At 67.7% G+C, this 438,107-nt stretch carries 461 protein-coding genes, 7 tRNA genes, 1 other RNA gene and 3 pseudogenes (2 of these 472 only partly in view); 287 read left to right on the plus strand and 185 right to left on the minus strand.

Features of this window, described 5'->3' with window-relative positions:
• Both psrA and E1H18_RS11370 read left to right on the plus strand, forming a co-directional pair.
• On the plus strand, positions 1-272 hold the end of the coding sequence (gene psrA, locus E1H18_RS11365; protein WP_172267901.1) for an iron-containing alcohol dehydrogenase PsrA. 856 nt of this gene lie to the left of the window's left edge; only the last 272 of its 1,128 coding nucleotides appear in the window; its start codon lies off the left edge, out of view; the stop codon is at positions 270-272.
• A gap of 10 nt (positions 273-282) precedes the next feature.
• Complete coding sequence (locus E1H18_RS11370; RefSeq protein WP_172267903.1) at positions 283-1,683, plus strand: MFS transporter; 1,401 nt, start codon at positions 283-285, stop codon at positions 1,681-1,683.
• 20 nt (positions 1,684-1,703) lie between these two features.
• Here E1H18_RS11370 and E1H18_RS11375 read toward each other — a convergent pair whose 3' ends face one another.
• Positions 1,704-2,603: a LysR substrate-binding domain-containing protein gene (locus tag E1H18_RS11375; protein ID WP_172267906.1), complete on the minus strand. Its 900-nt coding sequence runs from the start codon at positions 2,601-2,603 to the stop codon at positions 1,704-1,706.
• A 176-nt stretch (positions 2,604-2,779) separates the two neighbouring features.
• Between E1H18_RS11375 and E1H18_RS11380 the strand changes: the two genes are divergently transcribed.
• The 14 genes from E1H18_RS11380 (at position 2,780) to murD (ending at position 19,278) form a co-directional block, all read left to right on the plus strand.
• A complete protein-coding gene (locus E1H18_RS11380) occupies positions 2,780-5,998 on the plus strand; it encodes a TonB-dependent receptor domain-containing protein (RefSeq protein WP_172267909.1) in 3,219 nt (1,072 codons plus the stop codon).
• A gap of 22 nt (positions 5,999-6,020) precedes the next feature.
• On the plus strand, positions 6,021-7,277 hold the full coding sequence (locus tag E1H18_RS11385; protein ID WP_172267912.1) for an alkaline phosphatase family protein: 1,257 nt from the start codon (positions 6,021-6,023) through the stop codon (positions 7,275-7,277).
• Positions 7,278-7,382: 105 nt separating this feature from the next.
• On the plus strand, positions 7,383-8,276 hold the full coding sequence (locus E1H18_RS11390) for a DMT family transporter (RefSeq protein ID WP_172267914.1): 894 nt from the start codon (positions 7,383-7,385) through the stop codon (positions 8,274-8,276).
• Positions 8,273-9,001 carry an N-acetylmuramoyl-L-alanine amidase gene (locus E1H18_RS11395; RefSeq protein ID WP_172267917.1) on the plus strand — a complete coding sequence of 243 codons (729 nt, stop codon included), beginning with the start codon at positions 8,273-8,275 and terminating at the stop codon, positions 8,999-9,001. Before E1H18_RS11390 ends, E1H18_RS11395 begins: the two co-directional genes overlap by 4 nt.
• Positions 9,001-9,600 (plus strand): FMN-binding negative transcriptional regulator, encoded by a 600-nt coding sequence (locus E1H18_RS11400; protein ID WP_172267920.1) that lies wholly within the window; start codon positions 9,001-9,003, stop codon positions 9,598-9,600. Before E1H18_RS11395 ends, E1H18_RS11400 begins: the two co-directional genes overlap by 1 nt.
• 34 nt (positions 9,601-9,634) lie before the next feature.
• An RNA gene (gene rnpB, locus E1H18_RS11405) (RNase P RNA component class A) lies at positions 9,635-10,015 on the plus strand.
• Positions 10,016-10,326: 311 nt separating this feature from the next.
• Positions 10,327-10,794 carry a division/cell wall cluster transcriptional repressor MraZ gene (locus tag E1H18_RS11410; RefSeq protein ID WP_172267922.1) on the plus strand — a complete coding sequence of 156 codons (468 nt, stop codon included), beginning with the start codon at positions 10,327-10,329 and terminating at the stop codon, positions 10,792-10,794.
• Complete coding sequence (rsmH, locus tag E1H18_RS11415; protein WP_172267925.1) at positions 10,791-11,726, plus strand: 16S rRNA (cytosine(1402)-N(4))-methyltransferase RsmH; 936 nt, start codon at positions 10,791-10,793, stop codon at positions 11,724-11,726. Before E1H18_RS11410 ends, rsmH begins: the two co-directional genes overlap by 4 nt.
• The gene (locus E1H18_RS11420; RefSeq protein ID WP_172267928.1) at positions 11,723-12,154 is read left to right on the plus strand and encodes a cell division protein; all 432 of its coding nucleotides are present in this window, start codon (positions 11,723-11,725) and stop codon (positions 12,152-12,154) included. Before rsmH ends, E1H18_RS11420 begins: the two co-directional genes overlap by 4 nt.
• Positions 12,151-13,908 (plus strand): penicillin-binding protein 2, encoded by a 1,758-nt coding sequence (locus E1H18_RS11425; RefSeq protein ID WP_172267931.1) that lies wholly within the window; start codon positions 12,151-12,153, stop codon positions 13,906-13,908. Before E1H18_RS11420 ends, E1H18_RS11425 begins: the two co-directional genes overlap by 4 nt.
• Entirely contained in the window at positions 13,905-15,365 is a 1,461-nt protein-coding gene (locus E1H18_RS11430; RefSeq protein WP_172267933.1) for a UDP-N-acetylmuramoyl-L-alanyl-D-glutamate--2,6-diaminopimelate ligase, read from the plus strand. The genes E1H18_RS11425 and E1H18_RS11430 overlap by 4 nt, the downstream gene beginning before the upstream one ends.
• Entirely contained in the window at positions 15,358-16,743 is a 1,386-nt protein-coding gene (gene murF / locus E1H18_RS11435) for a UDP-N-acetylmuramoyl-tripeptide--D-alanyl-D-alanine ligase (protein WP_172267936.1), read from the plus strand. The genes E1H18_RS11430 and murF overlap by 8 nt, the downstream gene beginning before the upstream one ends.
• On the plus strand, positions 16,743-17,855 hold the full coding sequence (mraY, locus tag E1H18_RS11440) for a phospho-N-acetylmuramoyl-pentapeptide-transferase (RefSeq protein WP_172267939.1): 1,113 nt from the start codon (positions 16,743-16,745) through the stop codon (positions 17,853-17,855). Before murF ends, mraY begins: the two co-directional genes overlap by 1 nt.
• A gap of 13 nt (positions 17,856-17,868) precedes the next feature.
• Positions 17,869-19,278 (plus strand): UDP-N-acetylmuramoyl-L-alanine--D-glutamate ligase, encoded by a 1,410-nt coding sequence (gene murD, locus E1H18_RS11445; RefSeq protein ID WP_172267941.1) that lies wholly within the window; start codon positions 17,869-17,871, stop codon positions 19,276-19,278.
• A gap of 589 nt (positions 19,279-19,867) precedes the next feature.
• Here the strand turns inward: murD and E1H18_RS11450 are convergent.
• The gene (locus E1H18_RS11450) at positions 19,868-20,884 is read right to left on the minus strand and encodes an HWE histidine kinase domain-containing protein (RefSeq protein ID WP_172267960.1); all 1,017 of its coding nucleotides are present in this window, start codon (positions 20,882-20,884) and stop codon (positions 19,868-19,870) included.
• A 147-nt stretch (positions 20,885-21,031) separates the two neighbouring features.
• Between E1H18_RS11450 and E1H18_RS11455 the strand changes: the two genes are divergently transcribed.
• Complete coding sequence (locus E1H18_RS11455; protein WP_172267963.1) at positions 21,032-21,463, plus strand: thioredoxin domain-containing protein; 432 nt, start codon at positions 21,032-21,034, stop codon at positions 21,461-21,463.
• A 1-nt stretch (position 21,464) separates the two neighbouring features.
• On the opposite strand, the gene E1H18_RS11460 is transcribed toward E1H18_RS11455, so the two are convergent.
• Complete coding sequence (locus E1H18_RS11460; protein ID WP_172267966.1) at positions 21,465-21,863, minus strand: hypothetical protein; 399 nt, start codon at positions 21,861-21,863, stop codon at positions 21,465-21,467.
• 91 nt (positions 21,864-21,954) lie between these two features.
• Between E1H18_RS11460 and ftsW the strand changes: the two genes are divergently transcribed.
• The 3 genes from ftsW to E1H18_RS11475 all read left to right on the plus strand — a co-directional run bounded on the left by ftsW (position 21,955) and on the right by E1H18_RS11475 (position 24,961).
• Positions 21,955-23,124, plus strand: a complete 1,170-nt coding sequence (gene ftsW / locus E1H18_RS11465; protein WP_172267969.1) for a putative lipid II flippase FtsW — start codon at positions 21,955-21,957, stop codon at positions 23,122-23,124.
• A gap of 1 nt (position 23,125) precedes the next feature.
• The gene (gene murG / locus E1H18_RS11470; RefSeq protein WP_172267972.1) at positions 23,126-24,211 is read left to right on the plus strand and encodes an undecaprenyldiphospho-muramoylpentapeptide beta-N-acetylglucosaminyltransferase; all 1,086 of its coding nucleotides are present in this window, start codon (positions 23,126-23,128) and stop codon (positions 24,209-24,211) included.
• Between the two features lie 93 nt (positions 24,212-24,304).
• Positions 24,305-24,961, plus strand: coding sequence for a DOPA 4,5-dioxygenase family protein (locus tag E1H18_RS11475; protein ID WP_206679057.1), 657 nt, complete (start codon positions 24,305-24,307; stop codon positions 24,959-24,961).
• Here E1H18_RS11475 and E1H18_RS11480 read toward each other — a convergent pair.
• Positions 24,958-25,467 carry a hypothetical protein gene (locus tag E1H18_RS11480; protein ID WP_172267978.1) on the minus strand — a complete coding sequence of 170 codons (510 nt, stop codon included), beginning with the start codon at positions 25,465-25,467 and terminating at the stop codon, positions 24,958-24,960. The two genes, E1H18_RS11475 and E1H18_RS11480, sit on opposite strands and share 4 nt — an antisense overlap.
• On the opposite strand from E1H18_RS11480, the gene murC reads away from it, so the two are divergent.
• The 10 genes and pseudogenes from murC (at position 25,466) to E1H18_RS11520 (ending at position 36,669) form a co-directional block, all read left to right on the plus strand.
• Positions 25,466-26,884 (plus strand): UDP-N-acetylmuramate--L-alanine ligase, encoded by a 1,419-nt coding sequence (gene murC / locus E1H18_RS11485; protein WP_172267981.1) that lies wholly within the window; start codon positions 25,466-25,468, stop codon positions 26,882-26,884. The two genes, E1H18_RS11480 and murC, sit on opposite strands and share 2 nt — an antisense overlap.
• Positions 26,881-27,165 (plus strand): hypothetical protein, encoded by a 285-nt coding sequence (locus tag E1H18_RS11490; protein WP_172267983.1) that lies wholly within the window; start codon positions 26,881-26,883, stop codon positions 27,163-27,165. The genes murC and E1H18_RS11490 overlap by 4 nt, the downstream gene beginning before the upstream one ends.
• Position 27,166: 1 nt before the next feature.
• The gene (gene murB / locus E1H18_RS11495; protein ID WP_172267986.1) at positions 27,167-28,072 is read left to right on the plus strand and encodes a UDP-N-acetylmuramate dehydrogenase; all 906 of its coding nucleotides are present in this window, start codon (positions 27,167-27,169) and stop codon (positions 28,070-28,072) included.
• 226 nt (positions 28,073-28,298) lie between these two features.
• Positions 28,299-29,699 (plus strand): M20/M25/M40 family metallo-hydrolase, encoded by a 1,401-nt coding sequence (locus tag E1H18_RS11500; protein WP_172267989.1) that lies wholly within the window; start codon positions 28,299-28,301, stop codon positions 29,697-29,699.
• Between the two features lie 485 nt (positions 29,700-30,184).
• Positions 30,185-30,362, plus strand: a pseudogene (locus tag E1H18_RS27295) (D-alanine--D-alanine ligase); the annotation flags it as partial.
• On the plus strand, positions 30,331-31,239 hold the full coding sequence (gene ftsQ, locus E1H18_RS11505; protein ID WP_172267992.1) for a cell division protein FtsQ: 909 nt from the start codon (positions 30,331-30,333) through the stop codon (positions 31,237-31,239). The pseudogene E1H18_RS27295 and the gene ftsQ, both read left to right, overlap by 32 nt.
• Positions 31,240-31,265: 26 nt before the next feature.
• A complete protein-coding gene (gene ftsA, locus E1H18_RS11510) occupies positions 31,266-32,591 on the plus strand; it encodes a cell division protein FtsA (RefSeq protein WP_172267995.1) in 1,326 nt (441 codons plus the stop codon).
• A 405-nt stretch (positions 32,592-32,996) separates the two neighbouring features.
• Positions 32,997-33,081, plus strand: a pseudogene (locus E1H18_RS26415) (hypothetical protein).
• A 16-nt stretch (positions 33,082-33,097) separates the two neighbouring features.
• Positions 33,098-34,645, plus strand: coding sequence for a cell division protein FtsZ (ftsZ, locus tag E1H18_RS11515; protein ID WP_172267998.1), 1,548 nt, complete (start codon positions 33,098-33,100; stop codon positions 34,643-34,645).
• 152 nt (positions 34,646-34,797) lie between these two features.
• Positions 34,798-36,669: a M61 family metallopeptidase gene (locus E1H18_RS11520; protein ID WP_172268000.1), complete on the plus strand. Its 1,872-nt coding sequence runs from the start codon at positions 34,798-34,800 to the stop codon at positions 36,667-36,669.
• A gap of 17 nt (positions 36,670-36,686) precedes the next feature.
• Here the strand turns inward: E1H18_RS11520 and E1H18_RS11525 are convergent, their stop codons facing one another.
• On the minus strand, positions 36,687-37,586 hold the full coding sequence (locus E1H18_RS11525; protein WP_172268003.1) for an SPFH domain-containing protein: 900 nt from the start codon (positions 37,584-37,586) through the stop codon (positions 36,687-36,689).
• The gene (locus E1H18_RS11530) at positions 37,583-37,807 is read right to left on the minus strand and encodes a hypothetical protein (protein ID WP_172268006.1); all 225 of its coding nucleotides are present in this window, start codon (positions 37,805-37,807) and stop codon (positions 37,583-37,585) included. Before E1H18_RS11530 ends, E1H18_RS11525 begins: the two co-directional genes overlap by 4 nt.
• 136 nt (positions 37,808-37,943) lie before the next feature.
• Between E1H18_RS11530 and E1H18_RS11535 the strand changes: the two genes are divergently transcribed.
• Complete coding sequence (locus tag E1H18_RS11535) at positions 37,944-38,411, plus strand: Lrp/AsnC family transcriptional regulator (protein WP_172268009.1); 468 nt, start codon at positions 37,944-37,946, stop codon at positions 38,409-38,411.
• A gap of 4 nt (positions 38,412-38,415) precedes the next feature.
• On the opposite strand, the gene E1H18_RS11540 is transcribed toward E1H18_RS11535, so the two are convergent.
• On the minus strand, positions 38,416-38,853 hold the full coding sequence (locus E1H18_RS11540; RefSeq protein ID WP_172268012.1) for a hypothetical protein: 438 nt from the start codon (positions 38,851-38,853) through the stop codon (positions 38,416-38,418).
• Positions 38,854-39,076: 223 nt separating this feature from the next.
• On the opposite strand from E1H18_RS11540, the gene E1H18_RS11545 reads away from it, so the two are divergent.
• The 5 genes from E1H18_RS11545 (at position 39,077) to E1H18_RS11565 (ending at position 44,167) form a co-directional block, all read left to right on the plus strand.
• Positions 39,077-40,267, plus strand: a complete 1,191-nt coding sequence (locus tag E1H18_RS11545) for an amino acid aminotransferase (protein WP_172268015.1) — start codon at positions 39,077-39,079, stop codon at positions 40,265-40,267.
• Entirely contained in the window at positions 40,264-41,325 is a 1,062-nt protein-coding gene (gene hppD, locus E1H18_RS11550; RefSeq protein WP_172268018.1) for a 4-hydroxyphenylpyruvate dioxygenase, read from the plus strand. Before E1H18_RS11545 ends, hppD begins: the two co-directional genes overlap by 4 nt.
• A 147-nt stretch (positions 41,326-41,472) precedes the next feature.
• Positions 41,473-42,762, plus strand: coding sequence for a homogentisate 1,2-dioxygenase (gene hmgA, locus E1H18_RS11555; protein ID WP_172268021.1), 1,290 nt, complete (start codon positions 41,473-41,475; stop codon positions 42,760-42,762).
• 26 nt (positions 42,763-42,788) lie between these two features.
• Positions 42,789-43,796: a fumarylacetoacetate hydrolase family protein gene (locus E1H18_RS11560; protein WP_172268023.1), complete on the plus strand. Its 1,008-nt coding sequence runs from the start codon at positions 42,789-42,791 to the stop codon at positions 43,794-43,796.
• Positions 43,793-44,167 (plus strand): Rieske (2Fe-2S) protein, encoded by a 375-nt coding sequence (locus E1H18_RS11565; RefSeq protein WP_172268025.1) that lies wholly within the window; start codon positions 43,793-43,795, stop codon positions 44,165-44,167. The genes E1H18_RS11560 and E1H18_RS11565 overlap by 4 nt, the downstream gene beginning before the upstream one ends.
• Positions 44,168-44,233: 66 nt before the next feature.
• Here the strand turns inward: E1H18_RS11565 and E1H18_RS11570 are convergent, their stop codons facing one another.
• Genes E1H18_RS11570 through E1H18_RS11580 form a run of 3 tightly spaced genes read right to left on the minus strand, consistent with a single transcriptional unit; the run spans position 44,234 to position 46,759 of the window.
• Positions 44,234-44,716: a RidA family protein gene (locus tag E1H18_RS11570; RefSeq protein ID WP_172268027.1), complete on the minus strand. Its 483-nt coding sequence runs from the start codon at positions 44,714-44,716 to the stop codon at positions 44,234-44,236.
• A gap of 31 nt (positions 44,717-44,747) precedes the next feature.
• A complete protein-coding gene (locus tag E1H18_RS11575; protein ID WP_172268029.1) occupies positions 44,748-45,143 on the minus strand; it encodes a cytochrome c in 396 nt (131 codons plus the stop codon).
• 17 nt (positions 45,144-45,160) lie between these two features.
• The gene (locus E1H18_RS11580; protein ID WP_172268031.1) at positions 45,161-46,759 is read right to left on the minus strand and encodes a flavin monoamine oxidase family protein; all 1,599 of its coding nucleotides are present in this window, start codon (positions 46,757-46,759) and stop codon (positions 45,161-45,163) included.
• Between the two features lie 204 nt (positions 46,760-46,963).
• Between E1H18_RS11580 and E1H18_RS11585 the strand changes: the two genes are divergently transcribed.
• Positions 46,964-47,509 carry a GNAT family N-acetyltransferase gene (locus tag E1H18_RS11585; protein WP_172268033.1) on the plus strand — a complete coding sequence of 182 codons (546 nt, stop codon included), beginning with the start codon at positions 46,964-46,966 and terminating at the stop codon, positions 47,507-47,509.
• Between the two features lie 3 nt (positions 47,510-47,512).
• On the opposite strand, the gene E1H18_RS11590 is transcribed toward E1H18_RS11585, so the two are convergent.
• The 3 genes from E1H18_RS11590 to E1H18_RS11600 all read right to left on the minus strand — a co-directional run bounded on the left by E1H18_RS11590 (position 47,513) and on the right by E1H18_RS11600 (position 51,270).
• Positions 47,513-47,998 (minus strand): GNAT family N-acetyltransferase, encoded by a 486-nt coding sequence (locus E1H18_RS11590; protein WP_172268035.1) that lies wholly within the window; start codon positions 47,996-47,998, stop codon positions 47,513-47,515.
• A gap of 92 nt (positions 47,999-48,090) precedes the next feature.
• On the minus strand, positions 48,091-50,568 hold the full coding sequence (locus E1H18_RS11595; RefSeq protein WP_241735989.1) for a TonB-dependent siderophore receptor: 2,478 nt from the start codon (positions 50,566-50,568) through the stop codon (positions 48,091-48,093).
• Between the two features lie 351 nt (positions 50,569-50,919).
• Positions 50,920-51,270, minus strand: coding sequence for a hypothetical protein (locus tag E1H18_RS11600; protein WP_172268039.1), 351 nt, complete (start codon positions 51,268-51,270; stop codon positions 50,920-50,922).
• Between the two features lie 125 nt (positions 51,271-51,395).
• Here E1H18_RS11600 and E1H18_RS11605 point away from each other — a divergent pair, with 125 nt between their 5' ends.
• From E1H18_RS11605 to phaH, 3 genes are all read left to right on the plus strand, one after another.
• Complete coding sequence (locus tag E1H18_RS11605; RefSeq protein WP_172268041.1) at positions 51,396-52,394, plus strand: YafY family protein; 999 nt, start codon at positions 51,396-51,398, stop codon at positions 52,392-52,394.
• The gene (rlmJ, locus tag E1H18_RS11610) at positions 52,391-53,212 is read left to right on the plus strand and encodes a 23S rRNA (adenine(2030)-N(6))-methyltransferase RlmJ (RefSeq protein ID WP_172268043.1); all 822 of its coding nucleotides are present in this window, start codon (positions 52,391-52,393) and stop codon (positions 53,210-53,212) included. The genes E1H18_RS11605 and rlmJ overlap by 4 nt, the downstream gene beginning before the upstream one ends.
• 186 nt (positions 53,213-53,398) lie before the next feature.
• A complete protein-coding gene (phaH, locus tag E1H18_RS11615) occupies positions 53,399-54,097 on the plus strand; it encodes a phasin PhaH (protein WP_172268045.1) in 699 nt (232 codons plus the stop codon).
• 273 nt (positions 54,098-54,370) lie between these two features.
• Here the strand turns inward: phaH and E1H18_RS11620 are convergent, their stop codons facing one another.
• Positions 54,371-54,691 carry a YbjQ family protein gene (locus tag E1H18_RS11620; RefSeq protein WP_172268048.1) on the minus strand — a complete coding sequence of 107 codons (321 nt, stop codon included), beginning with the start codon at positions 54,689-54,691 and terminating at the stop codon, positions 54,371-54,373.
• A 180-nt stretch (positions 54,692-54,871) separates the two neighbouring features.
• Here E1H18_RS11620 and E1H18_RS11625 point away from each other — a divergent pair, with 180 nt between their 5' ends.
• Together E1H18_RS11625 and E1H18_RS11630 are read left to right on the plus strand one after the other, a co-directional pair.
• Positions 54,872-55,336, plus strand: a complete 465-nt coding sequence (locus E1H18_RS11625) for a DUF4112 domain-containing protein (protein ID WP_172269545.1) — start codon at positions 54,872-54,874, stop codon at positions 55,334-55,336.
• A gap of 60 nt (positions 55,337-55,396) precedes the next feature.
• Positions 55,397-55,852 (plus strand): DUF4112 domain-containing protein, encoded by a 456-nt coding sequence (locus E1H18_RS11630; RefSeq protein ID WP_172268051.1) that lies wholly within the window; start codon positions 55,397-55,399, stop codon positions 55,850-55,852.
• Here E1H18_RS11630 and E1H18_RS11635 read toward each other — a convergent pair.
• The 4 genes from E1H18_RS11635 to E1H18_RS11650 form a co-directional block, all read right to left on the minus strand.
• Positions 55,849-56,298, minus strand: a complete 450-nt coding sequence (locus tag E1H18_RS11635; protein ID WP_172268054.1) for a hypothetical protein — start codon at positions 56,296-56,298, stop codon at positions 55,849-55,851. The two genes, E1H18_RS11630 and E1H18_RS11635, sit on opposite strands and share 4 nt — an antisense overlap.
• 62 nt (positions 56,299-56,360) lie before the next feature.
• Positions 56,361-56,513, minus strand: coding sequence for a hypothetical protein (locus E1H18_RS11640; RefSeq protein ID WP_172268057.1), 153 nt, complete (start codon positions 56,511-56,513; stop codon positions 56,361-56,363).
• A gap of 31 nt (positions 56,514-56,544) precedes the next feature.
• A complete protein-coding gene (scpA, locus tag E1H18_RS11645) occupies positions 56,545-58,698 on the minus strand; it encodes a methylmalonyl-CoA mutase (RefSeq protein ID WP_172268060.1) in 2,154 nt (717 codons plus the stop codon).
• 3 nt (positions 58,699-58,701) lie between these two features.
• Positions 58,702-60,093, minus strand: a complete 1,392-nt coding sequence (locus tag E1H18_RS11650; protein ID WP_241736012.1) for a methylmalonyl-CoA mutase family protein — start codon at positions 60,091-60,093, stop codon at positions 58,702-58,704.
• A 229-nt stretch (positions 60,094-60,322) separates the two neighbouring features.
• Here E1H18_RS11650 and E1H18_RS11655 point away from each other — a divergent pair, with 229 nt between their 5' ends.
• The 5 genes from E1H18_RS11655 to E1H18_RS11675 all read left to right on the plus strand — a co-directional run bounded on the left by E1H18_RS11655 (position 60,323) and on the right by E1H18_RS11675 (position 67,057).
• The gene (locus tag E1H18_RS11655) at positions 60,323-61,330 is read left to right on the plus strand and encodes a nitronate monooxygenase family protein (protein WP_172268066.1); all 1,008 of its coding nucleotides are present in this window, start codon (positions 60,323-60,325) and stop codon (positions 61,328-61,330) included.
• A 93-nt stretch (positions 61,331-61,423) separates the two neighbouring features.
• Positions 61,424-62,143: a DUF2793 domain-containing protein gene (locus E1H18_RS11660; protein ID WP_172268069.1), complete on the plus strand. Its 720-nt coding sequence runs from the start codon at positions 61,424-61,426 to the stop codon at positions 62,141-62,143.
• 235 nt (positions 62,144-62,378) lie between these two features.
• Positions 62,379-62,954, plus strand: a complete 576-nt coding sequence (locus E1H18_RS11665; RefSeq protein ID WP_172268072.1) for a TMEM165/GDT1 family protein — start codon at positions 62,379-62,381, stop codon at positions 62,952-62,954.
• 45 nt (positions 62,955-62,999) lie between these two features.
• Positions 63,000-66,581 (plus strand): hydantoinase B/oxoprolinase family protein, encoded by a 3,582-nt coding sequence (locus tag E1H18_RS11670; RefSeq protein WP_172268075.1) that lies wholly within the window; start codon positions 63,000-63,002, stop codon positions 66,579-66,581.
• The gene (locus tag E1H18_RS11675) at positions 66,566-67,057 is read left to right on the plus strand and encodes a low molecular weight protein-tyrosine-phosphatase (RefSeq protein WP_172268078.1); all 492 of its coding nucleotides are present in this window, start codon (positions 66,566-66,568) and stop codon (positions 67,055-67,057) included. The genes E1H18_RS11670 and E1H18_RS11675 overlap by 16 nt, the downstream gene beginning before the upstream one ends.
• A 4-nt stretch (positions 67,058-67,061) precedes the next feature.
• Here E1H18_RS11675 and E1H18_RS11680 read toward each other — a convergent pair whose 3' ends face one another.
• The 4 genes from E1H18_RS11680 to E1H18_RS11695 all read right to left on the minus strand — a co-directional run bounded on the left by E1H18_RS11680 (position 67,062) and on the right by E1H18_RS11695 (position 69,448).
• On the minus strand, positions 67,062-67,547 hold the full coding sequence (locus E1H18_RS11680) for a hypothetical protein (RefSeq protein ID WP_172268082.1): 486 nt from the start codon (positions 67,545-67,547) through the stop codon (positions 67,062-67,064).
• Between the two features lie 148 nt (positions 67,548-67,695).
• On the minus strand, positions 67,696-68,361 hold the full coding sequence (locus tag E1H18_RS11685) for a DUF1190 domain-containing protein (protein ID WP_172268085.1): 666 nt from the start codon (positions 68,359-68,361) through the stop codon (positions 67,696-67,698).
• A gap of 12 nt (positions 68,362-68,373) precedes the next feature.
• The gene (locus E1H18_RS11690; protein ID WP_172268088.1) at positions 68,374-68,787 is read right to left on the minus strand and encodes a DUF350 domain-containing protein; all 414 of its coding nucleotides are present in this window, start codon (positions 68,785-68,787) and stop codon (positions 68,374-68,376) included.
• 13 nt (positions 68,788-68,800) lie between these two features.
• On the minus strand, positions 68,801-69,448 hold the full coding sequence (locus E1H18_RS11695) for a YjfK family protein (protein ID WP_172268091.1): 648 nt from the start codon (positions 69,446-69,448) through the stop codon (positions 68,801-68,803).
• Positions 69,449-69,596: 148 nt separating this feature from the next.
• On the opposite strand from E1H18_RS11695, the gene E1H18_RS11700 reads away from it, so the two are divergent.
• Genes E1H18_RS11700 through pelA form a run of 4 tightly spaced genes read left to right on the plus strand, consistent with a single transcriptional unit; the run spans position 69,597 to position 73,522 of the window.
• Positions 69,597-70,262, plus strand: a complete 666-nt coding sequence (locus E1H18_RS11700) for a YjfI family protein (protein ID WP_172268094.1) — start codon at positions 69,597-69,599, stop codon at positions 70,260-70,262.
• Positions 70,263-70,283: 21 nt separating this feature from the next.
• Positions 70,284-71,042 (plus strand): PspA/IM30 family protein, encoded by a 759-nt coding sequence (locus E1H18_RS11705; RefSeq protein WP_172268097.1) that lies wholly within the window; start codon positions 70,284-70,286, stop codon positions 71,040-71,042.
• Positions 71,042-72,205, plus strand: coding sequence for a glutathionylspermidine synthase family protein (locus E1H18_RS11710; protein ID WP_172268100.1), 1,164 nt, complete (start codon positions 71,042-71,044; stop codon positions 72,203-72,205). The genes E1H18_RS11705 and E1H18_RS11710 overlap by 1 nt, the downstream gene beginning before the upstream one ends.
• 12 nt (positions 72,206-72,217) lie before the next feature.
• Positions 72,218-73,522 carry a pectate lyase gene (gene pelA, locus E1H18_RS11715; RefSeq protein ID WP_172268103.1) on the plus strand — a complete coding sequence of 435 codons (1,305 nt, stop codon included), beginning with the start codon at positions 72,218-72,220 and terminating at the stop codon, positions 73,520-73,522.
• Here the strand turns inward: pelA and E1H18_RS11720 are convergent.
• Positions 73,519-74,256 (minus strand): copper homeostasis protein CutC, encoded by a 738-nt coding sequence (locus tag E1H18_RS11720; protein WP_172268106.1) that lies wholly within the window; start codon positions 74,254-74,256, stop codon positions 73,519-73,521. The genes pelA and E1H18_RS11720 overlap by 4 nt on opposite strands.
• Before the next feature lie 53 nt (positions 74,257-74,309).
• On the opposite strand from E1H18_RS11720, the gene E1H18_RS11725 reads away from it, so the two are divergent.
• The 11 genes from E1H18_RS11725 to E1H18_RS11775 all read left to right on the plus strand — a co-directional run bounded on the left by E1H18_RS11725 (position 74,310) and on the right by E1H18_RS11775 (position 86,639).
• Positions 74,310-75,335, plus strand: coding sequence for a N(4)-(beta-N-acetylglucosaminyl)-L-asparaginase (locus tag E1H18_RS11725; protein WP_172268109.1), 1,026 nt, complete (start codon positions 74,310-74,312; stop codon positions 75,333-75,335).
• A 73-nt stretch (positions 75,336-75,408) separates the two neighbouring features.
• Complete coding sequence (locus E1H18_RS11730; protein ID WP_172268112.1) at positions 75,409-76,272, plus strand: dienelactone hydrolase family protein; 864 nt, start codon at positions 75,409-75,411, stop codon at positions 76,270-76,272.
• A gap of 142 nt (positions 76,273-76,414) precedes the next feature.
• Positions 76,415-76,873, plus strand: coding sequence for a MarR family winged helix-turn-helix transcriptional regulator (locus E1H18_RS11735; RefSeq protein WP_172268115.1), 459 nt, complete (start codon positions 76,415-76,417; stop codon positions 76,871-76,873).
• Positions 76,874-76,884: 11 nt separating this feature from the next.
• Complete coding sequence (locus tag E1H18_RS11740; RefSeq protein WP_172268118.1) at positions 76,885-78,903, plus strand: FUSC family protein; 2,019 nt, start codon at positions 76,885-76,887, stop codon at positions 78,901-78,903.
• Positions 78,900-79,109: a DUF1656 domain-containing protein gene (locus tag E1H18_RS11745; protein ID WP_172268121.1), complete on the plus strand. Its 210-nt coding sequence runs from the start codon at positions 78,900-78,902 to the stop codon at positions 79,107-79,109. The genes E1H18_RS11740 and E1H18_RS11745 overlap by 4 nt, the downstream gene beginning before the upstream one ends.
• Positions 79,110-79,111: 2 nt before the next feature.
• Positions 79,112-79,993 (plus strand): efflux RND transporter periplasmic adaptor subunit, encoded by an 882-nt coding sequence (locus E1H18_RS11750; RefSeq protein ID WP_172268124.1) that lies wholly within the window; start codon positions 79,112-79,114, stop codon positions 79,991-79,993.
• Positions 79,990-81,444 carry an efflux transporter outer membrane subunit gene (locus E1H18_RS11755; RefSeq protein ID WP_172268127.1) on the plus strand — a complete coding sequence of 485 codons (1,455 nt, stop codon included), beginning with the start codon at positions 79,990-79,992 and terminating at the stop codon, positions 81,442-81,444. Before E1H18_RS11750 ends, E1H18_RS11755 begins: the two co-directional genes overlap by 4 nt.
• Positions 81,445-81,510: 66 nt before the next feature.
• Entirely contained in the window at positions 81,511-82,176 is a 666-nt protein-coding gene (locus E1H18_RS11760; protein ID WP_172268130.1) for a DedA family protein, read from the plus strand.
• Between the two features lie 200 nt (positions 82,177-82,376).
• Positions 82,377-84,431: a TonB-dependent receptor domain-containing protein gene (locus tag E1H18_RS11765; protein WP_172268133.1), complete on the plus strand. Its 2,055-nt coding sequence runs from the start codon at positions 82,377-82,379 to the stop codon at positions 84,429-84,431.
• Positions 84,421-85,551 (plus strand): ABC transporter substrate-binding protein, encoded by a 1,131-nt coding sequence (locus tag E1H18_RS11770; RefSeq protein ID WP_172268136.1) that lies wholly within the window; start codon positions 84,421-84,423, stop codon positions 85,549-85,551. Before E1H18_RS11765 ends, E1H18_RS11770 begins: the two co-directional genes overlap by 11 nt.
• A 17-nt stretch (positions 85,552-85,568) precedes the next feature.
• The gene (locus tag E1H18_RS11775; protein WP_172268139.1) at positions 85,569-86,639 is read left to right on the plus strand and encodes a YncE family protein; all 1,071 of its coding nucleotides are present in this window, start codon (positions 85,569-85,571) and stop codon (positions 86,637-86,639) included.
• 42 nt (positions 86,640-86,681) lie between these two features.
• Here the strand turns inward: E1H18_RS11775 and E1H18_RS11780 are convergent, their stop codons facing one another.
• Both E1H18_RS11780 and E1H18_RS11785 read right to left on the minus strand, forming a co-directional pair.
• Positions 86,682-87,449, minus strand: a complete 768-nt coding sequence (locus tag E1H18_RS11780; protein ID WP_172268142.1) for an ABC transporter ATP-binding protein — start codon at positions 87,447-87,449, stop codon at positions 86,682-86,684.
• Entirely contained in the window at positions 87,446-88,531 is a 1,086-nt protein-coding gene (locus E1H18_RS11785) for an iron ABC transporter permease (RefSeq protein WP_241735990.1), read from the minus strand. The genes E1H18_RS11780 and E1H18_RS11785 overlap by 4 nt, the downstream gene beginning before the upstream one ends.
• Before the next feature lie 29 nt (positions 88,532-88,560).
• Between E1H18_RS11785 and E1H18_RS11790 the strand changes: the two genes are divergently transcribed.
• Positions 88,561-89,295 (plus strand): alpha/beta hydrolase, encoded by a 735-nt coding sequence (locus tag E1H18_RS11790; protein WP_172268148.1) that lies wholly within the window; start codon positions 88,561-88,563, stop codon positions 89,293-89,295.
• Between the two features lie 55 nt (positions 89,296-89,350).
• Here E1H18_RS11790 and E1H18_RS11795 read toward each other — a convergent pair whose 3' ends face one another.
• On the minus strand, positions 89,351-90,739 hold the full coding sequence (locus E1H18_RS11795; protein ID WP_172268151.1) for a YncE family protein: 1,389 nt from the start codon (positions 90,737-90,739) through the stop codon (positions 89,351-89,353).
• Positions 90,740-90,763: 24 nt separating this feature from the next.
• A complete protein-coding gene (locus E1H18_RS11800) occupies positions 90,764-92,767 on the minus strand; it encodes a TonB-dependent receptor domain-containing protein (RefSeq protein ID WP_172268154.1) in 2,004 nt (667 codons plus the stop codon).
• Positions 92,768-92,949: 182 nt separating this feature from the next.
• Between E1H18_RS11800 and E1H18_RS11805 the strand changes: the two genes are divergently transcribed.
• Positions 92,950-93,873 carry a LysR family transcriptional regulator gene (locus E1H18_RS11805; RefSeq protein ID WP_241735991.1) on the plus strand — a complete coding sequence of 308 codons (924 nt, stop codon included), beginning with the start codon at positions 92,950-92,952 and terminating at the stop codon, positions 93,871-93,873.
• Here the strand turns inward: E1H18_RS11805 and E1H18_RS11810 are convergent.
• The 5 genes from E1H18_RS11810 to E1H18_RS11830 all read right to left on the minus strand — a co-directional run bounded on the left by E1H18_RS11810 (position 93,870) and on the right by E1H18_RS11830 (position 100,101).
• A complete protein-coding gene (locus tag E1H18_RS11810; protein WP_206679058.1) occupies positions 93,870-95,378 on the minus strand; it encodes an MDR family MFS transporter in 1,509 nt (502 codons plus the stop codon). The two genes, E1H18_RS11805 and E1H18_RS11810, sit on opposite strands and share 4 nt — an antisense overlap.
• A gap of 326 nt (positions 95,379-95,704) precedes the next feature.
• Positions 95,705-97,906 (minus strand): TonB-dependent siderophore receptor, encoded by a 2,202-nt coding sequence (locus tag E1H18_RS11815; protein ID WP_172268157.1) that lies wholly within the window; start codon positions 97,904-97,906, stop codon positions 95,705-95,707.
• 40 nt (positions 97,907-97,946) lie between these two features.
• A complete protein-coding gene (locus E1H18_RS11820) occupies positions 97,947-98,237 on the minus strand; it encodes a DUF3325 domain-containing protein (protein ID WP_172268160.1) in 291 nt (96 codons plus the stop codon).
• Positions 98,234-99,799: a PepSY domain-containing protein gene (locus E1H18_RS11825; RefSeq protein WP_172268163.1), complete on the minus strand. Its 1,566-nt coding sequence runs from the start codon at positions 99,797-99,799 to the stop codon at positions 98,234-98,236. Before E1H18_RS11825 ends, E1H18_RS11820 begins: the two co-directional genes overlap by 4 nt.
• Positions 99,796-100,101, minus strand: a complete 306-nt coding sequence (locus E1H18_RS11830) for an iron transporter (protein WP_172268166.1) — start codon at positions 100,099-100,101, stop codon at positions 99,796-99,798. Before E1H18_RS11830 ends, E1H18_RS11825 begins: the two co-directional genes overlap by 4 nt.
• 171 nt (positions 100,102-100,272) lie before the next feature.
• Between E1H18_RS11830 and E1H18_RS11835 the strand changes: the two genes are divergently transcribed.
• Entirely contained in the window at positions 100,273-101,073 is an 801-nt protein-coding gene (locus E1H18_RS11835; RefSeq protein WP_172268169.1) for a helix-turn-helix transcriptional regulator, read from the plus strand.
• On the opposite strand, the gene E1H18_RS11840 is transcribed toward E1H18_RS11835, so the two are convergent.
• Genes E1H18_RS11840 through E1H18_RS11850 form a run of 3 tightly spaced genes read right to left on the minus strand, consistent with a single transcriptional unit; the run spans position 101,070 to position 105,563 of the window.
• Entirely contained in the window at positions 101,070-104,075 is a 3,006-nt protein-coding gene (locus E1H18_RS11840) for a TonB-dependent receptor (protein ID WP_172268172.1), read from the minus strand. The genes E1H18_RS11835 and E1H18_RS11840 overlap by 4 nt on opposite strands.
• Complete coding sequence (locus tag E1H18_RS11845; RefSeq protein WP_172268175.1) at positions 104,072-104,992, minus strand: FecR domain-containing protein; 921 nt, start codon at positions 104,990-104,992, stop codon at positions 104,072-104,074. Before E1H18_RS11845 ends, E1H18_RS11840 begins: the two co-directional genes overlap by 4 nt.
• On the minus strand, positions 104,973-105,563 hold the full coding sequence (locus E1H18_RS11850) for an RNA polymerase sigma factor (protein ID WP_172268178.1): 591 nt from the start codon (positions 105,561-105,563) through the stop codon (positions 104,973-104,975). Before E1H18_RS11850 ends, E1H18_RS11845 begins: the two co-directional genes overlap by 20 nt.
• A 298-nt stretch (positions 105,564-105,861) precedes the next feature.
• Here E1H18_RS11850 and E1H18_RS11855 point away from each other — a divergent pair, with 298 nt between their 5' ends.
• The 3 genes from E1H18_RS11855 (at position 105,862) to E1H18_RS11865 (ending at position 112,334) form a co-directional block, all read left to right on the plus strand.
• Positions 105,862-106,167, plus strand: coding sequence for an HU family DNA-binding protein (locus E1H18_RS11855; protein WP_172268181.1), 306 nt, complete (start codon positions 105,862-105,864; stop codon positions 106,165-106,167).
• Positions 106,157-108,802: a glycoside hydrolase family 3 C-terminal domain-containing protein gene (locus E1H18_RS11860; protein WP_241735992.1), complete on the plus strand. Its 2,646-nt coding sequence runs from the start codon at positions 106,157-106,159 to the stop codon at positions 108,800-108,802. The genes E1H18_RS11855 and E1H18_RS11860 overlap by 11 nt, the downstream gene beginning before the upstream one ends.
• A gap of 73 nt (positions 108,803-108,875) precedes the next feature.
• Entirely contained in the window at positions 108,876-112,334 is a 3,459-nt protein-coding gene (locus tag E1H18_RS11865) for a TonB-dependent receptor domain-containing protein (RefSeq protein ID WP_172268187.1), read from the plus strand.
• A gap of 24 nt (positions 112,335-112,358) precedes the next feature.
• Here E1H18_RS11865 and E1H18_RS11870 read toward each other — a convergent pair whose 3' ends face one another.
• The 7 genes from E1H18_RS11870 to E1H18_RS11900 all read right to left on the minus strand — a co-directional run bounded on the left by E1H18_RS11870 (position 112,359) and on the right by E1H18_RS11900 (position 118,233).
• Positions 112,359-112,769, minus strand: coding sequence for a hypothetical protein (locus E1H18_RS11870; RefSeq protein WP_172268190.1), 411 nt, complete (start codon positions 112,767-112,769; stop codon positions 112,359-112,361).
• A gap of 106 nt (positions 112,770-112,875) precedes the next feature.
• Entirely contained in the window at positions 112,876-114,339 is a 1,464-nt protein-coding gene (locus E1H18_RS11875; protein WP_172268192.1) for a hypothetical protein, read from the minus strand.
• Between the two features lie 95 nt (positions 114,340-114,434).
• Complete coding sequence (locus E1H18_RS11880; protein ID WP_172268194.1) at positions 114,435-114,956, minus strand: hypothetical protein; 522 nt, start codon at positions 114,954-114,956, stop codon at positions 114,435-114,437.
• Between the two features lie 36 nt (positions 114,957-114,992).
• Complete coding sequence (locus tag E1H18_RS11885) at positions 114,993-115,796, minus strand: DUF6683 family protein (protein WP_172268196.1); 804 nt, start codon at positions 115,794-115,796, stop codon at positions 114,993-114,995.
• Positions 115,797-115,884: 88 nt separating this feature from the next.
• Positions 115,885-116,598 carry a hypothetical protein gene (locus E1H18_RS11890; protein WP_172268198.1) on the minus strand — a complete coding sequence of 238 codons (714 nt, stop codon included), beginning with the start codon at positions 116,596-116,598 and terminating at the stop codon, positions 115,885-115,887.
• A 112-nt stretch (positions 116,599-116,710) separates the two neighbouring features.
• Positions 116,711-117,067, minus strand: a complete 357-nt coding sequence (fliO, locus tag E1H18_RS11895) for a flagellar biosynthetic protein FliO (RefSeq protein ID WP_172268200.1) — start codon at positions 117,065-117,067, stop codon at positions 116,711-116,713.
• Positions 117,067-118,233 carry a flagellar biosynthesis protein FlhB gene (locus E1H18_RS11900; RefSeq protein ID WP_172268202.1) on the minus strand — a complete coding sequence of 389 codons (1,167 nt, stop codon included), beginning with the start codon at positions 118,231-118,233 and terminating at the stop codon, positions 117,067-117,069. Before E1H18_RS11900 ends, fliO begins: the two co-directional genes overlap by 1 nt.
• A gap of 455 nt (positions 118,234-118,688) precedes the next feature.
• Between E1H18_RS11900 and E1H18_RS27120 the strand changes: the two genes are divergently transcribed.
• Genes E1H18_RS27120 through E1H18_RS11960 form a run of 12 tightly spaced genes read left to right on the plus strand, consistent with a single transcriptional unit; the run spans position 118,689 to position 129,399 of the window.
• Complete coding sequence (locus E1H18_RS27120) at positions 118,689-119,168, plus strand: lytic transglycosylase domain-containing protein (protein ID WP_206679059.1); 480 nt, start codon at positions 118,689-118,691, stop codon at positions 119,166-119,168.
• A gap of 19 nt (positions 119,169-119,187) precedes the next feature.
• Positions 119,188-121,191: a flagellar biosynthesis protein FlhA gene (locus E1H18_RS11910; RefSeq protein ID WP_172268206.1), complete on the plus strand. Its 2,004-nt coding sequence runs from the start codon at positions 119,188-119,190 to the stop codon at positions 121,189-121,191.
• 15 nt (positions 121,192-121,206) lie between these two features.
• Positions 121,207-123,096 carry a type III secretion system outer membrane ring subunit SctC gene (sctC, locus tag E1H18_RS11915; RefSeq protein WP_172268209.1) on the plus strand — a complete coding sequence of 630 codons (1,890 nt, stop codon included), beginning with the start codon at positions 121,207-121,209 and terminating at the stop codon, positions 123,094-123,096.
• 15 nt (positions 123,097-123,111) lie between these two features.
• Positions 123,112-124,320 carry a hypothetical protein gene (locus E1H18_RS11920; protein ID WP_172268212.1) on the plus strand — a complete coding sequence of 403 codons (1,209 nt, stop codon included), beginning with the start codon at positions 123,112-123,114 and terminating at the stop codon, positions 124,318-124,320.
• Positions 124,321-124,356: 36 nt separating this feature from the next.
• Complete coding sequence (locus tag E1H18_RS11925; RefSeq protein ID WP_172268215.1) at positions 124,357-124,677, plus strand: hypothetical protein; 321 nt, start codon at positions 124,357-124,359, stop codon at positions 124,675-124,677.
• Positions 124,678-124,685: 8 nt separating this feature from the next.
• The gene (locus E1H18_RS11930; protein ID WP_172268218.1) at positions 124,686-125,078 is read left to right on the plus strand and encodes a hypothetical protein; all 393 of its coding nucleotides are present in this window, start codon (positions 124,686-124,688) and stop codon (positions 125,076-125,078) included.
• A 12-nt stretch (positions 125,079-125,090) separates the two neighbouring features.
• Positions 125,091-125,831 (plus strand): type III secretion system inner membrane ring lipoprotein SctJ, encoded by a 741-nt coding sequence (gene sctJ, locus E1H18_RS11935; RefSeq protein ID WP_172268221.1) that lies wholly within the window; start codon positions 125,091-125,093, stop codon positions 125,829-125,831.
• Complete coding sequence (locus E1H18_RS11940; RefSeq protein ID WP_172268224.1) at positions 125,828-126,352, plus strand: hypothetical protein; 525 nt, start codon at positions 125,828-125,830, stop codon at positions 126,350-126,352. Before sctJ ends, E1H18_RS11940 begins: the two co-directional genes overlap by 4 nt.
• Positions 126,349-126,948: a FliH/SctL family protein gene (locus tag E1H18_RS11945; protein ID WP_172268227.1), complete on the plus strand. Its 600-nt coding sequence runs from the start codon at positions 126,349-126,351 to the stop codon at positions 126,946-126,948. Before E1H18_RS11940 ends, E1H18_RS11945 begins: the two co-directional genes overlap by 4 nt.
• Positions 126,945-128,264: a FliI/YscN family ATPase gene (locus E1H18_RS11950; protein WP_172268230.1), complete on the plus strand. Its 1,320-nt coding sequence runs from the start codon at positions 126,945-126,947 to the stop codon at positions 128,262-128,264. The genes E1H18_RS11945 and E1H18_RS11950 overlap by 4 nt, the downstream gene beginning before the upstream one ends.
• Positions 128,261-128,737, plus strand: a complete 477-nt coding sequence (locus E1H18_RS11955; RefSeq protein WP_172268233.1) for a hypothetical protein — start codon at positions 128,261-128,263, stop codon at positions 128,735-128,737. The genes E1H18_RS11950 and E1H18_RS11955 overlap by 4 nt, the downstream gene beginning before the upstream one ends.
• Positions 128,734-129,399, plus strand: coding sequence for a hypothetical protein (locus E1H18_RS11960; protein WP_172268236.1), 666 nt, complete (start codon positions 128,734-128,736; stop codon positions 129,397-129,399). The genes E1H18_RS11955 and E1H18_RS11960 overlap by 4 nt, the downstream gene beginning before the upstream one ends.
• An 11-nt stretch (positions 129,400-129,410) precedes the next feature.
• Here the strand turns inward: E1H18_RS11960 and E1H18_RS11965 are convergent, their stop codons facing one another.
• Positions 129,411-130,046, minus strand: coding sequence for a hypothetical protein (locus E1H18_RS11965; protein ID WP_172268239.1), 636 nt, complete (start codon positions 130,044-130,046; stop codon positions 129,411-129,413).
• Positions 130,047-130,280, minus strand: coding sequence for a hypothetical protein (locus E1H18_RS11970; protein ID WP_172268242.1), 234 nt, complete (start codon positions 130,278-130,280; stop codon positions 130,047-130,049). It abuts the gene before it with no gap.
• 74 nt (positions 130,281-130,354) lie between these two features.
• On the opposite strand from E1H18_RS11970, the gene E1H18_RS11975 reads away from it, so the two are divergent.
• The 7 genes from E1H18_RS11975 to E1H18_RS12005 all read left to right on the plus strand — a co-directional run bounded on the left by E1H18_RS11975 (position 130,355) and on the right by E1H18_RS12005 (position 135,678).
• Positions 130,355-131,422, plus strand: coding sequence for a sensor histidine kinase (locus tag E1H18_RS11975; protein WP_172268245.1), 1,068 nt, complete (start codon positions 130,355-130,357; stop codon positions 131,420-131,422).
• Positions 131,419-132,048, plus strand: coding sequence for a response regulator transcription factor (locus E1H18_RS11980; RefSeq protein ID WP_172268248.1), 630 nt, complete (start codon positions 131,419-131,421; stop codon positions 132,046-132,048). Before E1H18_RS11975 ends, E1H18_RS11980 begins: the two co-directional genes overlap by 4 nt.
• Complete coding sequence (locus E1H18_RS11985) at positions 132,045-132,998, plus strand: FliM/FliN family flagellar motor switch protein (RefSeq protein WP_172268251.1); 954 nt, start codon at positions 132,045-132,047, stop codon at positions 132,996-132,998. Before E1H18_RS11980 ends, E1H18_RS11985 begins: the two co-directional genes overlap by 4 nt.
• Before the next feature lie 5 nt (positions 132,999-133,003).
• Positions 133,004-133,666, plus strand: a complete 663-nt coding sequence (gene sctR / locus E1H18_RS11990; RefSeq protein ID WP_172268254.1) for a type III secretion system export apparatus subunit SctR — start codon at positions 133,004-133,006, stop codon at positions 133,664-133,666.
• Between the two features lie 11 nt (positions 133,667-133,677).
• Positions 133,678-133,950, plus strand: a complete 273-nt coding sequence (gene sctS / locus E1H18_RS11995) for a type III secretion system export apparatus subunit SctS (protein WP_172268257.1) — start codon at positions 133,678-133,680, stop codon at positions 133,948-133,950.
• Positions 133,947-134,753: a type III secretion system export apparatus subunit SctT gene (gene sctT / locus E1H18_RS12000; RefSeq protein WP_172268260.1), complete on the plus strand. Its 807-nt coding sequence runs from the start codon at positions 133,947-133,949 to the stop codon at positions 134,751-134,753. Before sctS ends, sctT begins: the two co-directional genes overlap by 4 nt.
• 106 nt (positions 134,754-134,859) lie before the next feature.
• Positions 134,860-135,678: a DUF1521 domain-containing protein gene (locus E1H18_RS12005; RefSeq protein ID WP_172268263.1), complete on the plus strand. Its 819-nt coding sequence runs from the start codon at positions 134,860-134,862 to the stop codon at positions 135,676-135,678.
• Positions 135,679-135,785: 107 nt separating this feature from the next.
• Here the strand turns inward: E1H18_RS12005 and E1H18_RS12010 are convergent, their stop codons facing one another.
• From E1H18_RS12010 to E1H18_RS12020, 3 genes are read right to left on the minus strand one after another with little or no spacing between them, the layout of a single operon-like run.
• Positions 135,786-136,283: a hypothetical protein gene (locus E1H18_RS12010; protein WP_172268266.1), complete on the minus strand. Its 498-nt coding sequence runs from the start codon at positions 136,281-136,283 to the stop codon at positions 135,786-135,788.
• Positions 136,280-136,585, minus strand: a complete 306-nt coding sequence (locus E1H18_RS12015; protein WP_172268269.1) for a hypothetical protein — start codon at positions 136,583-136,585, stop codon at positions 136,280-136,282. Before E1H18_RS12015 ends, E1H18_RS12010 begins: the two co-directional genes overlap by 4 nt.
• 11 nt (positions 136,586-136,596) lie before the next feature.
• Positions 136,597-138,315, minus strand: coding sequence for a LysM peptidoglycan-binding domain-containing protein (locus tag E1H18_RS12020; protein WP_172268272.1), 1,719 nt, complete (start codon positions 138,313-138,315; stop codon positions 136,597-136,599).
• A gap of 259 nt (positions 138,316-138,574) precedes the next feature.
• Here E1H18_RS12020 and E1H18_RS12025 point away from each other — a divergent pair, with 259 nt between their 5' ends.
• Positions 138,575-141,568, plus strand: a complete 2,994-nt coding sequence (locus E1H18_RS12025) for a TonB-dependent receptor (protein WP_241735993.1) — start codon at positions 138,575-138,577, stop codon at positions 141,566-141,568.
• A 105-nt stretch (positions 141,569-141,673) separates the two neighbouring features.
• Here the strand turns inward: E1H18_RS12025 and E1H18_RS12030 are convergent, their stop codons facing one another.
• Positions 141,674-142,423, minus strand: a complete 750-nt coding sequence (locus tag E1H18_RS12030; protein WP_172268278.1) for a FadR/GntR family transcriptional regulator — start codon at positions 142,421-142,423, stop codon at positions 141,674-141,676.
• A 338-nt stretch (positions 142,424-142,761) separates the two neighbouring features.
• Here E1H18_RS12030 and E1H18_RS12035 point away from each other — a divergent pair, with 338 nt between their 5' ends.
• From E1H18_RS12035 to E1H18_RS12055, 5 genes are read left to right on the plus strand one after another with little or no spacing between them, the layout of a single operon-like run.
• The gene (locus E1H18_RS12035; RefSeq protein WP_172268281.1) at positions 142,762-144,969 is read left to right on the plus strand and encodes a polysaccharide lyase 6 family protein; all 2,208 of its coding nucleotides are present in this window, start codon (positions 142,762-142,764) and stop codon (positions 144,967-144,969) included.
• Positions 144,966-147,176 (plus strand): heparinase II/III family protein, encoded by a 2,211-nt coding sequence (locus tag E1H18_RS12040; RefSeq protein ID WP_172268284.1) that lies wholly within the window; start codon positions 144,966-144,968, stop codon positions 147,174-147,176. Before E1H18_RS12035 ends, E1H18_RS12040 begins: the two co-directional genes overlap by 4 nt.
• Before the next feature lie 22 nt (positions 147,177-147,198).
• Positions 147,199-148,476, plus strand: coding sequence for an MFS transporter (locus E1H18_RS12045; protein WP_241735994.1), 1,278 nt, complete (start codon positions 147,199-147,201; stop codon positions 148,474-148,476).
• A gap of 3 nt (positions 148,477-148,479) precedes the next feature.
• The gene (locus tag E1H18_RS12050; RefSeq protein ID WP_172268290.1) at positions 148,480-149,232 is read left to right on the plus strand and encodes an SDR family NAD(P)-dependent oxidoreductase; all 753 of its coding nucleotides are present in this window, start codon (positions 148,480-148,482) and stop codon (positions 149,230-149,232) included.
• Positions 149,232-150,422: an SGNH/GDSL hydrolase family protein gene (locus tag E1H18_RS12055; RefSeq protein WP_194248007.1), complete on the plus strand. Its 1,191-nt coding sequence runs from the start codon at positions 149,232-149,234 to the stop codon at positions 150,420-150,422. Before E1H18_RS12050 ends, E1H18_RS12055 begins: the two co-directional genes overlap by 1 nt.
• A 58-nt stretch (positions 150,423-150,480) precedes the next feature.
• On the opposite strand, the gene E1H18_RS12060 is transcribed toward E1H18_RS12055, so the two are convergent.
• Genes E1H18_RS12060 through phhA form a run of 3 tightly spaced genes read right to left on the minus strand, consistent with a single transcriptional unit; the run spans position 150,481 to position 152,318 of the window.
• Complete coding sequence (locus E1H18_RS12060) at positions 150,481-150,780, minus strand: 4a-hydroxytetrahydrobiopterin dehydratase (protein WP_172268296.1); 300 nt, start codon at positions 150,778-150,780, stop codon at positions 150,481-150,483.
• Between the two features lie 3 nt (positions 150,781-150,783).
• A complete protein-coding gene (locus tag E1H18_RS12065; protein ID WP_172269549.1) occupies positions 150,784-151,452 on the minus strand; it encodes an SDR family oxidoreductase in 669 nt (222 codons plus the stop codon).
• A 5-nt stretch (positions 151,453-151,457) separates the two neighbouring features.
• Positions 151,458-152,318, minus strand: coding sequence for a phenylalanine 4-monooxygenase (gene phhA / locus E1H18_RS12070; RefSeq protein ID WP_172268299.1), 861 nt, complete (start codon positions 152,316-152,318; stop codon positions 151,458-151,460).
• A 95-nt stretch (positions 152,319-152,413) separates the two neighbouring features.
• Between phhA and E1H18_RS12075 the strand changes: the two genes are divergently transcribed.
• The 5 genes from E1H18_RS12075 to E1H18_RS12095 all read left to right on the plus strand — a co-directional run bounded on the left by E1H18_RS12075 (position 152,414) and on the right by E1H18_RS12095 (position 157,763).
• A complete protein-coding gene (locus E1H18_RS12075) occupies positions 152,414-152,884 on the plus strand; it encodes an Lrp/AsnC family transcriptional regulator (RefSeq protein WP_172268302.1) in 471 nt (156 codons plus the stop codon).
• Positions 152,885-152,965: 81 nt separating this feature from the next.
• Positions 152,966-153,562, plus strand: coding sequence for a TetR/AcrR family transcriptional regulator (locus E1H18_RS12080; protein ID WP_172268305.1), 597 nt, complete (start codon positions 152,966-152,968; stop codon positions 153,560-153,562).
• Positions 153,563-153,662: 100 nt separating this feature from the next.
• A complete protein-coding gene (locus E1H18_RS12085) occupies positions 153,663-154,274 on the plus strand; it encodes a glutathione S-transferase family protein (protein WP_172268308.1) in 612 nt (203 codons plus the stop codon).
• Between the two features lie 199 nt (positions 154,275-154,473).
• The gene (locus E1H18_RS12090; RefSeq protein ID WP_172268311.1) at positions 154,474-156,864 is read left to right on the plus strand and encodes a TonB-dependent receptor; all 2,391 of its coding nucleotides are present in this window, start codon (positions 154,474-154,476) and stop codon (positions 156,862-156,864) included.
• Positions 156,865-156,968: 104 nt separating this feature from the next.
• A complete protein-coding gene (locus E1H18_RS12095; RefSeq protein ID WP_172268314.1) occupies positions 156,969-157,763 on the plus strand; it encodes a glutathione S-transferase family protein in 795 nt (264 codons plus the stop codon).
• Here E1H18_RS12095 and E1H18_RS12100 read toward each other — a convergent pair.
• On the minus strand, positions 157,655-158,167 hold the full coding sequence (locus E1H18_RS12100; RefSeq protein ID WP_172268317.1) for a helix-turn-helix domain-containing protein: 513 nt from the start codon (positions 158,165-158,167) through the stop codon (positions 157,655-157,657). The two genes, E1H18_RS12095 and E1H18_RS12100, sit on opposite strands and share 109 nt — an antisense overlap.
• Positions 158,168-158,362: 195 nt before the next feature.
• On the opposite strand from E1H18_RS12100, the gene E1H18_RS12105 reads away from it, so the two are divergent.
• A complete protein-coding gene (locus tag E1H18_RS12105) occupies positions 158,363-158,890 on the plus strand; it encodes an RNA polymerase sigma factor (protein WP_172268320.1) in 528 nt (175 codons plus the stop codon).
• Complete coding sequence (locus tag E1H18_RS12110; protein WP_172268323.1) at positions 158,887-159,912, plus strand: FecR domain-containing protein; 1,026 nt, start codon at positions 158,887-158,889, stop codon at positions 159,910-159,912. The genes E1H18_RS12105 and E1H18_RS12110 overlap by 4 nt, the downstream gene beginning before the upstream one ends.
• A 57-nt stretch (positions 159,913-159,969) precedes the next feature.
• Here the strand turns inward: E1H18_RS12110 and E1H18_RS12115 are convergent, their stop codons facing one another.
• The 5 genes from E1H18_RS12115 to E1H18_RS12135 all read right to left on the minus strand — a co-directional run bounded on the left by E1H18_RS12115 (position 159,970) and on the right by E1H18_RS12135 (position 165,576).
• The gene (locus E1H18_RS12115) at positions 159,970-160,449 is read right to left on the minus strand and encodes a cupin domain-containing protein (protein ID WP_172268326.1); all 480 of its coding nucleotides are present in this window, start codon (positions 160,447-160,449) and stop codon (positions 159,970-159,972) included.
• The gene (locus E1H18_RS12120) at positions 160,446-161,381 is read right to left on the minus strand and encodes an alpha/beta fold hydrolase (protein WP_172268329.1); all 936 of its coding nucleotides are present in this window, start codon (positions 161,379-161,381) and stop codon (positions 160,446-160,448) included. The genes E1H18_RS12115 and E1H18_RS12120 overlap by 4 nt, the downstream gene beginning before the upstream one ends.
• 109 nt (positions 161,382-161,490) lie before the next feature.
• Positions 161,491-164,571: a TonB-dependent receptor gene (locus tag E1H18_RS12125; RefSeq protein ID WP_172268332.1), complete on the minus strand. Its 3,081-nt coding sequence runs from the start codon at positions 164,569-164,571 to the stop codon at positions 161,491-161,493.
• A gap of 249 nt (positions 164,572-164,820) precedes the next feature.
• Positions 164,821-165,060: a DUF6289 family protein gene (locus E1H18_RS12130; RefSeq protein ID WP_172268335.1), complete on the minus strand. Its 240-nt coding sequence runs from the start codon at positions 165,058-165,060 to the stop codon at positions 164,821-164,823.
• 441 nt (positions 165,061-165,501) lie between these two features.
• Positions 165,502-165,576 (minus strand) — tRNA-Thr (locus E1H18_RS12135).
• 89 nt (positions 165,577-165,665) lie between these two features.
• Between E1H18_RS12135 and E1H18_RS12140 the strand changes: the two genes are divergently transcribed.
• The 4 genes from E1H18_RS12140 to E1H18_RS12155 all read left to right on the plus strand — a co-directional run bounded on the left by E1H18_RS12140 (position 165,666) and on the right by E1H18_RS12155 (position 168,339).
• On the plus strand, positions 165,666-166,121 hold the full coding sequence (locus E1H18_RS12140) for a hypothetical protein (RefSeq protein ID WP_172268338.1): 456 nt from the start codon (positions 165,666-165,668) through the stop codon (positions 166,119-166,121).
• Positions 166,122-166,237: 116 nt separating this feature from the next.
• Complete coding sequence (murA, locus tag E1H18_RS12145; protein ID WP_172268341.1) at positions 166,238-167,527, plus strand: UDP-N-acetylglucosamine 1-carboxyvinyltransferase; 1,290 nt, start codon at positions 166,238-166,240, stop codon at positions 167,525-167,527.
• Positions 167,528-167,529: 2 nt separating this feature from the next.
• Positions 167,530-167,967, plus strand: a complete 438-nt coding sequence (locus tag E1H18_RS12150) for a DUF2948 family protein (RefSeq protein ID WP_172268344.1) — start codon at positions 167,530-167,532, stop codon at positions 167,965-167,967.
• 177 nt (positions 167,968-168,144) lie between these two features.
• Positions 168,145-168,339: a hypothetical protein gene (locus E1H18_RS12155; RefSeq protein ID WP_172268347.1), complete on the plus strand. Its 195-nt coding sequence runs from the start codon at positions 168,145-168,147 to the stop codon at positions 168,337-168,339.
• Here the strand turns inward: E1H18_RS12155 and E1H18_RS12160 are convergent.
• The gene (locus tag E1H18_RS12160) at positions 168,336-168,710 is read right to left on the minus strand and encodes a nuclear transport factor 2 family protein (protein ID WP_172268350.1); all 375 of its coding nucleotides are present in this window, start codon (positions 168,708-168,710) and stop codon (positions 168,336-168,338) included. The genes E1H18_RS12155 and E1H18_RS12160 overlap by 4 nt on opposite strands.
• Before the next feature lie 78 nt (positions 168,711-168,788).
• Here E1H18_RS12160 and E1H18_RS12165 point away from each other — a divergent pair, with 78 nt between their 5' ends.
• From E1H18_RS12165 to E1H18_RS12245, 17 genes are all read left to right on the plus strand, one after another.
• Positions 168,789-169,274 (plus strand): MarR family winged helix-turn-helix transcriptional regulator, encoded by a 486-nt coding sequence (locus tag E1H18_RS12165; RefSeq protein ID WP_172268353.1) that lies wholly within the window; start codon positions 168,789-168,791, stop codon positions 169,272-169,274.
• A 10-nt stretch (positions 169,275-169,284) separates the two neighbouring features.
• Positions 169,285-170,730 carry an NCS1 family nucleobase:cation symporter-1 gene (locus E1H18_RS12170; RefSeq protein WP_172268356.1) on the plus strand — a complete coding sequence of 482 codons (1,446 nt, stop codon included), beginning with the start codon at positions 169,285-169,287 and terminating at the stop codon, positions 170,728-170,730.
• A gap of 44 nt (positions 170,731-170,774) precedes the next feature.
• Positions 170,775-172,061 carry a histidinol dehydrogenase gene (gene hisD / locus E1H18_RS12175; protein ID WP_172268359.1) on the plus strand — a complete coding sequence of 429 codons (1,287 nt, stop codon included), beginning with the start codon at positions 170,775-170,777 and terminating at the stop codon, positions 172,059-172,061.
• 21 nt (positions 172,062-172,082) lie between these two features.
• On the plus strand, positions 172,083-172,577 hold the full coding sequence (locus E1H18_RS12180) for a UPF0262 family protein (RefSeq protein WP_172268362.1): 495 nt from the start codon (positions 172,083-172,085) through the stop codon (positions 172,575-172,577).
• Between the two features lie 5 nt (positions 172,578-172,582).
• Positions 172,583-173,041, plus strand: a complete 459-nt coding sequence (locus E1H18_RS12185) for a low molecular weight phosphatase family protein (RefSeq protein ID WP_172268365.1) — start codon at positions 172,583-172,585, stop codon at positions 173,039-173,041.
• A 96-nt stretch (positions 173,042-173,137) separates the two neighbouring features.
• Positions 173,138-173,356: a translation initiation factor IF-1 gene (infA, locus tag E1H18_RS12190; protein ID WP_035044427.1), complete on the plus strand. Its 219-nt coding sequence runs from the start codon at positions 173,138-173,140 to the stop codon at positions 173,354-173,356.
• Positions 173,357-173,387: 31 nt separating this feature from the next.
• The gene (locus E1H18_RS12195; RefSeq protein WP_370526511.1) at positions 173,388-173,987 is read left to right on the plus strand and encodes a nucleoside triphosphate pyrophosphatase; all 600 of its coding nucleotides are present in this window, start codon (positions 173,388-173,390) and stop codon (positions 173,985-173,987) included.
• Complete coding sequence (locus E1H18_RS12200; protein WP_172268371.1) at positions 173,984-175,030, plus strand: ribonuclease E/G; 1,047 nt, start codon at positions 173,984-173,986, stop codon at positions 175,028-175,030. Before E1H18_RS12195 ends, E1H18_RS12200 begins: the two co-directional genes overlap by 4 nt.
• Positions 175,027-175,200 carry a DNA gyrase inhibitor YacG gene (locus E1H18_RS12205; protein ID WP_172268374.1) on the plus strand — a complete coding sequence of 58 codons (174 nt, stop codon included), beginning with the start codon at positions 175,027-175,029 and terminating at the stop codon, positions 175,198-175,200. The genes E1H18_RS12200 and E1H18_RS12205 overlap by 4 nt, the downstream gene beginning before the upstream one ends.
• A gap of 99 nt (positions 175,201-175,299) precedes the next feature.
• Positions 175,300-175,375, plus strand: a tRNA-Phe gene (locus tag E1H18_RS12210).
• Between the two features lie 568 nt (positions 175,376-175,943).
• Entirely contained in the window at positions 175,944-176,837 is an 894-nt protein-coding gene (locus tag E1H18_RS12215; RefSeq protein ID WP_172268377.1) for a MotA/TolQ/ExbB proton channel family protein, read from the plus strand.
• A 5-nt stretch (positions 176,838-176,842) separates the two neighbouring features.
• Positions 176,843-177,274 carry a biopolymer transporter ExbD gene (locus E1H18_RS12220; RefSeq protein WP_172268380.1) on the plus strand — a complete coding sequence of 144 codons (432 nt, stop codon included), beginning with the start codon at positions 176,843-176,845 and terminating at the stop codon, positions 177,272-177,274.
• A gap of 13 nt (positions 177,275-177,287) precedes the next feature.
• Positions 177,288-178,019, plus strand: a complete 732-nt coding sequence (locus E1H18_RS12225; protein ID WP_172268383.1) for an energy transducer TonB — start codon at positions 177,288-177,290, stop codon at positions 178,017-178,019.
• Positions 178,020-178,167: 148 nt separating this feature from the next.
• A tRNA-His gene (locus E1H18_RS12230) sits at positions 178,168-178,244 on the plus strand.
• Between the two features lie 283 nt (positions 178,245-178,527).
• Positions 178,528-179,076, plus strand: coding sequence for a YfiR family protein (locus E1H18_RS12235; RefSeq protein WP_206679060.1), 549 nt, complete (start codon positions 178,528-178,530; stop codon positions 179,074-179,076).
• On the plus strand, positions 179,073-180,797 hold the full coding sequence (locus tag E1H18_RS12240) for an ATP-binding protein (protein ID WP_172268389.1): 1,725 nt from the start codon (positions 179,073-179,075) through the stop codon (positions 180,795-180,797). The genes E1H18_RS12235 and E1H18_RS12240 overlap by 4 nt, the downstream gene beginning before the upstream one ends.
• A gap of 263 nt (positions 180,798-181,060) precedes the next feature.
• The gene (locus E1H18_RS12245) at positions 181,061-181,597 is read left to right on the plus strand and encodes a hemerythrin domain-containing protein (RefSeq protein ID WP_172268392.1); all 537 of its coding nucleotides are present in this window, start codon (positions 181,061-181,063) and stop codon (positions 181,595-181,597) included.
• Between the two features lie 39 nt (positions 181,598-181,636).
• On the opposite strand, the gene E1H18_RS12250 is transcribed toward E1H18_RS12245, so the two are convergent.
• The 3 genes from E1H18_RS12250 to E1H18_RS12260 form a co-directional block, all read right to left on the minus strand.
• Positions 181,637-183,073, minus strand: coding sequence for a UdgX family uracil-DNA binding protein (locus E1H18_RS12250; protein WP_172268395.1), 1,437 nt, complete (start codon positions 183,071-183,073; stop codon positions 181,637-181,639).
• A complete protein-coding gene (locus E1H18_RS12255; RefSeq protein ID WP_172268398.1) occupies positions 183,073-184,293 on the minus strand; it encodes a putative DNA modification/repair radical SAM protein in 1,221 nt (406 codons plus the stop codon). Before E1H18_RS12255 ends, E1H18_RS12250 begins: the two co-directional genes overlap by 1 nt.
• Positions 184,294-184,421: 128 nt before the next feature.
• Positions 184,422-184,700 carry an HU family DNA-binding protein gene (locus E1H18_RS12260; protein ID WP_172268401.1) on the minus strand — a complete coding sequence of 93 codons (279 nt, stop codon included), beginning with the start codon at positions 184,698-184,700 and terminating at the stop codon, positions 184,422-184,424.
• 317 nt (positions 184,701-185,017) lie between these two features.
• Here E1H18_RS12260 and E1H18_RS12265 point away from each other — a divergent pair, with 317 nt between their 5' ends.
• Together E1H18_RS12265 and ligD are read left to right on the plus strand one after the other, a co-directional pair.
• Positions 185,018-185,287: a hypothetical protein gene (locus E1H18_RS12265; RefSeq protein ID WP_172268404.1), complete on the plus strand. Its 270-nt coding sequence runs from the start codon at positions 185,018-185,020 to the stop codon at positions 185,285-185,287.
• 5 nt (positions 185,288-185,292) lie between these two features.
• Positions 185,293-187,863 (plus strand): DNA ligase D, encoded by a 2,571-nt coding sequence (gene ligD, locus E1H18_RS12270; RefSeq protein ID WP_172268407.1) that lies wholly within the window; start codon positions 185,293-185,295, stop codon positions 187,861-187,863.
• A 143-nt stretch (positions 187,864-188,006) separates the two neighbouring features.
• Here the strand turns inward: ligD and E1H18_RS12275 are convergent, their stop codons facing one another.
• The 3 genes from E1H18_RS12275 to E1H18_RS12285 all read right to left on the minus strand — a co-directional run bounded on the left by E1H18_RS12275 (position 188,007) and on the right by E1H18_RS12285 (position 190,448).
• The gene (locus tag E1H18_RS12275; protein WP_172268410.1) at positions 188,007-188,861 is read right to left on the minus strand and encodes a Ku protein; all 855 of its coding nucleotides are present in this window, start codon (positions 188,859-188,861) and stop codon (positions 188,007-188,009) included.
• Between the two features lie 27 nt (positions 188,862-188,888).
• A complete protein-coding gene (locus tag E1H18_RS12280; RefSeq protein ID WP_172268413.1) occupies positions 188,889-189,920 on the minus strand; it encodes a DNA topoisomerase IB in 1,032 nt (343 codons plus the stop codon).
• Positions 189,921-190,040: 120 nt separating this feature from the next.
• Positions 190,041-190,448 (minus strand): helix-turn-helix domain-containing protein, encoded by a 408-nt coding sequence (locus E1H18_RS12285; protein ID WP_172268416.1) that lies wholly within the window; start codon positions 190,446-190,448, stop codon positions 190,041-190,043.
• A gap of 213 nt (positions 190,449-190,661) precedes the next feature.
• Here E1H18_RS12285 and E1H18_RS12290 point away from each other — a divergent pair, with 213 nt between their 5' ends.
• The gene (locus E1H18_RS12290; RefSeq protein WP_172268419.1) at positions 190,662-191,675 is read left to right on the plus strand and encodes an FAD-binding oxidoreductase; all 1,014 of its coding nucleotides are present in this window, start codon (positions 190,662-190,664) and stop codon (positions 191,673-191,675) included.
• 26 nt (positions 191,676-191,701) lie between these two features.
• On the plus strand, positions 191,702-192,865 hold the full coding sequence (locus E1H18_RS12295; protein ID WP_172268422.1) for an acyl-CoA dehydrogenase family protein: 1,164 nt from the start codon (positions 191,702-191,704) through the stop codon (positions 192,863-192,865).
• Between the two features lie 19 nt (positions 192,866-192,884).
• On the opposite strand, the gene E1H18_RS12300 is transcribed toward E1H18_RS12295, so the two are convergent.
• On the minus strand, positions 192,885-193,601 hold the full coding sequence (locus E1H18_RS12300; protein ID WP_172268425.1) for an energy transducer TonB: 717 nt from the start codon (positions 193,599-193,601) through the stop codon (positions 192,885-192,887).
• Between the two features lie 192 nt (positions 193,602-193,793).
• Between E1H18_RS12300 and E1H18_RS12305 the strand changes: the two genes are divergently transcribed.
• Positions 193,794-194,663 (plus strand): transglycosylase SLT domain-containing protein, encoded by an 870-nt coding sequence (locus E1H18_RS12305; RefSeq protein WP_172268428.1) that lies wholly within the window; start codon positions 193,794-193,796, stop codon positions 194,661-194,663.
• A 146-nt stretch (positions 194,664-194,809) separates the two neighbouring features.
• Here E1H18_RS12305 and E1H18_RS12310 read toward each other — a convergent pair whose 3' ends face one another.
• From E1H18_RS12310 to E1H18_RS12320, 3 genes are all read right to left on the minus strand, one after another.
• A complete protein-coding gene (locus E1H18_RS12310; protein WP_172268431.1) occupies positions 194,810-195,994 on the minus strand; it encodes a CaiB/BaiF CoA-transferase family protein in 1,185 nt (394 codons plus the stop codon).
• A gap of 82 nt (positions 195,995-196,076) precedes the next feature.
• Positions 196,077-196,496, minus strand: coding sequence for a nucleoside diphosphate kinase regulator (rnk, locus tag E1H18_RS12315; protein ID WP_172268434.1), 420 nt, complete (start codon positions 196,494-196,496; stop codon positions 196,077-196,079).
• Between the two features lie 234 nt (positions 196,497-196,730).
• Positions 196,731-198,527, minus strand: coding sequence for an ATP-binding protein (locus E1H18_RS12320; RefSeq protein WP_172268437.1), 1,797 nt, complete (start codon positions 198,525-198,527; stop codon positions 196,731-196,733).
• A gap of 148 nt (positions 198,528-198,675) precedes the next feature.
• On the opposite strand from E1H18_RS12320, the gene spbR reads away from it, so the two are divergent.
• Together spbR and E1H18_RS12330 are read left to right on the plus strand one after the other, a co-directional pair.
• Positions 198,676-199,809, plus strand: coding sequence for a pole-localized protein SpbR (spbR, locus tag E1H18_RS12325; protein ID WP_172268440.1), 1,134 nt, complete (start codon positions 198,676-198,678; stop codon positions 199,807-199,809).
• A gap of 69 nt (positions 199,810-199,878) precedes the next feature.
• Positions 199,879-200,643 carry an NUDIX domain-containing protein gene (locus E1H18_RS12330; protein ID WP_172268443.1) on the plus strand — a complete coding sequence of 255 codons (765 nt, stop codon included), beginning with the start codon at positions 199,879-199,881 and terminating at the stop codon, positions 200,641-200,643.
• Here E1H18_RS12330 and E1H18_RS12335 read toward each other — a convergent pair.
• Genes E1H18_RS12335 through E1H18_RS12350 form a run of 4 tightly spaced genes read right to left on the minus strand, consistent with a single transcriptional unit; the run spans position 200,640 to position 204,177 of the window.
• Positions 200,640-201,269, minus strand: coding sequence for an ABC-type transport auxiliary lipoprotein family protein (locus E1H18_RS12335; protein ID WP_172268446.1), 630 nt, complete (start codon positions 201,267-201,269; stop codon positions 200,640-200,642). The genes E1H18_RS12330 and E1H18_RS12335 overlap by 4 nt on opposite strands.
• Entirely contained in the window at positions 201,266-202,204 is a 939-nt protein-coding gene (locus E1H18_RS12340; RefSeq protein WP_172268449.1) for an MlaD family protein, read from the minus strand. Before E1H18_RS12340 ends, E1H18_RS12335 begins: the two co-directional genes overlap by 4 nt.
• 3 nt (positions 202,205-202,207) lie before the next feature.
• Entirely contained in the window at positions 202,208-203,065 is an 858-nt protein-coding gene (locus E1H18_RS12345; RefSeq protein WP_172268452.1) for an ABC transporter ATP-binding protein, read from the minus strand.
• Positions 203,062-204,177, minus strand: a complete 1,116-nt coding sequence (locus tag E1H18_RS12350; RefSeq protein ID WP_172268455.1) for an MlaE family lipid ABC transporter permease subunit — start codon at positions 204,175-204,177, stop codon at positions 203,062-203,064. The genes E1H18_RS12345 and E1H18_RS12350 overlap by 4 nt, the downstream gene beginning before the upstream one ends.
• Before the next feature lie 230 nt (positions 204,178-204,407).
• Between E1H18_RS12350 and E1H18_RS12355 the strand changes: the two genes are divergently transcribed.
• On the plus strand, positions 204,408-205,973 hold the full coding sequence (locus E1H18_RS12355; protein ID WP_172268458.1) for a methyl-accepting chemotaxis protein: 1,566 nt from the start codon (positions 204,408-204,410) through the stop codon (positions 205,971-205,973).
• A 3-nt stretch (positions 205,974-205,976) separates the two neighbouring features.
• On the opposite strand, the gene E1H18_RS12360 is transcribed toward E1H18_RS12355, so the two are convergent.
• Positions 205,977-207,032: a LacI family DNA-binding transcriptional regulator gene (locus tag E1H18_RS12360; protein WP_172268461.1), complete on the minus strand. Its 1,056-nt coding sequence runs from the start codon at positions 207,030-207,032 to the stop codon at positions 205,977-205,979.
• 164 nt (positions 207,033-207,196) lie between these two features.
• Here E1H18_RS12360 and E1H18_RS12365 point away from each other — a divergent pair, with 164 nt between their 5' ends.
• From E1H18_RS12365 to E1H18_RS12375, 3 genes are read left to right on the plus strand one after another with little or no spacing between them, the layout of a single operon-like run.
• Positions 207,197-208,453 carry an MFS transporter gene (locus tag E1H18_RS12365; protein WP_172268464.1) on the plus strand — a complete coding sequence of 419 codons (1,257 nt, stop codon included), beginning with the start codon at positions 207,197-207,199 and terminating at the stop codon, positions 208,451-208,453.
• A 17-nt stretch (positions 208,454-208,470) separates the two neighbouring features.
• The gene (locus E1H18_RS12370; protein WP_172268466.1) at positions 208,471-209,277 is read left to right on the plus strand and encodes an RNA methyltransferase; all 807 of its coding nucleotides are present in this window, start codon (positions 208,471-208,473) and stop codon (positions 209,275-209,277) included.
• A 60-nt stretch (positions 209,278-209,337) separates the two neighbouring features.
• The gene (locus tag E1H18_RS12375) at positions 209,338-210,324 is read left to right on the plus strand and encodes an alpha/beta hydrolase (protein ID WP_172268469.1); all 987 of its coding nucleotides are present in this window, start codon (positions 209,338-209,340) and stop codon (positions 210,322-210,324) included.
• A gap of 51 nt (positions 210,325-210,375) precedes the next feature.
• Here the strand turns inward: E1H18_RS12375 and E1H18_RS12380 are convergent, their stop codons facing one another.
• The gene (locus E1H18_RS12380; RefSeq protein ID WP_172268472.1) at positions 210,376-211,101 is read right to left on the minus strand and encodes a YafY family protein; all 726 of its coding nucleotides are present in this window, start codon (positions 211,099-211,101) and stop codon (positions 210,376-210,378) included.
• Positions 211,102-211,195: 94 nt separating this feature from the next.
• On the opposite strand from E1H18_RS12380, the gene E1H18_RS12385 reads away from it, so the two are divergent.
• Together E1H18_RS12385 and E1H18_RS12390 are read left to right on the plus strand one after the other, a co-directional pair.
• Positions 211,196-211,924 (plus strand): glutathione S-transferase family protein, encoded by a 729-nt coding sequence (locus tag E1H18_RS12385; RefSeq protein WP_172268475.1) that lies wholly within the window; start codon positions 211,196-211,198, stop codon positions 211,922-211,924.
• Between the two features lie 156 nt (positions 211,925-212,080).
• Positions 212,081-212,407: a hypothetical protein gene (locus E1H18_RS12390; RefSeq protein WP_172268478.1), complete on the plus strand. Its 327-nt coding sequence runs from the start codon at positions 212,081-212,083 to the stop codon at positions 212,405-212,407.
• Positions 212,408-212,472: 65 nt separating this feature from the next.
• Here E1H18_RS12390 and E1H18_RS12395 read toward each other — a convergent pair whose 3' ends face one another.
• On the minus strand, positions 212,473-213,090 hold the full coding sequence (locus E1H18_RS12395; RefSeq protein ID WP_172268480.1) for an MSMEG_1061 family FMN-dependent PPOX-type flavoprotein: 618 nt from the start codon (positions 213,088-213,090) through the stop codon (positions 212,473-212,475).
• A 423-nt stretch (positions 213,091-213,513) separates the two neighbouring features.
• Between E1H18_RS12395 and E1H18_RS12400 the strand changes: the two genes are divergently transcribed.
• The 14 genes from E1H18_RS12400 (at position 213,514) to gspN (ending at position 228,025) form a co-directional block, all read left to right on the plus strand.
• Entirely contained in the window at positions 213,514-214,932 is a 1,419-nt protein-coding gene (locus tag E1H18_RS12400; RefSeq protein WP_241735995.1) for a hypothetical protein, read from the plus strand.
• 70 nt (positions 214,933-215,002) lie between these two features.
• Positions 215,003-217,636 (plus strand): TonB-dependent receptor domain-containing protein, encoded by a 2,634-nt coding sequence (locus E1H18_RS12405; RefSeq protein ID WP_172268486.1) that lies wholly within the window; start codon positions 215,003-215,005, stop codon positions 217,634-217,636.
• 163 nt (positions 217,637-217,799) lie between these two features.
• A complete protein-coding gene (locus tag E1H18_RS12410; RefSeq protein WP_172269551.1) occupies positions 217,800-218,231 on the plus strand; it encodes a type II secretion system protein N in 432 nt (143 codons plus the stop codon).
• Positions 218,228-220,264, plus strand: coding sequence for a type II secretion system secretin GspD (gene gspD / locus E1H18_RS12415; RefSeq protein WP_172268489.1), 2,037 nt, complete (start codon positions 218,228-218,230; stop codon positions 220,262-220,264). The genes E1H18_RS12410 and gspD overlap by 4 nt, the downstream gene beginning before the upstream one ends.
• Positions 220,261-221,730: a type II secretion system ATPase GspE gene (gene gspE, locus E1H18_RS12420; protein WP_172268492.1), complete on the plus strand. Its 1,470-nt coding sequence runs from the start codon at positions 220,261-220,263 to the stop codon at positions 221,728-221,730. Before gspD ends, gspE begins: the two co-directional genes overlap by 4 nt.
• On the plus strand, positions 221,717-222,922 hold the full coding sequence (gene gspF / locus E1H18_RS12425) for a type II secretion system inner membrane protein GspF (protein ID WP_172268495.1): 1,206 nt from the start codon (positions 221,717-221,719) through the stop codon (positions 222,920-222,922). The genes gspE and gspF overlap by 14 nt, the downstream gene beginning before the upstream one ends.
• A 9-nt stretch (positions 222,923-222,931) precedes the next feature.
• Positions 222,932-223,390 (plus strand): type II secretion system major pseudopilin GspG, encoded by a 459-nt coding sequence (gspG, locus tag E1H18_RS12430; protein ID WP_172268498.1) that lies wholly within the window; start codon positions 222,932-222,934, stop codon positions 223,388-223,390.
• Entirely contained in the window at positions 223,374-223,847 is a 474-nt protein-coding gene (locus E1H18_RS12435) for a GspH/FimT family pseudopilin (RefSeq protein ID WP_172268501.1), read from the plus strand. The genes gspG and E1H18_RS12435 overlap by 17 nt, the downstream gene beginning before the upstream one ends.
• Positions 223,828-224,199 carry a type II secretion system minor pseudopilin GspI gene (gene gspI / locus E1H18_RS12440; RefSeq protein ID WP_172268504.1) on the plus strand — a complete coding sequence of 124 codons (372 nt, stop codon included), beginning with the start codon at positions 223,828-223,830 and terminating at the stop codon, positions 224,197-224,199. The genes E1H18_RS12435 and gspI overlap by 20 nt, the downstream gene beginning before the upstream one ends.
• Positions 224,196-224,792 (plus strand): type II secretion system minor pseudopilin GspJ, encoded by a 597-nt coding sequence (gspJ, locus tag E1H18_RS12445; RefSeq protein WP_172268507.1) that lies wholly within the window; start codon positions 224,196-224,198, stop codon positions 224,790-224,792. Before gspI ends, gspJ begins: the two co-directional genes overlap by 4 nt.
• Complete coding sequence (gene gspK, locus E1H18_RS12450; protein ID WP_172268510.1) at positions 224,789-225,763, plus strand: type II secretion system minor pseudopilin GspK; 975 nt, start codon at positions 224,789-224,791, stop codon at positions 225,761-225,763. The genes gspJ and gspK overlap by 4 nt, the downstream gene beginning before the upstream one ends.
• Entirely contained in the window at positions 225,760-226,845 is a 1,086-nt protein-coding gene (gene gspL, locus E1H18_RS12455) for a type II secretion system protein GspL (RefSeq protein ID WP_241735996.1), read from the plus strand. The genes gspK and gspL overlap by 4 nt, the downstream gene beginning before the upstream one ends.
• Positions 226,842-227,306 carry a type II secretion system protein GspM gene (gspM, locus tag E1H18_RS12460; protein WP_172268513.1) on the plus strand — a complete coding sequence of 155 codons (465 nt, stop codon included), beginning with the start codon at positions 226,842-226,844 and terminating at the stop codon, positions 227,304-227,306. Before gspL ends, gspM begins: the two co-directional genes overlap by 4 nt.
• Positions 227,303-228,025, plus strand: coding sequence for a type II secretion system protein N (gene gspN / locus E1H18_RS12465; protein WP_172268533.1), 723 nt, complete (start codon positions 227,303-227,305; stop codon positions 228,023-228,025). The genes gspM and gspN overlap by 4 nt, the downstream gene beginning before the upstream one ends.
• Here the strand turns inward: gspN and E1H18_RS12470 are convergent.
• Both E1H18_RS12470 and E1H18_RS12475 read right to left on the minus strand, forming a co-directional pair.
• The gene (locus tag E1H18_RS12470; protein WP_172268536.1) at positions 227,993-228,760 is read right to left on the minus strand and encodes an A24 family peptidase; all 768 of its coding nucleotides are present in this window, start codon (positions 228,758-228,760) and stop codon (positions 227,993-227,995) included. The genes gspN and E1H18_RS12470 overlap by 33 nt on opposite strands.
• Positions 228,761-228,769: 9 nt before the next feature.
• Positions 228,770-229,936 (minus strand): NnrS family protein, encoded by a 1,167-nt coding sequence (locus E1H18_RS12475; protein WP_172268539.1) that lies wholly within the window; start codon positions 229,934-229,936, stop codon positions 228,770-228,772.
• Between the two features lie 191 nt (positions 229,937-230,127).
• On the opposite strand from E1H18_RS12475, the gene E1H18_RS12480 reads away from it, so the two are divergent.
• Together E1H18_RS12480 and E1H18_RS12485 are read left to right on the plus strand one after the other, a co-directional pair.
• Positions 230,128-230,895: a cyclic nucleotide-binding domain-containing protein gene (locus tag E1H18_RS12480; RefSeq protein WP_172268542.1), complete on the plus strand. Its 768-nt coding sequence runs from the start codon at positions 230,128-230,130 to the stop codon at positions 230,893-230,895.
• On the plus strand, positions 230,895-231,407 hold the full coding sequence (locus E1H18_RS12485; RefSeq protein WP_172268545.1) for a 6-carboxytetrahydropterin synthase: 513 nt from the start codon (positions 230,895-230,897) through the stop codon (positions 231,405-231,407). The genes E1H18_RS12480 and E1H18_RS12485 overlap by 1 nt, the downstream gene beginning before the upstream one ends.
• Here the strand turns inward: E1H18_RS12485 and E1H18_RS12490 are convergent.
• Positions 231,404-233,614, minus strand: coding sequence for an adenosylcobalamin-dependent ribonucleoside-diphosphate reductase (locus E1H18_RS12490; protein WP_172268569.1), 2,211 nt, complete (start codon positions 233,612-233,614; stop codon positions 231,404-231,406). The two genes, E1H18_RS12485 and E1H18_RS12490, sit on opposite strands and share 4 nt — an antisense overlap.
• Positions 233,615-233,805: 191 nt before the next feature.
• Between E1H18_RS12490 and E1H18_RS12495 the strand changes: the two genes are divergently transcribed.
• The 7 genes from E1H18_RS12495 (at position 233,806) to E1H18_RS12525 (ending at position 242,145) form a co-directional block, all read left to right on the plus strand.
• The gene (locus tag E1H18_RS12495; RefSeq protein ID WP_172268573.1) at positions 233,806-235,410 is read left to right on the plus strand and encodes a hypothetical protein; all 1,605 of its coding nucleotides are present in this window, start codon (positions 233,806-233,808) and stop codon (positions 235,408-235,410) included.
• Between the two features lie 126 nt (positions 235,411-235,536).
• A complete protein-coding gene (locus tag E1H18_RS12500) occupies positions 235,537-236,511 on the plus strand; it encodes a LysR substrate-binding domain-containing protein (protein ID WP_172268576.1) in 975 nt (324 codons plus the stop codon).
• Positions 236,512-236,621: 110 nt separating this feature from the next.
• The gene (gene gabT, locus E1H18_RS12505) at positions 236,622-237,923 is read left to right on the plus strand and encodes a 4-aminobutyrate--2-oxoglutarate transaminase (RefSeq protein ID WP_194247992.1); all 1,302 of its coding nucleotides are present in this window, start codon (positions 236,622-236,624) and stop codon (positions 237,921-237,923) included.
• Complete coding sequence (locus tag E1H18_RS12510) at positions 237,923-239,401, plus strand: NAD-dependent succinate-semialdehyde dehydrogenase (protein WP_172268578.1); 1,479 nt, start codon at positions 237,923-237,925, stop codon at positions 239,399-239,401. Before gabT ends, E1H18_RS12510 begins: the two co-directional genes overlap by 1 nt.
• A gap of 3 nt (positions 239,402-239,404) precedes the next feature.
• Positions 239,405-239,761 carry a cupin domain-containing protein gene (locus E1H18_RS12515; RefSeq protein WP_172268581.1) on the plus strand — a complete coding sequence of 119 codons (357 nt, stop codon included), beginning with the start codon at positions 239,405-239,407 and terminating at the stop codon, positions 239,759-239,761.
• Positions 239,762-239,763: 2 nt separating this feature from the next.
• Complete coding sequence (locus E1H18_RS12520) at positions 239,764-241,176, plus strand: FAD-binding oxidoreductase (protein ID WP_172268584.1); 1,413 nt, start codon at positions 239,764-239,766, stop codon at positions 241,174-241,176.
• A gap of 33 nt (positions 241,177-241,209) precedes the next feature.
• On the plus strand, positions 241,210-242,145 hold the full coding sequence (locus E1H18_RS12525) for a glyoxylate/hydroxypyruvate reductase A (RefSeq protein WP_172268587.1): 936 nt from the start codon (positions 241,210-241,212) through the stop codon (positions 242,143-242,145).
• On the opposite strand, the gene E1H18_RS12530 is transcribed toward E1H18_RS12525, so the two are convergent.
• The 6 genes from E1H18_RS12530 to E1H18_RS12555 all read right to left on the minus strand — a co-directional run bounded on the left by E1H18_RS12530 (position 242,142) and on the right by E1H18_RS12555 (position 248,317).
• Positions 242,142-242,600, minus strand: a complete 459-nt coding sequence (locus E1H18_RS12530) for a DUF3299 domain-containing protein (RefSeq protein ID WP_172268590.1) — start codon at positions 242,598-242,600, stop codon at positions 242,142-242,144. The genes E1H18_RS12525 and E1H18_RS12530 overlap by 4 nt on opposite strands.
• A gap of 11 nt (positions 242,601-242,611) precedes the next feature.
• Positions 242,612-243,337: an amino acid ABC transporter ATP-binding protein gene (locus tag E1H18_RS12535; protein WP_172268593.1), complete on the minus strand. Its 726-nt coding sequence runs from the start codon at positions 243,335-243,337 to the stop codon at positions 242,612-242,614.
• Positions 243,334-243,987 carry an amino acid ABC transporter permease gene (locus tag E1H18_RS12540; RefSeq protein WP_172268596.1) on the minus strand — a complete coding sequence of 218 codons (654 nt, stop codon included), beginning with the start codon at positions 243,985-243,987 and terminating at the stop codon, positions 243,334-243,336. The genes E1H18_RS12535 and E1H18_RS12540 overlap by 4 nt, the downstream gene beginning before the upstream one ends.
• The gene (locus E1H18_RS12545; protein ID WP_370526490.1) at positions 243,987-244,754 is read right to left on the minus strand and encodes a substrate-binding periplasmic protein; all 768 of its coding nucleotides are present in this window, start codon (positions 244,752-244,754) and stop codon (positions 243,987-243,989) included. Before E1H18_RS12545 ends, E1H18_RS12540 begins: the two co-directional genes overlap by 1 nt.
• 82 nt (positions 244,755-244,836) lie before the next feature.
• The gene (locus tag E1H18_RS12550; RefSeq protein ID WP_172268599.1) at positions 244,837-247,212 is read right to left on the minus strand and encodes a TonB-dependent receptor; all 2,376 of its coding nucleotides are present in this window, start codon (positions 247,210-247,212) and stop codon (positions 244,837-244,839) included.
• 214 nt (positions 247,213-247,426) lie between these two features.
• Positions 247,427-248,317, minus strand: a complete 891-nt coding sequence (locus tag E1H18_RS12555) for a LysR family transcriptional regulator (protein WP_172268602.1) — start codon at positions 248,315-248,317, stop codon at positions 247,427-247,429.
• Between the two features lie 85 nt (positions 248,318-248,402).
• Here E1H18_RS12555 and E1H18_RS12560 point away from each other — a divergent pair, with 85 nt between their 5' ends.
• Positions 248,403-249,902 (plus strand): CoA-acylating methylmalonate-semialdehyde dehydrogenase, encoded by a 1,500-nt coding sequence (locus E1H18_RS12560; RefSeq protein ID WP_172268605.1) that lies wholly within the window; start codon positions 248,403-248,405, stop codon positions 249,900-249,902.
• Positions 249,903-250,023: 121 nt separating this feature from the next.
• Entirely contained in the window at positions 250,024-251,757 is a 1,734-nt protein-coding gene (locus E1H18_RS12565) for an amidohydrolase (RefSeq protein ID WP_172268607.1), read from the plus strand.
• Between the two features lie 54 nt (positions 251,758-251,811).
• Here E1H18_RS12565 and E1H18_RS12570 read toward each other — a convergent pair whose 3' ends face one another.
• The 6 genes from E1H18_RS12570 to E1H18_RS12595 all read right to left on the minus strand — a co-directional run bounded on the left by E1H18_RS12570 (position 251,812) and on the right by E1H18_RS12595 (position 259,648).
• Entirely contained in the window at positions 251,812-253,836 is a 2,025-nt protein-coding gene (locus E1H18_RS12570; RefSeq protein WP_172268610.1) for a phosphocholine-specific phospholipase C, read from the minus strand.
• 123 nt (positions 253,837-253,959) lie between these two features.
• On the minus strand, positions 253,960-256,929 hold the full coding sequence (locus tag E1H18_RS12575) for a TonB-dependent receptor (RefSeq protein ID WP_172268613.1): 2,970 nt from the start codon (positions 256,927-256,929) through the stop codon (positions 253,960-253,962).
• Positions 256,930-257,020: 91 nt separating this feature from the next.
• Positions 257,021-257,962 carry a FecR domain-containing protein gene (locus E1H18_RS12580; RefSeq protein ID WP_172268616.1) on the minus strand — a complete coding sequence of 314 codons (942 nt, stop codon included), beginning with the start codon at positions 257,960-257,962 and terminating at the stop codon, positions 257,021-257,023.
• Positions 257,898-258,488: a sigma-70 family RNA polymerase sigma factor gene (locus E1H18_RS12585; protein ID WP_370526491.1), complete on the minus strand. Its 591-nt coding sequence runs from the start codon at positions 258,486-258,488 to the stop codon at positions 257,898-257,900. The genes E1H18_RS12580 and E1H18_RS12585 overlap by 65 nt, the downstream gene beginning before the upstream one ends.
• Before the next feature lie 311 nt (positions 258,489-258,799).
• Positions 258,800-258,874: transfer RNA gene (locus tag E1H18_RS12590), tRNA-Val, on the minus strand.
• 48 nt (positions 258,875-258,922) lie between these two features.
• On the minus strand, positions 258,923-259,648 hold the full coding sequence (locus E1H18_RS12595; RefSeq protein ID WP_172268622.1) for a phosphoglycolate phosphatase: 726 nt from the start codon (positions 259,646-259,648) through the stop codon (positions 258,923-258,925).
• Between the two features lie 70 nt (positions 259,649-259,718).
• Here E1H18_RS12595 and glmU point away from each other — a divergent pair, with 70 nt between their 5' ends.
• The 8 genes from glmU to E1H18_RS12635 all read left to right on the plus strand — a co-directional run bounded on the left by glmU (position 259,719) and on the right by E1H18_RS12635 (position 268,838).
• Entirely contained in the window at positions 259,719-261,095 is a 1,377-nt protein-coding gene (glmU, locus tag E1H18_RS12600) for a bifunctional UDP-N-acetylglucosamine diphosphorylase/glucosamine-1-phosphate N-acetyltransferase GlmU (RefSeq protein ID WP_172268625.1), read from the plus strand.
• Positions 261,092-261,775, plus strand: coding sequence for a ribose-5-phosphate isomerase RpiA (gene rpiA, locus E1H18_RS12605; RefSeq protein ID WP_172268628.1), 684 nt, complete (start codon positions 261,092-261,094; stop codon positions 261,773-261,775). The genes glmU and rpiA overlap by 4 nt, the downstream gene beginning before the upstream one ends.
• 44 nt (positions 261,776-261,819) lie before the next feature.
• Positions 261,820-263,220: a glutathione-disulfide reductase gene (gene gor, locus E1H18_RS12610; protein ID WP_172268631.1), complete on the plus strand. Its 1,401-nt coding sequence runs from the start codon at positions 261,820-261,822 to the stop codon at positions 263,218-263,220.
• Entirely contained in the window at positions 263,217-264,449 is a 1,233-nt protein-coding gene (locus E1H18_RS12615) for an O-antigen ligase (RefSeq protein ID WP_172268634.1), read from the plus strand. Before gor ends, E1H18_RS12615 begins: the two co-directional genes overlap by 4 nt.
• A 111-nt stretch (positions 264,450-264,560) precedes the next feature.
• Positions 264,561-265,940, plus strand: coding sequence for a class II 3-deoxy-7-phosphoheptulonate synthase (locus E1H18_RS12620; protein WP_172268637.1), 1,380 nt, complete (start codon positions 264,561-264,563; stop codon positions 265,938-265,940).
• A 97-nt stretch (positions 265,941-266,037) separates the two neighbouring features.
• Positions 266,038-266,742 carry a retropepsin-like aspartic protease gene (locus E1H18_RS12625; RefSeq protein ID WP_172268640.1) on the plus strand — a complete coding sequence of 235 codons (705 nt, stop codon included), beginning with the start codon at positions 266,038-266,040 and terminating at the stop codon, positions 266,740-266,742.
• Between the two features lie 2 nt (positions 266,743-266,744).
• On the plus strand, positions 266,745-266,957 hold the full coding sequence (locus tag E1H18_RS12630; RefSeq protein WP_172268643.1) for a hypothetical protein: 213 nt from the start codon (positions 266,745-266,747) through the stop codon (positions 266,955-266,957).
• Between the two features lie 90 nt (positions 266,958-267,047).
• A complete protein-coding gene (locus E1H18_RS12635) occupies positions 267,048-268,838 on the plus strand; it encodes a long-chain-acyl-CoA synthetase (RefSeq protein ID WP_172268645.1) in 1,791 nt (596 codons plus the stop codon).
• Between the two features lie 3 nt (positions 268,839-268,841).
• Here the strand turns inward: E1H18_RS12635 and E1H18_RS12640 are convergent, their stop codons facing one another.
• Entirely contained in the window at positions 268,842-269,639 is a 798-nt protein-coding gene (locus E1H18_RS12640) for a DUF2306 domain-containing protein (RefSeq protein WP_172268647.1), read from the minus strand.
• Between the two features lie 134 nt (positions 269,640-269,773).
• Between E1H18_RS12640 and E1H18_RS12645 the strand changes: the two genes are divergently transcribed.
• On the plus strand, positions 269,774-270,805 hold the full coding sequence (locus E1H18_RS12645) for a helix-turn-helix transcriptional regulator (protein WP_172268649.1): 1,032 nt from the start codon (positions 269,774-269,776) through the stop codon (positions 270,803-270,805).
• A gap of 11 nt (positions 270,806-270,816) precedes the next feature.
• A complete protein-coding gene (locus E1H18_RS12650) occupies positions 270,817-271,242 on the plus strand; it encodes a nuclear transport factor 2 family protein (RefSeq protein WP_172268651.1) in 426 nt (141 codons plus the stop codon).
• A 6-nt stretch (positions 271,243-271,248) separates the two neighbouring features.
• On the opposite strand, the gene E1H18_RS12655 is transcribed toward E1H18_RS12650, so the two are convergent.
• From E1H18_RS12655 to E1H18_RS12665, 3 genes are read right to left on the minus strand one after another with little or no spacing between them, the layout of a single operon-like run.
• The gene (locus E1H18_RS12655) at positions 271,249-271,782 is read right to left on the minus strand and encodes a dihydrofolate reductase family protein (protein ID WP_172268653.1); all 534 of its coding nucleotides are present in this window, start codon (positions 271,780-271,782) and stop codon (positions 271,249-271,251) included.
• Positions 271,783-271,791: 9 nt separating this feature from the next.
• Complete coding sequence (locus E1H18_RS12660; protein ID WP_172268655.1) at positions 271,792-272,691, minus strand: M23 family metallopeptidase; 900 nt, start codon at positions 272,689-272,691, stop codon at positions 271,792-271,794.
• Between the two features lie 2 nt (positions 272,692-272,693).
• On the minus strand, positions 272,694-273,341 hold the full coding sequence (locus E1H18_RS12665; protein ID WP_172268657.1) for a hypothetical protein: 648 nt from the start codon (positions 273,339-273,341) through the stop codon (positions 272,694-272,696).
• Between the two features lie 189 nt (positions 273,342-273,530).
• Between E1H18_RS12665 and panD the strand changes: the two genes are divergently transcribed.
• Positions 273,531-273,887 carry an aspartate 1-decarboxylase gene (gene panD / locus E1H18_RS12670; protein WP_172268659.1) on the plus strand — a complete coding sequence of 119 codons (357 nt, stop codon included), beginning with the start codon at positions 273,531-273,533 and terminating at the stop codon, positions 273,885-273,887.
• On the plus strand, positions 273,887-274,348 hold the full coding sequence (locus E1H18_RS12675) for a hypothetical protein (protein WP_172268662.1): 462 nt from the start codon (positions 273,887-273,889) through the stop codon (positions 274,346-274,348). Before panD ends, E1H18_RS12675 begins: the two co-directional genes overlap by 1 nt.
• 70 nt (positions 274,349-274,418) lie before the next feature.
• On the opposite strand, the gene E1H18_RS12680 is transcribed toward E1H18_RS12675, so the two are convergent.
• The gene (locus E1H18_RS12680; protein ID WP_172268665.1) at positions 274,419-275,162 is read right to left on the minus strand and encodes an SIMPL domain-containing protein; all 744 of its coding nucleotides are present in this window, start codon (positions 275,160-275,162) and stop codon (positions 274,419-274,421) included.
• 151 nt (positions 275,163-275,313) lie between these two features.
• Here E1H18_RS12680 and E1H18_RS12685 point away from each other — a divergent pair.
• Positions 275,314-275,389 (plus strand) — tRNA-Ile (locus E1H18_RS12685).
• 356 nt (positions 275,390-275,745) lie between these two features.
• Positions 275,746-276,060, plus strand: a complete 315-nt coding sequence (locus E1H18_RS12690) for a hypothetical protein (protein ID WP_172268668.1) — start codon at positions 275,746-275,748, stop codon at positions 276,058-276,060.
• Here the strand turns inward: E1H18_RS12690 and E1H18_RS12695 are convergent.
• Both E1H18_RS12695 and E1H18_RS12700 read right to left on the minus strand, forming a co-directional pair.
• Positions 276,057-277,163: a hypothetical protein gene (locus E1H18_RS12695; RefSeq protein WP_172268671.1), complete on the minus strand. Its 1,107-nt coding sequence runs from the start codon at positions 277,161-277,163 to the stop codon at positions 276,057-276,059. The genes E1H18_RS12690 and E1H18_RS12695 overlap by 4 nt on opposite strands.
• 77 nt (positions 277,164-277,240) lie before the next feature.
• A complete protein-coding gene (locus E1H18_RS12700; RefSeq protein WP_172268674.1) occupies positions 277,241-278,317 on the minus strand; it encodes a serine hydrolase in 1,077 nt (358 codons plus the stop codon).
• A gap of 128 nt (positions 278,318-278,445) precedes the next feature.
• Between E1H18_RS12700 and E1H18_RS12705 the strand changes: the two genes are divergently transcribed.
• From E1H18_RS12705 to E1H18_RS12735, 7 genes are all read left to right on the plus strand, one after another.
• Positions 278,446-278,940, plus strand: coding sequence for a GAF domain-containing protein (locus E1H18_RS12705; protein ID WP_172268677.1), 495 nt, complete (start codon positions 278,446-278,448; stop codon positions 278,938-278,940).
• Positions 278,941-279,023: 83 nt separating this feature from the next.
• Positions 279,024-280,175: a GNAT family N-acetyltransferase gene (locus E1H18_RS12710; RefSeq protein WP_172269559.1), complete on the plus strand. Its 1,152-nt coding sequence runs from the start codon at positions 279,024-279,026 to the stop codon at positions 280,173-280,175.
• Positions 280,175-281,095 carry a glycosyltransferase family 2 protein gene (locus E1H18_RS12715; RefSeq protein WP_172268680.1) on the plus strand — a complete coding sequence of 307 codons (921 nt, stop codon included), beginning with the start codon at positions 280,175-280,177 and terminating at the stop codon, positions 281,093-281,095. The genes E1H18_RS12710 and E1H18_RS12715 overlap by 1 nt, the downstream gene beginning before the upstream one ends.
• Entirely contained in the window at positions 281,011-282,015 is a 1,005-nt protein-coding gene (locus E1H18_RS12720; RefSeq protein WP_172268683.1) for a hypothetical protein, read from the plus strand. Before E1H18_RS12715 ends, E1H18_RS12720 begins: the two co-directional genes overlap by 85 nt.
• A 39-nt stretch (positions 282,016-282,054) precedes the next feature.
• Complete coding sequence (locus tag E1H18_RS12725) at positions 282,055-282,579, plus strand: flavin reductase family protein (protein WP_172268686.1); 525 nt, start codon at positions 282,055-282,057, stop codon at positions 282,577-282,579.
• A gap of 41 nt (positions 282,580-282,620) precedes the next feature.
• Positions 282,621-284,117, plus strand: coding sequence for a CoA-acylating methylmalonate-semialdehyde dehydrogenase (locus tag E1H18_RS12730; RefSeq protein ID WP_172268689.1), 1,497 nt, complete (start codon positions 282,621-282,623; stop codon positions 284,115-284,117).
• 10 nt (positions 284,118-284,127) lie between these two features.
• A complete protein-coding gene (locus E1H18_RS12735) occupies positions 284,128-285,111 on the plus strand; it encodes a M15 family metallopeptidase (RefSeq protein ID WP_172268692.1) in 984 nt (327 codons plus the stop codon).
• Here E1H18_RS12735 and E1H18_RS12740 read toward each other — a convergent pair.
• The 8 genes and pseudogenes from E1H18_RS12740 to E1H18_RS12770 form a co-directional block, all read right to left on the minus strand.
• Complete coding sequence (locus E1H18_RS12740; RefSeq protein ID WP_172268695.1) at positions 285,092-285,505, minus strand: hypothetical protein; 414 nt, start codon at positions 285,503-285,505, stop codon at positions 285,092-285,094. The two genes, E1H18_RS12735 and E1H18_RS12740, sit on opposite strands and share 20 nt — an antisense overlap.
• Before the next feature lie 119 nt (positions 285,506-285,624).
• A complete protein-coding gene (locus tag E1H18_RS12745) occupies positions 285,625-285,951 on the minus strand; it encodes a GIY-YIG nuclease family protein (protein ID WP_172268698.1) in 327 nt (108 codons plus the stop codon).
• 26 nt (positions 285,952-285,977) lie between these two features.
• Positions 285,978-286,094: pseudogene (locus tag E1H18_RS27300) on the minus strand (hypothetical protein); the annotation flags it as partial.
• Complete coding sequence (gene nth, locus E1H18_RS12750; protein ID WP_172268701.1) at positions 286,066-286,806, minus strand: endonuclease III; 741 nt, start codon at positions 286,804-286,806, stop codon at positions 286,066-286,068. The pseudogene E1H18_RS27300 and the gene nth, both read right to left, overlap by 29 nt.
• 77 nt (positions 286,807-286,883) lie before the next feature.
• Positions 286,884-287,213: an SMR family transporter gene (locus tag E1H18_RS12755; RefSeq protein ID WP_172268704.1), complete on the minus strand. Its 330-nt coding sequence runs from the start codon at positions 287,211-287,213 to the stop codon at positions 286,884-286,886.
• Positions 287,214-287,266: 53 nt separating this feature from the next.
• Entirely contained in the window at positions 287,267-287,839 is a 573-nt protein-coding gene (locus E1H18_RS12760; protein ID WP_172268707.1) for an NUDIX domain-containing protein, read from the minus strand.
• Positions 287,836-288,837, minus strand: a complete 1,002-nt coding sequence (locus tag E1H18_RS12765) for an inorganic phosphate transporter (protein ID WP_172268710.1) — start codon at positions 288,835-288,837, stop codon at positions 287,836-287,838. Before E1H18_RS12765 ends, E1H18_RS12760 begins: the two co-directional genes overlap by 4 nt.
• A gap of 5 nt (positions 288,838-288,842) precedes the next feature.
• On the minus strand, positions 288,843-289,490 hold the full coding sequence (locus E1H18_RS12770; RefSeq protein ID WP_172268713.1) for a DUF47 domain-containing protein: 648 nt from the start codon (positions 289,488-289,490) through the stop codon (positions 288,843-288,845).
• Positions 289,491-289,668: 178 nt separating this feature from the next.
• Between E1H18_RS12770 and E1H18_RS12775 the strand changes: the two genes are divergently transcribed.
• The 3 genes from E1H18_RS12775 to upp are packed head-to-tail and all read left to right on the plus strand — an operon-like array spanning position 289,669 to position 292,974.
• Complete coding sequence (locus E1H18_RS12775; RefSeq protein ID WP_172268716.1) at positions 289,669-290,133, plus strand: (2Fe-2S)-binding protein; 465 nt, start codon at positions 289,669-289,671, stop codon at positions 290,131-290,133.
• A gap of 2 nt (positions 290,134-290,135) precedes the next feature.
• Positions 290,136-292,310, plus strand: a complete 2,175-nt coding sequence (locus E1H18_RS12780) for a xanthine dehydrogenase family protein molybdopterin-binding subunit (protein ID WP_172268719.1) — start codon at positions 290,136-290,138, stop codon at positions 292,308-292,310.
• 34 nt (positions 292,311-292,344) lie between these two features.
• A complete protein-coding gene (upp, locus tag E1H18_RS12785; RefSeq protein WP_172268722.1) occupies positions 292,345-292,974 on the plus strand; it encodes a uracil phosphoribosyltransferase in 630 nt (209 codons plus the stop codon).
• A gap of 3 nt (positions 292,975-292,977) precedes the next feature.
• Here upp and E1H18_RS12790 read toward each other — a convergent pair whose 3' ends face one another.
• Entirely contained in the window at positions 292,978-293,208 is a 231-nt protein-coding gene (locus tag E1H18_RS12790) for a CsbD family protein (RefSeq protein WP_241735997.1), read from the minus strand.
• Positions 293,209-293,253: 45 nt separating this feature from the next.
• Positions 293,254-294,159 (minus strand): 5'-methylthioadenosine/S-adenosylhomocysteine nucleosidase, encoded by a 906-nt coding sequence (locus E1H18_RS12795; RefSeq protein ID WP_172268725.1) that lies wholly within the window; start codon positions 294,157-294,159, stop codon positions 293,254-293,256.
• A 144-nt stretch (positions 294,160-294,303) separates the two neighbouring features.
• On the opposite strand from E1H18_RS12795, the gene E1H18_RS12800 reads away from it, so the two are divergent.
• The gene (locus tag E1H18_RS12800) at positions 294,304-294,672 is read left to right on the plus strand and encodes a response regulator (protein WP_172268728.1); all 369 of its coding nucleotides are present in this window, start codon (positions 294,304-294,306) and stop codon (positions 294,670-294,672) included.
• Here the strand turns inward: E1H18_RS12800 and E1H18_RS12805 are convergent.
• The 6 genes from E1H18_RS12805 to E1H18_RS12830 form a co-directional block, all read right to left on the minus strand.
• Positions 294,669-295,301: a hypothetical protein gene (locus E1H18_RS12805; protein WP_172268731.1), complete on the minus strand. Its 633-nt coding sequence runs from the start codon at positions 295,299-295,301 to the stop codon at positions 294,669-294,671. The two genes, E1H18_RS12800 and E1H18_RS12805, sit on opposite strands and share 4 nt — an antisense overlap.
• Positions 295,301-296,578, minus strand: coding sequence for an amidohydrolase family protein (locus E1H18_RS12810; RefSeq protein ID WP_172268734.1), 1,278 nt, complete (start codon positions 296,576-296,578; stop codon positions 295,301-295,303). Before E1H18_RS12810 ends, E1H18_RS12805 begins: the two co-directional genes overlap by 1 nt.
• A 42-nt stretch (positions 296,579-296,620) precedes the next feature.
• Positions 296,621-297,058, minus strand: a complete 438-nt coding sequence (locus tag E1H18_RS12815; protein WP_172268737.1) for an acetyltransferase — start codon at positions 297,056-297,058, stop codon at positions 296,621-296,623.
• 81 nt (positions 297,059-297,139) lie between these two features.
• The gene (locus tag E1H18_RS12820) at positions 297,140-298,636 is read right to left on the minus strand and encodes a phosphomannomutase/phosphoglucomutase (protein WP_172268740.1); all 1,497 of its coding nucleotides are present in this window, start codon (positions 298,634-298,636) and stop codon (positions 297,140-297,142) included.
• Between the two features lie 99 nt (positions 298,637-298,735).
• Positions 298,736-299,692, minus strand: a complete 957-nt coding sequence (locus E1H18_RS12825; RefSeq protein WP_172268743.1) for an SIS domain-containing protein — start codon at positions 299,690-299,692, stop codon at positions 298,736-298,738.
• Positions 299,689-299,904: a hypothetical protein gene (locus E1H18_RS12830; RefSeq protein ID WP_172269563.1), complete on the minus strand. Its 216-nt coding sequence runs from the start codon at positions 299,902-299,904 to the stop codon at positions 299,689-299,691. Before E1H18_RS12830 ends, E1H18_RS12825 begins: the two co-directional genes overlap by 4 nt.
• A 161-nt stretch (positions 299,905-300,065) precedes the next feature.
• On the opposite strand from E1H18_RS12830, the gene gpmA reads away from it, so the two are divergent.
• The 3 genes from gpmA (at position 300,066) to E1H18_RS12845 (ending at position 303,503) form a co-directional block, all read left to right on the plus strand.
• Entirely contained in the window at positions 300,066-300,779 is a 714-nt protein-coding gene (gene gpmA, locus E1H18_RS12835; protein WP_172268746.1) for a 2,3-diphosphoglycerate-dependent phosphoglycerate mutase, read from the plus strand.
• Between the two features lie 90 nt (positions 300,780-300,869).
• Positions 300,870-302,129 (plus strand): pentapeptide repeat-containing protein, encoded by a 1,260-nt coding sequence (locus tag E1H18_RS12840; protein WP_172268749.1) that lies wholly within the window; start codon positions 300,870-300,872, stop codon positions 302,127-302,129.
• Positions 302,130-302,249: 120 nt separating this feature from the next.
• A complete protein-coding gene (locus E1H18_RS12845) occupies positions 302,250-303,503 on the plus strand; it encodes a pentapeptide repeat-containing protein (RefSeq protein ID WP_172268752.1) in 1,254 nt (417 codons plus the stop codon).
• A 220-nt stretch (positions 303,504-303,723) separates the two neighbouring features.
• Here the strand turns inward: E1H18_RS12845 and E1H18_RS12850 are convergent, their stop codons facing one another.
• Positions 303,724-304,179 (minus strand): Hsp20 family protein, encoded by a 456-nt coding sequence (locus E1H18_RS12850; protein WP_172268755.1) that lies wholly within the window; start codon positions 304,177-304,179, stop codon positions 303,724-303,726.
• Positions 304,180-304,412: 233 nt separating this feature from the next.
• On the opposite strand from E1H18_RS12850, the gene E1H18_RS12855 reads away from it, so the two are divergent.
• The 5 genes from E1H18_RS12855 (at position 304,413) to E1H18_RS12875 (ending at position 308,187) form a co-directional block, all read left to right on the plus strand.
• Positions 304,413-305,246: a class I SAM-dependent methyltransferase gene (locus E1H18_RS12855; RefSeq protein WP_172268758.1), complete on the plus strand. Its 834-nt coding sequence runs from the start codon at positions 304,413-304,415 to the stop codon at positions 305,244-305,246.
• 9 nt (positions 305,247-305,255) lie between these two features.
• Positions 305,256-306,149 carry a class I SAM-dependent methyltransferase gene (locus E1H18_RS12860; RefSeq protein WP_370526494.1) on the plus strand — a complete coding sequence of 298 codons (894 nt, stop codon included), beginning with the start codon at positions 305,256-305,258 and terminating at the stop codon, positions 306,147-306,149.
• Positions 306,146-306,796, plus strand: a complete 651-nt coding sequence (locus E1H18_RS12865; protein ID WP_172268764.1) for a hypothetical protein — start codon at positions 306,146-306,148, stop codon at positions 306,794-306,796. The genes E1H18_RS12860 and E1H18_RS12865 overlap by 4 nt, the downstream gene beginning before the upstream one ends.
• A gap of 90 nt (positions 306,797-306,886) precedes the next feature.
• On the plus strand, positions 306,887-307,195 hold the full coding sequence (locus E1H18_RS12870; RefSeq protein WP_172268767.1) for an SCP2 sterol-binding domain-containing protein: 309 nt from the start codon (positions 306,887-306,889) through the stop codon (positions 307,193-307,195).
• Between the two features lie 8 nt (positions 307,196-307,203).
• Entirely contained in the window at positions 307,204-308,187 is a 984-nt protein-coding gene (locus tag E1H18_RS12875; RefSeq protein ID WP_172268770.1) for an alpha/beta fold hydrolase, read from the plus strand.
• On the opposite strand, the gene hisN is transcribed toward E1H18_RS12875, so the two are convergent.
• Together hisN and E1H18_RS12885 are read right to left on the minus strand one after the other, a co-directional pair.
• A complete protein-coding gene (gene hisN / locus E1H18_RS12880; RefSeq protein WP_172268773.1) occupies positions 308,162-308,998 on the minus strand; it encodes a histidinol-phosphatase in 837 nt (278 codons plus the stop codon). The genes E1H18_RS12875 and hisN overlap by 26 nt on opposite strands.
• Positions 308,999-309,048: 50 nt before the next feature.
• Positions 309,049-309,444: a helix-turn-helix domain-containing protein gene (locus tag E1H18_RS12885; protein WP_172268776.1), complete on the minus strand. Its 396-nt coding sequence runs from the start codon at positions 309,442-309,444 to the stop codon at positions 309,049-309,051.
• Positions 309,445-309,563: 119 nt separating this feature from the next.
• Here E1H18_RS12885 and E1H18_RS12890 point away from each other — a divergent pair, with 119 nt between their 5' ends.
• On the plus strand, positions 309,564-310,508 hold the full coding sequence (locus E1H18_RS12890) for a lysophospholipid acyltransferase family protein (protein WP_172268779.1): 945 nt from the start codon (positions 309,564-309,566) through the stop codon (positions 310,506-310,508).
• Here the strand turns inward: E1H18_RS12890 and E1H18_RS12895 are convergent.
• The 5 genes from E1H18_RS12895 to gcrA form a co-directional block, all read right to left on the minus strand.
• Positions 310,505-311,023: a response regulator gene (locus E1H18_RS12895; RefSeq protein WP_172268782.1), complete on the minus strand. Its 519-nt coding sequence runs from the start codon at positions 311,021-311,023 to the stop codon at positions 310,505-310,507. The genes E1H18_RS12890 and E1H18_RS12895 overlap by 4 nt on opposite strands.
• Positions 311,024-311,147: 124 nt before the next feature.
• Positions 311,148-311,996: a M23 family metallopeptidase gene (locus E1H18_RS12900; RefSeq protein ID WP_172268785.1), complete on the minus strand. Its 849-nt coding sequence runs from the start codon at positions 311,994-311,996 to the stop codon at positions 311,148-311,150.
• On the minus strand, positions 311,981-312,196 hold the full coding sequence (locus E1H18_RS12905; RefSeq protein ID WP_172268788.1) for a DUF2093 domain-containing protein: 216 nt from the start codon (positions 312,194-312,196) through the stop codon (positions 311,981-311,983). The genes E1H18_RS12900 and E1H18_RS12905 overlap by 16 nt, the downstream gene beginning before the upstream one ends.
• 43 nt (positions 312,197-312,239) lie before the next feature.
• Complete coding sequence (xseA, locus tag E1H18_RS12910) at positions 312,240-313,760, minus strand: exodeoxyribonuclease VII large subunit (protein WP_172268791.1); 1,521 nt, start codon at positions 313,758-313,760, stop codon at positions 312,240-312,242.
• Positions 313,761-313,898: 138 nt separating this feature from the next.
• Complete coding sequence (gene gcrA, locus E1H18_RS12915) at positions 313,899-314,423, minus strand: cell cycle sigma 70 cofactor GcrA (RefSeq protein ID WP_172268809.1); 525 nt, start codon at positions 314,421-314,423, stop codon at positions 313,899-313,901.
• A gap of 236 nt (positions 314,424-314,659) precedes the next feature.
• Between gcrA and E1H18_RS12920 the strand changes: the two genes are divergently transcribed.
• The 3 genes from E1H18_RS12920 to argF all read left to right on the plus strand — a co-directional run bounded on the left by E1H18_RS12920 (position 314,660) and on the right by argF (position 317,880).
• The gene (locus E1H18_RS12920) at positions 314,660-315,481 is read left to right on the plus strand and encodes an ABC transporter permease (RefSeq protein ID WP_172268812.1); all 822 of its coding nucleotides are present in this window, start codon (positions 314,660-314,662) and stop codon (positions 315,479-315,481) included.
• 134 nt (positions 315,482-315,615) lie between these two features.
• Positions 315,616-316,830, plus strand: coding sequence for an aspartate aminotransferase family protein (locus E1H18_RS12925; protein ID WP_172268815.1), 1,215 nt, complete (start codon positions 315,616-315,618; stop codon positions 316,828-316,830).
• 114 nt (positions 316,831-316,944) lie between these two features.
• Positions 316,945-317,880, plus strand: coding sequence for an ornithine carbamoyltransferase (gene argF, locus E1H18_RS12930; RefSeq protein WP_172268818.1), 936 nt, complete (start codon positions 316,945-316,947; stop codon positions 317,878-317,880).
• On the opposite strand, the gene E1H18_RS12935 is transcribed toward argF, so the two are convergent.
• On the minus strand, positions 317,881-318,207 hold the full coding sequence (locus E1H18_RS12935) for a GIY-YIG nuclease family protein (protein WP_172268821.1): 327 nt from the start codon (positions 318,205-318,207) through the stop codon (positions 317,881-317,883). It lies immediately after the preceding gene.
• 246 nt (positions 318,208-318,453) lie between these two features.
• On the opposite strand from E1H18_RS12935, the gene E1H18_RS12940 reads away from it, so the two are divergent.
• Positions 318,454-319,362 (plus strand): Hsp33 family molecular chaperone, encoded by a 909-nt coding sequence (locus E1H18_RS12940; protein WP_172268824.1) that lies wholly within the window; start codon positions 318,454-318,456, stop codon positions 319,360-319,362.
• A gap of 62 nt (positions 319,363-319,424) precedes the next feature.
• Here E1H18_RS12940 and apaG read toward each other — a convergent pair whose 3' ends face one another.
• Together apaG and metZ are read right to left on the minus strand one after the other, a co-directional pair.
• Positions 319,425-319,889, minus strand: coding sequence for a Co2+/Mg2+ efflux protein ApaG (apaG, locus tag E1H18_RS12945; protein ID WP_172268827.1), 465 nt, complete (start codon positions 319,887-319,889; stop codon positions 319,425-319,427).
• Complete coding sequence (metZ, locus tag E1H18_RS12950) at positions 319,870-321,054, minus strand: O-succinylhomoserine sulfhydrylase (RefSeq protein ID WP_172268830.1); 1,185 nt, start codon at positions 321,052-321,054, stop codon at positions 319,870-319,872. The genes apaG and metZ overlap by 20 nt, the downstream gene beginning before the upstream one ends.
• Before the next feature lie 180 nt (positions 321,055-321,234).
• Here metZ and E1H18_RS12955 point away from each other — a divergent pair, with 180 nt between their 5' ends.
• The 7 genes from E1H18_RS12955 (at position 321,235) to E1H18_RS12985 (ending at position 326,479) form a co-directional block, all read left to right on the plus strand.
• Positions 321,235-322,257: a 2'-deoxycytidine 5'-triphosphate deaminase gene (locus tag E1H18_RS12955; RefSeq protein ID WP_172268833.1), complete on the plus strand. Its 1,023-nt coding sequence runs from the start codon at positions 321,235-321,237 to the stop codon at positions 322,255-322,257.
• 93 nt (positions 322,258-322,350) lie between these two features.
• The gene (locus E1H18_RS12960; RefSeq protein ID WP_172268836.1) at positions 322,351-323,256 is read left to right on the plus strand and encodes a TraB/GumN family protein; all 906 of its coding nucleotides are present in this window, start codon (positions 322,351-322,353) and stop codon (positions 323,254-323,256) included.
• Between the two features lie 134 nt (positions 323,257-323,390).
• On the plus strand, positions 323,391-323,699 hold the full coding sequence (locus E1H18_RS12965) for a hypothetical protein (RefSeq protein ID WP_241735998.1): 309 nt from the start codon (positions 323,391-323,393) through the stop codon (positions 323,697-323,699).
• A gap of 92 nt (positions 323,700-323,791) precedes the next feature.
• Positions 323,792-324,379, plus strand: coding sequence for a hypothetical protein (locus E1H18_RS12970; RefSeq protein WP_172268839.1), 588 nt, complete (start codon positions 323,792-323,794; stop codon positions 324,377-324,379).
• Positions 324,376-324,570: a helix-turn-helix transcriptional regulator gene (locus E1H18_RS12975; protein WP_172268842.1), complete on the plus strand. Its 195-nt coding sequence runs from the start codon at positions 324,376-324,378 to the stop codon at positions 324,568-324,570. Before E1H18_RS12970 ends, E1H18_RS12975 begins: the two co-directional genes overlap by 4 nt.
• Positions 324,571-324,655: 85 nt before the next feature.
• The gene (locus E1H18_RS12980; RefSeq protein WP_172268845.1) at positions 324,656-325,537 is read left to right on the plus strand and encodes an alpha/beta fold hydrolase; all 882 of its coding nucleotides are present in this window, start codon (positions 324,656-324,658) and stop codon (positions 325,535-325,537) included.
• Between the two features lie 57 nt (positions 325,538-325,594).
• A complete protein-coding gene (locus tag E1H18_RS12985; protein ID WP_172268848.1) occupies positions 325,595-326,479 on the plus strand; it encodes a TraB/GumN family protein in 885 nt (294 codons plus the stop codon).
• A gap of 116 nt (positions 326,480-326,595) precedes the next feature.
• On the opposite strand, the gene E1H18_RS12990 is transcribed toward E1H18_RS12985, so the two are convergent.
• The 21 genes from E1H18_RS12990 to E1H18_RS13090 form a co-directional block, all read right to left on the minus strand.
• The gene (locus E1H18_RS12990) at positions 326,596-327,189 is read right to left on the minus strand and encodes an HD domain-containing protein (protein ID WP_172268851.1); all 594 of its coding nucleotides are present in this window, start codon (positions 327,187-327,189) and stop codon (positions 326,596-326,598) included.
• Between the two features lie 225 nt (positions 327,190-327,414).
• Entirely contained in the window at positions 327,415-328,518 is a 1,104-nt protein-coding gene (locus E1H18_RS12995; RefSeq protein WP_172268854.1) for a tyrosine-type recombinase/integrase, read from the minus strand.
• A gap of 194 nt (positions 328,519-328,712) precedes the next feature.
• Positions 328,713-329,156, minus strand: a complete 444-nt coding sequence (locus E1H18_RS13000) for a hypothetical protein (RefSeq protein ID WP_172268857.1) — start codon at positions 329,154-329,156, stop codon at positions 328,713-328,715.
• A 148-nt stretch (positions 329,157-329,304) separates the two neighbouring features.
• Positions 329,305-329,739, minus strand: a complete 435-nt coding sequence (locus E1H18_RS13005; protein ID WP_172268859.1) for a hypothetical protein — start codon at positions 329,737-329,739, stop codon at positions 329,305-329,307.
• A gap of 109 nt (positions 329,740-329,848) precedes the next feature.
• On the minus strand, positions 329,849-330,568 hold the full coding sequence (locus E1H18_RS13010; protein ID WP_172268862.1) for a DNA cytosine methyltransferase: 720 nt from the start codon (positions 330,566-330,568) through the stop codon (positions 329,849-329,851).
• Entirely contained in the window at positions 330,565-330,918 is a 354-nt protein-coding gene (locus tag E1H18_RS13015; RefSeq protein WP_172268866.1) for a hypothetical protein, read from the minus strand. The genes E1H18_RS13010 and E1H18_RS13015 overlap by 4 nt, the downstream gene beginning before the upstream one ends.
• A complete protein-coding gene (locus E1H18_RS13020; protein WP_172268869.1) occupies positions 330,915-331,613 on the minus strand; it encodes a hypothetical protein in 699 nt (232 codons plus the stop codon). Before E1H18_RS13020 ends, E1H18_RS13015 begins: the two co-directional genes overlap by 4 nt.
• Positions 331,610-331,756, minus strand: a complete 147-nt coding sequence (locus E1H18_RS13025; protein ID WP_172268872.1) for a hypothetical protein — start codon at positions 331,754-331,756, stop codon at positions 331,610-331,612. The genes E1H18_RS13020 and E1H18_RS13025 overlap by 4 nt, the downstream gene beginning before the upstream one ends.
• Positions 331,753-331,929 carry a hypothetical protein gene (locus E1H18_RS13030; RefSeq protein WP_172268875.1) on the minus strand — a complete coding sequence of 59 codons (177 nt, stop codon included), beginning with the start codon at positions 331,927-331,929 and terminating at the stop codon, positions 331,753-331,755. The genes E1H18_RS13025 and E1H18_RS13030 overlap by 4 nt, the downstream gene beginning before the upstream one ends.
• A gap of 44 nt (positions 331,930-331,973) precedes the next feature.
• On the minus strand, positions 331,974-332,543 hold the full coding sequence (locus E1H18_RS13035) for a hypothetical protein (RefSeq protein WP_172268878.1): 570 nt from the start codon (positions 332,541-332,543) through the stop codon (positions 331,974-331,976).
• Positions 332,536-333,033, minus strand: a complete 498-nt coding sequence (locus E1H18_RS13040; RefSeq protein WP_172268881.1) for a hypothetical protein — start codon at positions 333,031-333,033, stop codon at positions 332,536-332,538. Before E1H18_RS13040 ends, E1H18_RS13035 begins: the two co-directional genes overlap by 8 nt.
• Positions 333,033-333,560: a hypothetical protein gene (locus E1H18_RS13045; RefSeq protein WP_172268884.1), complete on the minus strand. Its 528-nt coding sequence runs from the start codon at positions 333,558-333,560 to the stop codon at positions 333,033-333,035. Before E1H18_RS13045 ends, E1H18_RS13040 begins: the two co-directional genes overlap by 1 nt.
• Positions 333,560-334,195, minus strand: a complete 636-nt coding sequence (locus tag E1H18_RS13050) for a lambda exonuclease family protein (protein ID WP_172268887.1) — start codon at positions 334,193-334,195, stop codon at positions 333,560-333,562. The genes E1H18_RS13045 and E1H18_RS13050 overlap by 1 nt, the downstream gene beginning before the upstream one ends.
• Positions 334,196-334,865: 670 nt before the next feature.
• Positions 334,866-335,690, minus strand: coding sequence for an ERF family protein (locus E1H18_RS13055; RefSeq protein ID WP_206679061.1), 825 nt, complete (start codon positions 335,688-335,690; stop codon positions 334,866-334,868).
• 8 nt (positions 335,691-335,698) lie between these two features.
• Positions 335,699-336,763 (minus strand): hypothetical protein, encoded by a 1,065-nt coding sequence (locus E1H18_RS13060; RefSeq protein WP_172268890.1) that lies wholly within the window; start codon positions 336,761-336,763, stop codon positions 335,699-335,701.
• Between the two features lie 190 nt (positions 336,764-336,953).
• The gene (locus E1H18_RS13065) at positions 336,954-337,202 is read right to left on the minus strand and encodes a hypothetical protein (RefSeq protein WP_172268892.1); all 249 of its coding nucleotides are present in this window, start codon (positions 337,200-337,202) and stop codon (positions 336,954-336,956) included.
• Between the two features lie 15 nt (positions 337,203-337,217).
• On the minus strand, positions 337,218-337,412 hold the full coding sequence (locus E1H18_RS13070; protein ID WP_172268895.1) for a hypothetical protein: 195 nt from the start codon (positions 337,410-337,412) through the stop codon (positions 337,218-337,220).
• Positions 337,409-337,600 carry a hypothetical protein gene (locus E1H18_RS13075; protein ID WP_172268898.1) on the minus strand — a complete coding sequence of 64 codons (192 nt, stop codon included), beginning with the start codon at positions 337,598-337,600 and terminating at the stop codon, positions 337,409-337,411. Before E1H18_RS13075 ends, E1H18_RS13070 begins: the two co-directional genes overlap by 4 nt.
• The gene (locus tag E1H18_RS13080; RefSeq protein ID WP_172268901.1) at positions 337,600-337,872 is read right to left on the minus strand and encodes a hypothetical protein; all 273 of its coding nucleotides are present in this window, start codon (positions 337,870-337,872) and stop codon (positions 337,600-337,602) included. Before E1H18_RS13080 ends, E1H18_RS13075 begins: the two co-directional genes overlap by 1 nt.
• 4 nt (positions 337,873-337,876) lie before the next feature.
• Entirely contained in the window at positions 337,877-338,272 is a 396-nt protein-coding gene (locus tag E1H18_RS13085; RefSeq protein ID WP_172268904.1) for a hypothetical protein, read from the minus strand.
• Positions 338,273-338,275: 3 nt separating this feature from the next.
• Positions 338,276-338,605 carry a hypothetical protein gene (locus E1H18_RS13090; protein WP_172268907.1) on the minus strand — a complete coding sequence of 110 codons (330 nt, stop codon included), beginning with the start codon at positions 338,603-338,605 and terminating at the stop codon, positions 338,276-338,278.
• Between the two features lie 151 nt (positions 338,606-338,756).
• Between E1H18_RS13090 and E1H18_RS13095 the strand changes: the two genes are divergently transcribed.
• Positions 338,757-339,008, plus strand: coding sequence for a hypothetical protein (locus E1H18_RS13095; RefSeq protein WP_172268910.1), 252 nt, complete (start codon positions 338,757-338,759; stop codon positions 339,006-339,008).
• Here E1H18_RS13095 and E1H18_RS13100 read toward each other — a convergent pair.
• From E1H18_RS13100 to E1H18_RS13115, 4 genes are all read right to left on the minus strand, one after another.
• Entirely contained in the window at positions 338,961-339,476 is a 516-nt protein-coding gene (locus E1H18_RS13100; RefSeq protein ID WP_172268913.1) for a hypothetical protein, read from the minus strand. The two genes, E1H18_RS13095 and E1H18_RS13100, sit on opposite strands and share 48 nt — an antisense overlap.
• Positions 339,477-339,558: 82 nt before the next feature.
• On the minus strand, positions 339,559-340,329 hold the full coding sequence (locus tag E1H18_RS13105; RefSeq protein WP_172268916.1) for a type VI secretion system-associated protein TagO: 771 nt from the start codon (positions 340,327-340,329) through the stop codon (positions 339,559-339,561).
• A gap of 16 nt (positions 340,330-340,345) precedes the next feature.
• Positions 340,346-340,570 (minus strand): hypothetical protein, encoded by a 225-nt coding sequence (locus E1H18_RS13110; protein ID WP_172268919.1) that lies wholly within the window; start codon positions 340,568-340,570, stop codon positions 340,346-340,348.
• 26 nt (positions 340,571-340,596) lie between these two features.
• Positions 340,597-341,262, minus strand: a complete 666-nt coding sequence (locus tag E1H18_RS13115; RefSeq protein ID WP_172268922.1) for a S24 family peptidase — start codon at positions 341,260-341,262, stop codon at positions 340,597-340,599.
• 55 nt (positions 341,263-341,317) lie between these two features.
• Between E1H18_RS13115 and E1H18_RS13120 the strand changes: the two genes are divergently transcribed.
• Together E1H18_RS13120 and E1H18_RS13125 are read left to right on the plus strand one after the other, a co-directional pair.
• On the plus strand, positions 341,318-341,539 hold the full coding sequence (locus E1H18_RS13120) for a hypothetical protein (protein ID WP_172268925.1): 222 nt from the start codon (positions 341,318-341,320) through the stop codon (positions 341,537-341,539).
• Positions 341,539-341,760 carry a hypothetical protein gene (locus tag E1H18_RS13125; protein ID WP_172268928.1) on the plus strand — a complete coding sequence of 74 codons (222 nt, stop codon included), beginning with the start codon at positions 341,539-341,541 and terminating at the stop codon, positions 341,758-341,760. Before E1H18_RS13120 ends, E1H18_RS13125 begins: the two co-directional genes overlap by 1 nt.
• Here the strand turns inward: E1H18_RS13125 and E1H18_RS13130 are convergent.
• Positions 341,714-341,977, minus strand: a complete 264-nt coding sequence (locus E1H18_RS13130) for a hypothetical protein (protein ID WP_172268931.1) — start codon at positions 341,975-341,977, stop codon at positions 341,714-341,716. The two genes, E1H18_RS13125 and E1H18_RS13130, sit on opposite strands and share 47 nt — an antisense overlap.
• A gap of 547 nt (positions 341,978-342,524) precedes the next feature.
• Between E1H18_RS13130 and E1H18_RS13135 the strand changes: the two genes are divergently transcribed.
• From E1H18_RS13135 to E1H18_RS13315, 36 genes are all read left to right on the plus strand, one after another.
• Entirely contained in the window at positions 342,525-342,986 is a 462-nt protein-coding gene (locus E1H18_RS13135) for a hypothetical protein (protein ID WP_172268934.1), read from the plus strand.
• A complete protein-coding gene (locus E1H18_RS13140; RefSeq protein WP_172268937.1) occupies positions 342,983-343,282 on the plus strand; it encodes a hypothetical protein in 300 nt (99 codons plus the stop codon). The genes E1H18_RS13135 and E1H18_RS13140 overlap by 4 nt, the downstream gene beginning before the upstream one ends.
• On the plus strand, positions 343,279-343,416 hold the full coding sequence (locus tag E1H18_RS13145) for a hypothetical protein (protein ID WP_172268940.1): 138 nt from the start codon (positions 343,279-343,281) through the stop codon (positions 343,414-343,416). Before E1H18_RS13140 ends, E1H18_RS13145 begins: the two co-directional genes overlap by 4 nt.
• 56 nt (positions 343,417-343,472) lie before the next feature.
• A complete protein-coding gene (locus E1H18_RS13150; protein WP_241735999.1) occupies positions 343,473-343,805 on the plus strand; it encodes a hypothetical protein in 333 nt (110 codons plus the stop codon).
• 2 nt (positions 343,806-343,807) lie between these two features.
• Positions 343,808-344,413 carry a GapR family DNA-binding domain-containing protein gene (locus tag E1H18_RS27305; protein WP_370526498.1) on the plus strand — a complete coding sequence of 202 codons (606 nt, stop codon included), beginning with the start codon at positions 343,808-343,810 and terminating at the stop codon, positions 344,411-344,413.
• Positions 344,414-344,701, plus strand: a complete 288-nt coding sequence (locus E1H18_RS13160) for a hypothetical protein (protein ID WP_172268942.1) — start codon at positions 344,414-344,416, stop codon at positions 344,699-344,701. It begins immediately after the preceding gene.
• A gap of 2 nt (positions 344,702-344,703) precedes the next feature.
• Positions 344,704-345,393, plus strand: coding sequence for a hypothetical protein (locus E1H18_RS26495; protein WP_206679062.1), 690 nt, complete (start codon positions 344,704-344,706; stop codon positions 345,391-345,393).
• Positions 345,390-345,770 carry a hypothetical protein gene (locus tag E1H18_RS13170; protein ID WP_172268948.1) on the plus strand — a complete coding sequence of 127 codons (381 nt, stop codon included), beginning with the start codon at positions 345,390-345,392 and terminating at the stop codon, positions 345,768-345,770. Before E1H18_RS26495 ends, E1H18_RS13170 begins: the two co-directional genes overlap by 4 nt.
• Complete coding sequence (locus E1H18_RS13175) at positions 345,767-346,078, plus strand: hypothetical protein (protein ID WP_172268951.1); 312 nt, start codon at positions 345,767-345,769, stop codon at positions 346,076-346,078. Before E1H18_RS13170 ends, E1H18_RS13175 begins: the two co-directional genes overlap by 4 nt.
• A gap of 17 nt (positions 346,079-346,095) precedes the next feature.
• Positions 346,096-346,866 carry a DNA methyltransferase gene (locus E1H18_RS27310; RefSeq protein WP_172268954.1) on the plus strand — a complete coding sequence of 257 codons (771 nt, stop codon included), beginning with the start codon at positions 346,096-346,098 and terminating at the stop codon, positions 346,864-346,866.
• A complete protein-coding gene (locus E1H18_RS13185; RefSeq protein ID WP_172268957.1) occupies positions 346,867-347,694 on the plus strand; it encodes a hypothetical protein in 828 nt (275 codons plus the stop codon).
• A gap of 615 nt (positions 347,695-348,309) precedes the next feature.
• Positions 348,310-348,882: a hypothetical protein gene (locus E1H18_RS13195; protein WP_206679063.1), complete on the plus strand. Its 573-nt coding sequence runs from the start codon at positions 348,310-348,312 to the stop codon at positions 348,880-348,882.
• 24 nt (positions 348,883-348,906) lie between these two features.
• Entirely contained in the window at positions 348,907-349,569 is a 663-nt protein-coding gene (locus E1H18_RS13200) for a transcription termination/antitermination protein NusG (RefSeq protein ID WP_172268966.1), read from the plus strand.
• A 308-nt stretch (positions 349,570-349,877) separates the two neighbouring features.
• Positions 349,878-350,129: a hypothetical protein gene (locus E1H18_RS13205; protein WP_172268969.1), complete on the plus strand. Its 252-nt coding sequence runs from the start codon at positions 349,878-349,880 to the stop codon at positions 350,127-350,129.
• A 175-nt stretch (positions 350,130-350,304) separates the two neighbouring features.
• Positions 350,305-350,445 (plus strand): hypothetical protein, encoded by a 141-nt coding sequence (locus E1H18_RS13210; RefSeq protein WP_172268972.1) that lies wholly within the window; start codon positions 350,305-350,307, stop codon positions 350,443-350,445.
• 200 nt (positions 350,446-350,645) lie between these two features.
• The gene (locus E1H18_RS13215) at positions 350,646-351,092 is read left to right on the plus strand and encodes a GIY-YIG nuclease family protein (protein ID WP_172268975.1); all 447 of its coding nucleotides are present in this window, start codon (positions 350,646-350,648) and stop codon (positions 351,090-351,092) included.
• Between the two features lie 24 nt (positions 351,093-351,116).
• A complete protein-coding gene (locus E1H18_RS13220) occupies positions 351,117-351,437 on the plus strand; it encodes a hypothetical protein (RefSeq protein WP_172268978.1) in 321 nt (106 codons plus the stop codon).
• Positions 351,437-352,684, plus strand: a complete 1,248-nt coding sequence (locus E1H18_RS13225) for a phage terminase large subunit (RefSeq protein WP_172268981.1) — start codon at positions 351,437-351,439, stop codon at positions 352,682-352,684. The genes E1H18_RS13220 and E1H18_RS13225 overlap by 1 nt, the downstream gene beginning before the upstream one ends.
• Entirely contained in the window at positions 352,684-354,567 is a 1,884-nt protein-coding gene (locus E1H18_RS13230) for an anti-CBASS protein Acb1 family protein (protein WP_172268984.1), read from the plus strand. Before E1H18_RS13225 ends, E1H18_RS13230 begins: the two co-directional genes overlap by 1 nt.
• Positions 354,568-354,649: 82 nt before the next feature.
• The gene (locus E1H18_RS13235; protein ID WP_172268987.1) at positions 354,650-355,180 is read left to right on the plus strand and encodes a hypothetical protein; all 531 of its coding nucleotides are present in this window, start codon (positions 354,650-354,652) and stop codon (positions 355,178-355,180) included.
• Positions 355,181-355,194: 14 nt separating this feature from the next.
• Positions 355,195-356,517 (plus strand): DUF2213 domain-containing protein, encoded by a 1,323-nt coding sequence (locus E1H18_RS13240; protein ID WP_172268990.1) that lies wholly within the window; start codon positions 355,195-355,197, stop codon positions 356,515-356,517.
• Positions 356,518-356,532: 15 nt separating this feature from the next.
• On the plus strand, positions 356,533-356,970 hold the full coding sequence (locus E1H18_RS13245) for a capsid cement protein (protein ID WP_172268992.1): 438 nt from the start codon (positions 356,533-356,535) through the stop codon (positions 356,968-356,970).
• 14 nt (positions 356,971-356,984) lie between these two features.
• Positions 356,985-357,938 (plus strand): DUF2184 domain-containing protein, encoded by a 954-nt coding sequence (locus E1H18_RS13250; protein WP_172268994.1) that lies wholly within the window; start codon positions 356,985-356,987, stop codon positions 357,936-357,938.
• 90 nt (positions 357,939-358,028) lie between these two features.
• Positions 358,029-358,568: an HNH endonuclease gene (locus E1H18_RS27315; RefSeq protein WP_172268996.1), complete on the plus strand. Its 540-nt coding sequence runs from the start codon at positions 358,029-358,031 to the stop codon at positions 358,566-358,568.
• Between the two features lies 1 nt (position 358,569).
• Positions 358,570-358,827 (plus strand): hypothetical protein, encoded by a 258-nt coding sequence (locus E1H18_RS13260; RefSeq protein WP_172268998.1) that lies wholly within the window; start codon positions 358,570-358,572, stop codon positions 358,825-358,827.
• 9 nt (positions 358,828-358,836) lie between these two features.
• Positions 358,837-359,322 carry a DnaT-like ssDNA-binding protein gene (locus E1H18_RS13265; protein WP_172269000.1) on the plus strand — a complete coding sequence of 162 codons (486 nt, stop codon included), beginning with the start codon at positions 358,837-358,839 and terminating at the stop codon, positions 359,320-359,322.
• Positions 359,322-359,726, plus strand: a complete 405-nt coding sequence (locus E1H18_RS13270; protein WP_172269002.1) for a hypothetical protein — start codon at positions 359,322-359,324, stop codon at positions 359,724-359,726. The genes E1H18_RS13265 and E1H18_RS13270 overlap by 1 nt, the downstream gene beginning before the upstream one ends.
• Before the next feature lie 2 nt (positions 359,727-359,728).
• Positions 359,729-360,193, plus strand: coding sequence for a hypothetical protein (locus tag E1H18_RS13275; protein ID WP_172269004.1), 465 nt, complete (start codon positions 359,729-359,731; stop codon positions 360,191-360,193).
• Positions 360,190-360,618 (plus strand): phage tail terminator-like protein, encoded by a 429-nt coding sequence (locus E1H18_RS13280; protein WP_172269006.1) that lies wholly within the window; start codon positions 360,190-360,192, stop codon positions 360,616-360,618. Before E1H18_RS13275 ends, E1H18_RS13280 begins: the two co-directional genes overlap by 4 nt.
• Positions 360,619-360,699: 81 nt before the next feature.
• A complete protein-coding gene (locus tag E1H18_RS13285) occupies positions 360,700-361,908 on the plus strand; it encodes a phage tail tube protein (RefSeq protein ID WP_172269009.1) in 1,209 nt (402 codons plus the stop codon).
• 48 nt (positions 361,909-361,956) lie between these two features.
• Positions 361,957-362,730: an HNH endonuclease signature motif containing protein gene (locus E1H18_RS13290; protein ID WP_370526499.1), complete on the plus strand. Its 774-nt coding sequence runs from the start codon at positions 361,957-361,959 to the stop codon at positions 362,728-362,730.
• A gap of 22 nt (positions 362,731-362,752) precedes the next feature.
• Positions 362,753-363,184 (plus strand): hypothetical protein, encoded by a 432-nt coding sequence (locus E1H18_RS13295; RefSeq protein WP_172269013.1) that lies wholly within the window; start codon positions 362,753-362,755, stop codon positions 363,182-363,184.
• 209 nt (positions 363,185-363,393) lie between these two features.
• Positions 363,394-363,564 (plus strand): hypothetical protein, encoded by a 171-nt coding sequence (locus E1H18_RS13300; RefSeq protein ID WP_172269016.1) that lies wholly within the window; start codon positions 363,394-363,396, stop codon positions 363,562-363,564.
• 254 nt (positions 363,565-363,818) lie between these two features.
• The gene (locus tag E1H18_RS13305) at positions 363,819-364,103 is read left to right on the plus strand and encodes a hypothetical protein (protein WP_172269019.1); all 285 of its coding nucleotides are present in this window, start codon (positions 363,819-363,821) and stop codon (positions 364,101-364,103) included.
• 275 nt (positions 364,104-364,378) lie between these two features.
• Positions 364,379-364,732, plus strand: coding sequence for a hypothetical protein (locus E1H18_RS13310; protein WP_172269022.1), 354 nt, complete (start codon positions 364,379-364,381; stop codon positions 364,730-364,732).
• A 50-nt stretch (positions 364,733-364,782) separates the two neighbouring features.
• The gene (locus E1H18_RS13315) at positions 364,783-364,950 is read left to right on the plus strand and encodes a hypothetical protein (protein ID WP_172269025.1); all 168 of its coding nucleotides are present in this window, start codon (positions 364,783-364,785) and stop codon (positions 364,948-364,950) included.
• On the opposite strand, the gene E1H18_RS13320 is transcribed toward E1H18_RS13315, so the two are convergent.
• Positions 364,947-365,168, minus strand: coding sequence for a hypothetical protein (locus E1H18_RS13320; protein WP_172269028.1), 222 nt, complete (start codon positions 365,166-365,168; stop codon positions 364,947-364,949). The genes E1H18_RS13315 and E1H18_RS13320 overlap by 4 nt on opposite strands.
• 124 nt (positions 365,169-365,292) lie before the next feature.
• Here E1H18_RS13320 and E1H18_RS13325 point away from each other — a divergent pair, with 124 nt between their 5' ends.
• The 7 genes from E1H18_RS13325 (at position 365,293) to E1H18_RS13355 (ending at position 373,480) form a co-directional block, all read left to right on the plus strand.
• Positions 365,293-368,808 carry a hypothetical protein gene (locus tag E1H18_RS13325; RefSeq protein ID WP_172269031.1) on the plus strand — a complete coding sequence of 1,172 codons (3,516 nt, stop codon included), beginning with the start codon at positions 365,293-365,295 and terminating at the stop codon, positions 368,806-368,808.
• Entirely contained in the window at positions 368,808-369,719 is a 912-nt protein-coding gene (locus E1H18_RS13330; RefSeq protein ID WP_172269033.1) for a hypothetical protein, read from the plus strand. Before E1H18_RS13325 ends, E1H18_RS13330 begins: the two co-directional genes overlap by 1 nt.
• Before the next feature lie 2 nt (positions 369,720-369,721).
• Complete coding sequence (locus tag E1H18_RS13335; protein ID WP_172269035.1) at positions 369,722-370,720, plus strand: hypothetical protein; 999 nt, start codon at positions 369,722-369,724, stop codon at positions 370,718-370,720.
• 4 nt (positions 370,721-370,724) lie between these two features.
• Entirely contained in the window at positions 370,725-371,249 is a 525-nt protein-coding gene (locus E1H18_RS13340; RefSeq protein WP_172269037.1) for a hypothetical protein, read from the plus strand.
• Positions 371,233-371,604, plus strand: a complete 372-nt coding sequence (locus E1H18_RS13345; RefSeq protein ID WP_172269039.1) for a hypothetical protein — start codon at positions 371,233-371,235, stop codon at positions 371,602-371,604. The genes E1H18_RS13340 and E1H18_RS13345 overlap by 17 nt, the downstream gene beginning before the upstream one ends.
• A gap of 215 nt (positions 371,605-371,819) precedes the next feature.
• Positions 371,820-372,083 carry a hypothetical protein gene (locus E1H18_RS13350; protein ID WP_172269041.1) on the plus strand — a complete coding sequence of 88 codons (264 nt, stop codon included), beginning with the start codon at positions 371,820-371,822 and terminating at the stop codon, positions 372,081-372,083.
• 155 nt (positions 372,084-372,238) lie between these two features.
• Positions 372,239-373,480 carry an SGNH/GDSL hydrolase family protein gene (locus E1H18_RS13355; protein WP_172269043.1) on the plus strand — a complete coding sequence of 414 codons (1,242 nt, stop codon included), beginning with the start codon at positions 372,239-372,241 and terminating at the stop codon, positions 373,478-373,480.
• A gap of 12 nt (positions 373,481-373,492) precedes the next feature.
• Here E1H18_RS13355 and E1H18_RS13360 read toward each other — a convergent pair whose 3' ends face one another.
• Positions 373,493-373,711, minus strand: a complete 219-nt coding sequence (locus E1H18_RS13360; RefSeq protein WP_172269046.1) for a hypothetical protein — start codon at positions 373,709-373,711, stop codon at positions 373,493-373,495.
• Between the two features lie 527 nt (positions 373,712-374,238).
• On the opposite strand from E1H18_RS13360, the gene E1H18_RS13365 reads away from it, so the two are divergent.
• The 5 genes from E1H18_RS13365 (at position 374,239) to E1H18_RS13385 (ending at position 376,443) form a co-directional block, all read left to right on the plus strand.
• Positions 374,239-374,661 (plus strand): hypothetical protein, encoded by a 423-nt coding sequence (locus tag E1H18_RS13365; RefSeq protein WP_172269049.1) that lies wholly within the window; start codon positions 374,239-374,241, stop codon positions 374,659-374,661.
• Positions 374,658-374,933, plus strand: coding sequence for a hypothetical protein (locus E1H18_RS13370; RefSeq protein ID WP_172269052.1), 276 nt, complete (start codon positions 374,658-374,660; stop codon positions 374,931-374,933). Before E1H18_RS13365 ends, E1H18_RS13370 begins: the two co-directional genes overlap by 4 nt.
• Positions 374,934-375,037: 104 nt before the next feature.
• On the plus strand, positions 375,038-375,586 hold the full coding sequence (locus E1H18_RS13375; protein ID WP_172269055.1) for a lysozyme: 549 nt from the start codon (positions 375,038-375,040) through the stop codon (positions 375,584-375,586).
• 141 nt (positions 375,587-375,727) lie between these two features.
• A complete protein-coding gene (locus E1H18_RS13380) occupies positions 375,728-375,985 on the plus strand; it encodes a hypothetical protein (protein WP_172269058.1) in 258 nt (85 codons plus the stop codon).
• A gap of 2 nt (positions 375,986-375,987) precedes the next feature.
• On the plus strand, positions 375,988-376,443 hold the full coding sequence (locus E1H18_RS13385; RefSeq protein WP_172269061.1) for a DUF1353 domain-containing protein: 456 nt from the start codon (positions 375,988-375,990) through the stop codon (positions 376,441-376,443).
• Positions 376,444-376,512: 69 nt separating this feature from the next.
• Here the strand turns inward: E1H18_RS13385 and E1H18_RS13390 are convergent, their stop codons facing one another.
• From E1H18_RS13390 to E1H18_RS13405, 4 genes are all read right to left on the minus strand, one after another.
• The gene (locus tag E1H18_RS13390; RefSeq protein WP_172269064.1) at positions 376,513-376,695 is read right to left on the minus strand and encodes a hypothetical protein; all 183 of its coding nucleotides are present in this window, start codon (positions 376,693-376,695) and stop codon (positions 376,513-376,515) included.
• Between the two features lie 73 nt (positions 376,696-376,768).
• Positions 376,769-376,963 carry a hypothetical protein gene (locus tag E1H18_RS13395; RefSeq protein ID WP_172269067.1) on the minus strand — a complete coding sequence of 65 codons (195 nt, stop codon included), beginning with the start codon at positions 376,961-376,963 and terminating at the stop codon, positions 376,769-376,771.
• 44 nt (positions 376,964-377,007) lie between these two features.
• Positions 377,008-377,436: a hypothetical protein gene (locus E1H18_RS13400; protein WP_172269070.1), complete on the minus strand. Its 429-nt coding sequence runs from the start codon at positions 377,434-377,436 to the stop codon at positions 377,008-377,010.
• A 43-nt stretch (positions 377,437-377,479) separates the two neighbouring features.
• Positions 377,480-378,055, minus strand: coding sequence for a hypothetical protein (locus E1H18_RS13405; protein ID WP_172269073.1), 576 nt, complete (start codon positions 378,053-378,055; stop codon positions 377,480-377,482).
• Positions 378,056-378,221: 166 nt separating this feature from the next.
• Here E1H18_RS13405 and E1H18_RS27180 point away from each other — a divergent pair, with 166 nt between their 5' ends.
• Together E1H18_RS27180 and E1H18_RS13410 are read left to right on the plus strand one after the other, a co-directional pair.
• Positions 378,222-378,359: a YlcI/YnfO family protein gene (locus tag E1H18_RS27180; RefSeq protein ID WP_304515714.1), complete on the plus strand. Its 138-nt coding sequence runs from the start codon at positions 378,222-378,224 to the stop codon at positions 378,357-378,359.
• An 11-nt stretch (positions 378,360-378,370) separates the two neighbouring features.
• The gene (locus tag E1H18_RS13410; RefSeq protein ID WP_172269076.1) at positions 378,371-378,571 is read left to right on the plus strand and encodes a hypothetical protein; all 201 of its coding nucleotides are present in this window, start codon (positions 378,371-378,373) and stop codon (positions 378,569-378,571) included.
• A gap of 431 nt (positions 378,572-379,002) precedes the next feature.
• On the opposite strand, the gene E1H18_RS13415 is transcribed toward E1H18_RS13410, so the two are convergent.
• Positions 379,003-379,077, minus strand: a tRNA-Gly gene (locus E1H18_RS13415).
• Between the two features lie 124 nt (positions 379,078-379,201).
• Between E1H18_RS13415 and E1H18_RS13420 the strand changes: the two genes are divergently transcribed.
• On the plus strand, positions 379,202-381,184 hold the full coding sequence (locus E1H18_RS13420) for a S9 family peptidase (RefSeq protein ID WP_172269079.1): 1,983 nt from the start codon (positions 379,202-379,204) through the stop codon (positions 381,182-381,184).
• A gap of 100 nt (positions 381,185-381,284) precedes the next feature.
• Positions 381,285-381,710, plus strand: coding sequence for a winged helix-turn-helix domain-containing protein (locus tag E1H18_RS13425; RefSeq protein ID WP_172269082.1), 426 nt, complete (start codon positions 381,285-381,287; stop codon positions 381,708-381,710).
• Positions 381,711-381,712: 2 nt separating this feature from the next.
• Here E1H18_RS13425 and E1H18_RS13430 read toward each other — a convergent pair whose 3' ends face one another.
• The 7 genes from E1H18_RS13430 to E1H18_RS13460 all read right to left on the minus strand — a co-directional run bounded on the left by E1H18_RS13430 (position 381,713) and on the right by E1H18_RS13460 (position 388,079).
• The gene (locus E1H18_RS13430) at positions 381,713-382,036 is read right to left on the minus strand and encodes an EF-hand domain-containing protein (RefSeq protein ID WP_172269085.1); all 324 of its coding nucleotides are present in this window, start codon (positions 382,034-382,036) and stop codon (positions 381,713-381,715) included.
• 132 nt (positions 382,037-382,168) lie between these two features.
• Complete coding sequence (locus tag E1H18_RS13435; protein WP_172269088.1) at positions 382,169-383,386, minus strand: RtcB family protein; 1,218 nt, start codon at positions 383,384-383,386, stop codon at positions 382,169-382,171.
• A 281-nt stretch (positions 383,387-383,667) separates the two neighbouring features.
• The gene (locus E1H18_RS13440; protein ID WP_172269091.1) at positions 383,668-384,075 is read right to left on the minus strand and encodes a hypothetical protein; all 408 of its coding nucleotides are present in this window, start codon (positions 384,073-384,075) and stop codon (positions 383,668-383,670) included.
• A 5-nt stretch (positions 384,076-384,080) separates the two neighbouring features.
• On the minus strand, positions 384,081-385,019 hold the full coding sequence (locus E1H18_RS13445) for a prephenate/arogenate dehydrogenase family protein (protein WP_172269094.1): 939 nt from the start codon (positions 385,017-385,019) through the stop codon (positions 384,081-384,083).
• Positions 385,020-386,132 (minus strand): histidinol-phosphate transaminase, encoded by a 1,113-nt coding sequence (hisC, locus tag E1H18_RS13450; protein ID WP_172269097.1) that lies wholly within the window; start codon positions 386,130-386,132, stop codon positions 385,020-385,022.
• A gap of 31 nt (positions 386,133-386,163) precedes the next feature.
• A complete protein-coding gene (locus tag E1H18_RS13455) occupies positions 386,164-386,964 on the minus strand; it encodes a chorismate mutase (protein ID WP_172269100.1) in 801 nt (266 codons plus the stop codon).
• Between the two features lie 104 nt (positions 386,965-387,068).
• Positions 387,069-388,079, minus strand: a complete 1,011-nt coding sequence (locus tag E1H18_RS13460) for a DUF2125 domain-containing protein (protein ID WP_172269103.1) — start codon at positions 388,077-388,079, stop codon at positions 387,069-387,071.
• A gap of 28 nt (positions 388,080-388,107) precedes the next feature.
• Between E1H18_RS13460 and E1H18_RS13465 the strand changes: the two genes are divergently transcribed.
• Positions 388,108-388,653, plus strand: a complete 546-nt coding sequence (locus tag E1H18_RS13465) for a gamma-glutamylcyclotransferase (RefSeq protein ID WP_172269106.1) — start codon at positions 388,108-388,110, stop codon at positions 388,651-388,653.
• Here E1H18_RS13465 and E1H18_RS13470 read toward each other — a convergent pair.
• The 4 genes from E1H18_RS13470 to ftsE are packed head-to-tail and all read right to left on the minus strand — an operon-like array spanning position 388,648 to position 391,578.
• Complete coding sequence (locus tag E1H18_RS13470) at positions 388,648-389,352, minus strand: 1-acyl-sn-glycerol-3-phosphate acyltransferase (RefSeq protein WP_172269109.1); 705 nt, start codon at positions 389,350-389,352, stop codon at positions 388,648-388,650. The two genes, E1H18_RS13465 and E1H18_RS13470, sit on opposite strands and share 6 nt — an antisense overlap.
• Complete coding sequence (locus E1H18_RS13475) at positions 389,349-389,972, minus strand: YdcF family protein (protein WP_172269112.1); 624 nt, start codon at positions 389,970-389,972, stop codon at positions 389,349-389,351. Before E1H18_RS13475 ends, E1H18_RS13470 begins: the two co-directional genes overlap by 4 nt.
• A complete protein-coding gene (locus E1H18_RS13480; protein ID WP_172269115.1) occupies positions 389,969-390,862 on the minus strand; it encodes an ABC transporter permease in 894 nt (297 codons plus the stop codon). The genes E1H18_RS13475 and E1H18_RS13480 overlap by 4 nt, the downstream gene beginning before the upstream one ends.
• The gene (ftsE, locus tag E1H18_RS13485; protein ID WP_172269118.1) at positions 390,859-391,578 is read right to left on the minus strand and encodes a cell division ATP-binding protein FtsE; all 720 of its coding nucleotides are present in this window, start codon (positions 391,576-391,578) and stop codon (positions 390,859-390,861) included. The genes E1H18_RS13480 and ftsE overlap by 4 nt, the downstream gene beginning before the upstream one ends.
• Positions 391,579-391,636: 58 nt before the next feature.
• Here ftsE and E1H18_RS13490 point away from each other — a divergent pair, with 58 nt between their 5' ends.
• From E1H18_RS13490 to E1H18_RS13500, 3 genes are read left to right on the plus strand one after another with little or no spacing between them, the layout of a single operon-like run.
• Positions 391,637-392,644: an MJ0042-type zinc finger domain-containing protein gene (locus E1H18_RS13490; RefSeq protein WP_172269121.1), complete on the plus strand. Its 1,008-nt coding sequence runs from the start codon at positions 391,637-391,639 to the stop codon at positions 392,642-392,644.
• Positions 392,586-393,167 (plus strand): phosphoribosyltransferase, encoded by a 582-nt coding sequence (locus E1H18_RS13495; protein WP_172269124.1) that lies wholly within the window; start codon positions 392,586-392,588, stop codon positions 393,165-393,167. Before E1H18_RS13490 ends, E1H18_RS13495 begins: the two co-directional genes overlap by 59 nt.
• A complete protein-coding gene (locus E1H18_RS13500) occupies positions 393,136-393,996 on the plus strand; it encodes a putative phage abortive infection protein (RefSeq protein WP_206679064.1) in 861 nt (286 codons plus the stop codon). Before E1H18_RS13495 ends, E1H18_RS13500 begins: the two co-directional genes overlap by 32 nt.
• Before the next feature lie 201 nt (positions 393,997-394,197).
• On the opposite strand, the gene E1H18_RS13505 is transcribed toward E1H18_RS13500, so the two are convergent.
• The 4 genes from E1H18_RS13505 to argH all read right to left on the minus strand — a co-directional run bounded on the left by E1H18_RS13505 (position 394,198) and on the right by argH (position 398,946).
• Complete coding sequence (locus tag E1H18_RS13505) at positions 394,198-395,796, minus strand: methyl-accepting chemotaxis protein (protein ID WP_172269130.1); 1,599 nt, start codon at positions 395,794-395,796, stop codon at positions 394,198-394,200.
• A 157-nt stretch (positions 395,797-395,953) separates the two neighbouring features.
• The gene (gene lysA / locus E1H18_RS13510) at positions 395,954-397,219 is read right to left on the minus strand and encodes a diaminopimelate decarboxylase (protein ID WP_172269133.1); all 1,266 of its coding nucleotides are present in this window, start codon (positions 397,217-397,219) and stop codon (positions 395,954-395,956) included.
• Positions 397,220-397,228: 9 nt separating this feature from the next.
• Positions 397,229-397,531 (minus strand): hypothetical protein, encoded by a 303-nt coding sequence (locus E1H18_RS13515; RefSeq protein ID WP_370526500.1) that lies wholly within the window; start codon positions 397,529-397,531, stop codon positions 397,229-397,231.
• Positions 397,528-398,946 (minus strand): argininosuccinate lyase, encoded by a 1,419-nt coding sequence (argH, locus tag E1H18_RS13520; protein ID WP_172269139.1) that lies wholly within the window; start codon positions 398,944-398,946, stop codon positions 397,528-397,530. Before argH ends, E1H18_RS13515 begins: the two co-directional genes overlap by 4 nt.
• On the opposite strand from argH, the gene E1H18_RS13525 reads away from it, so the two are divergent.
• The 5 genes from E1H18_RS13525 to E1H18_RS13545 all read left to right on the plus strand — a co-directional run bounded on the left by E1H18_RS13525 (position 398,947) and on the right by E1H18_RS13545 (position 402,639).
• Positions 398,947-399,570, plus strand: coding sequence for a TlpA disulfide reductase family protein (locus tag E1H18_RS13525; protein ID WP_172269142.1), 624 nt, complete (start codon positions 398,947-398,949; stop codon positions 399,568-399,570). It begins immediately after the preceding gene.
• Entirely contained in the window at positions 399,567-400,295 is a 729-nt protein-coding gene (locus E1H18_RS13530) for a GNAT family N-acetyltransferase (RefSeq protein WP_172269145.1), read from the plus strand. Before E1H18_RS13525 ends, E1H18_RS13530 begins: the two co-directional genes overlap by 4 nt.
• Before the next feature lie 151 nt (positions 400,296-400,446).
• On the plus strand, positions 400,447-401,664 hold the full coding sequence (locus tag E1H18_RS13535) for an acyltransferase (protein ID WP_172269149.1): 1,218 nt from the start codon (positions 400,447-400,449) through the stop codon (positions 401,662-401,664).
• 32 nt (positions 401,665-401,696) lie between these two features.
• Complete coding sequence (locus E1H18_RS13540) at positions 401,697-402,320, plus strand: hypothetical protein (protein WP_172269152.1); 624 nt, start codon at positions 401,697-401,699, stop codon at positions 402,318-402,320.
• A gap of 7 nt (positions 402,321-402,327) precedes the next feature.
• Positions 402,328-402,639 (plus strand): transcriptional regulator, encoded by a 312-nt coding sequence (locus tag E1H18_RS13545; protein WP_172269155.1) that lies wholly within the window; start codon positions 402,328-402,330, stop codon positions 402,637-402,639.
• On the opposite strand, the gene gluQRS is transcribed toward E1H18_RS13545, so the two are convergent.
• The gene (gene gluQRS, locus E1H18_RS13550) at positions 402,636-403,469 is read right to left on the minus strand and encodes a tRNA glutamyl-Q(34) synthetase GluQRS (protein WP_172269158.1); all 834 of its coding nucleotides are present in this window, start codon (positions 403,467-403,469) and stop codon (positions 402,636-402,638) included. The two genes, E1H18_RS13545 and gluQRS, sit on opposite strands and share 4 nt — an antisense overlap.
• A gap of 6 nt (positions 403,470-403,475) precedes the next feature.
• Entirely contained in the window at positions 403,476-404,108 is a 633-nt protein-coding gene (locus tag E1H18_RS13555) for a TetR/AcrR family transcriptional regulator (RefSeq protein ID WP_172269161.1), read from the minus strand.
• Positions 404,109-404,273: 165 nt separating this feature from the next.
• Between E1H18_RS13555 and E1H18_RS26755 the strand changes: the two genes are divergently transcribed.
• From E1H18_RS26755 to E1H18_RS13575, 5 genes are all read left to right on the plus strand, one after another.
• Positions 404,274-404,384, plus strand: a complete 111-nt coding sequence (locus E1H18_RS26755; protein WP_241736000.1) for a hypothetical protein — start codon at positions 404,274-404,276, stop codon at positions 404,382-404,384.
• A 168-nt stretch (positions 404,385-404,552) separates the two neighbouring features.
• Complete coding sequence (gene greA / locus E1H18_RS13560; protein ID WP_172269164.1) at positions 404,553-405,035, plus strand: transcription elongation factor GreA; 483 nt, start codon at positions 404,553-404,555, stop codon at positions 405,033-405,035.
• Between the two features lie 53 nt (positions 405,036-405,088).
• Complete coding sequence (locus E1H18_RS13565; RefSeq protein WP_172269573.1) at positions 405,089-405,730, plus strand: DNA-3-methyladenine glycosylase; 642 nt, start codon at positions 405,089-405,091, stop codon at positions 405,728-405,730.
• 163 nt (positions 405,731-405,893) lie between these two features.
• The gene (locus E1H18_RS13570) at positions 405,894-406,457 is read left to right on the plus strand and encodes an HNH endonuclease (RefSeq protein ID WP_172269575.1); all 564 of its coding nucleotides are present in this window, start codon (positions 405,894-405,896) and stop codon (positions 406,455-406,457) included.
• A 234-nt stretch (positions 406,458-406,691) separates the two neighbouring features.
• Complete coding sequence (locus tag E1H18_RS13575) at positions 406,692-406,970, plus strand: hypothetical protein (protein WP_172269167.1); 279 nt, start codon at positions 406,692-406,694, stop codon at positions 406,968-406,970.
• On the opposite strand, the gene E1H18_RS13580 is transcribed toward E1H18_RS13575, so the two are convergent.
• From E1H18_RS13580 to E1H18_RS13605, 6 genes are all read right to left on the minus strand, one after another.
• Positions 406,963-407,472, minus strand: a complete 510-nt coding sequence (locus E1H18_RS13580) for a VanZ family protein (RefSeq protein WP_172269170.1) — start codon at positions 407,470-407,472, stop codon at positions 406,963-406,965. The genes E1H18_RS13575 and E1H18_RS13580 overlap by 8 nt on opposite strands.
• 79 nt (positions 407,473-407,551) lie before the next feature.
• Positions 407,552-409,354 carry a M1 family metallopeptidase gene (locus tag E1H18_RS13585; protein ID WP_172269173.1) on the minus strand — a complete coding sequence of 601 codons (1,803 nt, stop codon included), beginning with the start codon at positions 409,352-409,354 and terminating at the stop codon, positions 407,552-407,554.
• 77 nt (positions 409,355-409,431) lie between these two features.
• The gene (locus tag E1H18_RS13590; RefSeq protein WP_172269176.1) at positions 409,432-409,992 is read right to left on the minus strand and encodes a demethoxyubiquinone hydroxylase family protein; all 561 of its coding nucleotides are present in this window, start codon (positions 409,990-409,992) and stop codon (positions 409,432-409,434) included.
• A complete protein-coding gene (locus tag E1H18_RS13595) occupies positions 409,989-410,537 on the minus strand; it encodes a disulfide bond formation protein B (RefSeq protein ID WP_172269179.1) in 549 nt (182 codons plus the stop codon). The genes E1H18_RS13590 and E1H18_RS13595 overlap by 4 nt, the downstream gene beginning before the upstream one ends.
• Positions 410,534-411,139 (minus strand): YqaA family protein, encoded by a 606-nt coding sequence (locus tag E1H18_RS13600; RefSeq protein WP_172269182.1) that lies wholly within the window; start codon positions 411,137-411,139, stop codon positions 410,534-410,536. The genes E1H18_RS13595 and E1H18_RS13600 overlap by 4 nt, the downstream gene beginning before the upstream one ends.
• Positions 411,140-411,353: 214 nt before the next feature.
• On the minus strand, positions 411,354-413,585 hold the full coding sequence (locus tag E1H18_RS13605) for a TonB-dependent hemoglobin/transferrin/lactoferrin family receptor (protein ID WP_172269185.1): 2,232 nt from the start codon (positions 413,583-413,585) through the stop codon (positions 411,354-411,356).
• 150 nt (positions 413,586-413,735) lie between these two features.
• Between E1H18_RS13605 and E1H18_RS13610 the strand changes: the two genes are divergently transcribed.
• The 7 genes from E1H18_RS13610 (at position 413,736) to E1H18_RS13640 (ending at position 417,533) form a co-directional block, all read left to right on the plus strand.
• Positions 413,736-414,521 carry a DUF4198 domain-containing protein gene (locus tag E1H18_RS13610; protein ID WP_172269188.1) on the plus strand — a complete coding sequence of 262 codons (786 nt, stop codon included), beginning with the start codon at positions 413,736-413,738 and terminating at the stop codon, positions 414,519-414,521.
• A gap of 14 nt (positions 414,522-414,535) precedes the next feature.
• Entirely contained in the window at positions 414,536-415,006 is a 471-nt protein-coding gene (locus tag E1H18_RS13615; RefSeq protein WP_370526501.1) for an EF-hand domain-containing protein, read from the plus strand.
• A gap of 197 nt (positions 415,007-415,203) precedes the next feature.
• The gene (locus E1H18_RS13620; protein WP_172269194.1) at positions 415,204-415,452 is read left to right on the plus strand and encodes a DUF3297 family protein; all 249 of its coding nucleotides are present in this window, start codon (positions 415,204-415,206) and stop codon (positions 415,450-415,452) included.
• 33 nt (positions 415,453-415,485) lie between these two features.
• Complete coding sequence (locus E1H18_RS13625; protein ID WP_172269197.1) at positions 415,486-415,728, plus strand: hypothetical protein; 243 nt, start codon at positions 415,486-415,488, stop codon at positions 415,726-415,728.
• An 88-nt stretch (positions 415,729-415,816) separates the two neighbouring features.
• Positions 415,817-416,593, plus strand: a complete 777-nt coding sequence (locus tag E1H18_RS27185) for a hypothetical protein (RefSeq protein ID WP_172269200.1) — start codon at positions 415,817-415,819, stop codon at positions 416,591-416,593.
• A 236-nt stretch (positions 416,594-416,829) separates the two neighbouring features.
• Positions 416,830-417,375, plus strand: coding sequence for a MarR family winged helix-turn-helix transcriptional regulator (locus E1H18_RS13635; RefSeq protein WP_172269203.1), 546 nt, complete (start codon positions 416,830-416,832; stop codon positions 417,373-417,375).
• Between the two features lie 73 nt (positions 417,376-417,448).
• A tRNA-Leu gene (locus tag E1H18_RS13640) sits at positions 417,449-417,533 on the plus strand.
• 21 nt (positions 417,534-417,554) lie between these two features.
• On the opposite strand, the gene E1H18_RS13645 is transcribed toward E1H18_RS13640, so the two are convergent.
• A complete protein-coding gene (locus E1H18_RS13645; protein ID WP_172269206.1) occupies positions 417,555-418,670 on the minus strand; it encodes an exo-alpha-sialidase in 1,116 nt (371 codons plus the stop codon).
• A 315-nt stretch (positions 418,671-418,985) separates the two neighbouring features.
• On the opposite strand from E1H18_RS13645, the gene E1H18_RS13650 reads away from it, so the two are divergent.
• Genes E1H18_RS13650 through E1H18_RS13660 form a run of 3 tightly spaced genes read left to right on the plus strand, consistent with a single transcriptional unit; the run spans position 418,986 to position 423,807 of the window.
• On the plus strand, positions 418,986-421,931 hold the full coding sequence (locus tag E1H18_RS13650) for a TonB-dependent receptor (RefSeq protein ID WP_172269209.1): 2,946 nt from the start codon (positions 418,986-418,988) through the stop codon (positions 421,929-421,931).
• Positions 421,932-421,991: 60 nt separating this feature from the next.
• Complete coding sequence (locus E1H18_RS13655; RefSeq protein WP_172269212.1) at positions 421,992-423,092, plus strand: pectinesterase family protein; 1,101 nt, start codon at positions 421,992-421,994, stop codon at positions 423,090-423,092.
• Positions 423,093-423,102: 10 nt separating this feature from the next.
• Positions 423,103-423,807 carry a LamG domain-containing protein gene (locus tag E1H18_RS13660; RefSeq protein ID WP_172269215.1) on the plus strand — a complete coding sequence of 235 codons (705 nt, stop codon included), beginning with the start codon at positions 423,103-423,105 and terminating at the stop codon, positions 423,805-423,807.
• On the opposite strand, the gene E1H18_RS13665 is transcribed toward E1H18_RS13660, so the two are convergent.
• Positions 423,804-425,180, minus strand: coding sequence for a DUF4861 family protein (locus tag E1H18_RS13665; protein ID WP_172269218.1), 1,377 nt, complete (start codon positions 425,178-425,180; stop codon positions 423,804-423,806). The two genes, E1H18_RS13660 and E1H18_RS13665, sit on opposite strands and share 4 nt — an antisense overlap.
• A gap of 151 nt (positions 425,181-425,331) precedes the next feature.
• Between E1H18_RS13665 and E1H18_RS13670 the strand changes: the two genes are divergently transcribed.
• From E1H18_RS13670 to E1H18_RS13680, 3 genes are all read left to right on the plus strand, one after another.
• Positions 425,332-428,529, plus strand: a complete 3,198-nt coding sequence (locus E1H18_RS13670; protein ID WP_172269221.1) for a glycosyl hydrolase — start codon at positions 425,332-425,334, stop codon at positions 428,527-428,529.
• Between the two features lie 120 nt (positions 428,530-428,649).
• Positions 428,650-431,586, plus strand: a complete 2,937-nt coding sequence (locus E1H18_RS13675) for a TonB-dependent receptor (protein WP_172269224.1) — start codon at positions 428,650-428,652, stop codon at positions 431,584-431,586.
• A 116-nt stretch (positions 431,587-431,702) separates the two neighbouring features.
• Positions 431,703-434,072 (plus strand): TIM-barrel domain-containing protein, encoded by a 2,370-nt coding sequence (locus E1H18_RS13680; RefSeq protein ID WP_172269227.1) that lies wholly within the window; start codon positions 431,703-431,705, stop codon positions 434,070-434,072.
• A 100-nt stretch (positions 434,073-434,172) separates the two neighbouring features.
• Here E1H18_RS13680 and E1H18_RS13685 read toward each other — a convergent pair whose 3' ends face one another.
• The 3 genes from E1H18_RS13685 to E1H18_RS13695 are packed head-to-tail and all read right to left on the minus strand — an operon-like array spanning position 434,173 to position 437,416.
• Positions 434,173-435,621, minus strand: a complete 1,449-nt coding sequence (locus E1H18_RS13685; RefSeq protein ID WP_172269230.1) for a glycerol kinase — start codon at positions 435,619-435,621, stop codon at positions 434,173-434,175.
• Positions 435,621-436,577, minus strand: a complete 957-nt coding sequence (locus E1H18_RS13690; protein ID WP_172269233.1) for a transketolase C-terminal domain-containing protein — start codon at positions 436,575-436,577, stop codon at positions 435,621-435,623. The genes E1H18_RS13685 and E1H18_RS13690 overlap by 1 nt, the downstream gene beginning before the upstream one ends.
• A complete protein-coding gene (locus E1H18_RS13695) occupies positions 436,574-437,416 on the minus strand; it encodes a transketolase (protein WP_172269237.1) in 843 nt (280 codons plus the stop codon). Before E1H18_RS13695 ends, E1H18_RS13690 begins: the two co-directional genes overlap by 4 nt.
• 396 nt (positions 437,417-437,812) lie before the next feature.
• On the opposite strand from E1H18_RS13695, the gene E1H18_RS13700 reads away from it, so the two are divergent.
• Positions 437,813-438,107, plus strand: partial view of a DUF2291 domain-containing protein gene (locus E1H18_RS13700; protein WP_172269240.1) — the beginning only. 380 nt of this gene lie beyond the right edge of the window; only the first 295 of its 675 coding nucleotides appear in the window; the start codon lies at positions 437,813-437,815; its stop codon lies beyond the right edge, outside the window.

Here is a 438,107-nt window from a genome sequence, read left to right on the forward strand (position 1 = left end):
TGGAGGCGGCGCTGGGCGCCGACCTGCAGTGCGACGCGGCCTTGGCCCAGATCTTCGGCGACCTGTCCGAAGGCAGCGCCCGCCTGCGCGCCTTCCTGGCCAGCATGGGCGTGTCGACCGACTTCCAGGACTACGGCCTGACGCCCGAGCGCTGGCTGGCCCTGGTCACCGAGGCGTCTGAAGGCCCTCGCGGCCGCAACTTCATCGGCGCCCTCGCGCGCTTCCCGTTCCCATCGCCCGCCGCCTCCTCGCGCGCTGGCGTCCAAGCCTGACGAGCCCGCCATGAAGACGAACTCGGTTTTGCAGACGGACGCCCTGGTCCGCCTGGATCACATGCCCTGGACGAAGTTCCACACCGGCCTGACCATCGCGCTGGGCCTGGGCTGGGCGCTGGACTCGTTCGAGACCAACATCATCGGCAGCGTCATGGGCGCGCTGCGCCAGGAGTGGGGCTTGTCGGCCGCACAGGGGTCGATAACGGTCAGCGTCTGGGTCGTGGGCATGCTGATCGGCGCGATCGGCTTCGGCTATCTTGCCGACCGCTTCGGCCGCAAGAAGCTCTTCCTGACGACCCTGCTCTGGTACGCGGTCTTCAGCCTGGCCTCGGCCTTCGCGCCCAACTACGAGGTCTTTCTGGTCCTGCGCTTCCTGACCGCATTGGCGGTCGGCGGCGAATATTCGGCCGTTACCGCGACCATGGGCGAGTTCTTCCCCAAGAAGCATCGCGGTCGCACGGACGCCCTGATCCTGTCGGGCTTTCCGCTGGGGGCCATGGCCTCGGCCGGGGTGTCGTGGTGGCTGCTCAACACCCTGCCGCATGACCTGGCCTGGCGGATCGGCCTGGGCCTGGGCGCGACCCTGGCGATCTTCTTTCTGTGGGCCCGCAACAAGATCCCGGAGTCGCCGCGCTGGCTATTGCAGCAGGGCCGCGTCGAGGAGGCCGAGGCCATCGTCGAGATGGTGGCCGGTACGGCGACCAAGCCGGCCGACATCGAGCAGGCGCGCCGCCGATACCCGGCCGTCGATTTCGCCGTTCAGTCGGCCCAGTTCTGGCGCAATGTCCGCGACCTTGCCGGCCGGTTCCGGGCCCGGTGCGGCCTGGCCAGCGCGCTGAACTTCTCGCAGGCCTCGGTGGTCTACGGCGTGCTGGCGCTGATGGCCCTGGTCATCCTGCCCTATATGAAGGTGCCGGCTGCCGACCTGCCCCTGTACTACTTCTGGGGCAACGCCGCCGCGCTGGCGGGCGGCCTGACGGGGGCCTACGCGGTCGAGGCGATGGGGCGCCGCCGTTCGCTGGTCGCCAGCTACGGCCTGACCCTGCTGGCGATCGTGCCGCTCTACGCCTTCAAGACTTTGCCCGGCATGGTCGGCAGCTACTGCCTGATCCAGTTCGGGGTCACCTGGGCCTATATCACCGCCTATGTCGTGGCCTCGGAGATCCTGCCCACTCACGTCCGCGCCACGGGCCTGGGCGTCTCGGTGGCGATCGGACGGCTGGGGGCGATGCTGGCGCCGCTGATGCTGACCTGGGCCTTCCAGGCCACCGGCACGCCGGCCGGGGCGCTGATCATCCTGATGGTCCTGGCCGCGCCGGGACCGATCGCGGCCCTGATCTGGTGGCGACTGGGCGCCGAGACCCGCAACGTCTCGCTGGAAGAGGGCAGCGAGCCGGTCGCGGCCTGAGCCCGACCCTTTCGCTCTGCTCAGGAGGCGGCGGCAGTCTTGCCGCCGCCTTTTCCCGTTTTCGTCTGCCGCAGCGTGTCGAAGAAGGCGGCCAGGATCCGGCTGCGCCGACGCTCGCGAAGGCAGCAGACATAGATGTGGGTCTGGATCGGCGCGCCGGTGATGGGCAGCGGATGCAACTGCTCGTCCGGGACATATTCCGACTCCGACACCAGGCCGATGCCCAGGCCTCGGATCACCGCCTCGCGGATCGCCTCGCGGCTGCCGATGTCCATGGCCACGCGCGGCGTGGCCCCGATCGTGGCGAAGCCTTCCTCCACGGCTCGTCGCGTGGTCGAGCCGCGCTCGCGCATCAAGAGCTTCTCCTTGGCCAGGTCGGCCAGTTCGATGGTCTTCAGCGCCGCCAGCCGGTGATCGCGCCGCACGAAGGCGATCACCGGGAAGCTGGCATAGTGCTGCAAAGAATAGCGGTCGTCGTCAGTGTCGTGGGCCAGCACGCCGATGTCGCAGCCATAGCTGACCAGCTCCTGCAGCACCGCCTCTGAATTGCCCAGAGCCATCGAGAGGTAGACCTCCGGATAGCGTGCGTTGAACGCTTCGATCATCTCGATGACGTGAAACGGGCTGACGGCCCCGATCTTCAGCGCGCCGCTGCGCAGGTCGGCGCTGTCCTTCAGCATCATCGCCGCATCGTCTTCCAGACCGACCATCTGGTGGGCGATCTGCAACAACTCGTGGCCGACCTGGGTCAGCTCGATGCGCCGGCCGCGTCGCTCGAACAGCCGCACGCCGTGCTCGTCCTCCAAAGCCTGGATCTGCGAGGTGATGGTCGTCTGACTCACCTTCAGCACCCGCGCGGCGGCGGTGAAGCCATTGTGGCGGGCCACGGCGATGAAGCTGCGCAGCTGGATCAGGGTCACGCGATCAATCCAACGAAATTATCGTTCGATATACCGGTAAGGCACGGAGCATACGAAGACAACAAGGTCACACAGCGCCTCTATTTCCTTCCTCGACAAGGCAGAGACCGAAAGGAGCGCCGCCGGCGGCTGCTCCTGAGGCGACGCCCATCCGTCTAGGAATTTCAGGGGCTGAAATGATCTATCGTCATTCCATTCTGTGCGGCGCGGCGCTGACCGTGCTGGCCACGGCCGCTCATGCGCAGGCCGTCTCGCAACCTGCCGACGCCGTCGAAGCCATCGTCGTCACCGGCACCAACCTGCGCCAGACGGTCGAGGGCGCGCTGCCGGTGACCGTCATCGACGCCTCGGACATCGCCCTGCGCGGCGGCTCCACCGGGGCGGACCTGTTCGCCACCCTGCCGTCGGCCGGTCCGCCGTCGATCAACGAGGCGACCATCGCCTCGCAAGGCGCGCGCGGCGACGTCGCCTCGATCGACCTGCGCGGCATCGGCGCGGGCAGCACCCTGATGCTGATCAACGGCCGCCGCATGGCGCCGCACCCGTTGTCGGGCACCGACCAGGGCGTGCCGGCTCTGTCGCCCAACGCGAACGTCATCCCGACCGCGCTGCTGTCGCGGGTCGAGGTGCTGCGCGACGGCGCCTCGGCCATCTACGGCGCCGACGCCGCGGCGGGGGTCATCAACAGCATCATCGTTCCGACGGGCGAGGGCGGCCGGGTCAGTGTCGACGCCGCCTCCACCCAGCACGGCGGCGCCAACGAATACCGTCTGACCGCCGCCAACAACTTCAAGGTCGGCCGGACCTCGATCAGCGTGTCGCTGGACTATTTCAAGCGCAGCCAGCTCCTGTTCGGCGGTCGCGACTGGGGCTCGCAGAGCGACCTGCGCCGTACGCGCAAACTGCCGGCGCCCTGGAACGGCCTGGCGGTGACCAACCCGGCGACGGGCGCTGCCTTCGCTCTCGACAACGACCTGGATAACGGCAGCACGATCAACCACTACGGCCAGTATCGCCGCGGCTTCATCCAGTCGGACTTCCTGACCTTCAACGGCGCGCGGCCCGACGGCAATCGCGGGATCTCGACCACCGGCGCGCCGGCGGGCGGCGTCGCCACCATGGCGGCTGACGGCACCTTCTTCCTCTATCCGGACGCGGCCGGGGCGGTGAACTTCAAGCAGACCACGCCATCGCGGAACCTGGGCAGTCCCGAGGACGAATATTACGACAACCGCCTGCCGCATCGCACCCTTATCCCCGGCCTGGACCGTGTCACCGGCGCGGCCTTCGTCGAGCACGAGTTCAACGACAACCTGACCTTCTTCGGCGACGTGCTGTTCACCGGCTCCCGCGCCCGCAGTCAGCGGGAAGAAGCCAACATGCAGAACGTCAACGAGCCGGGCCTCTATATCCCCGCTTCCAACCCCTACAATCCGTTCGGCGTGCGCTTCTATGACACCCTGGGCCGGGCCAATGCCGACGGCACGCCGCGTATCCTGGGGACACCCGCCGACGTCACCATCGTGGCCGGCCTGATCCCGCCGGGCACCAAGCAGCGCTTCATCCAGGTCGACTCGCGCTTCTTCCGCGCGCTGGGCGGCCTGCGCGGCCGGATCGGCGAGCGCTGGACCTGGGAGAGCGGCCTCTTGGTCTCGGGCGCCCACAGCCACGAGAGCGAAGAGAACATCTATCGCGAGTCCTTGCTGCGCCAGGCGCTGAACCGCACGGACGCCACCGCCTACAATCCCTTCCCGGTGACCTTCAAGGTCGTGAACAACCAGGTCGTGGTCGACAAGGCGTTCGTGAACCCCAGCTCGGTCACCGAGCCGATGTACGACACCGACAACCGCTACGGCGAAACCCGGATCATCACCTGGGACGCCAAGGCGGCGGGCGAGCTGTGGCAGCTGCCCGGTGGCGGCGGTCGCCTGCAACTGGCCGTCGGCGCCGAGGCGCGCTGGGAAAGCTATCACGCCTGGAAGGCGCCCTATGCGGGCCTGAACCCGGCCGGCTCGGGGGCGCAGTTCCCGTATCTGCGCGATGACGACAACGACTTCATCGCCATGAGCCCCAACGCCGACATCGACGCCCAGCAGAACGTGCAGTCGGCCTATGCCGAGGTCGCCCTGCCGCTGGTGACGGCCGCCAACCGCTTGCCGCTGGTCGAGCGCCTGGAGCTGGGCGCGGCCGTGCGCCACGAGCGCTTCTCGATCCACGGCGAGAGCACCACGCCCAAGTTCAGCGTGCTGTGGGCCCCGGTCGAATGGCTGAAGCTGCGCGCCTCTTACAACCAGTCGTTCCGCGCCCCGAACCTGGCGCAGACCAACACCACGCCGCTGCTACGGGTGAACTACACCGCCGACCCGTACCGCTATGCGGCCACCAACGCCGCCGTCGACAACAGCGGTCCGCGCCGCACCTTCCGTCAGGGCAACGACACGCTGGAACCGGAAAAGGCCAAGAACTGGGTCGCCGGCTTTGTGCTGGACGCCCCGGGCTTCCTCAGCGGCCTGTCGCTGACCGCCGACTACTGGCGCATGGAGCAGCGCGACGCCATCACCGCCCTCGGCAACGCCCAGGTGCTGGCCCTGGACGAACTGGCGCTGGACCTGGCCACCAAGGCGGCCCTGGCCTCGGGCAAGACCATCGATCAGATCGATCTGGGCGCTGGGACCTCGGCCTATGCCGGCAGCAACCGCGTCACCCGTCGCGCCCCGACCGACGCCGACCGCGGGACCTTCGCGGCCTACAACGCCGCCCAGCCGACCAACGCCACCAAGCGCGCGGCGGTGGGCGAGATCACCAGCCTGATCAACGACTATATCAATCTGGGCTCGCGCCGCCTGGCCGGCGTCGATATCGGCTTCCGCTATCGCTTCCCCGAGTTCGGCCTTGGCCAGTTCACCCTGCGCGGCGAGGCCACCCGCAACCTGCAGCGCGACGAAGAGCTGGCCGACGACGGCGTGGTCATCGACGACCTGGGCAAGAACGGCCGCGCCAAGTGGATCGGCAACGCCGCGCTGAACTGGCGCCATGGCGGCTGGTCGGCGGACTGGTTCGCGACCTACTACGGCGCCAGCGCCGACACCTCGGCGGCCACGACCCAGGCCATCTACGACGCCCTGGGCAAGCCCAAGAGCATCGTCGAGGTCAACGACAACGGCGTCATGCGCTACTACATGCGCGTCAAGCCGGCGGTGCTGCATAACCTGCGGGTCGCCTATGCGTTCGGCGAGCGCGACGGCGCGGGCAAGGCGCTGAACACCGTCACCCTGGGCGTGGCCAACGTGTTCGACGCCAAGCCGCCCGTTGCGGACGAGGACGAGGGCTTCTTCGTCGGCACCGTCAATCCGCGTGGCCGCCAGTTCCGCCTGCGCTACGACCGCCGCTTCTAACAAGCCTCAGAGGACGCCGACCATGACTCCGCGCCGCGCCGTGCTGCTGCCGATGCTGTTCCTGCTGCTGGGAGCCCTGTCGGCCAGTCCGGCCGGCGCTGCCGACGGCCGTCATCCGGTCCTGATGGTCTCGATCGACGGCCTGCGGCCCGACGTGGTGCTGCAGGCCGACAAGCACGGCCAGAAGATCCCGGTGCTGCGCGGCCTTCTGCGCGAGGGCAGCTACGCTCAGGCCGTGATCAATGTGAACCCGACGGTGACCAATCCCAACCACACCACGCTGGTGACCGGGGTGCTGCCGGCCGAGCACGGCATCTACAACAATCGGCCGTTCGCGCCGACGGAGAAGGGCGGAGCGGGCTACAGCGCCTATTCCCAGATCAAGGCCCAGACCCTGTGGGGCGCTGCCAAGGCGGCGGGCCTGACGACCGCCAGCCTGTTCTGGCCCGTCACCGGCGGTGCCAGCGACATCGACTTCAATCCCCGTGAGGGCTCCGACGAGGACGACGCCAAGATCGCCGACGACGCCGTCGCTCTGATCGAGACCAAGCGTCCCGACCTGCTGACGGTGCACTTCGTCTCGCTGGACCACGAAGCCCACAAACATGGCGCGGACAGCGTCGAGGCCAGGGCCGTCCTGGAACGCATCGACACCGCACTGGGCCGGGTCATCGCCGCCCAGCGAAAGGCCGACCCCGACAGCGTCGTCGTGGTCGCCTCCGACCATGGCTTCGCCGACCTGTCCCACACGATCAACCTCAACGTCGCGCTGGTCGAGGCGGGGTTCATCACTGTGGACGCCGCCGGCGGGGTGCAGTCGTGGACGGCCTTCGTCTGGTACGTCGGCGGTTCGGCGATGGTGGTGCTGCGCGATCCCGCCGACGCCGCAACGCGCGATCGCCTGTCGGACCTGCTGCGCAAGCTCGCGAAAGATCCGGCGAACGGGATCGAGCGCGTGTACGCCCGCGCCGAGATCGCCGGCCTGGGCCTCGCCCCCGAAGCTGAGATGGTGGTGGCCCTGAAGACCGGCTACCGCATGGGAACGGCGCTGGAGGGACCGCTTCTGGCCTCCGCCAGCGGGGGTGGGCACGGGGCCTTTTCGACCCGCACCGTGCGGCCGGACATGCGCTCGGCCTTCTTCATGACCGGCCCCGGCGTCGCCGCCGGCCAGAACCTCGGCGTCATCGACATGCGCCAGATCGCGCCGACCGTGGCCAGGGCGCTGGGCGTCTTGCTGCCAGCCGCGCGATCGCCGGCGCTGGCCAAGGGGTATCGCTGAACGGGAGACGCCTCGGATCGCGAGGCGTCAAATATGTGCATTTGGCGATCCCCTACAAAACCAGCGTGCTAAAGGGACAGCCCAAACCTGCACGAACAAGCTCTTATGTCCCTGCGCGACTTCGGTCTTCTGGTCCTGATCTGCCTGGTCTGGGCCGGTAACAACATCATCTCGAAGATCGTGGTCGCCCACTGGGGCGTGCCGCCGCTGTTCTATGCGTCCGTGCGCTTCGCCTTGGTCATGCTGGCGACCCTGCCGTGGCTGTTGCCCGCGCCGCGCCCGACCTGGCGGATCGTAGTCGTGGCGCTCTTGATGGGGGCGGGGAACTTCGCCCTACTGTTCATGGGCTTCAAGACCGCCTCGCCGTCAGCGGCCTCGGTGGTGATCCAGCTGGGCGTGCCGTTCACGACCCTGCTGTCGGTGCTGATGCTGGGCGAGAAGATCCATTGGCGGCGCGGGGTGGGGATCGCCCTGACCCTGGCCGGCGCGGTGACGGTGATGTGGAGCCCCAAGGGCCTGCAGCTGTCGCCCGGCCTCTGGCTGATCGCTGCGGCCGCCCTGGCCGGCTCGCTGGGGGCTGTGATGATGAAGCAGGTTCAGGGCGTGAAGCCTTTGCAGTTTCAGGCCTGGGTCGGCTTCTCGTCGGTATGGCCGCTGGCGGCGATGAGCAGCTTCATGGAGCCGGGGCAGGTCTCGGCGGGGCTGGCCGCCGGCTGGCCCTTCGTCGTGGCGGTGGTGTTCTCCGCCCTGGTGGTTTCGGTCGTGGCGCACACGGCCTATTACGGGCTGATCCAACGCTATGAGGCCAACCTGATCGCGCCCCTCACCCTGTTGACGCCGCTGTTCACCATCGCCTTGGGCGTCGTGGTCACCCACGACCACTTCGACCTGCGGATGGGGATCGGCGCGGCCCTGGCCTTGTTCGGCGTTCTGATCATCGCGCTGCGGCGGAATCAGGTCATGCCGCTACTGATGTCGATCCGGAACCGCGCCCAATGAGTCTCACCTTCATCGAGGCCCCGTCGCCCAATTTCGATGCCCGCAAGGCCGTGCCCGACACCGTGGTGCTGCACTACACCGGCATGGAGACCGGCGAGGCGGCGATCGAGCGTCTGCGCGATCCCGAGGCCAAGGTCTCGGCTCACTACTGCGTCGAGGAAGACGGCCGCATCGTCCGCCTGGTGCCTGAGGAGCGCCGCGCCTGGCATGCCGGCGCGGCCTTCTGGAAAGGCGTCAAGGACATCAACTCGGCCTCGATCGGCATCGAGATCGTCAATCCCGGTCACGAGTTCGGCTATCGCCCGTTCCCCGAGGCCCAGGTCGCGGCAGTGATCAACCTGCTGGCCGACGTGCGCTCGCGCTGGATGATCCCCGACAGTCGCATCCTCGGTCACTCCGACGTCGCCCCCGCCCGCAAGATCGATCCGGGCGAACTCTTTCCCTGGCAGCGCCTCGCCGAGAGCGGTCACGGCCTGTGGATCGAGCCGCCGCCATCGCCCGGCGCACCGCTGGGCCAGGGCGAGGAGGGGACCGGTGTCTTCGCGCTGCAAGCGGGCCTCACCCGCCTGGGCTTCGACTGCGCCCCGACCGGCAAGTACGACGAGTGGACCACGACGGTGGTCGGCGCCTTCCAGCGTCACTGGCTGCAGACCCGCTTCGACGGCGTCGCCGATGGCGAGACGCGCGCGCGCCTGGTCGGCCTGCTGCGGGCGGCGGCCGAGTAATGCACCCGGACAATCGCTTCCGCGTCGAGGATCGCGCGGTCCTGCTGGACTTCCTGCGCGCCCATCCGTTCGTGACCATCGCCGCGTCCGCTGGCGGCCGGCCGTTCGTGGTCCAGAGCCCGGTCGTGATCCGCGACCTGGACGGCGAGATCGCGCTCGACTTCCACCTGTCGCGCGGCAACGTCCTGACGCCGCACCTTACGCAAGGCTTCCGGGCGGTGGTGCTGGCCACGGGCCTCGACGCCTATATCAGCCCCGACTGGTATGCGGGCGCCGACCAGGTCCCGACCTGGAACTACCAATCCGTCGAGGCCGAAGGCTCGGTCGCTCCGCTGAACGACGAGGAACTGGTCGCCCTGCTCGACGACCTCTCGGCCCAGGAAGAGTCGCGCCTGCTGCCCAAGACGCCCTGGACTCGCCACAAGATGAAGCCCGGCAAGTTCGAAGCCATGCTGCGCGGCATCCAGGGTGGCCGCCTGTTCGTCGAGCGCCTGGGGGGCACGTTCAAGCTCTCCCAGAACAAGAGCGACGCCGACCGCCTGGGTGCGGCGACGGGCCTGGGCGATCATCCGATCGCGGAACTGATGCGCCAGGGTTGACCCGGAAGGCGCAGTCCGTCACCAAGGCCCCGGACCAGACGGTCGGGCGGTCGCGTCGTCTTCGGACGCCGAGGAAAGTCCGGGCTCCACGGTGACAAGGCGGTGGGTAACGCCCACCGGGAGCGATCCCAGGGATAGCGCCACAGAAAGCAAACCTCCTCCCTACGGGGCGGGAAGGGTGAAAGGGTGGGGTAAGAGCCCACCGCGGACCTGGCGACAGGGACGGCATGGCAAGCCCCGCCTGGAGCAAGACCGAATAGGGACCCCGCGCCGGCCTCGCGTCGGATAGGCCGTCACTGGCTGAGAGGGTCCGGGTAGGTCGCGAGAGCCGTCCAGCAATGGCCGGCCTAGAGGAATGATCGTCGCCGTTTCTTCGGAAGCGGAACAGAACCCGGCTTACAGACCGTCTGGTCCGTCTTGGTGCGGAGAGCTTCGGCTCTCCGCATCCATTGCTTGGCCTCGACTCTGCGCCGAGCTCGGAAACCTCCGTTTTTTAGCATCGCGATGGGACGCACTGACACCGCCCGAGTCTTGCGCGTGAATAGTTCTGTGTATGTTCTGTTGATTAACGCCCATTCCCGGTGAGGAAGGGGTGCGACACCTTTGAAATCTCGACGAAACGGGTTTGGTGTCATTGTCTCCCAGTTCATCCCATGTTAACCCAATTCACGTCGGGGCGAGAGGCTGCTCGCCGACCGGCATGGGTTTGGCGGGGTTTAAGCTTCAGTGTTTCTCTCGACCTTCGAGAAACAGCTCGACAGCAAGCGGCGCATCGTCGTGCCGCAGGAATTCCGCGCGGCCGTCTCCGGCATGTTCGACGGGATCTTCTGCTTCCCGGCCATCGAGGCCGACTGCCTGGAGGCGGGCGGCAAGGCCTTGTTCGACCGCTATACCGGCGTGATCGAGGAGCTGCCGTTCGGCGATCCGACCCGCACGGCGCTTGAGACCAGCATCCTGGGTGGCATGGCCAAGCTGTCGTTTGATACAGCTGGTCGCATTACGCTTCCCGACCAGCTGTGCGAAATGTGCGGTCTCACGGATTGGGTGACTGTCGTCGGTATGGGTGAGCGTTTTCAGATCTGGTCGCGCGAGGCTTTCCAGGCCCATCGCGCCGCCCAGCGTGACCTGGCCCGCGATGGCCTGGCGGCCCTGCGCGCCCAGCAGCGCGCGGCCAAGCTGGGGGCGGCCTCGTGAGCGACGCCCCGCACATCTCGGTCCTGCTGAACGAAGTCGTCGAGGCGCTGGACGCCAAGCCGGGCGACGTCATCATCGACGGCACCTTCGGGGCGGGCGGTTACACCCGCGCGATCCTGGCGACCGGCGCGAGCGTGGTAGGTTTCGACCGCGACCCGACTGTGCAGCGCTTCACCGAAGGCCTGCCGACCGACCGCTTCCGCCTGATCGGCGACCGCTTCTCGCAGATGGCCGAGCATTTCGAGCCTTCGAGCGTCGACGGCGTCGTGCTGGATATCGGCGTGTCGTCCATGCAGCTGGACGAGGCCGAGCGCGGCTTTTCGTTCATGCGCGACGGTCCGCTGGACATGCGGATGAGCGACGCGGGCCCGACCGCCGCCGATCTCGTCAACACGCTGGACCACACCGAGCTGGCCCGCATCCTCTATGTCTACGGCGAAGAGCACGCCTCGCGTCGCATCGCCAGCTTCCTGATCCGTCGCCGGGAAGAGCGCCCGTTCGAGCGCACCCTGGATCTGGCGCACGTGATCGAGCGCGCCCTGGGCGGCCGCAAGGGCGCCAAGGTCCATCCGGCCACCCGTTCGTTTCAGGGCTTGCGCATCGCGGTCAATGACGAACTGGGCGAGCTGGAGGCCGGCCTCGCCGCCGCCGAGCGCATCCTCAAGCCGGGCGGTCGCCTGGCGGTGGTCACCTTCCATTCGCTGGAAGACCGCATCGTCAAGAATTACCTGGCCGAGCGGGCCGGGCGCACGCCGGGCGGCTCGCGCCACCTGCCGCAGGTGGCGGCTGGCGCGCCGGCCAGCTTCCAGCTGATCGCCAACAAGGCCATCGCGCCGGGTGAAGCCGAGCTGGCCGTCAATCCGCGCGCCCGCAGCTCGAAGCTGCGCGCGGCCATCCGTACCGCGGCCCCGATCTGGGAGGCCGAGGCATGAGCTCGGTCGGCCTGTTCAACCGCCGGGTTCGCGGTTTTCGCGTCGTCGAGGTGGCAGGTGTCGGCATCCTGCTGAGCCTGGTCACCAGCGTCTATCTGGCCAAGACCTTCGCCGGTCGCGAGCGCCAGGAGATCGGCCGTATCGAGCAGCAGATCATCGAAGAGGCCTCGCGCAAGCGCCTGCTGGAGGCCGAGGTCGCTCACCTGGAGCAGCCGCGTCGCATCGAGCAGTTGGCGATGATGATGCAGCTGAAGCCGATCGCGCCGGATCACGAGATCACCGAGGACGCGCTGATCGACGTCGCGCGCCGCCGCGACCTGCCGCGTGGTCCCGTCACGGCCGCGCCTGTCGCGCCCGAGGACCTGGTCGCCGACGAGCCCCAGCCCGTTCCTGACGACGTTCCGCCTGCGCCGGAGGCTCTGCGATGAGCCTGTCGAACCTGGGGCCCGGCGGTCTTCAGTCGCGCACCTGGCGCTGGCTGACCGAACGCGTCTGGCGTCTGGAGCACGCCTTCGAGCGCTCGCGCGCCGCCGCCAAGCCCGAAGACGACACCCGCATCCGCATCTTCCTGGTGATGGCGTTCTTCTCGGTCTGCTTCGTGGGCCTGTCGGTCGGCGCGGGCTGGTCGGCGCTGTTCTCGAACGCCGGCCGCGGCAACGGCTACGCCCAGGGTCTTGAAGGCGCGCGCGGCGACATCGTCGACCGCAACGGCAAGTTGCTGGCCGTCGACCTGGCCCACTACGCGCTTTACGTCGATCCGCGCGAGGTCTGGGACGCCAAGGAAACCCGCCGCGCCCTGGGCAAGGCCCTGCCGCAGGTGCCGGCCAAGCGCCTGGACAAGGTAGTGTTCGGCGATCACCGCACCTTCGTGCTGGGCGGCCTGACGCCCGAACAAAAGGACAAGATCTTCGAACTGGGCCTGCCGGGCATCTCGTTCGAGGAGCAGGAACGGCGGATGTATCCGCTGGGCCCGACGGCCGCGCATCTGGTCGGTTTCGTCGACAGCGGCGGCAAGGGCCTGGCCGGCGTCGAGCGCGCCCTGGATGACCCCATCCGCAAGGCGGCAGGCGGCGAGGGCGCTCCGACCCAGCTGTCGATCGACATCCGCGTGCAGGCCGCGCTGGAAGACGAGCTGCGCAAGGCGGCGATGGAGTTCACGCCCAAGGGCGCCGTGGGTCTGGTCACCAACGTCCACACCGGCGAGATCCTGGCCCTGGCCAGTTATCCCGACTACGACGCCAACAAGGCCGGCGAGGCCACCGACGACCAGCGCCTGAACCGCGCGGCGGCCTCGGTCTATGAGATGGGCTCGACCTTCAAGACCTTCACCGTGGCGATCGGTCTGGACACCGGCGAGACCAACATGGCCTCGACCTTCGACGCGCGCGAGCCCTACAAGCTGGGCTACCGCACGATCCACGACTTCCATGCGACGCGGAAGATCCTGACCCTGATCGAGGTCTTCCAGCACTCGTCCAACATCGGCACCGCCATTCTGGGCGAGAAGGTCGGCGGCGAGCGCCTCAGCAAGTACTTCACCAATCTGAACCTGACCAAGCCGGCCCAGGTCGAGCTGCGCGAGTCCGCCCGCCCGCTGACGCCGCGCAAGTGGGACATGGATGCGGTGGCCTCGACCTCGTTCGGCCACGGCATCAATGTTAGCCCGCTGGCCCTGGCCCAGGCGATGGGCGCGCTGCTGAACGGCGGCAAGATGATCCCGCTGACCATCAAGAAGATGCCGCCCGGCGTGCGGCCTGAAGGCAAGCAGGTCCTGAACGAAAGCACCTCGCAGCAGATGCTGACCATCATGCGCGCCAACGTCACCGGCGGCAGCGGCAAGACGGCCAACGTCCCCGGCCTGTCGGTCGGCGGCAAGACCGGCACCGGCGAGAAGTACGACCCGGCGATCCGCGGCTACAACCACCAGCGCCAGGTGTCGTCGTTCGCGGCCGTGTTCCCGACCGACGGGGCGATCGAGGCCGATCGCTACTTCGTGCTGATCCTGATGGACGAGCCGCACGGCACGGCCAAGACCCACGGGTTCTCGACCGGCGGCTGGGTGGCCACGCCAGCGGTGGGCAAGGTCATCGATCGCATCGCGCCCTTCCTGGGCGTGCAGAGAAAAGCCGAGCTGGTGACGATCGCCCAGCCGAAGACCACCATTCCGGAGGCGGGACTATGAGCAAGCGACTGTCCGAGCTGTTCAATCGTCCCTTCGCCGCTGACCCGGTGATCGCCGGCGTCACCGCCGACAGCCGCAAGGTCACGGCTGGCTGGCTGTTCGCCGCCCTGCCGGGCTCCAAGGTCGACGGCCGCGAGTTCGCCGCCGGCGCGGTGGCCCAAGGCGCTGCCGCTGTCCTGGCCCCCGAGGGCGGGCTGGAAGGCCTGGGCGTGCCGGTGGTCCGTTCGGAGGACGCCCGCCGCGCCTACGCCCTGGCCTCGGCCGCGTTCTGGGGCAAGCAGCCGGCCATGTGCGTGGCCGTCACCGGCACCAACGGCAAGACCTCGGTCGCCGGCTTCGCCCGCCAGATCTTCGCCGCCCTGGGCCACAAGGCCGCCAGCATGGGCACCTTGGGTGTCGTGGTCAGCGAGAAGGGGCAGCCCGACCAGCAACTGACCCCGCCCGGCCTGACCACGCCGGACGCTGGCGACGTGGCCGAGATGGTCGCGCGCCTGGCCGACATGGGCGTCACCCATCTGGCGCTGGAAGCCAGCTCGCACGGGGTCGACCAGCGCCGCGTCGACGGCGTCAAGTTGCGCGCCGCCGGCTTCACCAACTTCACCCAGGACCACCTCGACTATCACGGCTCGATGGAAGAGTACCGGGCCGCCAAGCTGCGCCTGTTCGACACCCTGACGCCCAACGGCGGCACCGCCGTGCTGAACGCCGACAGCGAGGCGTTCCCGAACTTCGCCGCCGCCGCCGTCACCTCGGGCCAGAGCATCTTTTCGGTCGGCGAGGACGGGCAGGGCCTGCGCCTGATCTCGCGCACCCCGACGCCGGAAGGCCAGACCCTGGTGGTCGAGACCGGCGACGAAAACTACAGGATCAAGCTGCCGCTGGCCGGGGCCTTCCAGGCCTCGAACGTGCTGGTCGCCGCCGGCCTGTGCATCGCCGCCGGCGAGGATCCGGTCGCGGTGCTGAAGGCGCTCGAAACCCTGGAAGGCGCCGCTGGCCGCCTGCAGCGGGTCGGTCGCGGCGCCAAGGGCGGCGAGGCCTATGTCGACTATGCTCACACCCCCGACGGCCTGCAGACCGTGCTGGAAGCCCTGCGCCCGCACACCCGCGGCAAGCTGATCGCCGTGTTCGGCGCCGGCGGCGATCGCGATCGCGGCAAGCGGCCCTTGATGGGCGCGATCGGCGCCAAGCTGGCCGACATCGCCATCGTCACCGATGACAATCCGCGCTCTGAAGACCCCGCGTCGATCCGCGCCGCCGTGCTGGAGGCCGCGCCCGGCGCCCGCGAGATCGGCGACCGCCGCGCCGCCATCCGCGCCGCCGTGGCCCTGATGGGCGAGGGCGACGTGCTGGTCGTCGCCGGCAAGGGTCACGAGCAGGGCCAGACCATCGCCGGCGTCGTCCACCCGTTCGACGACGTCGCCGTGACCCTGGAAGCGCTGGAGGGCGTCGATGCTTGATGCGCTCTGGACCGCTGAGGACATCGCCGCTGCAACGGACGGCAAGGTCGCCGGCGACTTCGCCGTGACGGGTGTGTCCATCGACACCCGCTCGGTCGAGGCAGGCGATCTCTTCGTGCCGCTGGTCGGCGCGCGCGACGGCCACGACTTCGTCGCCCAGGCCGTGGCCAACGGCGCGACCGGCGTGCTGGCCGCCAAGGCCGTCGACGCTCCGGCGGTGATGGTCGAGGACACCTTCAAGGCCCTGGAAGCCCTGGGCGTCGCCGCCCGCGAGCGCGCGCCCCAGTGCAAGCGCGGCGCGGTGACCGGCTCGGTCGGCAAGACCAGCGTCACCCGCGCCGTGGAAGCCGGTCTGCGCCTGGCGGGCAAGGGCCACGCCTCGGTGAAGAGCTACAACAACCACATCGGCGTGCCCCTGACCCTGGCCCGGATGCCGCGCGACACTGAGCGCGCCGTGTTCGAGATCGGCATGAACCACGCCGACGAAATCACCCCGCTGTCGAAGTTCGTCCGCCCGCACGCGGTGGCCATCACCACGGTCGGTCCAGTCCACCTGGAGAACTTCGAGAACGAAGAGGGCGTCGCCCGCGCCAAGGCCGAGATCTTCGACGGTCTCGAGCCCGGCGGCGTGGCCGTGCTGAACGCCGACAACAAGTGGTTCGATCTGCTGAAGGCCGAGGCCGAGAAGGCCGGCGCCACGGTGTGGAGCTTCGGCGAGGCCGCCGGCGCCACCGCGCGCCTGACCGGTTTCGCGGTGGAAGGCGAGGGGGCCACCGTCTCCATGGACCTGCGCGGCGAGGTCATCGACTTCCCCATCCGCCAGACCGGCGTCCACTGGGGTCCCAACAGCCTGTGCGTCCTGCTGATGCTGGAAGCCCTGGACGTCTCGCGCGAGACCGCCCTGGCCGCCCTGGCCGCCTTCGCCCCGATCGAGGGCCGCGGGGCCGAGAAGACGGTGCGGATACCGGGCGGATCCTTCACGCTCGTGGACGAGAGCTACAACGCCAATCCGGTCTCGATGCAGGCTGCGCTGAAGACCCTGGGGGCGCGCAAGGTCGCCGGCCGCCGGGTCATCGCGCTGACCGACATGCTCGAACTGGGCGAGGACAGCCCGCGCTTTCACGCCGAGCTTGCAGGGCCGATCGGCCATGCAAACGTGGACATGGTTTTTCTCGCAGGCGTCCACATGAAATCGCTGTGGGAGGCGCTTCCGCCGACTCGGCGCGGCGGCTACGCGGAAGTTACTGAAAAGTTAACGACGTCGCTGGCGGGGGCTGTCCAGCCCGGCGACGTGGTGATGGTGAAGGGGTCGAACGGATCCAAGGCCGGCGTCCTCGCCCAGGCCCTGGCCGCGCTCGATCTTGGGGAACAGGGCTGATGCTGTACTTCCTTTATGAATGGCTGGCGCGCGGGCAAGAGCACGTTCCGATGCTCAACCTGCTGAAATACCTGACCTTCCGGTCGGGTATGGCCATGCTGACCGCCTATATCGTGGCCGTCGCCATGGGCTCGCGCTTCATCCGCTGGATGAAGGCCAAGCAGGGCAAGGGTCAACCGATCCGCACCGACGGCATCGCCCGCCACGTCATCGAGAAGGCCGGCACGCCCACGATGGGCGGCTTCATGATCCTGGCCGGCCTGTTCGTCGGCGCCCTGCTGTGGGCGGATCTGCGCAACATCCATGTCTGGGTCGTGCTGCTGGTCACCGGCAGCTACGGTGTGCTGGGCTTCATGGACGACTACGCCAAGGTCACCAAGCAGACCACGGCTGGCCTCTCCAGCGGCCAGAAGCTGGTCGCCCAGTTCATCGTGGCGATCATCGCCACCGTGATCCTCATCCTGTTCGCACCCAAGTCGCCGATGACGCCGGGGATGGAGACCAGCGTGGTCTTCCCGATCTTCAAGGCGCTGGTGATCAATATGGGCTGGTTCTACATCGCCTTCGCGGCGGTCACGATCGCCGGCTTCTCCAACGCGGTGAACCTGACCGACGGCTTGGACGGCCTGGCCATCGTGCCGGTGATGTTCGCGGCCTCGACCTTCGGCCTGATCGCCTACCTGGTCGGCAACTATCGCTTCGCCGACTATCTGAACCTGCACTTCGCGCCCGGCGTCGGCGAGCTGGCGGTGGTCTGCGCGGCGATCATCGGCGGGGGCATGGGCTTCCTCTGGTACAACGCGCCGCCGGCCAAGATCTTCATGGGCGACACCGGTTCGCTGGCCCTGGGCGGGGCGCTGGGCGCGATCGCCGTCTGCGCCAAGCACGAGCTGGTGCTGGGCATCGTCGGCGGCCTGTTCGTGGCCGAGGCGCTGTCGGTGATCATCCAGGTCGCCTACTTCAAGAAGACCGGCAAGCGGGTCTTCCTGATGGCGCCGATCCACCACCATTTCGAGAAGCTGGGCTGGGCTGAATCCACCGTCGTGATCCGGTTCTGGATCGTGTCGATGATGCTGTCCTTCGTCGGCCTCGCCACCCTCAAGCTGCGCTAGAGAGGCGAGAAGCATGATCCCGGTCCGTGGTTTCGAGGACAAGACCGTCGCCGTGTTCGGCCTGGGCCGCACGGGGCTGACGGCGGCGCGCGCCTTGATCGCGGGCGGGGCGAAGGTCGCCCTGTGGGACGAGAAGCCGGCCAGCCGCGAAGCCGCGGCCGCCGAGGGCTTCCCGGTTGTCGACCTGGAAGCCGCCGACTGGACGCAGTTCGCCGCGCTGATGCTGTCGCCCGGCGTGCCGCTGACCCATCCCAAGCCGCACTGGACGGTGACCAAGGCCAAGGCTGCTGGGGTCGAGGTGCTGGGCGACGTCGAACTGTTCGCCCGGACCGTGAACGCCGCCCCGGCCCACAAGCGTCCGAAGATCATCGCCATCACCGGCACCAACGGCAAGTCGACGACGACGGCCCTGGTCGGCCACCTGTGCGCCTCGGCCGGTCGCGACACTCGCGTCGGCGGCAATATTGGCCTGGGGGTCCTGGGTCTGGAAGACATGCACGGCGGCGCGGTCTACGTGCTGGAGCTGTCGAGCTACCAGCTGGACCTGACGTCGAGCCTGAAGCCCGACGCGGTCGTGCTGCTGAACATCTCGCCCGACCACCTGGACCGCCACGGCGGCATGGACGGCTACATTACGGCCAAGCGCCGGATCTTCCTGAACCAGGGCAAGGGCGACACCGCCATCATCGGCGTCGACGATCCCTGGTGCCAGCAGATCTGCACCGAGATCACCGCCGCCAACCGCCGCACCATCTGGCCAATCAGCGCCGGCAAGGCCATGGGCCGCGGCGTCTACGCCCTGCAGGGCGTGCTCTATGACGCAACCGGCGAGCGGGTGGTCGAGGTCGCTGACCTGCTGCGCGCCCGCAGCCTGCCGGGCCGCCACAACTGGCAGAACGCCGCGGCCGCCTACGCCGCCGCCCGCGCCATCGGCATCCCGATCCAGCAGGCTGTCGAGGGCCTGATGACCTTCCCGGGCCTGGCCCACCGGATGGAGACGGTCGGCAAGATCGGCAAGGTCCGCTTCGTCAACGACAGCAAGGCCACCAACGCCGACGCCGCGCGTCAGGCCATGGCCAGCTATCCCAAGTTCTACTGGATCGGCGGCGGCGTGGCGAAAGCCGGCGGCATCGACGACCTGAAGGACCTCTTCCCCCGCATCGCCAAGGCCTACCTGATCGGGGAGGCCGCCGACGCCTTCGCCACGACCCTGGCCGGCAAGGCCGAGGTCAAGATGAGCGGCACGCTGGATAAGGCGGTGCAACAAGCCTACGCCGACGCAGCCGCCAGCGGCGAGGAAGTCATCGTCCTGCTCTCGCCGGCCTGCGCCTCGTTCGACCAGTTCAGCGACTTCGAGGCGCGGGGTGAAGCGTTCCGGACGGCGGTGATGGGGCTGTCAACGGGCAAGGCGGCGGTGGCTTAGGGGCGACGGTGCGGACGCTTCGCGTCAGCTTTCAATCCTCGTCCGATGTCCGCAAATGTCAGTGGATGCTGCGCGATTTCGTGATGTCGAACAGCACCAATGCCATATGCGACGTCGCAACGAATATCAGAAGAGCTATCTGGATCCATTCCGGCCAACTCAGTGCTGCGGAAAGAGCGCATATCGTCGAGCCTAGCAAACCTATGATGGCTCGCCTGAAAAAACGACGTCGATAGGCAGTGTAGAGCTCATCCATGTCGCCCATCCACTGAAACGCGATCATTCGGAGTGAAGATGGCGCGAAGTAATCTTGCATGAGCAAGAGCGCGACTAGCACTACGAAATACGCGAGGGCGTCCATGGCGCAAGGATACCAGGGCCTATATCTGCCATCCACCCCGAGCGGACGTTGAGAGCTCAGGCCTCTACCTGGGGTGTCATGCCCCGCTTCATACGCGGGGTGGCAGTTTGGGTTGGAGTTTCAGCGCCTCCTCCGTCACGTTGCCTGGCGGCGCCGCGCCGCCTCCCCCGGTTCACGGGTGAGATGGAAGTTGTTCTCCTCTCCTACGCATCGTGACGGAGGGGGCGCTCACCCCAGCGGCATGAACGCATCCACCTTGTCCAGCGCCGCCAGCGGCGAGCGGATCGTGCAGCGCAGGCCTTCCGCCCGGTAGTCCACGTCCACGGCGCCGCCCAATTCTCCCGGTAGCGCCAGCTGGACGATGCGCGAACCAAAGCCTCGCCGCTCGGGTGGGCGCACCGGCGGGCCGCCGCGTTCGGCCCATTCGATGTGCAGCTGATCGTCGGGCTCGACCGACCAGCGGATGTCGACATGGCCGCCGGGCGCCGACAGGGCGCCGTACTTCAGGGCGTTGATGGCCAGTTCGTGGAAGGCCAGGGCCATGACCACGGCCGGCTTGGGCGAGACCTTGAGGTCCTGACCGGTGATGGTCAGCTGGCCGGGATTGGAGCGGTAGGGCGTCACCGAGCCGTCGACGATCTGGCGCAGGCTGGCCGCCGACCAGTTCTGGTCGGTCAGGACGTTATGGGTGGCGGCGATCGCCATCAGCCGGCCTTCGAGGGCGTCACGGACGTCGGTGCCGACACCGGCGTTGCGCAGCGACTGGTTGGCGATCGACTGGACGGTGGCCAGGGTGTTCTTGACCCGATGGTTCAGCTCGTTGACCAGCAGCACGCGATTAGCCTCGGCGGTGCGTTCGCCTGTGATGTCGCGCGAGGTGGCCAGCACGCGGATCACCTGGCCGCCCTCGAGGATAGGTGAGACGGTGGTCTCCCACCAGCGCGGCGCGCCGCGGGCGGTAGGGCAGAAGGCGCGGAACGAGGACGGGTTTCCTGCCATGGCCGCGCGCAGGGCCTGCTCGACGGTGTCACGGCTTTCGCCGGGCCACATGTCGGGCCAGTAGCGCCGGCGGTTGCGGCCCTCGAAGTCCTCAATCTCGAACAGCGCCTGGCCTTGGGCGTTCATATATTCGACGACACCGTCGGCGCTGATGACGCGGATGCAGTCCTGGCTGGCCTCGACGATACTGAGGAAGTACGCGCCGACGCCTTCCAGGACCGCCTTGTCGGATGTGTCGTCAGCCACTGCTCGCCCCTGCCGACGCGCCAGGGCCTGACGCGCGAGTTCAGCTACGTCGTTCATCCTAGGGGCGAACCTTGCAAAGGGGAATGTCCTAGGAGGAACAGGGCGTGCTAGCGACGTGTTCCAGAGTCCAGCATTCGAGAAAGCTTCATGTCCCAGGTCGTCTGCGTCAGTTGCGGGGCTGGCAACCGGTTGCCGGAGGAGCGCGACCCGCTGGCCGCCAAGTGCGGACGCTGCAAGGCGGCGGTGTTCACCGGCGCGCCGACCGCGGTTACCGGCGCTGCGCTCGACCGGCATCGCCGGCTGAGCCAGGGCGTGGGCTTGCTGCTGGACGTCTGGGCGCCGTGGTGCGGGCCATGCCGGACCATGGCCCCGAACTTCGAGGCCGCCGCGCGTCAGCTGGAGCCGGCGGTGCGTCTGCTGAAGCTGGACTCAGAAGCCGAGCCGGCCGCCGCGGGCGCGCTGAACGTCAGCAGCATCCCGACGCTGATCCTGTTCAGGGACGGCAAGATCCTGGCTCGCCAGTCGGGGGCGATGAGCGCCGCGCAGATCGTCGACTGGACGCGGCGCGCTCTGGGATAGGCTACTCGAACATCTCGGCGGCTTCTTCGAGCAGGGCGATGCGCCAGATCTCGATATTGGCCGCGCCGCGCGCGCGGTCCAGCACGGCGACGGCCGCTTCGACCTGCTCGCCATCGGCTTCTTCGACCGTTTCCAAGGCCTGCAGCGCCTCGTGGGCGACCTCGGCGTCGCCGGTGGCGACCAGTTCGGCCAGCAGGGCTAGGTGCTCGGAACAGTCCAGCTGGCCCAGGGCGTGGACCAGGCGGGCGCGCTTGTCGGCGAGATCCGGGCGGCGGATCAGCCGCTCCAGCACGGCGTCCAAACCGGGCGCGCCGGCTTCGGCCAAGCGCAGGGCCAGATCGTCGCGATCGGTGTCGTCGGCGAGGGTTTCGAGGGCGTGGGGGTCGTCGGAAAGGGCCATGCCCCGTCTTCCCGCGCTTTTCGACGCATGTCCACCGGCGTAGAACGCTGCAGCAAGCTTTGATTAACCCTGCAGTCCGACTCTCCGCCCCATGGCCTCCAACGCGACACATGCTTTCGCCCGCACCGACCGCAGCGCGATCGGCTTGTGGTGGTGGACGACCGATCGCTGGCTGCTGGGCGCGACCGCCCTGCTGGCCACGCTGGGCGTGCTGCTGTCGTTCGCCTCCAGCCCGGCCGCGGCTCAGCGGATCGGCATCGACGACCAGTTCCACTTCGCCCTGCGCATGTGCTTCTTCGCCAGCGCCTCGTCGGTGGTGATGCTGGCGGTGTCGATGCTGTCGCCCAAGGGCATCCGGCGGGCGGCCTTCTTCATCTATATCGGCGCCATCCTGGTGATGATCGCCCTACCGTTCATCGGCCACAACGCCAAGGGCGCCACGCGTTGGCTGCAGTTCGGCGGCTTCACCCTGCAGCCGTCCGAATTCATGAAACCGGCCCTGATCGTGCTGGTCTCGTGGATGTTCTCGGAAGGCCAGAAGGGGGAGGGGGTGCCCGGCGTCTCGATCGCCTTCCTGCTCTATTTCATCGCCGTGGGCCTGCTGCTGGTGCAGCCCGACGTCGGCCAGACCGTGCTGATCACCATCGCCTTCGGGGCTGCGTTCTGGATGGCCGGCGTGCCGATCTCGTGGATCATGGGGCTGGGCGGCGTCGCCTTGGCGGGGCTTGCCTCGACCTATTTCCTGTTCGACCACGTCCATGCCCGGGTGCAGAAGTTCCTCAGCCCCGACCAGGCCGACACCCACCAGATCACCCGCGCCGCCGAGGCCATCCGCGCCGGCGGCCTGTTCGGGCGCGGTCCGGGCGAGGGCGTCATGAAGCGTCACGTGCCCGACCTGCACACCGACTTCATCTATTCGGTCGCCGCCGAGGAATATGGCCTGGTGTTCTCGTGGGCGCTGATCGCGATCTTCTGTTTCGTGGTGGTGCGAGGTCTCTACAAGGCGATGAAGCTGAACGACTCGTTCGAGCAGGTCGCCGCCGCCGGTTTGTTCGTCCTGGTAGGTCAGCAGGCCATCATCAATATCGCTGTGAACTTGAACATGATCCCGACCAAGGGCATGACGCTCCCGTTCATCAGTTACGGGGGCTCTTCCATGCTCGCGATGGGTTTGACGCTGGGCATGGCCCTGGCCTTGGTGCGTAAGCGCCCCGGCGCCTACGGGGCGACGGGCGAGTTCGGCGTCGGCTCGTACGCCTGACATGACCAAGCTCGCCGTCGTCGCCGCCGGGGGAACCGGCGGCCATATGTTCCCCGCTCAGGCCTTGGCCGAGTCCCTGGCCGCGCGCGGCTGGCGCGTCGTGCTGGCCACGGACGACCGTGGCGCGATGTACGCCGACAAGTTCCCGGCCGAAGAGCGGCTGGCCCTGTCGGCCGCCACCGCCAAGTCCAATGACCCGCTGGGCATGATCAAGGCCGGCTTCGTGGTCATGCAGGGCGTGTTGGAGGCCCGCAAGGCGTTCACCCGCCTGGACCCGGCCGTGGTCGTCGGCTTCGGCGGCTATCCCGCTTTGCCGGCCCTGCTGGGCGCGCTGATCCAGAAGCGCCCGACGGTGATCCACGAGCAGAACGCGGTCCTGGGCCGCGTGAACCGCTTCCTGGCCCCGCACGTCAACGAAGTCGCCTGCGCCTTCCCGACCCTGCAGATGGCCAAGCCCGCCGTGCAGGCCAAGGCGCATGTCGTCGGCAATCCGGTGCGCCCGCCCGTGCGCGCCCTCTATGAGGTGCCCTACATCGCCCCCGAGGTGCAGCTGCGCATCCTGGTGACCGGCGGCAGCCAGGGCGCGCGGTTGCTGTCCGAGCTGATCCCCGAGGCGATCGCCAAGCTGCCCGAGGAGATGCGCGGCCGCTTGAAGGTGTTCCAGCAGGCTCGCGCCGAGAGCATGGAGGGCGCCCGCAAGATCTATCGCAACGCCATGGTCGACTGCGAGGTCGCGCCGTTCTTCCGCGACATGGCTGGCTATCTGCGCCAAGCTCATCTGGTCGTCGGCCGCTCGGGCGCCTCGACCTGCACCGAGCTGGCCGTCGCCGGCCGCCCGTCGATCCTGGTGCCACTGAAGATCGCCGCCGACGACCACCAGCGTTTCAACGCCAGGCTCCTGGAAGAGGCGGGCGGCGCGGCCGTTTGCCTGGAAGACGAGCTGACCGTCGACGCCATGGCCGGCGCCCTCAACGCCCTGCTCAAGAACCCCGAACGCCTGGCCCGCATGGCCGAAGGCGCGCGATCAGTGGCCACGCCGAACGCCGCCGAGGCCCTGGCGGACTTGGTGGAGCGTACGGCGCGGTAGTTCCGCTTAATTCCTAGCGAGTTAATCTGATTTGCCGCGATGGCCCCGTGGGCCGACAAAAACCCTCGAACTTTCAAGCTTCGGGGGCCTTCGATGGGCAAGTCTACAACTGCGACCGGCGTGGATCGCCGCGGTCTGATGCTGGCGAGCGGCCTGGCCGCCGCCTCGGGTCTTGCGGCCGCCGGGCCGGCCAAGGCCGAGACCACCTTGCCGCCGCCGGCCAAGCAGCCGCGCGCGCCGGTGGGCGGCAAGAGCCCGTGGGGTTACGAGACCATCAAGCAGGCCACGCCACAGCCGGTGTCGATCCGTCCAGGCGAAGATCCGCTGCCCACGAAGCCGCGCGCCTTTACCGACGTCAAAAGCTATCACGCCCACGTCTATTTCGACGAAGACACCACCGAGAAGGCGATCCTGCTGCGCCGCTGGGTGCTGGAGCGGTTCGAGGTCGAGCTGGGCGACTGGAACGTCACGCCGCGCGGCCCGCACGTGACGCCGTCGTTCTATTTCGGCTTCACCAACGACCTGCTGCACATCCTGCTGCCGTGGCTGCAGCTGAACAGCCTGGGCCTGACGATCCTGCTGCACCCCAACACCGACGATCCGCGCGCTGACCACATCCATTACACGGCCTGGATCAACCGCTCGCAGCCGGTCAACGCCTACGGCATGAAGAAGCCGGCCGCCGATGAGCCACAGGTCGAGCTGATCTATCCCAACACCAAGCCGACGGTGGCGATCGAGCGGGCTTAAGGTTCGGCGCCGGTCTCGATCAGCGGGCGGCCGAGCGTGACGGCCGCCTCGACGCTGGTCGCGACCGGGACCTTGGCGTAGGGCCGCCAGCCGTCGCAGACGACCTTGGCCACCGCGTCGTCGGCGCTGCCGGTCGGGATCGAGGCGGCGGGGCGCAGGTCGCCGGTCAGCGGGCCTTCGCGGCCGCCGGCGCGGATGCTGGCGAAGCCGGCGTGGGCGATGGTGCGGGCGTCGCAGTCGATCACTTCGCGCCGCCATCCGCCCCAGAACGCTTCCGCGCCCGCCGTGAAGCCGCCCTCGGCGACCTGCAGGACCCGAAGTTTCGCGCTCGGACCCGTGCGTTCGATGCTCCCCATGTCGACGAACACGGCGAAGCGGCCGACGTCGGCGAGGCGCAGTTCAAGCGGCGCCGGAGGGGGCGCCTGGGCGAGGGCAGGGGTGGTCGACAGCGCCAAGGCCAAGAGGGCGTTTCGCGTCGCGCGGAATTGGTCTAATCGGCTTTTCATGATCCAGCGTCGACGCCCCGTCCCCTTCGAACTCGGCCCCGTGCACTTCATCGGCATCGGCGGCATTGGCATGTCCGGTATCGCCGAGATCATGCTGCGTATCGGCTACACCGTGCAAGGCAGCGACGCCAAGGCCAGCGCCAACACCGAGCGCCTGGAAAAGCTGGGCGCGCGGATCTTCATCGGCCAGGACGCGGCCAATGTCGAAGGCGCTTCGGCCATCGTCTATTCGACCGCGATCAAGGCCGACAATGTCGAGATGGTCGCCGGCCGCGACAAGCGCCTCCCGCTGGTGCGTCGCGCCGAGATGCTGGCCGAGCTGATGCGCCTGCAGTTCTCGATCGCCGTCGGCGGCACCCACGGCAAGACCACTACGACCTCGATGGTCGCGGCTCTGCTGGACGCCGGCGACCTGGACCCGACCGTTGTCAACGGCGGCATCATCAACGCCTACGGCACCAACGCGAAAGTGGGCGAGGGCGACTGGATCGTCGTCGAGGCCGACGAGAGCGACGGTTCGTTCCTGAAGCTGAAGTCGACTGTGGCCATCGTCACCAATATCGACGCCGAGCACCTGGACCACTGGGGCGACTTCGACGCGGTGAAGAAGGGCTTCCAGGACTTCATCGAGAACATCCCGTTCTACGGCTTCGCGGCGGTCTGCACAGACCACCCGGAAGTCCAGGCCCTGACCTCGCGCATTGAGAACCGCCGCCTGGTGACCTACGGCACCAACCCGCAGGCCGAGGTCCGGGTCTCCAACATCGAGATGGGGCCGGAAGGCGCCAAGTTCGACATCGTCGTCTCGCCGCTGAACGGCGAGGAGGTCCGCTATGAGGGCCTGAAGATGCCGATGGCCGGCCACCACAACGTGCTGAACGCCACCGCCGCCGTGGCTGTGGCCCGCGAGCTCAGCGTCGATGCTGAGGCCATCCGCAAGGGCCTGGCCACCTTCGGCGGGGTCAAGCGCCGCTTCACCACCACGGGCGTCGCCAACGGCATCCGCGTCGTCGACGACTACGGCCACCATCCGGTCGAGATCGCCGCCGTGCTGAAGGCCGCCCGCGCGGTCACCGAAGGCAAGGTCATCGCCGTGGTCCAGCCGCATCGCTTCACCCGCCTGCGCGACCTGATGACCGAGTTCAGCAGCTGCTTCAACGACGCCGACACGGTGGTCGTGGCCGACGTCTACACCGCCGGCGAGCAGCCGATCGAGGGCGTCGACAAGGATCACCTGGTCGAAGGCCTCAAGAAGTTCGGCCACCGCCGCGCCCTGCCGCTGGAAAGCCCGGCGGCCCTGCCGGCCCTGATCGCCGCCGAGGCGACCAGCGGCGACCTCGTTGTCCTGCTGGGCGCTGGCGATATCACTCAGTGGTCCTACGCTCTGCCTGGCCAACTGGAAGTGCTGGCGAAGTGACGCCGCGCGGCTGGTTGGTCGCCCGGGGCGCGATCATCGTGCTGATGGCGGCGGACATGGCGGCGCGCTATCGCCTGGGCCACGTCCTGGCCGCCGACCGGCCGCGTCAGCCCGAGGGCGCCTATGTGCTGCCGCTGGCGATCGAAGGCGGGACGGCCTTCATCTCGACCGCCGATCGTGCATGGGCGGGCGTCTTCGAGATCGGCGCGGTCGTCCTGGCCCTGGCGTTTTTCTTCGTCGTCTGGATCTCCCGCAGACGGCCTCGCGAGTCCCACACCTGACATGACCTGGAAGACCCAACTCCCGACCGTCCGCGGCAAGCTGCTGATCGACGAGGCCCTGGCGCCATTCACCTGGTTCCGGGTCGGCGGTCCGGCGGACGTGGTGTTCCTGCCGGCCGACGAGCAGGACCTGTCCGATTTCCTCAAGGCGCTGGACCCGGCCGTGCCGGCGATGGCCATCGGCGTCGGCTCGAACCTGCTGGTCCGTGATGGCGGCGTCGAGGGCGTGATCATCCGCCTGGGCAAGGGCTTCAACACCGTCGAGGCCCTTGGCGACAATCGTATCAAGGCCGGCTCGGCCGTGCCGGACGCCATCCTGGCCCGCAAGGCGGCCGAGGCCGGCATCGCCGGGCTTGAGTTCTATGCCGGCATCCCCGGGACGATCGGCGGCGCGGTGATCATGAACGCCGGCTGTTATGGCTCGGAGACGGTCCAGGTCGTCAAGTCGGTGAGGGTCATGGACCGCGCCGGCGTCGTGCGTGAGCTGTCGGTCGAGGACCTGCACTACACCTATCGTCACAGCGCCTTGCAGGACGGCGACACGGTGTTCGTGCTGGACGCCGTGTTCGAAGGGGCCGCCGACGCGCCGGACGCCATCAAGGCCCGCATGGCCGAGATCACGTCGCGCCGGGAGACGACCCAGCCGATCCGCGAAAAGACCGGCGGCTCGACTTTCAAGAACCCGCCGGGCCACTCGTCGTGGAAGCTGGTCGACGAGGCCGGCTGGCGCGCCAAGCCGTTCGGCGGGGCGATGTTCTCAGCCCTGCATAGCAACTTCCTGATCAACACCGGCGAGGCCACCGCGGCCGACCTGGAAGGCCTGGGCGAGGCGGTTCGGGCGGACGTGCTGGAAAAGACCGGCGTCCAGCTGGACTGGGAGATCAAGCGGATCGGGCGGCCGGCTTAATCGCTGAAGATGCTCCCCCGCGATGCGGGGGAGCTGTCGCGGAGCGACTGAGGGGGCTAATGCGGCTTGTGTCCAGCTCGCCCCCTCCGGCCCTTCGGGCCACCTCCCCCCGCATCGCGGGGGAGGATCTTTAGGCGCCAGCCTCCTATCCCCCCACACTTCACGCGCTGCTGACTCCCCACGGCGCGAACCGGTGCTATGACTCCCGCGCCATTGGGGAGAATCCTTGCTCATGTACCGTCGTCTTCTGGCCGCATCGGCCGCTCTGTCCCTGTTCGCCGGCCTGGCGCACGCCCAAGACGTCCGCACCGCCGAAGCCCTGCGTGACAAGGCCTTGCTGGACCGCACCGCCTGGGACATCACCGAGGACCTGACCACCAATATCGGCCCGCGCGTCGTCGGTTCGCCGGCCATGGCCCGCGCCAAGGATTGGGGCGTCGCCAAGTTCAAGGCGCTGGGCTTCACCAACATCAAGGTCGAGGAATTCGCCAAGCCGTCGTGGACGCGCGGCGAAGAGAGCGCCCAGCTGGTCGCGCCCTATCCCATGAAGCTGGACATCGTCGGCCTGGGCCGCACGGTTCCGACCCCGCCCGAAGGCATCGAGGCCGAGGTCGCCCTGTTCCGCACCTATGCCGAAATGATCGCCGCTCCCGAAGGGGCGCTGAAGGGCAAGATCGCGGTCATCACCCAGCCGATGGTCACGGCGCAGGACGGTTCGGGCTATGGGATCGCCGGCATCTCGCGCCGCGCCGGCCCAGTCGAGGCCGCCAAGCGTGGGGCCGTGGCCCTGCTGATCCGCTCGATCTCGACCTCGGACTCGACCGTGCCGCACACGGGCATGACCGCCTTCGGCGACGGCGTGACCACCATTCCGTCGGCCGCCATGGGCGTGCCGGAGGCCGAGCAGCTGGAGCGCCTGGCCAAGAAGGGCCCGCTGCGCATCAAGCTGAAGCTGGCCTCGACCACCAATCCGGCCGACGTGGCCTGGAACATTTCGGGCGACATCAAGGGCTCGACCAAGGCCGACGAGCTGATCGTCATCGGCGGTCACCTGGACAGCTGGGACGTCGGCACCGGCGCTCTGGATGACGCCACTGGCATCGGCATCACCACGGCCGCGGCCAAGCTGATCGGCGACCTGCCCAAGCGTCCCAAGCGCACCGTCCGCGTCGTCATGTGGGGCTCGGAAGAAAGCGGCGGCTCGTCGGAAGCCTATCTGGCCGCCCACAAGGACGAGGTCGGCAAGATCGTGCTGGCAGGCGAGAGCGACACCGGCGCGGACCGCATCTATTCGCTGAAGTTGCCGGCCGGCGCCTATTCGCATCCGATCGCCACGACGGCCGCCAATGTGCTGGCCCCGCTGAAGATCTATGTGAACCGTGCGCCGGCCTCGCACGGCGGCGCCGACATCGAGGGCCTGGAGCAGGCCGGCGTGCCGTCGATCGAGCTGGAGCAGGACGCTTCGCGCTACTTCGACTACCACCACACCGCCGACGACACCCTGAACAAGGTGCGCCCCGACGAGCTGGCGCAGAACGTCGCCGCCTGGGCCAGCTTCATCTATCTGGTGGCCGACAGCGACGTCGACTTCCGCGCGGTGAAGCCGGCGGGTTCGGCGAGCCACTAAGCGCTGAGAGCGCCCCCTCCGGCGCATCGCGCCACCTCCCCCGTTTCACGGGGGAGGAGAGGGGGTGTTCATCCTCACCCGCAAAGCGGGGGAGGTGGCGCGCGGCGTAGCCGCGTGACGGAGAGGGCGCTGTTCCCGCCCAGACACGATGTCGCGCGCGACCATGTGTTGCAGTGATCGTTAAGATGCGTCCGGCGGTCGAATATCGCCCCTCATGCTCAAGCTTTGACGCCAAAACGCGCCTTCTGGCCCAGTATTCGGGGCTGAAATCCATTTCCGACGCGCCAGGTGAGTCAAATAGTCCCAGGGCGTGGTTCAGAGAACTCCGTGCATCCACAGGTTTCTGGAAGGGCCGGCCGCGATGTCGCAGAGCGGGCCCAGTTCCATCTCCCGAGCTCGAAAACCCAGGCTACATAAGGACTTGCGCGCTAAGATCCGTTTCGCTGAGGCGTCAGGATCGTGGTTGCTAAGCCATGACCCAGGTCCGTCCCCGTTATGACGACATTAACGACCTTTGGGGCCATCTAGAGGTCAATCACAGTCCGGCATGACCTCGACCCGCTCCCCCGAGCAGGCCGCCCACGTCGGGATCTCTTTTGACCCTTAGTTCTATGGATCGTGGAGGACGCTTATGCCCGCTGTAGTGCGGGGGGGACCGCCTAAGCCTAGGCGACCCCGGGCCGAAGCGCCCGCAAGTCCGAGCAAAGGCAAGCCGGCGCCCCGGGGGGCGCAGCCGGCCGCGAAGTTGCACGCCGCCAAGGGCGTGGGTTTGTCGCCCGCGGTGGCCCTGAGCGTAGCGGGCGCGGCCTTGGGTCTCGGTCTTGTGATCATGCTGGCGACCGGCCATCGGGCCGAGCGCCTCGGCATGTCCATGGTTCGCGGCGTGGGCGGCAGTTTCGCCTCCGCCGGTTTCAAACTGAAGACGGTTCATATCCGCGGCGCTTCGGCGACCGCACAGGGCGACATCCTGGCGGCCTCGGGCCTCTATCTGGATCAGCCGACCCTGGGCATGGACCTGAACGACGTCCGCCAGCGCGTGCAAGGCGTGGGCTGGGTCAAGGACGCCAAAATCGTCCGCATGCTGCCCGACACCGTGCTCATCTCGGTGGAAGAGCGGCCGGCTCTGGCCGTCTGGCAGAACCGTGGGCGCATGAAGGTGATCGACGGCGAGGGCCGGGTGATCAGCGAGGCCGACCCGGCCCGCTTTCCCCAGCTGCCGCTGGTGGTGGGGCAGGGCGCGGATCAAGCCGCTGGCCTGATCCTGCCGGCCGTGGCCTCGCGACCGCGTCTGCGCGACCGTCTGGAAGCGCTGGTGCGGGTGGACGACCGTCGCTGGGATCTTCGTCTGAAGGATGGCTCGCTGATTCAGCTGCCGGCCATTGACGAAGAATCCGCGTTGATTCAATTGGATCAGCTCGACCAGCGACAGCGAATCCTCGACATGGGTTTTGCGCGGATCGATCTGCGCGACCCCGAAATGGTGGCTGTGAGACCTCGCGACGGCGCGCTGCCTGGGCAGCCCGCGGCCGGCGGGGCGTAAACGAGTTTATTGAGGTGACGATAGCGATGTCGCGATTGGAGGAACGGAAGCAGGCTCGCGAGGGCCTGAAGGCCACGCTCGTGCGCCAGCCCGCCATCGCGGCCGTAGACCTGGGCGCGTCCAAGGTGACGTGCTTCATCATGAAGGCCGACGGCATTCATCGCGACAACCGCACCCTGACGACGGCTGGGGTGGGCTACGTCCAGTCACGCGGCGTGCGCGGCGGGGCGATCGTCAATCTGGACGAGGCCGCCCAGGCGATCGCGCAAGCCGTGGAACGCGCCGAGACCGTGGCCGGCGTCAATGTCCAGGGCGTCAGCATCTGCACCGCCGGCGGCCAGCTGGCCTCCAACCGCGTCCATACCCAGGTTTCGCTGGGCGCCCGCCCGATCGGCGACGGCGACCTGTCGCGCGCCATCGCCTCGGCCCTGGCGCAGGTCCGCATTCCCGGCCGCAAGCCGATCCACCTGCTGCCGATCTCCTGGTCGGTCGACGGCCAGCGCGGCATCCGCGACCCGCGCGCCATGTTCGGCCGCTCGCTGGGTCTCGAACTCCTCGTGGTCTCGGTCAACGAGAACATCTTCCACACGCTGGCCCACTGCGTCGAGCGCGCCCACCTGTCGTTCGAGGGCGTGGTCGCCGCGCCGTTCGCTTCTGCGCTTGCCGCGCTGGAAGAGGACGAGATGGACCTGGGCGCGGTCTGCATCGACATGGGCGGCGGCTCGACGTCGGTGGCCGTGTTCAACAACGGCGCCCTGTGCCACGTCGACAGCCTGGCCGTCGGCGGCGGGCACGTGACGCAAGACATCGCCCGCGGCCTGCAGACCTCGGTGGTCGGCGCCGAGCGCATCAAGACCCTGCACGGCAGCGCAATCGCCTCGGCCAACGAAGACCGCGAGATGATCGAAGCCCCGCCGCGTGGCGACGATCCGGGCGCCGGTCCGGTGATCGCGCCGCGGTCGTTGCTGAAGGGCATCATCCAACCCCGCGTCGAAGAGACCCTGGAACTGCTGCGCGAGCGCCTGAAGGCCTCGGGCGCGCCGGTCGAGCCGGGCGCGGGCATCGTCCTGACCGGCGGCGCCAGCCAACTGGCCGGCGTGCGCGAAGTCGCCGTGCGCGTGTTCGACCGTCCGGTCCGCCTGGGCCGTCCGCGCCGGGTGCCGCACCTGGCCGACGCCGCCTCTGGTCCCGCCTTCTGCGCCGCCGCCGGCACGCTGCACCGCACTGCCTTCGGGCCACGCGAAGCCGTCTCGTCCAAGGCCCTGGCCGGCGGTCCCGTCCGCAAGCGTCCGCTCGATCCCAACGCCAGCCCGGTCGCTCGCGCGGCCGCGTGGCTGCGGGATAATCTGTAGACTCGCCCCCTCCGTCTCGTCGCGTATCCGCGCCGGTCCACCTCCCCCGTTGCACGAGGGAGGATGACGCTGCTCGTCCTCACCCGTGAAACGGGGAGGTGGCGCGCGGCGAAGCCGCGCGACGGAAGGGGCGCTGCGCCGCGACGCCTCGCGAACGCTTAAGCTCGGTTAACTCTAAGCTTTAACTTTAAAGTCTCTAGCCAAGCTTGTCCGGCGGGCCTTTTGCTGCCCCAAACGGTCTGTATTCGTGAGAATTCGAACTCAGCGTCGTTCGGTCGCACGCGCCTGTGGACAGCTATGGAACCCTTGGTTCGCCTGGAGTTTCTGTTGATAGACCACAATTTATCCCACGGTCGCGCTCGACCAGACCACGACTCAGATTATGCAATTAACTGCCGATTAACGATGGTGGTTGTTTTGTTAACACGATCGTCGAGGCAGTCCTGGGCGATTGGGTGTCGCTGAGGTCATTCTGACGATTTCGGCGTAAGGACGCGAGGGTCCCCATGGCAATTTCTCTTTCCGCGCCGCGCACCACCGAACTGAAGCCGCGTATCGTGGTGTTCGGCGTTGGTGGCGCTGGTGGCAACGCCGTGAACAACATGATCGAGGCTGGCCTCGAGGGTGTGGAGTTCGTGGTCGCCAACACCGACGCGCAGCAGCTGCAGTTCGCCAAGACGGACCGCCGCATCCAGCTGGGCGTGCAGATCACGCAAGGGCTGGGCGCTGGCGCCCATCCCGAAGTCGGCATGAGCGCCGCCGAAGAGTCGTTCCCGGAGATCGGTGAGCACCTCGACGGCGCCCACATGGTCTTCATCACCGCCGGCATGGGCGGCGGCACCGGCACCGGCGCGGCTCCGATCATTGCCAAGTGCGCCCGCGAACGCGGCATCCTGACCGTCGGCGTCGTGACCAAGCCCTTCCACTTCGAAGGTCGTCACCGCATGCGCTTGGCCGACAGCGGCATCCAGGAGCTGCAGCGCTACGTCGACACCCTGATCGTCATTCCGAACCAGAACCTGTTCCGCGTCGCCAACGAGCGCACGACCTTCGCCGAAGCCTTCGGCATGGCCGACCAGGTGCTGCACTCGGGCGTCCGCTCGATCACCGACCTGATGGTCCTGCCGGGCCTGATCAACCTCGACTTCGCCGACGTCCGCACGGTCATGACCGAGATGGGCAAGGCGATGATGGGCACCGGCGAGGGCACCGGCGAAGACCGCGCCCTGATGGCCGCTCAGAACGCCATCGCCAACCCGCTGCTGGACGAAGTCTCGCTGAAGGGCGCCAAGGCCGTGCTGGTCAACGTGACCGGCGGCATGGACATGACCCTGCTGGAAGTCGACGAGGCCGCCAACGCGATCTCGGACCAGGTCGATCCGGAAGCCAACATCATCTTCGGCGCGGCCTTCGATCCGTCGCTGGAAGGCGTGATCCGCGTGTCGGTGGTCGCCACCGGCATGGACGGCGCCTCGATCGCCCAGATCGAGCCCAAGCCGACCACTCGCAACACCTCGGCCGCCCCGCTGATCGCCGAGACGACCCGTCCGGCCCCGCAGCCGGAACCGGCCCGTCCGACCGCTCGCTACGAAGCCGCTCGCCCCGCCGAGCGTCCGTCGTCGGCCTTCTCGACGGCCTATGCGCCCGAGCCGGCTCCCGAGCCCGAGATCGTCATGGCGGCGCAACCGGCTCCTGAGCCGGAAGCCCAGCTCTACTACGAAGAGCCGGTCGCCATTGAAGAGCCCCGCATCGCCCAGCCGGCGCCGCGTCAGGTGACCCGCATCGTCGACCCGATGGTCGAGGACGCCGCCGAAGAGCCGCTGTTCCCCGAGAACAACTATTACGAAGAGCGTCGTCCGCAGAAGCAGGGCGGTGGCTTCTTCTCGATGTTCGGCGGTGGCCGCCAGCGCTACGAGCAACAGCCGTCGGCTCCGCAGCCGCAGGCCCGCTCGACCCAGAGCGCCCGCCCGCAGCTGCAGCCGATCGAGTCGCCGCACACCGACGACGGCGAAGATCTGGAGATCCCGTCCTTTCTTCGGCGCCTCGCCAACTGAAAGGGTGACCCCGACAAGGGGCCCAAATAAACCGAAGCGCCCCAGGTGAAAGCCTGGGGCGTTTTGCATTTCCGGCTCGGGTTGCGACTCCCCGCCGGCTTGCCCCATGGTGCCGCCTTCGATCGCGACGGTTCTGCGATAGGGGAGAGCGCATGCGGAAGTCTCTGTTTGGCCTGACGGGCCTGGCCTTGGTGATGATGGCTTCCGGCGCGGCTGCCCAAGGCTCTGGCGCTCAAGATCCGGGCCCCAAGGCGCCGGTGAGCTACGAGGTCTCGTTCGACAACGCCCAACACCACGAGGCCAAGATCGTCGCCACCTATCGCGACGCGCCCGCCGGGCCGCTGCACGTGCGGATGTCGCGCTCGTCGCCCGGCCGCTACGCGATCCACGAGTTCGCCAAGAACGTCTACCAGGTCAGCGCCGTCGACGGGGCGGGCAAGCCGCTGAAGGTCGAGCGCACCGAGCCCTATGGCTGGAGCATCGACGGCCATGACGGTACGGTCACCGTGACCTACACCCTCTATGCCGACCGCGGCGACGGCACCTATTCGCAGGTCGACGCCACCCACGCCCACCTGAACATGCCGGCCACCTTCCTGTGGGCTGAGGGCTATGACGACAAGCCCATCCGCGTGAGCTTCAAGCGCGCCGATCCGACCTGGAAGATCGCCACCCAACTGCCCTCGGTAACCGGCCAAGCCGACGCCTTCTGGGCCCCGAACAAGCAGTACTTCTTCGACAGCCCGACCGAGATCAGCGCCTTCGCCCTACGCGAATGGAAGGTCAGCGACGGCGGCCGCGACTACACCTTCCGCCTGGCCCTGCACCATCCGGGCACGGACGCGGACGTCGACGTCTTCACCGAGAAACTGAAGGCCATCGTGCCTGAGCACATCAAGGTGTTCGGCGAGCTGCCGAAGTTCGACCACGGGACCTACACCTTCATCGCCGACTACATGCCGCAGATCACCGGCGACGGCATGGAGCATCGCAACTCCACCTTCATCAGCCAGCCGCGCTCGCTGTTCCGCGCCAATTTCGCCCAGTTGGGCACGGCCAGCCATGAGCTGTTCCACGCCTGGAACGTCGAGCGCCTGCGCCCGGCCGAGCTGGAGCCCTTCGACTTCACCAAGGCCAATCCCACCCCGTCGCTGTGGCTGGCCGAGGGCTTCACCCAGTATTACGGCCCGCTGCTGATCCGCCGCGCTGGCCAGTCGACCACCGACGAGTACCTGGCCGCCCTGTCGGTCACGCTGAATGGCGTGATCAACGGCCCTGGCCGCCTCTACGGCTCGCCGCAGGAGATGAGCCTGCGCGCGCCGTTCGTCGACGCGGCCGCCGCCTTGGACCCGGTCAACGGCAATATCTTCACCTCGTACTATCCCTACGGCGCGGTGATCGGCCTGGCGCTGGACATGCAGCTGCGCGGACGGTCAAAGCCGCTGACCTTGGACGACTATATGAAGCAGCTGTGGCGCACTCACGGCGCGCCGGAGAAGCCCTACAAGCCTGCTGATCTTCAGGCGGCCCTGGCGCAGACGACGGGCGACGCGGGCTTTGCGGGCAGCTTCTTCAAGGCCAGCATCGAGGGCGCGGCCTTGCCGGACTTCGCGCCGCTGCTGGAGCAGGCCGGGCTGAAGCTGCGTCAAAAGTCGCCCAAGAAGGCGTGGCTGGGCGCGGCCAAGGTGCGGGTGAGCGGCAGCGACGTGATCCTCGACCAAGCCCCGGTCCCGAACTCGGCCCTCTACGCCGCTGGCGTCGAGACCGGCGATCGCATCCTCAGCATCGGCCGCTTCGAGTTCGCCAACGAAGCCGACTGGACCGACGCCCTCGACCGGCTGAAGCCCGGCGAGGCCACGACGGTGAAGTACCTCCAGCGCGGCCAGCTTCGCGAGGCCCCGCTGAAGGTCGCCGCCGACCCGACCCTGGAAGTCGTCCGCTTCGAAAAGGCCGACCTGAAGCCGAGCAAGGCGCAACTGGCCTTCCGCGCGGCGTGGCTAGGCGCGGAGCCGGCGGGCAAGTGAGGGAGCGTTGAGCTCCCTCAGTCGATCTTCACGAAGGGCGTCGAGCCGCCGGTGACTTTCGGCAGTTCGCCGTTCCACTTCTCGATGGCCAGCTGCTGCAGCACTTGAGGATTGGCGCGCAGGGCCTCGCCCTTGACGCGGATGGCTTCGGCCTCGCCGCGGGCCTTGGCGACGGCGGCGTTGGCCAGGGCGGTTTCCTTGGCCTCCAGAGCCTTGGCGGCCAGGGCTTCCTGCTCCAGTTGGGTCTTGGCCTGCATCTGCTGGATGATCGCCGCCGGGTAGCGGATTGAGCCGATCCAGTCGAGCTGGGAGACCGTCACCCCATGCTTGGCCCACTTGCTGGAGACCCGAGCATAGGCGCGCTGGATCACCATCTGGCGACCGCCGCTGTAAAGGGTCTCGACGCCGACCTTCTCGGCCTCGGCGGCGACGGCCGAGCGAACGTCGTTGCGGATCGGTCCGTCCAGCAACTGGTCGAACGACAGGCGATAGGTCTGGTAGAGGTTCGGGGCCGACGCGGGATTGACCTGCAGCGTCACCGAGATGTCGGCGGTCATCGGCAGGCCGGTGTTGTCCGAGAAGGTGATCTCCTCGTTGTCGTTGCCGCGTTCGTCCTTCTCGCGCGTGTAGCTGTAGGTGCGCTGGATCACCGGATACTGGATGATCCGCTCGCCTATGCCGCGGAAGTACCACCGGGCGGGCAGGGGCTCGGGGGCGACGCCGGCCGACGAGCCCAGGGTGCGGATCTTGACCCCGACATTGCCCGGCTCGACCGTGGTGCTGTGGGTGGCGACCGAGCAGGAACCCAGCAGCAGGACCAGAACGGCCGTCGAGCCGATCAGGATCTGCTGACCCTTCTTCTGGAGCGGCGACTTGGGGCCGCCCTTGCGTTGGCTGGCGAAGGGGCTGTCGGTCATTCGGAATCCCTGGACTGAAGCTTGGAGGTTCTGGAGAGGTCGCGCAGCAGGATCGCAGCCAGCTTGCCAAGAACCAGGACGCCGGCGACGAAGGCGATGGGGGCGGCCACGAGGCCGAAGTCCGTGCCCGAGCCCCACAAAGGCCCGACCACCATGCGCAGCAGAACCACCACCAGGCAGACCCAGCCGGCCAGATAGGCGGTCGCCTTGGCGTAGATCACTCGCAGCTCCCCCCACGTCGCACTCCTCCCATGGTAGATCGTCAAGCTGGGCTGGATGCAAGAGGCGGTGTCGCGCGCACCGGAATGTTCGGCTAGGTTGGCGCCATCTGCCAACGCTTGCGCAAACCCGGTCACGATGAAGCTCACCCGCGCGGATCGGAAGATCCTTCAGATCCTGCAGGAAGACGGCAAGATCTCGAACGTCGACCTGGCCGAGCGGGTGGGGTTGTCGCCCAGTCCGTGCCTGCGGCGGGTCAAGCAGCTGGAGGCGACGGGGCTGATCGCCGGCTATGTAGCGCTGCTGGATCGCCGCAAGGCGCGGCTGGACGTGCTGGCCTATGTCGAGGTGCAGGTCGACCATACCGAGGGCGCGGCCGAGGCCTTCCAGCAGGCGGTGCTGCGCGAGCCCGAGGTGGTGGGCTGCTACGTCATGACCGGCAGCTTCGACTATCTGTTGCGGGTGGTGGTGCCCAATCTCGACGCCTATGCCGACCTGACGATGAAGCGTCTCTTGAAGATGCCAGGGGTCAAGGACGTGCGCTCCTCGTTCGTGCTGGACACGATCAAGGATTCCACGGCCTTGCCGCTGGACTACATGGACTAGGCTGCTAGTCGGCCGGGCGTCGGGTGAAGACGCCAACGGCAGAGGCCAGGAAGCCGGCAGTCAGGATGAGCAGGATCTCGGCCAGGCCCGGGGCCCAGACCACGAACGGCGGAGCGCCGCCGTCGTAGACGATGCGCACCACCATGTTGGTGGCCTGGAACACCGCGCCGGCCAGGCCCAGCAGGATCCCGCCCGACGCCAGCCGCGCCGACAGCCTTGCGCCGCCGGCCCAGCGTTCGCGCCGGATTGCGCCGATCAGGGCGGCGATGATCAGGGCCAGCAGCACCACGACCAGGGTCTTGGTCACCGGACCGGTGTCCAGGAACACTGCGCCGAACTTGTTGCCGCGCGCCCCGGTCCGCACGGCGTTCTCACACAGGGCCGGACCGGCGCTGGCGAAGGCGGCGAGGACGCCCAGGGCGATGTGATGGATGCGGTTCATTTTCCCTCCGATTTACGAGTGTAGTTTCTCTATCGGCTAGAAAATTACGATCGTCAATTTTCATGTGGGCGCGTCGCGTTCCATGGAGATGGCATTTAGTAGCTCATAGAAACCTCTTGGTGGTGGAATGTGACTGAATAGATTTGTCTATCGGTCATTATCGCCACGTTATGCTTCTGGCGCTGCGATAAGCTGCCTTCCGTCGATCGTACAGAAGGCCGTCATGACCTCATCCTCCGTTTTCGCCGGCCTGTCGCCGCAGGCCCCGGATGCGCTGCTGTCGCTGATCGGCGCCTATCGCCGCGATCCGCGCGCCGACAAGATCGACCTGGGCGTGGGCGTGTTCCGCGACGACCTGGGCGCGACGCCGGTCATGCGCGCGGTCAAGGCCGCCGAGCAGGTGCTGGTCAATGTCCAGCCGTCCAAGGCCTATCTCGGTCCGGAAGGCGACATCGGCTATCTGGACCTGCTGAAGCCGATCATCTTCGGCGCCGACGTCAGCCACGAAGTCTTCGGCGTGCAGACGCCGGGCGGCACCGGCGCGTTGCGCCTTGGCTGCGAACTGCTGAAAGCCGCCAAGCCGGACGCCCGGGTGTTCATCGGCGCGCCGACCTGGCCCAACCACACCCAGATCCTGGACCAACTGCGCCTAGAGACGGTGACCTTCCGCCATTACGACCAGCGCGCATTGCGCCTGGACTTCGACGCCTTGATGACGGCGCTGGAGACGGCGCGGGCGGGCGACATCGTCCTGCTGCACGGCTGTTGCCACAACCCGTCGGGCGCCGACTACGACCTGGCCCAGTGGGCGGCGATCGCCGAGACCGTGGCGCGCAAGGGCCTGACCCCGCTGATCGACCTGGCCTATCAGGGGCTTGGCCTGGGTCTGGAGCCCGACGCGGTCGGCATGCGCCTGGTTCTGGCCGCCGCCGATGACGCCCTGCTGGCCTATTCCTGCGACAAGAACTTCGGCCTCTACCGCGAGCGGGTCGGGGCGCTGTACGCCTTGTCGCGCGACGCCGACACCCTGGACCTGGCCGCCAGCAACATCCGCGCCCTGGCGCGCACCAACTGGTCTATGCCGCCCGATCACGGCGCGGCCATCGTGCGGGTTATCCTCGAATCCGAAGCCCTGACCACCCAGTGGAAAGGCGAGCTGGAGGCGATGCGCACCCGCGTCACCGACCTGCGTCTGCGCTTGGCTAAGGCTGTTCCCAGCCTGGCGCCGCTGGTCTCGCAGCACGGCCTCTTCGCGCTGCTGCCGCTGGCTCCGGCCCAGGTGGCCCGACTGCGTGAAGACCACGCGATCTACATGGCCGGTTCCGGACGCATCAATCTGGCCGGCCTGACCGTTACCAATCTCGATAAATTTGCGCGGGCCTATGAAGCCTGCCTGCAGGGAGAGCCCGCATGACCGTAAGCGATCAAAACCCTCTCGGCCTCGACGGCTTCGCCTTCGTCGAGTTCACCAGCCCCGAGCCGGCCGCCATGAAGGCGCTGTTCGAGCAGATGGGCTTCGTGGCCGCCTCGACCCATCCGACCAAGGCCGTGACCCGCTACAAGCAGGGCCGCATCAACCTGCTGGTCAATGACGAGGCGACCGGCCAGGTGGCCGAGTTCCGCGCCGCCCACGGCCCCTCGGCCAACGGCATGGCGTTTGGCGTCGCCGACGTCGAGCAGGCCTATGCCGAGGCGCTGAAGCGCGGGGCCGTCGCCGCCGACGCCTCGGCCACGGTGCTGGGCGAGGGCGCGCGGGTGCTGGAAGGCATCGGCGGCTCCATGCTGTACCTGGTGGAAGGCCCCGAGGTGGTGTTCTCGACCTGGACCCCGGTCGCTGGCGCAGCCGAAGCCGAGGCGGCCAACAGCGTCGGCCTGGATCTGCTGGACCACCTGACCCACAACGTGCGCCGCGGCCAGATGCGCACCTGGTCGACCTTCTATCGCGACGTCTTCGGCTTCGAGGAGCAGAAGTATTTCGACATCAAGGGCCAGGCCACCGGCCTGTTCAGCCAGGCGATGATCGCGCCCGACAAGGCCATCCGCATCCCGCTGAACGAGAGCCAGGACGACAAGAGCCAGATCGAGGAGTTCATCCGTCAGTACAACGGCGAGGGCATCCAGCACCTGGCCCTGACGACGGACAATATCTACGACACGGTCGAGAAGCTGCGCGCCCGGGGCGTCAAGCTGCAGGACACCATCGAGACCTATTACGAGCTGGTCGACAAGCGCGTGCCCGGTCACGGCGAGGACCTGGAGCGGCTGAAGAAGAACCGCATCCTGCTGGACGGCAATGTCGGCGAGGAAGGCCTGCTGCTGCAGATCTTCACCGAGAACCTGTTTGGCCCGATCTTCTTCGAGATCATCCAGCGCAAGGGCAACCAGGGCTTCGGCAACGGCAACTTCCAGGCCCTGTTCGAGAGCATCGAACTGGACCAGATCCGCCGTGGGGTGATCACGGTCGAGGCTTGATCCAAGGCTGATGGACGGGGCTCTGGCTCCGTTCCACTATCCCGTCTCCCCGGCGAAAGCCGGGGCCCAGGTGAAACCCACGAACCGTCCCGGATGAATCTGGGTCCCGGCTTTCGCCGGGAAGATCGGGTGTGGGGGAGGACGCACGTGACCAGCACCGACGCGCTCAAATACCAGACCGGCTTCCACAACCACTTCGCCACCGAGGCCGTGGCGGGCGCCCTGCCGATCGGCCAGAACTCGCCGCAGCGGGTGCCGTTCGGCCTCTATGCCGAGCAGCTGTCGGGCGCGGCCTTCACCGCGCCGCGGCATGAGAACCTGCGCAGCTGGCTCTACCGCCTGCGGCCCAGCGCCGGACACGGGGCCTATCAGCCCTATGCGCAAGACAAGCTGATCTCGGCGTTCGGCGGGCCGGTGACGCCTAACCGCCTGCGCTGGAGTCCGCTGGAGATCCCCGCCGCCCCGACCGACTTCGTCGATGGCCTGACGACCCTGGCCGGTAATGCCGACGCCGCGACGCTGAACGGCATCGGCGTCCACGTCTACCTGGCCAACGCCTCGATGAAGAACCGGGTGTTCTACAATGCCGACGGCGAGCTTCTGCTCGTGCCGCAACAGGGCGCTCTGACCCTGGTCACCGAGTTCGGCGTGTTGAGCGCCGGCCCCGGCCACATCGCGGTGATCCCGCGCGGCGTGCGCTTCCGGGTCGAGGTTGAAGGCCCTTCGCGTGGCTATGTCTGCGAGAACTACGGCGCGGCCTTCCGTCTGCCGGAACTAGGGCCGATCGGCTCGAACGGCCTGGCCAATCCGCGCGATTTCGAGACCCCGGTAGCGGCCTTCGAGGACGTGGACGAGCCGACCCTGGTCATCCAGAAATTCCAGGGCGCGCTGTGGGCCGCCGAATGGGACCACAGTCCGCTGGATGTCGTGGCCTGGCACGGCAATCTCGCGCCGTATCGCTATGACCTGTCGCGCTTCAACACCATCAACACGGTCAGTTTCGACCATCCCGATCCGTCGATCTTCACGGTCCTGACCTCGCCCAGCGATACGCCCGGGACCGCCAACTGTGACTTCGTGATCTTCCCGCCGCGCTGGATGGTGGCCGAGCACACGTTCCGCCCGCCCTGGTTCCACCGCAACCTGATGAGCGAGTTCATGGGCCTGGTCCACGGCGCGTACGACGCCAAGGAGGGCGGTTTCTCGCCGGGCGGTTCGAGCTTGCACAACTGCATGAGCGATCACGGCCCGGACGTGGCCAGCCACCACAAGGCCACGGAAGCCGAGTTGGGGCCCCACAAGATCGACGGGACCATGGCCTTCATGTTCGAAAGCCGCTGGGTGATCCGGCCCACAAAGTTCGCACTGGAGAGTTCGGCGCTTCAGGGTGACTATGACGCCTGCTGGACGGGCTTCCCCAAGGCGCGTCTGCCTTAAGCAACGACAAGAAGAAGGAAGCGCTGATGAAGCTCGCGTCTCTCAAGAACGGCCGTGACGGCCGGCTGGTGGTGGTCTCCAACGACCTGGCCTGGTTCACCGACGCCGGCACGGTCGCCCCGACCTTGCAGGCCGCGCTGGACGACTGGGACCGCTGCGCGCCGCTGCTGCGCGGCCTGGCCGAGAGCCTCGAGCACGGCGCGGTGCCGCAGGATCGTTTCCACGAGCACGACGCCGAGAGCCCGCTGCCGCGCGCCTACCAGTGGGTCGACGGCTCGGCCTACGTCAACCACGTGCAGCTGGTGCGCCAGGCGCGCGGCGCCGAGATGCCCGAAACCTTCTGGACCGATCCGCTGATGTACCAGGGCGCGTCGGATGGCTTCCTGGCCCCGCGCGATCCGATCCCGCTGGGCGATGCGGCCTGGGGCTGCGACCTGGAAGGCGAGGTCGCCGTCATCGTCGGCGACGTGCCGATGGGCGCCAGCCGCGAGGAAGCCCTGGAAGCCATTCGCCTGGTCATGCTCTGCAACGACGTCTCCCTGCGCAACCTGATTCCGGCCGAACTGGGCAAGGGCTTTGGCTTTGTGCAGTCCAAGCCCGCCAGCGCCTTCTCGCCGGTGGCGGTGTCGCCCGACGCTCTGGGCGACGCCTGGAAAGACGGCAAGCTGCACGGCGCGCTGCTGATCGAGCTGGACGGCAAGGACTTCGGCAAGGCCGACGCCGGCGTCGACATGACCTTCGACTTCGGGACCCTGGTGGCCCACGCCGCCAAGACCCGCAATCTCTGCGCCGGCACCATCGTCGGCTCGGGCACGGTCAGCAACCGCGACGCCGACGGCGGTCCCGGCAAGCCGATCTCGGAAGGCGGCCTGGGCTATTCGTGCCTGGCCGAGCTGCGCACGGTCGAGACCATCCTGCACGGCGCGGCCAAGACGCCGTTCCTGGCCGGAGACGACACCATCCGCATCGAGATGAAGGACGCCAAGGGCCACTCAATCTTCGGCGCCATCGAGCAGACGGTCGAGCGCGTTTGAGCGAAGAGACTGCTGCTGTCGCAAGGATCTGGTCGACGCGCGCCGGGATCAATCTCGGTCCGCTCGACCTGATCGCCGACGGCAAGGCGCGTAACTACGTGCTGCAGATCGGCGAGGCCCGCTTCCACGGCTTTGTGGTGCGAAAAGGGGAGGCGGTGTTCGGCTATGTCGACCGCTGCCCCCATGCCGGCCTGCCGCTGGCCCAGGAACTCGATCGTTACCTGACCCCCGACGGCGACCTCATCACGTGCTCCTGGCACGGCGCGGTGTTCACGGTGGAAGAGGGCGACTGCGTCGGCGGGCCCTGCGTGGGCGCCAAGCTGTCGTCCTGGCCGGTCGAGGTGAAAGACGGGCGGGTGGTGACGGCTTAGATCCAGACGAGAGAACGGCCGCCCTCCTCGGGAAGGCGGCCGCTTTCGTTGGCGTTGCGCCGAAGTCTACTTCTTCTTCGCGGCCTGGACCTCGATCTCGACCAGCATGCCGTCGGCGACCAGGGCCGTGATCTGGCTGGTGATGCGGGCCGGCTTGTTGGGCTGCTCGGCGGTTCCGAAATAGGTCTTGTAGCCTTCCATCATGCCGGCGAAGTCCATCTTGCCGCCCTTGGCCGGGTCGCCGACCAGCAGCACGCGCATCATCACGACGTCGGCCATGGTCGCGCCTTGCGTCTTCAGCGCGGCTTCGATGCGGCCCAGCACGCCCAGGGTCTGGGTCTTGGTGTTGCCGAACTTGGCGACGCCCGTGGCCTTCTCGTCGACGACTGGCGGGGTCATGCCCGAGACGTAGATGGTGTCGAAGGTCGACGGCACCGTGACGACGCTGGCGATAATCGACTTGGGATCGCCGCCACGGACGATCTCTTGAGCGTTGGCGGCGCCGGCGATGGCGCAAAGGCCGACGGCCAGGGCGATGAGGCGTTTCATGGGTCTTCTCCCGGTTATGGATGTTTCGAGACTAGTGAGCTTGCAGGCCGCGGGCCTGGGCGCCGGCCTTGGCCGCCACGCGGGCGGTGGCCACGTCGCTGGGGCGGACGGGGCCGCCCTTGTTGCCCCACGATGAGCGGACATAGGTCAGGATCGCCGCGAGTTCGGCGTCGCTGAGATCGTCCTTGAAGGCGGGCATGCCGGCGCGGCCGTTCAGCACGGTCGTGGTCACCACGCGGGCGTTGCCGGTGACCAGCGGCGAGCCGGCCAGGGCCGGGAAGGCGCCCTTGACGCCCTTGCCGGTCATCTGATGGCAGGCCGAGCAGTTGTCGGCATATTGCGACTGCGGCGTGGGCGGCGCGGCCAGAGCCGGCGTGGCGAAGCCGGCGATCAGAGCCAGGGCGGCGAGACGGGAAGCGAGGGTCATCTTCGTTTCTCTTGGTCTTAGGCTTGCTGCACGCGGGCGTGGATCTTGGCGATCTGCTGCCAGGCCGACTCGATGGCCCCGGCTTGCCAGCCGCCAAGGTAGCTGAGGTGTTCGCCGGCCAGATAGAGGCGGCCGTCGGGCTCGCAGAGGATCGGATAGGCGTTCTTGCGGCCGTCCTCGCCCCACTCGGCCCAGCCGCCCAGATTGTGCTCGGCCAGGTGCCAGCTGAAGGAGAAGGCCTTCTCGAAGTTCTCAGCGTATTCCGGGAAGATCTTCTGGCCGCCGGCCACGGCGAACGCCGCGCGATCCGCCGGCTTCTTGGCGCTGATCCGCGCCGCCTCGCCGCCGAAATTGTAGTAGCCCAACAGTACGCCCTTCTGGCCCTGCCAGCCGTAGGAGGGCAGGCTGATCGAGCCGATGCCGGGGATGTCGTTGTAGATGTGGCCGCCGTAGATGTGGTGCTTCTCTTCCCAGAAGCGCGACTTCATCTGCAGGCCGATCTTGTTGACCGGGGCGTAGGCCACGCCCTCCATCGCCGTCTTGAACGGCGCCGAAGCGTCCAGGTCGATCTGCTTGAGCACGCTCAGCGGGATGGTGCAGACGCAGTAGTCGGCGGTGACCTCGCCGGTCTTGCCGTCCGCGCCCTTGAACGACACCGTGACGCCGGTGGGCGACTGCTTGATCTTCTCGACCACGGTCGAATAGCGGATCATCGGGCCGACCTGCTTTTCGAAGGCCTTGGCGATCTGGTCCATGCCGCCGATCGGCTGCAGCATGGTGCGCTGCTGCTCGTAGCCGGTGACCGAGCTGAGGACCCGCCAGGCGTCGCTGTCCAGCACGTCCTTGAAGGCGAACGGCGGCAGCTCCTTGCCGGGACCCGGATTGACGCCGGCGCCGGGATGGACCGAGAAGCCGCGGCCTTCGGTGCCCTTGTAGGCCAGGTCCTTGGTCAGGCGGCCTTCGTTGACCAGATAGGCGATGAACTTCTCGCGGTCGACGCCCGACAGCGGGGCGTCCAGCTGGCCCTGGCTGGCGGCCTTGGCGACCAGTTCGGCGGTGTAGCCGCGCACATCGGCGGCGATCTCGCCCTTGCGCACCGGCTTGCCGGCCAGCGGCCCCGCGCCCTTTTCGAAGTAGACGTAGGAGGCGTCGTTGTCGTTGACGAAGCTCTCCAGCGGCACGCCGAACTGCTTGGTGTAGTGCAGGGTCGAGCGGTGGTGATACGGGATCCGCCAGGCGCCGTGGTTGATGTAGTGGCCGTCGTCGAAGTCGCAGACCTGGGTGTTGCCCAGGAGGTCGGTGTGCTTGAAGCCCTTGCGCGCGGTCTGGCAGCGGCCGCCGGCGAAGTCGCGGGCCTCCAGGATCTGGACCTGGTAGCCGGCCTTGGACAGCTCGTAGGCGGCGGTCATGCCTGCCAGGCCCGCGCCTAGGACGATGATCTTGGTGTTCTTGGCGCCGCCCGTCAGCGTCGGCGGCAGCTCGCTGGCCGAGGCCATGCCGTAGCCCAGGGCTTCCATCCCCGACAGCACCAGCGACATGCCGCCGACCGCGGCCAGGCTCTCGAAGAACCGCCGGCGGGTCAGAACACCACCGACAGACGCACTCAATTCACTCATGACTATCCCCGCCGCCTTGTTGGGGGCATCTCGAAAGTCGGACCCGGTCGAGGCAATCCGTTTCCCCGGAACATCGGCAGTGACATGTCAGACGCCTTGCCATTGGGCGCCGGGGGCGGGCTTTGAGCGATCGGTGAGCGGGATCGTCTATCGGGATCCGAATCCCTGTTTTCTGTGCGCGAGCCGTCCACGCAGGAGTCGTCCATGACCTCGATCGCCCCCGACCTTCGCCTGCGCCTCGCGCGCGCAGAGGACATGCCGGCGCTGTCGGCGCTGATGGACCGGGCGATCGGCGAGCTGCTGTCGGCCTTCCTGCCGCCCGACGGCGTGGCGGCTTCGTTCGAGGTCATGGGCCTGGACACCCAGCTGATCGCCGACGGCACCTATTTCGTGGTGGAAGACGGCGAAGCGATCGCCGGCTGCGGCGGCTGGAGCCGGCGCGCCACCCTGTTCGGCGGCGATCACTCGGCTGGCCGCGACGCGGCGCTGCTGGATCCCGCGACCGACGCCGCCCGGGTCCGCGCGATGTACACCCACCCCGACCACACCCGCAAAGGCGTCGGCCGGCTGGTGCTGGACGCCTGCGAAGCGGCCGCCCGCGCCGAGGGCTTCTCCCGCGCGGAAATGGCCGCCACCCTGGGCGGCGAGCCCCTGTACCGCGCCTGCGGTTATGCGGTCATCGAGCCTTTCGAAGCCGAGACCTCGACCGGCTACCGGGTGCCGCTGCTGCGGATGGGCAAGGCGCTGTAGCGGCTAGAGCGGTTTGATCATCGCCCAGTAGTTCCGGGTGTCATCGCCCGGGCCGCCCCTCACGGGGTAGGCGAAGGTGCGGTCAAGCCGCCACCCGTTCCTTTCGTAGAAGTCGCGGGCGCGGATATTGCCTTCAAGGCAATGCAGCTCCGCCTGGACGACGCCCTGTCTGGCCATCTCGCGTTCGGCGGCCATCAGCAGCGGTCTGGCCAGGCCTTGCCCGCGCCAGGTCGCATCGAAGAAGAGCTGACCCAGGATCGGACCCGACCAGGCGGCGAAGCCGGCGAGCTTGTCGCCATCCTCGAGCAGCAGAATGTTCGTTGGCAAGACGGAGAGCTTGGCCTCGAAATAGGCCAGGTCACGAGCCTCGCGTTCGGCTGGCGGCATGGCCGCGGCGTGGGTCTCGCGCCAGACGCGGTGATAGAGCGCTGCGACGGCGGGGAGGTCGGCGGTCCGCGCCGCGCGGATCTGGTTCTGCGAGACTCCCATCGCGCCGCCCTCCCTATCTTCTGGTTGAGCTTACTCAAGCAAAAGGGGCGGGCCTAGCAGCCCGCCCCTTCGCATTTGATTTTTCGACCTGCTTAGAACGAGAAGGTCAGGCGGCCGTAGTAGTAGCCGCCGTTGATGCCGTATGGCGAGAAGCCCGGATACTGGGTCACGCAGCCGCCGCCGGACGCGATACAGGCAGTCTGGAAGGCGGTGGAGAACTTGTCCGGATACTTGTTGAAGGCGTTGTTGGCCCCGATCGCGGCCACCACGCCCATCGGGAACTTGTAGGACAGCTCCACGTCGGTGATGGCGGCGGCGCTGGCGACCGTGGTCTGCAGCGGACCGGTGCCCGGGTCGGCCAGGGCTTCAGCCTTGCCGTAGAAGGTCTCGGTCAGCGACAGCGTCACCTTGCCGAAGGTGTAGAGGCCGTTGAGGCCGATCTTGTACTTCGGCGCAGCCCTTTCCAGCAGCGAGGCGGCGTTGCCGGCGAACAGCACCTGGCCGCTCGGGAAGGCGGCGCTGGTGGTGGCCAGAGCGGTCGGGGCAGCCTTGACCTTGGTGATCTTGGTCTTGTTGACGTTGCCCGACAGCGTCAGGTCGATCCGGCCGTAGCCGCCCAGGTCCACCGGGTAGGCGACGACGAAGTCGAGGCCGCGGGTCCGGGTGTCCAGGCCATTGGAGAAGATGTTGATGCCGGTGCTGGCCACCGTGCTGTCCAGCACGTTGCCGTTGGCGGCGATCGCAGCGTTGACGTTGGTGTTGACCACCACGCCGTTACGCAGGCCGTAGACCGAGCTGGAGCCGAAGATGCGGTCCTTCAGATTGATCTGATAGGCGTCGATCGTCGCCGTCATCTTCGGGATCGGGTGAGCCACGAGGCCGAAGCTGTAGTTCATCGACTTTTCGGGCTTCAGCGCGTCGATGCCCAGCAGGCGGGCGGCCGGCGAGTTCGGCGCCAGCTGCACGAAGGCGCTGGTCGGCGACACGTTGGTGGCCGAGTAGAACGACTCCGCCAGGGTCGGGGCGCGGAAGCCGGACGAGACGGTGCCGCGGACGGCGATCATCTCGTTGAAGTCGTACCGGCTGGTCAGCTTGGCGACGGTGGTGTCGCCGAAGTCGCTGAACTTCTCGTAGCGGACGGCCGCGTCGATCTTCCAGGCCTCGACGGGCGACAGCGCGACGTCGCCGTAGATCGCCCAGCTGGTGCGCGAATGGCCACCGGCGTCGGTCTTCTGGAAGCCGGGATACGACTGCGAACCTTCCTTGTAGGTCGAGGCCGCGTCGCCCGCGCCGATGCGGTAAGTGTCACGGCGCTGTTCGTAGCCCAGGGCGACGTCCATCGGCGCGGCCAGGCCCACGTCGAAGCCGCGGCGCAGATCCAGGTTGTTGGTCCACTGGGTCGTGCGCCAGCTGCCGGCATGGAACGAGGTCGGCGAGAAGCCGCGGGTCGTGGTGGTCGAGGTGTCGACATAGAGGCTGGCGTTGATCGAGTCCTCGACCCGTACCTCGATGTCGTCCTTGCCGTAGGTCGAGGACAGGTCGACGTTCCAGCCGGCGATCTCGCCCGAAGCGCCCAGGGTCAGGGCGTAGTCGTCCTCGATGATGCGCTCGCGGGGCGAGAAGCCCAGCGGGAACGGACGGTCGACGGCGCCCATGCGCCCTTGGACGCGGTTATAGCGGCGGTAGTTCTCGTAGGCCGAGGCGTCCTTGTGGCCGTAGGTGCCGAACGAATAGACCTCGAAGCCGCCGCCCAGCTCGACCCCGCCGTTGAAGGCCAGGTTCTGCATCCGATACTCGGCGTCGCCCGAGATCAGGTTCAGGTTCGGATAGCCGGGGATCAGGCTTTCGACGGCGTTGTTGGCGGCGGAGTAGCCGGGGCTGGCCGGGTTGAAGACGCGCTGGTCGGGCAGGCCGCGGTTGGAGAAGCCGTGGTACTTGGCCTCGACCGTGACGTTCAGATAGCTGTTTTCGGTCGGGGCCATGCCGACGTTGACCGAGGCGCCGGCCGTCTTGCCGCCGCCGTCGATATATTCGCCGCCCGTGGCCGAGATCGAGCCGCCGCCGGGGTTCTTCTTCAGGATGATGTTGACGACGCCGGCGATGGCGTCGGTGCCGTACTGGGCGGCGGCGCCGTCGGTCAGCACTTCGATGCGGCCGATGCCGGCCATCGGGATGAAGGCGAGGTCGGCGGCCGCGGCGCCCTGATAGACGCCCGACAGAACGGCCAGGTTGCCGGTGGTGTGGCGGCGCTTGCCGTTGACCAGCACCAGGGCCTGGTTGGGCGACAGGCCGCGCAGACGGGCCGACAGGGTCAGGTTGGCGGTGTCGCCGCCGAACGCCTGGGCGTTGAACGACGGAACCAGATTGGCCAGGCCCAGACGCAGGTCGACCGCGCCAGTGCGTTCCAGGGTGCTGGTGTCGACCACTTGCACGGGGGCAGGGCTGTCGATGACCCGCAGGCCGGTCTGGCGCGTGCCGGTGACAATAACGGTGTCGATCTCGCTGCTTTGTTCAGGCGGCGTAGCGCCAGTTCCTGAGCCTGCGGCGAAAGAAATGGAAGAATATCCCATAGTAACAGATAGCGCCGAAATGCCCGCGAGAAGCGCGGGTTTGAAACGCTGAGTCATTAATAGCCCCCTCATTGTATTTATTGACGCGTGACGATTTCCTTCTCCAAGGCGTTCTTCTCCCCGTGGTTCTTATTTTTGACGCGGGTACTAAAAACAGATCGGTTACTCTCCGATCTATTCAGGGGGATTGAAGTCGCCGCGTTCGGCAATGGCGGGCTGTCAGGAAAGCGCCACAACCGCGCAAGCGCCCGACGGGCGCCGTTTTGCGCGGCGACGGATTGCGGATTTTAGGCAGAACGACGTTCGGATCGGCGCATCGAGGGGGCGTTTCGTGCGCGAGCCGGCGTCGTATCAGGCGACGAGGCGCATCGGTTCGGCCACGTCGTCGGTCTCTTCCGTCTCGAACAGATCGAAAGCTTCTTCCCAGAGGGTCAGTCGCGACTCGCGTAGTTCGGCGTCATCGGTGACGCGGACGATCTGGTCCTCGCGGTCGTTCCACACCAGGCCGATGTCGGTGACGCGCTCGACGTCGCGGCCCAGCAGCAGGAACATGTCGGCCCGGGCTGCGCGCTCATGGCTGATCCGGCGCAGGGTGCGGCCGCCGCCCATGTCGCGGTAGATGTCGGCGAAGTCCATCACGGCCGAGATCAGGGCCTGGTTGACGGGGGCGACGGTCCAGGACGGGCAGGCGAAGCGGGACATCGGATTCTCCAGTGTCGATGTCGACAGAATGTGCGCGCCTTGCGACAAAAACGGTCGTATAGCGTGAGCGGATCAGGCGAAGTGTGAGCGGTTCGCCGCCTGGATGCGCGATTTAGAGAAGTCCCATGAGACATGAGAAAGCGACCCGTCTTCTGGATCTGGCCCGGATGCTGGCCGGCTCGGCTGAGGGGCTGACCCTGGACGAGATGGCCCGCAACCTGGATGTCGGCCGCCGCACCGCCGAGCGGATGCGCGACGCCGTCTGGACCGCCTTCCCGCAGATGGAGGCGATCGACGATCCGCCCACCAAGCGTTTCCGCATCCCGTCGGGCCTGGACGGCGTCTTCCAGACCCCGACCGCCGAGGAGCTGGCGGCCCTGCGCAGCGCCGCCGATGGCTACAAGGCCTCGGGGGCCGAGGCCCGGGCAGCATCGCTGTACGCCCTAGAGGGCAAGCTGCTGTCGGCGCTGCGCGGCGCGGCGCGGCGCAAGGTGGCGCCGGACGTCGAGGCCCTGGTCCAAGCCGAGACCATCGCGGTGCATGCCGGACCGCGTCCGTTCGAGGACGCCGCGGTGCTGGCCGCCATCCGCACGGCGATCAAGGGGCTGTCGGCGCTGTCGTTCCGCTACGAGGGCGGCAGCACGCCGGGCCGCACCCGCGAGGTCACGCCGCTGGGCGTCCTGTTCGGGCGCAGCAATTATCTGGTGGCGGCCGAGGGGCAGGGCGGCCAGCCGCGCTCCTGGCGCCTGGACCGGATGAGCGACCTGAAGGTGCTGGATCGCGCCGCCTCGCCGCCCGCCGACTTCTCGCTGCAGGCCTTCGCCGACGAGAGTTTCGGCATCTATCACGACGAGATCCAGGACGTGGAGCTACGCATCAAGGCCAGCCGCGCCGAGGACGCCCTGCGCTGGCGCTTCCACGCGACGCAGAAGGTGGCGCAGGAAATGGACGGCTCGGTGACGGTCACGTTCCGGGCGGGCGGCATGCGCGAGCTGGCCTGGCACCTGTTTACCTGGGGCGGAGATATCGAGATCGTCGGGCCTCAGGCGCTGAAGGACACGATGGTCCACGAGCTGCGCGAAGCTGGCCTTGCGCACGGCGCGTGGGTAGAGACCCAGGCATGAACTACCGTCACGCCTTCCACGCCGGCAACTTCGCCGACCTGCACAAGCACGCGATCGTGCTGGCCATGCTGTCGGCTCTTCAGAAGCAGAGCGACGCCCTCTCGGTGATCGACACCCATGCCGGGGCCGGCGGCTACGACCTCTCGGGCGAGATGGCCCGTCGTTCCGGTGAGGCCCAGGCGGGGATCTTCCGACTGAAGGCCGCGACCGACGCGCCGGCCGTGTTCGGCCCGTTGCTCAAGGCCGTCGCCGAGATGAACGGCGGCAAGCCTGGCGATCTCTATCCCGGTTCGCCGCGCCTGATCGCCCGCGCCCTGCGCAAGACTGATCGCTATGTAGGCTGCGAGCTGCGGCCGGACGACGTCCATATCCTGCGCCAGACCCTGACCCCCTACGTCAGCGCCCAGGCGCTGGAGGCCGACGGCTATGCGACCGCCGTCGAGCGGGCGGGCAGAGGGGGGCGCGCCTTCGTGGTCATCGATCCGCCGTTCGAGCGGCCCGACGACTACCGGCAGATCGCGGCGACGACCCGCGCCGTCCTGGCCCGCGCGCCCGACGCCGCGCTGGCTGTCTGGCTGCCGATCAAGGACCTGGAGACCTTCGACGCGTTCTTGCGATCGATGGAGGCGGTGACCGGAAATCTGCTGGTCGCCGAGCTGCGGCTGCGGCCGCTGACTGATCCGATGAAGATGAACGGCTGTGCGATGGTGATGGTCAATGCGCCGGCTGGCCTTGATGCCGCGGCGACGGAAGCAGGCGACTGGATCGCCTCGCGCCTGGGCGAAAAGGGCGGTCGCTCGCGGGTGTGGAGCGCCTGACCTGGAGCGTGGCAGCCGAAAGTGTGAGCGGTTTCGGCGTCTGCCACCCTCCAAGCTAAGGAACCTGAAGCCTGCTCGCAGGCTTCAGGGGGAAGCATTTTTGCGGTTGCGAACGCGTTTTCCGTGTTATGCTGCGCTGCAATAGATCGCTGTCGCCCTAAGTCTTGCCGACCCGGGAGTTCCGCCATGGTTTCGATCTTTCCTTCTCTTTCCCAGGACGCTTCCGAAGCGCCCGCCGCGCCCCATTGGGCGATCGGCGCGGCCTCGCCGCTGTGGCTGGTGTTCGGCGGCGCGGCCGCGGCCGGCGCCACCTATTGGTGGTGGGCTTCGCGCTGGCGCGAAGCGGTGAACCTGGAGGCCGTGCTGGCTCTCGCGCCCGAACCGGCGACCGTGCCGGCTGAAACGATCGCGGTGCTGGAAGCCGCGCCCGAGCCGGTGATCGAAGCCGTGACCCTGGTCGCCGAGACCACCGAGACGGTTCTGGACGCGACGCAGGAGATTGCCGAGACGGTCGCTGAACCGCTGGTCGAGACCGTGACGGCTGCCAACGAAGTCGCCGTGCAGGCGGTGGTCGAGCCGGTCGCCGCCATCGAACCGGCGATCGCCAAAGCGGTCGAGACGGTCGAAGAGGCCGCGCCAGTCGCCGTCGAAGCCGTCCAGAAGGCGACCGAGACCGCCCTCGACGACCTGACCCGCCTGGTCGGCGTCGGTCCCAAGCTGGCCGCGTCGCTGGGCGAGTTGGGCGTCACCCAGTTCAGCCAGATCGCCGCCTGGACGCCCGATGAACTGGCCTCCTACGACCAGCTGTTGAACCTCAAGGGCCGCGCCGACCGGGAAGCCTGGATCGACCAAGCCAAGCGCTTTGCGGGCGAGGCGGGGGCTTAGGCCGCAAGCCCCCCACCTGACCGCGCGCCAGCGCGCGGTCGTCCGCCCCCAAAGGGGGCGGACGGAACCACAGCCGCGTCTTCCCCCTCTGGGGGAGGAGCGCCGCAGGCGCGGAGGGGGCGAGTCGGGGGATTTGAGCGCCTGATCGCGCGACGTTCATGACCTCGGCGCAAAAAATCAATCGCTTGTCGATTTACGCGCGCCCGAATGATCCGTGCTCATCCCCGCCCCATAACACCTGGCCCCCGTCGTAAGGGTGGGGCGTGTGGCCGGCTAGGACAGAACCACCGCCGTGCCCGAGACCGAGACCATCATCATCGAGCCGTTCGGACCGACGGTGTTGTAGTCGAGATCGACGCCGACGATGGCGTTGGCGCCCAGGGCCTCGGCTTCCTTGACGAGGTTCTTCATGGCGTCTTCGCGGGCCCGGGCCAGCACGCGCTCGTAGGACTTGGAGTGGCCGCCGATGAAGTCGCGGATCGAGGCCAGCAGGTCCAGAACGACGTTGGCGCCCAGGATCGACTGGGCGTAGATCGCGCCCTTGTACTCGCGAACCGGGCGGCCTTCGATGAACGGGGTCGTCGTGATCAGCATCCGGGAATCCTGGCGGGCAACAGGGTTAACTTAAGCGCAAACGCGGCTGTTCGCGAGGGGCTCCCCCAAAACGCGCGACTTTCCATCACGACGTTCGCCCAATGGGGGAATCTGAAGCGCCGCCACTTCCTGCGCGGCTTGGCTTCAGGCAAGTTGCGCCCGTTAACCGTCCGGAGCCGCCTGGTGATCTTCGCCAAATCGCATATCGAGCTGCACAACATCCGCAACAATGTCGAGCGGGTGAAGAAGCTCTCGGACAATGTCGTCGGCGTCGGGCCGTTCGGCGTGGGTCTGGACGGCCTGCTGACCTGGATCCCGGGGGCGGGCGAGCTGTACAGCCTGGGCGCGGGCGGACTGATCGTGCTGGACGCCGTTCGGGCGCGGGCTGCGCCGATGATCGTCGTCCAGATCGTGGCCATCATCCTGATCGACACGGTGGCGGGCATGGTGCCGGTGGCCGGGAAGGCGATCGACGTGCTGTTCACCGGTCACAAGTGGTCGGCCGACATGCTGACCAACCACATGGACGACACCATCTATTTCGAGGGCTCGCGCAAGGACGTGCAGGCCACCCAGGAGTACCGGGACCTGCTGGCCCGGATCCAGGCCGGCAAGGAAAAGCGCCGAGTGGTCTTCCTCGGCTAAGAGCCAGGCAACAAGCGAAGGCCAAGCAACGAGTGGAAGGGGAGGGGCGTTCAGGCAAGCATGACCGACGAGATCTCGTTCTCTTCTTCCGAACGGTCCACGGACCGCCGCGCCAAGGCCCACCGCGCCTGGCGTTCGGCGGAGTCGATCAAGCGTCTTTCCGACCGGCTGATCGGCATCGGCCCTTTGGGCATCGGTCTGGACGGCGTGCTGGCCTGGGTGCCGGGCGCAGGTCTGATCTACGGCGTCGGAGCGGGCGGGCTGCTCCTGGTCCAGGCCTTCCATGCGGGCGCCTCGGCCGGGACCATGGCGCGGATGACCGCCTATCTCGTGGCCGACAATGTCCCTGCCGCCGTGCCGGGCCTGGGCTGGCTGATCGACACCCTGTTCCCCGGCCACCTGATGGCGGCCAAGGCTTTGCAAAAGGATATCGAGGCCAAGCACGGCTTGCCTGACGACGTTGCGCTTGAGCGCTCGAAGAAGCGCCGCGGCCTCTTCCGCAAGAAGGGCGGCTAGAGGGCCAGGCGCGGCCTGGGCGAGGGCCTCGGCGCGGGAAGGCGGTCCTGACGACCGTAGGCGATCTGCCAGACGCCCAGAGCGGTCACGAGGCCCAGGGGCATGGCGATCGCGATATCGATGTGGAAATTGGCCATCGAGCCTCTTCCCGACACGACCGCGCCGGTCACCAGGCCGATGATCGCGGCGGTCCATAAGAAGTGGCGGTCGAAATGGTCGAGCACCGCCCAGCAGCCCACGGCCCCCAGCACGTAGGGCCAGCCGAAGAACAGGCCGAACACCAGCATTGGCCAAGCGTATAGCGCAGCTGTCCCCGGAGCCTTTGGCCCGATTTCCGGTGAGGTCCAATAGAAGATCTGGCCCAGCACCAGGGACGGCAGGACAAAAGCCAGCAGCAGCGCCAGGGCGACGCGAAACTTGGTGGTGCGGCGTGTCGAAGGCGGCATGCGGAACTCTGGATCGTGCTCGACCTCAGGTTACATTGCGCTCGGTTGCGGGCAAGTGGCGATCAGCGAATGATGGGCAGCTCGGCCAGTGCTCCATCGATCAACTCGACGCGGGCGCTTTCGTCGAGAATGCCTGCCTCCTGCATGCGTAAGACGTCGTCCAGCGTGAAGCGGTGCAGCTGCGACGTCTCCAGCAATTGGACGATGACGTTCATGGCCGTGATGCTACACGGCCATGGCCGATCGCTAAGCCGCCGTTCCCTGGCTGTAGCCCAGCTGGACGTTCAGCTTTTCCAGCACCTCGATGGCCGCTTCGGCGATGACCGTGCCGGGCGGGAAGATGCTGGCGGCGCCGGCGTCCAGCAGGGCCTGGAAGTCCTGCGGCGGGATCACGCCGCCGACCACCACGACGATGTCGGAGCGGTCACGGGCGGCCAGCTCGGCCTTCAGTTCCGGCACCAGCGTCAGGTGGCCGGCGGCCAGGGACGAGGCTCCGACCACGTGGACGCCGGCCTTGATGGCTTCCTCGGCGGCCTCGGCGGGGGTCTGGAACAGCGGCCCGATCTCGACCTTGAAGCCGAGGTCGGCGAAGGCGCTTGAGATCACCTTCTGGCCGCGGTCATGGCCATCCTGGCCCATCTTGGCGACCATGATGCGGGGCGCGCCGCCGTGGGCCTCGCGGAAGGCGGCGACCATGGCTCGGGCCCGCGCTGTCTTCGGGTCGGCGCCAGCCTCCTTGCTGTAGACGCCTTCGATCGCCTTGATCACGGCGCGGTGGCGACCGAAGACCTTCTCCATGGCCATGCTGATCTCGCCGACTGTGGCCTTGGCGCGGGCGGCGTCGACGGCCAGGGCCAGCAGGTTGCCAGTCCCACGGGCGCCGTCTTCCAGAGCTTTCAAAGCGCGTTCGGTCTCGGCGGGATCGCGCTCGGCCTTCAAACGGGCCAGCTTTTCCAGCTGCTGCGCGCGGACCGACCCGTTGTCGACCTTCAGCATCGGGATGTCGTCGGCGACCTCGGGCTTGTAGCGGTTGACGCCGACCACGCTCTGCCTGTTGGCGTCGATGCGGGCCTGGGTCTTGGCGGCGGCTTCCTCGATGCGCAGCTTGGGGATGCCCTGCTCGATGGCCTTGGCCATGCCGCCGGCGGCTTCCACTTCCTCGATGTGCGCGAGCGCCTTCTGGGCCAGCTCGTAGGTCAGGCGCTCGACATAATAGCTGCCGCCCCAGGGGTCGGCGACGCGCGTCGTGCCGCTCTCCATCTGCAGGAACAGCTGGGTGTTGCGGGCGATCCGGGCCGAGAAATCGGTGGGCAGGGCCAGCGCTTCGTCCAGGGCGTTGGTGTGCAGGCTCTGGGTCTGACCGTTCACGGCGGCCATGGCCTCGACGCAGGTACGCGAGACGTTGTTGAAAACGTCCTGCGCCGCCAGCGACCAGCCGCTGGTCTGGCTGTGCGTCCGGAGGCTGAGCGAGCGGTCGTCCTTGGGCTCGAACTCGCGCTTCATCAGGCGGGCCCAGAGGAGGCGGGCCGCGCGCATCTTCGCCACCTCCATGAAGTAGTTCATGCCGATGGCCCAGAAGAAGCTCAGGCGTGGCGCGAAGGTGTCGATGCTCATGCCGGCCGCGACGCCGGCCCGGGCGTATTCGACGCCGTCGGCCAGGGTATAGGCCAGCTCCAGGTCGGCCGACGCGCCGGCCTCCTGCATGTGGTAGCCGCTGATCGAGATCGAGTTGAACTTGGGCATGTTCGCCGAGGTGAAGGCGAAGATGTCCGAGATGATCCGCATCGAGGGCGCGGGCGGATAGATGTAGGTGTTCCGCACCATGAACTCTTTGAGGATATCGTTCTGGATCGTCCCCGACAGCTTGTCGGCGCTGACGCCCTGTTCCTCGGCCGCGACGATGTAGAGCGCCAGGATCGGCAGCACCGCGCCGTTCATGGTCATCGACACGCTCATCTTGTCGAGCGGGATTCCGGAAAACAGCGTGCGCATGTCCAGGATCGAGTCGATGGCCACGCCGGCCATGCCGACGTCGCCCTTCACCCGCTCGTGGTCAGAGTCATAGCCGCGGTGGGTGGCCAGGTCGAAGGCCACCGACAGGCCCATTTGGCCGGCCGCCAGGTTGCGGCGATAGAAGGCGTTACTGTCCTCGGCGGTGGAGAAGCCTGCGTACTGTCGCACCGTCCACGGGTTGGTCACGTACATGGTCGGGTAGGGGCCGCGCACGAACGGCGCGACGCCCGGGAAACCGCCGGTGAAGTCTAGGCCCGCTGCGTCTTCGGCGTCGTAGGCCGGGGCGACGGCGACGCCTTCCGGCGTATTCCAGGCCTCGCCCTCAGGGGGGGCTGAGGAGGCGACTTCGGCGAAGTCGATCGTGGTGAAGTCGGGGAACTTGCTCATGGCTCAGGCCCCCTCGAAAGCGGCGGCGAAGCGGACGGGCGTCAGGGGCGGGCACCGGCTGTCGGGACCGGGCAGGCGGACGTCGGGACCGGTCTTGGCGAAGGCGGACGCGTCGGGCGCCTCGACCTCCGGCGTCTTGTCATCGGCATTGGGGAAGACCGTGACGCCCAGAATCTTGCGGGATTTGTCGGCATAGGCGGCTTCCTGGAGGCCGCGGGTCTTGGTCACCGCGTCGGCGATCGCACCGCTCTCCAGCGCCTTGACGATCCCGCCGGCCGTTTCGATCTCCTGGAAGCCGCTCCAGGCAGTGCGGGCCAGTTGGTCGGTCAGACTGTCGAGGTACCAAGCCCCGCCGGCCGGATCGGCGACGCGCCCCAGATTGCTCTCTTCCATCAACACCAGCTGCGTGTTGCGGACCTGGCGGCGGGCGAAGGCGGTGGGCAAGCCGATGGAGTCGGTGAAGGCGTCCAGCACGATCGCGTCGGCCCCGCCGACCGCGCCGGCGAACCCGGCCGAGGTCAGGCGCAGCAGATTGGTCCAGGCGTCGGCCTTGGCCAGCATCCGGCGCGAGGAACGGACCTCGATCTTGGGCGCGACGGTGACGCCGCAGGCCTGCGTGAGCCGCGCCCACATCGCCTTGGCGGCGCGGACCTTGGCGACGCCGGTGAAATATTCGCCGTCCAGGCTGACGCCCAGCACGATGCGGCCGAAGGCGTCTTCCTGAGACAGGCCCGAGCGCACCAGGGCCTTGGCGTAGGCGAGCGCGCTGGCGGTCATCATCGCCAGCTCCTCGGTATTGGATCCGCCGGCTTCATGCGCGGTGCGACCGCTCGCCAGAAACAGGCTGGCCTTGGCGTAGGTCTCGGAGAGGCGCGCGGCGACCGTGGCGGCGTTGAAGACGTGCGCCTCGATCGGGCCCGGGCTGGTTCCGGTCTCGGCGAACGTGCTGAGCGGATCGAGGTGAAAGGCCAGCGGCGCATTCGGAGCGCCCTTGGCCAGGACGCTCAGCCAGTCGGCGGCCTTGGGACCCAGGTAGCCGGCGTCGAGGGACACGGTCGCCAGGTCGATCAGGACGCCCGACAGCGCCTGGGCCAGATCGTCCACGGAACCGATCGCGACGCCGTCCGCGCCCTTGGGATCAATCTTCAGCAGCACCGAGGCCGCGCCGTTCTCCAGGTCGGTCAGGATGTCCCGCGCCGTATGGACCGGATCGGGATGGGCGGCGCGAACGCGCAGGTCCCACGGCCGTTCGGGGTCACGCAGGCGCAGATCGCGGGCCACCGCGACGCCGTCTTCTGCCGTGTACAGCGGCTGGATCGTCAGGCCGTCGGGTGTGGTCACCGTTAGAGCCTCGTCGAAGCTTTGGCCCTTCAGCGTCTTCTCGACCAGGGCCATCCAGCGCGCGCGGGTCGCCGCGTCGCCTTGCGCGCCGAAGTCGTCGGCCAGGGGCGTGGCGGTCACGGCGTTTCTCTCCTGAGGTGCGATATCAGAGGCCATTTTCGAGCGAGTTGCTCCCCTGCCGTAACGACCGTCAAGCCTTGCGCGGGCGGCAAACGGGCGTTTAATCTGATCGTCGTTCATATAGTCGGCGCGGAACGCCGATCACCGAAGGGGGAACTCGCCCATGGCTCTGCCGCCGATCCTGCGTGACCGTCTGCGTCTTCCGGTCATCGCCTCGCCGCTGTTCATCATCAGCAATCCCGATCTGGTGATCGCCCAGTGCAAGGCGGGGATCGTCGGTTCGTTCCCGTCGCTGAACGCCCGCCCGATCTCGCAACTGGACGAGTGGCTGCACCGGATCACCGAGGAACTGGCCGCCTATGACCGCGCACATCCGGAAGCCCCGAGCGCGCCGTTCGCCGTCAACCAGATCGTCCACAAGACCAACAACCGGCTCGAGGAAGACATCGAGATGTGCGTCAAGCACAAGGTCCCGGTGGTCATCACCTCGCTGGGCGCTCGCGAGGATCTGAACCAGGCGATTCATTCCTACGGCGGCATCACCCTGCACGACGTCATCACTGACCGTTTCGCCCGCAAGGCGATCGAAAAGGGCGCTGACGGCCTTATCCCCGTGGCGGCGGGCGCCGGCGGGCACGCCGGCACCCTCTCGCCGTTCGCCCTGATCCAGGAAATCCGCGAGTGGTTCGACGGGCCGGTGGCGCTGTCGGGCTCGATCGCCTCGGGCCGCTCGATCCTGGCCGCCCAGGCCATGGGCGCGGACCTGGCCTATATTGGCTCGGCCTTCATCGCGACCGAAGAGGCCAACGCCATCGAGGGCTACAAGCAGGGCATCGTCGAAGGCCAGGCCGACGGCATCGTCTATTCGAACCTGTTCACCGGCGTGCACGGCAACTATCTGCGCTCGTCGATCGTCAATGCGGGCCTGGACCCCGACAACCTGCCGGTCAGCGATCCGTCCAAGATGAGCTTCGGCTCGGGCGGCAACCAGGAAGCCAAGGCCTGGCGCGACATCTGGGGCTCGGGCCAGGGCATCGGCGCGATCAAGGACGTGCTGCCGGCTGGCGAACTCATCGCCAAGTTCGCGGCGGAGTACGAGCAGGCCAAGGCCGAACTGGCGGCCAAGACGGCGCTTACCTCTGGAAATCACTTGGCTTTCGCCGCCGAGTAGACGGGCGAGCCACGGGGACGGAGCAGCTTCCGTCCCCGCTTGTCGCGGCGGGTCGATGCTGAAGCGGTCTTCAATCCGCTCCAGGAGCCGCACATGTTCGACGACGTCACGCCCCGCCTCGGCCTGCCCTATGTGGTCGCCGCCCAGGCCCAGAAGCACATTCCGATCAACGAGAGCCTGGCCCGTCTGGACGGGCTGGTGCAACTGGCCCTCGAGAGCCGGTCGGTCGCCGTGCAGCCGGCCAGCCCCGTCAATGGCGGGGTCTGGATCGCCGCGTGGCCCGGCCCGCCTGCCGGGACCCTGATGCGCTTCGAGGCCGGCGTCTGGGAGGCCATCGCCCCCGCCGAAGGCGTGCTGGCCTGGGTCAAGGACGAGAACCAGATGGTCGCCTTCGACGGCGCGGCCTGGGTCCCGCTGTCGGCCACCTTCAAGAGCCTGACCGCCGCCCAGACCCCGAACCAGGCCAACACCCGGCTGGAGGTCCTGGAGCAGGAGCTCACGCTGTCCGGCGCGTCGGTCGCGACCAGCATCGCCATCCCCAACCGCGCCATCGTGCTGGCCGTCTCGACCCGCACCACGGCCGCGATCACCGGCGCGGCGTCCTACAATTGCGGCGTGTCCGGCGAGGCCAGCAAGTTTGGCGGTTCGCTGGGCGTGGCCAAGAATTCCAGCAACATCGGCGTGGTCGGGCCGACGGCCTACTACTCAGACACGCCGGTGGTGCTGGCCGCGGTTGGCGGCAGCTTCGTCGCCGGCAAGGTGCGGGTGGCCATCCACGTTCTGCGCTTCGACGCCCCCGCTTCGGCAGTCTGACGCGTTGACGGCGGGGGCGGAGTCGCTTAAACGCCGCCTCACCTTTGGGGAGTAGCCGCCCGCGCCTATCAGCGGGCCCCGCCGTCAACACACTTGGATCCTCGGATCCATGGCGCGGGGAAGGGAAGCGGACCGACAGCGCTTCCTTGGCGAGACCAATGGCGACGATCTCCATCCGGGCCGGCTGGGTATCGACGCTATTGGCATGCGCCCGGCCCAGAGAGTCTTGCGAACCATGGAAGCCTTACTCGTCTCGACGCTGGTCGTGGCCATCGCCGAAATTGGCGACAAAACCCAGCTCCTGGCCATCATCCTGGCCACGCGCTTCAAGAAGCCGATCCCCGTCATTCTCGGTATCCTGGCCGCCACCCTGGCCAACCACGCCCTGGCCGCCACCGCCGGCTACTGGGTTTCGGATTTCCTCAGCGGCGACGTGTTCCGCTGGGCCATCGCCGTCTCGTTCATCGCCATGGCGGGCTGGGCGCTGATCCCCGACAAGGCCGATGACGAGGATGGCGGCAATGTCGGCCGCTACGGCGTGTTCCTGACCACCACCATCGCCTTCTTCCTGGTCGAGATGGGCGACAAGACCCAGATCGCCACCGTCGCCCTGGGCGCCAAGTTCCACTCGATCTTCTGGGTGTCGATGGGCACCACCCTGGGCATGATGCTGGCCAACGTGCCGGCCGTGTATCTGGGCGAAGCGGCGACCAAGATCGTGCCGCTGAAGTATGTGCGCATCGGCGCGGCCGTAATCTTCCTTCTGCTGGGCCTTTGGCAGGCGGCGGAACTTCTGGGTCTGTTGAAGTAAGCGCCCCAGACGCTAAGAGGGGCGGAGCAAGGAGTTCCGCCCCTCATGACCGAAGATCCGCGCGGCTGGGAGTTCTGGATCGACCGGGGCGGCACGTTTACAGACATCGTCGCGCGACGTCCCGACGGTTCGCTGGTCACCCACAAGCTGCTGTCGGAAAATCCCGAGCACTATGCCGACGCGGCCGTCGCCGGCGTTCGGGCGTTGTTGCCGCAGAGCGCAACGATCGACGCGGTGAAGATGGGCACCACCGTCGCCACCAACGCCCTGCTCGAGCGCAAGGGCGAACCGACGGTTCTGGCGATCACGGCGGGTCATGCCGACGCGCTGCGGATCGGCTACCAGGCGCGGCCCAAGCTGTTCGAGCGCAATATCGTCAAGCCCGAGGCCCTGTACGACCGCGTCGTCGAGATCGACGAGCGGATGAGCGTCGAGGGGCAGGTCCTGCGGCCGCTGGATGTGCCCGCCTCGCGAGCAGGCTTGCAGGCCGCGTTCGACGCCGGCTTCCGGGCGATCGCCATCGTGCTGCTGCACGGCTTCCGGTTCACCGACCACGAGGCGCGGGTGGTGGCGATCGCCCGCGAGATCGGCTACACCCAGGTCTCGGTCAGCCACGAGGTTAGCCCGCTGATGAAGCTGGTCGGGCGCGGCGACACCACCGTGGTCGACGCCTATCTGTCGCCGATCCTGCGCCGCTATGTCGACCAGGTGGCCGGCGCGCTGGGCCACGACACGCGCCTTCTCTTCATGCAGTCGAACGGCGGCCTGACCGATGCGCGGGCCTTCCGGGGCAAGGACGCCATCCTGTCGGGTCCGGCCGGCGGCGTGGTCGGCATGGCGCGGACGGCGGGCGAGGCCGGCTTCGAGCGGGTGATCGGCTTCGACATGGGCGGCACCTCGACCGACGTCTGCCACTATGCCGGCCAGTACGAACGGGCCTTCGAGACCGTGGTGGCCGGGGTGCGGATGCGCGCGCCGATGATGAACATCCACACTGTGGCGGCGGGCGGCGGCTCGATCTGTTCGTTCGATGGGGCGCGGCTGCGCGTCGGCCCGGCCTCTGCCGGCGCCGTGCCAGGACCGGCGGCCTATCGCCGAGGCGGACCGCTGACGGTCACCGACTGCAACGTCATGCTGGGCAAGCTGCGGCCGGAGTTCTTCCCGCAGGTGTTTGGTCCCAATGCCGACCAGCCGCTGGACGCCGAGGCGGTGACGCGCGGCTTCGAGGCGGTGGCCAGTGAGATCACGGCCGCGACCGGCAAGGCCATGACCCCGCAGGAGATCGCCGAGGGTTTCGTCACCATCGCCGTCGAGAACATGGCCAAGGCCGTGCGGCAGATCTCGATCCAGCGCGGCTACGACGTCACCCGCTATGTCCTGGCCTGTTTCGGCGGGGCGGGCGGGCAGCACGCGTGCCTCGTGGCCGACACCCTGGGCATGACGAAGGTGATGATCCACCCATTTGCCGGGGTGCTCAGCGCCTACGGCATGGGCCTGGCCGACCTGCGGCTGATCCGCGAAGAGACGGTCGAGCGGCCGCTGGACGACGCGGGCGATCTCGCCGCGCGGGCGACGGTTCTGGCAGCTGAGGCAGGGGCGGCCTTGCGCGCACAGGACGTGCCTATGGCCTCGGTCGAGACCGTCGCCAGCCTGCGGGTGAAGTACGCCGGGACCGATACGCCGCTCGTCGTGCCGTTCGGCGACAGGGTGCGCGAAGAGTTCGAAGACCTGCATCATCGCCGGTTCGGCTTCACTTCGCCGACGACGCCGCTGGTGGTCGAGACTTTGTCGGTCGAAGCGATCGGACATTCGGACGCCGGTTCCGAACCGGATTTTGAGTCCGGCGCGTCTCTCAGTGCTGACGCCCTGGCGCACGTCGAAACTCGGATGGCCGGAGCCAACCATACGACCCCCGTCTTCGACCGCGAAGCCCTCGCCGTCGGCGCTGAAATCCTCGGCCCGGCCATCATCCGCGAGGCCACCGGCACGACCATCGTCGAGCCCGGCTGGCGCGCCACCGTCGACGCCCGCCTGAACCTGATCCTCGACCGCGTCGTCTCCCTGCCGGCCCGCAAGGCGATCGGGACACAGGCCGATCCGGTCATGCTGGAGGTGTTCAACAACCTCTTCATGGCCGTGGCCGAGGAGATGGGTTTCGCGCTGCAGAACACCGCCTATTCGGTCAACATCAAGGAGCGGCTGGACTTCTCCTGCGCTCTGTTCAGTCGCGACGGCGACCTGATCGCCAACGCGCCACACATGCCGGTGCATCTGGGCTCGATGGGCGACAGCGTGCGGGCCATCCGCGATGCGCGCGAGCACGACGGCCGGGGCATGAAGCCCGGTGACGTCTACATGCTCAACGCGCCCTACAACGGCGGCACTCACCTGCCGGACGTGACGGTCGTCATGCCGGTGTTCGATGCGGCGGGCGCTCTGCTGTTCTATGTCGCCGCGCGCGGCCACCAGGGCGACATCGGCGGGATCACGCCGGGCTCGATGCCGCCGACCAGCAAGACGGTCGAGGAGGAGGGCGTTCTGATCGAGAACTTCCTGCTGGTCGAGGGCGGGCGGTTCCTAGAGGCAGAGACCCGATTCCTGTTGGCCTCCGGCCGCTGGCCGGCGCGCAATCCCGACCAGAACATCGGCGACCTGAAAGCCCAGATCGCCGCCTGCGCGCGCGGGGCCGAGGCGCTTACCGGCATGGTCGCCGAGTTTGGCCAGGACGTCGTCGAGGCCTACATGGCCCACGTCCAGGACAATGCCGAGGAGGCCGTTCGCCGCGTGCTGGCGACGATGCGGAGCGGATCGTTCGCCTACGCGCTGGACGATGGTTCGGTGGTGAAGGTGGCGATCGAGGTCGACCAAGAAGCGCGTACCGCCCGCGTCGACTTCACCGGCACCAGCGACCAGGTCCCGACAAACTTCAACGCTCCGGCCTCGATCTGCCGGGCGGCGGCGCTGTACGTATTCCGCACCTTGGTCGGCGACGAGATCCCGATGAACGACGGCTGCCTGCGGCCCGTCGAGCTGGTCATTCCCGAGGGCTCGATGCTGCGGCCGCGCTATCCGGCGGCGGTGGTGGCTGGCAATGTCGAGACCAGCCAAGTCGTGGTCGACGCCCTCTATGGCGCTCTGGGCGTGATGGCCGGGGCGCAGGGGACGATGAACAACTTCACTTTCGGCGACGACCGGCGGCAGTACTATGAGACCATCTGCGGCGGCTCGGGCGCGGGGCCGGACTTCGCGGGGACCGATGCGGTCCAAACCCACATGACCAACAGCCGACTGACCGATCCCGAGGTGCTGGAGACCCGTTATCCGGTGCTGGTCGAGGCCTTCTCGATCCGGCGCGGCTCGGGCGGGCAGGGCGCCTATCGCGGCGGTGACGGCGTGGTGCGCAAGATCGGCTTCCGCGAGCCCATGGTCGCGACCTTGCTGTCCAACCGCCGGCGCGTACCGCCGTTCGGGCTGGAAGGCGGCGGAGCGGGCGAAGTCGGCGCGGCGCGGATCGAGCGGGCCGACGGTTCCGTTCAGGCGATGGCCGCCACCGACCTGGTCGAGGTCGCGGCGGGCGACGCCATCGTCATCGAGACGCCGGGCGGCGGCGGTTGGGGGAAGGCGTGATGGCCAAGGCTGCTGTTCTCTTCGTCTGCCTGGGCAACATCTGTCGCTCGCCCCTGGCCGAGGGCGCGTTCCGGGCCGAGGCCGATCGACTGAGCCTGGAGGTCACGGTCGACAGCGCCGGCACCGGCGGCTGGCACAAGGGCGAGGCCCCTGACCCCCGCGCCATCGCCGTGGCCCGTCGCAACGGCGTCGACATCAGCGGCCTGAAGGCGCGCGAGGTGAAGCCCGACGACTTCCGGACCTTCACCCACATCTACGCGCTGGACCACGACAACCTGCGCGGCCTGCTGCAGGTCGCGCCGGCGGACGGGACGGCCCAGGTTGGGTTGCTGCTGGATCTGGTGGCGGGCCATGAGGGGCGAGCCGTAGCCGATCCCTACTATGGCGACGACGCCGGCTTCGACGTGACCTGGAGCGACGTGGTCATGGCCTCACAGGCCCTGACGCGGAAGCTGGCGGACGAAGGCTGGCGCTAAGCGGCTAGTGCAGCGTCGGGCGCTTCACGGGCGCAACCGGCGTTTCCGGCTCGTCGAAGCGCATCGGCAGCGCCTTGCCTTCGTGCGACAGGGCCATGTTCAGGAAGCGGGCCGAGACGGTGACCGACTCCGGCATCACCACCAAGGCCTCCAGTAGCCGGCCGGCCATTTCGGGAGAGGCGGGGCAGACGCCGCAGGCGGTGACCAGGCGTTGCTCGTCCTCGGCGTAGCCTTTGCAACAAGGCGCTGAAACGCAAAGCGGGCGGCGCACCTGTCCCTCGATCGCCGTCATCATCAGGATGAAGGCAGCGGCCACTCGTGGGGAGACGAGCGTGCCGGCTTCGCGGGACAGGCGCGCCCCGGGCTCCTGGCCCAAGACCCGCGCCGTCACCCACTGACGCAACATCCACAGGACGATCCGCTCGCCTTCGGAAAGGCCATGGGGGCCGCAGTGGCTGTAGTTCAGTCGGGTAAATTGGTCGGGCCGCACGCCGGAAATCTCCTCGCCCGGGGCAGGGGGCCGACACCCACCTGGGCGAACCGATTTCGGTGAGCGGCCCGACACGCGTCTTGCGAACGCTTCGCAACTAAACAGTATGCGATTTTGCGAGTCAATCTCAAAAAGCGAAGCGCCGAAATTATCCGCCGAATCCGCCGCGATAGCTGCTGCCGCTGGTGGCGTAGCTGCGTCCGCCGCCGAAGCCGCCGCGCGAGACCACCGACGTGCGGGTCTGGACCTTGGGCGGGGCGTTGCGAATGGCGTCCGGCGGATCGATGCCCTCGCGGCTGATGACGGTCTTACCTGAGCCGTAGTCGCGGCCGAGGCGTCCGCCATAGGTCGAGTAGTAGCCGCCGCCGTACTGGTCGTCGCGACGGTACATGCCGGTGCCGCGATAGCCGCCGCCATCCAGCATCCGCCCGATCACGAAGCCGGTCAGCAGGGGCGTGAAGAAGCTGCCGCCGCCGCTCTGGCTGGTCTTCGGAACGCAGTTGCCGGCGCCGTAGACCTCTTCGCAGGTGGCGCGTTGGTCGTAGCGTGGGGCGTTCTTCTCGTCGTCGGCCTTGGCGGCGGCGAAGCTGGTTTCGCACTGCTGAGCGGTGACCTCCTTGGCCTCCTTGCACTCTTCCAGCGACTTGTAACTGAAGGCCTCGACCTGCTCGCCGCGATTGGGATCCCAGCCGGCCTGGGGCGTGGGGCCGGGATCGTCGCAGCCGGCCAGGGTCAGGGCCGTGGCGCTGGCCAGCATGGTGGTCAGCTTCAGCGAATTGGAGCGTTTGCGCGGCGCGCTATTGGGAGCGGTCATGATGGCGGCCCCTTACGAGGTCATGCAGGCGGCGTTCAGCAGGCCGACCGCGATGGAGATGCCAGCCATATAGACGCCGATCGAGACCTCGTTGTTCTCGACCCGGGCCTTGATGTCCTGGAGGGCGATGAAGCGCACGCCGGCGAAGACGGCGATCTGGATGACGCCGGCCAGGGTGGCCCAGGCGCTGAACTCGATCAGGCTGAAGGTGTGGCTGAGCGCGGAAGCCAGCGGCAGGACGTAGCCGATTAGTGCGCCGGCCAGGGCGATGGCGGCGGTCATGTTGCCCTGCCGGATCAGCTCCTTCTCATTGTACGGCGTCACCCACTGGTAGATGTACTTGAAGGCGAGCGTGAACAGGCCGGCCGCGACGAAGGCCATCAGGAAGGCGGTCGCGCCTTGCTGGAAAGCGGTGAAGTCGAACATCTGGTTTGCGCCCCTAAGCTCTGAATTCGCCGACCGACAGCGGCAGGCCGATCATGGTCTCGTTGGTGACGTCCTTGCTGTCTTCGGGCTCCAGCGTCAGCGCCAGAAGCAGCTCGCGTCCGTCGCCGCCGGCGAGGTCGCGATGGAACAGCATGGTGGTCTGGAACAGGCGACGGTCGGGCGTGGCGGCGTCACGATCGTAATAGACGTCTTCCCACAGGGTGACCGGATCCTGCTGCTCGGCCTCGTCGCCAAACCACAGCCGGGTGTAGGCGGGCAGGCCTTCGGGCTGGAAGGTGCGGGCGCGCAGGCGAGCGGTCCACAGGTCACGGTCGCTGCGGTCGGCCGGATACTCGCTGGCCCATGGCACGAAGACGGTGAAGTCGTTGGCGCGCTGACCCTCGCGGTCGTCCGAGACCACTTGGAACAGGATCTCATCGTCCGTGTAGAAGCGATGCACGAACGCGCCGTCGTTCAGCTGGATCAGGCCCTGGGCGGTGATTTCCAGCGTGTCGCGGTCGAGCGCGAACTTGGTCTCCGCGCCCAGGCGACGCCAGGCCAGAGGATCCAGCACGACGGTTCGGCCGATCGTCACATTGCGGATGACGGGCAGGGCGGGGCGGGCCGCATTGTCTTTCTTGCCGAAGAGCTTTCCGAACATCCGGGCCCTCGAAAACTAGCCTGGCGGCCCTATCTGGAAGGCGACGCCGAAAGGCCCGAAGGTGGGTTGCCCTCGGGTGAACTCGGGGTGCAGGATGACGTCGATCCCTGCCTTGTCAAGCGTACATGTTATGCGTACATGTAACGCCATGCCTGCCAAGATGACGAGAGGCGCTCAGGCCGCCGAAAGGACCCGCGCGTGGCGAGAAGCCCGCCGGAGCGCCGGCTTCGTGAAGATCGAAGTCTGGGCGCCGGCGGCGTGCAAGCCTGACATCCTTTCGGCCGTACAAGCCATCGTCGTCGAGTCGGTCCGCGGGCCGAAGCTGAAGACCAATCCCTATCCTCCCGAGGGTCATATGGACGCCGTTATCGACACCGCCTGGACGATCCACAGCCTGCGCCGCGCGCTGGAAGAGAGCGCCCTGGTGCGCCCCGACGAGTTGGTCGCCACCGTCATCGAGGGCGTCGAGCCCGTGCTGATGGTCGTCATGCAGGAGTATGGCGACCTGCCGGTCTATGTCAGCGGCGGCGAGCTGCAACTGACGGTCTCGACCATCCTGTGGCCCTGCGACGAGCAGAACGACCGGGCCGAGTTCAACGAATTCCTGCTCAAGGCCCAGAAGGTGGTGCCGCTGTCGAACTTCGGCATCACCACGATCGAGGGCCGTGACTATTACGAGCTGATGGGCGAGATCTCGTCCAAGACCACCCTGCAGACCCTGGTGATCGAGCTGCGAACCCTGGCCGACAACGCCATCGCCGCCGCTAGCGACCTGCGCGATTCCTTCGAAAAGAGCCGCGGCGCGGCCGCCTGATAAGCGATCTGGAGATCTGATATGTCGATCTGGAGCAAACTCTCCGCGCTCTTCCGCGGCACGGCCCATGACGGGGCCCAGACCATCGTGGACGCCAATGCGCTGCGCATCCTCGACCAGGAAATCCGCGACGCCGACAACGCCCAGGGCAAGGCCCGGGACGAGCTGGCCAAGCTGGTCGCCCGCCGCCGGTCGCTGGAGACCGAGGTCGCCCAGCTGACCGACCAGTCGCGCAAGTACGAGGCTTCGGCGCGCGCGGCGATGAACAAGGGCGACCAGGCCCTGGCCCTGGAAGTCGCCCAGCGCATCTCCGACCTCGAGACCGACGCGACCCAGAAGTCGACGCAGATGACCGAGCTGCGCACGGCCGAGGAGCGGCTGCGCACGATCATCGCCCAGACCGACACCAAGGTCGAAGCGCTACGCCGCGAAATCGAAATCGTAAAGGTCAACGAGAGCGTCCAGAAGGCCCAGGCGGCCGTCATCTCGCGTTCGGGTTCGGCCAGCGGCGTCGTCGGCTCGGCCGCCGATAGCTTGAAGCGCATCAAGGAGCGTCAGTCGGTTCGCGAGGAGCAGTTCCGCCTGCACACCGAGTCCGAAGACCGCAAGACCGGCGCCGACCTTGACGCCAAGCTGGCTGCAGCCGGCATCCTGCCGGGCGGCGGCGGCGCGGAAGACGTGCTGGCCCGCCTGATGGCGCCGAAGGACGAGGCTCTGCCCGCCCCGATGCTGGCCATCGAGGACAAGCAGAAGGTGGCCAAGGACGGTTCGGAAGCCTGATGCGCCGCATCGACCTGACGCCTCGGCCCGACTGGAAGTCCAAGGCCGAGGCCGTCGGCTTCACCTGGCATCACGCCGACGGCATGCGCTACTGGGACGAGCGGGCGGCCTATGCCTTCACGCTCGAAGAGGTCGAGGGCCATATCGAGCCCGCGACCGAGGCGCTGCACAAGCTATGTCTTGAGCTGGTCGAGGACGCCGTCGGCAGCGACGCCCTGATGGCGCGCCTGCAGATCCCCGAGGCCTCGCGCGACATGGTCGCCGCTTCTTGGAAGGCCCGCGATCCATCGCTGTATGGCCGGTTCGACTTCTTTTACGACGGCGCCGGCCCGCCCAAGCTCTACGAGTACAACGCCGACACGCCGACCAGCGTGTTCGAGGCTGGCGTGTTCCAGTGGCTGTGGCTGGAGGACCTGATCGCCCAGGGCGTCCTCCCCGAGAGCACTGACCAGTTCAACAGCGTGCACGACCGGCTGGCCGAGCGGTTCAAGGAAATCTTCCCGAACGGCGGCTTCGTGCACTTCGCCAGCGACGCCGACTTCGTCGAGGATCGGCAGACCGTGCGGTTCCTGGAGGACATGGCGACCCTGGCGGGCCTGGAGCCCAAGTTCGTGCCGATCAAGGAGATCGGACTGGACGCTGACGGCCGCTTCGTCGACCAGGACAACTACATCATCGGCGCGATCTTCAAGCTGCATCCCTGGGAAGAGATGCTGCGCGAGCCCTATGCCGCCAACATCGCCGGCTCCAAGACCCTGTTCCTGGAGCCGCCCTGGAAGGCGGTGCTGTCGAACAAGGCGCTGCTGCCGCTGCTCTGGGAGCGCTGCCCGGGTCACCCGAACCTGCTTGAGACCTATTTCGACGACGATCCCAAGGTCGAGCGGTTGGGCAACAGCTACGCCCGCAAGCCGCTGTTCAGCCGGGAAGGCGCGAACGTCGAGCTCTACAAGGACGGTCGCAAGGGCCGGGTGCTTGACCTGGGCTATGGCGAGGAAGGCTGGATCCGCCAGGAACTGAAGCCGCCGCCCAAGTTCGGCGCCAACTATCCGGTGATCGGTTCGTGGGTCATCGGCGACCAATCGGCCGGCATGGGCGTGCGCGAAGACCGCAGCCGCGTGACCCGCGACCGCTCGCGGTTCATTCCGCATATCATTGAAGGCTGAGGCTGCATCCAGATGATCCGTCGCGCCACCGCTCTGTTCCTGTCTGCGAGCCTGCTGGCCGCGCCGGTCTTCGCCGGCGTCATCGGGACCAACGTCCCGGCCCAGCCGATCACCGCTGAGCGGATCGCGGCCCTGCCGTCCGCCCAGCAGCCGGCGTGGAAGGCCTATCTCGCCCGTTCGATCGCCCAGGAGAAGGCCGACCGCGCGGCCTTGGCCGCCGAGCTGAAGCCCGGCCAGGTCGCTCCGCCGCCGCCCGAGTCGGGCCATGGCGACAGCGGCATGGCGCTGAGCAAGGACGCGGCTTGGTACGGTTCGGCGGAGGCGCGCCACGTCGCCGACGTCATTGTCAGCTTCCAGACCCCGGCCGGCGGCTGGAGCAAGAACCAGGACCGCCAGGGCGCCCTGCGCCTGCCGGGCCAGCCCTACGCCTCGGACAACAATTCAAAGCATCTGAGCGAAGCCGACTTCGACGCCGCCCGTGATCCCCGTTGGGGCTATGTCGGCACTCTGGACAACGGCGCGACCATCACCGAGCTGCGCTTTCTCGCGAAGGTCGCCGCCCAGGCTCCTGGCAAGGACGGCGAAGCCTATCGCCAGAGCTTCCTGAAGGGCGTGCGCTATCTGTTGGCCGCGCAGCTGCCGAATGGCGGCTGGCCGCAGGTCTGGCCGCTGCAGGGCGGCTATCACGACGCGGTCACCTTCAACGACAACGCCGTCTCCGAGGCCGCCGGCCTGCTGACGGATGTCGCGGGCGGCCACGCCGAGTTCGCCTTCGTGCCCGCCGACCTGCGCGGCCGGGCCCGCGGCGCCGCCAAGAGGGGGCGCGAGGTCATCCTCGCCGCCCAGATCCGCGTCGACGGCAAGCCGGCCATCTGGGGCCAGCAGGCCGACCCGTTCACCCTGGCTCCGGTGGCCGGGCGCAACTACGAGCCGCCGGCCATGGCCAGTGGCGAGAGCGCCGACCTGCTGCTGTATCTGATGAGCCTGTCGGACCCGACACCGGCCGAGGTCGCGGCGGTGCATGCTGGCGTGGCTTGGATGAAGGGCGCGGCGCTGATGGGCAAGGCCTGGGTCGTCGACAAGGACGACCCGCGCGGCGGTCGTCGCCTGATCGACCAGCCGGGCGCGGGTCCGCTGTGGTCGCGCTACTACGACACCCGGGGCAAGCCGGTTTTCGGCGAGCGCGACAAGACCCTGCGCGACGACGCCAACGAGCTGTCGCCCGAACGCCGCCGCGGTTACAGCTGGTTCGGCACGGGTCCGGCCAAGGCGATCGCCGCCTATGACGCGTGGGCCAAGGCGCACCCGGCCGGCTAGAGACCGCGCAGGATCCGCACGGCCTCGGCCACCGACGCCTGCTCGGTGTCGCGCAGCGTGGGCGGCACGAAGCCCATCCGGCCCAGCTGGGAGTCCGGATCGGCGCCGGGGACGGGGCCGCCGAACGAGCCGTGTACTTCGCGCACGCCGGTGCGGCGGACGAGGTCGGCGATGTTGCCGGGGCGCACGCCCGCGCCGGCTAGGATGGCGATGCGGCCGGCGGCCTGCTCGACCAGGGCGGCGATCGCCTCGGCGCCCGCCTCGGCCGTCAGCGCGCCGCCCGAGGTCAGGATGCGTTCGAAGCCGAGCGCGATGGCGGTCTCCAGCGCCACGGCCTGGTCGGGGACCAGGTCGAACGACCGGTGCAGGGTCACGCCCAGGCCCTGCGCATGGGCGACCAGCAGCTCCAGCGCCTCCAGGTCCAGCTGGCCGTCGGGCAGGTTGGCGCCGATCACCACCCCGGCCAGGCCGTAGGCGCGCACGGCGTCGATGTCGCGCCGCATGGCGTCCAGGTCGCCGGCGTCGTAGCAGAAGTCGCCATTGCGCGGCCGGATCATCGGATAAATCGGGATCGGGGCCTGGGCCGCGATCGCCATCAGGCCCGGCGCTGGGGTCAGGCCCTGCAAGGCCAGCGCCGCGCAAAGTTCGATCCGATCGGCCCCGCCGGCGATCGCCGCCGCCAGTCCGGCGGGCGTGTCGACACAGACTTCCAGCAGAATGCGGTCGGCGGACATTGCAAAGCTCCCGGTCGTGCTACGGATTCGGCGCGGACTGTTGGAGCACGAGAATGTTGAATCGCAGAGGCCTGATCGGCGCGTCGCTCGTCGGATCCACCTTGCTGGGCGCCAAGGCGTCGGGGGCGGAAGCCACGACCAAGCTGGACGGTCCGTGCGTGATTTCCACCTGGGACTTCGGCGTCGCCGCCAACCAGGCGGCCTGGGCGGTGCTGTCCAAGGGCGGCCGGGCGCTGGACGCGGTCGAGGCCGGCGCGCGCGTGCCCGAGCAGGACCTGAAGAACCACACCGTCGGTCGCGCCGGCTATCCCGACCGCGACGGCCACGTCTCGCTGGACGCCTGCATCATGGACGCGCAGGGCAACTGCGGTTCGGTGGCGGCGCTTGAGCATATCGCCCATCCGATCTCGGTCGCCCGCCGGGTGATGGAGAAGACCCCGCACGTGATGCTGGTCGGGGCCGGCGCCCTGCAGTTCGCGATCGAGCAGGGTTTCCCGCGCGAAGAGCTCCTGACGCCGGAATCCAAGGCCGCCTGGGAAGCGTGGAAGACCGACGCCAAGTACGCGCCCAAGGCCAATATCGAGAACCTCGACTATCGCTCGACCACCGGTCAGTTCGGCACGCCGGGCGGCGCGGGCAACCACGACACCATCGGCATGCTGGCCATCGACGCCCAGGGCGACATCGCCGGGGCCTGCACCACCAGCGGCATGGCCTGGAAGATGCGTGGCCGGGTCGGCGACAGCCCGATCATCGGTGCGGGCCTCTATGTCGACAACGAGGTCGGCGGCGCCACCTCGACCGGCGTCGGCGAAGAGGTGATCCGCAATGTCGGCAGCTTCCTGGTCGTCGAACTGATGCGCCAGGGCCGCTCGCCCGAGGCCGCCTGCCGCGAGGCCGTCGAGCGGATCCTGCGCAAGAAGCCCCACGCCAAGGACTTCCAGGTCGGCTTCCTGGCCGTGAACAAGCAGGGCGAGGTCGGCGCCTGGGCGATCCAGTCCGGCTTCACCTACGCCCTGTGTGACGGCAAGAGGCAGGACCTGCTGTTGCCCGGTAAGGCGACGTATCAGGTGGGTTAGCCAAACTGGATAGGCGGGGCGAGAACGCGGCGATAGGGTGCTGCTCCCAGTGCTCAGAGGGAGAGACCGCGCCATGTGCGATGACGATATCCACCAAGGCCTCGTTCACGACCCCAGCGTCTCGCGCCGCATGTTCGGGCTGATGACCGTGGCGGCCACCGGGGTCGCCACCGTCGCCCGCGCCGACGACAAGGTCGAGGAACGCGACGTCACCATCAAGACCCCGGACGGCGTGGCTGACGCGGCGCTGTTCTATCCGAAAGGCAAGGGCAAGTGGCCGGCCGTGCTGGTGTGGCCCGACGTCATGAGCCTGCGGCCGGTCTTCCGCGACATGGCCCGCCGCCTGGCCGCCGCCGGCTATGTGGTGCTGGTCCCCAACCTCTATTACCGCGTCAAGAAGGCGCCGGTGATCGAGGGCAGCTTCAACTTCGCCAACCCCGAAGACCGCGCCAAGATCACGCCGCTGCGGGCCACCGTCACCCCGGCCGGCACCGACAAGGACGCCGTGGCCTATGTCGCGTTCCTTGACGCCCAGGCCCAGACCGACAAGTCCAAGAAGATCGGCGTGCAAGGCTACTGCATGGGCGGTCCGCTGTCGTTCCGCACGGCCGCGGCTGCTCCCGGCCGCATCGCTGCGGTGGCCAGCTTCCACGGCGGCGGCCTGCTCACGGCCGACGCCGACAGCCCGCACCTGCTGATCCCCAAGACCCACGCCCGCTACCTGATCGAGATCGCCGACAACGACGACAAGAAAGAGCCGGACGTGAAGGATAAGCTGAAGGCCGCCTTCGCCGAGGCCAAGCGACCCGCGACGGTCGAGGTCTTCGAGGGCGCGGCCCACGGTTGGACCGTCAAGGGCAGCCAAGTCTACAACGAACCCGCCGCCGAGAAGGCCTGGAGCAACCTGCTGGCGCTGTACAAGGCGTCGCTGGGATAAGCCGATCGAGAAGGGCTCGGCCAAGGTCGGGCCCTTTTCTTTTGCACTGTATCAAATTTCTTCGGCGCTGCGCTTGAGGTTGGATAGGTAGGATGCTATCTAATTTAGATAGGAAGCTACCTATCTAAAAGATCGTTGTTCCATGACCCCGCCTCGCACCGTCGATGAACGTATCTTCGCCCGCACGCTGCTCCGTCTGGCGCGCGTCTACCGGCGGGAGGTCAATCGCGCCCTCGGGGCTCACGGCATCTCGGACGCCAAGGCCATGCCGGTGCTGAGCATCGCGCGCGCTGGCGGCGGTCTGCGTCAGGGCGTGCTGGCCGAGGAACTGGGTGTCGAAGGGCCGTCGCTGGTCCGCATCCTGGATCAGCTGTGCCAGACCGGCCTGGTCGAGCGCCGCGACGATCCCACCGACAAGCGCGCCAAGACCCTGCATCTGACCGCCGAGGGCGAGGCCTTGGCCACCGTCGTCGAGGACGCCGTCCAGGTCGTCCGCGCCCAGATGCTGATCCAGGTCAGCGACGCTGATCTCGCCGCCACCCTGCGGACCTTCGCGGCCTTCGAGGCCGCCCTGGACGTCGCAGCCGGGCAGGGGGGCTGAGGCCAAACCCCATGCTTCCGAAGTTCAATCGGTTCACGCTGCTGTTCTCGGTGAACAGTTTCGCGGCGGCGCTGCTCGCCCTTTATATCGGGTTCGCCCTGGGCCTGCCGCGGCCCTACTGGGCGATGGCGACGGCGTATATCGTCAGCCAGCCGCTGGCCGGGGCCGTGCGGTCCAAGGCCGTCTATCGCGTGCTGGGCACCATGCTGGGCGCAGCCGCCGCGGTCGCCCTGGTGCCCAATCTCGTCAACGCGCCGTGGCTGCTGTCGCTGGCCTTGGCGCTGTGGGTCGGGGCCTGCCTGACCATCTCGTTGCTGGACCGCACGCCGCGCAGCTATGTCCTGATGTTGGCGGGCTACACGGCGGCCATCATCGGCTTTCCCAGCGTCAGCCAGCCCGGCGCGGTGTTCGACGTCGCCGTCTGGCGCGTGGTCGAGATCGGCTTAGGCATCCTGTGCGCCACCCTGGTTCACAGCCTGGTGTTCCCGCAGCCGGTCGGCACGGTGCTGAAGCAGCGCCTGACCACCTGGCTGGGCGAGGCCGACCGCTGGGCGCTGGACGTGCTGCGCGGCCAGGACGCCGAGGCCATCGCCCGGGACCGCCGCCACCTGGCCGCTGCCGCCAGCGAGATCCAGATGCTGGCCGTCCACCTGCCGTTCGACACCTCGCGCCTGCGCGAGACCACCGGCGTCGTCCGCGCCCTGCATGAGCGCATGCTGCTGCTGATCCCGCTGCTGTCGGGCTTGGCCGACCGCATGGAAGCCCTGCGCGAGGTGCAGGACGACGGCGTGCGCGGCGCGCTGAACGAAGTCGTCGCCTGGATCGAGGCCGGCGGTCAGCGCGACGCGGGTCTCGACCTGATCGAGCGCCTGAAGGCCCTGGCCGTCGCCCGTCGCGGCGCGGCCTGGTCGAGCCTCCTGCTGGAAAGCCTGCTGGTGCGTCTGTCCGACACCGTTCGCGCCCTGGCCGAGGGCCACGCCCTGATGGCCCGCCTGAACGATCCCGACGCGCCGCTGTCGCCGCATCTGGACGCCTCGACCCGGGCCAAGGGCCTGAACCCGATGCACGCTGATCTGCCGCTGGCCCTGCTGTCGGGCGGAGCGGCGGTGATCGCCATCCTGCTGTCGTGCGCCGTCTGGATCCTGTCCGGCTGGGGCGATGGCGCCGCCGCGCCCGTCATGGCCGCCGTCTTCTGCTGCTTCTTCGCGGCGATGGACGACCCCGTGCCGGCCATCAAGAGCTTCGGGATCTTCTCGTTGGCCGCCCTGCCTCTGTCGGCGATCTACATGTTCGCCATCCTGCCGGCGATCGACGGCTTTCCCCTGCTGCTGGCGGTGATGGCTCCGCCGCTGATCTTCATCGGCCTGTACATTCCCGATCCCAAGCGGATGGGCGCGGCCCTGGCCGTGTTGATCGGCTTCTGCAACGCCCTGGCCTTGCAGGAAACCTTCAGCGCCGATTTCGCCAGCTTCCTGAACGGCAACCTGGGCCAGTTCGTCGGCCTGCTGTTCGCCATCGTCGTCACGGCGGCCCTGCGCTCGATGGGCGCGGACGCCAGCGCCCGGCGCCTGCTGGTCCGCACCTGGAGGGGCCTGTCGCGCCTGGCCCGGGCCCGCCAGGCGCCCGAGCCCGCCGCCTTCGCCGCCATCCTGGTCGACCGTCTGGGCATGCTGACGCCGAAGCTGGCCGAGGCCGGCCCGCGTCAGGATTTCGTGGGCGTCGACGCTTTGCGCGATCTGCGGATCGGCATGAACCTGGTCGCCGTCCAGGCCGCGCGTCCCGACCTGCCGCCCGAAGGCCAGGATCGTGTGGACGCCGCGCTGGACGGGGTGGGCGAGCATTTCGCCAGCCTCGCCGCCGGCCGTCGCCACGCGCCCAGCCCCGACCTTCTGACCTGCATCGACGCAGCCCTTCGCGGCCTGTCGATCGCCCCCGCGGCCTCGGCCGTCAACGGCGTCTCGGGCCTGGTGGGCCTGCGCCGCAACCTGTTCCCGGAGGCGCCCGCCTTCGTTCCGGAGACCGCCCGATGACCGGAGAACTGAACATCGACGGGGTCTTCCTGTCGTCCGTCCTGGTCTCGGCCGTGCTGGCCCTGGCCGCCTCGTTCGTGCTGCGGCGCGCGCTGTCCAAGGTCGGCGCCTACCGGTTCGTCTGGCACCCGGCGCTATTCGACACCGCCCTGTTCGTCATCCTCTGGGCCGCGATCGTCGCTGTCCCTTCACCCCTGAAGTTCTGACCATGCCCTCGCTCAAGACCATCCTGCCCTATGCCGGCCGCGTCGCCGTCACCGGCGTCGTCGTCGCCGCCGCTCTCGTGGGCGGCAAGGCGCTGTGGACCCACTACCAGGTCGATCCCTGGACCCGTGACGGCCGCGTCCGCGCCGACGTCGTCCAGGTGGCCCCCGACGTCTCGGGCCTGGTGACCCGCGTCGATGCGATCAACGACCAGACCGTCAAGGCCGGCCAGCCGCTGTTCTATGTCGACCGCGAGCGCTACGCCCTGGCCTTGCGGCAGGCCGACGCCCTGGTGGCCGCCCAGCGCGCGACCCTGGCCCAGGCCCGCCGTGAGCTGACCCGCAATCGCACCCTGGGCGATCTGGTGGCCGGCGAGATCACCGAGCAGAGCCAGTCCAAGGTCGAGCAGTCCAGCGCCGCCCTGGCCCAGGCCCTGGCCGCCCGCGACGTCGCCGCTCTGAACCTGGAGCGCACCGTCGTGCTGGCCCCGACCGACGGCTTCCTGTCGGATCTCACCTTGCGCACCGGCGACTACGTCACCGCGGGCAAGCCGGTGCTGGCCCTGATCGACGCCCGCTCGTTCCGGGTCGAGGGTTATTTCGAGGAGACCAAGCTGTCGTCCTTGCGCATCGGCCAGCCGGTCTCGGTCAAGGTGATGGGCGAGGATCGGGCGCTGAAGGGTCACATCCAGTCGATCGCGGCCGGTATCGAGGACCGCGACCGGGGGTTGAGCAGCTCCATGCTGCCCAACGTCAACCCGACCTTCAGCTGGGTGCGCCTGGCTCAGCGGGTGCCGGTGCGGGTGGCCCTGGACCAGACGCCGCGCGACCTGCGCCTGATCGCCGGCCGCACCGCCACCGTCGCGGTGATCGGAGCCGCCCAATGAGCCCCCTCAGAACGCTCGCGGTCGCCAGTTCGCTTCTGGCCCTGGCCGCCTGCACGACCGTCGGCCCGAACTACAAGCTGCCGGATGAGGCCAAGATCAACGCGCCGGCCGCGCAAGGCCCGTTCATGGGCGCGGCGTCGAAGGCTGTCAGCCAGGACCCTGTCCCGGCCGGCTGGTGGAAGCTCTATGACGACCCGGTGCTGAACGGCCTGGTCGAGGAGGCGCTGGCGGCCAACACCGACCTGCGCGTCGCCGCCGCCAATCTGGCCCGTTCGCGCGCCATAGCCGGCGAGGCCGACGACGCGGGCGGCTTCAAGCTCGGAACCTCGGCCGCGGCCATGCATAGCCGCGAGTCGGGCGAGCAATTCCTGAAGGCCGAGCAGCTGCCGGTCGAGAACCTGGCCGATGTCGGGGTGCGGGTGTCCTACCAGGTCGATCTGGTCGGCCGCCTGAAGCGCGCCGCCGAGGCCGCCCACGCCGACGCCGAAGCCAGCCAGGCCGCCCTCGACCTGGCCCGCGTCAGCGTCGCCGCCGACGTCGCCCGCGCCTATGTCGAGGCCTGCGCCAACGGTCACGAACTGGGTGTCGCCCAGCACACAGTCGACCTGCAGGCCCGCAGTCTGGACGTCACCCGCCGGCTGGTGAAGGCCGGACGCGGCACGGCCGTGGACGTCACCCGCTCTCAGGCTCTGCTGGACCAGTCGCGCGCCAGCTTGCCCACTTTCGAGAGCCGCCGTCGCGCGGCGCTGTTCAAGCTGGCGACCTTGACCGGCAAGCCGCCAGCCGAATTCCCCAAGGCGGTGGAGGCCTGCGCCCATCCGCCGCCCCTGACCCAGGCCATTCCGGTCGGCGATGGCGCGGCGTTGCTGAAGCGTCGTCCAGACGTGCGCCAGGCCGAGCGGACCCTGGCGGGCGCCACCGCCCGGATCGGTGTCGCCACGGCCGCCCTCTATCCGAACATCACCCTGGGCGCTGGCGCGGGCTCGACGGGTTTGCTGGCCGACATCGGCCTGGCGCCGGCCAACCGCTGGGGTCTGACCTCGCTGATCACCTGGACCCTGCCGGGCGAGGGAGAGCGCGCCCGCATTCGCCAGGCCGAGGCCGGCGCCGACGTGGCGCTGGCGCGGTTCGACGGCGTGGTGCTGAACGCCCTGCGAGAGACCGAGACCAGCCTGGACGCCTATGCCCACGACTTGCAGCGTCAGGCCGCGCTCAAAGCCGCGCGCGATCAGGCCGAGTTGGCCGAGAGCCAGGCCCAGCGCCTGTATCGCGCCGGGCGCAGTCCTTATCTGGCCGGCCTCGACGCCCAGCGAACGCTGGCTGGGACCGAGGCCGCCCTGGCCGCTTCGGAGGCTCAGGTCGCCGTCGACCAGGTGAATCTCTTTCTCGCTCTCGGTGGCGGCTGGGAGACGAAATCGGCGGTATTTCAGCCACAGTCGAATTTAAAGTGACGCAGGGACATCTGGTCGCCTTATAGCGGACTCCGATCGCGCCTATCTGCGCGTTCTGAGGAACACATGCACAGTCTGCTTTCGCCCGTTACCGCGTTCATTTCGGATCACCAAGCCTGGGCAGGTCCCCTGCTGGGGGCTTTGACCCTGCTTGAATCGCTGGTGCTGATCGGTGCGTTCGTTCCGGCCGCGGCCCTGATGCTGCTGGCCGGCGGCTTGATCGCCAGCGGCGTGCTGCAGATGCATGAAGTGTTCGCCTGGTGTGTCGCCGGCGCGGTGATCGGCGACGCGATCTCGTTCTGGATCGGTCGCCGTCTGGGCGCGCGCGCCATGCGTCACAAGGCTTTCAAGCCGCACCGTCGGGCTCTGGCCCGGACGCGCCTGTTCGCCCGTCGCTATGGCGTGGTCTCGATCTTCGTGGGCCGCTTCTTCGGTCCGCTGCGGGCCTTTGTTCCGGTCATGGCCGGCATGCTGCAGATGCGCAACTGGGTGTTCCAGTCGGCCAATGTCGGCTCGGCTGCGATCTGGGTCGCAGCCTTGCTGGCGCCGGGCTATGTCGCCGCCCGCGGCCTGGCCATGTTCGAGCTGGAAGGTCTGGCCCTGTGGCTGGCCATCGGCGGCCTGGCGCTGCTGATCGCCGTCATCGTCGCTGGCGTGCACCTGTACCGCACCCTGCGCGAGCGCCAGACGCCCAGCCTTCCGCTGGTCAAGGCCCGCACCTACGCCTCCTAAGGGCGTCGGCCTTTCTTCCTGAGTCTATTCTCCGACGTCTGATCGCCAGCCGCGCGTGAGCGCGGCTGGCTGACGCGCATCTCATACCGGTTTTGGTATGTCATTCATAACGCTGGAGAATTGCGCAGCGCGAAGCTGCCTATTTCTTGCACTTGAGAACGACTTGCATTAGCCGAGCGGTCAAGTCTCGGGGCAGGTCCATGAAATATCGCACTCTTCTGATGGCTGCCGGCATGGCCGGCGTTTGCAGCGCGGCCGCTGCCGAAACCGTTCCGGCCGATCAGGTCGACGCCGTGGTGGTCACCGCCTCCACGCGCGCCCAGCGCCTGGTCGAGGCTCCCGCCTCGATCTCGGTGGTCACCGCCGAGACCCTGGCCAATCGACCCAACGCCGACCTGACGGACGCTCTGCGCGACGTCGAGGGCGTCTCGATCAGCGGCGGCTCCAACTTCCAGGACGTCTTCATCCGGGGCCTGCCGGGCAGCTACACGCTGATCCTGGTCGACGGTAAGCGCCAGTCGACACGCGACAGCCGGGTCAATGGCAACAGCGGCCTGGAGCAGGCCTTCACCCCGCCGTCGGGCGCCATCGAGCGCATCGAGGTCGTGCGCGGTCCGATGTCGTCACTGTACGGTTCGGACGCCATCGGCGGCGTGATCAACATCATCACCCGCAAGGTGCCCGACCGCTGGGGCGGCTCGATCGGCGCCGACCATATCGCGCAGAAGGGCAAGAGCGGGAACTGGAGCCAGGTGCAGGGCTATCTGGCCGGTCCGTTGGTCGAGGGCGTGCTGGGCGCGCAGATCTGGGGCCGTTCCTACGCCCGCGACGAAGACGGCATCCTCAATGGGGCGGGGGGCTCCAAGGACTGGAATGTCACCGGCCGCCTGGCCTGGACGCCCAACGACCGCAACGATGTGCTGCTCCAGGTCGACCGCATGGACGTCAAGCGCAGCTTCGGTCCGGGAAAGACCCTGACGGCCGCGACCGCCGCGAACTATCACACCAACAACCGCACCGCCGGCTCGCTGAGCTGGAACGGCCGCTGGGACTGGGGGACCAGCCAGCTGTCGATCCTGCGCGAAGCGACCGAGCGCGCCAACTACGCCATGACGCGCGGCGCCTGGGTCAAGAACGTTCGCGCGCCCGAGCTGACCAACACCGTCGCCGACGCCCTGTTCAACATTCCGCTGGACGACACGCCTCTGGGCGACCACCAACTGGTCGTCGGCGGTCAGTACATCAAGAACCAGCTGGACGACGTGAACCCGGGCGTCAACGCGACCGCCTCGGCTGCGTTCTCGGTCTGGCAGCGGGCGCTGTTCGTCGAGGACGAGTGGCGGCTGTCGCCGCAGTTCGCCCTGACCGGCGGCCTGCGCTTCGATGATCACGAGCGCTATGGCTCGCACTGGAGCCCGCGCCTTTATGCCGTTTGGACGCCGACCGACGCCTGGACGGTCAAGGGCGGGGTCTCGACCGGTTTCCGCGCGCCTGAGTTGCGCCAGGTAGCCACGGGCTATGCCTACGTCACGGGCGGCGCGGTCTGCTCGGTCGGCCCGACGGGCACCTGCGGCGTGATCATCGGCGATCCGAACATCAAGCCCGAGACAAGCCTCAACTTCGAAGCCAGCGTGCTGTGGAACCCGTCGTCGGCCGTCTCGGCCAGCGCCACCGTGTTCCGCACCAAGTTCAAGGACAAGATCGACAGCGCCATCGTCTATGACGCGGCTGGCGCGATCGTCCGCTGGGCCGAGAACCCCGGCTATCGCCTTTACTACTGGTACAATCTGCAGGACGCCGAGCTGACCGGCGTCGAACTGTCGGGCCGCTGGAAACCGATCGACGCCCTGGCGCTGAAGGCCGGCTACACCTGGACCGACTCCAAGCAGGAGTCCGGGACCTACAAGGGCCTGCCGCTGGCGCGCACGCCCAAGCACATGGCCAATGTCCGCGCCGACTACACGGTCAACGACCGCTTCAACCTGTGGGGCGCTGTCAACTACCACGGCGAAGAGATCAACGCCGGCTTGCGGGTCGGGACCAACGGCGCGCCGCTGATGAATGGCAACGTCCAGGTGGGCCGCCGCTACCCCGCCTACACGACCGCCGATATCGGCGCGAACTGGCGGGTGACCCCGACGGTCAGCCTGAAGCTGGGCGTCTACAACCTGACGGACAAGCAAATCAACGTGGCCGACTTCGACTTCCAGGGGGATCGTCGTCGCGGCTGGATCGGGGTGAACTATGAGTTCTAAGTCTCTTTCGCGCCGTTCCGCCCTGCTGGCCCTGGCTAGCGCGGGCGCGCTGACCGCCTGCGGCCAGACCGCGACCAAGTCCGAGAAGAGCGCGCTGAGCGACCTGAAGGGCCGGCCGGTGAAACCGCTGGCGCAGGGCGGCAAGCTCAGCATCGACGACGGGCGTTACCTGATCGCTCTCGCCTTGATCCATCCTGATCCGGTGTCGTTGCTGGCGGCCTGGGGCGGTGACGTCAACCGCATCAGTCCCGACATGTTCGCCGCCTTCACCGAGAAGTGGCCGGCGCTGAAGGCCCTGCCCAAGATCCCGCGCTCGGGCGAGCCGTTCAACCTGGAAGCCGTGCTGGCCGCCAAGCCGGCGCTGGCTGTGGTGTCGATGGACTCCGGCCCCAGCGACGAGCAGGCCGGCCAGCTGGAGGCGGCCGGTGTCCCGGCGGCCTTCATCGACTTCTTCAACCACCCCTTCCAGAACCAGGCCCGCAGCCTGGCCCTGCTGGGCGCCCTGATCGGCCGCAGCGAGCAAGCCGCAGCCTTCAACAGCTTCAAGAAGGCCAGGCTGGACGCCATCGCAGCCAAGGTCGCCACCGTGCCGCAGGAGCGCCGTCCGACGGTGTTCCTGGAGCCGCACGCGATGATCACGCCCGACTGCTGCAACTCACCGGGCAAGGGCAATGTCGGCGACTACATCGACTTCGTCGGTGGTCGGAACATCGGCGCCGACGTGCTGAAGGCGCCGTCCGGCAAGCTGAACCTCGAATACGTGATCCAGCGCGATCCGGACGTCTATATCGCCACCGGCGGCCCGCATCTGAAGAAGGCCGGAGGCTTCGTCGTCGGCCCGGATTTCACGCCCGAGCAGTCGCAGGCGGGCCTTTCCCGCGTCGCCGGTCGTCGGGGGATCTCGACCCTGAAGGCCGTGCGCGAGGGCCGGGCCCACGGCCTGTCGCACCAACTGATCAACTCGCCGATCGATGTGGTCGCCGTCGAGGTCATGGCCAAGTGGATCCATCCGGATCTGTTCGGCGACCTGAACCCGCGCGCGACGCTGGACGAGATCAACACCCGATTTTTGGCCGTGCCTTATCGCGGCGACTACTGGGCCGACCTCAAGTCGGCCTGACCCCTAGGAGTATGCTGATGTCCGTTACCCGCACCTCGCTCATCGCGAGCGCGGCCGTGGCCCTGTGCCTTGGCCTCGCCGCGCCGGTCGCCGCCCAGTCGCTGGGCGCTACGGCCAAGATCGAGCCTGGCGGTCTCTACGAGATCGCGTTCAATCCGGCCGACAGCACGTTGCTGGTCGCCGCCACCGGTCCGCGCGGCGAGACCAGGGGCTCGGTGGCGCACCTGAAGGCCGACCTGACGCCGCTGGCGCTGATCGACGTCTCCAAGACCCCGGTCTATGGCCTGGGCTTCAACGCCAAGACCCAGGTGCTGTACGGCACCGTGACCCGCACCGGTTCGGTCCTGGCGCTGGACGCCCGCACCGGCAAGGTCATCGCCGAGATCAAGGACGGCGACGACGACTCCGCCCACGTCCGCGAGGTCATCGTCGATGAGCAACGCAACAAGGCCTACGTTACGACGGTCGGCGGCCAGGCGGGCGACACCAGCCGTCCGAATCTGGTCTGGGTGATCGACGGCGCGACCAACACGATCGAGCGCAAGATCAAGACGCCGGTCGGCGTGCTGACCGGCGCGGCGCTGGACGTCGCCGGTAACCGCCTGTTCGTGACAGGCATGGGCTCGCAGGACATCGGCGTCATCGACCTGGCCAAGGGCGACGCCGCCGTCGCCTGGCCGACAGGCAGCAAGGAGCCGGCCAATGTCGCCTACGACGCGGCCGGCAAGCGTCTGTTCGTGGCCAGCCAGGGTTCGGGCGACCTGACTGTCATGAGCTCGGTAGACGGCAAGGTGATCCGCCAGGTCGCGACCGGAAAGGGCGCGCTCAGCGTCGCTTATGACGGCGGCCTCGACCGCGTTTACGTCGCCAATCGCGGCGAAGGCACGGTGACCGTGGTCAACGGCAAGGACTACGCCGTGCTGGCCAACCTGGCGACCGGGACGATGCCGCAGACTATCGCCATCGATCGCAAGACGCACCTTGTCTACGTGACCAACAAGGCCAAGGGCCTGCCGCGCAATGCGCCGGCTGGCACGCCGGTTCCGGAGGATCCGACCGGCGACACGGTGACGATCATCAAGCCGTAAGAACCGTAACGCCGGGGTCCCCAAGGGCCTCGGCGTTTTGCTTTAGAGGACTGCGTCGACCATCACCTGGATCTGGCCCTGGGCGCAGGCCTCGACGCGGGCGCGGACCTGCCAGACGTCGGCCAGGGTCGTCGGCGTGATCGCCTCAGACGGCGGACCTTCGACCCGCACTCGGCCATTGGCCAGCACCACGACATGGTCCGACACGCGCGCGGCCGCCTGCAGGTCGTGCAGCACCAGCACCACGACAGCGTCGGTCTCGCGCGCATAGGCTTTTGCGAGGCTCAGCACTTCCAATTGATGGCGCAGGTCCAGGGCGCTGGTCGGCTCGTCCAGCAGCAGCACGCGGGGCTCGCGCACGATGGCTTGGGCAAGGGCGGCGATCTGCCTTTGGCCGCCGGACAGGCGGTCCAGGCGCTTCAGGGCCAGCGGCGTCGCGCCGACACGCTCCAGCGCGGCCATGGCGCGGACCGCGGCGTCGCCGCCGACGGCGGAAGGCGAGGCTTCCAGCGCGGCGATCACTGTCTCCAGCACCGTCAGCGCCACATTGGCCGGCAGGGTCTGGGGCATGTAGGCGACGTGGCGGGCGCGCTCGGCGATCGACATCCGGTCCAGCGACAGGTCGTCCAGCCGCACTTGGCCGCTGGCTGAGGCGAGGCCCGCGATGGCGCGCAGCAGGGTGCTCTTGCCGGCCCCGTTCGGCCCGACCAGCGACGTGACCTCGCCGCGGGGCAGGGAGGCAAGTGACAGATCCGAGAGGATGACCTGGTCGCCGTAGCGGGCCGTCAGGCCGTTGACCAAAAGACTCATCCGCGCGCCCCGCTCTTGAAGATCAAGAACAGGAAGGCCGGCACGCCGATCACGGCGGTGACCACCCCCACGGGCAGCAGCGCGCCGGGGACCATGGTCTTGGACGCCGCCGAGGCCAGCGACATCAGCAAGGCCCCGGAAAGCACGCTGGCGGGGAGGAACAGGCGGTGGTCCTCGCCGACCAGCAGGCGGGCGATGTGGGGACCCACCAGACCGACGAAGCCGACGACGCCGACGAAGGCCACGGCGGTGGCTGACAGCAGGCTGGCGCGCAGCATGGAGAAGAAGCGCAGGCGGGCGACATCGACGCCGGCGCTGGCGGCGCGGTCCTCACCCAGGCGCAGGGCGGTCAGGGCGCGGGCGGCTACCCACGAGAACGGCGCGGCCAGGGCCAGCACCGCCGCCAGCACGGCGACCGAGCGCCAGCTGGCCCGCGACAGGGAGCCCATGGTCCAGAACACCAGCTGCTGCAGCGCCTCCTGCGAGGCGACGAACTGGACGAGCGCGGTGAGGGCGTTGAAGGCGAAGACCATGGCGATGCCGAACAGCACGATGCTCTGCACGCCGCCGCGTCGGGCGCGGGCCATAGCCTGCAGCAAGAGCACCGAGCCGAACGCGAAGACGAAGGCGTTCAGGGCGACGATGGCGTCCGACGGCAGGAAGGGGACACCCAGACCCAGCACGATGGCCAGCGACGCGCCGAACGAAGCGGCCGATGAGACGCCCAGGGTGAAGGGACTTGCCAGAGGATTGTCGAGCACGGTCTGCATCTCGGCCCCGGACAAAGCCAGGCAGGCGCCAACCAGCACGGCGGTCAGCGCGTAGGGCAGGCGGATTTGCCAGACGATAGCGGCCTCGGATGGGCTCAGCGACCCGGGGTTGATCAGGCCGGTGACGATCTTCCACGGCGACATGGCCGAGGGGCCGGTGGCGACGTCCAGGGCGATGGCTGCAAGGCACGCAATGGCCAGGGCGACGAGCAGGGCGTGGCGGCGCACGCGTAAGCGGCGGTGCTCATGCAGAATGGCGTCGATAGTGGGGGCGGTGGTCATGGTCATGTTCGGAACGCGTCGCATTAGCATGATGCGGCGCCATGGGCTAGGAAGGCCGCATGACCCGCGTAGAGCTTGCCGCCTGGACCCCCTGGAACCCCCAGGACTGTCATATCCTCACGCTGAAGGGGCCGGATGGACGGCGCTTCGACCTCCTGTTGAGCGTCCCGCACGGCGAGGCGCCGGCGCAGGGCTGGCCTTGCTTGGTCGCGCTGGACGGTGACCGTTTCTTCGGCGCCCTGACCGGCGCGGCCAAGGCCTTGGCGCATCGTCCGCAGAAGACCGGCGTCGCGCCGATGGTCGTCGCGGCCTTGGCCCACCGCGCCGAGGGCGGGGAGGGGCAACGCTCGCGCGACTTCACCAGCCGTCCGTGTCCCGAAACCAGCTGGTCGGGTCCCTATGGCGGCGGCGAGGCGTTCCGGATGTTCCTGCTGGATCAGATCCTGCCCCGGGTGAAGGCGGCCGCCCCGATCGATGCGTCGCGGTTGTCGCTGCTGGGTCATTCGCTGGCCGGCCTGTTCGTGCTGGAGACGCTGGAGGCGGAGCCAAAGGCCTTCGCCCGCTGGATCAGCCTCAGTCCGTCGCTGTGGTGGCATACGCCCGATCCCGTCATCGCCAGCGCCGAGCTGTTGGTCGGCTGGGGCGAGGCCGAGGCGGCGCGGGACATGAGTTCCCGCATTGCGGGCTGGGCGGCCGGCGGTCCGGCCGCGACCCGGATCGCGTCTGGCGCAGATCATGGCTCGGCCCCGTTCGCGCTGATCCCCGACGCGCTTCGCCACGCCTGTGGCCAGTGACGCGAAAACCCCCGCCGCGGATGCGACGGGGGTTTTCTTCGGACTTTAAGCCGGATCAGCGCTTGGCCTTGATCCGCCAGACGGTGTTGGCGTTGTCCTGCTCGCCGCCCTTGGTGACGGCGTACACCACGCCCTTGCCGTCGCCGGCCACGTGGTTGGCCATCGGGGCGCCGCCGACATTGGCGACTAGCTTGCCGTCGGCGTCGATCACCGCGACCGTGCTGGAGGCGCGGTTGGCGACGAAGGCCTGGCGGCTGGCCGGATCGAAGACCACGTTCAGCGCACCGGCCCCGACCGGGGTGTCGGCGACGACCGCGCCGGTCTCCCCATCCAGCACCACGACATTGTCGCTGCCTTGCGCGGCCACGAAGATGCGGCCGGTCTGCGGATCGTGCGAGACGCCGATGGCGCTGCGGGCGCCGGGCACGGGAAGGACCTTCAGCACGGTGTCGGCGGCGGTGTCGATGACGGCCACCTCGTTGGTGCTGTTGCTGACCACGTACAGGCGGCCGGCGGCGGCGTTCAGCGACAGGCTGGCGGCCGAGAACTTTTCGCCGCGCTGGGCGCTGGCGATCGCAATGCGACGCGCGACCTCGGTCTTGGCGGTGTCGAACACGACCACCTCGGGCTCGAACGTGGCGCTGGCATAGGCCTTGTTACGGGCCGGATCGACGACGACGTCACGGGCGTGGTTGACCGTGCCGGCCTCGAACTGGCGCACCAGAGACAGGTCCGACTGCTTGTAGACGGCGACCGTGTTCTGGCGGCTGTTGGTCGTCCACACCGTGTCGTGGACGTCATCGACGCCGACGCCGTAGACGGCGTAGACGCCGCCATCGATCGTCTCGCCCGAACGGCCTTGGCGCGACGGTGCGGCCGCGGGCGTGGCGCGCGCCTGGATAGCCAGGGTGGTGGCGTCCATCTTCAGCAGCTCGGACTGCTTGACCGGCGGGCGACCGACGGCCGAGGTCACGAACACCGCCTTGTTCTTGGCGCTGTAGGCGGTCTGGTAGAGGCCGCGCGAAGCCGCGCCGCGCTTGATGTCGTAGCGGTCGGCGCCGGTCAGCGGCACGTTCGGCGACACCTTCAGCTCGGCCAGGGCCGCGCCATAGGGGGCCGAGGAGACAACCACCAGCGGGTGGACGCCGACAGCGGCGTCGGCCGGCAGCTTGAATCGGGTCTCGAAACCGCCCTTGGCGTCGGCGACGAGATCAGCGGTCACCGGGGTTACGCCATGCAGCACGCGAACGGCCTGGCCGGGTTTGAAGCCCTGGCCGGTGGCCACGACCTCGGCGCCGGCCAGGATCGGCTGGCCTTGGGTGGCGGCGGCGAAACGTACGTCGCCCTTGAAGGCCTTGTCGGGCGCGGAGAAGCTCTGGGCCTGGACGGCCGGCGCCAGGGCGGCGGTCGCCAGCAGGGCGATGAGCGATGAGCGGAGCATCATGGTCTTTCTCTCTTCTTTGATTGCTTAGAAGCGGGCCGACAGGCCCATCCAGACGCGCGCGCGATCGTTCACGTAGCCGTACGTCTCGTAGTCCATCTTCTTGTCGAGCAGGTTCTGGACCCCGGCGCGCAGGGTCACGCGGTCGCTGACGTCGTAGGCGCCGCCCACGTCGACCATGGTGTAGGCCGGCGAGATGATATTCGAGGCGCTGATCGCGACGGCGGCCTGGGCTTCCTCACCGTAGTAGACGGCGCGGGCGTAGGCGCTGAACTTCGTGTGCTTGGGGCGGTAGTTCAGCGACAGGCTGGCCTGCTGCTTGGGCGTTTCGTTCAGGGCCGCGCCGGCGTTGGCCCCGGTGCGCTGCTCGGAGTCGGTCAGGGTGCCCGAGGCGCGCAGGCTGACCGACGGCGTCAGGTTGGCGCTGATCGTGGCTTCCAGGCCGCGGATGCGGGCCTCGTCGACATTGATGTAGGTGGTGCCGAAGCGGCCCGAGCTGTTGGCCGGTTCGCTGACGCACCAGGCGCCGGCCTGCACGCAGCTGACGCGCAGGATCTTGTCCTTGAAGTCGGTCTGATAGGCGGTCAGGCCCACCTCGACGCCGGCCGGGAAGGCGTAGGTGACGCTGGCCTCATAGGTCAGCGAGGTCTCGGCCTTCAGGTCGGGGTTGCCGTAGACGTTGCCGCCGCGGCTGGTCTGACCCCAGTCGGCCAGGGTCTGACGGATGTCCGGCGCGCGGAAGCCGGTCGAGACGCCGCCCTTGATGATCAGTTCGGGGGTCGGCTTCCAGACGCCGTAGATGCGCGGCGACCAGTGCGAGCCATACAGGTCGTGGTCGTCCATCCGCAGGCCGCCGGTCAGGGCGAACGTATCGGTCAGCCGCCACTCATCTTCCGCGAACAGGGCCCACTGGGTGCGGTCGGCCGCGTCGCGCATCTTGCCGTTGACGGTCAGGCCGTTGCCGGCCGGGGCGTAGAGATCGGCGAAGCTGTAGAAGGCTCCGACGTTCAGCGTGTGGCTGGCGATCGGCACGATCCACGAGGTCTGGGCCACCGTGTTCTGGATGTTGACGTTGGTTTCCTTGCGGGTCGCGTCCTCGAACTGGACGTAGGATTCCGACGTCGCCCAGCCCCAGTCGGCCGAGTGGCTGACGGCGTAGACGAAGCGTTCCTGGGTCTGCTTGGTCTTGGTCCCGGCCGGGGCCGTGGCGCTGACCGCGGCGGTCTTTCCGGCGGTCTGATAGGCGCCCTGGTCGTAATAGGCGGCTTCGAACAGCAGACTCTGCGTGCCGCTCAGCGTCCAGCCCAGCTTGGCGGCCAGGCTCTGGTCCTTGCGCTCGGGCGAGGCGCTGAGGATGTCGTCTTCCTTGCGGCGATTGACCGAGCCGGTCAGCTGCAGGCCCAGCTTGTCCTTCACCAGCGGGCCGCTGGCGTAGAAATTGGCGTCCCAATAGTCGCCGAAGGCCTTGGCGGTTTGGGCGGTGCCGTTGACGCGCACGCTGCCGTTCCAGTCGTCGCCGACCCGGCGGCTGATGACGTTGATCACGCCGCCCATGGCGTCGGAGCCATAGAGCGACGACATCGGGCCGCGCACGACCTCGATGCGCTCGATGGCCTCCATCGGCGGCAGCAGGCCGCTCTCGGCGATGTTGCCGCCATTGGTGCGCGACTCGCGCGAGTTCAGGCGTTTGCCGTCGACCAGGATCAGCGTGTAGGCCGCGCCCATGCCCCGGATCGAGATGTCGCGGGTGTTGCCTTCGCCGGGCGTGATGGTGACGCCGGGAATGTCCAGCAGAGCGTCCGTGATCTGGCGATAGGGGGCCTGCTCCAGGGTTTCGCGGGTGATGACGCTAATCGAGGCCGGCGCGTCCTTGACCTGCTGAGCGCGGCCCGCGGCGGTGACGACCAGGCTGTCCAGCTGGGTATTGTCGGCGTCGCCCGTCTCGGCGGCGAAGGCGGCGCCTGAGAGCGCGGTCGTGGCGAGCAGCGCTGCGGCCGCAAGGCGGCGCAGCGGGCGGTTTTGAGCAGACATCGAGTTCCCCGTTCGTAGCCAGCGTCCGATCGCGAAGAACCCGTCGTGGGGTCCGTCCAGGACGCTGAAAGCCCGCTTTCAATTGCGAAGCGGCGGGTTGTGCATTTAATAGTCACTCGCATATGCGGCCATGACTTCGTCGGCATGCCGACCATGCGTGCGCGTCATAGCGGAGTTTCAGTTTGTCCCATCGCCGCCCCGATCTTCGCCTGCTCGCCAATCTGGAAGCGCTGCTGGAAACGCGGAGCGTGTCGCGTGCGGCCGATCGGATGGGGGTGAGCCAGCCGGCCATGAGCCGGATCCTGGCGCGTCTGCGCGACCAGCTGGGCGATCCGCTGCTGGTCCGGGGCGGGGGCGGCATGGTGCTGACGCCCTATGCCGAGGCGCTGGCCGAACCGCTGCGGCGCTGGCTGACGACCGGCGAGCGGCTGCTGTTGCCGCAGGACTTCGATCCGGCGCGGCTGGAGCGGTCGTTCCGCATCGCCTCGACCGACTTCGGCATCCTGTCGGTGATCCGCGGCGCGCTGGCGGGCATGGCCAAGGCCGCGCCGTCGGTCTCGTTCGACATCGAGGCCCTGTCCTCGGCCAGCCTCAAGCGTTTGGCGGGCGGCTGGCTGGACCTGGTGATCATCGGCTACCGTCCCGAGCATGCGGGCGTGCAGTGGAAGCGGCTGTTCACCGAACATCGCCTGTGCATCGCCCGCCGCGACCATCCGGTGCTGGCCGAGCCGGTCACGGTCGAGCGCTTCTTCGACTGGCCGCACGTCGCGGCCCTGGTGGGTGACGGCTATGTCGAGCCCTTGACGGGCGAGGGCGTCGACACCGCCAGCCGGCGCATGCTGCTGTCGGCGCCAAGCTTCTCCAGCATCCCGTATCTGGTGGCCGAGACCGACGCCCTGTCGGTGCTGCCGTCGCGCGCGGCGCGCTACTTCGCCGGGGTCTACGGCCTGGCGGTGTTCGAGCCGCCGATCGCGATGCCGAACTTCGACTACTACGTGGCCTGGCACGAGCGCTCGACGAACGACGACGCGACCCAGTGGCTGGTGCGCCAGCTGTCGGCGGCTCAGGCCGCCAACGACGCCGAGGCGCTCCGCCGGATCGCCTAGGCCCGCTTCTGGCCGCTGAGCTCGGCGCCGGCGTCCTTGTCGAAGCGGCGGTTCCAGATCGTCGCCGAGGTCGAGACCGCCGTCACCACCAGGAAGGCCAGGGTGAAATCGCGCAGCTGTGGCGTGGCGTGGCCGCCGGCCAGCATGCCGACGTGCAGGGCTCCAGCCCCGACGCAAATTCCCATCGACAACATCAGTTGCTGGAAGGTGGAATAGAAGCTGGTCGCCGCGCTCATTCGCTCGGGCGGGATCTCGTCATAGGCGATGGTGTTGTAGGCGGTGAACTGGAACGACATGCAGAAGCCGCTGAGCAGCAGGGTCAGGAAGATCAGCCAGATTGGCCACTCGGGGCGGAAGAAGCCGCAGGCCGCATAGCCGGCGCTGGCGGCCAGGCCGCCGACGATCATGCTGTCGCGGAAACCGAACCGGCGCAGCAGTCGCGGGGCCAGGCTCTTCATCGCCAGCGAGCCGATAGCCCCGGCGATGGTGATCGTGCCGCTGACCGCCGCGCTCATGCCAAAGCCCAGCTGCAGCATCAGCGGCAGCAGGAACGGTTGGGCTCCCTGGGTGATACGGGTCAACGAGCCGCCGATCACCGACAGTCGAAACGACGGCACGCGCATCAGGCTCAGGTCCAGGATCGGCGCGACGTGCCGCCTGGCATGGCGGATGTAGAGCACGCCCGCCGCGACGCCGATCGCGATCAACGCCAGGGCGGCGGGCAGTTCGCCGCTGCGGCTGGTCATTTCGAAGCCGAACAGCAGGCAGCCCAGCGACACGCCCGACAGCAGGAAGCCGACGCCGTCGGCCTTCGGCGGTCGCTCGCCGCGGATCTCGTCGATGAAGAGGGTGACCAGGACGATGCCCAGAATGCCGATCGGGATGTTGAGGTAGAAGATCCAGCGCCAGTCCAAGTAGGTGACGATGAAGCCGCCGATCGGCGGGCCCAGGATCGGGCCGATCAGAGCGGGCATGATCAGCCACGAGGTCGCCGAGACCATGTCCTGTCGCGCCACCGAGCGCAGCAGCACCAGACGTCCGATCGGGATCATCATCGCCCCGCCCACGCCCTGGACGAAACGCGCCAGGATCAGGGTCGGCAGGTTGGGGGCGAGGCCGCACAGGATCGAGCCCAGCATGAAGGTCACGATGGCCAGGCGAAACACGGTCTTGGCCCCGAAGCGGTCGGCCAGACGGCCGCTGGCCGGGATGAAGATCGCCAGGGCCAGCAGATAGGTGGTCAGGGCCGAGCTGAGGCTGGGCGCGGGCACGCCGAAGTCGCGGGCCATGGTTGGCAGGGCGGTCGCCAGCACGGTGGCGTCCATCTGCTCCATGAAGAGCGCGCAGGCGATGATCATCGCCACCACCCGGTACGAGCGCTTGTGCGGAGGATCGATCGGCGCGCCGCTGGCGGGGGCGACGGTCACGCCGTCGGCGGCGGGCACGATGCCGTCGCGGACTTCGGCGTTGATGGAGGCCAGGCCGCGCCGGCGCAGCCTCACCACGCCAGGGCTCGCACGTCCTTCGAGGAGGTCGGGGCGGGGAGCAGGCAAACGGTCACGGTGTCACTCGACGAGCTACGGCGTTTCCCCCCGCGCTCCTCTTAGGCCGCGTCGTCGCGCAGGCCCAGAGCCGGTGGGCGCTTTTGTCTTCGCTATGGGGAGGAAGGGTGCGGCCCGGCGTCTGTCGGGGGGGCGTGAGGCCGGGCCGCTGGCGTCCCCAGGGCCATGAAGCCGCTGTCCGGACGCAGATAAGAACCGGCCAATCGACCTTCCGTTCCCGCGTCCGGAGAAAAAGAGAAGGGGCCGCAGCAGCGACCCCTTGAGGCGCCCTAGTAGCGGGCGCGCAGGTTGAACAGCACCCGGCGCGGTTCGCCCCAGTAGCCGCCGTTGAAGTAGCCGACATTGCGGTAGTAGTGCTTGTCGAACAGGTTGGTGGCGTTGACGCCGACGCTGATCTTGTCGGTGAAGGCGTAACGGACCAGGGCGTCGGCCAGGACATAGCCGCTCTGACTCACGCGCGTTGCGGCCAGGACCGGTGCGGACCCGTTGAAACGGCCTGTCGGGGCATTCATGGTCTGGAAGACCTCAGTCTGCCAGGTCACGCCGCCGCCCAGGGTCCAGCGCCCCAGCTTGTAGGTCGAGTTCAGCTTCAGCATGTGCAGGGGATTGACCGTGAACACCCGCTGGCCCTTGGCGTCCTCGCTGCGGGTGTAGGTATAGCCGCCGGTGATGCTCCAGGCCGGGGTGATGGCGCCGGAAACCTCGAACTCGCCGCCCTTGGTCTCCACGCCGCTGACCGTGCGATAGGCGTCCGAACCGTCCGGCAAGCTCTTGGCGGGCACGGTCGGGTCGAGTTCGGCGACATTGTCCTGCTGCATGTAGAAGCCGTTCAGTGAGGCGTAGAGACGCTTGTCGAAGAACTCTGCCTTCAGGCCGCCCTCCCAGTTGCCGCCGACCTTGGGCGCGATCTGCTCGAAGTTCTTGTCGCGCTGGGTCTGCGGCTGGAAGACGTCGGCATAGCTGACGAAGGCGGTCAGGTTGCTGGTCAGGTCGTACAGCACGCCCAGATAGGGCGAGATGCGGGCCTCGCCGTAGCGGCCGGTCGTGGTGGTGTAGGCGGCCGTCGTGGTGTTGAAATTGTCGGTCTTGGTGTCCCAGTCGCTGAAGCGGCCGCCCGCGATGATCTTCAGGCGGTCGGTGGGGTTCAGGCGCAAGGCGGCATAGAGGCCGGCCTCGCTGGTGGTGGCGATCCGGCTCGGCTTGCCCGTATTGGAAACGCCGGGCAGGCCGATCTCACCGTTCCAATCATAGATGCTGGGGAAGGCGCTGTAGGGACGGCTGGTGATGCCGGCGTTGATCGTGCGCAGGTCGCGCGTGAAGTAGTTACCGCCGACGACCAACTCGTGCTGGCGGCCGAACGCCTCGAACGGACCCGACGCGTAGGCGTCCAGCGATTGCTCGCGCGTCTCGCTGACCGTGTAGGTGTCGGAGATGCTCAAGCCCAGGCCCGTGGTGCGGTCCGCGAAGCCGGTGCTGTTGGAGCCGGCCATGAGCAGGCTCTCGGTGTTGGTCGAGCGGTTGTTGTAGGCGACGCGGCCTACCCAGCCGCTGCCGAAGTCATGCTCCAGCACGCCGAACAGGTTGTAGCTGTCGCGCTCCCACCGGTTCCACTTGGCGCCGGCGCTGTAGGAGCGTGGGAACTCCGCGCGCGTGCCGTCGCGGAAGAACAGCGGCGATGCGCTCCAGGCGCCGCCCTGCGAGTCGGTGCGCAGGTAGTCGGCGCCGATACGCAGGCGGGTGGCGTCGGTAAGGTCGACCTCGACGACGCCGTAAAGGCTGGGCGAACGGTCATGCTGGAAGCGGATAAAGGACTCCCGGTCGGTATAGGCCCCCACCAGACGGCCGCGCACCTTGCCGTTCAGGGCCAGCGGACCCGAGACGTCGAACTCGCCGCGGCGATAGTTCCACGAGCCGGCCGACAGGCTGGTCGAGGCGCGGAAGTCCTCTGTCGGGCGCTTGCGCACCATGTTGATCGTCGCCGACGGGTCGCCCGCGCCGGTGACCAGGCCCGTGGCTCCGCGCACGACCTCGATGCGCTCGTAGATCGAGGTGTCCGACAGCACCGAGTTGCCGCCGGCGCCGGTGGTGTACTGGGTCGGCACGCCGTCGAACTGGAAGTTGGTGATCGCAAAGCCGCGGGCGTTGAACAGGATCCGGTTGGAATCGTACTGCTGGACGTTGACGCCCGGGGTCTGGGCGAAGACCTCGGCCACGGTGATCAGGTTGAAGTCCTCGATCCGCTGGCGGGTGAAGACCGTCAGCGACTGGGGCGTTTCGCGCAGGGTCAGAGGCAGCTTGGTCGCGGTGTTGGTGCCCTTGACCTGGTAGCCCTCGGTGCGGCCGGTCACCAGCACGGCGTCGACCGTGGTGTCCTGGGCGGTGGTCTGGGCGTGGGCGCTGGAAGCGACCGCGAGTGCGGCGCTAGCGAGCAGGGCGAGGCGGGATACGGACGTGCGGAAGGGCGCGGACAAGGCAAGGCTCCAGTGCGTTTCGGAGAAGAGGAGGGCGGGTCTAGGGTTTTCGGCGGATCGCCAGGCGGTGCGGCGCGTAGGTCAGGACGAGCAGCACCGGCGCTGCGCCGGCGCTCAGCACGCCCAGCCAGCCGATCGAACCGTAAGCGGGGCCCCAGGCCTGGATACTGGCGATCAGGGACAGGGTCAGCGCCGCCGAACCGCCCAGCTGCATCAGGCGCTTGCGGCGCTTGGCCGGACGGGTGCGGTGAACGGCCTGGTGATGGCGGTCCATGGCCAGGGCCAGGGTCGCGAAGCCGAGTAGACTGAAGAGCAGCGCCAGGACGATCATCCGTGAGCCTCCGCCAGTTTCGGAGCGAGGGCGCGTTCGGTCTTGCGGGGCGCGCGGGGCTTGGCCACGCGCCAGGCCATGACCAGGAAGGCCGCGCCCAGGCCCAGCAGGCCCAGCTCCATGCCGACCAGTGCGCCGTCGCCGGCCTTGAGGCTGTCGATGAGGCCGCGGGCGGTGGCCGTCTGGTCGAAGACCGGCAGCAGCACCAGGGCCAGGCCGGTCAGGCCCAGCTGCTCGATCCAGGCCCGGCGCGGTGGACGGACGAAGGCGTACAGCAGCATGGCCAGCCAGGTTAGGGCCATGACGTGGACCTCCCAGTCGCCGCGGTTGGCCAGGTTCAGCGGCAGGAGGCGGTTGGCCCACAGGAAGCCGGTCATGGCCAGGGGCAGGCCCGCGACCGTGCCGATGTTCAGCCGCTCGACCAGCCAGAAGCCGAAGTGCCTGCGGCCCTCCAGCTTGGCGCGGCGCTTGGAGGTCCACATGATCAGGCCCGTGGCGACCATGGCCGTGCCCGCGACGCCCGACAGGAAGAAGAACCAGCGCAGGGTCATCGGCGAGAAGCGGGCGGCGTGCAGGCCGACCATGCCTCCGCGGGCGATCATGCCGCTGGAACTGGGCTCGGCGGTCGACCGGATCGCGCCGGTGACCCCGTCCAGGACGATCTCGTGGCGGCCGTCGACCAGGGTCTCGCTGGGCCGGCGATAGGCGGTGATCAGAGCGGCCTTGTCGCCGGGATTGTCGATGCGGATGACGGTCGGCTTGCCGCCGTCCCAGGTTGTTTCAGCGATGCGCAGCACCTGGCCGATGTCGACCAGCGGCGCGGCGTGGCCTGATGGCTTGGGCGGCTTGGCCGCCGGCGCGCTGTCGGCGTAGTAGGCTTTCAGGGTCGGATAATTCGCCGTCGCCGCGAACGGCATGTACAGCACCATCAGGGTGATCAGTCCGGTGTAGGTGATCATCGCGTGGAACGGCAGAGACAGCACAGCCAGGGCGTTGTGAGCGTCCAGCCAGCTGCGCTGACCCTTGCCCGGCCGGAAGGTGAAGAAGTCGGCGAAGATCTTCTTGTGGGTGATCACCCCGCTGACGATCGCCACCAGCATGAACATCGTGCAGAAGCCGACCACCCAGCGGCCCCACAGGACGGGGATGTAGCGCAGGTCGAAATGCAGCCGGTAGAAGGCGTTGCCGCCCTCGGTGTCACGCACCGTCACGGGCTTGCCGTCCGGACCGATGGTGACGGCGTTCGGGTCCGTCCCGCGGCGGAAAGCCGGCTTGCCCTTGGCCTTCCAGGTGGCGACCGCGCCGCTGGCCCGTTCCTCGGGCAGGGTGATGGTCCAGGAGGCGGCCTTGGGCGCCGTGGCGGTCAGGTGGGTGATCGCGCCGCGCGCGACAGTTTCCAGATCCTTGGTCGCGGCGATTTCGGGGCGCGACCAGCGGGTGATCTCCTCGCGCCAGTAGCTGACCGTGCCGTTCAGGAAGATCAGGTACAGGATCCAGCCGACCAGCAGGCCTGTCCAGGTGTGCAGGCCCGCCTGGGACTGCCTAAAGCCCTGCTTTTTCATGTCGCCCATCCCGCGCCGAGCCAGGCTATGACGCCGATGGCCGCCACGACCGCGCCCGCTCGCAGGGCGCTGGCGGCGGCGAAGATCCAGATCACCAGGGCGCAGTAGATCGCGAACGACAGGATGGTCGCCCACAGCGAGGCGTCCAGCCGCGCGGCCGGAAGCGTCCGGGCCAGCAGCATCGCGCAGGCGGCGGCCGCGCAGTAGGCACCCGGAATGGCCAGCACGATGCGGGCGGCGACGTCCAGGCCGTCGCCGATCTTGCCCCTGGATTTGCCTTGCACGACGCCCGCCGTCTTCACGCCCGATGACTCTCTGTGGTCAAGCCAATTTGAATTCGGCGTCGCCTAGCGCTATTGAGAACCAGTCGCAATGATCGCGAACGCCTTTGGCCCGATCGCGGAACATATCGACCCGTTCCAGGTCGGCCTTTCGGGCAGACCTGTCGCGCGCAGCCAGTTCAGAGAATCCCGTTGTCCGTCCGCGACCTAGCCGAACCTCCGATCGACCAGAGCAGCGCCGACCATCCGCCGGTTCGGCCCGTGGTCGGCTTCTACGGACGCTCGCCCAAGGGCTATTACGACCCGCCGCACGCCCACGACCGCGCCCAGTTCTCGTACCGGCTGGAAGGTGTCGCGGCGGTGCGGGCAGGCGAGGCGGCGATCGTCTTGCCGCCCGGCCGCGGCGTCTGGATCCCGGCCGGCATGCGCCACGAGGTCAGCTGCCGCGGCCCGGCCGCCTACAACGTTCTCTACGTGACCGTGGACGCCGGCCCACAGCCCGATGGCTTGCGGGTCATCGACATCAGCCCGTTCCTGCACGCCCTGGTGAAGGAGTTCCTGAGCTTCGACGCCTGTTATGACGAGGCGGGTCGGGAGGGCGAGATCGTTCGCCTTATGCTGGGCGAGATCACCCGTGCGCCGGCTTCCACCGAGGCCGGACCGCGCCTGCCGGACGACGCGCGGTTGCAGCGGGTCTGCGCGGCGCTGCGCAAGGATCCGGCCGACCCGCGCGACATCGACGCCTGGGCCGACGCGGCGGGCATGAGCCGCCGAACCTTCACCCGCAACTTCCGCCTCGAGACCGGCATGAGCTTCGTGGCCTGGCGTCAGCAGCTGCGCATGACCCAGGCCGCGGCCCTGCTCAGTGCGCGTCAGTCGGCGACCCAGGTGGCCCGCACCCTGGGCTTCTCCAGCCTCAGCGCCTTCGCGACCCTGTTCCAGAAGTCGTTCGGCATTTCACCCGGCCGCTACGCCGAGCAGCTGGATCGCTAGAACCTCATCCGCAGGCCTAGCCGCACGTCGCGGCCCACCCGGTGCAGATAGGTCGGGATGTGGGTCGTGTCGCTGAACTGCCGGTCGGCGGCGTTGGTCAGGTTGAAGACGTCCAGGGTCAGTTCGGCGGCAGGCGACAGCCGGCGGCTGGCGTTCACGTCCACGCGGGTCAGAGCGTCGACCCCATCGACGTCGCCGCCATTCGGCGCGGGGGCGGTCGCAATGAACGCGCTGCGGTGACTGATCGTGACGCCGGCGCTGGTCGGTCCCTCCCGACGCTGCACGGACAGGAAGGCCGCTGTGCGCGGGGCGCCCAGGGCGTCCTCGGTGCGGACCAGGGCGCCGGACTTGCCGATCAGCCAGACGTGCGATCGGCTGTAGGACGTCGCGCCGTTGATCCGCCAGGCCACGCCGTCGCCTCGTTCGATCCGACGACTGAAAGCCAGCTCGACGCCGTCCAGACGGCCTTCGCCGGAGTTGGCGGGCCGTGCGAACTGCCAGATCGGCAGGTCCGCAGCGCAGCCGGGCGAAGAGCCGCAGGCCAGGGTGGCGACGTCCGACGACAGGCCGAACGGATTGGCCGCAAAGGCGCCCGGTCGGGTGATGGTCGATTGCACTATGGTCGACAGCGACTTGTGGAACAGCGCCAGGTTCAGGCCCAGATCGTCCGTCGGCCGCCATTCCAACGCCAGGTCCAGGGTGCGGGCCTGGGTCGGTTCCAGGTCGGGATTGCCGACGACGACCATCTTGGTGCCGGTGGTCGAAACGCCGATCCCAGGCCGCAGGCTGGCCAGGTCTGGCCGGGCCACGACCTTGGCCGCGCCGAAGCGCAGCACCGCGTCCGGGGCCACGCGCCAAGCGAAGTTCAGCGAGGGTAGCACGCGGCGGTCGCGACGCTTCAGACTCTGCTCCCCCACCAGCCCCGAGGCGACGACGCCCAGGCCCGTGATGTCGTAGCGCGCCGACATCCAGCGCAGGCCCAGCTCGCCCCAGACCCGGCGGGTCTCGCGGAAGGGGCGGGCGACCTGCGCAAAGGCCGCGTCGATGGTCTCGCCGATCGCGTAGTTGAGGCTGGCCGCCGCCTCGGGGCCCAGCCGGGGGGCAGCCAGTCCGGCCAGGGTGCGCTCGACGTCCATGGCTCGCCAACCTCCGACGCCGAACGCGGAGTTGATCGCGATCAGCTGGCTCATCGCGTCGATCGGCGCGGCGGCCAGGTCAGGCGGCACGTCGCTGTTGAGGTTGGCGATGGTCCCGTTGCTGCGTGACAGGGTCGTGGCGGCGTTGACGTAGCGCCTGTGCAGCACTCCGGCGCGCCAGGCCAAAGGTCCGTCGCGCTCGATGTCGAGGGCGGCTGACTTGTGGATGTTGTCGACCCAATTGGGCTCGGCTCGGAACTCCGCAATCCGCCAGACTGCCGCGCCTGTCAGATCGGCCGAGCCGAAGGTGACGCGCGGCCGCTTGGCGTCGCTGAAGTCGTACGCGAAGCCGGTGACGCCGTTCTGCTGCAGCCAGATCGTGTCGCGCCGGGGATTGCCGAAGTCCGAGCGGCTGTAGCCCAGGAGCGCGCTGGCCTTGTAGCCGTCACCGAACCGACGGGTCGCCGACAGGGTGGACTGGCGAAACACCGTCTCCAGGCTGTCGCGCCGCGCCTCGCTGCGGACGTCGACATTGTCGAAGGTTCCGGCGATCAGCACCGGCAGACGGCCACCCTGGTTCACGATCCGCGCGTCGGTGACAGTGACACCGCCCAGCCCGCAGTCTTGCGCGTCGCAGCCGCCAGCGGTGCGGAAGGTGAAGCTCTCCAGAAGGTCCTCGCGCCGCTCGACATTCAGCGAGGCGTAGAGCAGGTCGGCGCTGACGCGGGTCTGGTCGTCCGGCCGCCATTCCAGGCTGGCGGACAGACCGAGGCGTCGCTGGTCGGCGCGAACGACCTCCAGCCGGGGGATACGGGCGTGCAGGGCCTGGTTCAAGGCCTCCAGGCTCTCGCCGGATTGGCTGGCGGCGAAGCCCGGGAAGATCGCCGTCCCGCTTTCCCATTGGCCGGCGCTGGCTCCGGTCTCGGTCGTATGGCGCTCGCGATAGGCGGCCGAGACCAGGAAGCCCAGGCGATCGTCGTGGTCGCGGACGGAGGCCAGGATCGAGGCTCCTGGCGCAGTCCGGCCAGAGGCCCCGTTGTGCGTGGCCTCGACGGTTATGCGCAGGCTGTGCGACGGCAGATCGAACGGCGAACGGGTGCGCATGTCGACGCTGGCCCCCAGCGAGCCTTCCTCCAGGTCGGCGGAAGCGGTCTTCTGCAGGCGCACCTGATGGAAGAGGTCGGCGGCGAAGACGTTGTAGTCGAAGGCCCGCCCGCGATTGACGCCGCCGCCAGCGTTGGTCGCGCCGAAGGTGGCCAGGGTCTCCAGGCCGTTGACCCGCACCAGGGTGAAGCGGGCTCCGACGCCGCGCACGGCCAGTTGCCGGGCCTCGCCGGCGTCCAGGCTGGCGCTTGCTCCGGGCAGACGCGCCAGGGCGTCGCCGACCCCGCCCGGACCTGCGCGCTGCAGATCGTCTTCCAGCAGGATGTCGATCAGCCGCGGCGAGACGTGGTCCAGGTTGGCGGCGGCCTCGCCCAGCGGTCGGGCGACGACGGTGATGACCGAAATGGGCAGGTCTTCGACCGGCGCTTCGGCAGACGCCGCGGTTGGTGTCGCGACGGGCGGCGCGCGGCGGATCAGGATCACGCCGTTGGCCTCGACCGTGAAGGTCAGGCCGCTGCCGGCCAGCAGGCGCGACAGGGCCTCGCGCGCGGCCAGGCGGCCGGTCACGCGCGGAGCCAAGCGGTTGGCGGTCAGCGCGGCGGGGGCGACGATGGCGACGCCGGCCCGGGCCGACAGGTCGACCAGCGACCGCGCCAGCGGCTGGGGCGGCAGGTCGATCGCGAGCCGTCGGTCCTGAGCCTCGACGCTTCCGGCCAGCGCCGCCAGAGCCAGGCCGGCCGCCAGGCGGTGGCGCAGGCTCATCGCGTCCGGGGCGCGATCAGCCGCGCGCCGTCGGGCCGGATGCGGACCTCCAGCGGCAGCAGCGCGGGCAGGCTGTCCAGGAACGCCTCGGCCTGGTCGGCGCGGAAGCTGGCGGTCAGGCGCACGCCGGCCACGGCCGGGTCGACCACGACCCGCACGTCGGAGAAGCGATTGATGTCATCGGCGACGTCGCGGATCGGGGCCGAGGTATAGCTGAGTTGCCCGCGCCGCCAGTCGGCCGCCGCTTCGGGGTTCGACAGCTTCACGCGGCGCACGCCTTTCGCATCCAGGGTCACGGCGTCGCCCCGTGCCAGGATCGTGCTGAAGGCGTCTCGCTGGACCGCGACCCGGCCACGCTCGACCGCCACGCCGACCTCACCGCTGGCGCCTTTGCGAACGTCGAAGCGGGTGCCCAGCACGGTGACGCGCGTCTCGCCGGCCCGCACCTCGAAGGGGCGGCCTTCGGCGTGGCGGACGTCGAACAGGGCCTCGCCGCGCTCCAAGTCGTAGCGACGGCCGGAGAGCCAGCCGGCCTCACGCAGGCGGGTCTGCGGCGACAGCACCACCGACGAGCCGTCGCGCAAGGCCAAGGTCTGGACGGCGCGATCGCTTTCGAGGACGGTGGAGCGGTTGGAAACGGCGACGCCGATCGCCAGGCAAGCGGCCAGGGGCAGGGCGGCCGCCCAGATCCAGGCGCGGCGCACGGGCAGGCGCTGCGGCTTGGCCAAGGCGTCGAGGCTGCTCAGCTTGAACATCAGCAGCTCGGCGGCGTCGTAGGCGGCGGCGTGGCGCGGATCGGCCGCCAGCCAGGCGCGGAAGGCTTCGGCGCGCTCGGCCGACAGCCGCTCGCCGAAAACCGACAGGGCCCAGTCCCCGGCCTCTCGCTCGATCTCGCCGTCAGGCGCGGGTGCGTTCACGGGACAGTCCTCGAAAATCGATCGCGCCGCCGGCGACGGCGCGTTGGCAGGCGGCGACCGCTTCGCCGACGGTCTTGCGGACCAGGGCCTCGGACACCCCGTGCCGCCGGGCGATCTCGGCGAAGCTGAGCCCCTCGACCCGGTTGGCGGCCAGGAAGGCGCGGTGCCGGGGCGGCAGGCCGGCGACCACGCGGTTCAGCACGTCCAGCTCCTGCTTGGCGATCAGGGTCCGTTCGGCGTCCGGCTCGGCGTCGGCTTCCAGCACCGGATCGGCGCTGCCGACGATCCGCGTCGTCAGCCTTTGGCGGCGGAAGGCGTCACGGGCCAGGTTGATCGCCACCCGAAACACGAAGGCCCGGGGGCTCTCGTGCCGCTGGTCGGCGGGCCGCTCGCCCAGGCGGACGAACGCCTGCTGCGCCACGTCCTCCGGATCCGGCGGGCCGGGGCCGAACCGCGCGCGCAGGAACAGGCACAGATCGCCCCAGTCGTCGGCATAGGTCTCGCGATAGGCGGCCAGGCCGCTCCACAGCGGTCCGTCATTGTCGGCGCCCGGCCGTTGCGGTTTCCCCACGGCCCCTCCCTATATCTGTGCGCCGAACTTGCCCCGACGATGCAGGCTGCGCCGCCCGCATTCAATGCGGCAGTGAAAAAATCACGCCTTCGGACGGTTTTTCGTGCGGGTCGGGCATCGTCGTTCGTTGTTCCAAATTGCGCGTCATTTAGAGCAATTTGATTGCTTCATTTTCTCAATGTGACCGGTAACTTTCCTCTTTCGAAATCAAAATCGGCATGTTTATGTCGCTTCATTGATACCGGTAACTAGCCGGAGGGGCGGCCGTCACAGGCCGCGAAAGGGGAGGAAGGTCGCGGTGCGCGTCGACGGTCAGTTCGTGCAGCCCTTGGCAGACGTGACGCGCATGCTCGATCGCGAGCTGTGCGACGTGCTGGTCCAGTCGCTGCTGCGCCGGATGCGCGACGCCCTGCTCCAGGGACACAGCCTCGACGTACCGAACATCGGCCAGATCAGCATCCGCCAGACGCGGCCCTACGCCCTGGTCAATCCGGTGAGCGGCCAGGCCCAGGCGCTGGGCGGCGAACGAACCCTCCTTTTTCGTCCCGACCGCCAGTTGGTGCGGGACCTGAACGCCATTCGGGAGAATGACGATGTCGCGTAACCTCCGCCGCCTTCTGGCCGTTTCCACCGCCGTGAGCCTGGGTCTCGCGGCTGCTCCGGCCCTGGCGCAGGACGCCGCCTACAAGAACGCCAAACTGTCGCCCGCCCAGCGCGCCGCCGACCTGATCGCGCGCATGACGCTGGAGGAAAAGGCCGCCCAACTACGCCACGTCGCGCCGGCCATCCCGCGCCTGTCCGTCCCTGCCTACAACTGGTGGAACGAGGGCCTGCACGGCGTGGCTCGCGCGGGGGAGGCGACCGTGTTCCCGCAGGCCGTCGGCTTGGCCGCGACCTTCGACACCAAGCTGACCCGCCAGGTCGCCGACGTGATCAGCACCGAGTTCCGCGCCAAATATGTCGACAAGGTCGGCGCCGACGGCTCGGCCGCCCAGTACCGCGGCCTGACGGTCTGGTCGCCCAACATCAACATCTTCCGCGATCCGCGCTGGGGCCGAGGGCAGGAGACCTACGGCGAGGACCCGCACCTGACCGCCGAGATCGGCGTGGCGTTCGTCGAGGGCTTGCAGGGGCCGGACTTGGCGCATCCCAAGGTCGCCGCCCAGGCCAAGCACTATGCCGTGCACAGCGGTCCCGAGGCTGACCGTCACTTCGACGACATCCACCCCTCGCGCCACGACCTGGAAGACACCTACATGCCGGCGTTCAAGACGCTGGTCACCCGGGCCAAGGTCGAGTCGGTGATGTGCGCCTACAACGCCGTCGACGGCGTGCCGGCCTGCGCCAGCGACGCCCTGCTGAACCAGCGCCTGCGCCGCGACTGGGGCTTCAAGGGCCATGTGGTCACCGACTGCGGGGCGATGGCCGACATCTATCTGCCCAAGGCTCACGCCTACCGGAAGACCCCGGCCGAGGCCTTCGCCGTCGCCCTGAAGGCGGGCACGGACGTAGCCTGCGACTTCGGCGGCAAGCTGGGCGTCGAGGCCCCGGCCATCGTCGAGGCCGTGCGCACGGGCCTGGCGACCGAGGCCGAGGTCGACGTGGCGCTGAACCGCCTGTTCGAGATCCGCTACCGCCTGGGTCTGATGGATCCGCCGGCTAGCGGGCCGTGGGGCAAGGTCACCGCCGCCGACAACGACACGCCGGCTCACCGCGCGCTGAACCTGCGCACGGCCCAGTCGTCGCTGGTGTTGTTGAAGAACGACGGCCTGCTGCCGCTGAAGGCCGCGCCGAAGTCGATCGCGGTGATCGGTCCCAACGCCGACAGCGTCGACGCCCTGGTCGGCAACTATGCCGGCACGCCGTCCAAGCCGATCACCGTGCTGGCCGGGATCCGCGCCCGCTATCCGGACGCCAAGGTCACGCACGTGCCGGGCACGGGCCTGATCGGTCCGGCCAGCACGCCGACGCCCGATGCGATCTTCTGCCAGGATTCCGCCTGCGCGACGCCGGGTCTGAAGGTCGAGGACTTCGGCAATCTAGATTTGGCCGGCGCGCCGCAGGTCCGCACCGACACCAATGTGAAGTTCCGTTGGGGCTGGCCGACGCGCGAGATGCGCAAAGGCTCGATCCGCTGGAGCGGCTTCGTCAAGGCGGGGCAGACCGGGCCGCACGGCTTCACCCTGACCGGCGACGGCGGCTGGCGCATCAAGGTCGACGGTCAGGTGCTGGCCGACTTCTGGGACGGCACGATCGATCCCTCGATGGGCAAGTCCGTCAACCTGACCGCCGGCAAGACGTACGCCATCACCATTGAGGCGCGGCAGGACAGCGAGCGTGGCACGCAGGGCCTGATCTGGAACCAGCCGGCCGACGACGGCGACGCGGCCCTGGCCATCGTCAAGGACGCCGACCTGGTGATCTTCGCCGGCGGCCTGACCGCCCGGGTCGAGGGCGAGGAGATGAGCGTCCACGCCCAAGGCTTCGCCGGCGGCGACCGCACCAGCCTCGACCTCCCCGCGCCGCAGCAGAAGCTGCTGGAAGGTGCGCACGCCCTGGGCAAGCCCACGATCCTGGTGCTGATGAACGGCGGCGCGATCAGCAGCAACTGGGCCGACAAGGCGCTGCCGGCGGTGATCGAGGCCTGGTATCCGGGCGGCGAGGGCGGGGCGGCCATCGCTGGCCTGATCGCCGGCGACTTCAGCCCGTCGGGCCGCCTGCCGGTCACCGTCTACCGCTCGGCCGACCAGCTGCCGCCGTTCAAGGACTACGGCATGGCCGGCCGCACCTATCGCTATTTCGGCGGCGAGGCGCTGTACCCGTTCGGCTACGGCCTGTCCTACACCCGCTTCTCGTACGGTAAGCCGACCCTGGCGCGCTCGGTCGCGGCGGGCCAGCGCCTGAAGGTCACCGCGCCCGTCACCAACGCTGGCGGCCGCGACGGCGACGAGGTCGTCCAGCTCTATGTCACCCGTCCCGGCGTGGCCGGCGCGCCGGCCCGCGCGCTGAAAGGCTTCCAGCGCGTGTCGCTGAAGGCCGGCGAGACAAAGGCCGTGACCTTCGAGCTTGAGACCGACGCCTTCTCGACCGTGAACGAGGCCGGCCAGCGCAGCGTCGAGCCCGGCGCGGCTCAGCTGTGGATCGGCGGCGGTCAGCCGGTCTCGCGGGCCGGCCTCGAGCAACCCGCCGGCGTCCGCGCCGACCTTCAGATCACCGGCAGAAAGGCGCTCGCCAACTAGCCAGCACGACCAGGGGGCGCGGAGAAAACAGAACACCGCGTCCCCGCCAGACCAAACTCTTGGGGAGGAAATAATGAATACGCTTCAACGCCATATCCGGCGGACGACCCTGCTCGCCGGTATATCCGCCGCCGCCTTCGTCGCCGCGGCTCCGGGTCTCGCCGCCGCCCAGGCGACCGAGCCGGCCAAGACCACTGATCCCGAGGCGGTCAGCGAGGTGGTCGTCACCGGCTATCGCGCCTCGCTGCGCAGCGCCCTGAACGTCAAGAAGAACGCCGACGTCATCATGGACGCCATCAACGCCGAGGACATGGCGGACTTCCCGGACTCGAACCTGGCGGAGTCGCTGCAGCGCCTGCCCGGCATCTCGATCGACCGCGACAACGGCGAAGGGCGCACCATCAGCGTGCGCGGCCTGTCGGGGGACTTCAGCCGCGTCCGCATCAACAACATGGAAGCCCTGTCGACCGGGGCGGCGAACGACGCGGGCGGCAGCCCCAACCGCTCGCGCGCCTTCGACTTCAACGCCTTCGCCTCGGAGCTGTTCAGCTCGGTGCGGGTGCGCAAGTCCTCCTCGGCCGAGGCTGATGAGGGCTCGCTGGGCGCCACGGTCGACCTGATCACCGGCCGGCCCTTCGACTACAAGAACGAGGCTTTCGCCCTGTCGGCCGAAGATTCCTATTATCGCAACGGCAAGAAGCACAGCCCGCGCATCACGGGCCTGGCCTCTAAGCGGTGGTTCGACGGCAAGCTGGGGACCCTGGTCTCGGCCGCCTACGCCAAGCGCAGCTCCGAGGACGACAGCTATGGCCGCGGCGGCGGCTCGGCCGACTACACCTATCGTGGCAGCACCTGGACCGGCGACGAACTGCCCGGCCGCGCGGGCTTCGCGGCCCCGACCGGCACGGTGTTCAGCGCCCTGGTCCCCACGACCCTGACGGGCTCGGCCCTGGACGCCTACAAGGCCAATCCGGCCAACTACTACAACCCGCTGGCCAATCCGGAAGCCTATGCGGCGATGACCGGCTCCGACCCGGCGGCCTATGCCAAGCTCTATCCGGGTTGCGCAGCCGCGGCCGCCCAGTCGATCGCGACGCTGACGCCGACCAGCCCCGGCTGCAACAACTCGCTGATCCGTTTCCCGGCCCTGCCGTCGCTGAACCAGCGCAATGTTGAGACCGAGCGCCTGGGCCTGACCGGCGCCATCCAGTTCGAGATCAGCCCGCGCACCCGCGTCTCGATCGACGGCCTCTATTCGCGGTTCGACAGCGTCAGCACCAACTACCAGATCTCGCCCGTCGGCCTGAACCGCAACAACACCAACGCCAGCTACCAGTACGGCGCCAATGTCCCGACGGCGGCCGCGCCGGGCGGCTCGGCCATGACCGAGGCTCAGCGCCGTGCGCTCTATCCCGGCGGCTGCACCTATGCCGACGAGACCGACCTGAACCCGGGCCAGGACTGCGGCCAATCGCTGAACGGCACAGCGCCGCTGAGCGGCTACACGTTCAGCTACAATCCCAACAATCTGGACGTCTACGAGTACTACACGAACCGGAACTCGCCGGGGTATCTGGGCCCGGCCAGCAGCCTGCCGTTCCGCGGCCAGCTGATCGGCCGTCCGGCGGTCAAGCTGCTGGACGCCGAAGTGATCGGCCAGAACGCAGAGTATCTGAAGCTGGGCAATGTCGACTGGCGCTCGGCCGCCGACCGCGGCGCTTACACCACCGACTTCCGCCAAGTGTCGGTCAATGTGGACCACGAGTTCAGCGATAAGCTGAAGGCCCAGTTCTCGGTCGGCGCCTCGCGCTCGGAGAACAAGAACCAGGGCACCCTGGTCGAGTTCAACTACATGGACGCGGCCGAGCCGTTCGTCTTCGACTCTCGCGGCCTGTCGGGCATGCCCAAGTTCGATCCGGGCTTCAACGCCGCAGACCCGAACAAATGGGGCATCGTCAAGGGCTTCTCGGCCATGCGCAATTATGAGCGCAACACGGTCAACGACTACAAGGGCGGCAAGATCGACCTGAGCTATCAACTGGACGATCACTGGACCATCAAGGCGGGGATCACGCACCGCGAGTTCGGCTTCTCGACCGACCAGTACGAGCGCAACAACGACCTGCTGAACCCGACCGAGAAGGAGGCCAAGGTCACGACCGCCTCGCTGGGCCAAGTGATCGACTTCGGCCAGGGTCTGGACGTGCCGGCGGGCTCGGTCACCAGCTTCTTCACGCCCAACCTGGAGGCGTTCAGCAGCGTCTTCGGCTTCGACTGCAACTGCATCAACAAGTTTGGCGACTTCCGCATCACCCGGAAGCGCAACCGCTCGGCCTCGTTCGAGGTCGACGAGAAGAACCTGTCCTACTATCTGCAGTTCGGCTTCAGCTACGACGTCTGGGGCGGCCGTCGCCTGTTCGGTAACGTCGGGGTCCGCCAGGCCAAGACCGACGTCTTCGCGGTCGGCGAGACCACGGCCGGCCGTCGCATCACCGGCGAGAACAGCTACACCGACACCCTGCCGTCGGCGAACCTGACCTGGGAGGCGTGGGACAACCTCTATATCCGCGTCGCCGCCGCCAAGGTCATGGCCCGTCCGCTGCTGGGCAACCTGTCGCCGGCCATCACCGGCATCAGCATTCCCGGCGACGGCAACGTCACGGGCGGCTCGCTGACGGTCGGCAACACCAAGCTGTCGCCGTTCCGCGGCAAGGCCTTCGACGTCGCCGCCGAGTGGTACTTCAACGAGGGCGGGCTGATCAGCCTGGGCTACTTCCGCAAGGACATCGACAGCTTCCCGCAGACGGTGTTCTACGAGGCTCCGCTGTCGACCTTCCTGGACGCCGAGGCCATCGCCCAGCTGAAGCTGCAGTTCCCCGGCGAGACCGGCGGCGACATCTTCCGCCGCGCCTATATCGACGCCGACAACCCGATGCTGGCCCGCCAGGTCCGCGACGCGCCGGGTGGCTATCTGCAGGGCTTCGAGTTCAACTTCCAGCAGGACCTGACCTTCCTGCCCTGGTACTTCAAGAACCTGGGCGTCCAGTTCAACATGACCAAGCTGGACACCAAGCTGACCTACATCCTGGATCCGGGCGCGGTCACGGCCGGCACCGGCGTGGTCACCAAGGCCCCGACCTATGGCACGGGTCCCTGGCTGGGCGCCTCGCCTAAGGGCCTGAACTTCACGCTCTACTATGAGACCGAGAAGTTCAACGCCCGCATCTCGGCCGCCCAGCGCGACGAGTACTACACGCGCTATCCGGTCAGCGCCGGCACCTGCGATCCGGGCCTGCAGCCCAATGGCGCGGCGTGCGACGGTCCGCTGATCAACGAGTTCGACGGCAACCGCTCGACCATGAACGTCGACTTCTCGATGCGCTATCAGCCCACCAAGCAGATCAGCATCACCTTCGAGGCGCTGAACATCACCGACGAGATGGCTGAGCGCTTCACGTTCAACGATCCGGTCGTGCTGTCGTACGGCGGCAGCGGTCCGAACTACCGCCTCGGCGTTCGCTACCGCTACTAGGCTCTCCCCCTGCGGCGCCGGCTTTCAAGAGCCGGCGCCGCTTCTTTTCGTGGCGACGGCCAGGATCTTGTAGTCCAGCTGCTCGCCAGGGACGGGGCTGTCGATCAGGGCGATGGCTACGACCGCGCCGGGGCGCTTCCAGGCGCGCGCGTCGGCGGCGCGGATATGGGCGGGCAGGGCGGGCTCGGCCTGCCAGCTCGACAAACCCGTCTGGTAGTGGGCTTCGACATCGGTCCAGGTCGCGGTGGCTGGCAGGCGGTAGGCCGTCGTGGTCAGCTTGCCGTGGGACGCCCCCAGCGCATCGCGAAACTCGGCCTCGACGACGTCCAGCCGGCGATCGTGTGCGCCAGGCTCGGTCAGCAGCTGGGCCTGAGCGGGCGGGGCCGGCGGCGCGGCGGTCACGGCGGGCGCGCAGGCGGCGGTCAGGACGGTCATGGTCGCGATCCATCTCAGAAGCATCGGCGTCTCCCGGGCGCCGACATGCGGACGGCCTGCTCCGGGGAACGCCCGGAACAGGCCGATGGCTCCGTTTGCGGCCTTGTCAGCGCGCGCCGTCCAGGACGCGGCCCAAGGCGGTGTCGTAGTCGCCCTCGGCGCGGCCCTCGTAAGGAGCCTTGGTCACCGGATCGTGCGGGAAGGACAGCTCGAAGAAGGTGTCCTTCAGCGAGGCGGCGCCGGCGGCGTAGGCCGCGACCCCATCCTTGACCAGGGCGTCGGTGTACATGCCGATCCCCGCGCCGGCGATCGGGCCGGCCGGACCGGTGGTGAGGCCCACCGCGGTCTTGAACATGCCGCCGATCATCTCGGCCTTGGCCTTGTCGTTGGCGGCGACCTTGTCGACGGCGGCCTGAGTGGAGCCCGCGAAATAGCCCAGGTCCTGGGCGTTGCGGTGATAGCCGCCGATCTGGGTTTTCAGGCGGGTGATCGGGTTCTCGGTCAGGGTGTTGCCGGTCTGCAGCTTGGCGATATAGCCGCCGACGATCGCCTCGCCGGGCTTGCCCTGCTTGAGGGTTTCGGTGAGGAAGTTGGTCATCGACGTCCCGTAGCGGTCGGCGGTCTCCAGCTGTCGGACGACGCCCGTGACGTCGGTGTCCAAGAGGCCCTTCAGGCTGTCGCGGACCTTGGCCGCTTCGACGTCGGCGGTGGCGTTGACCGAGAAGGCGCTGCTGGAATTGGCGATCTCGCCCAGCATCGTGCCGCCCTGGGCGAAGACGCTGGCCTTGACCGAGGCGTTCTGGCTGGTGGCCGCCGCGTTCAGAATGCCCGTCAGCGTGCCGACGTCATAGCCGCTGGCCGTCGCGCCGGTCGGCGACTGGTGCGTGGTCAGTTCGGCCGAGGACTTCATCACCGCGCCCAGCTCGGCCTTCGACAGGGACGAGACGGCGGTGTCGAAATGGACGCCCGACAGGCTACCCAGAACCTTGCCGACGGCCAGGGCCTCGGGATCGCTCTTCTGGGTCACCGAGCCGCCGAGGCCAAGCAGGCTGCGCTCGACCTCGCCCTTCAGGCCGTCGGTGGTGCGGCTGGACAAGGCCTCGACATAGCCGACCTTGGCTTCGGGCGTGGCGAAGGTGGCGACGGCGTCGGCCAGGGCGGTGACGTCCTCGCGACTGTTGAAGGCCTCAGAGACCCGGCCCAGCTGCGCGCCCGACAGGCCGGCGGCCAGGTCGTTGAACACGTCGCGCTTCTCGTCGGCGGTCAGGCCTTGCGCGCCCAGGACGCCGCCGGCGTTGATGTCCTCGGCCAGGCCCTTGAGGTCGGCGTCACTGAGCTTGGAGACGGTCGCGTCCAGCTCGGCCGGCGCCAGGCTGCCGATCGTGTCGGCGACGCTCTGCATGTTGGCGTTGCGGCTGGTCCCAAGCAGGCCGTCCTCGCGGGTCAGGTCCTGGATCTGGCTGACCGCGGCGTCGACCTTGTCGGCCGCCGACAGGGCCGAGGCGGCCGAGCAGCTGTTGCTCGACGACGAGTCCGTCGACGACGAAACGGAGTTGGAACCGTCGGCCATGGGGATGCTCCTGGATGGCGGGGTCGATCTTGCGGAGAAGCCTATCGGCGGCCGGCCGGGGATTTCAGTGGGATGATCCCTAGCTGGGGAAAACCCTATCGGCGGTCGTCCGTCGGCGAGGCCACGGTGACGCTGGCCGCCAGTTCGGCCGGCGGGCGATCCAGCTTGCTGAACGGCGCCAGCACGAAATCCAAGTCGGCCTGGCCGCGCAGCTGGCCCAGGCGCTGGTCGAGGCGCGAGTCCTCGATGTGCTCGGCGGTTTCCTCGAACTCGCGCTCGGTCGGGGTCTCGACGGCGGCGTCGGTGGTGCGGGCGACGGTCTCGCCGACCGCGCCTACCGTGGCCCCCACGAGACCGTCCTGGCCCAGCAGGCCTTGCTCGCCGAGCAGGCGCTCCAGCAGGCCGCGCTGCTGCGGGGCCAGGCTCGACAGCGCCTCCAGCAGCACCGACGGCGCGGCCTCGGCGAAGGGCGTGACGTCGAGCCGGCCCGTGGCCTCGAACCGGGCCAGGGCCGTCTCGAGCGGCGTGGCGGGGGCCAGGGCTTGGGGCGCCGCATCAGCGGTCAGGATGCTGTCGATGGAAGCCATGACGATCTCCGCGTTGGGACGATCGATCATGTAGCTCGCCGACAGCCCAGCCTATTGGGGATTACCCTAGCCGCGGACGAAGCCCGCGTTCGTCAGCGTCAGCTGCCGCAGGTCCACGCCCATTTCGTTGCGGAAGCGGGTGACGGCCGCGTCGCCCAGGCGGCGGGCGGTGGCGCGGTCCCCGCGCTTCATGGCGTCCAGATAGGCCGCGTGCTGGATCAGGAAGTTCAGCATCAGCACCTCGGACATCTCCTGGCGCTGGCCTTCGTTCAGGCGGGCGTAGCCGGGGTTGGAGGCGATCATCGGCTTGACCTGGTTGCGCACCGCCTGGGCCTGGGCGCGGTTGCTGTCGCCGCCGTTGGCCATCACCCAGTTGAAGATCCAGTAGGCGGCCATGGAGTCGGCGGTGTCGCCGGGACGCAGGCCGTCGCCGCCGACGATCTGGGCCCAGCTGCGGACCGGGTCGCGCTGGGCCAGGGCCTGGGCGATCTTGCGGCCGCCCTCGGCGCCGGCCTGCTGGCCCATCCAGTCGGCGAACTGGCGGCGCACCCGAGCGCTGACCTCGGGCGAGGCGCGATAGGTGGTCTGGGTCAGGGCCGGGCCGCTGGGCGCGCCGGGACGTCCCACCAGGCTGGTCGGCGAATTGGACGAATAGCGCGGCGCCGCGCGCGAAGGCTGGCGGCCATAGCTGCCGCCGCCGCCGCGCCCCGAATTGATCGCCGAGTCGACCCGCTGCTTGTTGAGGATGTCTGACAACACGTAGTTGTTCGGCATCACCGTGGGCATGTCCTGGGCGGCGGCGGGCGCGGCCAGGGGCAGGGCCAGCGCCAGGACGGCGGGGGCCAGGAAGCGGGCGAAACGCAGGATCATCGGGTCGGGTCCTTTTCCGTTCTGGGCTGCCAACGCAGAAAGCGGCGGATTGCTCCGCCGCCTTCCACAACCTTGTTCCGGTCCGCGGTTATTGCTTGCGGGCCAGGGTCGAGACGCTTTCGCCGATCGACTTCAGCGCCGTGTTCAGGGCGTTGGAGAGGATGGTGATTTCCTGACCCAGCGCGGTGAGCTTGGCGCCCTGCTGGGTGATCTGCGAGTCGGCGCCCTTGTCGCCATCCTTGGCGGCGTTCTTGGCGTCGTCGATCTCGCCGGCGATCTTGAGCTGCTCGTCCATCTTGGCGTCGATGGCCTTGCCCAGCGCCAGGGCCAGGCGGACCAGGAAGCTCTCGCCGCCGGCCGCGCCGCCCGCCGCACGGGTCTTGGCGTTGCCGCGGACATTGCCGTCCTCGTCCGTGCCGTTCTCCAGCTTCTCCTGCAGGTTCTGCTGCAGCTGCTCGACGATGTCGAACGACTGGCGCTGGATCTCGCCGGCGCCGAACTGGTCGAGGCCCGCGGCCCCGGCCAGGCCTTGGCTGGCCTCGGTGATGTTCTGGACCGCGCCGCCCGGATTGCCGGCGGCGGCGTGGAAGGTGGCCTGGGCCAGGTCGATGACCGGCTGCGGCAGGCCCAGCTTCTGGCCGATGTTCTGCAGCAGCTGGTCGCCGATCGACATCATCAGGCCCTTCAGGGCCGTCGTGACCAGCAGCGAGGCCCCGCCGGTGGCGACGCCCAGGGCGCCCTGCAGGGCGATGTTGGCGACGCTGCTGAAGAGGTTACCGCCAAGTCCGCTCAAGAACGACATCTCAAAACTCCGTTGTTTTCCGTGGGTTCGGTTTGCTCGGAGGGCTTGGAGACGTCGCTCCGTTGCCCGGCGGGATCAAACAACCACCTCGGCGGCGGCGTCATAAGTTGGGTCATTCCCTAGCTAGGGTTTTCCCTAGAAAGCGGCGGACATTGGGCGGCAGCGGACCCAGCGGCGCGGCGGGCGCTTCGGTCGGGGCCTCTTCGGGCGGACGAGGGCGGCGGTCGATGACGGTGATCTGGCCGGCGGTGACGCCCAGCAGCAGGACCTCGTCGCGGTACTCGACCAGCGTCAGTCGCTCGCGCGGGCCGACGGGCAGGGCGCGGACGTAGCGGATCTCGTCGCCGGCCCCAGGCTTGCCGGCCTGGGCGCGCTTGAGCAGCTTCAGCGAGAAGAAGGCCAGGGCCAGGACGATGGCCAGGGCGATGCCGACGGTCACCAGGTCGAGCAGGGCGGAAAGGGCGGTCATCAGGTCTCCTTGTCGGGCCGGAAGGCGATTTCCGGCGGGGCGGGATGGGTGGGGCCGGCGGGTGGGTCTTCCTTGCCGGTGGGTTCGGCCGCGTCGGCGTCTTCGGCGGGCGCCTCGCGCATGCGGCGGGCCCACAGGATCACCTCGGCGACGGCGGCGAACAGGTCCTGGGGCACGATGTCGTCGATGTCGGCCTTGTCGCGCAGCGCGCGGGCCAGCTCGACATTGCGGATGATCGGCACGCCTTCCGCTTCCGCGGCTTCGCGCATGGCGGCGGCGACCAGGCCCTCGCCCTTGCCCAGCAGAACGGGGGCGGCGTGCTGGCTGGGATCATAGGCCAGGGCGCAGGCGATGTGGGTGGGATTGACCACCAGCACCGAGGCGTCGCGGGCCGCCTGGGTGGCGCTCTGCTGCGACCATTCCTGGTGCATCTGGCGGCGCTGCGAGCGGACATGCGGGTCGCCTTCGGCGTCCTTCATCTCCTGCTTGATGTCGCGCCGGCTCATCTTCATCTTCTTGATGAAGCTATGTTTTTGGTAGACGAGGTCCAGAGCCGAGACGAGCAGGAAGGCCGCGACGGCGGCGGCCGTCAGCTTGAAGGTCGCCCCGCTCAGAGCGTGCAGCACGTCGCGCGGTTCGTTGGCCGGCAGACGGGTCAGCTGCGAGAAGTCGCCAGCGATCACCAGCCAGCAGATCAGCAGCAGCAGCAGGGTCTTGGCCAGCGACTTGGCCGTCTCGACCAAGTTGTCCATGTTGACCATGCGCTTCAGCCCTTCGCCTGGGTTCATGTGCGACAGCTTGGGGGTCATCTTCTCGAGCGTGAACACCGGCCCGACCTGCAGGAACTCGGCGACGGAGCCGACGATGGCCACCGGCAGGAAGGTCACCGCCGTCAGCAGCAGCAGCGCCTGGAAGGCGGCCATGCCGGCGATGCCGTAGGCCTCCCGGAACGGGCGATCGGTCAGGGTCAGCACCGAGTCGAACAGGGCGCTGATCCGCTGCAGCCCGAACGTCCCCAGGCACAGCCCGACCAGCAGCCAGGCGCCCAGCGTGACCGTGGACGACAGGTCCTTGCTCTTGGCCACGTCGCCTTTCTTGCGGGCGTCGGACAGGCGCTTGGGGGTCGGCTTCTCGGTCCGGTCACCGGAGTCATTCTTTTCGGCCATCGTCAGCCCTGCCCGAAGTGGTCGAGGCTATCGTTTTGCGCGAGCTTATCTGTCCGAATTTCAAAGTGTTTCCATGGTGAAGTTTCAAGCTCTACCATAGTATTTCCTGTGATGTGTCAGTATAAGGACCGTTTAAAAAGTCTTACTTGAGCTGTTGACAGGATTGATACTCGAAAGTTAGGACTTATCAAGGCTGGGGAAAAGGGCTGGGCGCATAACATAGGGACGAGTTAATGCGCAAGTTGTGCCTTAGTGTGTCAGCGTATTGCGTAATCTTGTTTCCGCCATCTTTTGGTTTTGCATATGAATGTGAGACTTTCAGTGGTCTGAAGTTCAGCTCAACTCAACCGCTGAACGAAAAATTCTCTTTGGCGTTGGCCGATTGCAGCGCTGAAACAAAGTCGCAAGTCGGCTCTGAACAGCTCCGCCTCTACGAGTCGGGCGATGTCACCAAGGTGATTTCAGCGGGACGCTATGCGCCGGCCGTGACGACCGAGCCGGTGGCGTTCAAGGCGCCGGGGCGCGTCAGCTACGCCGATCACATCGCCACCGTCGGGCGCGATTTCAACATCGATCCGGGCTTCCTGGCGGCCGTCATGCACGTGGAATCGCGCGGCAACGCCAGGGCGGTTTCGCCCAAGGGCGCGCGCGGCCTGATGCAGGTAATGCCGGCCACGGCCAAGCAGATGGGGGTCGGCGATCCGCTGGTCGAGCTGGACGACCCGCTGACCAATCTGCGCACCGGGGCCGCCTATCTGAAGACCCTGCAGCGCCGCTTCGGCAACAATCTGGATCTCGTGCTGGCGGCCTACAACGCCGGCGAAGGGGCCGTCATGAAGTACGGCCGCAAGATCCCACCCTATCGCGAGACGCAGGGCTACGTCGTCAGCGTCATGGACCGTTACCGGGGCCTGCGCGCCGCGGGATCCTGGTGAGCCGGCCGCGGAGCCCCCGATGAGCGTCGAGACCTATCTCAAGCGCGCCCGCGTCGCGCCGGCCCGCGGCCTTGCGTCCCGCTTCAGCGACCTGTTCCTGGTCGGCGGGGTGGTGGCGATCGTCGGGCTGATGATCCTGCCGCTGCCGGCCCTGGCGCTGGACGCCCTGGTGGCGGTCAACATCTGCTTCGGCGTCATGCTGCTGCTGGTGTCGATCTACATCTCGACCATCACCGAGTTCTCGGTCTTTCCCAGTCTTCTGCTGATCACGACCCTGTACCGCCTGGCCCTGTCGATCGCCACGACCCGGCTGATCCTGCTGGAAGGTCATGCCGGGCACATCATCGACACCTTCGGGGTGATGGTCGCCGGCGGCAATCTGGTGGTCGGGCTGGTGGTCTTCCTGATCATCACCGTCGTGCAGTTCATCGTCATCGCCAAGGGCGCCGAGCGCGTGGCCGAGGTGGCCGCCCGCTTCAGCCTGGACGCCATGCCCGGCAAGCAGCTGTCGATCGACAGCGACCTGCGCTCGGGCCTGATCGACAAGGACGAGGCCCGCCGCCGCCGCCGCACGCTGGAGATGGAAAGCAAGCTGCACGGCAGCCTCGACGGCGCGATGAAGTTCGTCAAAGGCGACGCGGTCGCCGGCATCATCATCGTGGTCATCAACCTGCTGGGCGGCCTGGCCGTGGGCATGTTGCAGCAGGGCCTCGATTTCGGCACCGCCATCCACAAGTACTCGATCCTGACCATTGGCGACGGCATGGTCACCCAGATCCCGGCCCTGCTGGGCGCGATGGCCGCCGGCCTTCTGGTCACCCGCACCACCGACGAAGAGAACGACGGCCACCTGGGCGAAGCGGTCCGCGCGCAGTTCGCCGCCAAGCCGCGGGTGTTCCTGGTGGCCGGCGCGATCTGCTGGCTGTTGGCTCTGGTGCCCGGCTTCCCCGTCGCGGTGTTCCTGATCCTGGGCGGCGTGGCCCTGGTCACCGGCGCGCTGCTGGACGTGAAGATGCGGGGCGTCATCACCCAGCGCGTCGCCGGCCTGCGCGGCCAGGTCGCGCGCGAAGACGTCCCGGCCATCGCCCACACTCGCGCGCTGGAGGCCCAGCCTATGGTGCCGCTGCTGCTGGAGCTGGACGGCGCCGGCGCCCGCGTGCGCAACACCGCCGAGGTCATCCGGACCCTGGAGGATGTGCTGGACGCCTTCGAGTTGCGCCTGGGCGTCGCCCTGCCCAAGGCCTCGGTTCACTACGGCGCCGAGACCGGCGAGACCCGCTGGCGCCTCCTGGCCTTCGAAGCGCCGATCGGCGAGGGGACCTGGGTCGATCCTGGCGAGATCAACGAACTGCGCGAAGCCGTCGGCCAGAGCCTTCGCCGCAACGCCGGCCTGTTCGTTGGGGTGCAGGAGGCCAGCAACCTCCTGACTCGCGCCGGCGCCGACTATCCCGAGGTGGTCAAGGAAGCCGCCCGCGCCCTGCCGCTGGCTCGCATCGCCGAGGTGCTGCGCCGCCTGGTCGAGGAAGAGATCCCGCTGCGCAACATGCGCGACGTGCTCGAATCCCTGGCCGACGCCGGCCAGCGCGAGAAGGACCCGTTCTCGCTGACCGAGTTCGCCCGTGTCGCCCTGCGGCGGCAGATCTGCCACCGCTACGCTCCCGACGGTCGCCTGCGCGCCATGGTGCTGGAGCCGGCCTTGGAGCAGCAGATCCGCGACGCCGTCCGCACCGGCGGCACGGGCCAGCAACTGGCCCTGGATCCCGAAGTCGCTCGTCGCATCATCGACGCCATCACCGTCATGGCCACGAACGCCGAAACGATGGTGCTGCTGACCGCGATCGACCTGCGCCGGCACGTGCGCAAGCTGATCGAGCCCGAGCTGTTCGACCTGGCCGTCCTGTCGTTCCACGAACTGCTGCCCAGCCTGAAGCTCGAGGTCGCCGGCCGCGTGGCCCTGCCGACCCAGACCCTAACCGTCGTCGAAAGCGACGGTCCTTCCCAAGCCGCCCCCGCCGCCGCCTGAGCGCCTGGAGAACGAATGACCGAACGTCGCGACTACCTCTCGAAGTCTCCCTTCCGTAGCGGCATGCTCGCCGCAGCGGCTTGGTTCGGCGTCCTGCTGGCCGCTCCCACCGTGCAGGCGGGCGAGCCGCCGGTCGGTGCGCGCACCGTCGACCTGACCGCGCGGGAACAGCCGATCGGCCAGTTCCTGCAAGCCTTCTACAGCCAGCTGGGCGTGCCGGTTTCGGTCTCGCCCGGCGTCACCGGCACCATCAACGGCCTGTTCCGCGGCCCGGCCGGCAAGATCCAGGCGGACGTCTCCAAGGCCTTCGACCTGATCACCTACTACGACGGCTCGGCGGTGCACGTTTACACTGCCGCCCAGATCTCCAACCGCAGCTTCCCGCTGTCGGGCTCGGCCGCGCGCCGGGTCGACCGCAGCGCTCGCCAGCTGGGCCTGCTGGATGATCGCGACACCCTGCGCACCACCTCCGACCTGCTGGTGGCCACTGGCACGCCACGCTTCCTGCAGCAGATCGACGATCTGGCGCGGGGCGGAGCGCAAGCCGAAGCCATCTCGCCGACCTTGCAGTACCGGGTGTTCTACCTGCGCTACGGCTGGGCCGAGGACGTCAGCCTCAGCGTCGGCGCCAAGCAGGTGCAGATCCCGGGCGTGGCCTCGATCATCCGCTCGCTGGTCAGCACCGATCCCAAGGAGCGCGCCGGTTCCAGCGCCCGCACCGAAACCCCGATCCCGGCCGCGGTGCAGGGGCTGCGCGGCCAGGGCCTGGCGACGTTGGGCACGCCCAACCCGTCCGGTCCCGCCTATTTCGACGCGACCCAAAACGCCAATGGCACTCTTGGCCTGCCGCTGGCCTCCGAGCAGACCGGCGCCTTCTCGCCGCAGAACCCGGTGCGCGTGCAGGCCGACAGCCGCCTCAACGCCATCATCGTCCGCGACATCGCCGAGCGCATGCCCGCCTACGAAGAGCTGGTCCGCGCCCTGGACGTCGAGCCGCAATTGCTGGAGATCGAGGCGGCGATCATCGACATCGACACGGGCCGAGCCCGCGACCTGGGCATCAACTGGCGCTTCGACGACGGCAACGGCGGCATCCAGTTCGGCCGGGGTCCCAACGCGCCGGCAGGTCTGGAAGACGGCGGCCTGATCCGCGGTCAGACCTCGCCCCGCTCGGCGGCGGGCCTGGTGGCCTCAACCATCATCGGCAATGGCGACTACTTCGCCGCCCGCCTGAACGCCCTGGAGACCGAGGGCGTCGCCCGGATCGTCTCGCGCCCGCAGGTCGTGACCCTGTCGAATATCGAGGCGGTGTTCGAAAACAGCCGCGACTTCTACGTCCGCCTGGCGGGCGAGCGCGATGTCGACCTGTTCAACGTTTCAGCTGGCACCACACTGCGCGTCACCCCGCACGTGACCCGCGACGAGAACGGCGCGCGCATCCGCATGCTGGTCAGCATCGAGGACGGTTCGCTGACCAATGACCGCGTCGACAACATCCCCGTGGTGCGCCGCGCCGCCCTGAACACCCAGGCGATGATCGCCGAGGGCCAGAGCATGTTGCTGGGCGGCCTGACCGTGCAGTCCGACACCCGCGACACCAGCAAGATCCCGGTGCTGGGCGGCATTCCGGTGCTGGGCAACCTGTTCAAGGTGCAGTCGCGCAGCAGCGGCCGCATCGAGCGGATGTTCCTGATCACGCCGCGCCTGGCCTCGGTGGGGCAACCGCGGGCGATCCCCGCCGGCCTGCGCTACGACGCGCCGGTCCAGGGCGTGGAGAACGCGCCGCTGCCGCCCGCGCCGCCGCTGGCCACCAAGACCCGCTCGACCCCCGTCGCGGTCGCGCCGCCGCCACCCCCGCCTCCGCCGCCGCCCCCGGCGACCATGCAGCCCATCCCCAATCCTTAAAGCGAGAGACGTCCCATGCTGGCCCAGAACGCCGCCGTCGAACGCGACGACAATCCTGCCGAAGATCCCTTGGCCGACGCTGGCCCGGTCCTGATCCTGAAGGTCCTGGCCGGCCGGGCCCAGGGCGCCGCGGCACCGCTGGCCCTGGGCGAGACGGTGACCATCGGCCACGACCTGGACTGCGACGTCGTCCTGCGCGATCCCAGCGCCAAAGGTATTCGGCTGCGGCTGACCCCGGCCTCGCCCTCGGCCGAGGTCGAGGTGCTGGCGGGCGAGATCGAACTTCTCGGCCACGCCCTGACCGCGCCAGCCCATGCCATGCTGCCGGCCTATCTGCCGCTGATGATCGGCGACAACGCCCTGGCGGTGGGCGCGCCCGACAGCCCGCGCTGGAGCGAGGCCGAACGCCTGCTGGGCGCCAGCCAGCGTCCGGTCAATGACGATGAGGGCGAGGCGGAGCCCGTGCCGGCCTCGATGGCGTCCAGCGCCTTGGACGTGCTGGCCGGCTGGCGCTCGATCCTGGGACGGGCCGGGGCGATGGTCCGCAAGACCCCGCACGCCGCCTCGATCCTGGTGTTTGGCGGAGCCCTGGCCTGCGTGACCTACGCCGCCGCCAACGCGCCGCTGTGGGACGCTCGCCGCCCCGACACCGGCCGGGTGCACGACATGCTGAGCCAGAATGGCTTTGCGCGCCTGGCCGTCAAGGACAGCCCTACCGAGGGCAAGGTGGTGATCGGCGGGGTGCTGGCGCGGGAAAGCGACAAGGAGCGCCTGCACCAGATCGTCGACACCCGCCGCCTGCCGGCGCGGATCGAGGTGGTGACCGGCGAAGGCTTGGCCAAGAGCGTCGAGGACGTCTTCAGCGCCAGCGGCCTGCCGGCGGCGGCGCGGCCCGAGGGCCTGGCCGGCGTCCGCGTCGAGGTCGCCGGGTCCGCCGAACGCGTCGCCGAGATCGAGCGCACCGTGCGCACCGACGTGCGCGGCCTGCGGGCCCTGACGATCGAGCGCCGTCCGGGCGAGGACAAGGCCGGCAAGCTGTTCGAGGACGGTCCCGGCAAGCGCGTCGTCTCGGTCGTCGCAGGCGAGGCCGGCTTCGTCACCACGGCCGACGGGGCCCGCTACTTCACCGGCTCGGTCCTGCCCACCGGCGACCGGATCGTCCAGGTCGCCAGCCAGAGCGTCACCGTCGAGAAGGACGGCCGCACCACCCAGCTCATGTTCTGAACCACCCAACCCTCACTGCTTCACGGGAGAAAAGTCATGTCGGATAGCGTCAACAACTTCGGTAGCGGCGGCTTCGGTTCGCTGTCGATCGCGCCGGGCCTGAACGGCTCCAACAGCAAGAACCGCCCGGGTTCGTGGTTCGAGGCCATGGCCCACGCTTGGGGTCAAACGCTGGACGCCCAGGCCACCCGCATCACCGAGCTGTCGGACCAAATCAGCGTCGGCGGCGAGGACAAGCCCTCGACCATGGCCATGCTGACGGCCGAGAGCCTGCGGATGAACTTCATGGCCAATTCGGAATCCACCTCGGTCGACAGCGTCGGCCGGGCGCTGGAGACCATGGCCCGCAAGAACTGAGGCCCGCCATGTCCATCGAAGCCGCCAGCGCGGCCGGGGCTCTGGTTCCGCCGGACTTCCAGGTCACCCAGGCGCCCTACGGGGCGTCGATCACCGACGCGGTCCAGTTCCAGGGGGCCATGCACGCCGCCTACAGCAACGCGGTCCCGGTCAACGGAACCGAGCCGCTGGGCGGGGCCATGAAGGGCGCCTTCCAGCAGCTGGAGGTGGTCAACGGCCAGGCCTCCAGCCTGGCCGAACACGCCAAGGCCGCCGAGGCCAAGGGCGCGGCGGTGTCGCCCGGCGAGATGATCGGTCTCACCGTGCGCTGCCACGAGTTCATGTTCAGCTGCCAGCTGACCTCCAACATCGCCAACCGCACGTCCGACGGGCTGCAACAGCTGTTCCGTCAACAATCGTAAGGAGCGCGGGTCATGCGCAGAGGCGTAATCGCCGGGGTTCTCGTCGCCGTCGCCCTTCTGATGGCGGGGTGCGCCGAGAAGGAGCTCTACGGGGGTCTCACCGAACGGGAGGCCAACGAGATGGTGGCGGTGCTGCAGAGCGCCGGCGTCGGAGCCTCCAAGGCGTCGAAGGACGGCAAGCTGTGGTCGCTGCGCACCGAGTCGGGCGACTTCCCCCGCGCGATCGCCGTGCTGCATGACCAGGGCTATCCGCGCGACAAGTTCGAGAGCCTGGGCGAGGTCTTCAAGAAGGAAGGCTTCGTCTCCTCGCCGATGGAGCAGCGCGCGCGGCTGATGTACGGCCTCAGCCAGGAACTGAGCCAAACCGTCTCCTCGATCGACGGCGTGGTGCAGGCCCGGGTGCACATCGCCGTGCCCGAGGCCGATCCCTTGGCCGACGAGCCCAAGCCGTCCTCGGCCTCGGTATTCATCCGTCACAACCCCGATGTCGACCTTTCCAGCCAGGTCGGCTCGATCAAGGCCCTGGTGACCAACTCGATCGAGGGCCTGCCCTACGACCGGGTGACGGTGGTGATGTTCCCGGCCCGCCCGGTGGCCGCACCGCCGCCGACCCCGGCCAAGTCGTTCACCGCGCCGCTGCTGGCCATCCTGGCCGCGATCGTCGGGGTGGGGCTCTACATCGCCTCGCGGATGAAGAAGAAGGCGCCGCAGCCGGTGCTGACTCTGCAGCCGACGCGGAGCTCGATCCCATGAGCGCCGCTCGCCGCGTCGAGATCGCCGCCCGGGCTCGCGCCCTGAGCGGCGCGGACCTGGGGCCGCGGGCCCGGCGGCTGGCCGAGCGCCTCAATGCTCCGGCTCAGCTTGCCTTCGCCGAGATTGCCGCTGCGCCGGACTGGGTACTGTGGCCGGAGGCGGCGCGGCAGGATCTCGCCCGCGCGGCCGGCGTCGCGGCCTGTGCGCCGAAACTGCGGTGGACCATCGACGGCAAGGCGCTGCGGATCTTCGCCCAGACGATTGGCGCCGACCGTCTCGACGCCCTGCTGGCCGCGCCGGCCTTGGGCGAGATCGATGCGGTCGAGACCTTGCCCGACACCGCCGAGGCCCTGACCGCTCTGGGCGCGGCCGCGCTGCGCGCAGACGCAGAGGGACCAGCCCTGGCCAGCCGCCTCGCTGCGCTGCTTCCCGGCGCCGACCTCACGATCGACCCCGCCGCCGGCCGCGCCGCCGCGGCCCAGGCCCGGCAATGGCTGGCCACCCAGGAGACCTCCGCATGAGCTACGTCCTGCTGGCCAGCGCCCCGACGGCGGCCCTGCTGAGCGACCAGGCGGTCATTCCGGCCAAGGACGTTGGGCGCCTGGAGACCGCCGCCGAACTGGTCGAGACCCTGGAGGCGCATCGCGACGCCGTCGCTCGCCATGCTCGCGCCGAAGGCTTCGAGGCTGGCCGCGCCGAGGGCCTGGACCAGGCCGCTCGCCACGTCGCCGAGACCCTGGCCGAGATGCACCGCGTGCTGGACGCCGAGCGCGCCCGCCTGCGCGGTCAGGCCGCGACCCTGGCGCTGGACATCGTCCGCCGCATTGCCGTCGATCTCGGCCCCGACGCCACGCTCGCCGCCCTGGCCGAACGGGCCGTGCGCGACCTGCTGCCCCAGGAGCCGATCCGCGTCCGCGTGGCCGCCGAGCGGGTGGGGGCGGTGTCCGCGCGGCTGTGGCCGATCCACGAGCGGGTCGAGGTTGCCGCCGAGCCGGGCCTTTCTCCCGACGCGTGCCTGATCGACACGCCCTCGGGCCATGTCCGCGCCGGGCTGGACGTCCAGCTGGCGGCGCTGGAAGCGGTGTTCGCGCGGGTCGAGACCGAGGCCGCCGCATGACCGTGGAAACGCCCGACCTTCTGCAGGCCGCCCTGCGCCGCACCCGCACCGTCGAGCGCCGCGGCCGCGTGGCCCAGGCCTTCGGCACCACGATCCGCGCCACCGGCCTGGACGTGCGCATCGGCCAGGAGTGCGAGATCCTCGACCCCGCCGGCGGCGCGGCGATCAAGGCCCAGGTCGTGGGCCTGCAGGACGGCGCAGCGATCCTCACCCCGATGGCTAGCCTGGACGGTTTGTCGGTCGAGGCCGAGGTCGTGGCCGGTCCCAGTCGCGGCGAGATCGCGGTCGGCGACGGTCTGCTGGGCCGGGTCATCGACGCTCATGGCAATCCTCTCGACGACCTGGGGCCGATCGTCGGGACCTCGCGCCTGTTCCCCGTTTTTGCCGATGCGCCCAATCCCCTCCAGCGGCCGCCGATCGACGCGACCTTCGCCACCGGTGTCCGGGCCGTCGACACGATGCTGACCACCGGCGTCGGTCAACGGGTTGGGGTGTTCGCCATGGCCGGCGGCGGCAAGTCGACCTTGCTGGGCATGTTCGCCCGCCACGCCCGCTCGGACGTCAATGTCATCGCCCTGATCGGCGAACGCGGTCGCGAGGTGCGCGAGTTCCTGGACGACAGCCTGGGTCCGGAGGGGCTGGCCCGCTCGGTGGTCATCGTCTCGACCTCCGACCGGCCGGCCATGGAGCGGGTGCGGGCCGCCCACATCGCCACCGCCATCGCCGAGGGGTTCCGCAGCCAGGGCCGCAAGGTCATGCTGCAGATGGACAGCGTCACCCGCTTCGCCCGCGCCCTGCGCGAGATCGGCCTGTCGGTCGGCGAGCCGGCCGTGCGCCGGGGCTTTCCGCCGTCGGTCTTTGCCGAGCTGCCGCGCCTGTTCGAACGGGCCGGTTCCGCGCCCGGCGGTGGCGCGATCACCGCCTTCTACACCGTGCTGGTCGAGGACGAGGACGGCGGCGACCCGGTCGGCGAGGAAGTCCGCTCGATCCTGGACGGCCACATCTATCTGTCGCGCAAGCTGGGCCAGGCCGGCCACTATCCGGCTATCGACATCCCCGCGAGCCTCAGCCGCCTCTATCCGCGCCTGGTGAGCCCGGCCCGGCAGGCCGCCGCCATGAAGGTTCGCGCCTGGATGGCCAAATATGCCGAGGTCGAGTTCCTGCTCCGCATCGGCGAGTACAAGCCCGGCGGCGATCCGCAGGCCGACGAGGCTATCGCCGCGTGGCCGGCCATCAACGCCCTGCTGCGCCAGACGCCCCACGACCGCGTCAGCCTCGACGAGGCCTGGGCCGCGCTGGAGGCCCTGGCCGCATGACGCCCGCCCGCAAGATCGAAGCCCTGACCCCGGTGGTGAAGCTGCGCGAGCGGCGGCTGGACCTGGCTCGCCAGGCCGCCGCCCAGGCGCAGGAGGCGGTGGCGACCGCCGCTGGCTTGCTGGCGCGGGCCGAGGCGGCCGTGGTGAGCGCCGAGGACGAGGCCCAGCAACTCGACGTCTGGTTCGCCGAGCAGCTGAGCGGTTCGGCCGCCGTCATCCAGGCCGGCCTAGCGCGACGCGAGACCCTGGCGGCCGCAAAGGTCCAAGCCGTGCGTGACCGCGACGCCGCCCGCGACACCCTGGACGCCGCCCGGGCGATCCTGGCTGACGCCATCGCGGTGGTCATGCGGGCCGAGGGTCGGCGCGACGCCACGCGCGACCAGCTTTCGGGCGCCCGCGTCCAGCGTCTTCTCGACCGCGAAGAGCGCGAACAGCTCGAACTCGAAGATCTGACCAGGAGGCGCGCGTGGTGACCGGACGCGACATCGACACCAGCGCCGACCGCGTGCGCACGCCCAATCCCGCGCCCCGGCAGTCCAATGCGCCGATCACGCCCGACTGGCGCGGCGGCGACGACTTCTCGGCCTTTCTGCGCGCCGCCGAACCGCGCGAGCGCCAGCAGGTGAAAAGCCAGCCCAAGGCCGTCAAGCGCGAGGAAAAGGAGCGCGAAGGCGAGGGGCTGTCGGCGCTATTCGGCCCCGCGCCGGCCCAGGCCCAGGCGGCCAAGAGCGAAAGCGGCGATACCGGCGCGATCACCGGCTTCGCGCCGACGGCTCAGGGCGGCGCGCAAGCTGAAATGGCCATCCCCGTTCCCACCGCCGGCGGCACGGCTGGCGACGTCACCGCCCTGATGGCGACCATGGACCGGGCCTGGGCCGCGGCGATGGGCGATAAGGGCAAGACCTTGAACGTCTTCATCGAACAGGCCTCGGTCGTGGGCCTGGGCGTCAAGCGCGGGGCCGACGGCTCGCTGTCGTTGATCCTGGCCGCGCGGCCAGATGCGACGCCGGAGGTCACCAAGTCGCTGGAAGCCCTGCGCCGTCGCCTGGAAGCCCGCGGGCTGTCGCTGTCGGAGCTGCGGCTGGCGCTCGGGGACGAGGGCCTGGACCCTAAGGTCCCGGGGACGCTGGCGTGAGGGCTGTGGCCTCAGAACGCCGGCAGGCCGAAGCGGTCGCCGCGATCGGCGCGGGCGCTGCGCAGCACCGCCTCGGCGATCTGGTCGGGCGCATCGCCGGTCCGCCAGCGTTCGGCCAGGGTCTGGACCAGCCGGCGGCTACGGGCGTCGTGCAGGCCCTCGGCCGGGTCCTCGATGTCGATCAGCAGCTTGTCGGCGTAGAGGCCGGCGGCCCGGGGCGAGGCCGAGACCAGATCCAGGATGAGGGTCGCGGCGGCGCGGAACGCCTCGTCGTCCAGCCGCTCTCGAGCGACGTCGCGCACCAGCCAAACGCACAGGAATTCCAGCGGACCCACCGGCCGCGAGGCTGTGTCCAAACGACCGGGCAGGGCGCCCCAGGCCGGTACGCGGGTCGAGGGCAGGCGAGCGGTGATCAGCGCATGGGCCAGAGCTTCGGCGGCCAGCGCCTTGACGGCCGGCGAGCCGAAATGACCGAGGGCGGCCAGCAGCTTGGCGAAACCGGGATAGAGCGCCTCGCCGAAGCCGTCGCAGACGCGCTCCAGCACGTCGACACGGCCGTCGAGGGTGGTCTGGGCTTGAAGGCCGGCGGCCAGGGCCGCCGCGCCGCCTCGCCAGTCGGGTTCGGCTTTGAGGGCTCTCTCGGCCACCTAGAACAGGCCGTCGTGTCGCAGTTCGGTCAAGCGGTCGATGACCGTACGGGTGGCCTCGTCGGCGCCCAGGCCAGACGCGGCCAGGTCGATCGCGCCGGCTTCCGAGGCGCTGAACGCCGAGAAGTCGCCGAACGGTTCGGAGTCGCCGCGGCGCGACGCGCCCGTGTCGAGGTCGAGACGCGCGGCCCAGGCGGACGACAGGCCCTGCAGGTCGTTGCGGATCGTGCTCATGACGGTCTCCTTCACAGCCTAGATAAGCAAATCGGGCCGATCGAGCCATGCGGGTTTTCCCTAGAGGGCCGCGCATGACCCTGACTCAACGGGCAAGGCCGCTGTCCGATCCGGCCTGGACCGCCCTGGCGGCCCTGGACCTGGCCGTGGCGGCCTTCGAGGGGGCGCCGCCGCGTCTGTCCTGGCGCAGTCCCGCCTTCGCCCGCCTGCTGCCGGCGCTGGAGGAGGGGGCCTCGCCCGGGGCGGTGCTGAGCCCGGCCTTCGACGCCGCCGCGCGCGGCGAACCGGCCTGGGTCGCCTCGCCCGAGGATGGCGCGGTGTTCGAAGCCCGCGCCTCGCGCGACGCCGACGACCGCGTCTGGCTGATGCTGACCAGCGCCGAGGAGCGCCAGGCCGCCGAGGGCCGGCGGCTGGCCGATCGCGAACGGCTGCTGCTGACCTCGCGGATGATGTCGGTCGGCGAGATGGCCTCGATGATCGCCCACGAGCTGAACCAGCCGATCGGTTCGATCGCCAATATCGTCCGCGGGCTGCGGGCTCGGGCTGCGCGCGGGGCCCTAACGCCTGAGACTCAGGACGAGGCGCTGGCCAAGGCGTCGGACCAGGCGCTCTACGCCGCCGACGTCATCCAGCGCATCCGCGGCTTCGTCGAGCAGCGCAAGCCCAAGGCCGAGCCGCTGGCCCTGGCCGGCCTGGCTCGCGCGACGCTGGACCTGCTGGACTGGGAGATCGTCCGCGACCGGGTCCAGGCGCGTTCGGACCTGGCTGACGATCTGCCGCCGGTGCTGGGCGACGCAGTGATGGTCCAGCAGGTGCTGGTCAATATCGCCCGCAACGGCCTGGACGCCATGCGCGACCGGCCGGGGCTTCGCCGCCTGACGCTGGCGGGCGCGGTCAGCGCCGACGGCCGCTTCGTCGAGGTGACGATCGCCGACACCGGGCCGGGCGTGCCCGACGACCAAGCCCTGCGCCTGTTCGCGCCGTTCAATTCGACCAAGGCCGGCGGCATGGGCGTTGGCCTGGGGATCTGCCGCTCGATCGTCGAGCTGCACCGGGGACGGCTGTGGCACGCCGCCGCGCCCGGAGGGGGAAGTGTCTTTCACATCGCGCTGCCGATTGCGCAGCAGGAGGATGAATCATGACCCCCACATCCGAACCGGCCGCAGCCGGCGCGGTCTGCCTGGTCGACGACCACGGCGAGTTCCGGGAGTCGGCCGCCTGGTGGCTCGAGAGCCTGGGCTACGCCGTCAGCACCTACGACGACCCGCGCACCTTCCTGGACGCCGGCGATCCGCCGGCCGGCAGCTGCCTGGTGCTGGACGTCCGGATGCCGGGCATGTCGGGCTTGGAACTGCTGGACGCCCTGCGCGCCCGGGGCTGCGAGCGTCCGGTGATCTTCATGAGCGGCCACGGCGACGTGCCCCTGGCGGTCGAGGCGATGAGCAAGGGCGCGGTGACCTTCCTGGAGAAGCCGTTCCGCGAGGCGGCGCTGGAGGCGGCCCTTAAGAAGGCCTTCGCCAGCCTGCCGGCCGCGTCGCCCGAGCAGGACGACTTCCAGCAGCGCCTCTCGACCCTGACCGAGCGCGAGCGGCAGGTGATGGACCTGGTGGTCGGCGGCGACGTCAACAAGGTCATCGCCTACAAGCTGGGCATCAGCCCCAAGACGGTCGAGCTGCACCGCTCGCGGATCATGACCAAGATGGGGGCGACCAACGTCTCCAACCTGGTGCGGATGGCGGTGGCCGGCCGCGTGGACGGCGCGCGATGAGCGAGCTCCTGACACCCGAACCGCTGATCGCCCGCCTGCCGCCGCTGTCGCCCAGGCTGGCGGCCGCCCGCGAGCGGATGCTGTCGATCCTGACCCGTTCGGCGGGCGGCCTGACCCTTAAGGCGGCCATCGTCGAAGAAGCGCCCGACGGTCCGTGGGTGGTGTTCGACACCCTCGCCGGCCGGGTCGGTCTAATTCCGGCCGAGGACGAGGCGCCGCAGCGCGACCATGCCGAGCTGCTGGCCCGCCTGGACCGGCTGGAGCCGCTGCTGGCGGCGCTGGAGGCCGGCGACTTCGCCTTCGATCCCGTCGATGTCGAGGACGGCGCCGAGGCGGCGCTTCTCGTCCGGGTCGAGGCCTTCGACGCCGAGGCCGTGCGCCGTCACGCGGTGGTGCTGGCCCTGGACTTGGCCGCCGCCGAGGCCTGGCCGGAGCCGGCCGCAGGGGAGGCGGATCTGTCGGCGCTGGCCGTGCCGCTGCCTGTCGTCCTGACGCTGGACGGTCCGAGCGTCCCGGCCAGTCAGAACCTCGGCGTCGGCGACGTCGTCCTGCTGCCGTTCGGCGTCGAGCGTCTGTTCACCGCCACTATCGCCGTCGCCGATCGCCGTGCGCGCGGCGCCTTTTCACCCGCCGGGGGGCGGTTCTCCGTCAACAGTCTGGAGCCGATCGCCATGAGCGAGCTGTCCGCGCGCGTCGAAGCCGCCGCATCCCCCGATCCCGCCGTCCTGGCCACCGCCGACCTGCCCGTGACGCTGCGGGTGGCCCTGGGCGAGGTGACGCTGAGCGTGGCGCAGCTGGCGGCCCTGCGGCCCGGCTCGACCGTCACGCTGGAGGTCCCCCCCGCCGAGGCCCGCGCCGTGCTGCTGGCCGGCGATCGCACCGTGGCCGCCGGGCGGCTAGTGGCCCTTGGCGAGGCCTATGGCCTGGTCATAGACAGCCTGGAGGCCTGATCCGGATGGACCTTACCCAGTTCTCGCCCGGCTCGGCGCTGATCACGGTCATCCTGCTGGCCCTGGCGCCGTTCGTGGCGGTGATGGTGACATCCTTCACCAAGATCGTCGTGACCCTGAGCCTGCTGCGCAATGCTCTCGGCCTGCAGCAGGTGCCGCCCAACATCGTGCTGAACGGCCTGGCGCTGATCCTCACTCTGTACGTGATGTACCCGGTCGCGCAGGACATCGGCCGGGTTACGGCCAACCAGGCGCCGACCACCGCGATCAGCAGCGACACCAAGCAGCTCTACAACTATGTCGAACGCGCCAAGGAGCCGCTGCGGGGCTTCCTGATCAAGCATTCCAGCCCGCGCGAGCGCGCCTTCTTCATGAAGACCGCCCGTCGCATCAACACCCCCGAGCGCGCCGCCGCCATCACCGAACGCGACTTCATCGTGGTGGTCCCGGCCTTCACCGTCTCGGAGTTGTCGGCCGCCTTCCAGATCGGCTTTCTCATCTTCCTGCCGTTCCTGATCATCGACCTCGTCGTGTCCAACATCCTGTTGGCCATGGGGATGATGATGCTGTCGCCCACCACCGTGAGTTTGCCGTTCAAGCTGCTGCTGTTCGTCCTGATCGACGGCTGGGTGAAGCTGGCCCACGGCCTCGTTCTCTCTTACGCCTGAAGGAGGCCGCCATGATGAATTCCCAAGCCATCGAGCTGGTGAACCAGGCCCTGTGGCTGGTGCTGGTGCTGTCGGCCCCGCCGATCGCCGCGGCCTCGATCGTCGGCCTGCTGGTCGCCATCGTCCAGTCGGCCACCCAGCTGCAGGAGCAGACCCTGCAGTACGCCGCCAAGTTCTTCGCCATCGTGCTGACCATCTTCGCCACCGCCAGCCTGGTGGGCGGCTCGCTGTATCGGTTCGGCGACCGGGTGTTCACCGAGTTTCCGGCCATGATCCGCCGATGAGTCCAACTCCGGACTGGATGACCGCCGTCTTCGGCCAGACCCTGGTGCTGGCCGTGGGCGCGACGCGGATCGCGGCGGCGTTCGCCCTGATGCCGCTGCTGTCTCCCGACACCGTGCCGCCGCTGGTGCGCAACTCGATCTTCCTGTGCTTCGGGATCATCGTCGTGACCCTGCAGCCGCAGGTGACCCAGCTGCATTTGCCGACCGTCCAGTGGCTGCTGATCTTCGGCAAGGAGGCGCTGGTCGGGGTGATCATCGGCTTCTTCTTCTCGACCATGCTGTGGGCGTTCGAGGCGGCCGGCCAGATCATCGACGCCAAGGTCGGGGCGACCATGGCCCAGGTCGTCGACCCGCTGAGCGGCCACCAGACCTCGCTGACCGGCGAGTTCATGGCCCGCCTGGCCAATTTCGTCTTCATGTTCGCCGGCGGTCTGCTGCTGATGGTCGGCACGATCCTGGACAGCTACGTGCTGTGGCCGATCGGCAGCCTGTCGCCAGTGCTCAGCCTGCGCAGCCTGGCCCTGTTCGAGGGCGAGTTTTCGCGACTGATGACCATGGCCGTGATGCTGGCCGCACCGGCCCTGGTGGTGCTGTTTCTTGTCGATGCGGGCCTGGGCTTGGCCAACCGCTATGCGCCGCAGCTGAACGTCTTCGCCCTGGGCCTGGCCATCAAGGCCTGGATCGCCACGGCGGTGCTGGTGGCGATGATGACGGGCCTGGTCCAGCTGCTGCTGAACGAGATGGGTGCGCGGCCCGCGGTGATCCTGCAGGTGCTGAAGACCATGTCGCGGGTGGCGAGCTAGGGTTTTCCCCAATGGGATAAGCCCCAGCTATCGGCCGGGTCGGCGCCGGACCAAGCTCCTTTCCGAGGCCGATGAGCGGCCGAACCTTCTGGAAAGGGGCTTTCCCATGACCACGATCAACGGGGCGCTGACCGGCGCGATCAACGCCACCCTGCTGTCCGGCTTCGCCGCCCAACTGGGCAAGTCGATGAACTTCGGCGTGATGCAGTTCTCGCTGGCCTCGGCCGCCGGCGGCGCAGTGTGGGCCCCGCCCGAGGCCCCGCGCTTCACCGCGACCATGCCCTCGGAAGGCAAGGCGCAGGTCGACATCGGCGACGGCTACACCCTGTCGATCGACGAGGCCAATTCCGAGATCATCGTCAAGGACGCCGATGGCAACGCCACGCGGATCTGGGGCGACCCTCACTTCGAATATAACGGCAAGGCGGTCGGCGACTTCTGGGGCGCCACGACCCTGCAACTCGAGAACGGCACGAAGATCACCATCAACACCGAGAAGTCGCAGGACGGCCGCGACATGACCTATGCCAGCCAGGTGGTGGTCACCCGTGGCGACCAGGCGGTGGTCATCGACGGCGTCAGCGAGCTGACTAAGGGCGATCTCTCCGTCTCGCTGGGCGGCAACGGCTATGCGCTCGATGCGGCCAACGACGACGGCCTGGTGATCAACGAGAACGACGCCTCGACCAGCGGCTGGAGCAGCGACCTGACCGGCGCCGATGTCGGCCAGGCCGACTTCAACCTGACCCGCGACGAGAACAAGGCCCTGCTGGAAGGCCTGCAGAGCTTCAACAGCAGCCTCGGTTTGTTCCTGACCGGCTGGCTGCTGGGCGGCGGCGGGATCAGCCTGTTCGCCGGCGCCTCAGCCCAGGCCGAAACCAGCCTGGCGGCCCGCTTCCTGGGTCTGCCGACTCCGAACTTCTGAGACAACAAGCCTGCCTCCGGGTCCCACACCCCAAGCGCTCCGGTTCGCCGGAGCGCTTCCCTAGCCCCCGCCTCGGCGGGGGTTCTTTTTGTGAGCAGGGAGGAGGGCTAGCGGGCCAGCTCGTCGCGGGCGGCGTCGATCAGGCGCACGAAGCGCTCGACCGGATCCTGGCTGGCGCCGGGCAGGGGCGAGAGCTGGTCGCCCAGCGCGCGCAGCAAGGGCTCGACCAGCTGGGCGGTGGTCAGGTGCGGGCGCTCCTGGGCCTGGACGCGCAGGGCGCGGGCGAAGTCCATCAGGGCGCGCTCGATGCGGCCCGCGTCGACGGGCGAGCTGGACGACAGGCGCGCGGCGACGGTCTGGCCGGTCTGGGCCGTGAGGCTGCGGATGTCGCCGGCGACCTGGGCGTGACCCTGCTGGTGGAAATCGCTCCAGCCCTGGCTCAGCACCACGCCGCGATCGGCCCCGCCCAGCGGGTCGGCGACGGCGAAGCCGGCCATGGCGGCCATCGCTTCCACGGCCACCCGCGCGACATTGACGTGCTCGGCGGCGGGACGGGGAACATCTCCCGACAGCGAGACGCCGTCGATCGCTTCGATGGCTTTCATCGGGACGGTCCTTCGATGCGCGTGACCTTCAGGCTTGGCTTCAGGGCCGACCAGTCGACCGTCTCGCCGATGCGCTTGAAGCTGTTGGAGCCGTCGGCCAGATCCTCGTTCTCGCCGTCGAAGGTCAGGAGGGCGACGGAGCGGCCGTCGCGCAGCACGGCGAACTTGGCCCAGGGATAGGCCTGGACGATCTTCAGCCGCGTGCCCGGCCAGGCCGCATGGGCCTTGGCCAGGTCGTCGCCGACGGTCAGTGGAGCGCTGGTGAACAAGGCCAGGGCCGCCAGCCCAATGAGCATCTTCATGCCGTGATCCGTTACGGGTTCAGCATGTTCAACGCGTCGCGGCGCTCTTCGGCGAAGCGGTTGGCGACCGAGGTCTGCACCGCGGCGCTGGCGCTGGTGAAATAGGCCAGGCCGCCGTTGTCGCTGCGCCGGCCGCGCTCGTCATAGATGGCGTTGATCAGGGCGCGGTCGAAGGCGTCGCCTTCGCTGGGCGTGTGGCCCTCCGCGCGGACATTGGCGATGGCCCGGGCGATGGCTCCGGTCTCGGGCCCATGCTGCACGGCGGTCGACCATACCACGTCGCGCAGGGCGGCCGAGCGATTGGTGACGTCGATGCCGGTATTGCCCTGAACCTGGTCGGCCTGGACCTGGTAGTGGGTGCGCTGGATGTAGTCGTGCTGGGCGGCGCCGAAGGCTTCGGGCTCGCGCGCGGCGATCTCGCGCCAGGTGGCGCTGAAGGCGGCGGAGCCCGGGGTCGAGGCGCCGAACTCGGCGGCCCAGCGCTGGCCCTCGCTGGCGAGGAATTCCTGCGGCCGGTTGCGATTGCCGGCCAGTTGGTAGGTGCCATACGAGACGCCGCCCGGATCGCCGGTCCCCGACGAGACCGTGCCGGGACCGCGCCCGCCGGACTCGTACTGCTCGGAGAGGCCGCCGATGGCCTGCTGGTCGGTGTTGGCCGGCGCGGCGGTGGGGGTCTGGGTGGTCGGCGCGCCCTGCGTGCCGACATTGACCAGCACGTAGTTGAACCGCGACTGGTCGCCCAGGCTGCTCCAGAAGCTCTGGAAGTCGCCCGGCTTCATCGTCTGGCACCCGGCCGAGCCCGTGTTGCTGTTGCCGCCGGCGTGGAACAGGAACGAGCCGTCACTGCTCTGCACCGTCTTGTCGCCGGCCCCGATGCGGCCGTCGTGATTGGTGTCGCGGACGATATCGTGGGCTTCGGTCGGGCGCAGCACCTGGCCCAGATTGGCGCTGTGGCTCTTGCTGAAGGTCACCGTGCCCTCGGCGATGCGACCCAGCTCCTTGCGCCCGTCGCCGTCGGCGTCGCCGCCATAGCGGCCGTCGTACTGGCTGGACGGCTCGGTGGCGGCGGAGAACTCGCGGACCTGCGCGCCGGCCTGCAGCACCACGACCCGGTCGTCATAAGCGCCCTTGCCGTTGTTGGCGCTCAGCGCCGTATCGGTGCGCAGGCCCAGGATCACCTGCTTGCCGGCGGCGAGATCCGCCTTGGTCTGGGTGTCGCCATAGGTGTTCACATAGTTGGAATAGAGCTCGAACTTCTGGGCGTTGCTCATTCCCTCGGTAGAGGGCAGGGCGCCGGTCGGCGCGGCGGTCCCCGCGACGGGGGTGGTGTCGTTGGCCGGGCGGCTGGGCGTGCTGGCCGGCGCGCCGCCGCCGGGGATCACCAGTTCCTGGTTCGGCGAGATCAGGTTCGGATCGCGCAGGTTGTTGGCCTGAGCGATCGCCTGCCACGACACGCCCAGCTTGGCGCCGATCGCCGACAGGGTGTCGCCCGGCTTGACCACGTAGCTGCTGGCGCCCTCCCGCGGCGGCACATTCACCGCCTGGCCCTGACGGATCAGGTTCGGGTTGGCGATCTGGGGGTTGGCGGCCAACAGGCTGCTCAGGGATACGCCGCGCTCGGCGGCGATGCCCGACAGGGTCTCGCCGCTCTTGACGATGTGCTCGCTGGACGCGCTCCCGCTGGCGCTGCTGGTTTCCACGCTCTGGCGGCTGGCGGCAGATACTTGCATCGGACACGCTCCCTGGCGAACTCGACACGAAGCCTATGTCTGTCCGGAGGCGAGCGGCATTAGGGAGAACCCTAGCGCGCTGGCGATCAGCGACCGTTTTGAAAATTGGTTGACCAATTTACCGCCATGTATGGACTTCATTGGTGTCAAAACAGGTTGACATAAGTGCCATGCCAATCCAGCGTCTGCGCAACAGATAAGAAGCCGTTGGGAGGCGAATATGCGACGGATGAATGGTGGAGCGCGTGTAGGCTCCAGCATGCGGTTGACGACGGTCCTTTTGGCGGGGACCGCGATCATCGTCGCAGGGCCCGCATTCGCTCAAAGCGCGCCGGCCGCGCCGCAGGAGCCCGCCGCGACCGAAGTCGAGGCCGTCGTCGTCAGCGGCATCCGGGCTTCCCTGCAGAGCGCCCTGGTCCAGAAGCGCAACGCCGACAATCTGGTCGAGGTCATCCAGGCCGAGGACATCGGTAAGCTGCCCGACCAGAACCTGGCTGAAGTCCTGGAGAACGTCACGGGCGTGCAGATCACCCGTGAGGCCGGGGTCGGCCGCGGCGTGCAGATCCGCGGCACGGACGCCAATCGCGTCGAGATCAATGGCGTCTCGACCGTCGGCTCCGGCTCGGGCCGCTCGGGCATCAGCTTCGACGATCTGGCCGCCTCGATGATCAGCGCGGTCGAGGTCGTGAAGGTGCCCGAAGCTCGGACCATCGAAGGCTCGGTCGGCGGCACGATCAACCTGAAGACCATTCGCCCGCTCGACCTCTCCAAGCCCCTGTTCGCGTTCCGCGCCCAGGCCGAGAACAGCGACCTGTCCAAGACCACGACGCCGCGCCTGTCGGGCACGGTCGGCAAGCGCTGGGACACCCATATCGGCCAGATCGGCCTGGTCGGCAGCTTCAGCTATGCCGAGCAGGATGTCGTGGCCTTCCGCCCGCGCGTCGACCGCGACGCGGTGGTGACGCCCAACTCCGGCCGCGCCAGCGCCCAGGCCTTCCCGTTCCTGCGTATCCAGTTCTTCAACCAGGACCTGGATAATTTCGAGTATGAAACCAAGAACTTCGCCGGTTCGGCGGAGTGGAAGCCGAACGACAATCTGAAATTCTACGTCGACGCGACGCTGAACAACCAGACGCGCGCCGAACAGAGCACCAGTGTCCAGATCTCGACGGTCTCGGACAACGGCGTGGTCGACAACACCCGCAACACGGCGTTCGAGACGGTCAAGCTGGGCACGGCCCAGGGCCCGAACGGCGACATCGACCTGGGCTCGGTCCAGGCCGCCCTGGCGGGCGTCATCCTGCCGCGCACCAACGGCAATCTGGCGCCGTATCTGCGCACGACCAGCGACACCGGTTCGCGCCTGACCAAGAGCCGCGTGTTCTCGACCGGCGGCGAATGGAAGGGCGAGCGTCTGACTGTCGAGGCCCAGGCGGCGCTATCGACCTCGGACTCCACGCTGCCCAGCTTCAACACGACGCTGGAGTTCGTGAACCCCAACTCACCGGCCCCGACCCAGGGCGTGACACTGGCCAACGGCGTACCGATCGAGTTCGACCTGCGTGACGGCGCCCTGCAGTTCGGCATCGCCCAAGGCCAGGCCAGCACCCCGACCTCGGCCATGCTGCTGAACCCTGCCAACTACCGCCTGCAACAGGTGGCCCAGGCGCGCAGCATCCGCGAGAACAAGGAAAAGGCGCTACGCTTCGACGCGTCCTACGACACCAGGGGCGTCCTGCCGTTCATCAGCGCGATCAAGGCCGGCCTGCGCTGGAACGAGACCAGCGCGCTGAACGACAACATCACCGGCACGACGGGCTTCACCAACGTGACCTCGTCGTTCTACCGTCCCAGTGGCAACCTGTTCTCCGACCTGATGGTCGCGGGGCCCAGCAACTTCAATGACGGCGATGGTCGGCGCCTGTGGTTCGCCGACTACATGACCCTGGACGGCGCCGCCGCCTTCAAGAACCCGGACGCCACCCTGGCGGCCCTCAACAAGGCGATCGCAGCCAGCAACGCCGCCAACGGCTCCAACATTGCGCTGCTGGGCGCGCCGACTTCGCAGGCCAGCGCCTACTTCAAGATCACCGAAGAGACCAAGACCGCCTACTTCCAGGCCAATTTCGACACCGAGGCCTTCGGGATCCCGCTGCGCGGCAACGCTGGCGTGCGCTACGTGCAGACCGACCTGACCTCGATCGGCAACACCGTCGCCACGGGCGGCGTCTCGACCCGCGCCGAGAACGACGCGTCCTATAAGTTCTGGCTGCCGCGCTTCAACGTGGTCGCCGAGCCGATGGACAAGGTCATTGTGCGCGCCGGCGTGGCGCGTGACATTCGCCGTCCCGACTTCAACACCCTGTCGACCTCGGTGACCTTCGCCACCAGCGAGAACACCGCCGTCAACCGCGGCAACCCGAACCTGCAGCCGGAGACGGTGCTGTCGTTTGACCTGTCGGCCGAATACTACTTCGCGCCGTCCAGCCTGATCAGCGTTGGCGTGTTCCACAAGGTGCGCGACAACCTGTTCGCCAGCGTCACCGAAAGCCCGCCGGACAACGCCGTCGGCGGCGTCGTCAATCGCAGCCGTGATCCGTCGTGCCCGGGCGGCGGCATCTACAATTCGATCGCCATCATCAGCGTCAACAACCCCGATCGTGGCCAGACCGGAATCTGTGTGCCGCTGACCTCGACCTTCAACGTCGATGGCGAGACGACCCAGACCGGTATCGAGGCGGCGTTCCAATACGACCTGTCGCAGTGGGAAGACCGCCTGGGCTGGGCCTCGGGCTTCGGCTTCATCGGCAACTTCACCTACCAGAAGACCGGTGGGAACGTGGCCAGCTATCGGACCATCGGCCTGACCCGCAACACCACCCGCGACCTGGGCTTCACCACCCTGCCGCAGGACCGGGTCGAGCTGGAGAACCTCTCCAAGTACGCCTACAACGCGACCCTGTTCTATGAGCGCGGGGGCCTGAGCGCCCGCATGCGCTATACGTGGCGCTCGCACTTCATCAATACCGAGGCCTTCACCTCGGCGTTCGACGTGCCGCGCATCAGCGGCGATCGCGGCCAACTGAACGCCAGCGTCAACTACGACATCACGCCGTGGGCCACGCTGGGCATCGAGGGCATCAACCTGACGCGTCAGGACGCCAACGAGTACTGCATCAACGACAAGGCTCTGCTTTGCTACAACGGCCTGACCGATCGTCGGGTGGTCGTGGGCCTGAGCGTCAAGTTCTAAGTCTCCCCGAGGAGGGCATCGCTTCGGCGGCGTCTCTGCGCAAACTTAAAGCCCCGCCACGGCGACCGTGGCGGGGCTCCTTGTTTGTGGACTTGGGGAAGAGGCTTAGGCCTGAGCCGACAGGGTCGCCATGAACCGTGCGCGGTCGTGCTGCATCCGGCGGCGGACCTCGGCCAGGGCCTCGGCTTCCTCGGCGGCCAGCATGGCCTCGAACAGCCGGTGGAAGTGATCCCGCATGGCGGCGCGGGAGGCTTGCGGGTCGCGATTGCGCAGCGCCGACAGGATGGCGGCGTGCTCGTCGGTGCGCGAGTCCCAGTCGTGGTGGCAGACGCTCTGATAGACCTGCTTGACCTTGGGCAGCTCGTTGCGCATCCGCCAGATCAGCTTGATGCAGTACTCGACCACCGGATTGCCGGCGATGCGGGCGATGGCTTCGTGGAACTTCTGGTCCGCCGCGCTGGACTGGGCGTCGGTGGTGGCAGGATCGGACATGATGGCGACCAGAGCGTCCAGTTCGGCCAGGGCCGCCTCGTCGATGTTGGCGGCGGCCAGGGCCGCGGCCTCGGCCTCGAACACCGCACGGGCGGCGGTCAGGTCGAAGGCGGTGACGTCGGGCAGCCGGCCGGCGGCATGGGCGTCACGCGACAGCACATAGACGCCCGAGCCGGTCTTGATCGAGATCCAGCCCAAGGTCTCGAGAGCGATCTCGGCCTCGCGGATAGTCACCCGGCTGACATTGAAGCGTTCGGCCAGCTCGCGCTCGCCTGGCAGGCGGGCCCCGACAGGGAACTCCCCAGCCTCGATCGCCTCGCGGATCTGCTTCGCGACCGACTGATAAAGGCGTTGTTCGGACATCGGCGACTCTTGGACCTCTTTGGCTGATCAATACACCCTTCCGCGGGGTTCTTCGCAAGCGTCTCCGCGGAGAGCGCCTACCGATCGATGGGGGTGTGGCGGTTGAAGCGCCGTCTTGATGGACGATCGCTTTCCCGTGCTCTCGCGATCTGACGCACTGTATCGCTCCATTTTGGTCGCACAATGTTGTCAACCAATTGGCTTCGCATCGATCATACCGGAGTGATCCAATCAAAGTCGATCAAATGCGAGCATTGGTCTGAAAATTGGTTGACGGGTGATCGGCAAATTCCTAGCGTCACGCTCAGAGGTCGCGAAGATCCGCCGCTGGAGGAAAGATGTCGAAGCTCGGTCTGAAGCGGTCTTTCATCGCGCTCGTCGTTGCGGCGGCCGGCGGCGGCGTTCCGTCCCAGGTGCTGGCCGAATCCGCACTCGTGCGGACACCGGCCGAGTTCGCTTCTGCCTTGCCGCGTCTCCAGCCGGGCGACATCCTGACCCTGGCCGACGGCGAGTGGCGCGATTTCCAGATCGTCTTCACGGGCAAGGGCGCTGCGGATCGTCCCATCACTCTGACCGCCCAGACGCCGGGCAAGGTGTTTTTGACGGGCCGCTCCAACCTCAGCATGGCCGGCGAGCATCTGATGGTGTCCAACCTGGTGTTTCGCGACGGGTTTTCGCCCACCGGCGAGGTGGTGTCGTTTCGCAAGTCGCGCACCGAGCGCGCCAACTACAGCCGTGTCACCGGCGTGGTCATCGACGGCTTCTCAAAGCGCGATCGCACCGAGTCTGACAACTGGGTGGCGCTATACGGCCATCACAACCGCTTCGACCACAACCAGCTGAGCGGCAAGACCAACGCCGGCACGACCTTGGTGGTGATCCGCGATCCCGAGCAGGGGCTCGAGAACCGCCACGCCATCGACCACAACTATTTCGGTCGCCGTCCCGTGCTGGGCTCGAACGGCGGCGAGACGATCCGCGTCGGCACCAGCCACGCCTCGGCCACAAGCTCCTTCACGACGGTGGAGAACAACTGGTTCGAGCACTGCAGCGGCGAGGTCGAGATCGTCTCGAACAAGTCGGGCGGCAACACCTATCGCGGCAACGTCTTCTTTGAGTCCGAAGGGGCGATGGTCCTGCGGCACGGCGACGACAACCTGGTCGAGAACAACGTGTTCATCGGCAACGGCAAACCCAACACCGGCGGCGTGCGAGTGATCAATCGCCGCAACACGGTGCGTAACAACTACATGGAAGGGCTGGCCGGCTCGAACTTCGGCAGCGCCCTGACCATCATGTACGGCGTGCCCAACTCGCCGGTGCACCGCTATGTGCAGGTCGACGGGGCGGTGATCGAGAACAACACCCTGGTCGATGCGCGCGAGATGTCGTTCGGGGCCGGCATGGACGCCGAGCGCTCGGCGGCCCCGGTCAACAGCCGCTTCGCCAAGAACCTGATCGTCAACCGCGACGGCCACGATCCGATCCGCGTGCAGGGCGATATGAGCGGCATCGTCTTCGACGGCAACGTCCAGTCGCCCGCCGCGACCAAGGCTCTGCCGGGCGTCGCGGGCCGCAGGGTCACGCTGGAGCGCGGCAAGGGCGAGTTGCTGTTGCCGAAGGGCCTCAAGGATGTCGGCGTTCGCTCCGACCTGACCTTCATCCCGCGCGAGCAGACCGGCGTCAGCTGGTATCCCAAGACCCGGCCCGTCGCCGCTCTGGATAGCGGCGCCAGCCAGGCCGTGGCGCCGGGCGAGGACACCCTGACCCAGGCGATCGCCAAGGTCGCGCCGGGCGGCCGGGTCACGCTCCAGCCGGGCGTCTACATCGTCAATCAGGTCATTGGCGTGGACCGCGCCGTGACGATCCAGGGGCCGGCCAAGGGTCGCGCCGAGATCCAATTCTCGCGCCCCAACCTGTTCGAGATCGGCAGCGGCGGCGCCTTGCGCCTGTCGCACGTGACGGTCACCGGCGCCTTGGCCCCCGACATCGCCGGCGCCGCCGTGATCCGGGCAGGGCAGGGGGCGGCCCAGTACCAACTGATCGTCGAGGACAGCGCGTTTCAGGACCTGACCGTCAATCGCAGCTTCAACGTTTTCGCCGCCGGCCCGGCCTCGGTGGCCGACCGCATCCGGCTGGAGCGGGTCACGGTCGAGCGGGCCACCGGCTCGGTGATCGCCGGCCATACCGAGACCGCCGACCTGGGCACCTACAACGCCGAGGTGGTCGAGGTGGTCGACAGCGTCTTTCGCGACGTGACAGGCCCGGTCCTGGATCTCTATCGCGGGGGCACGGACGAGAGCACTTTCGGGCCGCGGCTGACCCTGACCGGCTCGACCTTCGAGCGCAGCGGTCTGGGCGAGGCCGGCGCGCTGAAACTGTACGGCGTCCAGCGAACCGAGGCGCGCGGCAACCGCTTCGTCGACAGCGGCGCGCCCAGCTTCTTCCGCCGCGTGGGCTATCCCGTGCTGGTGTGGAGCGGCAACCGCTTCCAGGGCACGCCCGACCTGATCACCAACGTTACGCCGCTGGAGACTACGCCATGAACCGTCCGGTCCTGATGGCCCTGCTGGCGACCCTATCCACCGGCGTTCCGGCCGTCGTCCTGGCCCAGGCCGCCAAACCGGCCGCCACCGTGCGCATCGACGACGCCAAGCCGGTGCTGGTCACGCTGGACCAGTGGCGCGCCATGGCCAAGGACGGCGCCCGCTATCCGATGTTCGCGGCCGAGCAGAAGCGCGTGGAGCGCGAGGTCCGCGCCGCCATGGCCGCCGGGATCAAGGTTCCGCAACCGCGCGACCTGGGCGGCGGCGTCACCCACGAGCAGCACAAGGCCAACTACAAAGCCCTGGCCGGCGCCGGCGCGCTGTACCGCCTGACCGGCGACAAGGCCTATGCCGACTTCGCCCGCGACCTGCTGCTGGAGTACGCCAAGCTCTATCCGACCCTGAAGGATCACCCCGCCGGCAACTCATCGGTGAAGGGCCGGCTGTTCTGGCAGGCGCTGAACGACTCCGTCTGGCTCGTTTACGGCGCACAGGGCTATGACGCCATTCGCGACACCCTGACGCCCGAGCAGCGCCGCACGATCGACGACGACGTCTTCCGCCGCATGGCCCGCTTCCTGTCGGAAGAGAACGCCCCCTATTTTGACCGCATCCATAACCACGCCACCTGGGCCACGGCCGGGGTCGGCATGACCGGCTATGTGTTGCGCGACCCGGATCTGGTCGATCGCGCCCTGAACGGGACCAAGCATGACGGCAAGGCCGGCTTCCTGCGCCAGGTCGACGAGCTGTTTTCGCCGGACGGCTACTACGCCGAGGGGCCGTACTATCAGCGCTACGCCCTGGCGCCGTTCATCATCTTCGCCCGCGCGATCCAGCAGAACGAGCCGGCGCGCGGGATCTTCCAGCGCCGTGACGGCGTGCTGCTGAAGGCCGTCGACGGGGTGATCCAGTCGTCTTACGCGGGGAAGCTGTTCCCGATCAATGACGCCATGCCCGACAAGGGCCTGGACACCGAGGAGATCGTCACCGGCGTCGCCATAGCCTACGCCCAGACCCGCGATCCGGGCCTGCTGTCGATCGCCAAGGAGCAGGGCCGCACCCTGTTGTCGCCCGACGGCCTGGCCATTGCCCAGGGCGTCGCGGGCGGCGGGGCCAAGCCCTTCGACTTCCGCTCGATGGAGCTGCGCGACGGTCCGAACGGCGACCTCGGCGACCTGGTCTTCCTGCGCCGCGGCGGGGCCAACGGCCAGGCCTTGGTGATGAAGAACACCCAGCAGGGCCAGGGTCATGGCCACTTCGACCGCCTGAACTGGCTGTTCTACGACAACGGCCAGGCGATCGTGCGCGACTATGGCGCCGCCCGCTTCCTCAATGTCGAGGCCAAGGGCGGCGGCGGCTATCTGGACGAGAACGACAGCTGGGCCATGCAGACCGTGGCCCACAACACCCTGGTGGTTGACCAGAAAAGCCAGTTCGGCGCCGACTGGCGCGTGGGCGAGGAGCATCCGACCACGCCGCTGTTCTACAAGGCGGGCGAGGGCCTGCAGATCGCTTCGGCCCGGATGGACAAGGCCTATGACGGCGTCGTCCTAACCCGCACCCTGGCCATGGTCGAGCATCCGGACCTGGCCTATCCCGTCGTCATCGACCTGTTCCGCGCCCAGGGCGGCAAGGCGGCCGACTACGACCTGCCGCTGCACTTCAACGGTCACATCGTCACCGCCTTTGCGGCCGAGCACTCGGTCCGCGAGCGGCCGGTGCTGGGCAAGGACTCTGGCTACCAGCACCTGTGGGTCGACGCCGTCGCGGCGCCTTCGGACAAGACCCGTAGCCTGACCTGGCTGCTGGGCGGGCGGTTCTACACCTATCGCTTCGGCGCCTCGGCCCCGACCAGCGCCCTGCTGGTGGAGAGCGGCGCCAACGATCCCAACTTCAACCTGCGGCGCGAGCCGGCCCTGATTCAGCGCATGCAGGGCCAGGCCCAGGCCAGCTTCTTCTCGGTGCTGGAGCCGCACGGCGTCTACGACCCGACCGCCGAGACGGTGGCCGGCAGCACAAGCCGCATCCGCGACATCGCCCGCACGCGCGGCGAGGGGGCCGAGGTGATCGTGCTGACCCTGGCCTCGGGCCGCAAGCTGGCGCTGGCCGTGGCCGACGATGTTTCCAAGACCGCCGCCCACGCCGTGCGGATCGACGGCCAGGCCTACGAGTGGACTGGGCCCTACGCCCGGTTCGACCGCTGAGGAGATGACGATGAAGTCCGGCATGAGGTGGGTCATCATCGGCCTGATCGCGGTGGCCACCGTGGTCAACTACATCGACCGCAACGCCCTGGCGGTGATGTGGCCCGAGATCGCGTCCGAGATCGGCGCGACCAAGCAGGACTATGCCCTGCTGGTTACGATCTTCATGCTGTTCTACGCCCTGGGGCAGTTTGTGTTCGGCAAGCTGTTCGACGCGATCGGCGTGCGGCTGGGCTTTGCCCTGTCGATCGGCTTCTGGTCGATCTCGATCATGCTGCACGCCCTGGCCAGCTCGATCCTGTCGTTCAGCATCTTCCGCGCCATGCTGGGCGTCAGCGAGGCCGGCGCCTGGCCCGGCGCGGTCAAGGCCAATGCCGAGTGGTTCCCGGCCAAGGAGCGCGCCCTGGCCCAGGGCATCTTCAACGCCGGCGCCTCGGTGGGGGCGATCATTTCGGCGCCGCTGATCGCGCTGATCTTCCTGTGGCTGGGCTGGAAGGGCACGTTCCTGATGGTTGGTGTCCTGGGCTTCCTGTGGCTCCTGCCCTGGCTGGTGATCTATCGCGCTGGCCCGGACCGTCACCCCTGGGTCAGCGACGCCGAGCGCGTGCTGATCCTGGACAAGCCTACGGCCCATGCGACCGACGAGGCCCTGGCCCCCGTCTACGTGCCTACCGTCAAGCAACTGCTGTCGCACCGCCAAAGCTGGGGCGTGATCCTGTCGCGCTTCTTCCTGGATCCGATCTGGTGGTTGTTCGTCTCCTGGCTGCCGATCTACCTGGCCGAGACCTTCAAGTTCGACATCAAGCAAATCGGCATCTTCGCCTGGGTCCCCTATGTCGGCGCGATGATCGGCAGCATGGTCGGCGGCTGGCTGTCGGGGCAGTTGATCAAGTCGGGACGCTCGCCGGGCATGGCCCGCAAGCTGACCGTCACCCTGGGCGGGCTGATCATGATCCCGTGCCTGATCGCAGCGCCGTTCATGACCGATCCGACCTTGGCGGTCCTGGTCATCGCCGGCGTGCTGCTGGGCTTCCAGATCGCCATCGGCAACATCCAGACCATCCCGGGTGACCTGTTCGACGGTCGCTCGGTCGGGTCCCTCGCCGGCATTGGCGGCATGGCCGCCGTCGCCGGCACGCTGATCACCACCTGGCTGGTCCCGGTGATGACCAAGGTTTCCTACGGCCCGATCTTCATCCTGGTCGCCGCCCTGGTTCCCCTTTCCATCCTTTCCCTCTGGTTCGTCACCGGTCGCATCGCGCCGGTTCAGGCGGCCACTTCCCAAGCTTCGAAGGACTAATTCATGCGCCTCAAGGACAAGGTCGCCATCGTCACTGGCGGTGGTCGCGATATCGGCCGCGACGTCTCCCGCGTTCTCGCCCGCGAAGGCGCGAAGGTCGTGATCAACTTCGCCAACGACGAGGCCAGCGCGGCCGAGACGCTGGAGAGCATCAAGGCGGCGGGCGGCGAGGCCATCGTGCATCGCGCCGACGTGACGACGGCCGCGGGCGTCGACTCCCTGGTTGCGGCGGCCAAGGCCGCCTATGGCGACAAGATCGACATCCTGGTCAACCTGGCCGGCGGCATGGTCGAGCGCCGGCAACTGGCCGACATCGACGAGGCCTTCTTCGACAAGGTCATGACCCTGAACCTGAAGTCGGCCTATCTGACGACCCGGGCCGTGGCTCCGCTGATGCCGGAAGGCTCCTCGATCATCAACTTCGCGTCCCAGGCCGGCCGCGACGGCGGCGGCCCTGGCGCCTCGATCTATGCGACGTCGAAGGGCGCGCTGATGACCTTCACCCGCTCGATGGCCAAGGAGCTGGGTCCCAAGGGCGTGCGGGTCAACAGCCTGTGCCCGGGCATGATCGCCACCAGCTTCCACGACACCTTCACCAAGCCGGAAGTGCGCACCGCCGTGGCCGGCAACACGCCGCTGCGTCGTCAAGGCCGTCCCGAGGAGGTCGCCGAGACCGTGGCCTATCTGGCCTCGGACGCCTCGTCGTTCGTGACCGGCGCCAATATCGACATCAACGGCGGGATGTTCTTCTCGTGATGCGCCGCGGCCCGGCCACGATCGCGCTTCTGCTGACGCTGGCCGGGTCGCCTGCGTTCGCGCAGAGAGCTACTTCCGAATGGAGGCCGGCCTGGACGGCCGCCGCCGCTCCGCCGCGGTTCGACGTCGACGCCGCCAAGGCACCGATCGGTTATCAGGACCAGACCATTCGCCAGGATCTGCGCATGGGCGTGGCGGCCAAGGCCGTGCGTCTGCGGATCAGCAACGAGTTGGGGTTGGAGCCGCTGGCTCTGGACGGCCTGACCGCCACCGGCGCCGACGGCCGGGTTTTGCCGGTCACCTTCGGCGGCGCGCGCGACATCGTCGTGCCGGTGGGCGTGGCCCTGGTCAGCGATCCGCTGCCGATCGCGGTCAAGCGCGCCGATCTGCTGAGCGTCAGCCTGCACGCGAAGGGCGCGACGCGCGGCGTGGTGCGCCGCACGGCGGTGCGGATCGGCGCCGGCAATGCGCCTGTGCCGGCTGACGCCAAGCTGGACCGCCGCCAGAGCTTCATCTCGGCCGTCTACGGCCTGGCCGACAAGCCGCCGGCCGTGGTGGTGGCGCTGGGCGACTCGATCACCGAGGGCTCCAGCGCGACCTTGGGCGCCGAGGCCGACTGGCCTTCGGTCCTGGCACGCCGCTTCGAGGCCGCCTGTCCGGGCGCCTATGTCGTCGCCAATGCCGGGATCAGCGGCAACCAGGTGGTTCGCGACGGTCGTAGTCCGAACGTCCGCGCGCGCCTCGACCGCGACGTGCTCTCGCTGCCCGGCGTCACCCACGTGATCCTGATCGAGGGTATCAACGACATCCGCCACGACGGCGATCCGGCCAATGTCGGCCGTAGCGCCGAAGAGGTCATCGCCGCCTATCGCCAGATCATCGCCCGCTTGCATCTGCGCGGGATCAAGGTCATCGGCGGCACGCTGACCGGCTTCGCCGGCTCGGAGCGCTTCGACGAGCGGTCGGAAACCGCGCGCAGGACCCTCAACGCCTTCATCCGCGATAGCGGCGAGTTCGACAGCGTCGTCGACTTCGATAAGGCTCTGCAGGACCCGGCCAAGCCCGAGGCCATGCGCGCCGACTTCGCCCGCGACGACCGCCTGCACCCCAACGATCAGGGCTATACGGCCATGGCCCAGGCGATTGATCTGTCACAGTTCAACGGTCCGCAGGCCCGCTGCCGAAAGTGACGTCGGCGCGTACGGCCCCGTGATCCTGGAAACGATCCGTCGATAGCGGCGGACGAGGTCAGACGCCCTGGCGCACGCAGCCGTCGATGGCCTGGGCCAAGGCGAGGTCGCGCGTCGAAACACCGTTGGCGTCGTGGGTGGTGAGCCAGATCTCGACGGTGTTGTAGACGTTCGACCATTCGGGATGGTGATCAGCCTTGTCTGCCATCACCCCGATCTGGACCATCGCGCCAAGCGCCTCGGCGAAGTCGCGAAACTGCAGGCGGCGATAGAGAGCGTTGCGGGCCGGGTCGAAGCGCCACAGCGGCAAGTTGGTCAGGGCATGGGTGCGTTCGGTTTCGGACAGGGCGTTGATCATCGTCTAGCGCTCCACGGCGTTGGTGACCGGCACCAGGGCGCCGGTGATCGCCCGGGCTGCCGGACGGGTCAGGAACAGGATGACATCGGCGATGGCGGCCGGATGGGTCCATTGGGCGGGGTCGGCGTCGGGCATGTCGAGTCGGTTCTGCGGCGTGTCGATGATCGACGGCAGCACCGCATTAACGCGGATCCTGCGCGGACGCAGCTCGGCGGCCAAGGCCTCTGTCAGTCTCGCGACGCCAGCCTTGGCCGCGCCATAGGGGCCAAAGCCCAGGCCGGCCGGCTGAGCGCTGTTGGCGCCGACCAAGACGATCGCTCCGCCATCGGCCAGGTGGGGCAGGGCGGCTTTCAGGGTCGCGACCGCCGTACCGACGTTGCCGGCGAAGAGTCCGGTCCAGTCCGACAGGCTGGCCTCGCCGATCGTCGTCCACCGGAAGCCGCCAACCAGATGGACGACCGCGTCGAAGCCGCCCAGATGCGCCGCAGCGCGGTCGACGACGACTTGGGCGTTGGCTTCGTTGGCCAGGTCGCCAGCCGCGAACACGCCGTCGTCCGGCCTGTCTTGCGCGGCGGCTCCCGCGAGGGCGGCGACGGCCGCTCCGTCGGCGCGAAACGCGTGATCGACCACCACGCCCAGGGCGCCGTCGGCGCCGGTCAGCAAGACGCGCATGGCGGTCACGACGCCTTCGACTGGGCGTAGGTCTGCGTGCCGCGCGTGACGATCATGTCGCTGGCCAGCACGGTGTCGGTGGCCAGGTCCTCGGCCGTTTCCAGCTCGGCATAGAGCGGCGCGAAGTCGGTTTCCAGGGTCTGGCGCAACAGGTCCTCGTAGCTGTCGATGACGAAGTAGGTCTGCTGGTAGTCGTCGATCCGGTAGTTGGTCCGCATGACTCGTTTCAGATCGAAACCGATGCGGTTGGGCGAGGGATCGTCGAGGGCGAAGATCGACTCGCCATAGCTGGAGACGATGCCGGCGCCGTACAGACGCAGGTCGCCGTCCTCGCGGATCAGGCCGAATTCGACGGTGTACCAGTACAGTCGGGCCAGCTTGTGCAGGGCGCCGTACTTCAGAGAGCGCAGCCCGCCCTCGCCATAGGCCTGCATGTAGTCGGCGAATACCGGGTTGGCCAGCAGCGGCACGTGGCCGAAGACGTCGTGGAAGATGTCCGGCTCCTGCAGATAGTCGATCTGCTCGGGCGTACGGATGAAGTTGCCGGCCACGAACCGGCGATTGGCCAGATGGTCGAAGAAGACGTCGTCGGGCACCAGCCCAGGCACGGCCACAACACTCCAGCCGGTGGCCTTCTGCAGGCGCTCCGACAGCTCCTCGAAGTCCGGGATGCCGGGCTTGGACAGGCGCAGAACGTCGAGACCCTCCAGGAAGGTGGGGCTGACGCGGCCGCGCAGCATGGTGGCCTGGCGGGCGAAGAGATGGTCCCACATCGCATGTTCCTGTGGCGTGTAGGCAGCCCAGTTCTGCGGAATGGTCCAGTCGGCCGAGGCGTCGGCGGGGCGGTCGAGGGGCGTCTCTTTCATGTTGAAACGTTCGCACGCCATGAGTGGGGCTGCGTTTCAATCTTCCTGGTGAACGAAGCTATTTCCGAAATGAATGTTCGGTATAAGTGCCTAATATGAAATCTGAACTCGATCTGGACCCGGTGTCGCGTCGCATCCTGACGATCCTGCAGGAAGACGCCACGGTCAGCCACGCAGAGCTGGCCGAGAGGGTGGGGGCCTCCAGCGCTTCGTGCTGGCGTCGCATCAAGTCGATGGAGGCAGCCGGGCTTCTGGAAAAGACGGTTCGCCTGGTCAATCCGGCTCGGGTCGGACGCGGCGTCAACGTCATCTGCAATGTGCGCATGGCCAGTCACGCCAAGGATGCTCGCGATGGTTTCGAGGCCTTCGTGCGCACCCAGCCCGAGATCGTCGAGTGCTTCTCGATGTCCGGCGACTGGGACTACATGCTGCGCATCGTGGTCGCCGACGTCGCCGACTACAACGCCTATCTGATGCGTCAGCTGCTCAACCAGCCCTCGGTGGCCGGGGCCTCGTCGCACTTCGCCCTCGACTTGGTGAAGTACACCACGGCGCTTCCGGTCTGAGGTTTGGCCAGCGGGCAAGCTCGCCCTTGCCACGCTCAACGCCATCGCGCCATTAGGAGGGTTCGCAGCTTCGAGGCCAGGATGACTCAGACACGGTTGAAAGGCGCCGAACGACGCGAACGCTTCCTGGATGCGGCGGCGCAGATCGTCATCCAGCAAGGGGTCGCCGCGGTCACCATGGATGGCGTGGCGCATCTGACGGGCGTCACCAAGGCGTTGGGCTATCGCTATTTCACCGATCGCGACGACCTGCTGACGGCGCTGTTCGACCGTGAGACCCAGATCTATGTCGAGCGCCTGGCGACCGAAGTCGGGCCGGCGTCCAGCTTCGAGGACTGGGTGCGCGGCGCCTTGAAGTACTGGTGCCGCCGCGCCGACGAGCGGGGCGAACTCTTTATGCGTCTGGTGCGTGATTGCGGCCCGCTTGCCGAGCGCGCCAAGGCTAATCGCAAGGCCGACGCCGACGGCTGGGCGTTGGGTCTGCAGAAGGCGTTCGGTCTGCCGCCACGTCAGGCCAAGCAGTATGCGTGGTTCATGGTGGCCGGCACGGCGGGCGCTCTGGACGCCCGCGATGGCGACGACGACGCGATGATCGATGCGATCACTCTGGCGGTGGTCGCCGGCGCCAAGGCTTTGGCCAAGAAGTACGGCGAGCCGCGCCCGGCCAAGACGGTCTGATACGCACCGCGTCAAATGGCGGTTGCCTCCCACATTAAGTGACGATAGCGTTACTTAACTGACGGGGCGTCGAGACCCCGACCTGGGGAGGCGACGACACATGAAGCTCTATGGCGAAGACAACCCCGCGCCCAATCCGCGCCGCGTTCGCATCTTCCTGGCCGAGAAGGGTCTGACGCTGGAACACGAGCGGGTGCCGCTGCGCGAGCGGGCCCACAAGGCCAGCGCCTTTCTGGAGAAGAACTCGCTGGGCCAGGTGCCCGTGCTCGAGCTGGATGACGGCACGTTCCTGAGCGAGAGCGTCAGCATCTGTCGCTATCTGGAAGGCCTGAACCCGCAGCCGTCGCTGTTTGGCGAGACGCCGAAAGAGCAGGCGACGATCGACATGTGGATCCGCCGCATCGAGCTGCAGCTGATGCTGCCGATCGCCCATATCTGGCGTCACACCCATCCGCTGACGGCGGCGCTGCTGACGCAGTACAAGGATTTCGGCGAGTCCAACCGCCCCCATGTCGAGCGGACTTATCGCTGGCTGGACGGTGAGCTGGCCGATCGCGCCTTCATCGCCGGCGACGCCTACAGCATGGCCGACATCGTCGCGGTGACCACGATCCAGTTCGGTCAGTTCATCGGCGTCGCGGTCCCTGATGACTGCGCCCAGGTCCTGGCCTGGCTGGACCGGATCGCCGAGAGGCCCAGCACCACGGCCTGACGAACGCGCGTTCGAAGGGCCTTGTCATGCCAGTTAAGTGACGATAGCGTTACTTAATCATCCCGGGCCCGGATGACGTCCCATAGAGACGGTGGACCCGACCACCCGGCTTCGGCGACCGCACGCGTGGCGGGCGACGAGGACCTGCGCCCAGAAGATCACAAAAGAAGCCGCCAAGCGGCTCATGGAGGAATGCGCCTTGCCTTTCCAATCGCGTCTTTCGCGGGTCCGCAAGTCGGATCTGCTGACGGGGGCCTCGTTCGCCGCCGCCGCCCTGTTCGCCGCCAATAGCGCCCTGGCGGAGGAGGCTACGGCCCGGGCCGCCAACCCCCCTCTCGTCACAAGTTCTGGCGTCATCGTCGACGAGATCATGGTCACCGCCCAGAAGCGGGCCGAGAACGTCCAGGACGTGCCGCTGGCCATCACCGCCGCGCGCGGCGAGACCCTGGCGGCCATGAACGTCACCCAGCCCCAGCAGCTGTCGCTGATCGACCCCAGCGTCCGGTTCAAGCAGAGCCTCAGCAGCAGCGCTTCGGGCCTGACGATCCGTGGCGTGGGCACCAGCAGCTTCTCGGCCGGCATCGAGCAGAGCATCTCCACCGTCGTCGATGGCGTGGTGCTGGCCGATCCCGCCAGCCTGGCCACCCTGGCCGACATCGAGCGGGTCGAGATCCTGCGCGGGCCGCAGGGCATGCTGTTCGGCAAGAACGCCTCGGCGGGCCTGGTGCACTTCATCACCAAGCGCCCCGTGCTGAACGAGAACAGCGGCGAGCTGCATCTCCAGTACGGCGAGCGCGGCGAGAAGATCCTGCAAGCCATCGGCAATGTGGCGGTCAGCGAGACCTTCGCCCTGCGCCTGGTCGCCACCAAGAACGAGCGCGACGGCCTGATCCGCAACGTCGCCAAGGACAACGTCTTCACCGACCCGCAGGACGTCAGCACCCTGACCCTGAAGGCGCTGTGGCGGCCCAATGACGATCTGACCGTGTTCTTCTCGGCCGACCGCACCGACAACAACGCCTTCTGCTGCTCGTCGACCTGGCGCAAGGTCACGCCGGGCTACGCCCCGGCCGTCGTCAACGCCCGCTACGACATTGTCGCCGGGCCGAAGAACCTGCAGGTGGCCGCCAACGGTCCCTCGCAAGGCAAGTCCAGCGCCCAGGGCGGCACGCTGCAGATCGACTATGGGATGGGCGAGCACACCCTGACCTCGATCAGCGCCTATCGTTCGGTCAAGCGCGAGGCCTTCTATGACGGCGACCTGACGACGGTCAGCTATGTCGACACCAATGGCGGGGCAGGGAAGACCGACTGGCTCAGCCAGGAAGTGCGCCTGACCTCGCCGATCGGCGAGCGCTTCGACTATGTCGCCGGCCTCTATCTCTTCCACTCCAAGGCCTCGTCGCTGATCCGGCAGCGGGGGCAGCTCAGCTGGATCGTGCCGGCCTCGAACGGCGCGGTCGTGCCGATCATCCCCGGCGCGCCGCTGGGCACGATCTTCGAGACCTCGACGGTCAACGACATCAATTCGACCAGCTATGCGGCGTTCGGCCAGGTCGGGCTGCACATCACGCCCAAGCTGGATCTGATCGCCGGGGCCCGGGTCACGCGCGACGAGATCACCCTGGACTACCGCCGGGCCCCGACACCGGGTGCTGTCTACATCCCCGGCTCGGTCACGCTGAGCTTCCACCAGGAGGTCGACAACACCAACGTCTCGTGGCGGATCGGTCCGCGCTACAATTTCAGCGACGACGTCATGGTCTATGCGACGGTGTCGCGCGGCTACAAGGGCCCCGGCTTCAGCGGTCTCAGCGCCGCCACCGCCGTGGCCGACCAGCGGGTGCAGCCCGAGATCCCGACCAGCTACGAGGCCGGCATGAAGGCCGCGTTCCTCGATCGCCGCCTGATCCTGAACGCCAATGTCTACGCCACCACGGTCAAGAACTTCCAGGCCCAGGTCTCCGACCTGACCAGCGCCACCTATTCCTCGCGCATCACCAACGCCGGCGAGATCAAGACGCGCGGTGTCGAGGCCAATCTGATGGCGCGGCCGATGACGGGCCTCAGCCTCACGGCTGGCGTGGCCTACACCCACGCCCGCTACGCCGACTTCAACGGCGTGCAGTGCTATTTCGGCCAGCCCAAGATCGCCCAGGGCGGGCCGTGCAGCGCGCCGCCGGCTACGCCGACCTCGCTGGACGGCTTCTTCAACGCCAAGGGCCTCAGCCTGGCCGGCGTGCCCGACTGGGTCTACGGCTTCAGCGCCGTCTATGAACGGCCCCTGACCCCGGACCTGCGCGGCTTCTTCCAGGCCAACTGGAACTGGCAGAGCGACGTCAACTACTCGATCAGCGGCGACCCGGGCACGATCCAGAAGGCCTATGGCCTGCTGGGCGGGCGAATCGGCGTCTCGGCGCCGGACAAGGCCTGGAGCGTGTCGCTGTACGCCAGCAACCTGCTGGACAAGCGCTACGCCGCCCAGATCACGCCGTCGCCGGTCACGGCGCTGAACCCGGGCGGCTACGTCCAGTATTTCAGCCCCGACTCCGTGCGCCGGGCCGGCATCAGCCTGGACGTCGCGTTCTAGCACCCGCTAGCCGCAGCGCTCTTGCCGGCGCTGCGGACGGGGCGAGGCGGCGGACGACGCCTCGCCCCCTTTCTCCAAACGACATCATTCTCAGGAAACGCCACATGAAACAGTCGATGGGACGCCGCGCGTCGCTGGGCGCTCTAGCCGGCCTGGCCGCCGCGCCGCTGATCGCCTCCGCCGCCGAAGCCAAGGCCAAGGCGGCCCCTATGCCGCCGGTGACGATCTATCACCTGGAAGGCCGCCGTTCCGAGCGTCTGGTCTGGCTGATGGAAGAGCTGGGCCTGCCCTATGAGCTGAAGTTCAAGCGTGGCGACCTGGCCGGCTCCATGGCCCTGATCCGCGAATTCAGCCCCGTGGTGCCGATGGCGCCGACCGTGAAGTACGGCGATCAGGTGCTGGTCGAGTCCGGCGCGATCATCGAGCTGATCCTCAACCGCCATGCGCCGGGCCGCCTGCAGCCCGCGCTGGACAGCCGTGACTACCCCGATCACCTGATGTGGATGCACTATGCCGAGGGCAGTCTGGCGGCGCGATTGTTCTCCGACTATCGCGCCTGGACGGCCCAGCCGCCCAAGCAGCGGTCGCGCCTGGTCGATTCCGAGGCCGTCGTGCAGTTCGCGGAAAACTTCCTGGCGCAGCATCCCTGGTTCGGCGGCCCGGCGTTCTCGGGCGCGGACATCATGATGATGTTCCCCCTCAACGCCGCCACCGGCCTGAACCTGGTCGACGAGGCGCAGTTCCCTCACGTCGCGGCCTGGAAGGTCAAGATCGAGGAGCGTCCGGCCTATCAACGCATGCTGGCCAAGGCGCGGCCGGACGGCATGATCGGCGGTCTGCCGCGCTTGCCGCAGCATGCGCCGTCCGGACCTCGTGAGGCTGCGCCTTCTCCGAAATAGGGGTCCGGCGCCTGCTGGCGTCGCCATTGGCTCGGCGGCAGACCCATGGTCGTGCGGAAGGTCCGGGACATGTGGGCCTGGTCTGAAAAGCCGCTGGCCAGGGCGATCTGGCAGAGCGGCGCGCGGGTCTGTCGCATCAGCGCCTTGGCGTGCTCGAGCCGGCGCTGGACAAGGTAGTGACGCGGGGCGACGCCGAAGCTGGCGCGGAAGCGACGCGCGAAATGACTGGCGCTCAAGCCAGCGAGGGCGGCCAAGGCCTGGATGGTCAAGGTGTCAGGCAGGTGCTCGTCGATGTGACGCAGCACCTTGCGCTCCTGCCAGGGCGAGAGACCGGGGGAGGCGAACGGCCCTGGCGCGCGGGGGCTGTCGCCGCCTTTCAGGGGCGGGCTGCTGAGGTTCGCCATGCGTCGTCTCCGATGGACCGCTGCATCGTGCGCCGCCCTGTCTCGTCGAACGCAGGTCGTCGAGATTTCCTCACTCGCCGCCTTTTTCGATGAGGACTTCAAGCGGCGCTGCGTTCTGCCTTCCCGACGGCCGATGCCGGCTTGACCGTTGGGCAGAACGCGGAGTCTCTGATGGGAATGGCGCGAGAGGGGCTGATGAGCGACGCTTCCGACGCCGCTGCGCGCGCAGACATCTTCGCCCGGCAGGCCGCGGCGATGCGCGGCTCCCTGGCTGTCTACTTCCGCCGGCGGGTTCGCAACGCCAGCGAGGTCGAGGATCTCGTGCAGGAGGTTTTCTTGCGCCTGACCGTGCGCGGGGCCCCCGCCAACACTGAGCACGCCAGCGCCTATATCTTCCAGATCGCGGCCAGCGTGCTGGCCGACCGCTATCGCCGCCGCACCGTGCGGCGCGCCGACGAGCATGTCGGACTGGATCCGGATCTTCGGAGCGATCAGGACTTCGACCCCGCGCGCATCTATGCCGGCAAGCAGGCTCTGAACGCCGCCGCTGCAGCCTTGATGACCATGCCCGAGCGTACGCGGACGATCTTTCTGCTCCGCCGGATCGACGGTCTGCGCCACCAGGCCATCGCCAACCAGCTGGGTCTGTCGGTCAGCGCGGTGGAGAAGCATATGGTTCGCGCCATCGAGCATCTGATGGCCCATGCGGGAGGCGTCCGATGACCCGCGAACATCTCACCCCGGCCCAGGCCGCCGCGCGATGGCTGGCCCGCGAGGACCTCGACCAAGCGCCGCAGCGCGAGCAGTTCGCGGCTTGGCTGGACGAGAGCCAAGCCCACCGCGACGCCTGGGCTCAGGCTCAACAGATGTGGCAGGTCTTCGACGACGCGGCCGACAGCGACATGATCGCGGCCCTGACGCGGGCCGCCAGGCAGGCCGGGCCCGAGCCTATGGCCAGGTCGCTCTGGCCGGGGCTGATCGCCGCGTCGATCGTGCTGGCGCTGGTCTCGGTGGCGCTGTTCACGGGCGTTCAAAGAGGATGGCTGGGCCGTTCGGCGCAGCCGGTGTCCGTCGCGCTCCAAGACCCTCCGTCGCTCGCGGCCTTCGGACAGGCGGACTATGTCGCCGGCAAGGGGCAGAAATCCATCGTCGACCTGCCGGACGGAACCCGCGTCACGCTCGACGCCGACAGTGCGCTGGATGTGGCCTTCTCAGGCAGGCGACGTGACGTGCGGCTGCAGAAGGGGCGGGCGTTCTTCGACGTTTCCCACGACCGCACACGTCCCTTCGCTGTCCAGGCAGGCTCCAGCGTGATCACCGCGCTTGGTACGCAGTTTGATGTTCAATTGACGCCGCGCGCCCTCCGCGTGGTTCTGGCCGAGGGAAGCGTTTCGGTGGCGGATCGCGCGGCGCCGCCCATCAAGCTCGCGCCGGGGCAGGCATTCTCCGTCCAGACGGGGAGCGCGGGCAAGGTGTCGCCCGCCGACCTCGGCGAAGCCCTCAGCTGGCGTCAGGGCGTGGTCGAGTTTCGCGATCAGCCGCTGTCCGAAGCGGTCGGTCTTCTGAACCGTCACACGCGTGCGCAGATCGTCATCAAGGATCCCAAGGTGGCGGCCCTTCGGATCACTGGCGTCTTCAGGACGGGCGACATCAAGCGGTTCGGGCGGTCTGTTTCCGAAGTCCTGCCCGTGAGGATGATCGCCCGTGACGCCAATACCTATGAGCTGGTCTCCCAGCGGCGGTAGACGGCTCATTCGTGAGGGCGGGAGCAGGGCGCTGGGCCCTGCTCCCGTTTGCGGCGCCTAGGGCTTGGGCGTGTCCGCGGCCTCCACATAGTCGGTGCTCGTCGGGCCAAAGCCAGAGATGTAGACGGTCGCTCCTTCGGGACCGGTCATGGCGAAGTGCTCGACCCCGGCCGGTTCGCTGTAGAAGCTGCCCGGCGGCAGTGTCTTGACCAGAGTCTCGTCGGCCTTGCGGCCGTAGCCGAAGCGCCAGACGCCGGCGACGACGATGGCGGTGCGCTCATCGCGATGGCCGTGGGCGGCGATCCGCACATTGGGCGGCGCACGCAAGGCGATCGTGTAGGGGCCGGCCTTGCGGGGATCGCCATAGAGCGTCGTCGTGCGGATGCCGGCGACGCCGGACGTCCCGGGACCCGCGCCGCCCTGCGCCAGGCTCTCGATCTCCATAGGCGTCAGGCGCAGCATCGGCCCCTGGGCCGAGGCCGCGCCAGCGACGGCGATCAGCGCGAACGCGGCGCTGGCGCAGACCCGCCGGCTCACGGCTTGGCGTCCAGGAAGTCGCGCACCATCGCCACCGTGGCCTTGGGGTTTTCTTCCATGATCCAGTGACCGGAGTCGGGGACCACGCCCTCGGTGACGTTGCTGGCGGCGAACCGCATGACCGTCGCCATCATCGGGCCGAACGACTTCTCGCCGCCCAGGGCCAGCACCGGCATGTCCAGCTTGCCTTGGGCCATGAAGGCCTTGTTGTCGACGGCGTCCTGGTCGAAGGCGGCGAACTGCGAGAAGCCCCCATGCATCGCGCCGGGCTGGGCGTAGAGCTTGGCGTAGTGCTGGCGCGACGCCTCGGTGAAGCGCGCGGGCGTGGCCGAGAACTCGTTCCAGAAACGGTCGAGATAGATGCGCTCGCGGCCGGCGACCAGGCGCTCCATATCTGGACCGCCGAACCGGAAGTGCCACAGCAGCGGGTTCTTGAGGACCTCCTCCCAGGGGCCGACGCCCGGCAGCGGCGCATCGATCAGCACGAAGCGTCCGACCCGGTCGCGATGCTCGGCGGCGAAGGCGTAGCCGACCATGTTGCCGATATCGTGGGTGACCAGATCGACCTTGCCGACTTTCAGGGTGTCCAGCACGCCGGCCACGTCCTGGCCTTGGGTCTTCTTGTCATAACCGCCGGATGCAGGCTTTGACGACAGGCCAAGGCCCCGCAGGTCGGGCACGATGACGGTGTGGGTCTTGGCCAGTTCGGCGGCCATCGGCTCCCACATGTCGCCGGTCTCGCCGTAGCCGTGCAGCAGCACGACGGCCGGGCCCTTGCCGCCGACACGGACATGGATCGTCACGCCGTTGGCGGCGATGTCCTGGGTCTTGAAGTCGGCCGGGAACGGCTTGACCTGGGCCTGCGCCGTCGAGACCAGCGCCGAGGTTGAGAGGAAGAGGGCCGCCAGGGCGGCCGGGGCGAGCTTGAACACCTGTTGTTCTCCAGGATGGCGCGGAATGGCCGCGACCGAGCGTCCAGGCGGACGGCTCGTCAGGGGAGAACGCAGGTTTTCGAAGAACCCTCACATGGTCGCGCCGGACCTAGAAATGGCCTGAAAGGCTGAGTTCGAAGCGCCGCCTGCGCGGATCGCTGCGGTAGTCGTAGCCCATGTGGATAGGGTCGGCGACGATCGGGGGACTGGTGTCCAAGAGGTTCTGCACGGCGACCCGCACGTCCAGCGCCTGCCCGTCGGCGAACGCGAACCGGCGACGCGCGGTCAGGTCCAGATAGGCTCGGGAGGCGACATGGGCGCTGGTCTGGTTACGGGCCGCAGTCTGGAACAGCACCACGCTGTAGGCCGACCAGCGGGGGCTGGAGCGGCCCAGATACTGGACGTTAAGGTCCATCATCAGCGGGCCGCGCCGCCATTGGGCGCCGCCATTTCCCCGCCATTCAAGGGGGCCGTCGCGGTAGCCGACCCGGTCCAGCCAGGGCGCGCCGGGTCTGCGCCGGGTGCGCAAGGTGGGTTGCCAGGTCGCGGCGCCGTAGACCAGCGTCTCGCCCCGGAAGATCGGCGGGGCCGTCCACTCCAGCTGAAAGTCCACGGTTTCGGCGACGGTCCGTCCGACGTTTCCCAGCCCGCCATACAGCGCCACGATGCGGCCGGCGGTATAGCCAAGGGCTGCGTCGGCCGCGGACAGCGGTTCGCGAATGACGCGGTTGGGATAGCGCTCTTCGTGGGCCAGCATGTCGTTGTAGTCGATGCCGGAAGCTCCGATCTCGTCGCGGATCTCAAGGCGCGAGACGTCGATCGACAGGCGCGGCCCCTTGGCGCCCGACGGGTTGAGCACGACGCCAAGCGATCGCGTCAGGCCCTTTTCCTGGCCGATGTCATGCCACCCGGTTCGGCCCCACAGGAACGGACCGTCGGCGACGATGGGGCGATCGCCGCGTTTGGGGTCGGTCGTGGGAAAGACGGCGGCGTTGCTGGCGACGATGCCGAGCTGCTGGAGGTGGGTCAGGTCAGGCGGAGACTCACCCGTTGCGGCGCTGGCCCGCAGCATCAGCCAGTCGGCCGGATAAGCGCGCGCGCCCAGGGTGAACACATCGGCTTCGTGACGGGCGGAGGTCCGGATCATCACGTTCGCCACCCCGGTCAGGACTGTGTCTGGGAAGGTGGTCTTGATGGCGTCGCGGCGCACGGCCAACTGCAGCTCGAGGCCGCGCAGCGGTGCGATGGAGGCGTCGCGGCCGAGCAGGGGCGCGCGAAGCTCGGCATAGCCGGACGTGACGCGCTGAACCCGATCAGGCGTCGGCGATTGAAAGGTCACGCCTGTGCTCGTGAACACATAGTCCGACTGCGGCATGCGCTCGCGACGAACCTCGCCCAGCAAGGTCGCCGTGAGCGGCCCTCCTGGAAGGTCGATAAGCGGACCTGCCGCGCGTACGACGCCGCTGCTGAACTGGGTGGTCAGCCGGCTTCGGCCGCCGGACGGTGAAGCGTAGGCCATTGCCGCCGACTGAAGCGCCGAATAGTCGCCAAGCGGCATGACCGGCGGCTGGCCGCGCGCTCCGGCGAACCCGTCCCACAGCGCGGAGCCGAAACCGCTGAGAACCGTGCTCTGGCTTTCGGCGGTCAGCACCGAACGGCCGACCGTATAGTCGGCTGACCCCCGCCAGCGCCCGGGAAGCGTCGCGATCATCCCGCCGGTGAAGCGGCGAACATCGACCGTCGTCGTCCGGGTCTCGACCAGGTCCTGGAGGGGAAAGTTGAAATAGACCGTGTTGGCGAACAGGTTTCCTGCCGCGTTGGCGTGACTCTCGCTGCGAAAGCCCGGTGACTTGGGCGTGACCGTTCGGGCCTCGTCATGCAAGTCCAGGCCATCGGCGAAGATCTCGATCCGGTCGCTGAGCCTGTGACGGGCGCTGAACAGGATCGAATAGGTCTTGGGCGTCGAGATCAGCGAGGTGTCGTCGCCCGCCGTGCCGGCGGGCGACGATGTCGGCAGCCGCCCGGCGTTGGCGACCAGCACGGCGGCCTTCTCCTGGTCGGTTCCCTGGAAGCCCAACGGCAGAAAAGTGTAGCTGCTGCTGAGCGCCGCGCCGCCATAGGCCGCGTCCAGCCGCAACGACTCGCCTTGGCTGCTGCGCACCGTGATGGCGTTGACGGGGCGCTGCTGGAAGAGGAACTCGCCGGGATTGTTGCGCGCCTGCCATTCCAGGGACCGGCGCGCATAGTCGCGCTGGCCGACGGTGAGACGCTGCGCCGCCGCGTAGGAAGCCGCCAGCATCACATCGGTGCGGCCAGCGTCGGGCGTGAAGCCGATGCGGGCTTCGAGCCTTCCGCGACCGGCGTCGCCGCGGCCGGACAAGCCCGAGACCACCGTCAGGTCCGCACCCCGGTAGTCGCGCTTCAGCACCACGTTGACGACCCCGCCGATGGCGGTGGGGCCATGGATGCCGCCGGCCGTGGCGGTCAGGATCTCGAGCCGCTCTATCGCGCCCAGAGGGATGGCGTTGAGATCGCTCTGCTCCAGGCCTGCGCCGCGTGATGGCAGGCTGGGCAGGCGGCGTCCGTCGACCAGCACCAGGGTCCTCTGCAGGCCGACGCCGCGCAGATCGATCGCCGAGTTGGTTCCTGCAGGACTGTTGACGTACTGGCCGGGCGAGATCGCCTGGCCGTTGGCGGGAAGGCGGTCTCGCAGGTACTGCTCGATATTGTCCTGCGGAGCGATTTCCAGATCCCGCGGCCCGGCGACCTTGTAGGGCTGGATATCGTTCTCGGTGCGCCGGATGTCGGCGTTCTGGGTGCGTCGACCCAGGATCAGAACCTCGGCGATCGCCCCGTCGTCGCGGTCGGCGGCTTGGCCTGTGCGTCGTTCGAAGAGGATGAAGACGCCGTCGGGCGTGATCCGGTAGCCGATCCCCGATCCCGCCAGGAGATGCTCTATCGCGTGTTCCGGGGTAAAACGGCCTTTCAGCCCCTGGCTGCGGCGACCCCTGACCAGGTCCGCGGCGTAGAGGATGTCGACCCGGTTCTCCTGGGCCAGCTCGTTGAGGGCGTTCTGCAGAGCGCCGGCGCGGACGTCGACCCGAATGGGCGCGGCCTGGACGGTTCCCGCGGCCGCCAGCAAGGTGCCGGCGCAAGTCCAGCCGAGGCTAGCGCGTCGCTGCAGAGACATGCGCTTCCCCCAAAGGCGTCGAATCCAGAGCCCGATCTGTGCCGCGTCACCCGCTTCGCAGGCAAGCACGAGATCATAGCTCGCTAAGCGACGAAAGGGCGGGCGTCACGGCGCTCCGTAGTTCAGCCTGTAGTCAAAGCCACCGCTGCCGCAGGGCGGCCTTTGGGCAAAGGCCGCCGCTCATGGGAGCGGCGGCCTCATCATTGTCATGGGCATGCGAGCCGTCTAGGGGCTGGCTGGCCTTGGCTATCAAAGTTCAGGGTGATCGATCTGGCAGCTTTCGCTGTAAATATCATAGTAAGGCGTGCGCTCTCCCCAAGCGTACGGATAGCTTACGCACGGCGTGATGTGCCCGCCGACCACGACTGTTTTTGTCGCGTCTGAATAGAACGTCGTTTCGATGTAATTTATGGGCACGGCCGAGACCATGGTGGGGACAACCATTGCCGAGATGGCAGCCGAAACCAGAACCAATTTTCCGAGCTTCATTGTCGTTCTCTCCAAGTGGAAGCGCGACGGTTGCGCGTCAATCGTCGAGAGTCAATCTTGAGAAGCATTATCGCTAGTGCGACTTTAAGGGGAATTTGAGCGGGCTCTTTAGTGCATGGGATCCGCGCTTGCGGGGTTTGGCCGTGGGGCTTGGAGCCGCCGCCGCTTTTGCAGCGCTCGCTAATTTAAGTCCGAGCCTATCTGATGGCGGTGTAGCCGCAGCAAGTCTCATTGGGCGCGGGTTGAATGGCGTAGGTGGCCTATCGGTCGCTGCCGCAACACCGCTTCTCTGGCCGCGCTTGGAGCGGAGCTGGCAGTTCCCGAATATCTCCCAGAACGGCCACGTTCACGCGTGAACGCACCGGGTACATCTGACGATTTGGGAAACGATCTCTTCGCTAATGGTCGGGACCCAAAGCTTTGAATTGCTTTGGGTCCCGATGGTGCCACGACAGGGACTCGAACCCTGGACCTCAGCCTTACCAAGGATGCGCTCTACCACTGAGCTACCGCGGCGAAGAGGAGGGGCGTATAGCGACGGGAATCGCGAACGCCAAGCCTAAAATCGTCTTGACCGCAGAAGTTTGTCGCCGCACCCCGGTCGCATGCCGATCAGCGACGACAAATCCACTCGCGAAGCCAAGCTGGCCGAAGCGCTCCGGACGAACCTGCGGAAGCGAAAAGCCGCGGCCCGCGGGGCTTTTCGCGAGGATGTCGACCCGGCGATCGCCGTCGCCGAGGCCGCGCCGCAGCCATATATCGTCGTTCGCAAGCTTCTGGGGATAAGTCTTCGCGGCGGCGATCGCGTCCCGTTGACGGTTCAGATGTCCGCTCCGTTCGCGAATCCCGACGGGGAGGGATGGGCGGTCGCCGTGCGTCTGGAGGGGGACGGCGGCGCGTTCGACACCGACTGCGGCAAGGCCGCCTTCGGTCGCGACGGGCTGGAGGCGACCCGCAAGGCGATCGAGCTCATCCAGCTGGCCCTCGACCTTGCCAGCACCACCCACGACCTGCGATGGCCGGACGACGAACGGCCCTACGACCTCTCGGCGCCGCTGTAAGGAAGCCAACTTAAGATGGGGAAGCTCTTGCAACCCCTCTTGCAACGGATAGAACCCGCCCCTCACATGTGACCCGCGCGGGCAGCCCCCACCGCCTGCGCGTTCGAGGGACGTGAATGGATCGCATCGCCATCATCGGCGGCGCGCAGTTGAACGGGTCGATCCCGGTCAGCGGCGCCAAGAACTCGGCCATCAAGTTGATGGCCGCCAGCCTGCTCACCGACGAGCCGCTGCGCCTGACCAATATGCCGCGCCTGGCCGACACGCGTTTCCTGGGCAAGCTGCTCAAGCGCCTGGGCGTGGAAGTGACCGAGAGTGACGGGCCCGACGGCCAGCAGACGCTGCTGCACGCCGCCGAGATCACCAGCGGCTTTGCGCCCTACGACCTGGTCCGCCAGATGCGCGCCTCGTTCAACGTGCTGGGTCCGCTGGTCGCCCGCTCGGGCCAGGCCAAGGTCTCGTTGCCCGGCGGCTGCACCATCGGCGCGCGCCCCGTGGATCTGCACCTGCAGGCCATCGAGGCCCTGGGCGCCAAGATCGATCTGCACGAGGGCTATGTCTACGCCCAGGCCCCGCGTGGCCTGAAGGGCGCGGAGATCACCTTCCCGTTCGTCTCTGTGGGCGCCACGGAGCACGCCATGCTGGCCGCCGTGTTGGCCGATGGCGTCAGCGTGATCCACAACGCCGCCTGCGAGCCGGAGCTGGTCGACCTGCAGGAATGCCTGAACGCCATGGGCGCCAAGGTCGAAGGCGCCGGCACCCCGACCGTCACCATCACCGGCGTCGCCCGCTTGCACGGCGCGACCCGTGCGGTGATCCCCGACCGGATCGAGATGGGCACCTACGCCGTCGCCGCGGCCATGGCCGGCGGTGAAGTGCGCCTGACCAACGCGCGTCCGGGTCTGATCGACGCTCTGCTGGACAAGCTGAAGGAAGCCGGCGCCGGCGTCGAGCAGACCGCCGACGGCTGCATTATCCGCCGCAACGGTCACCGCCTGGAGGCCGTCGATATCGAGACCGCGCCGTTCCCGGGCTTCGCCACCGACCTGCAGGCGCAGTTCATGGCCCTGATGACCACGGCCAAGGGCGAGAGCCGGATTCGCGAGACCATCTTCGAAAACCGCTTCATGCACGCCCCTGAGCTGATGCGCCTGGGCGCCGACATCTCGGTGTCGGGCGGCGAGGCCCGCGTGCGCGGCGTCGAGCAGCTGGAAGGCGCCGAGGTCATGGCCACCGACCTGCGCGCTTCGGTCAGCCTGGTGATCGCCGGCCTGGTCGCGCGCGGCGAGACCACGGTCAGCCGCATCTATCACCTGGATCGCGGCTTCGAGCGGCTGGAAGAGAAGCTGGGCGCCTGCGGGGCTCAGGTCCGCCGCATCGCGGGCGACGGCGAGCCGGAGCTCTAGCCATGGCCGAGAACGGCAAGCCCTTGCGCCTTCTAGCCCAGGACGCCGACGACCTCGGCGTGCTGTCGGCCGCCCTGCAGGACGCCGTGGCCAAGATCGGCGACATCCGCTGGGACGCGCAGAGCCGCACCTTGACCCTCGCCTGCAACCGTTTCCGGTGGGAGGCGCAGGGCAAGAAGGGTGAACGCGTGCGGTCGGCCCTGCAATTTGGCGACGTCGCCGGCGTGCAAGCCCGGAACCTGCGTCGCGACGCCAAGGGGGCAGTGGTCTCGCTGATGTCGATCGGCTTCGAGCCGGCCGAGGAAGCGCCGGCCGGCGTCGTCGTTCTGACCTTCGCGGGCGGGGGCGACATGCGGGTGACGGTCGACTGCCTGGACGTGGCTTTGGCTGACGTCTCCGAGGCGTGGGCGACGCCCCGGACGCCCGGTCACGCGGACTGAGAATTAGGCGCCTGCCCAAACTCTGGGCGGCGCCTTTTTTCTGATCTCTTGAGGGCAGGGCGGTCGCTGAGAATTCGTCCCACGCGCTAGTGATCGCCTGGCCTGTTCGCCTGTCAGGCGAGCGGTGTTAACTTTCCTGCATGCGCCCATCAGAGGCGCGTCGTCAGGGAGGCCGTCATGGCCAGAAGGACATCCTATGCGACTGGGGAAACCCAGTCGGTTTTCTTCCGTGCGTGTGACATCACCAAGCCCGAGCCGCCGGTGCTGCGCCACGGCGGTCCTTGCTTCGACTGGGGCCGAGCGACCCTGGCAGCGCTGAGCGTCGTGTTTTTCGCCGGGCTGGCGACCCTGGCCTACGCGGCGCTGGCCTAATCTTCTTGTTCGATGTCGAAGCGCGTGACCTTGCCGTTGCTGAGGCGGAAGGCATGACCGACGGTCTTGTCCTTTAGTCCGTGCGTCTGGCCCTCCAGCGGATGGCCATCCAGATCGCGGATAGTCTGGATGACCCGCGCCACGACCGCGCCGTCGGCGGTGCGCGCGTAGCTCACCGGTTCGACATGCGGGCTGACGATCGCCCACTGCCGCGTCCAGTAGGCGCGCACGGCGTTATGGCCTTGCTCGTGGCCGCCCTCCATCGCATTGGCCCAGGCGACGTCGTCGGCCAGGGCGACCAGCACGCCGTCGATGTCGCGCGCGTTGAAGCGCTCGTAGAGGCGGTTCAGGGTCTCGATATCGGCGTCCATGACCTCGTCTCCGTCCATTGCGCTAAATTGCATACGTGCATATGTATTTGTTCGGAGCAAGCGCAAGAGGTGAGGACGATGGATGTGCTTTCGACGCCCGGGCACCTGATCAGCCTGGCGTCCAGGGGCTTCACGCGGCTGAGCGAGGCGCGGCTGAAGCCATTAGGTTTCGGCGTCGGGCACCTGCCGGTGCTGGTCGCGCTGCGGGATGGTCAGGCCAGCACTCAGCGCGATCTGGCCCGCTTCGCCCGGATCGAGCAGCCGCCCATGGCGCAGATGCTGGCGAGGATGGAGCGCGACGGTCTGATCCAGCGCACGCCTGATCCCGCCGACGGCCGCAGCAGCCGCATCACCCTGACCGAGGCGGCGCAGGTGCGATTACCCGATGCGATCGCCGTCCTGCTGCAGGGCAATGCCGAGGTGCTGAGCGGCTTCTCCAAGGAAGAGACCACGACCCTGATCCAACTGCTGACCCGCCTGATCGACAATCTCGAGCGGGTCGCGAGCGCCGAGCAGGGCGAACATCGTTCCGCGAGCTTGCCGGAAGTCCCCGACCGCTCCTAAGCTTCGCCTCATGCGCACGCCCGACAGCGACCTGTGGAACGAAGACCTTGCGCCGACCGGCGCGGCGCAGCGCACTTGGCGCTGGTGGCACTTTGCGGCGCTGTGGCTAGGCATGGTGATGTGCGTGCCGGCCTACATGCTGGCCTCGGGTCTGATCGAGCAGGGCATGTCGGCGGGGCAGGCGGTGGTCACCGTGCTGCTGGGCAATGTCATCGTCCTGGTTCCCATGCTGCTGATCGGCCACGCGGGCGCGCGCTGGGGCGTGCCCTATGCGGTGCTGGCGCGGGCGTCGTTCGGCTGGAAAGGGGCGTGGGTCCCGGCCGTGGCGCGGGCCATCGTCGCCTGCGGCTGGTACGGCATTCAGACCTGGATCGGCGGCGGCGCGCTCTTGACCCTGCTCGGCGTGATCGTCGGGCGCAAGCTGGAGGGCGCGCCGCTACCGCTGCTGGGGATCGGCGTCGGTCAGCTGCTAGCCTTCCTGGCGTTCTGGGTCATCCAGCTGCTGTTCGTGACCAAGGGCCTGAACGCCGTCCGTAAGCTTGAGACCTGGACCGCGCCGATCAAGATCCTGATCTGCGGCCTGATGGTCTGGTGGGCGGTGTCCAAGGCCGGCGGTCTTGGCCCGATTTTCCACCAGCCGTCGGCCTTCGTCGACGGCGGGGCCAAGGCGGGCCAGTTCTGGAGCGTGTTCGCGCCGGCCCTGACGGCGATGGTGGGCTTCTGGGCGACCCTGGCCCTGAACATTCCCGACTTCACGCGGTTCGCCAAGGCGCAGTCGGACCAGATTCTGGGCCAGGCGGTCGGCCTGCCGCTTCCGATGGGCCTGCTGGCCCTGGTCAGCGTGGTGACGACCTCGGCCACGGTGCTGGTGTTCGGCAAGGCGGTCTGGGACCCGGTGCAACTGGCCGGCGATATCGGCGGGATCGCCGTGGTCGTGGGCCTGCTGATCATCAGCCTGGACACTGTCTGCTGCAACATCGCCGCCAACCTGGTGGGCCCGGCCTATGACTTTTCGGCCCTGTGGCCCAGCAAGGTCAGCTATCGCATCGGCGGCTGGATCACGGCCGGCATCGGCGTCTTGATCATGCCTTGGAAGCTGCTGGAGACGACCCAGGGCTATATCTTCACCTGGCTGGTCGGCTACAGCGCCCTGCTGGGGCCGATCGCGGGGATCCTGATCGTCGACTACTGGCTGGTGCGGAAGGCGCAGCTCGTGGTGGACGACCTCTATGTCCGCGAGGGCGCCTATGCCTACCGACGCGGCTGGAACCCGGCGGCGATCATCGCCCTGGTCCTGGGCGTGCTGCCGAACCTGCCGGGCTTCCTCGCGGCCGCCGCGCCGCACCTGTTCGCTGGGGTGGGGACGTTCTGGACGGGGCTCTACACCTACGCCTGGTTCGTGGGCCTGGCGATCGCGGCGGCGGTGTATGGGGTGATGATGCGAGGACGTGCGTAGGCTTTCTGACTTGTGTCAGGCGCAAAAACCCGCATCTAGCAGGCATGCGCCGCTTCTCGTTTTCCGACCCCGATTTCCAGGCCGCCTTCAAGGCCTTCCTCGACGAGCGTCGCGGCTCGCCGGCCGATGTCGACGCCGCCGCGGCCCACGTGCTCGAAGCGGTGCGGACCCATGGGCTCGAGGCGCTGCTCGATTTCAGCCGCAAGTTCGACAAGGTCGAGCTGACCGCCGAGACCATTCGCGTCACCGCCGAAGAGATCGAGCAGGGCTGGGCCGACACGCCGGCCGACGTGCGCGAGGCCATTGCCTTCGCCGCCGCCCGCATCCGCGCCTATCACAGCCGCCAGCGTCCGGCCGACCAGGCCTGGACCGACGAGGCCGGCGTTGAGCTGGGCTGGCGCTGGACGCCGCTGGAGGCCGTGGGCGTCTATGTGCCCGGCGGCCGCGCGGCCTATCCCTCCACCGTACTGATGAACGCCGTGCCCGCGCAGGTCGCCGGCGTCGACCGCATCGCCATGGTCACCCCGCCCGGCAAGCTGCAGCCCGCCGTGCTGGCCGCCGCCAAGGAAGCCGGCGTCACCGAGATCTGGCGCGTGGGCGGGGCGCAGGCCGTCGCCGCCCTGGCCTATGGCGCGGGTCCGATCCAGCCGGTCGACAAGATCGTCGGTCCTGGAAACGCCTATGTCACCGCCGCCAAGCGCCGCTTGTACGGGGTGGTTGGGATCGACGCCCTGGCTGGTCCGTCCGAGATCGTCGTGGTTGCCGACAACAAGAACAATCCCGACTGGATCGCCGCCGACCTGCTGAGCCAGGCCGAGCACGACCCGGCCGCCCAGTCGATCCTGATCACCAACGACGAGGCCTTCGCCGCCGCCGTCGAGCAGGCCGTGGCCGAGCGCCTGAAGACCCTGGCCACCGGCGAGGACGCCGCCGCCTCGTGGCGCGACCACGGCGCGGTGATCATCGCCCCGCTGGACGAGAGCCCGGCCCTGGTCGACGCCATCGCCCCCGAGCACGTCGAGTTCGCGCTGGACGAGCCCGAGCGTCTGTCGGACCGCGTCCGCCACGCTGGCGCGATCTTCCTGGGCCGCGTCACGCCAGAGGCGATCGGCGACTACGTGGCCGGTTCGAACCACGTGCTGCCGACCAGCCGCGCGGCGCGCTTCCAGTCGGGGCTGTCGCTGTACGACTTTCTCAAGCGGACCTCGATCGTGAAGTGCGACGCGGCCTCGTTCGGGATCCTGGGCCCCCACACGGTCGCCCTGGCCAAGGCCGAGGGCCTGCCGGCTCACGCCCTGTCGGCATCCATTCGGTTGCCTTCTGGCGACTGACGCGCGAACCTCCTTCGACAGATGAGCACCGACGCCCGCGCCAGCCACCGGATCAAGTCGATCGAGATCGATGACGACAGCCTTGCGGCCGCTTCGCGCGACCAGGAGCAGGAGCGTCAGGTCGCGATCTTCGATCTGCTGGAAGCCAATTATTTCGAGCCGGTGGAAGCCGCCGGCGGTCCTTACGACCTGCGCCTGTCGCTGATCGAGAACCGGCTGGCCTTCGACATCAAGGGGCCGGACGCCCCCGACGAACGGTGGGAACGCCGGCACCTGCTGTCCCTGTCGCCCTTCCGCGGGGTGATCAAGGACTACTTCATGATCTGCGACAGCTACTATTCGGCGATCCGAAACTCGACGCCGCAGCAGATCGAGGCCTTGGACATGGGCCGGCGCGGCCTGCACAACGAGGGCTCCAATCTCCTGCGCGAGCGGCTGGACGGCAAGGTCAAGACCGACCTCGACACGGCGCGGCGCCTGTTCACCCTGATCTGCGCGCTGCACTGGCGGGGCTAGGGGGCGTGGTCGACTCGCTGCCCGGCGCGGTGCTGTTCACCTGCAATTACAATCGCGTGCGCTCGCCGATGGCCGAGGGGCTGTTCAAGCGCTTCTATGGCACGCGGGCGTTCGTCGACTCCTGCGGTCTGAAGCCGGACCCGGCGGGGGAGGGCGTCGATCCGTTTGTCGTCGTGGTCATGGACGAACTGGGCCTGGACGTCTCCGAACACCAGCCCAAGACCTTCGCCCAGTTGGAGGACGACAGCTTCGATGTCGTCGTCTCGCTGACCCCCGAAGCCCAGCACAGGGCCGTTGAACTGTCGCGCGACCGATCCGTCGAGATCGAGTACTGGCCCACTCACGATCCGACGCTCACGGACGGTTCTCGCGAAGCGCGGCTGGAGGCCTATCGCGAGGTTCGAGACACCCTGGCGCAGGCCATCAAGCAACGTTTCGGCGCACCATCGACGTTTGGGGGGTGAATGCGTTATAGAGGCGCCTCGCCGCGAATGGCCTCGTTCTGACTCGATGTCGAACGGGGGCTCGCGGCTGTCCGATTCGTTCCATTGAGAGGCCTGATGGCTAAGGAAGAACTGCTCGAGTTTCCCGGTACGGTCAGCGAACTGCTGCCGAACGCCACCTTCCGGGTGACCCTCGAGAACGCACACGAGATCATCGCTCACACCGCTGGCAAGATGCGCAAGAACCGCATCCGCGTGCTGGCCGGCGACAAGGTCCTGGTCGAGATGACCCCCTACGACCTGACCAAGGGCCGTATCACCTACCGCTTCAAGTAGGACGGCGATGGCCCAGACGACGGCCGTCCAGATGACGGCCGGCCAGCCGGCGCTGGTGCTGGCCAGCGCTAGCCCGCGCCGCCTCGACTTGCTGGCCCAGGTCGGCGTTACGCCCGACCGGGTCGATCCCGCCGACATCGACGAGTCCGCGCTGCGCGACGAGACCCCGCGCCGCCATGCCCTGCGCCTGGCGCAGGAAAAGGCGCGCGTGGTCGCCGCCCGCTCGCCGGGCGACTTCGTCCTGGCCGCCGATACGGTGGTCGCGGTCGGCCGGCGCATCCTGCCCAAGGCCGAGACGCAGGCCGACGTGCTCTACTGCCTCAAGCTGCTCTCGGGCCGGAACCACAAGGTTCTGACGGGCGTCGCCTTGATCGGGCCGGACGGTCGCGAGGCTTCTCGTCTCGTCGAGACCAAGGTCGGCTTCAAGCGCCTGTCGGACGCCGAACGCGACGCCTATGTCGAAAGCGGCCAATGGCAGGGCAAGGCGGGCGGCTATGGCGTCCAGGGCCTGGCTGGCGGCTTCATTACCGAGCTGCAGGGCTCATACCCAAGCGTCGTGGGTCTGCCGCTGTACGAGACGCTGAACCTTCTGACGGGTCTGGGATACCGCGCCCAGGGTGACCAGGCATGAGCGAGCGCAGGGCTTACCTCTATAAGGGCGTCGGCGAGACGGTCGGGGTCGTGACCCTGGATGGTCGCCCCGAGCGCCTGTTCGTGTCCTGGCCCACAGACGACGTCCTAGACGCCGAGGGCGTGCGGGGCGTCGCCCGTATCAAGAAGATCGAGAAGGCCTTCGCCTCGGCCTTCGTGGCCCTGCCGGACGGCCAGGACCTGATCCTGCCGCTACGGCCCGACATGCCGGCCCTGGTCGAGGGCGGGCTAGTCGAGATCGAGATCAAGACCGCCTCGCGCCGCGGCAAGGCCGGCGTGGCCCGCTTCATCGCCGAAGGGCAGGGCGAGCCGCGTGTGCTCGAGGCCGCCCCGACGATCGAGGAGCGCCTGCGCCATCATGTGAAGGCAGGCTCGCCGTCCACGGGCGACAAGGCCCTGCTGGCGGTCGAGGAGGCCGAGGCCGATATCCTGGCGACAATCTTCGCCCTGCCGGGCGGTGGCGACATCGCCGTGGAGCCGACCCGCGCTCTGACGTCGGTCGATGTCGACCTCGGTGCGCGCGAGGGCGCCGATTCGAAGCGCGCCGCCCGCCAGGCCAACATGGCGGCCCTGAGCGTCGCCTCGCGCGTCCTGCGCCTGAAGGGGCTGGGCGGCATCATCGTGTTCGATCTGGTCGGACGCGGTCACGACGCGCCGGCCCTGACCACGGCGGCCCGCAACGTCTTCTCCCCGGACAATCCGGGCGTCGGCGTCGGCGGAATCAGCAAGTTCGGCACGATGGAGATGATCGTGCCGCGCCGCGCGCCGCCGATTCTCGACCGTCTGCTCACCGAAACTGGCGCGCCGAATCCCCGCCACGTCGCCCGTCGTCTGGCGCGGGCGCTGGAGCGTGAGGGCAGGGCCGATCCCGGCGCGCGTCTGACGGCGCGCTGCTCGCCGGTCGTCGCCGAGTCGTTCGCTTCCGAGTTGGAATCGGGCGTCGCCGAACGTCTGGGTCGCAGATTCGCCGTCGAGGCGCAGGCTGACTGGCCCGTTGATCGCCTGGAGGTGTTCGCACGATGAGCACAGGATGCCCCATCTGCGGCAAGCCGGTCGAAAAGACCTTCCGTCCCTTCTGTTCGAAGCGCTGCGCGGATGTCGACCTGCAGCGCTGGCTCAGCGACCGATACGTCGTGCCGGGAGGCGATGAAGACGACGAAAATCCCCTGTCGGAAAGCATCAACAGGGAATGACAAAAGGGCGCTGGACTTCGCGTTCGGCCTCCCTTATAGACCCCCTCCTCGCTGAACGGCGAGGTCGCCGAGGCGGTTTTGACCGCTTGAGGCCAAGGTGCCTGAGTAGCTCAGTTGGTAGAGCAGCGGATTGAAAATCCGCGTGTCACTGGTTCGAATCCGGTCTCAGGCACCACTTTCTTCCTTCTGGAAGTTCTGCAGTCCGGTCCGCCCCGCATCAGGGTCGGGCCCGTCGTCATTTCCCGTCGCGCGGCGATCCAGCCCGGCGGCCTAACGACGGATCTGCCGCCCGTGCGGGCGCCTTTCTTCATCGACCGGCGTTTTGTTGACTTGCTGCAGTGCAGCATCGTCATTCTCGTTGAAAGGGAAAAACCGCCCTTATTTCCAGGAAACCCTTTTGTGCGCTGCAGAAAGCGGCAGTGAGGAGGGGGCTCAACGACGAATTTGTGCCCACACGATCCTCTTGACGGTGCGAAAAGGGGTTGCCAAAGGACCACAGCCGCAATTCTAACATTGCGGTAAGACCGGAGCCCGAAAGGGCGTCGGTTGCCCGCGCTTCGAAACGATCCTTCTTGGGGGCTAGTCCTCGTGAGGGGCGTAACGGGTCGAGCGCAGCGAAGCGGGTCCGTCCTGGGGGGAGAGCAATCCAACCTCGGTTCGGGCTATTCAGAGTTAGGGTGGAGACGCTCTCGCGCGACGACCCTCGGTCCAAACGTGCTAGACCAATCAGGAACTGGCGAAAGATGCTCGACATTAAACGGAAGACCCCCCTCATCGCTCTCGTCGGCGCTTTTGCGCTGATGGCGAGCGCCCCGGCTTTCGCCCAAGACGCCGCGGCTCCGGCCCCCGCGACTTCGGAAGCCGCCGCCCCGGCCGCTGACGCCGCTGCTGCTCCGGCTCCGGAAGCTCCGGCCGCAGAAGCCCCGGCCGCCGAACCCGCCAAGGGCGGCCACGCGCTGACCCCGGTCGGCATGTTCATGGCCGCTGGCGCCGTCGTTAAGGTCGTCATGATCGGCCTGATCCTGGCCTCGGTCTTCTCGTGGGTGCTGCTGCTCACCAAGCTGTTCGAGTTCGCCGCCCTCAACAAGCAATCGGACAAGTTCCTGGAAGCCTTCCGCGGCGCTCGCTCGATCGCCGACATCGCGCGCATCAGCTCGTCGGAAGAGTTCGAAGGCAACCCGATGGCCGACATGGCCTCGGCCGCTTCGCAAGAAGTCGAACTGTCGCGTCAAGCTGGTCTGGCTGTCGCCGGCGAGCACCGTGACTCGACCCTGGGCCGCGCCACCTACGCCATCAACGCTGTGCAAGCCTCGCTGGCCAAGCGTCTGTCGGGCGGCATGGTGTTCCTGGCCTCGGTCGGTTCGGCCGGTCCGTTCATCGGTCTGTTCGGTACGGTTTACGGCATCATGACGTCGTTCATCAACATCGCGAACACCAACACCACCAACCTCGCCGTCGTGGCCCCGGGTATCGCTGAAGCCCTGCTCGCCACCGGTATCGGTCTGTTCGCCGCTATCCCGGCCGTTATCTTCTACAACTACTTCCAGACCCGCATCTCGGGTTACGGCACCCGCTCGGAAGGCTTCGTTGCTGAACTGATGAACGCCATCTCGCGTCAGCTCGACAAGGGGGCGTAACACCCATGGCCGCCAAACTCTCAGGCGGTGGGGGCGACAGGTTTAACGTCGAACAGAACAGCGACATCAATGTTACGCCCTTCGTGGACGTTATGCTGGTGCTCCTGATCATCTTCATGGTGGCCGCTCCGATGGCCTCTGTGTCGGTCGAAGTGAACCTGCCGTCGGCGGTGGCGAAAGCGACGCCCAACCCGCCGAAGCCTGTCTACATCTCGATCAAACAATCGGGACAAGTGTACATCGGGGACAATGAAACCTCGGTGGACTCGATGGGGCAGGACATGGCCAGCGCTATCGGCCGCCGCGATCCTTCCAAGGAGCGCATCTTCATCCGGGCCGACGAGAAGGTTCGCTACGGGGCTTTCATGGAGGTTATGAACACCCTCCAGGATAACGGCTTCTACAGCGTGGCTCTCGTCGGACGGGATGATAGTTAAGTAGGGGTGCTGCATGGCTGAACAAAATACGCCCGAGCATCGCCACTACGATCCGCTCACCTCGGACGGTCCTCGCCGCAAAAAAGGCGGTGGTCCTTTCACCATCGCCCTGGCTGTGGTGGTTGGCCTTCACGGACTGCTCTTCGCATACCTCGCGAAGCAGAAGTTCGAGTCGGTGCTGAAGGAGTACTCGGACGAAGCTGTGGAAGTGGAGCTGCCTCCGCCTCCGCCGCCGCCTCCGCCGCCTCCTCCGCCGCCGCCGCCGACCAACGAGCCGCCGCCGCCTCCGGCTGTGGTGCAGCCGCGTCCCCCGGTGGCTCCGCCGCCGGACGTGACGCCGCCGCCGCCGCTGCCGATCCCGCCCGTCGAAAAGCGGGTGGAACAGACGGCTCCGCCGGTGATCTCTTCGGTGCCTCCGGTGCCGTCGAACCCGCCGGCTCGCGCCTCGGTGATCACGCGTCCCGACTGGGCCCGCAAGCCCTCGGGCGATGACATGGCCCGGTACTATCCGGACCGTGCTCAGCGCATGGAAGTCAGCGGTCGTGCGACGATCCGTTGCTCCGTGACGGCCAAGGGGACTCTGGAAGGCTGCTCGGTGGTTTCCGAGTCGCCCGCCGACATGGGCTTCGGCGACGCCGCGCTCAAGCTGGCGCGTCTGTTCCGGATGAAGCCGAAGACCCTCGACGGCGCGCCCGTCGACGGTGGTGAGGTGACCGTCCCGCTGGTGTTCCAGGTCCCGCAATAGGGCTTGGATCCAGGCGAAAGCTAAGAAGCGCCCCGGAGTTTCGGCTCCGGGGCGTTTTTCTTTTTACCGTGGCGTTTTCCTTGGAAATCGTGCGGATCGGCGCTTGATCCCGAAAGGCGATTTCACTAAAGACAACGCCTCGCGATGCGCCGCCTTAGCTCAGTTGGTTAGAGCGCCGGTTTGTGGAACCGGAGGTCCTCAGTTCAAGCCTGAGAGGCGGTACCATCGCAAGACCTTGAAAAGCCCGGGCTTCGTCCCGGGCTTTTTGCTTTTCCGGCTCCAGGCCGTGGCGCGGATCTGGGGCGGCCGACGACAATCCTCGGCAATATTCCCGTTCGGCGTCGTTCTTGTTCGCCTCCAAATTGTCACGGGGATAGGATGGAACGGCCGTGCTTCGCGTTGTGAACGCTGTGAGGGGGACTGGCGTATGGTTCTGGGCGTCCCGCCCCACGCCCCGCGATTGAGGTCCGGATGGCGTCATTGCCCGCTCAGCGTTCTCGCGGCGGGGGTGGCGTTGTGCGTTCTGGCCGGCGGGGGCGCGACTGCGGCCGCGACGGGGGCCGGCGATCGCCAGCCGCTTCCGGTGCGCATCCCCGCCTACGTCCTTAAAGCCAATTACCTCCACAAGTTCACGCCCTTCACGCAGTGGCCCGCGTCTGCGTTCGAGCGGTCCGGTGGCGCTTTCCGCCTTTGCATCGCGGGCCATGATCCGATGGGGGAGGCGATCGACCGCCTGGCCCAGGGCAAGCGCATCGGCGACCGGGCGATCGTCATCGTGCGGCTGGCCAGCGTCGGCAAGGATGCCGATTGCCATGTCCTGTTCCTGGGGCTCTCGCGCACCCAGACGCCTCAGGACATGCTGGCCCTGGTGGCCGGCAAGCCGGTCCTGACCGTCGCCGACGAAGCGCTGGAAGCGCCGGGCGCGGTGATCCAGTTCGTCACGGTCGGCGGCCGCCTGCGGTTCGAAATCCGTCCGGAGGCGGCGCAGGCCCAGGGGCTGGGTCTGAGCTCCAAGCTGATGGCGCTGTCGGTCTCCAGAGCAGGTGACGGACGATGATCGCGCTGGCCGACCGGCGGTTGGGATGGCGCCCGGCGCTTACGGTCTCGATGGCCGTGGGCCTAGCCATCGCCATCGTCGTGGCCGCCTTCGCCCTGGCGGCCTACAACGAGCGCCTGGGCCAGCAAGAACGCTTTCGGCAGGCGCAGGTGCAACTGCGCATCCTGGCCGGCAGCATGGCCGCGCCCCTGGCCTTCGACGACCGCTCCGCCGCGCGGGAGTATGTCAACGCCCAGGCGTCCAATCCCGATGTCGAGGCCGTTGCGGCCTACGACATGCAGGGCGACCTGGCCGCAGAGTATGTCCGCGCTGGCGCGCCGCCGCCGCCGCCTCGCAATGCGCTGGAAGACCCTCGCCGCGACGGTGCGCGCCTGGTGCTGACCGCCCCGGTGACCGAGGGCGACACGGTCCTGGGCTCGATCTATCTGCGAACCGTGCTGGAATCACCGACTCGCCGAGCCATGCGCTATGGCGGCTTTGGCCTGCTGATCGTCATGGCCGCCATGCTGGTCGGCGTCCTGGGCGTGGCGAGCGCCCGCGAGGCCGAGGCCTATCGCAAGCTGAAAGCCGAGATCCGCGAGCGCGAAAAGGCCGAGGACGCCCTGCGCCAGTCGCAGAAGATGGAGGCCATGGGCCAGCTGACCGGCGGCGTGGCCCACGACTTCAACAACCTGCTGATGGTCGCCTCCAGCGGCCTGGATCTTCTGGAACGCACCACCGACCAGGCCCGGCGCGAGCGGCTGAAGGACGGCATCCGCCAGGCCATCGACCGCGGCGCCAGCCTGACCCAGCAGTTGCTGGCCTTCTCGCGCCGCACGCCGCTGAAGCCCGAGGTGGTGGACATCGCCGCGCGCCTGAACGGCATGCACGCCCTGCTGGACCGGTCTCTGCGCGAGGACGTCACGGTCGAGATCAAGACCGCTCCCGACCTCTGGCGGGTCGAGGTCGACGCCTCGCAGCTGGAGGTGGCGGTGCTGAATATCGCCATCAACGCCCGCGACGCCATGCCCGCGGGCGGCAAGATCACCATCGAGGCCGTCAACGCGCCTTCCGGGCGTCTGGACGGCGAGGGCGACGTCGTGCGCCTGTCGATCCGCGACACCGGTGTCGGGGTCGCGCCCGACATGATCGGTCGCTTGTTTGAGCCCTTCTTCACGACCAAGGCCGTGGGCAAGGGAACGGGCCTGGGCCTGTCGCAGGTCTACGGCTTTGCCCGCGCCTCGGGCGGCGAGGTCGGGGTCGACAGCGTGCTGGGCGAGGGCACGACCATCTGGCTGCGCATTCCGCGCTCGACCAAGGCCCTGGCGGTCGCGGTTGCGCCGATTCAGATCCGCGCCAAGCTGGAGGGCCGCCGCCGCATCCTGTTGGTCGAGGACGACGACAGCGTCGCCCAGCTGGTCGAGGAGATGCTGCGCGAATTGGGCTACGAGGTCGCCCGCGCCAACGAGGGCAGGGCCGCGCTGGAGACCCTGCGGGCCGACCGCGACTTCGACCTGGTGTTCAGCGACATGGTCATGCCGGGCGACATCGGCGGCCTGGATCTGGCGCGCGACATCACCCGCCAATGGCCTGGCCTGCCGGTCGTCCTGACCACCGGCTACAGCGCCGCGGCCGCGGCCGCGACCAACGAGGGGCGACGGGTCCTGGTCAAACCTTACCGTATCGAAGCGCTGTCCGCTGAACTGGATGCGGCGATCTCTGGCCTGTCGCGGGCGAGCTAGGGCTTAGGCATCCGTTCCCAAGGGATCGGTTGATCAAGACCGCCCACAAGGGAGGGCGCCATGTCCAAGCCGCCGCCCATTCCGGCAACGTTCAAGACCGTTGACGCCTGGATGTCGGGCGGCCCAGGGGCGACTGCTCGACACGCCCTTCGGTCTTGAAAATGCTTCTCATTTAAAGGCTTAACGCAAACGAGGGGCGCTGGAACAGGGCGCAGCGCCACGTGTTGGTTGGCGGTCGGGGGACACAACGCTGGGAGATTTCCATGGCCGCCGCCACCAAGACCTCGACGAAAGCCAAGACCGCCAAGCCGCGTAAGTCTACCCGCCGTACGGGTCGTCGCGACCCGTTGGCCATTCGTCTGCTGAAGCAGGATCACCGTGAGGTCGAGGCGATGTTCGACGAGTACGAGCAGCTCGAGGCCGACAAGGACAAGCTGGCGCTGTTCAACAAGATCGCCCTGGCGCTGAAGGTCCACACGCAGATCGAGGAAGAGATCCTCTATCCGGAGAGCCGCGGCGAGGTGGAGGACGACCTGATCGACGAGGCCTATGTCGAGCACGACGGGGCCAAGAAGCTGATCGCCGAGATCGAGGCGATGAAGCCCGGCCAAGAGTTCTACGACGCCAAGGTCAAGGTGCTGGGCGAGTACATCAAGCACCACGTCAAGGAAGAGGAACAGCCTGGTGGCTTCTTCGCCCAGGCCAAGAAGGGCGATGAGGATCTCGAGGCCATCGGCGAGCGCATGAAGGCGCGTAAGGAAGAGCTGATGGAGAAGATGGGCGGCGAGAAAGCGCACTAAGGTTCTGCAGATCCTCTCCCGCAGCGCGGGGGAGGATCTCTATGTCGTCAACCCCGCCAGCTTGCCCGCCTGCCGCAGATCGTCGACGAACTCAGCATAGGCCCTGGCGCGTGTCTCTTCGTCCGGCACGCGCAGCAGGAACGACGGGTGGTAGGTCACCAGCCCTTGGGCCTGATCGGCGAGCCGGATTGGTCTGCCGCGATTGGCGCCAATTGGCGTCGCCTTGCCGGTCACGCCCAAGGCCGCAGTCGCTCCCAGCATTACGATCACCCGCGGTCGCACCAGCCGGCGCTCGGCGTCCAGCCACCAGCGGCAAGCCGTGACCTCGCCTCTGTCCGGCGTCTTGTGGATGCGTCGCTTGCCGCGTGGCTCGTGCTTGAAATGCTTGACCGCGTTGGTGACGAAGGTGCGGTCGCGCGGCACGCCGGCCTCGGCCAGGGCCTTGTCGAACATCTGGCCGGCGGGGCCGACGAAGGGCTTCCCGGCCAGATCCTCCTGGTCGCCTGGCTGCTCGCCGACAAACATCAGCGGCGCAGGGCTGGCACCTTCACCCGGTACGCCCTGGGTCGCGTCACGCCAGAGATCGCAGCGGCGGCAGACGCTGACCCCGGCCTCGACCTCTTCCAAAGTGGTTGGCGCGCCCGTGCCGTAGGCGGCGTCCCGGCTGTGGCGTAGCGCGGCCTTCAGAACCCTTGCCGACGGTTGGCGAGGCGTGGCGGCGACCATGGCCGTAGCGCGCTCCTGAGCGGCTTCGATCAGCTCAGGAATGAGCCGCGCCTCGGGCAGGTTCCGCCAATAGCGTTTCGGCATCTCCTGGCGCATCTGGCGCGGGTTCAGGCGAGCCGGGTTGAAGATCGAGGCGTAGTAGGTGCGCCATAGCTCCTCCTGGGCGTCTTCGGCGGGGGCGTCGGCCGGATCGGCGCCTTCCGAGACCGACAAGCGCTCGCCGTCCCAGGCCACGCAGGCGTCGGGCGTCAGGATCGTCCAGTCCATCGCGGTAAAGCGACGGGCGAAGAATGGGGCGGTCGCTTCCGTCACCCGATGGGCTGGTTCGAACCAGGCGGCGTAGGTTTCGGTCGCCGCGCCCTCGATCAGGCGGAAGCGAACGAAGGCCTTCATCTTGTGAGCCGAGCGGCTGACGGCCTTGGCCATGTCGCGGGCCCGGGCCATGTCGGGATCAGCGGGATTTTCGATAAGCCGCGGCTCGCGCTCCAGCCGCCACAGGATGCGATAGAGCAGCGCCAGACGATCGGGAGCGCGGTGCAGGATCACCTGCTCGGCCAGTTCGACGAAGGCGGCGGGGACGGTGAAGTTGGCGGTCCTGCCGGAGGGCGGGGCAGGGTTGTCCAGGTCGAACAGTTCTCGCTCTACCGTCCACACCACGGCTTCCGGCGCGACGCCCTCGGCCCGCAGCGCCCGTGCAGCGGTGCGCCAGCCGGCGAAGTCGATCTCGGAGGCCAGCCGCACGACCCGCATCAGAACAGGCTCAACTGCTGTGGCGGGATCAGGGCGGCCTTCAGGCTGTCCCGGTCGGCGAGCGCCCCGGGAGTCCAATCGGCGGTGATCACGAAGGCTCTGGCGCGCTTGACGACGGCCCCGACGCGCTTGAGGTCATCGAGGGTCAGGCGGGTCACCTTCCGGGCCGTCACGATACGTTCCACGGCCTTGGCGCCCAGGCCCGGCACGCGCAGCAGGGTTTCCTTGTCGGCGGTCTGGATATCGACCGGAAATCTGGCGCGATTGCGCAGCGCCCAGCTGGTCTTGGGGTCGACGGTCAGGTCCAGGTCCTCGCCCTCGGCGACGATCTCCGGCCGCTCGAAGCCGTAGAAGCGCATCAGCCAGTCGGCCTGATACAGGCGGTGCTCGCGCAGCAGCGGTGGGCGGGTCAGCGGCAGGCGGTGGCTGGCGTCGGGGATCGGGCTGAAGGCCGAGTAATAGACCCGCCCCAGGCGATAAGCGCCGTAGAGGTTGGCGCTGCGGGCCAGGATGTCGCCGTCCTTGGCCTCGTCGGCCCCGACGATCAGCTGGGTCGACTGGCTGCGGGCGAAGGTGCGGCGCGCCGCCTTCTTGGCCGGCTCGGCATGGTCGTCGATGGCCAGGCGCATACGGCCCATGGCGCGCTTGATGTCGGTCGGGCTCTTCTCCGGCGCCAGGGTCGCAAGACTGTCGTCGCGCGGCAGCTCGATGTTGATCGAGACCCGGTCGGCATACAGCCCGGCCTCGGCCGCCAGCTCGGGCGAGGCCTCGGGGATAAGTTTCAGATGGATGTAGCCGCGGAAGTCGTGATCCAGCCGCAGCGATTTCGCCACCCGGACCATCTCCTCCATCGTGTAGTCGCCCGTGCGGATGACGCCCGACGACAGGAACAGGCCCTCGATATAGTTGCGCTTGTAGAAGTTGAGGGTGAGGTCGACGACCTCCTTCACGCTGAACCGCGCCCGGGGCGTGTTCGACGACACGCGGTTGATGCAGTAGGCGCAATCGTAAATGCAGAAGTTGGTCAGCAGGATTTTCAGCAGGCTGATGCAGCGACCATCGGGGGCATAGGCGTGGCAGATGCCCATGCCCTCGGTCGAGCCTATGCCCTTGCCGCCGATCGAACTTCGCTTTTCGGCGCCGGACGAGGCGCAGGACGCGTCGTACTTGGCGGCGTCGGAGAGGATGGCGAGCTTGCGCCTGAGATCGAGAACGGCCATGCGGCCTAAGTTATAGTTCTCTTTTTGTTCTGGAAAGACTTCACGCGCGACACTGGCATGAAGCTCAATGTCGCGCGTGAATAGAAGCGTCGGGGATCAGACTTTTCGGTCAGATCCCCGCCAAAGGCTTAGCCGTTGACGGCGTCCTTCAGTTGCTTGGCCGGCGTGAAGGCGACCTTCTTGCTGGCGGCGATTTCAATGGTCGCGCCCGTGGCCGGGTTGCGGCCGGTGCGGGCCGGCTTGGCCTGGACCTTGAACTTGCCGAAGCCGGGGATCGAGACTTCGTCGCCCTTCACCGAGGCGTCGGCGATCGACTTGAACACGCCATCGATGATGGCCTTGGCTTGGGTCTTGGTCAGCTTGTCGTCGGCGGCGACGGCGGCGTCGACCAGATCGGAAACGTTCATTTTCTCAGCTCATTCCTGTGGAATCAGGGAAATCCGAGCCTGCCGACGCGGATCGGGTTTGTCACCCGTTAGGGAAGGTTAAAACGCCGATTCATGGGGGCAAAACGCCCGTGGGGCGGGGTTTTTTACGGAACAGCCGCCTCCGGAACGGCCAAGTTAAGGGTAAAATCCTTAATTATAGTCTTAAAAGTGGACCGTCGGTCGACTCGCGCAAAAGCTGATTCTGGCGGTTTGCGGTGAGTCGAAGCCTCGAAAGGCGTTCGCCGGAACGCCGAAAGGCCCCAGCCATTCCTCCTGCAGGCACAGGAGAAACCGCCATGACCGACATCGATGCCGGACGCGAAGAGGGTTGGGACGAGCAGGACGGCGCCGAGGCGCTGGACGAGGACGTGGTCGGCAAGGACGGCGAACTTCGCACGTTCGAAGAGCTGCCTGACGTGCTGGACGTGACCCAGGCCGAGGGCGACGCCGACGATGACGACGCCTTGATCGCCGAAGAGCTCGACGACGACGAGATCATCGCGCTGGAGCAGGATGAGGACGGCGATCCCGACGACAAGCGTCCCGAAGTGTTCGACGGCGAATAGCCGCCATGGCCGCACGCAAGCTGGCGGCTTACGACGCCAAGCGCGACTTCAAGGTGACGAGCGAGCCGACGGGCGCGGTCCAGGTGGCCGCGTCCGAGCGAGCGCGGTTCGTCATCCAGAAGCATGAGGCCACCCGCCTGCACTACGACCTGCGACTGGAGCACGAGGGCGTGTTCCTGTCGTGGGCGGTGACGCGCGGACCCTCGCGCGATCCGCACGACAAGCGGCTGGCCGTCCATGTCGAGGACCATCCGCTGGCCTATGGCGACTTCGAGGGCTCGATCCCCAAAGGCCAATATGGCGGCGGCACGGTGATGCTGTGGGACCGCGGCTGGTGGGCGCCCGAGCCGGGCTTCGACCTGGCCAAGGGCCTGAAGAAGGGCGAGATCAAGCTGGTCTTCGCCGGCGAGCGGATGAAGGGCGGGTATGTGCTTGTCCGCATCCACAACGACAAGAAAGGCGGCAAGCGCGAGAACTGGCTGCTGATCAAGCACCGCGACGAGTTTGCACTGGAGGGCGATGAGGGTTTCCTGGACGATACCGCCTTCTCGATCGCCTCGGGCCGGAAGATGGAAGACATCGCGGCCGGCAAAGGCAAGGCGGCCAAGCCCTTCATGACCGCCAAAACCACACCGCCGGACGCCATCTGGAACAGCAGGACCTCGCCCGAGGCGAGCGGCGAGAAGGCGGCCGAGGAGGCTGGCGCGCCCAAGCGCAGGATGCCGAGCTTCATCCCGCCGCAGCTGTGCAAGCTGGTCGACCGACCGCCAGGCGGCGGCGACTGGGTCCACGAGATCAAGTTCGACGGCTACCGCATGCAGCTGCGCATCGAAGGCGGCAAGGCGGCGTTGCGCACCCGCACTGGCCTGGACTGGAGCGACCGTTTTCCGCGGCTGATCGCCGACGCGGCCGACCTGCCAGACGCCCTGATCGACGGCGAGGTGGTGGCTCTGGACGAGACCGGTTCGCCCAGCTTCGCGGGGCTGCAGGCGGCGCTGGCCGAGGAGGACACCGGCGACCTGATCTTCTTCGCCTTCGACCTGCTGCATGCCGAGGGCCAGGACCTGACCGACCAGCCTCTGGAAGCCCGCAAGGCGCAGCTGAAAGCCTTGCTGCCGAAGGACGGCGAACGCATCCGCTATGTCGAGCACTTCAAGAGCGGCGGCGAGGCGGTGCTGCAATCGGCCTGTCGGATGTCGCTGGAAGGGGTGGTCTCCAAAAGGCTCGACGCGCCGTACCGCTCGGGCAAGGGCGCGACCTGGACCAAGGCCAAGTGCCGGGCTGGCCACGAGGTGGTGATCGGCGGCTGGACCACGACGGGCGAGGCGTTCCGCTCGCTGATCGTCGGGGTCTTTGCGGACGGCGACCTCGTTCATGTCGGCCGGGTCGGCACGGGCTATGGCCGGGACAAGGTCGCCAAGCTGCTGCCGAAGCTCAAATCCCATGCCCGCAAGACCTCGCCGTTCAAGGGCAAGGGCGCGCCGAAAGGCGGAGCCGGCGTACACTGGGTGGATCCGGTGCTGGTGGCCGAGATCGAGTTCGCGGGCTTCACCGGCGAGGGCTCGGTGCGCCAGGCGTCGTTCAAAGGGCTGCGCGAGGACAAGCCGGCCAAGGCCGTCGAGGCCGAGGCGCCCGCGCCTGCCGAGGCGGTCGAGCTGGTTCAGCCAAAATCAGGCAAGGCGATCGTCAAGGGCGTGACCCTGTCCAATCCCGACAAGCCCCTGTGGCCCGACGCCGGCGACGGGACGCCAGGGACCAAGCTGGACCTCGCCCGATACTACGAGGCGGTCGGCGACTGGATGCTGGAGCACGTGCGCGGCCGACCGTGCTCTGTGATCCGCACGCCTGACGGCATCGGCGGCGAGAGCTTCTTCCAGCGCCATTCGGGCAAGGGCGTCTCGGCCCTGATCGACGAGGTCACGGTCAGCGGCGACCACAAGCCCTACCTGATGTTCAACACCGTCGAGGCCCTGGTGGCCGCCGGCCAGTGGGGCGCGACCGAGCTGCATCCCTGGAACTGCCGTGAGGGCGAGCCGGAGGTCCCAGGCCGCCTGGTCTTCGATCTCGACCCCGGACCGGACGTCTCGTTCGACGCCGTGGTCGAGGGCGCGCGCGAGGTCCGCGACCGGCTGGAGGCCCTGGGTCTGGTCGGCTTCTGCAAGACCACCGGCGGCAAGGGGCTGCACGTGGTGACGCCGCTGAAGGGTAGAAAAGTCGACTGGGACGCGGCCAAGGCCTTTGCTCGCGAGGTCTGCGCTCGCATGGCGGCCGACAGCCCCGACCAGTACCTGATCACCATGGCCAAGAAGGACCGGGGCGGACGGATCTTCCTCGACTACCTGCGTAACGACCGCATGAGCACCGCCGTGGCTCCGCTGTCGCCCCGCGCGCGCCCCGGTGCGCCGGTGTCGTGGCCGGTGGCCTGGACCCAGGTCCGCAAAGGGCTGGATCCGTCGCGCTTCAACATCCGCACAGCGCCAGGCATGCTCAAGGATCTCGACGCATGGGAGGCTTATGCGGAGAGCGAGCGGGATCTGGCAGCGGCGATCAAGAAGCTGGGGAAGGGCGTTTCCTAAGCCCCCATCCGCTTTCCCGGCGAAAGCCGGGACCCAGGTTCATCCTGGTCGGTTGGGGTGTTCGCGCCAATGGTCCTGGCCGTAGGCTCGAGCGCTCCGGGCTCGATCTGGGCCCCGGCTTTCGCCGGGGAGACGGAAGGGGGTCAGCTCGCCTTCTTCCGCGCAGGCGCTTTGGCCGTAGTCTTCGCGGCGGGCTTTTTCGCCGTCTTCCCCGCCGGCGCCTTGCCCAGGCTGCTGCGTAGCGCCTCCATCAGATCCACCACGTTGGTGTCCTCGGGCTGTTCCGGCGCCGCCACCTTCCGTCCCTTGCCCTTCTGCTTTTCCTTGATCAGGGCGCGCAGGGCGTCTTCGTAGCGGTCGTTGAACTGCTCGGGATCGAACGGGCCTTCCTTCTGCTCGATGATCTTCTGGGCGATCTGGATCATCGCCGCGTCGGGCTTCTTGTTCGGAATGGCGTCGAAATAGGTCGCCGCGTCGCGCACCTCGCGCTGGCTGCGCAGAGTCCAGGCGACCATGCCCTCTTCGCGCGGCTCGATGGCCAGCAGGCGCTCACGCTGGTGCATGACCACCCGGGCCAAAGCCACCTGGCCGGCCTTGGTCATGGCCTCGCGGATCACGGCATAGGCCTCGGCGGCCAGCTTGCCGTCAGGAACCAGGAAGTACGGATTGTCCCAATAGAGCCGGTCGATGTCGGTGGCGGGAACGAAGCGCTCGATATCGATGGTGCGGGTGCTTTCCAGGCGGACGCTGTCGATCTCGTCCTGGGTCACGACCACGTACTGGCCCTTCTCGTATTCGTAGCCCTTGACGATGTCGGCGCGTTCGATGGGGCCCAGGTCCGGATCGGTCGGGATCATCCGGATGCGGTTGTGGGTCTTCTTGTGCAGCATGTTGAAATGCACGTCGCCGCGCGAGTCTGTGGCGGTGTAGAGCGCGACGGGGCAGGTCACGAGCGAAAGGCGCAAGTGGCCCTGCCAGGTGGGGCGGCCGGCGGCCATGGGCGTTCTCCTCCGTGGAGCTTTGGGTCAGGCTTGCGCGCACGAGGCCTTCGCGGCCTCCAGGAAGCGGATAACGGCCAACTCGAAGGCGCGCTCCGAGCGGCCGGCCTTCAACGGCAATGTCCCTTGCTGGTAGGCCTCCAGCACCAGCGGATGGATGTACGAGCCACGGCAGACCGCGGCGGTGTTGCCCAGCAGGCCCGCCACCGCCTTGACGCAGGTGTTGACGTTGCGTTTGGCCTCGGTGGCGCTGCCGGCCTTGGGGATGAGACACAGCGCTCGCGCCGCCGCCAGGGTGCCGGCCCAGGTGCGGAAGTCCTTGGCGGAGAAGTCATCGCCGATCGCGGCGCGGATATAGGCGTTGACGTCGGCGCTCTCGATCGCCCGGCGCTGGCCGTTGTCGTCCAGATACTGGAAGAGGCGCTGGCCGGGCACGTCCTGGCAGGCCTTGACGATGCGGGCCAGCCGCCGGTCGCGAAAGCCGGTGGTGTGTACCTTGCCGCTCTTGCCCTTGAACTGGAACGTGCCGCCCACGCTGGACAGCTTGGCGTGGCGGTCGCGCAGGGTGGTCAGGCCGAAGCTCTTGTTGGCCTGAGCGTATTCCTCGTTGCCGACGCGGATCAGGGTCAGCTCCATCAGCCGGATCACCGCGGCGATGACCTTTTCGCGGGGCAGGCCGCGGCGGGCCAAGTCCTTTTCGACCCGATCGCGTAGCCGGGGCAGGGCGCGGCCGAAGGCGATCATGCGGCCGAACTTCAGGCCGTCCCGGTCGCGCCGCCAGGCCTCGTGATAACGATACTGCTTGCGGCCCTTCTGGTCGCGGCCGGTCGCCTGGATATGGCCGCGCGGCGAGGGGCAGATCCAGACATGGGTCCAGGCCGGCGGGATGGCCAGCATGCGGATGCGTTCGAGGGCGTCGGCGTCGGTGACGCGGCCGCCGTCGGGATCGCGATAGTCGAAGCCGTCGCCAGCCTTGATCCTCGCCAGCCCAGGGTCGTCGTCGTTGACGTACGCCAGGCCTGGGGTCGTCACCGGAAAATCAATCGTGTCGCGCGGCATGTCGCCAGCCCTCCGATCCGTCTTCGGATCAACGGAGCGCGAGAGGGCCGGTTCCGGGCATGAAAAAAGGCTTCGAGGCGAGCCCGAAGCCTTCATCCATTCTGAGTTGGAGATTGCGCCCTAGGGGGCGTCGTCGTCCACCATGGCGCGCACCAGATCCACGACCCGGCGGCGCAGGCGGCGGTCGTCGAGGCGCGGGAACAGGCTCGCCAGCTCCAGGCCCTCCGGGGTCGAGACGAACTCGGTCATGCGCTGGGCGAAGCCGTCGTCCAGGCCGCCGTCGGTGTCTTCCAGGCCTTCGAAGAAGTACGAGACCGGAGCCTGCAGAAGCTTGGCGGCGTCATACAGTTTGCTGGCGCTGATGCGGTTGGCGCCGCGCTCGTATTTCTGGATCTGCTGGAAGGTGATGCCCAGCGCGTCGGCGACCTGGGTCTGGCTGAGGCCCATCATCTTGCGACGAATTCTCAGCCGGGCTCCCACGTACAGATCAACGGGGTGGGCCGCTTCGGCTGCGGGTCGATCGTTCATCCGCCTCTATTCCATCAAGCGCCGCCGTGCGGCTCTAACATATGCGTTAACGGATATGCCTCAGCTTGGCTGCATCGTCACGTGCTGCACATGCACAGATCGGGTCTTCCCGTCCAGGCGGCGCAAGGGGTTTCCCGCGACCTGGGATGGATTTGCGCCGCTTAGGGATCGCACGGGGTTGACGTTCGGGACCTCGGGGAGTGTGTGCGCGCCATGACAGTTCAATCGGGCGTACGTGTCGCCGTGGCTGGGGCCGGGGCGTTTGGATCGGCAGTGGCGCTGCGGCTGGCGCGAGGCGGCGCGGACGTGACCGTGTTCGATCCTGCGCCGCCTGGCCAGAACGCCTCGGGCGTGGCCGCGGGTATGCTGGCCCCGGTCAGCGAGGCGCTGTTCGACCCCGCATCACGCGACCACCTGGATGTGATGCGTCGCGCCCGCGACCTGTGGCCGGCCTTCGCCGACAGCCTGGGAATCGCGCTGGGTTTGGCCGGGGTGCGAATCCAGGGCTCGGACGCCTGGCGCGGCGAAGTCGAGGCCAAGCTGCGCGACCTGGGCGTTCCCGTCACCGATCACATCACCGAGGACTGGCGGATCGACGCTCTCGGTTCTCTGGCGGCGATGCGGGCGGCGGCCGAAAACGCCGGCGCGGCGTTCGAGCAGGCCGAGGTCACGGGCTTTGCGCCGGGGGCGCTGGACCTGGCCGACGGCCGCACCCTGGCGTTTGACGTGCTGGTGCTGGCTACGGGGCCCGGCGCGCGCGGGGGGCGTCTGGCGCCGGAGACCGCGGCCCTGGCGCCGGTGAAGGGCCAGATCCTGCGCGCGACGCCGCTCCAGACCGAGGAGACGGTGGTGCGTGGCGAGGGCGTCTACATGGCCCCGGGTGAGCTGCTAGCCATTGGCGCCACCATGGAAGCGGACCGCGACGACCTGACGCCTGACGCCGAAGCGACGAGCACCTTGCGGGCGGCGGCGAAGGCGCTGCGACCGGACATGAATCTCGACGACGCGCGGGTCGATGTCGGGGTGCGGGCGACCACGCCGGATGGCCTGCCGCTGGTCGGCTGGAGCCGCGCGCCCGGCGTGCTGCTGGCTGTCGGCGCGCGGCGCAATGGCTGGCTGTTCGCGCCGCTTGTGGCCGACATGGCCGCAGCGTATCTGAATGGTGATAACCTGGGCCCCGACGCCGCCGCCATGGACGCGCGCCGTTTCGAGGAGCCTGAGACCTAAGAAGCGCACGCAGGGGAGTAGGCCGGATGTCCGGATTCTGGTTGACCGACGAACAGGAAGCCATCCGCGAAGGCGTCGCCAAGGTCTGCGCGGCCTTCGACGACGAATACTGGCGCCGCACCGACGACACCGGAAACTTCCCCGAGGAATTCGTCGCCGCCATCGCTGAGGGCGGCTGGCTGGGCGTGGCCATGCCCGAGAGCGTTGGCGGGGCGGGCCTGGGCCTGACCGAGGCGGCGATCATGATGCAGGCCGTGGCCCAGTCGGGCGCGGGCTTCTCGGGCGCCAGCGCCATCCACCTGAACATATTCGGTCCGATGCCGCTGCTGAAGTTCGGCAGCGACGCCCAGCGCGAGCGCCTGCTGCCGCGGCTGATCTCGGGCGAGGACAAGATGTGCTTCGCGGTGACCGAGCCCAATTCGGGCCTGGACACCTCCAGCCTGGAGACGCGGGCCGAGAAGGTCGACGGTGGCTATCGCCTGAACGGTCGCAAGATCTGGACCACCGGCGCCCAGCGGGCCAACAAGATCCTGATCATCGCGCGCACCACGCCCAAGGATCAGTGCGCCAAGCCGACCCAGGGGCTGAGCCTGTTCTATACGGACCGCGCGGAGATCGAGGCCAAGCCGATCCCGAAGATGGGCCGCAAGGCCGTCGAATGTAACATGCTCTTCATCGAGGACCTGTTCGTCCCGGCCGGCGATCTGGTCGGCGAGGAGGGCAAGGGTTTCCAGTACCTGCTGCACGGCCTGAACCCCGAGCGCGTGCTGTTCGCCGCCGAGGCCGTGGGCCTGGGCCGCGCGGCGCTGGCCAAGGCTGCGACCTACGCCAAGGAGCGCGTCGTGTTCGGCCGGCCGATCGGCCAGAACCAGGGCGTGGCCCATCCGCTGGCCAAGTCGTGGGCCGAGCTGGAGGCCGCCAATCTCCTGGCCTTCAAGGCCGCCGCCCTCTACGACGCGGGCAAGGACTGCGGGGCCGAAGCCAACGCCGCCAAGTATCTGGGCGCCGAGGCTGGCTTCCATGCCTGCGAGGCCTCTGTCCTGGCGCATGGGGGCATGGGCTACGCCAAGGAGTACGACGTCGAGCGCTATTTCCGCGAGTCGATGATCGCCCGCATCGCGCCGATCAGCCGCGAGATGATCCTGAACTTCATCGCCGAGCGCGTCCTGGGTCTGCCCAAGAGCTATTGAACGCGCTCGGCGGGAAGCGTCATGCCCCTGCGTTGAAGCGGATGGGGATGCGGACGGTCGCGCCGTCGACCGCCTGGCCGTTCTCCATCTGCGGCTTCATCTTGAAGAAACGCGAGACTTTCAGGGCTGCGTCGCCGAAGCCTTCCTCGGTCGGGGTTTCCGACAGGACCGAGCAGTCGCGGACCGTGCCGTTGACCGCCACCACGCAGTTCAGGGTCGCCATGCCCGACAGGCCGCGCCGCTGGGCGCTTTCGGGATAGTAGCGGGCCATGTCGTCGGCCGAGGGGAGCCGCAGCCAGTTGGCGCGGGTGATGGCCTTGATGGGCGGCGCGGGCGGAGCCGGAGGCGCGGGCGGGTCGGGGGTGAAGGTGGGGGGACCGGCGACCTTAGGGCCGTCGGGGACGTCCAAAGTCTTCACTGGCAATATTTCGGGCGGAGTGATGGGCGTCGCCACCGGCGTGTGGACCTTGATCGGGTTCGAGGCCTTCGGCGGCTGATCGGCCGGCGGGGGAGGCGGCGGCTTGGGCGGGGCAAGGGGAAGGTCCAGCAGGAACGACTTGTCCTCGACTACCGTCGGCAGCGGCGTCACCCACTTTTGGTAGGCCAGATAGCCGACCAGAGCGACGTGTGCGGCCGCCGAGACGCCCAGGCCGATCAGCAAGGCCTTGGAGGACTTGCGCGGTGCGGCGTCGAGGCCGGGAATGCCGGAGCCATTGGGATTGAGAGCCAGGGCCATGATGACCTCCAAGATGAAATTACACCCGTAGCATCAGGTCATCACAGGTGGTTGGCGCTGTAAATTGACAATCGTAATCCGCTTGTCGATTTTCTTACGTTTGTAAGATTGGGTGCGGCATCTCGTCTCCGGACGGGGCGGTCGGAGTGTGGTTAATTCGGAATTAACCATGATCGCCGAGTCATGAGGCCCATGCCCGCCGTCAGTTCCATCCGCAGCGTCGTCGAGTCGGCGATCCAGCGCGCTTCCAGCGCGACCGGGGTCGACTTCTCGTTCCTGGTGGGCACGGCCAAGCGCGAGAGCGGCTTCAATCCGGCCGCCAAGGCGCGGACCTCTTCCGCCTCGGGCCTTTTCCAGTTCGTCGACCAGACCTGGCTGTCCACGCTGAAGAAGCACGGCTCCAAGTATGGCTACGCGCGCTATGCCGACCTGATCTCGCAAGGGTCCGACGGCCGCTACCGTGTCGAGGGCGACGAGGCCCGCAAGGCGGTGCTGGGCCTGAAGATGGACCCGCACGCCGCCTCGCTGATGGCCGGCGAGCTGGCCTCGGACCATGCGTCGTACCTGCGCGGCCGGGTGGGGCGCTCGCCGACGTCCGGCGAACTCTATGCCGCCCACTTCCTGGGTCCGGCTGGCTCGGCCCGGCTGATCGAGGCTGCGACCAGCAACCCCGGCGCCAGCGCCGCGGCGATGTTCCCCGACGCCGCCCAGGCCAACAAGTCGATCTTCTATCGCGACGGCCGCTCGGCCACGGTGGGCGAGGTCTACGCCAACCTCACCAAGACCGGCGGTTCGGGCCGCATTACCGATCCGGCGCCTGCGCGTCAGGCCGACAGCGTCGACCAGGGCTTCATCCAGTATGCCAGCGGCCGCCGCCTGGAGCGTATCAAGCAGCAGGAAGCGGTGGTCGACCTGATCCTGCGCGGCTCACAGGACGCCAACCCGTTCGGCGGCGGCGACATCAGCGGCGGCGGCGCGGGCCAGCGTCTGGCTAGCTCGATGTTCTCGGCCGAGATGCTGCGCGTGCTGGCCGACGCCAACGACAAGGTCAAGCAGCGCTGATCCCCAACACCCGTTTCCCCGGCAAAGGCCAGGGCCCAGATCCCATCTCGTGGGACTGACGGGATCGGCGCCGCGTTTCTGGAAATTGCCTCAGCGCCTCTCCATCTGGGTCCCGGCTTTCGCCGGGAAAATCGGATTTTTTGGGGTTAGGCGTGGGTGGTCAAAGCGGCCACCTGTTCCGCCGACCAGCCCAGTTCCCTGAACACGCTTTCCGTATCCGCCCCCAGCTTCGGGGCCGGACCGCGCGGCGTGTCGTCCACGCCGGGGAAACGCGCCGGAGCGGCCGGCGACTTGAACGTGCCGCCCGCGCCGTCCGGCGTGTCCACGAAGCAGCCCGCCGCCTCGGCCTGGGCGTCTTCGACCAGTTCCCGCGGAGTCTGATAGGGCGCCCAGGTGATGTCGCCGGCGTCCAGCGCCGCCTCGGCCTGTGGATAACTCATGCCGCCGAAGGCCTCGTCCAGGATGTCGACCAAGGCTTGCCCATGCTCGCGGCGGCTCTTGGCGGAAGCAAAGCGCGGGTCATCGACCAGTTCGGGCCGCCCTGCGGCGGCGGCGATGCGCGGCCAGTCGACCGAGCCCTGGCGCGGCAACAGGCAAATCCAGCGCCCGTCCGCGGTCTTGTAGAAGTTGGCCAGGGGCTGCACCGCTTCACGCCGCCCGCGGGTGGAGGCCAGTTTTCCGAACCGCAGCTGGATCGCCATGTCCGAACCGATCGCATAGACGCCGGTGCGCAGCAGCGAGGTCTCGACCAGCCGTCCCTTACCGGTGCGGGTGCGTTCGTGAACCGCCGCGAGGATCGCGGACACCGTGGCCAGCGACGTCACGTGGTCGCCCATACCGGTGCGGATGGGGAAGGGTTCGGCGCCCTTGGGCGCGGTGATCGAGCCGACCCCGGCCCGCGACCAGAAGGCCGCCACGTCCATGCCGGGCTTGTCGCGATCGGGGCCGACCAGGCCGTAGCCTGTCAGGCTGCAATAGATCAGGCGCGGATTGATCGCCTTCAGCGCCTCATAGTCCACCCCGGCGCGGGTCAGGGCGGCGGGGCGGACATTGGTGAGGAAGATGTCGGCGGTGGCGGCCAGAGCCTTCAGCGCCTCGCGGCCCAGGTCGCTACGGATATCCAGCACCACGGCCCGCTTGCCGCGGTTGTCCAGCTCGAACACCGGGTTGGCGTCCTGGTCCGTGCCGATGGTGTCGAAGAAGCGCCGCATCGGGTCGCCCTCGGGGGACTCGACCTTGATGACCTCGGCGCCCCAGTCGGCCATGATCCCGGCCGCGCCCGGAGCGGCGATATAGGTCGCCAGCTCGACGACCCGCAGTCCCTGCAGCATCCGCGTCTCTCCCTTTTGTTGAAGGCGAGTGTGCGGACGCTGGCGGGGATTGGAAAGGCTTACCCGTGGGCAAGCCTTTCGATCAGAACACCAGGCAGCCGGGCGGTTCGACCTTGAGGATGCGCAAAAGCCGCTCGTGGCCGTCGCGGTCGGGCCAGCGGATCGACTGGCCGACGGCCAGGCCGATCAGGCCCGCGCCCACCAGGGACAGCACCGAGATCTTGCCGGCTTCGATGTCGGCTTCCTTGGGGTAGACCAGCAGCACCGAGCGGGCCAGGCCATTGGCGTCGTCCTCGAAGCGGACGGTCGAGCGCATGCGCACGACGTCGCCGGGCATGTCGTTGTCGGCGCGAATCTCGGCGCGGTCGATCTCGGCCAGCAGCATGTCGGCCGCCAGCGGAGCGGCCTGCTGCATCTGAGTGGCCAGGGTGGACAGGCGTTCGACCTCGGTCTCGGCCATGATGATGCGAGGACGCGCGACGGCGTCCGCTTGCGAGGGCATGAAAAGCTCCAGGCGATGTAGGGAGGCGCGACGGCGCCCGTCTCAGGTACTGAGGGCGACCGTCTGGATGGCGGGAGGATGTATGTTCGCCCCGAACGCCCGCAGCGACAGGCGCGCGGACGGTTCGGGGCTAGGAGCCTGCGAGCAGGCTACCGCCGTGATGGCAGAAACGCCGAAAGGTCGAGCGCGAGAACATGCGCCATTGTTCACCGCCGGCTCGGCTTGTCAAACCGACTAGGCGGCTTCCGACTTGGCGACGTCGCGGCGGTCCAGGGCGGCGGCGTCGGCCAGGGTGCGGGCTATGGCGGCGACGCTGACCGGCTTGCGCAGCACGATGTCGGCGCCGGCCTCGAGGAACTCGGTGGCTTCCTCGCCGTCGCCGTCGATCATCGCGACGATCGGGGCGTTGCGGTTGGGGCCGTCAGCGCCGCGCAGGGCGGAGGCGGCGCCAGGGCCGTCCAGCACCGGCATGCGGTGGTCCAGCATCAGGAGGTCGAACTCGGCGATGCGGGCCAGATCGGCGGCGCGGCGGCCGTTCTGGGCGTGGACCACCTGATGGCCCAGTTGCTCCAGGATGGCGCGTAGCATGGCCGCGTTCAGGGCGTCGTCCTCGGCGATCAGCACGCGCAGGGTGCGCGGCGCGCCAGGCGGTTCGCTGGCGCTGGCTTCCAGCTCCTCCTCGAACTCGCACTCGGCGGCGTCATCGAAGGGCAGGGTCAGGGTGAAGCAACTGCCCACGCCCACGGCGCTGCGGGCCTCCAGGGCGCCGCCCATCAGCCGCGCCAGCTGGCGCGACAGCGACAAGCCTAGCCCCGCGCCGTTGACGCCGGCGCCGGTGCGCTCCACGCGGCGGAAGGGCTCGAAGGCCTGCTCCATTTCCTCGGTCGACAGGCCGGGACCCGTGTCGGCCACCTCGACGGCGACTTGATCGCCGCGCAGCTCGACACGCACCTCGATGCGGCCGCGCACGGTGTACTTGACCGCATTGCCCAGCAGGTTGGCGACGATCTGGCGGGTGCGCAGCGCGTCGGCGATGGCGGCCCCCTTGTCGCGGCCGCGCAGGAGCGGATCGATGTGGACGGCCAGCTCCAGCCCCTTGGCGGCGGCGTGCGGCTTGTCGAGCAGGACGAGGTCCTGGATCAGGCGGGCCGGGTCGAAGGGCAGGGCCTCGACACTGAGGCGGCCCGACTCGGCGGTTTCGGAGTCGAGCGTGGCGTTCAGCACCGCGATCAGGTCCTGGGCGGCGTCCAGCGCGGCGTTCAGCTGCTCGCGCGACGGCGCGGCGCGGCCGCCCTTGCCGGCGGCGGCGGCCAGCACGTGGGTGACGCCGGTCAGGCCGTTGCGGATTTCGTGGCTGAGGGTGGCGACGATGTCGGATTTGGAGCGGGCGGTGCGTTCGGCGCCCTCCAGCACCCGCAGGCGCTCCTCGACCAGCTGTTCGTGAACGACCGACAGATCGTGCTGGCGGCGGAACATGCGGTTCAGGATCAGGGCCAGGGTCAGGCCCAGCGCCGTGGCGCCGAAGGTCAGCTCGCCCTCCTGGCGATCGCCGCCGCTGGAGAAGTGGGCGATCATCGGACCGGCCGCCGCAAGCGGGGCGACGATCAGCAGGCCGGGCAGGTAGGGCGCTGCGAAGAAGGCGCAGAGCACCGCGCCGGCCGTGGCCATCATCAGCAGGGTTTCGCGCGCCGGGCCTGCGCCCTGGGCGAAGGCCGAGATCTGCACGACGGCCAGCGCCCACATCACCCCGCACAACACGTAGACCCGCGCCCGGCGGCCCAGATCCTGCGACGCGTCGTCGCGCAGTCCGTTGATGGCGGCGTAGAAGGCGCCCCAGTTGATCGCGAACACCGCGAAGCTGGCGGTCATCCAGATTCGGTTGGCGGCGAACGAGCCGACCCACACGAACAGCGGCAGGCTGATCGCGAAAACGCCAAGCGCGTAAGGCAGCAGCGCCGCCTGGGCGTCCAGCGCCTTGGCCACTCGCGCGCCGTCCATCGTGTTGTCGTTCTGGCGGCGCTCTGCGAGCAAGTTCGCGCTCCTTCGATTGAGCGCGCAGGATAGAGAGGTGTGGTTTGTACCCGGTTACGGTCTATCGTTAATCCACAGCTACCCACAGCAAACAATCGTTAAGCCTAACCGCTGAAGATCGACTCCCAGCATAGGTCGGGCAGATCCCATGGCCACTACACGCGCCGCACTCACTGATTCAGACATCCGCATGCTCGTGAAGGGCGCGACGCCGGACGAGCGCGCCCTGGCGGCCCACAAGCTATGCCGCAACATCGACCGCGCTACGCTCGACGAAGAGGGGCGACAGGTCGCTCACGACATCCTGCGGGTCATGGCCGCCGACGCCGCCGAGCTGGTGCGCCGGGCGCTGGCCGTCACGCTGAAGAACTCGCCGGTCCTGCCGCCCGACGTCGCCAATCGCCTGGCGCGCGACGTCGACAGCGTCAGCCTGCCGATCATCAACTTCTCGCCGGTGTTCACTGACACCGACCTGGCCGAGATCGTCCGCGTGGGCGGTCCGAAGCGCCAGATGGCGGTGGCCAAGCGCTCGAAGCTGTCGACTCGGATCACCACCCTGCTGGTCGACCAGGGCGACGAGACAGTGGTCGCCGCCGCCTGCGCCAACGACAACGCCCGCTTCTCGGAAGTGGCGCTGCAGAAGGCGCTCGACCGCTTCGCCAAGTCCGAGCAGGTGCTGCAGGCCGTAGCCTATCGCTCGGTCCTGCCGCTGGCCGTGACCGAACGCCTGATCGACATGGTCGGCGATCAGTTGCGCGACCACATTCTCAGCCACCACGCCCTGTCGGCGGAACTGACCCTGGAGCTGATGATCGGCGCCAAGGAGCGGGCCACGATCGACCTGGTGGACCAGGCCGGCCGCGCCGCCGATCCCAAGGCCTTCGTCGCCCACCTGCACCGCGTGGGCCGCCTGTCGCCATCGCTGATCCTGCGGGGTCTGGCGCACGGGCATATGGCCTTCTTCGAGTGGGCGGTGGCCGAGCTGGCCGGCATTCCTCATCACCGCACCTGGCTGATGATCCACGACGCCGGTCCCCTGGGCCTGAAGGCGATCTGCGAGCGGGCGGGACTGCCGCCGCGCCTGCTGCCGGCGTTCCGCGCGGGCGTCGACGCTTTCCACGGCCTGGAGTTCGACGGTCGCGCCCATGACCGAGAGCGCTTCCAGGAGCGGATGATCCAGCGCTTTCTCACCTCGTCCCACGCCGTATCGCGCGAGGACAGCGAGTACCTGATCGAGCGCATGGATCAGAGTGTCGAGAAACGTCAGGCCGCCTCGGCTTAAGGCCACGCGTCGAACGACTGTTCGAATTTGGACTGTGCAACTGCGCGGACCTGCGCCAGACTTGCTGTCATGTCTGATCCGTCGTCCGGCGATGCTCGTCCCGCCGCCACCGTACTGCTGCTTCGAGACGCGCCTGATTTCGAGGTGCTCATGGTCAAGCGGCACCACCAGATCGACTTCGCCGGCGGCGCCTTGGTGTTCCCGGGCGGCAAGAGCCACCAGGGCGACCACGACCCGCGCTGGCGCGATCTGGCGTTCGGGTTCGACACCGAGTGCCAGGACGGCGCGCCGCTGCGGATCGCCGCCATCCGCGAGGCCTATGAGGAGGCCGGCGTGCTGCTGGCTCGCGACAAGGACGGCGCCTTCTATGCCGGCGAGGCGGCCAAGGACGTCCGGGCGGCGGTGGCCGAGGACAAGGTCGCCTTCATCGACGTGGTCGAGGACCTGGGCTTGAAGCTGGACCTGTCGGCCCTGACGGTGTTCGCGCGCTGGATCACGCCGCGGATGATGCCCAAGCGCTTCGACACGTGGTTCTACGTCGCCCATGCGCCGCTGGCCCAGCAGGCGATCTGCGATGGCCACGAGGCCGTCGACGCCGAGTGGATCGCTCCCGCGATGGCGCTGGACATGGCCGCCTCGGGCGCCCGCAAGGTGATCTTCCCCACGCGCATGAACCTGCAACTGCTGGCCGAGAGCGCCAGCCCGACCGACGCGGTGATCCGGGCCGAGGGCAGGGCGCTGGTCACGGTCGAGCCGTGGGTCGACGGCCGCGTGCTGCGGATCCCCGACGATGCCGGCTACGGCGCAGTGACCGAGCCGCTGGAGGCGCTCTAGCTCTTGACGCCCGGACCGGCGGCGTTGACCCAGCCGACGACTTCGCCGAGCACCTTGGCCACGGCCTCGTCGTAGGCCGGAACGATGGCGCCGACGCGGTTGTCGGCGGCCTTTACGCGCGCTTCGAAGATCTGGTCGCCTACCAAGACGCGATCGGTGTTGCGGTTCAGGACGCCACGCACGCGCACGACGACCTCGGGCGCAGCCTTGGGGCCGTTCACGTAATCTGTCTCAAAGGTGCGGACCTCCAGACGCAGGACCAGATCGGCCTTGGCCACCTCGCCGCGGCCGATCAGGCGGGCGCGGCCGGGGTCGTTCTCGAACGAACGGGCGACGGCTTCTTCGAACAGCACGAAGGCCGGCGAGACCCAGCGCGAGCCGGCGATATAGGCCACCTCGCCATTGGTGCTGGTCAGGATGCGGTCGCCAGCGGCGGCGCGGGTGAAGGCGCTGGGGGCCTTCAGCACGCCGAACATCGCGCCGGGCGGGCCTTTCGGCGCGCTGACCTCGGCCTGGCCGAAGCGGTACATGCCCACCGGCTTGGTCTTCGGGAAGACGCTGATACAGGCCGAGAGACTGACGGCGACCGCCGAGACGGCCGCGATGCGGAGTGCGTTACGGATCACGGCTGGACCTCCACTTCCTTGGCGGGCGCCTTGCCGACCAGGCTCCGGGGATTTTGTTCGACCTCGCCGACCAGGCGGTCTAGGGACTCGGCTGCCGACTGCAGGGTGACGATGGCGGCCGACAGCTGCGGCAGGCCGGTGCTGGCGAAGTCGCTGGTCGGGCCTTCCAGCTTGCCGACCATGCCGCGGGCGTCCTTGGCGGCGGCCTTCAGCTCGGCGGCGGCGTCGCCCAGTTCCTTCATGGTGCGCTTGGCGTCGCCTTCAACCAGGCCGTTGGCGTTGTTGGTCAGGCTGGTGATCGATTGCGCCGTCTGGTCGATGCTCTGCAGCGCCTTCTGGGCGTCGGCGATGATCTCCTTGCGCTCGCGCAGCTCGGCGGTGACCGCCTGGACGTCGCTGAGCGAGGCGCTGAAGGTCTTGATGTTCTTGTCGCTGAGCACGCGATTGACGCGGTCCAAGGCCTCGATGGTGCGGGTCAGCACCGTGCCGCCGCCTTCCAGCAGGTCGGACAGGGCGCTGCGCTGGCTGCGCAGCACGGGCACCTTGCCGCCCTCGACCGTGTCCTTCAGCAGCTCCTTGTTGGGCGAGCCGGCGGTGATCTGGACGTAGTTCACGCCCGTGATGCCCTGCGGCTCCAGCGTGGCGTAGCTGTCGACCTTAATCGGCACGTCCGACGAGACGCGCACGCGGGCGATGACGCGGTTGGGGTCGGTCTTGTCCAGCTCGATGCGGCTGACCTCGCCGACCTTGATGCCGTTGAAGTGCACTTCGCCGCCTTGCGACAGGCCGCGCACCGGACCGATGAACAGGATGTCGTACAGGTCGTAGTCGCGGCTGAAGCTGAGCTTGGCCAGCCAGACCACGAAGATCACCAGGCCCATGAACAGGGCCAGTGAAATGGCCCCGACCAGAGCGTAGTTGGCGTTTCTTTCCATCGGTTACGTCCTCGCCTGCGCCTGGCTATCAGCGGGAGACGCCGCGGCGCGTCCTCGCGGGCCCAGGAAGTATTTCTGGATCCATGGATGTTCCGAACGCTCGAGCTCGCGCACGGGCGCCACGGTCACCACCTTCTTGTCGGCCAGCACGGCGACGCGGTCGGTGATGGCGTAGAGGCTGTCCAGATCGTGGGTGATCATGAAGACGGTCAGGTCGAGGCTGTCCGACAGGTCCTTGATCAGGTCGTCGAAGGCCGCCGCGCCGATCGGGTCCAGGCCCGCGGTCGGTTCGTCCAGGAACAAAAGCTCGGGGTCCATGGCCAGGGCGCGGGCCAGGCCGGCGCGCTTGCGCATGCCGCCCGAAAGCTCGGCGGGCTTCAAAGTCGCCGCGCGAGCGGGCAGGCCGACCATGGCGATCTTCAGATCAGCGATTTCCTCGACCTCGCGCTTGGGCAGGCGGGTGTGTTCGTAGAGCGGCGCGGAAACGTTCTCGCGCACGGTCAGGTTCGAGAAGAGGGCGCCCTGCTGGAACAACACGCCCCAGCGGCGCTCGACTGACGACCAGCGCCGGCGCGACGCCGTACGCATGTCGCCGCCGAACAGGCGCACCTGGCCGCCGTCGGGGACCTTCAGGCCGATGATGCTGTTGAGCAGGACGGACTTGCCGGTGCCCGAGCCGCCGACCACGCCCAGAACTTCCCCGCGCTCGACCTTCAGGTCCAGACCGTCGTGCACGACGTTGTCGCCGAAGCACGAAACCAGCCCGCGCACCTCGATGGGAAACTTCTCCGACTCGGCCGTATCGGCGACCAGGGAAGAGGGGGGCGGGGGAGGCGGCGGCGTCTTCTTGGCGCGGGTCATATGTCCAGCTCCATAAAGATCAGGGCGAAGACCGCGTCGATCAGGATGATGGCGAAGATGGCGTGCACGACCGAAGCGGTGACGCGACGGCCCAGCGACTCGACGTCGTTGCCGACCTCCATGCCTTGCCGGCAGCCGATGGCGGCGATCACCGCGGCCATGACCGGCGCCTTGCACATGCCGATCCAGAAGTGGGTGACGCCGATATAGTCGACGATCCGCTGCAGGAAGAAGGTCGGCGACAGGTCCAGCACGACCCACACCACCAGCATGCCGCCGGCCAAGCCGGCCAGGGTGGCCACGAAGGTCAGCAGCGGAATGGTCAGCAGCAGGGCGGCGAAGCGCGGCAGGACCAAGGCTTCGTAGGGGTCCACGCCCATGACCTGCATGGCGTCGACCTCTTGGTTCATCTTCATCGAGCCGATCTCGGCCGCGAAGCTGGAGGCCGAGCGGCCGGCCAGCAGGATGGCCGTGATCAGGATGTTGAATTCGCGCATCACCGAGATGCCGATCAGTTCGACCGAATACACCTGAGCGCCGAAGTCGGTCAGCATGTTGGCGCCCAGCAGGGCCACCACCGCGCCGATGAAGAATGTGGTCACCGCCACGATCGGCATGGCGTCCAGGCCCGCGCGCTCGCACAGCGAAATGGTCGGGGCCCAGCGGATGCGACGCGGATCGGCGATGCAGCGGCCCACGGCGCTGAGCAGATGGCCTAGGAACACCAGGGTGCCGTAGCCATCCTTGAACAGGTCGAAGACCCCGCGGCCGATGCGTTCCAGCAGGGCGTGGAAGCCGTTGGGGCGGATGGTGGGCTCAGGCTCGACCTGGATGGCCGCGCCGACCAGTTCCAGCAGGCGCAGGACTTCGGGGCGGGCCTCGACGCGCCGGGCGTCCAGCGTATCGCCGCCGGCCCGCAGGATGGCGTAGGCGCCGGCGGTGTCGCAGCGATTGACGCCGGTCAGGTCGAAATGGACGTCCTTGGGCGCCTTGACGGCCGCGGACAGTCGCAGCCCCGCGTCCAGCAGGCCGCGTGCGGTCCAATCTCCCGAGAGCGCCGCCGTCGAGCGGCCGTCCTGCTCGGTCAAGATGAAGTCCGCCGGTAGCGCCATGAAATCCGTGAGCTTGTTTGGGCGTTATATCCAGGCCCTAAGCAGGACCTGACAAGGGCAAAACGCGCCAAGGCGCAGCTTGTTTCTGCTTGTGGCGACTCTGTGACGAAAAGTTTGTGGAGAGAGGTGTGACTACGGGGCGCATCGCGCTTTGGTTCAATCTTGGTTAACGGATAGCCGTCACGAACATGGTCAACGAAACCTTACCGTCGAGTCGGAGTACCTAGAGCATGAGTGCGGACGCGAAGCTGGACCAACGTATGGCCTTCATGCGCTTCGACGAACGCTCCCGCTCGGCGCTGCGAGCACTGAAGCCGTTGATCGACGCCGAGATCGGACCGGCGCTCGGCAAATTCTATGGCCAGATCCGCAGCTTCCCGGAAACGCGCGGCAAATTCCGCGACGAGACCCAAATGCAGGGCGCCGAGCGGGCCCAGGCCGCGCACTGGCGCCGCATCGCCCAGGCCGACTATGGCGCCAGCTACGTGCAGGACGCCCAGCGGATCGGGCAGGCTCACGTCGACGCCGACATCGAGCCGCGTTGGCATATCGGCGGTTATGCCGTCGTCACCGAGGAACTGATCCGGGCGGTGATCGCCAAGCGCGCCAAGGGTCTGTTCAGCAGCGCCAAGTCCGACGAGGACCTGGCCAACGGCCTGGCGGCCCTGACCAAGGCAGTCTTCCTGGATATCGACCTGGCGATCTCCAGCTACCTCGCCGTGCTGGAAGAGGAGCGGGCCGAGCTGGAAGCCGAACGCCTGGCCGCCGAGCAGCGCCAGACCCAGGCCGTACAGGCCGTCGGCGCGGCCCTGTCGCGTCTGGCCGCCGGCGACCTGACCGCCCGCATCGAAGGCGAGTTGGCGCCCGAATTCCACAGCCTGCGCACCGATTTTGACCACGCTGTCGAGTCCCTGAGCGAGGCCATGCGCGCTGTCGACCACTCGGCCGGCGGCATCCGCTCGGGCGCCGACGAGATCGCCCGCAGCGCCGAGGATCTGTCGCAGCGCACCGAGCAGCAGGCCGCCACTCTGGAGCAGACCGCTGCGGCGGTCGAGGAACTGACCTCCGCCGTCAGCCGCACCGCCAAGGGGGCTCGCGAGGTTTCTTCCCGCGTCGGCGAAGCTTCGGCCGAAGCCGAGCGGTCGGGCGAGGTCGTCACCCGCGCCGCCGAGGCCATGACCAAAATCGAGGCCCAGTCGCAGCAGGTGAACCAGATCCTGGGCGTCATCGACGAGATCGCCTTCCAGACCAACCTGCTGGCCTTGAACGCTGGCGTCGAAGCCGCGCGCGCTGGCGAGGCCGGTCGCGGTTTCGCGGTGGTGGCGCAGGAAGTCCGGGCCCTGGCCCAGCGCTCGGCCGACGCGGCCAAGGAGATCAAGTCGCTGATCACCGAGAGCAGCCGCCAGGTCAGCGAAGGCGTCGATCTGGTCGGTCAGACGGGCCAGGCGCTGCGTGGCATCGTCGACAAGGTCGGCGGCATCGACGCACTGGTGAACGACATCGCCGCCTCGACCGGCGAGCAGGCCACGGCCCTTGGCCAGGTCAATTCGGCCGTGAACCAGCTGGATCAGGTGACCCAGCGCAACGCCGCCATGGTCTCGCAATCGACCGAGGCGACCCATGCGCTGCGCGTCGAGGCCCTGGATCTGTCGAACCGTGTCGGCGCGTTCCGCCTGGGCGGCCGCCCGCAGGTGGTGACCCCCGGCTTCCAGCCGACCTATCGCGAACGTCCGGCCGAGAACCCCGTCCACGCCGCCCGCGCCCGCGTCGCCGCCTTCGCCCGCCCAGGTCGGTAAGGTCTAGCGCGGCGGCGGGGCCGTCGAGGCGCGGTGGATCAAGGTGAAGGGCAGAAGCTCTTCGGCTGGCCATGCGGGCGCCTCGTCGCCGCCCTTGGCCTTGCCGATCAGCAGCCGCGCGGCCAGCGAAGACATCTCCGCCACTGGCTGGCGCACGGTCGTCAGCTGTGGCCGGCTGAAGCGGGCGCTGGAGCTGTCGTCGAAGCCGGCCACCGAGATGTCGCCCGGTGTCATCAATCCCGCCTCGGCGATGGCCGCCATGCAGCCCAGGGCCATGTCGTCGTTGCTGGCGAAGATCGCCGTCGGCCGCTCGGGCATGGCCAGCATGGCCTTGGTCTGCTCGACGCCCGACTGGAAGGTGAAGTCGCCCTGGCGCACCCAGCCGTTGGCCACCGGCAGGCCGCGGTCGCGCATCGCCGCCAGATAGCCCTCGCGCCGCGCCTGGCTGGCGCCATAGCGCGGCTCGCCGACGATGAAGCCGATGCGGCGGTGGCCCAGGCCGATCAGGTGCTGGGTCATGTCGCGAGCGGCGGCAGCGTCGTCCATGTGGACGCGCGGTCCTGGACCGTCGGCGCGCTCCGGGCCGATGCGGACATACGGCGTGCCGGCCTTGTCCAGCATCTCCAGCACCAGCGGGTCGTCGGAGGAGGGCGGGGTCAGGATCACGCCGTCGGGCTTAAGCGCAGCCAGGAAGGCGGCTACGTTCTGGCGCACGCGCGGGCCCTGGTGGTCGATCAGCTCGATCAGCAGGTGGTAGCCGGCCTCGCGGCACTCCAGCGTCGCGCCCAGCTGGATGCGCGATAGGTAGTCGGCGCCGCGCTCGCTCTGCCAGTGGTCGATGGTCAGGGCCGCATCGACGAAGACGGCGATCACGAATGACCGTGAGCCGGCCAGGCTGCGCGCCGACAGGTTGGGGCTGTAGCCGAGATCGCCCGCCGCCAGCAGCACGCGATCGCGCATGGCGGGCCGGACATTCGGCTCCTTGTTCATCACCCGCGAAACGGTCTTGATCGAAACGCCCGCGCGGGCGGCGACGTCGTAGATCGTCACCGAAGCCATCAGTCCGCCCCACGCCCTGCGAGATTCCAACACATGCAGGCAACCTAGAGCTTGATGAAGCCTGTTGGAAACTCCGGATCGCTGAACGCCGCCTCTTGTCTGCAAGACGGCGCGCGGCCACTGTCCCCGGCGACACGGCGAAAGACCGTGGGGGAGAGGTGAAGATGAGGTCCGAGGACGAGGCGCGGCCCAGGGAGCCTGTGCGTGCGAGCTTCGTCGCCGCCTACACCCTCGCGCAGATCGGCGCCTTCGTTTCCTTCCAACCCCTGATCCAGGTCCTGCTGCCGCTGAAGGCCGAGGCCATCGATCCCGTCGGCAAGGCGCTGGTGCTGAGCCAGGTGGCCTTCTTCGGCGCGGTGGTCGCCAGCATCGCCAACCTGCTGGCCGGGGCGATCAGCGACCGCACCACCTCGCGATTCGGTCGCCGCCGGCCCTGGATGGTTGTGGGCGCGCTGGGGGCGGCCCTGGCCTATCTGGCGATCATGCAGGCCAGGACGCCGCTGGCCCTGATCGGCGGGATGATCCTGTTCCAGCTGACCTTCAACCTGTGCTTCTCGGCCCTGGTGGCGGTGATGCCCGACCGGGTGCCCGACACCCAGAAGGGCATGGTCGCGGCGTTCCTCAGCCTGGGCAATCCGATCGGCACGGCCGTCGGTGCGATCATGGTCGGGGGGCTGCTGGTCTCCGAGGGCCATCGCTATGCGGCGATCTCGGTCGCGCTGCTGCTGGGCCTGGCCCCGTTCGTGCTGAGCCTGAAGGACCCGCCCCTGCCCAAGGCCGAGGTTCCGCCGTTCAAGCTGGGTGAGTTCCTGGCCGGCCTGTGGGTCAGCCCGCGCAAGCATCCCGACTTCGCCCTGGCCTGGATGGGACGGTTCCTGGTGCTGATCGCGCTGAGCCTAATCCAGTGCTACATGTTCTACTTCCTCAAGGACGTGATGGACTATGCCAGCCTGTTCCCTGGCCATCGCGCCGAGGAGGGTCTGGCGATCCTGACGGCGGTCTCGACCGTGGCCAGCATTCCCTTCGCCATGCTGGGCGGCCTGCTGTCGGACCGGCTGCGGCGGCGCAAGCTGTTCGCATTGGGCGCGGCCCTGACCCTGGCCATCGCCATGCTGGTCTTTTCGATGTCGCCGACCTGGCCGGTGCTGGTGGCGGCCTATGTCGTGTTCGGCTGCGGCATGGGCTGCTTCTGCGCCGTCGACATGGCGCTGGTCGCCCAGGTGCTGCCGTCGCAGCGCACTGCCGGCAAGGATCTGGGCGTGATCAATCTGGCCAACACCTTGCCGCAAGCCCTGGCCCCGGTGCTGGCGGTGTGGAGCCTGGGGCCGACCCACGAGAACTTCGGCGCCTTTTTCCTGATGGCCGCGGGGCTGGCCCTGACTGGCGGTCTGGTGATCCTGCCGATACGAGGGGTGCGTTAAAGCACTCGAGGCCGCTCTTGCCGCAGTTCCGCGTCGTCTCCGATCCCGACGATCCCGCCGTCGCCCCGTTCCGGGCGATCAAGGAGCGCGACCTTGTGGGCCGCGAGGGCCTGTTTATCGCCGAGGGCGAGACCGTGCTGCGGGCCTTCGTCCGCGATGCGCCGGATCGCGTGGTGTCGCTGCTGATCGATCCCAAGCGCCGGGACAAGCTGGACGACGTCTTCGCGGGTTTGTCGGACGAGACGCCCGTCCATTTCGCCGACCAGGCCGTGCTGGACGCCATCGCCGGCTTCCACCTGCATCGCGGCGTGCTGGCGGTAGGCAAGAAGCCTGAGCCGATCGCAGCGCGCGACCTGCTGGCCGGTCTGCCGGCGCGGGCTGTGGTGCTGGTGCTGTGCGGCATCGCCAACCACGACAACATCGGCGGCATCTATCGCAACGCGGCCGCCTTCGGGGCCGATGCGGTGGTGCTGGACGCCGACTGCTGCGATCCGCTGTACCGCAAGGCCATCCGGGTCTCGGTCGGTGCGGTGCTGTCTGTCCCGACAGCCCAACTGGCGCGGGGCGAGAACATCGCTGACCTCTTGGCGGCGACTGGTTTCGAGGGCCTGGCCCTCAGCCCCTCCGCAGACGAGATCGTGGCCCAGCTGAAGCCGCCGCACCGCACCGCCGTGCTGCTGGGCGCGGAAGGGCCGGGGCTGACGCCGGAGGTGATGGCGCGGGCGCGGACTGTGGGCATCCCGATGGCCAACGGCTTCGACTCGCTAAACGTCGCCACGACCAGCGGGATCGTCCTGCATCACCTGCGCTTCGCTCAAGCTTGACGGAAACCGGTTTCCGCTTAGGGTCCCGGCCAACGAAAACCCGCCAGAAGGCTTGATCCCATGCTGAACCGTCGCGGTGCCCCGACTGCTTTCGTCGCTGGCGTCCTGGGATCGATCGCAGCCCGGCGAGCCGAGGCCGCCCCTGTGGATAACTCTAAGATCACACCCCCCGATCCCACCGAGGTCATCACCCTGTGGCCGAACGGCGCGCCGGGCGGGGAGGGCGTCACGGTGGTCGAAGAGATCATCGAGCGCGGCGACGCCAAGGGCCTGCGCGACCGGGCCATGGCCCACACCCGCAAGCCGATCCTGGTGGTGTTCCGCCCCAAGAAGCCGAACGGCGCGGCGGTGATGCTGATCCCCGGCGGCGGCTATCAGCGCGTGGTGCTGGACAAGGAAGGCTATGAGACCGCCCGCTGGCTCAACGAGCGTGGTTACACCTGCTTCGTGCTGTTCTACCGCATGCCGGCTGACGGCTGGGCGGCGGGCGGCGACGCGCCGCTGCAGGACGCCCAGCGCGGCATCCGGATCGTGCGCTCCAAGGCCAAGGAGATGGGCTTCTCGCCCGACCGGGTGGCGATCATGGGCTTCTCGGCCGGCGGCCACCTGGCGGCCAATCTGACGGTCCGCTACGACGCCCCGACCTATGCGGCCATCGACGCCGCCGACCAAATGCCGACCAAGCCGAACCTGTCGGCCCTGGTCTATCCGGTGATCAGCCTGGACACGGCGATCGCCCACGGCGGCTCGCGCACCAACCTTCTGACCAAGGACGGCTCGGCCGAGCGCATCCTGGCGCTATCGCCCGAAAAGCAGGTGCGCGAGGGCCTGTCGCCCGTGTTCCTGCTGCACGCCGCCGACGACCCCACCGTGCCGGTCGAGAACGCCCTGGTGATGTTCTCGGCGCTGAAGGCTAAGAAGATCCCTACTGAGATGCACGTCTTCGAAGAGGGCGGCCACGGCTTTGGCCTGCGCTTTACGGTCGGCAAGCCCGTCGCGGCCTGGCCCAACCTGTTCGAGACCTTCGCCAAGCGCCACGGGCTTTAAGCTTGGCGCGTGGCGAGCGCCAAAACCGCTCACACTTTTGGCTGCCACGCTTCAGGCGCCGCAACCTTCCTTCTCGCGCAGGTTCCAGGCGGCGATCTCGGCGTCGCGGAACTTGATCCACTCGCCGCGCAGCACCGCGGGCCGCTTGCCGTGGCGCTCTTCCAGGAACTGGGCGCCGACCACGCGGTCGGTGCGGAAGGTGCGGAACGCCTGCCGCAGCTCGCACCAGGCGATGATCATGCGGATGGTCTCGCGATAGCCCACGGTCACCGGCCAGATCACCCGGGCGCTGACCGCCCCGGCTCCGTCGCTGTAGTCCAGGCGGATCTTGCGGCCGGCATGGATCCAGGCGCGGACCTGGGCGACGTCGATGCGGTCGGTCTCCGGCTTCCAGGCGGGGGAGGCGGCGGCGGCCGGCTCCAGCACATAGGGCCGTAGACGATCGGGCACCGCGGCGGCGATCTTGCTGATCAGGTCGTTGGCGGCCTTGGCCAGGACAGGGTCGCCACGGCCGGCCACCCACTGCGCGCCCAGCACCGCCGCCTCGATCTCGTCGGGGGTCAGCATCAGCGGCGGCATGTCGAAGCCGGCCTCCAGCACATAGCCGACGCCGGCCTCGCCGCGGATCGGCGCGCGCTGGCCGACCAGGGCGGCGATGTCGCGATAGACGCTGCGCTTGGAGGTCTCCAGCTCGGCGGCGATGGCGTCGGCCGTCACCGGCGCGCGGCTACGGCGCAGGATCTGGATGATCTGGAAAAGGCGTTCGGCGCGTCTCATGAGTTCGACTATCGGCCAGGGTTGCTGACAGCATGCTGGCAGTAGCCTGGCGGTAGCAAGTCGTCACCACGACATTCGAGATCGGAGAGGGACGATGATCACGCTGTTCGCCGCCGGAGCCGGGTTCGGGCTGCCCGAGATCAGCCCCTATGTGACCAAGACCGAGGTCCAGCTGATGATGGCTGGCCTGACCTACAGGAAGACCAAGGGAAGTCGCGAGACCGCTCCCAAGGGCCAGTTGCCGTGGATCGAGGATTGCGCCCAGGCGGTCGGCGACTCGACCTTCATCCGCGCGCACATCGAGCAGAAGTATGGTGTGGACCTGGATGTGGGCCTGACCGGCAAGGAGCGCGCCCAGGCCTGGGCGATCGAGCGGATGATCGAGAACCAACTGGGCTGGGTGTCGACCTATTTCCGCTTCCTGGAGCCGGCCAATTTCGCCAAGGGACCGGCCCGTTGGTTCGATGCTGCGCCGGAGACGATGCGAGACGACATACGCCGCGGTCTGCTGGAGGCGGTGGCCGGCAATGTCCGCGCCGTCGGCGTGGGCCGGCACCTGCGCGAGGAGGTGGTCTGGCTGGGCAGCCTGTCGCTGCGCTCGCTGGATGAGCTGTTGGAGGACAAGGCTTATCTGATGCGCGACAGTCATCCGGTCGGCGTGGACGCCGCCGCCTTCGCCGTGTTGGCGGGGATTCTGACGCCGTTCTTCGACTCGCCCCTGCGTCGCGAAGCCGAGAGCTATCCGCGTCTGGTCGACTATGCCGGAAGGATGATGGCGCGGTTCTACCCGGCCCATCCGTGGGGGCTGCGTCAGGCGGCTTGACGCGGATCAACTGAAAACCATTGCACTGCGCCGCCATCCGGGGTTGTGATGATCGCCAGATCAACCTTGTGCGCGCCAATTGGTCGCACAATTCAAGGTCTTGCCGCCCCAGCGCGGCGCATGCTCCTTTGCGGCCCTGGGAATCAGGGGAAATTGATGTCGGACAAGTTGCCGCCCGTAAGCGTCGAGACGGTGCTGAAGGCGATCTCCTCGGAGATGTCGATCGCCGCCGTGGCCTGCGGGCATCTGGACGTCGCCCTGGGCAAGATTCTCGAGGTCGTTCCGGCCGAGCATCGGCTGATGGTCATGCACGAGCTGCACACCGTCGACCTGCTGGCCCAGCATGTCACGGCCCTGACCGACTTCACGGGCAACCTGTCGCAGCAGCACGGGCAGGGCGTGCTCGAGGTCAACGACTCGCTGTCGGCGATCACGCTGGGCGACGTCGCCGCCCGCCTGCGCACGGCGATCTCGGCGGAATAGACCGCCTGTGGATTGACGAACGACGCGCCGCCGGTCCCGAGAGGGGCCGGCGGCGTCCGTTTGCGTCAATAGAGGTTGTTCTTGGCGTCCTGCTTCAGGGCGAAGTCGATCACCTGGGCGGGGACCAGCAGCTTGAACTGATCGCGGGCGATCTGACCCAGGGTTGGGAATTCGCCCTTGGCCAGGCGCTTGTCAGGGTTCCACAGGTCCGAGCGCTTCAGGGCCTTGGAGCAATGGAAGTAGACCTCGCGGATTTCGATCAGCACCACGGAGCGTGGGCGTTTGCCCTCGTGGGTGAACCGGACCATCAGGTCCTCGCGCGTGGTCACCCGCGCCAGGCCGTTCAGACGCAGGGTCTCTTCGACGCCGGGAACCAAGAACAGCATCCCCACCGATGGCTCGCGCATGATGTTGGACAGGGTGTCCAGGCGGTTGTTGCCCGGTCGGTCGGCGAAGGCGATCTCGTTATCGCTCAGCGCATGGACGAAGCCGGGCTCTCCGCCGCGCGGACTGACGTCGCCCAGACCGCTGGGCTGGCTGGAGCCGATGCAACAGAAGGGCGACAGCTCCAGGAACCGGCGGCTGTGCTTGTCAAGGGCAGGCAAGGCTTTCTCGGCGATCGCCTTGGCGGGGTGGGCGTAGACCTCGCGCAGGCCGCGCTCGCTGGTGATCTCGCCGTCCATGGTCGCCATCCTTCATTTAATGAGAATGACTCGCAATAACATGCGGCGCAATCGGCGTCGACTTTCCCCGAAATGGGGTGTTGTCGGACGGACACGGCAGCTTCGAAAATATGTGGAGAATGATTGGAATTGAATCGGAAAAAGCGCGTGGAATCCGACCTCAATCGTGAGCTGTCGTTGAGGAATTGTGGAGATTGAGTGGTTCTGACGCGACGGGCGCGCAGAAAAAGTGTCACAAAACTTGCGACTGATTGTCTCGCAAGCCGGTTAGCGCCGATCCCGTGGCGGCGAAGGGCAAGGCTTTTCCATTGGTGGGGACCAGGGGTCTTCGCCGCCGATTTCTTTCTCGGCTGCGCCACTGGAGAACTCCCTATGATCCGCGTTGGACACGTTAGCTTGATCGCGCTCGGCATGAGCGCCTGCTTGGCGCTCGCTGGTTGCGGCGGCGCCGACAGCGTCGCTTCTCCGGGCGAGGGCAGCTTCGCGGGCGGCAACCCGACCAATCCCACGAACCCGACCAACCCGACGAACCCGACCCCGGGCACGCCGGCCACCGACTGCCCGACCGGCTTCACCAACGTCGGCACCGTCGCCAACAACACGCTGCGCAACTGCCAGCTGCCCTCGACCATCACCGGCTCGTTGTCGGTGCCGCTGCGCGCCGGCACCGTCTACTCGGTCAGCGGCCGCGTCGACGTCGGCCAGGACCAGGGCGGCGACGCCAATGCGCCGGTCGCCGGTCGCGCCAAGGGCGTGCTGACCGTCGATCCGGGCGTGAAGATCTTTGGTTCGGCCGGCCTGGACTACATCGTCGTCAACCGCGGTTCGCAGATCTTCGCGCAGGGCACCGCGACCCAGCCGATCATCTTCACGTCGAAGCAGGGCATCGAAGGCCAGACCAACGCCGACTCGATGGGCCAGTGGGGCGGCATCGTCGTCCTGGGCCGCGCGCCGATCAGCAACTGCTCGGGTTCGGGCGCCACGCCGGGCACCGCCGGCTGCGAAGCCCAGGTCGAAGGCACCAACGCGTTCTACGGCGGCAACGCCGCGGCGGATAACAGCGGCGCGATCCGCTACGTCCAGGTCAAGCACTCGGGCTTCGTGATCGTGGCCAACAACGAGCTGCAAGGCATCACCATGGCCGGCGTCGGCACCGGCACGGGCTTCGACCACATCCAGGTCCACAACAGCTCGGACGACGGCATCGAGTTCTTCGGCGGCACCGTGAACGGCAAGTACCTTGTCATGACCGGCAACGACGACGACAGCATCGACACCGACGTGGGCTACAACGGCTCGCTGCAGTTCGGCATCATCGTCCAGCGCGCCAACGGCGGTAACCGCGCCTTCGAAACCAGCAGCGCCGGCACCGCGCCGCGCTCCAACCCCAAGTTCGCCAACTGGACCGTCATCGGCCGCGGCGGCTCGGGCAACGACCTGCTGGTCGGCAACACCTCGACCAACAGCGTGTGGATCAACTCGGTCGTCGTCATGACCGCCGCGACCGCCGGCTGCGTCGACATCGACGACGCGACCACGCAAGCCACCTTCCACTCGGTCGTGCTGGCCTGCGCTACGCCGTTCACCGAAGACACCAACGTGAACGCCGCCGCCAACCAGGCGCTGTTCAACGCCGGCACCAACAACAGCTCGACCTTCACCTCGACGCTGTCGGGCACCTTCATCAACGGCGCCAACGAAAACGCTCGTACGCCCTACGCGAACATCACGAGCCTCAGCAGCTTCCTGACGAACCCGGGCTACATCGGCGCCGTCAAGGACGCCAACGACACCTGGTGGCAGGGCTGGACCTGCGGTCTGGCCGCCGGCTCGACCTGCTGATCCTGAGCGGGGGCGGTCTTAGCGGCCGCCCCCGGCTCTTCCCGACGCCCGCCAATCCAAGGTTCCCGAGATGAACAAGCTGTTCCCGCCTCTGAGCGGCCTTCTGCTCGCGACGTCGGCGCTGGTCGCGCCGCAAGTCGCCCTGGCGCAGGCGTCCGCCTCGCCGTCCACGCCCGCTCCCCAGCAGCTGGCCATAGCCGACACCGATCCGACGGCGGTCGATGAGGTCCTGATCCTGGGGCGCAACATCCCCGAACCGATGCGGACCACGTCGGAAGTCGCCAGCTTCCTGACGCCGGAAGACCTCCAGCGCCAGGGCGACAGCACCGCGGCCGAAGCCCTGACGCGCGTCAGCGGCCTGAGCCTGGTGTCGGGTCGCTTCGTCTATGTCCGGGGCCTGGGCGAACGCTATTCGTCGGCCCTGCTGAACGGCTCGCCGCTGCCCAGCCCCGAGCCGCTGCAGCGCGTCGTGCCGCTGGATCTGTTCCCTTCGGCGATCCTGTCGGGCGCATCGGTCCAGAAGAGCTATTCGCCCAACTATCCGGGCGAGTTCGGCGGCGGCGTCATCGACCTGCAGACCGTGGCCATCCCGGACGAACCCTTCTTCGAGATCGAACTGGGCACCGGCGGCAACACCGAGACCACGTTCGAGAAGGGCCTGACCTATTACGGCTCGGACACCGATTTCCTGGGCTATGACGACGGCACGCGCAAGAAGCCTGCCGAGCTGCGCGAAGCGATCGCCACCGGCAAGCGCATCAACAGCAGCAACTTCACCACCGCCCAGCTGACCCGCATCGGCCAGAGCCTGGTCAATGCGAACCTCAACCTGATCCAGGTGAAGAACAAGATCCCGGCCAACTTCTCGGCCGATCTGAGCGCCGGCCGCTCGTTCGACCTGGGCGACAAGCGCCTGGGCATCGTGGCCATCGGCGGCTTCGAGAACACCTGGCGCTCGCGCGAAGGCATTCAGCAGCAGGGCCTTGAGCAGAACGGCGTCCTGGAGCCGCGCACCAGCTACAATTTCAACAACACCAGCAACTACGTCACGGTGAACGGCCTCGTGGGCGTGGGTCTGGAGTGGGGCGACCACCAGATCAAGTGGACCAACCTCTACGTCCACAACACCACCAAGTCGGCCCGCCAGCGCGCCGGTGAAGACTATGCCGCCGGCCAGAACGTGCTGGACAGCTACACCGAGTATTTCGAGCGGAACCTGTACGACACCCAGCTGTCGGGCAAGCACGAGTTCGGAGCCTGGAACTTCGACTGGCGCGGTTCGTACGCCAAGTCCGAGCGCGATGCGCCGTACGAGAAGTTCATCCGCTATCGCCTGGAGAACGGCGTCTACTACCACAGCGCCTCGCAGGAACAGAACTCGACCAGCTTCTCGACGCTGGACGACACCATGGCCAGCGCCGGCTTCGACGTGCAGTACACCCTGCCGCTCAGCAGCGGCCGCGATGCGGTGTTCAAGGGCGGCTACGCCTATCTGGACAACCAGCGCGACGCCGAACGCCGCGACTTCCGCTTCCAGGGCGGCGCCATCCCGCTGACCGTGCAGCAGGAGCGTGTCGACTTCCTGCTGTCGGACTACAACATCGCCCAGGGCTACCTGACCTTCACCGAGATCACCGGTGGTGACGGCGCGGCGGCTTACGAGGCCGCGCTGAAGGTCCACGCCGGCTACCTGCAGGTCGAGGCCGAGTTCCTGCCGCGCCTGCGCACCTCGTTCGGCGCGCGCGTCGAGCAGGGCAAGCAGACGGTCAGCGTCGTCGACCTGTTCGGCGGCGCCAAGGGCACTCCGACCGCGCTGGACAAGACCTACGTCCTGCCGGCCGCGACCCTGACCTATAACTTCTACGAGAACATGCAGCTGCGTCTGGGCGCGTCCAAGACGATCGCCCGTCCGCAGTTCCGCGAACTGGCTCCGCAGCAGTACTTCGATCCGGACAGCGATCGCCTGTTCATCGGCAACCCGTACCTGAAGGATACGGAGCTGACGAACCTGGACGCCCGCGTCGAGTGGTACTTCGGCGCCAACCAGTACCTGTCGGGCGGCGTGTTCTACAAGGACCTGAAGAAGCCGGTGGAATCGGTGGTCAGCGAGCAGGGCTCGACCATCGTCCAGACCTACGTCAACGCTCCGAAGGCTTCGCTGTTCGGCTTCGAAATCGACGCCAAGAAGACCTTCACCCTGCCGGTCGAAGGCGCTTTCTTCAGCTCGAAGGAATGGCTGATCGGCGCGAACTACACCTACTCGTCGTCGGACGTGAAGGTTGGTTCGGGCGACGTGGTTTACCCGCTGGCCGGTTCGGGCGCGCCGCGTCCGGCCTCGGACTACGTCAAGGACGGCAGCCAGTTGCAGGGCCTGTCCAAGCACCTGGCCAACATCCAGTTCGGCTATGAGGACAAGGAAGCCCGCGCTCAGGCGACCATCCTGGCCACCTATGTCAGCAAGCGGATCTCCGCGCGCGGCCGTCCCGACCAGCCCGACCTGCTGCAGGAGCCGGGCGTGACGGTGGACTTCACCTACCGCAAGGGCTTCGACCTGATGGACCGGGAGCTGGAGTTCACCTTCAAGGCCCGCAACATCCTGGGCGAGAACTTCGAAGAGTATCAGGTGCTGGGCGGCGGTCGCGTCGACGCCAACACCTACGATCTGGGCCAAAGCTTCACCTTCTCGCTGGCTCACCGCTTCTAAGGCCTGGCGGGGCCTGAAACCCGCAAGTTGAGAGCGCTCCCCATTCATCCGTGTGGGGAGCGCTTTTCATATAATCGTCATCAAATCGTCGCTGAAACTACGGGCAAGCTGCGTATTCCGTCGTCGGAACTTGGGGTCGACGATGTTCGCAAGGCTTGGTGAGATGGTTCGCCCCTACCGGCGCAAGGCGCTGCTGGCGCTGGAACTCGCCATGCTGCTGCTGGTCGCCTTGCAGGCGGCGCGGCTGATCTGGATCTTCGCCGCCCCGCCGCAGCCGACCCCGCCCAAGACCGTCGCCAGCGCGTTCCGCGCGGTCGATCACAAGATTTTGGCGGCGTTCGACGCCTTTGGCGCTTCGGGCACCGCGCCCCAGGCTGGCGCCCAGGCCACCGTCGAGGGCTTCCGCCTGTACGGCGTGCGCCAGGACGGAAACAGCGGCTCGGCCATCATCGCTGGCCCCGATGGCGTCCAGAAATCCTTCGCGGTCGGCGAGGCCGTGGCCCAGGGCGTGACCCTGGCGACCGTCGGCGCCGACCATGTCGAACTCTCGCGCGGCGGCGCGCGCATGACCCTCTCGTTCCCGGAACGCCCATGACCAAGGTCTCCTCGCTGCGCGTCCGCGCTCGCGTGCTCGCCGCCAGCGCGGCGATCGCCCTGGCCGCGCCGCTCGTTGTCGTCGTTCCCTCGGTCGCCTGGGCCCAGGCCCAGGTGCTGAACGTCCAGGACGCCGACATCCGCGTCTTCATCCAGGACGTGGGCAAGTCGACCAATACGACTTTCGTCATCGATCCGCGGGTCAAAGGCACGGTGTCGGTGACCAGCAACGGCCCGCTGAACCGCCGCGAGCTGTTCGAGCTGTTCCTGGCCACCCTGCGCGCCAACAACTTGGTGGCCGTGCCGGCCGGCAATGGCGTCTATCGCGTCGAGCCCGCCGAGAACGCCGCCCGCCAGCCCAACGCCGCCGGCGGCCAGTTCGCCACCGAGGTTTTCCGCTTGCGCTCGCTGGATCCCGCGACTGCCGCCGACATGCTGAAACCCCTGGTCGGACCGCAAGGGCAGGTCGTGGCCAATCCGCGCGGCGGCACGGTCGTTGTGGCTGACTATGCCGACAACATCCGCCGCATCCGCGCGCTGCTGTCCCAGGTCGACCAGGACCGCGCCAGCGTCCACACCGTCACCCTGACCAACAGCTCGGCCCGCGAGATCGCCCAAGTGATCAACGACCTGATCGCGGGGCCCGGCGCCGACGGCAAGGCCGGGCGCGGCGCGGTCACCGTGGTGCCGGTCGAGAGCAGCAATTCCATCCTGCTGCGCGGCGACGCCGACGCCGTCCAGCGCCTGCTGCCGCTGATCACCGACCTGGACCGCCGGGCCGAGTCCAGCGACGACATCCGCGTCGTCTTCCTGCGCCACGCCAACGCCGAGCAGATGCTGCCGGTGCTGCAACAGCTGGTCGGTCAGGCTCCGACGACGACGGCCAGCAGCAGCCGGTCCTCGACCAGCGGGACCAGCGCCTCGACGACCGCCGCTCCGGCGGCGACGGCCGCGTCCTCCGCCTCGATCGCCCCGGCCGGTACGCGCGCCAGCGTCGCCCGCTATCCCGGCGCCAACGCCCTGATCATCAACGCCCCGCCCGAGACCCAGCGCACCCTGGCCGAGGTCATCCGCCAGCTGGACATTCGCCGCGAGCAGGTGCTGGTCGAGGCCATCGTGGTCGAGGTCTCCGACGACGCCGCCAAGCAGCTGGGCGTGCAGTTCCTGCTGGGCGGGACCAACGGCACCATCCCGTTCATGGGCACCAACTACACCAACATCTCGCCCAGCCTGTTCCCGCTGGCGGCCTCGGCCGCCGCCGGCAACGACGCCGACACCGACGCTAGCAAGGCCCTGCGCGACTCCGCGATCTCCTCACTGCTGGGCGCTGCGGGCGTGACCGGCGGCGTGGCCGGCCGCAGCGGCGACGTGCTGTTCGGCGCGATCATCAATGCGGTGAAGAAGGACAGCGGCTCCAACCTGCTGTCGACGCCGTCGATCATGACGCTGGACAACGAGGAGGCCCGCATCCTGGTCGGCCAGCAGGTGCCGATCACCACGGGCGAGGTGCTGGGCGACAATAACGCCAACCCGTTCCGCACCATCCAGCGCCAGGACGTCGGCGTGCAGCTGGAGGTCAAGCCGCAGATCAACGCCGGCGGCGGCATCACCCTGTTCCTGCGCCAGGAAGTCAGCGCCGTGGCCGGGCCGATCAGCGCCGGCTCGACCGAGCTGATCATCAACAAGCGCGAGATCGAGACCACGGCCCTGGTCGACGACGGCGACATCGTCGTGCTGGGCGGCCTGCTGGACCAGAACGAGACCGCCTCAGTGCAGCGCGTGCCGGGCCTGGGCGACGTGCCGGGCCTGGGCGCGCTGTTCCGCAGCAAGGTGCGCGAGCGCGGGCGGACCAACCTGATGGTCTTCATCCGCCCTCGCATCATCAAGACCGTGGCCGACGCCCGCGCCGTCAGCCTGCCGCGCTTGGACCAGATCCGCCGAGAGTCCCAACTGGTGACGCCGGAAGGCGACAACTCGCTGGACGCGGTGATCCGCAGCTTCCCGGCCCCGCCCACGCCGGCCCAGCCGCAATGAGCGCGACGGTCCTCGACTACGGCTTCGCCAAGCGCCACGGCGTCGTGCTGCTGTCGATGGACGAGCGCGCGGTGATCGGCCTGCGCGATGGCTTCGATCCGACGGCCCTGGTCGAGGTGCGCCGCGCTCTCGGCGTGCCGCTGGCCCTGGAGCCGATGGCCACCGCCGCCTTCGACCGCCGCTTCTCGGAAGTCTATGCCGGCGCGGGCCTGGCCTCGGCCTCCAGCGGCGATGCGTTGGAAGACTCGCTGGGCCACCTGCTGGAAGACATGCCCACCGCCGCCGACCTGCTGGACCCGCAGGACGACGCGCCGGTCATCCGCCTGATCAACGGCTTGATCGCCGAGGCCGTCCGCTCGGGCGCCTCGGACATCCATATCGAGCCCTACGAGCAGGCCCTGGTCGTGCGCCTGCGCGTCGACGGCGTGCTGCGCGAGATCCTGAACCTGTCGCCGCGCATCGCCGCCATGCTGGTCTCGCGCGTCAAGGTCATGGCCAAGCTGGACATCGCCGAGAAGCGCTTGCCGCAGGACGGTCGCATCTCGCTGGCCCTGGGCGGCAAGAGCCTGGACGTCCGCGTTTCGACCCTGCCGGCCCGCATGGGCGAGCGGGTGGTGATGCGGATCCTGGACAAGGAGCAGGCGGGGCTGGGCCTGGCCGACCTGGGCATGTCGCCGCGCATGCTGTCTGCGCTGGAGGCGGCGCTGCGCGAGCCCAACGGCATCGTGCTGGTCACCGGCCCCACGGGCTCGGGCAAGACCACGACGCTGTACGCGGGTCTCGGCCTGCTCAACGACAAGAGCCGAAACATCCTGACCATCGAGGATCCGGTCGAATACGCCGTGCAGGGCGTCGGCCAGACCCAGGTCAACACCAAGGTCGGCATGACCTTCGCCGCCGGCCTGCGGGCTATCCTGCGCCAGGACCCGGACGTGGTCATGGTCGGCGAGATCCGCGACAGCGAGACCGCCCAGATCGCCGTCCAGGCCAGCCTGACTGGCCACCTGGTGCTGTCGACCGTCCACACCAACGATGCGGCCGGGGCCGTGGTGCGCCTGCGCGACATGGGCGTCGAGCCGTTCCTGCTGGCCTCGACCATGCGGCTGATCATCGCCCAGCGCCTGGTCCGCCGCCTGTGCCCGCACTGCTCGGTGTCCGAGCCGGCCGATCCGGCCGCCGCAGCCCTGATCGAGGTTCCGGTCGGCACGGCGCTGCGCCGGCCCGTCGGCTGCTCCGAATGCGGCCATACCGGCTTCCAGGGCCGGATCGGGGTCTACGAGGCCATCCGCGTCGACGACACGCTGCGCCGCCTGATCGGCCAGAACGCGTCCGAGCAGGAGATCGCCGAGGCCGGACTGGACCACGGCCTGAAGGACGAGGCCCGCCGCTATGTGCTGGAAGGCCTGACCACCGTCGAGGAAGCCTTGCGCATCACCGGAGCGGGGGCGCGCGATGGCGAGGTTTGACTATGTCGCCCTCGACCTGGCCGGCGCCCAGCGCTCGGGCCGGATAGAGGCCAAGGACACCGACGACGCCCGCGTCCAGCTCGAACGCCGCCGCCTGGCGCCGGTCAAGATCGCGGCCCATGTCGCGCCGGTCGCCAAGGGCAAGGTCACGCGCGATCGCCTGGGCGGCCGCGACCGATCGCTGTTCACGCGGCAGCTGGCGACCCTGGTGGCGGTCTCGACACTTGAAGAGGCCCTGCGCACCATCGCCCTGCAGGCCGACCGCCCCAAGCTGAAGCGCATCGTCGAGCAGGTGCACGCCGCCGTGCTGGAGGGCTATCGCCTGTCGGACGCCCTGGCGCGGCCGGCCGGCGCCTTCCCGCCGCTGTACCGGGCCATGGTCGCGGCCGGCGAGGCGTCCGGCGCCCTGCCGACCATCCTGGACCGCCTGGCCGACCTGCTGGACCAGCAGCAGAAGGTCGCCGCCAAGATCACCGCGGCCCTCGTCTATCCGGCCGTGCTGGCCGCCGTGGCGTTCCTGGTCGTGACTATCCTGATGGTCTTCGTTATTCCCAAGGTGGTCGAGCAGTTCGACTCCATGGGGCAGACGCTGCCGCTGCTGACTCGCATCGTCATCGGGGTGTCCAATGGCCTGCAGTCGTTCGGCTGGCTGATCGCGCTGATCCTGGCGGCTTTGGTCGCGGCCTATCTGCGGGCCCTGCGCAATCCGGCCTTCAAGCTCAAGGCTGACCAGTTCTTTCTGGCCCTGCCGTTCGTGGGCCAGCTGATCCGCAACGTCCACGCCGCGCGCCTGGCCCGCACCCTGGCCACCATGATCGCCAGCGGCCTGCCGGTGCTGGAGGGGCTGGTGCTCACCGCCGGCACCGTCCGCAACGCCGCCCTGCGCGGTGGCATGGACGAGATGATCGCCGGCATCCGCGAGGGCGGGGCGCTGTCGACCGCGATGCGCCGCACGGGCGTCTTTCCGCCGGTGCTGGTCTACATGACCGCCAGCGGCGAGAGCAGCGGCCGCGTCGACGCCATGCTGACCCGCGCCGCCGAATATCTGGAACGCGAGTTCGACACCTTCACCGCCACCCTGCTGAGCCTGCTGGAGCCGGCGATCATCGTCGTGCTGGGCGGGGTGGTGGCGACGATCGTCCTGTCGATCCTGCTGCCCATCCTGCAGATCAACACCTTGGCCATGAACTAGGAGCCCGACATGAGCGCCCCGAACATTTCCCAGCGCCGTCGTCGTCGCCGCTCGCGCGAGGCCGGCTTCACCCTGGTCGAGATGATGGTCGTCATCGTCATCCTGGGGCTGCTGGCCACCGTGGTGGCGATCAACGTCCTGCCCAGCCAGGACAAGGCCATGAAGGAAAAGGCTCGCGCCGACGTCTCGGTGCTGGAGCAGGCGCTGGAGAGCTATCGCCTGGACACCTTCACCTTCCCGCGCACCGAGGATGGCCTGCAGGCCCTGGTGACGCCGCCGGCCAGCCTAGCCCAGCCCGACCGCTTCCGCGAGGGCGGCTACATCCGTCGCCTGCCCAAGGATCCGTGGGGCGCCGACTACCAGTACCGCGCGCCGGGCCAGCATGGCGCGATCGACGTCTTCTCGTTCGGCGCCGACGGCCGCGAGGGCGGCGAGGGCAAGGACGCCGACATTGGCAACTGGAGCTGATCTCCAGACCCGCAAAGACCGGCGAGGGGGCTTCACCCTCGTCGAGCTCATGGTCGCCCTGGTGATCATGGGATTGCTGGCCAGCGCCGTCGTCGTGGCCCTGCCGCGCGAGGGCCTGACCCTGCCGCAGCAGGCCGAGCGCTTCGGCGCCGTGCTGCTGCGCGCCCGCGACGAGGCGGTGTTCGCCAATCATCAGGTGCGGGTCGTGCTGGCCGCTGACGGCTACCGCTTCGAGCAGCGCGAGGAGCGCGCCTGGCGGCCGCTGGACACGCCGCCGTTCAAGGCCGGCGCCTGGCCGGCCGAGACGCAGGTCACCGCTTCCGAAAACGGCGTGGTCTTCGAGGCCACCGGCCAGGCCACGCCGGTGGAACTGGCCTTCGCGCGCGGCGACGCGTACCGGACCGTCACGGTCGACACCGCAGGGAACGTCACGCTCGATGCCCCGCGCGCACGCTGAAGCCGGCTTCACCCTGATCGAGCTGCTGGTCGCCCTGGCGATCTTCAGCCTGGCGGCGCTGGCCCTGCTGAACCTGGCGGGCGAGAACGCCCGCGCTGGCGCGCGCCTGGGCGACCGCGCCCTGGCCGAGGTGGTGCTGGACAACCGCGCGGTCGAAGTGATGACCAGCGCCGCGCCCCTGGCCATCGGCCGCACCGCCGGGGTCGAGATGGTCGGCCGTCGCCCCTGGGCCTGGGTGCGCCAGGTCAATCGCACGTCCGACCCCGCGCTGGTCCGCGTCGACATCGCCGTCTCCATGCCGCGCGGCCGCACGCCCTATGCGCGGGCGACCCTGTTCCGGGCCGCGCGATGAAGGGCAACGGCTTCACTTTGGTCGAGATGCTGGTCGCCCTGCTGATCTTCGCCCTGATCGGCGCGGCGGGCGTGGCGGTGATGGGCTCGACCCTGAACAACCAGGAGCGCGTGCGGGCCAAGGTCGACCGCTATGCCGAGCTGCAGCGCGCCCGCGCCATCCTCAAGGCCGACTTGTCGCAGGCGGCGTCGCGGCGGACCCGCGGTGAGGACGGCCTGCCGGCCCTGACCGCCTTCGCCGGCGGCAGTCCGTGGGGCGAGGGCGGGCCGATCCTGGCCTTCACCCGCCGGGGCTGGGAGAACCCCGACCAAGCCGCGCGCGCCTCGCTGCAATATGTCGAATACGCCCTGGTCGAGGGCCGGCTGGAGCGCCGCGCCCGTCCGGCCCTGGACGGCGCGCGCCTGGGGCCGCCGCAGGTGCTGCTGCGCGACGTCAGCGCCGTCAACCCGGCCTTCCTGTTCGGCGGCGCCTGGACTCCGACCTGGAAGGGCAATCCGCAGACCGACATCCCCGCCGCCGTGCGCCTGGATATGCGGCTCACCGACCTCGGTCAGGTCGACCAGCTGTTCCTGACCTCGGGGGAGGGCCTATGAGAAAGCCCCACGAGGAAGGCGCGGCCCTGCTGACGGTGCTCTTGATGGTCGCCGTGATCGGCATCATCGCGGTCGGCGTACTGGAGGACATCCGCTTCGGCATCCGTCGCGCGACTAACGCCCAGGTCGGAAACCAGGCCCGCTGGTTCGCCTTGGGCGGCGAGCAGCTGGCCCGCTCGCGCATCGACCAGCTCCTGAGCCGCGACCAGAACAAGACTTCGCTGGAGGGCGGCTGGAACGGTCGGGTCGTGGAGTTCCCGATCGACGGCGGCATGATCCAGGCCAAGGTCAGCGACGCCACCGACTGCTTCAACCTCAACAGCGTGGTCGAGGCCAATGCCGGCGAGCCGTTCCGCCGCCGCGAGCTGGGCGTGCGTCAGTTCGCCAGCCTGCTGACCCAGCTGGGCGCGACGGACGGACCGCAACTGGCCGAGAGCCTGGCCCAGTGGGCCGACAGCAACGACGTCGGCCCGCTTGGAACCGAGGATGACGGCTATGCCGAGGGCGGCATCGCCTACCGCACCGCCGGCGGTCCGCTGGCCGAGGTCAGCGAGCTGCGCGCCGTGCGCGGTTTCACGCCGGAGCTCTACGGGCGCCTGCGCCCCTATGTCTGCGCCTTGCCAACGACGGACCTGTCGCCGGTCAACGTCAACACCCTGCCGGAGAGCAAGGCCGTGGTGCTGTCGGCGATCACCGTCGGGACCGTGTCGCCCGAGAACGCTCGCCGCGCCCTGATGGCTCGCCCGTCGCAGGGCTGGTCGGACGTCGAGGCCTTTTGGGGGCAGCAGGCCCTGGCCGCGGCTTCGCCGATCGACGGCGTGCGCAACCAGGTGCAGTTCCGCACCCGCTATTTCTCGCTGGAGAGCCGCGTCGGCCTGGCTGATCGCGCCACCTTCATGACTTCGCTGTTCGAGGCCGGACCGGCCAACCGCATCCGCCTCGTCGCCCGCCGCTGGACCCTGGAAGAATGATCCCACAGCGCCTTCTCATCCTGCCCAGCGGCCCCGACGTGGCGGCCGAGATCGTCGAGTCCGGCGACTACGGTCCCGTGCGTCGCGTCCTCGCCACCGACCAACCGGACGGCGGCTCGGCCCTGCTGGCGCTGCCCGGCGCGGCCGTCGTCACGCGCTGGATGGAGCTGCCGGCCGGCAGCGCCGCCCAGGCCCGGGCCGCCGCCGCCTTCCGCATCGAGGGCGAGGTCGCCACCGACGCCGTCGGCCTGCACATCGCGGTGGGCGAGCGCGACCCCGAGGGCCGCATCCTGGTCGCCTGGATCGAGCGGGATCGACTGCGCGCCGCGTTGCAGACCGCTCAAGACCTGGGCGTCACCGTCACCGGCGCGACCCCCGACTACCTGCTTCTGCCCGATGACGCCGAGGGCCGCGTGGTGCTGGCCGCGTTCGGCGAGAGCCTGGGCGTGCGCGGTCAGGGCCTGGCGTTCAGCGCCGAGCCGGAGCTGGCCTCGACCGTCGTCGGCGACCAGCCGCACCGCTACATCTCGGCCGCGACCCTGGACGGCCACCTGCTGGCCAGCGCCGCCAACCCCGCCGTCGACCTGCTGCAAGGCCAGTTCGCGCCGCGCGCCGAGGGCGGGCAAGGCGGCTGGAAACGGCTGGCGATCCTGGCGGCCGTCGTCGTGGTCTCGCCGCTGATCCTGCTGGGCGCCCAGATCGCCAAGGACAGTCTCGCGGCGGGTAAGCTGGAGCGCCAGAACCGGGCGCTGGCGGTCAAGCTGGTTCCGCAATCGAGCCGCTACGAGGACCCCGCGCAATACGCCCTCGGCCGCCTGGCCACGCGTGAGCGGCAGGGTTTCGGCGATCTGGCGGCGGCCTATCTGACCGCCGTGCGCTCGGCCCCGGGCATGCGGCTGGACACCCTGGTCTACGGCCAGCAGGACGGGGCGATCCGCTCGTCGGTGTCCTACGCCAACTATTCGGACCTGGACCAGCTGCGCGCCGCCTTGAAGGCTGGCGGGTTGGACCTGGTCGAGCAGGGCACCGTCACCGAAGGTCAGCGTGTGACCAGCGATCTGATCGTCAGGAGAAAGCCATGAGCGCCGCGCTTCAGGCCTGGGACAGCCGCACCCCGCGCGAGCGGGTGCTATTGGCGGTGATGGCGGTCGCCGTCGTGGCGGTCGTCGGGTTCTATGGCGTGATCATGCCGCTGAAGCGCGGGGCCGAGGATGCACGCGATCGCGTGGTCGCTGCTCGGCAACAGGCCGACGCTCTGGCGATCGCCTCGCGCCAGGCCGCGCCGCGCGCCGCCGACGGCCGGCAGGTGTCGGCGATCGTCGAGGCCAGCGCCGCCAGCCTGGGCGCGCCGATCGCCCGCAAGCGCCAGGAAGCCGACGGCGCCTTCACCATCTGGATCACCGCCGCCGACGCCCGCGCCCTGCTGACCTGGATCGCTGGGCTGGAGCGGTCGTCGGGCCTCAGCGTGGTCGGCGTCACCACCTCGCGCCTGGACAACGGCCTGGTCGAGGCCGAGGTCACTTTCGGAAGGGGCGCGGCGTGAGCAATCGCCTGCTGATTATCCTGCTGGTCGCGCTGACGGCGGTCATGCTGGTCGCTCTGGCGCCGGTGACCCTGCTGACCGACAAGCTGTCGAACGGCGCGGCGGTGCGGGTGTCCGAAGCCAGCGGCACGGTCTGGGGTGGCAAGGTCCGCCTGACCACCGCTCAGGGGCGGGGACTGGGGACCTTCAAGGTCAGCCTTTCGCCCTGGGCTCTGCTTACTGGCGAGGCCCGCGTACGAGCGACCGACAAGGCGTCCGCCCGCAGCGGCGTCATCCGCAACGGCAAGGACAAGGGCGTCGAGCGGCTCAACGGCCTGGTCGCCGTCGAGCTGGAGGGCCTGAGCGGTCGCGTCGAGCTGGAGAACCTGGCTGTGCTGTTCCGCGATGGCCAGTGCCAGCGCGCCGAGGGCCAGATCCGCTTCCGGCCGGCGTCCGACCCGCTGTTCGGCAAGACGACCTTCGCCGGGACGCCGGCCTGCATCGGTGGCGATTGGGTCACGCGGCTGACGCCGGTGAATGGCGGCGGGGCCACGGCCATGACGTTGCGCATCGACGGCGCGGGACGCCTGCAGGCCGAGATCACCATGGCCATCGCCGATCCGGTGATGGTCCAGGCGGCGCTGGATCAGGGCTTCGTCAAGGACGCGGCGGGCGTGCGGCGGATCGTGACCGTGCCGCTGCTGCCCTCAGCGCGCCAGCAGCGTGTGCAGGGGGCCTAGCCACCAGGTCAGCCAGGCGCCGATCGCCAGGAAGACCCCGAACGGCAGGCGGTCGTCGAGGGCGACCTTGCGGCGCAGGACCAGTTGCGCCGCCGCGACGCTGAGGCCCGCCAGCCCGGCCCACAGCACGACCGACGGCAGGCCGGTCCAGCCGGTCCAGGTGCCGATGGCCCCCAGCAGGCGCGGATCGCCGCCGCCCAGGCCCTCGCGGCCGCGCAGCAGGCGGTACAGCAGGGCGACCAGCCACAACGACAGGAACCCGACCGCCGCGCCGATCAGCGGCGTGGTAAAGGGTTCGTCCAGCAGGATGATCGACACCCCAGCGCCAACCACGCCTAGCGGCAGGGTTAGCCGGTCCGGCAGCCAGAAGTGCTCGCCGTCGATCACCGCCAACAGCAGCAGCCACCAGCCGAGGATGGCGGTCGCCAGCGACAGCGGGCCAGGGAACGCCACGACGCTCCACGCGCCGATGACCAGACAGGCCAGCTCCAGCAGCAGATAGCGCTTGGGGATCGCCGCGCCGCAGGTCCGGCAACGGCCGCGCAGGGCCGCGAAGCTGAGGATCGGAACCAGGTCGATCGGCGTCAGCTTGCGGCCGCAGCCGTCGCAGGCCGAGCGCGACGCCGCCCAGGGCCGCTCGGCCGGCAGACGCAGGCTGAGCAGGCCCAGGAAGCTGCCCACGAACGGGCCGAGCGCGACGGTGATGACGCTCCAGGCGATCGTGGGTAGCTGCATGCCGCCGTTCTAGGCCTTGGCGGGGCGGGGTGTCACCAGCATCCGGCCGTAGACCAGCGCAAAGCCGCCGAACGCCAGGCCCCATAGCAGGGCGGCCAGGCCGAGCAGACCGGCCATGGCCTCGGGAAACAGCGGCGCGGCGACCCGCAGAACGGTGGCAAGGTTGGCGGCCAGATAGATCGCCACCGTCGCGCGGTCGGCCTGCAGCGGACGGCCGGTGTGGCCGCGGCTGGCGCGGGTCATCATCGCCAGCACCATCACGCCCATGGCGCCGGCCGTGAGGGCGTGCAGTCCCGCTGAGGCCGGGATTACGCCCGCCACGCCCAGGCCCAGCAGGATCAGGCCTGGGATCAACCAGCCATAGCCGACGTGCAGGATGGCCACCAGCGGATCGCGGCGGGCCGCCCAGCCGCGCCAGCGCCAAAGCCGTACGGCGTGGACGAGACCGGCCAGGACCAGCACCGCGCCGACAGGGGGGGCGGTCGGCAGGGCGATCCACAGCAGCATGGCCGCCACGGTCAGGACGAGGGCCGCCTTGTCGACCACGCCGAAGGTGGCGGGCTCTACGGCGATGGCGCGGGCCTTCAGCCAGTTGCGGGTGAAGCTGGGCGTGACCCGGCCGCCGATCAGGGCCAGCATGATGGTGACGGCGCCGATGGCGACGCGCTCGCCCAGGCCGCCAAGGCCAAGGGCGGTGTCCAGGTGGAAGCCGATATTGGCCAGGGCCAGCACGCCGGTCAGCAGGCAGATCGGCAGGTTGCGCCAGTTCTTGCCCGCCAGCACCTCGCGCGCGATCACCCCCGCGAACACGACCAGGAAGGCGCTGTCGATCGCGGCCGCCCACGGCGCGAAGGCCGGCGGAGCCAGCATGGCGAGCCGGCCGGCCAGCCACAGCAGCCACAGCCCCGCCAGCGGCGCGCCGATCACCGGCATGCGTCCCGTCCAGTTGGGCACGGCCGTGGTCAGGAAACCGGCGACCACGGCGGCGATGACCCCGAACAGCATCTCGTGGACGTGCCAGTTGCGGTCGATCGCCAGCGGCCCGCCCAAGAAGGTCCAGACCCACAACGGCGCGGCCGCCGTCGCCCACACCGCCGCCGACAGGAAGAACGGCCGGAAGCCGTAGCTGAACACGGGAGGGCCGGAATAGTCCCGGCGGCGTTGGGCGGTCGACATGGTGCGGTCTCCAGTAGAAGCCGCCAGTCTCGCGCGAGGCTGCTCTGCGAACGTTGTCGGCGCGCAAAGACGAGTGATGGTTCTTGAGCCTCGCCAAGGCGACGCTTGATGGAAGTTTGACGTGGCGCAACGTCAGGTCGGCCTCGGCGGCCTAGAGTCGACGGCTCCGACAGCCGTTCCGAGGCCCCTTCATGTCGATCAAACCCGCCGATCTCGCCCGTATCCGCGAGCTGCCGCTGCTGGCCCAGGCCAGTAACGAATCCATGGCGCTCATCAGCCAGAGCGCCTTCCTGCAATGGACCCCCAAGGGCGCCGACCTCGTCACCGAAGGCGACCACAACGATTTCCTCTACATCCTGCTTCAGGGCGCTGTGGAGCTGGAGGGCACTTGGCGCGACCGCGACTCGACCCTGGCGATCCTGCGGCCGCTGTCGACCTTCGTGGTGGCCTCGGTGGTGCTGGAGGCGCCGGCCCTGATGACCGCCCGCACCCTGGCGCGCAGCCAGCTCCTGATGGTGCCCGGCGAGGTCTTCCGCCGCATCATCCGCGAGGACGCCCGCGTGGCCCTGGCGGTGATCGAGGAGTTGTCGGGCTGCTACAGCGGTGTGGTCCGCACCTTGAAGGCCTACAAGCTGCGCGCGCCGCTGGTGCGCCTGGCCAATTACCTGCTGGTACAGCAGCGCCGGCAGGGCGGGGCGATCGTGCGCCTGCCGCTGCAGAAGCGGATGCTGGCCTCGCTGCTGGGCGTAACGCCTGAAAGCCTGTCGAGGGCCTTCGCGGCGCTCGGCGAGTACGGGGTCCAGGTCGACGGGCCGCTGGTGACCATCGCCAAGCCGGCGCTGCTGGCGCGGCTGGCCGGGCCCGACCCGCTGATCGACAATCCCACGCCGGTGGCTGGCGTGCTGATGGGCCAGGCCGGCCGCGAGCGCGCCGCCCACGAGGACAACGTGGTCGCCTGATGGCCTATCGTTCGATCAAGACCTATGGCGCGGATCGCGGTCTGTCCTGCGCCTATCGTCAGTGGGCGGCCGAGAGCCATTGCCAGCTGCTTCACGGCTATTCGCTGGGCTTCGTCTTCGACTTCGCCGCCGAGCAGCTGGACGCGCGCGGGTGGGTCGTCGACTTCGGCAAGAGCGGCTTCGGCGCCATCCGCGACTGGCTGCACCACATGTTCGACCACACCCTGCTGGTCGCCGCCGACGATCCGGCCCGGGCCGAGTTCGAGCGCCTGCAGCGCCTGGGCCTGGCCCAGGTGCGCATCGTGCCCGGTGTCAGCGCCGAGGCCCTGGCGGCCCACGTCTTCGAGCATGCGCAGACCCTGATCGAGGTCGCCACCAAGGGCCGCTGCTGGGTCGCCAGCGTCGAGTGTCGTGAGCACGGCGCCAACGGGGCGGTCTACGAAAACCCGGAGGCGGTGCTGCGTCAGGTCAGCGCCGAAGCGCTGACCCGGGCCTTACAGGGCGCAGCCTAACCGCACTTGGAATAGCCGCAGTCCAGGCAGCTGTCGCAGCCCTCCTTGCGGAGCAGGCTGCCACCGCCGCAGCGGGGACAGGCGCGGGGGACGAACGGACGAGCGCTGGCGTCGGGCTCGGCCTTATCCACGGGCTCGCTGGGCGTGCGGGCAAGATGCCGTTCCACGATCCCGCCGATCGCCGCTGGCAGCGAGGGCACGTAGCGACCCGACAGCCAGGCGCCGCCCTGGGGATCGAACACCGCCTTCAGTTCCTCGGCCACGAAGGCCACGTCGCCGCCGCGCCGGAACACGGCCGAGATCATCCGCGTCAGGGCCAGGGTCCAGGCGTAGTGCTCCATGTTCTTGGAGTTGACGAAGATCTCGAATGGCCGCTCGCCATCGGGGGCGTCGTTGAGGGTGACGTAGACGGCGTGGGCGCTGTGCGGCCACTTGACCTTGTAGGTGACGCCTTCCAGCGCATCGGTGCGGGCCAGCAGCGTCGAGGGTTCCGGCTCCGGCGGCGGCGCCTCGCTGGCTACTGAGAGCACCGAGCCGGTGATGGCGTTGGGCCGATAGGTCGTCAGCCCCTTGCAGCCCATCCGCCAACCTTCGAGATAGACGTCGCAGAAGCTGTCGAAGTCGATGTCCTCGGGGCAGTTGACGGTCTTGGAGATGGAGCTGTCGACCATCTCCTGCGCCGCCGCCTGCATCAGAAGGTGCTGGGCGGGCGTCAGGGTCTGGGCGGTGACGAAGACGTCGGCCGGCGGGGCCTCGTCGCCCCGCAGGCGCTTCCACACCGACAGGGCGTAGTCCTCGACGGCCTCGTCGCGGGTCGAGCCGTCGGGCTGGCGCACCTTTCGGACATAGCAATAGGCGAACACCGGCTCGACGCCCGACGAGACGTTGCCGGCCACGATCGAGGTGGTGCCGGTCGGGGCGATCGAGGTCAGGCAACCGTTGCGCAGGCCGTGTTGGGCGATCAGGGCGCGGGTGTCTTCGTCCAGGTCCAGCAGGTTCGGCCGGTCCAGGATCGCCGGATCGTAGAACGGGTAGGGGCCTTTCTCGGCGGCCAGTTGCGCCGAGGCGCGATAGGCTTCGCGCTTGATGACGCCCAGCCAGCGGCGGGTCGTTTCGGCAGCCTCTTCCGAGCCATAGGTCTGGCCGCAGAAGATCAGGGCGTCGGCCAGGCCGGTTATGCCCAGGCCCAGCCGCCGCTTGTCGCGCGCCTCTTTCGCCTGGGCTTCCAGCGGAAAGCGCGAGATGTCGATGACGTTGTCCAGCAGGCGGATGGCGGTGCGGGTCAACTCGGCCAGCCGTTCCTCGTCCAGCGCCGCGCCGGGCGTGAACGGCTCGGGCACCAGCCGGGCCAGATTGATCGAACCCAGCAGACACGCGCCATAGGGCGGCAGCATCTGTTCGCCGCAGGGGTTGGAGGCGCTGATGGTTTCGCAGTCGGCCAAGTTGTTCCGGGCGTTGACCCGGTCGATGAAGATCACCCCCGGTTCGGCGCAGTCGTAGGTCGCCTGCATCAGCCGTTTCCAGAGGCCGGCGGCGGGGACCGTGCGATAGACCTCACCGTTGAAGACCAGCGGCCACGCCTCGTCACGTTGCAGGGCTTCGAGGAAGGCGTCGGTGACCAAAACCGAGAGGTTGAAGTTGCGCAGGCGGGTGGCGGTGCGTTTGGCGTCGATGAAGGCTTCGATGTCGGGGTGGTCGATGCGCAGGCAGCCCATCATCGCCCCGCGCCGCTGGCCGGCCGACAGGATGGTGCGGCACATCGAGTCCCAGACGTCCATGAAGCTCAAGGGCCCCGAGGCGTCGGCTCCCACCCCGCGCACCGGCGCGCCGGCCGGGCGGATGGTCGAGAAGTCCATGCCCACGCCGCCGCCCTGCTGCAGGGTCACGGCCGCCTCGCGCAGATGGTCGAAGATGCCGGGCAGGTCGTCGGGCAGCGTCCCCATGACGAAGCAGTTGAACAGGGTGACCGACCGCGCCGTGCCGGCCCCGGCCAGGATCCGGCCCGCAGGAATGAACTGGAAGTCCTCCAGCGCCGACAGGAACCGCGAGCGCCAGGCGCTGCGATGTTCGGGATCCTCGGCCTGGGCGACAGCGTCCGCGACGCGCGCCCAGGTGTCCTGCACGGTGGCGTCGCCGCCGCCATCGGCGGTGTGGAAGCGGTACTTCGACGCCCAGATTTCCGCGGCCAGGGCGGTTTCGAAGGTCATGACGGGGGACTCCGGCTCGATGAGGGGGAGGGCGAGGCTCCCGGATTCGCGATGCGGAGGGATTGTCGAGGCGCAAGGACGGGTCGTTTTTGCGAGCGAGTCGCGGGACGCCGGCGCAACCTTGATCGGGAGGTGCGCGCCATAGTAGATCGCCGCCATCGCGGGGGCGCGATCGCTTACGGAGTCAGTAAGTGTTGAATGCAACTCACCGTGTCGGCGGACTCACGCCGGCTGCGGGCCAATGTCTGCCGTCCAAGAACATCCTGGCGGCGCTTACCCCTCTCATCCTTCTTCTGGGCTCGCCACTGGCGGCCAGCGCCCAGGAAGCGCCGCGGAACTTCGGCGGGACCGAGCTGACCGACGGCAACGACATGGTCACCAACGACAAGACGGTCGACCTCGTCGAGGACATCAATTTCGGCGACGGTTCCGACGCCCTGACCAACAACGGAACGATTACGATCGGCGGCAATGCGACCGCGCCGGTGCGCGTGACCTTGTTGTCGCTGGAGGGCGTGAAGAACAACGGCCTGATCGACATGCGCAACGGCCGGGTCGGCGACGTCCTGACCCTGCCGGACGACTACAACGGCGCCGGCCAGTCCCGGCTGGGTCTGGATGTCGGCGCGAGCGGCGCGGACCAGTTGGTCGTCGGCGATGTCGCCAACGGCAAGACCGCCATCGTTCTGGGCGGTCTGACCGCCCAGACGGCGGTGCTGACCGGCGACAAGGGGCCGATTCTGGTCAAGGCTGGCGCAGGCTCGGCCAAGGACGCCTTCAGCATCGAGAACAGCGAGATCGGCTTCATCCGCTATAGCCTGGCGTTCGACGCCGGCGCCTATCGCCTCCAGGGGCAGGCCGGGCGGCGGGCCTACGAGGCGTTGAAGATTTCCGAGGGCGCGGGCTCTGCCTGGCGCCAGACCGCCGACGCTTGGAGCGCCCACGTCGCCAGCCTGCGCGACGCCGGGGCCGACGCCGACGGCCTGGGCCTGTGGGGCCAGGTGCTGGGCCAGCGCATGGATCGCGACGACGACATCGCGGTTGGCGATCGCAAGGTGAGCACGGACTATCGGCAGACCAGCTATGGCGGTCAGATGGGCGTCGACCTGATCAATGTCGGACTGGGCGAGGACCATGTCGTGGCGGGTCTGACGGCCGGTTATCTCGACACGAAGATGCGGTTCAGCGGGCTGGCCGGCCAGGACGTCAAGCTGGGCGTCGCCAACTTCGGCGGCTACCTGGCCCTGACCCACAGTGGCTATTTCCTGAACGCCTTGGCCAAGGTCGATCGCCAGTCGATCAAGGCGCGGGCGAACCTCGACGGTCTCGCGGCCAAGTTCGACGGGACGTCGTATGGCGGTCAGATCGAAGCTGGGGCGCGCTCCGGCGACGATGGCCTGGCCTATGAGAAGCTGGTCAGCATCGCCTATGTCAGCACGCGCCTGGACGACATGCTGGTCGCCGGTCAGCGGCTGGACTTCGACACCGCCGCCGGCTTCGTGGCCAAGGCGGGCGTGCGAGGGACGGCGCGCAACGACCTGCTGGGCGGGGTGCTGACCACCTATGGCGCGGCGTTCGTGGCCCATGATCTGACGATCAAGAACCGCCTGGACTTCGTCAGCGGCGGCGTCACCGAGCAGCTGTCCCGCGACGGCGGCCGCACCTACGGCCAGGTCCTGGCGGGTGTGAGCTTCCGTGCGTCTGGCGGCGCGATCGCGTTCCTGGAGGCTGGCGGCGACTATGGCGGCGGTCGCGAGGGCGGCAGCTTGCGCCTGGGCGCGCGCTTCGGCTTCTGACCGGCAAGACCGCCGCGCTCGCAAGGGCGCGGCGGTCGAGCGTCAGCCGCTTCCGGACTGGAAGCTTCCAGCACCGATGACACGCTCTCCCGGCTGGCCTAGCTTGGTGCGGTACAGGAGTTCCGCATGCCGCCTCGCGCCCCGACCACCGACGATCCGCGCATGGTGTTCTGGAACCGTCGCGCGACACCGCCCTTCACCGCCTTACGCGCCTTTGCGGCGGTCGGCGAGTTCGGCGGGATCCGCAAGGCTGCGGCCGTGCTCGAACTGGACCATGCGGCGGTGAGCCGCCATCTGCGAAGCCTGGAAGTCTGGGCCGGCGTTCCTCTGGTCGAGCGCGGCGTCAATGGCGGCAAGCTGACGCCGGACGGCGCCAAGTTTCATGCCCGCATCACCGCCGCCCTGCACGATATCGCCGCCGCGTCCGCCGATCTCCTGGGGGCGGCCGACGAGCCGACCTTGCAGATTTCATGCATCCCCGGCCTGGCCTCGAACTGGCTTCTGGGCCGGTTGTCCGACTTCCGTCAGGCCCATCCCGAGATCCAGCTGGTCCTGCGCCCGTCCGACACCGCGCCGGATTTCACCCGTCGGGATATGGACGCCGACATCCGCTACGTGATCGACGCCGCGCCGGACAGGCCGCCGGCGGGCGAGATCGAGACCGTGCAACTGGGCCGGCCGCCCGTGCTGGCCGTCGCCAGCCCTGCGCGCCTGGATATTCTGGGCGAGCCGCAAACCGCCGCGGACCTGCTGAAAGGGCCGCTTCTGCATGAAGAGAACGCCCGCCAATGGACGGCGTGGTTCCTGGCCAACGGCGTGAGCGTCGGCCCTGACCTATCAGGGCACAAGCTGTGGCAGGCCCACCTGGCCGTGGACGCCGCCCGGCGCGGCGAGGGTCTGGCCCTGGCCAACGCCTTCCTGGTCGGCGACGATTTCAAGGCCGGGCGGCTGGTCGACCTGGGCGCGCGGGTCGGCGCCCAGCCGATCGTCATGGGCGCCTATGTGTTCTCCGCGCGCCGCGACCGCTGGCGCACGCCGGCCCTGCTGGCCTTCCGGCGCTGGCTGGTGAAGGAGGCCGCCGCGGAAGCCGCGCGCTGGTAGACCGGTATCGGTGACCTTTCGTCACCACTCGCAGCGGAGTTGTCATCTCCGCACCGCGCCGGTTGTGACCGAGCATCCTCTCAGGTGTTTTGCTTCCTGAGAGATCCTCCTTGTCCGCCTCCGCGATCGCTTCCGTCTCCAACGCAGCCTTGCTGGAGCGCCGCCGCGCGGCGGTGTCCGCGGGCGTGGCCAGCTCGACGGCCGTCTATGCGGACAGGGCGCTGAATTCGGAGGTCTGGGACGTCGAGGGGCGGCGCTATGTCGACTTCGCCGGCGGTATCGCGGTTCTCAACGTCGGCCATCGTCATCCGAGGGTGATGGCGGCCGTACAGGACCAGCTCGGGCGCTTCACCCACACCGCCTTCCAGGTCCTGGCCTACGAGCCCTATGTGGCGTTGGCCGAGCGCCTGAACGCCCTGGCCCCGATCGAGGGGGCGGCCAAGACGATCTTCTTCACCAGCGGCGCCGAGGCCGTTGAGAACGCGGTCAAGATCGCCCGCGCCGCCACTGGCCGGCCCGGCGTCATCGCCTTCACCGGCGGTTTCCACGGCCGCACGACCCTGTCGTCGGCCCTGACCGGCAAGGTCGCGCCCTACAAGCGGATGTTCGGCGGCGCGCCGGCCAACATCTTCCACGCCCCGTTCCCCATCGCGGCCCACGGCGTCAGCGTCGAGGACAGCCTGCGGGCGCTGGACTTCCTGTTCGCCGCCGATCTGCACCCCAGTTCTGTAGCGGCGATCATCGTCGAGCCTGTGCAGGGGGAGGGCGGCTTCCATCCCGCGCCCGACGCGCTGATGTCGGCGCTGCGGGTGATCTGCGACGCTCACGGCATCCTGCTGATCGCCGACGAGGTGCAGACCGGCTTTGGCCGCACCGGCAAGATGTTCGGGGCCGAGCACTGGAGCGTGCGGCCCGATTTGATCACGGTCGCCAAGTCGCTGGCCGGCGGCTTCCCGCTGTCGGGCGTCATCGGCCGCGCGGCGCTGATGGACTTTGTCGAGCCTGGCGGCCTGGGCGGCACCTATGGCGGCGCGCCGATCGCCTGCGCCGCGGCCCTGGCGGTGCTGGACGTGCTGGAGGACGAGGCCCTGTGCGCTCGGGCCGACACGATCGGCGTGCGTCTGCGCGAACGGATCGCCGGCTTCGAGGGGCGCAACGACCTTGTCCCGACGCGCGGCCTGCGCGGGCCTGGCGCGATGATCGCCTTCGATGTGCTCACCGCCGACGGCCGGCCTGACGGCGCTAGCGCCAAGGCGGTCGCGGGGCGGGCCCTGGAGCGGGGCCTGATCCTGCTGACCTGCGGCGTCAGCGGCGAGACCGTCCGAATCCTTGCGCCCCTGACCATCCCATTCGAGCAGCTGGACGAGGGGCTCGACATCCTCGAGGACAGCCTGCGCCTGGACGTGGCCTGATGGACGGCGCGACCCACGTTCCGGCGCTGGCCCTGCGGCGGCCCGACCTGTTGCGCCAGGCCGCCTATGTCGGCGGCGAATGGATCGGCGGCTTTGACACGATCGCCGTGACCTCGCCCGCCACCGGCGTGCGCCTCGGCGGTGTGCCCGATCTCGGCGCCGAGGCGGCGACCCAGGCGGTGGCGGCGGCGCACGCGGCGTTCGATCCCTGGCGCAAGCTGAGCGCCAAGGCGCGCGGGGCGATCCTGCGCCGGTGGCGCGACCTGATCCTGGAGAACGTCGAGGATCTGGCCCGGCTGATGACGGCGGAGCAGGGCAAGCCCCTGGCCGAGGCGCGGGGCGAGGTGGCCTATGCGGCCAGCTTCCTGGAATGGTTCTCCGAGGAGGCCAAGCGGGTCTACGGCGACGTCATTCCCGGCCATGACGCCAGCAAGCGCTTGCTGGTCCTGAAACAGCCGGTCGGCGTGGTGGCGGCGGTGACGCCGTGGAACTTCCCCGCGGCGATGATCACCCGCAAGGTCGGCCCGGCCCTGGCGGTGGGCTGCACCGTGGTGCTGAAGCCCTCGGAGCTGACCCCATTCAGCGCCCTGGCCCTGGCGGCTCTGGGTGAGGAGGCCGGCGTGCCGCCCGGCGTGTTCAACGTTATCACCGGGCAGGCCGCGCCGATCGGCGAGGTGCTGACCGGCGATCCGCGCGTGCGCAAGTTCACCTTCACCGGCTCGACGCCCGTGGGGAAGATGCTGGCGGCCCGCTGCATGGCCACGGTCAAGCGGGTGTCGCTGGAGCTGGGCGGCAACGCGCCCTTCATCGTCTTCGACGACGCCGACCTGGACAAGGCGGTCGAAGGGGCGATGGCCTCGAAGTTTCGCAACACTGGCCAGACCTGCGTCTGCGCCAACCGTCTGCTGGTGCAGGCCGGCGTTTATGAGACCTTCGCTGAGAAGTTGACGGCGCGGGTCGCGCGAATGGTGGTGGGCGATGGCCTGGCCGGTCCCACCGACCAGGGGCCGCTGATCAACGCCGCCGCCGCCGCCAAGGTGGCCCGCCACGTCGAGGACGCTCTTGCCGGTGGCGCGACGGTGCGGACGGGCGGAGAGGCCTTGCCTGGCGCGGGCTTCTTCTACGCGCCGACGGTGCTGACGGGCGTCACCCGCGACATGGCCATGGCCCGCGAGGAGACCTTCGGCCCTGTCGCCGGCCTGATCCGGTTCGAGACCGAAGCCGAGGCGATCGAGATCGCCAACGACACCTCGGCAGGGCTAGCGGCCTACCTCTTCACCCGCGACCTGGACCGCTCCTGGCGGGTCGGCGAAGCGCTGGAATACGGCATGGTCGGGCTCAACACCGGCCTGATCTCGACCGAGATGGCCCCATTCGGCGGGGTCAAGGAATCGGGCCTGGGCCGCGAAGGCTCGCGCCACGGCGTCGACGAGTTCGTCGAACTCAAACTTCTGTGCAGCGACATCGCGGGGGATTAGGCCATGATCATCAAATTCGCGCCGGCCGAACTCTTCGCCGCCATGCCGCCTGGCAATCCCGCGCCGGTCCCGATTGGCGAGCCGGTCTCGCAGATCGCCGTGAAGAGCTTCGTCTCTCAGGCCGCCGGGACGACCCGCACCGGCGTGTGGGAATGCAGCCCCGGCCGCTGGCGCCGCCAGGTGCTGGCCGCCGAATTCTGCGTCTTCCTGGAGGGGGAGTGCGTGTTCGAACCGGATGAGGGCGAACCGATCCGCATCCTCCCGGGCGAGGCGGTTTATTTCCCGGCCAACACCGCCGGCGTGTGGACGATCGAAACCCCGGCCCGCAAGGCCTATGTCATCTTCGAAGAAGCCCGATGAACATGCGGCCGCAGACCCTCACGGCCGCCTCGGAAGCGCCGGCCTATCGTGACACCAGCTATTGGCTGGAGACCTGCCAGGACGACCTGACGCCTCGCGCCCAGCTGAAGGGCCAGGTCACCGTCGACGTCGCAATCCTGGGCGGCGGCTTCTCCGGCCTGTGGACCGCCTACTACTTGTTGCGAGACAATCCGGGCTTGCAGGTGGCCATCCTGGAGAAGGATGTCTGCGGCTACGGCGCCTCGGGGCGCAATGGCGGCTGGTGTTCGTCGCGCTATCCGCTGGACGCCGGCACCCTGGCCAAGCGCTACGGCGTCGAGATCGGCCACAAGACCCTGCAGGCCATGTACGACGCGGTCGAGGAAGTCGGGCGCGTCTGTCAGCAGGAGGGCTTCGACGCCGAATATAGGCAGACGGGCATCCTCAGCTTGGCGCGCGGCAAGGCGCAGGTCCCGGCGATCCAGGCGGCCCACCGCGCCTATGAGCGGTTGGGTTTCGGCGAGCAGAACCGGTTGCTGGGTGCGGAGGAAGCCTCCGAGAAGGTCCGCGCAACCCAGGTCGAAGGCGCCTTGCATTCGCCCAGGAGCGCCACCGTGCATCCGGCCAAGCTGGTGCGCGGCCTGGCGCATGCGGTCGAGCGTCTGGGCGGGGTGATCTACGAGCAATCGTCGGTAACGGCTTTCGAGCCCGGCGCGACGCCGCGCCTGCACACCGACAACGGCGTGCTGATCGCCCGAAAGGCCATCGTCGCGGCCGGCGAGGCCTATCTGACCCAGCAGCCGCGCTATCGCCGGACGTTGCTGCCGATGTCGTCGCTGATCGTGCTGACGCAGCCGCTGAGTCCCGCGCAATGGGCCAGCATCGGCTGGGCGGATGGCGAGGGCCTGGGCTCGCAGGTCAACATGGTCGACTACTTCACCAAGACCACCGACGGCCGGATCCTGTACGGCAGCCGGGGCGCGCCCTATCACATGCACTCCAACATGGATCAGCCCTGGGACGCGGCCACGGCCAAGACCATGCGCGAGACCCTGGTCGAGTGGTTCCCCGCCCTGGACGGGATCGCCTTCACCCACAGCTGGGCCGGCTATCTGGGCGTGTCGCGCGACTGGACGCCGACGATCAGCTTCGACCCGCAGAGCAAGGTCGGCCAGCTGTTCGGCTACACAGGACGCGGGGTCTCGACGACCAACATCTCCGCGCGGATCCTGGCGGGGATGATCACCGGCAAGCCGACGGGGCTGGAGTTCCTGCCCAGCGTCGGCAACCGCTCGCCGCAGTGGGAGCCCGAGCCTGCCCGCTGGCTGGGCGTGCGCTACGTGCAGGACGGCTTCGCGCGCATGGACGCGGCGGCCAAGGCCGGCGATCCCGCGCCGCTGGATGCGCCCCTGGTCCGCCAGCTCAGCAAGCAGTAGGGCTGGCCGCGAGAAACAGCCGGCGGGGATTCGATGGACGCTCAGGGCAAGACGGTGGTGCTGTTCGCCTGTTTCGGTGTCCGGCCCGAACCCTGGCTGTCGGTGCTGAGCCAGGCCGCGCCGGACTTCGAGTGGCGCGTCTGGCCCGACGCCGGCGACAAGGACGAGGTCGACTACGTCGTCGTCTGGGCCCAACCCAACGGCTTCCTGCGCCAGTTTCCGAACCTGCGGGCGGTCCTATGCATCGGCGCGGGCGTGGACCGGATCCTGGAGGACACCGACCTGCCGGACGCGCCGATCGCTCGCATGCGCGACGAGGGCCTGACCCAGGGCATGGTCGAGTTCGTGCTGGCCCGGGTGCTGCACTATCACCGCCTGATGCCGGCCTATGAGGCCCAGCAGCGCGAGGGAGTCTGGCGGCAACTGGCTGCGCCGCTGGCACGCGATCGCACGGTCGGCATCCTAGGGCTGGGCCAGTTGGGCGCGGCCTGCGCCGCCAGCCTGGCCGCCAACGGCTTCCAGGTTCGGGGCTGGAGCCGAACGCTCAAGACCATCCCCGGCGTCGCCTCATTCGATGGCCCGATCGAGGCCTTCCTGGAGCCCTGCGAAGTGGTGGTCTGCCTGCTGCCGCTGACGCCGGCGACGCGCGGAATCCTGAACGCCGGGACGCTCTCGCAGCTGTGGGGCGCCAGCCTGATCAATGTCGGTCGCGGCGCCCATCTGGTTGAGCCCGACCTGATCCCGGCGCTGGACGCGGGTCATCTGGTCAACGCCACGCTGGACGTGTTCGCCACTGAGCCTCTGCCGGGTGGTCATCCGTTCTGGAGCGATCCGCGCATCACGGTGGTGCCGCATGCCTCGGCCCTGACGCCGCCCGCAACCGCGGGCCCGACCATCGTCGCCAATATCCGCCGGAGCCTGGCCGGCGAGACCCTGCACGATCTTGTCGACCGCTCGGCCGGCTACTAGGCTAGGCGCGCGCCGGAGAGGCGGAAGAGCAGGCCGACCTGACCGTTGTCCTGCACCTCGAACTGGCCGCGCAGACGAACTTGCTCGCTCTTCTGCTGCAGGATCGGCTGGTCGGCGAAGACCTCGACGATCTCATTGGGACGGCCCTCGGGGCAGCACTCGATCGAATAGCGCGAGACGATGAACTGCCGCGCCTGGCGCTCCATGGTCAACGGGGTGATGAAGCCGGAGATCTCGATCTCGCGGCCGTCCATCGCCGTCACCGCCGCTGGGTACTGCGCCTTGTAGGCGTAGTCAGGCGGGGCCTGGTTAAGCGTCGTGGCGCCCAGCACCGTCCACATCGGATCGCGCGAGATGTCCTTCTCGTCGCCCCCGGGATGGGCCAGCGCCCGCGAGAGCGGCGCGAGGGCCGCCATCGCCGTCAGGCTGGTGAGCAGTCCACGTCGAACGATCATGGCTCGGGCTCCTAGAGCGGGTTGAGGACGCGGTCGAGGAACACGCGGGTGCGCTCGACCTTGGGCGCGGTCAGCACCTCGCGGGCCGGACCGCTCTCGACGATGCGCCCGCCGTCCATGAACAGCACCCGGTCGGCGACCTCGCGGGCGAAGCCGATCTCGTGGGTGACGATGACCATGGTCATGCCCTCGTCGGCCAGGGCCCGCATGACCTTCAGCACCTCGCCGACCCGCTCGGGGTCCAGGGCCGAGGTCGGTTCGTCGAACAGGATGGCCTGGGGCTTCATGGCCAGGGCCCGAGCGATGCCGACCCGCTGCTGCTGGCCGCCCGACAGCTTGGCCGGATAGGCCTCGCACTTGTCGGCCAGGCCCACGCGCTCGAGCAGGGTCTTGGCTTCGGCCATGGCTTCGGCGACCGGCCGGCCGGCGACGTGGATTGGGCCCTCGGCGACATTCTCCTGCGCCGTGCGGTGCGGGAAGAGGTTGAAGCGCTGGAACACCATGGCGACCTTGCCGCGAATGGCCGGCAGGGACTTGTCGGTGACGGGCGCCCCGTCGACGCTGATCTCGCCGCCGTCGTGCCGCTCCAGGCCGTTGATGCAGCGCAGGATGGTCGACTTGCCCGAACCCGAAGGCCCGATCAGGCACACGACCTCGCCGCGCTGGATCTCGAAGCTGATGTCCTTGAGCACCTGGGTGTCGCCGAAGGACTTGCTGACGTTCTTGAGGCTGATCATTTGCGGGCGAACCTGCGTTCGAGGCGGCCGACCAGATAGGTCAGGGGCAGGCTCATGGCCAGGTAGAGCAGGGCGATCAGCGTGTAGACCGACATGTTCTGGAAGGTGCTGACGGCCAGTAGCTGGCCGGCGCGCGTCAGCTCGGCGACGGTGATGGTCGAGGCGATCGAGGAGTCCTTGAGCAGCATCACCGACGTGTTGCCGAACGGGGGCAGCGTCACGCGGACGGCCAGCGGCATGATCACGCGCAGCATGATCTTGCGCTCGCTCATGCCCAGCGCCTGGGCCGCCTCGATCAGCATCGGATCCACCGACGAGAAGCCGGCCCGGAAGTTCTCGGCCTGATAGACCGAATAGGCGATGCCCAGACCGATCGCGCCGGCGACGAAGGCATCCAGCTGGACGCCCAGCTCGGGCAGCACGAAATAGACGTAGAACAGTTGCACGATGATCGGGATGCCGCGCACGGTGTTGATCACCACCCGGCTGATCCCGCGCAGGACGGGGTTCTTGGATATGCCCATCAGGGCCCAGACCAGGCCCAGGACCACGCTGATGACCAGGGCCGCCAGGGTGACGGCGATCGTCACGCCCAGGCCGGATATCAGGATGGGCAGGAACTGGACCGCGTCGGTGAAGAACTGGCTCATCAGAGAGACCATTTCTTGAGGATCGCGGCGATCTCGGTGGTCTTGATCTGTTCGATGGCCGTGTTCAGCTTGGCCAGCAGGGCCGGATCGTCGCGGCGCACCAGCAGGCAGACGTCCTCGCGCGAGGGCGGGACGAAATCGGCGGCCATGCGCAGCTTGGGATTGGGCGTGGTGCGCAGGCGGTGGGCCAGGATGGGCGCGTCGCCATAGCCGGCCGCGATGCGGCCGTTGCCCAGGTCCTGCAGGATGTCGCCCAGATTGTCATAAGTCTTGACGTCGGTGACGCCGGCTTGGGCCAGCTGGTCGACGAAGCGGGTGCCGACCTGGGCGCCGACCGAGAGGCCTTTCAGGTCCGTCAGAGCGCGGATCGGGCGGGTCTGGCTCTGAGCGGTGACCACGCCGCCGCCATAGGCGTAGACCGGATCGGTGAAGGCCACGACCTTCTCGCGTTCGGGCGTACGCAGGATGCCGGCGGCGACGATGTCGATCTTGCGCGCGGTCAGCGAGGGGACCAGCGCCGCGAAGGTGGTGGTCTCGATGCGGACCTCCAGTACGGCCTTGGCCGCGACCGCGTGGGCGATGTCGATCATCGCGCCGGTCAGGCGGTTGGTCTTGACGTCGAGAAAGCTGAACGGGGCGCCGGTGGCGGTCGAGCCGACGACCAGCGCGCCGGGCGCGCCGGCCTTGCGACCGCATGCGCTCAGCGCCAGCGCCGCGCCGCTCATCGCCATCAGGGTTCGGCGGGTGGGAATGCCTTGGATGTTCACTAAAGCCTCTTGTGTCGGCGCATTCTGGCCTGGGCGCTGGACCGGGCCGGGGAGGAGACTCCGGCCCAGCGCCCTCTTGCTTCTAGTAACGAGCGATGACCTGAAGGCCGATCGTGCGCGGGCGAAGCGTGGCGCCGGTCCAGAGCGGACCGTTCACATAGGTCGACGACTCGGCGATGTAGTCGACGTTGTTGAGTATGTTCTCGCCGTAAATGGAGAGATTGACCGGGCCCAAGTCAACGCCGGCCCGCAGGTCCAGGGTCGTGGGTTCGGACGGCAGCGGACGGCGCGGGTCGTAGGTCGTGGCGGTCGGGACCTGGTACAGGAACGGCCCGTCATTGACGCTGCGATAGTTGTATTGCGCCCGCACGAAGCTCTCGCGATTGGCCACGGTGAAGCGGTACTCGGCGCTGAGATTGACCGTCCAAGGCGTCTGGCCCAGCGTCTGACCGGCGATGACCACGGGGGCCGTACCGATCTGGATGGTCTTGTCGTAGGTCGCGTCGTTGTAGCCGACGCCCAGGCCCAGCAGCAGGTTCTCGACCGGCCGGACGTTCAGGTTGATGTCCACGCCCTTGCTGGTGGCGCTGGCGGTGTTGGCCACCAGACTGAAGGCGCAGGTCAGGCGCAGTTGCTGCTGGATGTTCTTCCACTCGATGTAATAGGCGCTGGCCTCGAACTGCAGCTTGCCGCCGAAGAGCCGGTTCTTGGCGCCGATCTCGTAGCTGTCGGTGGTGTCGGGCTCGTAGGTCGCGGCCTTGCCGATGCCCAGGGCCGAGGCCTCGGTGGCGCAGATGTCCGGCAGCGCCTTGTTGACGCCGCCCGTCCGATAGCCGCGGGCGTAGGAGGCGTAATAGAGCGCCTCGGGGGTGGCCTGCCAGGACAGGGCGACCTTGGGCGTGAACGGCTTGGTGGTCATCGAACCCGAGGCCCGCGACACGCCGCCGGCATAGGAGACGCCGCGCTCCAGCACATCGAAATCCAGGATGTCCTTCGAGTAGCGGCCACCCAGGGTCAGGGTCAGGTTGTCGAGGATCTTGTAGTCCAGGTTGGCGAAGACGGCGGTGGTCTTCTCGACCGTCCACTCGTTGCCGTAGTAGCGGGCCATGCCGTTGACCAGGGCGGGGACGCCGGCGGCCTGGGGCGTGCGGCCGTAGCGGACCAGGTAGAGCGCGTTGTAGTGCGGCTCGTTGATCGGCAGGTCAGAGCGCAGCGAGCTGCGCGAGAAGTACGCGCCGACGCTCCACTTCAGGCGGGCGTCCGGGTTGGTGTTGTTGACCCGGAATTCCTGGGTGAACAGGTTCTGGAAGATGTTGGGGTTCTGCCAGGTGATCGACTGCGGGAAGCCCGGCGTCACCGGATACAGATAGGCGTTGCCGAACGAGGTGCGATCGTTGCCGTGGGTGGCGTCGTTCGTCTCCTTCACGTGACGCTTGAAGAACGAGCTGACGCTGGTGAAGTCCAGGCCTTCGGCCGAGGCCACCATCTTCAGCGCCGGCACCGTGAAGTGGTCGCTGCTGGGCTGGGGGATCGAGGCGTAGCTGATGAACTTGCCCGCGCCGGGGTCCGAGACGCCCAGCGGGCAGGGGACCATCGTCGGATTGATCACCGAGCCGGTCGTCGCCGGGCAGCGGGTGGTCAGGGCCGTGCGGTCGTCGAACTTGCTGTTCTGGTGATAGATGCTGGGCGTGATCGTCAGCCAGTCGGTGGGCTGAATGGTCAGCACGGCGCGGATGACGGTGGCGGCGCTGCTGTTGACGTCCTCGTCGCGGCTGGCGGGGTTCTGCCAGCTCTGGCGATCGATCCAACCGGCATCCTCGCGGTGGTAGAAGCTGATCCGCGCCCCGACCTTGTCCTGGATAATCGGACCGCCCGCGGCGACGCCGAACTCGTAACCTTCGCCGCCGTGCTTGGTCGTGCTGACCGCCGCTCGGCCATAGCCGCTGTAGCGGGTGAGGCTGGGCGTGGGGGTGATGAAGCGGATCGCGCCGCCCTGCGAGCTGGCGCCGAACAACGTGCCCTGCGGGCCGCGCAGCACTTCCACCCGTTCTAGGTCGAAGATGAAGGGCAGGGTGCTGCCGTTGTAGTTCAGCGAGGCGTTGCGGGCCTGCACCGGTGTGTCGTCGATATAGATCGCCGAGGTGGCCGCGCCGGCCGTGGAGTCGATGCCGCGGATGGTCACGCGGGTCGCGCCGCTGCGGGTGATGTCGACGCCGGGGGTCTGGTTGATCACGTCGCGGATGTCGCGCACGCCACGCTTGTCCAGCGCCTCCTGCGAATAGGCCGCGATCGAGATCGGGGTCTTGGACAGAGCCGTGCTCTGCTTGGTGGCGGTGACGATGATCTCCTCGATCGCGGGCTGGCCCTCGGTGGTCTGGGCCATGGCCTGTCCGCCGCCGATGATCGCCATCGCCGCGCCGCCCAAAAGCACCTGCTTTGAAATTCTGTCGCGAAGCATCGTTATCCCCCTTGTCCTGCGCCAGTCTTGAACCGCTGAGCCGGCGCTCGAAGGGTTTGGCCCTCCGTCGGAACGCCCGTTTCGGCTCGCCGCTCAGTGCCCACGAGAGTTCCAGCAAGATCGCGTTCCGTAAGGTGAGAAACACGGTCGCGGTGGTGTCAAATCGACACCGCTGTTCGCTGAAGGCTGTCGTCGCAACGGCGACGCGACGGCGTCAAAGATCCTTGTGGCGCGCGGCTGTCTGGGCCGCGAGAAAGTCCATCACCGCCCGGACGCGGGGAATTCTGGCCTGGTCGGCGTGAGCGCACAGCCAGTAGCTTCGCCTCAGATTGAGGGCGTCGGGCAGCACCCTGACCAGGCGCGGATCCTGCGATGCCGCGAATTTGTGCAGGACCCCAAAGCCCAGACCCGAAGCGATGGCCGACTGCTGAGCGGTGATCGAGTTGGAGCGGAACATGGTCGGGGCTCCGTCGGCGACCTGGTCCAGGTAGCGCAGCTCGGGCACGTCGATCAGCTCGTCGATGTACCAGACCAACGGCCGCCCCGGCAGGTCGGCAAGGCTTTCCAGCGGGCCATGTTCGTCCAGATAGCTGCGTGAGGCGTAGAGACCCAGAGTGTATTCGGCGAGCCGACGGGCGACCAGGCGGCCCTGGGTCGGCCGGCTCAGCGTGATGGCGATGTCGGCTTCGCGGCGCGAGAGGTTCACGGTTCGCGACTCCGGGACCAGCTCCAGCTGCAGGCCCGGATACTGGTCGTGAAAGGCCCTGGCCGCTGGCGCGACCAGCCAGGCCCCGAAGGCTTCTGGCGTGGCTAGGCGCACCGTGCCCGACAGCGGCTGACCCTCGACGCCCAGACGTTCGGCGGCGGCGATGGTCTCGGCTTCGATGCGCTCGGCATATTCGACCAGAGCCAGGCCCTGACCGGTCAGAACTGCGCCGCGCGGCGAGCGGTCGACCAGCCGCGCCCCGGTCGCCGCCTCCAGCGCCGAGATCCGACGGGCGACCGTCGTCTGGTCCACCTCCATCCGTCGGGCCGCCGCCAGCAGGCCGCCGCCGCGCGCCACCGCCAGGAAGAAACGTAGGTCGTTCCAATTGAGAGTTTGCATTTTTGCAGCTCAAGTCGCGAAATCGGGGTCTATTGCTGCACATATGCGCTGAGCTAGTCGAGAGGCATAACCTCAGGAGCCTTGCATGCGCAGCATCCCCCACTTCGTCGACGGCGCCGCCGTCGAGGGTACGTCCGGCCGCTTCGGGGACGTCTTCGACCCTAACACCGGCAAGGTGCAGGCGCGGGTAGCCCTGGCCTCGACCGCCGAGCTGGACGCCGCCGTCGCCAACGCCAAGGCCGCCCAGCCGGCCTGGGCCGCGACCAATCCGCAACGCCGCGCCCGGGTGATGTTCGAGTTCAAGCGTCTGCTGGAAGTCCATATGGACGAGCTGGCGCAGCTGCTGTCGTCGGAGCATGGCAAGGTCATCGCCGACAGCAAGGGCGACATCCAGCGCGGCCTGGAAGTCATCGAGTTCGCCTGCGGGATCCCTCACTTGCTGAAGGGCGAGCACACCCAAGGCGCCGGCCCCGGCATCGACGTCTATTCGATGCGTCAGGCCTTGGGCGTGGTGGCGGGCATCACCCCGTTCAACTTTCCGGCCATGATCTCGATGTGGATGATGGGGCCGGCCATCGCCTGCGGTAACGCCTTCATCCTCAAGCCCTCCGAGCGCGACCCGTCCGTGCCGGTGCGCCTGGCCGAACTGATGATGGAGGCCGGCCTGCCGCCGGGCATCCTGAACGTCGTCCACGGTGACAAGGACTGCGTCGAGGCCATCTTGGATCACCCCGACATCAAGGCCGTCAGCTTCGTCGGCAGCAGTGACATCGCCCAGTCGGTGTTCCAGCGCGCCGGGGCGGCCGGCAAGCGCGTCCAGGCCATGGGCGGCGCCAAGAACCACGGGGTCGTTCTGCCCGACGCGGACCTGGATCAGGCCACGGCCGACATCATCGGCGCGGCCTACGGCTCGGCCGGCGAGCGTTGCATGGCCCTGCCGGTGGTCGTTCCGGTCGGCGAGAAGACGGCCCTGGCCCTGCGCGAGAAGCTGGTCGCGGCGATCGGCGGACTGCGGGTCGGTGTCAGCACTGACGCCGACGCCCACTACGGCCCGGTGGTCAGCGCCGCTCACAAGGCCCGGATCGAGAGCTACATCCAGATGGGTGTCGATGAGGGCGCCGAGCTGGTCGTCGACGGCCGAGGCTTCGCGCTGCAAGGCCATGAGGAGGGCTTCTTCGTCGGCCCGACCCTGTTCGACCGCGTGCAGCCGACCAGCCGTTCGTACCAGGACGAGATCTTCGGCCCGGTGCTGCAGATGGTCCGCGCCGAGAGCCTGGAGCAGGGCATCGCCCTGGCCTCGCGCCACCAGTACGGCAACGGCGTGGCGATCTTCACCCGCAATGGCGACGCGGCCCGCGAGTTCGCCGACCAGGTCGAGGTGGGCATGGTCGGGATCAATGTGCCGATCCCGGTGCCGGTCGCCTATCACAGCTTCGGCGGCTGGAAGCGCTCGGGCTTCGGCGACTTGAACCAGTACGGCATGGACGGGGTGCGCTTCTACACGCGCACCAAGACCGTGACCCAGCGCTGGCCCAAGGGCGGGGCGGTGCTGGACCAGAGCTTGGTGATCCCCACCATGCGGTGATCGCCGGGATGCTGGGCGGTGTCGAAAGAACACCGCCCACGCCCGGAATTTCAACTCCGCCTTGGGTGCGGAGCGGGACATCATCGGCGTCATAGATTTCAGATGAAGAGGGGAGCTCCGCATGCGCCGTCCAGCCCAAACCGTTCTCGCGGGGCTCGCCTTGCTGGCGACCACGGCCCTTTGCGGATCGGCGTTCGCCGCGACCAAGGCGGATCTGGTCTTCATCAACGGCAAGGTGATCACCGTCGACGACAAGGATACGGTGGCCACGGGGGTCGCGGTGGTCGGCAACAAGATCGCGGCGGTCGGTGACGTTGCGGCCTGGCGCGGGCCAAAGACCCAAGTGATCGACCTGAAGGGCCGCGCGTTGCTGCCGGGCTTCATCGACGCCCACTCGCACGTGGCTGGCATGGCCAATGTCGAGGCCCACTACATCAACATCCAGGTTCCGCCGCTGAAGGACGGGGCCGCCGTGATCGCCCGTCTCAAGGAAGCCGCCGCCAAGCTGCCGCCGGGCGCCTGGCTGACCGGGCAGGGCACCTACAACCAGGTCATGCCGACCCGCGCCGAGATCGACGCGGCCTTCCCGGACAATCCCGTCGACCTGCAGTGGAGCGTCCACGACCACCTGATCAACCACAAGGCCGCGGTGGTCATGGGTATGGGCAAGGACTTCGCCGACCCGCCCGCCGGCGCGACCGGCCGCTATGAGCGCACCGCCGATGGCGAGGTGTCGATCATCCGCGACGCCCCCGCGCCATGGCCCAAGGACAAGTCGCCGGCCTTCAACCCAACCGAGTTGAAGGAGGCCCTGCGCTACATCCTCAGCGACTTCTACCTCAAGCGCGGGGTGACCACGGTCTCGGACATGTCCGACATGGACGCCTACAAGGCCTATGGCGAGCTGAAGACCGAAGGCCATCTGCCGACCCGGGTGCGCATGAATTACATGCTGCGCGCCAAGGCCGTGCCAGGCGTGACCTCAGCGACGGACGGCTCTGACTCGCTGCTGGCCCCGCTGCAGAAGGCGAACCTGACCCCGGGTCAAGGCGATGACTGGCTGCGCGTCGGCGCGATCAAGTACGTCATCGACGGCGTCTGGGGCACCACGGCGGCGGTCTACAAGCCGGTCTGGAATGGCGCGGGCACCACCTGGACGCCGAACAACTACGGCGGCGCCAGCATGACCCAGCAGCAGCTGAATGACGCCGTCATCGAGGCGGCCAAGGGCGGCTGGCAGGTGCAGATCCACGCCAACGGCGACCGCGGCCAGGACATGGTGCTGACCGCCTACGAGGCCGCAAAGAAGGCCTATCCGCGCCCCGATCCGCGCTATCGCATCGAGCACTTCGCCCACTTCCTGGTCCAGGATCCGGAGCGGACGGAGACACGCCTCAAGCGGATGAAAGAAGGACACATCATTCCTTCGCCGCAGCCGGCGTTCCTGTGGCGACTGACCGACGTCAACGTCAAGGAGCCGGATGTGAAGTTCTTCCCGATGAAGACGCTGATCGACCGGGGCTTCCACCCGGCTGGCGGGGTCGACACTGTCGGCACCCAGAACTTCGCGACCTATCCGCTCTTCTCGATCGCCCGGGCCGTGAACCGCGACACCAAGTTCGGCACGGTCACCCAGCCCGAGGAAGCCATCTCGGTGATGGACGGCATCCGCATGTTCACCACCTGGGCCGCCTACGCCAACTTCATGGAGAAGACGCAAGGCAGTATCGAGGTGGGCAAGCTGGCCGATTTCGTGGTGCTGGCGCAGGATCCTCTGACCGCGCCGAAGGCCAAGCTGGCCGATATCCCCGTCGACATGACGATCGTCGACGGCAAGGTCGCCTACCAGCGCTAGGCCGCCAGGCTCGCCGCCGGGCGCGTCCGCGGAGTTGGACGCGCCCGAGAAGCTTCAGGCCTTCGCCGGCGCCCGTCCTGCGAACTCGAGGCGGCTAGCGTCTTGTTCGACGGCAAGATCGTAACGCCGGTTGGCGTCGGTCCACGCGAGGGTCAGGCTGACCGGCCGGCCGTGCAGGGTGCGGGTTTCGCGCCGGCCATCGTGGTCGGTCACGATGACCTTTCCCTTGCCGACGATCGTCACGGCCACGCCTTCGGAACGCAGGTCGAGGCGGGCCGACACGCTCTTCTGTCCTGCACCGACGAAGCGGCGATGGAAGCCTTCGGGGCCCATCACCTGCAGATCGTAGCGACTGTCGTCGCCAGTGCGCGCCCAGATTCCATCCAGTCGCTTGCCGGCCTCGACGGTGTAGCGGCGAGGACCGGCGTCCAGGGCGTGGCGGTCGTAGACATGGAAGACCGCGCCGCGTGCGCCCTTGTTGAGGAAGGCCAGCAGCACCTCGTCCTCACGCGCCGTCAGCTCGCACTCCAGATCGTAGGCAGCTGGGCAGGCAGGGCGGAAGCCTTCGACCTGCTGGGGGCGGGCCGGCATGGCCGGGATCGGCGGCGTGGTCTGGCGGGGCAGGGCGGCGGCGCGCATGGCGTCCTCGGCCGGATTGGGCAGCGACACGATCGCCGGATCGCGGCCGGTGAAGTCGAAGCACGAGGTCAGGTCGCCGCAGACCGTCCGCCGCCAGGGCGAGATGTTTGGCTCCATGACCCCGAACCGCTTTTCCAGGAACTGGATCACCGAGGTGTGGTCGAAGACCTCGGAATTGACCCGCCCGCCACGGCTCCAGGGCGACAGGACGTACATCGGCACACGCGGGCCCAGGCCGTAGGGGCGGCCGACATACTCCGGCCTGTCCTGCTTGGCGTCGGCGGGACTGGGCACATGGTGGTATTCGCCGTCCAGCGCCACGGTCGAGGCGCCCAGGAGCTCGCCGCGCGGGTTGCGGGTTGGCGGGGCCGGCGGCGGCACGTGGTCGAAGAAGCCGTCGTTCTCGTCGAAATTGACGATCAGGACCGTGCGCGCCCAGACCTCCGGATTGGCGGTCAGGGCGTTGATCACCTCGGCGGTATAGGCCGCGCCCTGGGCTGGGCTTGACGGACCGGGATGCTCCGAACCCTTGGCGGTGGCGATGATGTAGGACACCTGCGGCAGTTGGCCGGCCAGCACGTCGGCCTTCAGCCCGTCCAGCGCCCGGGTGGTCAGGGCGCGCGCCTTCAACTGCGGGTCCGAGCCGGGTTCGCCGGCGAAGGCCTTGCGGAACGCCTCGAAGCCGACCAGCGGGTTGTCGGTGTAGTTGTCGGCCATGTCCTGGTAGATGCGCCAGTCGACCCCTGCGGCCTGCAGGCGCTCGACATAGGTGGTCCAGCGGTAGGGGACGGGCGCGCCCTTGCCGTGCGGCGGCGCCAGGCTGTCATGGGAATTGCCGACGGCGGGGCCGCCCAGTCGCCCGGTTGGGTCGATGCCGCCGCTCCACAGCATCAGGCGGTTGGGGTTGGTGCCCATCTGCAGCGAGCAGAAACAGCCGTCGCACAGGGTGAAGGCGTCGGCCATGGCGTACTGGAACGGGATGTCGGCGCGATCGAAATAGCCCATCGCGTGCGCCTGCTTGGCCTCGGGCCAGCGACCCATCCGGCCCAGGTCCCAGGCCGCCTGGGCGTCTGGCCAGCTGTGCGGCGTGCCCTTCACCCGCATGTGGGCGAAGGTCTGGCGGACGTTCAGCGGGAACGGCGCCAGCCAGCGCGGACCGCCGCTGATCCCGTCATGCTGCAGGAAGACGTCGCGCTGGGCCTTGTCCTCGATCGGCGGGGCGGGCGCGGGATGCCGATCCGAGAAGCCCTGCACGCCGCTCATCGTGCCGAAGTAGTGATCGAACGAGCGGTTCTCCTGCATCAGGATGACCACGTGCTGGACGTCCTGGATCGTGCCCGTTCGCACGTCTGGGGCGATGCCCATGGCGCGGGCGAGGGCGGGGAAGCTCGTGGCGGCGGCCAGGCCGGCCAACAGGCCGCGGCGATCGATCTGGGTCATGGAAGGCGCTCCTGCGCTCTTTGAATTCTGGGGGGAAAAGCTACGACCCCGACCGCCAGGGGACCGGCGATCGGGGTCAGCTTGCGACCGGGGCTTACCAGGCGCGATCCGGTCGAAGAGGGGTCAGTACCGGTAGGTCAGGCCGATCGCGTAGGAGCGGCCCATCTCCAGGGTCAGCTGCGGGATTTCCTGGTTCCAGCCCACCCATTCCGTCCGCTTCTGGTTGGTCAGGTTGTTGGCGGTCAGGCGCAGCATCAGGTTGTCGCTGAAGCGATAGTTCGACGACAGCGACAGCAGGCCCTGGTCGCCCCGGTACTTGTTGCGCGAGGCGGTGGAGTTGTTGGTCGCCACCAGGGTTTCGCCCGAATAGGTGTAGGCGACGCGCATCGACAGCGGACCGCGGTCGTAGGACAGCGCGGCGTTGCCGGTGATGTCCGGCTGCCAGGACATGGTCTTGGGCTGGTGGATCTTGCCGTCCGACATGGTCTGGAAGAAGTCCACGTCGACATAGGTGACGTTGCCCGAGATGGTGAAGCCGCGCAGGGCGTGCGGCAGTACGAAGTCAAGGTCGCGGACCACGTTCAGCTCCACGCCCTTGAAGTCGATCGGCTCGCCCGCGTTGATCTTCTGGGTCACGGTCGCCGTCACCTGGCTGCCCTGCCAGTCGATCGTCATGTCCTCGGTGGTGGTGAGGAACTCGTCCTTCATGTTCTTGTAGAAGAGGCTGAGCGAGACCACGCCGGCGTTCTTGGGAAAGAACCAGTCGAAGGCCAGGTCCAGGTTGTCCGACCGGCGCGGACGCAGGTTCGGATTGGCGCGGCTGAGGACATAGCCGCTCTCGTTGTTGTTCAGGGTCTCGCCGCGCGGGGCCACGTCCGAGAAGGCCGGACGGCCCACCGTGCGCGAATAGGCCGAGCGGATCCGCAGCTGGTCGTTGACCCGGTAGTCGACCGTCATCGACGGCAGGAAGTCGTGATAGCCGCCCTTGTTCTGGGTGTCGCCCCAGACGCCGTTGGCCTTGCGACGGCCGGTGGCCTCGGTGCTGGTGTCCTCGTAGCGGACGCCGGCGGTCAGGTTCCAGCGCTGGCCGGCATAGCGGATCATGCCGTAGCCGCTGAGCACGGTCTCCTTCATGCCGTAGTCCGACTTCTGGTCGTCATCCAGCTGCGGGTTGTTGATCCACTGGCCGGGGTTGGCCGCCAGGTGGGCGAAGAAGCTGCGCAGCGCCACGCCGGGATCGATGACGACCATGCACTGGCCCTTCAGCGCGCCGGGCGGGCGCAGGCAGCTGTCCTTCTCCAGCGCCCCGGAGACCGCCAGGGTGAAGGCGTTGCCCGTGGCGGGATTGTAGGTGTTGAAGTCCTCGTCGTAGCCGCGGTCCTCGCGCCGCGCGCCCAGGCCGCCGGCGAGGCGCCAGCCGCCACCCGCCACGTCCAGGTCGCGCCCAAGGTCCAGCTTGGCCTCGTAGATGTCGGCGTCCAGGCTGCGGTTCTCGTACAGCTGCCGGACGGCGGCGTAGTTGTTGTAGTTGTAGAACTGATCGGGATTGAGCGGGGCCATGGTGTAGACGTTGCCGACCCGCTCGTAGGTGAAGGCCCCGGCCACGGCGCTCTTCTGCTGCCACTCGACCAGTTCCTGGGTCTCGCGGTGCTTGGCGCCGGAATAGTTCAGCCGCCAGGAGACATCGGCGATCGCGGGCTTGTGGTCGCCGCCCGCCGTCAGGGCCCAGACGGCGCGATCGTAGTGAATGTCGACCGGATATTCGCGGATCGCGGCGCTGGCCGCGCCGGTGATCGTGCCGCCGTGCGCGGTGCGGTTGGTCAGCGCGCCGCCGCCCGAATGCTCCCACAGGCTGGTCTGGCGCACCTCGTCGTCCTTGGCGTTGCTGAGAAAGCCGCGCACGAACAGGACGTCGTTGTCGCCGCTGCGATATTCCAGGCGGCCGCCGCCGCTGTAGCGGTCGCGCTCGTTGTAATAGAAGTGCCAGCGGCGGTTGGAGAGCACCGGCTCGGCCGCGCCCGGATAGGTTCCCGAGACGGTCCCCGGCTGGCCGGCGTCCTTGCCGTCGGCGCCGTAGTAGTAGCGGGTGCCCGACGAGCCGGCATATTCGGCCTGCGGCGTGTAGAGCGTGCGCTTCTGGTAGTCGGCATAGACCACCAGGCCGAACTGGTCCGAGGATCCGAACGTGCCCGCATAGTTGAAGCCGACGCCGCCCCGCGGCTTGGAGCCCTTGGGGCCGTCACGGTTCAGCAGGTCCTCGCCGACCTCGGCCTCGATGCGCAGGCCCAGCTTCTGACCGAAGGCGCCGCGGGTCTTGATGTCGATCAGGCCGGCGACCGCGCCGCCTTCCAGGTTGGGCGTGAAGCTCTTGTAGACGTCGATACTGGCCGCCAGCGAGGCGGGCAGGACGTCCATGAGCATCCGCCGACCGCCGCCGTCGGGCACGGCCACCGACACGCCGTCGACCAGGGTCAGGTTGTAGTTGGCGGCCAGGCCGCGGACGGTCACGAAGCGCGGTTCGCCGCGATTGTCCTGAAAGGCGATGCCAGGCAGGCGCTGCAGCGCCTCGGCGATGTTGTAGTCGGGCAGGCGGCCCAGCTCGTCCGAGGTCACCGAGTCCATGATCTGCGTGCTCTCGCGACGCGCAGCCACGGCGCGGCGCTCCAGCAGGCGGCCGCCCACGACCACCAGTTCCTCGACCTGAGAGGCGTCCGAGGCCATCGGCGCGGCGTCGGCGGGCAGGTCGATCTGGCGGCCGGACAGGCCACCGCTCTTGCCGCCGGGCGCGCGCAGGTTCGAGCGTAGGGTGATGATGGCGCCTTCGTCGCGGGCGATATGCAGCGGCGTGCCGGAAATCAGCTGCCGGAGGGCGGCGCGGACGTCCATTTCACCGCGAACGGCGGGCGTGGTGACGCCAGCCAGGTCACGGGCCGGCGCGATGACCTGGATCTGGGCCTGCTGGGCGAATTCCGGAATGGCGGTGACCGCCGGCTGGGCCGGAATGTCGAACCGGCGCGCCTGGGCGTGGGCCTGCGCACTGACGCAGACGACCGCGGCCACGCCGCCGCAAAGCAAGGTCTTGTAGCAAGTCATCGTTCTTGAGCCCCGTTGTCGCCGCGTTACGCTCGGCGTGTCGGCGGCTAAGAGGCGCTGGCGGAAAGTCTCCGCCAGCCGTCACGAAACTTTAATGGGAAGCGCCGCGCGACAGCACGATCTCGTCGCCGCGTCGGGTCATGGTGGCGTCAAGGGCCACGGTGATGGTGCGGCTGAAGCCGGCAGGGTCGTTGGCGGCGAACAGGCCGGTGATCGGTTCGCGCGCCAGCTCGGGATCGGCGATCGTCACCCGCGGGTCGCCGTAGCGCGAGAAGGCTCGCGCCGCGTCCTCCAGGGTCTCGCCCTTGAAGGCGATCTTGCCCTCGCGCCAGGCCAGGTCGCGCTCGACGTCGCGAGCCGAGATCGGCCGCACAGCCGGGGGCGCGCCGGCTCTCAGGGCGATGCGGCTGTTGGCGTCCAGCACGACGGGGCGCGCCGCGCCGCCGGTGACGCTGAGCTGGCCCTGTTGAACGGTGACCTCGACCGGAGCGTCGGCCAGACGGCTGACCCGGAAGGCGCCGCTGGCCGTGGTCAGGCGACGGCCGGCGATCTCGACCTCGAACGGCCGCAGCACGTCGCGCGCCACCGAGAAGAAGGCCTCGCCGCGGATCAGCTCCACCAGTCGGCGGTCGTCGCGATACTTCACTCGCGCCGCCGAGTCGGTGTTCAGCGTCATGGTCGAGCCGTCGGGCAGGGGGATCAGCCGGACCTCGCCGCGCTGAGTGGCCTGGGCGCGGGGCGCCTGCAAGGTGACCGCCAGGCCGGCGATCCCGGCCGCCGCTGCGCTGGCGCCGCCCCACAGCAGGGCGCGGCGGCGGGTGATCATGGGTTGAGGGGGAGCCTCTTCCGCCGGCGCTCTGCTGGCCATGTCGATCGCCTGCATCCGCAGCAGGGCGCCGGGCCGGCGATCGTCGCCCGCCAGCCAGGCGTCGAACGCGGCCTGCTCGGCGACGCTCAGCGGCGCGCGTTCACGACGCGCCACCCACGTCGCGGCGGCGGCGTCGATGCTCTGGCTGGTTTCGCGGTCGGCCATCAAGTGCGGCGGGGTCCTGGGGCGGGGTGTTCGAGGGCTTAGAGGTTTGAGCGGGGGCTGTTCCGCCATCCCTAACCCAATCCAGCAGAAAACGAAGTCCCCGGCCTATGTGCTTTTCGACGGTGTTCTCCGAAACCCGCATCCGACTGGCGATCTCGCGCTGGGAGAGGCCGTGCACTCGTCGCAGCACGAAGGCGGTCTGGGCCTGGCCCGGCATGGCGGAGATCGCATCCGACACCTGCCGCAGCACGTCGCGGTCGATCACGACCTGTTCGGGGGAGGGGGCGTCGTCGCTCCACTCCAGATCTTCCTTGGCCTGAATGGAGACGATGCGGGAGCGGCGGACGTGGCGGACGACCAAGGCGTGGGCGGTCTTGAAGACATAGGCCCGGGGATACTCGATGTCCTCGACGGTCTCGCGAGCGGCCAGGGCGGTGTAGGTCTCTTGAATGATGTCGTCGACGTCGATGCCCACCCGCCGCTTGGAGGACAGCCAGGCGCGAAGCGCAGGCTCATGCGGCAGCACGCACTCCAAGAACCATCTGGTTCGATCTGGATCGACTCGAAACATCCGCCCGCCCGGCCTCGGTAGCGGTCGTCCCTAAGAGCCAAGCTTGAAGGTCGTGTGACGTAAGGTGAAGTTCGTCTTGGAGGTGAGTCTTATCGATATGTTATCTGGGGTGGAGTTTTCCGTTCCAGCTCGATCTGACTTCATTGGATTAGATTTAGCGTCGCCTGATCCTATCGTCCCGTAACGCGCTCTGCAGGGCGGCGGGCAGGGCGCACGAGATCAACTGCGCGATGCACGGGAGATCCCTGAATTTTCAGGAAGAGGAATGGTGGATGCTGCAGGGATTGAACCTGCGACCCCCTCGGTGTGAACGAGGTGCTCTCCCGCTGAGCTAAGCATCCGCCTTGTCGGTTCGGGCCGCGAGGGACCGATCCGCGAGAGGAGGGGGTCTATAATCTGGTGTTCGGCGCGGGGCAAGAGGCCAATAGCGAGATACAGGCCTTAGGCACGTCCAAAAAGCTGTGGATGACCAGATCGCCGCCCAGCGTGTCGACCGGCTCCTCGGTGTAGCCGAACGAGACCATCACGCTGGGCACGCCGGCGTTCTTGGCGCCGAGGGCGTCGTTGATGCTGTCGCCGACCATGACGGCGCGGGCCGGATCGCCACCGACGGCGGCGATGGCGGCGGCGACGTGGCGGCCGTCGGGCTTGGCGGCGGGGGCGCTGTCGGCGCCGATCACCGCGTCGAAGAAGGGCGTCAGCTCCACGGCGTCCAGCAGGGCGACCGACAGGTTGGTCAGCTTGTTCGTGCAGACGACGAGCTTGGCGCCGGCGATCTTCAGTTGGGTCAGCACCTCGACCACGCCGGGGAAGGGGGCGCTCTCGTCGGCGATGCGGGTCAGGTAGTGGTCGATGAAGCGCTGGACCAGCGGCGGGGCGCGCTCGGCGTCCAGGGGCGAGCCGGCGGCGGCGAAGCCGCGTTCCAGCAGAGCCCGCGCTCCACGACCAACCATCAGCCGCACGTCGTCGAAGGGCAGAGGGGGGAGGGCTTCCTGGGCCAGGATCGCGTTCAGCGCGCCGACAAGGTCGGGGGCGGTGTCGACCAGGGTGCCGTCGAGGTCGAAGGCGATCGTGGCCCCAGATAGGGCCTCTTTCAGGTCATGAAGCTGGCTCATGGGACTGGCCTTTCCGCCAATTGGGCGGCTAATGCAACGCTGAACGCGCTCCAGGGAGTCGCCCACGCCCATGACTGATTCCGTTTCCGCCACCGCCCGCCCGCGCGCCGCCGTGATCCTGGCCGCCGGCCAGGGCACGCGGATGAAGTCGCCGACGCCCAAGGTGCTGCACAAGGTCGCCGGTCGCACCTTGATGGACCTGGCGATCGACGCCGCCGAGGGCCTGGGCTGCGAGCGGATCGTCGTCGTGGTCGGCGCCCACAGCCCGCAGGTCGGCGAGCACGCTCGCAAGCGTCTCGGCCCCAATGCCACCGTCGTGCAGGATCCGCCGCTGGGCACCGGCCACGCCGTGCTGGCGGCCAAGGACGCCCTGGCCGATTTCGACGGCGACGTAGTCGTCACCTTCGCCGACTGCCCGCTGACGACCGCGCCGGTGATCATGCCGCTGTTCGACCTGATGGCCAGCGGGACCGACGTCGCCGTGCTGGGCTTCGAAGCCGCCAATCCGACCGGCTATGGCCGTCTGGTCCTGGCGCCGGGCCAAGTGCTGCTGCGCATCGTCGAGGAGAAGGACGCCGACCTGGTCACCAAGCAGGTCAAGCACTGCAACTCGGGCGTCCTGGCCGCGGATTGCGCGACGCTGTTCAGCCTGCTGGCTGATGTCGGCAACGACAACGCCAAGGGCGAATACTACCTCACCGACGTCGTGGGCCTGGCCCATGAGCGCAAGCTTTCGACCCGGGCGGCCTTCGCGCCGGAGGCTTCGGTGCAGGGCGTTAATTCGCAGGCCGAACTGGCCGCCGCCGAGGCCGTCTGGCAAGGCGCGCGCCGCCGCAGCCTGATGGTCGAGGGCGTGACCATGCCCGCGCCCGACACCGTCCACCTGTCGTGGGACACGCAAGTCGCCGGTGGGGCGGTGGTCGAACAGTTCGTGGTCTTCGGCCCCGGCGTCAGCGTCGAGACCGGCGCGGTGATCAAGGCCTTCAGCCACCTGGAAGGCGCGGTTGTGGGCGAAGGCGCCCTGATCGGACCCTATGCCCGTCTGCGTCCGGGCGCCGAGATCGGCCCCGAGGCCCATATCGGCAATTTCGTTGAAGTGAAGAAGGTGAAGGTGGGCAAGGGCGCGAAGGCCAATCACCTGAGCTATCTGGGTGACGGCTCGGTGGGCGAGAAGGCCAATATCGGGGCCGGCACCATCTTCTGCAATTACGACGGCTTCGAGAAGTTCGAGACCCATGTCGGCAAGGGCGCCTTCATCGGCTCCAACAGCGCCCTGGTCGCCCCCGTGCGCGTCGGCGACGGGGCGATGACCGGCTCGGGCTCGGTGATCACCAAGGACGTCGAGGACGGGGCCTTGGCCCTGTCGCGCGCCGAACAGACGACCAAGGCTGGATGGGCGACGAAGTTCCGCGCCCTGAAGCAAGCCAAGAAGGATGCGAAGAAATGAGCGCCGACGACCAGAAGCGTATCTCGGGCGAAGCGGCCGCGCAGCTCGTCGAGAATGGCATGACGGTGGGCCTGGGCACTGGCTCGACGGCCGCCTGGTTCGTCAAGGCGCTGGCGGCTCGCAAGCTGTCCGACATCCGTGGCGTGCCGACCTCCGAAGCCACCGCCACTCTGGCCCGCGAGCTGGGCATTCCGCTGGCGGCGCTGGATGACGTCAAGACCATCGACCTGACCGTGGACGGCGCCGACGAGATCGGCCCGGGCCTGTCTCTGATCAAGGGCGGCGGCGCGGCGCTGCTGCGCGAGAAGCTGGTCTGGGAAGCCTCGACCCGCTGCGTGGTCATCGCCGACGCGGCCAAGAAGGTCGATGTTCTGGGCAAGTTCCCGCTGCCGATCGAAGTGGTTCGCTTCGGCCACGTCCACACCAGCTGGCGCCTGGCCGACATCGCCGCCGAGTTCGACCTGCCGCCGCCGCGCCTGCGCCAGGCCGATCGAGGCATGGTGGTCACCGACGGCGGCAATCTGATCTACGACATGGCCTCGGGCGCCATCACCGATCCGACAGCCCTGGCCGCGGCGCTGAAGAGCGTGACGGGCGTGGTCGACCACGGCCTGTTCCTGGATCTCGCCGACGAGGCGCTGGTCGGCACGGATCAGGGTGTGGTGCGCCACGTTCCCTGACGTCCTACATTAGAGCGACCAAAGCTTAAGTTCCGGAGGCCGCCGTGGCTGACTACGACTTCGATCTCTTCGTCATCGGCGCCGGTTCGGGCGGCGTGCGGGCGGGCCGGCTGGCCGCCATGACCGGCGCCAAGGTCGCCGTGGCCGAGGAGTATCGGGTCGGCGGCACCTGCGTGATCCGCGGCTGCGTGCCCAAGAAGTTCATGGTCTATGCCGCCGAGGTCACCAGTCAGCTGAAGACCGCCAAGGGCTACGGCTGGACCATCGGCGAGGCCAGCTTCGACTGGAAGCGCTTCATCCACGATAAGGACGTCGAGATCGCCCGCCTGTCGGGCATGTACGTCACCAACCTGCAGAAGGCCGGCGCGCACCTGCTGCACGGCCGCGCCCAGATCGTCGACGCCCACACCGTCGAGATCCTGCCCAAGGACGGCAGTAACGACGCCGGAACCTACACGGCCAAGAAGATCCTGATCGCCACTGGCGGCCGTCCGGTGAAGCCGGATTTCCCGGGCGCGGAGCACGGCTTTATCTCGGATGAAGCCTTCCATCTGCCCAAGCTGCCCAAGAGCATCCTGATCGTCGGCGGCGGCTATATCGCGGTCGAGTTCGCCGGCATCTTCAACGGCCTGGGCGTGCAGACGACGCTGCTGTACCGCGGCGCCAACATCCTGCGCGGCTTCGACGACGACGTCCGCGCCCACTTGGCCGACGAGCTGGAAAAGCGCGGCATCAAGGTGGTGCTGGGCTGCTCGCACCAGCGCATCGAGAAGGCCGAGGACGGAACCCTGGTCAGCACCCTGACCAACGAGCTGACCTTCGAGACCGAGGCGGTGATGTTCGCCACCGGCCGCGACCCCTATGTCGAGGGGCTGGGCCTGGAGAAGGCGGGCGTGAAGCTGAACGAGCGTGGCGCGATCATCGTCGACGACCACTCCAAGACCAATGTCGCCAGCATCTGGGCGGTCGGCGACGTCACCGACCGCATCAACTTGACGCCGGTGGCGATCCGCGAGGGCGCGGCCTTCGCCCAGACCGAGTTCTACAACAACCCCACGACCTTCGATCACGAGTGCGTCGCCTCGGCGGTGTTCTCGCAGCCGCCGGTCGGCTCGGTGGGCATGACGGAAGCCGAGGCGCGCCACGCGTTCGGCGGGGCCGACATCTATCGCTCGGTGTTCCGGCCGATGAAGATCACCTTCTACGGCGGCCAGGAGCGCTGCCTGGTCAAGCTGGTGGTCAATCCCGAGGATCAGAAGGTCGTCGGCGTCCACGTGGTGGGCCCGGACTCGCCCGAGATCATCCAGATGGCCGCCATCGCCGTGAAGATGGGCGTGACCAAGCAGCAGTGGGACTCGACCTGCGCGGTCCATCCGACCCTGGCCGAGGAACTGGTGACCCTTCGCGAGAAGTACACGCCCGTCGAAGTCGGCGGGATTGGATGACGCACGACGAGATCTCGGGGGAGGGTGAGCGCCGCACGCGCTGGCTGGGCGGCGTCGCCGTATTCCTGATGGTGATGACGCCGCTGCTGGGCTACCTGGCCCCGCTGGGCTTTGCGCCGCTGCTCACCCTGGTGGGCTTGCTGGCGCTTCCGGGCCTGACGCGGTCGCGGCCGGCCGTCGGGCCTATGGCGCTGCTGGCGGCGCTGGTGGTCTGGGCGCTGGTCAGCCTGGCCTGGAGCCCGGCCGCGCCGGAGCTGGCCCGGCTGCAGCGCGGCAAGGACCTCGGTAACTTCACGGCCCTGAAACTGCTGCTGCAACTGGTCTTCTACGGCGCGGCGGTGGCGGCGCTCGGAAGCATGTCGCAGCGTTCGGCCCGACTGGCGGGCTGGGCGATGCTGATCGGCATGGGCCTGCTGGCCCTGGTCGGCGTGCTGGACGGACTGCTGAAGGCCGGCATCTACCAGGCGCTGCGCGTGGTGAGCGGCGATCCGATCCGTCCTGACCTGGCGATGGTCAAGGTGTCGCTGGCCATGTACCCGCTGGCCCTGCTGATCTGGCCTTGCGCCCGCATCCTGGACGCCAAGGGCTTCCGTGGCCGCAACGTCCTGATCGCCCTGCTCGCTGGGGCGATCGCCCTGGGCGGCCACCTGACCGGAGCCGACGCGCCGGTGGCGGCCATCCTGCTGGGCGGCCTGACCTGGCTGGGCGTTCGCCTGCTCGGCAAGCCGTTCGCTCGCGCCCTGATCCCGATCGTGATCACGCCGTTCATTTTCGCGCCGATGGTGGTGCTGTGGGGCGTGCGGTCGGGCTTCTTCTCGTGGCTGCACGTGCTGGTGCCGCCGTCCTGGGACCACCGGCTGAACATCTGGGCGTTCACGGCCAACCAGATCCTGCACCATGCCCTGCGCGGCTGGGGGATCGACGCCAGCCGCACCTTCGGCGACGCTATTCCGCTGCACACCCACAACGCGGCTATGCAGCTGTGGCTGGAGCTGGGCGCGGTCGGCGCGGCCCTGGTCGCGGCCTTCTTCGCCTGGGTGCTGTACCGCGTCGTCGGCTGGACCGAAGCCAATCGCCGCGACGGCGCCATGGCGGCGGCGGCTACGGTCTCCTATCTGGTGATCGGCGGCCTGAGCTTCGGCGTCTGGCAGGAATGGTGGTTGGCGCTTGGGGCGCTGACCGTCATCGCCTGCGGGGTCGCGCAAAAATCGAGCGCTGCTTTCCGGTAACGCGACAACGAAATTTCCAGCCCTGGGCTATCTGCGGTATCGCGCCGCACGATTTTGCCTTTTTATTCCGTTCGCGGTATCTACGCCGCCCTTCTAGTTACAGAGCCTGACATGACCGCCCGTTGGACCCCCGCCGCCTGGAGAGCTAAACCCGCCAAACACATCCCGTCCGATTATCCGGATGCGGGCGCTGTGGACCGGGTCGAGCAAACGCTTCGCCAGATGCCGCCGCTGGTGTTTGCGGGCGAGGCGCGCCGTCTGAAGAGCCTGCTGGGCGACGTGGCCGAAGGCCGCGCGTTCCTGCTGCAGGGCGGCGATTGCGCCGAGAGCTTCAAGGAATTCCACGCGGACAACATCCGCGACACCTTCCGCCTGATCCTGCAGATGGCGGTGGTGCTGACCTTCGCCGGCGGCAAGCCGGTCGTGAAGGTCGGGCGCATCGCCGGCCAGTTCGCCAAGCCGCGCTCGGAGCCGATCGAGACGATCGACGGCGTGACGCTGCCGTCCTATCGCGGCGACATCATCAACGGCATGGACTTCAACGAAGGCGAGCGCCTGCCGGATCCGGACCGCCTGCTGAAGGCCTACGGCCAGTCGGCGGCGACCCTGAACCTGCTGCGCGCCTTCGCCAGCGGCGGCTATGCCGATCTCTACAACATCCATCGCTGGACGCTGGGCTTCGTGGGCGACAGCCCGCAGGGCGCGCGATACCGCGAGCTGTCGGAAAAGATCAGCGAGGCCCTGACCTTCATGTCGGCCGTCGGCGTCACGCCTGACACCCAACCCGACCTGAAGCGCGTGGAGTTCTTCACCAGCCACGAAGCCCTGCTGCTGGGCTTCGAGGAAGCCATGACCCGCGTCGATAGCACCTCGGGCGAGTGGTACGACACCAGCGCCCACCTGCTGTGGATCGGCGAGCGCACCCGTCAGCTGGACGGCGCGCACATCGAGTTCATGCGCGGCGTGAAGAACCCGATCGGCCTGAAGTGCGGCCCGACCATGGAGGGAGACGACCTCCTGCGCCTGATCGACGTGCTGAACCCGAACAACGAACCGGGTCGCCTGACCCTGTACGGCCGCTTCGGTTCGGACAAGATCGCCGACCGCCTGCCGCGCCTGATGAAGGCCACCAAGGCCGCCGGTCGCTCGGTGGTCTGGGCCACCGACCCGATGCACGGCAACACGCTGAAGGCTTCGACCGGCTACAAGACCCGGCCGTTCGACCGCATCCTCGGCGAGGTGAAGAGCTTCGTGGAGATCGCCCAGGCGGAAGGCGTCCACCCGGGCGGCGTCCATCTGGAGATGACCGGCCAGAACGTCACCGAATGCCTGGGCGGCGCTCGTGCGGTCTCGGAAACGGACCTCGCCGACCGCTACCACACGCACTGCGACCCGCGCCTGAACGGCGAGCAGGCGCTGGAACTGGCCTTCCTGGTGGCCGAGAAGCTCAAGGCCGCCCGCGACGACCAACGTCGCCAGGCCGTCGGCTAAGATCAGGATCGTCAGCGAACGGCGCTATCTGGCGTCACTTCGCAGAGCCGTATAGCGTCCTCTCCCCAGTAAGATCTTCCTTGGGGGGAGGACGCGCATGGCCGCACAGGGCTCCAGGCGTCGCTTGTTGACCGGCGCGCTGGCCGCTGCGGCGCTGGCGCCCGCCGGCGCGCGGAGCCGGCAATCCTCCTCAGACGCTCTTCGCTATCTCGACAAGGCCCGCCGCCTGACCGTCGCGACGATGGTCAACGGCCAGGGCCCTTTCGCCTTTATGGTCGACACCGGGGCCAACAGCTCGGTGATCGCCGCCGAAGTTGCCGACCAGCTGGGATTGGCGCGCGGCCGGCGCAGCGAGATGCATGGCATCGCCGGCGCCCAGAGCGTTGACACCGTAACGGTCGAGAGGTTGGCGGTCGGCCGCCGGGTGCGCCAGGGGATGACCCTTTCGGTGCTGCCGCGGGCGACGCTCGATGTCGACGGCATACTGGGCCTGGAATGGCTGGGCCGGGCCAGTCTGCTGCTGGACTTCAAGCGCCGCCGCATGACGGTGGGCGAGGGGCTGCCGGTTCCCGATCCCACCACCTTCACGGTGAAGGCGCGGCTGCAGAAGAGCGGCCTGACCCTGATCGACGCCTTCATGCCCAGCCGGCGGATCATCGCCTTCGTCGACACGGGCTCCACGACGACGGTCGGCAACCCGCCTTCTTCGCCGAGGCGCTGGCCAAGGGGGCGATCATCGGTCCGGCCATCGACACCGAGCTGCGCAGCGTCACGGGACAGGTTCTGCCCGGGCGGCGGGTGATGATGAGCAGCCTGACGCTGGGGAAGGTGATTCTGCGTCGGGTCCCGATGGTGATCGGACCGATTCACACGTTCGATTTCTGGGGCATGCACGACGAACCGGCGGTTCTGATCGGCTCGGACATCCTGCAACACTTTGAGACGGTCGCTCTGGATTTCCGGGCGGGCGAGGTGCGCTTCAAGGTTTCCGGGCCTTCCTGGAGCGGCGTCGACTGATCGAACCCCGATAGTTTGTGCAATGCAGCGCCGCTCGGCTTGACCCGACCCGCAGTGCTCCCCAATGGTTGTTTTAATAGGGAGAGCCGTATGCGTCTGAGCGTGAAGATCAAGCGGGAGCTGAAGTTCCTCGGGGGCCTGACCCGTACGCTGAAGCGCGTGAAGTCGATCGCTCCCGACAGCACGAACCTGATCTGCGACGACCTGGAAGCGGCCGTCGACAAATGGCGCGACCGTCCGGCGATCACCTTCGAAGGCAAGACGATCAGCTATGCCGAGCTGGACGCGATGGCCAACCGCTATGCGCATTGGGCCAAGGGGCAGGGGATCACGCGCGGCCAGACGGTGGCGCTGTTCATGCCCAACCGGCTGGAATACATGGCCATCTGGTACGGCCTGACCAAGGTCGGCGTGGCCACGGCCTTGATCAACAACCAGCTGACCGGCGCGGCGCTGGCCCACTGCCTGAAGATCTCCCAGGCCCTGCACTGCATCGTCGATCCCGAGACCTCGCCTTGCTTCGAGGACGTGAAGGGTCAGCTGGACCGCCACATGCACCAGTGGGTGCTGGGCGCGGCCCACGGCGAGCAGCGCGACCTCGTGAAGGCGCTGAAGAGCTGCAGCCAGCTTCGTCCCGACCGCGAGACGGCGCGCGACGGTCTGACCGCCCGCGACACGGCGCTGTTCATCTTCACCAGCGGCACCACTGGCCTGCCCAAGGCCGCGCGCATCACCCACATGCGGGCCCAGCTCTACATGCGCGGCTTCGCGGGCTCGACGGGCGCCAAGGAAACCGACCGGATCTATGTGACCCTGCCGCTGTACCACGCCACCGGCGGCCTCTGCGCCCTGGGCGCGGGCCTGCTGAACGGCGGCTCGATCGTGCTGCGCAAGAAGTTCTCGGCCACCCACTTCTGGCCCGACGTCGTGCAGGAGAACTGCACGATGTTCGTCTATATCGGCGAGCTGTGCCGCTACCTGGCCAACCAGCCCGAACATGAGCTGGAGCGCGCTCACAAGCTGCGCATGATCTTCGGCAACGGCCTGCGTCCGGACGTCTGGAACGACATGCTGGACCGCTTCAAGGTCGGCGACGTGCTGGAGTTCTACGGCGCGACCGAGGGCAACGTCTCGCTGTTCAACTTCGACGGCCGCCGCGGCGCAGTGGGCCGCATCCCCCGCTACCTGCGCAGCAAGTTCAACATCCGCATCGTCAAGTTCGACGTCGAGGCCGAGGAGCCCGTGCGCGGGACCGATGGCAATTGCATCGAGGTCAAGCCGGGCGAGGTCGGCGAGTGTATCGGCCACATCGGCAGCGACGCGCGCTCCAACTTCGTGGGCTATGCCGACAAGGCCGCCACCGAGAAGAAGGTGCTGCACGACGTCTTCCAGAAGGGCGACGCCTGGTTCCGCACCGGCGACCTGATGCGCATCGACAGCGATGGCTACATCTATTTCGTCGATCGCATCGGCGACACCTTCCGCTGGAAGGGCGAGAACGTCGCCACCAGCGAGGTGTCCGAGCGCTTGGCCGGCTTCGACGGCGTGCAGGAGATCAACGTCTACGGCGTCAAGATCGCCGACCTGGACGGCAAGGCCGGCATGGTCTCGCTGGTCACCACGCCGGAGTTCGACCTGGTCGCCTTCGCCAAGCATGTCGACGAGCAGCTGCCGACCTACGCCCGTCCGCTATTCGTGCGCCTGCAGCCGGCGATCGAAACGACCGGCACCTTCAAGTATCGCAAGATCGACCTGGTCACCGAGGGCTTCGACCCGGCCAAGACCAAGGATCCGCTGTACTTCCGCGACGCCGAGAAGGGCTATGTGAAGATCACCAAGGCCCTGCACGCCAAGATCGAAGGCGGGGCGTTCAAGCTCTAGGCCTCACAGGTACGGGACCCACATGAAGGCGATCGTGCCGAAGACGCCGGCGGCCGTGAAGGCGGTTGCCAGCGTCAGCACGGTCGCCGCCGCGCCCTTCAGGACGCCGCTCTGGCTGCGCTGGGCCGCGGCGTACAGCTCCAGGATCGCCAGCGGGATCAGGTAGCTGCCGAAGGTCATGACGATGTCCGTCGGGCCGGACAGGGTGTCGTTCATGCCCACCGGCCCGCGATTGACCAGGATCCAGCCCATCAGGCCGACCCGGAGGAACCAGACGCCGCTGACCACCATGAAGGTCCGCATGGCCCAGCGTCGATGTGCCTCGAACCGCCGCTTGATCGCGTGCCGCCAGGCGAAGGCGGCGAAGACCAGGATCAGCACGCCGTTGATCAGGGTGGCGACGGCCGAGATCATCGACAGATAGGTCCCGCGTACGACCTCCAGCCAGACGCCGCTCAGGGCCATGAAGATGGCCAGGGACAGGAAGGTCCGCCCGGTCCAGCGGTGCACGCGCGGCCACCTGTTGCGCAGCGCCGGGACCAGCTGCATCAGGCCGCACAGCGTCACCACGGACGCCAGCAGCACGTGGACGGCGAAGACGACATTGCCCAGGTCGTCGCCCTTCACATAGCCGTCGATCAGGGGCTTGTCGTTCCAGCCGGCGAAGTCGCCGCACGCGGTGCGCACACCGTAGAAGGCCAGGATGAAGCCGATGAAGGCGGCCTGGCCGATGGCGGCGATCGTGAACCAGAGGACGCCCGCCCAGTGCAGGGCGCTCTTGGGCAAGGATGAGATCGACATGAAAGCTCCTGACGCGACCTCGGAGCTGAGGTCGGCGGCAGGGATGGCGGCGCTTCGGACGCCGGGTCTCGCCGATTTGGAATTCGGCTAGAGATAATTTCCGCGCCGGGGCAATTTCAGGCGGGGAGGCGCGCATGGCTTGGGCGACGACATTCGGCGGTGCGATCGCGGCGACGGGGAAGGGGCCCGGACGTCTGCGGACCTGGGCGGCGATCGCGACGGTCTCGTTCGTCTGCTACATCCTGGCCCGGATCGTCGATGGCCGCGCCGCCGCGGCCTTCTCGGTTGTCGGCGTCGGAGCCTGCGGCTGGGCTTGGCTGGTAGCCCGAGCCCTGTTCGATCCGGCCGAGCGCGACGTGCGATGGGCGCCGGTCGTGGCCTTGGTCGTCGCAGTCAGCGGAGGGCTATCCGAGCTGCTGCCGGCCGGCGGGATGGCCGGGCGCGTCGCCGGCAACATCTATGCGCTCAGCGGCTCGGCGGCGCTGCTGCTGACCTTCGTCGAACCCTTCCAGCGCTATGGTCGCGACCTGCCGGCTGTCGAGAAGCGGTTCCGGTTCGCCTTCGTCGCCGTCTACGCCGTGCTGGTGGCCGCCTCGGTCCTGGGGCTGCGCGCCGCGAGCGACGCCGCGCAGGACGACCTGATCAAGGGCGCTTGCGCTGTCGTGGGGTTGATCGCCGTGCTGGCCGCGGTGTGGTTCCGGCAGGCTCAGCCGCTGGCGGCGCGGACTGTGCGCCGCGCCCCGACCGAAGACGATGCGCGCCTGGCCGAGCGGCTGCGGCGGCTGCTGGCCGACGAGGCGATCGACCTTCGGCCCGAGCTGAAGATCGCCGACGTCGCCGCGCGCCTGGGCGAGCCGGAATATCGGGTCTCGCAAGGCATCAGCACGGCGCTGGGCTTTGCCAACTTCAACCGCTGGATCAACCACCACCGGATCGCCCGCGCCAAGGCGCTGCTGGCCCGTCCGGACGAGCGGCGGTCGATCCTGGAGATCGCCTTCGCCTGCGGTTTCGCCTCGCTGGGCCCGTTCAACCGCGCCTTCCGCGACGAGGTCGGCGCGACGCCGCGGGCCTATCGCACGGCGATGCGGGAGAGCGCCCACATTGACCGCGCCGCCGCCGCTTCTACAGTGTCTTCATCCGGCGCTCGAACGCCGGGAGCGCGATAAGGGGAGGCGACATGGCTCGCGAGCAGGCGCTGCAGGCGCTGGAAACCTGGCACGACCTTTTCGAAAAGCGCGAGTTCGATCGCCTGCGGTCGCTGGCGGCCGAGAGCGTCGTGTTCCGCTCGCCGGCCTTCTTCTCGCCCTATCCCGGCGTCGAGGCGCTGGTGCACATCATCTCGACGGTCAGCACCGTGTTCGAGGATTTCGCCTATCACCGCGAGCTGTGGTCCGAGGACCACGGCTCCGTGGTGCTGGAATTCAGCGCCCGCGTCGGCGACAAGAAGCTGAAGGGCATCGACCTGATCACCTTCGACGAGGCCGGCAAGATCCGGGAATTCGAAGTGATGATCCGTCCGGCCAACGCCGCCGTGGCGGTGGGCGAGGCCATGGCCGCGAAGGCGGGGCCTGGCCTGAAGGCGTTGCTGGGCAAGCCTGCTTAGCAGTGATCAAGCCGGGACGTAGGTCAGCCGGATCACGCCCTCTTCCATCGGCTCGCTGGCGTCGAGGCGCAGAGGCGGCGGCTTGGCCGCGAAATAGGGCGCGCCCTGGCCCAGCACGATAGGATGCAGGTAGAGGCGGTAGGCGTCGATCAGGCCCAGGGCGCTCAAGCTGCCCGCCAGCACCGGGCCGCCGACCTCGATTTCGCCGTCCACCGTGTCCTTCAACCGACGGATCGCGCCGTCCAGGTCGTCGCCGCCGATCAGCGTGGCGTTGGGACCGACCTGCGTCAGGGTGCGCGAGGCCACCCACTTGTGCTGGGCGCGCCAAGCCTCGGCAAAGTCGCGCTCAGGGGCGTCCCATTCCGGATGCTCCTCGTCCCAGTAACGCATGATCTCGTACAGCCGGCGGCCATAGAGGCTGCCGGCCTGCTCCCGGGCCTGGTCGATGAAGTGCTGGAACAGCTTGGGGCCGGGCGCGAAGCCGTCGTGGTCGACATAGCCGTCCAGCGAGACGTTCATTCCAAACACGAGCTTGGCCATGCGGCGATCCTAGTTTCCGCAGGTCTTGCCATCCAGCTTGCGCTGATAGGCCTGCGCCAGGCTGAGATAAGGCGGCAGGAAGGTGTGCAGGGCAATGGGCTTGCCGTCGGTCGTCGCGCCCGCCACGCCAGCCCGCATCTCGAAATGCAGGTGGATGGTCGTGGGCGTGCCGCCGAAGTCGTTGGACACCTTGCCCAGCTTCTGGCCGGCCATGACCTTGTCGCCTTCCTTCACCGCCAGGGTCGCCATCTGCATGTGCAGGTAGCGATAGGTGTAGTGCGGCGCGGCCTTGGCCACGAGGGTCACGGTATAGGTCCCGATGTCGGTGACCGTGCCGGCCTCGGCGGCCACGGCCCAGTGCTCGTTCTTCTTGCAGCTGGCCGGGCGGATGTCCTGACCCTGGTGGCCTGTGCCGGCTCCGGCGCACAATGGGTTCGAGCGCGAGCGGGCCTCGCAGAAATTGTCGCGCCAGGGCAGGCTGTAGTTCAGCGTATCGCACTGGCTGGGCTTGCCGGCCGGACCCATGCCGCCGCCCGGGCCATAGACCTGGGAATTGGCGAAGCCGGCCTCGGCCAGCGGCCAACACATGGTCGGAGACCACACCGTGCGGTCCAGATAGCCGGCGCCCTGGCCGGTCGGCAGAGCCCCGGCGGGATTGTGCTGGAAGGTCGCCGGCGATGGGACTGGCGGCTCGCTGGGCTGCACGGCAGGATCGGGGCTGGGCGGCACGGGCTCGCTGGACGGTTGCTCGGCGCCGCCATCGACCGGCGCGTCATCGGGCTTTGGCGGACCCGGCTCGGGCGAGGGCGGATTGACCGCGCCGCCGGGGGTCTTGGTGGTGTCGTCGCAGGCGGTCAGCGCGCCAGCGGCGAGCAGGGCGGCGATCAGAGCGAGAGGGAGAGCGCGCATGGTCAGCCTCCCAGCCCGGCGGCGGCGCGGGCGGCGGCGCCCATGACCACGGCGCTGGTCTTGCCGACCAGCCCCAGCACATAGTTGTCGTCGGCGCAGCGCGGATCGGTCGGCGCGTCGCAGCGGATCTCCACCGTGTAGAGCACGCCGTAGCGTACGAAGCTGGCCAGTTGGCCGTCGACCGTGCGCTGGACGGTCAGCATCTCGGGGCCGTCCTCGATCTTCAGCGGCTTGTTGGTCGGTAGTGGGACGATCGCGGTCGTGCCGCTCAGCGACACCCCGCCGCCGGCCGTGTCGGCAGTGATCGTGTAATAATCGCCGAAGCTGTAGATCCGCGCTCCGGCCGTCAGCTTGGCGTCACGCGGCAGCAGGATTGGCACGGCCGTGCGATCGACCTCGGCCCTATCGAGATTGGCGCCCAGGCTCTCACTCGCACCACCCGACTGCCGCAGCCCGCCGACCGCGCCCTGCCAGTCCAATCGGCTGCGTGGCGGGGCTGCGAAGGCGGCGATCCCCGGCCGAATGATCGGTGCGCCGGCGGCGTCTCTCGGCGTGTTGTCGGGCCGGGTCTGAGCCAGGCTCAAGGCTGCTCCCGCAACCGTCGCGACGGCGACCGCCCCCGCGATCGTCCATACTTTCTGGTGACGCATCGGCTTCCCCCACAGAACCGTGTTCTTTCAATCCATAGCGCGAAATGGCGGCGCTGTTAACGTTTTCCGATGCTGCGGTGCGATTGTGTGGGGCGGGGTTCGTGGCTATATGGCGAGACCTCATAACGGGCCTTGTGTGTGGCGGCTCGGAAAACAATATTTCCATCAAAGGGATAGGTTTCCCCCGCCATGCTTCTGACCATGCTCAAGGCCAAGCTGCACCGCGCCACGGTCACCCAGGCCGACCTCGACTACGAGGGCTCGATCGCCATCGACCGCGACCTGCTGGACGCCTCGGGCATCCTGCCCAACGAGCAGGTCGACGTGCTGAACATCACCAACGGCGCGCGCTTCACCACCTACGCCATCGAGGCTCCCCGAGGCTCCAAGGTCATCGGCGTCAACGGCGCGGCCGCCCGTCTGGTGCAGAAGAACGACCTCGTCATCGTGGTCACCTACTGCCAGATGGCCGCCGAGGAAGCTCGCAACTACGCCCCGACCGTGGTGTTGCTGGATGAAGGCAACCAGATCAAGAAGGCGGCCTGATGCGGCGGCTGTTGCTGCTGGGCCTCGTCGCTGCGGGCCTTTCTGCCTGCTCGCCCAAGCTGCCGGAAAGCGTCGATGAGAGCGTGCTGGTCGACGCGATCGGCCGCTCGATCGGCTCGCCCTCGACCTGCGTGGTGATCGGCGACGAGAAGGGGCGCCTGGTCTGGCGCGCTGGCGGCTACGTCACCTGCGCCCGGAACCTGCCGACCTGCGACGGGGCGGAGGCGACGGCTGAAGCCCTGCTGAAGTCCAGCGCTGGCAGGCCTGCGCGCTTCTTCAGCTGTCCCAATCCCGCCGTGGCCGCCAACACCGTCGGCTGGGCGATCGGTCCGGTGCCGACCAGCGAAGGCAAGCCGCACCACACCTTGACCTATGTCGCGGTCATGGAGGGCGACAAGGCCCTGCCGGGGCTGGAGATCCAGGACCGGGTCGAGCGGGCCTTCAAGAAGGGCGGCTTCTAGGCTCCGGATACAAATCAGCCGCCGCCGGATCGCTCCGACGGCGGCTTTTTAGTACGTCCGCTGAGGGCGCTTACTTCGCGGCTTCGTAGGTGGCGCTGACGTCCACCCGCACCTTCAGCTCGCCGGCCGAGACGCTGGTCGAGTCGGCCATCTCACGCTTGGCGGCGAAGGCCATGACCGGCATCGGCGGGGTGGGCTGCGAGAAGCCCGCGCCTTCGTTCAGATTGACCAGGCGCACGGCCTTGTAGCCGGTGGCGCGGCCATAGAGCTCGGCCTTGGCCTGCAGCGCCTTGACGGCTTCCAGGCGGGCGGCGTCCTCGGCGACCTGCGGGTTCTTCAGGCCGAAGCTGACGCCGTTGATCGTGTTGGCGCCGGCATTGACCGTGGCGTCGACCGCCGCGCCCAGCTTCTTCAGGTCCTGGACGGTGATCGTCACCTGGTTGGAGGCCTGGTAGCCGGTCAGCTTGGGCGGCTGGTTCTGCTCGTAGGCGTACTGCGCGTTCAGGTTCAGGTTCGAGGTCTGGATGTCGCGCTCGGCGATCCCGGCCTTCTTCAAGGCGGCCATCACCTGGTTCATCTGCACGCCGTTGGCCTTCATGGCCTCGGCGGCGGTCGCCTGCTGGGTCTGGACGCCCAGGGTGATGGTGGCCATGTCGGGCGCCACATTGGTCTCGCCATAGGCCGACAGGCTGAACGTCGTGGCGCGGAAGGCCGCGTCGTTCTGGGCCAGGGCAGGGGCGGCCGCGCCCATCAGCAGCGCGCCAGCCAGGGCGGGCAGGGCGTAGGACGACAGGCGGCGAGCGGTCTTGGTCATCTTCATTCTCCAGGGCTGTCCGGCGCAGGGGAAGCGTGGCCGAACACCTATGGTTCCTTTCGTGACAGCTCCAACCTGAACCGGAGCTTTAAGCCGCGTTCGGCTCATGTTATTCGCCGGCTCTCGCGTACGCTCACACACGTATCCGCGCGGGCCTGTAGCTCAATGGTTAGAGCCGACCGCTCATAACGGTCTGGTTGGGGGTTCGAGTCCCTCCAGGCCTACCAAACCCAACATAAGGGTTTGAAATCGCTAAAATATCAGTGAATTTAGCCCCTTGCGACCTTGGACTGTTACACCGAAGTGTGACGCACCGGGTCATGGGAGCTGTGCTTGGGGCTCCCGTCGCCGCCGAGGTTGTCGTGATGCGCGCAGCGCTGCGAAAACTTGAACGACCATCGTTCCCTGTTTGTTCCAATTCTCGATGCGTCATCGTCGCGGTGAGTCTGCGTCAATCGCGGACGCATGTGCTTCCGAGACCGATCGACTCTTCCGCCGCCGCCCGGCACATTTCTTAACGGCGGGGCTGCCCTGAGCGCCTTTGAGCCGTCATTCCCAAGATCCCGGGCTGGAGGAGGCCTCGATGGAGTTCGATCCCGATCGCCTGCGCGCGATCGTGGGCGCGCTGGGCGGCGTGGCCGTCTATGGGCTGGTGCTGGCGGGCTCGCCTGAACGCGTGGCCCTGCGCGATTTGCTGCTGCGGCTGGCTTGCGCCACGCCGGCCGCGGCGATCCTGGCCGTGTTCTTCGTCAAGGCCGCGCTGCCGGTGATCCCGTGGACGCCGCTGCGCGAGGCCTATTTGTTCGGCTTCATCGTCGGCGCGTTCAGCTGGGAGCTGTTGCCGCTGCTGTTCCGGGTGGTCAAGCGCCGCGCGGAACAGCGGGCGGAGAAGCTCTAGAAGCGGCTGGGGAAGGCCTTGGCCGTCTTGGCGTCGTTATACGCCGCGCCGGGACAGTCGGCGCCGTAGCTGGTGGCGGTCTCGGCCAGATAGGGGCCGCGGCCGCTGTCGCCGTTCAGGGCGCGGCACGAGACGGCGGTCTTGTAGACCACCGAACCGTCGCGGCTGAGATCGCTCATGAACCGGTCGAACGCCAGGTCCATCAGACCGCGCGTGGCGGCCAGGCGACGGGCGCGGCCGTTGAAGGCGCTGGTGATCTCGCCGTCGGCGGCGATGTCGCGCGAGACCGGGCCAGGTCCGGCGGCGGCGCCCGCGGCGCTGATCGCACCGCCGGCCAGGGCCGCTTCCAGGTCGGTGAAGCGGCCGGCGGCGGTGGCCACGCCCAAGGCGGTGAGGAAGCCGGCCTCGAAGCCGGGGCCGGCGCGGTCAGGTCCCCCGATCTCCCGGGCCTGTCCAGCCCCGATCAGGCCGCCGGCGGGCGTGGTGGCGATGGTCCAGATCGGCTCTTCATTCAGGTAGTAGCCCAGCACGGCGCCGCCGATCGCGCCGCCCAGCGGGGCCAGAACCCGGTCCTTGCTGGCGCCTAGCGGGCCCGCGATGGCCGCGCGGGCGACCTCGGGCGTGAAGCCTGTCCAGCGCGCCGCATAGGACGCCTCGATCGTCTTCTCGCGCACCACCTGGCCCGTGCGCCAGCGCACCAGGCGGAAGGTGACACGGGCCGAGGTCAGCTTGTCGGTCGCCAGCCACACATTGGGTCCGCGCAGGCCTTCGAACTGGGTGTAGAGCATGTACTCGGCGTCGAGGCGCGTCGGGGCCAGCATCTCGGCGTTGCGAAGGTGGTTGTTCAGGCTCTCGACGACCTGGACGCGGGTCGGGCGGGTGGTGACCACGGCTCCGCCGTCGAACCAGCGAAACTCGGGCGCGCCCTCGACGGCCTGGACGACCACATTGCGATAGAAGGGGCGGGCCGGCGAAGCCTTCGCCACAGCCAGCGGCGGCATGGCCGGTTGGCGCAGGGCGGCCATTTCGTCGCGGGAGGCGCAGGCGGTCAGCAGGCTGGTTCCGGCCAGAAGAACGGCCAGACGGACGGACAGGGTCGACATGGATGCGCTCTCCCAGAGTTGGCCGCACTATCCGTCGCAATCCTAAAGAGAGCTTGAAAGGCGAAGCTTGGGAGGGTTCAGGATGGGGTGAAGCGGTCCGAGACGAACTTGGCCAAGCGTCCGGCCTGCAGCGGCGGCGCAACATTGCTGAGCGTGACGACGACGCCTTCGCCGTCGGCGATGATCCGCAGGTCGCAGGACATGCCGGGCGCAATGCCGTTGTGGCCGACCATGGCCAACGCGCCGGGATAGACGGCGACGCCGTAGCCGAACCTCATGCCCGCACCGTCGTCGAAGCGGCCCGTGGTCATCAGCTGCCGATGCTTGGCGTCCAACAGGCGGCCATCATGCAGGGCGATGACGAACTTCAGGAGATCCTCGGCCGTCGCATAGCCGCCGCCGGCCGGCGTGCCGCGCCAGGGCAGGGTGGGACGCTCATAGGCGGCGTCTTCGTGCGTGTAGGCGACGGCGCGGCCGGGGACATCTGCAGTTTCCGGCGCGAAGCCGCTGCCGGTCATGCCGGCCAGCGCAAAGACGTGATCCTGGACGTAGTCGAAGTAGCTTTGACCCGACACCACCTCGACCACCCGGCCCAGCAAGATGAAGCCGTAGTTGGAGTAGTCCCAAAGGGCGCCGGGCTCGAAGTCCGGCGCGCGGGCGCCATAAAGGTCGACATAGTCCTGGGGCGCGCGCAGCGTTTCGCGTCGGGCGTCGTAGTCGGGGCCGAAGATGTCGCCGGCCCCGCCGGTGTGGCTCAGCAGGTGGTGCAGGGTGACAGTCCTGGCCCAATCGGCGTTGGGATAGTCCTTCAGATAGGTGATCAGCGGCGCCTGCAGGTCGAGCTTACCGGCCTGGACAAGCTGCAGCACGGCGACGGCGGTGTGCATCTTGTTGATCGAGCCGATGCGGAACCGGGTCGTGGCGTCATTGGGAATCCTGCGCTCGCGATCGGCCCAGCCCTGGGCGAAGGCCGCGAACGGCCGGCCGTTGCGCGCCACGAGCACGACGCCGGAATAGTCTTCGCCAAGTTCCGTCAGCCGCCCGGCGAGCGCCTGGGTCAGCTCGGTATCGCTCAGGCGCAGGGGTGCGGTCTGGGCGCGCGCCAGCGCCGGCAGGGCCAGCACGAGGGCGATGATGACGAGAAGGCGCTGCATCGGATCATCCACTGGAGGTTGCCGATTGTTCGCGTGCGACGCGCGGCGTGTCCATGGCCCCGCTGGGATGAGCGCGAAACCGGCGTCGGCCCTCTGACATCCCTCGCGCGCCGCGCTATATCCCCGCCATGGCCGAAGCGTTCAACGACATCACCCTCTCCGCCGACAAGGCGACCCGCTATGCCGAGGTCGCCGATGAAATCGCCTCAGTGCTGGACGGCGAGCCCAATGTCACCGCACGCATGGCGACGGTGGCCTCGATGCTGGCCAACAGTTTCGACCACTACTTCTGGACGGGTTTCTACGTCGTGGACCCCGCCAAGGAGCGTGAGCTGGTGGTCGGTCCTTACCAGGGCACGCTGGGCTGCCTGCGCATCGCGTTCGGTCGCGGCGTGTGCGGAGCTGCAGCGTCCACGGGTGAGACACAGCTTGTCCCAGATGTGCACTCATTTCCGGGACATATCGCCTGCGACGGCCGCTCGCAGAGCGAGGTGGTCGTCCCGGTCTTTGGTCCGGACGGCCAGCTGATCGCGGTGTTCGACGTCGATTCCGACCAGCCTGCGGCGTTTGACGAGACCGACCAGCACTGGCTGGAGACCATCCTGAAAACGACGTTCGGCTGATTGTCGGCTTTCTGACGGATGGCCTGCCGATTGCAGGCCTTGGTCCATCTTTCCCTAACCCGCCCGGAGTAGGACAGATGGACATGTTGGACGTCGAGACCCTTCACCCAAGTCTGCTGAGCGCTGAGGATGTGGCGCTGTGGCGAGCCCTGGCGAGCGCCGAGCAAGGCTTCGGCAATCCCTTGCTAGGTCCGGATTTCGCGCTGGCCGTCGGCCGGGTGCGCGAGGATGCGCGGGTGGCTGTGGCCCGGCGTGGCGGCCAGACCCTGGGCTTCCTGGCCTATCACCATCGTCCCGGTCGCCTGGCGCGACCGATCGGTTCGCCGCTGTCGGACTATCACGCCCTGGTCGGGCGTCCGGACGCCGATCTGCGGATCGAGGACGTGCTGCGAGCGGCGGGCGTCAGCCTGTTCCGCTACACTGGCCTGATCGACCCCCATGGCGTGTTCCCGGCCGCCTCGCGCACCGACCGCACGGCCTATGTCATCGACCTCTCGCAGACGGATGCGCAAGCCCATCTTGAGGCCGTCCGCGCCGCGAGCCCAAAGAAGATCAAGAACTACCGCCGGCTGGACAACAAGCTGGGCCGTGAAGTCGGCGAGGTGCGCCTGGTGGCGGGTGATGCGTCGCGCGAGGCCTTCAACCAACTGATCGACTGGAAGCGCGAGCAGCTGATCCGCACCGGCGGTCACGACTTCCTGCGCGCCGACTGGACACGCGAGCTGATGGCGGACCTGTTCGCCCAGCGGGACGGCGACTTCCGCGGCCTGATGATCAACCTCTATGCTGGCGACCAGCTGGTGGGCGGCCATTTCGGCGTCCGTCAGGGCGATACCTACCATCCGTGGCTGGCCTCGATGAATCCCGAGCATGCGGCTTGGTCGCCGGGACAGATCTTCTTCCTGCGCGCCATCGCCGCCATGCCCGAGCTTGGCCTGGCCCGCTATGACCTCGGACCGAGCCACGACCACTACAAGCGCAGCTACGCCTTCAGCGCGACGCTGGTAGGCGAGGGGGCCGCGACGGCTTCCGGCCTGGGCGGTCGCGTGGCGATGTCGGTGGAGACCGCCTGGACCCTGGCCGGTTCCCATCGCGCCGGGCCCGTGGGCCAACTGCACCGTCGGATGGAGGCCATCGCCAGCACCGAGCTGACCATGGGCGGCCGGGTGCGTGATTTCGTCGAAGCGGTCGCCGCCAAGGCGCAGCGCCGCCATGGAGAGCATCCGGAGGGCTGATGACGCGTGTCACGATCATGATCCCGACCCAGAGGCGCCCCGACGGTTTGGCCGTCGCGGCGCGCTCGGTGCTCGGCCAGGCCGGCGTCGATCCCTCGACGCTGGAACTGGTGATCGTCGACAATGACCAGGTCCCGTCGGCGAAAGCTGTGGCGGACGACCTGGCCAAGGCCGCGCCGTTTCCGGTCCTGTATGTACACGAGCCGCGTCCCGGCGTGGCCTTCGCCCGCAATGCCGGCATGGCCAAGGCGTCGGGCGAGCTGATCGCCTTTCTAGATGATGACGAGGAAGCGCCGGACGGCTGGCTGGCTGCGCTGATGGCCGCGCGTGAGCGTTTTGACGCCGACGTCGTGTTCGGCCCGGTGAGGACCCGCGCTCCGGGCCACGTCGTCGAGCATCGCGACTATCTGGAGCGCTTCTTCTCGCGCGAGGGGCCAGGGCAGGCGACGATCCTGGACCGCCACTACGGCTGCGGGAACAGCCTGCTACGCCGCGCCGCCCTGCCGGACCCGGTCGCGCCGTTCTCGGAAGAGCGCAACCACATCGGCGGCGAAGACGACATGCTGTTCGGCCACATGGGCGCGGCCGGCGCGCGCTTCGCCTGGGAGCCTGCAGCCTGGGTCTGGGAAGAGCCGGTGCTGAGCCGCCTGAACCTTCGCTACACGATCGCGCGCGCCTTCGCCTACGGCCAGGGGCCGACCTCGCATTGCGCCGCGGCGATCCCGCGCGATCATGTGGGGGTGGTCCGCTGGATGGCCGTCGGGCTGGTGCAGGCGGCCGTGTTCGGCGCGGTGGCCGGCTTCAAGTGGCTGACCCGCGCTGGCGATCGCGCCGAATGGCTGGACCGCGCCGCCCGAGGCCTGGGGAAAACCCTATGGTTTGGCCCCTTCAAGATCCAATTCTACGGGAGAACCGCATGAGCGTGATCACCGACTGGACGCCGGAAAAGGCCAAGGCCTTCGGCCAAGAGAACCTGATGTTCAAGCACGCGCTGCATGAGCGTCCGATGTTCGACGATGAGGGTCTGGCGCGCCTGCTGGATCAGTATCCGCGCGACCTGCTGGGCGTCTTCACCATGGGCGAGGACCCCAAGGCCTGGACGTCCTGGCGCAAGGGCTCGGCCGGCAATCTGACCGGCGATCAACTGCTGGAAGGCGCCAAGACCGGCCGCATCTGGCTGAACCTGCGCCACACCAACGACCACGTGCCGGAATACGCCGCGCTGAGCGACGAGATCTTCGCCGACAAGCAGGCCCACGTGCCGGGTCTGCGCACCTTCAAGCGCGATGTCGGCATGCTGATCAGCAGCGCCAACGCCCAGGTCTTCTACCATCTGGACGTGCCGCTGGTGTCGCTGTGGCAGATCCGCGGCGAGAAGAAGGTCTGGGTCTATCCGGTCGCCGACCCCTATGTGGGCGACCTGGCGCTGGAGAAGATCGTGCTGCGCGAGACCGCCGAGCAGTTCGCCTTCGAACCTGCATGGGACAAGGGCGCCCAGGAAGTCACCCTGACCCCGGGCAACATGGTCACCTGGCGCCAGAACGCCCCGCACCGGATCGAAAACGGCCCGATGCTGAACGTGTCGATCTCGATCGAATTCATGACCCCGCCGGCCCTGATGCGGGCCAATGTCATCTACGCCAACGGTGTGCTGCGCCGCCGTCTGGGCGCCAAGCCGCGTATCCAGAACGGCTTTGGCCCCACGGCCCTGGGCAAGCTGGCTGTGGCCCGCGGGGCCAAGGCCCTTGGCCTGCAAACCCCGCACGTGCGCCACCTGCCGGTCACCTTCGGCCTGGATGCCGGCCGGCCGGGCGTTTTGATTGAGGGACCTCAAGCCTAGAGCTTGCCGGTTGTCCCGCTTTGCCCCACTTCTTGGCCGATGAGTAAAGCGGTCACGATCGAACTGGGAGAGGGCGCCGAGCATGACGCTCGCGCCCTGCGCAACGCCTTTGGATGCTTCACGACCGGGGTGACGGTGGTCACAACCTTGGCTGAAGATGGCCGCAAGGTGGGCCTGACCGCCAACTCCTTCACGTCGGTGTCGCTGGACCCGCCGCTGGCCCTGATCTGCGTTGATTTGAAGTCGGCCAGCCTGCCGGCCCTGGACACGGCCGGACGCTTCGCCGTCAACGTGCTGCACGCCGAGCACCAGGCCCTGGCTCGCCAGTTCGTGCAGAAGGACGCGGACCGCTTCGCCGGGGTCGAGACCGAGACCTGGCGCACGGGCGTGCCGATCCTGCCCGGCTGCATGGCCAATTTCGAGTGCGAGACCCACCACGCCTTCGACGCCGGCGATCACCGGATCTATGTCGGGCGCGTGGTAAAGCTGCGCTACGACCCCGACCACGAGCCTTTGGTCTATCTGCAGGGCCGGTTCCGCCGCGTGCATGTCGACGCAGAGTAACGCTGGACTATAGTCGCTCCCAACAGTGCAGGGAGCGCATCATGCGAGACATCGCCCATTTCGTGAACGGCCAGGCCTTGGTCGGGACCTCCGGCCGGTTCGGCGACGTCTTCAATCCCAATACCGGTGAGGTCCAGGCCCGGGTCCAGTTCGCCACCGACGCCGAACTGGACGCCGCCGTCCAGGCCGCCGCCAAGGCCCAGATCGGCTGGGCGGCGACCAATCCCCAGCGCCGCGCCCGGGTGATGTTCGAGTTCAAGCGCCTGATCGAGCGCGACATGAACAGCCTGGCCGAGATCCTGTCGTCCGAGCACGGCAAGGTCATCGCCGACAGCAAGGGCGACATCCAGCGCGGCCTGGAAGTTATCGAGTTCGCCTGCGGCATCCCTCACATCCTCAAGGGCGAATATACCGAAGGCGCGGGGCCCGGCATCGACATCTATTCGATGCGTCAGCCGTTGGGCGTGGTCGCGGGCATCACCCCGTTCAACTTCCCAGCCATGATCCCGATGTGGATGTTCGGCATCGCTATCGCTGTGGGCAACAGCTTCATCCTCAAGCCGTCGGAGAAGGATCCGACCGTGCCGGTGAAACTGGCCGAGTTGATGATGGAGGCGGGCGCGCCGGAAGGCGTTCTGAACGTGATCCATGGCGACAAGAGCGCCGTCGACGCCATTCTGAACCATCCCGACATCAAGGCCGTCAGCTTCGTCGGCAGCAGCGACATTGCCCACTACGTCTATCAAACGGGCACTGCGAACGGAAAACGCGTCCAGGCCATGGGCGGGGCCAAGAACCACGGGATTGTCCTGCCTGACGCCGACATGGATCAGGTGGTCAAGGATATCTCGGGCGCGGCCTTCGGCTCGGCTGGCGAGCGTTGCATGGCCCTGCCGGTCGTGGTCCCGGTCGGGAAACACACGGCCGACGACCTGCGCGAGCGGATGGTTGCCGAGATCGCCACGCTGAAGGTCGGGGTCTCCACCGACGCCGACGCCCACTACGGCCCGGTGGTCAGCGCCGCCCATCGCAACAAGATCGCCGACTACATCCGCCTGGGCCAGGAGGAGGGCGCGGAGCTGGTGGTCGACGGCCGCGACTTCGCGCTGCAGGGCTACGAGAAGGGCTTCTTCATCGGCCCGTCGCTGTTCGATGGCGTCAAGGTGGGCATGAAGACCTATCAGGAGGAAATCTTCGGTCCCGTGCTGCAGATCGTGCGGGCCGAGACCCTCGAGGACGCCATGGCCCTGCCGTCGCAGCACCAGTATGGCAACGGCGTCGCCATCTTCACCCGCAACGGCCGCGCCGCGCGCGAGTTCGCCAGCCGGGTCAATGTCGGCATGGTCGGCATCAATGTGCCGATCCCGGTGCCGGTGGCCTATCACACCTTCGGCGGCTGGAAGCGCAGCGCGTTCGGCGACACCAACCAGCACGGCGTCGAGGGCGTGAAATTCTATACCAAGGTCAAGACGGTGACCGCCCGCTGGCCGGAAGGCGATGTGGGCGACTCCAGCTTCGTCATTCCGACGATGAAGTAGGAGAAGACGCGTGGCGCTGCTTCGACGTTCGTTCCTGGCCAGCGCCGCCGCCTTCGCGGCCGCGCCAGCTTTCGCCCAGACGCCCAAGCTGACGGGGGCCGAGTGGGCGGCCATCGGCCAGTACGGCGACAAGACCGCGCCGCTGACGGTGTTCGAGAAGGACGGCGCGCTGCATGTCGACGGCGCCGGTCTGTCCTCGGCGCGGCTAACGAGGCAGGGCGCTGGCCGCTACGCGATCGTCGGCGGCGGGGAACTGGTGCTGGAGAAGGGCGCGGTGCGTCTGAATGACCAGAGCCTGGCCTTCCACGACTTCGGGGCCGAGGCGCAGGACGCGATCCACGCCGCCGTCCGCGCCGATCCGGTGGCGCTGCGCCAACGGGCCTTGGCCGCGACGCCGCCAGTGGAGACCGAACAGCGCCTGCCGGCCGACCTCGTCGACCTGACCACCGTCGATCCGCGCATCAGGCTCGATATCCGCTATGCGGGGGTGAACAACTTCATGGGCATCCCGCTGTACGAGCGGGCGGGGGCCTATCTGCAGCGCCCGGCCGCTGAGGCCCTGGGCCGCGCCCAGAAAGCGCTGGCGGCTCAGGGCTATGGCCTGCTGATCCACGACGCCTATCGGCCCTGGTTCGTGACCTGGATGTTCTGGGAAGCCACCCCGCCGGAGAACCACGCCTTCGTCGCCAACCCGGCCAATGGCTCGCGCCACAACCGCGGCTGCGCGGTGGACCTGACGCTGTACGACCTCAAGTCCGGCAAGGTGATCGACATGCCCAGCCGCTACGACGAGTTCTCGGGCCGCGCCTATGCCGATTTCGTGGGCGGCACGACGAAGCAGCGGGCTGCGCGGGCGGTCCTGCGCCAGGCCATGGAGGCCCAGGGCTTCGCCGTCTACACCGAGGAGTGGTGGCACTTCGATTACAAGGACTGGCGAAACTACGGCATCGGGACGCAGACGTTCACGCAGCTGGCTAGCGCCAGGCGAAACTGAGCACGGCCCAGCCGTAGGAGCGGATCTTCCAGCCCTCGCCCTCGCGCACCTGCACGAAGGTCCAGCCGCCCAGCTCCTCGAATGGGGCGCCGTCGCGTACGCCGGTCCAGCGCGTGGGCAGGGTGAAGTGGGCGACGTCGCCGGCCACCGCGAAGTCCTGCGCCCGCTCGAACATGTGGGTCAGCTCCTCCATGGCCGCGACGTGGCGCAGCATCAGCGCACGCCATTGGACGAGGCCTGTCTGGCCGTGGAAGCCGTAGGGCGGGAAGTTCTCCAGGATGACGACGTCCTCGCCGGCCGAGAACACGCCATCGAGCAAGACTTCGTCGCCGGTTTCGAGGAACCGGGCGAGCGCTTCTGGGCCGGCCATCAGGGCGGCGTCGGGGGTGCGCATGGGTGGCTCCGTTGGGCCGAAACCTCGTCCTCAGTTTATCCTCGGGCCGACTTGTGGTCGGCCCCGTAGGACAGGCTCAGGATGAGGTTTCTACTTCAATACCGAGCAAAAAGTAGTCCTCACCCTGAGCTTGTCGAAGGGCGAGGGCGGCCGCTCCGCGCCAGATCTGGAAGTGCGTCCCAGTCTCCTCGGATCACCGCCTCCTTCTTCGCGCGGCTCCAGCCCTTGAGCTGGCGTTCGAACGCGATGGCGTCAGTGATGAACTGGAAGTCTCCGGCCCAGACCAACTCCACGGGGCGACGCTTGTAGGTGAAGGCTTTCGGATTGAGACCTGCATTGTGTTCGCCCACGCGCGCGGCGGGATCCGGTCCGCGGTGCGATCCCACGTAATACAGGCCGTCCGAGCAGCGTAGGATGTAAACCCAGGCCGATTGGACGTCGTACACGGCGAACCTCCAAGGCTGGTGGAGCCGAAACCTCGCCCTTCGACAAGCTCAGGGTGAGGTTTCTAGTGCGACGCAGAACTAGAATTTCGTCTCTCGCTGAGCCGTCATTCGTCCTCACCCTGAGCTTGTCGAAGGGCGAGGACGCCACGCCAGCACCTCGGCGCTGTGACCCACCCCGGCCTTGGCGCACATCTGCCTTACCGGACACGCGCCGCAACTCGGCCCCTCGTGCGGGCACAGCATCTGGCCCAGGCCGCGCTTCATCAGCCAGTGCAGCTCGAAGAGGTCGTCGGCGGTCCAGGCGTCGGGTGAGAGGCTCATCAGCGTGTGATAGGTGTGGGTGGCGTCGCCTGAGCCCACCAGGCCGATGCGCTTGGCGACGCGGTCGACGTGGGTGTCGACGACAAGGCTGCGCATCGCCAGGTCGCTGAAGTTCAGCACGCAGGCGGCGACCTTGACCCCTACGCCGGGCAGGGCCTGCAGCTCCCAACGGGCCTGGTCGACCTCGAGCGTCTTCAGGTGGCTCAGCGACAACCAGCCGACCTTGGCCTCGATCATCTTCAGGGCGGTGGTCAGGTGGCGGGCCTTGTCGCCGGGGAAGGTGACGTCCTGGATGATCCGGGCCACGGCGGCGACCGGGGCGCGGGCCAGGTCTTCCCAACACTTGAATTCGGCCCGCAGGCATAGAAAGGCGTTCCACGAGACGGCGTCCTGGGTGCGGCCGCTGATCGATGACTTCACCAGCTGCGAGATCGGGTCCATCCGGGCCTGCGGCCGCTGCGCGCCGAACTCGCAGAGCAGGGCGTCGCGCACGCTTTCCAGTGGGGACCGGGCCAGGCCTAGGGACAGTTGCATGGGAACTCGCCGCGCAAGAACATAATGGGAACATTATGCGCGAGCGGCGAGCTTTGTCCACAGGCCTTATGCGGGGATCAGTGCGCGGACGCCTTCGAGAACACGTTCATCACCACGACGCCGGCGATGATCAGGCCCATGCCGATCATGGCCGGGAGGTCCAGCTTCTGGCCCTGAAAGATCCAGGCGATGGCGGCGATCGCCACGATGCCGACACCCGACCAGATGGCGTAGGCGATGCCGGTCGGGATCTCGCGCAGGGTCAGCGACAGGAAATAGAAAGCGATCGCATAGCCGGCCAGGGTGATCGCCGACGGGACCAGCTTGGTGAAGCCTTCCGACGACTTCATGAACGAGGTGGCGATCACCTCCGAGAAGATGGCGATGCCGAGGAAGAGATATTTCAAGACGCGCTCCGGATCTTCCTCCGGCTTACCGGGGATGAGCGCCTGGGGGAAGGCTAGCGCTGGTAGCGCCCCCACAGCGCCGTCACCCGGCGGCGCAGGCGTTGCAGCGCCACCCGCATCGGCGTCGGCGCCGGCGCGGTGTCGGGCCGCTCCTCCTCGGGAAGGGTCACGCCGGCGAAGCGGACGATCAGATCGCGCAGTTCGGGCTCCTGGACGGCCAGGGCGGCCTCCACCGGGGTCATCCACTGCAGTGTGCGCTGGCCCTTTTCGGGGAAGATCGCGCGCTCGCCGGTGACCTGCATCGGGAAGACATCGACCGTGACCAGGCGCGCCGCGCCGCTCTTCAGGCGCTTGAGGTAGGGATATTCGCCGAAGGGCGTCTGCTCGATCACGCCGTCGAGCCCGGCCTCCTCGAGCGCTTCCTGGGCGGCGGCCTGCCAGGCGGTCTTGTTCTTCATCGGCCAGCCCTTGGGGATCACCCAGCGACGGGTTTCGCGCGAGGAGACCAGCAGGATGCGCAAGGCCTCGCCCTCGCCCCGCCAGGGCAGGGCGGCGACCTGACGGCGCTTGCCGCCGCCGTTTCCGGACTTGCGACCTGCCTGCTGTTTGCCCCGCGACGTCGTCACGTCATCCAGAACCCGAGATAATAGAACAGCGCCGCCGTCAGGGCCGCCGCTGGCAGGGTGACGATCCAGGCGATGACGATGTCCTTGGCCACGCCCCAGCGCACGGCCGAGACCCGGCGCGAGGCGCCGACGCCGACAATAGCGCCCGTGATCGTGTGCGTTGTCGAGACCGGAACACCAACATGGGTTGCAAGGAAGAGGGTGATCGCGCCGCCCGTTTCCGCGCAGAAGCCCTGCATGGGGGTCAGGCGGGTGATCTTGCTGCCCATGGTGTGGACGATGCGCCAGCCGCCGAACAGCGTCCCTAGGCCCATAGCCGCCTGGCACGAGATCACCACCCAGAACGGGATGTGGCCTGGTGCGTCGGTGGCCCCGTGGGCGAACAGAAGGGCGGCGATGATGCCCATGGTCTTCTGGGCGTCGTTGCCGCCGTGGCCCAGGCTGTAGAGGGCGGCCGAGACGAACTGCAGCTTGCGGAACACGCGGTCGGCGAAGAACGGCGAGCTCTTCACGAAGGTCCAGGAGACGATCAGCACCAGCAGCAGCGCCAGGATGAAGCCGAAGGTCGGCGACACCACGATGCCGGCCGCAGTCTTGCCCAGGCCGGCCCACTGGATGGCGGAGAGGCCGCCCACCTTGGCGATCGCCGCGCCCACCAGCCCGCCGATCAGGGCGTGCGAGCTGGACGACGGGATGCCGGCCCACCAGGTCAGCAGGTTCCAGCTGATCGCACCCATCAGGGCGGCGAAGATCAGGCGGTCGCTGATGATGTGCGGGTCGACAATGCCCGAACCGACCATCTTGGCCACGTGCAGGCCGAAGAACAGGAAGGCGATGAAGTTGAAGAACGCCGCCCACAGCACGGCCCACTTGGCCGACAGCACGCGGGTGGACACGATCGTGGCGATCGAGTTGGCGGCGTCGTGCAGGCCGTTCAGGAAGTCGAACGCCAGGGCGACGACGACCAGAAAGACCAGGATCAGGAACGTGGGGTCCACGAGGGTCAGACCTGCTCGACCACGATGCCGCTGATGCGGTTGGCCACGTCCTCGAAGCGGTCCATGACCTTTTCCAGATGGCTGTAGATGTCGACGCCGACGATGAAGGCCATCGGATCGCCGCCGGCCTGGCTGGCCTGGAACAGGTCCTTGCGGCCCTGGTCGTACATCTGGTCGGACTGGTCCTCGATCTCGGTGATCCGCACCGCGATGTCCGACAGCTTCTGGGCGTTCAGGCGCATCTTCGGCAGCAGGTCGACGGCTTCCTGGGTCAGCTTGGCGGCCTCGACGATGATGCGGGTCATCTCGCGCATCTGCGGCTCGAAGGTCTTGACCTCGAACAGGCTGACGACCTTGGCGGTCTTGCGCATCTGGTCGATGGCGTCGTCGAGCGAAGTGGTCAGGTCCTGGATGTCGCTGCGGTCGAACGGGGTGATGAAGCTGCGGCGAACGGCGACCATCACCTGGCGGGTGACCTCGTCGGCCTCGTCTTCATGCAGGTCGACGCGAGCGCTGGCGGGGCCGACCGCGTCGCCGCCTGCCGTCATGTCGTGCAGCGCTTCGGCGCCGGCGACCAGCGTGCGGGCATGGGCCGAAAAGAGGTCGAAGAACTTGTCTTCCTTCGGCATGACGGCCTTGAACAAGCCCAGCATGGTGGTTCTTTCCCGAAAATGTGAGCGCAATCATCCGTAAACGGATGAGGCGCGGGCGCACCGGAACCACGGAAGGGGCCGGGGCGTCAAATCCTATTGTTTCAAAGTCCTTCCCGGGCTCGCGCGATCGGCGGGGTTGAGGCAGGATCGCCCCGAGATCGAAGTTGGGAGCTGCGTCATGGCCTTCACCCTGACCATCAACGGCGAGGCCCGCACCGCGGACGTCGATGGCGATACGCCCCTGCTGTGGGTGCTGCGCGACACCCTGGGCCTGCTAGGGGCGAAGTTCGGCTGCGGCGCGGCGCTTTGCGGGGCCTGTACGGTGCATATCGACGGCTTTCCGGTCCGCTCGTGCGTGACGCCGGTGCGCCGGATCGGGACCAAGGCGATCACCACCATCGAAGGCGTCGGTGCGACGCCGGTTGGGGCCAAGGTGCAGGAGGCCTGGAAGACCATCGACGTGCCGCAATGCGGCTACTGCCAGGCCGGCCAGATCATGTCGGCCACGGCGCTGCTGAACGCCAAGTCCCAGCCGACCGACGAGGACATCGACGCGGCCATGGACGGCAACCTGTGCCGCTGCACGACCTACTTGCGTATCCGCGAGGCCATCAAGGTCGCCGCCGGCCAGAAGGGGGTTTGAGCATGGACGGCGAGATCCTGCGCGACCCGACCCGTCGCTTCGTCCTGCAAAGCGGCGCGGCCGTCGGCGGCGGCCTGCTGTTCAGCTTCACCGTGGCCGCCGAGAGCCAGGCGGCCGCGGCGGCTATGTTCAACGCCTATGTCCGCATCGGGCCCGACGGCGGCGTCACGATCGCCTCGAAGATCCCGGAGGTGGGGCAGGGCATCAAGACCGCCATGCCGATGCTGATCGCCGAGGAGCTGGACGTCGAATGGTCGGCCGTCACGGTCGAGCAGGCCCTGGCCGACTTCAAGACCTATGGCCGCCAGGTGGCCGGCGGCAGCATGGCCACAACGCTGGAATATGACGGCTTCCGCCGCGTGGGGGCCACGGTCCGCGCCCTGCTGATCGCCGCCGCCGCGCAAAGCTGGAAGGTCGCGCCCGAGACTCTGACGACCGAGCCGGGCTTCGTCGTCCACGCCGCCAGCAAGCGCCGCGTCGCCTATGGCGAATTGGCGGGCGAGGCGGCCAAGCTGACCCCGCCCGATCCCAAGACCCTGGCGCTGAAGGATCCGAAGGCCTTCCGGATCATCGGCCAGAGCCACAAGAGCCAGAACCTCGACGCCATCACCACCGGCCAGCCCCTGTACGGCATCGACGTGCGCGTGCCGGGCATGCTGTTCGCGACCTTCGCCAAGGCCCCGGTCTATGCGGCCAAGGTCGCCGCGGTAGACCTGGCGCCGGCCAAGGCGGTCAAGGGCGTGAAGGACGCCTTCGTCATCGAGGGCGGGACCAACCTGCAAGGGCTGATGCCGGGCGTGGCGGTGATCGCCGACACCTGGTGGGCGGCGCGCAAGGGCCGCAACGCGCTGGAGATCCAGTGGGCCGACCACCCGACCGCGGCCCAAAGCACCGCCGCCTTCGCCGCCAAGGCCGCCGCGCTCGCCAAGGGCCCGGCCCAGCGCGTCGACTACGCCGACGGCGACGTCGATGCGGCGCTGAAGGGCGCGGTTAAGGTCGTCTCGGCCGCCTACAGCTACCCGTTCATCGCCCACGCCAATCTGGAGCCGCAGAACTGCACCGCTTCGGTGAAAGACGGGAAAGTGGAGATCTGGGCCCCGACCCAGAACCCAGAGCCCGGCCGCAAGCTGGTCGCCGCCGCCCTGAACGTGCCGGAAGAGGCGATCACCATCCACCTGATCCGCGGCGGCGGCGGTTTCGGCCGACGCTTGAACAACGACTACATGGTCGAGGCCGCCGCTATCGCCGCCAAGGCCGGCGTCCCGGTCCAGCTGATCTGGACGCGCGAGGACGACATCCAGCACGACTTCTACCGCCCCGGCGCCTGGCACAACTTCACCGCCGGCCTGGATGCGGCGGGCAAGGTCGTGGCCTGGAACGACCACTTCGTCAGCTTCGGCGAGGGGACGACCTTCGCCCCCAGCGCCGGCTTCAACGCCAGCCAGTTTCCGGGCCGGGCCATCGACAACTACCGGCTCGAGGTCTCGGTGATGCCGCTGGGCGTGCCCACCGGGCCGCTGCGGGCGCCGGGCAACAACGCCTTCGGCTTCGTGCTGCAGAGCTTTACCGACGAACTGGCCCTGGCGGCCGGCAAGGATCCGGTAGACTTCCGCCGCGAGCTGCTGGGCGAGCCGCGTCTGCTGGGCAAGCCGGGCGAGCGCGACAGCTTCCATACCGGCCGCATGCGCGGGGTGGTGGACAAGGTCGCTCAGATGTCCGGCTGGGGCCGCAAGCTGCCCAAGGGTTCGGGGCTCGGCGTTTCCTGCCACTACAGCCACCTGGGCTATGTGGCGGTGGTCATGCAGGTCACGGTCAAGGACGGCGCCTTGAAGATCGACAAGGTCTGGACCGCCGCCGACGTCGGCCGCCAGATCATCAATCCCAAGGGCGCCGACCAGCAGATGCAGGGCTCGATCCTGGACGCCATCAGCTCGACCCTGCGCCAGGAGATTACCTTCGAGGGCGGGGCGGCGGTGCAGAGCAATTTCGGCGACTTCCAGCTCTTGCGCATGTCGGAGGCCCCGCCGATCGAGGTGGCCTATGTGCTGTCGGACAACAATCCGACCGGCCTGGGCGAGCCGGCCTACCCGCCGGCCCCGGCGGCGCTGTGCAACGCCATCTTCGCCGCCACGGGCAAGCGCATCCGGTCCTTGCCGATCGGCGACCAACTGGCCTAGGAGCGAGGGCAAGTTCTCTCAGCAAGGTTCGTCCATGACCCAGGTCACCGTCGTCAATCACCCGCTCGTCCAGCACAAGCTGACCCGGATGCGCGACAAGACGACCTCGACCAAGACCTTCCGCGCGCTGATGCGGGAGGTGGCGACCCTGATCTGCTACGAGGTCACCCGCGACCTGCCGATGGACACCGTCCAGATCGAGACTCCGGTCGCCCCGACCACGGCCCACGAGATCGCCGGCAAGAAGCTGGTCTTCGCCCCGATCCTGCGCGCTGGCCTGGGCATGGCCGAGGGCATGCTGGATCTCGTGCCGTCGGCGCGCGTGGCCCATGTCGGCCTCTATCGCGACCATGAGACGCTCGAGGCGGTCGAATACTACTTCAAGGCCCCGGAGGACATCGCCGGCCGCCTGGTCATCGTCGTCGACCCGATGCTGGCCACCGGCCACTCGGCCATCGCCGCCATCGCGAGGCTCAAGCAGTCCGGCGTCACCAACCTGCGCTTCGTCTGCCTGCTGGCGGCCCAGCCCGGCGTCGACGCCCTGCGCGCCGCGCATCCGGACGTGCCGATCTGGACGGCGGCCATCGACGCGGAGCTGAACGACCACGGCTACATCGTTCCCGGCCTGGGCGATGCGGGCGACCGGACGTTCGGGACGCGGTAGGACCTACTTCTTCGTCGCGTCCTTCACGGCGTCGCCCAAGTCGCCTTGCTTGACGTTGCCGGCGACCTTGTCCTTCTGGCCTTCCTTCTTCAGGTCCTCGTCGCCGATGACCTTGCCGACGCCCGACTCGACCTTGCCCACGGTCTCCTGCTTGCGTCCGGCGTCCTTGTCGCAGGCAGCGAGGCTCAGCGTGACCAGGGCGGCGAGGGTGAGGACGAGAGGACGTTGCAGCATGGGTGAAGCTCCGAGTTATCAGCTCGGAACGCAAACGGAGCCGTATTAGTTCGGCAAAGCCTTCACGAAAGCCTTCACCACCGTTGCCGAGTTGTCCGAGGCCAGGGCCATGAAGGTGTGCATCTCGTTGGCGCCCGCGCCGCCGCCGGCCAGGTCCGAGAGGCTGCGGAAGGCGACGAAGGGCGTCTGGTTGACCAGGGCCACGTGAGCGACGGCGGCGGTCTCCATGTCGACGACCCGAGCCTTGAAGGTCGCGCGCAGATATTTGCGGTAGTCGGCGTTGTCGAGGAACACCGGGGCCGAGACGCCGGCGCCGCCGACCACCACCTTGGGCGGATGGACCAGGCACTTGTCGGCTGCGCAGCGCTGCAGGGCGACCTGGGCGGCGACCTTGCGGGCTGTGTCCAGCAGGGCCGGATCGGACGGGAACCAGACGCGAGCCGGGGCGCCCAGGGCGTCGCCAGGCATGTGGATGCCGCGCGGATAGATCATGCCGTAGTTGGCCAGGTCGGTGGTGCGGATCTCGGGCGAGATCTCGTAATCACCTTTGCCCTTATCGCGGGCGAAGGCGCTTTCCAGGTTCTGGGCCCACTGGTCGGCGACCACGACGTCGCCGATGTCCAGGCTCTCGTCGACGCCGCCGGCGATGCCCGAGAACACGATGCGGGTGATGTTGAAGCGGTCCAGAGCCATCTGGGTGGTCATGGCCGCGTTGACCATCGACACGCCGCTGAGGAACACCACGACCGGCTTGCCCTCCATCCGCCCCGTCATGAAGTGGACGCCGTTGACGTCATAGGTCTTCTGCTCGCCGGTCGCCGCGTTCAGGGCGCCGATCTCGGGCGGGAAGGCCGAGATCACCGCGACGCGCGGGGTCTCGTCCAGGCGCTGGGCCAAAGCGGGCGTCGCGAGCAGCGTGAGGCAGGCCAGAAGCAGAGAGGGCAGGCGCATGGCGACTCCTAGGAAGACACCGCCTGCTTAGCGAGGCGCACGTCCGGTCCCAAGCGTAACTTTCACGGCCTTAAACCGTTGGATGTGGTTTGACGCCTTAACCATCTTGGGGTTTGTACGCAAACGATGGCACAGCGTATTCCCTTGATCTACGTCGCCGACGACGACGATGCGACGCTCGAGCTGGTTGACGCCTTTTTGTCCCGTGACGGACTGGAAGTCGTGGGGTTCACCGGCGCGGACTTGCTGATCGCGGCGATCCCGTCGCGGCGGCCCGACGCGATCCTGCTGGATGTGCGGATCCCGGGGCAGAGCGGCCTGGACGCCCTGATGACGCTGAAGGATTCGGACTTTGCCAGCATTCCCGTGCTGATGCTGACCGGCGACGGGCGGTTGGACCGCATCGTCCAGGCGATGCAGCTGGGGGCGACGGGCTATGTGATGAAGCCGTTCGACGGCCCCAAGCTGGTCGGCGAGGTGCGGGCCATGCTGAAGAGCGGCCGGCCGCTTTAGGCCAACAGGCTCTGAACCCAGGCGACAAGGTTGTTCCACCACACCAGAACTTGCTCCCACAGGCTGGGTGACGCGGCCGGGGCCTGCGGCGGGGCGGGCTTGACCTCTACCGGCACGAACCAACTGGGCGCGGCCGGCGGGGCGCAGTTCATGCGCATGCCGACGCCCTTGAGGTAGCCGCGGCGTACGCTGCCGCTTTCGATGGCCTTTCGGATCGCCTTGTCGTGCTTGGCTGCGCCGGTCAGCTTGCGCACCCAACTGCGGAACGGCAGCACGTCGCGGGTGGTGTCGCGCACGCCCGAGACCCCCAGGCCATAGGCGGCGTCGGCGACCTTCTTGCCGCGCGACCGCTCGTCCGGCGGCGGGGCCTCGTCGAGGTCTGGACCCAGGGCCGCGTCCAGCCGTCCAACCTCGGCGGCGATCGGCTCGCAGCGGTCCAGGTCGGTCATGTCGTACGGATCGGTGACCGCCCGCTGCAGCACCGGCGGGATCGATTTCTGCTTGAGGTTCAGGTCCTCCAGCGGCGCGGTCGCCGCGTCGCGGAAGGTGTCGTGCTGCTGCATCGTGCCTGGGTCGGTACCAGCCAGAGCCGGCGTAGCGAGCGCCAGCAGGAGAAGAGACAAGCGCATCACGGCCGCCGCACGACCTGGCCGCCCTTCATCACGAAGACGACGGCCTGGGTCGCCTCGATCGCCTGGGTCGGGTCGCCAGTCACCGCCACGATGTCGGCCAGGTAGCCGGGCTTCAGCTGACCCAGGTCGTGGGCGCGACCCAGCACCTTGGCGTCCACGGCGGTGGCGGCCAGCAGGGCCTGGACCGGGGTCATGCCCTCGCGCACCAGCCAGACCAGCTCGCGGGCGTTGTCGCCGTGCTTGAACACGCCGACGTCGCTGCCCATGCCGATGACGACGCCGTTCCTGACCGCCAGCTTGAAGGCGCGCTGGGCGTTCTGCATGGCCGCCGTCGGCGGGGTCTGGCCGGCGACATAGCCGCCGAAATAGGTCGAGGTGCTCTCGACCGCCGTCAGGGTGGGGAAGAACACCACGCCCTTCTGCGCCATCAGCTTGAAGGTGTCGTCGCTGCCGCCATAGCCGTGCTCGATGGTGTCGACGCCGGCCAGGATCGCCCGGCGCATGCCTTCATCGCCCGAGGCGTGGGCGGCGACTGGCCGGCCGCTGGAATGGGCCGCCTCGACCAGGGCCTTCAGCTCCTCGAGGCTGAAGGTCGGCTTGGTCGAGCCGTCGGGGCCGAAGCGATAGTCGGCATAGACCTTGATCCAGTCGGCGCCCGCGCCGGCCTGCTGACGCACGGCCTTGACCACCTCGTCGACGCCGCTGGCCTCCTGGGCGCCCTGGGGCAACTCGGCTTCGGGATTGTAGTTGCGGCGCGCGGGGCCGTAGGAATTGGTGGCGACGATGGCGTTGGTCGCCACGAACAGGCGCGGACCCGGGATCAACCCGTCATTGATCGCCTTCTTCAGCGGCGCGTCGGCCGCCCCGACACCCTCGGTGCCCAGGTCGCGCAGCGTGGTGAAGCCGGCCTCCAGCGTCGCCTTGGCCTGCACCGCCGCGCGCAGGGTGCGATAGGTCGGGCTCTCCTTCAGCACCTGATCGTCCCACAGGGTCTCGTTGTAGGGGTGCAGGAAGAGGTGGCTGTGCAGGTCCATCAGGCCCGGGAGCAGCGTGGTTCCCGGCAGGTCGACGACCTGGGCGCCGGTCGCGTCGATCTGCGACGCCGGGCCGACGGCGGCGATCTTGTCGTCCTGGACCAGCACGGCCCAGCCCTCGCGTGGCGGGCCGGCGCTCTCGGCGGTCCAGACGCGGGCGGGCTTGAGCAGGATCGGCTGGGCGGCCTGGGCGAGGCCGGGGCCGAGGATCAGGGCGAGGGCGGTCAGAAGGCGGCGCATGGACGACTCGAAGGTTGGACGCCCAGCTAAGCCCGAATTGCCTCAACCACCAAAGCGCAGATGGATCAGTGGGTAGGGACGACCCTGGCCGTCGAGGTCGGAGCGGCCGGTGCGCTCGAAACCCATGTGCTCATAGAAGCCCACGGCCTGGGCGTTCTGTTCGTTGACGTCGGTGGTCAGGGACGGGTGAACCGCCAGGGCGTAGTCGATCATGATCGCGCCGACGCCCGCCCCGCGATGGGCGGGATCGATGAACAGGGCCTCCATGTGGCCGTTGTCGATCAGCATGAAGCCCAGCGGCCGGTCGCGGTCGTCGACTGCCAGCATCAGCGGGGCCGAGGGCAGGAAGCCTTGCACCTCGACGTCGATTGCGGCGCGGTCTTCCGGGCTGAGGAAGTCATGCGTGGCGTCGACGGCGGCGGCCCAGATCGCGACGACGCGGTCGCCATCATCGGGGCGGGAAGGGCGGAGCTTGATCATGGGGCGTCGGTAGAGGATCGCTGGGCAAAGAAAAAGGCCGGCGCTTTCGCCCCGGCCCTCTGTTCTGAATTCCGAGAGAGCTCAGATCTCTTGATTGTACTTACCCACCCGGTCGCCCAGGCGCGGCTTCACTTCCTCGCGGAACAGCGCCCGCATGTCGTCTTCCGACTGGGTGCTCTCGACCACGACCACGACTTCCGGCTTGTTCGATGAGGCGCGGACCAGGACCCACGAGCCGTCGTCCAGGTGGACGCGCACGCCATTGACGGTGATCACCTCGGTGATCTTGCGGCCCAGGATCGAGCCGCCGGCGGCGAACAGGTCCTGGTATTCCTTCACCACGTCATCGACGACGCCGTACTTCACCTCGTCGCCGCACTTGGGGCTCATGGTCAGCGAGGTGAAGGCCACCGGCAGGGCCTTGCGCATGTCCGACAGCTTCACGCCCGGATTGCGGTCCAGCATGGCCAGGATGGCGGCCGCCGCGGTCAGGCCGCAGTCGTAGCCGTAGCCCAAGTCGCCGTTCATGAAAAAGTGGCCGCTCTTCTCGAAGCCGGCCAGGGCGCCCAGCTCGGCGCTCTTGCGCTTGATGTAGCTGTGGCCGGTCTTCCAGTAGATCACCTTGCAGCCGTGCTGCTGCAGGATCGGGTCGGTGGCGTAGAGGCCAGTCGACTTCACGTCGACGACGAAGGTCGCGCCGGGGTGCAGCGGGGCGAGGTCGCGGGCCAGCATCAGGCCGATCTTGTCGGCGAAGATCTCCTCGCCCTCGTCATCCACAACGCCGCAGCGGTCACCGTCGCCGTCGAAACCGAAGGCCAGGTCCGCACCGGTCTCGCGCACGGTCGCGGCCATGGCGTGCAGCATCTCGGCGTCTTCGGGGTTGGGATTGTACTTCGGGAAGGTGAAGTCGAGGTCAGTGTCCATCGGCACCACCTCGGCCACGCCCATCTTCTGCAGGGCCTCGACCACGAAGGCGCCGGCCGTGCCGTTGCCACAGGCGGCGATCACTTTGAGAGGCCGGGTGACGTTGGCGCGCTTGGCGACGTCGTCGATATAGCGTTGGGCCTCGCCCTGCACCCGGATCAGCTTGCCGCCGTCACGCTCGACGAATTCAGCGCCAAGGACGATCGCTTTGAGGCGGCTCATCTCGTCGGGGCCAAAGGTCAGGGGCTTCTGGGCGCCCATCTTCACGCCGGTCCAGCCGTTCTCGTTGTGGCTGGCGGTGACCATGGCCACGCACGGAATGTCGAGGTCGAACTGGGCGAAATAGGCGGTCGGCGACAGGGCCAGGCCGATATCGTGCACTTCGCAGCCGGCGCCGATCAGGCCCAGGATCAGGGCGTTCTTGATCGAGGTCGAATAAGAGCGGAAGTCGTGGCCGACCACGATCTTCGACTGACCCAGCTCCTGGATGTAGGTGCCCAGGCCCAGGCCCAGGGCCTGCACGCCCAGCAGGTTGATCTCCGGGCCAAACAGCCAGCGCGCATCGTACTCACGGAAGCCGGTCGCCTTGACCAACGGTTCGTTTTCATAGGCGGCGGTATTCGCAACGAGATCGGCGCGGGGCGCGGAGAACATCGAAAGGCTCGCTTCAATTGTGACGAAGGGGCTTTAGCCGCCTGAAGCTCAGGCGACTAGCGCGTTCGCATGACAAAGTTCGATTAATTCAGATGTGACTTAGATCACGCCGGCGCGGAGCAGGTCGTGGACATGCAGTATGCCGACTGGGCGTTCGTCCTGCACCACGAACAGCACGGTGATCCGGCGCTCGTTCATGATCTTCAGCGCCTCGGCCGCCAGGGCGCCGGGCGTGATGGTCAGGGGCGAGCGGGTCATGACGTGATCGGCGGTGTGGGTCAGCAGGCCGTCCATGTGGCGACGCAGGTCGCCATCGGTGATCAGGCCCACCAGGCGGCCGGCCGCGTCGACCACCCCCACCGCGCCGAAGCGCTTCTCGCTCATCACCAGCAGGGCGTCGGGCATGGCCGCCGTGGCCTTGGTCAGCGGCAGTTCGCCGTCGCCATGCATCAGGTCGCCGACCGTGCGCAGCATCGCGCCCAGCTTGCCGCCGGGGTGGAAGATGCGGAAGTCGCTGGCCGTGAAGCCGCGACGCTCCAGCAGGGCTACGGCGATGGCGTCGCCCAAGGCGATCTGCAGGGTGGTCGAGGTGGTGGGGGCGTTGACCTCGGCCGTGGCTTCCGGCGCGTCGGGCAGCAGCAGCAGGATGTCGGCGGCGCGACCCAGTTGGCTTTGCGCGTCGGCGGTCATGGCGATCAGCGGGATCGAGAACCGCTTGGCATAGGCCAGGGTGTCGGTCAGTTCGCGGCCGGCGCCCGACTTCGACAGAGCCAGCACGACATCGTCGGGGCCGATCATGCCGAGATCGCCGTGGCTGGCCTCGGCGGGATGGACGAACATCGCCTGGGCGCCGGTCGAGGCCAGGGTGGCGGCGATCTTGCGCGCCACGTGGCCGGACTTGCCCATGCCGGTGCAGACGATGCGGCCCTTGGCGGCGAACAGGGTCTCGACGGCCTTGGCGAAGGCCTCGCCCAGCGACTCGGACAGGGTGCGAAGGGCGTCGGCCTCGGTCAGCAGGACCCGGCGGCCGATGGAGACGGCGTCGAAGGAGCTCATTGAGGCATCTTGCCGGCGGCTTCGACGGCCTTCTTGGCGGCTTCTTCGCGGCGGCGGGCGGCGTCCTTTTCCTTCTGCAGCTTGGCCTTCATCTCGGGGGTCTGCTGCACTGGCGTGTGGCCGAACGGCCCCCACGAGCGGTCGCCCTGGCCCTGCGGCCAGACGAGGGAAAAGGTGATCAGCGCCACGGCGACGAGGCCCATCAGCGGCATGAAGAAGCGATCCGGCATGGCGCCGCTATAGCACGACGGGAGCCGAGGGGGAGGGGCGAGAAGAAGGCGCTTGTGGGGCGGGTTGTGGGGCATCCGCGCTTGACGCTTGCGGCGGCTGGCCTTAGCCCGCCCGTGAGACCTCCCCATACGAAGGAAGCCCGATGCCGACGCTCGTCCTGCTCCGCCACGGTCAAAGCCAGTGGAACCTCGAGAACCGCTTCACGGGCTGGGTCGACGTCGACCTGACCGCCGAGGGCGAAGCCCAGGCCAAGAAGGGCGGCGAGCTGATCGCCGCCGCTGGCCTTGATATCGACCACGCCTTCACCTCGGTCCAGACCCGCGCCATCCGCACCGGCAACCTGGCCCTGGACGCGGCCAAGCAGTCGTTCGTGCCGGTGACCAAGGACTGGCGCCTGAACGAGCGCCACTACGGCGGCCTGACCGGCCTGAACAAGGCCGAGACCGCCGAGAAGCACGGCGTCGAGCAAGTCACCGTCTGGCGCCGTTCGTACGACGTGCCGCCGCCGGAACTGGCCCCGGGCGGTGAGTACGACTTCGCCGCCGACCGTCGCTACAAGGGCGCGACCCTGCCCTCGACCGAGAGCCTGGCCACCACCCTGGTCCGCGTTCTGCCCTACTGGGAAAGCGATATCGCGCCGCACCTGAAGGCCGGCGAGACCGTGCTGATCGCCGCCCACGGCAACTCGCTGCGCGCCATCGTCAAGCACCTGTTCAATGTGCCGGAAGACAAGATCGTCGGCGTCGAAATCCCGACCGGCAACCCGCTGGTCATCGAGCTGAACGACGACCTGAAGCCGGTCAGCGCCCGCTATCTGGACGAGAGCCGCGCCGAGACCCTGCCCCAAATCGGGTAGTCGGTTAACCTTCGCCAGAAACCCTTGGAAACACGGCGTTAATTCTGCGCGTTGCATGGTGAGCCCTTAGTTCGGGATTCCATGTGACCGATGAGCGCCGCCGCGCAGCCTACCCAGGAATACAAGCGCCTGACGCAGCATGACGTTGACGTCATCTGCGCCAAGCACGATCGCCTGTGGTCGGCGCGGCTGGGCGGCGCGCGCGCCGTGTTCGCCTTCTGCGACCTTTCCGGCCTGTCGATGACGGGCCGGAATCTCTGCGACGCCGACTTTACCGGCGCGATCATGGTCGCCTGCGACCTGCGCAAGACCAAGCTGGACAACGCCAACCTGTACGGCGCCGACATGCAGGGCGCGGACCTGACCGACGCGAGCCTGCGCCGGGCCGACCTGCGCGGCTCCAGCCTGCGCGGCGCCAACCTGACCGGCGCCGACATGTTCGAAGCAGACCTGCGCGAAGGCACGATCGCCGCCGCCGACCGCAAGGAAGGCTTCCGCGTCATCGAGCTGACCCAGCGAGAGGCCTACGCCACCGGGGCGAACCTCTCGGGCGCCAATCTGGAGCGCTCGCGCCTGTCGGGCATCGTGGCGACCAAGGCCGATTTCAGCGACGCGATCCTGAAGGACGCCAAGCTGGTCCGCGCCAACCTGAAACAAGCCAATTTCAATGGGGCCAACCTGGCCGGCGCCGACCTGTCGGGCGCCAACCTGGCCGGGGCCGACCTGCGCAATACGGTCCTGGTCGGCGCCAAGACCATGTCGTGGAACATCAACGACACCAATCTGGAAGGCGCCCTGACCGACAAGCCGGCGGGCACCAACGTCTCGGACATGCCCTACGAACAGATGATCGCCGACCATGCGCGGTGGATCGAGACGGGCGGGGCCGAGGGCAAGCCGTCGGTGTTCGACAAGGCCGATCTGCGTAACCTGCGCTCGATCCGCGGCTTCAACCTGACGGCCCTGTCGGCCAAGTCAGCGGTGTTCTATGGCCTCGACATGGAAGGCGCCCAGATGCAGGGCGCGCAACTGGACGGGGCGGACCTGCGGGCCTGCAACCTGCGCCGGGCCGATCTGCGCGGCGCGCGGCTGAAGGGCGCCAAGCTGACCGGCTCGGATCTGCGGGACGCCCAGCTGGGCCCACTGCTGATCGCCGCCGATCGCGTTCTGCCCGTCGATCTGACCGGGGCGATCCTGGCCAATGCCGATCTCGCACGCGCCGACCTGCGCCAGGCCAAGATGGCCGGGGCGGACGTTTCGCGAGCCAATTTCAGCGGCGCTCAACTGCGCGATGTCGACCTGACCGGCGCGATCCGTCTGGGCGCACGCGGGCTGGACGATGTCATCTGACGAGCGAGAGTTTTTGGCGCGATATTTTCGCGACATTCGGACGCAGGCTTAACGGTTCGCTCGTCCATCGGCCTCTACAGTGCGCGTAACTTAGAAAAGAACCTAACGGGGAACAACGTTATGAACGCCGCGCAAAGCGTGGCCGGGCGTCGTCGCCTGAGCCAAGCCGAGCTCGACATGATCGTAACGGCGCACGAGAAATTCGTTACCGGCAAGCAGGGCGGCAAACGCGCCTCCCTCCGCTTCATGCAGCTGTCGGGCCTAGATCTGTCGTTCCGGAATTTGACTGACGCGGACCTGTCCGCCTCGATCCTCGAAGGCTGCCGCATGGTCCGCACCAAGCTGGACCGCGCCAGCCTGTTCGGCTGTGACCTGCGCAAGAGCGACATGCGCCAGGCTTCGCTGGTCCGCGCGGATCTGCGCGGCGCCTGCCTGCGCGGCGCCAACCTGGCCCAGGCCGACCTGACGCAAGCCGATTTCCGCGAAGGCCAGATCGCCATTCCGCACCCTCGTAAGGGCCTCGACACCCTGCGCCACGAGACGCGCCAGGGTGAGGTCGACGAAGTGAACTTCTCCGGCGCCACGCTGGACGGCTCCCAGTTCGAGGGCGTGTCGGCATTCAAGGCCGATTTCAGCGACTGTTCTTTGCGCGGCGCCAAACTGGCGGGCGCGAACCTGAAGGAAGCCAACTTGGTCGGGGCCATCCTGGACGGCGCCGACGTCAAGGGCGCCAACCTGGAAGGCGCGAACCTGACCGGCGCGGTCATGGCCGGCGTCGACACCTCGACCGCCCGCGTGAGCGGCGCCCACATGACTGGCGCGCTGCGCGCCTCGACGCCCGAGGCGGTGTCGAAGGCTCAGTCGCTCTACAAGATGTGCCTGGACAACCAGCTGTGGTGCCAGACCGGCGGCAAGGAAGGCGCTTGCGCCCGCCTGGACGGCGAGGACCTGCGGCCGCTGGGCGACAGGCTGAAGGGCCTGCGGCTGACAGCCATGACCGCCAAGGGCGCCTGCATGGTGGGGCTGGACCTCTCCGGGGCCCAGCTGCAGGGCGCCAACCTGGCCGGCGCGGATCTCCGGGCGGCTAACCTGCGCGGCGCGGACCTGCGCGGGGCCAAGCTGACCGGCGCCAATCTGACCAAGGCCGACCTGCGCCAGGCGTTCCTGTCGCCGCTGCCGCTGGGTCCGACTCGCCAGACCGAGGTCAGCCTGCAGGGCGCTCGCGTGCGTTATGCGATGATGCAGGCCGCCGACCTCAGCGAAGCGGTTCTGGACGGCGCGGACCTGCGCGGCTCGGACTTCACCGGGGCCCGGGTGGCCAAGGCGAGTTTCCGGGATGTCGAGCTGAGCTCGGTGCAGGGGCTGGAGTTTTAGGGGCGGGCGCTAGCGCCCCCTCCGTCTCGTCGCGTATCCGCGCCGATCCACCTCCCCCGTTTCACGGGGGAGGATGAAACGTCTCTTCTCCTCCCCTGCGAAGCGGGGGAGGTGGCCCGAAGGGCCGGAGGGGGCGCTCCTCACCGCAAACGAAAAAGGCGGCGTCTTGCGACGCCGCCCAAGTTCAGAGGGGATTGGGGAAACTCAGGAACCGGTCGGCTTACGCCGCCTTTTCGCCTTCGATCAGGCTGGGGCTCGACTTGATTTCCACCGTGCGGGGCTTCAGCGCCTCGGGCACTTCACGCTTCAGCGCCACCGACAGCAGGCCGTTCGACAGATCGGCGTCAACCACCACCAGGTAGTCGGTCAGCTGGAACTTGCGCTCGAAGTTACGCTCGGCCAGGCCGCGATGCAGGTACTGCTTGGCGTCGCCGTCGTTGGCCGCCTTGCGACCGGTGACGGTCAGCAGGTTTTCCTTCACCTCGACATTCAGCTCTTCGGGCTTGAAGCCGGCCACCGCGATCTCGATGCGGTAGTCGTTCTCGCTGGTGCGTTCGATGTTGTAGGGGGGGTAGCCCGAGGCCGTTTCACTGCGGGCCGCAGCGTCGAGCTGGGCGGCGAGGCGGTCGAAACCGACGAGCGAACGGTGCAGGGGCGAAAGGTCGAAAGTACGCATAGGGTCAGATCCTTCTTATCAAGCAAGGTCTTCAAAAGGTTCGTCCCGTGGCGACCCGAGTTCGGCGTCGCCTGTGGTCCGGAAGGCCCGGGTTTCCAGCGCCTTCGTGAAACTAGTTGGTGAGCGGATTTCCGCGTTCAAGGGCTTGTCCCGATGGCGAACGTGAATCGTTTGACGCACCCTCCCTCGCGGTTAAGGTCGCCCCGCCCCAATCGCCGAAGGACAAGCTGCTCATGCTCCGTCGCCACGTCATGCTCGCCGCCGCCGTGCTCACCCTGGCCGCGCCCGCCGCCGCCTTCGCCGCCGATGCGGCGCTGAAAGCTGCGGTTGCTTCGTCCACGCGTCCGGCCGCCGACGTCGCCCGAGACGGCGCTCGTCACCCGGTCGAGAGCCTGACCTTCTGGGGCCTGAAGCCCAAGCAGACCGTGATCGAGATCTCGCCCGGCGGCGGCTACTGGACCGAGATCCTGGCGCCCTACGCCAAGGCCACCGGCGGCCACTACATCGCCGGCGTCGCCGACCTGTCCAATCCGAAGATCTCGGAAGGCGCCAAGAAGGGCCGCGCCGACTTCGAAGCCCGCTTCGCCGATCAGGCCAAGTACGGTCACGTCGCCTACGCCAACTTCGGCGCGACCTCGGGCCCGCTGGGCGCGCCGGGCTCGGCCGATCTCGTCCTGACCGCCCGCAACGTCCACAACTGGACCGGCGCGCCCGGCATGGCCGACAAGGTGTTCGCCGACTTCTTCGCCGTGCTGAAGCCGGGCGGCCTGCTGGCCGTCGAGGATCACCGCGCAGACCCGCGCTCGGAAAAGGCGGCCGACGGCTATCTGAACACCGCCACGGTCGTGGCGATCGCCAAGAAGGCCGGCTTTGTTCTGGACGCCCAGTCCGAGATCAACGCCAATCCCAAGGACACCAAGGACCATCCGTTCGGCGTCTGGACCCTGCCGCCCACCAAGCGCTCGGCTCCCGGCGGCCAGCCGGCCGATCCCAGCTTCGACCGCAGCAAGTACGACGCGATCGGCGAGAGCGACCGCATGACCCTGCGCTTCCGTAAGCCGGCTTAAAGGCGCGTGGTGGTTTCTGTGAAGGACTGGTCGCGGCGAGGGCTCCTGGCCGGTGTGGGTGCGCTGGGTCTCGCCGCGTGCGGCAAGAAGGACGAGGCCGCCAAGGTCGAGGCCAAGCCGGCCGAGAAGGTCGCGCCCAAGACGATTGCGGCGGTGGTCGCGGGCGACTGGCGCTCAGCCGATGATCGGGCGCGGGACGTCTCGCGCCATCCGGTTGAGAGCCTGACGTTCTGGGGTCTCAAGCCCGGCCAGACCGTGGTTGAGTTCTGGCCCGGCGCCGGCTGGTACACCGACATCCTCGCGCCGTATCTGGCCGACACCAAGGGCAAGCTCTACGAGGCGGTGCTACAGGCCAGCGACCCCGCCGATCCGGCCGCTGCGGAGATCGTCGAGGCCTACCGTCGCAAGTTGACCGAGAAGAAGCGCGTCTATGGCGACGTGACCTTCACCGCCTTTGGTCCCACCAGCGGTCCGGTCGCGCCGGACGGTTCGGCAGACTTGGTGCTATTTCTGCGCAACCTGCACAACTGGATGGCCGGCGGCATCGCCGAAAAGGCCTTCAAGGACGCCCTTGCGGCCCTCAAGCCCGGCGGGATCCTGGGCGTCGAGGAGCACCGCGGCGAGCCAGGACGCATCCAGGACGTCCTCGCGGCCGACGGCTACGTCCAGCAAGACTACGTGATCCAGATGGCCAAGGAGGCCGGGTTCATCCTGGTCGAGACCAGCGAGATCAACGCCAATCCCAAGGACACCAAGGACCATCCATTCGGTGTCTGGACCCTGCCGCCGACGCGCCTGTCGGCCCCGCGCGGCGAGCCGGCCGAGCCCGGCTTCGACCACGCCAAGTACGACGCCATCGGCGAGAGCGACCGGATGACCCTCAAGTTCGTGAAGCCGACGTGAGGCCGCTGGCGCTGATTCTGGTCGCGACCGTTCTGGCGGTCGCCACCCCAGCTTTCGCCGAGAAGTCGGCCGAGGCCGTCAAGGTGCTGCCGTTTCTGGACAAGTTCCTGAAGGTCCCGGCCGCCGAGCGCACGCGCCTGAAGCTGACCTATGCGGTGCGCCACGACGGCAAGATGATGCCGAACCTCAAGGCGACCCTGGTCGAGCGCAATGGCGCCCGCACGCCGCTGCCGGTGGACGGGGAGGGCTATTTCGAACGCCTGCCAAGCCTGGCCCAGCTGGACGGCGATCCGGCCATCGTCTTCGACGTGCCCGTGGGCTGGAAGATGGGCACGCTGATGAACTTCGGCACGACGCTGAAGCCCGCTCAGGACTACGACGCCCGCGAGCTGGCGGCGACGGTGACCGAGGCCAACGCCGTGATGAACAAGGCTGCGGGCGTCATGGCGATGATGGCCCCGAAGATGACCGGCATCGTCTTTCCGAAGGCCGAGAGCGGGGTGGTGACCTTCGCTGGCGGTCGCACCGCGCCGCTGCCAGAAGCCGAGGGCGCGCCGTACTTCCGTCCCGCCGATCACAAGGGCGCCGTGCGGGTAAAGTTGACAAAGTCGCCGACTAAGGTCGCCTTCTACGACGGGAAGAAATAAGGCTGCGCGTCGTCTGAACGGTGTTTACTTGCCGACGGCTCGCGGTCTAGCTATCCGCCAACACTTTTCGCGCAGAGGGAGATCGCGCTCATGGCTACGCTTCAGGAAATCACCGACCGCATCAAGGGCGCCGTGGGCGACGACAGCGGTCTGGGCAAGAGCCTCAAGTTCGACCTGAAGGACGCCGGCTTCATCCACATCGACGGCGGTTCGGTCACCAACGAAGACAAGCCCGCCGACCTGACCATGACGCTGGGCATCGACGACCTGCTGGCCATCGGCGCCGGCACGCTGGATCCGACCATGGCCGTCATGACCGGCAAGCTGAAGCTGTCGGACATGGGCGCGGCCATGGCCCTGCAGCCGAAGATGGGCGCCCTGTTCGCCAAGATGCGCTGAGCCACGGCATGAGCGAACCGGCGTCTCTGGTCTCGATTCCCGAGGCTCCGGTTCCCGCCAACGGCAAGGCTGAATGGTTTAGCGGCGCGGATGGGGCGACCCTCCGCGCCGCGACCTTTTTCCCGGATGGCTCTTCCCGGGGGACGGTGGTGCTCAGCCCCGGCCGGAGCGAGCCTCTGGAGAAGTATTTCGAGGTCGTCGACGACCTCCTGGCGCGCGGCTTCGCCGTGCTGCTGCACGACTGGCGAGGGCAGGGGCTGTCGGCCCGCGGCTTGCCGGATCGCCTCAAGGGGCACGCCCAGGGCTTCAAGACCTTCCTGTCCGACTACAAGGCGCTGCTCGACACGTTCGAGGCGCGCATGCCCAGGCCTTGGATCGCCATGGCCCACTCGATGGGGGGGTGTCTGACCATGCTGGCCCTGGCCAGCGGCGAGGCTCGCTTCTCGGCCGCGGTGCTGTCGGCGCCGATGCTGGGCCTGAACACCGGCGGTATTCCGCCCTGGCTAGCCACGCCTCTGTCCTGGACCGTGTCGAGGATCGGCCTGGCCGGCGAGTACGTGCAGGGCGGCCAATACGATCCGCTGGCCCAGACCTTCACGGGCGACGCCTTGACCCACGACGAGACGCGCTACGACCGCTACATGGCCCAGCTGCGCGCTCAGCCGGACCTCGCCGTCGGCGGCATGACCTGGGGCTGGGCCGACTTCGCCGTCACCGCCTGCGCCTGGCTACGCAAGGCCCGGGGCGTTGAAGCGATCAAGATCCCGGTGACCATCGTCGCGGCCGAGCTCGACAACCGCGTGCTCAATCCGGACCAGAAAAGCGTCGCCGCTCGCATCCCGCAGGGCCGCTATGTCGAGGTCCCGGGCGCGTACCACGAGATCCTGATCGAGACGGATCAGCGCCGCGCGATCTTCTGGCAAGCCTTCGACGAGACGGTGGACCCCGTCGCGCCGCGCGAACCGATTATTTCGCAGAACGTCTCAGACTGATCAGCGCCTCGTCGAGGGGGCGGCGGTCTCCGGAGAGGATCATCTGGCCGCCGTCGGGGCCGACGGGCTCGCCGCGCCAGTTGGTGACGAGTCCGCCGGCGCCTTCGATCAGCGGGATGGCGGCCTCGATGTCCCAGGACTTCAGGCCGGCCTCGATGACCATGTCCATCTTGCCCATGGCGACCATGGCGTAGGCATAGGCGTCGCAGCCCATGCGAGCCAGCTTGGCGGCGGCGCGCACCTGCAGCCAGGCGGCGCGTTCAGAGCCGTCGAAACAGGCGTCGGCGTCGGTGGTGGCGATGATGGCGTCGGTCAGGTCGGCGCATTCGCGCACCCGGATCGGCCGTTCCTGGCCGCGCGCGACCAGTCGTGAGCCGCCGGCATGGCCGACGAAGATCTCGCCGACATAGGGCTGACCGATCGAGCCCAGAACGGGACGCCCCTGGTGGCGAAGGCCGATCAGGGTGGTCCACATCGGCAGGCCGGAGATGAAGGCGCGGGTGCCGTCGATTGGGTCCAGGACCCACACGAACTCGGCGTCCGGACGATCCTCGCCGTACTCCTCGCCGATCACGCCGTGCTCGGGATAGCGCTCGGCGATCAGCTTGCGGATCGCCGCCTCGGCGCCGCGGTCGGCCTCGGTGACCGGATCGAAGGCCGCATGGGTGTCGCGCGGCAGGTTCTTGCCGGCGCCCTTGTCCTCCAAGCCGTGATCGGCCCGGAACAGCGGCAGGATGACGTCCGCCGAAGCCTTGTTCAGGTCGATGACGAAGGCGTCGAGCGCCGCGAGGGTGTCAGCTGAAAGCGTCATGGGCGGGGTTTAACGCCCCCGCCGCAGGTACGCTACCTAACTTCGTTCACTCAGGCGTCGGCATGTTCCGGACCGCCGCCGTTCAGCGACTTGGCCAAGTCCAGCAGGCGACGGCGTGGACGTTCGCCCAGCAGATAGTAGGCGCGGATCAGGTCCAGCGTCTCCTTGCGGGCGAACATCTCGCCGCCTTCCGACTCGTTGGCCGCCTCGCGGCGCACGTCCGACAGGCCGTCGTAGAAGTAGCCGACCGGCACTTCCAGGGCCTCGGACAGCTGCCAGAGGCGCGCGGCCGAGATGCGGTTGGCGCCGCACTCGTACTTCTGGATCTGCTGGAAGCGCACCCCCACGGCGCCGGCCAGCTGTTGTTGGGTCAGGCCCAGCAGACGGCGCCGGCGGCGCAGGCGCTTGCCCAGATGCGTGTCGATATCGTTGCCCATGGAAGCCATGCCCCCCAGTTGTTCCTGGACCCGTCCCGAAACGGAACGGTCTGGACTGACAGCCGCAAGTCGCGTGCCGCGCGAGAGCGACGTTGCCTGAGGCGTGTCCCCAAGCTTACTAAGAGCGCATGTCGGATAAGCGTCAGCCCTGGGTTCAGGACCTTCTATGGCGGTTGGAGGCCCTGGGCTTCGACCTCTTCATCGGCGCGGTGCGCCTGATGGGCGTGGACCGCGCCTCGGATTTCGGCGGCTGGCTGGGCCGCACGCTGGGGCCGTTGAGCGGAGCGCACAAGGTCGCCACCCGCAATCTGAAGCTGGCCTTCCCGGAGAAGGACGCCGCCTGGCGCGACAAGATCCTGGACGAGCAGTGGGAAGGCCTGGGCCGCTCCTTCGCCGAGTTTCCGCTCATGGACAAGATCCTGCCGTCGACCGGCCGGGTCGAGGTCGTCAATGCCGAGCGCCTGGCGCAGATCGCCGAGCAGAAGATCCCGGTGGTGTTCGTCTCGGGCCACTTGTCGAACTGGGAGGTCATGCCGGCCGCCATCGTCGATAGCGGCGTGGTCTGCGAAATGACCTATCGCGCGGCCAACAATCCTTATGTCGACAAGCGTATCCGCGACAGCCGCTTCCGTTACGGCGTGCGGCTGTTCGCGCCCAAGGGCGGAGATGGCGCGCGCGAGCTCTTGGAAGGCATGAAGAAGGGTAGTTCGGTCGCGCTGATGAACGACCAGAAGTTCGGCAGCGGCGTGGCTGCGCCGTTTTTCGGCCATGACGCCCGCACCGCGCCGGGGCCCACACGCCTGGCGATCCGTTTTGGCACGGTGCTGCAGCCGATGTCGGTCCAGCGCCTGAAGGGCGCGCGGTTCCGGGCGGTGGTGCACGAGCCGATCGTCCCGCCCAGCACCGGCGACCGCACGGCCGACATCGAGGCCGGCGTGCGCATGATCAACGCCTTCATGGAAGAGCGCATCCGCGAGCGCCCGGCCGAGTGGTTCTGGGTCCACCGCCGCTGGCCCAACGAGGTCTATGCGGACCTGGCCCAGCGCGAGGCGGAGGCGGTCGAGAAGGTCTAGATCTCGATCTTCTCTTCGCCGGCGTCACGCTCGCCGTTGCGGCGGAACGGGCCCTTGTAGTGCGGATCGTGGCGGCGGCGGCGGCAGGGGCCGAAATAGTCCGGCGAGCGGATGAACGGCCGCGGGTGGAAGATCACCGTATTGATGCGGTCCAGCAGCGAGCGGGCGGTGACCGGCTTGACCACGATCTCGGTGACCCCGGCGTCGCGGGCCTCGAACACGCGGTGACGTTCGGCAAAGCCGGTCAGCATGATGATCGGCAGGAACGGATCGACGCTGTCGGGCGAATTGCGCACCAACTGGGTGAACTGCACCCCGTCCAGCGGCGTCATCTTGAAGTCGATGATCGCGATGTCGGTTTGCCAGTCGCGCAGGATCTGCAGGCCTTCCGCCCCGTCCATCGCTTCACGGATATGCCTGACGCCCACGCCCTTGAGGATCGTCGAGACGATCGACCGGATGTGCTGGTTGTCGTCCACCAGCAGAAAGCGCAGCTTTTCGAGCGCTGCCGACATGCGGGAGCCGCCTCCTCGAGGACTTGCGGAAGAACGAACCGCGCTGCTGCCCACAACGCGTCTCGTGGAGGCGGAGAACTATCGAATGATTTTCACTCGCGCCAGGGGCGACTTTTGTGACGGTTTACCCTCGGAAGGGGCCAGCGCCGACCAGAAGCGACGGGTCCAGATTGCGATCGCGCCACTTCATTCGCCAGCACAGGTGCGGCCCAGTAGCGCGGCCTTCCTTGCCGGTCTGGGCGAACACCTGACCCTGTTTCAGATAAGTCCCTGGAGAAACTAGGATTTTCGACAGGTGCAAATAGGCGGTGATCAAGCCTTGGCCGTGATCGATCAGAACGAGGCCGCCTTCGAAGTGCAGGCCAGTTTCGGCAAATGCAACCAGTCCGGTTGCGGGGGATCGCACCGGAGTCCCCACGGGCGTCGCGAGGTCAACCCCAAAATGGGGACGTTTCGGTTCGCCATTGAGGATTCTCTGGCCGCCGAAGCGTGCAGAACGCCTCGCACCGGTCACCGGCAGGATGAAGCCATCCCGGAATCCCTCGATATCGGCCAGGCTGGCAAAGCCCGCCTGCTTGCGCGCGCCCTCGGCCAGCAGCCGTTGCAACAGGATCGGGTCGGTCGGCGACACCTGCTCGGGCGGCAGGCCGTTGATGCGCTGGATATCGAAGTCGCCGGGCGTGATCGTCGCCTGATGCGAGGCCGAGCCCTCGGGCGTGGTCACGGTCAGGACGCTGGTCGGCGGAGCGTCGCGGTCGAAGCCGACGAAGAACCAGCCGTTGGCCGAGGCTGTGGTCAGCACCTTGCCATCGACGTCGATGACGGCGCGCGGGGTCGTGCGGCCGACGACATAGCCGCCCTGCACGTACTTGCCCGAGAGGGTCAGGCCGGGCGCGGCCGCGAAGGCCTTGCCGGAAAGGGCGGAGAGGGGCAGCGCGGCCAGGACCGCGCGGCGGTTCAGGCCCCTTGCCAACGCTTCAGCGCTTCGGCGGGGCTGGCATAGGCTTCCTGGTGTTCGGGGCTCCAGTAGCGCAGGGCGTCCAGCGGGATCTGCCGGTTGCTCACGGCGCACAGCACGAAGCGGCCGGGGCTGAGCACGGCGTACTCGCCGTCGCCATAGTGCAGGACAGCCAGGCCGTCGGACTTGCCGAGATCACGATCGAAAGCGTTCATGGGCGTACTTTAAGTGAAACGGGCTTCAAGCGAAACTGGCGGATCAGAACAGGTCGCCCTGGTCGGTCGGCGACGCCGCCGGCTTGGGGCGAGGCTTGGGGGCCGGGACGGGGGCCGGCGGCGGCACGAACCCGCCTTCGCCGTCGATCACCGCGTCGCGGTCGCCGCTCTTGAACTTCAGATTTACGCGCTCGCCCGAGACGAGGTCGGCGGCCGAGCGGGCCAGGGTCCCGTCGCCCTTGCGGACCAGGGCGAAGCCTAGCTCCAGGGGGCGCTCGGGGTTCAGCGACTGACGCAGCTTTTCCAGATTGGCCAGGCGGTCGGCGTCCCGCTGCAGGCGGCGATCGCCGGCCGCGCTCAGGCGCTGCCACAGGGCGGGCAGGCGGGCGTGTTGGGCCACGCGGTCGGGCGCGCGGCGGGCGGCCAGATCCAGGCGGCGGGAGAGATCGTTCACGCGATCGGCCTTGGTCGCGTGTTGGCGTCGCAGGGCGTCCGGCGTCAGGCGGGCTGTGATCTTCAAGAGGTCGTGGGCGTGGACGGCGGTGTTGCGCTGAAGTGCAGCGTCCAGGCGGCCCGAGGCGATGTCGAACCGCTGCTGAGCCAGGGCCAGAATGTCGTCGGGACGCGGCAGGCCGCGGGCGGCGCTGACCAGGCGCGTGCGGCGCTCCTCGATCGTGCGCGAGCCGCAGCGATTCAGGCGGCGATCGAAGTCGGAGATCAGGGCGCGCAGCTCGGCCAGCACCGGCGTGGCCATCTCGGCGGCGGCGGTCGGCGTGGGCGCGCGACGGTCGGAGACGAAATCGATCAGGGTGGTGTCAGTCTCGTGGCCGACGGCCGAAATCAGCGGGATGGTCCCTTCGGCCACGGTGCGGGCCAGGCCCTCGTCGTTGAAAGCCCACAGGTCCTCGACGGAGCCGCCGCCCCGCGCGACGATCAGGATGTCGGGACGCGGCACCGGACCGCCCGGGGCGATGGCGTTGAAGCCGCGTATGGCTGCGCTGACCTGGCCGGCGGCGGCGTCGCCCTGCACGACGCACGGCCAGACCAGCACCTGGCAGGGCCAGCGGTCGCGGATGCGGTGCAGGATGTCGCGAATGACCGCGCCGGTCGGGCTGGTGATCACGCCGACGACGGCCGGCATGGAAGGCAGGGGGCGCTTGCGTTCGGGCGCGAACAGGCCTTCTGACGCCAGCTTGGCCTTCAGCCGCTCCAACTGCGCCAGTAGCGCGCCGACGCCGGCGGCTTCCATGCTGTCGATGACGATCTGGTAGCGCGAGCCCGCCGGATAGGTGGTGATCTTGCCGGTGACGATGACTTCCAGGCCGTGCTCGGGCCGCACGCCCAGGCCCCGGACATTGCCCTTCCACACCACGCCGTCGATCGCGGACTTGTCGTCCTTGATGGTCAGGTAAACGTGGCCATTGCCGTGGTGGGTGACCTTCGACAGCTCGCCGCGCAGCCGCACGAAGCCGTAACGGTCCTCCAGCGTGCGCTTCAGCGCGAAGGCCAGTTCTGAGACCGAGTAGGGCGGGGCGTTGGAATCGTTCGGCGGAAGGTCCGTCATGGGGGTGTTTTAGGCGGGAAGTTGGGGGAGGTCATCTGTCTCAAGACCGCCGTCGTAGCCGCGGCCCCTCAAACGGAAAATCCCGGACAGTCGCGTCGACTGCCCGGGATCCGCCGCTCTGAGAGACTTTTGTTCTTCTTAGATGTAGCGGCGAAGCGAACGGGCGAGCTCGGTGGCGCCGCCCTTCTTCTTGGTCTGCTGGGGCTGGTAGGCCACCCGGGCGTGTTCGATGCAGTAGGGGCCTTCCGACGAGCGGCGGCCGCAGAAGGTGAAGCCGTCCGACGACGGGTCGCCGATCGGCCACTTGCACATGTGCGCGCCCAGGGTCAGCACGGTGGCCGAGCCCGGCTCTTCGTGACGGAAGGCCGGCAGCGGGGCCGGCGCGGCGGCCACGGGGACCGACGCCGATGGCGCCTCGACCGGGGTCACGCGGCGCGGGGCTGACGGCATGGCCTGGGCGGCCGGACGCGCCGGACGCGGAGCCTTGAAGGCCGGACGCGCGGGTTGCGAGGGGGCCGCACGGCCCGACAGGCCCAGGCGGTGCACCTTGCCGATGACGGCGTTGCGCGTAACGCCACCCAGCTGTTTGGCGATCTGACTGGCAGACAGGCCGTCCAGCCAGAGCTTCTTCAAGGTCGAGACCCGTTCGTCGGTCCAGCTCATAACCCGTCTCCGCCATTTGAACGGGAAGGCCGGCGTCCCCACGCCTGCCACCCCATATATGGTGATCAAACCGCCCCGCCGGCGGCTGTCCTACTACATATCGTAAAGAATGTGTTAAAGCGCACAATAGGCGGTAACGACTCTGTCCACAGAAACAAGATGTTGATTCACGCAAGCCCAAGCTTGCGAAACGTGGCCGCAGAGCGCACATCCCTGAGAATCCAAGGGAAATTGCAGTGAGAGACATGGCCGAGAGCGTCATTCCGCCCCAGCCGCGCGACTACCGCGGTTGGAACTGGTCCGGCTTCGTCACCCTGTATCAGCGCGAAATCCGCCGATTCTGGAAGGTTGGGACTCAGACCGTCGCTGCGCCGGTGGTCACTACGCTGCTCTACATGCTGGTGTTCGTGGTCGCGGTGGGCTCGAGCCGGCCGGCCGTCGGCGGCATCACCTTCGGCCATTTCGTGGCCCCGGGCCTGATCATGATGGCCATCCTGAACAACGCCTTCGCCAACGCCTCCTCGTCGCTGATCCAGGCCAAGATGATGGGCCTGACGCCCGACTTCCTGACCCCGCCGCTGTCGGCGCTGGAACAGGTGTTGGGCTTTTCGCTGGGGGCTGCGACGCGCGGCGTGGTGGTCGGTGCGGTGACGGCCCTGGTCATCGGCGTGCTGCCGGGCGCAGGCCTGTCGGTCGCCCACCCCTGGGCTATCCTCTATTTCGGCGTCACGGCCTCACTGATCCTGGGCATGGCCGGCGTGCTGGCCGGCCTGTGGTCGGAGAAATTCGACCAACTGGCGGCCGTGACCAATTTCGTGATCATGCCCATGACCTTCCTGTCGGGCACCTTCTATCTGGTCGACAAGCTGCCCGAGCCGTTCCGCACGGCCAGCCATTTCAACCCGTTCTTCTACCTGATCGACGGCTTCCGCTACGGCTTCATCGGCCATGCTGACGGTTCGATCGCCATCGGCGTCATCGCCACGGGCGCCCTGACCCTCGGCCTGTTCCTGTGGTGCTGGCGCCTGTTCGTCACCGGTTACCGTCTGAAGAGCTGATTTTTCGTCGGTTTTTCAGGGACGTTTCACAGAGCCTTGATTGACAGGCCGGCCTTGTGAGCCGACAACCTGCGGCCTTCCGGTCCCCGTGCTTTCAGCACGGGGGCTTCTTTCCTTTTTGGGAGGCCGGTCACTTGAGCACCGCGACGTCGTCCAATCCCTCGCAGAACCACATCATGGGCGTGTACAACCGCGCTCCGCTGGCGTTCGAACGAGGCCGAGGCGCGCGACTGTTCTCGACCACGGGCGAAGAATATCTGGACTGCGTGGCGGGCATCGCCACCTGCGGTCTGGGCCACGCCCACCCGGCGCTGGTCGATGCGCTGAAGACCCAGGGCGAGAAGCTCTGGCACGTCTCCAACATCTACACGATCCCCGAGCAGGAAGTGCTGGCCGACAAGCTGTGCGCGGCCACCTTCGCCGATGTGGTGTTCTTCACCAACTCGGGCACCGAGGCGATCGAATGCGCCCTGAAGGCCGCTCGTCGCTATCACGTGATGAACGGCCAGTCGGAACGCATCGACATCATCGGCTTCGACGGCTCGTTCCACGGCCGCTCCTATGCCGCGGTCAACGCCTCGGGCAACGCCGGCTATCTGGACGGCTTCGGCCCGCGCCTGCCGGGCTTCATCCAGTTGCCGTTCGGCGACATGGACGCCTTGAAGGCCGCCATCGGTCCGACGACCGCCGGGATCATCATCGAGCCCGTGCAGGGCGAGGGCGGGGCGCGGTCGCTGACCAGCGCTCAACTGCTGGAGCTGCGCCAGATCACCCGCGACGCCGGCATCCTGCTGATCTACGACGAAGTGCAGAGCGGCATGGGCCGGACCGGCAAGCTCTTCGCCCATGAATGGGCGCCGGGCAGCGAGCCGGACATCATGTGCGTGGCCAAGGCCCTGGGCGGCGGCTTCCCGGTCGGCGCCTGCCTGGCCTCGACCGAAGGCGCCAAGGGCATGACCCCCGGCACCCACGGCTCGACCTACGGCGGCAACCCGCTGGCCATGGCGGTCGGCAATGCGGCGTTCGACGCGATCAACAGCGATGAGCTGCTGGACAACGTCAACACCGTCGCCGGCTACTTCACCCAGCAGCTGAACGGCCTGAAGGACCGCTTCCCGGACGTCGTCGTCGACATCCGCGGCAAGGGTCTCCTGATCGGCATCAAGGTGGTTCCGAACAACCGCGAGTTCATGGTCATGGCCCGCGATCAGAACCTGCTGATCGCCGGCGGCGGCGACAACTGCGTGCGCCTGCTGCCGCCGCTGAACCTGACCATCGAGGAAGCCAGCGAAGCGATCTCCAAGCTCGAGAAGGCTTGTGAAGTCGCCCGCGCCAAGGCCTCCGCCTAAGATCCTCCAACCCCGTTTTCCCGGCGAAAGCCGGGACCCAGATCAAGCCCGTCGACTTCCCGGATGTATCTGGGCCCCGGCCTTCGCCGGGGAGACGGGAATAGGGATAGTCCGATGACTCAACCCCGCCACTTCATCGACCTGTGGAAGCTGGACGGCGCGACCCTGCGCCTGATGCTCGACGACGCCCACGCCCGCAAGAGCGCCCGCAAGGGCTGGCCGCAGGGCAAGGTCGACGCCGACGCGCCGGCCAAGGACCGCGTGTTGTCGATGATCTTCCAGAAGAACTCGACCCGCACCCGCTTCTCGTTCGACGCCGCCATGCGCCAGCTGGGCGGCAGCGCGATCATCTCGACCGCCAACGACATGCAACTGGGCCGCGGCGAGACCATCGAGGACACCGCCAAGGTGCTGTCGCGCATGGTCGACGCGGTGATGATCCGCGCCAACAGCCACGCCGACGTCGAGCGTTTCGCCCAGGTCTCGACCGTGCCGGTCATCAACGGCCTGACCGACAAGAGCCATCCGTGCCAGATCATGGCTGACCTGCTGACCATCGAGGAACACCGCGGCCCGATCGCCGGCAAGACGATCGCCTGGGTCGGCGACGGCAACAATGTCTGCTCCAGCTTCATCCACGCCGCGCCGCTGTTGGGTTTCGAGCTGAAGATCGCCTGTCCGGCGGTCTATCACGCCGACCTGCACGACCTGGCGCGCGCCGAAGGCCTGCAGGGCAAGGTCAGCATGATGACCGACGCCAAGGAAGCCGTGCGCGGCGCCGACGTCGTCGTGGCCGACACCTGGGTCTCGATGGGCGACACCGATCACGACGAACGTCTGGCCGCCTTCGAGGCCTATCAGGTCGACGACAAGCTGATGGACTTGGCGGCCGCCAATGGCGTGTTCCTCCACTGCCTGCCCGCCCACCGCGGCGAGGAAGTCACCGACGCGGTCATGGATGGGCCCCGCTCGCTGGTCTGGGACGAAGCGGAAAACCGCATCCACGCCCAGAAGTCGGTTCTGGCCTGGGCGTTCGGGGCGATTGGGTAGTCAGATCTGGCGAGGGACGGGTGTCCACTCGCAGACCGCCGCATAGAGGTCTTCCCACTGTGGATTGTCGCGCTCGATCAGGTTGATCTTCCACTGGCGCGGCCATTCCTTGAGCGATCGTTCGCGCTGGATGGCGACGGTCATCTCGTCGTGGGTTTCGAACCAGACGAGCCGCTTCAAGCCGTAGCGCTTGGTGAAGCCGGGGATCAATCCGTCGCGGTGCTGGATCATTCGCGTCTGGAACTGACTGGTGACGCCAATGTAGAGCGTGCCGCGGTAACGGTCGGTCATGATGTAGACGGCGATAGATGCGTCTTTTCCGACCATATGCTAATTATGCATCTATAGATTGATTTCATCAACTCCACCCGTCATCCCGGGCCTTGTGCCCGGGACCCCTATGTCCGCTGCAGGTGCGAGTAAGGAGGCGCGTCGAGGCCCCGCTTTGTCCCGCATTTCACGTGCGCGCCGAAAGAGGGGTCCCGGGCACAAGGCCCGGGATGACGGTGGTTGAGGGCGATGTGAAAACCTTCGGGCTCGCTTTTTCGAAAAGACCGCCTATCTAGCCTCCCCATGACCGATACCGCTTCCCTTCCTGGCGTCCTCGACGACGTCGTTTCCGCGTTTCAGATCGAAGGCCTGCCCGTGCGCGGCCGGATGGTTCGCCTGGGCGAGGCCGTCAACGAGGTGCTGACGCGTCACGCCTATCCCGAGCCGGTGGCCAACCTGCTGGGCGAAGCCTGCGCGCTGGCCGCCCTGGTCGGCTCCAGCCTGAAGTTCGAGGGCCGGCTGATCGTCCAAGCCCAGGGCGACGGGCCGGTGCGCTATGTCGTGGTCGACTACGACACCAGCGGCGGCCTGCGTGGTTATTGCCGCTTCGACGCGGACGAGGTCGCGGCCATCTCGGAAGGCTTCACGCGTCCGGGGGCCAAGACCCTGCTGGGCGGCGGCGTGTTCATCATGACCCTGGACCAGGGCGCGGACATGGACCGCTATCAGGGCGTCACCCCGATCGAAGGCGAGACCCTGGCCCTGTGCGCCGAGCAGTACTTCGCCCAGTCGGAGCAGACCCCGACCCGCGTGCGCCTGGCCGTCGGCCAGATCGACACCGGCGAGGGGCCGCAATGGCGCGCCGGCGGCATCCTGATCCAGGCCATCGCCGGCGACCAGTCGCGCGGCGAGACCCAGGAAGCCTGGACCCACGTGCAGGCGCTGTTCGAGACCACCGGCGAAGACGAACTGATCGACCCCACCGTCACGACGGCGACCCTGCTGTGGCGGCTGTTCAACGAGGACGGCGTGCGCCTGCTGGAGGAAAAGCCGCTACGCGCCTTCTGCCGCTGCTCGGAAGACCGCATCGGCGTGGTGATGGACTCGTTCTCGGCCGAAGAAGTGGCTGACATGGTCGAGCCCGACGGCAAGATCCACGTGACCTGCGAGTACTGCTCGCGCGTCTACCAGCTGGACCCTCCGGCGGCGTAAGCCTGACCCGTTCTGAATTGAAGAAAGCCGGCGCCCCTCAGGAGCGCCGGCTTTTTTGCAAGCTAGTTGATCTTCAGCGCCGCGCCCGGCAGGTGCAGCGAGAACTCGGGGATCTCGACGTCGAACACCTCGCCGTCGGCATTGATCATCGAATAGCTGCCCTTCATCGCGCCCGAAGGGGTGGGGAGGGGACAGTTGGAGACGTAGCGGAAGGCCTCGCGGGGCTTCAGCTCCGGCTGCTCGCCGACCACGCCGCTGCCTTCCACGTCGTTCACGCGGTTGAAGCCGTCGGTGATGCTCCAGCGGCGCGAGATCAGGGTCACCGTCTCGACGCCGTGGTTTTCGATCTCGACCGTGTAGGACCACAGATAGAGGCCCTGTTCCGGAGAGGACTCCTCGGCGGCATAGACCGGGAAGACGCGCACGACGATGTCGCGGGTGCGCGCTTCATAGGCCGAACCGTCCTGGCCGCGCCGGCGCCTCATGCGCTGCATGGGGGGAGACGTCTCACGCCTGATCGAGCGCACGGATCACATCCCGCTTGAGGTCTTCGACGCTTTCCAGGCCCACTGAAAGGCGCACGCCGCCCTCGGTCACGCCCAGCGACGGGCGCTGCTCTTCGGGCACCGAGCGGTGGGTGGTGGTCGGCGGGTGGGTGGCCATCGATTTGGCGTCGCCGAGGTTGTTGGAGATGTCGACGATCTCCAGCGCATTGAGGAACTTGAAGGCCGCTTCGCGCGAGCCCAGGTCCATGGCGATGACGGTGCCGCCGCCGGTCATCTGCTTCTTGGCGATCTCATAGCCCGGATGGTCCTTGCGGAACGGGTAGAGGACCTCTCGGACCTTCTTGTGTTCGCCGATCACGTCGGCGAGGGCCGCAGCGGTGTCGTTCTGGCGACGCACGCGCAGGTCCAGGGTCTCCAGGCCCTTGACCAGGACCCAGGCGTTGAACGGCGACAGCGCGGGGCCGGTGTGGCGCACGTAGTCGCGGTAGAATTCCTCGTTGATCGCCTCGCTGGTCAGGATGGCCCCGCCCAGCACGCGGCCCTGGCCGTCGATGTGCTTGGTGGCCGAATAGACCACGACGTCGGCGCCCAGCTTCAGCGGCTGCTGGAAGATCGGGGTGGCGAAGACGTTGTCGACCACGACCTTGGCGCCGACCGCGTGGGCCATCTCGGCGACGGCGGCGATGTCGGTGATTTCCAGGACCGGGTTCGAGGGCGTCTCGATCAGCACGGCCTTGGTGTTGGGACGGATTGCCGCTTCCCATTCGGCCAGGTTGGTGGCGTCGACGAAGGTGGTCTCGACCCCGAAGCGCGGCAGCAGCTCGGCGACGATCCAGCGGCACGAGCCAAACAGGGCGCGGCCGGCCACGACGTGGTCGCCGGCCTTTACCAGGCCGATCAGGGCGGCGTGGACCGAGGCCATGCCGGTCGCCTGGGCGCGGCAGACCTCGGCGCCTTCCAGCAGGGCCAGGCGATCCTCGAACATCTTCACGGTCGGGTTGTTGAACCGCGAATAGACGAAGCCAGGCTCGTCGCCAGCGAAGCGGCGGTCGGCGCCCTCGGCGCTGTCGTAGGTGAAGCCTTGCGTCAGATAGAGCGCCTCAGCGGTCTCCATGAACTGCGAGCGCGCGATGCCCCCACGAATGAGCTTCGTCGCAACGTCCCAGTCCTTAGGATCCTCGGCCACGGGCCTTACCTCCATACGCTTTGAAATCGCCGGCATAAGGAGCGGGGAGGGGGGCTTGGTCAAGCATCATCACCCCATCCGCGACCGGAGAATTGTCACGCGCGAAAATCACATTGTCACAGGCGAGCTTACCGAGGTCTTGCCTTGCGTTTGCGGTCGCGTTTGGCGAGTGTCGCGCCGATGACCGACGCCCATGCCGCAGGGATTCTGCCCTGCCAGAATATCGAAGACCTGATCGCCCAGGAGGCGATCGTTTCGGCCACGCCGTTCGACGTCGACCAGGTGCAGCCGGCCAGCCTGGACCTGCGCCTGGGCGCGCGGGCCTGGCGGATCCGCGCCTCGTTCCTGCCGGGCCTGCATCGCAAGGTGCCCGAGCGCCTGAAGGACGTGGCCATGCACGAGCTGGACCTGACCAAGGGCGCGGTTCTGGAAAAAGGCTGCGTCTATATCGCCGAGATCCAGGAGCGCCTGACCTTGCCGATGACGATCTCGGCGCGCGGCAATCCCAAGAGTTCGACCGGGCGCGTGGACGTCTTCGTGCGGCTGCTGACCGACCATAGTCGCGCCTTCGACGACGTGGACGCCGGCTATACCGGTCCCCTCTATATCGAGATCGCGCCGCAGACCTTCTCGGTGCTGGTCCGCGCCGGCACCCGCCTGAACCAGCTGCGCCTCAAGCGCGGCGAGCCGGCCAAGCTGGCCACCCGCAGTGTCGGCGTCGATCTCTTGTCCGATACGGGGGTTGTAGGCTTCCGCGGTCGCCGCCACGCCGGCGTCGTCGACCTCGACCATGAGGACGGACACGACCCGCGCGACTACTGGGAGCCGCTGGAGGCCCGCCATGGCGAGCTGCTGCTGGATCCTGGTGAGTTCTACATCCTGGCCTCCAAGGACGACATCGAGATTCCGGTCCTGGAAGCCGCCGAAATGACCCCGATCGACCCGTCGGTCGGCGAGTTCCGCGTCCACTATGCCGGCTTCTTCGACCCCGGCTTCGGCACGGAAGAAGCTGCCGCTGTCGGCTCCAAGGGGGTGCTGGAAGTCCGCAGCCACGAGACGCCGTTCTTGCTGGAAGACGGCCAGACCGTGGCCCGCTTGGTGTATGAGCCCCTGACCTCGCGTCCCGCGCGACTCTACGGCGAAGGCGGTTCGCACTACCAGCGCCAAGGTCTGAAATTGTCTAAGCATTTCAAGGCCTGGTGACCGCTGAGGCGTTAGGTCGCGGCCGTGCTTAGCGTGGCGTTCAGCACGATTGCGCATATCTGAGGGCCTAGTTTCAGTCGGGCTCTCAAAGACATGTTGCGTGGCGTAGTGAGGCGTCTGTCGCGTGTGGTGATCGCGGCGGGCCTGTTGTTGGCGAGCCCTCTTTTGGTCGGGGGAAGTGGCGCGGCCAGCGCGGCGCCGGCGATGTGGGAGGTCCGGGACCGGGACTCCGTCGTCTACCTGTTCGGATCCATGCATGTGCTGCGCCCTGATGTGCGTTGGCGCACATCCGCCTTCGACCGCGCCTATGCCGCCGCCGACAAGGTCTGGTTCGAGACCCGTATCGACGTGGGACCGGATCGTATCCAGGCCCTGGTCGACCAGTACGGCGTTGATCCCGACCGCTCCCTGACCCAGAAGCTCTCGCCGACCGGCCTGGCCACCCTGCGTCCGGTGCTCGATCGCGGCGGCGTGCCGCTCGAGCGCGTCGAGCGCCTGCGCCCCTGGGCGGCGGCGATGATGCTGTCGGTCGCGCCGATGGTGAAGGACGGCGGCAGCGTCGCCAGCGGCGTCGATGCGACGACCACCCAGCGCGCCCGCGTGTCCGAAAAGCCGATCGACAGCTTCGAAACAATTGAGCAGCAGCTGCGCATCTTTGCCGACCTGCCTGAACAGGCCGAGCTCGACTATCTGGACGACGTCGCCCGCGAACAGCTGTCGCCGCCGCGCCATGGCGTCGCCCTGGAGCGCGCCTGGCTGAAGGGCGACATGGACGCGCTGGGCTCGCGCCTGGTCGGGCCGATGAAGACCGGGCGGCCGGCGCTGTACGAGGCGCTGCTTCATCGCCGCAACCTGGCCTGGGCCGACCGTCTGGACGCCGAGATGCGCCAGGGTTCGGGCGCGCAACTGGTGGTCGTCGGCGCTCTGCATATGGCGGGAAATCAAGGGCTTCCGGCCCTGATGAAGGCGCGCGGCTATGCGGTGCGGCGGGTCCAGTGAGCGATCGAGGACGTGTCGCGCGGCAACGCGCCGCACCACATCTGGTGGACACTCGGTGCGAATACACAAATTCTAGCCCTCGTTCTCCTGAGGCGCGACTCAGTCCCGCCCGGCGCGGAGGACGACGGAAATTCATGGAGGCCCTTTTGGCCCGCATCGCTCAAGATCCGTTCGCCATTCTCCAAGGCCGCGTCGAGGCCTGGGAACGTTGCGCGCGCATCCCCGGCTGCGACAAGGCCGTTTGGCGCCAGGACGCGCAAGGCCGCGTGATCCGGTGGGCCGATTTCGGCGACCGCTTCTCTCGCTACGGCTGGGAAGTCGCCAGTCGCCCGCGTCCCGGCGTGCTGGGCCGCGCCCTGGCCGTCAAGCGCCAGGAGGCCGTGCACTGGCGCGGCCTGACCGCTGAAACCCTGTCGATCGACCCCTTCCGCCAAGCCGCCTGAGGCAAGCCTACTCGACATAATGACAATGATGCTTGACATGATTGCGCTCTGAGGTGACAAGTTAGCTTGTCAAATTGAGAGGGGTGCTTGTCATGGCCGATACGATGCCTTTGGGCCTGAGGCGGCTGCTGTTCGCGCTGGGAATCCTGGCCTTCATGGCCGCGTTGTCGGCGATGGCGGTGTTGAAGCCGTTCCACGGCCTGGTGTCCTATGCCGCGATCTTCATCTGGGCCGTCGGCTTCCTGGCCTTCACCTATTTCGGCAGCACACGCATCAGCGACTGCCAGCCCATGGGCAAAGCCTCCATTCGCTATCGTCGCCGACTGGCCATGGCGATGCTGACCTATTTCGTCGTGCTGATGGGCTCGATCGGCCTGCTCAACGCAGGCGACCTGACCGGGCCGCTGCTGTGGGTGGTGGCCGCCGCGCCGGCCGCGCCGATCCTGTGGGTGCTGGCCATCATGGGCCTGTACCTGAAGGAGGAGGGCGACGAACTGGAACGCGCGATCCATGTCGAGGCCATGCTTTGGGGCCTGGCTAGCGTATTGGGTGTCTCGACCGTCTGGGGTTTTCTCAGCAACGCCGAGGTCGTTCCCGCGCCGCCGCTGTTCATGACCTTCCCGTTGTTTTGCGCCGCTTGGGGGATGAGCCAGGGCTTCATCCGGAGGCGCTACCGTTGAAGAACCGCCTGAAGGTGCTCCGCGCCGAACGCGACTGGAGCCAGGCGGATCTCGCCGAAAAGCTCCAGGTCTCGCGCCAGACCGTCAATGCCCTGGAGACCGGCAAGTACGACCCCAGCCTGCCGCTGGCCTTCAAGATCGCCCGGCTGTTCGAGCAACCGATCGAAGCGATCTTCCAGGACGAGGCCTAGGGCCTCTCCACCTCGAACTTCAGCCTCGCCGTTCGGCGCCCTTGTGCGCCGAACCCTTCCTCGCGCCTGTTCTCAGGAGAAACCAATGCGCAAGCCGCATAACATCCACCTGTTCGCCGTCCTCATCGCGATCCTGTCTGCGCTCGGCGTCATCGGCGGCGCTCACGCCGCCGACCGGATGCGCGTCGCTGTTACGGGGCAGGGGCCCGACGTCATCTTGATCCCGGGCCTGGCCTCGTCGGGCGCGGTATGGGACGCCACCGTCAAGCAACTGTCGGCCACGCATCGCGTCCACGTCGTGCAGGTGGCGGGCTTCGCCGGCGCGCCGGTCGCCGGCAACGCCGAAGGGCCGGTGGTCGAACCGCTGGTCGAGGCGATCGACGACTACATCGCCTCGGCCAAGCTGACGTCTCCGGCCGTGATCGGCCACTCGATGGGCGGCTTCACCGGCCTGTTGCTGGCCCAGCGCCATCCCGAGCATGTCGGCCGCCTGCTGATCGTCGACAGCCTGCCGTTCTTCGCCACCCTGATGTCGCCGACCGCCACGGTCGAGACCGTGCGACCGCAAGCGGCCGCCATGCGAGACGCCATCGCCGGCATTGATGCGGCCGCCTTCGACAGCCAGCAAGCCATGACCCTGCCGCGCATGGTCAAGTCGCCCGAGGGGCTGAAGGCGGCTCTCGAATGGTCCAAGGCGTCGGACCGGCCGACCGTGGCGCGGGCGATGTACGACCTGATGACGACCGACGCCCGTCCGGGCCTGACGGCGGTGAAGACGCCGGTGACGGTGCTCTATCCGCTGGACCCGGCGACGGGCGCGACGGCGGCCATGGTCGACGGCCTATACGGCGCGGCCTATGCGGCGCTGCCGGGCGTGGCCCTGAAGCGGATCGACGGCGCGCGCCACTTCATCATGCTGGACCAGCCCCAGGCCTTTGCCGCCGCGGTCGAGGCGTTCCTGCGCTGAGCCTTGCGTCTGGAGGCGACGCCCTTCAAGCATGGGGCCTTCAGTGAAGGGGGCTCCATGCTCAGCAAGCTTTGTCGGCCGGCGCGTCGGTTTGCGGTCGGCCTGGTTTCGGTGCTGGCCATTCCGGGAGCGGCTCTCGCCGAGCCGGCGTTGTGGGCGATCAAGGACGCGGACTCGACGATCTATCTGTTCGGAACGATCCATGCCCTCAAGCCCGACGTGCAGTGGCGCTCGCCATTGATCGACAAGGCCATGGCGGACAGCGGCGACCTGACGCTGGAGATCATTGGTGGCGACGACCCGGCCGTGATGCAGCCGCTGGTCATCAAGTACGGCCTGAGCCCCAGCCAGAAACTGTCGGCCCGCATCGGCCCCGAACGCTTCCAGCGCGCCAGCGAACTGGCCAAGAGCGCCGGCATGCCGCCCGAGATGCTGGAGATCATGCGTCCCTGGATGGCGGCGGTGTCGCTGTCGATGGCCCCGATGATCAAGGCCGGCTACGACCCCAAGGCTGGCGTCGAGCAGGTGCTGCTTGCCATGGCTCGCGAGGGCGGAAAGGCCCAGGCTGGCCTCGAGACCCCCGAGCAGCAGGTGCGCTTCTTCGCAGACTTGCCGGCCAAGACCGAAGACGACTTCCTGGCCTCCACGCTTGAGGACGCCGAGGAGGGTCTGGCCAAGATCGACAGCCTGGTCGCCGCCTGGGTCTCCGGCGACGTGCCGCGCCTGGAAACCGAGTTCGTGACCGAGATGAAGGGCGAGTACCCCGAGCTCTACGACCTGCTGATCACTAAGCGCAACGAGGATTGGGCCCGTCAGCTGAAGACCAAGCTGGCCGGCTCTGGGGTCAGCTTCGTCGCGGTGGGTTCAGGACACCTGGTGGGGCCAGACAGCGTCCAGGCGCAGTTGGCGAAGCTGGGGATTAAGGCGGCGCGGGTGGAGTGATCCTCCCCCGCGATGCGGGGGAGGTGGCCCAGAGGGCCGGAGGGGGCTAGCTCGGCTTCGCAGCATTCGTCCCCTCAGTCACTTCGTGACAGCTCCCCCGCAGCACGGGGGAGCATCTACTCCGCTGCCGCCCGCAGATAGATCGACCGCTTCGGCACGCTCATCACCCGCTGCAGCATGGGCTCAAACGCCTCCAGCGGCATCGACTCGAACTTCGGGTCGAAGGCTTCCTGGTCGTACTGGTGGCAGAACTTGGCGGTGTGCTCGAAGTCGGGGTGCCCGCGGAACTGGTCGCGCATGTCGCGGTCCAGGCCCAGATGGTGGAAGAAGTAATAGCCCTGGAAGATGGCGTGGTGGGCCACCATCCAGTGGTTCCGTTCCGACACGAAGGGCTGCAGGATCGCCGCGGCGATGTCGGCGTGATTGCGCGGACCCAGGATGTCGCCGATGTCGTGCAGCAGGGCGCAGACGACATATTCCTCGTCCTCGCCGGCCTGGTGGGCGCGGGTGGCGGTCTGCAGGCTGTGGTCCAGCCGGTCGATGGCGAAGCCGCCGCAGTCGCCCTTCAGCAGGTTGAGATGCGAAATCAGGCGGGTGGGCAACTCGCGCCCGAACTCGACCGAGGCCCCGGCGATGATGCCCCAGTCCTCGGGCGTGCCATCGGTCATGGCGTGAAATTGGGCGCGCGGATGATGGTCGCCGTCGGCCATGGCGTTTCTCTCCCCAAACGTCTGTTTGAGGTGATCGTGCGCTCGAAGGCGGCGTCCGTCAACGAAGGGGAGGAGGCTGGAGCGGGCGGGGGGAATCGAACCCCCGACATTCAGCTTGGGAAGCTACGGTTTATTGAAGGAAATCAATAGGACCGCTCCCAACTCTACCCTATCGGCGCTGAGCGCCACAAAGGGTTGCGAGGCATTTTCCCAACTGGAACTGGCTTATGTATCGGCCCGATTGATGCGCGCAGCAAGTGCCATGACGATGGCGTCACGGTCGACGTAGGTGGCCAGCAATCGCGCAACGCGGCTATCCTCCCATCCGACGATATCGGCGATCTCCGAGGCCGTCAGGCTCGCTCGGCGCAGGCGGGTCGCGAAGGAGCCGCGCGCATCGTGAAGGTGCTTGTCGACGCCGGCGGCCGACTTGGTGTCGATCACCTGATGTTCCAGGCCGTTGACGCTCCATGGCTGGCCGCGCGTGTTGGACAGCACGGTCAGGCAGGCCGGCGGAGGCGGGCGCTTCTTCTTGGCAGCGCGTTCGCATAGCTCGGCGTGGCGGGCCGCCTGCTGCACCCGTATGCGCTCCAGAAGCGCCTTGGTCTCTGGCAAGACCGGGATGGTCTGGGTCTTCTTACCCCGGCTCTTGGAGGTCGGCTTGACGATAGCCACGTCGCCGACCTGAGACCACAGAAGGGACGCCAAATCCTCGCGACGGAGGCCGGTGAGGCAGGCCAGCGGAACGATGAAGGACACCTCTGGAGACGAGGCCTTGTTCATGAAGGCGGCGACCTCGCCCGGCTCCCAGATCTGGTCCGCACGCGACGAGGTGTACAGTTGCGAGAGGCCAGCGGCGGAGTTTCGCTCCAGGATGCCAGCGTCGACGGCCTGCGCCAGGACAACAGACAGGACTTGGATCGCATAGTCCGCGGAGCGCGGCCGGTCCTTCCACTGGTTGCGCCAGTCGATGATGTCGGCGCGGACGCGACGGTCGTCGAGGAGCTTGTAGGTCAGGCCGCCGATGTCGTCAGGGCCGTCGTCAGCGGAGATCCGGTCTAGCCAGCGTGACCACTCCGCCTTGGTGCTCTTGGCCAGGCGCTCGAACTCAGGCGATCCCTTGTAACGACGGACTAGGCCGGCGAGGGTGTCGTTCGGCCGGTTGCGGATGCTCTCCAGCGCCCGATTGTACGACGCCATGAACTCGGGCGTGCCCGGCGCGCCGTCTAGCTTCGGCCCGCCCTTCCACGCATACCAGTAGACGCGCGTCGTGCCGCCCTTGAGGGTCTTCTTGACCCTATTCAGACCCTTTAGCCGCACGACGGGCATTCTTCTGTTCTCTCCAGGCATGCAGGTCATCGATCGGGGTGGCAGGCTGCTTCCCGGCTGGGTCCAACGTCAAGGGGCCGGGCTTGATCTCGACCCCGCCGCCCGGCAGGCAGACGATGGAAGCGGCGCTGAGGCCGACATCCTTCAGGGCGCGCATCACGCGGGAAATGTCCGCTTGGTGGGTGGTTTTCCCCCTAGCCATTCGCATCCCCCTCCTTAGATAGGGCGCGGACCCGTGAGGCCGCCTCGCCCTGACCCGCCCCGCGAGCGGCGAGAGCGTGTAGGCCGCGCGAGGCCGACTCCAGGTGCTTGATGCCGTCGACCACTTCCACGGCGGGAAGGCCCTTCGCGATCCATTGCGCCAGCAAGCCCGCGCCGAAGTCGAAGATCGCGTTGAGGTAGGCGTTCGGATGGCCGACCGTCAGCTTGTCGGTCAGACCTTCGCTGTCCAGAACCCGCCCCTTCACTAGAGAGGCGTCATCCGTGGCGTTGAGGGCCGACAGCAGGTTGCTGGCCAGCGCTTCAGGATCCTCGCCGCCGATGAACCAGCGGCCGGTGGCGTCCTGCTCCACGGCGTCAATCAGGGCCTGGGCGGCGGGCTTCAGGCCCGCATCGTCGCCCTTGAACATGTCGGTCATAAGTGGTCCTCGTCTTCATCCACATCGCCGCAGTCGGGGCATGTCGCGACGGCTTCGTCCCCTGCGTCGCCTTCCTGGGGGGTGAGATACCGATCCCAGTCTGTGACTACCTCGCCGTTGCCCTGGCAGCGCTCGCACGTCTGGCGGCTCATCCGGCTTGGTCCTTTCGGGAGAGGGCGGCGCGATATGCTCCGATGTGGCCCTTCCGGCTGTTCTGGATTTTGGCCAGCGCTTCGTTAGGATTGCCGTCCTGAGCAGCATTCCACCCCGCCGTGACGCCGGCCAGATAGTTGCTGTCGGCCAGCATGTCGGACTTGGCTTCCGACAGCTTCGCCGCCTCCCGCAGCCGCTCGTTCTCCTGCTGAAGGGCGGTTTCAGCCGGCAGGAAGGCTACGGCGTGTTTCACGCGCGTCAGAGCAGCTTCAGCAGTTTCGCGCGCTCGGGCATTCTCTCCGCCTTCCAGGGCCAGATCCGCATGTTCGGCGGCAAGGCGCTGTAGCAGGTCGATCACGTCAGACCGCTTGATCAGGCCGCTATCCGGCGCAGCAGCTACGACCCGCTCTCGTTGTTCAGTCGTGGTCATGGGGTCAGCCCCTCCTCAGGGCTTGAGGGTGGAATTTGGGGGCAGCACGCGCCGACCTTTCGCGGGACTAGCCCGTCACCAGGCGCGGCGCTCTGCTGGAAAGGCGGGGTCATGCGGCCTCGCGAAGCTGGAGGATCGCGCGAAGCTGCCGGCCGATGTGCTCGGTGAAGGGCGGGGGAACGGCCTCCGACATCTCGCCCATCGAAGCCCAAGGCATCTGCATGAGCTGACGCGCCAGCGCGGGCCGGTCTTCGCCAGGGAAGTCCATGGTCCGGCCGGTGCCCTTGCCGGTCCTGTGCTCGCCGCTACGGCAGCGCAGGTGGCCGCCATAGATGTTGGCGATCGGGTGGCCCTGGGGACCGAGATCGGCCGGCGCTGAGAGGTCCCAGTTCGTCTCGAACAGGCGCTCGCGCGTGAGCACGTACTTCCGGCCCGCGCTCGTCACCATGTGCATATCGAACATGGTCCCGAACAACGAGACGGGACTGATCAGGTGAGCGCGAGCCGCCCTGACGTTCTCGATGACGTAGGGACGGCCGGAGTCGCGGAGTATCTCACGGGTCAGCGGGATCAGGTTTAGGTGTCGTCCCCGCGCGTTCGCCGGGGTTAGCTCTGAGCCAAACTGACAAGGCGGGCTCGCGTGGATCGCGTCGAAGCTGGCGACCCACTCCGACTTAAGATCCACCGCGTTCGCCTGAACGAACTCGTCAGCGGTGCAGCGGGGCTGGCGCTCAATATCAACCGACGTCACGTGGAAGCCGGCGAGTTGATAGCCCTTGGCGGCGCCACCCGCGCACGAGAACAGGTCGAGAAGGCGAGGCCGGCTCACGACCGCCCACCTTCGCGGCTGTCCCCGTCCCCTTGTGTAGAGACGGTAGAGGGGTGTCTAGCCCGATCCTGCCCGTCTTGACCCTTCGGGCCATCGGTAGGCGGGGAGGAGTCATGCTGGGCCGGAAAGGCTTCGGGGTGCTGGATCGCGGTCAGCAGGTCCATGGCGAGGTGATGGTTGTCCTCGTCCACGCTCGCCGCATAAGCCTCGATCGCCACCAAGGCATGGGGATCGGCACCACTATAGTCCAAGACCAAATAGCGGGCTTCCGGTCGGAACGGCTTGCCGTCCACGCGGGTCACGCGAAACCGGTCCTCGAACCCGCCTTTTCCGTATCGGCTGGTGGTCATGCTTTCTCTCCAGCTTGTCGGCGTAGGAACGACGCCCGCGCCACTTGTCGCCGAGCAACTCGTCCATGGGGCTGTCGTAGCGATGGCCGTTTTGGCCGAGGCTGCTGGCGTCGGCTCCGGCGAAAGGGGCGATCAAAGGCCACCGCCACCCCCCGAAGCATGTGGGTCTGCTGCCAGACGTCGAGCCCAAGCTCGCGCTCGATTTCCTCGACCCGGCGCCAGTAAGCATCACAGCCCACCGGTTCCTTCTTGGGGTCGCCAATCCAGCCCATGCAGACGCGCGGGTACTTCTCCAGCAGGCGTCCGAAGCGCGCGATCGGCCCATCCATGTGATAGACGGGCATCCCCTTCTCGACGGGGAACGGCCAGTCCAAAAGCTGGCCATCGTTGATCTGCGACGGCGCGCCGGGAATGTCGGGCATGATCGCCTTGACGTTCGGACGCCAGATGAACGGCTCAAGCCACTTGAAATAGGTGGCGCTCGGCACGTTCTCTTCGGACCATTCACGGGCGGCCTTCATGGCGGCGATCCAGGTCGAGAAATTGCCGTGATCGGTTATGATCAGGCGGCCAATTTCCAGCACGGTGGCGAGCTGGTCGGGCCGGTACATGCTGACGAGCAAGTCGCGGCCGGTGCATACGTCGATGAGCGCTGCATTCGGCGTGATCGGCGTGACGTGGTGGATGTCGGTCACTGCGACACCGCCTCCGCGAAGAACCGAGCGCTCGGCTTGATCCCGTGCGTGTTCGGCCCCCGATGCTCCTTGCAGAACTTCGACCGGGTCTTGTCGGTGATCGCGCCGCCGCAGCCCGGCGATTTGCAGGTCGGGCGGCTCATACTCCACCTCGGCTATGCTCACCGTTGGAGAGGGCGGCCCGTTGAACCAGCATCTCGTCGGCTATCCGATAGGCCTCCTCGGCGGCGTAGATCAGGTTTCCGCTATAGCGCGGCTCCGCCAGACTGTTGGCCAGCAAGCCCGTCAGCGCCGCCATCGCGAACCGATCGCGCAAGGTCTCCGCCCCTACGGTAGGGCTGGAGGGGGTGTGGTCGGGGGTCATGATGCACCGCCGGGTTGGGTGGCGGCCTCGATAGCGGCGTAGACCTCTGCTACCGTCTCGATCCATTGCGCCCAGCGAGGCTTGGTCGGCTCCTCCCACGACTTTTGATAGGGGTGGTGCATCAGGGCGTCCGCGTCCTGCGTGCCCTGGCAATCGTGCATGGCTCGGCAACCGGCAACGAGCTGCCTCATCGTCAGGGTGGTGTTCGGCGCGTAGTGCTCAGCCTCTTCGGCCGCGAATTGCTCATCGGGGGTGGCAGCCTCGTCCGCCAACATCGCGTCAGCCATGGCCCCGTAGTCGATGTTGTCCCAGATCACGCCCAGGCCGCCGCACTCCCGGCAACCGGCTCCGGGCTGGCACCGGAAGACTGAACTGCGCGGGTAGTCGCGGGTCGAGACGTAGCCGTCGATGCTCTCCTGGCAACCAGTACAGGCGCGCCAGAAGCCGTCACCGTCGTCCATGACTTCGGCGATCCGTTCTGCGAGCGCGGGCAGGGAACCCGCGTCCGCGCTGCCCACGGGTCCACCGTTCCGGGAGACCTCCTGTTCTTGTCTGATCTCACCCATCTCGTGTTTCTTCCTTATGCGTAGGGGTGGGGGACGCCGGACGCTTCTGGAAGCCACGGCTCTGGATCTTCCGGGGCGTGGCGGGACGCTCGAAGCCGCGCGACTGGATCTCTCGGCCCTGAGGCCAGGCGACCTTGCGGGTGGCGATCTTCGCCTTGGGCTTGGTCTCGATGACCGGCGGCGGCGTCGGCACGGGGCTGACGATGAAGTGGCCGCTTTCGAGCAGCCAGCGCATGGTCTTGCGGTGCGCGCCGTCCCAGAGGTCGAACTTGACCGTCTTGGGCTCGTTGCCCTGGTCAACCCGGCCGTGGCAGGTCCAGCACAAAAACGCGATGGCCGCGTCACTGGCCTTCAGGCCCGTGCCCTTGCCGTCCCGGCCTTGATTGCTATGCGCGCTGACGACTTGGCCCTCGTTGCGGACGCCGCAGAGCATGCAGTGCGGAGCCTTGGCGGCGAGGCGGATCAGGCCAGGGTGACGGTAGTTGGCCATCAGGCGGCCTCCGCCCGGCGTGACAGCGCCATCGGGTCGACACCAAGCATTTCGCCGAGGATCGCGAGGCACTTGTCCTTGGCGTCCTGGAAGGTCGCCTTGTCCATGGCGGGGAGCTTCATGCTCTTGGCCCGGTAGGACGTGACGACCTTCCCGCGCACGGTGACGATGACGTAGTCTTCCAGCATCGCCGCCGTGGCTTGGATCGTCGCGGCCAGACGCACAGCCTCGGTCTTGAACTTGCAGGCCGTCTCTTGGACGTCGCAGAAGCCAGCGCGGATCAGGCAGTGCTTGCGCAGGATCGTCGCCGACGGGAAGCGCGCCGCGTCCGCCTCGCTCAGGTTCGCGAAGGCCTCGTTGACGATCGCAAAAAACTGGGCGTGGCTCTTGGCCGACCGCTCCTGCACTTCCGTCAGGACGTAGCGCTGGCCGATGACGAAGGCCTCGTCGCACCGCCGAGAAAACCCCGGCGGCGGGACCATGGCCTCGCCGTTCCAGACGAAGGGTAGCGGAGCGGCGGCGTCCATCAGGCGGCCTCGCGGATCACGGCGGCGCGCAGAGCGTCGATAGTGGCGTCGACCTCGGCCAAGAAGGCGCGAACCTCGCGCTCGGTCTCGGCGATGCGGATTTCGTCGCGCGGGAAGCGCTTGACGAACTTGCGCATGTCGGCCGGGAGGCGGGGGTCGTAGCTGACGAAATCGCACCAGGCCCGGCCGGTGCAGGCCATCTGCCAGTTCATTTGGATCTGGTACTTGGTCGGGATGGTGCCGCTAATCAGCGTGTCGATGTGGGTCGACGTGTTGGGGCACTTGATCTCGATCAGCCCGTCGTCGCCGACCAGGCCGTCCGGGCTCGCGCCGGACATGGCGATGCGCGGGTGATCGACGAAGCCGACCTCGGCGATCTCTGCCTCGGTCAGGAACTCATAGAGGGAGCGTGCCTCCGCCTCCTTCTCGTTCCCCCAGTCCATGGCCGCGCTCTTGAAGCCCTCGGCCGCGACGCCGGTCAGGCGCTCGGAAATCAACTGGGCGGCATAGTTGCCACGCGACGCCGAAGGTCCTGACTTGCCCTTCGCCAGGACGTCAGCCACGCGCGAGGCTGTCACGCGGCCCAAACGCAAGGCCTTCCACTCTGGCGTTCCCTGAATAATCAAGGCCGTCATTGATATGTCCTCCGGCGGGAGCAATTCGGTTTTGGAGGGGTGGGGCCTAGGTGGGCTCGCCTCGCGTCGGTGTAGCCGTCGCACCACCTGGTGATGGTCATGACGCTGACTGAATGAGCGTCAGCCGCCGCTTCCATTGAGGGATATTCGACGCCATCAATCTCGACCGTGTAGCTGGTCCGCCGATTGCACTGCTGCTCTTGGGTCGTCGCCCACCGAACGTTGCCGGGCACATAGCCCTTGGCGTTGTCTATGCGGTCGAGCGAAGTGCCAGCGGGCCGGTCGCCCATGTAAGAGTAGAAGGCCTCGAACGAGGCTATCCAGGATGCGAAGATCGTTATCCCGCGACCACCCCACCTCGGGTAATCTTTGTTGTCCGGATCTAAGCATCGGGCTTTCATTGCGGACCAAGAACTGTACTCAGGCGAATTCCTCATCCCGTGGCGCCGATGGGCTCCATGGTCGGTCTTGCAGCCGCAATGGGTTCTGGTCTTCGCGCGTAGGGTTCGGCCGGCCGGCAGAAAGACGACGCGGCCACAGGCGCATCGGAACTCGCCAAAGACGCGGCCGCTATCGCCGCGCCGCTGCGCAATGCCGTTGAAGGTCAGGCTTCCGACCGTCTGACCAACGTGACTCGCATATCGACTTTCGATAGTGCGCGCAGGCATGGTCATTGAGCGACCTCGCGCAGCTTGCGAGCGCGGGCATTCCAGGCGCGGACGATGAGGTCGGCTTGATCGGCAGGCAGGGCCTGGATCATCTCGCCGTTGGCCTTCTTCCACGCCGTCAGTTCGGCCGCGGTCTCACAGAGGTCGATGGCGTTGATCGAAGTGGTAACGGCAAGCGGCGCGCCGCCCTTCTGGCCGTCGTCGTCGCGGTCTTGCTTGGCGCGGCTGGTCAGGTTCAGCAGCAGCTTGGCGGTGTAGCGCTGGCCATAGCTGGTCGACGAGCCGACGCCCTGGACGCCGTTCTTGGACCCGGTCATGTCGATCGGCAGGGTGATCGAAGTGCGCTCGGTGTATCCGGCGCGGTGGCGCAGGACGCCAGTGATCGTGACCTCCCCGGCGGCCTGGTTGCAGAGAAAGGACAGGCCGAAGCCGTGGGTCGCCAGAACGGGCTTGATCGCCTCGTTGATGTCCGACCACTCGGCATAGGTCGACTGGACCTCGCCCTGCTTGTTTTTGATGGCGCCGTTCTCGTCGATGACCGGGAGTTCCGGCTGCATCAGCGCGAAGGCGTCGGCATAGGCGGCCTCGGCGTTGCGGCCGATCACGCGCTCCTGCATGTCCAGCAGGCGCTCCAGGCGGTCCATGCTGACGTTCGGGTCCAGCACGACGCGCTCGATCATGCTGATCAGGGCAGCGGTTTCCGCGCCGGCGCGCGCCGACACCGGAGGGGCAAAAGCGGTCTGTTGGTAGTCGGCGGGCAAGATCCGCGCGGCGGCGAGGTCTTCCATGATGATCTCCTGGGTGAAGTCGTGGGTCGCGGCGAGCATCGGCCGCCTCAGAACCGGATCGAGACGTTGGGGATTTCGCCGGCCTTAATGGCCAGCACGACGGACTTGGCCTTGGCTTCGGGAATGCCGAGCGCCACTAGGGCGTCCTTCGCGGCGCCCATGACCTTCGACTTGTGCTCGATGTCGGCTTCGCGGGCTGCCTGCGCGGCTGCGGCGGCCTGGGCCTCAGCGGCGCGCCTGGCTTCCTCGCGGGCGATGCGTTCAGCTTCAGCCTTTTGCGCGGCTTCAGCCTGTTCGGCGCGGCGGCGTTCGGCGGCGATGGCCTCGTCGTGCTGGCGCTGCTGGGCGGCGCGCGCTTCCGCAGCTTCGCGCTCGACTTGGGCGCGGGCGGACTCCTCTGCCGCCTTGGCTGCGGAGGCTATGCGCTCCTCCTCGGCCTTGGCGGCCTGTGCGGCGCGCTCGGCGTGTTCTCGCTCCGCCCGTTCAGCGGCCTCGCGGGCCTGGCGCTCATCCTCGGCGGCGCGCAGCGCGGCCAGTTCGGCGCGGTCGGCCTCTTCCTTGCGCATGCGCTCAAGGGCGCTCGTCAGGGCGGCGACAGCGGCGGCCTTGAGGTTGTGGCCCGCCTGCTCGAAGTCTTCGAAGCTGGCGTCAATGACCGTGGCCTCGACCTCGGCGAGGCGGGCGGCCACCTGATCGCTCTGGGCGCCGACGTCGAACGCGGCAGCCGACTGCAGGCGCTCCAGCACCGCCTTGCAGCGGTCAACACGCGCCTTCTCGACCTCTTCCCAGTCAGTGAGCGGCTGGCGCACCTCGGCGGCCAGGGCGTCCATCTTCTCGCGGATTTCGCGGCGGGCGGCGTCGACCTTGTTGATCTGCTCGCGGGCGCTCTCGTTCAGCGTCTTGCCGGCGGCATCGATAGCGGTCTTGGAACGGACGATCTTGTAGGCGGCCGACTTGATGGCGTCGCGGCCCTTGGCGGTGCTGACGTCGACGCCGGCCTTGGCCGACTCCACGCGTACGGCTTCCAGGAAGGCGGCGAACTTCGCGCCGTCGGTCAGGACCATCGACGGATCGGCTTCAACGAGCGGAAGCAGGGAGGTAGGAGCGTTCATCGGGTGGTCTCCTTCAGTTGGCGCAGGCGCGCGGCGTAGGCGTCGCGGCAAGCCTGCTGGGTTGATGGATCTGCCCGCGCGATCTGCTGGGCGTGGTCGGAGCCCCAGGCCCGGAGTTCGTCGGGCGAGCGGGCCAGGGCCATGCAGAGCCGGGCGGCGGCGAGGGCAGCGCAGGGCAGGGCGTCATCGGTCAGGCAAATGCCCTGGCCAGCGCCGCGCCCTCCAGCTTCGGGCGGCCGGCGGCGATCAGCGCCGTGTCGCGATCGACGCGGAACACCCGGCGGCTGCGCTCGGTCAGCGTAAATTCGCGGACTTCCAGCCCGCCATAGCGGGTGGCGTGTTCGGCAACCCAGGCACAGGCGGCGCCACGGTCATCGAAGGTGCGAACGGTGACGCCAAGGCGGTTCACCGCGCGCCAATCGGTGCGGACAACAGACATAGGGAAGTCCTCGGGTTAGGCCGCGCGAGGCGGCGTGGGGTCGGTGGGACGCTTGGCCGGCCGGTACATCGGCAGGACGTTCGGGCGGGCGACCGAGGGCGCGGCCATCAGGGCGTCGTGCGCTTCCTGAAGGGCGGCTTGGTCGGGATGGTTGATCGGCATCGCCAGCGAGGCGCGGCGGACCATCTTGGCGAGGTCGGCGGCGGTCATTGCAGTGCTCCAGCGAGGCCGCAGTAGCCGTCCCGGTAGAAGTTGGAGCCGTTCGACTTGCTGGTAGTGCGCCATGCCATGCAGGCCGAGGCGACGCAGTGCGGACCGGGTCCTTCAGCGACCTGTTGGCTGGCGCCGAAGTTCTTGGCGTACGGACACGCCTTGGTCTTGGCTTCATCCTCGGTCATCAGGCGGCCCTCGGAATGTCGCCAGCGGCGCGAGCCCAGCAGCGGGCGGTGTGCAGCGCTTCGAGAAGCTGGCAGTGACGGACAACGAGGTCCGCCCAGACCACCTTGGCGCCCGCCGCGTCGGCCGCCTCCATCTCGTCGTTCATGACGTCGAGCAGATCGGCGATGGAGGTTTCGGCCAGGGCCATCGGGCGACCACCCGGAACGCGCATCAGCACGTCGCCGCCGACCGACCAGAAGGTCATGGGGGTAGGGGTGATGGTGGCGGCCATGGTCTCAGGCCTCCCCGTAGTAGCGGGCGGCGTCGCGGCGGCTCTCGGCGCGGTATTCAGCGGCGGCCTCGGCGTCATCGGCCGCTTCCTCGCTGGCCTCGACCAGCATCGCGTCATAGTCGCCGTCGGTCAGGGCCTCGATCACCGCAGCGGCGATCTGATCATCGGTCTCGAAGCCCAGCGCGAACGCCTTGCCCCAGCCAGAGGTCAGGCCGTCGATCTCGGCGACCTTGATCTCCTCGACCTCGCTGTCCGAGCCGGGGTCGTAACCCTCGACCGGGCCAAAGCGGCCGGTCTCGGGCGAGCCCCAAGCGACGCTGAACGTCAGCTTGACCTCGAACTCACCGCCTTCGCCCGCGCTGAGGCGGACGGTCGTGTAGTGGGTGAAGCGCTTGGCCATGGTTCAGACCCCCGCCGAGACGACGACAGCCGAGGCCGGGGCGCTGCGCTCGCGGTCGATGCGGACGGCGACCTTGGCCACCGTGACGACCTTCTCGACCTTGGCTGGAGCCTCGGCGACCGGAGCCTTGCCGACGGTGAAGACCTTCACGCCCTTGGTGAAGTGGCCGAGGCGATTGCGGCCCTGGACCGTCTGGCCAGCACGGGCGCGAGCGTCCAGCTCAGCGCGGGCGGCGTCGTATTCGGCCTTCGTGACGGTCAGCTTGCGCTGAACCGGCGCACGCGATGCGGTCGCTTCGATCATTGCGGCGTCTAGGGTGGAGGTGGTGGCCATGTCGGCGCTCCATCAATTCGATGAAGCTACTATGATGGGGGAAATATCCCCCGTCAACAAGAAAGTGGGGGATTTGTCCCCCGGTTATCTTGCTGCTATCCTCCACCCATAGAAAAGCCCGGCACTAGGGCCGGGCTGGATGGAGGTCGGGATGGACTTGAACCAGGCGCCGCGCGATGTTGCCGGCCACACGCTGGCGGAGTTGGGCATGGATCGAGTGGAAGAGCTGAAGCCCAGCGCGGCGGTGCCGGTGATCTCCAGCGCCGCCGTTGAAGCGGTGCTGAAGTGGGCCCACGACAATTACGATGGCTTGTCGTTTCGCATAGCCGACATCACCGAGGCCGATGCGCGCGAGCTATTGGCCCTGGCGTTGGCCGCGGATCGCGACGGCAAGATCGGTTAGCTCGGTGTACAGCCGAATGCAGGCGGTCGTAAAAGACCGAACCTCGGCCAAGGTGACCGCCTGTTTCTTCGACTGACCTAGGTGCGGATGGCGTAGCAGCAGGCCTTCGGTCGTGCCGCGAGCCGGGACGAGAAGCACTTCCGAGACCGGATCATCCGCAGAGGGTACCGATTTAGGCGTAGGGACGACTGCGACCGTCCAGTGGGCTAGATGATGCCGAGTTTGCGCGCGCTTTCTGCATTGCGCGGACAGTTGCCTCCAGCGCTCAGAGAGTTCATCCGGCACGGCATAGGGCGCAATTGCGTCGACGGTCTTCAGCTTCATCTCGAAGCCACGAACAGCGTCGTGAATCAGGTGATGGAAGGGAGCGCCATCGCCGAGCATGGCTCCGAAGCATGAGGTGACGCCGTCTTCCACAGCCGAGAAGGCCTGGATGCCTCGGCCGACGGCCAGCAGCAGCGGATCCATATCAGGCATCTCAGTCGATCCTGTCATTTCAGCCTCCAGGAAGGTAAGGGCGCTTTCACCCCTCCAAGGGGTAAGGGGGGGGCTAGAGCGTCCAGCCGCAGCTGGCGGCTAACGGCTTCACCGCGATGTCCATTCCTTTGAGCTGGAATACGGCGGTGACAGGGCTCTCGCTGAAGGGGGTGGTCTGAAGTACGAGGCGATCCGCCTTGGCCATCTTCTTGATCAAATCAATGTCTGAGCCCGAAGCGAAGGTGGCCTGACTGTCGGTCGATAGTCCCCATTGTTGGCTGGATGCGGCCTCAGTCCCAACTCGAACTACGACATGCTTCCAATCACTATATGGGCTCCCACTATCATTCCCGAGATAGTTGTTCCAATTGACGAAGAGCTCAGTCTTCTTTGATTGGCATCGAATGATCAGAACAACTGGCTCACCGGTAGACGACGCACCTTCGCTCGCCTTCAGCGAAATCATGAGCGTCTTGCTATCATCGACCGGATTGGTGCTGTCGTGGGTTTCCCAGGCACCGATGGCAGGGTTGGCAGGCTTGTCGCCAGGCATTGGCCCGTAGCAACGGGCCATCATCGGCATGAAGCCGTCGCTGCTGGCGAAGACGGTGGTAATGCCGTCGTAGAAGAATGGCTCCGATCCGACGTAGGCGCCCATCCGGTTCTTGGCGTTGACCTTGCCGCGATAGACCTTCGGGTCGTTCGAGCAGCGCTCTACCTCCTCGAACTTTGCGCTCTCGCCGTCGATGAGGTCGCGCCTCACGGCCTTCTCAACCGGATTTTCGCAGCCGGTTAGGCCGACCGAAACAAGCGCGAGCGCGGTCGCTCCTGCCCTAAACTTCATTCCCCCTCCTCAGCCGCTAGGCGGCGTTCTGTTTCAGGCGGCGGCGCATGTAGCCATAGTGCATGGTGCCGGCCATGCAGCCATTGACAAGCTCCCAGCCTTCGGCGGCGCGTTCGTTCAGCAACTTGTCGAAGCCGGGGGCCCCAAGCATGACGATGGTCCGGTACTCGTACTCCTGGACATAGGAACCGTTGCGGCCGTCCTGATCGGCGTAGAGATCGGCCTTCTTCGAACCAAACATTTCCGCTCCTTGTGCCTAGGCGGCACTCAAATCTCCGCTATTACCATTGTGACGCGGCCGATAACCTCCCAGGTCTCGCCGTCGCGCGGGTAGATCGGCTCGTTCGTCGGGTTCCAGCTCTCAGGCTCCAATCGATACGGATCTTTTCCGCCGAAGCGCTTGAACGTCGTCTTGCCCCGGCTTGAAAAGATGTAGCGGCGCCCGCGCACCAGTTCCCGATCGGCCCGGTTGACGATCAAGAGGCTGTCGTCCGGCGCAACGCGGTTCATGGAGTCGCCGCGCGCCTTCGTGCCGAAGTAGTCGCCAGGCGGCAGACCGCTGATCTCGATAGTCTCGCTTTCGGGCGGAAGCTGCGAAACATTGTCGGCGAGCTGGCCTGCGGCGACCCAATCGATGATCGGCACAGGTCGAGCGCCAGACCTTTGCGGCTTCGCGGGTCTTGGCGGCTCAATATCGGAGCCCTTCATGAAATAGGCGACCGGATATCCAAGTTGGCCCGCGATCTTCTGGAGCGTGTCCATTCGCGGATTGGCCGTCTTGGCTCCGAGGATGTCTTTGACCAAGCTGTCGTTGGTTCCGACCTTCAGGGATAGTGACCGATAGCTTTCGCCGCGCTCCTTAATGGCGGCCTTCAGGCGGGTTTTATCAAGCTCTGACATGTGGGGGATAATGCCCCCGTGACGCTTGCTCACGCAGGGGGATGTGTCCCCCGTTGACGACGGGGGATTTTTCCCCCACTGTGTCGTCATGAGCATCCCCGAATTCATCCGCATGTGCGACGCCTACTGCGCAAGAGCGCAGGTCTCGCGCACCTGGCTGTCCAAGCGACTGCTCAAGGACACCACCCGTCTGCAAGATTTGGCAAACGGATCTGTCGACATCGGCGTCAAGCGCCTTGCTCGCGCCGTCGATGATCTTCGCAAACTCGATGGACGCCCCAAGGCTCGCGCCACCCAAGAGGCCGCATAATGTCGGCCTTCGCCCACATCGTGACGGACTGGACGCCGCTGGTCGGCGGCCTGTGTGGCTTCGCGGCCTTCGGCGAGATGCTGTGGCGCAAGCTGGTCGTCGGGCCTCGCGCGGCCCAAAGGATGCGCGCGGCGACGCAAGATGTGCGCGATCTGCGAACCCACCTGCGCAACATCAACGAGCGGCAATCGTCGCCGAAAGGCGGTCCCAATGCTGGTTGACCGCTTCGAAGAGCCGGTCGCTGCGGGCGTTGAGTTGTCGAGCGTTGTCGATAATCCGCGCGGCAGCGCCAGGGCTAGACTTCTCCAGTTCCTGGGCCGTGGAGACCAGGAAGGATTCCAGCACGTGGAGATGTGCGCCGTAGTCGGCGAGCGAACCGAGAGTTTCGCGCGCGAACTCCTTCGAGTTTCGGGCAAGTTCGCGTGTCTCTTCGTCCATCTGAAGTTCTCCGTGAGTCGTTTTGCAGCTCTCACGGGAGCGCGCCCCGCTGCGTCCGTCAATGCGGCCAGCGGGGCGATGACCCCGGCATGGGCCTGACGCCATGCTTTCGGGGACTCACCACCACAACCAGATCGACGGCTCAGCGCAGCGCCTACGCCCCGCTGCCCAGGCTGTCGCGGCGCGCGCGTCGTTACGAGAATGGCTTCGCGCGCGCCAACCCTCACGTCACACCCCCTTCGCTTGCGCGTCCTCCTCCCACGCGCCGGCGACGAACGGCTGGGCCCGACCCCACCAGGCCCGGCCGTTCACCCACTTCATTCGCTGCAATACGCCGAGCCATGGCTCGATAGGCGTAGGCGCGCGCCGCCGCTTCCTCGGCCAATCGCTCCTGCTCGGCCGCGCCGACCAGGCAGACCACCACTCGCTCCCACGCGCTCATGACGCTCCCCGCCGCCGGCCCGCCTGCCGGTCGAGCGAAGTTATGGGCGAAACCCAATCCGGGGTCGCGTTCCAACGCACCTGCGAAATGAACAGGCTCGCCTAGATGACGAAGATCCGCGAACCGCTTTCCGTCGCCGACGCAATCACCGAGATCGCCAAGACCGTCGGCTGGGAAGAAACCGCCGCCGTCGTCGGCCTGACCGTCCGTAGCATCGCCTACTGGTCGGACCCGGAAGACCCGCGCGAGCCAAAGCTTTCGCAGGCCCTGGCGCTGGACGCTGGGTATCGCGCCGCGACGAAGGGCGACTATGCGCCGATCCAGGCCGCCTACGGACATCAGCTCGACCTTCTTCAGGCGCCGGTCGGCAACCGTGACCAGCTTCGCCAGATCGTCGGCGAGTTGGTGAAGGAGACGGGCGAGGCCGTGTGCGCCGTGCTGCACGCCAGCGACAACCCAGATCCGAACGCAGAGCGCGACGCGGTCCGCGAGCTTGACGAGGCCGCCGAAGTCATCGGCCGCGCCCGCGCCGCCATCGTTCCGTTCCCGAAGGCGGTGTCCCAATGACCGCGATAGGGAAGGGCGACTTCGTCGAGGCCCTGCGCGACGACGCCGTTGAAGGCGTGCTCATTCACGCCGGGCGGGTCTACGTGGTTGAGGACTGCTTCCGGCCGGACGGCTGCGGTCCCTGCGATCAATGCGGCAACGACACTGACGTCGTCTTGGTCGAGGGCGTGCCGATCGAGCCCGGCTGGGGCTGGTGCCCGTGTCTCTTCAAACCGGTCTACCGACCGAAGCCTGACGCATTCGCTGACCTTCTGAAGGTCCCGACCGACGCTCCTCGGGAGCCCGTCGCCGCATGAGTGTCATCACCACACCGACCGCGCCCAGGCATGGCCGACCCACTCCGGTCGCCATCGCAATCGCCGCCGAGCTGCTGATCTGGGCCGGGCTCATCACCCTCATCGTTTTCGCCGTCCGGTCCTGCGGGTCCTGACGGCCTGGCCAAGCGTCGGGGCCACCGTCCGGCGCACAAGGAGAGGGGCTTCTCTCATGAAGACCAAGACCATCAAGGGCCTGTTGGGCCTGACCGCTACTGTCGCCGTGATCGCTTTGGCTGGCTGCGGCGGCGTCTACAACACCGATACCTATCAAGCCGAGCGTGACGCGCTCTACAGCGACAAGCCCGCCCAGATCACCTGCTTCGGCTACGGCACGGTGATGTTCGATGGCTCGTCAACGGGCAAGGTGCTCTACGACGACGGCGGCCGGGTCAGCTTCGTCGACGCTGCGAACGGTCGCTACACCACGGTCGAAGGCGAGTGCCGCGTGGTCTACGCGCTGGCCACTGCGCCGTCGCGCGCCACCCAAACGGGGGCTCGCTGATCATGGCTGACGACGCCGTCCCGCATAGCGATGTCTTGGGCAGCAATGCCCAGAGCCAACTGAAGTCGATCGTCGAGCGGCTGGAGCGACTGGCTGTCGAGAAGGCCGAGATCGCCGAGCAGGAGAAGGAAGTCCTGCTGGAGGCGAAAGGTAATGGCTATTGCACCAAGACCATCAAGAAGGTCATCGCCCGCCGGAAGATCGAACGCGCCAAGCTCCAAGAGCAAGAGGCGATGATCGACCTTTACGAGTCCGCCCTTGACGGATTGCCCCTGTTCGAGGCTGCCGAGCCGAAGGACGGAAACGGCGGCATCGCGACCGTCACCCTGACGATGGGCGATGGCAGCGCGGTCGCGGCGACGCCCGACCAGATGGCGGTTGCCATGGCCACGCTCGACGGGAAGTCGACGGGGCAGGCCCTCTACGAACAGGCTGTCGCCATCGTGAAACGCGATCGCAAGGCGTCGATCTCCTACCTCCAGCGCAAGCTGCAGCTCAACTTCGATACGGCTTCCAACCTCATGAGCTTGATGGAGGAGACCGGCGTGGTTGGTCCGCCCGATCGAGCCGGCAAGCGCGAGATCCTGGTCCAGGCGGAGGCCGCGTAGATGCCTCGCGCCGTCACCTCCCAGGCCACCGTCGGCCATGACGGCGCGGCCTTCTCGTCCTGGCTCAAGGGGGTCGGCGAAGTCCTTCGCCATCCCTGGCGCTGGATGACGGTGGACCTGACCAAGCCCGCCGCGCCGCCGGCCCAGGTCGAGCCTTTCGAACGCCTGCGCGCCCACGCCGCCGGCAGCGACCCCGGAGCGGTCCGGGCGCGCAAGGAGCTGCGCGTCGCTACCTTGCGCGGCCTGGCGCAGGCCACCGGCAAGCCCATGCCGGCGCTGAAGGACTGACGATGTCCGGCGGCGGTAAGAACTTCCAGCACGTCAACGATTGGTGCCCCCAGCGTCGCGGCTACTTCGGCTCGTTGCTGATCCGGTGCTGCAATTGCCCGACCACGGCGAAGATCGCCGACCACAGCGACAAGCCGCGCTCGGTTTCGGACGCGTCACGCGCCTTCCGCCGCGATGGCTGGCGCATTGGCCCGCGCCGCAGCGCTGACGAATGCCCGAAGTGCGTCGCTGGCTACATCAAACCTTCTCCGCGTCCGGCAACGCCGCCGCCGGCGCCCGTCCAACCGAAAGAACCCATCATGGTCAGCACCGCCCAGGCGGCGCCCGGCGTTGCCGCTGGCGTCTCCGCCGATCCTCCTCGCCAGCCCACGCCGAAGGACCGCCGCGCGATCCAGAATGCCCTGGACCTCGTCTATGACGACGAGGCTGGGCGATACCGTGGAGCCGAGACTGACCGCACGGTGGCCGAACGATTGGACCTGCCGCGCGCCTGGATCTCGGAGGAGCGAGAGCGGTCCTTCGGTCCCGAGCGCTGTGAAGCCGACACCCAAGATCTCGCCGAGCTTAAGCGCATCGTCGCCCGAACCGCTGAAATGGCGGAGAAGTACGTCGAGCACGCGACCCAGGCCGAGGCCGTGGGCCAAAACGCCAAGCGCCTGATCGAGAAGCTGGCCGCGCGAGGCGTCCAATGATCGTGGCCGGCTACACCGCGCGTCGAACCGATCGCGACCGCACCACCCCAAGCCGTGTGCTGACGGGGTCCTTGATGGGCGACCCCACCGGCGACCGGTTGGAGCAAGACCGCGCCGCCCGCATCCGCCTTGGCATCATCGCTGAGGACGAGCCGACGATCGTGCCGTCGGTTCTTGCCGTCCTGCGCGCCCTGGCCGCCCAACCGCTAAACGGCACCGACCTTCGCACCGCCCTGGGCACCAGCCGCGACGCCTCCGATCGCCGTGCCAAGGCCGCCATGAGCGCCGGCTTCGTCGAGAAGGGGGGCAGGGGCAACAACTCCACCTTCCGCCTCACTGAGGACGGCCGGGCCACGCTGGAGGCGCAGCCCCAATGAGCACCCGTCGCCAGCAACAACTGATCCAGGCCATCCGCGACATGAACGCCGCCGAAGAGCCGATCACCTATGACCGCCTGTGCGAGCGCATCGGCATGGTCTCCAAGGGCGGGGTCAGCCGGCTGCTCAACCTGCTTCGCAAGGAAGGGCGGGTCGATTGGCATCCGCGCCAGCACGGGACCCTTCGGCTGGTCGAGGGCCCGTCGCGCGCCGAGATGGAGCGCTGGTCCGATGAGGAGTTGGCCAGGGTCGCTTATGACGCCTTCCAGATCGAGGCGGCGCGTTCTGCGGCGCGGGTGGCGGCTTGAGCTTTATACGAAAGGAAGTGATCGGCGACGCCACGCTCTACATGGGCGATGCGCGCGACATTCTGCCGACGCTGGCGCCGGCTGATTGCGGCCTGATGGATCCGCCGTACCTCGTCACGTCCGGCGGTGGCTCGCTGGAGGCGATCGACAAGGCTGGGTTTTCCGGCTGGATGCGCGACGCCTACAACAACAGCGGCGAGATTGTCGCTTGCGACCTCGACTGGTCCGACTGGTTGCCCCTTCTGCCGGCCGCCCTGCGCCCGGACGCGCACGCCTACATCTTCACCAACGATCGGAACTTGGCCGTCGCCCAAAGCGCCGCGGAGGCGGCAGGCCTGCAGTTCCATCGCCTGCTGACTTGGGACAAGCGCACGGCCATGCCGAACCGCTGGTACCAACAGACCTGCGAATTCGTACTCTTCATGCGCAAGGGCAAGGCGTTCAGGATCAATGATCCGTCGTCGAAGGCCCTGGTCTCAATATTCCAGCGTGACGAGAGCGCACACCCGACCGAGAAGCCAGTCAGCCTTTGTCAGTTCTACATCGAGAACTCGACTAAGCCGGGCGAGGTGGTCCTAGACCCGTTCATGGGGTCGGGCACAACGGGCGTTGCGGCGATCCGCGCCGGCCGGAAGTTCGTCGGCATCGAGTTGACCGAGCAATGGTTCGAGGTCGCTTGCAGGCGCCTGGCCAAGGCCGTCGCCGCGGCGCCGGGCATGTTCGACGCGCCTGCCGCTGAGCCTGTCCAGCCCTCCATGTTTGCTGATAGGCCAGGAGAGGCGGCGTAGATGGCTAAAGCTCCAGAACAGCCCGCACTCTTCGACCTATCGCCACAGCCGCGACGATTGAACGATCACGGCCAGCGCGTGGTGGCCTGGTTCTCGTGCGGTGCCACGTCGGCCATCGCGACTAAACTCGCCATCGCTCGTTGGGGAGATCGGGTTGAGGTCGTCCGCATCCGCCTGGGGCGTGAGCACGCGGACAATGATCGCTTTGCAGCAGATTGCTCGGCTTGGTTCGGTAAGCCGATCCTCGACATTCGCTCGCACCGCTACGACGACCATTTCGAAGTCGCTGTTGGGGAGCGCTACATCAACGGGCCGGACGGCGCGAAATGCAGCGCCATCCTAAAGCGCGCCGTTCGCGAGGCCTTCCAATCGTTCGACGACATCCAGGTATTCGGCTTCGACGCTGACGAAGAGGTCTCGCAGAACCGGGCGCGAGACTTCCGCCTCCATCATCCCGAAATCATGCTGGTCACGCCCCTTTTAGATGAAGGGCTCGGGAAGGCTGACTGCCTGGCGATGGTGGAGCGAGCCGGCATTGAGATCCCGGCGATGTACCGGCTCGGCTTCGGCAACAACAACTGCGTGGGCTGCTGGAAAGGCGGGATGGGATACTGGAACAAGATCCGCCGGGACTTCCCGGAGGTCTTCGCCGAGGCCGCCCTGGTCGAGCGCTCGATCGGTCGTTCAGCTATCAGAACAAAGGCCGACGGCCAGGTTTTCCTCGACACCCTCGATCCTGCACGCGGCCGTTTTGAAGACGAGCCGAAAATTTCCTGCGGTCCCACCTGCTTCACCGCAGAGTCCAAGATCACGGGCGAGGCCGCTTGAGCATTTCCGACCTCATTCGTCGTATGGCCGCTGTTGGCGCGCCACCTGAGGCCATCGCGATAGCTGTTGAAGCGATCGAGGCGGCCCAGGCGGCTGCGCCCGCTCGCGCCCGAGGCGGTTCGGCCGAGCGAATGGCCCGGAAGCGCGCTCGTGACGCTGCCGCGTCACATGTGACGCCGGATGTGACGCATTGTGACGCCGAAAGTGACGTCGGTGACGGTCGCGGTGACGCCGAAACCCTTTCCCTCCCTCCTTCCCCCCAGACCCCCCAACCACCCACCCATACCCGTGGTGGTGCTACTACGCGTGAGCGTGAGGCGGTCGTCGACGACTGGCCGAAAGGCACGGCCCGCGACCACGCTGGCGACCTGCAGCTCATCAACCGCAACCTCGACCTAGCCCGGGAGCCTGGGCTGATCACCAGCCTGGGCGAGATCTCCCGGTGGCGACAGCAAGGGTTCTCCTGGCTGCTGGACGTCTTCCCGGCGATCGAGGCCCACGCCGCTCGCGCCAGGGCCGATCCGGTGAAGACCTGGACCTACTTCACCCCGGCCATCGCCAGGGCCCACGCCAATCGAAACCGCCCCCTCGAACCCGTCCAAGTGGACCACGCCCATGAACGACCTCACCACGACCGGCGGAAAGCCGCCTTCGTTGACCGACTGCAGGCTATCGACGGAGCTATGGACGCTGCTTTCAAGTGAAGCGCCGGCCGAGCTGGAGGTCGAGGCGATCTGCAAGGTTCCGGCCCTTCATGCCGAGGCCAAGGTCAGCGTGCCGCGCCTGGCCGCCGTGGCGGCGCCGTGCGGAGCTGATGCCGTCCGAGCGCTGCTCCAGCCCCTCGTCCTCGTCTACGGCGTGGGGGAGGCGGCGCGCTCGCCCGCGTTCTGGAAGATCTACCGCGAGCAGCTTGCCGGCCTTCCGTACGAAGCCCTTGAGCAGGCCGTGAACGATTACGCAGGCCAGCCTGGCGCGGAGTTCTTCCCCAAGCCCGGCCCTCTGAAGGCCTTGGCCACGTCGAGAGCCATACCGATCCTGAAGGCTCTCTCCCGCGCCAAGCGCGTCGCCCAGTCCGCGCCGATGAAGCCGTTCACGCCGGCCGAGACGGCGCAGCGAAGAGCAGAGGTCGCCGCGCTCATGTCCAAGTTCAAGATCGGCCCCGGCGCGCCCGCCGCGCGCCAGCCCTAACCACCAGCAATCGGGGAAGACCTCATGACCACCACCATCACCGACACCCGCCGCTGGTACTGCCTCCGCACCGCGACGCGCCAGGAGAAGGCCGCCGTCGAGAAGCTGCGCGAGCACTTCACCGAGGTCCTGATCGAGGGCGGCGTGACGTGTGAGGCCGAGATCTACCTTCCGGTCGAAAAGCGCCGCTCGCTGCTCCGCCGCCCCAAGGATGGGAAGGAGTACGAGATCGTCGAGCGCCCCCTGATGCCCGGATATCTGTTCGTGAAGGCCCCATCAGCGGAGGCCGTGAAACAGTGCGTCCGCGACGTCGAGGCGAAAATCGACGGGGTCGAGTTCATTCACGCCGTCTTGGAATATCGCCGAAACGATGGTCGCCTGATCCCGTATCCGATCGCTTCCAGCCTCATTGAGGGGCTGATGAAGGAGCAGGCCGATGGCGACTTCGACTTCACTCCGATCGCCAAGCGCTACCGTCCGAGCAAAAGCGATCGGGTGCTGATCACCAGGGGGCCATTCTCAGGCTTCCTCGCCCAGGTGATTGCGATGTCGGCCGACGAGCGACGGGTTTCGGTCGAGGTTTCTATCTTCGGCCGCACGGGGCCGGCGGAGATGCCGGTGGGCGACATCGCACCGGCCACGGTCGACGATGTGGCGGAGCGGTCACGCGTCTCATCAGCCGCTTAGGTGGATGCCAAACCACATATTGCGCCCGCCAGCGAACCAAGGCACATATATGGCGTTCGCCGCCCCGACCGCAGGGGGCGGAAGGCCAGTCTAGTAGCGGTGGATTTCCGGCGCTGGCTTCAGGACCATCGGCATTATGGCCGAGTCGCAAGGTTGCCTAGAAATCATCACCATACCCGCCGGTAGCGTGCTGCCGGCCCAGCCCGTCGCCGGTTAACATCCAAGCGCGGACCTTCGGGGACGCCACCGGCGGCGCGGCTGCTTATCCGAGCCTGGCGGTTTCCAGGCCAATCAGAAGGAAGAGACGCATGAACGTCCGAGCCAAATTCTACGTGACTGAGATCAAGCACGTCGTGACCCACCAGCCCGACACCGTTTGCGCCACCATCGTCATGGCGCCGGTCTATGGCGACGGCACCGATAACGCTGCCTGGTCGAAGTGGACGCCGAACGGAAAACTGGAGATGACGGTCACCAACCCGGCCGCCATCGAGCGCTTCGACCTTGGCAAGTCCTACTACCTCGATTTCACGCCCGTCCCCGAACCGGTGGCCGGTTAAGCCTTTCCCGCCTCTCCCGGCCCCAGGCCTGAGATAGCCCCCTCCTGCTGAACCGGAAGGGGCGGGGATACCAACAGGAGACTGTCATGTTCAAGCGCTCTCCGGTCCACATCGCGTCGGTCGTGACGATCGCGGCGGCCTTGCTGCTGCTGAACCATCTGGCAGGCCTCCGCTGATGATCCGCTTCTTCCGTGACCTGCTGAACGCCTGCCGTGACGTCCTAGCCCGCCATGCCGACGCCGGCGCCAAGATCGTAGCCGCTCGCCAAGAGATCGAAGACGGCGCCCGCCCGAAGGCGCGGCGCTTCAAGCTCTAGGATGTTCGCCCTGGGATTCATCACTGGCGGCGTCACCGCCATCCTGGTTGCCTTGGTCCTGATGTATCGGGCCTGCCGGCGCGCCGTCCGCGGCTACTGACCGCCTAACCTTCACCTGATCCACCCATGTACGGCGCCGCGGCAAAGGCTGGCGTGGATCAGACGAGCGAGGCCCAGGCCTCAGACCGCCGGAGGGACACATGCCCGAAGGCTTCTACGTCTACCGCCTCATCGATCCTCGGAACGGCGAGGCGTTCTACATCGGGAAGGGCAAAGGCCGCCGCGCCTGGCGTCACGCCCGCGCCGAACTGTCCGGTCGCGAACTGAACGGCCTCAAGGCCGAGCGCCTCGGTGAAATTCGCCGCGCTGGCCTGACGGTCGTCGTGGATATCGAGAGGGAAGGGCTGACCGAGACCGAGGCGTTTGCCCTAGAGCGCGCCCTGATCAAGGCCTCAGCCCCGACACTAACGAACATCAGCCAGGGTTGTCGCTCTCCCACGGAGGTCGTGGCCGCCTCGACCCGCGCCAGCCGCCACGAGATCAAGCCGCTCTGTGCGATGTGGAAAGAGGGGGCGGACCGGGAGCGAATGGCGCTCTGGGTGCGCATCACATCCGGTCTCGTCAGGCTCCAGGCCAAGGCCGCTTGAAAAACAATCAAAGGAAATCAAACCATGCCCGTACGAGGCGGAAAGCGCTCTGGCGCTGGCCGGCCCAAGGGCGCGGCGAATAAGGCGACGGCAGATATCAAGGAAGCCGCTGGCGAGTACAGCGACGCCGCCTTGAAGGTCCTGGTCCGTGTGATGGGCGACTCCACCGCCCCGGCGGCGGCGCAGGTCGCGGCGGCGAACGCCATACTCGATCGCGCCCATGGCAAGCCGAAGCAGTCGCTGGATGTCGATGCCAATGGCCTTGGCCCCGTGTCGATCACCTACGTGACGAACGGCCAACCGGCGCCAGCTGGGTCCTCCGATGAGGACTACGAGACGAGCTGATGCGGTATGAGCCGATCCCGGCTTTCCGGTTCCTGACCGAGAAGCCGCTGGGCTGGTATCGTTTCCGGGGAGCCTTCGGCGGTCGGGGTTCGGCCAAGTCCTGGGAAGTGGTCAACGCCGCGATCTACATCGCGCTCATCACGCCCGGCCTTCGCGTGGTCTTCCTCCGGGAGATCATGGCGAACCTCAAGGAGTCGTCCCTGGAGCTGGTGCGCAGCCGGCTCAAGTTTTACGGGCTGCTCGCTTCGCCAACCGAGCCTGGCGGTTACTTCCGCGAGGTAGACGGGACCTTCGTTGGCCGCGGCGGCCAGAAGATCATGTTCATCGGTCTCTGGAAGGGCGGGAAGCCCGAGGGGATCAAGTCGCTAGAAGGCGCAGGTCTGACGATCCTGGAAGAGGCGCAGGAGGTGCGCCAGGCCTCGCTCGACGTCCTCATCCCGACCGTTCTGCGGACCAAGGTTTCCGAGCTGTGGGCGATCTGGAACCCCTCGCTCGCCAGCGACGCCATCGACCAGTTCTTCCGCGGCGCGGTGAAGCCCCGCAAGGCCATCCTGCGCAAGATCAACTACGACCAGAACCCACACTTCCCCGAAGCGCTCCGCGAACAGATGGAGCTGGACTTCAAGAAGGACCGGCTGCGGGCGCTTTGGATCTGGATGGGGGCTTACCGTCCGTCGGTCGAAGGCGCGATCTTCAATCGGGAGGGCCTGGACGCCGCGTGGCGTGCTGGCCGCAACGCTGAGGGCGGATGGGGCCGTGTCGTGGTCGGCGTCGACCCATCGGGCGGTCGTGACGAAGTCGGCATCGTGGCCGCGGCCGAGTTCGGCGATGGCGCGATCATCCTTGAAGACGCGACCTGTCCGGCCAAAAGCCCAATGGCATGGGCGACTGCTGCTGCCAAATGCGCCGAGCGATGGGGTGCTGACTGCATCGTGGTCGAGAAGAACTTCGGCGGCGACATGGTCGAGAGCACCTTGAGGGCGGCCGGCGTCACAATTCGGATTGTCATGGTCCACGCCAGCCGCGGCAAGCACGTTCGCGCCGAGCCTGTCGCCGGCCTCTACGATCAGGGGCGCGTCGCCCACCTCGAGCAATTCCCTCTGATGGAGGCGGAAATGCTCATGACCACGCCAGCCGGCTACCAGGGCGAGGAAAGCCCTAATCGGATGGACGCCGCGGTCTGGGCTGTCTTCGAACTGAAGATCGACCCTGGCTACCGCTACAGCATGATGGAGGCGGTTGACTGATGATCTCTCTCGACAGCCTCCGCTCGTTGGTCACGGGCCTGGGCACCAGCAAGGATAAGGGCGCCAGCGCCTCCTACTACTTCCAGCCGCTGGGCCCGGACGAACTGAACGCGATGCACCGCGGCGACTGGCTCGCCCAGAAGGTCATCGACATCATCCCGAACGACATGACCCGGGAGTGGCGGAACTGGCAGGCCAAGCAGCCCCAGATCGAGAAGATCGAGGCCGTCGAGAAGGCTCCGCTGATCAACCTGCAGGTCAAGGTCAACCTGGCGCTCAAGATGGCGCGCCTGCATGGCGGCTCGGTGATCTACATCGGTATCAAGGGCACTGTGGACCTGTCTGAGCCGCTGGACCCCCGCAGCATCGGCAGGGGTGACCTGGCCTATCTCCACGTCCTGAGCCGCTACGAGGTGACCTGCGGCGAAACGGTCACCGACGTCACCAGCGAGTTCTACGGCCAGCCGTCCTACTACGAGGTCGCCGGCGCCAACGGGGCGCCAGTCCAGATCCACCCTTCGCGCGTCGTCCGGTTCGTCGGCGCGCCGGTTCTGGATCGGCGTTCGGTCGGGAATGACCCGTGGGGCGATAGCGTCCTGCAAGCGGTCTATGACGCCGTCCGCAACGCCGGGTCCGCTCAGGGCCACATCGCGGCGCTGATCCCCGAGGCCAAGGTCGACATCATCCATATGCCGGGCCTGGGCGAGTTTACGAAGACCGAGGCGGGGCGCGCGAAGCTGACGGCCCGCTTCACCTACGCCAACACCATGAAGAGCATGCTCAACGCCGTGCTCCTCGATGGCACCGGCGGCGCGGGCAAGGACGCGGGCGGCGAGAAGTGGGAGCAGAAGCAGATCAGCTTCGCCCAACTGCCGGAGCTGCTGCAGTCCTATCTATCGATCGCGTCGGCCGCGGCGGACATCCCCGCTACCCGCATGCTGAGCCAGAGCCCGAAGGGCCTGAACGCCACCGGCGACAGCGACATGCGCAATCACTACGACAACTGCACCGCCCGCCAGGGCACAGAGTTGTCGCCCGCGCTGAACCGCCTTGATGAGGTGATCCTTCGCTCGGCCCTCGGGTCGCGGCCGGCGGCCATCTACTACGAGTGGGCCCCGCTCTGGGGTCTGACCGAGAAGGAGCAGGCCGAGGTCTTCAAGATGAAGGCGGACGGCGCCCGCGCCCTGGCCGGCGCCAAGGGCGGCCCGCTGTTGCCGGTCAACGCTCTGTCCGACGCCTTGGTCAACACCTTTACTGAGGACGGGTCGCTGCCAGGCCTGGAAGCGGCGATCGAGGAGCATGGCACGCTTGCCGATCAGCCCGAGACCGAGTCCGCCAACGAAAACACCGAGCAGCCGGAAAGCGGGGAAGAGGGCGAGGAAGGGCAACCTACCCGCCGCGCCGCCAACGACGCCAAGCCGCGCCCGCTCTATGTCAGCCGCAAGCTGATCAACGGTCGCGAGTTCCTGAAGTGGGCCAAAGAGCAGGGCTTCGCCAAGACGCTGAAGGCCGACGACCTGCATGTGACCATCACGTACAGCCGCGAAGCCGTGGACTGGATGGCAATGGGGCAGTCGTGGGGCGGCGAGGATGGCAAGCTGACCGTTCCTGCCGGCGGCGCCCGCCTTGTGGAGCCGCTTGGCGATGAGGGCGCGGTCGTCCTGCTGTTCAACTCGTCCGAGTTGGCATGGCGACACATGGGCATGCGCGAGGCCGGGGCGTCTTGGGATCACCCCGAGTATCAGCCGCACGTCACCATCACTTACGAGGTGGGCGACGTCGATCTGAGCCAGGTCGAGCCCTACCGCGGCAAGCTCGTTTTCGGCCCTGAGGTCTTTGAGGAGATCGACGAGTGCTGGGCCGAGAACTTGAACGAGACCTAGGGAGCGAGCTGCGCTATAAAAACGGGCCGATTTGGTGCTGGTAACACCGCATCGGCCCTGACCTGACCACATGGAGCGACCCATGGGCCCGGCTGCAAAGCCAATAGCAGAACTCCTGCGCGGAGAAACCCGGTTCGGCCGGCTCTCAGTGCTCGGCGAAGCTGAGCCCCGGATAGTCGGCGGACGCATTCGACGCTTCGCCGCCTGCGGGTGTGATTGCGGGGGCTACATCGAGACCCGCATCGACGCCTTGCAAGCCGGCCGCTCACTGAGTTGCGGTTGTCTGGGGCGAGAGCGGGTTGCGGGTCTCGCGGCGGCCGTCCTGGAGCGGCATGGCCACGCCGCCGGGGGCCGGGTTAGCCGCGAGTATCAGTCGTACGCGAACATGCGAAACCGCTGCCTGAACCCGCACGCGGACAACTTCGAATACTACGGCGGCCGCGGGATTGCGGTGTGTGAGCGCTGGCTGGAAAGCTTCGAGAACTTCCTTGCGGACATGGGGGCGCGTCCGGTGGGAATGACCCTGGACCGCATCGACCCCAACGGTGACTACGAGCCTGGCAACTGCCGCTGGGCGACGGCCAAAGAGCAGGCGAACAACCGCCGCTCCTAGCCTCGGGAGCGACCATGAACATCACCGACAGCGTGACGCTCGGCGACGCCCGAGTGACCGATACCGGCTACCTCGAAGCCAACGCCCGCACCGCGCGGGTTGGCATCCAGCAGTACCTTGGGAGCGAACTCGGCCGGCCCGACCTGGGCGTGGTGAACGTCTATCGGGACGAAGCCGAGGTGTTCGCCAAGTCCTCGCTGGAGACGTTCTCGAAAATCCCGGTGACCAACGACCATCCGAGCGAGAAGGTCACGGCCGACAACTGGAAACGCTATGCGGTCGGCACGACGGGCGATGAGGTGCTTCGCGAGGGCGAGTACCTCAAGATCGGCCTGAAGATCACCGACGCCGCCGCAGTGAAGGCCATCCGCGACGGCAAGCGCGAACTCTCCGTCGGCTACGAGACGGCCCTCGTCTGGGAAGACGGCGTCGCCCCGGACGGCACCCCCTATCAGGCTCGGCAGACGCAGATCGTCGCCGATCACATCGCCATCGTAGCCCGCGGTCGCGCGGGCTCAGAAGTCCGCATCGGTGACGGTGCGGCGACCTGGGGCATCAGCCCCATCCAGGATGCAGGGCCGGACATCGCAGAAGCGAAAAGCCAGCTGAGAGCGGCCATAGCACTCCACGAGAAGCACATGAGCGGCGCCGCCCCAACAACGGGCAAGGCCGGAGAGAGGTCGCAACAGGCGATGATGGACATGATGGTCAGAGCCCTTGAGGCCTTGACCGGCGAGTCATCGACCGGCGGCATGGGGAAAATGGACGCAGCCCCAATTGAAAAGCGCCGCACTCAAGGAGGCCAAGACATGGCTTTGAAGACCATCATCGTGGACGGCCTCCCGGTCGAAACCACGGACGCGGGCGAAGCCGCGATCAACAAGCTTCGCGGACTATTGGACACCGCATCCGCATCTATCGCGGCCAAGGACACCGACCTGGCCAAGAAGGACGCCGAGATCGACGACCTGAAGGGCAAGCAGCTCACGGACGCCGATCTCGACAAGCGCGTCGCCGCCCGCGCCGCCCTGGTCACCACGGCCACCGCCATCGCCAAGGACGTGAAGACCGACGGCCTGAGCGACAACGAGATCCGCGCCGCCGTCGTGCGCGCGAAGATCGGCGACGCCGCGGTCAAGGACAAGTCGGCCGACTACGTCAACGCCCGCTTCGACATCCTGGCCGAGGACGTGGCCGGCGCCGGCGGGGCCGACCCGTTCCGCGACGCCATGAGCGACCGCCGCCCGCCGACCGCGCCGGGCAACCCGGGCGCTGTTGACGCCGCCTACAAGGCCATGACCGACGGCATGACGTCGGCCTGGCAGACCCAGCAGTAAGGGAGGGCCAGCACCATGCCCGCGGTTCAAACCACCTACAGCATGACCCACGCCAAGTGGGTCGAGGGGATGATCCCCAATTCCGAGCCCTGCGTCGTGGTCAGCCGTCTGGCTGAAGACGTCGAAGGTATCGGCTTCGGCAAGGTCTGCGTTCAGGGCACGGCCGACAACCAGGTCGTCGACTCCGAAGCGACCGTGAAGTTCGTCGGCATCGCCGTGCTCGACCCGACCAAGGACGGTGACAAGTACAGCCAATACGACACCGTCGCCGTGATCAAGAAGGGGCCCGTCGTGGTTACCGCCTCGGTCGCGGTCGCCGTCGGTGACCCCGTCTACTACGTGCCGGCCAGCGGCGTTCTGACGAACGTCGCGACCAGCAACACCCTCATCGCCGGCGCCCAGTGGGATACCAGCACCTCCGGTGCTGCCCTCGCTGTGCTGCGTCTCGGCTAACCGGAGCGCCAGAAATGCAAGGCATCTACACCCACGACGCCCCGCAGCGGGCGCTGAACTTCCTGGTCAGTCAGACCTCGCTCATCGAGCCGACGGTTTATGCGACCAAGTACGGCGACATCCAGTACGCCGAGCTGATCCCCGTCGACACTTCGGCGCCCGACTGGATCGCCTCGGTGACCTACTACTCGTCGGACGCGGTCGGCCAGGCCGCCTGGTTCTCGGGCAAGGCTCAAGACGTCCCGAACGTCGAGCTGCTGCGCGAGAAGTTCCAGACCAACGTCAACATGGCCGCCATCGGCTATCGCTACGATCTGGAAGAACTGGGCACCGCCCAACTGCTGGGCATGAACCTCAACGCCGATAAGGGCGTGGCTTCGCGCCGCGTGGCCGAGGAGTTCATCGACGGCGTCGCCTTCGCGGGCGACACGGGCAAGGGTATCACCGGCCTGATCAACAACGCCCAGGTCACCGCCACCCAGGCCCCGGCCGACGGCGCCGGCTCGGCGCGCACGTTCGCCTCGAAGACGCCGGACCAAGTCCTGCGCGACGTGAACAGCCAGCTGACCGGCATCGGCACGGACACGAAGAACACCGAACTGGCCGACACGGTGGTGTTCCCGTACTCGATCCTGCTGGATCTCTCGACCCGCCGGATCGACACGACGAACCAGACCACGATCCTGGAATGGATCAAGGAAAAGAACATCTACACCCTGACGACCGGTAAGCCCCTGACCATCAAGGGCCTGGTCGACAAGCTGGACACCGCCGGCACCGGCGCCAGCAAGCGGATGGTCGCCTATCGGCGCTCGCCCGAGGTGCTGAAGATGCACATGCCGATGCCGTTCCGCTTCCTGCAGGCGTGGCAGATGGGGCCGATCCTGTTCGAGGTGCCCGGCATCTTCCGCCTGGGCGGCACGGACATCCGTCGCCCCAAGGCCGTCCGCTATTTGGACAATATCTAAGCCAAAACAGCGACTTGCTGCTATAATGTGAAGTGCCGGGGCGCTCCAACGCCCCGGCACCTCTGACCGCCACGAACCCAGGAGTTCGAAGTGGCTGAACGTCGTGTTAGGCGCGATTTCACGCGCGAGGAAGTCCTTCGCGTTCTCGACTACGACCCCGAGACCGGGGGTTTCCGGTGGCGGGTGAAGCGCCGCGCATATGGGGGTCACGTTGAGGCGGGTGCGGTCGCTGGAGCGATCAACGCCGACGGATATGTCCAGATCGGCCTTTGGGGCGCGCACTACCGGGCGCAGCATCTTGCCTGGCTCATCATGACCGGCGAATGGCCACCAAGCGACCTGGACGTCGAGCACGAGAATAGGATCCGATCGGACAACGCATGGCGCAACCTTCGCCTCGCGACCCGGTCCCAGAACAACATGAACGCCGGGCTGCGGTCCGACAACAAGTCGGGCCACAAGGGCGTCAGCTTTCGCCGAGACACCGCCAAATGGCACGCCCGCATCAAGGTCGGTGGCCAAGTCATCCTGCTCGGCAACTTCGAAAAACTCGCCGACGCCGTCGCAGCCCGCCGCGCTGCTGAGCGTCGCTACTTTGGCGACTTCGCGGCGATCAGCACGGAGAACTGACATGCCCAAGATCACCAACATCAGCCCCGGCCCGCGGGGCGTGAACACCGAGGATGGCGTCGTCTTCCTCCAGCCCGGCCAGAGCCGCGACGACCTGAAGGTCAGCGACGCCGAACTGAAGAGCCTGTCGGAAGACTGGTTCCGCGTTGGCAGGACCGCCAAGGCGGACGTGGACAGCGCGACCGAGGCTGAGGTTGCCGCCAAGGCTGAAGCCGAACGCAAGGCCAAGGCCGAAGCCGCCGCCAAGGCTGGCCAGTAGGAGCGCGTCATGGCGGGCTACGGTGACGATCAGAAATTCGAGGCATGGGAAGAGGCCAACGGCCTCACCCGGCCCGATGGCGCGCCGTCGTCCGCCGCTCTGCGCGAGCAGGGGAGTGGATACGTCGACTCCCAAGACTTCCCCGGCGTTCCAACCGGCGGCTTGGCCCAGGAGCGCGCATGGCCGCGCACCGGTGCCGAGGCCTACGGTCAGCCGATCCCTAGCGACGTCATTCCGGTGAAGATCGAACACGCCAGCTACGCGGCGGCTTACTTCGTCGCCCACAACCCGGACGCCTTTACGGCCAAGGGCTCGCTGGACGCGCAGGTGAAGCGAAAGAAAGAGCGCGTCGAAGGTGTCGTCGAGGAAGAAACCGAATACTTCGCCGCGCCGGCCGCCGTCAGCGCCGGAGGCGAGGTCACGGTTCCGATGGCGGATGCGCTGCTGAAGCCGTTCCTGGGCCAGCCCGACTTTCCCGACGTTCTGGTCGTCTGATGAGCACGATCTACGACCGCGGCCGGGCCCTGGCGATCCGCCAGCTTGCCCCGCTGGACCAGGGAGGGAAGGGCCAGCGCGTGACGCTGACCTACGTCATCCCTGGCGCCTATGATGATGAGACCCAGACCACGGGCCCGGACGCGACGGTCGTGCAGCAGTGCAGTGGCCTGGAGAAGAGCATCGCCCTGGACCGGGTCGACGGCACTCTCATCATGAGGGGCGATAGCGAGTTCGCCCTGTCGCCTGTGACGGTCGATGGCGCCGATGTTCAGATCCCCGAACCGTTCCCGGCCCTGGCGACCCTGACGCTTGCCAACGGCTTGGTGAAGACGGTCCTGCCGCCCGATCCCAAGCGCCCGTCTGGGCTGCTTATCGCCGTCACCCTGCAGCTTCGCGCCTAACGATGGCCGGGTTCGCCGATAGTGTCGCCCGCGGCTGCGACGACTTCCTCGCCACCGCGCGCCGGACGGTCGAGATCGTGGTCGAAATGGTCGGCGACGAGACAATCGAGACTTCGCCGGTCGGGCGGCCCGAGACCTGGCAGCGCCAGCCGCCGGCCGACTACAAGCCCGGCGCCTTCAAATCGAACTGGCGGCTCACCCTCGATGGCGTCGACGCCACATTCGACCCGAACCGCACCTCGTCGTTCTTCGTGTCCGGCCTCGACAAGCTACCGGCCGATCCCTTCGGCCACCGCTTCGTGTTCAGCAACGCCGCGCCGTACGCCTGGCGCATTGAGAAAGAGGCCTGGGCCATCGAGGCCCGCGGCGGCGTCATCGGGCCTGTCTCGATGGAGTTCAACCGCATCGTCTCGGCGGCGAAGGCTCAGGCGCAGAGCCAGGGTGGGCGGGGAGTGCGAGAGCTATGAGCGATCCCGTCGCCCCCGAGGTCTCGATGGCGAAGGCGCTGGAAGCGGCGCTGAAGTCCATAGACCCCGCCATGCTGACCGCACTGGAGAACGTCAGCTTCACGCCGCCGGCCGTGACCGTCGCCTATCAAGAGGTGATCCACGTCCTGGCGACGCCGGACAACGCCGAGAAGGGCGGCTCCACCTTCCTGCAGACCGGATACATGCAGGTGATCCTGCGGTTCCCCGGCGCCAAGGGTAAGGGGGCTGCTTGGGCTTGCGCCCGCGCGATCCGCTCGCTGTTTAAAGCCGAGGCCAGTTTCGAGGCTGATGGCATCACCACCAATATCGGGCTCACGCCCCGCATTCTGCCCGGCTCCAACGACACCGACGGTCGCTACGTGCTGACCGTCCGCGTCCCGTTCAACGCCGAACTCCCGAACTGATCGGCCACCCCAGGCCGCCAGACCCCGCCGGACATGCGCCGGCGCTCCCGCATGTCCCGCACTCAGACCTAGGAGGTCACCATGGCCAACGCTCAGGGCGTCAAGCGCAAGATCAAGCGCGTCAAGCAAGCCATCCAAGGCACGCCGGTCACCGCCGGTAGCCAGCTCATCCGCCGCACCAGCTTCACGATGGGCAAGGCGTCGGACACCTACGAGAACAACGAGATCGTCGACCACCAGCAATCAACGGGCCAGACCGAGGGTACCTACAGCACCTCGGGCAAGCTGGACGGCCTGCTGTCGCCGGCCACCTACGTCCCCGAGTTCGAGAACCTGCTGCGCAAGGACGCTGCCGCCACGGCGGCGCTCGCTGGCATGTCGATCACCATCGCTGCTGCGGGCCAGGCCTGGACCATCAGTCGCGCGGCCGGCAGCTTCCTGACCGACGGCGTGAAGCAGTTCGATCTCGTCCGTTTGCCGACCGCGGCCTTCAACGCCGCGAACAAGGACAAGAACTTGCTGGTGACTGCCGTCACGGCGCTGGCGCTGACGGTGATCCCGCTGAACGGCGCGGCCCTGGTGCCGGAAGGGCCGATCGCCGCCGCCGGCCTGACCGTGCCGGGCAAGAAGATCTGGGTTCCGACCAGCGGCCACACTGACACGTTCTTCACCTGGGAGGACTGGAGCCCTGACGTCCCGTCGTCGAAGGTCTACCCGGATGTGAAGGTGGGCGCGGCCCAGATCACCATCCCGGCCACCGGCAACCCTACCGTCTCGTTCGATCTCGTGGGCCTGTCCCGCACGCTGGGCACCGCCGAGATTCTAACCGCGCCGACGGCGGCCACTACGACCGCCGTCCTGTCGGATGCTGTCGCCAAGGTGATCGTCGGCAACACCATCACGCCCATCACCAGCGGCACGATCAACATCACGGGCAATGTCGGGCCGGGCGAGGCCGAAGTCGGCAGTCAGGCGCGTTCCGGGCATCAGCTCGGCCGCATTGGCGTCACGGTCTCGATCACCGCCAAGTTCGGCAGCCTGACGCTCGCGCAGATCCGCGAGAACCAGAACATCGTGGCCATCGCCATCCCGATCCCCGTCGACGGCACCGCCAACGCCGAGTTCGTGACCATCGTCCTGCCGGCCGTGAAGCTCTTCACCGACGACACCGATGATGGCGAGAAGGAAATCATCGGCACCTACAACGGCACCGCCCAGATCCCGGCGACAGGCGGCGCGGCGCTGGCGAACCACCAGACCATCGTCAGTCTTCAAGATTCCATGGCGTAGCAGAAGTGGGTATGATCCAGCCAAGTATAACCTTGGCTGGATGACGCCGTGAATTCGAACGATAGAAAGTGTTCGTCGTGCGATCGGCCGCACTTGGCCCGGGGCCTGTGCCAGCTTCACTATAATCAACTTCGGCGAGGCGTCGGCATCAGCGAGCCTCGCTACAAGGCAGGCTCCCCGACTGAGCGGCTTGCCGCTCTCTCGACGCGCAATCCAGTCTCTGGGTGCTTAGAGTGGGGCGGAAATCGAAACCGGGCTGGCTATGGCCGCATCAGTATCGAGAACAAAGGCTATTTGGCTCACCGAGTGGCATTCGGAATCGCCCACGGGCCGATCCCTGATGGGCTGATCGTGTGTCATCGGTGCGACAATCCGGCCTGCATAGAGCCCGGCCACCTGTTTCTAGGCACTGACGCAGACAACACCGCTGACAAGGTCGCTAAGCGCCGGCACGAGTTCGGCCAAGACCATAGCGCGGCCGTACTCCGGGATGAGCAGGTGCTTGAGATCCGATCTGACGTGCGCGCTCACGAGACGATTGCGGCGGCGTACGGGATCAGCAAGGCCCAGGTCAGTCTGATCAAAAGGTTCGAGGAGTGGCGGCATCTGCCGCTGAACGCATCTGATCGTGAAGTGCTTGAGCGTCGCATAGAGCGCGAGGCTCGGGGGCAGCGCTATCCGCACTCAAAACTTACCCCCGACGATGTGCGCGCCATTCGCGGAGACGGCCGACGTCAGAAGGATATCGCCTCTGACTACGGCGTCCGGCAGGGCGTGATCAGCGCCATCAAGACCCAAAAAATCTGGAAGCACGTCGCTTAGCGGCGTCCAAGAGGACATCCCCATGAAAGAGATCACCGACACGCCGACCCTGGTGGACCTGAGCGACCTTGACGCAGTCACCGCCGGCGAGACCCCGTTCGAAGTCGAGTACATCCGCAAGGACGGCAGCGGCTCCGGCGTCTTTCTGCTGGTCCTCGGCGGCCAGTCCGACAAGGTCCAGGCCGAGGTCAATCGCCTCGTCAACGACCGCCGCAAGAAGCAGGCCCAGGCGACCGCCGTCGGCGGCGCCGTCGAGTTCACTCCCATCGAGGACGACATCGCCTTTGGCCATCGCCTGACCGCCGTGCGCCTCGTGGGCTGGCGCGGCATCAAACAGGACTGGTCGGCCGAGAACGCTTTCCGGCTCATCAGCCGCAACAGCGAGATCGCCGAGCAGGTCACCGCGGCGTCGAACACGCTGAGCAATTTTATGCGTCTCTCGTCCGCGGCCTGATCGCGTTCGGACGAGAGCAATTCGAACTGTCGGCGCGCCAGGAAGACGGCGCGCCGCTGCGCGATCATCTGAAGGCCCTGGCGCGAGGCGGTGACGAGGCAGCGTCGGAACGGCTCGCCAATCCACCTCCGCTATCGCCGCACGCTCTTCATGTCTGGAACTGGTTCGCGGACATCACCCAGACCCGGCCCAGCAATGGCTTCGGGCCGATGCGCATGCCGCGCGAGGAAATCCAGGCGTGGGAAAGGGACGAGGGCGTTACACTCGAGCCCTGGGAGCGCCGGGCCATCCTCGGTCTCGATACGGAATATCTGGTCGCTATGGCGCCCAAGGCTAAGGGCAAGTCGAAAGGCGACGCGTCGGCGCAGGAAGAGGCTTAGGACTTCTTCGCCAGCGTCTCGGCAAGCATGGCTGCGCCGGGGAAGAGGCGGCGATAGAGTGGCCCCCACGGGCCCAGCTCATGAGCACACTCGGCACACCATAGGGAGTCGTCCTCGCCGCCAACCATCTCGGGATGGAGCCAGTCAGGGTGGTCGCACGCAGGGCAGGCGTACATCACGCCCTCGGAAAACCCGTCGTCATCTTCCATGGGCTCTTGGGTCAAGATAGCGTCCAGGGTTTTCGGGAGGGTGTCATGCGGACAGTTATCGTTGCGGTGCTTTGTCTGGGCCTTGCCGGGTGCGGTGGGCGGATCGAGAAAGTCAAGAATCTGGCGGCTAATCAGCTTCGTGATCCGGCATCGGCTCAATTCCGTAATGTCCGCCAGGGTGGCGCTTTCGTCTGCGGCGAGATCAACGGCAAGAACGGGTTCGGAGGATACAGCGGCTTCACCCGGTTCATAGGAACTGACAACAGCGCCGTGATAGATCCGAAGGGCGATGCGTTCTTCGATAAACGCTGGGCTGACTATTGCAGCTAATCGAGAAGGCCCTTCGCCGCTAAACGGCGGATAGCTTCTGGACGGGATGGTTTGTCATCCTGGACCTCGATCCAGGCATCGATTGCCGCCAGCTCTTCGTCGGGCAAACGTACAAGCACGCCCGGCTTTCGGCCGCCTGAGCTAGGGCGGCCCCTTGATTTCGGGATATCCCGTATTGACGAGGTCATGAAATAGGGATATCCCTAAATGCAGGCCGGAGCAAGCATCTCACCTCTTGCACCGGCCCTGACCCACAACACGGAAAGGGCTTTCCGATGTCACAGGCTGATCACGCCTCTACCACACGCCGCTCTCTCTTTGGAGGCCTGGCGATCGTCGCGGGCGCAGCGGCGCTCCCAGTCGCTGCGTCCTCAAAGTTCAAGGCCGGGAAGTCCGAGCGCGAGTTCATTCAGGCGATGGCCTTCATCCATGAGGATGGAGCCTGCGTCGCCAAGATGGCGTTGGCCTGCGGGCTGAAGCCATCCGAGATCACGACGATCACGATGGCAAACGGCTTCCAGCTGCATGCGTACCGAGTGGCTGAAGGCCGCGCCTACGTGATCGACGTTCTCGGCGACAGGGCTGAGCGTGACCGTCAGGCACGCGCCGCCGCAATCGCACTAGTCTAACAGGGGCTCTGGACATCCAGAGCCCCACCCATCCATCCATGGAGGTTTCAATGCCAGGTTATGGCACCGACGAGGAGTTCTCCGCTTTCCTCAACCAAGGCGCAGATCGCGCCAAAGACTCCGGCGACGACGTCTTCGCGGAGCTTCTCAAGGAGATCCGCTCCCTTCGCCGCGAGTTGCGGTCCCTCGTCGAAAACTGCGGCGCGTTGGCGGCCTAGGTATTCCAGTCCAGCTGGCCCGAAACCAGCCGATGGTTTTCTCGCAGCTCAGCGACGGCCTCTTCTATAAAGTCCGAGTCCAACTTCTCTGGCGGCACCTCTTTGCCAGTGTCGACGTCTCGGTTCCGCCGCTGTTTGTAAGCTAGGCGCATTTCTTTAGCGCGCTGGATGACCTGACCGGTCACGACCAGCTCAAGAAGTTCCTTCTCAGTAGACATCACGCCCTCCCGTTGAAGCCGCAACTCTCGCGCGCATCCGGCAGGCCGTCACCCTGAACAGATCAAGTCCACACAGCCCCGCTTCGGCGGGCGCTTGTCGTGCGTGAAAGCCTGGAGGTGACCCATGGAAACCTTGGCAACTTTGGCCTTGGACGTTCGCGTCCCGAAGGCCGACGAAGCGACCGCTTCCCTCAGGGCGATGAAGGGGGCTGCTCGCGAAGTCGAAGATCAATTCACCAGGACCAGCGCCGCGCAGCGCGACGCGGCCATCGCCCAAGGCCTTTCGGGAACGGCGGCTGGCAACGCCGAGAAGTCGATGAGGGCCCTCGCCACCGTCTATGGCCAGGCCCGCGACAGCTTGGGTCGGTTCGCGAAGGAAGATGGCAGCTTCCGCGCGTCGCAAGAGGCGACGGCGCTGATGATGATCCGCAATGCGCAGGCGGCGAGCGCATTGGCGAAGCAACAGGAGCAGGCGGCGAGAGTGGTGGCAAAGGCCGAAGCTGACGCCGCCCGCGAAGCACAGGCCGCATGGAAGCATTCTCAAGCCATTCAGGCCGAAATCATGCGCGAGCGCGTGGCGCTTGCCCGCGCGGCTGAGCGGGAAGAAAGCCAAGCGGCACGCGCCGCGGCGAAGGCGATTGCAGACGCCGACCGGGAGGCCGAGCGCTCCGCCCAACAAGTCACCTCCTTCCGCCTGCGCATGGCCCGTCAGCGCGCGACCGAGGAGGCCGCCGCCGCACGCGAGGGGGCGCAAGCCCAAGCAGCCGCCGCGGCGCAGGTCGCTTCGCTCTCTCGGCAATACGACAGCCTGCGTGCCTCGCTTGACCCGTTTGCCGCCGTTCAACTGCGACTCGCGCAGAACACGAAGCTCCTCGACGACGCCCTGGCGCACGGCGCGATCACCGCTCGCCAGTACGAGGACTCGCTGAGCAAGGTCACGCGCGCCGCCACGTCCGACCTGCTGGCCATCGACAACCTGAACAAGGGCCACGCGACAGCGGTTGGTGGGTCAAAGAACCTGACCTACGCCATGTTGAACCTGAGCCGCCAGGCTTCGGACATGGGGGGCGGCTTCATCGCCGCCGCGACCTCGGGCAAGCCGCTCCAGATGGTGTTCATGACCCTGGTGCAGCAAACGCCGCAGGTCGTCGACGTGTTTGCCCAGATGAAAGCCGAGGGCGTGGGCGTGAAGACCGCGCTTGGCCAAATGGCCACAGCGGCGCGCGGCCTGATCGTCACGTTTGCCCCCTGGATCGCAGGCCTAGCCGCGGTCGGGGCTGGTGTTTGGTATCTCGTGGACGCGCACCAGAAGCAGGCGAAGGCGCTCAAGGACCTCAATAAGGATTTGCAGGACCAGAACAAGGAACTGGCCCAGATATCTCCCTACCTGACCCAGGCGGGCGTCGGTGCTGAACTGGCCGCTGACGGCCTGCGCAACTACGACAAATGGCTTCGCACCTCGAACGTTTCGCTCGAGCAGCAGAACAAGCTGCTGCGTGAGAACGCGCTGCGCAAGCTGAACGACCAAGCTATGGAGGCGGCTCAGAAATACAGCGAGGCCCAAAAGGCGTTCGACCGGGTCAACAAGCCGGGCCCGACGATGATGTCCGCTGGCGGGGCCGGCGGTTTCGCGGTCGTAGCGCCGGCAAAGGCGACGGATCCAAAGGCTAATCCTTTCTACAAGGAGGCGGCTGAGAACCTGAAGATCGCCAAGGAGGCATACGAGGCCGTCAACAAGTATCGCAACGAGGCCTACCTCGCGCCTGTACCTGCCTTTAGCGATCAAGCGGACGCCGCCACCCGCACCGCCACCGCAGTCCGATCGGTCGCCAAGGAGGTCGAGCAGCTTGCCGGCCTGAAGCCCTTCGACGAGGACAAGCTGCTCAAGGCGTCGGAGGAGATCTGGCCCTATATGGCTGCCGTCATCCAGGCGACCGAAAAGCGCACGCGCGACCTGAACGCCGCGGCGCAACAACTCGACCGGACCTTGGGCGACATCCGCATCCCGAGCGATCTCGAAAATCTTGCGTTCGAGATGGAGGAAGCCGCTGGCCAAGCGCGGGGTCTACGCTTCGACATCGAGGACATCGGCCGCGCGATTGCCGAGAACGACTGGTCTACAGGCTTCGCCGGCCTGCTGAACGTCCTGGCGAAGGTGAAGGTGGCGCTGGGCCAGAACGCCACCGAACTGCAGAAGATCCAAGCTCTGGCGGGTGTCGGCATGGGCGTCGGCTCGATCGTCGGCGGGAAGGTTGGTGCGGGCATCAGCGGTGCGGCGTCCGGCGCGCTCAGCGGCGCGGCTTTCGCCGGCTCTGCCCTGGGCACCGCCCTGTTACCCGGCCTTGGCACGCTCGCCGGCGCTGGCATCGGCGCGGTGATAGGGGGGCTGGGATCGCTCTTCGGCGGCGGCGGCGCCAAGAAGCGTGCGCGCCAGGAGGAAGAGGCCCGCCGCCAGGCCGAAGAGGCGCAGCGCGTCCAGACGGTCGCCGACACCAAGCGCTCGATCGAGATCTCGATGCTGGAGGCCCAGGGCAAGACCCTGGAGGCCGTCGCCGCCCGCCGTGAGGATGAACTCGCCGCGCTGCTGAAGCTCGACCCCTCGCTGGTCGACCTGCAGAAGCAACTCTACGCCGCGACGGACGCCGCCGAAGCCGCCGCCAAGGCCGCGGAGAAGGCTGCCCAGGTCGAGGCCCGCCGCTCTTCAATCCAAGACGAGATCGACAAGCTCACCCTGTCGTCGGCCGACCTGCTGGCCAAGGCTCGCGGGAAGGAGAGGGCGGAAGCTGTCGCGCTTGATCCGGCGCTGGGCGATCTGATCGACAAACTCTATGGCCTACAGGATGCCGCGGCGGCGACGGCTCTTCAGGCGGAGGAAGCCGCCAGGGCCGCAGCTGAGCAGGAAGCGGCGCTTGCTGCCGCCGCTGAAACAGCGCGCATCCAAGCCCATGTCGCCAACGAATTGACCGCGGCCTATGAGCGCCAAGCTGAGGCGATGAAATCCCTCGGCAACGGCCTCTTGGACACGATCTACAAGTCCTACGAGCTGACCAAGAGCCTGAAGGACCTGGCCAACGAACTTTCGGGCGAATTGGGCATGGCTGGCCAGATGGCGGGCTACGACGCGGCCAAGTCGAACCTGATCGCCGGCGCCAAGAAGGGCGGGGACATCGAGCCCCTGATCCGGACGTTCCTGGAAGCCTCCCAGAACACGCAGTCGTCGTCCGCCGGCTATCAGCTCGACGTCGCTTGGGCGCGGGCTCTGGCCCTACAGGAGTCGCAGCGCCAGGCCGGCATCCCCGCCGCTATCGCCAGAATGTGGCAGGGCATGCTGGCGGACCAGAAGGGCCTCCCAGCCTTCGCCAATGGCGGTTCGATGATCCTGGGTGGAAACCCCGGCATCGACCAGAACATCCTGAGCCTGAACAACCAGCCCATCGCGCGGGTCTCGGCCGGCGAGATGGCGACGTTCACACCCCAAGGCGGCGGCGCGGCCAACGACAACGGTTGGGCCGCGGTCGTCGCTGAGTTGCGGACCCTTCGCCAGACGGTCGCGAGCCAGGCCTCGGACATCAAGAAGCTGGAAAGCTACATCCGCAACAGCACCGACGGGGGCGAAGCGATGAAGACGGTCAACGCCTGATGCGCGTCATTCCTCCGCTGACCGTCACGCCAGCAATGCTGACGACGCCGGCCGTTGGTGAACCGGATGTGGCGGGCGGCGAGGTCGCCTGGGTCTCGGGCACGACCTACGCCAAGGACTTCAAGGTCATCCGCACCGCAACCCACCGCGTCTACCAGCGCCTGGTCGCAGGGGCCGGAACGACGGCGCCAGAGAGCGACACCGCCAACTGGCTCGACATTGGCCCGACCAACCGTTGGGCCATGTTCGATCTGGACCGAAACACCGGAACGACCACGGCCTCGCCGCTGACGGTCGTGGTGACGCCGGGAAGCCGCGTCGACTCCCTTGGCCTGGTTGGGCTGATCGCCGACACGGTGACGGTGAAGGTGACTGTCGGTGGCGTTGAGCGTCGCAGCTACACGGTCAACCTGCTCGATCGCATGACGACCGGCTGGTACGGCTACTTCTTCGGCCCGTTCCGCTACCGCAACGAAGCGGCGCTTTTCGACCTGCCGCCCTACACCAACGCCGTCATCACCATCACCCTTACCCGGGCAACCGGCCCCGTGACGTGCGGCGGCGTCGTGATGGGCAAGAGCGTCTATCTCGGCATCACCTTGCACAGCCCTGAGCGCGAGGGGCTGAACTTCTCGAAGATCGAACGCGACAGCTTTGGCACCGCGATCCTTCAAAAGAAGCGCTCGGTGCCGCGCGTCACCGCGCAAGTGCTCTGCAAGAAGTCCGCCGTCCCGACCATCCTGGCGCTGATCGACGACCTGAACGCCGTCCCGGCCCTCTGGTCAGGCCTCGACGACCAGGCATCGGGCTACTTCCCCGCACTGCTGATCCTCGGCGTCTACAAGAAGCTGTCGATCAGCATGGATCATCCGAACGACGCCATCATCAACCTTGAGCTTGAGGAGGTCTGATCGTGGACCCTTACGTCTTCACGCCCCCACCGACGCCTCCGACCACCCAAGATCCGACGAACTTCGACGCTCGGGCTGATGCCCTGGTGGCGTGGCTGGTTACCCTGACAACGGAACATCAGGCCTTCGCCAATCTGCTCGCGCCCATGTTCTCACAGTTGGCCCTTGCGGCCGCGCCGGGTGGGATCGTCCTGACCTACACGTTCGATGGCGCGTCGGCGGCGGTCGGCGACCCGGGCAACGGCAAGCTGCGCCTGAACAATCTCACCCAGGGCTCTGCGACGGCGGCCCTGGCCGACAACCTGGACAATCAGGGCGTCTCGGCTGCGCCGCGCCTGGCTTTGCTGACCAGCACCAGCGCCATCAAGGGCACGGTGTTCATCTATCAGGTCGGCAATCCGCTGAAGTGGATGGTGGCGACCGCGACGGCCAACACCGCGGCGGCCGGCTACGCCAACATCGCCCTCTCGAACGTTCAGGTTTCGGCGGCCAACCCCTTCGACAATGGCGCTGACCTGGTGATGATCCTGGTCCCCAAGGGCGACAAGGGCGACCAGGGCAACGTTGGACCGGCTTCGGCGTGGGTGCTCGACAACACCTTCAATCCGACCGGCACGCCCAACCTGATCACCCTGGCTGTCCCTTCCGGGTTCAACGACCTCAAGTTCGAGATCGATGGCGTGGTCCCGTCTGGCGTCGACGTCCTCTACATGGCCGTGAGCACGAATGGCTCGACCTTCTCGTCGCTCATTCCGGTCAACACCGGAAACCTCGCGGCGTTCTACGGCAACGTCGAGCTGGCGGCCTACAACACCACGATGCCGATCATCCGGGGCGCTGTCTCAGGCGCGCTTGGCGGGGCTCCCGCCGCATCGAGCGCGGGTCAAATTGGCGTCGGCAATGCACGCGTAGCCAGCGCCGTCACCCATGTCCGCTTCGGCCTGGGCAATGGCGCGAACACCTTCGTCGCTGGCGGGGCTATCCGCACCTATAGGAAGTGAAGCCATGATCGAACTTCGTGTTGAGCGCGGGCCTGACGGCGAGGCTCTAGCGCCGGTCTCCCGCGAGCTGACGGCCGAGGAGGTCGCCGCGCTGGTTGGGTCGATCGACCAAGTCATTGCCGACGAGTGCGCCCGTATCGACCGGGCAAGTGACGCCCGCGACGCCCTGGATCTGCAGTTCGACTTTGAGGCAACGCCGGCCCTCCTGATGACCGGCCAGACGGTCGCCGCCGGGGTACGAGCGCTTCAGATGGGGGCGGTCAACATCACCGATTGGCAGGGCCAGCAGGCGAGGGCGCTTGCCGCCGTGCTGGAAGGCAACCCTACCGCCGTCATCAAGGTCATCGTCTCGGACAACGCAACCGTCCTGGCGCCGGCCGAGCAGTTCCTCCGCTGCTTCGAGGCAGGGTCTCAGCGCAAAGAGGCCAATGCCATCTGGCGGGTTCAGCGCAAGGCCCTGGTCCGCGCCCAGACGACTATTGCCGGCGTCGCCGCTACGCGCGCGGCCGCCGATGCAGGTTGGCCGTGAGATGGTCGCGCCCAAGGGAGCGATGAAGGGCCTCGCGCCCTATTCGAGGCGGGTGGCGGTTTCGGCGGATGGTTCGTGGTCGCCGCCCCTGCCAGCCGGACGTTTCACGGCCTGGCCTGTTGCGACCGCTGTCGTCGAGAAGGCCGCCGACAACGCCCGAACCTATGACCACGGCCTGACCACGCCCACGAGCCTCGCCGACGCCATCGCCTTTGTTCGCGGGCGGGTGACCCGCTTCGTGATCCTGAAGACCGGCCTCATCCCGACCGTCCTGGGCCAGGAAAAGCCCATCACCGAGCCCGTCGGGACCGAAGTTCTGTTCGTCCACGTCACGGTTCGGTCGCCGAGCGCCTGACACCGCCCGCCGCAGCGGGTTCGTTCCTATCCACCGCGCCGAGGGGCGCTCAAAAGCATTGGAGCCAGCCCCTTCGGAGCCTGGCATGTCCGCACTCCGGCCGGAGTGTGCCGGAGACCCTTCCCGAGCCGGAAGGATAAATCCGCCCAATGCCTACCGCTCACGTCGTCCTGTCCCAAGTCTCGCCCCGCGCCCGAGCTTCCACGGGCTCGACTATGCCCGTCGCCGACTCCGTTGAAGTCGCAGCGAAGACGGTGACGCCCACCGGTGTCTCCGCCGTCGTGCCGGACATCGTGTCCGGTACCGCGCTCGTTGGCCAAGTCTGGAACGTGACCGCGCTCGATGCCGCGATCTGGGTGAAGTTCGGCCCTGGTGCGCCCGAAGCTGCCCCTGGCGCCGGCTGGCTCCTCCCGGCGGGCACTTCACGCGACTTCGCCGTCACCGACGCCGCCGAGAAGTGCGCCGTGAGGCTCGCCTAATGCCGGGCCTTCGCCTCGGCCTGGGGCTGAGCCTTACCCCTCAACCTCGCAAGGGTGGTGGGGTCTACCCGCCTCCCGGCTTCGTATTCCTCATCGATCCTGACGGCACGTACCTGACCGATCAGGACGGCGCCTACCTGATGGAGGCCGCATAGATGGCCGCGACCACGCGAGTTTTTTCTGCGTCAAACGCAGCGAAAATTGAAAAGTTGAAACGAGCTGCCGCTGCCGCTCAGGCCTTCAACCCTGAGGATGCTTCCGAAGCGTCGGGCGTAGCAGTTTCGGTGTCGGGGACTCACGACGCCAACTTGTCCAAAGCGTACAGCATCACGACCGGTACGGCCGCTTGGCGCGTCTTGGGTGGCAATCCCACGCTTAAAGCCGACAACACTCAGATGGTATTCCCCGTCGCCAGCGTTTCACCGAACACCAACGGAAACCTTTCGAGCATCCTCACAGGGACCCCTGATCGACAGGCGTGGGGTTGGTCCATTGAAACCCAAACTAGTGGCGATAGCATGGAGTTCGTCGCCCAGGGCTTCACGAGTTTTTACTTCCGGATCATGGTCGACGGTCGTTACGTCGCCAAGACTCCGGTCGCCTATGCTGTGAACAACGGTGTTAACTACATAAAAGTCGACTTCAGTGGTGTCCGTGCGCAACGGACTATCCGGTTTGAGGCCAGTATGCAGGCCGGGTTTCTAGGCCTGCGGGTGAAACCTACGGAGAGCTGTCAGCGCCCCTACGTCTCAGACGGCGTCATCGTATTCTATGCAGGCGACAGTTACGGTGAAGGCCAGTTGATTGAAGCCCCTGGTCAACCCGGAGCCTTGGCATTTGGCAATGTTGCGGCACGCTTGCTGGGTTGGGATAACCCCTATCAGCTGTCGGTTGGCGGTACGGGTTGGATCACGGCTGGCGCGGGGCGGTCGAAGCTATACGATCAAATCGCGCTATGGCCGACACTTCATCCGGGTGTCACCCCCGACGTCGTCGTGATCGCGACTGGTTACAATGACTATTCGCAAACGCCCTCGGCGGTGGCAGTCGAAGTGGTCAATTGCTTACAGCGCATTAGAACGCTGTATCCAAAAGCCGTGGTTATCGTGCTTGGGTGCTGGGCAGGGAACCGTGGCCCTGACGCCACCACGATCACGATGGAGAACACCATACTCACCGCAGCGGTCTCCGTCAGCGACCCTCTAGTCTTCACCGTTCCGGTTTCCACGGCCTCGTCGCCTTGGCAATTCGGGGGCGGTGATACTGGAGCGCCAACGGGAACCAGCATTGGTGACTTTGAGCTCAACCCGGACAAGACGCACTGGAACAAGGCTGGTCACGCGGCGGGCGGGCGACGCCTAGCTAACGCCGTTCGCGGCCTGTTCTTTGCGGCCTAGACCCCCACACCCCTACTTCGAGCGCCTGGGACCCGTCGGCACTGTCTTCAGAATGTTCCGCACCATGGCCTCAGACCGAAATGAGGGCTTTATCACGTCGAGAAGGCCGGCGGCTTCGCGGGCCGCGAACTCCGACTTCATGGTGATCTGCTCTGGGAGTAGCTGACCGTCCTTGCACCATTTGAGGTGCAACCGGTCGCCGTCGACTGAAACGGTTTCAAGGTACGCCATGGCGCGGGGATCTACACGGGCGGCGCCTTTGAAAAAGTTACCTGGCCTGAGGTGCGGCGACAGGTCGCGCCGCTCTCATAGACACATCCTCTGCCCAACGGCGGGCGGGCAAGGACGAGCGATCCTAGCGGTCGGCTCTTGGCCTGGGCGTTAGATAAACCTGATGGCGTCCCGCCGCCCAGGCGACAGCGTCCACTCTGGTCGAGAACGAAAGCTCCATTGGGAGGATGCTGGCGCCGTGGCTGGTCACGACGTCGTAATAGAGCACCGGCTCTCCGTTCTTGTCGGGGCGGGTGCGAGGCTCGATCCAAACCTTCATCGGGGCGGGCGGATACCGTGATTCCATGACGTGGCGGAGCATGTGAGTTGCCGGCCGTCGACTCTCCCCACCGACGGCCGGCTCCAGTCACGTCGCGTTGAGCGGGCGCCACGACCGGCGAGCGCTCAACGGCCTTCTGGCGGCCAAGTTCCGCCCACCAACGACCATCACAACGACCAGGCCTAAGAGCCGGAGGGTAGGAGCGCGCATGACCGCATCCCCAACGTCAGCCATGCTCCAGAAGGTGTTGGCCGGGCTGGCTGCCGTAGAGGCGCGCCAGGAAGAGACGACCAAGGCCGTCGCCAGCGCCCAGGCAGACGCCAGAGAGGCGCGTGACACCGCGCGCGAGATCACCGTCATCCTCCGGGAGCAGAACGCACTGGAGCGGGTCGCCGAAGTGCGGGCCGAAGCGCGCAAGCTGGTCGCGGACCTCAGGGCCGACGTCGAGCACGCAATGACCTTGGTCCGCACCGAACAGAAAACCCAGAACAGCCGCCTCGACGCGATCGAGTTGCTGAAGACGAAAGGCCAGGGCGTGCTGCTGGGCGGCAAATGGACCCTCGACCTTCTGAAGATCGTCGCCGGCGCCGGCGGCGGCGCGCTGCTCCTCAAGATGCTGGAGGCCATGTGACCCGCGACTACCGCACCCTCGACGCCATCGTGGTCGTCGCCAGCCTACTGATCATGGGCTTCGTCATGTGGGCTCTGGCCTTCCTGACAATCCCGCAGGCCAACCTGCCGATCCTGGCCGCTCTGTCGTCGGGCACGTTCGGCGCGGCGCTGGGCGCCTACGTCGGCGCGCGCTGGGGCAACAAGAAGCCGGCCAGCGAAGGCGACACCCAAACGACGGTCAACGCACCGGCAGGGGCCACGCTCACCGCGACGGTCGAGCCGAAAGCCTGATCCTTGGCCGCGACGCCGATGGGGAGGTTGGCGCCGCGGCCGTCTGGGACCTGGGCGGCGACTAGGAGAGCCGCCCATCACAACTCCACCACAAGGAGGCCGTTATGGCTACTACTAAAGCGCGAGCTGTGCCTGCGAGCGCCCTAGCGCTCATCAAGCGTTTCGAGGGCCTGCACGACGGCGACAAGAAGACCCCGCACATTCTGGAGCCGGAGGCCGACCCGATCGGGATCTGGACCGTCGGGTGGGGCTATGCCCTGTTTGAGAACGGCAAGCCCGTGACCAACCGCGAGCAGGCCTATCGCATCTGGCGCAAGCGCTGGCCCGGCGGCCTGACGCGCCTCGAGGCCGATCTCCTGCTGACCCAGGTGGCGCAGGAGGTGACCGACAAGGTGGTGCGCCTGCTCGCCGGCCGCACGCCGACCGACGCCCAATTGGGGGCCATGGTGTCGCTCGCCTACAACATCGGCGTCGGGGAGATTGGCGGCAAAGCCGACTTCGCCGACAGCACCGTGCGCCGAAAGTTCCTGGCTGGTGATTTGGTCGGCGCGGCCGACGCCTTCCGGTCGTGGAAGTTTGCCGGCGGCAAGGTGCTGCAGGGCCTGGTCAACCGGCGCGAGGCCGAGCGAGCCGTCTTCCTCGGCAAGGCCTGAGACGTGAAAAGCCCCGGCGCCGAGGGGGAAGCGGGCCGGGGCTTGAGGGATCGCAAGAGTAGGGGCTCTTCGATGCGATCCTCTGATGAACGCCGCGCCGGATGGCTCGTTCCGGCAATTCCTCCAGCATCGGAGACCACCATGAAGCGCGTCACTCTCGTGGCCGCGTGCGCCGCTGCGTGCCTGTCGCTCAGCGCCTGCGCTACCGGCAACACCGATCCGGCCGAAGTCCTGAGGGCCCTGGGCGAAAACTACGCCCACTGCGAACGGCTGGTCAGCTACTCGGCGAGCGTCGGGGCGTTCAACCCCGGCTCGGGCGCGACCATCTCGGGCCAGGTCCGCTGCCCGCCGAAGACGGCGCCGGCGGCCGAGCCCGCTGTTCCCCCGGGCGGCACCTGACCATGTCGCGTTTCACCGATCACCTGGGCTTGGTCCTGCTGGAGTACAGCAGCGGCCGGCCCGTACTACGAGGTGGCCGCGTTCTGTGGCGGCTGTCCTCGCCGCTGACCTGGGAGGTTGGCGAACTCGGGTCGGGGGTGCTGATTATCGTGCCCTCGTTTGACCCCATCGGCTGGACCGACGAGGCCCTGCGGACCATCCGGTTCGCAGGGGTCACGGATCTGGCATCGATCCCGCCGCTGGCGCGCGGCTTGCTGCCGCCGGACGGGCCCTGGGCCAAGGCGGCGGTCCTGCACGATCAGGGCTACATCTCCGCCGGCTGGGACGGCGCCATGTCTCGGAAGGAGGTCGATGACCTGTTGAACGAGGCGATGAAGGCGCTCGGCGTACCCGCGCTCAAACGGGCACTGATCTACCGGGCCGTCCGCCTCTTCGGCGCATCGCGCTGGGGCACCTGACCCAGTAGTCAAGCAATCCTTGACCACTCAAGAGGCCGTCGTCTCTCTGAGGCGGCGGGCTTTCGTCGTTCAGGCTCTGCGCTGGTGCGGCATCTTCCCGGCCATCGCGCGCTCAACGGCGGCCTCTTCCAGGATGCGCCGGACCTCGTCAACCCCCTCGGCATCTGTGGGCTCGCGACCCAGGCGCGCGGCAAGGCGGTTCCAGATCGTGTTGGGGTTGTCGTTGCGCCATGTAGTGGTGACGCGGATCATTCGCCTTCGTGCTCGATCTGGCGTTCGTCGCGCATCTCAATCTCCTGCGATCTCGTCCCCCTTAGAGAGGGGGCTAGTAGGACGTCGGCATCCGATCGGCGATCGAAGCCAGGGCGTCACAGACACCGATCTTCTGCGGATGGCCTTCCATCAGGTCGGCGATGCGCTTTAGGCTGATCGCGATGCTGACGGTCGCCGCGTATTTGTCGGAGCATGTCCGCAGAGCTTCCGGTTCAAGGTAACCTTCGAGGGGTGTCTTCTCGCTCATCGGGGTCTCTCGCTCTCCTGCTGTCTTGGGGGTAGGGAAGGGGGCTAGGCGGTGGCCCGTCCCGGCATGTCCTCGTTGTGGCGCTCCTCGGCCCAGGCGGCGCAAACCGTGGCGATATCGGCCTCGGTAGGCGCGTGCAGCCACGCCGTATGGTAGTGGCCCCAACTGGACGTGAAAGCACCGCTCGACCCGTACGGCCTGCGAACGGGCGTTGCCGCCTGCACGAGGAAGCCCGGAAGGAAGCGCAGAGCCTCCGCGACGCGCCACGCCTCAGGTTCGTTGTTCTCGTCGGCGAACGGCGCAAGGGCAGGGATGGCCTTGTAAATTTCGGCATCCTCTTCGGCCGGAAGGTCCTCGCCGAACTCCTCCAAGGCCTTCGGAAAGCTCTCATCGCTCGCCACGGCGCCAGGAATGTAGATCAGTTCCTCGACGCGCACTCCGGCGTCAAACATCACTTCAAGGGCAGTCGTCATCTGGGTCTCTCCGTCTACGGCATAAGCCGCGTTGGGGTTGGTGTTAGGCCGCTTTGAGCTTGGCGTTGATCTTGTTCAGCTCGAAAGCCACTGCCGACTTGAGGCCGCCGGTGATGGCCTCGTTCGCCGTCTTCAGGGCCTCCTGCATGGCCTTGGCGATTTCGTCGTTGAGGCGCTTGTCGATCAGGAAGGCGACGCGCGTGGTCGCATCCTTGTAGCCGTAGGAGTCGCGACCGCTGGCCGAATACTCCTTCTTGGACTTGCCCTCGAAGTTAACGCCCTCGGTCAGGTACTCGTTGGCGCGGCGGATGATGTACTCGGTGATGGTCTCGGGCTCGCGCTTGGGCTCGCCGTAACCGTTCGTCGACTGGATCTTGTAGTTGTCGATGTACGAGGTGATCGAGCCGTCCAGGGCGGGGGCGATCAGACGCTCAACGCTCTCGTCGACGCGGGTCAGGATGGCCTCGCGGATCGAGGTCTGAAACTTGCTGACGATGGCGACGGGCTCGCCGTCCTCGTCGCTGACGTTGCTGGTCAGGAAGCGGTCGATCAGCGCCTCGACGAGGCGGTCTTGCATTTGCTCGACCGAGAGGCCGAGGCTTTCCAGGGTGATGTTCATTCGATGATCCTTGAGGGTGCGGCCAACGCCGCCTTGCGTTTCAATCTGATATCTAATAAATAGCTGATATCAGATTGGCGTCAATAGCGGATATCAGAAATTGTCAGAGATCGTCGAATCCGCTACTCGCCGTGGCGTGGGACGCACGAAGGTCAATTTTGAGCAGATGGCGGCGCGCTTCCCTGAGGGGACGCTGGCGCGCATGGATGACGCTCGCCGCGCCGACGAGACGCGAACGGCCTTCGTGCAAGAGGCCGTCGAGAACGAGATCAAGCGCCGCGAGCGCTCCAAGCCCAAGCCCTAGAGGGGGAGATCATGAGCGAGTGGCAGACGATGGACAGCGCGCCAGACGATCGCCGCATCCTGGTCGACTTCAAGGGCGCGGGGCCGATAGTGGCCTATCGCGACAAGGTCCGGCCTGACGCCCGGGTGCGCTACCTCGGCTTCGGCAAGAGCGCGTCATGGCCGTCAATCCACGAGGACTACGCGACCCGCTGGACCGACGTTCCGGCCTAAGGGGATTCCCCGACTCTGCTTTTGTGGTAGAAGGAGGGGCTGCGAGCCGGGACGGATTAGCTCAGCTCAGGAGAGCGCGGTCCTAACGAGGCGAAAGCCGAGACGGGGTCGAGGCCGCGGGCGAAACCCCCGCATTCGACCCAACCTGCAGCATCAGTAAGCGTACAGGGGCGGCAAGCGCTGGAACTACGCCGAGTTGGCCTTCGGGCTGGCAGCGCCCTTCACGGGCGCGGGACAGGCGCCAGGGGCCGCCCCTCAACGCTTCCAAGTCCACACTAGACCTGCGCACTAGATGCGCAGAGACCGAGACAGGCCCGTGGGCGCAGTCGGCGGGAGTGAGATTCGGCACGAAGAGCGAACTCCGACTCCCAACTTTTTCCCAACTACATCTGGAAGGATGGTTGGAGAAGGCGGTAAACCCTTGTGATCCTTGGAGCGGGCGGGGGGAATCGAACCCCCGACATTCAGCTTGGGAAGCTGACGTTCTACCTCTGAACTACGCCCGCCAGAGGACGCTCCGTTTAGCCCGCCTGGACCGCGCACTCAAGCGGCGATGGCGAGACTTGATTTCCTGCGGCGGCTTGACCTCTAGTGGGTCTATCTCGGGGTTTCAGCTTAAAGTCGATTCAGATGATCCAGTTCTGTCGCTCGGCCCTGTCTGGTCTGGCCGCCCTGGCGTTCGCCGGTGCGGCTCAAGCTGCGGAAAGCCCTGCCGCCAAAGCCTTCGGCGCACGTGAGTCGGTGCTGGACGCCAGCCTGTCGCCCGACGGCAAGTCGATCGCCATGATCCAGCCGCTGGCCGGCGGTCAGGCTTCGGTGCTGGTCGTGGCGCCGGCCGATGGCTCCAGTCAGCCCAAGCCGATCTTCAGCGCGACCGGCAAGCCCGATCGTCTAACCGGCTGTGGCTGGGTGTCGAACGTCCGTCTGGTCTGCGATATCTACATGGTGAGCCTGCAGGACGCCCGGAAGCTGGTGTTTACCCGTGTGGTGGCGCTGAACGCGGACGGCGGCGATGTGCGGGAGCTCAGCGCGACGTCGAACAACACGGTGCTCGAGTATCAACAGTTCGGCGGCGACGTCATCGACTGGCTGGTCGATGAGCCGGCCGGCGGCTCGGTGATGATGACCCGGCGCTATCGCGAGGAGGCCACGACCGGCACCTTGCTGGCCAACACGCGGCGAGGGCTGGCGGTCGAAAAGGTCGACACCAGCACCCTGCAGCGCGTCTCGGTCGAACCGCCGCGTCCCGATGTGGCGCGCTACATCTCCGACCAGCATGGCGTGGTGCGGATCTACGGCCAGCGATCCAAGACCAATGTCGGCTACGACACCGATCGGGTGAACTACTTCTACCGGCCCGCCGACGGCGGGGCCTGGGCGCCGCTGTCCAGCTATGACGGCGACGCGCGTACGGGGTTCGTGCCGACCGACGTCGACCAGGGGCTGAACGCCGCCTATGGCTTCGAGTGGGCGGATGGTCGCCGGGTCGCCTTGCGCGTGGCGCTGGACGGTTCCGGCAAGCGCGAGGTGCTGCTGGCGCACGACGCCGTCGACGTCGATCGCCTGATCCGCGTGGGGCGCCAGCGTCGCGTGGTCGGCGCCAGCTACGCCACCGAGCGCCGCCACGTCGAATTCTTCGACCCGGCGCTGAAGGCCATGGCCGCAGCGCTGTCCAAGGCCCTGAACCAGCCGATGATCCGCTTCCTAGACGCCAGTCAGGACGGTTCGCGCCTGCTGCTGTGGGCCGGCGCCGATGTCGAGCCGGGCCGCTACTATCTCTATGACAAGTCCGCCAAGCGCTTGGCCGAGGTAACGCCGGGCCGACCCGAACTGGCGGGCTACAAGCTCTCGCCCGTCAAGCCCGTGTCGTACAAGGCCGCCGACGGGACCGACATTCCCGCCTATCTGACTCTGCCGCTCGGCTCGGACGGAAAGAACATCCCGGCCATCGTCATGCCGCACGGCGGTCCCGAGAGCCGTGACGAGTGGGGCTTCGACTGGCTGGCGCAATACTTCGCCCAGCGCGGCTTTGCGGTGCTGCAGCCCAACTTCCGAGGCTCGGCCGGCTATGGCGAGGCCTGGTTCCAGAAGAACGGTTTCCAATCGTGGCGCACGGCGATTGGCGACGTGGTCGACGCCGGCCGCTGGCTGTCGACACAGGGGATCGCCGCGCCGGGCAAGCTGGCGATCGTCGGCTGGTCGTACGGCGGCTATGCCGCCCTGCAGTCGTCGGTGCTGGACGCCAACCTGTTCAAGGCGATCGTCGCCATCGCCCCGGTCACCGACCTGGACGCGCTGCGAGAGGAGTCCCGGGCCTTCACCAGCTTCAAGCGCGTCGACGGCTATATCGGTCGCGGGCCACACGTGAAGGAGGGCTCGCCCGCCCAGAACGCCGGCCTGATCAAGGCGCCGGTGCTGATGTTCCACGGCGACCAGGACATGAATGTCAGCATTGCGGAATCGCGTCTGATGCAATCGCGCCTCAAGGCCGCCGGCGGCAAGTCCGAGCTCGTCGTCTATCCAGGCCTGGATCATCAGCTGGATGACAGCCAGGCGCGTGCTCAAATGTTAGACAAGGCGGACGCTTTCCTGCGCGAGGCGTTGAAGCTCTAGCGGAAACGCGGCCCGAAAGAGCGGGCGCGGACAAATTCACGCCGCAACTTGCCGTCTCCATGCCGGCGGTCGCGGGGGCGAGTATGGAGTCGAGCGTCGCGTGCCAATCCTGACCGAAACCCCTCGTAGCTTCGATCCGGCTCCGGCCGTCCCGCATCGCATGGCGTTCGGTGACGTCACGGTCGAGATCGGCTCGCGTCGCCTCAAGGCCCCGCACGGGACCAGCGCCCTGGAGCCGCGCGCTTTCGACCTGCTGATGGCCCTTGCCGACCGGCCGGGCCTGACGGTGTCCAGCGCGCATCTGGTGGAGATGATGTGGGGCGCCGGCGACGGCTCGGGCCAGGCGCTGAGCCTGTGCATCGAGGCGTTGCGGCGGGCGTTGGGCGATGATGCTCACGCCCCGCGCTTCATCGAGACCGTGCCGGGTATCGGTTATCGCTGGATCTTCGCCCCAAAGTCGACGCCCGCTGCGACGGGGTGGCTGCGCCGCCCCGTCTGGGTCTCGAACCTGTTGGCCCAGCGCTAGGCTTAGTTGGCTTCGGGCGGCGGCGGCGGACCTTCGCCATCCTGGCGCATCCGACGCTGACGCATGGTCTCGAAGGCGGTCTTCATCTCGTCCAGCGTGATCTTGCCGTCCTTGTCGGCGTCGATCATGGCGAAGCGGTCTTCCGGCCGCTTGGCGGCGACCCATTCGGCCTTGTCGACCACGCCGTCGGCATTGGTGTCCCAGGACTTGAAGACCTCTTCCGGCGCGGGCATCCGGCGCGGCGGTGGCGGGCCTTCCTGGGCCGTGGCGGTTCCGGCGGTCAGGACGCCGACGGCGCCGAGCGCAACGAGCAAAGTGCGTCGCATCGGGTGTTTCCTCTCAGGAGATAATGTCCCTCATCGCCTCTTCGGCCTTCAATGTTGCCGCCGTATTGCGCGATTGCGGCCGTATGGGCGCAACGCGAAACGCCGCCCGGTCTCGCGACCGGACGGCGTCCGCTAGCCCTTGACGCACACCACCTGGCGCAGCGTGTGAACGATGTCGACCAGATCGCTCTGGGCGGCCATCACCGCGTCGATGTCCTTGTAGGCCATCGGCGTTTCGTCGATCACGTCGGCGTCCTTGCGGCACTCGACGCCTGCGGTGGCCGCCGCGTGGTCGGCCAGGGTGAAGCGCCGCTTGGCTTCGTTCCGGCTCATCGCCCGTCCGGCCCCGTGCGAGCAGGTGCAGAACGAGTCCGGGTTGCCCCGGCCGCGGACGATGAACGATTTGGCGCCCATCGAGCCCGGGATGATGCCCAGCTCTCCGGCCTTGGCCGACACCGCGCCCTTCCGGGTCAGGTAGACGTCCTTGCCGAAGTGCTTCTCCCGCGACACGTAGTTGTGGTGGCAGTTCACCGCATGCTGCGTCACGGTCAGGTCCGGGAACGTGCGCTTCAGCACGGCCAGCACCTGGTCCATCATCACCTCACGGTTGGCCAGGGCGTACTTCTGCGCCCAGGCCACGGCCCGGACGTAGTCGTTGAAACCCTCGCTGCCCTCGGCGAAGTAGGCCAGGTCCTCGTCCGGGAGGTTGATGAACCACCGGCGCATCTCGGACTTGGCCCGTTCGATGAAGAACGTGCCGAACCGGTTGCCGACGCCGCGCGAGCCCGAGTGCAGCATCACCCAGACGTCGCCCGCCTCGTCGACGCACAACTCGACGAAGTGGTTGCCAGTGCCCAGCGTGCCCAGGTGGCCGTACCCGCGCGGGTGGGCGGCCTTGGGGTTGCGCTCGACGATGGCGTCGTAGCCGTCCTTCAGCCCCGCCCACTTCTCGGCGGCGATGGCCGGCGGCTCGACCTGCCAGGCGCCCTTGTCGTTGCGCCCGCCATTGTCGGTCCGGCCGTGCGGCACCGCGGCCTCGATGTCCGACCGAACGCCGAACAGGTTGTCGGGCAGGTGCTCGGCCCGGATCGAGGTGCGCACCGCCATCATGCCGCAGCCGATGTCGACGCCCACGGCGGCCGGGATGATCGCCTTGTAGGTCGGGATCACCGAGCCCACGGTCGCGCCCATCCCCCAGTGCACGTCGGGCATCACCGCCACGTGCTTGTGGATGAACGGCAGGCTGGCGACGTTGCGCAGCTGCTTCAGGGCGGAGTCCTCGATCGGAACCCCTTGAGTCCACGCCTTAATCGGCGCGCCCTCGCTTTCGATATGCATGAAGCCGCTCATCGGCTTCTCTCCTCTTGCTCCCCCTCCTGGCGGCAGGTCCGGCAAGTTTCCGCACAAACGAAAAACCCCTCCGGCTTGTGGCCAGGAGGGGCTTTTCGGACTTCCCGAGTTCAGTCGAACCCTAGACCGTGATCCCCTCCAACGCGCGCGCGTTCGCATACTCGACCTGGCGGTCGAGCATCGAGAACAGTTGCGAATTGACTGGAGCTTTGTGCGTCATGGTCCTCATCCTTCGGGAGGCGGGCGATTACAGCGTTCGACGACGTGGCGCCAGGGGGCAGTTAACGAAGATCGTACGACTGTGGCTTCGGGGCCTCACCCGGAAGTTGCCCTTCCCTGACGACGTTCAAGTCGATGCGGTTCCAGCCCGAGTCCCGGATCCGCGCCATCACCGCCTTGTAAATGCGGCTGTCGACTGTGACCTCCTCGGTCAGCCTCACGCCCTGAATGCTGCGATCAGGCGAGCCGGCCGCGGCGGCGATGTCAGCGGGCAAGGCCTGGAGGCTGGACGGCTTGTCGCCGACCCTCAAGGCGCCGTCGTGATAGAGATAGACCTCGACCCAGGGCGGCGGTTTAACCAGCGCAAGCGCCGGCTTGTCCGCCGAGCTGCGCGCGGCCAGCAGGCCCCAGCCCACCAGCGCCAGAGCGGCGGCGCAGAGGGCCAGGCCGAGGGCGCGCTTGAGGTCCATGGACCCTAGTGTTTACCGCGATCGCGGCCGAAGTTCGGCTCGGCGCTTTCCTGGCCCGCCGCCACGATACCCCGGCGAATGGCGCGGGTGCGGGTGAAGTGGGTGTGCAGGGTGTCGGCGTCGCCCCAGCGGATGGCCCGGCTCATGGCCTGCAAATCTTCGGTGAAGCGGCCCAGCATCTCCAGCACCGCATCCTTGTTGGCGACGAAGATGTCGCGCCACATGGTCGGGTCGCTGGCGGCGATGCGGGTGAAGTCGCGGAAGCCCGAGGCCGAGTACTTGATGACCTCGTTCTCGGTGACGTTCTCCAGGTCGGCCGCGCTGCCGACGATGGTGTAGGCGATCAGGTGGGGCAGGTGGGACACGACGGCCAGGACGAGGTCGTGGTGCTTTTCCTCCATCAGCTCGACCTGGGCCCCGAAGGCGCGCCAGAAGGCCGACAGCTTGGCGACGGCGGCGGCGTAGTGCTCGTCGTCGCTGGTCAGAGGCGTGAGGATCGTCCAGCGGTTCTCGAATAGCTCGGCGAAACCGGCGTCGGGGCCCGATTGCTCGGTGCCGGCGATCGGGTGGCCGGGGATGGCGAAGATCTTCGAGATGTCCTGGGCGCGGAAGGCCTCGGCGACATTCGCCTTGGTCGAGCCGACGTCGGTCAGGGTGGCGCCGGGCTTCATGGCCGGGACGATCTCTGCGACCAGGCCGGGGATCGACAGCACCGGGGTGGCGATGACCACCAGGTCGGCGTCGCGCACGGCCTCGGCCAGGTCGCCGGTGACGTGCTCGGCGACGCCCAGCTCGAGGGCGCGGGCGCGGTGAGCTTCACTGGCGTCGGCGATCGTCACCTCGCCGACCACGCCCTGCTGGCGGGCGGCGCGGATCACCGAACCGCCGATCAGGCCGAAGCCGATGACGGTGAGCTTGGGGTAGAGGATTCCGGGGTTGGACATCTAGCGCCCCAGGAACTCAGCCAGCAGCCCGACCACCGTTCGGTTCTGCTCTTCCAGGCCGATGGTGATGCGGATGCCGTTCGGCAGGCCGTAGTTGGCGACCGCGCGGACCAGATAGCCTTTGGACGCCAGGAACGCCTCGGCTTCGAGCGCGGTCTTGCCGGGCGTGGTCGGGAAGGTGGCCAGGACGAAGTTGGCCGCCGACGGCGTCACTTCCAGCCCCAGGCCGCCCAGCTGCTGGGCCAGCCACGGGCGCCACTGCTCGACCAGGGCCAGCGAGCGGGCCTGGAAGTCGTCGTCGAACAGGGCCGCGACGGCGGCTTCCTGGCCGGGGATCGAGGTGTTGAACGGCGGGCGGATGCGCTCGATCGGCGCGATGATGTGGTCGGGCGCATAGCCCCAGCCCACGCGCAGCGCGGCCAGGCCGTGCAGCTTGGAGAAGGTCCGCGTGACGATGACGTTCTCGGCGGTGCGGGCCAAGGACAGGCCGTCCTCGAAGCCGGGGTCGTTGCAGAACTCGGCATAGGCGCCGTCCAGCACCAGGATCACGGACGGCGGCAGGGCCGCGTGCAGCGTGCGGATCTCATCGCCCGACAGCCAGGTGCCGGTCGGGTTGGCGGGGTTGGCGATGAACACCAGGCGCGTGCGCTCATCGACGCATTTGACCACTTCATCGATGTCGATGCGGTGGTTGATCTCCTTGGCCATCCGCACCTCGCCCTGGCAGGCGCGGGCGCCGATGGCGTAGGCGGCGAAGCCGTGCTCGCCCTGGACGATGTTGTCGCCAGGCTCGAGATAGACTTGGCACAGCAGGGCGAAGATCTCGTCGCTGCCGTCGCCGAAGGTCAGGCGCTCGGGCTCCAGCTTGAAACGCTCGGCCACGGCGGCGCGCAGGATGTTGGCCTTGCCGTCCGGATAGATGTGCATCCGGTCGACGGCGTCGCGATAGGCCTGCCTGGCCTTGTCGCTGCTGCCCAGAACGTTTTCGTTGCTGGACAGCTTCACCGGATGGGCGATGCCCTCGACCTTGGCCTTGCCGCCCACATAGGCGTGGATGTCCATGATCCCGGGCTTGGGGACGGGACGGGGCGCGGCGAAGCGGTCGGTGGTCATCGGACTACTCAAGCTAAAAGTCGGGCGTCTCTTACACGTCGAACTGTTCGGGCGCAGCCCCGATGACACCGGTCAGTTGCCCTGGCGCGCGGGCCAGGCGCTCGTCGTCGGCCATGAAGAAGCCCGACAGCGAGAACAGCTTCAGCCCGCCGGCCTCGGCGATCAGTTCGGCGGCGACGCCGTCTTGGCTGAGGGCGTCGGTGACGGCCGAGGCGCTCTTGCCCGAGTCGGTCACCCAGAAGGTCTGGTCGCCGCCGGTGGGCTCGACCTCGACTTCCGCCACGGCCAGCGCCGCCTGAGATCCCCAAGTCGACAGGCAGGGCAGGGCGGCGAAGACCTTCAGCTTCGGTTCGGCCAGCAGGCGGCCCCACCAGGGCGTTTCGGAGACCAGCGGCAGCACGGCCACGCCCCACGGCGCGCGGGCGACGGCGAGGGCCTCCTGCGGGGTCTGGACGAGGGAGAGGCGCGGCGCGGTTCCGAAGCGCAGGCGGGTCAGCTCGACGGTTCGTGCCGGCTCGCGGCCGCCGCACACGCCGATCTGATAGGGGCCCTGGCGGGCCAGGTTGTCGGCCATGATCTCGCGCCAGATGCGGATGACCAGGGCGTTGCTGGCGCCCTTGCGCGGACTCTCCAGCAGCTTGCGGACGATCTGGGCCTCGCGACCGGGGCGCAGGCCAAAACCCGTATCGCCCGAGGCGCGCTTGGCGGCCGCGACCGCGCCGGCCAGGCTGGCGCGCTCGTCCAGCAGCTTCAGCAGTTCACCGTCGATGGCGTCGAGCCGCCATCGGACCTCTTCGAGAGACGGTGTGGCGTCCGTCGCGTCGCTGCCCATGTTCTTCCCCGAAATTGGAGGCCGGACCATAGTCTTTGCCGCCGAACACGCAATACCTCGCCGTTCCGGGGAAGAAAATTGCGCGTCCGGCGATCGTCGGTTGGTCAGTAGACGGTCGGCGCAGGGCCGGTGTCGATCATGCCCAGGAAGCTGCGACCGTTCTCGAACTTCAGGCTGGCTTCGATAATCGGCTCCTGGCCTACGGCCTGGGCGGCGGCGGCTAGGGCCTGTTGGGGCGTGCGGATCGGCTGGCCAGGCTTGACCCGCTCCTTGATCGCCACCTCGAGCGCGCCGGTCAGGCGACCCTGGGAATCGACCGACAGCACGCCGGACTCGGCCTTGCCCTCGGCGTCGCCGGCCAGCAATTGGCTCTGCTGGAAGGTGATCTGGCCGCCGGCGGCGCTCCATTGCTTTACCGCCGCTTCCCAGTTGCGGCCGCGCAGTTGCGAGACGTGCGACAGGCGGGTCTCCAATAGCATCGAGGCGGTCTTGTCCTGGGCGATGCGGCCCAGAAGACCCGTGAACGCGGTCTTGGCGCCGCCGGCCTTGAAGAAGATCGCGCCCTGGTCATCGGGACCGCCGCGCACGTGCAACTGCATGTTGTCGGCCGAGACCAGCTCGAACGGCTTGGAGCCCGGCGCCGGGGTGAACGTCAGCTTCACGCCCTCGACCGACATGCGCGGCGGATATTCCTTGATGTGCGAGATGCTGGCCCGCAGCGCCTGGCCGGTGATCGCGACATCGCCGGCCTCGGGACGGGTCAGGACCACGCCTTGCGGCGCGACCAGCACCCAGTGGGTCAGGTCGAAGATCTCGGCTTCGCCCTTCAACTGCGGGGCTCGAACGGCCCAGCCGGTGGGCTCGGCGACGCGGGCGTCGGTCAGGTCCAGGTTCATGCGGAACGGGAAGCCCGAGAAGGTCCGCGCACTCCACGACAGATCGTAGCCGCGCGACTTGAGGTCGGCCGCCTGGGCGTCCATCCGCTGCTCGGCCTGGCCGCGCAGCCAGAACCAGCCATAGCTCCAGCCGCCGGCGACGAGGGCGGCGAGGATGAAAGGCATGAAAAGGCGGCTGCGGCGGGCTTTGCGAGACGGGGCGGCGTCGTTATGGGTCATGAAGTGGCGCGTCCAGTCGGGAACAGTGATGAGCTTTGAAGGCGGCGGTGATCGGTGGGTGTTCGGATACGGATCGCTCATGTGGCGGCCCGGGTTCCCGTTCATAGACCGAAGAACGGCCGTGCTCCACGGCCGGCGGCGGGCCTTCTGCATCTATTCGGTGCATCACCGCGGCACGTACGAACGCCCGGGCTTGGTGCTGGGCCTGGCCCCCGGCGGCGCGGTGCGCGGCATGGCCTATCGCGTGGCCGAGGCCGAGTGGGAAGGCGTCTACGCCTACCTGCGCGAACGCGAGCAGCCGACCGAGACCTATTTCGAGACCTGGCGCGACGTGAAGATCGATGGAGGCCAGAAGGCGCCGGCCTTGGTCTTCCTGTCGGACATGAAGCACAAGCAGTGGGCTGGGGCGCTGACCCTGGAGCAACAGGCTGAGTTGATCGCCGGCGCGATCGGGCTGTCGGGGCGCAACATCGACTATCTCAGCGATCTCGTTTCGCACCTGCGCGAGGACGGCGTGCGCGACATCGCCATGGAGCGACTGCTGAAGATGGTGGAGAGCCGGGAGGCTCTATAGCCCCGCGTCTTCCAGCGCCTTGGTCGCGCCGTCGATCCGGGTCTGTAGCTCGCGCATGAACTCGCCGCGCTTGAGGCCGGCGGGGATGGGCTCGAGATATTCGAAGACGATCTTGCCCGGCTTGATCAGGAAGCCCTTGCCCCAGTGGCTGGCGCAGTTGAGGGCCAGCGGCGTCACCGGGATGTTCAGCTCGCGGTACAGCGCGGCGATGCCGGGCTTGTAGTCGCCGGGCTGGCCGACCGCGCCGCGGGTGCCTTCGGGGAAGATCACCACTTGGCGGGTTTCCTTCATGCGGTCGACAGCGTCGCGGACCAGTTTCTTCAGCGCCGTCGAATGACCGCCGCGGTCGACCACGACCATGCCGGCCTTCAGGCCATGCCAGCCGAACAGCGGCACCATCAGGAGCTCCTGCTTCATCACGAAACAGGCGTCGGGCAGCAGCGCGAACTGGCTGAAGACGTCGAACATCGACTGGTGCTTGGCCGCCACCAGGGCCGGGCCCATCGGGCGCTCGCCGCGCACCTCGACCCGGACGTCCGCCAGCCAGCGCAGGCCCCAGATCAGGCCCTTGGCCCAGTTCGACAGGGACCAGGTGTTGGCCCGGCGCGGCAGGGGATAGGTCAGGACCATGCCGACCGCCCAAGCCACGGACCACAGCCAGAAGAACAGCTGGAACAGGATCGAACGCAGGTAGATCAAGACGCTTCCTTCGCCGCCGGCTCGGCGGGCTTATCCTTCGGGCCAAGTCCTAGGAACGCTTCACGGCCCAGGATCGCCAGGTACTTGCAATATTCCACGGTCATCCGCCGGGCGGTTGACGAGGTCTTCCACCAGCGGCGGGCGTTCAGGCTCTCGGTCTGGACCGGATAGGGATAGAGCGCCACGCCGGGCATGGCGGCCGACAGCTCCAGCATCGAGCGCGGCATGTGGTAGTCGGCGGTGACCACGATCAGGCTCTTGTAGCCCTTGGACTTGGCCCACTCGGCGGTCTCGATGGCGTTGCCGACGGTGTTGGCGGCGGCGAACCCGAGGTCCACGCAGCAGTCGTAGATCGGCTTGACGGCCTTGGTCACGGTCTGGACGTCGGCGCGGGTGGCCTCGCGGTTGACGCCGGAGATCAGCAGGCGCTTGCCCTTGCCTTCTTCCAGCAGCTTTGTCGCGGCTTCGAGGCGCAGGTTCGAGGCCCCGGTCAGGGCCACCACGCCGTCGGCGGTAGGGGGCTCGGGCGGCGGGGTCGAGTGGTCGACGCGCCCGGTGAAGGCCAGGAGGCCCACGCCCCAGATCATCAGCGCGATCAGTAGCGCCGCCAGAGTTTTCAAGGCATCTCCCCCACGATGCGCGACGCCGCCAGGCGGGCCGACAGGCCGGCGATCAGGGCGGCGACCAGCGGACAGGGCAGGGCGGCGGCCAGATCGATCCAGGCCAGCGGCAGCACCGGCGCAACCCCCGCGCCGCCGCCGAAGTACCGCACGGCCGCGCCGATCATGGCCGCGCTTGCGCCGCCCAGCAAGCCGGCCAGCGCGCCCATGGTCGCGAAGCGGTTCTGGAACAGTGCGGTGATGAAGCTCTGCTCGGCGCCGGAGAAATGCAGCACCTCGATCACATCGCGACGCGCGGCCAGGCCCGCGCGGGTGGCGAAGGCGATGACGGCGGCCGCAGCGGCGGCGATCAGGGCGAAGACGCCCAGGGCCGCCAGCCGGGCCAGGTTGGCGGCGCGCTCGATGTCGGCGATCCAGCGACTGTGGTCGTCCACCGTGGCGTCGACGGCGGCGGCCTTCAGCGCCTTGTCCAGGGTCTCGGCGGTGGGCGGACCCTTGGGGTCCAGCTCCAGCGTAACGAGGCGCGGGGTGGGCAGGTCGTCGACCAGGGCGTCCTTGCCGATCCAGGGCTCCAGCAGGGCCTCGGCCTTTTCGCGGGTCAGGGCCTGGGCCTCGACCACGCCGCGCACGCCGGAGAGCGTCTCGGCGGCGCGGGCGGCGGCGCTGTCAGGGGTCTCGCCGGCGCGGGCGCGCACCACGACGGTGGCCGAGCCGGTCAGCTGGGCGGTCCAGCCGTGGGCGGCGCGGTTGGCGGCCAGGGCGGCAAAGCCCGTCAGACACGCCAGGAAGCACAGCACGGCGACCACGAAGACCAGCGCCCCGTCGCGGGCGTCGCGCGGCGGCAGCAACGGGCCGGGCCTCCAGCGGCTGATCTGGAACAGCTCGCTCATCGGCTGCCTTGGGGGGGATGGCCCCCGCCGACCAGGCGGCCCTGCTCCAGGTGCAGGGTCGGTTGCGCGGCGCGAGAAACCAATTCGGCGTCGTGGGTGGCGATCAGCACCGTGGTGCCCAGGCGGTTCAGCTCGACGAACAGCCGCAGCAGGCGCAGCGACATGGCTGGATCGACATTGCCCGTCGGCTCGTCCGCCAGCAGGATGTCAGGACGGTCGACCACGGCGCGGGCGATCGACAGCCGCTGCTTCTCGCCGCCCGACAGTGTGGCGGGCAGGGCGTGCATGCGGTCGCCCAGACCGACCCAGCTCAGAAGCTCGGCGACGTCCTCGCGATAGGTGGCGGGCTTGCGCTTGAGAATGCGCAGGGGCAGGGCGGCGTTGTCGAACACCGATAGATGCTCCAGCAGCCGGAATTCCTGGAACACCACTCCGATCCGGCGGCGCAGGAACGGCAGGTCCGAGGCATGGGTGAGGCTGACATCACGCCCGAAAAGCTCGACGCGACCCCGTGACGCACGGTGCGCCAGATAGATCAGCTTGAGCAGAGAACTCTTGCCCGCACCGGAGGCTCCGGTGAGGAAGTGAAACGAGCCCTGGTCCAGGGAAAAGCTTATGTCTCTTAGGGTTTCCGGCGCTCGGCCGTACCGCATGGAGACGCCTTCGAAGCGGACCACCGGTAGGACGTCATCGCCCTGTTGTGTGTCGATCCGCAAGGCGCGTCACTTGGGTTTCTGGACATCAGGGTTAAAATCAGCGACCCACCTTAGGTGTGTGGGGAGCGTTCGATTCGCGGCCATGATACTGACCTGTCCGGAGTGCGCCAGCCGCTATTTCGTCGACGACTCCAAGGTCGGCGCGGAAGGCCGCGTCGTGCGTTGCGCCTCGTGCGGGAACCGTTGGACGGCTCGCAACGAAGAGGCCGTCGACGACCTGTTCGATGACCCTGAACCCCCGACCCTGGCCAGCCAGCTGGCGAGCGCGGAGCAGATCCCGCAAGCCGCTTTCAATGGCGCGGTCCAAGAGGCCGAAGTCGAGGAGCCGCCGGTCAGCGCCTTGCCGGGCGAGGAACTGCCCAAGGTCTTCCGCGCCCGGGCCGACGCCGAGCGTCGTCTGCGCGCCGCCACCGCCACGGGCGTCATCTGGGCTGGCATGGCCGCCACCATGGCGGTGATCGTCATCGGCGCGCTCATCTTCCGTATCGACGTGGTGCGCATCATGCCCGGTTCAGCGGGCGCCTATGCCGCTGTCGGCCTTCCGGTCAACACCGTGGGCCTGGTCATCGACCGCGACAGCATCAAGGCTCAGCCTTCTATGCAGGACGGTCATGCCGCCGTGACCATCACCGGCACGATCCGCAACATCACCGAACACGAGGTGACGTCGCCGCCGCTGCGTGTCGAGTTGATGAGCAAGGAAAATACGCGCGTCGCCGGCCAGCTGGCCGCAGCCGCCGACGCCAAGATCCCGCCGGGGCAGATCCGCCACTTCTCGATCACCTTCCTGGATCCGCCGCGCACCGCCATCGACCTTCAGATCGGGTTCGCCACCGAGCCGGGCGCGGCCAAGGCTGTGAAGACGGCCCTGAAGACCGCGCACAGCGGCGAGGACAGCCACGGCGCTGCGCCTGAAATGGCCCTGCGCGGCGCCCAGGACGCACCCGCAGCGCCCCCCCCGGAAGCCGGGGCCGAGGCAGAAGCGGCTGGACATGAGACCCCGGGACATGAGAGCGGGAGTGAAACTCCCCCTTCCGCTGCTCACGAACCCGCGCATCATGAATGACACCAAGCAACCCGAAGTCCTGATCTCCGAAGCCGAGATCGCCACCCGGGTCCAGAAGCTGGCCGAGGACATCGCGCCGCGTATCGACAACGACACCGTCGTGATCTGCCTGCTGACCGGCGGCCTGTGGTTCGCCGCCGACCTGACCCGAGCCCTCTACAAGGCCGGCCGCGACGTGCGCTTCGACGCCCTGTGGCTGGCCTCGTACCATGACGAGCGCAAGAGCACGGGCCGCTGCGAAGTCCGCGCCGACCTGCAGCGCCCGCTGGTCGGCCGCCGCGCCCTGGTCGTCGACGACGTGTTCGACACTGGCCTGTCGCTTTCCGAGGCCGCTCGCCTGGTCAAGGACGCCGGCGCCAGCGAAGTGCTGACCGCCGTCTTCGCCCGCAAGCCCTGGCCGACGTCGCGCGGCATGGAGCCCGACTTCGTCGCCTGGGAAGCCCCCGCGCGCTATCTGGTCGGTTACGGGCTGGACGACGAAGGCAAGAGCCGTGGCCTGCCGTACATCGGCGCGCTGGATTGAGATGTCAGTAGAGAAGCCTCCGTTCGCCTTGCAGACCGTCATTATTGTGGCGGTTGGTGGTTGGGTGATCTGGGGGCTTTTTACCCTTTTGATGGCATTTGGGTTCGCACGAACCGACGCGATGGTTGTTGCTGGACAAATCGGTGATTTGTTCGGTGGAATAAATGCGCTTTTTTCCGCGTTAGCTTTCACCATGGTTTGGTGGTCTGGCGACATGCAGCGCAGAGAGCTTTCCTTGCAAAGAAAAGAGCTCTCGCTTCAGTTGGAAGAATTAAAAGCGCAGCGAGAAGAATTAGTTGAAACGCGTGGCGTATTTAAGCGCCAGAATTTTGAAGCGGCCTTTTTTCAGAGAATTAGCATTCTCAGGGATCAGATTCAATATTTTGAATTCTATGAAAATAGAGGATCCGAGGCTGTCGCCAAAATAAGATCAGTTTGCACGAGAATTGTGCGCGGATTGAGTGCTGATCAGGAAAAATTCAAAGATGATTTATATGCCTCTCAGCATATTTCCGATGAGTATGTTAAAATAGTTTATAAGAGCTATGAAAGCCAGATAGGGCCATATTTTAGAACGCTATATCATTCATTTAAACTTCTTGATGTTCAGGGGTTTGATCGTGATGAGGCGATCCTTTATTCTAATCTTTTGAGAGCTCAAATCAGCGAGGATATGCTCGTTATATTGGCTGTGAATTTACTCTCCCCTATGGGGGAGGGGTTTCAAGATCTTATCGAACGATATGTTGTCTTGAAGCATTGCCCAAGCGAAGGTGGATTGGATCGGCTTAGATCCCTGCTTCCAATAAAATCGTTTGGAGGCAACTAAGAGGGGAGGGCTCAGTTATTGTCCGCTCCTTGCTTTGGCGTGGCGACTAGGTGGCGAACTCAGCGGTTTTACGGGTTGACGTCCTGCGGGTGGCGTATGGCAAGGGCGTCGTCCCTCCGCGCTTCAGATTGAAGAGGCATGTTCCTCCCCGCTCGTGAACCGAGGGCGGCGCGCGCGTCGCAAACGAGGGGGCCTTAAGCCCTAAGCCGCCTTCCGCGTCTTCTTCTGGCCGATGTCGAACATGTCGACGCGTTCGGCCAGTTCCTGTGATTCCGAGCTCAGCGCGTGCGCCGCGGCAGTGGTCTCTTCGACCATGGCCGCGTTCTGCTGCACGACCTGGTCCAGCTGGCTCATGGTGGCGTTGACCTCGCCCAGGCCGACGGCCTGTTCGCGGGCCGAGGCGGCGATGGCCTTCACCTGGGTGTCGATCTCGATGACCCGGGCCACGATGCGGCCCAGGGCCTCGCGGGTGCGGCCCACGCGTTCGACGCCGGCGCTGACCTGCTGGCCAGAGACGCTGATCAGCTCCTTGATTTCGCGAGCGGCGTCGGCAGAGCGCTGAGCCAGGGCTCGGACTTCCTGGGCGACGACCGCGAAGCCGCGGCCGGCCTCGCCTGCGCGGGCGGCTTCCACACCGGCGTTCAGCGCCAGGAGATTGGTCTGGAAGGCGATTTCGTCGATCACCCCGATGATTTGGCCGATCTGGCCCGACGAGGTCTCGATCAGGGTCATGGCCTCTACAGCCTCGCTGACCACCGGGTCTGAGCGCTCGGCCTCTTCGTGGGCGGCGGCGGCGGCGATATTGGCCTGGTTGGCGCTGTCGGCGGTGCTCTGAACCGTGGCGGTGATTTCGTCCAGGGTCGCGGCGATCTCGACCAGGCTGGCGGCCTGGTGCTCGGTGCGGTGGGCCAGTTCGTCCGAGGCGCGCGACATGTCGGCGACGCCGGCGGTCATGGTCGAGGCGTTGCCGGCGATCTCGCGCATGGCCTCCTGCAGCTTGGCCAGGGCGTTGTTGAAGTCGGCCCGCAGCGACTCGTAGCGGCCGGCGAAGGGCTGCTCCAGGCGCCAGGTCAGGTCGCCGCGCGACAGGTAGATCAGGGCCTGGGCCAATTGGTCGACGACCTCGGTCTGCTCGGCTTCCAAGGCGGCCTTCTGCTTGGCCTGCTCGGCGTTTGAGGCGTCACGGGCGGCGCGTTGGGCGTCGGCGTCGGCATGAGCCAGGTCAGCGCGGCGGGCCGCGTCCAGGGCCCGGTCGGTGCGGGCGTTGACGGTGACGAACAGGCGCGAGACGCTGGCGGTCAGCCACATCAGCGACCAGGCGGTGGCCAGGGTGACGCCGGCTTGGAACGCCAGACGCAGCACGGTGACCTCGCCGGTCATCAGCAGGCTGGGGGCCAAGAAGGCGGCGGTGACGTCGATACCGATGATCGTGGCGGCGCCCACGGCGACGGCGCGCCAGTCGCCATAGGCCACCATCAGCGACAGTGCGGCCAGATAGGCCATGCGGGCCTCGACCTGCAGCGGGTGGCCCGAAAAGGCGGCGATGAACAGGCTGACCTGACCCATCAGGGTGACGGCGGTGGAGATGCGCTGGGCGGCGCTGTCGCGCCAGACGGCGAAGCCGCCCCAGGCGATCGCGGCCAGTACGACCGAGCCGGCGGCCAGAAGGAAAGGTTTGTTGCCGGCCAGCAGGGCTGCGGCCGGCGTGATCAGGACCAGAGCGGCGATGCAGGCCAGGACCAGATTGCCGCCGACCTTCCGCTGAGATTCGATACTGTCGAATTCAATGAAGTTGTTCACAGCCGCTACTCCAGCCCCATACAATCGGGTGCAACTTCGGCGGCAGCGGTTAATCCCCGGTGACCATCGGCGTCACCGGGGCTAGGTAAAACTACCTAAAGGCGCGAAAACTACTCTTTTTGCTTGCGCGAGAGTTCTGGGCTCGACCTGAGGGATCTCAGATCCAGTCCGGCGCCAGATCGCGGGCCAGAATTTCGTCATAGGTCGGACGCTTGCGGATCACCGCGTAGCGGTCGCCGTCGACCAGGACCTCCGGTACCAATGGGCGGGTGTTGTACTCGCTGGCCATGGCCGCGCCGTAAGCGCCGGCCGACATGAAGGCTACCAGATCCCCCGTCGCGAACGGCGGCAAGGCGCGGTCGCGGGTGAAGGTGTCGCCGGTCTCGCAGACCGGACCCACCACGTCGTACACGGTCTCGCCGGCGCGCTTGGTCACGGGGCGGATGTCGTGGAAGGCGTCGTACATCGCCGGCCGCATCAGGTCGTTCATGGCCGCGTCGATGACCAGGAACTTGCGGCCTTCCGGGCGCTCGTGGACGTGGATCACTTCCGACACCAGCACGCCGGCGTTGGCGGCGATTACCCGGCCCGGCTCGAAGGCCAGCTTGACGGGCAGGCCCTTGGTCACCTCACCGACCATGGCGGCGAAGTCGGCCGGGGAGGGCGGTTCGGGATGGTTGAAATAGGGCACGCCCAAGCCGCCGCCCAGGTCCAGGCGCTCGACCGAAAGGCCTTCGCCCAGCAGCTGCTCGACCAGACCCCGCATCTTGCTGAAGGCCTCGCGCATGGGGGCCAGATCGGTGATCTGGCTGCCGATGTGACAGGCGACGCCGATGGGCTCCAGGGCGGCGTTGTTGCTGGCGTTGGCGTAGAGGCGCGCGGCCTCGGCGAACGAGACGCCGAACTTGTTCTCGGACTTGCCGGTCGCGATCTTGGCATGACCGCCGGCCGCGACGTCCGGATTGACCCGGAACGCGACCTTGGCGCGGACGCCCAGGCTGGCCGCGACCTCCGCGATCAGGTTCATCTCCGGCTCGGACTCGACATTGATCTCGGCGACGCCGGTCTTCAGGGCGAAGGCGATCTCGTGGCGGGTCTTGCCGACGCCGGAGAACACGATGCGTTCGCCGGGGATGCCGGCGGCCAGGGCGCGACGGACCTCGCCTTCCGAGACCGTGTCGGCCCCGGCGCCCAAGTCGCCCAGCACCTTGAGCACCTGAACGTTGGAGTTGGCCTTCACGGCGTAGGCGACCAGCGGGTCGACCACGCCGGCGGCCGCTAGAGCGTCGCGAAACACCGTGTAGTGCCGCTCCAGCGTGGCGCGGCTGTAGACATAGACGGGCGTGCCGACTTCGGCCGCGATTTTGGCCAGGGGCACGCCCTCGCAGGCCAGGCCCTCAGGGCCGTATTCGAAGTGGTTCAAGTGAGTGCCTTAGTTGGGAGTCGCGCCGGGGAAGCCCTTGGCCGACGGACCGCCGAACGGGTCCTTGGTGCCGGGGAGCGGGGCGGCGCGGATGGTGCGGTTGCTGGTGGCGGGGTCGCGGATTTCCTGGTCGCCGCCGGCGCGGGCCGGCTGGTTGGCCTGGGCCGAGGCGGCGCGGCGTTCGGCTTGCCAGGCGGCCTTCTTCTGAGCGTCCCACATCGGGGCCGGACGCTCCAGGGCGCCTTGCTTGCCGCAAGCGGCGGCGGTCAAGGCCAAGGCGGCCAAGGTGAGGATCGAGACGGTGCGCATCATGCGAGGGCTTCCTTCCAACGCGCGATCTGGGCGCGGACCTGGGCGGGGGCGGTCCCACCGTAGCTCATGCGGCTGGCCGCCGAGGCGGCCGGAGTCAGAACGGCGTAGACGTCGTCCGTGATCCGCGGCTCGATCGCCTGGAATTGTTCCAGGGTCAGGTCCGACAGATCCAGGCCCAGGGTCTCAGCCGCCTTCACGGCAGAGCCTGTCACGTGGTGGGCGTCGCGGAAAGGCATGTTCAGCGAACGCACCAGCCAGTCGGCCAGATCGGTGGCGGTGGAGAAGCCCGCGCCGGCCGCCTTGGCCATGTTTTCGGTGTTCGGGGTCAGGTCTGCGATCATGCCGGCCATGGCCAGCAGGCTCAGTTCCAGAGCGTCGAAGGCCTCGAAGGTCGGGACCTTGTCCTCCTGCATGTCCTTGGAATAGGCCAGCGGCAGGCCCTTCATGACGATGGTCAGGGTGGTCAGCGAACCCATGATCCGGCCGACCTTGGCGCGGATCAGCTCGGCCGCGTCGGGGTTCTTCTTCTGCGGCATGATCGAGCTGCCGGTCGTGAAGGCGTCGGTCAGCTTGATGAAGCCGAACATCGGCGTCGTCCACAGCACGATCTCCTCGGCCAGGCGCGACAGGTGCGTGGCGGTGATCGCGGCGGCCGACAGCGCTTCCAGGGCGAAGTCGCGCGAGGAGACGCTGTCCAGCGAGTTGGCGGTCGGACGGTCGAAGCCCAGCGCCGCCGCCGTCTGATGGCGGTCGATCGGGAAGGGCGAACCGGCCAGGGCCGCGGCGCCCAGCGGGCACTCGTTCATGCGGGCGCGGGCGTCACGGAAGCGCGAGGCGTCGCGGCCGAACATCTCGACATAGGCCATCAGGTGGTGGCCGAAGGTCACCGGCTGGGCCGGCTGCAGGTGAGTGAAGCCCGGCATCAGCGTGTCGGCGTGGGTCTCGGCTTGCGCCAGAAGCGCCCGCTGGATGGTTTCAAGCTGGGCGGCCGAGCGGTCGGCGGCGTCGCGCACCCACAGGCGGAAGTCGACGGCCACCTGGTCGTTGCGCGAGCGGGCGGTGTGCAGCCGGCCGGCGGTCGCGCCGATCAGTTCGCGCAGGCGCGCCTCCACATTCATGTGGATGTCTTCGTACTCGTCGCGGAACGGGAAGGTCCCCGTGGCGATCTCGTCCTCGATCTTGGCCAGGCCGCCGAGAATTTCCTCGCCATCGCTGCTTGTAATCACGCCCTGGTTCATCAACATCCGCGCGTGGGCGCGGGAGCCTGCCAGGTCCTGCGCCCAAAGGCGCTTGTCGAAGCCGATGGAGACGTTGATCGCCTGCATCAGTTCCGCGGGCTTGGCCGAGAACCGACCGCCCCACATGGCTTGGCCCTGGCTGTTGGCCTTGGGCGTATCAGAGGCGTTGTCGGTCATATGAACGAAGTCCAGTCGGGTCAGAGCGGGCCTAAGCGCAATCCCATCCGGTTGGCGCTGGGCGGCGTCATCCTCGTGGGTGTGGCGGCGATCCTATACGTCATCGCATCGGCTTCGTTCAAACCCTCAGGCCCCGCCGATCTTACAGAATTCAAGAAGGGCACGCTGGAAAAGCTCGACGTGCCCAGCACGCCCCGGCCCGCGCCCTACACGGCGTTCACCAGTCTCGACGGCAAGTCCGCCACCCTGGCCGATTTCAAGGGGCGCGTGGTGGTCATGAACCTGTGGGCGACCTGGTGCGCGCCGTGCCGCGCAGAGATGCCGACCCTGGCCAAACTGCAGGCTGTCTACGCTACTCAGCCGGTGACCGTGCTGCCGATCAGCGTCGACCGCGACGGCGACCTGAACCTGGTCAACGAGGAAATGGCGGCCAACCCGCCTCTGAAGACCTATCGCGATCCGTCCTACAAGCTGTCCTTCGCCCTCGACCCCAAGGCCGGCGGCTTCCCGACCACCGTAATCTATGACCGCCAGGGCCGTGAACGCGCCCGCATGACCGGTCCGGCCGACTGGTCCAGCCCCGAGGCGCGGGGCCTGGTCGAGAAGCTGCTGGCCGAGAAGTGATCGACCCTGCGATTCTGGAGCCTCTCGCCGACGACGCCTGGCCGGCCCGGGAGCGGACCCGGCTGGGCGGCTGGCGGCTGAACGCGTCGGCCGGCCGCTCGATGCGGATCAACGCCTGCTGGCCGCTGGGCGCGCCGGATCGCGAGCCTGAGGCGGCGCTGGACGCGGTCGAGGCTTGGTATGCGGCGCGGGGCCTGCCGCCTCGGTTCAAGCTGACCGATGGCGTGACCGCGCCGGGTGATCTGGCCCAGCGCCTGGCGGCGCGGGGCTACGGCGCGACTAAAGAGACCCTGGTCATGCTCGGCCCGACGGGCGGGGAGGGCGACAGCGCCGTCCGCGTCGTCGCTGCGCCTGACGCCGCCTTCGAGGCGGTATTAACCGCGACAGCTGGGGATCCGGAGGACGGCCGCGAGCGCATCGAGGCCCTGGCCCGCATCCCCGCGCCGGCCCGCTTCGCGCGGCTGGACGTTGACGGCGCGCCGGCGGCGATCGGGGCCAGCGCCATCGGCGGCGGCTATGCGGGCGTGTTCGGCATGCGCACCGCTCCCGACCATCGCCGCAAGGGCCTGGCCCGCCGCGTCCTGCGGGCTTTGCTGGCCGAGGCCGCGACCCTGGGCGCCGAGCGCGCCTGGCTGCAAGTCGAAGCCGACAACGCCCCAGCCATCGCGCTCTATGCCGACGAGGGTTTCGCGGCGGCTTACCGGTATCGGTACTGGGCGCGCTGAACGGTTTTCTACTGATGCATTGGAATTGGCCCTCACCCTGAGCCCGTCGAAAGGCGAGGGCGGCTGCGCGATGGTTGGGAAATTGTAGACAAGTTTACAAAACAAACTAGTTGATGCATTGTCCTCTCACTTTCAGGAGGGGAGCCCTGTCATGCACGCGCCACTCAGCGCCACTGAACGATCCGCCGCCGCCCAGGCCGGCGGCCGCAACGCCCCGATCGGCGCCTTGCGCGCCTTCGTCACCCTGCTGGTGATCGCGCACCACGCGGTGCTGACCTATCACCCGTACGCGCCGCCGCCGAAGGCGTTCGACGCCCAGCCGATCCTGTGGACGGCCTTCCCGGTCGTGGATCCGCAGAGGTTCGGCGGCTGGGGCCTGCTGACCTTGATCAACGACCTCTTCTTCATGTCGCTAATGTTCTTCATCTCGGGGCTGTTCGTCGCCGACGGCTTGCGCGCCAAGGGGGCGGGGGGCTTCCTCAAGAGCAGGGCGCTGCGGCTGGGCGTTCCGTTCGTGCTGGCCGTGCTGATCCTGGCGCCGCTGGCCTATTTCCCGGCCTGGCTGCAGTCGGGCGGCGCGCCGTCGTTTGGCGCGTTCGCTGAAGCCTGGACCCAACTGCCGTTCTGGCCCAGCGGTCCGGCCTGGTTCCTGTGGGTGCTGCTGGCCTTCGGCGCTGTGGTCACGGGCGTCTACGCGCTGTTCCCTGGCGTGATCGACGAGTTGGGCCGACTGGCGCAGGGCGCGGGAAGCCGGCCGGGCCGGTTCTTCTGGGGGCTCGTGGTCGCCAGCCTGCTGGCCTATCTGCCGCTGGCGACGACCACGCCGTTCGGTCACTGGACGATGGTCGGACCGTTCCTGGTCCAGACCGCCCGCGTCGGCCATTACTTCGTCTACTTCCTGGCCGGGATCGCCGTCGGCGCGGCCGGGGTCGGCCACGGCCTGACCGATCCGGACGGCAAGCTCGCCAAGCGCTGGTGGGCCTGGCAACTGGCTCCCATCCTGCCGGTCGTCGCGACCGTGGCGACGATGATCGTGGCCTTCTCGCCCAACCCGCCGCCGCGGATCGCCCTGGACCTGTTTGGCGGCGTCGCCTTTGGCCTGGCCTGCGCCACCCTGTCGTTCGCGGCCCTGGCGACGTTCCTGCGCTTCGTGCGCAGGACCGGCCCGGTCGGCGCCAGCCTGCAGGCCAACGCCTACGGCATGTACCTAGTCCACTACGTCTTCACGGCTTGGTTGGGCTGGCTGCTGCTGCCGCAAGCCTGGGGTGGGCTCGCCAAGGGCCTCGTGGTGTTCGGCGGGGCGGTGGTCCTCTGCTGGCTGACCACGATGATCCTGCGCCGCATGCCGCTGTTGGGACGAATCCTGTGACCATCCATGATGCCGCCGAAGGGGATCTGCCCATGAACGACACGCTGAAGACGGCCCAGGATGACCTGGCCTTCCTGCGCGGCCTGGCCGAGGGCGGCGGCGATCGCGGCGGGCTGGGCGCGGCCGGTGGCGCGCTGTACGGCGCGGCGGGCGTGCTCTACGGCTTCCAGACCCTGGTCTACTTCCTCCAGGAGCGGAGCGTGGTCAGCTTGGGCGGGCTGGGCAATCTGGTGCTGGCCTGGACGCCGACCCTGATCTTCCTGGTCCTGATGACCATCGTCATCGTCATCGACCGTAAGACCCCCCAGCGCGGCGTGACCAACCGCGCCATCAATGCCGCCTTCTCGGCGGTCGGGGTGGCCAACCTGGCGCTGATCATCGTCTTCGCCTTGGCGGCCGCGCGTCACAAGGACTTCCACTACTGGCTGTTCCACCCGGCGGTGGTCTTCATTCTGCAGGGCGCGGTCTGGCAGGTGGTCTTCGTGCTGCGCCGACGGGCCTGGATGTTGGCGATAGCGCTGGGCTGGCTGGTGTCGGGCGTGGCCATGGGCCTGCTGATCGAGCGGGCTGACCTCTATCTGCTGATCGCCAGCATCGGCTTGTTCGGGTTCATGGCGATCCCGGGCTTCTACATGATGCGCCAGGCGCTGCGCTGAGACGATCGTGAGCGGCAAGTTCGACATCAGCGGGCTGGACGACGTCATCCATGGCCGGGTGCGGCTGGGGATCGTCGCCTATCTGGCCAGTGCTGAGGTCGCCGACTTCACCGAGCTGAAGACCCTGCTGGAAGTCACCCAGGGCAACCTCTCGATCCACCTGCGCAAGCTGGAGGAGGCGGGCTATGTCGCGATCGACAAGAGCTTCGTGGGCCGTAAGCCCCTGACCCGCGTGAGGTTGACGGATGAGGGGCGGGCGGCGTTCGGGCTCTATCTGAAGGCCATGAGCCAGTTGGTGGAGCAGGCGGGAGGCGGCTAGAAGCCGAGCTCCGCCCGCAGGTCGTCGGCGGTCACGCCCGCCGCGCGCAGTTCCCGCAGGGTCTGGGCCTTGTCGCGCTTGGCGTAGCGCTTGCCATCCGGGCCGACCAGCAGGCCGTGGTGAAGGTAGGTTGGCGTCGGCAGGCCCAGCAAGGCCTGCAGCAGGCGCTGGATGTGGGCGGCTTCGAACAGGTCATGGCCGCGGATCACGTGGGTGACGCTCTGCAGCGCGTCATCGTGCACGACGGCCAGGTGATAGGCGACGCCGACGTCCTTGCGGGCCAGGACGATGTCGCCGGCGGTCTCGGGCAGCGCCTGGATGACGCCGGTCTCGCCATCGGGTCCTGCACCTTGCTCGACGAAGGTCAGGTCCTCGAACCCGCCCAGCGCCGCGGACGCCGCGGCCAGGGACAGCCGCCAGGCGAAGGCCTCGCCGCGGGCCAGGCGCTGGGTCTCCTCGTCGGCGGGGAGGGGCGCGCCGACATAGGGGATCGCCGGTTCGTGCGGGGCGCGACCGATATCGATCTCCTTGCGGGTCTTGAAGCAGCGATAGACCAGGCCGCGCTCGCGCAGGGCCTCAATGTCGGCGTGATAGTCGGCCAGGTGGTCGGATTGCCGGCGTACCAGCGTCTCCCATTCGAGGCCCAGCCAAGCCAGGTCTTCCAGAATCGCCGCCTCGTATTCGGGCCGGCAACGGGTGGCGTCGATATCCTCGATGCGCAGCAGGAAGCGACCGCCGGCGCTCTGCGCGGCCCGGAACGCCGTCAGCGCCGAGAAGGCGTGGCCGCGATGCAGGAAGCCCGTCGGCGACGGCGCGAACCGGGTGAGCACGACGCCTTAGTCCCGGGCGAACTTCGCGAACATGCCCAGGTGCTCGAACACCGCGCGCAGGAAGGCTTCCTCTCCGCCCAGCTGGGTCTTCAAGGCTGCGAACTGCTTGAAGCCGATCATCTCGGCCAGGCCGTGGCCGGCGCACCAGGCGGCGATGGTCGCCAGTTCCAGGTCGATCTCGGCCACGCCGTTGTCGGCGTGCTCGGCCAGGGTGTCGCGCACCTGGCAGTAGGCGCCGCCTTCCTTCATCTGGTCGGGCAGGGCGTCCTTGTCGCGCGAGCGGTCGTACATCACGCGGTAGAGAGCCGGGTTGTCGCGCGCGAAACAGACATAGGCCACGCCCAGATCGGACATCCGGCCATGGTCGCCATCGGCGGACGCCCGGGCCTTGGCCAGAGCCTCGTCCAGTTCGTGCCAGCCTTCGTGGGCGACGGCCTCCAACAGCTCGGCCTTGTCCTTGAAGTGGTGATAGGGCGCGGCGGGGCTGACCCCGGCCTCGCGCGCGACGGCCCGCAGGGACAGGGCGGCGGGGCCGTCCGTCTCCAGGATCTTGCGCGCGGCGTCGACCAGCGCGCGGCTCAGGTCGCCGTGGTGATAGGGGCGGGATTCGGCCCGGGATTCGGAGGGGGCGGTGCTCATCGGACCTCACTGTAACCGCAGCTTTTGAAAATTCTATCCAAACGCTGTCAAGATTATCTTGACGGCGTTCAGATTGGTGATATCTAAGCATTGTCCAGATTGGTTTGGTTCCCCGCCAGCCGAGGCCCATGGGGGCGGACACCAACAAAGGAGAGGGGATACGTCATGAACCGCACGCTCAACGCCTTCGAAAGCGCCTTCGACCGCATGGCCGGCGTCTATTTCATCGTCATGGCCCTGGCTGTCGCCGGCGGCATTATCGGCGTGGTGATCTAGGACTGCCCTGCTCGCGACGCGCGGGTCGGCTCCTGTTCGCGGAGCGCCCGCCGCCGCTTGAACCTTGTCGCTAGGGGAGCTAACCACCTTGGCGACGCGTTAGGCTTCGACGCCAATTCCTCCGTGTGCGTCGCAGGCCGTTTCCATGATCAAAGACATCTTCCGCCCATGAGCGTCGCCTTCACCAAAGAGGGCGACAGCGAGGCTTTCGCGGCCGATCTGCCCGACCGCCCGATCTCGACCCATCCCAATCTCGTCACGCCAGAAGGTCTGGCCCAGATCGAGGCCCAGCTGGCTTCGGCGCGCGCGGCCTATAGCGCCGCCCAGACTGCCGGCGGGGCCGCCGATGGCGACCGCACGGCGATGGCCCGCGCCACCCGCGACCTGCGATATTGGTCGGCCCGCCGCGCCACAGCCCAATTGATGGAGCGCGACCCGGACAAGACCGCTGTGCAGTTCGGCGACCGGGTGACTTTCGAGCGCGAGGACGGCCGGGTGCAGACCTTCCGCATCGTCGGCGAGGACGAGGCCGATCCGACACAGGGCTCGGTGTCCTATGTCGCGCCGATCGCCCGCGCCCTGCTGGGCAAGCTCATCGGCGACACCTCACCCGCGCCGGGCGGTGAGGTCGAGATCACCGCGATCGCCTAGCGTCAGCAAGTTTCGGATTGTCATCGGCCGCGTGGCGAGCTCCCTTGCGGCCGATGTTCGTTCCGCCGACTGCAGAAGCCCTTCTCGACGCCCGCAAGCAGCTGGCCGCCGCCGATCCGGCCTTGGCGGCGCTCGAGGCCGTCACGCCGCCTTTCGAATGGCGCGTCGGGCTGGGCGGCTTTCCCGGCCTGCTGAAGATGGTTGTGCAGCAGCAGGTGTCGCTGGCCTCGGCCGCGGCCATCTGGACGCGGGTCGAGGCGGGGTTGCCGGAGATGACGCCCGCCGTCGTCATGCATCATGACCAAGCCTATCTGCTGTCGCTGGGTCTCTCGCGGCCCAAGGCGCGCTATGCGCACGCCGTTGCTCATGCCCACCTGACCGGGACCTGCGACTTCGACGCCCTGCCGGGACTGCCCGACGAGGAAGCCGTCGCGGCCCTGACCGCCATCACCGGCATCGGCCGCTGGACTGCCGAGGTCTATCTGATGTTCACCCAAGGCCGGCTGGACATGTTCCCCGGCGGCGATGTGGCGCTGCAGGAAGCCATGCGCTGGGCCGACCGTAGCGACGTCCGACCGACCGAAAAGCAGGCCTATGCCCGGGCCGAGCTGTGGCGGCCGTATCGGGGCGTGGCCGCGCACCTGCTGTGGGCCTGCTACGGGGCGGTGAAGCGCCGGGAAATCGCGCCTTTCTGAAGCTTGTCTTGGTTCTGTCGCCGAGTGGGTCCATCCTTTCTCTGCGTTCGGGAATGAATGGCGATTCCCTGAATAGCGTAGGAAGGAGGCCCGTCTTCAGTCCTGTCGCGTACCCCCTCAGCCGAGGTCGTGAACCTGTTCACGCACACCTCGAAGGGAGGATCTGATGCAGGTCCTCACGCGCCCGCCGTCGGGCATGCCGGCCCTCGTGCTCAACGCCGATTTCAGGCCGCTCAGTTATTATCCGCTGTCCCTCTGGTCTTGGCAGGAGGCGGTCAAGGCGGTGTTCCTGGATCGGGTCGACGTGGTGTCGACCTATGATCAGGTGATCCATTCGCCGTCGTTCGAGATGCGGCTGCCCAGCGTGGTGTCGCTCAAGCAGTACGTGCCCCAGGACCGTCCGCCGGCCTTTACCCGCTTCAACCTGTTCCTGCGCGACGGCTTCAGCTGCCAATACTGCGGAGACCTGGAGGACCTGACGTTCGATCACGTCATTCCGCGCTCCAAGGGCGGCCGCACGACTTGGGAAAACATCGTCACCGCCTGCGCGCCCTGTAACCTCGCCAAGGGCGGCCGCACCCCGCGCGAAGCCGGGATGCACCTGTTCAACACAGCTCGGCGCCCGTCAAAGTACGAGCTGCAGGAACGCGGCCGCCGCTTCCCGCCGGGCCGCCTGCACGTCAGCTGGCTGGACTATCTGTACTGGGATATCGAGCTGGAGGCCTAGAGCCGCTCCGGACATAACCGGCCCGGGCCGCTTTGAGGAGCGTCAGCCCGGGCCGTGTCGCTCGAGGCGGAAGGGGATCGGCCGCCGCAAGCTGAACCTTAAATGCCCTGCCACGGCCAAGGTTCCGGGCGACTCAAAGATTGTTTCAGGCGGGATAAGCATCTGATGGAGCATGCAACCCGAACCTAGACCGGCGGGTTTTTACGTCCGAGGCAAAAGCCACGGGAGGTTCATATGCCCCGCCACCATAACGAAGAAGACAAGCGTCACTTCACCCACGGCACCGCCGCCTCGACAGCCGACATGGCTGACGGCGACATCCGTCCGGAAGACAAGCATTTCGACGCTCCGCACAGCCGCGAGGCGCGCCGGCCCTTGGCCGAGAACGAAAAGCACGACCAGTTGGCCGTAAAGACCGAAAAGTCTGAGAACCGCCAGGAGGCCCTGTTGGACGAAGGGCTCGAGGAAAGCTTCCCGGGCAGCGACCCGGTCAGCGTCAAGCGTATTACCTGACGGGAAAGCGACGGGCGGCGCGCTCTGCGAAACGGGGCGCGACCGCCTGAACCGTTGCCGGTTCGAAGGCGACGGCGGGGCGGCGACGGCCGCGACGACGATCCGTCGCCTCGATCTGCGCGAAGGTCATGTCGCCTTGCTCGCGCGCCATCTTGCGCACCGTCTCGATCACGCTCACGCCATAGACGATGCCGACGCCGACCGCGTCGGCGAGCCAGTCCATGAGGCTGGGCGTTCGGCCGGCGGACATCAATTGCGCGATCTCCACCGCCGCGCCCAGCACCAGGATCGCGAGGGTCAGGTCATTGCGGCGCAAGCGCGGGAAGGCCAGGAACGAGATCGCCAGCAGGCCGCCGAACGCCACGGCATGGGCGGGCTTGTCGCCCAAACCGATGACGTGCTCGATCCCTTGAAACGGTCCCAAAGCCAGGGTCGCCACGGTCAGGGAGCCGACCAGCAACGCAATGCGTGCGGCGGTGACGACGTGGACAGGCTTGAACATGGGACGCGACCTCCAGAGGACCTCGAAGTCCTTAAAGCGAAGGTCGCGCCATTGCGTGAACGGACAGGGTTAGCGCGCGCTAACCCTTCTTTTCGGCCTTTTCCGCTTCCGCCTTCTTCTTGGCCTCGGCGGCCGCCTTGTCGGCGTCGTCCTTGGCCTTCTTCCAGGCCTGGAACGCCTCGACATAGGGCTGGCGGCGCAGGACTTTCGAGGCCGGGTCGACGATCACCGGCACGGTGTCGCCAACGGCCACGCGACCGGTCCCGTCGGCCATCGGCAGGGTGACGACCTTGTCGCCGACCTTGACGTCCACGGGCATCGGGAACGGCTTGTCCTTGGGGGTCTTCCAGCGCAGCGTCAGATCGCCGCCTTCGCGGGCCTCGATCAACTCCGGCGCGGCGGCTTCGTACAGATAGACGTCGAAGAACCAGCTGTAGTCCTTGCCGGTCACGTCATTGACGATCTTCACGTACTGCTTGGTGCTCAGGTACAGCGGCTTGAAGTTGCCGGGCTTGGGATCCGGCGTGCCGTAGACGGCGATGCGGGTGATCTTGAAGAATGCTTCGTCGCCGATCAGCGTGCGCAGGGTGTGCAGCACGTTCGAGGCCTTGGCGTAGATGTCGTTCCCGGGGCCGCGATCGGCGTTGTAGACCTCGTCCTCCTTCAGCGCGCGACCCGACACGATCGGGAACTTGTTGCGGATGCCTTGGCGCTGGCTGTTCAGCCGAGCCATGTATTCCATGTCGCCGTGCATCCACTGCGACTGCAGCGGTTGCATGTAGCTGCCGTAGCCCTCGTGCAGCCACATGTCGTCGTTGTCGAGATTGCTCAGCTGGTTGCCGAACCACTCGTGGGCGAACTCGTGCTGCAGCAGCCAGTCGAAGCCGAAGCCGTCCTGGCCGTAGTTGTTGCCGTAGGCGTTGATGGTCTGGTGCTCCATGCCCAGGTGCGGGGTCTCGACCACGCCCATCTTCTCGTCGCGGAACGGGTAGGGGCCGATCATCTCCTCGTAGAAGTCGACCATCGGCGCGAACTGGGCGAACAGGCCCTTGGCCTTTTCCTCGCGGCCCTTGAGGTGCCAGTAGTTCATCGGGAAGCTGTCGCCGAAACGGCTCTTGTAGGTCCCCGAGATCTCCACATACGGGCCCACGGTCAGCGAGATGGCGTAGGTGTTGGGGTTCTTGGTCTGCCAGTTGTAGGTGCGCCAGCCGTCCTTCTCGGTCATGCCCTTGAAGACGCCGTTGGCGGGCGCCACCAGCGGGGCCGGGACAGTAATGTGCAGGTCGACCAGCTTGGGCTCGCCGGTCGGATAGTCGATGCAGGGCCAGAAGAGGTCGCAGCCGTCGCCCTGGACGGCGGTGGCGATCCAAGGTTCGCCGGTCTCGGTCTTGCTCCAGACGAAGCCGCCGTCCCAGGGCGCGCGCTTGGCCTCGTGCGGGACGCCGTCATAGGTCACGCCCAGCTTGACCTGGCGGCCCTTGGCCACGGTCTTGGGCAGGGTGATGGTCATGCGGCCTTCGGGATTGCTCCAGGCCGACGGCTTCAGCGCCTTGCCGTCGATGGTCAGCTTGCGGATCGCGAACACGCGGTCGAAGTCGACCACCAGCGTGCGCAGCGGCGCCTTGGCCAGGAAGGTCAGGGTGGCTTCGCCCTCGATCGCCTTCTTGTCGGGGATGACCTTCAGCTTCAGGTCGGCGTGTTCGAAGCCCAGGGCCTGCTGCTCGGCGGGCATGGCGCCGCCGGTTTCGAGGCTGAGCTCGCTGGTCTTCAGCGGCTCGGCGGCGGTGGCGGACGGCGCGGCGGACTGGGCGTTCGCCTGGGCGGCTGACAGGGCCAGGATCGACGCCGCGCAGGCGGCGATAGTGCGGGTACGGAAGGACAAGTGAGCGACTCCCCAACGCCGTGGCGTGTTTGGGAAGCATGCGTAGGCCCGCGAAACGCGGGCGCCAAGGCTTGGCTTCAGATCTTCTCGCTGATCTTGATCGCGGTCCGGCAGCCGGCCTGGATCACCGCCGTCAGCAGCGGATAGGCGGGCGCCTCATGCGCGCCTTCCTCGACGGCCAGGTCGCGATGCGAGAGTTCGTCGTCGCGGAACTGGGTCAGTTCGGCGGCCAGGACCGGGTCGCGATCCTTCAACTCGTCGATCTGTCCGGCATAGTGCTTCTCGATGACGTTCTCGACCGCCTCGGTGCAGGCATGAGCGGCCTTGTCGCCCAGCAGGGCGGTGCCAGCCCCCAGGGCGAAGGCGGCCGCGCGCCACAGCGGCGACATCAGGGTGGGGCGGACCTTGTGTTCGGTCAGCAGGGCGTTGAAGCGATCCAGGTGGACCTGTTCGTGGCCCTCCATTTCCGTCAGCTGGTCGGCGATGCGCTGGCGGTCGGGACTGGCGCGCATGACGGCCGCTTGGCCGCGATAGATATGCACGGCGGCCAGCTCGCCAGCCTGGTCGACGCGCAGGATCTCGGCAAGACGGTCGCGCAGGGCGCCCTGGCCAGGGCGGGGCGGGATGGGCTTGCTCATGCCGCGGGCGCCTTGCGCAGGGCCGATAGCGCCGACCAGACGGCCAGCTTCAGCGAGATCAGCACGTTCCAGCCGGCCATCGACAGGCCCAGAAACACCCAGGCGGCCTTGTCACAGGCGGGGGGCTGGATCTTGGCCGTGCCCTTTAGCAGGGCCTCCAGATTGGCCGCGCTGGCCGAGCCGCCGCCCGAGCAGGTCGAGGGACCTGGCCACCACTTCCATTCGGCGCCGGCGTGATAGAGCGCCATGCCTGCGCCATAGAGGAAGATCGCGCCGAGCAGCAGTTGAGCGGGCAGGCGCAGGCGCGTCCACAGCGGCGTGCGCTGCAGGACCGTCAGGGCCAGGGCCAGGGTCCCGGCGACCCAATAGACTTCACGCTGCTTCAGGCAGAGGTGGCAGGGCGCGAGGCCGCCGAACTTCTCGAAGGCATGGGCGGCCGCCAGCATGGCGGCGCTGGTCAGGAAGGCTATCAGCGGCCAGTGGCGGGTGACCAGATCATAGACCCGGCCAATAAAGGCGCCGGCCTTCGGCTCTTGGTTCGTCATACCGCGCAGGCTCCGCCGCTGCTCCCGCCCAGGAAATGGCTAGCCGTCAGACCAATGACAATGAGGGCGATAAAAAGACCGGCGAACAGGGCCAGGCGGCGTTCGACGATCGGCAGCAGGGTCGGGCCGAATTTCTTGATGATGTAGGCGACCAGGAAGAACCGAGCGCCGCGGGTGATCACCGAGGCGATGATGAACATCGGGAAGGCGAAGGCCGCCAGGCCCGAGGCGATGGTCACCAGCTTGTAGGGGATGGGCGTCAGGCCCTTGGCCAGGATCACCCAGACGCCGTACTTGCCGTACCAGCACTGGAATTCCGAGAGGCCGCCGGCATGGCCGGTCGCGGCCATCATCCACATGCCAAAGTCCTGCAGGAAGAAGCCGATGGCGTAGCCCAGGGCCCCGCCCAGCACCGAGGCCAGCGTGCAGATGAAGGCGTAGCGCCAGGCCTTTTCCGGCTTGGCCAGGCACATCGGGGCCAGCATCACGTCCGGCGGCACCGGGAAGAACGAACTCTCCGCAAAGGAGACCGCGAACAGGCTCTTCTCGGCATGTCGGGAAGCGGCCAGGCCCATGACCCAGTCGTAGAGGCGGCGCAGCATGCGGACTCCGGTGTGGTGACGCCTGTAGCTAAAGCGGGATGGCTGAAAGTGTAAGCGCTTTCGGCGGCTATCACGCTTTCAACACACAAAAACGACCCTGCTCGCCTTTGGCGGGCAGGGTCGCTTGATTGTGCGTGGGATATCGGCGCGTGCGGCTTCCCGTCCGCACGCGCCGGCCCCGAGGCCTCCCTTTGGAGGTGAGAGGCCCTGAGCTCTAGAACTTCACGGCCAGCGAGACGCTGTAGTTGCGGCCCGGCTGGCTGTAGCCGTCCTTGACCACCGAGTTGTCGGCCAGGCCGCGGACGTCGGCCCACCACCAGTACTTCTCGTCGGTCAGGTTGAAGACGCCGGCCCGCAGGGTGGCGTAGTCGGTGACCGCCACCCAGGCCGTCAGGTCGGCGACGGTGAACGACGACGGCATGAAGCAGTTCTGCGAGGTGCTGGGGCTGCCCTGGGTCGCGCCGGGGCAGGTGACGCCGGCGCGACCGGCGGTCTTGCGGGCCGAATGGATGACGCTGAAGTCGCCGCCGAACTTGTTCGAGGGCGCGCGATAGGTCAGGCCGCCGGTTAGCTTGACGGGGTCGATCGACAGCAGCGGCGTGTTGACGCCGTTGATCCGCGAGGCGCCGCGGGCATAGGACACCGCGCCGCGGGCCACGAAGCCCGAGCCCAGGTCGAACGAGCCCTTAGCCTCGGCGCCGCTGATCTTCACGCCCGACAGGTTGATGTACTGGAAGATGGTCGGGTTGGTCGGCGTCATGTTGCCGCCCACCTGCACCTGCTCGATGAAGTCATCGTACTCGCCGGTGAAGCCGGTGACGGCCACGCGCCAGCCGTTGCGGTGCAGGCGGAAGCCGGCTTCCAGGGTCTTGCTGGTTTCGGGCTTAAGGTCCGGGTTCGAGATCGAGCGATAGTTCTGGATCGGGTTGGCGAAGCCGGTGTTGACCTGCGACGGCGAGGGGGCCTTGAAGCCCGCGGCCACGTTGGCGAACAGGGTGACCAGTTCGGTGGCGTCCCACACCACGCCCAGCTTCGGCGACACGTGGGTGTCGCTCTGGCCCGAGGTCGCGGTGGTGAACAGCGGATCGCTCTTGGGATCCAGCTTGTAGTAGTCGAGGCGGACGGCCGGATAGAGGGTCACCGGGCCGGCCGCGATCTCGTCCTGGATATAAAGACCGGCCAGGGTGAAGTCGGTGGTCGGGAACGCCTTGGCCGGGAAGGTCTCGCCGGCCGGCGGCTGGGTGCCGTCGCGGGCGCCTGCCTGGCGGGTGATCGAGGCGTCGCCGCCCCAGATGACTTCATGCTTGACCGCGCCAGCCTCGAACAGGCTGTGCAGCTCGACCGCGCCGCCGAAGACGCGGTTGTCGAAGGTAGCGTCGCGGGTTCGGTCGGGGGCGGTGTTGCGATCCTCGGCCGAGAACTGGCGGGTGGTGCTGTCCTGCCAGTACAGACTGGTGCGGGCGGCGCTGATCAGGCCCTGGCCGCCGTCGAAGCGGTGGTCTAGCGCCACGCGGTCGCGGCGCATCTTGTCGAAGGCGGTCAGGCCGATGACGCTGGTCGTGGCCAGCGGCGGCTTGGCGATGGCGCTCAAAACGTTCCAGTCGACGTCGCGGTCGAAATGCTCTGCCGTCAGGCGGAAGCGGTGCTGGTCATTGGGGCTATAGACGACCTTAGCCAGCACGGCGTTGGACTGGTTGTCCTCGGGGTTGGCGGTGGTGCGGTCGGTGTTGGCCGAGTCGTTGTCGCCGGCGGTCTTCTGGCCCTCGCCGTCGCGACGGGTATAGGCCAGCATGCCTTCCCAGCGGTCGGACTTGCCGGCCAGGACCAGGCTTTCCGTCCAGCTTTTGTCGGCCGAGGCATAGCCCACGCGGGCGCGGCCGGCGAAGCTCGTACCGGCCTTGAGGATGTCCGACGGGTCCTTGGTGATGAAGCTGACCGAGCCGGCCAGGCCATCAGCGCCGTACATGGCCGAGGCCGGACCGCGTACGATCTCGACCGACTTCAGGATGTCCAGGTCGACATAGTCGCCACGACCGGTCGACTGGGCGCCGAAGGCGAAGCCGTCGGGCACGCGCACGCCATCGACCACGACCAGCACGCGGTTGCCTTCCAGGCCGCGGATGTTGAAGCCGGCGTTGCCGTCGCGGCCCGTCGAGGCGCCGGCGGCGGTGAAGCGCGCGGGGGCGTTGCGGACCGACACGCCGGGCTCGTCACGGACCAGATCCTTGATGTCGCGGACCAGGCCGTCTTCGATGTCTTCCGACGAGATCACCGTGACGGTGACCGGGGCCTGCGACACGGTCTTTTCCGAGCGGGTGGCGGTGACGGTGACCTTGTCGACCTCGGCCACGTCCGCGTTCGGAGCCGCATCGGCGGCATGCGCGGCGCTGGCCAGCAGGGCGGCGGTCGAGGCGGCCGCGAGCGCGGCCAGCTTCAGGCGAGACATCGGTAGATCCCCATGCGAATTGTTCGCAACTTATGCCGATGGCCGTAAAACGAGCGGGTTCCATGGTCAAGTCGTTTGCAATTGATTCTCAGAAGTAATCGCAATATGCCGGGCCTCGCCGCGATTGGAGCGGCGCCTGGGGTGTTCCCGATGATCCGATCCTTCCGCGCCGGCCTGCTGGGCGGCGCGCTCCTGCTCAGCCTGGCGGCGCCGGCCGCCCAGGCGCACTCGCCGTACCTGCTGCCGACCGTGTTCGACGCCTCCGACCGCAAGATCGTGACGGTGGAGGGCGCCTTCACCGAGGACTTCTTCACGCCCGAGGTGGTGATGAAGTCCGACGCCTATGCGGTTGTCGGCCCAGACGGCGTGCGCACGGCCATCGCCCCGACCTATCTGCGCCAGCTGGCGGTGTTCGAGGTCGCGACCGAGAAGCCCGGCACCTATCGCATCACCACCGGCCAGCGCGGCGGCCGCACCGCCAAGGCCGCCTTGGTCAAGGGGCAGTGGGAGTTCTTCGAGGGCTCCAAGGCCCCGGCTGACGCCATCGACATGCAGAGCCTGACGACCGCCGAGGTCTACGTCACCCGCGGCGCGCCCAGCGATGCGGCCCTGGCCGCGACCGGCAAGGGCATCGAGTTCAAGGCTGTGACTCACCCCAGCAAGATCGTCACTGGCCAGGACGCCGTGTTCGAGGTGCTGTTCGACGGCAAGCCGGTGGCCAACCAGGTGATCGAGTTCGTGCCCGCCGCGGACCGCTACGCCGACGCCAAGCCCGCGCCCAAGACCGTGACCAGCGACGCCAAGGGCCGCTTCGCCGTGAAGCCGGACCACTCGGGCCTCTACCACATCCAGACCCGCTATCGCTTGGGTCCTGCGGCCGCCGGCCAACCGGGCTTCAGCTACACCTACGCCCTGACCTTCGAATCCCTCCGTTGATCGCGAGACCCGCCATGAAGACCCGCAACATTCTCGCCGCCGCCGTCCTGGCCGCTTCGGCCGTCGCCGGCGTGGCCCACGCCGCCTCGCACGCCCGCGACACCTTCATCAAGGAGCAGGACCAGAACGGCGACGGCGTCGTCACCAAGGACGAGTTCGCCGCGACCCGCGCTATCCAGTTCGCCAAGATCGACGCCGACAAGAACGGCGTGCTGTCGGAAGCCGAGTACGTGAACGAGTTCAAGGCGCGCCTGGAAGAGCGCCTGAAGGCCTCGGACCGGACCGACGAGAAGAAGCAGGAAGAGCGTGAGCGCCAGATGCGCCAGACGGTCGTCCGCTTCCACGTCCTGGACAGCGACAAGAGCGGCGGCATCACCAAGGCCGAGTTCGATTACTCGGGCTGGCGGATGTTCAACGTCCACGACACCAACAAGGACGGCACGGTCTCGGCCGCCGACCCGGTCAAGGAAAAGCAGGAAGACTGATCCGTCTTTCTTTGACCTCGCGCCTGGCTCCCATCCTGCGGCCGGGCGCGGGATCATGGTGGGGAAGGGGCGTTGGCGGGCGACCGCCAGCGCCCCTTTTCTGTGCCCGATTTTGACTTTCGGCGTTTCGTAGCTATCACCGCCGGCCAAGACATCACGACATGGGCCCCTGCGGTCCAGACGAAAGCCAGAAGACCATGAGCGACACGCCTCCCGACCGCCTCTCCGTCAATCCCGACAGCCCGCACTACGACGCCGACCTGCTGGAGCGCGGCATCGGCATCCGCTTCAAGGGCGTCGAGAAGACCAATGTCGAGGAATACTGCATCAGCGAGCGCTGGGTGCGCGTCGCCGCTGGCAAGACCTTGGACCGCAAGGGCAACGCCATGACGATCAAGCTGCAGGGCGACGTCGAAGCCTACTTCCGCGACACCGCCGAGGGCTGAGCCCTGTCCGCGAACGATCCGGACCTGGAAGCCATGGCGCGCGACGAGCTTTCGCGCGCCATGACCCTGCGCTGGCAGGACCTGAAGGGCATCGTGCCCTGGGGCGACACGTTCGAAGGCATCTCGCCGGCCGGCCGCTATGTCGAGGTCGAGCGCGGCTATATCTGGGTCTCGGAAGAGGGCGGCGACATCCTCTGCGAGGTCGCCGTCTATGGCGGTCCGTCCCGCTACGACCAGGGCGTTCGTGTCACGAACGTGATTTCTCGCCCCGCCTGATCACCTTGGCCGTGCATAAATAACGCCGTTGCGTTAACCATGATGCGCGCCGGTCTCCGGCGCATGATGTGGGCCAAGGGGGATCGGCGTGTATCAATCAGAATTTCCGGTCGACCAGCCTGTGCCGGTCTACGACCCCACTCTGTGGTTCGCCCTGATCCTGGCGTGCCTGGCCATCGCCGCCCTGGCCTTCTATGCAGGCCGCCTGACCGTCGCCAAGAGGAAGAGCGGCGACGACAGCAAGGTCCCCGAGACCATCCACAAGGCCATCCAGGACAAGTGCAAGGAGGCCAGCAGCGCTCACTCGGGCGAGTTGCTGGTCAAGACGCTGGACCTGATCGCCGAACTGACCCGGCGCATCGGCCCGCTCTTAAGGTTCGGCGAGCTTTGCGCCGACACCTTCCAGGTGCTTCAGCTGGCTGTCGTTGGGGAAGTCCCCAATCCCGAAGGCCATGATGCGCATGGGCATGACGACCATGGCCATGACGAGCATCACGACGATCACGGCGACGGGCACGGACACAAGCCCAAGGGCGATTCGCTGAGCCCTGAGCACGGCAAGCCGCACGACAAAGGACGCGGCGGTGTCGAGGTCCTGAGCCGCAACGTCACGATCGTGGGCTCGCAGACCGTGCTGTTCGCGAAGGAAAAGAGCGATCACGGCGCCGACGACCACGGCCATGGCAAGAAGCCCAAGGCCATGGACCACAAGGCCTTTACGCAGAACCTGCGTTTGGCCGTGGCGGCGTTCTCAGACGCCTGGAACCAGCCTGAGACGCTGGCGACGCTCAAGGCCTGCCGCGACGCGCTGACGGAAACTCAGCCCCTGCCAAAGCCCAAAACGGGGACTTCGCGGCACGACTGACCTGCTCCGGCGCACAGGAACGCCGTTCAGGAAGGCGAGACGGCTATTCTCTGCCCAAGCGGCGTGCGAAACTGATCCTTCGTTCGAGCGAACGCAACGGGGCGTTGAGGCTCGAAGCGTGCATGCTCACATCAAGACGCGCACTGATCCGGCCGACAGGGTTCCGGCCAAGTGCAACGGACTGGCGAAGGCCGCTCCTCGAAGGCGGCCACGCCGGGGGGAACGAAAGGAAGGGCATGACCGCGACGGTCTCCACGATCACGTCTGGCGCATCCGAAACGCCCGAAACCGGCGTCAGCCTCAAGGACTACGTCCCTTATCGCCTGGCCACGGCCTCGGCGGCGGTCAGCCGGCTGATCGCCCGCGCCTATGAAGACCGCTTCGGCCTGACCATCCCGCAGTGGCGGCTGATGTCGGTGCTGGCCGAGGGGGGGCAGACCCAGCACACTGCTGTCACCCGTACGGCCATGGACAAGGTCCGGGTCAGCCGGGCTGCGCAGGAACTGGTCGTGCGCCGCCTGGTGGCCCGCACCACCGTGCGCTCGGATCGCCGTTCGCACACCCTGGAACTGACCGCCGCGGGCCGTCGCCTGTTCGCCGAGATCGCCCCGCTGGCCCTGGCCTATGAGGCGACCCTGCTGGCCGGCCTGGCGCCCAGCGAGGTGGCGACCTTCAAGCGTCTGCTCGACCACCTGCAGAACAAGGCCATCGAGCTGGCCGGCGGCGAGACGATCAGTCCCCGCGCCGACGGTTCTCCCGAAGGCTCGCTCGAGGTCGAATGAGCGCCTTTCCGAGGCTGGCGTTCGCTTGCGACGCCTGCTAGGAAGGCCACCCTTCGCGGCAGCGCGAAGCGATGCGGGCGTGGTGAAACTGGTAGACGCGCCGGACTCAAAATCCGGTTCCGAAAGGAGTGTCGGTTCGATTCCGACCGCCCGCACCAACTTCCATTTTTTCGGCTGAGCTACTTCAGCTTTCCCGGATCCACCACCACGTGGCGGATGCCGCGGCGGTTCACCGTGTAGGTGATGTGCACCTTGCCGTCGCGGGCCTGAATGATGGCGGGGTAGGCGTAGCCGTCGGGGACGGGTTCGGTCTCCAGGGTGAGCACCTCGCGCCAGGCGATCCCGTCGCCGGAGATCGCCAGGTTCAGCGGCACGCGCGGGCCCTTGCCCGGCTTGTCCGGATACTGGCCCGCGTGGTTGTAGACCATCAGTTGACGGCCATCGGCCAGGGTGACGGCGTCCGTACCCGAGTTCGGATTGGGCAGGTCGATGGTGGCGATCGGGCTCCAGGTCTTGCCGTTGTCTTTCGACCAAGTCTGAGCCAGCGCCCCTTGGCGGGTGCGGGCCACGGCCTCGAGCACGCCGCTCGGATGGAACAGGATACTGGGCTGGATGGCGTCGATCTTCAGCGGGGAGGGGACCAGGCCGGTTTTGCTCCAGGTCTTGCCGCCGTCTTCGCTGCGCTCGAAATAGAGGCTCCAGCCGCCGCCGTCGGCTTGGCTGACGCCCTCGGACTCCTCGACGCTGACCGGCGACAGCCAGGTCCCGTCGGCCAGAACGACCGGCTTGTTCTTGATCGGGCCCAGGATGCCGTCGGGCAGCCGGATGGGCTTGCCCCAGGTCTTGCCGTCGTCCTTGGAGGTCATGACCATGCCCCACCAGTCCTGCGGGCTGGGCCCGACCTTGTAGAACAGGAAGAGCTCGCCTTTCGGGGCCTGGAACAACACGGGGTTCCAGGTCGGCAGGCGCGGGCCGCTGGCCTGGACGCCGTTGGCCAGCTCGCGAGCCGTCTGCCACTGACCGTCGACCATCCGGGCGAACCAGATGCCGACGTCGGGATTGCGTTCGTGCGTGCCGCCGAACCAGGCCGCGGCGATCGTGCCGGCGGTGGTCTCGACGATCGTCGAGGCGTGCGATTGCGGATAGGGGGCGTTCACATAGGCCGGTCCCTTGGCCAGGATCGCGTCGGATGCGCTTGCTGGGGAGTCGGCGGCGGCCGGCGAGACGGCGAAAATCGCGACGCAGGCGGTCAGCGTCAGGACAGAGCGACGCGCGAGCGAGGAGGGGCTGGCCATGGGTTTTCCTCTGAATCCTTGGGATTGCGGCCCGTCTGACGCGAGCTCTGAACGCCTCTGGTATCGGTAACGGCGCTTGGCGCCTAGGTCAGGATGTCGCAGGGCGTCGAGGCGGTGAGGACAAAAAAACCGAGCGTCTACAAATGCTTTGCTGCACTTGCCCTTGGGTCATCCGCTGTTGCGGGTTCCCCTAAGGGCTTGCTGTGCAGGTTTCAGCTTGAAAAACGCCGCAACCCGCCTCAGCATGGATGAACAATGATACCGGTGTCATCCAAGAACACCGTCAGAGTGCTTAAATCCTGGGAGGGAACGAAGATGACTTCATCCAATCGTCTGCGCCTGCGCGCACGCCTGCTGAGCGGCACGGCCGCCTGCCTGATGGTCGCCGGCATGACCGGCGTCGCCCATGCGCAACAGGTCGAGGACTCCGCCGTCGAAGAGGTGGTGGTCACCGGCTTCCGCAACAGCTTGGCCCAGGCCCTGAACGTCAAGCGCCAGTCAGCCGCGGCGGTCGACGCGATCTACGCCGAAGACATGGCCAAGTTCCCGGACCTGAACCTGTCCGAATCCATTCAGCGCATCCCGGGCGTCGCCATCTCGCGTGACGCCGGCGAAGGCCGCCAGATCTCGGTCCGCGGCCTGGGCGGCCAGTTCACCCGCGTGCGCATCAACGGCATGGAAGCCTTGACGACGTCGGGCGGCACCGACGCCTCGGGCGGCACCAACCGCAGCCGCTCGTTCGACTTCAACGTCTTCGCTTCGGATCTCTTCAACCGCATCACGGTGCAGAAGACCGCCTCGGCCGAGACGGAAGAGGGCTCGCTGGGCGCGACCGTCGACCTGAACACCGCGCATCCGTTCGACAAGCCGGGCTTCAACTTCGCCGTCTCGGGCAAGATGGGCTACAACGATCAGGCCGAGAAAGCCTCGCCGCGCGTCGCCGCCCTGATCTCCAACACCTGGCGCGACGACACCATCGGCGCTCTGTTCTCGGTGGCCTATTCAAAGCGCAATCTGCTCGACCAAGGCACCAGCACGGTGCGTTGGCAGACGGGCACGGCCACCGCGCCGGGCTTCCGCAGCGTGCGGGGCGTGACCTGCGCCACCAACGCCGCCGCCTGCGCCGAGGCCAACGCCGCCGTCCACCCGCGTATCCCGCGCTTCGACTGGTACAAGACCCAGCAGGACCGCCTGGGCGCGACCGGCGCGCTGCAATGGCGCCCGACCGACAAGACCAACGTCTCGTTCGACATGCTGTACGCCAACTTCAAGGGCGAGCGGAACGAAGACTTCCTGGAGACCTTCACGCCTCAGACCGCCGGCGCCTGTACGGCGACCTCGCCGGTCACCTGCGGCATCAACCAGGTCGACATCCTCGACTACACGATCGCCACGCCGCGCGCGAACTTCCCGGTCATGACCAAGGGGACGTTCAACAACATCGATCTGAAGACCGAGCAGCGCCACGACAAGCTGAAGACCGAGTTCCGCCAGTTCACCCTGGCTGGCGACCATGAGTTCACCGACAAGTTCCGGGCCAAGGGCGTGCTGGGCTTCTCGAAGTCGACCTTCTCCAACCCGGTGCAGAACACGGTCCAGTGGGACCAGTACAATGTGCAGGGCTACACCTGGGACTATAGCCGTGGCGACACCTACCCGGTCATCACCTACGGCACCGGCGACCTGAAGAACGCCGACGCCTGGACCCTGGCCGAGATCCGAATGGCTCAGGGCTTCGTCGACAACAGCTACAAGACCGCTCAGTTCGACCTGGCCTACGACCTCAGCGACGCCTTCAAGATCAAGGGCGGCCTGGCCTACAAGGCCTACCAGATCGAGAGCGCGGCCTTCTCGCGCACCAACGGCACCTCGGCCAACATCAACCCGATCTCGTCGGCCGAACTGCGGGGCATTGCGCGCAGCAGCTACGCAGAGACCATCGACTTCACCAAGAGCCTGTCGATCCCGTCGGGCAACGCCGGCTCGTGGATCACGCCGGACCTGAACAAGGCGCTCAGCGCCCTGAAGATGAACGATCCCAACTACGGCAAGGCGGTCACCACTACGCCGGGCACGGTGTGGGTCAGCCCGTTCGCGACCACCTGCTTCAGCAGCGGCTGCGGCCTCTACAACCTGGGCCGCGAAGCCAGCCTGGGCAGCAACTACACGATCGATGAGTGGGACACGACGGGCTACGTCCAGGGCGACTTCAACTTCGACGTCGGCGGCGTGCCGGTGCGCGGCGACATCGGCGCGCGCTACGTCCAGACCCGCCAGAAGGCCCTGGGTTACGGCGTGGTGCCCTCGACCGTGAACGGCGTGAACTATCAGACCATCTCGGCCACGATGGCGACGCGCAGCTACAACGACTTCCTGCCGGCCATGAACCTGGTGATCGAGCCAGCCGAGGACCTGCTCCTGCGCTTCGGCGCCGCCAAGGTGATGTCGCGCCCGAACCTGGGCTCGCTGACCCCCGGCGTGAACATCGGCACGGGCAGCAACAAGACCGTGACCTCGGGCAACCCGTTCCTGGACCCGTTCCGCGCCAAGACCGCGGACGCGGCCATCGAGTGGTACTTCCAGCCCGGGGCCCTGCTGTCGGCGGCGTTCTTCTACAAGGACATCTCGACCTTCGTGCAGAGCTACACCTCGCCGCTGTCGACCTTCGATCAGAACCCGTTCGGCCTGCCCGACAGCGCGGCGGTTGCGGCTTGCGGCACCACGCCGGGCTGCTCGCCGGGCCTGCCGGTCTGGCAGTTCTCGACCTCGGTCAACACGCCCGGCGGTCCGCTGAAGGGCTTCGAGCTGAACTATCAGCAGCCCTTCACCTTCCTGCCGGGGCCGTTCGACAAGTTCGGCTTCCTGGGCAACTTCACCTATGTGAAGTCTGAGGTGACCTATCTGTCCTCGACCGGGGCGATCACGGCCGTCGGCCCGCTGACCAACCTGTCGAAGACCAGCTACAACGCCACGCTCTACTACGAGACCCCGAAGCTGAGCAGCCGCGTGTCGGCCGCCTATCGCAGCAAGTATCTGACCCAGATCCCGGGCCGCAACGGCTCGGACGTCGAGGGCACCAAGGGCACGCTGAACTTCGACGCTTCGGTCACCTACAACTGGAGCAAGAACCTGGCCTTCACCTTCGAGGCGGTGAACCTGACCAACGAGGTTCAGGACCAGTACTACGACAGCAGCCAGCTGGTGTCGTTCTACCACGAGACGGGCCGCGAGTTCTTCCTCGGCTTCCGCTACACCTACTAAGACCAAGGCGCGGCGCGGTTCTTTCGAGAGCCGCGCCGCTTCCGCTTTCAGGCGTCCTTCATGCCCAGACTTCCCGATCGCCGCGCCGTCGTGATGGGCGGTTTCGCCGGCCTGGCCGCCGCGCCGGCCCTGGCGGCGACTCAGCGTTTCGACGCCGTCCTGTCGGCAGGGCCTGATCGCCGCGCGACACGACATTTCCCGACCTTGGCCGCCGCGCTCGAAGCCGCGCCTGCCGACAGCGGCAAGGCGTTCCGCATACTTGTGCCGAAGGGGACCTGGCGCGAGCAGGTCACGGTGACCCGGCCGAACGTCCATCTGGTGGGCGAGGGGCAGGGGGCCAGTGTCATCGTGTTCAACGAGTACGCCGCCGGCCGCAATCGTCCGGGCGGCCCGTCCGAAATCGCCACGGTCACCGTCCTGGCCCCGGGTTTCCAGGCGCACCGCCTGACCATCGCCAACGACTTCGACTATCCGGGCAATATGCCGGCCGAGGTCGACTACGACCGCACCGGCGCCAGCGGGGCCCAGGCTACGGCGTTGAAATTGGGGAAGGGCTCGGACAAGGCCTATTTCGAGGACGTCGCCCTGACCGGCTGGCAGGACACCCTGTTCACCGACGCTGGTCGGAGCCTGTTCCGCCGCTGCTATGTCAGCGGCTGCGTCGACTTCATCTACGGCATGGGCGTCGCTGTGTTCGACCGTTGCGAGATCCGCTCGCGCACGCGGCCGGGGAAGGATTTCCATGGCTTCATCGCTGCGCCGGATACGAACCGCAAACAGCCCTATGGCCTGGTGTTCCTGGATTGCCGCCTGACCCGTGACGGCGACATGCCCGACCACACCATGGCGCTGGGGCGGCCCTGGCGGCACACCATGACCTTCCCCGACGGCCGCTATGGCAATCCCGACGCGGTGGGCCACACGGCCTTCATACGCTGCTGGATGGACCGCCACATTGTGCCCGAAGCCTGGTATCCGATGCACTACAACTTGAAAGGCGGCCGCCGGGCCATGTACCAGCCCGAGGACGCGCGTCTGTTCGAATATGCGAGCCGGGGTCCTGGGGCGGGCAAGCCTTCGGAGCGTCGCCGGCAGCTGACGGCGAACCAGGCGCGGAAGTACACGATCCCCAGCCTGCTTTCGGGCTGGAATCCGGCGTAGGAGTAGGACGATGTTCGGACGGCGCGAGATCCTGATCGGTGGAGCCGCGGCGGCTGGGAGCCTGCTGGCCAACGAGGCCCTGGCCGGCAGCGGCCGCGAGCGTACGGGCAAGAACCAGATCGTCTGGACTTTCGACCGCCTGTCCGGCATCGGCGGCGCGGCGACCACGGTCGAGGGCGATCCGCAACTTGTGGCCAGTCCGTTCGGTCAGGCCGTGCAGTTCGACGGCGTCGACGACCGCCTGGTGATCGACCGCCATCCTCTGGCCGGCTGGGAGCAGTTCACGTTCGAGGCGCTGTTCCGTCCCGATGGCGGCGTCTTCGCCCAACGCTGGTTCCACCTCAACGAGGAGCCCGCCGGCGGCGAGCCCTCGACGACGCGCATCCTGTTCGAGATCCGGGTGATCGAGAACCAGTGGTGTCTGGACGCTTTCGCCACGGGGCCGGGCTACAAGCACACCCTGCTGTTCGAGAACAAGCTGTTCCCGGTCGGCCGTTGGTACTGGGTGGCCCAGAGCTTTGACGGCAAGACCTATCGCGCCTTTGTCGATGGCGTGCTGCAGGGTGAAGCCGAGATCGACTACAAACCGCAGGGGGCAGGCCGCTCCTCGGTCGGCGCGCGCATGAACAAGGTCGACTACTTCAAGGGCGCGATCCGCGAGGCGCGCTTCACGCCCCGCGGTCTTGCGGCCGACCAGCTGCAGCGGATGGGCTAGCGCTTCTCCTCGCGCAGACCGCCCAGTCGCACCGGCGCATTGTACTCGCGGGCGGCCTTGATCACGTAGTCCTTGAATTCACCCGCCATCTTCAGGCTGGGGCCCTCGCTCCAGGCGGCGGCGAGCATGTATTCGAACTTGCCGTCCGCCGTCGGGGCGACCTTGAAGACGTGGTTGCCCTGGCGCTCGTCGCTGGAGACGTAGGTCGGCTTGTAGGCGTCGCGCACGACGATGGCCGAGCCGGCATAGTCGATCTTGAAGCCGTTCTGCACCGCTTCCTTGTCGTCGGGATTGCGCACCAGCTCGCTGCCGCCGGTGATGGCCACGCCGCCCTGCTGATAGAGGATCTCTTCCGGCGCATGCTTGCGGATGCCGGCGGCCCACGTCGCGCCCTTCGCCTTGGGTGAGAAAGTCTTGAAGGTCACGCGGCCGGTGGAATAGTTCTGGCCGGCGAAGGCGGTGTACAGCTGCTCGACTTCGTAGCGGCCGCGACCGCTGTCCCAGTTCATGGTCTTGACGCGGATCATGCTGCGCAGAGGGCCGTTTGTGACGACCTCGAAGGCGTAGCGGGTGTCGGTCAGGCCGTTGCCGTTGAAGCGGTTCTCCTGATCCGAGGTCGGAGTAAAGCGCGGGCGCGAGATGGCGTTCGGCTTGGCCGGGTCGTCGAACACGCCGATGCCGCCGCCGCCGAAGGTGTCGTCCACCGACATGATGTCTGAGCCCAGCTTCGGGTCGATGCGCGACACCGCGTAGCCGTCCAGGTTCTCGCCATACAGGCGCGGCGACATCAGCATCGGCGCGCGCTTTCCGTAAACGTCGGCGTCGGTCGGGAACCACAGCTTCCAGCCGACGGCCTCCGACTCCCAGAAGGGCACGGTGTGGCGCATGTAGCTGCCGATGCCGGCATGGGTGCGGTGGGGGTTCCAGCCGCGCTGCTGGAAGCCGCGATAGATGTAGATCGTCTTGGTCTCGCGGGCCTTGAGGTCGACCTGCAGGAACAGCTCGTCCCACAGGCCGTCGGCGTCCAGGTCGTCCAGCTGATAGTCGAACGAGCGACCGTTGGTCTCGGCCAGGCGGCCGTGCGGGCCGTCGGTGGCCTGGCGTTCGTGGTCGGGAGCGGGGCGGGGCTGGCCGGCCGGGTCGACGAGGGTGATGGTCAGGGCCTGAATGCCGCGTAGCATCGGCAGTTGCTCGGGCGTCAGGATGACGGGGCTGCCGACACGATCCTCGTCCAAGTCATTGACGAGCGTGATCGCGATGCGTTCACTAGGGGCGAAGGTCCCCTGGGTGTACCAGGGCGAGTCAGATGCCTGAGCGACCCCCGCGAGCATCAGGGGCAGGGCCGAAACGGCAAGCAGTCGACGGGCCTTCATACGCATCTCCCTCACTTTTGGCGCATCAGAGGTCGCGGAAGCGGGGAATGCAAGTCTGTATGCTCATTATACCAGCTTCCGATTTCCGTTACGGACGCTATGGTGGAGCAGGCGCTAGGGAGCGCTACCAAAAATAGGGGAGAAGCGCGTGGTGAAGCGCCCGATCGCGTTGAGTTTGATCCTGGCCCTCGGCGTCAGCCATGCCGCGCTTGCTGCCGACGCCATGCGCGACGGCTTCCAGACCCCGCCGGCCGAGACCCGGCCGCACGTCTTCTGGCAGTGGATCAACGGCAACGTCTCCCGCGAGGGCGTTCACCTCGATCTGGAATGGATGAAGCGCGCGGGCGTCGGCGGGGCGATCCTGTTCGACGTCGGCTTCAACACTCCGCCGGTGCCGCAGTACGTAAAGACGCGCATTGGCTACGGCACGCCAGAGTGGAAGGAGACGGTCGGCTATGCCGTATCGGAGGCCAAGCGGCTGGGCCTGCAGTTCGGCATGCAGGCCGGCGGCGGCTGGAGCGAGACCGGCGGTCCTTGGGTCAAGCCCCAGGAGGGCATGAAGAAGCTGGTCTGGAGCGAGACGGTCGTCTCCGGCAAGGGCCCGATTGCGCTGGCGCCGCCGCCGGGGATCAGCGGGCCGTTCCAGGACATGCCGATTGGCGCGCGCTTCGCCGAGCCCAGGCTCTACAACGACGTGGCGGTGGTCGCTTGGCGCGAGGCCGAGACGATCGTCGCGCCGACCGAGGTCACTTCCAACGCTGGCCCCGTGGATGCGGCCCGCCTCGCTGATGGGGCTTATGCCGTTTCGGCTGGCCAGCCGCTGGCTGGCGACGGCTGGGTGCTGCTGCGCTACGCCAAGCCGGTGGCCGCCCGCGCCGTGACGGTGTCGGTGGACGGCGCCATGCCTGACGGCGTGGTCGAGGCCAGCGACGATGGCGTGACCTTCCGCACCCTGGCGACCTTGCCGGGCGACGTGCGCCAGGGCCTGCCGGTGCGCACCTTCGCGTTCCCGAAGACGACCGCCAAGGTCTTCCGCCTGCGCCTGACCAAGGACGCCAAGGCGACGGCGCTGACCGAGTTCGCGATCCACGCCGACGCCCGCGTCGATCGCTTCCAGGAAAAGGCCGGCTGGGGTGTCCTCGTCGACGCTTGGGCCGCGCAGACCCCGGCGACCGACGCCGCCATCGCGCCGGACAAGGTGCTGGACCTGACCAGCCGCCTGAAGGCTGACGGGACCCTGGACTGGACGCCGCCGGAAGCCGGCCGCTGGCGCGTCGTGCGCTATGGCTGGTCGTTGACCGGCCGTCGCGACACGCCGGCCGCGCCCGAGAGCCTGGGCCTGGAGGTCGACAAGTACAACGCCGAGCATGTTCGCGCCCATATGCGCGGCCTGCTGGAGCCGCTGAAGGCGCAGCTGGGCGAGGGCGGTCTCAACTACGTCATCACCGACAGCTGGGAAGCCGGCCAGGCCAACTGGACCGAGGCCATGGCCGCCGAATTCGCCGCTCGCCGCGGCTATGCGCTGACGCCCTGGCTGCCCGTGCTGGCCGGCCGGGTGGTGCAGAGCGCGCAGGCCTCCGACCGCTTCCTGGCCGACTACCGCCAGACTTTGGCGGACATGCTGACCGAGCACCACTTCGCCCAGATCAACGCCATCCTGAAGGCCCAGGGCATGCGCTACGAGGCCGAGGCTCCGGGCGTCGATCTGCCGACCATCGCCGATGGCCTGCGGGCCAAGGGCCAGGTCGACGTGCCGATGGGCGAGTTCTGGGTCTATCCGGCCGACAAGCCGCCGCCCGCCGCCCATGTCGCCGACGTCCGCGAGGCCGCCTCGGCCGCCCACGTCTATGGCAAGCCGGTCGTCGCCGCCGAGAGCCTGACCACCATGGGTGAGGACCCCTGGCGCACGGGGCCGTGGCAGCACAAGCGGATCTTCGACCGCTACATGGCCGAGGGGATCAACCACTTCATCCTGCACACCTCGGCCCACCAGCCGTTCACCGACCGCAAGCCGGGCATGACCCTGCGCCAGTACGGCCAGCACATTTCTCGCAACGAGACGTGGGCCGAGGGCGAGATGCGGGCCTGGACCGACTATCTGGCCCGCAGCGCCTGGATGCTGCGCCAGGGCCGGGCCGGCGCCGACATCGCCTGGTTCCAGGGCGAAGGCGCGGCCAACGGTTTGCCCTATGCCGAGGGCGGCAAGCCGGCCATCCCGGCGGGCTACGACTTCGACTATCTGGACGCCGACAGCCTGGTCGAGCGCCTGGCCGTCAAGGACGGCCGCGTCGCGCTGCCCTCGGGGGCGAGCTATGCCGTGCTGGTCATTCCCCCGGCCGTGCAGCGCTTGAGCCTGCCCGTGCTGCGCAAGCTGGACGCTCTGGCGGCGGCCGGCGCGCTGATCGTCGCCGAACGACCCAAGGCCTCGCCCACCCTGTCAGGCGGCGCCGAAGCCGAGGCCGAATGGGCGAAGCTGGTCGACAAGCTGTGGGCTGGCCCGATCCGCACCGGCTCGGTCGAGGTCGCCCTTAGCGGCCGCGCAACGCCGACCGTTCAGGGGGAGGGGATGGGAAGCAACTTCGTCTGGACCCAGCGGGTGCTGGACGACGGCGAGCTGTTCTTCGTCAACAACACCACCGACAAGCCGCTGGCCGTCTCGCCGTCGTTCCGGGTCACCGGCAAGGCGCCGGACCTGTGGCGCGCCGACACGGCCAAGACCGAGCCGGCGGGCTACGTCCAGAGGGACGGTCGCACCGAGGTGACGCTGAACCTGGCCCCCTACGAGTCGGTGTTCGTGGTCTTCCGCACGCCGTCGCAGGCGACCTCACGGCCGGCCGCCGCAGCCGCGAACGAGACGATCCTGCGCACCGTCGAGACCCTCTGGAAGGTCAAGTTCGAGCCCGGTTGGGGCGCGCCGACCGAGCCGGTGACCATGGAGCGCCTGGTTCCGCTGAACGAAAGCGCCGACCCCGGCGTGCGCTACTACTCCGGCGCGGCGACCTATGAGACGACGCTGGACGTGCCGCGACAGTGGCTGAAGAAGGGTCAGGCCATGACCCTCGATCTGGGCGAGGTCCGCGAGTTCGCCACCGTCACCCTGAACGGCAAGACGCTGCCGGTGCAGTGGAAGCCGCCCTATGCCGTGGACGTCACCGAAGCCCTCAAGCCGGGCCGAAACACGCTGAGTGTCCGTGTCGTCAACTTCTGGGCCAACCGGATGATCGGCGACCAGCAGCCAGGCGCGAAACCGCTGACCTTCGCGCCGATTCAACCGTTCAAGGCCTCTGATCCGCTGATGACGTCCGGTTTGTTGGGACCGGTAACGCTGAAAAGGACCGAAACTCGGTAACCGGTTTCCGGACCATCTTGCCAAGACACTCAACTGGTATAATGATCACCTCATGCGCTCATTCAGAAGCGCGCCAGAACGCGCCGGCCCGCTTGTGGCTGGGCCTTGAGGGGAAACGAGATGATCCAAGGGATTCAACGGCGCTTGGCCGTCAGTGTGTCGGGCTTCGCGCTGTTGGCGGCGCTGGGCGGGGTCGCCCACGCCGATGAGGCGATCGCCACGTCGGGCGGCGTCGCCGCCCCGGTTGCCGCAGGCGCCGCCGCCGGTCTTGCCCAAGCGGCCGAGCAAGCCGACGACACCGCCGTCACCGAGGTGGTGGTCACCGGCTTCCGCAACAGCCTGCAGCGCGCGCTGGAGCTGAAGCGCACCAACACCGGCGTGGTCGACTCGATCCTGGCCGAGGACATCGCCAAGTTCCCTGACAACAACCTCGCAGAGTCGATCCAGCGGATCCCCGGCGTCGCCATCAGCCGCGACCAGGGCGAGGGCCGGGCCCTGTCGGTCCGCGGTCTGGGTCCCGACTTCACCCGCGTGCGCATCAACGGCATGGAGGCCCAGGCCTCGACCGACGGCTACAACGGCGCCAACCGCGGCCGCGGCTTCGACTTCAACGTCTTCGCCTCGGAGCTCTTCAACCGCATCGACGTGCGCAAGACGCCGTCGGCCGATACGGAAGAAGGCTCGCTGGGCGCGACGGTCGATCTCGTGACCGGCCACCCGTTCGATTACAAGGGTTTCAAACTCGCCGCCTCGGCCCAGGCTGGCTACAACACCCAGACCGAGAAGACCCGCCCGCGCATGGCGCTGCTGGTCAGCAACACCTTTGCCGACGACAAGCTGGGCGCGCTGTTCTCGGTGGCCTATTCGAAGACGGCCGTGAACTTCCAGCAGTCCAGCTCGGGCCTGTGGACCAACGGTCCCAGCGACGGCGGCTGGTGCCGCCCGACGTCGGGCACCGGCGGCATCTGCGATGTCTCGGCCGCCGAGCTGCCGCGCGCCACCGAGCTCTATAACCTGGCCAGCTCGGCCAACACCTACTATCCGCGCTTCATGCGCTACGTGCAGGGCCTGGGCCGCACCGAGCGCCTGGGTCTGACCAGCTCACTGCAGTGGGCGCCGTCCGACGACACCAAGGTCACGCTGGACGGGCTGTTCTCGCGCTACAAGGTCAGCCGCGACGACTGGCCCATCGAGGCCATCGGCTTCAGCCGCGGCGCCTCGCAGGGCGGCAAGCCCGAAATGCTGGTCCGGGACATGATCCTGGATAGCAACAACACCATGGTCTACGGCCTGTTCGACAACGTCGACATGCGCTCGGAGCATAACCGCGACGAGTTCTCGACCGACTTCGGCCAATGGACCCTGACGGCCGAGCACAAGTTCAGCGACAAGTTCAGCATCGACGGCGTCGCCGGCTATTCGTTCTCGGACTTCGACAACTTCAACGACATCTCGACCCAGATCGACCGCTTCAATGTCGATGGCTATTCGGTCGACACCCGTCCGAACGGCCAATACCGTCCGGCGATCAACTTCGGCTTCGACGTCACCAATCCGGCCCTGTGGTACTTCGGCCCGACCGTGACCCAGCCGGGCGGCACCGGCCCGACGGGCCCCGAGATCCGCCTGCGTCCGAACTACACCGACAACAAGTACAAGACCGTCCAGATCAACGGTAAGTACGCTCTGAACGACAACCTGACCCTGAAGGCCGGCGCCAACTGGAAGCAGTACGACTTCTCGGCCCAGTCCTATCGCTACGCGCTGGGCGAGGCGAACTTCCCGGCCATTCCGTCCGGCTACACCATCCAGAGCCTGACCGAACAGTTCTGCGGCCTGGGCAAGATGAACGTGCCGTCGCCGACGCCGACCTGCTGGACGACGCCGAACATCGACGCCTTCGCCGCCGCCTACAACATCTACGGCAACACTGGCCGCACGGCCCTGTCGCAGACCGTGGCCAGCGTGCGCGGCGAGAACCGCGAGGTGCAGGAAGAGAACAAGACCGGCTACGTCATGGCCAACTTCGACTATGACGTCGGCGGTTGGCGGGTGCGCGGCGACGTGGGCGTGCGCCACGTCCAGACCCAGCAGACCTCCAGCTTCTACACCAACGTTCCGACCTCGGTGAACGCCTCGGGCTTCGTCTACACGACCGTCGAGCGCAAGTACGACGACACCCTGCCGTCGATGAACCTGGTGGTCGAGCCGACCGAAAACCTGCTGCTGCGCTTCGCGGCGGCCAAGGTGATGGCGCGTCCGGCTCTGTCGGCCCTGGCGGCGGCGACCAGCGTCTCGGTGGCGGGTGGTTCGCGCAGCGTCTCGACCGGCAACGTCAATCTCGAGCCCTATCGGGCCAAGACCCTGGACGCCTCGATCGAGTGGTATCCCAAGCCGGGCGTGATCCTGTCAGCCGGTGTCTTCTACAAGGACATCAGCACCTATGTGCAGACCCTGACGCGCATCATGCCGTACTCGGCGACCGGCCTGCCGACGTCGCTGCTGGACGGCACCGGCGTCAACGCCAACGACGAGTTCAGCGTCACCAACGTCGTCAACACCGACGGCGGTCCGCTGAAGGGCGTCGAGCTGAACTACCAGCAGCCGCTGGACTTCCTGCCCGACATGTTCCGCGGCTTCGGCATCCTGGCCAACTACACCTATGTCGACTCCAGCATCGACTACATCGTCGACCCGAACCCGGCGACCTATCGCGCCATCAATGCGCCGCTGTTGAACCTGTCCAAGCACGCGGCCAACGCCACGCTGTACTACGAGCGCGGCCCGCTGCAGGCCCGCGTGTCGGTGAACTATCGCGACAAGTACCTGACCGCCGTCCCGGGCCGCTACAACCAGGACGTCCAGGGCACGCTGTCGACGACGTTCTTCGACGCTTCGACCTCGTACAAGATCAACGACAGGCTGACGGTCAGCCTGGAAGCGCTGAACCTCTCCAACGAGAAGGACATCTCGTACATCGACTCCAAGGCCCAGCGTTTCGAGAACTACCGGGTCGCCGGCCGCCAGTTCTTCATGGGCGTCCGCTACACCTACTGATCTGACGACTTTTAGCCTTCGGTGATTGTCACCTCCTGTGCATGATCCGTGACTTGCGGCGCCGGTTTCCTCCGAACCGGCGCCGCCTTTATTTCTACGTTTGAGGGAAGTGACCCATGGCCTATCTGGCGGCGCACCGGCTGGCGGTTCTGTTGTCCCTGGCTGCGCCCGTCGCGGCCCAGGCGGCGGTCGAAGTCACCCAGGACCGCAACGTCGTGGTGGTCCGCAACGGCGCCGACGTGCTGAAGCTGTCGGTCTGCGCCGACGGCGTGGTGCGGGTCCTGGCCAGCCCCGATGGCAAGGCCAGCGGCGCCTCCCCAAGCCAGCCCTGGTTCTCCAAGCCCTGCGAAGCCCAGGCCGTCAGCCTGACCGACGCGACCGGCGCCGGCACGGGCGTCAACACCGCCTCGGGGGAGGGCGTCTCGGCCGCTACCGCCAAGGTGCTGACGACTGGAAATCTGCGGGTCTCGATCTCGCTGAAGGACGGGACCCTGACCTTCCTCGCGCCCGACGACCGCATCCTGCTGCAGGAGACCGGCGAGCGGCCGCGGATCTTCGAGCCGCTGAAGCTGTCGGACGGTTCGCCGGCCTACAAGGTCACCGCGCGCTTCCATCCCGTGCTGCGCCAGGGGATCTACGGTCTGGGCCAGCACCAGAGCGGCCAGTTCAACTATCACGGCGCCACCGTGCGCCTGGCTCAGGCCAATGCCGACATCGCTCATCCGCTGATGATGTCCACGGAAGGCTACGGCCTATTGTGGAACACCGCCTCGGCCTCGACCCTGGACACCCGTTTCCCGACCGAGATGACGCTGGAGGCCGATGTCGGCCAGGCGCTGGACTACCTGTTCATCTACGGTCCCGAGTTCGATGACGTGGTGGCGCGCTATCGCGACATGACCGGCGCTGCGCCGCTGTTCCCGCGCTGGGCCTATGGTCTGTTCCAGTCGATGGACCGCTACGGCAGCGGCCAGGAGCTGCTGGACGTCACCAAGCGCTATCGCGACGGCAAGGCCCCGCTGGACGTCATCGTCCAGGACTGGCGGTGGTGGAGCCGCATGGGGGATCCAGAGTTCCGCCCCGATGGCTATCCCGATGTGCCGGGCCTGCTGAAGACGCTGAACGAGCGCAAGGTCCACACGATGATCAGCATGTGGCCGCTGCTGTCCAAGAGCTCACAGATCCACGCCATGATGACCGAGCGCGGCTGGCTGGTGCCGGGTACGGCGCTCTACGACCCGACCAACAAGGATGCCGCCGACCTCTACTGGAGCCACTTCGGCTCCAAGCTGCTGGACCAGGGCTGGGACGCGTTCTGGCTGGATGGTTCGGAGCCCGAGCTGCACCTGCCGACCATGGCCGAGACCGACCGCACCCTGAACGGCCGCAAGCTGGCGATCGGGCCGGGGGAGCTCTACGGCAACGTCTTCCCGCTATCGCACGTGGCCAATGTCTCGGACCGTTGGCGCAAGCAGCGTGACGACAAGCGGGTGTTCATCCTGTCACGCTCGTCGTTCGCCGGCGTCCAGCGCTATGGCGCGGCCTCGTGGTCGGGCGATATCCTCAACGGCTTCCCGGTGTTCCAGCGCCAGATGCAGGGCGGGCTGAACTTCGCGCTGTCGGGTATGCCGTACTGGACCACCGACATCGGCGGCTACTACCAGGGCGTCCTGGACAACCCGCCGCGCGGGCCGTCCAGCGAGGACCCGGCGTTCCAGGAGCTGTATGTCCGCTGGTACCAGTTCGGGGTCTTCAACCCGCTGTTCCGCACCCACGGCAAGCGCGAGAACAACCGCAACGACATCTTCGCCTATGGCGACAAGACTCCGATCCTGCTGGACTATGACCGTCTTCGCTATCGGCTGATGCCCTATATCTACGGCCTGGCCTGGCGGGTGACCGACAAGGCCGACACCATCATGCGGCCGCTGGTCATGGATTGGCGGACCGACGAGCGGACCTGGAACATCGGCGACCAGTTCTCGTTCGGCCGGGCCCTGATGGTCGCACCGGTCACCAACGCCGGCCAGACCTCGCGCCAGGTGTTCCTGCCGGGAACCGCGCCCTGGTACGACTTCTGGACCGGCAAGAAGTTGGCCGGCGGCCAATGGATCGACTCTGCCGCCCCGCTGAAGACCATCCCGCTGTTCGCCAAGGCTGGCGCGATCCTACCGCTGGGCGCAGCCGTCGAGTACGCTGACCAGGATCCGCAGGGATCGCTGGAGCTGCGCGTCTATGCCGGCGCCGATGGAGCGTTCGAGCTCTATGACGACGCCGGCGACAGCTACGCCTACGAGCGCGGCGAGCGGGCGGTGACGCCGCTGGCCTGGAGCGACGGGACGCGGCGCTTGAGCATTGGCGCGCGGGTGGGGAGCTTCCCGGGTCTGGTCAAGGACCGGACGTTCAAGGTGGTGCTGATCGACGGCGGCCGCGAGCGGGTGAAGACGGTGCGGTATGACGGTGGCGCGGTCGAGGTCGGCTTCTGAGCCACCGAAACCTCGCCCTTCGACAAGCTCAGGGTGAGGTTTCTAATGCTAGGCTGAAGTAGTCCTCACCCTGAGCTCGTCGAAGGGCGAGGACGGCTCCTCAGAGCATCGCCCTGCGCAGGGCGTCGCGCCAGCGTTCGACGATCTCGCTCCGCGCGCTCACGGTCATGCTCGGCGTAAAGATCCGCTCGGCCGGCCGCACTGGCGGCGCAACCGCCCCCATGCCCTCGGCAGCCAGCCTTGCCGCGCCCAGGGCGCTCAGCTCGGCTGCATCGGCGCGCAGGACCGGGCGGTCGATAAGGTCGGCCAGCAGTTGCATCAGCATGTCATTCCGCGAGGCGCCGCCGTCGACATGCAGAGCCAGCAGATCCAGGTGCAAATCCGCCTGCATGGCCATGAACACGTCGTGGATCTGCAGCGCCACAGCCTCCAGCGCCGCGCGGGCCAGGTGGGCGGGCGTGGTGCCCAGGTTCATGCCGCTGACCAGGCCCCGGGCCTCGTCGCGCCAGTGTGGGGCGCCCAGGCCGGCCAGAGCGGGCACCAGGGCAACGCCGCCGCTGTCGGGGACGGTCAGGGCCAGGTCCGTCAGGGCGCGCTCGTCCTTCAGGCCCAGCAACTTTGTCACGAACGCCGCCGTATGGCCCGAGACCGAGATATTGCCTTCCAGCGCGTGCAGGGCGCCGGACGACCGGCTCCAGGCGATGGTGCTGGACAGGCCATGCGCCGACCACACGCGTTCCTTGGTCACGCTCATCAGCGACGAGCCGGTGCCGCAGGTGGCCTTGATGCCGCCGGGACCGTCCAGCCCATGGCCGTAGAGCGCCGCATGCGAGTCGCCCATCGCCGCGTGGATCGGGACCCCGGCGGGCAGGGCGGTCGCGCCGCCGGCCGTCTCGCCGAACAGGGCGTCGGAGGGCAGGATCTGCGGCAGGGCCTCGATCGGTACGCCAAACAGCCGCGCCATCTCCGGGTCCCAGTCCAGGGTCGAGAGGTTCATCAGCTGGGTGCGCGAGGCGTTGCTGTGGTCGGTGGCGTGGCGCGCGCCGCCGGTCAGGTTCCAGAGCAGCCAGCTGTCGACCGTGCCGGCCTTCAGCTCGCCCCGCGCGGCGCGGACGGGACCATCGGGGACTTCATCCAGTAGCCAGGCCAGCTTGCCGGCCGAGAACATCGGATTGAGCGTCAGACCGGTGCGGGCCAGGACGTCGGGCTCATAGCCCTCGTCTTTCAGCGCCTCGCAGCGAGAGGCCGAGCGGCCGCATTGCCAGGACACGACCGGACCGACGGGGCGACCATTGGCAGTCTCCCAAAGCAGGGCCGACTCGCGCTGGTTGGAGATCCCGACCGCGTCGATCGTCAGGCCTTTGGCGACGATCTCCGCAATGACCTCGGCGACGCTGGCCCAGATCTCCTCGGCCGATTGCTCGGCCCAGCCGGGACGCGGATAGACGACCTTGGTCGGGCGCGAAGCCGTCGCCAGGATCTCGCCTTCGGGACCGACCAGCACCGCCTTGGTGTTGGTCGTGCCCTGGTCGATGGCCAAGATGGCCATTAGGCGGCGCGCTTGGCCAGCAGGCCGCGGGCGGCGTCGGCGATGCCGTCGGTGGTCAGGCCGTAGCGCTCCAGAAGGAACTCCACCGAACCGGTCGGAAGGAAGCCCGGGAAGCCCAGGATCCGCATGGGGCAGGGGGCCTGTGTGGCGATCACCTCGGCCACGGCTCCGCCCAGGCCGCCCTTAACCGAGTGTTCCTCGACCGTGACCACGGCGCCGGTCGCGGCCGCGTCCAGGATGGCCTGTTCGTCGAGTGGGGTCAGGCTGGACATGTTGACCACCCTAGCCGAGATCCCCTCGGCCGCCAGGGCCTGGGCGGCGTCCAGGGCGCGATGGACCATGATCCCATTGGCGATGATGGCGACGTCGTCGCCCTCGCGCAGGGTCTCGGCCTTGCCGATGGTGAAGGTCGGGTTGGCGCGCTCCAGGGCCGGCACCGGCATGCGGCTGATGCGGATGAACACCGGGCCATTGAAGGCGGCGGCGGCCTTGATCGCCTCGCTGGTTTCCCACGGGTCGGACGGCACGATCACGGTCAGGTTGGCCATCGGCCGCAGCCAGGCCAGGTCCTCGATCGAGTGGTGCGTGGGGCCAAGCTCGCCATAGGCGATGCCGCTGGAGATGCCGCACAGCTTCACATTGGCCTGGGAATAGGCGACGTCGGCCTTGATCTGCTCCAGGGCGCGGCCGGTGAGGAAGCATGAGGCGCCGCTGACGAACGGGATCTTGCCGCCATTGGCCAGGCCCGCGCCGACGCCGACCATGGCCTGCTCGGCGATGCCAACATTGATCATGCGGTCCGGGAAGGCGCTGCGGAACTTGCCCAGCTTGCTGGAGCCGACGCTGTCATTGACGACGGCGACGATGCGCTCGTCTTCGTGGGCCAGGGCTTCCAGCGTTGCGACATAGGCTTCGCGGCAGTCGAAGAGGCCGGCGGTGGTCTTGGCGTCGCTCACGCGGCCAGCTCCTTCAGGGCTTGCTCGTATTGGGCTGGGCTGGGGCAGCCATGGTGCCAGCCGGCCTGGTTTTCCATGTAGGACACGCCCTTGCCCTTGACGGTCGAGGCGATCACGCACAGCGGGCGGGGGCCTTGATGGCTCAGCGCCTGGATCAGGGCTTGCGGATCGTGGCCGTCGATCTCGACGACGTCGAAGCCGAAGGCGTTCCACTTGTTGGCCAGGGGCTCCAGCGCAACCGTGTCCTCGGTCGGCGCGCCCTGCTGCAGGCGGTTGCGGTCGACGATCACGGTCAGGTTCGACAGCTTGCGGTGGCCGGCGGTCATCGCCGCTTCCCAGCAGCTGCCTTCCTGCAGTTCGCCGTCGCCGGTCAGCACGAAGACGCGGAAGTCGGCCTTGTCGATCTGGCCGGCGATCGCCACGCCCACCGCGACGGGCAGGCCGTGACCCAGCGGGCCGGTATTGGTCTCGACGCCCGGCAGATAGGTGCGGCTGGGGTGGCCGTTCAGGCGCGACAGGGGTTTCAGGTAGGTCGACAGCTCTTCCTCGGGGAAGAAGCCGGCGCCGGCCAGCACCGAGTAGAACGCCCCGGTGCAGTGGCCCTTGCTCATGATGAAGCGGTCGCGGTCGGGCGCATTCGGCTGCTGGGAGTCGTAGTTCAGCACGTCGAAATAGAGGGCCGACAGGATGTCGGCGGACGACAGGTCGCCGCCGGGGTGACCCTGCTGGGCCTCGACGATCATCTTCAGGGCGCTGCGGCGAATCCAATTGGCGCGCTCGGCCACATGAGCGGCGCGCGCTTCCAGATCGTCCGCTTCTGCGCGGTTGTCTCGGTTCATGTTCGACCTTCCCAGGACGTGCGGGAGCATGGGGGCGCGGTCGCTTAGGCGTCGGCTAGCCGGTGTTCCGGTCATGCGCCTTCGCCTGGTTCCCAGGCCTCCCTCGATCCGCAAACTAGGGGGCGTCATCGCGAGAGGCAATGGCGTTTTATAACGATCGCTTTCGAATATTTTCGTTTTATCGCGATCGAAAATTGCCTGAACGACTGCCTGGGATGGGTTGTAAGCTCATGAATTTGCTAGACTTGATGCTCATAAAGGTCCGTCTTCTAAATTTGTTAGCGCTCCCTTTTCGGATGGATTGACACGGAATTTCGCGCATGACACCGTTCATGTGAAATTCGAAATCAATCGAAAGAAAGCGCCACCAACGGCGTCATACGGGAGGCTCGAGCCGTGCAGACGGACAAGGCGACAGGTCGCGACTCGAAAACGCGCCGGCGACTCGCCTCGTCGTTGCTGCTGGCTGTGGCCGCTCTTTCCCTTTCCGCCTGCAAGGTCGTGCCGATCGCCGCCGACCGCGCCGCGCGTGAGCGCCTGTCGGGCGCTTTCGACGCCGGCCGCTATGTCGAGACCGTGTGGGACGCCCAGGCCCAGCCGCACTGGACCAAGGCCGCCGCGCCGTTCCCTGAGCTTTCCGCCAGGATCGACCAGAATATCGACGCCGCCGGCGGCCGCAAGGCGGGCGACG

The sequence above is a fragment of the Caulobacter sp. RHG1 genome (assembly GCF_013181195.1).
GTDB lineage: Bacteria > Pseudomonadota > Alphaproteobacteria > Caulobacterales > Caulobacteraceae > Caulobacter.

What these genes read in the sequence shown, in the direction of transcription:
- E1H18_RS11690 (WP_172268088.1), bottom strand. Translation starts at nt 68,787, where the DNA reads ATGTTCGACTTCACCGCTTTCCAGCAAGGCGCGACCGCCTTCCTGATG.
- E1H18_RS12990 (WP_172268851.1), bottom strand. Translation starts at nt 327,189, where the DNA reads ATGGCCGACGGCGACCATCATCCGCGCGCCCAATTTCACGCCATGACC.
- E1H18_RS12260 (WP_172268401.1), bottom strand. Translation starts at nt 184,700, where the DNA reads ATGAACGTTTCCGATCTGGTCGACGCCGCCGTCGCCGCCGACGACAAG.
- E1H18_RS13160 (WP_172268942.1), top strand. Translation starts at nt 344,414, where the DNA reads ATGCCTCGCGCCGTCACCTCCCAGGCCACCGTCGGCCATGACGGCGCG.
- E1H18_RS13635 (WP_172269203.1), top strand. Translation starts at nt 416,830, where the DNA reads ATGACCGCGACGGTCTCCACGATCACGTCTGGCGCATCCGAAACGCCC.
- E1H18_RS11670 (WP_172268075.1), top strand. Translation starts at nt 63,000, where the DNA reads ATGACCGAAGATCCGCGCGGCTGGGAGTTCTGGATCGACCGGGGCGGC.
- E1H18_RS13095 (WP_172268910.1), top strand. Translation starts at nt 338,757, where the DNA reads ATGGACTTGAACCAGGCGCCGCGCGATGTTGCCGGCCACACGCTGGCG.
- E1H18_RS11455 (WP_172267963.1), top strand. Translation starts at nt 21,032, where the DNA reads ATGTCCCAGGTCGTCTGCGTCAGTTGCGGGGCTGGCAACCGGTTGCCG.
- E1H18_RS13220 (WP_172268978.1), top strand. Translation starts at nt 351,117, where the DNA reads ATGCCCGTACGAGGCGGAAAGCGCTCTGGCGCTGGCCGGCCCAAGGGC.
- E1H18_RS13295 (WP_172269013.1), top strand. Translation starts at nt 362,753, where the DNA reads ATGAAAGAGATCACCGACACGCCGACCCTGGTGGACCTGAGCGACCTT.
- E1H18_RS11695 (WP_172268091.1), bottom strand. Translation starts at nt 69,448, where the DNA reads ATGTTCGGAAAGCTCTTCGGCAAGAAAGACAATGCGGCCCGCCCCGCC.
- E1H18_RS13515 (WP_370526500.1), bottom strand. Translation starts at nt 397,531, where the DNA reads ATGATGCGCACCGTCTCGATCCTCACCTTGGCCGCCTTGGCCTTGACC.
- E1H18_RS13110 (WP_172268919.1), bottom strand. Translation starts at nt 340,570, where the DNA reads ATGTTTGGTTCGAAGAAGGCCGATCTCTACGCCGATCAGGACGGCCGC.
- E1H18_RS12935 (WP_172268821.1), bottom strand. Translation starts at nt 318,207, where the DNA reads ATGGTCGGAAAAGACGCATCTATCGCCGTCTACATCATGACCGACCGT.
- E1H18_RS12305 (WP_172268428.1), top strand. Translation starts at nt 193,794, where the DNA reads ATGCCCGCCGTCAGTTCCATCCGCAGCGTCGTCGAGTCGGCGATCCAG.
- E1H18_RS12125 (WP_172268332.1), bottom strand. Translation starts at nt 164,571, where the DNA reads ATGTCTCTGCAGCGACGCGCTAGCCTCGGCTGGACTTGCGCCGGCACC.
- E1H18_RS13455 (WP_172269100.1), bottom strand. Translation starts at nt 386,964, where the DNA reads ATGGGCAGCGACGCGACGGACGCCACACCGTCTCTCGAAGAGGTCCGA.
- E1H18_RS12665 (WP_172268657.1), bottom strand. Translation starts at nt 273,341, where the DNA reads ATGCGTCACCAGAAAGTATGGACGATCGCGGGGGCGGTCGCCGTCGCG.
- argF (WP_172268818.1), top strand. Translation starts at nt 316,945, where the DNA reads ATGACTCAACCCCGCCACTTCATCGACCTGTGGAAGCTGGACGGCGCG.
- E1H18_RS12075 (WP_172268302.1), top strand. Translation starts at nt 152,414, where the DNA reads ATGAAATCTGAACTCGATCTGGACCCGGTGTCGCGTCGCATCCTGACG.
- E1H18_RS11540 (WP_172268012.1), bottom strand. Translation starts at nt 38,853, where the DNA reads ATGAACCGCATCCATCACATCGCCCTGGGCGTCCTCGCCGCCTTCGCC.
- E1H18_RS13025 (WP_172268872.1), bottom strand. Translation starts at nt 331,756, where the DNA reads ATGAGCCGCCCGACCTGCAAATCGCCGGGCTGCGGCGGCGCGATCACC.
- E1H18_RS13405 (WP_172269073.1), bottom strand. Translation starts at nt 378,055, where the DNA reads ATGAACATCACCCTGGAAAGCCTCGGCCTCTCGGTCGAGCAAATGCAA.
- E1H18_RS12250 (WP_172268395.1), bottom strand. Translation starts at nt 183,073, where the DNA reads ATGCGGGTCGTGCGGCTGGCCTCCGAGATCGACTTCGCCGGCTGGCGC.
- E1H18_RS11825 (WP_172268163.1), bottom strand. Translation starts at nt 99,799, where the DNA reads ATGAAAAAGCAGGGCTTTAGGCAGTCCCAGGCGGGCCTGCACACCTGG.
- E1H18_RS11600 (WP_172268039.1), bottom strand. Translation starts at nt 51,270, where the DNA reads ATGTCCCGCTTCGCCTGCCCGTCCTGGACCGTCGCCCCCGTCAACCAG.
- hisD (WP_172268359.1), top strand. Translation starts at nt 170,775, where the DNA reads ATGCGCCGCTTCTCGTTTTCCGACCCCGATTTCCAGGCCGCCTTCAAG.
- E1H18_RS13045 (WP_172268884.1), bottom strand. Translation starts at nt 333,560, where the DNA reads ATGGACGCCGCCGCTCCGCTACCCTTCGTCTGGAACGGCGAGGCCATG.
- E1H18_RS12285 (WP_172268416.1), bottom strand. Translation starts at nt 190,448, where the DNA reads ATGAACGATCGACCCGCAGCCGAAGCGGCCCACCCCGTTGATCTGTAC.
- E1H18_RS13350 (WP_172269041.1), top strand. Translation starts at nt 371,820, where the DNA reads ATGCCCGTCGCCGACTCCGTTGAAGTCGCAGCGAAGACGGTGACGCCC.
- E1H18_RS12515 (WP_172268581.1), top strand. Translation starts at nt 239,405, where the DNA reads ATGATCATCAAATTCGCGCCGGCCGAACTCTTCGCCGCCATGCCGCCT.
- gspL (WP_241735996.1), top strand. Translation starts at nt 225,760, where the DNA reads ATGATCCCACAGCGCCTTCTCATCCTGCCCAGCGGCCCCGACGTGGCG.
- rpiA (WP_172268628.1), top strand. Translation starts at nt 261,092, where the DNA reads ATGAGCGCCGACGACCAGAAGCGTATCTCGGGCGAAGCGGCCGCGCAG.
- E1H18_RS12345 (WP_172268452.1), bottom strand. Translation starts at nt 203,065, where the DNA reads ATGACCCGCGCCAAGAAGACGCCGCCGCCTCCCCCGCCCCCCTCTTCC.
- E1H18_RS11870 (WP_172268190.1), bottom strand. Translation starts at nt 112,769, where the DNA reads ATGACCGTCCTGACCGCCGCCTGCGCGCCCGCCGTGACCGCCGCGCCG.
- xseA (WP_172268791.1), bottom strand. Translation starts at nt 313,760, where the DNA reads ATGACGGACCTTCCGCCGAACGATTCCAACGCCCCGCCCTACTCGGTC.
- E1H18_RS13200 (WP_172268966.1), top strand. Translation starts at nt 348,907, where the DNA reads ATGACCACCACCATCACCGACACCCGCCGCTGGTACTGCCTCCGCACC.
- E1H18_RS12565 (WP_172268607.1), top strand. Translation starts at nt 250,024, where the DNA reads ATGCGCCGTCCAGCCCAAACCGTTCTCGCGGGGCTCGCCTTGCTGGCG.
- E1H18_RS12385 (WP_172268475.1), top strand. Translation starts at nt 211,196, where the DNA reads ATGATCACGCTGTTCGCCGCCGGAGCCGGGTTCGGGCTGCCCGAGATC.
- E1H18_RS11920 (WP_172268212.1), top strand. Translation starts at nt 123,112, where the DNA reads ATGCTGGCCCAGAACGCCGCCGTCGAACGCGACGACAATCCTGCCGAA.
- E1H18_RS13320 (WP_172269028.1), bottom strand. Translation starts at nt 365,168, where the DNA reads ATGTCTACTGAGAAGGAACTTCTTGAGCTGGTCGTGACCGGTCAGGTC.
- E1H18_RS13015 (WP_172268866.1), bottom strand. Translation starts at nt 330,918, where the DNA reads ATGACCACCAGCCGATACGGAAAAGGCGGGTTCGAGGACCGGTTTCGC.
- E1H18_RS13600 (WP_172269182.1), bottom strand. Translation starts at nt 411,139, where the DNA reads ATGCTGCGCCGCCTCTACGACTGGGTCATGGGCCTGGCCGCTTCCCGA.
- E1H18_RS12520 (WP_172268584.1), top strand. Translation starts at nt 239,764, where the DNA reads ATGCGGCCGCAGACCCTCACGGCCGCCTCGGAAGCGCCGGCCTATCGT.
- E1H18_RS11875 (WP_172268192.1), bottom strand. Translation starts at nt 114,339, where the DNA reads ATGGCCGACGGTTCCAACTCCGTTTCGTCGTCGACGGACTCGTCGTCG.
- E1H18_RS11820 (WP_172268160.1), bottom strand. Translation starts at nt 98,237, where the DNA reads ATGATCGTCCTGGCGCTGCTCTTCAGTCTACTCGGCTTCGCGACCCTG.
- E1H18_RS13280 (WP_172269006.1), top strand. Translation starts at nt 360,190, where the DNA reads ATGAGCGATCCCGTCGCCCCCGAGGTCTCGATGGCGAAGGCGCTGGAA.
- E1H18_RS13310 (WP_172269022.1), top strand. Translation starts at nt 364,379, where the DNA reads ATGTCACAGGCTGATCACGCCTCTACCACACGCCGCTCTCTCTTTGGA.
- E1H18_RS12080 (WP_172268305.1), top strand. Translation starts at nt 152,966, where the DNA reads ATGACTCAGACACGGTTGAAAGGCGCCGAACGACGCGAACGCTTCCTG.
- gspF (WP_172268495.1), top strand. Translation starts at nt 221,717, where the DNA reads ATGGCGAGGTTTGACTATGTCGCCCTCGACCTGGCCGGCGCCCAGCGC.
- E1H18_RS12905 (WP_172268788.1), bottom strand. Translation starts at nt 312,196, where the DNA reads ATGAACGCTTTCGATCGTGATCTCGGCAAGTCCGACGGCCTGGCTGTC.
- E1H18_RS13460 (WP_172269103.1), bottom strand. Translation starts at nt 388,079, where the DNA reads ATGACCCATAACGACGCCGCCCCGTCTCGCAAAGCCCGCCGCAGCCGC.
- E1H18_RS11755 (WP_172268127.1), top strand. Translation starts at nt 79,990, where the DNA reads ATGAGCCCCCTCAGAACGCTCGCGGTCGCCAGTTCGCTTCTGGCCCTG.
- E1H18_RS11740 (WP_172268118.1), top strand. Translation starts at nt 76,885, where the DNA reads ATGCTTCCGAAGTTCAATCGGTTCACGCTGCTGTTCTCGGTGAACAGT.
- E1H18_RS11425 (WP_172267931.1), top strand. Translation starts at nt 12,151, where the DNA reads ATGAGCCTGTCGAACCTGGGGCCCGGCGGTCTTCAGTCGCGCACCTGG.
- E1H18_RS11890 (WP_172268198.1), bottom strand. Translation starts at nt 116,598, where the DNA reads ATGTCGTTCTTGAGCGGACTTGGCGGTAACCTCTTCAGCAGCGTCGCC.
- E1H18_RS13060 (WP_172268890.1), bottom strand. Translation starts at nt 336,763, where the DNA reads ATGAACGCTCCTACCTCCCTGCTTCCGCTCGTTGAAGCCGATCCGTCG.
- E1H18_RS11880 (WP_172268194.1), bottom strand. Translation starts at nt 114,956, where the DNA reads ATGATCGATCGTCCCAACGCGGAGATCGTCATGGCTTCCATCGACAGC.
- E1H18_RS12955 (WP_172268833.1), top strand. Translation starts at nt 321,235, where the DNA reads ATGACCGACGCCCATGCCGCAGGGATTCTGCCCTGCCAGAATATCGAA.
- E1H18_RS13580 (WP_172269170.1), bottom strand. Translation starts at nt 407,472, where the DNA reads ATGTTCAAGCCTGTCCACGTCGTCACCGCCGCACGCATTGCGTTGCTG.
- E1H18_RS11665 (WP_172268072.1), top strand. Translation starts at nt 62,379, where the DNA reads ATGGAAGCCTTACTCGTCTCGACGCTGGTCGTGGCCATCGCCGAAATT.
- gspG (WP_172268498.1), top strand. Translation starts at nt 222,932, where the DNA reads ATGAGCGCCCCGAACATTTCCCAGCGCCGTCGTCGTCGCCGCTCGCGC.
- gspI (WP_172268504.1), top strand. Translation starts at nt 223,828, where the DNA reads ATGCCCCGCGCGCACGCTGAAGCCGGCTTCACCCTGATCGAGCTGCTG.
- E1H18_RS11420 (WP_172267928.1), top strand. Translation starts at nt 11,723, where the DNA reads ATGAGCTCGGTCGGCCTGTTCAACCGCCGGGTTCGCGGTTTTCGCGTC.
- E1H18_RS12060 (WP_172268296.1), bottom strand. Translation starts at nt 150,780, where the DNA reads ATGATCAACGCCCTGTCCGAAACCGAACGCACCCATGCCCTGACCAAC.
- E1H18_RS12100 (WP_172268317.1), bottom strand. Translation starts at nt 158,167, where the DNA reads ATGGCGAACCTCAGCAGCCCGCCCCTGAAAGGCGGCGACAGCCCCCGC.
- E1H18_RS12825 (WP_172268743.1), bottom strand. Translation starts at nt 299,692, where the DNA reads ATGAGCTCCTTCGACGCCGTCTCCATCGGCCGCCGGGTCCTGCTGACC.
- E1H18_RS12025 (WP_241735993.1), top strand. Translation starts at nt 138,575, where the DNA reads ATGCGGTTGACGACGGTCCTTTTGGCGGGGACCGCGATCATCGTCGCA.
- E1H18_RS11945 (WP_172268227.1), top strand. Translation starts at nt 126,349, where the DNA reads ATGAGCTACGTCCTGCTGGCCAGCGCCCCGACGGCGGCCCTGCTGAGC.
- glmU (WP_172268625.1), top strand. Translation starts at nt 259,719, where the DNA reads ATGACTGATTCCGTTTCCGCCACCGCCCGCCCGCGCGCCGCCGTGATC.
- E1H18_RS13065 (WP_172268892.1), bottom strand. Translation starts at nt 337,202, where the DNA reads ATGTCTGTTGTCCGCACCGATTGGCGCGCGGTGAACCGCCTTGGCGTC.
- E1H18_RS13035 (WP_172268878.1), bottom strand. Translation starts at nt 332,543, where the DNA reads ATGGGTGAGATCAGACAAGAACAGGAGGTCTCCCGGAACGGTGGACCC.
- E1H18_RS13555 (WP_172269161.1), bottom strand. Translation starts at nt 404,108, where the DNA reads ATGAGCACCGCCCCCTCCGAATCCCGGGCCGAATCCCGCCCCTATCAC.
- E1H18_RS12570 (WP_172268610.1), bottom strand. Translation starts at nt 253,836, where the DNA reads ATGACCCAGATCGATCGCCGCGGCCTGTTGGCCGGCCTGGCCGCCGCC.
- E1H18_RS13695 (WP_172269237.1), bottom strand. Translation starts at nt 437,416, where the DNA reads ATGAACCGAGACAACCGCGCAGAAGCGGACGATCTGGAAGCGCGCGCC.
- E1H18_RS12640 (WP_172268647.1), bottom strand. Translation starts at nt 269,639, where the DNA reads ATGTCGATCTCATCCTTGCCCAAGAGCGCCCTGCACTGGGCGGGCGTC.
- E1H18_RS12045 (WP_241735994.1), top strand. Translation starts at nt 147,199, where the DNA reads ATGAGGTGGGTCATCATCGGCCTGATCGCGGTGGCCACCGTGGTCAAC.
- E1H18_RS12055 (WP_194248007.1), top strand. Translation starts at nt 149,232, where the DNA reads ATGCGCCGCGGCCCGGCCACGATCGCGCTTCTGCTGACGCTGGCCGGG.
- E1H18_RS12040 (WP_172268284.1), top strand. Translation starts at nt 144,966, where the DNA reads ATGAACCGTCCGGTCCTGATGGCCCTGCTGGCGACCCTATCCACCGGC.
- E1H18_RS12295 (WP_172268422.1), top strand. Translation starts at nt 191,702, where the DNA reads ATGTCCGGATTCTGGTTGACCGACGAACAGGAAGCCATCCGCGAAGGC.
- E1H18_RS12555 (WP_172268602.1), bottom strand. Translation starts at nt 248,317, where the DNA reads ATGCAAACTCTCAATTGGAACGACCTACGTTTCTTCCTGGCGGTGGCG.
- E1H18_RS11775 (WP_172268139.1), top strand. Translation starts at nt 85,569, where the DNA reads ATGTCCGTTACCCGCACCTCGCTCATCGCGAGCGCGGCCGTGGCCCTG.
- argH (WP_172269139.1), bottom strand. Translation starts at nt 398,946, where the DNA reads ATGACCGACAACGCCTCTGATACGCCCAAGGCCAACAGCCAGGGCCAA.
- E1H18_RS12225 (WP_172268383.1), top strand. Translation starts at nt 177,288, where the DNA reads ATGGCTGAACAAAATACGCCCGAGCATCGCCACTACGATCCGCTCACC.
- E1H18_RS13205 (WP_172268969.1), top strand. Translation starts at nt 349,878, where the DNA reads ATGAACGTCCGAGCCAAATTCTACGTGACTGAGATCAAGCACGTCGTG.
- E1H18_RS11955 (WP_172268233.1), top strand. Translation starts at nt 128,261, where the DNA reads ATGACGCCCGCCCGCAAGATCGAAGCCCTGACCCCGGTGGTGAAGCTG.
- E1H18_RS12490 (WP_172268569.1), bottom strand. Translation starts at nt 233,614, where the DNA reads ATGACCTTCGAAACCGCCCTGGCCGCGGAAATCTGGGCGTCGAAGTAC.
- E1H18_RS11785 (WP_241735990.1), bottom strand. Translation starts at nt 88,531, where the DNA reads ATGCTAATGCGACGCGTTCCGAACATGACCATGACCACCGCCCCCACT.
- pelA (WP_172268103.1), top strand. Translation starts at nt 72,218, where the DNA reads ATGATCCGTCGCGCCACCGCTCTGTTCCTGTCTGCGAGCCTGCTGGCC.
- E1H18_RS12095 (WP_172268314.1), top strand. Translation starts at nt 156,969, where the DNA reads ATGAAACAGTCGATGGGACGCCGCGCGTCGCTGGGCGCTCTAGCCGGC.
- E1H18_RS12030 (WP_172268278.1), bottom strand. Translation starts at nt 142,423, where the DNA reads ATGTCCGAACAACGCCTTTATCAGTCGGTCGCGAAGCAGATCCGCGAG.
- E1H18_RS13610 (WP_172269188.1), top strand. Translation starts at nt 413,736, where the DNA reads ATGATCCGATCCTTCCGCGCCGGCCTGCTGGGCGGCGCGCTCCTGCTC.
- E1H18_RS12265 (WP_172268404.1), top strand. Translation starts at nt 185,018, where the DNA reads ATGACCGACATCGATGCCGGACGCGAAGAGGGTTGGGACGAGCAGGAC.
- E1H18_RS26755 (WP_241736000.1), top strand. Translation starts at nt 404,274, where the DNA reads ATGAACCGCACGCTCAACGCCTTCGAAAGCGCCTTCGACCGCATGGCC.
- E1H18_RS11370 (WP_172267903.1), top strand. Translation starts at nt 283, where the DNA reads ATGAAGACGAACTCGGTTTTGCAGACGGACGCCCTGGTCCGCCTGGAT.
- E1H18_RS12360 (WP_172268461.1), bottom strand. Translation starts at nt 207,032, where the DNA reads ATGGCTTCGGTGACGATCTACGACGTCGCCGCCCGCGCGGGCGTTTCG.
- hisC (WP_172269097.1), bottom strand. Translation starts at nt 386,132, where the DNA reads ATGACCACCGACCGCTTCGCCGCGCCCCGTCCCGTCCCCAAGCCCGGG.
- E1H18_RS11750 (WP_172268124.1), top strand. Translation starts at nt 79,112, where the DNA reads ATGCCCTCGCTCAAGACCATCCTGCCCTATGCCGGCCGCGTCGCCGTC.
- E1H18_RS13345 (WP_172269039.1), top strand. Translation starts at nt 371,233, where the DNA reads ATGCAGGTTGGCCGTGAGATGGTCGCGCCCAAGGGAGCGATGAAGGGC.
- E1H18_RS11430 (WP_172267933.1), top strand. Translation starts at nt 13,905, where the DNA reads ATGAGCAAGCGACTGTCCGAGCTGTTCAATCGTCCCTTCGCCGCTGAC.
- E1H18_RS11580 (WP_172268031.1), bottom strand. Translation starts at nt 46,759, where the DNA reads ATGAGTGAATTGAGTGCGTCTGTCGGTGGTGTTCTGACCCGCCGGCGG.
- E1H18_RS12280 (WP_172268413.1), bottom strand. Translation starts at nt 189,920, where the DNA reads ATGCCGCGCGACACGATTGATTTTCCGGTGACGACCCCAGGCCTGGCG.
- gspK (WP_172268510.1), top strand. Translation starts at nt 224,789, where the DNA reads ATGAGAAAGCCCCACGAGGAAGGCGCGGCCCTGCTGACGGTGCTCTTG.
- E1H18_RS12405 (WP_172268486.1), top strand. Translation starts at nt 215,003, where the DNA reads ATGAACAAGCTGTTCCCGCCTCTGAGCGGCCTTCTGCTCGCGACGTCG.
- gspJ (WP_172268507.1), top strand. Translation starts at nt 224,196, where the DNA reads ATGAAGGGCAACGGCTTCACTTTGGTCGAGATGCTGGTCGCCCTGCTG.
- E1H18_RS12580 (WP_172268616.1), bottom strand. Translation starts at nt 257,962, where the DNA reads ATGGCCGACCGCGAAACCAGCCAGAGCATCGACGCCGCCGCCGCGACG.
- E1H18_RS12105 (WP_172268320.1), top strand. Translation starts at nt 158,363, where the DNA reads ATGAGCGACGCTTCCGACGCCGCTGCGCGCGCAGACATCTTCGCCCGG.
- E1H18_RS12155 (WP_172268347.1), top strand. Translation starts at nt 168,145, where the DNA reads ATGGCCAGAAGGACATCCTATGCGACTGGGGAAACCCAGTCGGTTTTC.
- E1H18_RS11705 (WP_172268097.1), top strand. Translation starts at nt 70,284, where the DNA reads ATGTCGATCTGGAGCAAACTCTCCGCGCTCTTCCGCGGCACGGCCCAT.
- spbR (WP_172268440.1), top strand. Translation starts at nt 198,676, where the DNA reads ATGGCCACTACACGCGCCGCACTCACTGATTCAGACATCCGCATGCTC.
- E1H18_RS12015 (WP_172268269.1), bottom strand. Translation starts at nt 136,585, where the DNA reads ATGAAGATGCTCATTGGGCTGGCGGCCCTGGCCTTGTTCACCAGCGCT.
- ftsW (WP_172267969.1), top strand. Translation starts at nt 21,955, where the DNA reads ATGGCCTCCAACGCGACACATGCTTTCGCCCGCACCGACCGCAGCGCG.
- gcrA (WP_172268809.1), bottom strand. Translation starts at nt 314,423, where the DNA reads ATGAGCTGGACCGACGAACGGGTCTCGACCTTGAAGAAGCTCTGGCTG.
- E1H18_RS12970 (WP_172268839.1), top strand. Translation starts at nt 323,792, where the DNA reads ATGGCCGATACGATGCCTTTGGGCCTGAGGCGGCTGCTGTTCGCGCTG.
- E1H18_RS13245 (WP_172268992.1), top strand. Translation starts at nt 356,533, where the DNA reads ATGCCCGCGGTTCAAACCACCTACAGCATGACCCACGCCAAGTGGGTC.
- E1H18_RS12310 (WP_172268431.1), bottom strand. Translation starts at nt 195,994, where the DNA reads ATGCTGCAGGGACTGCGGGTCGTCGAGCTGGCGACCTATATCGCCGCT.
- E1H18_RS13645 (WP_172269206.1), bottom strand. Translation starts at nt 418,670, where the DNA reads ATGGCCAGCCCCTCCTCGCTCGCGCGTCGCTCTGTCCTGACGCTGACC.
- E1H18_RS13590 (WP_172269176.1), bottom strand. Translation starts at nt 409,992, where the DNA reads ATGAGCAAGCCCATCCCGCCCCGCCCTGGCCAGGGCGCCCTGCGCGAC.
- E1H18_RS12645 (WP_172268649.1), top strand. Translation starts at nt 269,774, where the DNA reads ATGGCTTGGGCGACGACATTCGGCGGTGCGATCGCGGCGACGGGGAAG.
- E1H18_RS11930 (WP_172268218.1), top strand. Translation starts at nt 124,686, where the DNA reads ATGTCCATCGAAGCCGCCAGCGCGGCCGGGGCTCTGGTTCCGCCGGAC.
- E1H18_RS12550 (WP_172268599.1), bottom strand. Translation starts at nt 247,212, where the DNA reads ATGCTTCGCGACAGAATTTCAAAGCAGGTGCTTTTGGGCGGCGCGGCG.
- E1H18_RS11655 (WP_172268066.1), top strand. Translation starts at nt 60,323, where the DNA reads ATGGCTCTGCCGCCGATCCTGCGTGACCGTCTGCGTCTTCCGGTCATC.
- murF (WP_172267936.1), top strand. Translation starts at nt 15,358, where the DNA reads ATGCTTGATGCGCTCTGGACCGCTGAGGACATCGCCGCTGCAACGGAC.
- E1H18_RS11605 (WP_172268041.1), top strand. Translation starts at nt 51,396, where the DNA reads ATGAGACATGAGAAAGCGACCCGTCTTCTGGATCTGGCCCGGATGCTG.
- E1H18_RS11660 (WP_172268069.1), top strand. Translation starts at nt 61,424, where the DNA reads ATGTTCGACGACGTCACGCCCCGCCTCGGCCTGCCCTATGTGGTCGCC.
- E1H18_RS12160 (WP_172268350.1), bottom strand. Translation starts at nt 168,710, where the DNA reads ATGGACGCCGATATCGAGACCCTGAACCGCCTCTACGAGCGCTTCAAC.
- E1H18_RS13390 (WP_172269064.1), bottom strand. Translation starts at nt 376,695, where the DNA reads ATGATCCGCGTCACCACTACATGGCGCAACGACAACCCCAACACGATC.
- E1H18_RS12110 (WP_172268323.1), top strand. Translation starts at nt 158,887, where the DNA reads ATGACCCGCGAACATCTCACCCCGGCCCAGGCCGCCGCGCGATGGCTG.
- E1H18_RS13440 (WP_172269091.1), bottom strand. Translation starts at nt 384,075, where the DNA reads ATGGACCTCAAGCGCGCCCTCGGCCTGGCCCTCTGCGCCGCCGCTCTG.
- E1H18_RS13305 (WP_172269019.1), top strand. Translation starts at nt 363,819, where the DNA reads ATGCGGACAGTTATCGTTGCGGTGCTTTGTCTGGGCCTTGCCGGGTGC.
- E1H18_RS13465 (WP_172269106.1), top strand. Translation starts at nt 388,108, where the DNA reads ATGAGCTTTGAAGGCGGCGGTGATCGGTGGGTGTTCGGATACGGATCG.
- E1H18_RS12895 (WP_172268782.1), bottom strand. Translation starts at nt 311,023, where the DNA reads ATGTCGGCAGCGCTCGAAAAGCTGCGCTTTCTGCTGGTGGACGACAAC.
- E1H18_RS13170 (WP_172268948.1), top strand. Translation starts at nt 345,390, where the DNA reads ATGATCGTGGCCGGCTACACCGCGCGTCGAACCGATCGCGACCGCACC.
- E1H18_RS13145 (WP_172268940.1), top strand. Translation starts at nt 343,279, where the DNA reads ATGAGTGTCATCACCACACCGACCGCGCCCAGGCATGGCCGACCCACT.
- E1H18_RS11865 (WP_172268187.1), top strand. Translation starts at nt 108,876, where the DNA reads ATGAATACGCTTCAACGCCATATCCGGCGGACGACCCTGCTCGCCGGT.
- E1H18_RS13495 (WP_172269124.1), top strand. Translation starts at nt 392,586, where the DNA reads ATGAGAGCGGGAGTGAAACTCCCCCTTCCGCTGCTCACGAACCCGCGC.
- E1H18_RS13385 (WP_172269061.1), top strand. Translation starts at nt 375,988, where the DNA reads ATGTCGCGTTTCACCGATCACCTGGGCTTGGTCCTGCTGGAGTACAGC.
- E1H18_RS12480 (WP_172268542.1), top strand. Translation starts at nt 230,128, where the DNA reads ATGTCGATCAAACCCGCCGATCTCGCCCGTATCCGCGAGCTGCCGCTG.
- E1H18_RS12810 (WP_172268734.1), bottom strand. Translation starts at nt 296,578, where the DNA reads ATGCGCCGCCTTCTGACCGCCCTCGCCCTGATCCTCGGCCCCGGCCTC.
- E1H18_RS11900 (WP_172268202.1), bottom strand. Translation starts at nt 118,233, where the DNA reads ATGGCCGAAAAGAATGACTCCGGTGACCGGACCGAGAAGCCGACCCCC.
- E1H18_RS12595 (WP_172268622.1), bottom strand. Translation starts at nt 259,648, where the DNA reads ATGAGCCAGCTTCATGACCTGAAAGAGGCCCTATCTGGGGCCACGATC.
- E1H18_RS12245 (WP_172268392.1), top strand. Translation starts at nt 181,061, where the DNA reads ATGGCCGCCGCCACCAAGACCTCGACGAAAGCCAAGACCGCCAAGCCG.
- E1H18_RS12255 (WP_172268398.1), bottom strand. Translation starts at nt 184,293, where the DNA reads ATGGCCGTTCTCGATCTCAGGCGCAAGCTCGCCATCCTCTCCGACGCC.
- E1H18_RS12560 (WP_172268605.1), top strand. Translation starts at nt 248,403, where the DNA reads ATGCGCAGCATCCCCCACTTCGTCGACGGCGCCGCCGTCGAGGGTACG.
- E1H18_RS11710 (WP_172268100.1), top strand. Translation starts at nt 71,042, where the DNA reads ATGCGCCGCATCGACCTGACGCCTCGGCCCGACTGGAAGTCCAAGGCC.
- E1H18_RS12790 (WP_241735997.1), bottom strand. Translation starts at nt 293,208, where the DNA reads ATGCTGCAACGTCCTCTCGTCCTCACCCTCGCCGCCCTGGTCACGCTG.
- E1H18_RS12845 (WP_172268752.1), top strand. Translation starts at nt 302,250, where the DNA reads ATGAACGCCGCGCAAAGCGTGGCCGGGCGTCGTCGCCTGAGCCAAGCC.
- phhA (WP_172268299.1), bottom strand. Translation starts at nt 152,318, where the DNA reads ATGAAAGAGACGCCCCTCGACCGCCCCGCCGACGCCTCGGCCGACTGG.
- E1H18_RS12575 (WP_172268613.1), bottom strand. Translation starts at nt 256,929, where the DNA reads ATGACTTGCTACAAGACCTTGCTTTGCGGCGGCGTGGCCGCGGTCGTC.
- E1H18_RS12130 (WP_172268335.1), bottom strand. Translation starts at nt 165,060, where the DNA reads ATGAAGCTCGGAAAATTGGTTCTGGTTTCGGCTGCCATCTCGGCAATG.
- E1H18_RS12085 (WP_172268308.1), top strand. Translation starts at nt 153,663, where the DNA reads ATGAAGCTCTATGGCGAAGACAACCCCGCGCCCAATCCGCGCCGCGTT.
- E1H18_RS12475 (WP_172268539.1), bottom strand. Translation starts at nt 229,936, where the DNA reads ATGTCGACCGCCCAACGCCGCCGGGACTATTCCGGCCCTCCCGTGTTC.
- E1H18_RS11570 (WP_172268027.1), bottom strand. Translation starts at nt 44,716, where the DNA reads ATGAAACGCCTCATCGCCCTGGCCGTCGGCCTTTGCGCCATCGCCGGC.
- E1H18_RS13090 (WP_172268907.1), bottom strand. Translation starts at nt 338,605, where the DNA reads ATGGCCACCACCTCCACCCTAGACGCCGCAATGATCGAAGCGACCGCA.
- E1H18_RS13215 (WP_172268975.1), top strand. Translation starts at nt 350,646, where the DNA reads ATGCCCGAAGGCTTCTACGTCTACCGCCTCATCGATCCTCGGAACGGC.
- E1H18_RS11545 (WP_172268015.1), top strand. Translation starts at nt 39,077, where the DNA reads ATGACCTCATCCTCCGTTTTCGCCGGCCTGTCGCCGCAGGCCCCGGAT.
- E1H18_RS12355 (WP_172268458.1), top strand. Translation starts at nt 204,408, where the DNA reads ATGAGTGCGGACGCGAAGCTGGACCAACGTATGGCCTTCATGCGCTTC.
- E1H18_RS13195 (WP_206679063.1), top strand. Translation starts at nt 348,310, where the DNA reads ATGAACGACCTCACCACGACCGGCGGAAAGCCGCCTTCGTTGACCGAC.
- E1H18_RS11385 (WP_172267912.1), top strand. Translation starts at nt 6,021, where the DNA reads ATGACTCCGCGCCGCGCCGTGCTGCTGCCGATGCTGTTCCTGCTGCTG.
- E1H18_RS12635 (WP_172268645.1), top strand. Translation starts at nt 267,048, where the DNA reads ATGCGTCTGAGCGTGAAGATCAAGCGGGAGCTGAAGTTCCTCGGGGGC.
- E1H18_RS12065 (WP_172269549.1), bottom strand. Translation starts at nt 151,452, where the DNA reads ATGCGCGTCTTGCTGACCGGCGCCGACGGCGCCCTGGGCGTGGTGGTC.
- mraY (WP_172267939.1), top strand. Translation starts at nt 16,743, where the DNA reads ATGCTGTACTTCCTTTATGAATGGCTGGCGCGCGGGCAAGAGCACGTT.
- E1H18_RS12540 (WP_172268596.1), bottom strand. Translation starts at nt 243,987, where the DNA reads ATGAGCCAGTTCTTCACCGACGCGGTCCAGTTCCTGCCCATCCTGATA.
- E1H18_RS12485 (WP_172268545.1), top strand. Translation starts at nt 230,895, where the DNA reads ATGGCCTATCGTTCGATCAAGACCTATGGCGCGGATCGCGGTCTGTCC.
- E1H18_RS12510 (WP_172268578.1), top strand. Translation starts at nt 237,923, where the DNA reads ATGGACGGCGCGACCCACGTTCCGGCGCTGGCCCTGCGGCGGCCCGAC.
- E1H18_RS13225 (WP_172268981.1), top strand. Translation starts at nt 351,437, where the DNA reads ATGCGGTATGAGCCGATCCCGGCTTTCCGGTTCCTGACCGAGAAGCCG.
- E1H18_RS12375 (WP_172268469.1), top strand. Translation starts at nt 209,338, where the DNA reads ATGCTGAACCGTCGCGGTGCCCCGACTGCTTTCGTCGCTGGCGTCCTG.
- E1H18_RS13420 (WP_172269079.1), top strand. Translation starts at nt 379,202, where the DNA reads ATGATCCAGTTCTGTCGCTCGGCCCTGTCTGGTCTGGCCGCCCTGGCG.
- E1H18_RS13340 (WP_172269037.1), top strand. Translation starts at nt 370,725, where the DNA reads ATGATCGAACTTCGTGTTGAGCGCGGGCCTGACGGCGAGGCTCTAGCG.
- E1H18_RS12165 (WP_172268353.1), top strand. Translation starts at nt 168,789, where the DNA reads ATGGATGTGCTTTCGACGCCCGGGCACCTGATCAGCCTGGCGTCCAGG.
- E1H18_RS11980 (WP_172268248.1), top strand. Translation starts at nt 131,419, where the DNA reads ATGACCCCCACATCCGAACCGGCCGCAGCCGGCGCGGTCTGCCTGGTC.
- E1H18_RS13140 (WP_172268937.1), top strand. Translation starts at nt 342,983, where the DNA reads ATGACCGCGATAGGGAAGGGCGACTTCGTCGAGGCCCTGCGCGACGAC.
- E1H18_RS13620 (WP_172269194.1), top strand. Translation starts at nt 415,204, where the DNA reads ATGAGCGACACGCCTCCCGACCGCCTCTCCGTCAATCCCGACAGCCCG.
- E1H18_RS13680 (WP_172269227.1), top strand. Translation starts at nt 431,703, where the DNA reads ATGGCCTATCTGGCGGCGCACCGGCTGGCGGTTCTGTTGTCCCTGGCT.
- E1H18_RS13380 (WP_172269058.1), top strand. Translation starts at nt 375,728, where the DNA reads ATGAAGCGCGTCACTCTCGTGGCCGCGTGCGCCGCTGCGTGCCTGTCG.
- E1H18_RS13185 (WP_172268957.1), top strand. Translation starts at nt 346,867, where the DNA reads ATGGCTAAAGCTCCAGAACAGCCCGCACTCTTCGACCTATCGCCACAG.
- E1H18_RS13355 (WP_172269043.1), top strand. Translation starts at nt 372,239, where the DNA reads ATGGCCGCGACCACGCGAGTTTTTTCTGCGTCAAACGCAGCGAAAATT.
- E1H18_RS12275 (WP_172268410.1), bottom strand. Translation starts at nt 188,861, where the DNA reads ATGGCCGCCGGCCGCCCCACCTGGCAGGGCCACTTGCGCCTTTCGCTC.
- E1H18_RS13005 (WP_172268859.1), bottom strand. Translation starts at nt 329,739, where the DNA reads ATGACCACGACTGAACAACGAGAGCGGGTCGTAGCTGCTGCGCCGGAT.
- E1H18_RS13230 (WP_172268984.1), top strand. Translation starts at nt 352,684, where the DNA reads ATGATCTCTCTCGACAGCCTCCGCTCGTTGGTCACGGGCCTGGGCACC.
- E1H18_RS12885 (WP_172268776.1), bottom strand. Translation starts at nt 309,444, where the DNA reads ATGGCTTCCATGGGCAACGATATCGACACGCATCTGGGCAAGCGCCTG.
- E1H18_RS12855 (WP_172268758.1), top strand. Translation starts at nt 304,413, where the DNA reads ATGCTCCGTCGCCACGTCATGCTCGCCGCCGCCGTGCTCACCCTGGCC.
- E1H18_RS13325 (WP_172269031.1), top strand. Translation starts at nt 365,293, where the DNA reads ATGGAAACCTTGGCAACTTTGGCCTTGGACGTTCGCGTCCCGAAGGCC.
- E1H18_RS13270 (WP_172269002.1), top strand. Translation starts at nt 359,322, where the DNA reads ATGAGCACGATCTACGACCGCGGCCGGGCCCTGGCGATCCGCCAGCTT.
- E1H18_RS13655 (WP_172269212.1), top strand. Translation starts at nt 421,992, where the DNA reads ATGCCCAGACTTCCCGATCGCCGCGCCGTCGTGATGGGCGGTTTCGCC.
- E1H18_RS12660 (WP_172268655.1), bottom strand. Translation starts at nt 272,691, where the DNA reads ATGCGCGCTCTCCCTCTCGCTCTGATCGCCGCCCTGCTCGCCGCTGGC.
- E1H18_RS12340 (WP_172268449.1), bottom strand. Translation starts at nt 202,204, where the DNA reads ATGGAAAGAAACGCCAACTACGCTCTGGTCGGGGCCATTTCACTGGCC.
- infA (WP_035044427.1), top strand. Translation starts at nt 173,138, where the DNA reads ATGGCTAAGGAAGAACTGCTCGAGTTTCCCGGTACGGTCAGCGAACTG.
- E1H18_RS11395 (WP_172267917.1), top strand. Translation starts at nt 8,273, where the DNA reads ATGAGTCTCACCTTCATCGAGGCCCCGTCGCCCAATTTCGATGCCCGC.
- E1H18_RS13240 (WP_172268990.1), top strand. Translation starts at nt 355,195, where the DNA reads ATGAACATCACCGACAGCGTGACGCTCGGCGACGCCCGAGTGACCGAT.
- E1H18_RS13130 (WP_172268931.1), bottom strand. Translation starts at nt 341,977, where the DNA reads ATGGACGAAGAGACACGCGAACTTGCCCGAAACTCGAAGGAGTTCGCG.
- E1H18_RS12655 (WP_172268653.1), bottom strand. Translation starts at nt 271,782, where the DNA reads ATGGCCAAGCTCGTGTTTGGAATGAACGTCTCGCTGGACGGCTATGTC.
- E1H18_RS11910 (WP_172268206.1), top strand. Translation starts at nt 119,188, where the DNA reads ATGAGCGTCGAGACCTATCTCAAGCGCGCCCGCGTCGCGCCGGCCCGC.
- E1H18_RS11975 (WP_172268245.1), top strand. Translation starts at nt 130,355, where the DNA reads ATGACCCTGACTCAACGGGCAAGGCCGCTGTCCGATCCGGCCTGGACC.
- E1H18_RS12740 (WP_172268695.1), bottom strand. Translation starts at nt 285,505, where the DNA reads ATGCGCACCCCCGACGCCGCCCTGATGGCCGGCCCAGAAGCGCTCGCC.
- E1H18_RS13395 (WP_172269067.1), bottom strand. Translation starts at nt 376,963, where the DNA reads ATGAGCGAGAAGACACCCCTCGAAGGTTACCTTGAACCGGAAGCTCTG.
- murB (WP_172267986.1), top strand. Translation starts at nt 27,167, where the DNA reads ATGACCTGGAAGACCCAACTCCCGACCGTCCGCGGCAAGCTGCTGATC.
- E1H18_RS11560 (WP_172268023.1), top strand. Translation starts at nt 42,789, where the DNA reads ATGAAGCTCGCGTCTCTCAAGAACGGCCGTGACGGCCGGCTGGTGGTG.
- E1H18_RS12300 (WP_172268425.1), bottom strand. Translation starts at nt 193,601, where the DNA reads ATGGCCCTGGCTCTCAATCCCAATGGCTCCGGCATTCCCGGCCTCGAC.
- E1H18_RS11940 (WP_172268224.1), top strand. Translation starts at nt 125,828, where the DNA reads ATGAGCGCCGCTCGCCGCGTCGAGATCGCCGCCCGGGCTCGCGCCCTG.
- sctJ (WP_172268221.1), top strand. Translation starts at nt 125,091, where the DNA reads ATGCGCAGAGGCGTAATCGCCGGGGTTCTCGTCGCCGTCGCCCTTCTG.
- E1H18_RS11735 (WP_172268115.1), top strand. Translation starts at nt 76,415, where the DNA reads ATGACCCCGCCTCGCACCGTCGATGAACGTATCTTCGCCCGCACGCTG.
- E1H18_RS12650 (WP_172268651.1), top strand. Translation starts at nt 270,817, where the DNA reads ATGGCTCGCGAGCAGGCGCTGCAGGCGCTGGAAACCTGGCACGACCTT.
- E1H18_RS12330 (WP_172268443.1), top strand. Translation starts at nt 199,879, where the DNA reads ATGTCTGATCCGTCGTCCGGCGATGCTCGTCCCGCCGCCACCGTACTG.
- E1H18_RS12020 (WP_172268272.1), bottom strand. Translation starts at nt 138,315, where the DNA reads ATGCAAGTATCTGCCGCCAGCCGCCAGAGCGTGGAAACCAGCAGCGCC.
- E1H18_RS12290 (WP_172268419.1), top strand. Translation starts at nt 190,662, where the DNA reads ATGACAGTTCAATCGGGCGTACGTGTCGCCGTGGCTGGGGCCGGGGCG.
- E1H18_RS11585 (WP_172268033.1), top strand. Translation starts at nt 46,964, where the DNA reads ATGACCTCGATCGCCCCCGACCTTCGCCTGCGCCTCGCGCGCGCAGAG.
- E1H18_RS13040 (WP_172268881.1), bottom strand. Translation starts at nt 333,033, where the DNA reads ATGGCCAACTACCGTCACCCTGGCCTGATCCGCCTCGCCGCCAAGGCT.
- E1H18_RS11760 (WP_172268130.1), top strand. Translation starts at nt 81,511, where the DNA reads ATGCACAGTCTGCTTTCGCCCGTTACCGCGTTCATTTCGGATCACCAA.
- E1H18_RS12195 (WP_370526511.1), top strand. Translation starts at nt 173,388, where the DNA reads ATGACGGCCGGCCAGCCGGCGCTGGTGCTGGCCAGCGCTAGCCCGCGC.
- E1H18_RS12140 (WP_172268338.1), top strand. Translation starts at nt 165,666, where the DNA reads ATGCCGATCAGCGACGACAAATCCACTCGCGAAGCCAAGCTGGCCGAA.
- E1H18_RS13260 (WP_172268998.1), top strand. Translation starts at nt 358,570, where the DNA reads ATGCCCAAGATCACCAACATCAGCCCCGGCCCGCGGGGCGTGAACACC.
- E1H18_RS12715 (WP_172268680.1), top strand. Translation starts at nt 280,175, where the DNA reads ATGACGCGTGTCACGATCATGATCCCGACCCAGAGGCGCCCCGACGGT.
- E1H18_RS11925 (WP_172268215.1), top strand. Translation starts at nt 124,357, where the DNA reads ATGTCGGATAGCGTCAACAACTTCGGTAGCGGCGGCTTCGGTTCGCTG.
- E1H18_RS12240 (WP_172268389.1), top strand. Translation starts at nt 179,073, where the DNA reads ATGATCGCGCTGGCCGACCGGCGGTTGGGATGGCGCCCGGCGCTTACG.
- E1H18_RS12770 (WP_172268713.1), bottom strand. Translation starts at nt 289,490, where the DNA reads ATGCTGGGCTTGTTCAAGGCCGTCATGCCGAAGGAAGACAAGTTCTTC.
- E1H18_RS12830 (WP_172269563.1), bottom strand. Translation starts at nt 299,904, where the DNA reads ATGCCGCTGATGGGCCTCGTCGCCGTGGCGCTGATCACCTTTTCCCTC.
- E1H18_RS11390 (WP_172267914.1), top strand. Translation starts at nt 7,383, where the DNA reads ATGTCCCTGCGCGACTTCGGTCTTCTGGTCCTGATCTGCCTGGTCTGG.
- E1H18_RS12410 (WP_172269551.1), top strand. Translation starts at nt 217,800, where the DNA reads ATGGTTCGCCCCTACCGGCGCAAGGCGCTGCTGGCGCTGGAACTCGCC.
- E1H18_RS12730 (WP_172268689.1), top strand. Translation starts at nt 282,621, where the DNA reads ATGCGAGACATCGCCCATTTCGTGAACGGCCAGGCCTTGGTCGGGACC.
- E1H18_RS12700 (WP_172268674.1), bottom strand. Translation starts at nt 278,317, where the DNA reads ATGCAGCGCCTTCTCGTCATCATCGCCCTCGTGCTGGCCCTGCCGGCG.
- E1H18_RS13365 (WP_172269049.1), top strand. Translation starts at nt 374,239, where the DNA reads ATGACCGCATCCCCAACGTCAGCCATGCTCCAGAAGGTGTTGGCCGGG.
- E1H18_RS13000 (WP_172268857.1), bottom strand. Translation starts at nt 329,156, where the DNA reads ATGACCGACATGTTCAAGGGCGACGATGCGGGCCTGAAGCCCGCCGCC.
- E1H18_RS12705 (WP_172268677.1), top strand. Translation starts at nt 278,446, where the DNA reads ATGGCCGAAGCGTTCAACGACATCACCCTCTCCGCCGACAAGGCGACC.
- E1H18_RS12180 (WP_172268362.1), top strand. Translation starts at nt 172,083, where the DNA reads ATGAGCACCGACGCCCGCGCCAGCCACCGGATCAAGTCGATCGAGATC.
- E1H18_RS12680 (WP_172268665.1), bottom strand. Translation starts at nt 275,162, where the DNA reads ATGACCAAGACCGCTCGCCGCCTGTCGTCCTACGCCCTGCCCGCCCTG.
- E1H18_RS11535 (WP_172268009.1), top strand. Translation starts at nt 37,944, where the DNA reads ATGAAGCTCACCCGCGCGGATCGGAAGATCCTTCAGATCCTGCAGGAA.
- hppD (WP_172268018.1), top strand. Translation starts at nt 40,264, where the DNA reads ATGACCGTAAGCGATCAAAACCCTCTCGGCCTCGACGGCTTCGCCTTC.
- fliO (WP_172268200.1), bottom strand. Translation starts at nt 117,067, where the DNA reads ATGACCGCCCTTTCCGCCCTGCTCGACCTGGTGACCGTCGGCATCGCC.
- E1H18_RS11590 (WP_172268035.1), bottom strand. Translation starts at nt 47,998, where the DNA reads ATGGGAGTCTCGCAGAACCAGATCCGCGCGGCGCGGACCGCCGACCTC.
- E1H18_RS12350 (WP_172268455.1), bottom strand. Translation starts at nt 204,177, where the DNA reads ATGGCGCTACCGGCGGACTTCATCTTGACCGAGCAGGACGGCCGCTCG.
- E1H18_RS12780 (WP_172268719.1), top strand. Translation starts at nt 290,136, where the DNA reads ATGGACGGCGAGATCCTGCGCGACCCGACCCGTCGCTTCGTCCTGCAA.
- E1H18_RS13535 (WP_172269149.1), top strand. Translation starts at nt 400,447, where the DNA reads ATGCACGCGCCACTCAGCGCCACTGAACGATCCGCCGCCGCCCAGGCC.
- E1H18_RS13125 (WP_172268928.1), top strand. Translation starts at nt 341,539, where the DNA reads ATGTCGGCCTTCGCCCACATCGTGACGGACTGGACGCCGCTGGTCGGC.
- E1H18_RS12010 (WP_172268266.1), bottom strand. Translation starts at nt 136,283, where the DNA reads ATGAAAGCCATCGAAGCGATCGACGGCGTCTCGCTGTCGGGAGATGTT.
- E1H18_RS11790 (WP_172268148.1), top strand. Translation starts at nt 88,561, where the DNA reads ATGACCCGCGTAGAGCTTGCCGCCTGGACCCCCTGGAACCCCCAGGAC.
- E1H18_RS11800 (WP_172268154.1), bottom strand. Translation starts at nt 92,767, where the DNA reads ATGTCTGCTCAAAACCGCCCGCTGCGCCGCCTTGCGGCCGCAGCGCTG.
- rnk (WP_172268434.1), bottom strand. Translation starts at nt 196,496, where the DNA reads ATGCCCTCGCAAGCGGACGCCGTCGCGCGTCCTCGCATCATCATGGCC.
- E1H18_RS12775 (WP_172268716.1), top strand. Translation starts at nt 289,669, where the DNA reads ATGGCCTTCACCCTGACCATCAACGGCGAGGCCCGCACCGCGGACGTC.
- E1H18_RS11520 (WP_172268000.1), top strand. Translation starts at nt 34,798, where the DNA reads ATGCGGAAGTCTCTGTTTGGCCTGACGGGCCTGGCCTTGGTGATGATG.
- E1H18_RS12985 (WP_172268848.1), top strand. Translation starts at nt 325,595, where the DNA reads ATGCTCAGCAAGCTTTGTCGGCCGGCGCGTCGGTTTGCGGTCGGCCTG.
- E1H18_RS12500 (WP_172268576.1), top strand. Translation starts at nt 235,537, where the DNA reads ATGCCGCCTCGCGCCCCGACCACCGACGATCCGCGCATGGTGTTCTGG.
- E1H18_RS12205 (WP_172268374.1), top strand. Translation starts at nt 175,027, where the DNA reads ATGAGCACAGGATGCCCCATCTGCGGCAAGCCGGTCGAAAAGACCTTC.
- E1H18_RS12620 (WP_172268637.1), top strand. Translation starts at nt 264,561, where the DNA reads ATGACCGCCCGTTGGACCCCCGCCGCCTGGAGAGCTAAACCCGCCAAA.
- E1H18_RS13300 (WP_172269016.1), top strand. Translation starts at nt 363,394, where the DNA reads ATGCGCATGCCGCGCGAGGAAATCCAGGCGTGGGAAAGGGACGAGGGC.
- E1H18_RS12840 (WP_172268749.1), top strand. Translation starts at nt 300,870, where the DNA reads ATGAGCGCCGCCGCGCAGCCTACCCAGGAATACAAGCGCCTGACGCAG.
- E1H18_RS13360 (WP_172269046.1), bottom strand. Translation starts at nt 373,711, where the DNA reads ATGGCGTACCTTGAAACCGTTTCAGTCGACGGCGACCGGTTGCACCTC.
- E1H18_RS11745 (WP_172268121.1), top strand. Translation starts at nt 78,900, where the DNA reads ATGACCGGAGAACTGAACATCGACGGGGTCTTCCTGTCGTCCGTCCTG.
- murD (WP_172267941.1), top strand. Translation starts at nt 17,869, where the DNA reads ATGATCCCGGTCCGTGGTTTCGAGGACAAGACCGTCGCCGTGTTCGGC.
- E1H18_RS13235 (WP_172268987.1), top strand. Translation starts at nt 354,650, where the DNA reads ATGGGCCCGGCTGCAAAGCCAATAGCAGAACTCCTGCGCGGAGAAACC.
- panD (WP_172268659.1), top strand. Translation starts at nt 273,531, where the DNA reads ATGCTTCTGACCATGCTCAAGGCCAAGCTGCACCGCGCCACGGTCACC.
- E1H18_RS12675 (WP_172268662.1), top strand. Translation starts at nt 273,887, where the DNA reads ATGCGGCGGCTGTTGCTGCTGGGCCTCGTCGCTGCGGGCCTTTCTGCC.
- E1H18_RS11635 (WP_172268054.1), bottom strand. Translation starts at nt 56,298, where the DNA reads ATGCCGCCTTCGACACGCCGCACCACCAAGTTTCGCGTCGCCCTGGCG.
- E1H18_RS13285 (WP_172269009.1), top strand. Translation starts at nt 360,700, where the DNA reads ATGGCCAACGCTCAGGGCGTCAAGCGCAAGATCAAGCGCGTCAAGCAA.
- E1H18_RS13625 (WP_172269197.1), top strand. Translation starts at nt 415,486, where the DNA reads ATGGCGCGCGACGAGCTTTCGCGCGCCATGACCCTGCGCTGGCAGGAC.
- E1H18_RS11885 (WP_172268196.1), bottom strand. Translation starts at nt 115,796, where the DNA reads ATGATCCTGCGTTTCGCCCGCTTCCTGGCCCCCGCCGTCCTGGCGCTG.
- E1H18_RS11480 (WP_172267978.1), bottom strand. Translation starts at nt 25,467, where the DNA reads ATGAAAAGCCGATTAGACCAATTCCGCGCGACGCGAAACGCCCTCTTG.
- E1H18_RS13120 (WP_172268925.1), top strand. Translation starts at nt 341,318, where the DNA reads ATGAGCATCCCCGAATTCATCCGCATGTGCGACGCCTACTGCGCAAGA.
- E1H18_RS12050 (WP_172268290.1), top strand. Translation starts at nt 148,480, where the DNA reads ATGCGCCTCAAGGACAAGGTCGCCATCGTCACTGGCGGTGGTCGCGAT.
- E1H18_RS11770 (WP_172268136.1), top strand. Translation starts at nt 84,421, where the DNA reads ATGAGTTCTAAGTCTCTTTCGCGCCGTTCCGCCCTGCTGGCCCTGGCT.
- E1H18_RS13070 (WP_172268895.1), bottom strand. Translation starts at nt 337,412, where the DNA reads ATGACCGCCGCCGACCTCGCCAAGATGGTCCGCCGCGCCTCGCTGGCG.
- E1H18_RS12940 (WP_172268824.1), top strand. Translation starts at nt 318,454, where the DNA reads ATGACCGATACCGCTTCCCTTCCTGGCGTCCTCGACGACGTCGTTTCC.
- E1H18_RS11525 (WP_172268003.1), bottom strand. Translation starts at nt 37,586, where the DNA reads ATGACCGACAGCCCCTTCGCCAGCCAACGCAAGGGCGGCCCCAAGTCG.
- E1H18_RS12690 (WP_172268668.1), top strand. Translation starts at nt 275,746, where the DNA reads ATGGAGTTCGATCCCGATCGCCTGCGCGCGATCGTGGGCGCGCTGGGC.
- E1H18_RS12380 (WP_172268472.1), bottom strand. Translation starts at nt 211,101, where the DNA reads ATGAGACGCGCCGAACGCCTTTTCCAGATCATCCAGATCCTGCGCCGT.
- E1H18_RS13480 (WP_172269115.1), bottom strand. Translation starts at nt 390,862, where the DNA reads ATGAGCGAGCTGTTCCAGATCAGCCGCTGGAGGCCCGGCCCGTTGCTG.
- E1H18_RS13210 (WP_172268972.1), top strand. Translation starts at nt 350,305, where the DNA reads ATGATCCGCTTCTTCCGTGACCTGCTGAACGCCTGCCGTGACGTCCTA.
- E1H18_RS11860 (WP_241735992.1), top strand. Translation starts at nt 106,157, where the DNA reads ATGTCGCGTAACCTCCGCCGCCTTCTGGCCGTTTCCACCGCCGTGAGC.
- E1H18_RS13665 (WP_172269218.1), bottom strand. Translation starts at nt 425,180, where the DNA reads ATGAAGGCCCGTCGACTGCTTGCCGTTTCGGCCCTGCCCCTGATGCTC.
- E1H18_RS11400 (WP_172267920.1), top strand. Translation starts at nt 9,001, where the DNA reads ATGCACCCGGACAATCGCTTCCGCGTCGAGGATCGCGCGGTCCTGCTG.
- phaH (WP_172268045.1), top strand. Translation starts at nt 53,399, where the DNA reads ATGGTTTCGATCTTTCCTTCTCTTTCCCAGGACGCTTCCGAAGCGCCC.
- E1H18_RS12530 (WP_172268590.1), bottom strand. Translation starts at nt 242,600, where the DNA reads ATGATCGTTCGACGTGGACTGCTCACCAGCCTGACGGCGATGGCGGCC.
- scpA (WP_172268060.1), bottom strand. Translation starts at nt 58,698, where the DNA reads ATGAGCAAGTTCCCCGACTTCACCACGATCGACTTCGCCGAAGTCGCC.
- E1H18_RS12710 (WP_172269559.1), top strand. Translation starts at nt 279,024, where the DNA reads ATGTTGGACGTCGAGACCCTTCACCCAAGTCTGCTGAGCGCTGAGGAT.
- E1H18_RS12890 (WP_172268779.1), top strand. Translation starts at nt 309,564, where the DNA reads ATGTCGGATAAGCGTCAGCCCTGGGTTCAGGACCTTCTATGGCGGTTG.
- E1H18_RS12795 (WP_172268725.1), bottom strand. Translation starts at nt 294,159, where the DNA reads ATGCGCCTGCCCTCTCTGCTTCTGGCCTGCCTCACGCTGCTCGCGACG.
- E1H18_RS13150 (WP_241735999.1), top strand. Translation starts at nt 343,473, where the DNA reads ATGAAGACCAAGACCATCAAGGGCCTGTTGGGCCTGACCGCTACTGTC.
- E1H18_RS12395 (WP_172268480.1), bottom strand. Translation starts at nt 213,090, where the DNA reads ATGGACGGCGAGATCACCAGCGAGCGCGGCCTGCGCGAGGTCTACGCC.
- E1H18_RS12630 (WP_172268643.1), top strand. Translation starts at nt 266,745, where the DNA reads ATGAGCAGCCTGACGCTGGGGAAGGTGATTCTGCGTCGGGTCCCGATG.
- E1H18_RS13660 (WP_172269215.1), top strand. Translation starts at nt 423,103, where the DNA reads ATGTTCGGACGGCGCGAGATCCTGATCGGTGGAGCCGCGGCGGCTGGG.
- E1H18_RS12470 (WP_172268536.1), bottom strand. Translation starts at nt 228,760, where the DNA reads ATGCAGCTACCCACGATCGCCTGGAGCGTCATCACCGTCGCGCTCGGC.
- nth (WP_172268701.1), bottom strand. Translation starts at nt 286,806, where the DNA reads ATGCAACTGTCCCTAGGCCTGGCCCGGTCCCCACTGGAAAGCGTGCGC.
- hisN (WP_172268773.1), bottom strand. Translation starts at nt 308,998, where the DNA reads ATGACGCTTTCAGCTGACACCCTCGCGGCGCTCGACGCCTTCGTCATC.
- E1H18_RS13085 (WP_172268904.1), bottom strand. Translation starts at nt 338,272, where the DNA reads ATGGCCAAGCGCTTCACCCACTACACGACCGTCCGCCTCAGCGCGGGC.
- E1H18_RS13650 (WP_172269209.1), top strand. Translation starts at nt 418,986, where the DNA reads ATGACTTCATCCAATCGTCTGCGCCTGCGCGCACGCCTGCTGAGCGGC.
- E1H18_RS12170 (WP_172268356.1), top strand. Translation starts at nt 169,285, where the DNA reads ATGCGCACGCCCGACAGCGACCTGTGGAACGAAGACCTTGCGCCGACC.
- E1H18_RS12850 (WP_172268755.1), bottom strand. Translation starts at nt 304,179, where the DNA reads ATGCGTACTTTCGACCTTTCGCCCCTGCACCGTTCGCTCGTCGGTTTC.
- rlmJ (WP_172268043.1), top strand. Translation starts at nt 52,391, where the DNA reads ATGAACTACCGTCACGCCTTCCACGCCGGCAACTTCGCCGACCTGCAC.
- E1H18_RS11765 (WP_172268133.1), top strand. Translation starts at nt 82,377, where the DNA reads ATGAAATATCGCACTCTTCTGATGGCTGCCGGCATGGCCGGCGTTTGC.
- E1H18_RS11985 (WP_172268251.1), top strand. Translation starts at nt 132,045, where the DNA reads ATGAGCGAGCTCCTGACACCCGAACCGCTGATCGCCCGCCTGCCGCCG.
- E1H18_RS13275 (WP_172269004.1), top strand. Translation starts at nt 359,729, where the DNA reads ATGGCCGGGTTCGCCGATAGTGTCGCCCGCGGCTGCGACGACTTCCTC.
- E1H18_RS13135 (WP_172268934.1), top strand. Translation starts at nt 342,525, where the DNA reads ATGACGAAGATCCGCGAACCGCTTTCCGTCGCCGACGCAATCACCGAG.
- E1H18_RS13080 (WP_172268901.1), bottom strand. Translation starts at nt 337,872, where the DNA reads ATGGCCGCCACCATCACCCCTACCCCCATGACCTTCTGGTCGGTCGGC.
- sctT (WP_172268260.1), top strand. Translation starts at nt 133,947, where the DNA reads ATGAGTCCAACTCCGGACTGGATGACCGCCGTCTTCGGCCAGACCCTG.
- sctR (WP_172268254.1), top strand. Translation starts at nt 133,004, where the DNA reads ATGGACCTTACCCAGTTCTCGCCCGGCTCGGCGCTGATCACGGTCATC.
- E1H18_RS27305 (WP_370526498.1), top strand. Translation starts at nt 343,808, where the DNA reads ATGGCTGACGACGCCGTCCCGCATAGCGATGTCTTGGGCAGCAATGCC.
- E1H18_RS12525 (WP_172268587.1), top strand. Translation starts at nt 241,210, where the DNA reads ATGGACGCTCAGGGCAAGACGGTGGTGCTGTTCGCCTGTTTCGGTGTC.
- E1H18_RS11950 (WP_172268230.1), top strand. Translation starts at nt 126,945, where the DNA reads ATGACCGTGGAAACGCCCGACCTTCTGCAGGCCGCCCTGCGCCGCACC.
- E1H18_RS12875 (WP_172268770.1), top strand. Translation starts at nt 307,204, where the DNA reads ATGAGCGAACCGGCGTCTCTGGTCTCGATTCCCGAGGCTCCGGTTCCC.
- E1H18_RS11475 (WP_206679057.1), top strand. Translation starts at nt 24,305, where the DNA reads ATGGGCAAGTCTACAACTGCGACCGGCGTGGATCGCCGCGGTCTGATG.
- E1H18_RS13575 (WP_172269167.1), top strand. Translation starts at nt 406,692, where the DNA reads ATGCCCCGCCACCATAACGAAGAAGACAAGCGTCACTTCACCCACGGC.
- E1H18_RS13445 (WP_172269094.1), bottom strand. Translation starts at nt 385,019, where the DNA reads ATGTCCAACCCCGGAATCCTCTACCCCAAGCTCACCGTCATCGGCTTC.
- E1H18_RS13055 (WP_206679061.1), bottom strand. Translation starts at nt 335,690, where the DNA reads ATGCTCGCCGCGACCCACGACTTCACCCAGGAGATCATCATGGAAGAC.
- E1H18_RS11620 (WP_172268048.1), bottom strand. Translation starts at nt 54,691, where the DNA reads ATGCTGATCACGACGACCCCGTTCATCGAAGGCCGCCCGGTTCGCGAG.
- E1H18_RS11780 (WP_172268142.1), bottom strand. Translation starts at nt 87,449, where the DNA reads ATGAGTCTTTTGGTCAACGGCCTGACGGCCCGCTACGGCGACCAGGTC.
- E1H18_RS11700 (WP_172268094.1), top strand. Translation starts at nt 69,597, where the DNA reads ATGCCTGCCAAGATGACGAGAGGCGCTCAGGCCGCCGAAAGGACCCGC.
- E1H18_RS13100 (WP_172268913.1), bottom strand. Translation starts at nt 339,476, where the DNA reads ATGGATCCGCTGCTGCTGGCCGTCGGCCGAGGCATCCAGGCCTTCTCG.
- E1H18_RS12390 (WP_172268478.1), top strand. Translation starts at nt 212,081, where the DNA reads ATGTCGGACAAGTTGCCGCCCGTAAGCGTCGAGACGGTGCTGAAGGCG.
- E1H18_RS13605 (WP_172269185.1), bottom strand. Translation starts at nt 413,585, where the DNA reads ATGTCTCGCCTGAAGCTGGCCGCGCTCGCGGCCGCCTCGACCGCCGCC.
- E1H18_RS12815 (WP_172268737.1), bottom strand. Translation starts at nt 297,058, where the DNA reads ATGATCAAGCTCCGCCCTTCCCGCCCCGATGATGGCGACCGCGTCGTC.
- E1H18_RS11840 (WP_172268172.1), bottom strand. Translation starts at nt 104,075, where the DNA reads ATGAGCCTGCGCCACCGCCTGGCGGCCGGCCTGGCTCTGGCGGCGCTG.
- E1H18_RS11380 (WP_172267909.1), top strand. Translation starts at nt 2,780, where the DNA reads ATGATCTATCGTCATTCCATTCTGTGCGGCGCGGCGCTGACCGTGCTG.
- E1H18_RS12365 (WP_172268464.1), top strand. Translation starts at nt 207,197, where the DNA reads ATGAGGTCCGAGGACGAGGCGCGGCCCAGGGAGCCTGTGCGTGCGAGC.
- E1H18_RS12960 (WP_172268836.1), top strand. Translation starts at nt 322,351, where the DNA reads ATGTTGCGTGGCGTAGTGAGGCGTCTGTCGCGTGTGGTGATCGCGGCG.
- E1H18_RS12615 (WP_172268634.1), top strand. Translation starts at nt 263,217, where the DNA reads ATGACGCACGACGAGATCTCGGGGGAGGGTGAGCGCCGCACGCGCTGG.
- E1H18_RS12995 (WP_172268854.1), bottom strand. Translation starts at nt 328,518, where the DNA reads ATGCCCGTCGTGCGGCTAAAGGGTCTGAATAGGGTCAAGAAGACCCTC.
- E1H18_RS13525 (WP_172269142.1), top strand. Translation starts at nt 398,947, where the DNA reads ATGAACGAAGTCCAGTCGGGTCAGAGCGGGCCTAAGCGCAATCCCATC.
- E1H18_RS13330 (WP_172269033.1), top strand. Translation starts at nt 368,808, where the DNA reads ATGCGCGTCATTCCTCCGCTGACCGTCACGCCAGCAATGCTGACGACG.
- E1H18_RS12535 (WP_172268593.1), bottom strand. Translation starts at nt 243,337, where the DNA reads ATGATCAGCCTCAAGAACGTCAGCAAGTCCTTCGGCGACACCCAGGTG.
- murG (WP_172267972.1), top strand. Translation starts at nt 23,126, where the DNA reads ATGACCAAGCTCGCCGTCGTCGCCGCCGGGGGAACCGGCGGCCATATG.
- E1H18_RS11650 (WP_241736012.1), bottom strand. Translation starts at nt 60,093, where the DNA reads ATGGCCCTGGTCGAGAAGACGCTGAAGGGCCAAAGCTTCGACGAGGCT.
- E1H18_RS11970 (WP_172268242.1), bottom strand. Translation starts at nt 130,280, where the DNA reads ATGAGCACGATCCGCAACGACCTGCAGGGCCTGTCGTCCGCCTGGGCC.
- E1H18_RS12695 (WP_172268671.1), bottom strand. Translation starts at nt 277,163, where the DNA reads ATGTCGACCCTGTCCGTCCGTCTGGCCGTTCTTCTGGCCGGAACCAGC.
- E1H18_RS27180 (WP_304515714.1), top strand. Translation starts at nt 378,222, where the DNA reads ATGGCGGCGCGCTTCCCTGAGGGGACGCTGGCGCGCATGGATGACGCT.
- E1H18_RS13050 (WP_172268887.1), bottom strand. Translation starts at nt 334,195, where the DNA reads ATGACGGCCTTGATTATTCAGGGAACGCCAGAGTGGAAGGCCTTGCGT.
- ftsA (WP_172267995.1), top strand. Translation starts at nt 31,266, where the DNA reads ATGTCGCGATTGGAGGAACGGAAGCAGGCTCGCGAGGGCCTGAAGGCC.
- E1H18_RS13105 (WP_172268916.1), bottom strand. Translation starts at nt 340,329, where the DNA reads ATGAAGTTTAGGGCAGGAGCGACCGCGCTCGCGCTTGTTTCGGTCGGC.
- murC (WP_172267981.1), top strand. Translation starts at nt 25,466, where the DNA reads ATGATCCAGCGTCGACGCCCCGTCCCCTTCGAACTCGGCCCCGTGCAC.
- E1H18_RS12200 (WP_172268371.1), top strand. Translation starts at nt 173,984, where the DNA reads ATGAGCGAGCGCAGGGCTTACCTCTATAAGGGCGTCGGCGAGACGGTC.
- E1H18_RS12805 (WP_172268731.1), bottom strand. Translation starts at nt 295,301, where the DNA reads ATGCGCTTGTCTCTTCTCCTGCTGGCGCTCGCTACGCCGGCTCTGGCT.
- gspE (WP_172268492.1), top strand. Translation starts at nt 220,261, where the DNA reads ATGAGCGCGACGGTCCTCGACTACGGCTTCGCCAAGCGCCACGGCGTC.
- E1H18_RS13265 (WP_172269000.1), top strand. Translation starts at nt 358,837, where the DNA reads ATGGCGGGCTACGGTGACGATCAGAAATTCGAGGCATGGGAAGAGGCC.
- E1H18_RS11730 (WP_172268112.1), top strand. Translation starts at nt 75,409, where the DNA reads ATGTGCGATGACGATATCCACCAAGGCCTCGTTCACGACCCCAGCGTC.
- E1H18_RS13595 (WP_172269179.1), bottom strand. Translation starts at nt 410,537, where the DNA reads ATGACGAACCAAGAGCCGAAGGCCGGCGCCTTTATTGGCCGGGTCTAT.
- E1H18_RS26495 (WP_206679062.1), top strand. Translation starts at nt 344,704, where the DNA reads ATGTCCGGCGGCGGTAAGAACTTCCAGCACGTCAACGATTGGTGCCCC.
- E1H18_RS13540 (WP_172269152.1), top strand. Translation starts at nt 401,697, where the DNA reads ATGAACGACACGCTGAAGACGGCCCAGGATGACCTGGCCTTCCTGCGC.
- ligD (WP_172268407.1), top strand. Translation starts at nt 185,293, where the DNA reads ATGGCCGCACGCAAGCTGGCGGCTTACGACGCCAAGCGCGACTTCAAG.
- murA (WP_172268341.1), top strand. Translation starts at nt 166,238, where the DNA reads ATGGATCGCATCGCCATCATCGGCGGCGCGCAGTTGAACGGGTCGATC.
- E1H18_RS13315 (WP_172269025.1), top strand. Translation starts at nt 364,783, where the DNA reads ATGCCAGGTTATGGCACCGACGAGGAGTTCTCCGCTTTCCTCAACCAA.
- ftsQ (WP_172267992.1), top strand. Translation starts at nt 30,331, where the DNA reads ATGCCCGCTGTAGTGCGGGGGGGACCGCCTAAGCCTAGGCGACCCCGG.
- E1H18_RS12005 (WP_172268263.1), top strand. Translation starts at nt 134,860, where the DNA reads ATGACCACGATCAACGGGGCGCTGACCGGCGCGATCAACGCCACCCTG.
- gspD (WP_172268489.1), top strand. Translation starts at nt 218,228, where the DNA reads ATGACCAAGGTCTCCTCGCTGCGCGTCCGCGCTCGCGTGCTCGCCGCC.
- E1H18_RS12220 (WP_172268380.1), top strand. Translation starts at nt 176,843, where the DNA reads ATGGCCGCCAAACTCTCAGGCGGTGGGGGCGACAGGTTTAACGTCGAA.
- E1H18_RS11720 (WP_172268106.1), bottom strand. Translation starts at nt 74,256, where the DNA reads ATGTCCGCCGACCGCATTCTGCTGGAAGTCTGTGTCGACACGCCCGCC.
- E1H18_RS13250 (WP_172268994.1), top strand. Translation starts at nt 356,985, where the DNA reads ATGCAAGGCATCTACACCCACGACGCCCCGCAGCGGGCGCTGAACTTC.
- E1H18_RS13075 (WP_172268898.1), bottom strand. Translation starts at nt 337,600, where the DNA reads ATGACCGAGGATGAAGCCAAGACCAAGGCGTGTCCGTACGCCAAGAAC.
- E1H18_RS11795 (WP_172268151.1), bottom strand. Translation starts at nt 90,739, where the DNA reads ATGATGCTCCGCTCATCGCTCATCGCCCTGCTGGCGACCGCCGCCCTG.
- E1H18_RS12150 (WP_172268344.1), top strand. Translation starts at nt 167,530, where the DNA reads ATGGCCGAGAACGGCAAGCCCTTGCGCCTTCTAGCCCAGGACGCCGAC.
- gpmA (WP_172268746.1), top strand. Translation starts at nt 300,066, where the DNA reads ATGCCGACGCTCGTCCTGCTCCGCCACGGTCAAAGCCAGTGGAACCTC.
- E1H18_RS12625 (WP_172268640.1), top strand. Translation starts at nt 266,038, where the DNA reads ATGGCCGCACAGGGCTCCAGGCGTCGCTTGTTGACCGGCGCGCTGGCC.
- E1H18_RS13615 (WP_370526501.1), top strand. Translation starts at nt 414,536, where the DNA reads ATGAAGACCCGCAACATTCTCGCCGCCGCCGTCCTGGCCGCTTCGGCC.
- E1H18_RS13675 (WP_172269224.1), top strand. Translation starts at nt 428,650, where the DNA reads ATGATCCAAGGGATTCAACGGCGCTTGGCCGTCAGTGTGTCGGGCTTC.
- E1H18_RS11640 (WP_172268057.1), bottom strand. Translation starts at nt 56,513, where the DNA reads ATGAACGTCATCGTCCAATTGCTGGAGACGTCGCAGCTGCACCGCTTC.
- E1H18_RS12720 (WP_172268683.1), top strand. Translation starts at nt 281,011, where the DNA reads ATGGCTGGACCGCGCCGCCCGAGGCCTGGGGAAAACCCTATGGTTTGG.
- E1H18_RS12870 (WP_172268767.1), top strand. Translation starts at nt 306,887, where the DNA reads ATGGCTACGCTTCAGGAAATCACCGACCGCATCAAGGGCGCCGTGGGC.
- E1H18_RS11575 (WP_172268029.1), bottom strand. Translation starts at nt 45,143, where the DNA reads ATGACCCTCGCTTCCCGTCTCGCCGCCCTGGCTCTGATCGCCGGCTTC.
- E1H18_RS13410 (WP_172269076.1), top strand. Translation starts at nt 378,371, where the DNA reads ATGAGCGAGTGGCAGACGATGGACAGCGCGCCAGACGATCGCCGCATC.
- E1H18_RS11595 (WP_241735989.1), bottom strand. Translation starts at nt 50,568, where the DNA reads ATGGGATATTCTTCCATTTCTTTCGCCGCAGGCTCAGGAACTGGCGCT.
- E1H18_RS12725 (WP_172268686.1), top strand. Translation starts at nt 282,055, where the DNA reads ATGAGTAAAGCGGTCACGATCGAACTGGGAGAGGGCGCCGAGCATGAC.
- E1H18_RS12965 (WP_241735998.1), top strand. Translation starts at nt 323,391, where the DNA reads ATGGAGGCCCTTTTGGCCCGCATCGCTCAAGATCCGTTCGCCATTCTC.
- sctS (WP_172268257.1), top strand. Translation starts at nt 133,678, where the DNA reads ATGATGAATTCCCAAGCCATCGAGCTGGTGAACCAGGCCCTGTGGCTG.
- sctC (WP_172268209.1), top strand. Translation starts at nt 121,207, where the DNA reads ATGACCGAACGTCGCGACTACCTCTCGAAGTCTCCCTTCCGTAGCGGC.
- E1H18_RS13685 (WP_172269230.1), bottom strand. Translation starts at nt 435,621, where the DNA reads ATGGCCATCTTGGCCATCGACCAGGGCACGACCAACACCAAGGCGGTG.
- E1H18_RS13400 (WP_172269070.1), bottom strand. Translation starts at nt 377,436, where the DNA reads ATGACGACTGCCCTTGAAGTGATGTTTGACGCCGGAGTGCGCGTCGAG.
- E1H18_RS13435 (WP_172269088.1), bottom strand. Translation starts at nt 383,386, where the DNA reads ATGAGCGGCTTCATGCATATCGAAAGCGAGGGCGCGCCGATTAAGGCG.
- E1H18_RS12215 (WP_172268377.1), top strand. Translation starts at nt 175,944, where the DNA reads ATGCTCGACATTAAACGGAAGACCCCCCTCATCGCTCTCGTCGGCGCT.
- E1H18_RS11460 (WP_172267966.1), bottom strand. Translation starts at nt 21,863, where the DNA reads ATGGCCCTTTCCGACGACCCCCACGCCCTCGAAACCCTCGCCGACGAC.
- E1H18_RS12980 (WP_172268845.1), top strand. Translation starts at nt 324,656, where the DNA reads ATGCGCAAGCCGCATAACATCCACCTGTTCGCCGTCCTCATCGCGATC.
- E1H18_RS13430 (WP_172269085.1), bottom strand. Translation starts at nt 382,036, where the DNA reads ATGCGACGCACTTTGCTCGTTGCGCTCGGCGCCGTCGGCGTCCTGACC.
- E1H18_RS13565 (WP_172269573.1), top strand. Translation starts at nt 405,089, where the DNA reads ATGTTCGTTCCGCCGACTGCAGAAGCCCTTCTCGACGCCCGCAAGCAG.
- E1H18_RS12035 (WP_172268281.1), top strand. Translation starts at nt 142,762, where the DNA reads ATGTCGAAGCTCGGTCTGAAGCGGTCTTTCATCGCGCTCGTCGTTGCG.
- E1H18_RS11685 (WP_172268085.1), bottom strand. Translation starts at nt 68,361, where the DNA reads ATGACCGCTCCCAATAGCGCGCCGCGCAAACGCTCCAATTCGCTGAAG.
- greA (WP_172269164.1), top strand. Translation starts at nt 404,553, where the DNA reads ATGAGCGTCGCCTTCACCAAAGAGGGCGACAGCGAGGCTTTCGCGGCC.
- E1H18_RS11630 (WP_172268051.1), top strand. Translation starts at nt 55,397, where the DNA reads ATGACCGACGAGATCTCGTTCTCTTCTTCCGAACGGTCCACGGACCGC.
- E1H18_RS13175 (WP_172268951.1), top strand. Translation starts at nt 345,767, where the DNA reads ATGAGCACCCGTCGCCAGCAACAACTGATCCAGGCCATCCGCGACATG.
- ftsZ (WP_172267998.1), top strand. Translation starts at nt 33,098, where the DNA reads ATGGCAATTTCTCTTTCCGCGCCGCGCACCACCGAACTGAAGCCGCGT.
- E1H18_RS12820 (WP_172268740.1), bottom strand. Translation starts at nt 298,636, where the DNA reads ATGTTCTCCGCGCCCCGCGCCGATCTCGTTGCGAATACCGCCGCCTAT.
- gspM (WP_172268513.1), top strand. Translation starts at nt 226,842, where the DNA reads ATGAGCGCCGCGCTTCAGGCCTGGGACAGCCGCACCCCGCGCGAGCGG.
- E1H18_RS11725 (WP_172268109.1), top strand. Translation starts at nt 74,310, where the DNA reads ATGTTGAATCGCAGAGGCCTGATCGGCGCGTCGCTCGTCGGATCCACC.
- upp (WP_172268722.1), top strand. Translation starts at nt 292,345, where the DNA reads ATGACCCAGGTCACCGTCGTCAATCACCCGCTCGTCCAGCACAAGCTG.
- E1H18_RS13375 (WP_172269055.1), top strand. Translation starts at nt 375,038, where the DNA reads ATGGCTACTACTAAAGCGCGAGCTGTGCCTGCGAGCGCCCTAGCGCTC.